432 protein-coding genes, 6 tRNA genes and 1 riboswitch (1 of these 439 cut by a window edge) are annotated in these 457423 nt (G+C 65.1%); of the genes, 237 read left to right on the plus strand and 201 right to left on the minus strand.

Translation table 11 applies throughout. The features are described 5' to 3' along the window. The 11 genes from dnaA to HAP40_RS00055 all read left to right on the plus strand — a co-directional run bounded on the left by dnaA (position 1) and on the right by HAP40_RS00055 (position 14510). Positions 1-1410 carry a chromosomal replication initiator protein DnaA gene (gene dnaA / locus HAP40_RS00005; protein ID WP_166811939.1) on the plus strand — a complete coding sequence of 470 codons (1410 nt, stop codon included), beginning with the start codon at positions 1-3 and terminating at the stop codon, positions 1408-1410. Between the two features lie 397 nt (positions 1411-1807). Continuing rightward, positions 1808-2926, plus strand: coding sequence for a DNA polymerase III subunit beta (gene dnaN / locus HAP40_RS00010; protein WP_166811937.1), 1119 nt, complete (start codon positions 1808-1810; stop codon positions 2924-2926). A gap of 56 nt (positions 2927-2982) precedes the next feature. Next, complete coding sequence (locus tag HAP40_RS00015; protein WP_166811935.1) at positions 2983-3270, plus strand: GIY-YIG nuclease family protein; 288 nt, start codon at positions 2983-2985, stop codon at positions 3268-3270. 46 nt (positions 3271-3316) lie between these two features. Further along, positions 3317-4453 carry a DNA replication/repair protein RecF gene (recF, locus tag HAP40_RS00020; protein ID WP_166811933.1) on the plus strand — a complete coding sequence of 379 codons (1137 nt, stop codon included), beginning with the start codon at positions 3317-3319 and terminating at the stop codon, positions 4451-4453. A 107-nt stretch (positions 4454-4560) separates the two neighbouring features. Next, complete coding sequence (locus HAP40_RS00025) at positions 4561-5295, plus strand: hypothetical protein (RefSeq protein WP_166811931.1); 735 nt, start codon at positions 4561-4563, stop codon at positions 5293-5295. A 147-nt stretch (positions 5296-5442) separates the two neighbouring features. Beyond that, positions 5443-7608 carry a hypothetical protein gene (locus HAP40_RS00030; RefSeq protein ID WP_166811929.1) on the plus strand — a complete coding sequence of 722 codons (2166 nt, stop codon included), beginning with the start codon at positions 5443-5445 and terminating at the stop codon, positions 7606-7608. A gap of 333 nt (positions 7609-7941) precedes the next feature. Further along, complete coding sequence (gyrB, locus tag HAP40_RS00035; RefSeq protein ID WP_166811927.1) at positions 7942-10377, plus strand: DNA topoisomerase (ATP-hydrolyzing) subunit B; 2436 nt, start codon at positions 7942-7944, stop codon at positions 10375-10377. A gap of 146 nt (positions 10378-10523) precedes the next feature. Continuing rightward, positions 10524-10991, plus strand: coding sequence for a hypothetical protein (locus HAP40_RS00040; RefSeq protein WP_166811925.1), 468 nt, complete (start codon positions 10524-10526; stop codon positions 10989-10991). A gap of 128 nt (positions 10992-11119) precedes the next feature. Beyond that, entirely contained in the window at positions 11120-12415 is a 1296-nt protein-coding gene (gene murA, locus HAP40_RS00045; RefSeq protein WP_166811923.1) for a UDP-N-acetylglucosamine 1-carboxyvinyltransferase, read from the plus strand. Between the two features lie 215 nt (positions 12416-12630). Further along, positions 12631-14025 (plus strand): MATE family efflux transporter, encoded by a 1395-nt coding sequence (locus HAP40_RS00050; protein WP_166811921.1) that lies wholly within the window; start codon positions 12631-12633, stop codon positions 14023-14025. After that, entirely contained in the window at positions 14022-14510 is a 489-nt protein-coding gene (locus tag HAP40_RS00055) for a DUF2867 domain-containing protein (protein WP_166811919.1), read from the plus strand. Before HAP40_RS00050 ends, HAP40_RS00055 begins: the two co-directional genes overlap by 4 nt. A gap of 57 nt (positions 14511-14567) precedes the next feature. On the opposite strand, the gene HAP40_RS00060 is transcribed toward HAP40_RS00055, so the two are convergent. Together HAP40_RS00060 and HAP40_RS00065 are read right to left on the minus strand one after the other, a co-directional pair. Beyond that, entirely contained in the window at positions 14568-15062 is a 495-nt protein-coding gene (locus tag HAP40_RS00060; protein ID WP_208024841.1) for a septal ring lytic transglycosylase RlpA family protein, read from the minus strand. Positions 15063-15353: 291 nt separating this feature from the next. After that, positions 15354-16469, minus strand: a complete 1116-nt coding sequence (locus HAP40_RS00065) for an FUSC family protein (RefSeq protein WP_166811915.1) — start codon at positions 16467-16469, stop codon at positions 15354-15356. 122 nt (positions 16470-16591) lie between these two features. On the opposite strand from HAP40_RS00065, the gene HAP40_RS00070 reads away from it, so the two are divergent. Further along, a complete protein-coding gene (locus tag HAP40_RS00070; protein WP_166811913.1) occupies positions 16592-17959 on the plus strand; it encodes an MmgE/PrpD family protein in 1368 nt (455 codons plus the stop codon). Between the two features lie 208 nt (positions 17960-18167). On the opposite strand, the gene HAP40_RS00075 is transcribed toward HAP40_RS00070, so the two are convergent. Then, positions 18168-19592 (minus strand): serine hydrolase domain-containing protein, encoded by a 1425-nt coding sequence (locus tag HAP40_RS00075; protein WP_166811911.1) that lies wholly within the window; start codon positions 19590-19592, stop codon positions 18168-18170. 145 nt (positions 19593-19737) lie between these two features. Further along, positions 19738-20799: an AraC family transcriptional regulator gene (locus HAP40_RS00080; protein ID WP_166811909.1), complete on the minus strand. Its 1062-nt coding sequence runs from the start codon at positions 20797-20799 to the stop codon at positions 19738-19740. Positions 20800-21039: 240 nt separating this feature from the next. On the opposite strand from HAP40_RS00080, the gene HAP40_RS00085 reads away from it, so the two are divergent. Then, positions 21040-21957, plus strand: coding sequence for a pirin family protein (locus HAP40_RS00085; RefSeq protein WP_166811907.1), 918 nt, complete (start codon positions 21040-21042; stop codon positions 21955-21957). 63 nt (positions 21958-22020) lie between these two features. Then, on the plus strand, positions 22021-22935 hold the full coding sequence (locus HAP40_RS00090) for a phosphoribosylaminoimidazolesuccinocarboxamide synthase (protein ID WP_166811905.1): 915 nt from the start codon (positions 22021-22023) through the stop codon (positions 22933-22935). Between the two features lie 172 nt (positions 22936-23107). Here HAP40_RS00090 and HAP40_RS00095 read toward each other — a convergent pair whose 3' ends face one another. Both HAP40_RS00095 and HAP40_RS00100 read right to left on the minus strand, forming a co-directional pair. Next, positions 23108-24601 (minus strand): NAD-dependent succinate-semialdehyde dehydrogenase, encoded by a 1494-nt coding sequence (locus HAP40_RS00095; protein ID WP_166811903.1) that lies wholly within the window; start codon positions 24599-24601, stop codon positions 23108-23110. A 107-nt stretch (positions 24602-24708) separates the two neighbouring features. Next, positions 24709-25029, minus strand: coding sequence for a hypothetical protein (locus HAP40_RS00100; RefSeq protein ID WP_166811901.1), 321 nt, complete (start codon positions 25027-25029; stop codon positions 24709-24711). Positions 25030-25375: 346 nt separating this feature from the next. Here HAP40_RS00100 and HAP40_RS00105 point away from each other — a divergent pair, with 346 nt between their 5' ends. Continuing rightward, entirely contained in the window at positions 25376-26572 is a 1197-nt protein-coding gene (locus HAP40_RS00105) for a serine hydrolase domain-containing protein (RefSeq protein WP_166811899.1), read from the plus strand. 153 nt (positions 26573-26725) lie between these two features. Beyond that, positions 26726-28420, plus strand: coding sequence for an AMP-binding protein (locus HAP40_RS00110; protein WP_166811897.1), 1695 nt, complete (start codon positions 26726-26728; stop codon positions 28418-28420). Between the two features lie 209 nt (positions 28421-28629). Here the strand turns inward: HAP40_RS00110 and HAP40_RS00115 are convergent, their stop codons facing one another. Beyond that, the gene (locus HAP40_RS00115) at positions 28630-29631 is read right to left on the minus strand and encodes an adenosine kinase (protein WP_166811895.1); all 1002 of its coding nucleotides are present in this window, start codon (positions 29629-29631) and stop codon (positions 28630-28632) included. 125 nt (positions 29632-29756) lie between these two features. Here HAP40_RS00115 and murJ point away from each other — a divergent pair, with 125 nt between their 5' ends. From murJ to HAP40_RS00135, 4 genes are all read left to right on the plus strand, one after another. Further along, on the plus strand, positions 29757-31289 hold the full coding sequence (gene murJ / locus HAP40_RS00120; protein ID WP_166811893.1) for a murein biosynthesis integral membrane protein MurJ: 1533 nt from the start codon (positions 29757-29759) through the stop codon (positions 31287-31289). A gap of 78 nt (positions 31290-31367) precedes the next feature. Then, positions 31368-32420: a tryptophan--tRNA ligase gene (gene trpS, locus HAP40_RS00125; protein WP_166811891.1), complete on the plus strand. Its 1053-nt coding sequence runs from the start codon at positions 31368-31370 to the stop codon at positions 32418-32420. Positions 32421-32529: 109 nt separating this feature from the next. Further along, positions 32530-33024, plus strand: coding sequence for a universal stress protein (locus tag HAP40_RS00130; protein ID WP_166811889.1), 495 nt, complete (start codon positions 32530-32532; stop codon positions 33022-33024). 301 nt (positions 33025-33325) lie between these two features. Continuing rightward, positions 33326-33895 carry a NifU family protein gene (locus tag HAP40_RS00135; RefSeq protein WP_166811887.1) on the plus strand — a complete coding sequence of 190 codons (570 nt, stop codon included), beginning with the start codon at positions 33326-33328 and terminating at the stop codon, positions 33893-33895. A 106-nt stretch (positions 33896-34001) separates the two neighbouring features. Here the strand turns inward: HAP40_RS00135 and HAP40_RS00140 are convergent, their stop codons facing one another. After that, positions 34002-35687, minus strand: a complete 1686-nt coding sequence (locus HAP40_RS00140) for a methyl-accepting chemotaxis protein (protein WP_166811885.1) — start codon at positions 35685-35687, stop codon at positions 34002-34004. Positions 35688-35984: 297 nt separating this feature from the next. On the opposite strand from HAP40_RS00140, the gene tsaB reads away from it, so the two are divergent. The 12 genes from tsaB to trmB all read left to right on the plus strand — a co-directional run bounded on the left by tsaB (position 35985) and on the right by trmB (position 46937). Then, complete coding sequence (tsaB, locus tag HAP40_RS00145; RefSeq protein ID WP_166811883.1) at positions 35985-36677, plus strand: tRNA (adenosine(37)-N6)-threonylcarbamoyltransferase complex dimerization subunit type 1 TsaB; 693 nt, start codon at positions 35985-35987, stop codon at positions 36675-36677. Further along, entirely contained in the window at positions 36674-37159 is a 486-nt protein-coding gene (gene rimI, locus HAP40_RS00150) for a ribosomal protein S18-alanine N-acetyltransferase (RefSeq protein ID WP_166811881.1), read from the plus strand. Before tsaB ends, rimI begins: the two co-directional genes overlap by 4 nt. 40 nt (positions 37160-37199) lie before the next feature. Continuing rightward, positions 37200-37655, plus strand: a complete 456-nt coding sequence (locus HAP40_RS00155) for a Fur family transcriptional regulator (protein WP_011083619.1) — start codon at positions 37200-37202, stop codon at positions 37653-37655. Between the two features lie 79 nt (positions 37656-37734). Continuing rightward, on the plus strand, positions 37735-38415 hold the full coding sequence (locus HAP40_RS00160; protein WP_166811880.1) for an HAD family hydrolase: 681 nt from the start codon (positions 37735-37737) through the stop codon (positions 38413-38415). A 192-nt stretch (positions 38416-38607) separates the two neighbouring features. Then, positions 38608-40002: a tRNA (N6-isopentenyl adenosine(37)-C2)-methylthiotransferase MiaB gene (gene miaB, locus HAP40_RS00165; RefSeq protein WP_166811878.1), complete on the plus strand. Its 1395-nt coding sequence runs from the start codon at positions 38608-38610 to the stop codon at positions 40000-40002. Between the two features lie 64 nt (positions 40003-40066). Continuing rightward, positions 40067-41062, plus strand: a complete 996-nt coding sequence (locus HAP40_RS00170; RefSeq protein ID WP_208024840.1) for a PhoH family protein — start codon at positions 40067-40069, stop codon at positions 41060-41062. A gap of 60 nt (positions 41063-41122) precedes the next feature. Next, complete coding sequence (gene ybeY / locus HAP40_RS00175) at positions 41123-41632, plus strand: rRNA maturation RNase YbeY (protein WP_166811874.1); 510 nt, start codon at positions 41123-41125, stop codon at positions 41630-41632. Position 41633: 1 nt separating this feature from the next. Further along, complete coding sequence (locus HAP40_RS00180) at positions 41634-42752, plus strand: hemolysin family protein (protein WP_166811872.1); 1119 nt, start codon at positions 41634-41636, stop codon at positions 42750-42752. After that, positions 42749-44362: an apolipoprotein N-acyltransferase gene (gene lnt, locus HAP40_RS00185; protein WP_166811870.1), complete on the plus strand. Its 1614-nt coding sequence runs from the start codon at positions 42749-42751 to the stop codon at positions 44360-44362. Before HAP40_RS00180 ends, lnt begins: the two co-directional genes overlap by 4 nt. A 209-nt stretch (positions 44363-44571) precedes the next feature. Then, positions 44572-44985 carry a helix-turn-helix domain-containing protein gene (locus HAP40_RS00190; RefSeq protein WP_018319423.1) on the plus strand — a complete coding sequence of 138 codons (414 nt, stop codon included), beginning with the start codon at positions 44572-44574 and terminating at the stop codon, positions 44983-44985. An 87-nt stretch (positions 44986-45072) separates the two neighbouring features. Next, positions 45073-46230, plus strand: coding sequence for a M20 family metallopeptidase (locus HAP40_RS00195; protein WP_166811868.1), 1158 nt, complete (start codon positions 45073-45075; stop codon positions 46228-46230). Next, complete coding sequence (gene trmB, locus HAP40_RS00200) at positions 46227-46937, plus strand: tRNA (guanosine(46)-N7)-methyltransferase TrmB (RefSeq protein WP_166811866.1); 711 nt, start codon at positions 46227-46229, stop codon at positions 46935-46937. The genes HAP40_RS00195 and trmB overlap by 4 nt, the downstream gene beginning before the upstream one ends. Before the next feature lie 22 nt (positions 46938-46959). Here the strand turns inward: trmB and HAP40_RS00205 are convergent, their stop codons facing one another. Next, entirely contained in the window at positions 46960-48042 is a 1083-nt protein-coding gene (locus HAP40_RS00205; RefSeq protein WP_166811864.1) for a DUF2336 domain-containing protein, read from the minus strand. A gap of 365 nt (positions 48043-48407) precedes the next feature. Between HAP40_RS00205 and rimP the strand changes: the two genes are divergently transcribed. From rimP to HAP40_RS00250, 9 genes are all read left to right on the plus strand, one after another. After that, positions 48408-49163: a ribosome maturation factor RimP gene (gene rimP, locus HAP40_RS00210; RefSeq protein WP_166811862.1), complete on the plus strand. Its 756-nt coding sequence runs from the start codon at positions 48408-48410 to the stop codon at positions 49161-49163. Between the two features lie 2 nt (positions 49164-49165). Beyond that, on the plus strand, positions 49166-50773 hold the full coding sequence (gene nusA / locus HAP40_RS00215) for a transcription termination factor NusA (protein ID WP_166811860.1): 1608 nt from the start codon (positions 49166-49168) through the stop codon (positions 50771-50773). A gap of 22 nt (positions 50774-50795) precedes the next feature. Beyond that, complete coding sequence (locus tag HAP40_RS00220) at positions 50796-51479, plus strand: RNA-binding protein (protein ID WP_166811858.1); 684 nt, start codon at positions 50796-50798, stop codon at positions 51477-51479. Between the two features lie 69 nt (positions 51480-51548). Further along, complete coding sequence (gene infB / locus HAP40_RS00225) at positions 51549-54263, plus strand: translation initiation factor IF-2 (protein WP_166811856.1); 2715 nt, start codon at positions 51549-51551, stop codon at positions 54261-54263. Between the two features lie 155 nt (positions 54264-54418). Further along, complete coding sequence (gene rbfA, locus HAP40_RS00230; protein ID WP_166811854.1) at positions 54419-54853, plus strand: 30S ribosome-binding factor RbfA; 435 nt, start codon at positions 54419-54421, stop codon at positions 54851-54853. After that, positions 54850-55968: a tRNA pseudouridine(55) synthase TruB gene (gene truB, locus HAP40_RS00235; protein WP_166811852.1), complete on the plus strand. Its 1119-nt coding sequence runs from the start codon at positions 54850-54852 to the stop codon at positions 55966-55968. The genes rbfA and truB overlap by 4 nt, the downstream gene beginning before the upstream one ends. Before the next feature lie 2 nt (positions 55969-55970). Beyond that, on the plus strand, positions 55971-56240 hold the full coding sequence (gene rpsO, locus HAP40_RS00240) for a 30S ribosomal protein S15 (RefSeq protein ID WP_018644188.1): 270 nt from the start codon (positions 55971-55973) through the stop codon (positions 56238-56240). A gap of 377 nt (positions 56241-56617) precedes the next feature. Next, on the plus strand, positions 56618-58780 hold the full coding sequence (gene pnp, locus HAP40_RS00245; RefSeq protein ID WP_166811850.1) for a polyribonucleotide nucleotidyltransferase: 2163 nt from the start codon (positions 56618-56620) through the stop codon (positions 58778-58780). A 206-nt stretch (positions 58781-58986) separates the two neighbouring features. After that, entirely contained in the window at positions 58987-59718 is a 732-nt protein-coding gene (locus HAP40_RS00250) for a superoxide dismutase (protein ID WP_166811848.1), read from the plus strand. Positions 59719-59786: 68 nt separating this feature from the next. Here the strand turns inward: HAP40_RS00250 and katG are convergent, their stop codons facing one another. Beyond that, the gene (gene katG, locus HAP40_RS00255) at positions 59787-61952 is read right to left on the minus strand and encodes a catalase/peroxidase HPI (protein ID WP_166811846.1); all 2166 of its coding nucleotides are present in this window, start codon (positions 61950-61952) and stop codon (positions 59787-59789) included. Positions 61953-62065: 113 nt separating this feature from the next. Here katG and HAP40_RS00260 point away from each other — a divergent pair, with 113 nt between their 5' ends. From HAP40_RS00260 to HAP40_RS00280, 5 genes are all read left to right on the plus strand, one after another. Next, positions 62066-62992 carry a hydrogen peroxide-inducible genes activator gene (locus tag HAP40_RS00260; protein ID WP_166811844.1) on the plus strand — a complete coding sequence of 309 codons (927 nt, stop codon included), beginning with the start codon at positions 62066-62068 and terminating at the stop codon, positions 62990-62992. Positions 62993-62998: 6 nt separating this feature from the next. Continuing rightward, positions 62999-63463 carry a GNAT family N-acetyltransferase gene (locus HAP40_RS00265; protein WP_166811842.1) on the plus strand — a complete coding sequence of 155 codons (465 nt, stop codon included), beginning with the start codon at positions 62999-63001 and terminating at the stop codon, positions 63461-63463. A gap of 91 nt (positions 63464-63554) precedes the next feature. Further along, entirely contained in the window at positions 63555-64388 is an 834-nt protein-coding gene (locus HAP40_RS00270) for a hypothetical protein (RefSeq protein ID WP_246741203.1), read from the plus strand. Positions 64389-64460: 72 nt separating this feature from the next. Further along, positions 64461-65339, plus strand: coding sequence for a hypothetical protein (locus tag HAP40_RS00275; RefSeq protein ID WP_246741202.1), 879 nt, complete (start codon positions 64461-64463; stop codon positions 65337-65339). A 114-nt stretch (positions 65340-65453) separates the two neighbouring features. Then, positions 65454-66050 carry a glutathione S-transferase family protein gene (locus tag HAP40_RS00280; RefSeq protein ID WP_166811840.1) on the plus strand — a complete coding sequence of 199 codons (597 nt, stop codon included), beginning with the start codon at positions 65454-65456 and terminating at the stop codon, positions 66048-66050. On the opposite strand, the gene fabI is transcribed toward HAP40_RS00280, so the two are convergent. The 3 genes from fabI to fabA form a co-directional block, all read right to left on the minus strand. Continuing rightward, a complete protein-coding gene (gene fabI / locus HAP40_RS00285; RefSeq protein WP_166811838.1) occupies positions 66047-66847 on the minus strand; it encodes an enoyl-ACP reductase FabI in 801 nt (266 codons plus the stop codon). The genes HAP40_RS00280 and fabI overlap by 4 nt on opposite strands. 121 nt (positions 66848-66968) lie before the next feature. Next, a complete protein-coding gene (gene fabB, locus HAP40_RS00290; protein ID WP_166811836.1) occupies positions 66969-68192 on the minus strand; it encodes a beta-ketoacyl-ACP synthase I in 1224 nt (407 codons plus the stop codon). A gap of 39 nt (positions 68193-68231) precedes the next feature. Next, the gene (gene fabA / locus HAP40_RS00295) at positions 68232-68753 is read right to left on the minus strand and encodes a 3-hydroxyacyl-[acyl-carrier-protein] dehydratase FabA (protein ID WP_166811834.1); all 522 of its coding nucleotides are present in this window, start codon (positions 68751-68753) and stop codon (positions 68232-68234) included. A 356-nt stretch (positions 68754-69109) separates the two neighbouring features. On the opposite strand from fabA, the gene irrA reads away from it, so the two are divergent. Continuing rightward, the gene (gene irrA, locus HAP40_RS00300) at positions 69110-69601 is read left to right on the plus strand and encodes an iron response transcriptional regulator IrrA (RefSeq protein ID WP_027546833.1); all 492 of its coding nucleotides are present in this window, start codon (positions 69110-69112) and stop codon (positions 69599-69601) included. A gap of 156 nt (positions 69602-69757) precedes the next feature. Here irrA and HAP40_RS00305 read toward each other — a convergent pair whose 3' ends face one another. Then, a complete protein-coding gene (locus HAP40_RS00305) occupies positions 69758-70288 on the minus strand; it encodes an SH3 domain-containing protein (protein WP_166811832.1) in 531 nt (176 codons plus the stop codon). 323 nt (positions 70289-70611) lie between these two features. On the opposite strand from HAP40_RS00305, the gene HAP40_RS00310 reads away from it, so the two are divergent. Continuing rightward, positions 70612-71613 carry a 2-hydroxyacid dehydrogenase gene (locus HAP40_RS00310; RefSeq protein WP_166811830.1) on the plus strand — a complete coding sequence of 334 codons (1002 nt, stop codon included), beginning with the start codon at positions 70612-70614 and terminating at the stop codon, positions 71611-71613. Here HAP40_RS00310 and HAP40_RS00315 read toward each other — a convergent pair. Continuing rightward, entirely contained in the window at positions 71610-72521 is a 912-nt protein-coding gene (locus tag HAP40_RS00315; RefSeq protein ID WP_166811828.1) for a LysR family transcriptional regulator, read from the minus strand. The genes HAP40_RS00310 and HAP40_RS00315 overlap by 4 nt on opposite strands. Before the next feature lie 116 nt (positions 72522-72637). On the opposite strand from HAP40_RS00315, the gene HAP40_RS00320 reads away from it, so the two are divergent. Continuing rightward, complete coding sequence (locus tag HAP40_RS00320; RefSeq protein ID WP_166811827.1) at positions 72638-73645, plus strand: aldo/keto reductase; 1008 nt, start codon at positions 72638-72640, stop codon at positions 73643-73645. Between the two features lie 10 nt (positions 73646-73655). On the opposite strand, the gene HAP40_RS00325 is transcribed toward HAP40_RS00320, so the two are convergent. Then, a complete protein-coding gene (locus tag HAP40_RS00325; protein ID WP_166811825.1) occupies positions 73656-74459 on the minus strand; it encodes a HesA/MoeB/ThiF family protein in 804 nt (267 codons plus the stop codon). Between the two features lie 123 nt (positions 74460-74582). Between HAP40_RS00325 and HAP40_RS00330 the strand changes: the two genes are divergently transcribed. Continuing rightward, the gene (locus HAP40_RS00330) at positions 74583-75941 is read left to right on the plus strand and encodes a peptidoglycan-binding protein (protein WP_166811823.1); all 1359 of its coding nucleotides are present in this window, start codon (positions 74583-74585) and stop codon (positions 75939-75941) included. Positions 75942-76195: 254 nt separating this feature from the next. Then, positions 76196-77677, plus strand: a complete 1482-nt coding sequence (locus tag HAP40_RS00335; RefSeq protein WP_166811821.1) for an aldehyde dehydrogenase — start codon at positions 76196-76198, stop codon at positions 77675-77677. 45 nt (positions 77678-77722) lie between these two features. On the opposite strand, the gene ggt (HAP40_RS00340) is transcribed toward HAP40_RS00335, so the two are convergent. Then, positions 77723-79402: a gamma-glutamyltransferase gene (gene ggt, locus HAP40_RS00340; protein ID WP_166811819.1), complete on the minus strand. Its 1680-nt coding sequence runs from the start codon at positions 79400-79402 to the stop codon at positions 77723-77725. A 243-nt stretch (positions 79403-79645) separates the two neighbouring features. Here ggt (HAP40_RS00340) and HAP40_RS00345 point away from each other — a divergent pair, with 243 nt between their 5' ends. Then, complete coding sequence (locus HAP40_RS00345; protein WP_166811817.1) at positions 79646-80389, plus strand: ParA family protein; 744 nt, start codon at positions 79646-79648, stop codon at positions 80387-80389. A 167-nt stretch (positions 80390-80556) separates the two neighbouring features. Here HAP40_RS00345 and HAP40_RS00350 read toward each other — a convergent pair whose 3' ends face one another. Then, complete coding sequence (locus HAP40_RS00350; RefSeq protein WP_166811815.1) at positions 80557-81111, minus strand: GNAT family N-acetyltransferase; 555 nt, start codon at positions 81109-81111, stop codon at positions 80557-80559. 6 nt (positions 81112-81117) lie between these two features. Beyond that, entirely contained in the window at positions 81118-82017 is a 900-nt protein-coding gene (mutM, locus tag HAP40_RS00355) for a bifunctional DNA-formamidopyrimidine glycosylase/DNA-(apurinic or apyrimidinic site) lyase (protein WP_166811813.1), read from the minus strand. 81 nt (positions 82018-82098) lie between these two features. On the opposite strand from mutM, the gene ubiE reads away from it, so the two are divergent. The 12 genes from ubiE (at position 82099) to HAP40_RS00415 (ending at position 100364) form a co-directional block, all read left to right on the plus strand. Continuing rightward, positions 82099-82860, plus strand: a complete 762-nt coding sequence (ubiE, locus tag HAP40_RS00360) for a bifunctional demethylmenaquinone methyltransferase/2-methoxy-6-polyprenyl-1,4-benzoquinol methylase UbiE (RefSeq protein ID WP_166811811.1) — start codon at positions 82099-82101, stop codon at positions 82858-82860. Continuing rightward, positions 82857-84431 (plus strand): 2-polyprenylphenol 6-hydroxylase, encoded by a 1575-nt coding sequence (gene ubiB, locus HAP40_RS00365; protein ID WP_166811809.1) that lies wholly within the window; start codon positions 82857-82859, stop codon positions 84429-84431. The genes ubiE and ubiB overlap by 4 nt, the downstream gene beginning before the upstream one ends. A gap of 57 nt (positions 84432-84488) precedes the next feature. Then, positions 84489-85940 carry a bifunctional phosphopantothenoylcysteine decarboxylase/phosphopantothenate--cysteine ligase CoaBC gene (gene coaBC / locus HAP40_RS00370; RefSeq protein ID WP_166811807.1) on the plus strand — a complete coding sequence of 484 codons (1452 nt, stop codon included), beginning with the start codon at positions 84489-84491 and terminating at the stop codon, positions 85938-85940. Beyond that, positions 85937-86395 carry a dUTP diphosphatase gene (gene dut / locus HAP40_RS00375; protein ID WP_166811805.1) on the plus strand — a complete coding sequence of 153 codons (459 nt, stop codon included), beginning with the start codon at positions 85937-85939 and terminating at the stop codon, positions 86393-86395. The genes coaBC and dut overlap by 4 nt, the downstream gene beginning before the upstream one ends. A 262-nt stretch (positions 86396-86657) precedes the next feature. Further along, complete coding sequence (locus HAP40_RS00380) at positions 86658-89162, plus strand: sensor histidine kinase (protein WP_166811803.1); 2505 nt, start codon at positions 86658-86660, stop codon at positions 89160-89162. Continuing rightward, positions 89159-90679, plus strand: a complete 1521-nt coding sequence (gene tsaE, locus HAP40_RS00385) for a tRNA (adenosine(37)-N6)-threonylcarbamoyltransferase complex ATPase subunit type 1 TsaE (protein ID WP_166811801.1) — start codon at positions 89159-89161, stop codon at positions 90677-90679. The genes HAP40_RS00380 and tsaE overlap by 4 nt, the downstream gene beginning before the upstream one ends. 88 nt (positions 90680-90767) lie before the next feature. Beyond that, positions 90768-91085 carry a PilZ domain-containing protein gene (locus HAP40_RS00390; RefSeq protein ID WP_166811799.1) on the plus strand — a complete coding sequence of 106 codons (318 nt, stop codon included), beginning with the start codon at positions 90768-90770 and terminating at the stop codon, positions 91083-91085. Between the two features lie 124 nt (positions 91086-91209). After that, positions 91210-91932 (plus strand): nucleotidyltransferase family protein, encoded by a 723-nt coding sequence (locus HAP40_RS00395; protein WP_166811797.1) that lies wholly within the window; start codon positions 91210-91212, stop codon positions 91930-91932. A 246-nt stretch (positions 91933-92178) separates the two neighbouring features. Further along, a complete protein-coding gene (addB, locus tag HAP40_RS00400; protein ID WP_166811796.1) occupies positions 92179-95325 on the plus strand; it encodes a double-strand break repair protein AddB in 3147 nt (1048 codons plus the stop codon). Beyond that, positions 95319-98828: a double-strand break repair helicase AddA gene (gene addA / locus HAP40_RS00405; RefSeq protein ID WP_166811794.1), complete on the plus strand. Its 3510-nt coding sequence runs from the start codon at positions 95319-95321 to the stop codon at positions 98826-98828. Before addB ends, addA begins: the two co-directional genes overlap by 7 nt. A gap of 67 nt (positions 98829-98895) precedes the next feature. Continuing rightward, the gene (trxA, locus tag HAP40_RS00410; protein WP_008540017.1) at positions 98896-99216 is read left to right on the plus strand and encodes a thioredoxin; all 321 of its coding nucleotides are present in this window, start codon (positions 98896-98898) and stop codon (positions 99214-99216) included. A 140-nt stretch (positions 99217-99356) separates the two neighbouring features. Next, positions 99357-100364 (plus strand): ATP-dependent DNA ligase, encoded by a 1008-nt coding sequence (locus HAP40_RS00415; RefSeq protein ID WP_166819202.1) that lies wholly within the window; start codon positions 99357-99359, stop codon positions 100362-100364. A 67-nt stretch (positions 100365-100431) separates the two neighbouring features. Here HAP40_RS00415 and HAP40_RS00420 read toward each other — a convergent pair whose 3' ends face one another. The 12 genes from HAP40_RS00420 to aroA form a co-directional block, all read right to left on the minus strand. After that, a complete protein-coding gene (locus HAP40_RS00420; RefSeq protein ID WP_166811792.1) occupies positions 100432-101172 on the minus strand; it encodes a metallophosphoesterase family protein in 741 nt (246 codons plus the stop codon). A 167-nt stretch (positions 101173-101339) separates the two neighbouring features. After that, entirely contained in the window at positions 101340-102683 is a 1344-nt protein-coding gene (locus HAP40_RS00425) for a bifunctional folylpolyglutamate synthase/dihydrofolate synthase (protein ID WP_166811790.1), read from the minus strand. Next, positions 102680-103621, minus strand: a complete 942-nt coding sequence (gene accD, locus HAP40_RS00430) for an acetyl-CoA carboxylase, carboxyltransferase subunit beta (RefSeq protein WP_166811788.1) — start codon at positions 103619-103621, stop codon at positions 102680-102682. The genes HAP40_RS00425 and accD overlap by 4 nt, the downstream gene beginning before the upstream one ends. A gap of 174 nt (positions 103622-103795) precedes the next feature. Further along, positions 103796-104632: a tryptophan synthase subunit alpha gene (gene trpA / locus HAP40_RS00435; RefSeq protein WP_166811786.1), complete on the minus strand. Its 837-nt coding sequence runs from the start codon at positions 104630-104632 to the stop codon at positions 103796-103798. Next, on the minus strand, positions 104629-105846 hold the full coding sequence (gene trpB, locus HAP40_RS00440) for a tryptophan synthase subunit beta (protein WP_166811784.1): 1218 nt from the start codon (positions 105844-105846) through the stop codon (positions 104629-104631). Before trpB ends, trpA begins: the two co-directional genes overlap by 4 nt. Next, the gene (locus HAP40_RS00445; protein WP_166811782.1) at positions 105843-106514 is read right to left on the minus strand and encodes a phosphoribosylanthranilate isomerase; all 672 of its coding nucleotides are present in this window, start codon (positions 106512-106514) and stop codon (positions 105843-105845) included. The genes trpB and HAP40_RS00445 overlap by 4 nt, the downstream gene beginning before the upstream one ends. A 65-nt stretch (positions 106515-106579) precedes the next feature. After that, positions 106580-106972 (minus strand): lipopolysaccharide assembly protein LapA domain-containing protein, encoded by a 393-nt coding sequence (locus HAP40_RS00450; RefSeq protein WP_166811780.1) that lies wholly within the window; start codon positions 106970-106972, stop codon positions 106580-106582. Between the two features lie 71 nt (positions 106973-107043). Further along, entirely contained in the window at positions 107044-107349 is a 306-nt protein-coding gene (locus HAP40_RS00455) for an integration host factor subunit beta (RefSeq protein ID WP_008539997.1), read from the minus strand. A gap of 171 nt (positions 107350-107520) precedes the next feature. Then, complete coding sequence (gene sppA / locus HAP40_RS00460; RefSeq protein WP_166811778.1) at positions 107521-108501, minus strand: signal peptide peptidase SppA; 981 nt, start codon at positions 108499-108501, stop codon at positions 107521-107523. Positions 108502-108889: 388 nt separating this feature from the next. Further along, entirely contained in the window at positions 108890-110596 is a 1707-nt protein-coding gene (gene rpsA / locus HAP40_RS00465) for a 30S ribosomal protein S1 (protein WP_166811776.1), read from the minus strand. A gap of 265 nt (positions 110597-110861) precedes the next feature. Next, positions 110862-111500 carry a (d)CMP kinase gene (gene cmk, locus HAP40_RS00470; protein WP_166811774.1) on the minus strand — a complete coding sequence of 213 codons (639 nt, stop codon included), beginning with the start codon at positions 111498-111500 and terminating at the stop codon, positions 110862-110864. Then, a complete protein-coding gene (gene aroA, locus HAP40_RS00475; protein ID WP_166811772.1) occupies positions 111497-112834 on the minus strand; it encodes a 3-phosphoshikimate 1-carboxyvinyltransferase in 1338 nt (445 codons plus the stop codon). The genes cmk and aroA overlap by 4 nt, the downstream gene beginning before the upstream one ends. A 159-nt stretch (positions 112835-112993) precedes the next feature. Between aroA and HAP40_RS00480 the strand changes: the two genes are divergently transcribed. From HAP40_RS00480 to HAP40_RS00490, 3 genes are all read left to right on the plus strand, one after another. Next, positions 112994-113401, plus strand: a complete 408-nt coding sequence (locus HAP40_RS00480) for a TIGR02300 family protein (RefSeq protein WP_166811770.1) — start codon at positions 112994-112996, stop codon at positions 113399-113401. A 97-nt stretch (positions 113402-113498) separates the two neighbouring features. Beyond that, positions 113499-113574: transfer RNA gene (locus HAP40_RS00485), tRNA-Ala, on the plus strand. A gap of 160 nt (positions 113575-113734) precedes the next feature. Beyond that, positions 113735-113971 carry a GIY-YIG nuclease family protein gene (locus HAP40_RS00490; RefSeq protein ID WP_166811768.1) on the plus strand — a complete coding sequence of 79 codons (237 nt, stop codon included), beginning with the start codon at positions 113735-113737 and terminating at the stop codon, positions 113969-113971. A gap of 3 nt (positions 113972-113974) precedes the next feature. Here HAP40_RS00490 and HAP40_RS00495 read toward each other — a convergent pair whose 3' ends face one another. Beyond that, positions 113975-114436 (minus strand): MarR family winged helix-turn-helix transcriptional regulator, encoded by a 462-nt coding sequence (locus tag HAP40_RS00495; protein WP_166811766.1) that lies wholly within the window; start codon positions 114434-114436, stop codon positions 113975-113977. A 150-nt stretch (positions 114437-114586) separates the two neighbouring features. Between HAP40_RS00495 and HAP40_RS00500 the strand changes: the two genes are divergently transcribed. From HAP40_RS00500 to HAP40_RS00535, 8 genes are all read left to right on the plus strand, one after another. After that, a complete protein-coding gene (locus HAP40_RS00500) occupies positions 114587-115012 on the plus strand; it encodes an organic hydroperoxide resistance protein (protein ID WP_008539979.1) in 426 nt (141 codons plus the stop codon). Positions 115013-115187: 175 nt separating this feature from the next. Continuing rightward, positions 115188-116393: a CaiB/BaiF CoA transferase family protein gene (locus HAP40_RS00505; RefSeq protein ID WP_166811764.1), complete on the plus strand. Its 1206-nt coding sequence runs from the start codon at positions 115188-115190 to the stop codon at positions 116391-116393. Between the two features lie 225 nt (positions 116394-116618). Continuing rightward, positions 116619-117935: a sn-glycerol-3-phosphate ABC transporter substrate-binding protein UgpB gene (ugpB, locus tag HAP40_RS00510; protein WP_166811762.1), complete on the plus strand. Its 1317-nt coding sequence runs from the start codon at positions 116619-116621 to the stop codon at positions 117933-117935. Between the two features lie 49 nt (positions 117936-117984). Continuing rightward, complete coding sequence (ugpA, locus tag HAP40_RS00515) at positions 117985-118866, plus strand: sn-glycerol-3-phosphate ABC transporter permease UgpA (RefSeq protein WP_166811760.1); 882 nt, start codon at positions 117985-117987, stop codon at positions 118864-118866. Next, a complete protein-coding gene (gene ugpE / locus HAP40_RS00520; protein WP_166811758.1) occupies positions 118866-119714 on the plus strand; it encodes a sn-glycerol-3-phosphate ABC transporter permease UgpE in 849 nt (282 codons plus the stop codon). Before ugpA ends, ugpE begins: the two co-directional genes overlap by 1 nt. 20 nt (positions 119715-119734) lie before the next feature. Next, positions 119735-120820, plus strand: coding sequence for a sn-glycerol-3-phosphate import ATP-binding protein UgpC (locus tag HAP40_RS00525; protein WP_166811756.1), 1086 nt, complete (start codon positions 119735-119737; stop codon positions 120818-120820). 328 nt (positions 120821-121148) lie between these two features. Beyond that, positions 121149-121574, plus strand: coding sequence for an Hsp20 family protein (locus HAP40_RS00530; protein ID WP_028133593.1), 426 nt, complete (start codon positions 121149-121151; stop codon positions 121572-121574). Positions 121575-121624: 50 nt separating this feature from the next. After that, a complete protein-coding gene (locus HAP40_RS00535) occupies positions 121625-121897 on the plus strand; it encodes a DUF1150 family protein (protein WP_007598581.1) in 273 nt (90 codons plus the stop codon). A gap of 428 nt (positions 121898-122325) precedes the next feature. On the opposite strand, the gene ptsN is transcribed toward HAP40_RS00535, so the two are convergent. The 8 genes from ptsN to HAP40_RS00575 all read right to left on the minus strand — a co-directional run bounded on the left by ptsN (position 122326) and on the right by HAP40_RS00575 (position 130453). Beyond that, complete coding sequence (gene ptsN / locus HAP40_RS00540; protein ID WP_063681444.1) at positions 122326-122787, minus strand: PTS IIA-like nitrogen regulatory protein PtsN; 462 nt, start codon at positions 122785-122787, stop codon at positions 122326-122328. Between the two features lie 227 nt (positions 122788-123014). Further along, complete coding sequence (hpf, locus tag HAP40_RS00545; RefSeq protein WP_166811754.1) at positions 123015-123617, minus strand: ribosome hibernation-promoting factor, HPF/YfiA family; 603 nt, start codon at positions 123615-123617, stop codon at positions 123015-123017. A 174-nt stretch (positions 123618-123791) separates the two neighbouring features. Then, positions 123792-125420, minus strand: coding sequence for an RNA polymerase factor sigma-54 (gene rpoN / locus HAP40_RS00550; RefSeq protein ID WP_166811752.1), 1629 nt, complete (start codon positions 125418-125420; stop codon positions 123792-123794). 89 nt (positions 125421-125509) lie between these two features. Further along, positions 125510-126523: an LPS export ABC transporter ATP-binding protein gene (gene lptB, locus HAP40_RS00555; RefSeq protein ID WP_166811750.1), complete on the minus strand. Its 1014-nt coding sequence runs from the start codon at positions 126521-126523 to the stop codon at positions 125510-125512. 219 nt (positions 126524-126742) lie between these two features. Further along, positions 126743-127465, minus strand: a complete 723-nt coding sequence (locus tag HAP40_RS00560) for an LptA/OstA family protein (protein ID WP_166811748.1) — start codon at positions 127463-127465, stop codon at positions 126743-126745. Positions 127466-127470: 5 nt separating this feature from the next. Continuing rightward, positions 127471-128208 carry an LPS export ABC transporter periplasmic protein LptC gene (lptC, locus tag HAP40_RS00565; protein WP_166811746.1) on the minus strand — a complete coding sequence of 246 codons (738 nt, stop codon included), beginning with the start codon at positions 128206-128208 and terminating at the stop codon, positions 127471-127473. Positions 128209-128388: 180 nt separating this feature from the next. Then, entirely contained in the window at positions 128389-129003 is a 615-nt protein-coding gene (locus tag HAP40_RS00570; RefSeq protein WP_166811744.1) for a ribonuclease D, read from the minus strand. A gap of 115 nt (positions 129004-129118) precedes the next feature. Continuing rightward, on the minus strand, positions 129119-130453 hold the full coding sequence (locus HAP40_RS00575) for a UbiA family prenyltransferase (protein ID WP_166811742.1): 1335 nt from the start codon (positions 130451-130453) through the stop codon (positions 129119-129121). A gap of 251 nt (positions 130454-130704) precedes the next feature. Here HAP40_RS00575 and HAP40_RS00580 point away from each other — a divergent pair, with 251 nt between their 5' ends. The 5 genes from HAP40_RS00580 to HAP40_RS00600 all read left to right on the plus strand — a co-directional run bounded on the left by HAP40_RS00580 (position 130705) and on the right by HAP40_RS00600 (position 134852). After that, positions 130705-131970: an MFS transporter gene (locus HAP40_RS00580; RefSeq protein ID WP_166811740.1), complete on the plus strand. Its 1266-nt coding sequence runs from the start codon at positions 130705-130707 to the stop codon at positions 131968-131970. 397 nt (positions 131971-132367) lie between these two features. Continuing rightward, positions 132368-132607: a hypothetical protein gene (locus HAP40_RS00585; RefSeq protein WP_166811738.1), complete on the plus strand. Its 240-nt coding sequence runs from the start codon at positions 132368-132370 to the stop codon at positions 132605-132607. 3 nt (positions 132608-132610) lie between these two features. Then, positions 132611-132964: a hypothetical protein gene (locus tag HAP40_RS00590; protein WP_166811736.1), complete on the plus strand. Its 354-nt coding sequence runs from the start codon at positions 132611-132613 to the stop codon at positions 132962-132964. Between the two features lie 126 nt (positions 132965-133090). Next, positions 133091-133366, plus strand: a complete 276-nt coding sequence (locus HAP40_RS00595; protein WP_166811734.1) for a hypothetical protein — start codon at positions 133091-133093, stop codon at positions 133364-133366. Positions 133367-134270: 904 nt separating this feature from the next. Then, positions 134271-134852 (plus strand): hypothetical protein, encoded by a 582-nt coding sequence (locus HAP40_RS00600; protein ID WP_166811732.1) that lies wholly within the window; start codon positions 134271-134273, stop codon positions 134850-134852. A 50-nt stretch (positions 134853-134902) separates the two neighbouring features. Here the strand turns inward: HAP40_RS00600 and HAP40_RS00605 are convergent, their stop codons facing one another. Continuing rightward, positions 134903-135913: a hypothetical protein gene (locus tag HAP40_RS00605; RefSeq protein WP_027514751.1), complete on the minus strand. Its 1011-nt coding sequence runs from the start codon at positions 135911-135913 to the stop codon at positions 134903-134905. Between the two features lie 206 nt (positions 135914-136119). On the opposite strand from HAP40_RS00605, the gene HAP40_RS00610 reads away from it, so the two are divergent. Next, positions 136120-136758, plus strand: a complete 639-nt coding sequence (locus tag HAP40_RS00610) for a recombinase family protein (protein ID WP_166811730.1) — start codon at positions 136120-136122, stop codon at positions 136756-136758. Positions 136759-137038: 280 nt separating this feature from the next. Here the strand turns inward: HAP40_RS00610 and HAP40_RS00615 are convergent, their stop codons facing one another. The 3 genes from HAP40_RS00615 to HAP40_RS00625 form a co-directional block, all read right to left on the minus strand. Then, the gene (locus HAP40_RS00615) at positions 137039-137818 is read right to left on the minus strand and encodes a DUF5343 domain-containing protein (RefSeq protein ID WP_166811728.1); all 780 of its coding nucleotides are present in this window, start codon (positions 137816-137818) and stop codon (positions 137039-137041) included. A 457-nt stretch (positions 137819-138275) separates the two neighbouring features. Further along, the gene (locus tag HAP40_RS00620) at positions 138276-139871 is read right to left on the minus strand and encodes a DUF6538 domain-containing protein (protein ID WP_166811726.1); all 1596 of its coding nucleotides are present in this window, start codon (positions 139869-139871) and stop codon (positions 138276-138278) included. A gap of 86 nt (positions 139872-139957) precedes the next feature. Continuing rightward, positions 139958-140044 (minus strand) — tRNA-Leu (locus HAP40_RS00625). 151 nt (positions 140045-140195) lie between these two features. On the opposite strand from HAP40_RS00625, the gene HAP40_RS00630 reads away from it, so the two are divergent. Further along, positions 140196-141161: a complex I NDUFA9 subunit family protein gene (locus HAP40_RS00630; protein ID WP_166811724.1), complete on the plus strand. Its 966-nt coding sequence runs from the start codon at positions 140196-140198 to the stop codon at positions 141159-141161. A gap of 60 nt (positions 141162-141221) precedes the next feature. Here HAP40_RS00630 and HAP40_RS00635 read toward each other — a convergent pair whose 3' ends face one another. The 3 genes from HAP40_RS00635 to HAP40_RS00645 form a co-directional block, all read right to left on the minus strand. Further along, positions 141222-141962: an SDR family oxidoreductase gene (locus HAP40_RS00635; protein ID WP_166811722.1), complete on the minus strand. Its 741-nt coding sequence runs from the start codon at positions 141960-141962 to the stop codon at positions 141222-141224. 3 nt (positions 141963-141965) lie between these two features. Then, positions 141966-143291: an FAD-binding oxidoreductase gene (locus tag HAP40_RS00640; RefSeq protein ID WP_166811720.1), complete on the minus strand. Its 1326-nt coding sequence runs from the start codon at positions 143289-143291 to the stop codon at positions 141966-141968. Between the two features lie 112 nt (positions 143292-143403). Continuing rightward, entirely contained in the window at positions 143404-144210 is an 807-nt protein-coding gene (locus tag HAP40_RS00645; RefSeq protein WP_166811718.1) for an undecaprenyl-diphosphate phosphatase, read from the minus strand. A gap of 169 nt (positions 144211-144379) precedes the next feature. Here HAP40_RS00645 and HAP40_RS00650 point away from each other — a divergent pair, with 169 nt between their 5' ends. From HAP40_RS00650 to HAP40_RS00660, 3 genes are all read left to right on the plus strand, one after another. Next, on the plus strand, positions 144380-145072 hold the full coding sequence (locus HAP40_RS00650) for a glutathione S-transferase family protein (RefSeq protein ID WP_166811716.1): 693 nt from the start codon (positions 144380-144382) through the stop codon (positions 145070-145072). After that, the gene (gene queG / locus HAP40_RS00655; RefSeq protein ID WP_166811715.1) at positions 145021-146196 is read left to right on the plus strand and encodes a tRNA epoxyqueuosine(34) reductase QueG; all 1176 of its coding nucleotides are present in this window, start codon (positions 145021-145023) and stop codon (positions 146194-146196) included. Before HAP40_RS00650 ends, queG begins: the two co-directional genes overlap by 52 nt. 192 nt (positions 146197-146388) lie before the next feature. Further along, entirely contained in the window at positions 146389-147186 is a 798-nt protein-coding gene (locus tag HAP40_RS00660; protein WP_166811714.1) for an acyl-CoA thioesterase domain-containing protein, read from the plus strand. Between the two features lie 54 nt (positions 147187-147240). On the opposite strand, the gene HAP40_RS00665 is transcribed toward HAP40_RS00660, so the two are convergent. Both HAP40_RS00665 and HAP40_RS00670 read right to left on the minus strand, forming a co-directional pair. Then, positions 147241-147708 (minus strand): nuclear transport factor 2 family protein, encoded by a 468-nt coding sequence (locus HAP40_RS00665; protein WP_166811713.1) that lies wholly within the window; start codon positions 147706-147708, stop codon positions 147241-147243. Positions 147709-147847: 139 nt separating this feature from the next. Then, positions 147848-148636: an alpha/beta hydrolase gene (locus tag HAP40_RS00670; protein WP_166811712.1), complete on the minus strand. Its 789-nt coding sequence runs from the start codon at positions 148634-148636 to the stop codon at positions 147848-147850. 250 nt (positions 148637-148886) lie between these two features. Here HAP40_RS00670 and infC point away from each other — a divergent pair, with 250 nt between their 5' ends. Next, the gene (gene infC, locus HAP40_RS00675; protein WP_080648110.1) at positions 148887-149426 is read left to right on the plus strand and encodes a translation initiation factor IF-3; all 540 of its coding nucleotides are present in this window, start codon (positions 148887-148889) and stop codon (positions 149424-149426) included. Between the two features lie 62 nt (positions 149427-149488). Here infC and HAP40_RS00680 read toward each other — a convergent pair whose 3' ends face one another. Further along, positions 149489-149884, minus strand: a complete 396-nt coding sequence (locus HAP40_RS00680; protein ID WP_166811711.1) for a hypothetical protein — start codon at positions 149882-149884, stop codon at positions 149489-149491. A gap of 271 nt (positions 149885-150155) precedes the next feature. Between HAP40_RS00680 and rpmI the strand changes: the two genes are divergently transcribed. The 5 genes from rpmI to HAP40_RS00705 all read left to right on the plus strand — a co-directional run bounded on the left by rpmI (position 150156) and on the right by HAP40_RS00705 (position 155444). Continuing rightward, entirely contained in the window at positions 150156-150356 is a 201-nt protein-coding gene (rpmI, locus tag HAP40_RS00685; protein WP_008539890.1) for a 50S ribosomal protein L35, read from the plus strand. A gap of 80 nt (positions 150357-150436) precedes the next feature. Further along, positions 150437-150796 carry a 50S ribosomal protein L20 gene (gene rplT, locus HAP40_RS00690; RefSeq protein WP_166811710.1) on the plus strand — a complete coding sequence of 120 codons (360 nt, stop codon included), beginning with the start codon at positions 150437-150439 and terminating at the stop codon, positions 150794-150796. A gap of 214 nt (positions 150797-151010) precedes the next feature. Further along, positions 151011-152093 (plus strand): phenylalanine--tRNA ligase subunit alpha, encoded by a 1083-nt coding sequence (gene pheS / locus HAP40_RS00695; protein ID WP_166811709.1) that lies wholly within the window; start codon positions 151011-151013, stop codon positions 152091-152093. A 118-nt stretch (positions 152094-152211) separates the two neighbouring features. Next, positions 152212-154620 carry a phenylalanine--tRNA ligase subunit beta gene (gene pheT, locus HAP40_RS00700; RefSeq protein WP_166811708.1) on the plus strand — a complete coding sequence of 803 codons (2409 nt, stop codon included), beginning with the start codon at positions 152212-152214 and terminating at the stop codon, positions 154618-154620. A gap of 53 nt (positions 154621-154673) precedes the next feature. Beyond that, positions 154674-155444 carry a sulfite exporter TauE/SafE family protein gene (locus HAP40_RS00705; RefSeq protein WP_166811706.1) on the plus strand — a complete coding sequence of 257 codons (771 nt, stop codon included), beginning with the start codon at positions 154674-154676 and terminating at the stop codon, positions 155442-155444. Positions 155445-155617: 173 nt separating this feature from the next. Here HAP40_RS00705 and HAP40_RS00710 read toward each other — a convergent pair whose 3' ends face one another. Beyond that, positions 155618-157000: a flavin monoamine oxidase family protein gene (locus tag HAP40_RS00710; RefSeq protein ID WP_166811704.1), complete on the minus strand. Its 1383-nt coding sequence runs from the start codon at positions 156998-157000 to the stop codon at positions 155618-155620. A 192-nt stretch (positions 157001-157192) separates the two neighbouring features. On the opposite strand from HAP40_RS00710, the gene HAP40_RS00715 reads away from it, so the two are divergent. Continuing rightward, positions 157193-158170: a YiiX/YebB-like N1pC/P60 family cysteine hydrolase gene (locus tag HAP40_RS00715; RefSeq protein ID WP_166811703.1), complete on the plus strand. Its 978-nt coding sequence runs from the start codon at positions 157193-157195 to the stop codon at positions 158168-158170. Positions 158171-158465: 295 nt separating this feature from the next. On the opposite strand, the gene HAP40_RS00720 is transcribed toward HAP40_RS00715, so the two are convergent. Further along, positions 158466-158741 carry a metal-sensitive transcriptional regulator gene (locus tag HAP40_RS00720; protein ID WP_007598521.1) on the minus strand — a complete coding sequence of 92 codons (276 nt, stop codon included), beginning with the start codon at positions 158739-158741 and terminating at the stop codon, positions 158466-158468. A 59-nt stretch (positions 158742-158800) separates the two neighbouring features. Here HAP40_RS00720 and HAP40_RS00725 point away from each other — a divergent pair, with 59 nt between their 5' ends. The 3 genes from HAP40_RS00725 (at position 158801) to HAP40_RS00735 (ending at position 162722) form a co-directional block, all read left to right on the plus strand. Next, on the plus strand, positions 158801-161254 hold the full coding sequence (locus tag HAP40_RS00725; protein WP_166811701.1) for a heavy metal translocating P-type ATPase: 2454 nt from the start codon (positions 158801-158803) through the stop codon (positions 161252-161254). A 57-nt stretch (positions 161255-161311) separates the two neighbouring features. Next, positions 161312-161764, plus strand: coding sequence for a nickel-responsive transcriptional regulator NikR (gene nikR, locus HAP40_RS00730; RefSeq protein ID WP_166811699.1), 453 nt, complete (start codon positions 161312-161314; stop codon positions 161762-161764). Positions 161765-161981: 217 nt separating this feature from the next. Then, positions 161982-162722, plus strand: a complete 741-nt coding sequence (locus HAP40_RS00735) for a sulfate transporter family protein (protein ID WP_166811697.1) — start codon at positions 161982-161984, stop codon at positions 162720-162722. Between the two features lie 6 nt (positions 162723-162728). Here the strand turns inward: HAP40_RS00735 and HAP40_RS00740 are convergent, their stop codons facing one another. Genes HAP40_RS00740 through nth form a run of 3 tightly spaced genes read right to left on the minus strand, consistent with a single transcriptional unit; the run spans position 162729 to position 166264 of the window. After that, the gene (locus HAP40_RS00740) at positions 162729-164357 is read right to left on the minus strand and encodes an MFS transporter (protein WP_166811695.1); all 1629 of its coding nucleotides are present in this window, start codon (positions 164355-164357) and stop codon (positions 162729-162731) included. Further along, positions 164344-165480, minus strand: a complete 1137-nt coding sequence (locus tag HAP40_RS00745; RefSeq protein WP_166811693.1) for an HlyD family secretion protein — start codon at positions 165478-165480, stop codon at positions 164344-164346. The genes HAP40_RS00740 and HAP40_RS00745 overlap by 14 nt, the downstream gene beginning before the upstream one ends. 31 nt (positions 165481-165511) lie before the next feature. Next, positions 165512-166264, minus strand: a complete 753-nt coding sequence (nth, locus tag HAP40_RS00750) for an endonuclease III (protein ID WP_166811691.1) — start codon at positions 166262-166264, stop codon at positions 165512-165514. A gap of 22 nt (positions 166265-166286) precedes the next feature. Between nth and HAP40_RS00755 the strand changes: the two genes are divergently transcribed. Together HAP40_RS00755 and HAP40_RS00760 are read left to right on the plus strand one after the other, a co-directional pair. Continuing rightward, entirely contained in the window at positions 166287-166820 is a 534-nt protein-coding gene (locus tag HAP40_RS00755; RefSeq protein WP_166811689.1) for a DUF2244 domain-containing protein, read from the plus strand. Positions 166821-166875: 55 nt separating this feature from the next. Continuing rightward, positions 166876-167772 carry a methylated-DNA--[protein]-cysteine S-methyltransferase gene (locus HAP40_RS00760; protein ID WP_166811687.1) on the plus strand — a complete coding sequence of 299 codons (897 nt, stop codon included), beginning with the start codon at positions 166876-166878 and terminating at the stop codon, positions 167770-167772. A gap of 174 nt (positions 167773-167946) precedes the next feature. On the opposite strand, the gene HAP40_RS00765 is transcribed toward HAP40_RS00760, so the two are convergent. From HAP40_RS00765 to dnaK, 8 genes are all read right to left on the minus strand, one after another. Continuing rightward, complete coding sequence (locus HAP40_RS00765; RefSeq protein WP_166811685.1) at positions 167947-168570, minus strand: 2,3-bisphosphoglycerate-dependent phosphoglycerate mutase; 624 nt, start codon at positions 168568-168570, stop codon at positions 167947-167949. A gap of 82 nt (positions 168571-168652) precedes the next feature. Beyond that, a complete protein-coding gene (gene dapB / locus HAP40_RS00770) occupies positions 168653-169468 on the minus strand; it encodes a 4-hydroxy-tetrahydrodipicolinate reductase (RefSeq protein ID WP_166819201.1) in 816 nt (271 codons plus the stop codon). Positions 169469-169639: 171 nt separating this feature from the next. Beyond that, entirely contained in the window at positions 169640-169951 is a 312-nt protein-coding gene (locus tag HAP40_RS00775; RefSeq protein WP_166811683.1) for a DUF1330 domain-containing protein, read from the minus strand. Positions 169952-169974: 23 nt separating this feature from the next. Then, positions 169975-170685 carry an orotidine-5'-phosphate decarboxylase gene (pyrF, locus tag HAP40_RS00780; protein WP_166811681.1) on the minus strand — a complete coding sequence of 237 codons (711 nt, stop codon included), beginning with the start codon at positions 170683-170685 and terminating at the stop codon, positions 169975-169977. Between the two features lie 6 nt (positions 170686-170691). Then, a complete protein-coding gene (locus tag HAP40_RS00785; protein WP_166811679.1) occupies positions 170692-171270 on the minus strand; it encodes an NADPH-dependent FMN reductase in 579 nt (192 codons plus the stop codon). A gap of 57 nt (positions 171271-171327) precedes the next feature. Then, the gene (locus HAP40_RS00790) at positions 171328-171927 is read right to left on the minus strand and encodes a class I SAM-dependent methyltransferase (RefSeq protein ID WP_166811677.1); all 600 of its coding nucleotides are present in this window, start codon (positions 171925-171927) and stop codon (positions 171328-171330) included. 88 nt (positions 171928-172015) lie between these two features. Beyond that, the gene (gene dnaJ, locus HAP40_RS00795) at positions 172016-173143 is read right to left on the minus strand and encodes a molecular chaperone DnaJ (RefSeq protein ID WP_166811676.1); all 1128 of its coding nucleotides are present in this window, start codon (positions 173141-173143) and stop codon (positions 172016-172018) included. A gap of 241 nt (positions 173144-173384) precedes the next feature. Next, positions 173385-175286 (minus strand): molecular chaperone DnaK, encoded by a 1902-nt coding sequence (dnaK, locus tag HAP40_RS00800; RefSeq protein WP_166811674.1) that lies wholly within the window; start codon positions 175284-175286, stop codon positions 173385-173387. 384 nt (positions 175287-175670) lie between these two features. Between dnaK and HAP40_RS00805 the strand changes: the two genes are divergently transcribed. Further along, positions 175671-176621, plus strand: a complete 951-nt coding sequence (locus HAP40_RS00805) for a hypothetical protein (RefSeq protein ID WP_166811672.1) — start codon at positions 175671-175673, stop codon at positions 176619-176621. A gap of 263 nt (positions 176622-176884) precedes the next feature. Continuing rightward, entirely contained in the window at positions 176885-177607 is a 723-nt protein-coding gene (pncA, locus tag HAP40_RS00810; RefSeq protein ID WP_166811670.1) for a bifunctional nicotinamidase/pyrazinamidase, read from the plus strand. Between the two features lie 87 nt (positions 177608-177694). On the opposite strand, the gene grpE is transcribed toward pncA, so the two are convergent. Next, positions 177695-178312, minus strand: a complete 618-nt coding sequence (gene grpE / locus HAP40_RS00815) for a nucleotide exchange factor GrpE (RefSeq protein WP_166811668.1) — start codon at positions 178310-178312, stop codon at positions 177695-177697. 96 nt (positions 178313-178408) lie between these two features. Beyond that, positions 178409-179497 (minus strand): heat-inducible transcriptional repressor HrcA, encoded by a 1089-nt coding sequence (gene hrcA / locus HAP40_RS00820; RefSeq protein ID WP_166811666.1) that lies wholly within the window; start codon positions 179495-179497, stop codon positions 178409-178411. 168 nt (positions 179498-179665) lie between these two features. Here hrcA and rph point away from each other — a divergent pair, with 168 nt between their 5' ends. The 3 genes from rph to hemW are packed head-to-tail and all read left to right on the plus strand — an operon-like array spanning position 179666 to position 182166. After that, positions 179666-180379, plus strand: a complete 714-nt coding sequence (rph, locus tag HAP40_RS00825) for a ribonuclease PH (RefSeq protein ID WP_166811665.1) — start codon at positions 179666-179668, stop codon at positions 180377-180379. Between the two features lie 10 nt (positions 180380-180389). Continuing rightward, positions 180390-181025, plus strand: a complete 636-nt coding sequence (rdgB, locus tag HAP40_RS00830; RefSeq protein ID WP_166811664.1) for an RdgB/HAM1 family non-canonical purine NTP pyrophosphatase — start codon at positions 180390-180392, stop codon at positions 181023-181025. Then, entirely contained in the window at positions 181012-182166 is a 1155-nt protein-coding gene (hemW, locus tag HAP40_RS00835; RefSeq protein ID WP_166811663.1) for a radical SAM family heme chaperone HemW, read from the plus strand. The genes rdgB and hemW overlap by 14 nt, the downstream gene beginning before the upstream one ends. A gap of 24 nt (positions 182167-182190) precedes the next feature. Here hemW and HAP40_RS00840 read toward each other — a convergent pair whose 3' ends face one another. Next, positions 182191-183426, minus strand: a complete 1236-nt coding sequence (locus HAP40_RS00840) for a penicillin-binding protein activator (protein WP_208024838.1) — start codon at positions 183424-183426, stop codon at positions 182191-182193. 352 nt (positions 183427-183778) lie between these two features. On the opposite strand from HAP40_RS00840, the gene rsmI reads away from it, so the two are divergent. The 7 genes from rsmI to HAP40_RS00875 all read left to right on the plus strand — a co-directional run bounded on the left by rsmI (position 183779) and on the right by HAP40_RS00875 (position 190902). Then, positions 183779-184729 carry a 16S rRNA (cytidine(1402)-2'-O)-methyltransferase gene (gene rsmI / locus HAP40_RS00845; protein ID WP_166811660.1) on the plus strand — a complete coding sequence of 317 codons (951 nt, stop codon included), beginning with the start codon at positions 183779-183781 and terminating at the stop codon, positions 184727-184729. Next, positions 184716-185117 (plus strand): YraN family protein, encoded by a 402-nt coding sequence (locus HAP40_RS00850; RefSeq protein WP_166811657.1) that lies wholly within the window; start codon positions 184716-184718, stop codon positions 185115-185117. Before rsmI ends, HAP40_RS00850 begins: the two co-directional genes overlap by 14 nt. Before the next feature lie 10 nt (positions 185118-185127). After that, entirely contained in the window at positions 185128-186072 is a 945-nt protein-coding gene (gene gshB, locus HAP40_RS00855; protein ID WP_166811655.1) for a glutathione synthase, read from the plus strand. A gap of 370 nt (positions 186073-186442) precedes the next feature. Then, positions 186443-187255 carry a Flp pilus assembly protein CpaB gene (gene cpaB / locus HAP40_RS00860; protein WP_166811653.1) on the plus strand — a complete coding sequence of 271 codons (813 nt, stop codon included), beginning with the start codon at positions 186443-186445 and terminating at the stop codon, positions 187253-187255. A 13-nt stretch (positions 187256-187268) separates the two neighbouring features. Beyond that, positions 187269-188786, plus strand: coding sequence for a type II and III secretion system protein family protein (locus HAP40_RS00865; RefSeq protein WP_166811651.1), 1518 nt, complete (start codon positions 187269-187271; stop codon positions 188784-188786). A gap of 95 nt (positions 188787-188881) precedes the next feature. Then, the gene (locus tag HAP40_RS00870) at positions 188882-189616 is read left to right on the plus strand and encodes a CpaD family pilus assembly protein (RefSeq protein ID WP_166811649.1); all 735 of its coding nucleotides are present in this window, start codon (positions 188882-188884) and stop codon (positions 189614-189616) included. Then, positions 189613-190902 (plus strand): AAA family ATPase, encoded by a 1290-nt coding sequence (locus tag HAP40_RS00875; RefSeq protein ID WP_166811647.1) that lies wholly within the window; start codon positions 189613-189615, stop codon positions 190900-190902. The genes HAP40_RS00870 and HAP40_RS00875 overlap by 4 nt, the downstream gene beginning before the upstream one ends. A gap of 6 nt (positions 190903-190908) precedes the next feature. Here HAP40_RS00875 and HAP40_RS00880 read toward each other — a convergent pair whose 3' ends face one another. Continuing rightward, positions 190909-191682, minus strand: a complete 774-nt coding sequence (locus tag HAP40_RS00880; RefSeq protein WP_166811645.1) for a tetratricopeptide repeat protein — start codon at positions 191680-191682, stop codon at positions 190909-190911. Between the two features lie 80 nt (positions 191683-191762). Beyond that, positions 191763-192008, minus strand: coding sequence for a PilZ domain-containing protein (locus HAP40_RS00885; RefSeq protein WP_011083489.1), 246 nt, complete (start codon positions 192006-192008; stop codon positions 191763-191765). Between the two features lie 227 nt (positions 192009-192235). Here HAP40_RS00885 and HAP40_RS00890 point away from each other — a divergent pair, with 227 nt between their 5' ends. The 5 genes from HAP40_RS00890 to HAP40_RS00910 all read left to right on the plus strand — a co-directional run bounded on the left by HAP40_RS00890 (position 192236) and on the right by HAP40_RS00910 (position 198650). Beyond that, complete coding sequence (locus tag HAP40_RS00890; protein ID WP_166811643.1) at positions 192236-193774, plus strand: YifB family Mg chelatase-like AAA ATPase; 1539 nt, start codon at positions 192236-192238, stop codon at positions 193772-193774. 98 nt (positions 193775-193872) lie between these two features. Continuing rightward, on the plus strand, positions 193873-194340 hold the full coding sequence (locus HAP40_RS00895; RefSeq protein WP_166811641.1) for a hypothetical protein: 468 nt from the start codon (positions 193873-193875) through the stop codon (positions 194338-194340). Between the two features lie 125 nt (positions 194341-194465). Then, entirely contained in the window at positions 194466-196694 is a 2229-nt protein-coding gene (locus HAP40_RS00900; RefSeq protein WP_166811639.1) for a PAS domain-containing hybrid sensor histidine kinase/response regulator, read from the plus strand. A 102-nt stretch (positions 196695-196796) separates the two neighbouring features. Next, entirely contained in the window at positions 196797-197426 is a 630-nt protein-coding gene (locus HAP40_RS00905; protein WP_166811637.1) for a histidine phosphatase family protein, read from the plus strand. Between the two features lie 165 nt (positions 197427-197591). Continuing rightward, positions 197592-198650: an AI-2E family transporter gene (locus HAP40_RS00910; RefSeq protein WP_166811635.1), complete on the plus strand. Its 1059-nt coding sequence runs from the start codon at positions 197592-197594 to the stop codon at positions 198648-198650. Positions 198651-198654: 4 nt separating this feature from the next. On the opposite strand, the gene HAP40_RS00915 is transcribed toward HAP40_RS00910, so the two are convergent. From HAP40_RS00915 to hisB, 8 genes are all read right to left on the minus strand, one after another. Then, positions 198655-198894: a hypothetical protein gene (locus HAP40_RS00915; protein WP_166811633.1), complete on the minus strand. Its 240-nt coding sequence runs from the start codon at positions 198892-198894 to the stop codon at positions 198655-198657. Between the two features lie 105 nt (positions 198895-198999). Continuing rightward, the gene (coaA, locus tag HAP40_RS00920; RefSeq protein ID WP_166811631.1) at positions 199000-199956 is read right to left on the minus strand and encodes a type I pantothenate kinase; all 957 of its coding nucleotides are present in this window, start codon (positions 199954-199956) and stop codon (positions 199000-199002) included. Between the two features lie 21 nt (positions 199957-199977). Next, positions 199978-200304 carry a phosphoribosyl-ATP diphosphatase gene (locus HAP40_RS00925; protein ID WP_166811629.1) on the minus strand — a complete coding sequence of 109 codons (327 nt, stop codon included), beginning with the start codon at positions 200302-200304 and terminating at the stop codon, positions 199978-199980. A gap of 78 nt (positions 200305-200382) precedes the next feature. Continuing rightward, complete coding sequence (gene hisF, locus HAP40_RS00930; protein ID WP_166811627.1) at positions 200383-201156, minus strand: imidazole glycerol phosphate synthase subunit HisF; 774 nt, start codon at positions 201154-201156, stop codon at positions 200383-200385. 3 nt (positions 201157-201159) lie between these two features. Next, positions 201160-201903 (minus strand): 1-(5-phosphoribosyl)-5-[(5-phosphoribosylamino)methylideneamino]imidazole-4-carboxamide isomerase, encoded by a 744-nt coding sequence (hisA, locus tag HAP40_RS00935; protein WP_166819200.1) that lies wholly within the window; start codon positions 201901-201903, stop codon positions 201160-201162. After that, positions 201900-202550, minus strand: coding sequence for an imidazole glycerol phosphate synthase subunit HisH (gene hisH / locus HAP40_RS00940; protein ID WP_166811625.1), 651 nt, complete (start codon positions 202548-202550; stop codon positions 201900-201902). The genes hisA and hisH overlap by 4 nt, the downstream gene beginning before the upstream one ends. Further along, the gene (locus HAP40_RS00945; RefSeq protein ID WP_166811622.1) at positions 202547-203077 is read right to left on the minus strand and encodes a DUF2628 domain-containing protein; all 531 of its coding nucleotides are present in this window, start codon (positions 203075-203077) and stop codon (positions 202547-202549) included. Before HAP40_RS00945 ends, hisH begins: the two co-directional genes overlap by 4 nt. Before the next feature lie 63 nt (positions 203078-203140). Then, positions 203141-203734 (minus strand): imidazoleglycerol-phosphate dehydratase HisB, encoded by a 594-nt coding sequence (gene hisB, locus HAP40_RS00950; RefSeq protein WP_166811620.1) that lies wholly within the window; start codon positions 203732-203734, stop codon positions 203141-203143. A gap of 191 nt (positions 203735-203925) precedes the next feature. On the opposite strand from hisB, the gene hslV reads away from it, so the two are divergent. From hslV to HAP40_RS00975, 5 genes are all read left to right on the plus strand, one after another. After that, on the plus strand, positions 203926-204486 hold the full coding sequence (gene hslV / locus HAP40_RS00955) for an ATP-dependent protease subunit HslV (protein WP_166811618.1): 561 nt from the start codon (positions 203926-203928) through the stop codon (positions 204484-204486). 3 nt (positions 204487-204489) lie between these two features. Beyond that, entirely contained in the window at positions 204490-204972 is a 483-nt protein-coding gene (locus HAP40_RS00960) for a GNAT family N-acetyltransferase (RefSeq protein ID WP_166811616.1), read from the plus strand. After that, positions 204969-205586 (plus strand): DUF2585 domain-containing protein, encoded by a 618-nt coding sequence (locus HAP40_RS00965; protein ID WP_166811614.1) that lies wholly within the window; start codon positions 204969-204971, stop codon positions 205584-205586. Before HAP40_RS00960 ends, HAP40_RS00965 begins: the two co-directional genes overlap by 4 nt. A gap of 49 nt (positions 205587-205635) precedes the next feature. Next, positions 205636-206940, plus strand: coding sequence for an ATP-dependent protease ATPase subunit HslU (gene hslU, locus HAP40_RS00970; RefSeq protein WP_166811612.1), 1305 nt, complete (start codon positions 205636-205638; stop codon positions 206938-206940). Positions 206941-207138: 198 nt separating this feature from the next. Then, positions 207139-208263 (plus strand): hypothetical protein, encoded by a 1125-nt coding sequence (locus tag HAP40_RS00975; protein WP_166811610.1) that lies wholly within the window; start codon positions 207139-207141, stop codon positions 208261-208263. On the opposite strand, the gene HAP40_RS00980 is transcribed toward HAP40_RS00975, so the two are convergent. From HAP40_RS00980 to HAP40_RS00990, 3 genes are read right to left on the minus strand one after another with little or no spacing between them, the layout of a single operon-like run. After that, complete coding sequence (locus tag HAP40_RS00980) at positions 208260-208862, minus strand: Smr/MutS family protein (protein WP_166811609.1); 603 nt, start codon at positions 208860-208862, stop codon at positions 208260-208262. The genes HAP40_RS00975 and HAP40_RS00980 overlap by 4 nt on opposite strands. Next, positions 208859-210445 (minus strand): murein transglycosylase A, encoded by a 1587-nt coding sequence (locus HAP40_RS00985; RefSeq protein ID WP_166811607.1) that lies wholly within the window; start codon positions 210443-210445, stop codon positions 208859-208861. The genes HAP40_RS00980 and HAP40_RS00985 overlap by 4 nt, the downstream gene beginning before the upstream one ends. After that, on the minus strand, positions 210423-211118 hold the full coding sequence (locus tag HAP40_RS00990; RefSeq protein WP_166811605.1) for a Tim44/TimA family putative adaptor protein: 696 nt from the start codon (positions 211116-211118) through the stop codon (positions 210423-210425). Before HAP40_RS00990 ends, HAP40_RS00985 begins: the two co-directional genes overlap by 23 nt. Before the next feature lie 409 nt (positions 211119-211527). On the opposite strand from HAP40_RS00990, the gene secB reads away from it, so the two are divergent. Beyond that, a complete protein-coding gene (gene secB / locus HAP40_RS00995; RefSeq protein ID WP_166811603.1) occupies positions 211528-212013 on the plus strand; it encodes a protein-export chaperone SecB in 486 nt (161 codons plus the stop codon). On the opposite strand, the gene dnaQ is transcribed toward secB, so the two are convergent. Genes dnaQ through HAP40_RS01015 form a run of 4 tightly spaced genes read right to left on the minus strand, consistent with a single transcriptional unit; the run spans position 212004 to position 214833 of the window. Then, on the minus strand, positions 212004-212726 hold the full coding sequence (dnaQ, locus tag HAP40_RS01000) for a DNA polymerase III subunit epsilon (protein ID WP_166811601.1): 723 nt from the start codon (positions 212724-212726) through the stop codon (positions 212004-212006). The two genes, secB and dnaQ, sit on opposite strands and share 10 nt — an antisense overlap. Before the next feature lie 26 nt (positions 212727-212752). Then, complete coding sequence (coaE, locus tag HAP40_RS01005) at positions 212753-213352, minus strand: dephospho-CoA kinase (RefSeq protein ID WP_166819199.1); 600 nt, start codon at positions 213350-213352, stop codon at positions 212753-212755. A 23-nt stretch (positions 213353-213375) separates the two neighbouring features. Further along, a complete protein-coding gene (locus HAP40_RS01010) occupies positions 213376-213984 on the minus strand; it encodes a Maf family nucleotide pyrophosphatase (protein WP_166811599.1) in 609 nt (202 codons plus the stop codon). A 9-nt stretch (positions 213985-213993) separates the two neighbouring features. Beyond that, a complete protein-coding gene (locus HAP40_RS01015; protein WP_166811597.1) occupies positions 213994-214833 on the minus strand; it encodes a pyruvate, water dikinase regulatory protein in 840 nt (279 codons plus the stop codon). 457 nt (positions 214834-215290) lie between these two features. On the opposite strand from HAP40_RS01015, the gene hemJ reads away from it, so the two are divergent. The 7 genes from hemJ (at position 215291) to HAP40_RS01050 (ending at position 224109) form a co-directional block, all read left to right on the plus strand. Further along, positions 215291-215725 (plus strand): protoporphyrinogen oxidase HemJ, encoded by a 435-nt coding sequence (gene hemJ / locus HAP40_RS01020; RefSeq protein WP_166811595.1) that lies wholly within the window; start codon positions 215291-215293, stop codon positions 215723-215725. Between the two features lie 247 nt (positions 215726-215972). Further along, on the plus strand, positions 215973-217238 hold the full coding sequence (gene rho / locus HAP40_RS01025; protein ID WP_166811593.1) for a transcription termination factor Rho: 1266 nt from the start codon (positions 215973-215975) through the stop codon (positions 217236-217238). Positions 217239-217553: 315 nt separating this feature from the next. Continuing rightward, positions 217554-218912, plus strand: coding sequence for a tRNA uridine-5-carboxymethylaminomethyl(34) synthesis GTPase MnmE (mnmE, locus tag HAP40_RS01030; RefSeq protein WP_166811591.1), 1359 nt, complete (start codon positions 217554-217556; stop codon positions 218910-218912). A 563-nt stretch (positions 218913-219475) separates the two neighbouring features. Then, on the plus strand, positions 219476-221356 hold the full coding sequence (mnmG, locus tag HAP40_RS01035; RefSeq protein WP_166811589.1) for a tRNA uridine-5-carboxymethylaminomethyl(34) synthesis enzyme MnmG: 1881 nt from the start codon (positions 219476-219478) through the stop codon (positions 221354-221356). Between the two features lie 99 nt (positions 221357-221455). Then, positions 221456-222139, plus strand: coding sequence for a 16S rRNA (guanine(527)-N(7))-methyltransferase RsmG (gene rsmG / locus HAP40_RS01040; RefSeq protein WP_414645415.1), 684 nt, complete (start codon positions 221456-221458; stop codon positions 222137-222139). A 30-nt stretch (positions 222140-222169) separates the two neighbouring features. Continuing rightward, positions 222170-223048 (plus strand): ParA family protein, encoded by an 879-nt coding sequence (locus HAP40_RS01045; RefSeq protein ID WP_166811585.1) that lies wholly within the window; start codon positions 222170-222172, stop codon positions 223046-223048. A gap of 173 nt (positions 223049-223221) precedes the next feature. Continuing rightward, positions 223222-224109: a ParB/RepB/Spo0J family partition protein gene (locus HAP40_RS01050; RefSeq protein WP_166811583.1), complete on the plus strand. Its 888-nt coding sequence runs from the start codon at positions 223222-223224 to the stop codon at positions 224107-224109. 286 nt (positions 224110-224395) lie between these two features. Here the strand turns inward: HAP40_RS01050 and holA are convergent, their stop codons facing one another. The 3 genes from holA to leuS form a co-directional block, all read right to left on the minus strand. After that, complete coding sequence (gene holA, locus HAP40_RS01055; protein ID WP_166811581.1) at positions 224396-225424, minus strand: DNA polymerase III subunit delta; 1029 nt, start codon at positions 225422-225424, stop codon at positions 224396-224398. Between the two features lie 109 nt (positions 225425-225533). Then, on the minus strand, positions 225534-226085 hold the full coding sequence (gene lptE, locus HAP40_RS01060; RefSeq protein ID WP_166811579.1) for an LPS assembly lipoprotein LptE: 552 nt from the start codon (positions 226083-226085) through the stop codon (positions 225534-225536). Then, positions 226072-228696, minus strand: a complete 2625-nt coding sequence (gene leuS / locus HAP40_RS01065; RefSeq protein ID WP_166811577.1) for a leucine--tRNA ligase — start codon at positions 228694-228696, stop codon at positions 226072-226074. Before leuS ends, lptE begins: the two co-directional genes overlap by 14 nt. Positions 228697-228888: 192 nt before the next feature. On the opposite strand from leuS, the gene HAP40_RS01070 reads away from it, so the two are divergent. Further along, positions 228889-229935, plus strand: a complete 1047-nt coding sequence (locus HAP40_RS01070) for a GGDEF domain-containing protein (RefSeq protein WP_208024837.1) — start codon at positions 228889-228891, stop codon at positions 229933-229935. A gap of 17 nt (positions 229936-229952) precedes the next feature. Here HAP40_RS01070 and HAP40_RS01075 read toward each other — a convergent pair whose 3' ends face one another. Continuing rightward, entirely contained in the window at positions 229953-231653 is a 1701-nt protein-coding gene (locus tag HAP40_RS01075; protein WP_166811575.1) for a diguanylate cyclase domain-containing protein, read from the minus strand. 108 nt (positions 231654-231761) lie between these two features. On the opposite strand from HAP40_RS01075, the gene HAP40_RS01080 reads away from it, so the two are divergent. After that, complete coding sequence (locus HAP40_RS01080) at positions 231762-232451, plus strand: YggS family pyridoxal phosphate-dependent enzyme (RefSeq protein WP_166811573.1); 690 nt, start codon at positions 231762-231764, stop codon at positions 232449-232451. Positions 232452-232595: 144 nt separating this feature from the next. Here the strand turns inward: HAP40_RS01080 and HAP40_RS01085 are convergent, their stop codons facing one another. After that, entirely contained in the window at positions 232596-233381 is a 786-nt protein-coding gene (locus HAP40_RS01085; RefSeq protein ID WP_166811571.1) for a 2-keto-4-pentenoate hydratase, read from the minus strand. Between the two features lie 6 nt (positions 233382-233387). Next, on the minus strand, positions 233388-233924 hold the full coding sequence (locus tag HAP40_RS01090) for a L,D-transpeptidase family protein (protein ID WP_246741201.1): 537 nt from the start codon (positions 233922-233924) through the stop codon (positions 233388-233390). A 235-nt stretch (positions 233925-234159) separates the two neighbouring features. On the opposite strand from HAP40_RS01090, the gene HAP40_RS01095 reads away from it, so the two are divergent. Together HAP40_RS01095 and HAP40_RS01100 are read left to right on the plus strand one after the other, a co-directional pair. Next, positions 234160-234846, plus strand: coding sequence for a response regulator transcription factor (locus tag HAP40_RS01095; protein ID WP_007598630.1), 687 nt, complete (start codon positions 234160-234162; stop codon positions 234844-234846). Between the two features lie 58 nt (positions 234847-234904). Then, positions 234905-235348, plus strand: coding sequence for a cyclic nucleotide-binding domain-containing protein (locus HAP40_RS01100; protein WP_166811567.1), 444 nt, complete (start codon positions 234905-234907; stop codon positions 235346-235348). A 29-nt stretch (positions 235349-235377) separates the two neighbouring features. Here HAP40_RS01100 and xth read toward each other — a convergent pair whose 3' ends face one another. From xth to HAP40_RS01155, 11 genes are all read right to left on the minus strand, one after another. Continuing rightward, positions 235378-236193 carry an exodeoxyribonuclease III gene (gene xth / locus HAP40_RS01105; protein ID WP_166811565.1) on the minus strand — a complete coding sequence of 272 codons (816 nt, stop codon included), beginning with the start codon at positions 236191-236193 and terminating at the stop codon, positions 235378-235380. Between the two features lie 163 nt (positions 236194-236356). Beyond that, positions 236357-237109 carry an outer membrane lipoprotein carrier protein LolA gene (locus HAP40_RS01110; protein ID WP_166819197.1) on the minus strand — a complete coding sequence of 251 codons (753 nt, stop codon included), beginning with the start codon at positions 237107-237109 and terminating at the stop codon, positions 236357-236359. A 152-nt stretch (positions 237110-237261) separates the two neighbouring features. Then, entirely contained in the window at positions 237262-239745 is a 2484-nt protein-coding gene (locus tag HAP40_RS01115; RefSeq protein WP_166811563.1) for a DNA translocase FtsK, read from the minus strand. A gap of 9 nt (positions 239746-239754) precedes the next feature. Continuing rightward, on the minus strand, positions 239755-240969 hold the full coding sequence (locus HAP40_RS01120; RefSeq protein ID WP_166811561.1) for an aminotransferase class I/II-fold pyridoxal phosphate-dependent enzyme: 1215 nt from the start codon (positions 240967-240969) through the stop codon (positions 239755-239757). 308 nt (positions 240970-241277) lie between these two features. Continuing rightward, positions 241278-242726, minus strand: coding sequence for an ammonium transporter (locus HAP40_RS01125; protein WP_166811558.1), 1449 nt, complete (start codon positions 242724-242726; stop codon positions 241278-241280). Positions 242727-242764: 38 nt separating this feature from the next. Then, on the minus strand, positions 242765-243103 hold the full coding sequence (locus HAP40_RS01130) for a P-II family nitrogen regulator (RefSeq protein WP_008142813.1): 339 nt from the start codon (positions 243101-243103) through the stop codon (positions 242765-242767). Between the two features lie 424 nt (positions 243104-243527). Next, positions 243528-244130, minus strand: coding sequence for an ATP-dependent Clp protease proteolytic subunit (locus HAP40_RS01135; protein WP_166819196.1), 603 nt, complete (start codon positions 244128-244130; stop codon positions 243528-243530). Between the two features lie 41 nt (positions 244131-244171). Beyond that, on the minus strand, positions 244172-244528 hold the full coding sequence (locus HAP40_RS01140; protein WP_166811556.1) for an SRPBCC family protein: 357 nt from the start codon (positions 244526-244528) through the stop codon (positions 244172-244174). Beyond that, on the minus strand, positions 244525-244839 hold the full coding sequence (locus tag HAP40_RS01145) for an ArsR/SmtB family transcription factor (RefSeq protein WP_166811555.1): 315 nt from the start codon (positions 244837-244839) through the stop codon (positions 244525-244527). The genes HAP40_RS01140 and HAP40_RS01145 overlap by 4 nt, the downstream gene beginning before the upstream one ends. 39 nt (positions 244840-244878) lie before the next feature. After that, complete coding sequence (locus tag HAP40_RS01150) at positions 244879-246180, minus strand: ammonium transporter (RefSeq protein WP_166811553.1); 1302 nt, start codon at positions 246178-246180, stop codon at positions 244879-244881. 77 nt (positions 246181-246257) lie between these two features. After that, the gene (locus HAP40_RS01155) at positions 246258-246596 is read right to left on the minus strand and encodes a P-II family nitrogen regulator (protein WP_028176997.1); all 339 of its coding nucleotides are present in this window, start codon (positions 246594-246596) and stop codon (positions 246258-246260) included. Between the two features lie 237 nt (positions 246597-246833). Here HAP40_RS01155 and HAP40_RS01160 point away from each other — a divergent pair, with 237 nt between their 5' ends. Beyond that, a complete protein-coding gene (locus tag HAP40_RS01160; protein WP_166811551.1) occupies positions 246834-247739 on the plus strand; it encodes a DUF4339 domain-containing protein in 906 nt (301 codons plus the stop codon). Between the two features lie 40 nt (positions 247740-247779). Here HAP40_RS01160 and tesB read toward each other — a convergent pair whose 3' ends face one another. Continuing rightward, positions 247780-248643 carry an acyl-CoA thioesterase II gene (tesB, locus tag HAP40_RS01165; RefSeq protein ID WP_166811549.1) on the minus strand — a complete coding sequence of 288 codons (864 nt, stop codon included), beginning with the start codon at positions 248641-248643 and terminating at the stop codon, positions 247780-247782. A 137-nt stretch (positions 248644-248780) separates the two neighbouring features. On the opposite strand from tesB, the gene HAP40_RS01170 reads away from it, so the two are divergent. Next, on the plus strand, positions 248781-250001 hold the full coding sequence (locus tag HAP40_RS01170) for a ubiquinone biosynthesis hydroxylase (protein ID WP_166811548.1): 1221 nt from the start codon (positions 248781-248783) through the stop codon (positions 249999-250001). A 188-nt stretch (positions 250002-250189) separates the two neighbouring features. Here HAP40_RS01170 and HAP40_RS01175 read toward each other — a convergent pair whose 3' ends face one another. Beyond that, positions 250190-250387, minus strand: coding sequence for a Trm112 family protein (locus HAP40_RS01175; RefSeq protein ID WP_166811546.1), 198 nt, complete (start codon positions 250385-250387; stop codon positions 250190-250192). A 55-nt stretch (positions 250388-250442) separates the two neighbouring features. Then, positions 250443-250982, minus strand: coding sequence for a TetR/AcrR family transcriptional regulator (locus HAP40_RS01180; protein ID WP_166811544.1), 540 nt, complete (start codon positions 250980-250982; stop codon positions 250443-250445). 105 nt (positions 250983-251087) lie between these two features. Here HAP40_RS01180 and HAP40_RS01185 point away from each other — a divergent pair, with 105 nt between their 5' ends. The 7 genes from HAP40_RS01185 (at position 251088) to HAP40_RS01215 (ending at position 257374) form a co-directional block, all read left to right on the plus strand. Then, complete coding sequence (locus HAP40_RS01185) at positions 251088-251438, plus strand: hypothetical protein (RefSeq protein WP_166811542.1); 351 nt, start codon at positions 251088-251090, stop codon at positions 251436-251438. Between the two features lie 41 nt (positions 251439-251479). Beyond that, entirely contained in the window at positions 251480-252283 is an 804-nt protein-coding gene (locus tag HAP40_RS01190) for a crotonase/enoyl-CoA hydratase family protein (RefSeq protein WP_166811540.1), read from the plus strand. Continuing rightward, a complete protein-coding gene (locus HAP40_RS01195; RefSeq protein WP_166811538.1) occupies positions 252280-252726 on the plus strand; it encodes a PaaI family thioesterase in 447 nt (148 codons plus the stop codon). The genes HAP40_RS01190 and HAP40_RS01195 overlap by 4 nt, the downstream gene beginning before the upstream one ends. Before the next feature lie 3 nt (positions 252727-252729). Beyond that, on the plus strand, positions 252730-253542 hold the full coding sequence (locus HAP40_RS01200; protein WP_166811536.1) for an SDR family oxidoreductase: 813 nt from the start codon (positions 252730-252732) through the stop codon (positions 253540-253542). 222 nt (positions 253543-253764) lie between these two features. After that, positions 253765-254043: a PepSY domain-containing protein gene (locus HAP40_RS01205; protein ID WP_166811534.1), complete on the plus strand. Its 279-nt coding sequence runs from the start codon at positions 253765-253767 to the stop codon at positions 254041-254043. A gap of 51 nt (positions 254044-254094) precedes the next feature. Beyond that, positions 254095-254685, plus strand: coding sequence for a cytochrome b/b6 domain-containing protein (locus HAP40_RS01210; RefSeq protein ID WP_166811532.1), 591 nt, complete (start codon positions 254095-254097; stop codon positions 254683-254685). Positions 254686-254872: 187 nt separating this feature from the next. Next, positions 254873-257374 (plus strand): EAL domain-containing protein, encoded by a 2502-nt coding sequence (locus HAP40_RS01215; protein ID WP_166811530.1) that lies wholly within the window; start codon positions 254873-254875, stop codon positions 257372-257374. A gap of 12 nt (positions 257375-257386) precedes the next feature. On the opposite strand, the gene HAP40_RS01220 is transcribed toward HAP40_RS01215, so the two are convergent. Both HAP40_RS01220 and trxA (HAP40_RS01225) read right to left on the minus strand, forming a co-directional pair. Beyond that, on the minus strand, positions 257387-258064 hold the full coding sequence (locus HAP40_RS01220) for an LON peptidase substrate-binding domain-containing protein (protein WP_166811528.1): 678 nt from the start codon (positions 258062-258064) through the stop codon (positions 257387-257389). 33 nt (positions 258065-258097) lie between these two features. Continuing rightward, a complete protein-coding gene (gene trxA / locus HAP40_RS01225) occupies positions 258098-259021 on the minus strand; it encodes a thioredoxin (RefSeq protein WP_166811526.1) in 924 nt (307 codons plus the stop codon). Between the two features lie 274 nt (positions 259022-259295). Here trxA (HAP40_RS01225) and HAP40_RS01230 point away from each other — a divergent pair. The 4 genes from HAP40_RS01230 to HAP40_RS01245 all read left to right on the plus strand — a co-directional run bounded on the left by HAP40_RS01230 (position 259296) and on the right by HAP40_RS01245 (position 262879). Then, positions 259296-259370, plus strand: a tRNA-Gly gene (locus HAP40_RS01230). A gap of 91 nt (positions 259371-259461) precedes the next feature. Further along, positions 259462-260448 (plus strand): NAD-dependent epimerase/dehydratase family protein, encoded by a 987-nt coding sequence (locus HAP40_RS01235; RefSeq protein ID WP_166811525.1) that lies wholly within the window; start codon positions 259462-259464, stop codon positions 260446-260448. A gap of 375 nt (positions 260449-260823) precedes the next feature. Continuing rightward, a complete protein-coding gene (locus HAP40_RS01240; protein WP_166811523.1) occupies positions 260824-262098 on the plus strand; it encodes a PQQ-dependent sugar dehydrogenase in 1275 nt (424 codons plus the stop codon). Positions 262099-262285: 187 nt separating this feature from the next. Further along, entirely contained in the window at positions 262286-262879 is a 594-nt protein-coding gene (locus HAP40_RS01245) for a c-type cytochrome (RefSeq protein WP_166811521.1), read from the plus strand. A gap of 181 nt (positions 262880-263060) precedes the next feature. On the opposite strand, the gene panE is transcribed toward HAP40_RS01245, so the two are convergent. From panE to HAP40_RS01265, 4 genes are all read right to left on the minus strand, one after another. Continuing rightward, positions 263061-263984 carry a 2-dehydropantoate 2-reductase gene (gene panE / locus HAP40_RS01250; RefSeq protein WP_166811519.1) on the minus strand — a complete coding sequence of 308 codons (924 nt, stop codon included), beginning with the start codon at positions 263982-263984 and terminating at the stop codon, positions 263061-263063. Between the two features lie 185 nt (positions 263985-264169). After that, positions 264170-264778, minus strand: a complete 609-nt coding sequence (locus HAP40_RS01255) for a 2-hydroxychromene-2-carboxylate isomerase (RefSeq protein WP_166811517.1) — start codon at positions 264776-264778, stop codon at positions 264170-264172. 89 nt (positions 264779-264867) lie between these two features. After that, positions 264868-266217 carry an MATE family efflux transporter gene (locus HAP40_RS01260; protein WP_246741199.1) on the minus strand — a complete coding sequence of 450 codons (1350 nt, stop codon included), beginning with the start codon at positions 266215-266217 and terminating at the stop codon, positions 264868-264870. An 82-nt stretch (positions 266218-266299) separates the two neighbouring features. Then, complete coding sequence (locus HAP40_RS01265) at positions 266300-266881, minus strand: DUF2239 family protein (RefSeq protein WP_166811513.1); 582 nt, start codon at positions 266879-266881, stop codon at positions 266300-266302. A 160-nt stretch (positions 266882-267041) separates the two neighbouring features. Here HAP40_RS01265 and HAP40_RS01270 point away from each other — a divergent pair, with 160 nt between their 5' ends. After that, positions 267042-267707, plus strand: coding sequence for a glutathione S-transferase family protein (locus HAP40_RS01270; protein WP_166811511.1), 666 nt, complete (start codon positions 267042-267044; stop codon positions 267705-267707). A 114-nt stretch (positions 267708-267821) separates the two neighbouring features. Here the strand turns inward: HAP40_RS01270 and HAP40_RS01275 are convergent, their stop codons facing one another. Beyond that, positions 267822-269117 (minus strand): MFS transporter, encoded by a 1296-nt coding sequence (locus tag HAP40_RS01275; RefSeq protein WP_166811509.1) that lies wholly within the window; start codon positions 269115-269117, stop codon positions 267822-267824. A 99-nt stretch (positions 269118-269216) separates the two neighbouring features. Continuing rightward, positions 269217-270968 carry a gamma-glutamyltransferase gene (gene ggt / locus HAP40_RS01280; protein WP_166811507.1) on the minus strand — a complete coding sequence of 584 codons (1752 nt, stop codon included), beginning with the start codon at positions 270966-270968 and terminating at the stop codon, positions 269217-269219. 179 nt (positions 270969-271147) lie between these two features. Here ggt (HAP40_RS01280) and HAP40_RS01285 point away from each other — a divergent pair, with 179 nt between their 5' ends. After that, a complete protein-coding gene (locus tag HAP40_RS01285) occupies positions 271148-272533 on the plus strand; it encodes an MFS transporter (protein ID WP_166811505.1) in 1386 nt (461 codons plus the stop codon). A 123-nt stretch (positions 272534-272656) separates the two neighbouring features. Here HAP40_RS01285 and purH read toward each other — a convergent pair whose 3' ends face one another. The 3 genes from purH to HAP40_RS01300 all read right to left on the minus strand — a co-directional run bounded on the left by purH (position 272657) and on the right by HAP40_RS01300 (position 277638). Beyond that, the gene (gene purH, locus HAP40_RS01290; RefSeq protein WP_166811503.1) at positions 272657-274249 is read right to left on the minus strand and encodes a bifunctional phosphoribosylaminoimidazolecarboxamide formyltransferase/IMP cyclohydrolase; all 1593 of its coding nucleotides are present in this window, start codon (positions 274247-274249) and stop codon (positions 272657-272659) included. A gap of 25 nt (positions 274250-274274) precedes the next feature. Continuing rightward, positions 274275-274356: riboswitch (ZMP/ZTP riboswitch) on the minus strand. A gap of 58 nt (positions 274357-274414) precedes the next feature. Beyond that, positions 274415-276133 (minus strand): heparinase II/III family protein, encoded by a 1719-nt coding sequence (locus HAP40_RS01295; protein WP_166819195.1) that lies wholly within the window; start codon positions 276131-276133, stop codon positions 274415-274417. Between the two features lie 158 nt (positions 276134-276291). Continuing rightward, on the minus strand, positions 276292-277638 hold the full coding sequence (locus HAP40_RS01300) for an RsmB/NOP family class I SAM-dependent RNA methyltransferase (RefSeq protein ID WP_166811501.1): 1347 nt from the start codon (positions 277636-277638) through the stop codon (positions 276292-276294). A gap of 188 nt (positions 277639-277826) precedes the next feature. Between HAP40_RS01300 and HAP40_RS01305 the strand changes: the two genes are divergently transcribed. Next, complete coding sequence (locus HAP40_RS01305; RefSeq protein WP_166811499.1) at positions 277827-278024, plus strand: DUF1674 domain-containing protein; 198 nt, start codon at positions 277827-277829, stop codon at positions 278022-278024. 70 nt (positions 278025-278094) lie between these two features. Next, positions 278095-278685: a thermonuclease family protein gene (locus tag HAP40_RS01310; protein WP_166811497.1), complete on the plus strand. Its 591-nt coding sequence runs from the start codon at positions 278095-278097 to the stop codon at positions 278683-278685. 44 nt (positions 278686-278729) lie between these two features. On the opposite strand, the gene HAP40_RS01315 is transcribed toward HAP40_RS01310, so the two are convergent. Both HAP40_RS01315 and acs read right to left on the minus strand, forming a co-directional pair. Then, a complete protein-coding gene (locus tag HAP40_RS01315) occupies positions 278730-279245 on the minus strand; it encodes a L,D-transpeptidase (RefSeq protein ID WP_166811495.1) in 516 nt (171 codons plus the stop codon). 460 nt (positions 279246-279705) lie between these two features. After that, positions 279706-281652, minus strand: a complete 1947-nt coding sequence (acs, locus tag HAP40_RS01320) for an acetate--CoA ligase (protein ID WP_166811493.1) — start codon at positions 281650-281652, stop codon at positions 279706-279708. A gap of 401 nt (positions 281653-282053) precedes the next feature. On the opposite strand from acs, the gene HAP40_RS01325 reads away from it, so the two are divergent. After that, positions 282054-283220, plus strand: coding sequence for a DNA topoisomerase IB (locus HAP40_RS01325; protein ID WP_166811491.1), 1167 nt, complete (start codon positions 282054-282056; stop codon positions 283218-283220). A 46-nt stretch (positions 283221-283266) separates the two neighbouring features. Here HAP40_RS01325 and HAP40_RS01330 read toward each other — a convergent pair whose 3' ends face one another. Further along, the gene (locus tag HAP40_RS01330; RefSeq protein ID WP_166811489.1) at positions 283267-283716 is read right to left on the minus strand and encodes an SRPBCC family protein; all 450 of its coding nucleotides are present in this window, start codon (positions 283714-283716) and stop codon (positions 283267-283269) included. A gap of 101 nt (positions 283717-283817) precedes the next feature. On the opposite strand from HAP40_RS01330, the gene HAP40_RS01335 reads away from it, so the two are divergent. Beyond that, complete coding sequence (locus tag HAP40_RS01335) at positions 283818-284912, plus strand: adenylate/guanylate cyclase domain-containing protein (RefSeq protein WP_166811487.1); 1095 nt, start codon at positions 283818-283820, stop codon at positions 284910-284912. 3 nt (positions 284913-284915) lie between these two features. Here HAP40_RS01335 and HAP40_RS01340 read toward each other — a convergent pair whose 3' ends face one another. From HAP40_RS01340 to tsaD, 3 genes are all read right to left on the minus strand, one after another. Beyond that, positions 284916-285329 carry an EVE domain-containing protein gene (locus tag HAP40_RS01340; protein ID WP_166811485.1) on the minus strand — a complete coding sequence of 138 codons (414 nt, stop codon included), beginning with the start codon at positions 285327-285329 and terminating at the stop codon, positions 284916-284918. 115 nt (positions 285330-285444) lie between these two features. Next, on the minus strand, positions 285445-286425 hold the full coding sequence (locus HAP40_RS01345; RefSeq protein ID WP_166811483.1) for an NAD(P)H-dependent glycerol-3-phosphate dehydrogenase: 981 nt from the start codon (positions 286423-286425) through the stop codon (positions 285445-285447). Positions 286426-286427: 2 nt separating this feature from the next. Continuing rightward, positions 286428-287501: a tRNA (adenosine(37)-N6)-threonylcarbamoyltransferase complex transferase subunit TsaD gene (gene tsaD, locus HAP40_RS01350; RefSeq protein WP_166811481.1), complete on the minus strand. Its 1074-nt coding sequence runs from the start codon at positions 287499-287501 to the stop codon at positions 286428-286430. A 148-nt stretch (positions 287502-287649) separates the two neighbouring features. Here tsaD and HAP40_RS01355 point away from each other — a divergent pair, with 148 nt between their 5' ends. From HAP40_RS01355 to HAP40_RS01380, 6 genes are all read left to right on the plus strand, one after another. After that, complete coding sequence (locus tag HAP40_RS01355; RefSeq protein ID WP_166811479.1) at positions 287650-288396, plus strand: uroporphyrinogen-III synthase; 747 nt, start codon at positions 287650-287652, stop codon at positions 288394-288396. 76 nt (positions 288397-288472) lie between these two features. Further along, positions 288473-289744 carry a COG4223 family protein gene (locus HAP40_RS01360; protein WP_166811477.1) on the plus strand — a complete coding sequence of 424 codons (1272 nt, stop codon included), beginning with the start codon at positions 288473-288475 and terminating at the stop codon, positions 289742-289744. Between the two features lie 35 nt (positions 289745-289779). Then, on the plus strand, positions 289780-291603 hold the full coding sequence (locus HAP40_RS01365; RefSeq protein ID WP_166811475.1) for a heme biosynthesis protein HemY: 1824 nt from the start codon (positions 289780-289782) through the stop codon (positions 291601-291603). 100 nt (positions 291604-291703) lie between these two features. Then, positions 291704-291779 (plus strand) — tRNA-Thr (locus tag HAP40_RS01370). Continuing rightward, a complete protein-coding gene (locus tag HAP40_RS01375; RefSeq protein ID WP_166811473.1) occupies positions 291769-291990 on the plus strand; it encodes a hypothetical protein in 222 nt (73 codons plus the stop codon). Before HAP40_RS01370 ends, HAP40_RS01375 begins: the two co-directional genes overlap by 11 nt. 68 nt (positions 291991-292058) lie before the next feature. After that, positions 292059-292454 (plus strand): hypothetical protein, encoded by a 396-nt coding sequence (locus HAP40_RS01380; protein ID WP_166811471.1) that lies wholly within the window; start codon positions 292059-292061, stop codon positions 292452-292454. Positions 292455-292521: 67 nt separating this feature from the next. Here HAP40_RS01380 and HAP40_RS01385 read toward each other — a convergent pair whose 3' ends face one another. After that, on the minus strand, positions 292522-293571 hold the full coding sequence (locus HAP40_RS01385) for a polysaccharide deacetylase family protein (protein WP_166811469.1): 1050 nt from the start codon (positions 293569-293571) through the stop codon (positions 292522-292524). Positions 293572-293824: 253 nt separating this feature from the next. Here HAP40_RS01385 and HAP40_RS01390 point away from each other — a divergent pair, with 253 nt between their 5' ends. Then, the gene (locus tag HAP40_RS01390) at positions 293825-294148 is read left to right on the plus strand and encodes a hypothetical protein (RefSeq protein WP_166811467.1); all 324 of its coding nucleotides are present in this window, start codon (positions 293825-293827) and stop codon (positions 294146-294148) included. 163 nt (positions 294149-294311) lie between these two features. Then, positions 294312-294527, plus strand: a complete 216-nt coding sequence (locus tag HAP40_RS01395; RefSeq protein WP_166811465.1) for a cysteine rich repeat-containing protein — start codon at positions 294312-294314, stop codon at positions 294525-294527. 90 nt (positions 294528-294617) lie between these two features. On the opposite strand, the gene HAP40_RS01400 is transcribed toward HAP40_RS01395, so the two are convergent. Next, entirely contained in the window at positions 294618-296306 is a 1689-nt protein-coding gene (locus HAP40_RS01400; RefSeq protein WP_166811463.1) for an MFS transporter, read from the minus strand. Positions 296307-296442: 136 nt separating this feature from the next. Here HAP40_RS01400 and HAP40_RS01405 point away from each other — a divergent pair, with 136 nt between their 5' ends. From HAP40_RS01405 to HAP40_RS01435, 7 genes are all read left to right on the plus strand, one after another. Further along, positions 296443-297813 (plus strand): hydrolase, encoded by a 1371-nt coding sequence (locus tag HAP40_RS01405; RefSeq protein ID WP_166811461.1) that lies wholly within the window; start codon positions 296443-296445, stop codon positions 297811-297813. Positions 297814-297847: 34 nt separating this feature from the next. Continuing rightward, positions 297848-299218: a cytochrome P450 gene (locus HAP40_RS01410; RefSeq protein ID WP_166811459.1), complete on the plus strand. Its 1371-nt coding sequence runs from the start codon at positions 297848-297850 to the stop codon at positions 299216-299218. Positions 299219-299268: 50 nt separating this feature from the next. After that, positions 299269-300678 carry an adenylate/guanylate cyclase domain-containing protein gene (locus HAP40_RS01415; protein ID WP_166811457.1) on the plus strand — a complete coding sequence of 470 codons (1410 nt, stop codon included), beginning with the start codon at positions 299269-299271 and terminating at the stop codon, positions 300676-300678. Positions 300679-300976: 298 nt separating this feature from the next. Beyond that, a complete protein-coding gene (locus tag HAP40_RS01420; RefSeq protein WP_166811455.1) occupies positions 300977-301465 on the plus strand; it encodes a TerB family tellurite resistance protein in 489 nt (162 codons plus the stop codon). 221 nt (positions 301466-301686) lie between these two features. Beyond that, a complete protein-coding gene (locus tag HAP40_RS01425) occupies positions 301687-302466 on the plus strand; it encodes an SDR family NAD(P)-dependent oxidoreductase (protein ID WP_166811453.1) in 780 nt (259 codons plus the stop codon). Positions 302467-302589: 123 nt separating this feature from the next. Continuing rightward, on the plus strand, positions 302590-303384 hold the full coding sequence (locus tag HAP40_RS01430; RefSeq protein ID WP_166811451.1) for a glutamine amidotransferase: 795 nt from the start codon (positions 302590-302592) through the stop codon (positions 303382-303384). Positions 303385-303482: 98 nt separating this feature from the next. Further along, a complete protein-coding gene (locus HAP40_RS01435) occupies positions 303483-304295 on the plus strand; it encodes an enoyl-CoA hydratase (RefSeq protein ID WP_166811449.1) in 813 nt (270 codons plus the stop codon). 105 nt (positions 304296-304400) lie between these two features. On the opposite strand, the gene HAP40_RS01440 is transcribed toward HAP40_RS01435, so the two are convergent. After that, a tRNA-Ala gene (locus HAP40_RS01440) sits at positions 304401-304476 on the minus strand. A 205-nt stretch (positions 304477-304681) separates the two neighbouring features. Between HAP40_RS01440 and HAP40_RS01445 the strand changes: the two genes are divergently transcribed. From HAP40_RS01445 to folD, 3 genes are read left to right on the plus strand one after another with little or no spacing between them, the layout of a single operon-like run. Then, a complete protein-coding gene (locus HAP40_RS01445) occupies positions 304682-304972 on the plus strand; it encodes a YggT family protein (protein ID WP_008539240.1) in 291 nt (96 codons plus the stop codon). A gap of 15 nt (positions 304973-304987) precedes the next feature. Further along, on the plus strand, positions 304988-305332 hold the full coding sequence (locus HAP40_RS01450) for a DUF167 domain-containing protein (RefSeq protein WP_166811447.1): 345 nt from the start codon (positions 304988-304990) through the stop codon (positions 305330-305332). A gap of 10 nt (positions 305333-305342) precedes the next feature. Then, positions 305343-306227, plus strand: a complete 885-nt coding sequence (gene folD / locus HAP40_RS01455) for a bifunctional methylenetetrahydrofolate dehydrogenase/methenyltetrahydrofolate cyclohydrolase FolD (protein WP_166811445.1) — start codon at positions 305343-305345, stop codon at positions 306225-306227. A gap of 88 nt (positions 306228-306315) precedes the next feature. Here folD and ppa read toward each other — a convergent pair whose 3' ends face one another. Both ppa and HAP40_RS01465 read right to left on the minus strand, forming a co-directional pair. Then, the gene (gene ppa, locus HAP40_RS01460) at positions 306316-306852 is read right to left on the minus strand and encodes an inorganic diphosphatase (RefSeq protein WP_166811443.1); all 537 of its coding nucleotides are present in this window, start codon (positions 306850-306852) and stop codon (positions 306316-306318) included. Positions 306853-307031: 179 nt separating this feature from the next. Further along, positions 307032-307541 carry a GNAT family N-acetyltransferase gene (locus tag HAP40_RS01465; protein ID WP_166811441.1) on the minus strand — a complete coding sequence of 170 codons (510 nt, stop codon included), beginning with the start codon at positions 307539-307541 and terminating at the stop codon, positions 307032-307034. Between the two features lie 265 nt (positions 307542-307806). Here HAP40_RS01465 and HAP40_RS01470 point away from each other — a divergent pair, with 265 nt between their 5' ends. Genes HAP40_RS01470 through HAP40_RS01485 form a run of 4 tightly spaced genes read left to right on the plus strand, consistent with a single transcriptional unit; the run spans position 307807 to position 310957 of the window. Continuing rightward, positions 307807-308697, plus strand: coding sequence for an alpha/beta hydrolase family protein (locus tag HAP40_RS01470; protein ID WP_166811439.1), 891 nt, complete (start codon positions 307807-307809; stop codon positions 308695-308697). Continuing rightward, positions 308694-309161, plus strand: a complete 468-nt coding sequence (locus HAP40_RS01475; protein ID WP_166811437.1) for a DUF2269 family protein — start codon at positions 308694-308696, stop codon at positions 309159-309161. The genes HAP40_RS01470 and HAP40_RS01475 overlap by 4 nt, the downstream gene beginning before the upstream one ends. 8 nt (positions 309162-309169) lie before the next feature. After that, positions 309170-310489 (plus strand): SDR family oxidoreductase, encoded by a 1320-nt coding sequence (locus HAP40_RS01480; RefSeq protein ID WP_166811435.1) that lies wholly within the window; start codon positions 309170-309172, stop codon positions 310487-310489. A gap of 60 nt (positions 310490-310549) precedes the next feature. After that, positions 310550-310957 carry a thiol-disulfide oxidoreductase DCC family protein gene (locus HAP40_RS01485; protein WP_166811433.1) on the plus strand — a complete coding sequence of 136 codons (408 nt, stop codon included), beginning with the start codon at positions 310550-310552 and terminating at the stop codon, positions 310955-310957. 180 nt (positions 310958-311137) lie between these two features. Here HAP40_RS01485 and HAP40_RS01490 read toward each other — a convergent pair whose 3' ends face one another. The 3 genes from HAP40_RS01490 to HAP40_RS01500 form a co-directional block, all read right to left on the minus strand. Next, entirely contained in the window at positions 311138-312379 is a 1242-nt protein-coding gene (locus tag HAP40_RS01490) for a flavin monoamine oxidase family protein (protein WP_166811431.1), read from the minus strand. 184 nt (positions 312380-312563) lie between these two features. After that, positions 312564-314390: a translational GTPase TypA gene (typA, locus tag HAP40_RS01495; RefSeq protein ID WP_166811429.1), complete on the minus strand. Its 1827-nt coding sequence runs from the start codon at positions 314388-314390 to the stop codon at positions 312564-312566. Between the two features lie 343 nt (positions 314391-314733). Further along, positions 314734-315498, minus strand: coding sequence for a Crp/Fnr family transcriptional regulator (locus tag HAP40_RS01500; RefSeq protein ID WP_166811427.1), 765 nt, complete (start codon positions 315496-315498; stop codon positions 314734-314736). A gap of 181 nt (positions 315499-315679) precedes the next feature. Between HAP40_RS01500 and HAP40_RS01505 the strand changes: the two genes are divergently transcribed. Further along, positions 315680-316060, plus strand: a complete 381-nt coding sequence (locus tag HAP40_RS01505; RefSeq protein ID WP_166811425.1) for a response regulator — start codon at positions 315680-315682, stop codon at positions 316058-316060. Between the two features lie 3 nt (positions 316061-316063). On the opposite strand, the gene HAP40_RS01510 is transcribed toward HAP40_RS01505, so the two are convergent. Further along, entirely contained in the window at positions 316064-317605 is a 1542-nt protein-coding gene (locus HAP40_RS01510; RefSeq protein WP_166811423.1) for an alkaline phosphatase D family protein, read from the minus strand. 193 nt (positions 317606-317798) lie between these two features. After that, a complete protein-coding gene (locus HAP40_RS01515; RefSeq protein ID WP_166811421.1) occupies positions 317799-319244 on the minus strand; it encodes a TAXI family TRAP transporter solute-binding subunit in 1446 nt (481 codons plus the stop codon). A gap of 151 nt (positions 319245-319395) precedes the next feature. Between HAP40_RS01515 and HAP40_RS01520 the strand changes: the two genes are divergently transcribed. Further along, positions 319396-319686 carry a 4a-hydroxytetrahydrobiopterin dehydratase gene (locus HAP40_RS01520; protein ID WP_166811419.1) on the plus strand — a complete coding sequence of 97 codons (291 nt, stop codon included), beginning with the start codon at positions 319396-319398 and terminating at the stop codon, positions 319684-319686. A gap of 115 nt (positions 319687-319801) precedes the next feature. After that, complete coding sequence (locus tag HAP40_RS01525; RefSeq protein ID WP_166811417.1) at positions 319802-320188, plus strand: YkvA family protein; 387 nt, start codon at positions 319802-319804, stop codon at positions 320186-320188. A 68-nt stretch (positions 320189-320256) separates the two neighbouring features. On the opposite strand, the gene HAP40_RS01530 is transcribed toward HAP40_RS01525, so the two are convergent. The 3 genes from HAP40_RS01530 to HAP40_RS01540 all read right to left on the minus strand — a co-directional run bounded on the left by HAP40_RS01530 (position 320257) and on the right by HAP40_RS01540 (position 323723). Continuing rightward, complete coding sequence (locus HAP40_RS01530; protein WP_166811415.1) at positions 320257-321426, minus strand: TAXI family TRAP transporter solute-binding subunit; 1170 nt, start codon at positions 321424-321426, stop codon at positions 320257-320259. 24 nt (positions 321427-321450) lie between these two features. Further along, positions 321451-322329, minus strand: coding sequence for a hypothetical protein (locus HAP40_RS01535; protein ID WP_166811414.1), 879 nt, complete (start codon positions 322327-322329; stop codon positions 321451-321453). A gap of 419 nt (positions 322330-322748) precedes the next feature. Next, positions 322749-323723, minus strand: coding sequence for an NADPH:quinone oxidoreductase family protein (locus HAP40_RS01540; RefSeq protein ID WP_166811412.1), 975 nt, complete (start codon positions 323721-323723; stop codon positions 322749-322751). A gap of 209 nt (positions 323724-323932) precedes the next feature. Here HAP40_RS01540 and HAP40_RS01545 point away from each other — a divergent pair, with 209 nt between their 5' ends. The 6 genes from HAP40_RS01545 (at position 323933) to argG (ending at position 329933) form a co-directional block, all read left to right on the plus strand. After that, positions 323933-324772, plus strand: a complete 840-nt coding sequence (locus HAP40_RS01545; RefSeq protein ID WP_166811410.1) for an SDR family oxidoreductase — start codon at positions 323933-323935, stop codon at positions 324770-324772. Positions 324773-324887: 115 nt separating this feature from the next. Continuing rightward, on the plus strand, positions 324888-325544 hold the full coding sequence (locus HAP40_RS01550; RefSeq protein WP_166811408.1) for an invasion associated locus B family protein: 657 nt from the start codon (positions 324888-324890) through the stop codon (positions 325542-325544). A gap of 185 nt (positions 325545-325729) precedes the next feature. Beyond that, positions 325730-326932 (plus strand): 23S rRNA (adenine(2503)-C(2))-methyltransferase RlmN, encoded by a 1203-nt coding sequence (rlmN, locus tag HAP40_RS01555; RefSeq protein WP_166811406.1) that lies wholly within the window; start codon positions 325730-325732, stop codon positions 326930-326932. A 134-nt stretch (positions 326933-327066) separates the two neighbouring features. Then, on the plus strand, positions 327067-327561 hold the full coding sequence (locus tag HAP40_RS01560) for a hypothetical protein (RefSeq protein ID WP_166811404.1): 495 nt from the start codon (positions 327067-327069) through the stop codon (positions 327559-327561). 165 nt (positions 327562-327726) lie between these two features. Next, the gene (locus tag HAP40_RS01565; RefSeq protein WP_166811402.1) at positions 327727-328503 is read left to right on the plus strand and encodes a phosphatase PAP2 family protein; all 777 of its coding nucleotides are present in this window, start codon (positions 327727-327729) and stop codon (positions 328501-328503) included. Positions 328504-328595: 92 nt separating this feature from the next. Further along, a complete protein-coding gene (argG, locus tag HAP40_RS01570; RefSeq protein ID WP_166811400.1) occupies positions 328596-329933 on the plus strand; it encodes an argininosuccinate synthase in 1338 nt (445 codons plus the stop codon). A gap of 17 nt (positions 329934-329950) precedes the next feature. Here the strand turns inward: argG and HAP40_RS01575 are convergent, their stop codons facing one another. Beyond that, positions 329951-330586 carry a TetR/AcrR family transcriptional regulator gene (locus tag HAP40_RS01575; protein WP_166811398.1) on the minus strand — a complete coding sequence of 212 codons (636 nt, stop codon included), beginning with the start codon at positions 330584-330586 and terminating at the stop codon, positions 329951-329953. Between the two features lie 232 nt (positions 330587-330818). Here HAP40_RS01575 and HAP40_RS01580 point away from each other — a divergent pair, with 232 nt between their 5' ends. Next, positions 330819-331775, plus strand: a complete 957-nt coding sequence (locus HAP40_RS01580; RefSeq protein WP_166811396.1) for a homocysteine S-methyltransferase family protein — start codon at positions 330819-330821, stop codon at positions 331773-331775. Positions 331776-332001: 226 nt separating this feature from the next. After that, the gene (locus HAP40_RS01585) at positions 332002-333759 is read left to right on the plus strand and encodes an alkaline phosphatase (protein WP_166811394.1); all 1758 of its coding nucleotides are present in this window, start codon (positions 332002-332004) and stop codon (positions 333757-333759) included. 66 nt (positions 333760-333825) lie between these two features. Here the strand turns inward: HAP40_RS01585 and HAP40_RS01590 are convergent, their stop codons facing one another. The 10 genes from HAP40_RS01590 to sdhC all read right to left on the minus strand — a co-directional run bounded on the left by HAP40_RS01590 (position 333826) and on the right by sdhC (position 345662). Beyond that, positions 333826-335895 (minus strand): OmpA family protein, encoded by a 2070-nt coding sequence (locus HAP40_RS01590; RefSeq protein WP_166811392.1) that lies wholly within the window; start codon positions 335893-335895, stop codon positions 333826-333828. Positions 335896-336082: 187 nt separating this feature from the next. Then, complete coding sequence (locus HAP40_RS01595; RefSeq protein WP_166811390.1) at positions 336083-336325, minus strand: hypothetical protein; 243 nt, start codon at positions 336323-336325, stop codon at positions 336083-336085. An 84-nt stretch (positions 336326-336409) separates the two neighbouring features. Continuing rightward, a complete protein-coding gene (locus HAP40_RS01600) occupies positions 336410-336796 on the minus strand; it encodes a VOC family protein (RefSeq protein WP_166811388.1) in 387 nt (128 codons plus the stop codon). 24 nt (positions 336797-336820) lie between these two features. Beyond that, positions 336821-337645: an FkbM family methyltransferase gene (locus HAP40_RS01605; protein ID WP_166811386.1), complete on the minus strand. Its 825-nt coding sequence runs from the start codon at positions 337643-337645 to the stop codon at positions 336821-336823. 240 nt (positions 337646-337885) lie between these two features. Then, positions 337886-339841 (minus strand): ABC transporter ATP-binding protein/permease, encoded by a 1956-nt coding sequence (locus HAP40_RS01610; protein ID WP_166811384.1) that lies wholly within the window; start codon positions 339839-339841, stop codon positions 337886-337888. Between the two features lie 53 nt (positions 339842-339894). After that, positions 339895-342030: an ATP-binding protein gene (locus HAP40_RS01615; protein ID WP_166811382.1), complete on the minus strand. Its 2136-nt coding sequence runs from the start codon at positions 342028-342030 to the stop codon at positions 339895-339897. Between the two features lie 186 nt (positions 342031-342216). After that, a complete protein-coding gene (locus HAP40_RS01620; protein ID WP_166811380.1) occupies positions 342217-342999 on the minus strand; it encodes a succinate dehydrogenase iron-sulfur subunit in 783 nt (260 codons plus the stop codon). A gap of 24 nt (positions 343000-343023) precedes the next feature. Further along, complete coding sequence (gene sdhA, locus HAP40_RS01625) at positions 343024-344859, minus strand: succinate dehydrogenase flavoprotein subunit (RefSeq protein ID WP_166811378.1); 1836 nt, start codon at positions 344857-344859, stop codon at positions 343024-343026. 3 nt (positions 344860-344862) lie between these two features. Next, the gene (gene sdhD, locus HAP40_RS01630) at positions 344863-345267 is read right to left on the minus strand and encodes a succinate dehydrogenase, hydrophobic membrane anchor protein (protein WP_166811376.1); all 405 of its coding nucleotides are present in this window, start codon (positions 345265-345267) and stop codon (positions 344863-344865) included. Continuing rightward, positions 345264-345662 (minus strand): succinate dehydrogenase, cytochrome b556 subunit, encoded by a 399-nt coding sequence (gene sdhC, locus HAP40_RS01635; RefSeq protein ID WP_166811374.1) that lies wholly within the window; start codon positions 345660-345662, stop codon positions 345264-345266. Before sdhC ends, sdhD begins: the two co-directional genes overlap by 4 nt. A 505-nt stretch (positions 345663-346167) precedes the next feature. Between sdhC and HAP40_RS01640 the strand changes: the two genes are divergently transcribed. Further along, on the plus strand, positions 346168-347028 hold the full coding sequence (locus HAP40_RS01640; protein ID WP_166811373.1) for a sulfite exporter TauE/SafE family protein: 861 nt from the start codon (positions 346168-346170) through the stop codon (positions 347026-347028). A 76-nt stretch (positions 347029-347104) separates the two neighbouring features. On the opposite strand, the gene HAP40_RS01645 is transcribed toward HAP40_RS01640, so the two are convergent. Then, positions 347105-348634, minus strand: coding sequence for a malonate--CoA ligase (locus HAP40_RS01645; protein WP_166811371.1), 1530 nt, complete (start codon positions 348632-348634; stop codon positions 347105-347107). An 86-nt stretch (positions 348635-348720) separates the two neighbouring features. Here HAP40_RS01645 and HAP40_RS01650 point away from each other — a divergent pair, with 86 nt between their 5' ends. From HAP40_RS01650 to HAP40_RS01665, 4 genes are all read left to right on the plus strand, one after another. Beyond that, positions 348721-349482 carry an SDR family oxidoreductase gene (locus HAP40_RS01650; RefSeq protein WP_166811369.1) on the plus strand — a complete coding sequence of 254 codons (762 nt, stop codon included), beginning with the start codon at positions 348721-348723 and terminating at the stop codon, positions 349480-349482. A 380-nt stretch (positions 349483-349862) separates the two neighbouring features. Then, entirely contained in the window at positions 349863-350417 is a 555-nt protein-coding gene (locus HAP40_RS01655; protein WP_028179646.1) for a fasciclin domain-containing protein, read from the plus strand. Positions 350418-350600: 183 nt separating this feature from the next. Next, positions 350601-351230, plus strand: a complete 630-nt coding sequence (locus tag HAP40_RS01660; RefSeq protein WP_166811367.1) for a cytochrome b/b6 domain-containing protein — start codon at positions 350601-350603, stop codon at positions 351228-351230. Between the two features lie 14 nt (positions 351231-351244). Continuing rightward, entirely contained in the window at positions 351245-352027 is a 783-nt protein-coding gene (locus HAP40_RS01665; RefSeq protein WP_166811365.1) for a molybdopterin-binding protein, read from the plus strand. 134 nt (positions 352028-352161) lie between these two features. Here the strand turns inward: HAP40_RS01665 and HAP40_RS01670 are convergent, their stop codons facing one another. Beyond that, positions 352162-353352 (minus strand): YbfB/YjiJ family MFS transporter, encoded by a 1191-nt coding sequence (locus HAP40_RS01670; RefSeq protein WP_166811363.1) that lies wholly within the window; start codon positions 353350-353352, stop codon positions 352162-352164. A gap of 219 nt (positions 353353-353571) precedes the next feature. On the opposite strand from HAP40_RS01670, the gene leuB reads away from it, so the two are divergent. Both leuB and HAP40_RS01680 read left to right on the plus strand, forming a co-directional pair. After that, on the plus strand, positions 353572-354684 hold the full coding sequence (gene leuB, locus HAP40_RS01675; RefSeq protein WP_166811361.1) for a 3-isopropylmalate dehydrogenase: 1113 nt from the start codon (positions 353572-353574) through the stop codon (positions 354682-354684). Positions 354685-354790: 106 nt separating this feature from the next. Further along, a complete protein-coding gene (locus HAP40_RS01680) occupies positions 354791-355429 on the plus strand; it encodes a DapH/DapD/GlmU-related protein (RefSeq protein WP_166811359.1) in 639 nt (212 codons plus the stop codon). A gap of 66 nt (positions 355430-355495) precedes the next feature. On the opposite strand, the gene HAP40_RS01685 is transcribed toward HAP40_RS01680, so the two are convergent. Then, entirely contained in the window at positions 355496-355879 is a 384-nt protein-coding gene (locus HAP40_RS01685) for a hypothetical protein (protein ID WP_166811357.1), read from the minus strand. Positions 355880-356087: 208 nt separating this feature from the next. Continuing rightward, positions 356088-356876 (minus strand): hypothetical protein, encoded by a 789-nt coding sequence (locus tag HAP40_RS01690; RefSeq protein WP_166811356.1) that lies wholly within the window; start codon positions 356874-356876, stop codon positions 356088-356090. Positions 356877-356992: 116 nt separating this feature from the next. On the opposite strand from HAP40_RS01690, the gene HAP40_RS01695 reads away from it, so the two are divergent. Next, positions 356993-358027 carry an aspartate-semialdehyde dehydrogenase gene (locus HAP40_RS01695; RefSeq protein WP_166811354.1) on the plus strand — a complete coding sequence of 345 codons (1035 nt, stop codon included), beginning with the start codon at positions 356993-356995 and terminating at the stop codon, positions 358025-358027. A gap of 201 nt (positions 358028-358228) precedes the next feature. Here the strand turns inward: HAP40_RS01695 and HAP40_RS01700 are convergent, their stop codons facing one another. Then, on the minus strand, positions 358229-358873 hold the full coding sequence (locus tag HAP40_RS01700; RefSeq protein ID WP_166811352.1) for a carbonic anhydrase: 645 nt from the start codon (positions 358871-358873) through the stop codon (positions 358229-358231). A 104-nt stretch (positions 358874-358977) separates the two neighbouring features. Here HAP40_RS01700 and HAP40_RS01705 point away from each other — a divergent pair, with 104 nt between their 5' ends. Beyond that, positions 358978-359859, plus strand: a complete 882-nt coding sequence (locus HAP40_RS01705; protein WP_166811350.1) for an HpcH/HpaI aldolase/citrate lyase family protein — start codon at positions 358978-358980, stop codon at positions 359857-359859. Between the two features lie 12 nt (positions 359860-359871). Here HAP40_RS01705 and HAP40_RS01710 read toward each other — a convergent pair whose 3' ends face one another. After that, complete coding sequence (locus HAP40_RS01710; RefSeq protein WP_166811348.1) at positions 359872-360285, minus strand: CopD family protein; 414 nt, start codon at positions 360283-360285, stop codon at positions 359872-359874. Beyond that, entirely contained in the window at positions 360282-360620 is a 339-nt protein-coding gene (locus tag HAP40_RS01715) for a DUF3817 domain-containing protein (RefSeq protein ID WP_166811346.1), read from the minus strand. Before HAP40_RS01715 ends, HAP40_RS01710 begins: the two co-directional genes overlap by 4 nt. A 58-nt stretch (positions 360621-360678) precedes the next feature. On the opposite strand from HAP40_RS01715, the gene HAP40_RS01720 reads away from it, so the two are divergent. The 3 genes from HAP40_RS01720 (at position 360679) to HAP40_RS37285 (ending at position 363669) form a co-directional block, all read left to right on the plus strand. Continuing rightward, entirely contained in the window at positions 360679-361812 is a 1134-nt protein-coding gene (locus HAP40_RS01720) for a GlxA family transcriptional regulator (protein ID WP_246741198.1), read from the plus strand. 118 nt (positions 361813-361930) lie between these two features. Continuing rightward, the gene (locus HAP40_RS01725) at positions 361931-363424 is read left to right on the plus strand and encodes a tetratricopeptide repeat protein (RefSeq protein WP_166811344.1); all 1494 of its coding nucleotides are present in this window, start codon (positions 361931-361933) and stop codon (positions 363422-363424) included. 80 nt (positions 363425-363504) lie between these two features. Continuing rightward, positions 363505-363669, plus strand: a complete 165-nt coding sequence (locus HAP40_RS37285) for a hypothetical protein (protein ID WP_414645416.1) — start codon at positions 363505-363507, stop codon at positions 363667-363669. Here HAP40_RS37285 and HAP40_RS01735 read toward each other — a convergent pair. From HAP40_RS01735 to HAP40_RS01755, 5 genes are all read right to left on the minus strand, one after another. Further along, entirely contained in the window at positions 363617-364438 is an 822-nt protein-coding gene (locus HAP40_RS01735; RefSeq protein ID WP_166811340.1) for an LssY C-terminal domain-containing protein, read from the minus strand. The two genes, HAP40_RS37285 and HAP40_RS01735, sit on opposite strands and share 53 nt — an antisense overlap. A gap of 150 nt (positions 364439-364588) precedes the next feature. Then, the gene (locus HAP40_RS01740) at positions 364589-365008 is read right to left on the minus strand and encodes a hypothetical protein (protein ID WP_166811338.1); all 420 of its coding nucleotides are present in this window, start codon (positions 365006-365008) and stop codon (positions 364589-364591) included. Between the two features lie 244 nt (positions 365009-365252). Continuing rightward, positions 365253-366038, minus strand: coding sequence for a hypothetical protein (locus tag HAP40_RS01745; protein WP_166811336.1), 786 nt, complete (start codon positions 366036-366038; stop codon positions 365253-365255). 83 nt (positions 366039-366121) lie between these two features. Beyond that, positions 366122-366727 (minus strand): 3-isopropylmalate dehydratase small subunit, encoded by a 606-nt coding sequence (gene leuD, locus HAP40_RS01750; protein WP_094972712.1) that lies wholly within the window; start codon positions 366725-366727, stop codon positions 366122-366124. 126 nt (positions 366728-366853) lie between these two features. Continuing rightward, positions 366854-367252 (minus strand): metallopeptidase family protein, encoded by a 399-nt coding sequence (locus HAP40_RS01755; protein WP_166811334.1) that lies wholly within the window; start codon positions 367250-367252, stop codon positions 366854-366856. Positions 367253-367408: 156 nt separating this feature from the next. Here HAP40_RS01755 and HAP40_RS01760 point away from each other — a divergent pair, with 156 nt between their 5' ends. Together HAP40_RS01760 and HAP40_RS01765 are read left to right on the plus strand one after the other, a co-directional pair. Next, on the plus strand, positions 367409-367702 hold the full coding sequence (locus tag HAP40_RS01760) for a hypothetical protein (RefSeq protein WP_166819193.1): 294 nt from the start codon (positions 367409-367411) through the stop codon (positions 367700-367702). A gap of 53 nt (positions 367703-367755) precedes the next feature. Then, on the plus strand, positions 367756-368019 hold the full coding sequence (locus HAP40_RS01765) for a hypothetical protein (protein ID WP_166819192.1): 264 nt from the start codon (positions 367756-367758) through the stop codon (positions 368017-368019). A gap of 9 nt (positions 368020-368028) precedes the next feature. Here the strand turns inward: HAP40_RS01765 and HAP40_RS01770 are convergent, their stop codons facing one another. Continuing rightward, positions 368029-368328 (minus strand): DUF1330 domain-containing protein, encoded by a 300-nt coding sequence (locus tag HAP40_RS01770; protein ID WP_166819191.1) that lies wholly within the window; start codon positions 368326-368328, stop codon positions 368029-368031. Between the two features lie 171 nt (positions 368329-368499). Here HAP40_RS01770 and HAP40_RS01775 point away from each other — a divergent pair, with 171 nt between their 5' ends. After that, complete coding sequence (locus tag HAP40_RS01775) at positions 368500-369069, plus strand: hypothetical protein (RefSeq protein WP_166811332.1); 570 nt, start codon at positions 368500-368502, stop codon at positions 369067-369069. A 59-nt stretch (positions 369070-369128) separates the two neighbouring features. Here HAP40_RS01775 and HAP40_RS01780 read toward each other — a convergent pair whose 3' ends face one another. The 7 genes from HAP40_RS01780 to ffh form a co-directional block, all read right to left on the minus strand. Next, entirely contained in the window at positions 369129-369329 is a 201-nt protein-coding gene (locus tag HAP40_RS01780) for a hypothetical protein (protein WP_166811330.1), read from the minus strand. Positions 369330-369423: 94 nt separating this feature from the next. Further along, positions 369424-370830: a 3-isopropylmalate dehydratase large subunit gene (leuC, locus tag HAP40_RS01785; protein ID WP_166811328.1), complete on the minus strand. Its 1407-nt coding sequence runs from the start codon at positions 370828-370830 to the stop codon at positions 369424-369426. A gap of 408 nt (positions 370831-371238) precedes the next feature. Then, positions 371239-371619 carry a 50S ribosomal protein L19 gene (rplS, locus tag HAP40_RS01790; RefSeq protein ID WP_166811327.1) on the minus strand — a complete coding sequence of 127 codons (381 nt, stop codon included), beginning with the start codon at positions 371617-371619 and terminating at the stop codon, positions 371239-371241. 109 nt (positions 371620-371728) lie between these two features. Further along, a complete protein-coding gene (trmD, locus tag HAP40_RS01795) occupies positions 371729-372484 on the minus strand; it encodes a tRNA (guanosine(37)-N1)-methyltransferase TrmD (RefSeq protein WP_166811325.1) in 756 nt (251 codons plus the stop codon). A gap of 117 nt (positions 372485-372601) precedes the next feature. After that, a complete protein-coding gene (gene rimM, locus HAP40_RS01800; RefSeq protein WP_166811323.1) occupies positions 372602-373159 on the minus strand; it encodes a ribosome maturation factor RimM in 558 nt (185 codons plus the stop codon). 9 nt (positions 373160-373168) lie between these two features. Beyond that, entirely contained in the window at positions 373169-373501 is a 333-nt protein-coding gene (gene rpsP, locus HAP40_RS01805) for a 30S ribosomal protein S16 (protein ID WP_166811321.1), read from the minus strand. An 85-nt stretch (positions 373502-373586) separates the two neighbouring features. Next, positions 373587-375137: a signal recognition particle protein gene (gene ffh / locus HAP40_RS01810; RefSeq protein ID WP_166811319.1), complete on the minus strand. Its 1551-nt coding sequence runs from the start codon at positions 375135-375137 to the stop codon at positions 373587-373589. Between the two features lie 314 nt (positions 375138-375451). On the opposite strand from ffh, the gene HAP40_RS01815 reads away from it, so the two are divergent. Further along, positions 375452-376516: an MBL fold metallo-hydrolase gene (locus HAP40_RS01815; protein ID WP_166811317.1), complete on the plus strand. Its 1065-nt coding sequence runs from the start codon at positions 375452-375454 to the stop codon at positions 376514-376516. A gap of 203 nt (positions 376517-376719) precedes the next feature. On the opposite strand, the gene HAP40_RS01820 is transcribed toward HAP40_RS01815, so the two are convergent. Together HAP40_RS01820 and HAP40_RS01825 are read right to left on the minus strand one after the other, a co-directional pair. Beyond that, positions 376720-377436: an SIMPL domain-containing protein gene (locus HAP40_RS01820; protein ID WP_166811315.1), complete on the minus strand. Its 717-nt coding sequence runs from the start codon at positions 377434-377436 to the stop codon at positions 376720-376722. A gap of 5 nt (positions 377437-377441) precedes the next feature. After that, positions 377442-378209: a GyrI-like domain-containing protein gene (locus tag HAP40_RS01825; RefSeq protein ID WP_166811313.1), complete on the minus strand. Its 768-nt coding sequence runs from the start codon at positions 378207-378209 to the stop codon at positions 377442-377444. 226 nt (positions 378210-378435) lie between these two features. Between HAP40_RS01825 and dapF the strand changes: the two genes are divergently transcribed. Both dapF and mtaB read left to right on the plus strand, forming a co-directional pair. Further along, positions 378436-379311, plus strand: a complete 876-nt coding sequence (gene dapF / locus HAP40_RS01830) for a diaminopimelate epimerase (protein WP_166811311.1) — start codon at positions 378436-378438, stop codon at positions 379309-379311. Then, positions 379311-380564: a tRNA (N(6)-L-threonylcarbamoyladenosine(37)-C(2))-methylthiotransferase MtaB gene (mtaB, locus tag HAP40_RS01835; RefSeq protein WP_166811309.1), complete on the plus strand. Its 1254-nt coding sequence runs from the start codon at positions 379311-379313 to the stop codon at positions 380562-380564. The genes dapF and mtaB overlap by 1 nt, the downstream gene beginning before the upstream one ends. Before the next feature lie 57 nt (positions 380565-380621). On the opposite strand, the gene HAP40_RS01840 is transcribed toward mtaB, so the two are convergent. The 3 genes from HAP40_RS01840 to HAP40_RS01850 all read right to left on the minus strand — a co-directional run bounded on the left by HAP40_RS01840 (position 380622) and on the right by HAP40_RS01850 (position 383823). Further along, positions 380622-381563 (minus strand): IS110 family transposase, encoded by a 942-nt coding sequence (locus HAP40_RS01840; RefSeq protein ID WP_166811307.1) that lies wholly within the window; start codon positions 381561-381563, stop codon positions 380622-380624. A gap of 317 nt (positions 381564-381880) precedes the next feature. Beyond that, on the minus strand, positions 381881-382990 hold the full coding sequence (locus HAP40_RS01845) for a DUF2336 domain-containing protein (RefSeq protein WP_166811305.1): 1110 nt from the start codon (positions 382988-382990) through the stop codon (positions 381881-381883). A 131-nt stretch (positions 382991-383121) separates the two neighbouring features. Further along, positions 383122-383823: an RluA family pseudouridine synthase gene (locus tag HAP40_RS01850; RefSeq protein ID WP_166811303.1), complete on the minus strand. Its 702-nt coding sequence runs from the start codon at positions 383821-383823 to the stop codon at positions 383122-383124. 47 nt (positions 383824-383870) lie between these two features. Here HAP40_RS01850 and ftsY point away from each other — a divergent pair, with 47 nt between their 5' ends. Further along, positions 383871-384815: a signal recognition particle-docking protein FtsY gene (gene ftsY / locus HAP40_RS01855; RefSeq protein WP_166811301.1), complete on the plus strand. Its 945-nt coding sequence runs from the start codon at positions 383871-383873 to the stop codon at positions 384813-384815. Between the two features lie 126 nt (positions 384816-384941). Next, the gene (locus HAP40_RS01860) at positions 384942-385544 is read left to right on the plus strand and encodes a septation protein A (protein ID WP_166811299.1); all 603 of its coding nucleotides are present in this window, start codon (positions 384942-384944) and stop codon (positions 385542-385544) included. An 81-nt stretch (positions 385545-385625) separates the two neighbouring features. Here the strand turns inward: HAP40_RS01860 and HAP40_RS01865 are convergent, their stop codons facing one another. The 5 genes from HAP40_RS01865 to ccmA all read right to left on the minus strand — a co-directional run bounded on the left by HAP40_RS01865 (position 385626) and on the right by ccmA (position 388834). Next, positions 385626-386222, minus strand: a complete 597-nt coding sequence (locus HAP40_RS01865) for a DsbE family thiol:disulfide interchange protein (protein WP_166811297.1) — start codon at positions 386220-386222, stop codon at positions 385626-385628. A gap of 10 nt (positions 386223-386232) precedes the next feature. Beyond that, positions 386233-386418, minus strand: a complete 186-nt coding sequence (ccmD, locus tag HAP40_RS01870; protein WP_166819190.1) for a heme exporter protein CcmD — start codon at positions 386416-386418, stop codon at positions 386233-386235. Continuing rightward, the gene (locus HAP40_RS01875; RefSeq protein ID WP_166811295.1) at positions 386415-387200 is read right to left on the minus strand and encodes a heme ABC transporter permease; all 786 of its coding nucleotides are present in this window, start codon (positions 387198-387200) and stop codon (positions 386415-386417) included. Before HAP40_RS01875 ends, ccmD begins: the two co-directional genes overlap by 4 nt. 91 nt (positions 387201-387291) lie before the next feature. After that, positions 387292-387960: a heme exporter protein CcmB gene (gene ccmB, locus HAP40_RS01880; RefSeq protein WP_028133288.1), complete on the minus strand. Its 669-nt coding sequence runs from the start codon at positions 387958-387960 to the stop codon at positions 387292-387294. Positions 387961-388231: 271 nt separating this feature from the next. Beyond that, a complete protein-coding gene (gene ccmA / locus HAP40_RS01885; RefSeq protein WP_166819189.1) occupies positions 388232-388834 on the minus strand; it encodes a heme ABC exporter ATP-binding protein CcmA in 603 nt (200 codons plus the stop codon). A gap of 239 nt (positions 388835-389073) precedes the next feature. Here ccmA and acnA point away from each other — a divergent pair, with 239 nt between their 5' ends. The 3 genes from acnA to HAP40_RS01900 all read left to right on the plus strand — a co-directional run bounded on the left by acnA (position 389074) and on the right by HAP40_RS01900 (position 393728). Further along, the gene (gene acnA, locus HAP40_RS01890) at positions 389074-391794 is read left to right on the plus strand and encodes an aconitate hydratase AcnA (RefSeq protein WP_166811293.1); all 2721 of its coding nucleotides are present in this window, start codon (positions 389074-389076) and stop codon (positions 391792-391794) included. A 231-nt stretch (positions 391795-392025) separates the two neighbouring features. Further along, a complete protein-coding gene (locus tag HAP40_RS01895) occupies positions 392026-392802 on the plus strand; it encodes a DUF1223 domain-containing protein (RefSeq protein WP_166811291.1) in 777 nt (258 codons plus the stop codon). Positions 392803-393356: 554 nt separating this feature from the next. Next, entirely contained in the window at positions 393357-393728 is a 372-nt protein-coding gene (locus tag HAP40_RS01900) for a DUF2794 domain-containing protein (RefSeq protein WP_166811289.1), read from the plus strand. Positions 393729-393884: 156 nt separating this feature from the next. Here HAP40_RS01900 and HAP40_RS01905 read toward each other — a convergent pair whose 3' ends face one another. From HAP40_RS01905 to HAP40_RS01920, 4 genes are all read right to left on the minus strand, one after another. After that, positions 393885-394415 carry a GNAT family N-acetyltransferase gene (locus HAP40_RS01905; RefSeq protein WP_166811287.1) on the minus strand — a complete coding sequence of 177 codons (531 nt, stop codon included), beginning with the start codon at positions 394413-394415 and terminating at the stop codon, positions 393885-393887. A 202-nt stretch (positions 394416-394617) separates the two neighbouring features. Then, entirely contained in the window at positions 394618-395409 is a 792-nt protein-coding gene (locus HAP40_RS01910; RefSeq protein WP_166811285.1) for a Bax inhibitor-1/YccA family protein, read from the minus strand. Between the two features lie 271 nt (positions 395410-395680). Continuing rightward, positions 395681-398251, minus strand: coding sequence for an ABC transporter permease (locus tag HAP40_RS01915; RefSeq protein WP_166811283.1), 2571 nt, complete (start codon positions 398249-398251; stop codon positions 395681-395683). Then, a complete protein-coding gene (locus tag HAP40_RS01920; protein WP_166811281.1) occupies positions 398248-398961 on the minus strand; it encodes an ABC transporter ATP-binding protein in 714 nt (237 codons plus the stop codon). The genes HAP40_RS01915 and HAP40_RS01920 overlap by 4 nt, the downstream gene beginning before the upstream one ends. 55 nt (positions 398962-399016) lie before the next feature. On the opposite strand from HAP40_RS01920, the gene HAP40_RS01925 reads away from it, so the two are divergent. The 12 genes from HAP40_RS01925 (at position 399017) to HAP40_RS01980 (ending at position 413091) form a co-directional block, all read left to right on the plus strand. Beyond that, positions 399017-399652 (plus strand): arylesterase, encoded by a 636-nt coding sequence (locus HAP40_RS01925; protein WP_166819188.1) that lies wholly within the window; start codon positions 399017-399019, stop codon positions 399650-399652. A gap of 171 nt (positions 399653-399823) precedes the next feature. Beyond that, positions 399824-400360 carry an RNA 2',3'-cyclic phosphodiesterase gene (thpR, locus tag HAP40_RS01930; RefSeq protein WP_166811279.1) on the plus strand — a complete coding sequence of 179 codons (537 nt, stop codon included), beginning with the start codon at positions 399824-399826 and terminating at the stop codon, positions 400358-400360. A gap of 204 nt (positions 400361-400564) precedes the next feature. Next, complete coding sequence (zapE, locus tag HAP40_RS01935) at positions 400565-401749, plus strand: cell division protein ZapE (protein WP_166811276.1); 1185 nt, start codon at positions 400565-400567, stop codon at positions 401747-401749. Between the two features lie 183 nt (positions 401750-401932). Next, on the plus strand, positions 401933-402901 hold the full coding sequence (gene mdh / locus HAP40_RS01940) for a malate dehydrogenase (protein WP_091893088.1): 969 nt from the start codon (positions 401933-401935) through the stop codon (positions 402899-402901). Between the two features lie 222 nt (positions 402902-403123). Then, a complete protein-coding gene (gene sucC, locus HAP40_RS01945) occupies positions 403124-404320 on the plus strand; it encodes an ADP-forming succinate--CoA ligase subunit beta (RefSeq protein ID WP_166811275.1) in 1197 nt (398 codons plus the stop codon). 4 nt (positions 404321-404324) lie between these two features. Then, on the plus strand, positions 404325-404804 hold the full coding sequence (locus HAP40_RS01950; protein ID WP_166811273.1) for a DUF1579 domain-containing protein: 480 nt from the start codon (positions 404325-404327) through the stop codon (positions 404802-404804). Between the two features lie 33 nt (positions 404805-404837). Beyond that, positions 404838-405722 carry a succinate--CoA ligase subunit alpha gene (sucD, locus tag HAP40_RS01955; protein ID WP_166811271.1) on the plus strand — a complete coding sequence of 295 codons (885 nt, stop codon included), beginning with the start codon at positions 404838-404840 and terminating at the stop codon, positions 405720-405722. A gap of 137 nt (positions 405723-405859) precedes the next feature. Then, a complete protein-coding gene (locus HAP40_RS01960; protein ID WP_166811269.1) occupies positions 405860-408829 on the plus strand; it encodes a 2-oxoglutarate dehydrogenase E1 component in 2970 nt (989 codons plus the stop codon). Between the two features lie 180 nt (positions 408830-409009). Continuing rightward, the gene (gene odhB / locus HAP40_RS01965) at positions 409010-410254 is read left to right on the plus strand and encodes a 2-oxoglutarate dehydrogenase complex dihydrolipoyllysine-residue succinyltransferase (RefSeq protein WP_166811267.1); all 1245 of its coding nucleotides are present in this window, start codon (positions 409010-409012) and stop codon (positions 410252-410254) included. A gap of 52 nt (positions 410255-410306) precedes the next feature. Next, a complete protein-coding gene (locus HAP40_RS01970; RefSeq protein ID WP_208024836.1) occupies positions 410307-411068 on the plus strand; it encodes an SDR family oxidoreductase in 762 nt (253 codons plus the stop codon). Positions 411069-411125: 57 nt separating this feature from the next. Continuing rightward, entirely contained in the window at positions 411126-412526 is a 1401-nt protein-coding gene (gene lpdA, locus HAP40_RS01975) for a dihydrolipoyl dehydrogenase (protein WP_166811263.1), read from the plus strand. Positions 412527-412560: 34 nt separating this feature from the next. Then, positions 412561-413091, plus strand: a complete 531-nt coding sequence (locus HAP40_RS01980) for a hypothetical protein (RefSeq protein WP_166811262.1) — start codon at positions 412561-412563, stop codon at positions 413089-413091. Positions 413092-413276: 185 nt separating this feature from the next. On the opposite strand, the gene HAP40_RS01985 is transcribed toward HAP40_RS01980, so the two are convergent. Both HAP40_RS01985 and HAP40_RS01990 read right to left on the minus strand, forming a co-directional pair. Continuing rightward, complete coding sequence (locus HAP40_RS01985) at positions 413277-413867, minus strand: DUF4337 domain-containing protein (RefSeq protein WP_166811260.1); 591 nt, start codon at positions 413865-413867, stop codon at positions 413277-413279. 101 nt (positions 413868-413968) lie between these two features. Further along, a complete protein-coding gene (locus HAP40_RS01990; protein ID WP_166811258.1) occupies positions 413969-414934 on the minus strand; it encodes a tyrosine recombinase XerC in 966 nt (321 codons plus the stop codon). Positions 414935-415045: 111 nt separating this feature from the next. Here HAP40_RS01990 and HAP40_RS01995 point away from each other — a divergent pair, with 111 nt between their 5' ends. Further along, positions 415046-417256 (plus strand): primosomal protein N', encoded by a 2211-nt coding sequence (locus HAP40_RS01995; protein ID WP_166811256.1) that lies wholly within the window; start codon positions 415046-415048, stop codon positions 417254-417256. Positions 417257-417424: 168 nt separating this feature from the next. Here the strand turns inward: HAP40_RS01995 and HAP40_RS02000 are convergent, their stop codons facing one another. After that, a complete protein-coding gene (locus HAP40_RS02000) occupies positions 417425-417925 on the minus strand; it encodes a septal ring lytic transglycosylase RlpA family protein (RefSeq protein WP_166811254.1) in 501 nt (166 codons plus the stop codon). Positions 417926-418571: 646 nt separating this feature from the next. Here HAP40_RS02000 and HAP40_RS02005 point away from each other — a divergent pair. The 6 genes from HAP40_RS02005 (at position 418572) to HAP40_RS02030 (ending at position 425535) form a co-directional block, all read left to right on the plus strand. After that, positions 418572-419132, plus strand: coding sequence for a F0F1 ATP synthase subunit delta (locus tag HAP40_RS02005; protein ID WP_166811252.1), 561 nt, complete (start codon positions 418572-418574; stop codon positions 419130-419132). Further along, entirely contained in the window at positions 419132-420661 is a 1530-nt protein-coding gene (atpA, locus tag HAP40_RS02010; protein WP_166811250.1) for a F0F1 ATP synthase subunit alpha, read from the plus strand. The genes HAP40_RS02005 and atpA overlap by 1 nt, the downstream gene beginning before the upstream one ends. A gap of 175 nt (positions 420662-420836) precedes the next feature. Continuing rightward, positions 420837-421712, plus strand: a complete 876-nt coding sequence (locus HAP40_RS02015; protein WP_166811248.1) for a F0F1 ATP synthase subunit gamma — start codon at positions 420837-420839, stop codon at positions 421710-421712. Positions 421713-421763: 51 nt separating this feature from the next. After that, on the plus strand, positions 421764-423209 hold the full coding sequence (gene atpD, locus HAP40_RS02020) for a F0F1 ATP synthase subunit beta (protein WP_166811246.1): 1446 nt from the start codon (positions 421764-421766) through the stop codon (positions 423207-423209). Between the two features lie 114 nt (positions 423210-423323). Next, a complete protein-coding gene (locus tag HAP40_RS02025; protein WP_166811244.1) occupies positions 423324-423731 on the plus strand; it encodes a F0F1 ATP synthase subunit epsilon in 408 nt (135 codons plus the stop codon). Between the two features lie 148 nt (positions 423732-423879). Beyond that, entirely contained in the window at positions 423880-425535 is a 1656-nt protein-coding gene (locus tag HAP40_RS02030; RefSeq protein ID WP_166811242.1) for an adenylate/guanylate cyclase domain-containing protein, read from the plus strand. Positions 425536-425658: 123 nt separating this feature from the next. Here the strand turns inward: HAP40_RS02030 and HAP40_RS02035 are convergent, their stop codons facing one another. The 10 genes from HAP40_RS02035 to proB form a co-directional block, all read right to left on the minus strand. After that, positions 425659-426159, minus strand: coding sequence for an RNA pyrophosphohydrolase (locus tag HAP40_RS02035; protein WP_166811240.1), 501 nt, complete (start codon positions 426157-426159; stop codon positions 425659-425661). A 102-nt stretch (positions 426160-426261) separates the two neighbouring features. After that, positions 426262-426768: an RNA pyrophosphohydrolase gene (locus HAP40_RS02040; RefSeq protein WP_166811238.1), complete on the minus strand. Its 507-nt coding sequence runs from the start codon at positions 426766-426768 to the stop codon at positions 426262-426264. Between the two features lie 77 nt (positions 426769-426845). Continuing rightward, on the minus strand, positions 426846-428063 hold the full coding sequence (locus HAP40_RS02045; protein WP_166811236.1) for a divergent polysaccharide deacetylase family protein: 1218 nt from the start codon (positions 428061-428063) through the stop codon (positions 426846-426848). Positions 428064-428238: 175 nt separating this feature from the next. Then, positions 428239-429597, minus strand: coding sequence for a S41 family peptidase (locus tag HAP40_RS02050; RefSeq protein ID WP_166811234.1), 1359 nt, complete (start codon positions 429595-429597; stop codon positions 428239-428241). After that, complete coding sequence (locus HAP40_RS02055; RefSeq protein WP_166819187.1) at positions 429594-430916, minus strand: murein hydrolase activator EnvC family protein; 1323 nt, start codon at positions 430914-430916, stop codon at positions 429594-429596. The genes HAP40_RS02050 and HAP40_RS02055 overlap by 4 nt, the downstream gene beginning before the upstream one ends. A gap of 32 nt (positions 430917-430948) precedes the next feature. Next, on the minus strand, positions 430949-431431 hold the full coding sequence (gene rlmH, locus HAP40_RS02060; RefSeq protein WP_166811232.1) for a 23S rRNA (pseudouridine(1915)-N(3))-methyltransferase RlmH: 483 nt from the start codon (positions 431429-431431) through the stop codon (positions 430949-430951). Between the two features lie 93 nt (positions 431432-431524). Beyond that, positions 431525-431881: a ribosome silencing factor gene (gene rsfS, locus HAP40_RS02065; protein ID WP_166811230.1), complete on the minus strand. Its 357-nt coding sequence runs from the start codon at positions 431879-431881 to the stop codon at positions 431525-431527. 223 nt (positions 431882-432104) lie between these two features. Continuing rightward, entirely contained in the window at positions 432105-432749 is a 645-nt protein-coding gene (locus HAP40_RS02070) for a nicotinate-nucleotide adenylyltransferase (protein ID WP_166811228.1), read from the minus strand. Between the two features lie 20 nt (positions 432750-432769). Continuing rightward, the gene (locus HAP40_RS02075) at positions 432770-434074 is read right to left on the minus strand and encodes a glutamate-5-semialdehyde dehydrogenase (protein ID WP_166811226.1); all 1305 of its coding nucleotides are present in this window, start codon (positions 434072-434074) and stop codon (positions 432770-432772) included. 156 nt (positions 434075-434230) lie between these two features. Then, positions 434231-435352: a glutamate 5-kinase gene (gene proB / locus HAP40_RS02080; RefSeq protein ID WP_166811224.1), complete on the minus strand. Its 1122-nt coding sequence runs from the start codon at positions 435350-435352 to the stop codon at positions 434231-434233. A 198-nt stretch (positions 435353-435550) separates the two neighbouring features. Between proB and HAP40_RS02085 the strand changes: the two genes are divergently transcribed. Further along, complete coding sequence (locus tag HAP40_RS02085; RefSeq protein ID WP_166811222.1) at positions 435551-436528, plus strand: Bug family tripartite tricarboxylate transporter substrate binding protein; 978 nt, start codon at positions 435551-435553, stop codon at positions 436526-436528. 195 nt (positions 436529-436723) lie between these two features. Here the strand turns inward: HAP40_RS02085 and HAP40_RS02090 are convergent, their stop codons facing one another. The 3 genes from HAP40_RS02090 to HAP40_RS02100 all read right to left on the minus strand — a co-directional run bounded on the left by HAP40_RS02090 (position 436724) and on the right by HAP40_RS02100 (position 440200). After that, positions 436724-438358 (minus strand): alkaline phosphatase family protein, encoded by a 1635-nt coding sequence (locus HAP40_RS02090; RefSeq protein ID WP_166811220.1) that lies wholly within the window; start codon positions 438356-438358, stop codon positions 436724-436726. Between the two features lie 233 nt (positions 438359-438591). Next, complete coding sequence (gene obgE / locus HAP40_RS02095) at positions 438592-439632, minus strand: GTPase ObgE (protein ID WP_166811218.1); 1041 nt, start codon at positions 439630-439632, stop codon at positions 438592-438594. Between the two features lie 85 nt (positions 439633-439717). Next, the gene (locus HAP40_RS02100) at positions 439718-440200 is read right to left on the minus strand and encodes a MaoC family dehydratase (protein WP_166811216.1); all 483 of its coding nucleotides are present in this window, start codon (positions 440198-440200) and stop codon (positions 439718-439720) included. Positions 440201-440467: 267 nt separating this feature from the next. Between HAP40_RS02100 and HAP40_RS02105 the strand changes: the two genes are divergently transcribed. After that, on the plus strand, positions 440468-441382 hold the full coding sequence (locus HAP40_RS02105) for a DMT family transporter (protein WP_166811214.1): 915 nt from the start codon (positions 440468-440470) through the stop codon (positions 441380-441382). 158 nt (positions 441383-441540) lie between these two features. Here the strand turns inward: HAP40_RS02105 and HAP40_RS02110 are convergent, their stop codons facing one another. From HAP40_RS02110 to rplU, 3 genes are all read right to left on the minus strand, one after another. Beyond that, positions 441541-442134 carry a GNAT family N-acetyltransferase gene (locus HAP40_RS02110; RefSeq protein WP_166811212.1) on the minus strand — a complete coding sequence of 198 codons (594 nt, stop codon included), beginning with the start codon at positions 442132-442134 and terminating at the stop codon, positions 441541-441543. 150 nt (positions 442135-442284) lie between these two features. After that, positions 442285-442554, minus strand: a complete 270-nt coding sequence (gene rpmA / locus HAP40_RS02115) for a 50S ribosomal protein L27 (protein ID WP_018643862.1) — start codon at positions 442552-442554, stop codon at positions 442285-442287. Between the two features lie 102 nt (positions 442555-442656). After that, a complete protein-coding gene (gene rplU / locus HAP40_RS02120) occupies positions 442657-443043 on the minus strand; it encodes a 50S ribosomal protein L21 (protein WP_166811210.1) in 387 nt (128 codons plus the stop codon). 332 nt (positions 443044-443375) lie between these two features. On the opposite strand from rplU, the gene HAP40_RS02125 reads away from it, so the two are divergent. Beyond that, positions 443376-444527: an ROK family protein gene (locus HAP40_RS02125; RefSeq protein ID WP_166811208.1), complete on the plus strand. Its 1152-nt coding sequence runs from the start codon at positions 443376-443378 to the stop codon at positions 444525-444527. Between the two features lie 341 nt (positions 444528-444868). Here the strand turns inward: HAP40_RS02125 and HAP40_RS02130 are convergent, their stop codons facing one another. Then, positions 444869-445732, minus strand: a complete 864-nt coding sequence (locus HAP40_RS02130) for an alpha/beta fold hydrolase (protein WP_166811206.1) — start codon at positions 445730-445732, stop codon at positions 444869-444871. Between the two features lie 135 nt (positions 445733-445867). On the opposite strand from HAP40_RS02130, the gene HAP40_RS02135 reads away from it, so the two are divergent. After that, positions 445868-445957, plus strand: a tRNA-Ser gene (locus HAP40_RS02135). 229 nt (positions 445958-446186) lie between these two features. Here HAP40_RS02135 and HAP40_RS02140 read toward each other — a convergent pair. Together HAP40_RS02140 and HAP40_RS02145 are read right to left on the minus strand one after the other, a co-directional pair. Continuing rightward, positions 446187-446588 (minus strand): host attachment protein, encoded by a 402-nt coding sequence (locus tag HAP40_RS02140; RefSeq protein WP_166811204.1) that lies wholly within the window; start codon positions 446586-446588, stop codon positions 446187-446189. Positions 446589-447163: 575 nt separating this feature from the next. Beyond that, positions 447164-447577 (minus strand): cupin domain-containing protein, encoded by a 414-nt coding sequence (locus HAP40_RS02145; protein ID WP_166811202.1) that lies wholly within the window; start codon positions 447575-447577, stop codon positions 447164-447166. A 492-nt stretch (positions 447578-448069) separates the two neighbouring features. Between HAP40_RS02145 and HAP40_RS02150 the strand changes: the two genes are divergently transcribed. From HAP40_RS02150 to HAP40_RS02180, 7 genes are all read left to right on the plus strand, one after another. Then, complete coding sequence (locus HAP40_RS02150; RefSeq protein WP_246741197.1) at positions 448070-449263, plus strand: ATP-binding protein; 1194 nt, start codon at positions 448070-448072, stop codon at positions 449261-449263. Continuing rightward, on the plus strand, positions 449229-449915 hold the full coding sequence (locus HAP40_RS02155) for an antibiotic biosynthesis monooxygenase family protein (protein ID WP_166811201.1): 687 nt from the start codon (positions 449229-449231) through the stop codon (positions 449913-449915). The genes HAP40_RS02150 and HAP40_RS02155 overlap by 35 nt, the downstream gene beginning before the upstream one ends. Positions 449916-450327: 412 nt before the next feature. Next, a complete protein-coding gene (locus HAP40_RS02160) occupies positions 450328-451263 on the plus strand; it encodes a LysR family transcriptional regulator (protein ID WP_166811199.1) in 936 nt (311 codons plus the stop codon). Between the two features lie 67 nt (positions 451264-451330). Beyond that, positions 451331-451996, plus strand: coding sequence for a peroxiredoxin-like family protein (locus HAP40_RS02165; RefSeq protein ID WP_246741196.1), 666 nt, complete (start codon positions 451331-451333; stop codon positions 451994-451996). A 230-nt stretch (positions 451997-452226) separates the two neighbouring features. Further along, positions 452227-452775 carry a cytochrome P460 family protein gene (locus tag HAP40_RS02170; protein ID WP_246741195.1) on the plus strand — a complete coding sequence of 183 codons (549 nt, stop codon included), beginning with the start codon at positions 452227-452229 and terminating at the stop codon, positions 452773-452775. 91 nt (positions 452776-452866) lie between these two features. Beyond that, complete coding sequence (locus HAP40_RS02175) at positions 452867-453400, plus strand: DUF1993 domain-containing protein (RefSeq protein WP_166811195.1); 534 nt, start codon at positions 452867-452869, stop codon at positions 453398-453400. Positions 453401-453505: 105 nt separating this feature from the next. Further along, positions 453506-454750 (plus strand): MFS transporter, encoded by a 1245-nt coding sequence (locus HAP40_RS02180; RefSeq protein ID WP_246741194.1) that lies wholly within the window; start codon positions 453506-453508, stop codon positions 454748-454750. Positions 454751-454832: 82 nt separating this feature from the next. On the opposite strand, the gene HAP40_RS02185 is transcribed toward HAP40_RS02180, so the two are convergent. Beyond that, on the minus strand, positions 454833-456338 hold the full coding sequence (locus HAP40_RS02185; RefSeq protein ID WP_246741193.1) for an MFS transporter: 1506 nt from the start codon (positions 456336-456338) through the stop codon (positions 454833-454835). A gap of 421 nt (positions 456339-456759) precedes the next feature. On the opposite strand from HAP40_RS02185, the gene HAP40_RS02190 reads away from it, so the two are divergent. Further along, a protein-coding gene (locus tag HAP40_RS02190) for an NADP-dependent oxidoreductase (protein WP_166811191.1) crosses the window boundary here: on the plus strand, positions 456760-457423 show its 5' portion. Its footprint extends 254 nt past the window's final position; 664 of the gene's 918 nt are visible here — the first part of the coding sequence; it begins with the start codon at positions 456760-456762; its stop codon lies off the right edge, out of view.

Genomic DNA, 457423 nt, shown 5'->3' on the forward strand with positions numbered 1-457423 from the left:
ATGACAATGGAACAGGATCGCTGGTCACGCGTGAAGGGGCGGCTGCGCTCGAGCGTTGGCGAGGACGTCTACACGAGCTGGTTTGCCCGCATGGATCTGGAAGGCGTGCAGGACGAGAGCGTGCGGCTCTCGGTGCCGACCCGCTTCCTGAAGAGCTGGATCCAGGCCCATTATGCCGAGCGCGTGCTGTCGTGCTGGCAGGCCGAGATGCCGGAAGTGCATCGTATCGATCTCACGGTCCGCTCGGCGGTGCGCCCGGTCGTGCAGCCGAAGGAAGTGCCCGCCCCGATCGAGGCGCGCCGCGCACCGGCGCCGGAATTGCGCTCGACAGCGACCGCGCCGGTCTCGGCCAATCACGACGCGCTCGGCGGCTCCCCGCTCGATCCGCGCCTGACCTTCGCGAGCTTCGTCGTCGGCCGCTCCAACACGCTGGCGCATGCGGCCGCACGCCAGGTTGCCGAAGGACGCCGCGGCGATCCCGTCATGTTCAACCCGCTCTACATCCATGCCGGCGTCGGCCTCGGCAAGACGCACCTGCTCCAGGCGGTGACCTGGGCCGGCAATTCCGGCAACGAGCGCAAGGTGCTGTATCTCACGGCCGAGAAATTCATGTACGGCTTCGTCGCCGCGCTGAAGACGCAGACGGCGCTCGCCTTCAAGGAAGCGCTGCGCGGCATCGACGTGCTGGTGATCGACGACCTCCAGTTCCTGCAGGGCAAGTCGACGCAGGCCGAGTTCTGTCACACGCTGAACGCGTTGATCGACGCCGGCCGTCAGGTCGTGATCGCGGCCGACCGTCCGCCGTCCGACCTCGAAAGCCTGGACGATCGCGTCCGCTCCCGGCTCGCTGGCGGCCTCGTGGTCGAAATGGGCTCGCTCGGCGAGGAGCTGCGGCACGGCATCCTCAAGTCGCGCGTCGCCGCCGCCCGCGCCCATCATGCGACCTTCGAGGTGCCCGAGGAGGTGCTGCATTATCTGGCGCGCACCATCACCCATAACGGCCGCGACCTCGAAGGCGCGATCAACCGTCTGCTGGCGCATTCCAAGCTCAACAACCGTCCGGTGACGCTGGAAATGGCCGAGCACGAGGTGCGCGATCTGGTGCGGCCGCAGGAGCCGAAGCGGATCAAGATCGAGGACATCCAGCGCGTGGTGGCGCGGCAGTACAATGTCAGCCGTTCCGATCTGCTGTCCTCGCGCCGGACCGCCAACGTGGTCCGCCCGCGGCAGGTGGCGATGTATCTCGCCAAGACCCTGACCTTGCGCTCGCTCCCCGAGATCGGCCGCCGTTTCGGCGGACGCGACCACACCACGGTGCTGCACGCCGTGCGCAAGATCGAGGCCCTGGTCTCCAAGGACACGGCGCTGTCCGAGGAAGTGGAGTCGCTGAAGCGCCAGCTTCAGGAATAAACGCCTACCCCCCCTCGCTCTCAGCCGAGATCGTCATGCCCGGGCTTGTCCCGGGCATCCACGTTTCCCGGGCTGTAGGGCAAGCCGTGGATGGCCGGGACAAGCCCGGCCATGACGTTGTGGTGACTGGTCGGCGCCCCACCCGCCGACGACACGCGGGGCGCGCGGGAGCGGACCTACGTCCGGGCCGCGGCCTTCGGTTCAGCCGGTAAATCGTGGGGAACTGCCCCCCATCCCTTGAATCCCGGGGCCATCCGCGCCACCTTGCGCGACCCTGACGGCTTTGATCATATCGGGTGGATGATCCGGCTTTCCGGGGTCTTCGGTGCCGTGGCGCGCGTCCCGCAGCCCGGCCTTTCCAACGCTGTGTTTTCTTGGGGATCGGGCGAGTAGTGCAATGAAGGTTACGGTCGAACGCGCGCAACTCCTGAAGTCGCTGGGCCATGTCCACCGCGTGGTCGAGCGCCGCAACACGATTCCGATCCTGGGCAACGTGCTGGTCCGCGCCGAGAGCGCGAAATTGTCGCTGAAGGCGACCGACCTCGACCTCGAGGTGACCGAGACGCTGCCGGCGGAAACCGCGACCGCGGGCTCCACCACCGTGCCGGCGCACATGTTCTACGACATCGTGCGCAAGCTGCCGGACGGCTCGCAGATCGTGCTGGAAGCCGACGGCGACCGCGCGGTGCTGGCGATCCGCGCCGGCCGCTCGCGCTTCACGCTGCAGACGCTGCCGGAGAACGATTTCCCCGATCTGGCCGCCGGCGACATGTCGCACTCCTTCTCGCTCGCGGCCAAGGACGTCAAGCGGCTGATCGACCGCACCCAGTTCGCGATCTCCACCGAAGAGACGCGGTACTATCTCAACGGCATCTATCTGCACGCCGCCGGCTCGGCCAAGGCTGCCACCCTGCGCGGCGTTGCCACCGACGGCCACCGCCTCGCCCAGCTCGACCTGGTCCAGCCCAAGGGCGCCGAGGGCATGCCCGGCGTGATCGTGCCACGCAAGACGGTGGGCGAGGTGCAGCGCCTGATCGAGGACACCGAGGCCGAGATGACGATCGAGCTGTCGCAGGCCAAGATCCGCTTCACGATCGGCAACGTCGTGCTGACCTCGAAGCTGATCGACGGCACCTTCCCCGACTATGGCCGCGTCATCCCGCAGGGCAACGACAAGGAGCTCGTGGTCGACAAGAAGGATTTCGAGAACGCGGTCGACCGCGTCTCCACCATCTCCAGCGAGCGCGGCCGTGCGGTGAAGCTGTCGCTGTCGGCGGGCAAGCTGGTGCTGTCGGTGACCAATCCGGATTCCGGCAGCGCGACCGAAGAGCTCGAGGTCGAATACGCCTCCGACGCTCTCGATATCGGCTTCAACTCCCGCTATTTGCTCGACATCGCCGCCCAGATCGAAGGCGACGTCGCAACGCTCCGCCTCGCCGACCCCGGCTCCCCCACTTTGGTGCAGGACCGCGACGACAAGAGCGCGCTGTACGTGCTGATGCCGATGCGGGTGTGAGGGAATTTTTCTCCTCTCGTCATGGCCGGGCTTGACCCGGCCATCCATCAAACCAGATGACCTATTGGGTGTACATCCTCGCCAGCAAGCCCGGTGGAACCATCTATGTCGGCGTCACCAACAATCTAATCAGACGCGTCTACGAGCATCGCGAAGGTCTGGCGGACGGTTTCACCAAACGCTACGGCGTGAAGACCCTCGTCTATTTCGAGGCGCATGACACGATCGCCGCGGCCCTTCAGCGCGAGAAGAACATGAAGCACTGGTCACGCGAGTGGAAGATCGACCTGATTGTGAAGAGCAATCCCGCGTGGCGGGACCTATATGATGAAATTGTCCGCTGATGCGGACGATGGATTGCCGGGTCAAGCCCGGCAATGACGAGTTGATATGACCCCCTCCCGCATTCATCGCCTGACGCTGACGCATTTTCGCAATTACCGGGCGGCGGGGCTCGAGACGACGGCTGACATGGTGGCGCTGGTCGGGCCGAACGGGGCGGGCAAGACCAATTGCATCGAGGCGATCTCGTTCCTGTCGCCGGGGCGGGGCTTGCGCCGCGCGACGCTGGAAGACGTCGCCGACAACCAGGGCGACGGCTCCTGGGCAGTGTCGGCGCAGGTCGAGGGCGCGCTGGGGCTTGCGACGCTCGGCACCGGCATCGACGCGCCGCGGCCCGACGCTTCGGTGAGCCGGCGCTGCCGGATCGACCGCGAGCCGGTCAATTCGGCCACCAGCTTCGGCGATCACATCCGCATGGTGTGGCTGACGCCGGCGATGGACGGGCTGTTCATGGGCGCGGCCTCCGAGCGGCGGCGCTTCTTCGACCGCCTGGTGCTCGCCATCGACAGCGAGCATTCCAGCCGCATCTCCGCGCTGGAGCGTTCCCTGCGCTCGCGCAACCGCCTGCTCGAGACGCGCAATTACGACGACCATTGGTGTGACGCGATCGAGCGCGAGACCGCCGAGCTTGCGGTCGCGGTCGCCGCAACGCGCGGCCAGACCGCAGCGCGGCTGACCGGGATGCTGAACACGCGCGCGCAGGCGTCCGCCTTCCCCTCGGCCAAGATCGCGCTCGACGGCTGGATGGAGAATGCGCTGCTCCAGGAGACCGCGACATCGGTCGAGGATCGTTACCGCCAGATCCTGCGCGACAATCGCCCGCGCGATGCCATCGCCGGCCGCACCACCGACGGCCCGCATCTGACCGACCTCCAGGTCGTCTATGCGCCGAAGAGCATGCCGGCGCGCGATGCCTCGACCGGCGAGCAGAAGGCGCTGCTGATCGGCCTCGTGCTGGCACATGCGAGCCTGGTGGCCGAGATGACCGGCATCGTGCCGCTGCTGCTGCTCGACGAGGTGGTCGCGCATCTCGATCCGAACCGCCGTGCGGCGCTGTTCGACGAGCTGCAAAAGCTCGGCGCGCAGGTGTGGCTGACCGGCGCTGATCCTGCTGCTTTCGCCGAGATCGGCGCAGGCGGCGAAGTCTTTGACGTCGAAAGCGGACGAGTCTCGGCCCGACGCTAGGCCGCCGCATTGAACCCGCCCGTTTCCGGTCGCGACTAGCTGCTTGAGGCCGCAGGCCGCGGCCATCGCGCAGCACTCGGACATGCGCGATATCCTTGGAGCATGAGATGACGACGGTGAGGCATGGGGCGCGAGCCCCGGCACGATGGCGGGTGTTTGCGTGCGGCCTCGTCCTGCTTGCGGCCTGCCTGCTCGCGGCGAGCGCCGGCGCCTCGCTGCCGCATCTGTTTCCGACGACGCTCACGCTGGATTCCGATGCCAGGCTGCCCGCACCGACCCGTGACAGCTACAGGGGAATCCACACCACGCTGATGCAGGGCGTCGACGCACCGCTGCGCGTCAGGCTGGACGCCACCGTGCCCGCAGCGCTCGGTGACGTGCTCGCCTTCTATCGCACCGAGCTTCGAAAGCTCGGCTGGCAGGAGCAGCACGATGGCGCGGTGATCCGCGACGACCACGTCCAGCTCGCCTTCGTCTCGCCGCTGGGGCCGGCCGCGTTGAAGCTCGACCGCAGGGATTCCGGCACCTCGGTTCATCTCGTGCAGAAGAACGCGGAGACGGCGACCAAGGCAAACGTCCTGCCCGAGCCCGGGCAGGCAAAGCTGGTGTTCAGCAATACCGGCGAGCAGGAAGCCGTGCTCGAGATCAACGAGCGGATCATCCCGCGTCCGGCCGGCGCGAACGCGCTCGCGCTGGACCTCGTGCCCGGCAAATATCCCTACAGGCTTGACGTGCCGGGCCATCCCGCCAGCACGAACGTCCTCACCGTCGCAGCCGGCGACACCTGGGAGCTCTCGGTCGGGCGCGACGGTGACGCCTGGCCGCCGCTGCAGCTGTACTGAGCCTCGCCGAGTTTAGACCTTGGCGGAGTGCATGTGTTGAACCTCTCAGGTTCCCGCCACGACTCCTCGTCTGAGGCCGCGCGCCGACGGCGCAGCCTGCCAATGCGCAAGGGCATGACGACCCGCGCGACATCCGGGAGTTTGACAATGCCGATGATCCGGCGCGGGGCGCAAGTCCCGGCAAGATGGCTGCTGCTTGCCTGCGGCATTCTCGCGATGACGAGCACCTCGCGTCCCGCCGGCGCGGCAGACGACGGCATTGTCGACGTCCACACGCTGCCGCGGCTCGACGGCGCGGTGGAGGACGTGTCGCGTCCCGACAACCATCGCGTCGTCTACACCGTGCCGACCGCCGTGACCGCCACGTCGGAGGCCGCCAAGAAGCTGCTGAGCGCCGATGGCTGGGTGCCCTATGTGTACCCGCTTGACGAGAAAAGCACCGCGCTGAGCTTCAAGAAGGGACGGCAGGGACTGCGCGTCTCGCTCACGCAGGCGCGCGGGCGTCCCGACCAATCTGCCGTGTCCTACACGCCGAACCGGATCTATTCCAACGTGCCGTTCCCGGACGGCGCGACCGATCTCGTGTTCGACGAGACACGGCCCTATCTCGGCTGCATCGCGCCGGGCACGCTCGATGCGACCGTGACGCGCTTTGCGAAGGACATGGCGGCGATGGGATGGCGCAAGCTCACGCCCGAGACGGCCTCGCGCTGGCCCAATGCCGATCTCGGCGAAACCGTCCCGAACGGCGTGCGCGTCTTCTACGATCATCCCGACGGCGACACGACGCAGTTCTACAGGCAGAAGCCGGTGATGCTGACCCTGACGCGCCGCGATGACGGCCGCACCAATGTCGAGGTCAGGGTGGCGCCGTTCGCGCTGCCCCAGGAGCTCGAGGCCGACGACGACATGGCCGGCCTGCCGCGGCCGAAATGGACCAAATCTGCGCGGGGCCTTGGCAGCACAAGCTCCAACAAGCGCGAGATCTCGGCGGCTGCGATGGCCGAGCTGCCGGCCGTGCTCGCCTTCTATCATCGCGAGCTCGCCGCGCGCGGCTGGCAGGAGGATGGCACCGCGCCGCTCGCACCCGGCGACGAGGTTGCGATCAGGATCGCCTCGGCCGAGGAAACCGGCGTGCTGCGGCTCGGCCGCAAATATGATTTCACGATGATCAGCCTCATCGCGCAGGTGAAGGAATCGGCGCTGGCGGCCCGCGCCAAGGCGAAGAAAGAGGCCGACGCCAGGTTCCTGAGCGATGCCTTGGGTGCGGCCCAGCAGCTCATTGCCGCCGATGATATCAGGCGCAAGACGCGGGCCGCCTCCCTGTCGGATGCGCCGCTCACTGCGCTCGCCGACAGCAAGACGCCGGTGCCACTGCCCGAGAACGCCGAAGGCGTGACGTTCGAGGGCGGAGACGGCCGGCTGGAATTCTCCTCGGCGTCGAGCGTGAAGGCGCTCAGCAGCTTCTATCGCACGGCGCTGAAGGGCTCGGGCTGGAAGGAGCAGCCCTCCGTCATCAATCAGCCCAACATGGCGGTGATGGCGTTCTCGAAAGGCGGCAAGTCGATCTCGATGACCGTGATGCAGATGGGCCCGAAGGTGAATGTCCGCGCCGACGGCTCGGGCCTGGTGACGGAAGCGGCCAGGCCTGCGGCCGGCGCGGAGGTGGAGGTGCAGGCCAAATCCGCCGAGCCGCTCAAGCTCGATCCTGAGTCCCAGCTGCCCGTTCCGATGCAGCGTTCGCAAAAATCGTTTGCCACCACGAAGATACCGGGCGGCGAGGCGCCGCTCCGCCGCGAGCTGACAGCCAGCATTCCTGCGCCGCTCCAGGACGTCCTCGCCTTCTACCGTGCGGAGCTGTCCAAGCTCGGCTGGCAGGAAAAGGCCGACGCTGCAGCCGTGTCCGCAGAACGCGCGCAGATCGACTTCGCCTCGCCGCAAGGTCCGGCCGTGCTCAAGCTCGGCCGCGCCAAGGGCGAGACCACCGTCAACCTGGCGCAGAAGAATGCGGATGTCGCGGCCAAGGCCGACATCATGCCGAAGGCGGGACAAGCCAGGCTCATGCTCGGAAACATGGGAGCGAACGAGGCGTCGCTGACGATCAACAAGCAGACGGTGAAGATCGCGGCGGGTGCCGGCGGCCCACAATCGCCGAAAGGCCCGATGCTCGACCTGCCGCCCGGCAAGCACCAATACGCGCTCCGCCTGCCCGGACGCCCGGCCCAAACGGAGATCCTGACCGTCGCCGCGGGCGAAACCTGGGGCCTCCTGGTCGGCCCGGGCGGAGACGCGCTGCCGCTGCAGATGTACTGAGGCTGCGCGCTTTCAGATTCTCGGTGCTGTCATGGCCGGGCTTGTCCCGCCCATGACGACACCGGATGAGTGCAGCAAAACCGCTCGGAACCATCCTTCCCGGCCCGCAAAATCCACGCCTTTGGAGACCCGGAACGGGCTCCCGAATCTGGCTTTTTGCGAGCCTCGGAATCGGCCTGCAAAAGCCTTGAAAACTCGTTGAAAAACCCCATCTGCTCAAAGGGTTGCCAGAAGATACTTTGCGCTAGGCGCAAACCCTCTTTCATGGCACAAATAGCCTGCAAATCAGCGCCTTCTGCGCCGCTGATTCGGGCGACATCTCGAAGGCCTCTCATGACAGAACCTGCTCGGCAGCCCGCTGCCGAAAACGAGCCCTCCATCGCGAGCGAATACGGTGCGGAATCGATCCGCGTGCTCAAGGGTCTCGATGCCGTCCGCAAGCGTCCCGGCATGTATATCGGCGACACCGACGACGGCTCGGGCCTGCACCATATGGTCTACGAGGTCGTCGACAACGCCATCGACGAGGCGCTGGCGGGCCACGCCTCGCGCGTCGACGTCGTGCTCAATGCCGACAATTCCGTCACGGTGCGTGACGACGGCCGCGGCATTCCCGTCGACATCCACAAGGGCGAAGGCATCTCCGCGGCCGAGGTCATCATGACCCAGCTCCACGCCGGCGGAAAATTCGACCAGAACTCCTACAAGGTCTCCGGCGGCCTGCACGGCGTCGGCGTTTCCGTGGTCAACGCGCTCTCCAGCAAGCTCGGCCTGCGGATCTGGCGCGACGACAAGGAGCACTACATCGAGTTCGCCCATGGCGATGCCGTCGCACCGCTGAAGGTGGTCGGCGATGCGCCGGGCCGGCGCGGCACCGAAGTGACGTTCCTGGCCTCGACCGAGACCTTCAAGAACATCGAATATGATTTCGCCACGCTCGAGCATCGCCTGCGCGAGCTCGCCTTCCTCAATTCCGGCGTCAACATCGCCCTTTCCGACATGCGCCACGCGGTCGAGAAGCGCGAGGAGATGCACTATTCCGGCGGCGTCGAGGAGTTCGTCAAATATCTCGACCGCAACAAGAAGGCACTGGTGCCCGCGCCGATCATGGTGCGCTCGGAAGCCAACGGCATCGGCGTCGAGGCCGCGTTGTGGTGGAACGACAGCTACCACGAGAACGTGCTGTGCTTCACCAACAACATCCCGCAGCGCGACGGCGGCACCCATCTGGCCGGCTTCCGCGGCGCGCTGACGCGCCAGGTCAATGGCTATGCCGAGGCCAACGCGAAGAAGGAAAAGATCGCGCTGACCGGCGACGACTGCCGCGAAGGCTTGACGGCCGTGCTGTCGGTGAAGGTGCCCGATCCGAAATTTTCGTCGCAGACCAAGGACAAGCTGGTGTCCTCGGAAGTGCGTCCCGTGGTCGAGAACGTCCTCAACGAGGCGCTTCAGGCCTGGTTCGAGGAGCACCCGAGCGAAGCCAAGATGATCGTCGGCAAGGTGATCCAGGCGGCAGCTGCCCGCGAAGCCGCGCGAAAGGCGCGCGAGCTGACGCGCAAGAGCCCGCTCTCGGTCTCCTCGCTGCCCGGCAAGCTCGCCGACTGCCAGGAAAAGGACCCGGCCAAGTCCGAACTCTTCATCGTCGAGGGTGACTCGGCAGGCGGCAGCGCCAAGCAAGGCCGCAACCGCGAATTCCAGGCCGTCTTGCCGCTCCGCGGCAAGATCCTCAACGTGGAACGCGTCCGCCCCGACAAGATGCTGTCGAGCGAGCAGATCGGAACGCTGATTACCGCGCTCGGCACCGGCATCAGCGACGAGTTCTCGGTCGAGAAGCTGCGCTATCACAAGATCATCGTGATGACGGACGCCGACGTCGACGGCGCCCACATCCGCACGCTGCTCCTGACCTTCTTCTACCGGCAGATGCGCGACATCATCGACGGCGGCTATCTCTATATCGCCCAGCCGCCGCTCTATAAGGTCTCCAGAGGCAAGTCCGAGCAGTATTTGAAGGACGAGCGCGCGCTGGAGGACTATCTGATCGACGCCGGGCTCGACGACTGCGTGTACATCCCCGGCACCGGCGGCGACCGGTCCGGCCGCGATCTGCGCGCGCTGGTCGACGATGCCCGCGTCGTCCGCAGCATCCTTCGCAACCTGCACAGCCGCTATAACCGCAAGGTGGTCGAGCAGGCCGCGATCACCGGCGTGCTGAACAAGTCGGTCTACGGCAATCCCGAGAACGCCGCGGCCGCGGCGCAGTACATTGCGACCCGGCTGGACAGCCAGGCCGAGGAGGTCGAGCGCGGCTGGGTCGGTCAATTCGTCGAAGGCCAGGGCTTCCTGTTCGAGCGCACCGTGCGCGGCGTCAAGGAAGCGGCGGTCATCGACGACGCCCTGCTCGGCTCGGCCGAAGCCCGCAAGCTCGACGAGTACGCGCCCAAACTCCAGGACGTCTACGCCCGCTCCGGCAAGCTGCGCCGCAAGGACAGCGAGCACGTGGTGCACGGTCCGTCCGACCTGTTCGAAGCGGTCACCGAGTCCGGCCGCAAGGGCATCACGCTCCAGCGCTACAAAGGTCTCGGCGAGATGAACCCGGAACAGCTCTGGGAGACCACGCTCGATACCGAGGTGCGCTCGCTTCTGCAGGTGAAGGTCAAGGAGGTCGACGAGGCCGACGACATCTTCACCAAGCTGATGGGCGACGTGGTCGAGCCGCGCCGCGACTTCATCCAGGAACACTCGCTGAGCGCGACGATCGACATCTGAGGCCGTTTGGCTCTGGACAGTCTTCATGGCCGGGCTTGCCCCGGGCATGACGATGTGGGTGCACATGGGCTGAACCTCACCCCCCGCCGTCGCGACGAAGTGGCATGAACCCGTAAGGCCAGTTTCGGCCGGGAAGCCCTCATGCCATGACCGCCTCTGCAGCGACCAGTTCCACCGTGCCCTCCCGACGCCTCGGCATCATCGGCAGCATTGTGGGCGTGCTGGCGCTGATGGCGGCGGTGCTGCCGCATTGGGTCGTGCCGCTCGTGTTTCCGCCGCCGCCGGCGGACAAGGTGATCGTCGATACCGGACATCGCATCAAGGACCGTATCGTCGCGAAGGTGAAGGGCGCGGAGTACCAGGCGCCGAAGGTCGAGAAATCCGCGGGGCGAAGCTGGAGTGAAACCGCCTCCGTCACCGCGATCTCGCTCGGCCTGCTCGCCATCCTGCTCTCGGTGCTCTCGCTGATCTTCAGGGAAGAACGGCTGCTTGCCGCCGTCGCCGCCACCCTCGGCACCGGCGCCATCGCGATCGAAATCTCGTTCTTCATGATCGGGGCGCTGATCCTGATCGCGATCCTCTATGTGATCGGGAATATCATCGGGCTGTTCTAGAGGCTGCGTCCTGCCACAAGCTCCAGACGACGGGTGCGAGCCCGCCCGGCGCAATTGCTCCCGCGCTCAAATCTCTGTAGTTTCCGCCCGAAACAGCCCCGCCCACCTCACAGGATAGCGAGAACCACGTGGCGCCCATCCAATACATCGTCGAGGGCGGTCACCGGCTCTCGGGCTCGATCGAGCCGTCCGGCAACAAGAATTCGGCGCTGCCGATCATCGCCGCCGCCCTGCTCACCGAGCATCCGGTGACGCTTCAGAACGTGCCGCGCATCCGCGATACCGAGACGCTGGTCGAGCTGGTCCGCTCGGTCGGTGCGTCCGCGGAGTGGGCCGAGCGCAATACGCTGCATATCCACGCCAAGAGCATCCGCGCCGCCGATCTCGACCCCGAGCTGTGCGTCCGCATCCGCGCCTCGATCCTGCTTGCGGGTCCCCTGCTCGCCCGCTGCGGCGAAGTGATGCTGCCGCCGCCCGGCGGCGACGTCATCGGCCGGCGCCGGCTGGACACCCATGTGCTGGCGCTGGAACAGCTGGGAGCCAAGGTCACCGCGACCGATCGGCTCGAATTCCGCGCACCAAAGCTTGCCGGCGCGGACGTGTTCCTGGACGAGCCGAGCGTCACCGCGACCGAGAACGCGCTGGTCGCGGCGGTCGCCGCCGACGGCGTCACCTATTTGCGCAATGCCGCGTCCGAGCCGCATGTGCAGGATCTCGCCAACTTCCTGGTCGCGCTCGGCGCCAGGATCGAGGGCATCGGCACCAACACCATGGTCGTGCATGGACAGGCGACGCTGGGCGGTGCGACCTACAGGATCCAGCCCGACCATATCGAGGTAGGCTCGCTGATCGGCCTTGCCGCCGTCACACGCTCTCCGCTTCGCATCACCCGCGCCGGCGTCGAGCATCTGCGCTCGATCCGCATGGGGTTCGAGCGGCTCGGCATCATCTGCCGCGTCGAGGGCGACGACCTGATCGTGCCCTCCAACCAGACATTGAAGATCCAGGACGACTTCGGCGGCCACGTGCCCAAGCTCGAGGACCAGCCCTGGCCGGCCTTCCCTGCCGATCTGATGTCGATCGCGATCGTCACCGCCACGCAATGCGAGGGCGTGATCCTGATGTTCGAGAAGATGTTCGAATCGCGGATGTTCTTCGTCGACAAGCTGATCGCGATGGGCGCGCGCATCGTGCTGTGCGATCCGCACCGCGCCATCATCGCCGGCCCCAGCCGCCTGCGCGGCGCCTCGATGATCTCGCCCGACATCCGCGCCGGCATGGCAATGCTGCTCGCGGCCGTCTGCGCCGAGGGCACCTCCACGATCAACAACGCCGACCAGATCGAGCGCGGCTATGAGCGCATCGAGGAACGGCTGAACGCGCTGGGCGCGAAGATCAAGCGCGTGCCGGAGCGAAAGGGCTGAGGCCCTCCTTCGCCTCTTCAATCTGAAAATGGTCTCGTGCCCCGGACGCGGCGCAGCACGCACGTGATGCGCTGCTGAGCCGGGGCCCATGCGGCAGAAAACCGCGCTAGCGATTCTGGGTCCCGGCTCAGCGCCGCACCGCTTCGCGCTGCGGCGCGTCCGGGACACGAGAATGGAGCCATGCTTTCGACGTGTGGCTGTGCTAAGCACCGGCCATGCTCGACACCGTCCAGCCCCGTCCGCAGCCGCAAGCCGGCGTGCCGCAGAACCATCTCGCCGATGAATTCGCCGAGACGCTGCGGCTGGCCGTGCCGCTGATGCTGACGCAGCTCGGGCAGATCGCGATGATCACGACCGATCTTGCGATGATCGGCCGGCTCGGCGAGGATTCGGTGGCCGCGGCGGCGCTGGCGCATACGGTCTATTTCGTCAGCTTCACCTTCGGGCTCGGATTGATGTCGGCGGTGTCGCCGCTCGCCGCGCAGGCCTTTGGCGCCGGCGACGTCAAGCTGATCCGCCGCTCCTTGCGCGTCGGGTTGTGGGTCGCGCTGCTGATCTCGCTGCCGATGATGGCCTCGCCGCTCTATGGCGAGCAGATCCTGCTCGCGCTCGGGCAGGCGCGCGATTCCGCCGCGCTGGCCCAGCGCTATCTCAACGGGCTGGCCTGGGGTATCGCGCCGGCGCTCGGCTTCATCGCGCTGCGCAGCATGATGAGCGCGGTGAACCGGCCGCAGGCGCCGCTGTGGATCACGGTTGCAGCGATCCCGGCAAATGCCGCACTGGTCTACGTCCTGATCCACGGCTGGTTCGGCCTGCCCGAGCTCGGCCTGTTCGGCGCGGGGCTTGCGACCACGCTGGTCAATCTCGGCACCTTCCTCGCCGCGCTCGCCATCGCCGCATGGCGCAAGCCGTTTGCGGACTATCACCCGCTGGCGCGCCTCTGGCGAATCGACTGGCCCTTGATGCGCCAGCTCATCGCGATCGGCGCACCGATCTCGTTCTCGCTGCTGATGGAATACGGCCTGTTCTCCTCGGCTGCGCTGCTGATGGGGTTGATCTCGACCGCCGCGATCGCCGCGCATCAGATCGCGCTCCAGGTCACGGCCGTGCTGTTCATGGTTCCGCTCGGCATCGGCATGGCCGCGACCGTGCGCGTCGGTCACGCCTTCGGCCGGGGCGAGCCGGCGGCGGTGAAGCGCGCCGGGCTGGTCGCGGCCGTGCTCGGCATCGCGCTGGTCTCCGCACTGACCATCGCGATCATCCTCGGCCGCTACCAGCTCGGACGGCTGTTCTTCGGCGGCGGCGAGGCTAGCGCGGCGACCGTCGAGCTGACGGCGACGCTGCTGGTGGTCGGCGCGACCTTCTTCATCGCCGACGGCCTCCAGACCATCATGGGCGGCGCGCTGCGCGGCATCAACGACACCAGGATGACGCTGCTGTTCGCCGTGATCGGCTATTGGTGCGTCGCCTTCCCGACCGCATGGCTGCTGGCCTTCAACGCTGGGCTCGGCGCGGTCGGCGTCTGGGTCGGTTTCTCGGTCGGGACCTTCGTCTATGCCGGGCTCCTGATCTTGCGCTTCAGGATGCTGACGCGCAGACTGGCGGGATGATCGGGACCGTCCGCGAAGTCACTCCCAATGTCGATGCCAACGCGCTGCTATCAGGCGCCCAGTTCATCGACGCGTTTCGCGTGGAGATCGGGGCAGCCACGGTGAATGCCCGCGACGCCTGCACCCGGATGGTGCTGCACGGGCCGCGCTGGATCGATGCGCTGCTGCGCCTCCGCAACATTCTGGTGACGCCATTCGGGCTGAAAACATCAGGCGAGGGCGCGCCGGCCCCGCATGGCGTGATCGGCTTGTTTCCGGTGCTGAGCGAGACGCCGGAGCGGCTGGTCGCGGGCTTCGACGATTCTCATCTCGACTTCCGCATCGTGGTCGATGTGACGCGCGATGCCGCGGGCCGACAGGTCACCTCGACCACGCTGGTCCGGACGCATAATCTGCTCGGCCGGACCTACCTCAAGCTCATCATGCCGTTCCACAAGCTCGTGGTCCGCAGCATGATGGGACGGATCGTGGCGCCGGCGCGATGACGCTCAAGCCGCCGGCTTCGATCTCGCCGCGATGGATGCCGCGAACACCGCCGGTGCTCAGCCCACCGGCCCGGGGGTCCAATTGTCCCCTGCAAGCGGACTGACTCTCACGCCAGGAATGACTCCGAGGTCCATGCTCGGATCGAAATGGCGCATCGTCCGCTCATTGAGGTCAATGATGCGGCCAGGTCTCAGCGGCCCCACGTCATTTATCTTGACGATGACCTTCTTGCCCGCGGCCTCGACAAGGGCATATTTGGGCTTCGCGCCAAATTCGACCCCACCAAATTTCCGACGCAGGCTCGTCTTGATGGCAGCCGTCCAGGCAGAGGGATCATAACGCTCCCCGGAGGCTGTCTTTGGACCGCCCTCCTCCTTGCCGGGCTTGAACGGATTGTAAGTGGACGCCGCGCCAACGATGGCCTCGCCAGAGGCGGCATCGACGACGGCACTTGAGTGGTCCCCACGCGTTTCACTGCGAGCAACGGCAACAGAAGTGACAAGCGCAACCAGGGCGCCGCAAATTGCGGCGCTCGAGCGGAATAGCATCATAAGTCCTGTGATTTTTTGGATTGTCCGGTTCCAGAACCGCAAATTTGGTCAAGCGAACGCAGAAGCGTTCATGAACTTGCCAATCGCTTTGCGGATTCGAGCCAACCCCTGGCTGCGGAACCGTCGTGGGAACCGGAGAGGTCCTCACGCAGTGTTTTAGCTTCGCACGACTAAGACAGAGATTGCGTCAGCAGCATGACCCGATGGAACCCGGTGCGTGCAGCATTTCACGGCCAAGCCGCGCGAGGTTCATGCCGTCGAAAGCCGACGTTGATGCGAACACGCCCGAACTCACTCCGCAACGCGCGCGGACTTGTCGGCCGAGGCCTCCGACCATTCGCCGACGACGCGATCGAGATCGCAGAGATTCTGGTGCATCTGCTCCAGTGAGAATCCGAGTGCGAAGAAGCGCTCGGCGGTGTCGCCGGGCTGACCGCGGATCAGGCCGTCGTGACGGACGGCGGCGACCGCCTCGGCATAATGCTGGAGCGCGACGTGAACGGGATGGATCGGCGGCGCGCCGGCGCCTTCGCGCAAGGCAGCGGCGGCCGAACGCAGGAAGCGTGCGATCACCGTCGAGACCTCCGTCAGCGGACCTGCGAGCCGCGTCTGCACGTCGGCCGGTAACGGCACCACGGTGGCGCGGCCGATCATCACGACGTCATGCCGCAGGCGCAGGATGGTTCGCAGCAATGGTCCGGTATCCGGCCCGCTCGACAGGCGTGCGGCGCGCTCGCGCTCGGCTTCGGCGCCGATCGCGTTGAGGTTGACCATGGCCGTGCCGATGCCGTCCTGGATCCGGTGCAGGGCGTCGTTGTCGCGGCCGCGCGTCAGACCGGCGAGCAGCTCGGTGAAGGCATCCGCGATCAGCTCGAGCAGCTTTGCCGCGCTGGCTCGGATCTGCCGCACCGCGCGCGAGGGCAGCACCAGGAAGGAGACCAGCAGACCGGTGATCGCGCCGACGGCGACCTCGCTGACCCGATCGACCGCCGAGGTGATGGGGTCGGAATGGTGCATGGTCGGAACCAGCAGCACGATCACGGCCGTGACCGTCGCGGCGCTGAGGCTCGGATTGATCGCGGCGATAAAGGCGAGCGGGGCGACCGAGAGCACCAGCAGTCCCAACAGGCCGGCTTCGCTGGAATAGGGGATCAGGATCGCGATGGCGCCGCCATAAATGGCGCCGCCGATGGTGCCGAGCATGTAGTCGCGCGTCGCCTTCAGCGAGCGGCCGACGCTCATCTGGGTCACGATCAGCGACGTCAGCACCGCCCAGAGCGGCAAGAGCAGATGCAGCGCAGTGGCGACGGCATAGGCCGCTACCGCCGCCACCGTGACCCGGATCGCCAGCCCCAATTGCGTCCTGCGCGCCCGGACCCGGTCGAACAGCTCTCTTGCGCGTGTCATCGTCAACGTCCCGGTCCGATCCTCTCGAGCGAGGCAAAAGCATGGCTGATGCCCGCCCCCGCAAGGCCGCTTGAAAGGCGAAATCAGCCCGCCTAACTTGCCGGCCAAAACGAGGAAACACGATGGCTCACGAAACCGCAACGCTCGCCGCCTACGTCTTCAATCTGAAATACCAGGATATTCCTGCGGAGGTGCTGGACCGCGCCAAGGTGCTGACGCTGGATTTCCTCGGCAGCGCCATCCGCGCCCGCAGCGAGGCGGAATCGACCCCGTCGATCCTGAAGACGCTGGAGGCGCTCGCGCTCGACACCAAGGGCGAGTCCACCGTGTTCGGCGACAGCAAGACCTGGACGCCGGCGGTCGCAGCCCTGCTCAACGGCGCGCTGGGACATTCGCTCGATTTCGACGATACCCACGCCGATTCCTCGCTGCATCCGAGCGCACCGGTGGTGCCGGCTGCCTTCGCCGTCGGCGAGATGGTCGGCGCATCGGGCCGCGACGTGCTGACGGCGATCGTCGCGGGCTATGAGGTCTGCTGCCGGCTCGGCAACGCGCTCGACCCGACCTCGCACTACGCGCGCGGCTTCCATCCGACCGCAACCGCCGGCACCTATGGCGCGGCCGCAGCGGCGGCAAAACTGTTCGGCCTCTCCGAGCAGCAGATCATCGCCGCCTTCGGCGTCTCCGGCAGCCAGGCCGCGGGCTCGCTGCAATTCCTGGTCAACGGCGCCTGGAACAAGCGCTACCAGGTCGGCGCCGCCGCGATGAACGGCGTGATCGCCGCGACGCTGGCGCGCAACGATTTCGTCGGCGCGACCGAATCGGTCGAGGGCAAGCACGGCCTGCTCGCCGGCTACACCGACGACGCGCATCCGGACAAGGCGGTCGCCGAGCTCGGCAAGACCTACGAAACCATGAAGATCGGCGTGAAGCCCTATCCGAGCTGCCGCTATACCCACGCGGCGATCGACGCGCTGATCGCGATGCGGCGCGAACACAATCTGACGCCGGACCAGGTCAAGCGCGTCGAGATCGGCCTGCATCGCAACGGCATCACGCTGACCGGCGATGCCGCGACCAAGCGGCATCCGCGCTCGATCGTCGGCGGCCAGTTCTCGATGTTCTTCACAGGCGCGCTCGCGCTCGACCAGGGCTCGTTCGGCTGGGACGACTACAACCGCCTCGGAGATGCCGCCATCGACGCGCTCGCCGACAAGTTCGACGTGGTGCAGGACGACCGGCTGGAAGCCGGCCGCACCCATCCGTTCGGCGCCCGCGTCAGCATCACCACCGACGACGGCGTGCACGAGCGGCTCTATGCCGATCCCTCGGGCGAGCCGACGTCTTTCCCGGATGCGCAGGCCATGCAGCAGAAATTCTTGACGCTGGCCCGCCCGGTGCTGAATGCGCGCGCGGAAAAGTTTGCGGATGCGATCATGACGCTGGAGCGGTTCGACCGCGTGGCGAAGGCGACGGAGCTGGGGCGGTAGTAAATTCTCGCTGCGCAGACGGTGCACCCTCGCCCCTTGTGGGAGAGGGTGGATGCGCGAAGCGCAGCCGGATGAGGGGTCTCTCTCCGCGAGTCCAGCTCTCAGCTGAATGCGCGGAGAGAGACCCCTCATCCGGCGCTTCGCGCCACCTTCTCCCACAGGGGGAGAAGGAAGAAAGACGCGCTTGTCGCTCCGCTCCTATCATCCATCACCGCGCCCCCGCCATCTTCCCCTTCTCGCGCGTTGCCGCCACGACATCACGCACCAGATCGAACACGCCGTCGGCTTCCGGCGGCCCGTTCGGCGAACGGCCGAGGCGCACGATCACCAGCTTCTCCGAGGGGATCACGATCGTGTACTGCCCGATGGTCCCCTTGGCGAAGAAGGCATCGCGCGGCCAGCCGTGCTTGACGCGAAATCTTGCGCCAAGGCTGTCGCCCTGGTTGGTCCAGAAACCGGCGCCGACGCCGACCCAGGCATTCGGCGTGGGCGAGGACGAATAGCTCACCCATCCCTCGGGCAGAATGCGCTTGCCGCCGGCGACGCCGTCGTTGAGATAGAGCTGGCCGAAGCGCGCCCAGTCGCGCGCAGAGGCCAGCATCTCGCCGGAGCCCTCGATCGTGCCCGAAGCGTCGAGCTGAAGCGTGACATGGCGCATGCCGAGCGGGGCGAACAATTCGCGGCGCGCGAAGCGGAGCGCATCGGCGGGATTGCCGCCTGCGGCATCGCGCAGAAGATGCGCGAGAATGAGGAAGTTGCCGTCGTGATAATTCCACGCCGTGCCCGGCGCGGTCGCAAGCGGCGCGCGCTCGGCAAAGCTCGCCATATCGACCTCGGCGAATTTCATCGTGTTGACTGGTTCGAGCACCGAGCCGAGCGAGGCCTGCAACGAGCTGCCGAGCGCGAGGCCGGCGGTGTGACGCAGCAACTGGTCGACGGTGATGACGTGACGCGGATCGTTCGGATCTTTCCAGGCGGCGACCGGCGCGGGGGCGTCGAGCTTCAACTTGCCCTGGCCCACGAGAATACCCGTCAGTGCAGACATCACCGACTTCGTCATGGAGAAACCGAGCAGCTGCGTCTCCGGTCCGATGCCGTCGGCATAGCGCTCGGCGATGATGCGGCCGGCCTTCATGACGACGATCGCGCGGGTGCGGCGATAAGGCGGCTGCGGGGGCTCGGCGAAGGCGCGGTCGAGCGCAGCTGTCAGGCCCTCGCTTTGTGAAGGCACGATCCCGGGGCCGATATCAGCGAGCAGCGCGGGCTGCTTGTCGTCAGGCGGCAGCGCGACGTCGACGAGCCCCTGGCTGTGCTCGAGCGTGCAGCCAAGTCCTTCGCGATAGACGGCATGGCTGCGACCGAGGCCGAACAGCGTCACCGTGACGTCCTTGCGCGTGCGATCGACCTGAAAGTCCATCGCCCAGGTGAGCAAACCCGCGCCCGGCATCGCGTTGGTGGTCTCGGCGAGATTGCGCCCGGGATCGAGGCCGGAGACGAACGTCTCGGAGCACAGGATGTCCGCGACGAAGCCGGTCGCGACCTTCGGCACGTCGCGGGCCCGGGCAACGCCGAGCGCGAGGCCGGCACAGGCGATGGCGGTGGTGGCGAGGACGATCTTGCGGCGAGGGGTCACGGGCTGTCTCCGGCTTCGAGGGCGAGTGCGGAGAGCAGGCGGGATGCCGGCGATACGCGCTCGCCGGATTTGAAAAACGACCTCGCCGAAAGTGATCGGGGCTAACCGATTTCAAAATTCTTACATGATTTCAACGGTCGAAAGTCTAGACCGTATCAGCCTTGAGCCGCCGATATTCCGTCGGCGTGACCCCGGTCGCCGCCTTGAAGGCGCGGTTGAACGGACCCAGCGACTGGAAACCGGCGTCCATCGCGATGGTGATGACGGGAACCTCGGCCTGGGTGGGATCGGCCAGCGCGGCCTTGGCCTCCTCGATCCGGTGATTGTTCAGGAACACATTGAAGTTGCGATAGCCGAGCCGCTGGTTGATCAGCCGTCGCAGCCGGTATTCGGGAATTTTCAGACGGCCCGCCAGCGCGCCGATGGTAATGTTCTCCTGGCGATAGATGCGCTCGTCCGCCATCAGGCGCATCACGGCGTCGACGAGCTTTTGATCGGCGGCGTCCTCGGCCGCAGGCGGACTGAAAACGATCGGCAGTGCGGGCTCCGCCGCAGCCGGAAACAGATCCGCCCCGTCAACGCGCATCATCGCATAGACGATCGCCGCGACGGTGCAGGCGAGCACGCCGGCATTGATGGTTTCGGCGACAGCGCCGACATGGTGGCCGGCGACGGCGATCTGGAGCACCGCGTTCAGCCCGCCATAGAGCGCGGTTGCGCAGACGATGAAGACGCGAACGCGGCGGCGGCGCTCGACCAGGTCGGCCGGCCAGGAGGCGATCATCTGCCCGACCGCAAGCGCGATGAAACCGAGCACGATCAGGTTGACCACCGTCACCGAAAACCGCACATGGCCGCTGGGTGCAATCCAGACGCAGCCTGCGAAGCTGAAGGCCGTCACCAGCGCCCAGATCAAACCGTGCCACCAGCGGAGGCGAAACTCGTCGTCGAACAGGGCGCGCGTGAACAGCCAGAACACCACGATGGTGCCGGTCGACAGCGCGATCAGCGGTGCATGCCAGAGCGGGATCCGCGACGTGACATCCAACGAATAGCTCACAACGTGCGCGAGCGTACTCAGAACGAAGGCCGCGCCGAGGCGAGCCGCGAGCACTTTGCGAAAGTCGCGCAGCAGCGACAGGGCCAGCATCAGCAGCAGCGCGACGCTGGCGGCGCGAAAGGCAAGCTCGGTTGCGGCAAGGGTCATCGGGCGATGCGATCGGCGGCGGTCGAATTCCGCCGAACATCGTTCGTTGCGCCGATTTTTTCAAGGACCATCCGTCCACCAGGGTTAGCGGCGGCTCACACTCCGCTGTCATCACCCGGCCAATGCCCGCAACTGCGCGCTGGCCGGGGCATGACGGCGGCGTATGTGGCCAGGCTTTGTCGCGACGGCGATGCGAATTGCTGCTACCATCGCCTTCAAGAAAGTCAAAAGGAGTTCACCATGAGCTGGCAACCCTCGAACGACCCCGTGCTCGGCGATCCCATGTCCTGCGATGCGCTCGATCTCGTCATCGTGCCGCGCACGCGCGATCTCGGCGACGGATTCGCGGTGCGCCGGGCGCTGCCGCATGGCAAGCGACAGATGGTCGGGCCCTTCATCTTCTTCGATCATTTCGGACCGGTGCAATTCGTTTCCGGCAAGGGCATGGACGTGCGGCCGCATCCGCATATCGGGCTCGCCACCGTGACCTATCTGTTCGACGGCGCGATCATGCATCGCGACAGCGAGGGCAATGTCCAGGAGATCGCGCCCGGCGCGATGAACCTGATGACGGCGGGACGCGGCATCGCGCATTCGGAACGCACGCCGGATGCGCAGCGCGCCTCCGGCCAAAAAATGCTGGGCCTGCAGAGCTGGATCGCGCTGCCGGCCGGTTCGGAAGAGATCGCACCATCGTTCCAGCATTATGCCGCGGGCGACCTGCCGATGATCTCCGAGCGCGACTTCACCGCACGGGTGATCGCAGGCTCCGCCTTCGGCATCGCCTCGCCCGTGTCGATGGTGTCGCCCTGGTTCTATACCGAGGTCACGGCGGTGGCGGGCGCGAGCGTGCCACTCGACCCCGACCATGAGGAGCGCGCGATCTACGTCGTCGATGGCGAGGTCGAGATCGCGAACGAGCGCTATGAGGGGCCGCGGCTCCTGATCTTCCGCCCCGGCGACCGCATCACCGTGAAGGCGCTCAAGGCGACGCGGATGATGTTTCTCGGCGGCGATGCACTGGAGGGCCCGCGCCACATCTGGTGGAATTTCGTCTCCTCCAGCAAGGAGCGGATCGAGCAGGCCAAGCAGGACTGGAAAACCGGCCGCTTCGCCGCAGTTCCGCAGGAACATGAGTTCATTCCGCTGCCGGAATAGGCTAATCCGGTCTCCGCCCGCGCCATCAGACGCGGCCGGATGTCCTGCGCGAAGGCTTTGCCGATGACCACCATGCTCTCCAGCGACCTGCCGCTCCCCAAGATCGGACGCGGCAAGGTGCGCGATATCTACGCCGTCGACGACGACCGCCTGCTGCTTCTCACCACCGACCGCATCAGCGCCTTCGACGTCGTGATGGGCGAGACCATCCCGATGAAGGGCGCGGTGCTGACTCAAATCAGCGCGTGGTGGTTCAACGAGCTCGAAGGCGTGGTGCCGCATCACATGATCAGCGCCGACACCGACGCGATTGTCGCGGCCGTGCCGGCCTTGAAGCCGCACCGCGCGGAGATTCTCGGCCGCGCCATGCTTTGCAAGCGCACCACCGTCTTCCCGATCGAATGCGTGATCCGCGGCTATCTCTCGGGCTCGGCCTGGAAGGAATATGCCGCGAGCGGCACGCTGGCCGGCGAGAAGCTGAAAGCCGGCCTCGTCGAGAGCGAAAAGCTCGAGCCCGCCATCTTCAGCCCCGCGACCAAGGCCGAGAGCGGCCATGACGAAAACATCACCATCGCGAAGATGCGGACGGTCGTCGGCGAGGAGGTCGCCTACGCGCTGGAGAGCATGACGCGCGCGATCTACACGCTCGGCGAGGAGCTCGCCCGCGAGCAGGGCATCATCATCGCCGACACCAAGTTCGAGTTCGGCCGCGACAAGGACGGCCGCATCATCCTGATCGACGAGGTGATGACGCCGGATAGCTCGCGCTTCTGGGCGGTGGATTCCTACAAGCCCGGCCAGCCGCAGGCGAGCTTCGACAAGCAACCCCTGCGCGACTATCTCGATGCCGAACGCCGCGCCGGTCGCTGGAACGGCGACGCCCCCCCGCCGCCGCTGCCCGCGAGCGTGGTGGAGGCGACCAGCAAAAGATATCTGGAAGCGTATCGGCGCGTGACGGGGAAAGAGCTGAAGATCTAAGCCTAGCCACCTCGTCTCGCTCCGTCATTGCGAGGAGCTCTTGCGACGAGGCAATCCAGGCTACCCCTGCGGAAAGATTCTGGATTGCTTCGCTGCGCTCGCGATGACGTGGAGAGGCCGGGTGCGCCTCTCCGGCGCTGCCATCGCTCACATTTGCGATGACAACAGCGCCTCACACACCCGCCATCATCACGTATTTGATCTCGACATATTCTTCCATGCCGTGACGCGAGCCTTCGCGGCCGAGGCCGCTTTCCTTGACGCCGCCGAAGGGCGCGACTTCGGTGGTGATGAGGCCGGTGTTGACGCCGACCATGCCCGACTCCAACGCTTCGGCGACGCGCCAGACGCGGCCGAGATCGCGGGAGTAGAAGTATGAAGCCAGGCCGAACGGCGAGGCGTTGCACATCGCGATGACGTCGGCCTCGTCCTTGAAGCGGATCACCGGCGCGAGCGGGCCGAAGGTCTCCTCCTGCGACACCAGCGAATCCGGCTTGACGTCGGCCAGCACCGTCGGCTCGAAGAACGAGCGTCCGAGCTCGCTGCGCTTGCCGCCGGTGACCACCTTGGCGCCGCGCTTGACGGCATCGGCGATGTGGCGTTCGACCTTGTCGATCGCCTTCATGTTGATCAGCGGGCCCTGCGTGACGCCGCCCTCGGTGCCGTCGCCGATCTTCATCGCCGCGACCTTCTTCGACAGCTTCTGCACGAACTCGTCGTAGATCTTGTCCTGGGCGTAGATGCGGTTGGCGCAGACGCAGGTCTGGCCCATGTTGCGGTATTTCGAGACGATGGCGCCTTCGACCGCGGCGTCGATGTCGGCATCGTCGAACACCACGAACGGCGCGTTGCCGCCGAGCTCGAGGCCGAGCCGCTTCACGCCGACGGAGGCCTGCTGGTAGAGGATCTTGCCGACTGCGGTCGAACCGGTGAAGCCGACGAAGCGCACGGCCGGATGCTCGCACAACACCTTGCCGATCGGCGGCGCATCGCCGGTGATGATGTTGAGCACGCCCTTGGGGATGCCGGCCTTCTCGGCGAGCACGGCCAGCGCGAGCGCCGACAGCGGCGTTTCATTGGCGGGCTTGAGCACCACGGTGCAGCCGGCCGCAAGCGCCGGCGAGACCTTGCGGGTGATCATCGAGTTCGGGAAATTCCACGGCGTGATCGCACCGCAGACGCCGATCGGCTGCTTGATGGCGAGCAGGCGAGCATCGGCGCGCTGGGTCGGAATGGTCTCGCCATAGACGCGGCGGGCCTCTTCCGCGAAAAACTCGATATAGGCGGCGCCGATGTCGACCTCGCCGAGCGCCTCGGTGAGCGGCTTGCCCTGTTCGGAGGTGAGGATCAGCGCGAGATCCTCGCGGTTGGCAATGATCAGCTCGAACCATTTGCGCAGGATGTTGGAGCGCTGTTTTGCGGTGTGCTTGGCCCATGCCGGGAACGCGCGCTCGGCGGCCTCGACCGCCTTGGTCGTGTCATCCGCACCGAGCTGCGGAACCTTCGCGAGCTCGACGCCGGTGGCGGGATTGTTCACCGCGAAGACCGGAGTGCCGACCCAGGCGCCGTCGATATAGCAGGCCTCCTTCAGCAGCGATGGGTCCTTCAGCCGGTCGCGCAGGGTGGCGGTGGCTTGAGGGGCGCGAGCGGCGGCGGTCGGTGTCATGGCGGTACTCCCTGGGGCGATCGGATCGGCCCGGAATATAGGAGCAAGCGGCGCGCAATGCACCGCCTCACAATGCACATCTGCTGGGAGCTAAGCTGACAGCGGCCTTAGGCCGCGCCGCTCATATAGGTCTCGCGCCGGCCGATCATGCGCTCGGCCGCGGCCTTGGCATCGGCCTTCGAGGACGTCGCGCACGTCCGGTATTCGAGATCGGGAACGTCGGAGGTGTCGCGGCGGCCGAACCAGTTCTTCGAGCCGACCGGCAGCAGCGCCAGGGACTGCGCCAGATTATCGACCGCACCGAAGGAATAGAGCGCGCCGGTGCCGGCGATGCGAACCTCGTAAATGCCGGGCGAGATCGGCGCCTCCAGATTGTCGCCCCGTCCAGGACGGGGATAGCGCTTCCATTCACTCCAGGTCGAAATCATCTAAAGCCCCCTCGCGGCCGACCAGCGGCCGCCAAATTTGCATCAAGTCTTAACGTCACGGCCGATTTGGCCGCATGCTGAAACGTCGCAACGCACAAAATGTTTCAAGTGATTCAAGCAGGTGAAACATAACGCCCGCGCCCATCCACGGTCACGGCGAGTTGCGGCCATCCACCGCAGATTGTGCCGGAGTGTTGCAGTTCAGCCTCCCTGTCGTCCTGCGCCGGGGGCGGACCGTCAAGTCACGACATCGCGACCATCGCGCGCATCTGGACGCGCTTGCCGCGCGGGGCGTGCGGGAGGACAATCGATCACTTCCAACAATAATCAAACCGGAGGAAACACGATGCAAAGCCGAGCTCAGATCGACGAGGTTCTGCGCCAGAAGAGCGACGCCAAGGAAATTCCCGGCGTCGTCGCCATCGCCGCCCGCGGCAACGACGTGCTGTATCAGGGCGCGTTCGGCAAGCGCGACCTGTCGAAGCCCGATGCGATGACCGCGGACAGCGTGTTCTGGATCGCATCGATGACGAAGGCGGTGACGACGGCGGGCGCGATGCAGCTGGTCGAGCAGGGCAAGCTGTCGCTGGATACGCCGATCGGCAAGGTGCTGCCCGATCTCGCCAAGCCGCAGGTGCTTGAAGGGTTCGATGCCAAGGGCGAAGCGAAGCTGCGGCCGGCGAAGGGGGAGATCACGCTGCGCCAGCTCATGACCCACACCGCCGGCTTCTGCTACAACATGTGGAACGGCGATCTCGCGGTCTATCTGGACAAGACCGGCATTCCCGCCATCACCACCTGCCAGAACGCGGCGCTGAAGACGCCGATCATGACCGACCCCGGCACGCGCTGGGAATACGGCACCAATATCGATTTCGTCGGCAAGGCAGTGGAGGCCGTCAGCGGCAAGCGGCTCGATGCTTATTTGCGCGACAATCTCTTCGCGCCGCTCGGCATGGGCGACACCGGCTTCAAGATCACCGACGACATGCGCAAGCGCCTCGTCGGCATGCATGCGCGCGGCGAAGACGGCCAGCTCGCATCGATCCCGTTCGAGCTCGAGCAGAACCCGGAATTCCACATGGGCGGCGGCGGCCTCTACTCGACTGCGGCCGACTACATCAAGTTCACGCAGATGATCTTGAACAAGGGCCGCGGCAACGGCAACCAGGTGCTGAAGGCCGAGACGGTCGCGACGATGGGGCAGAACCACATCGGCGACCTCGCCATGGGCAAGATGACCACTGCGGCGCCGATGTACACCAACGACGTCGATCTCTATCCGGAGCAGGTGAAGAAGTGGGGCCTCAGCTTCATGATCAACACCGCCAAGACGGCGGAAGGGCGCAGCGCAGGCAGCCTCGCCTGGGCGGGCCTCGCCAACACCTATTACTGGATCGATCCTGCGCGCGACGTCACCGGCGTGATCCTGATGCAGCTGTTGCCGTTCGGCGACGCGAAATGCCTGGAGGCGTTCGCGGGATTCGAGCGCGGGGTCTATGCCGGGCTCGATGCCGCCGGGAGCGGGCAGAAGGCGGCGTGAGGAACTGAGTGCTCTCGCCACGCGTCATGGCCGGGCGTGTCCCGGCCATCCACGCTCGCCTCGCGGCACCAAGAACGTGGATGCCCGGGACAAGCCCGGGCATGACGGCCGAAAAGGATCAAGCTGCTCATTCCATGACGAAAGGATTTCGACTTGGCTGATAAAGCGGACAGCTACGTTTGCGGCATCTCGGACGCGCCATTGCTCGGCGACACCATCGGCCGGAGTCTCGACCAGGCCGCCCAGCGCTGGGGCAACCGCGAGGCGCTGATCTCGCCCAGCCACGGCGTGAGATGGACATGGTCGGAATTCGCCGAACGGGTCGATGCGCTCGCCGCCGGCTTTCTCGCGCTCGGGCTCGAGCGGGGACAGCGGATCGGCATCTGGTCGCTGAACCGGCCGGAATGGACGCTGACCCAGTTCGCCGCCGCCAAGGCCGGCCACATCCTGGTGACGATCAATCCGGCCTATCGCTTGAGCGAGCTGGAATTTGCGCTTCGCAAGGTCGGCTGCGCGGCGATCGTCACCGCGACGGCATTCAAGACCAGCAACTACATGGAGATGCTCAACACGTTGTTGCCGGAGCTGTCCGCCGCCAAGCCCGGGCAGTTGCATGCAGCACGGCTGCCCGCCCTTCGCAACGTCATCCAGATCGGCGGCCCGGCCGCGCCAGGCACGATTGCTTTCGAAGAGATCGCGGGTATGGGCGGCGACCGGCACCGTCAGCAGCTGGTCGCGCTCGGCCAGCAGCTTCAGTTCGACGACCCCGTCAACATCCAGTTCACCAGCGGCACGACCGGATCGCCCAAGGGCGTGACGCTGACCCATCACAACATCCTCAACAACGGCTATTTCGTCGGCCGCGCGATGCGCCTCACCGAGAAGGACCGCATCTGCATTCCGGTGCCGCTCTATCATTGCTTCGGCATGGTCATGGGCAACCTGGCCTCCGTGACGCTCGGCGCCGCAATGGTTTATCCCGGCGAGGGTTTCGACCCCCTCACGACGCTGCGCACGATCGAACAGGAAAAGTGCACGGCGCTGTACGGCGTGCCGACGATGTTCATCGCCGAGCTCGATCACCCCGAATTCGCCAGCTTCGACCTGAAGTCGCTGCGGACCGGCATCATGGCCGGGGCACCCTGCCCGATCGAGGTGATGAAGCGCGTCAACAGCGACATGAACATGCGGGAGGTTACGATCGCCTATGGCATGACCGAGACCAGTCCCGTCAGCTTCCAGAGCGCGGTGGACGATCCGCTGGAGCGGCGCGTCTCCACGGTCGGACGGATCCATCCGCATGTCGAGGTCAAGATCGTCGATCTCGAAGGCAAGATCGTCAAGCGCGGCGAACGGGGCGAGCTGTGCACCCGCGGCTACAGCATCATGCTGGGCTATTGGGAAGAGACGGAGAGGACCGCCGACGTGCTCGATGCGAATGGCTGGATGCACACCGGCGACCTCGCCACCATCGACGACGAGGGTTATTGCAACATTGTCGGCCGCATCAAGGACATGGTGATCCGCGGCGGCGAAAACCTCTATCCGCGCGAGATCGAGGAGTTCTTGTACCGTCACCCCAAGATTCAGGACGTGCAGATTTTTGGCGTCGCCGACACCCGTTATGGCGAGGAGCTCTGCGCCTGGATTCGCGTCCGGCCGGGCGAGACGCTGACGGCCGAGGAGGTGCGCGCCTTCTGCGACGGCCAGATCGCCCACAACAAGGTCCCGCGCTACGTCGAATTCGTCGACGAATTCCCGATGACCGTCACCGGAAAAATCCAGAAATTCCTGATGCGCGAGGAAGTGGAGCAGCGGCTGGGGCTGAAGGCCGCGAAGACGGCGTGAGCGGCTGCGTGCTTCCACCACACGACGACTGTCATTCCCCGCAAAGGCCGGGAATCCAGTACGCCGCAGCTTCTCGATGAATCACTGACGTCTCGGAGTGCTGGATCGCCCGGTCCTGGTGCGCAATTGCGCACTGGCCGGGCGATGACAGTTGAGAGTGAGGCAGACGCCTGCCTCCACATCGTCATTGCGAGGAGAGAGGTGCGGCCTCAAACCGTCAGCCCACGCTGCTGGGCCAGCTCCTTCAGCGACACCTGGGGACGGGCGCCGATGTGCTGGATCACTTCGGCGGCCGCGAGCGCGCCGAGTTCGCCGCACTGCTTGTGCGCAAGGTTGCGCGAAAGACCGTACAGGAAGCCGGCGGCGAACAGATCGCCGGCGCCGGTGGTGTCCACCAGTTTCGCGATCGGCGAGGCCGGAGCTGCGACTGCGTCGGTCGGCGTCACCACCACGCAGCCCTTCTCGCTGCGGGTGACGACGCCGAGCTTGACGTCATTGCGCAGCTGCTTCAGCGCGGTGTCGAAATCCGAGGTCATGTAGAGCGAGTGCAGCTCGGACTCGTTGGCGAAGACGATGTCGACGGTGCCGTTGCGCATCAGCCCCAGGAACTCGTCGCGATAGCGGTCGACGCAGAAGGAATCCGACAGCGTCAGCGCCACCTTGCGCTTGGCATCGTGGGCGATCTTGGCCGCCTTGACGAACGCGTCCTTGGCATTCTTGGGGTCCCAGAGGTAACCCTCGAGATAGACGATGCCGGCGGCGGCGATCTCGGCCGGGTCGATGTCGGCCGGCGACAGATCCTGCGCCGCGCCGAGATAGGTGTTCATGGTGCGCTCGCCGTCGCCGGTGACCAGGATATAGGAGCAGCCGGTGGCGGGGCCGTCCTTCGCGGCGGGCGTGTTGAAGGCGACGCCGGCGGCGCGGATGTCGTGGACGTAGAGCTTGCCGATCTGGTCGTCCTTGACCTTGCCGACATAGGCGGCGCGTGCCCCCAGGCTGCCGATGCCGACGATGGTATTGGCGGCCGAGCCGCCCGAAACCTCCGTTGCCGGGCCCATGTCCTTGTAGATGGCCGCGGCCCGCGCCTCGTCGATCAGGGACATGCTGCCCTTGGCCATGCCATGCTTGGCCAGAAAGGCCTCGTCGGTCCTGACCAGCACGTCGAACAGCGCGTTGCCGATGCCGAGAACGTCATATTTCACGTCAGCCATTCACCTTGATCCTGTTTGGCGGATTGCGATCCCTGCGAAAATCCGCTTCCTGTCGGCCTGAAATCTGGCTCGCGGCCTATCACGACCAGCCCTTCGCGGGCAAGCAACGGTATTATGTCGGCGCAATGATCCGCTCCTTCCTGACCGTCTCGACGGGAACGCTGGCCTCGCGGCTGCTGGGCTTTGCGCGCGATTCCCTGATCGCGGCGCTGCTCGGCACCGGCGCGGTGGCGGATGCGTTCCTGGCGGCGTTCCAGCTCGTCAATGTGGTGCGCCGGCTGCTCAGCGAGGGGGCGCTGAATGCGGCGCTGATCCCGGCCTGGCTGCGGATCCGTGACCGCGATGGCGCGGCGGCCGCGGCGGCCTTCGCCGGACGCGTGCTCGGCACGGTCAGCGCGGCCCTGGTCGCGATCTCGATCGGCATCGACCTTGCCATGCCGTTGATCATCATGGTGATCGCGCCGGGATTTTTCGGCAGAAGTACCCTCGATCTCGCCGTGGACAACGCAAGGCTGATGCTGCCTTATCTCGCGTTCGCCGGTCCCGTCACTGTGCTGATGGGACTGCTCAACGCGCAAGGGCGCTTTGCCCTCACCGCGTTCTCGCCGCTGCTCTTCAACATCGCGCTGATTGCCGCGATCGCGGTGCTGCTCGTCTGGGACGCCGATGCGGCCCTCGCTGCGTGGATGCTGGCCGCCACCGTCGGCATCGCCGGCCTGCTGCAATTGCTGATGCTGCTGTCGCAACGAAGCGCGCGCCTCGCGACGCCGCTGCGCGTCAGCCTCGACCAGGAGATGCGGGCGTTTTTTGCCAAGGCTATCCCCGGCATGATCGCAAGCTCGGGCCCGCAATGGCTGATGGTGGCGGGGGCGATCATCGCCTCGGCGACGCCCTCCGCGGTGTCCTGGCTCTATTTTGCCAACCGCCTGATCGAGCTGCCGCTCGGCATCGTCGGGGTCGCGATGGGTACGGTGCTGGTGCCGGAGCTGACCCGTGCCGTCGCGAGCGGCGACCGCGATGCGGTCGCGCATGCCGAATCCCGCGCGCTGGAGCTTGCGACCGGGCTGGCGCTGCCGGCCACGCTCGGCCTGATCGTGCTGGCCGAGCCGATCGTGCGGCTGTTGTTCGAGCATGGCGCCTTCGGCGCGCAGGACAGCGCGGCAACGGCGCACGCGCTGATGTGGCTGGCGCTTGGCCTGCCGGCGCATGTGCTGATCAAGGCACTTTCTCCTGCCTTCTACGCCCGCAGCGACACGATGACGCCGCTGCTCGCGACCGCCAAGGGCTTCGTGGTGACGGTCGTGCTCGCGGTTCTGCTCGGCCATCTCCTTGGCGCGAGCGGGATCGCGGCGAGCATCGCGGCCGGCGCCTGGAGCAGCGCGCTCTCGCTGCTCCGCAACGGCACCGCCGCGTTCGGCTTCTCGGCCGACGCGAGCGCCCGCAAGCGGCTGCCGCGGATCGTGCTGGCCGCGATCGGCATGGGCGCCCTGCTCTGGCTGACCACGGGCCTCGTGCCTGCCGGGAGCCATGGCTTCATCAAATTCGTCGCGCTGGGTGTGCAGATCGCGGCCGGGATCGCCGTCTACGGCCTGCTGCTGCAAATCCTCGGCGCGGCCTCCTGGCGCGAGGCGGTTAACGCGTTGCAGCGGCCCGGCTGAGCCGCGCCCGGCGAAATACCCTTGACGGGGCAGCGCCGCTGTTGGAAACGACGGCCATATCTTCCAGGAAAGCTGACCATGCCATTCGTTGAACGGGTCTTTTCGGGCGTCCAGCCGACGGGCAATCTGCATCTCGGCAATTATCTCGGCGCGATCGTCAACTTCGTGAAGATGCAGGAAACCCACAACTGCATCTATTGCGTCGTCGACATGCACGCGATCACGCAAGGCGTCGACGTCTGGGGCGGACCGGCGGTGCTCAGCCGCAGCACCCGCGAGGTGACGGCGGCGTTCATCGCGGCAGGCATCGATCCGAAGAAGCACATCGTGTTCAACCAGAGCCAGGTCTCGGGCCATGCCGAGCTCGCCTGGATCTTCAACTGCGTCGCGCGCATGGGCTGGCTCGGCCGCATGACCCAGTTCAAGGAGAAGGCCGGCAAGGACCGCGAGAACGCATCGGTCGGGCTGTTCGACTATCCCGTGCTGATGGCGGCCGACATCCTGCTGTACCGCGCCACCCACGTGCCGGTCGGAGAGGACCAGAAGCAGCATCTCGAGCTCTCGCGCGACATCGCGCAGAAATTCAACAACGATTTCGGCGATTCCATTCGCGCCCAAGGCGCCGATGACGGCCTGTTCTTCCCGCTGCCGGAACCCCTGATCACGGGCCCGGCGACGCGCGTGATGAGCTTGCGTGACGGCACCAAGAAAATGTCGAAGTCGGACGCGTCCGACAATTCGCGCATCAACCTCACCGACGATGCCGACACCATCGCGCAGAAGATCCGCAAGGCGAAGACCGATCCGGAGCCGCTGCCGACGGAAGAAAAGGGTCTTGAAGCCCGTCCCGAAGCCGACAATCTCGTCGGCATCTTCGCCGCGCTCTCGGGCCGCTCCAAGGCCGAGGTGCTCAGGGATTTCGGCGGCGGCCAGTTCTCCAGCTTCAAGAACGCGCTGGCGGAGCTGTGCGTTACCAAGCTCGCGCCGATTGCCGGCGAGATGAAGCGCCTCGTCGCCGACCCCGGGCACATCGACACCATCCTGAACGATGGCGCCGACCGGGCCCGCGCCATCGCCGACGAGACCATGAAGCTCTCGAAGGACATCGTCGGCTTCATCCGCCGGCGCTGATCGTGGCATCAGGAAAACTCGGCCGGTGCTGCGACGCCGGCCGACGCCCCCTCTCCCAAAGCGGGAGCGAGTGTGGCAGCATGCCGGTTGCGCACACGCCGGGACATGCATGACCAGCAAGCGACTTTGCTTCGAGCCGGGTCACAAGCCCAAATGCCTCGTCATCGTTGACGACACCGCCGAATGGGATCGCGCGGTGTATTACGCCAGCCGCTGGGCGATCCGCGCCGGCGGCGGCGTGGTGATGCTGCGCATCATCGAGCCCGAGCAGCAGAGCCAGGAATGGCTTGGCGTCGCCGACATCATGCGCGCCGAGGCGCAGGAGGCGGCGGAGGCCGCGCTTGACCGCGCCGCCGGGAGAGCCAACGGCATCGCTGCGATCACGCCGGAACGCGTGATCCGGGAAGGCGAAGCGATGGAACAATTGCTGGGGGTGATCGACGAGGACCCTGACATCGCCACGCTGGTGCTGGCGGCCAATCCCGGTGCGGAAGGGCCAGGACCCCTGGTCGCCCTGCTCGCACATGCGGTGGGGACGTTTCCGATCCCCGTGACCATCATTTCCGGCGCGCTGAGCGACGAAAGCGTGGATTCGCTGTCGTAGCCTCTCTTACCCTCCCCTGGAGGGGAAGGGTCGGCCCACATCTGAGCGCAGCGAAGATGAGAGACGGGGTAGGGTGACGGTCTCTCCGCGCTGAACACTGCCCGTGTTGAAAGATCACCCCACCCCGCTCGCGCTGCGCGCGATCGACCCTCCCCCCTCCAGGGGAGGGTAAGAGCGAACCTAACCCGCTGATATAACAACGAAACACCCGCCTCACCCCTTGATCGTGCGTTCCCCGTCGCCATCTGCTAGTGGATAGGACAACGCGCCGGCCTTGAACCGGCGACGTCTGGAGAAAACCATGTTCATTCAAACCGAAGCCACCCCCAATCCCTCCACGCTGAAGTTCATTCCCGGCCGCGTCGTGGTCGACGGCAGCCCGATGGAATTTTCGAGCCGCGAAGCCGCCACGCGCTCGCCGCTGGCCGAAAAGCTGTTCGACGTGCCCGGCGTCACCGGCGTGTTCTACGGATCGGATTTCATCACCGTCACCAAGGCGAACGGTGAATGGCAGCAGCTCAAGCCCGCGATCCTCGGTGCGATCATGGAGCATTACATGTCCGGCGCGCCGCTGCTCGCCGACGGCACGGCCAGCAGCGATGTCGACCTCGACGACGAGAACGAGTTCTTCGACGAGGCGGATGCCGAGACGGTCGACATGATCAAGGACCTGATCGAGACCCGGGTGCGGCCGGCGGTCGCCAATGACGGCGGCGACATCACCTTCCGCGGCTTCAAGGACGGCATCGTCTATCTCAACATGAAGGGCGCCTGCTCCGGCTGCCCGTCATCGACCGCGACGCTTCAGCACGGCATCCAGAACCTGCTCAAGCATTTCGTGCCTGATGTGGTCGAAGTCCGGCCGATGTAAAAGGTGCCGCAGGGTGGGCAAAGCGGAGCGTGCCCACCTTCTCTGCCATGAGATAAAGGAGGTGGACACGGCGCAAGCGCGCCTGTGCCCACCCTACGAGATCTCGCTACGCCGCTTGCCCAATGCTCGCGGCCTCCTGCGCGGCCTTGCGCATGTTGGCCGACATCTCGCTGGTGACGGTGCTCTGCTCCTCGACGGCCGCTGCCGTTGAGGACACGTACTCGCTAACGCCCTGGATCGCGCTCTTGATTGCATCCAGCGCGCCGACGACGTCGACCGAGATGCCGTTGAGATTGCCGATCTCCTGCTCGATCCGGTCGGCGGCCTGCTTGGCCTGATTGGCGAGATTCTTCACCTCCGACGCCACCACCGCGAAGCCGCGACCGGCCTCGCCTGCCCGCGCGGATTCGATGGTGGCATTCAGCGCCAGCAGGTTGATCTGCCCGGTGATATTTCCGATGAGCTGCACGATCATGCTCATCGACTCCGCCGCCCGCGTCAGACGGTGCGCCTGCTGATCCGCCGCCTCGACGCGATCGACCGCGGTTGATGCGGTCTCGCGCGAGCGCGCCATCGCCTCCGCGATCTCGCGCACCGACGCGTTCAGCTCCTCGGCGCCGGCCGCGACCGTTTCCATCATGTCGCGCACCGTCTCGCTGCGCTTGCGCGCGATCACCTGGGCGGTGGTATCGGATGCGTATTTCACGACCTTGAACGGTTGGCCGTTGAGATCGCGGATCGGATTGTAGGACGCCTGAATGAAGACCTGCCGTCCGCCCTTGCCGACGCGTTGATATTCGCCGGACTGGAATTCACCGGCGTTCAGCCTAGCCCAGAAGGCGCGATAGGCATCGCCATCGCGCTCCTCATTGCTCACGAACATGCTGTGGTGCTTGCCGACGATCTCGGACAACGTGTAGCCGAGCGCGCCGAGAAAGTTCTCGTTGGCGGTCAGGACCTTGCCGTCCATGCTGAACTCGATCACGGCCTGCGACTTGCCGATCGCCTCGATCTGCCCGGCAAAATTCGCGTTCGACAGCTTCTGCGCGCTGACGTCGGTGGCGAACTTCACCACCTTGAATGGCTTGCCGGCATCGTCGAGAATCGGATTGTAGGACGCGAGGATCCAGACCTCCTTGCCGCCTTTGCCAAAGCGCTTGTACTCGCCGGACCGGAATTCGCCGCGCGCGAGCCTCGCCCAGAATTCGCGATAGGCCGCGCCATCGCGCTCGCCGGCGCCGACGAAGATGCTGTGATGCCGGCCCTCGATCTCGTCGAGCCGGTAGCCCACCGCGCTCAGGAAGTTCTCGTTGGCGGTGATGATGGTGCCGTCGAGATTGAATTCGATCACCGCCTGCGCCCGGCCGATCGCGGAGATCTTCCCGGCATCCTCGAGGCTGCGCAACTTGCGCGCCGTGATGTCGGTGGCGAATTTGACGACCTTCACGGTCTTGCCGGCGTCGTTGACGATCGGATTGTAGGACGCCTGGATCCAAATCTCGCGGCCGGCCTTGCCAAGCCGCTTATACTCGGCGGACTGATATTCGCCGCGGCCCAGCCGGGCCCAGAACTCGCGATAGTCGGCGCTGCCCCGCTCTTCGGGCGCAACGAACAGGTTGTGGTGCTTGCCCGCGATCTCGTCGAGCCGATAGCCCATCACATCGAGGAAATTCTGGTTGGCCGTGATGATGGTGCCGTCGAGATTGAATTCGATGACCGCCTGCGACTTGCCTAGCGCAATGACCTGAGCCACGGCCTCTCGTGCCGAAGAACCGCTTCGCCAAAAAGACATCAATGAACCTTTCCAAATGACCGACGCCGGCTTGGCTTGATCTGCCAAAGTGCCCGGTCGGAGTCGCCGTTGACTGGCGCGAACCGTGTCATTGGTTTGCTAATGATTATTTAAAATGCCAATATTTCAAATACTTAGCCATCCCTAAGGTTGCAAATCGATGCATTTGCTTCAAAAATGGGGCGCGAAAATCTTGCCGTCTTCGCGTCCACGTAGAATCACGGGGCTGATCGTGCGCTTGTCGAGAAATCAAACTTGCTCTGGTTCGACGGCGGCCCGACCGACTAAGCTGATTCGATGCTGATCCTTGCCATCGATACTGCGCTCGACGCCTGCTCGGCGGCCGTGCTGGACACCGAAACCGCCGAGCTGCGCGCGCTGGAATCGCTGCCGATGAAGCGCGGGCACGCCGAAGCCTTGATGCCGCTGATCGCGCGGGTGATGGGGTCGGCAGAGCTCGGCTTCACCGCGCTCGACCGCATCGCTGTCACCGTCGGTCCCGGAAGCTTCACCGGCCTGCGCGTCGGCATTTCAGCGGCGCGCGGCCTCGCGCTCGCAGCCGGCAAGCCCGCCGTCGGCCTGACCACCTTGTCGGCCTACGCTGCCACCATCGTTGGCCAGAGCCGGTCGGCGCCCGTGATCTCCGCGATCGACGCGCGGCACGACCACGTCTATTTCCAGATCGTCGCCGGCGACGGCAGCCAGCTGGTGCGACCGAAAGTCGCCAGCATCGACGAGGCGATCGCGGCCTCGCAGTTCGGCGCGCCGCATCTGGTCGGAAATGCCGCGAACATCCTCGCCGAGCGCTGGCCGAAGGATGCACCGCAGCCCATCGCAGTCGATGCGCAAGCCGCACCCGACATCGCCTGGGTCGCGTGGCTCGGCGCGGCCGCCAATCCCGACACCACGCCGGCACGGCCGTTTTATCTGAAGGCGCCTGACGCAAAGCCGGCCGCACTGCCGCCGCTCGCACAAGCCGCAAGCTCATGATGAGATGGCTGTCGCAATGGTGGCGCGGCGGCACCGCCGCCGTCGAGCCCGCGTCCGCGCGCGATGCCCCGCGGCTGGCACAGCTTCACGGCGCCTCCTTCGCCCGCGGCTGGGGCGAAGGCGAGTTCGAGAGCATGATCAGCGAACGCAACACGCTGGTGCATCGCCTGCGTCTCGGCCGCAAGACGATCGGCTTTGCGGTGTCGCGGATCGGCGCGGACGAGGCGGAAATCCTCTCGGTCGCGGTCGACCCGAGCCATCGCGGCCGCGGCCTCTCCGGCACGCTGCTGATGACCCATCTCGGCCATCTCGCGGGGCGCGGCGTGCGCACAATCTTTCTCGAAGTCGAAGAAAATAACCAGCCGGCGCGGCGGCTGTACGATCGGGCCGGATTCTTGGTGGTCGGGCGCCGCGAACGCTACTATAAGCAGCCCGACGGGGAACAATTGAACGCTCTTCTGATGCGACGTGACTTGTCGTAACATCGGTGCCAGAAAGCGCCTCCGCCAGGCAGATCATCCTATGACCGCACTGAAACCCTCTTCCGCATCCAAGGCGTCCGGCATCGAGGCGCGCTGTGCCGCCACGGGCATGCGCATGACCGAGCAGCGCCGCGTCATTGCCCGCGTGCTGGCGGAGGCGGTCGATCACCCCGACGTCGAGGAGCTGTATCGCCGCTGCGTCGCCGTCGACGACAAGATCTCGATCTCGACCGTGTATCGCACCGTGAAACTGTTCGAGGATGCCGGCATCATCGAGCGCCATGATTTCCGCGAGGGCCGCGCGCGCTACGAGACGATGCGCGACAGCCATCACGACCACCTCATCAACCTGCGCGACGGCAAGGTGATCGAGTTCACCTCCGAGGAGATCGAGAAGCTCCAGGCGGAGATCGCCCGCAAGCTTGGCTACAAGCTGGTCGATCACCGGCTCGAGCTCTATTGCGTCCCGCTCGACGACGACAAGCCGACGTCTTAAGTGGCATGATCTCCGCGCAAACGCCGTCCGCGCTTGTCGCGCGGGAAAGCCGCTCCACACTTTTCCGGATCATGCCTTAGTGCCCGTCGACCTCATCATCTTCGATTGCGACGGCGTGCTCGTTGACAGCGAGGTGATCTCCTGTCGTGCGCATGCCGATGTGCTGACGCGGCACGGCTATCCGATCACGTCGGAGCAGGTGCTGGTGCGCTTTCTTGGTGTATCCGAGAAAGACGCGCGGCGGATGGTCGAGCAGGAAATCGGCCGCAGCCTCCCGGATGACCTCGAGCAGCAGGTCAATGCGGCGACGCTGCAATTCTACGCGAGCGATCTGCAGCCGATCACGCATGTGGCCGCAGCAATCGCCGCGATCGATCTGCCCAAATGCGTGGCCTCGAGCGGCACACCGGACAAGATCCATCACGGCCTGACATGCGCCGGGCTCTACGACCTGCTCGCCCCGAACATCTTTTCCGCAAGCCAGGTCGCACGCGGCAAACCGGCGCCCGACCTATTCCTGTTTGCCGCCGCGCAGATGAAGGTCGCGCCGGAACGATGCCTGGTGATCGAGGACAGCGTCCCCGGCGTGACGGGCGCGCACGCCGCCGGGATGACCGTGCTGGGCTTTCATGGCGGCGGCCACTGCCCGCCGGGTCACGCCGAAAGGCTGCGGGCCGCGGGAGCCAATCTGACGTTCGACGATATGCGGCAACTGCCGGAGCTGGTCCGGCGAAGCGAGGCAGCCGCCCTGGCGGGCTGATTCTCGCCCTCTTGCCATCATTCCGGGGCACGCGCGACGCGCGAGAACCCGGAATTTCACGCCAAAACCTCTGGATTCCGGGTTCGCGCTGACGCGCGCCCCGGAATGACGGCCAAAAGTGCCCCCTTCGCTGGATTTTCGCCTCTCCAGCCTATATTTGAGGGCCGTCCTCCACCTCCATTTTCGGGTTCCATGACGCCGCCGCGCAAGCTGCACATCAAATCATATGGCTGCCAGATGAATGTCTACGATGCGCAGCGCATGGTGGACACGCTGGCCCCGGAAGGATTCGTGGAGACGGCCAGCGCCGAGGAAGCCGACCTCGTCATCCTCAACACCTGCCATATCCGCGAGAAGGCCTCGGAAAAGGTCTATTCCGAGCTCGGGCGCTTACGCGTCGCCAAGGACGAGGCCGCGCGCGCGGGCCGCGCGATGCAAATCGCGGTCGCGGGCTGCGTGGCGCAGGCCGAGGGTGAGGAGATCGTGCGGCGTGCGCCCGTCGTCGACGTCGTGGTCGGACCGCAGAGCTATCACCACCTGCCCGCGCTGTTGAAGCGCGCCGGCGACGAAGGCCGCGCGATCGAGACTGAATTTCCCGCTCAGGACAAGTTCGGCTTTCTGGCCCAGCCCAGGCCCGACGCGATCCGCGCGCGCGGCATTTCCGCCTTCGTCACGGTGCAGGAAGGCTGCGACAAGTTCTGCACCTTCTGCGTGGTGCCCTATACGCGGGGGTCGGAAGTCTCGCGCCCGGTGGCGAAGATCGTCGACGACGTGAAGCGGCTCGCCGACAACGGCGTGCGCGAGCTCACGCTGATCGGGCAGAACGTCAACGCCTATCATGGCGACGGCCCGGACGGGACAAGCTGGCCGCTCGGCAAGCTGCTGGAATATCTGGCGACGATCCCCGGCATCGCGCGGCTGCGCTATTCGACCAGCCACCCCCGCGACGTCGATGACAGCTTGATCGAAGCTCACCGCGATCTCGATGCCCTGATGCCATTCGTGCACCTGCCGGTGCAGTCGGGCGCGGACCGGATTTTGGCTGCCATGAACCGCAAACATACCGCCGATGATTATCGGCGGGTCGTCGATCGTTTCCGCGCCGCGCGCCAAGACATTGCTTTTTCATCAGATTTTATCGTCGGCTTCCCCGGCGAGAGCGAGCAAGATTTTCTCGCGACCCTCGCGCTTGTCACGCAAATCGGCTACGCTGCGGCTTATTCGTTCAAATATTCCGCCCGGCCGGGAACGCCGGCCGCGGACATGCAGGAGACGGTGTCCCCCGCCGAGATGGACCAGCGATTGGAGCGGCTCCAGGAACTGATCGACAGCCAGCAATCGGCCTTCAACAAGGCTGCGATTGGCGCAACGGTCGATGTGCTGTTCGAGCGTCCGGCCCGCAAGGAGGGCCAGATCGTCGGCCGCACCGCTTACCTCCAGCCAGCTCATGTGATGGCTTCGCCCGACATCATCGGACAAATCCTGCCGGTCCGGATCGACAGCCTCGAGCGCTACAGCTTTCTCGGCGAGCTCGTGACGCCGCGCAATGCGCGCGAGCCCGCTTTATCGCAAGCCACTGGAGCCTGAACCCTTGCCAAAAAGCGCATCGGATTCGTCTTCGTTCGCTCCCAGCCGCAAATTTGACCGCGACATGCAAGTTCCGCCCGAGACCCAGGTCGTCATCGACTTCGACGACAACCGTGCCGCTTCCGCGCTGGTCGGCCCCTACGGCCAGCATCTCGCGCAGATCGAGCGGCGGCTCGGCGTGGTCGTGGACTCCAAGGGCAATCACATCACCATCGGCGGCACGCGCGACGGCTGCGACGCCGCACGCCGCGTGCTGGAGATGCTCTACGCGCAGGCCGTGAAGGGACAGGATCTCGACCAGGGCGAGGTCGAGGGCGCGATCCGCGCCGTGATCGCGCAGGGCTCGCTGTTCGAGTTCGACGCCAAATCGGCCAAATCGACCTTCGACAGCATCAATTTGCGCAAGCGCCCGGTGCGCGCGCGCACGGCCGCGCAGGATTCCTACATCCGCGCGCTGAAACGCCATGAGCTGGTGTTCGGCATCGGCCCCGCCGGCACCGGCAAGACCTGGCTCGCAGTCGCGCATGCCGCGCAGCTGTTCGAGCGCAAGGAGGTCGACAAGATCATCCTGTCGCGTCCGGCGGTGGAGGCCGGCGAGCGGCTCGGCTTCCTGCCCGGCGATCTCCGCGAGAAGGTCGATCCCTATCTGCGTCCGATCTACGACGCGCTCTACGATCTCATGGACGCGCGGATCGTCGAGCGCGCGCTCCAGACCGGCGAGATCGAGATCGCGCCCCTCGCCTTCATGCGCGGCCGCACGCTCACCAACGCCGCCATCATCCTGGACGAGGCGCAGAACACCACGTCGATGCAGATGAAGATGTTCCTGACCCGTCTCGGCGAGAACAGCCGCATGATCGTGACAGGAGATCCCTCGCAGATCGACCTGCCGAACGGTCAGACCTCGGGTCTGGCGGAAGCGACCCGCCTCCTGGGCGGCGTCGAGGGAATTGCCCAAGTTCATTTCAAAGCCGAGGACGTGATCCGCCACGAGCTCGTGGCGCGGATCGTCGCCGCCTACGAAGGTTCGCCGCAGCGGCCGGCCGCCGATAAATCCTGACGGGACAACAACCGGACCCTACGGGCGCGGATACGGCGCCCTTCGTTCCGAACAAACAAGATGTCACATTCGAACTTTCCCATGACCGAGGTCCTCGTCGTCGCCGATTGCTGGCAGAGCGAGCCCGATTCCGAAGCCGTGATCCAGCGCGCGGTTGCGGCCGCCGCCGAGAATGTCGACGAAGACGTTGCCGAGGCAGAAGTGGCCGTGATGCTGACCGATGATGCCGGCATCCGCACCCTCAACAGCAACTGGCGCGGCATCGACAAGCCGACCAACGTGCTGTCGTTTCCCGCGCTGCAGCCTGAAGGCGAGTGGAAGGAAGGCGATGCGCCGCGCATGCTCGGTGACATCGCGATCGCCTACGAGACCATGCGGCGCGAGGCGGACGAGGAACACAAGCCGTTCGAGCATCATCTGAGCCATCTCGCCGTGCACGGCTTCCTGCATCTGATCGGTTACGACCACGAGAACGACGCCGACGCCGAGGAGATGGAAGCGCTGGAGACCGAGATCCTGGCGCATCTCGGCATCCCCGATCCCTATGCAGACCGCCCGGGGACGAACTGAGATGCCGGATTCCGACCCAATCCAGGACAACCCGCGCAACACGCGCAATCTGCCCGCCGTCGTGGCCCAGGGTGAGGTGATGCGCCCGACCGCGGAAGGCTGGCTGCTGCGCGCCATCCGCACGCTGTTCGGCTGGAAGGCGGGATCGGTGCGCGACGACCTCCAGGTCGTGCTCGACGCGTCGACGCCCGACGACACCGGCTTCTCCGCGGTCGAGCGCACCATGCTGCGCAACATCCTCGGCCTGCACGAGCGCCGCATCGCCGACGTCATGGTCCATCGCGCCGACATCGTCGCAGTGAAGCGCGACATCCCGCTGGGCGAACTGATGGACCGCTTCGAGAGCGCCGGCCATTCGCGGCTGGTCGTCTACAACGAAACGCTCGACGATCCCGTCGGCATCGTCCACATTCGCGACCTGCTCGCCTTCATGACCGCGCGCGCGCGCGTGTCGGATGCCGCCAAGACCAAGCGCAAGAAGCCGCTGCCGGCCGGGCTCGATCTGCGCGCCGTCGATCTCGCGCTGCCGCTCGAGGACGCGCGCATCATCCGCAAGCTGCTTTACGTGCCACCGTCGATGCGGGCGATCGACCTGCTCGCCCAGATGCAGGCCACGCGCATCCACCTTGCACTGGTGGTCGACGAATATGGCGGCAGCGACGGGCTGGTCTCGCTCGAGGACATCGTCGAGCAGATCGTCGGCGAGATCGACGACGAGCACGACAGCGACGAGCCGCCCTCGATCGTGCGCCTGCCCGACAACGCCTTCATCGCCGACGCCCGCGCCAGCCTCGACGACGTCCGTTCGGTGATCGGCGAGGATTTCGTCACCGGCGAGGCCGGCGAGGAGGTAGAGACGCTGGGCGGCTATCTCGTCAGCTTCGTCGGACGCCTGCCGGTCCGCGGCGAGTTGATCTCGGGCCCCGGCACGTACGAGGTCGAGGTGCTCGATGCCGACCCGCGCCGCGTCAAGCGGCTACGTATCTCGACGCGGAAGGAACGACCCGCGCCGCGCACCCAGCGCGAGAGCCGGCGACGCGAAGCTACGCCGGAGAGCGGTCAGCCGCAGGCCAGTGACACGCCCACCCCGCCGCCGAGCGACGGGACCGGCCCGCAGTGAGCGCACTCCAGCGACTTCGGCAGATCGCGCTTGCCATCATCCTCACCTGGGGCTGGAAGCGCGCCGTCATCGCCATGGCGGCCGGGGCGCTGTCGGTGCTGGCGCTGGCGCCGTTCAACCTCTTCCCGGTGCTGTTCGTCACCTTCCCTGTGCTGGTCTGGCTGATCGACGGTACCGGCGCCGGACGCTATGGCGGCGTTCCTGCCGCGGCCCTGACCGGCTACTGGTTCGGGCTCGGATATTTCGTGCCAGGCCTGTATTGGATCGGCTACGCCTTCTTCGTCGATGCCGACGTGTTCGCCTGGCTGACGCCGTTTGCCGTACTCGGGCTGCCGGCCTATCTTTCCATCTTCACCGCGATCGGCTTTGCACTCGCACGCCTGCTCTGGACCAAGAACGCCACGCGCGTGCTGGCGCTCGCGGCTAGCCTCACCATCAGCGAATGGCTGCGCGGCCATGTGCTGACCGGCTTTCCCTGGAATGCGTTCGGCTACGCGCTGTCCGAGCCGCTGCCGCTGGCGCAGACGGCATCGTTGATCGGCCTGTGGGGCATGACGTTCCTGACGGTCGCGATCTTCGCAAGCCCCGCGACGCTGATCGACCGCGCGCCCGATCGCCGCCTGCAATGGCGCGCGCCCGCCGCGGCGATTGCGCTGCTGATCGTCATGGGCGTGTTCGGCGCGATCCGCCTGTCGCTGCATCCGACCACGATGGTATCAGGCGCCAAGCTGCGCCTGATGCAGCCGAACCTCCAGCAGGACGTGAAATTCAACTACGCCGCCAAGGCGGAGGTGATGAAGAAATATCTGGCGCTGTCCGATCGCGCCTCGGGTCCGCAATCGACCGGCGTGCGCGATGCCACCATCCTGATCTGGCCGGAATCCGCCTTTCCGTTCTTCCTCACCCGCGAAGCCGACGCGATGGCTCAGATCGCCGACCTTCTGCCGAAGGGCACGGTTCTGATCACGGGGTCGGTCCGCGCGCCTGACCTGCCGCGGGGCACGCCGATCACGCGCGCCTATAATTCGATCTATGTGATCGATCACGACGGCAGCGTGGTCGCTGTGTATGACAAGCTGCATTTGGTGCCGTTCGGAGAATTTCTTCCCTACCAGGGGTTGATGGAGAAGCTCGGTTTCGAGCAACTGACGCGCATGCGCGGCGGCTTCATTGCTGGCACCGTGCGGCATGCGCTGCCGGTCGCCAGTGCACCGCCCGCGCTGCCGCTGATCTGTTACGAAGCCATCTTTCCGGGTGAACTGGCTGGACGCAACGAGCGTCCGGGCTGGATCGTAAACCTCACCAATGACGGCTGGTTCGGCATCTCGACCGGCCCCTATCAGCATCTGGAGCAGTCGCGGATGCGTGCGATCGAGCTCGGCTTGCCGCTGGTGCGCTCCGCCAATACCGGCATCTCCGCAGTGATCGATCCGATGGGCCGCACCATCGCCAGCCTCGGTCTCGGAATCGAAGGCATTTTGGATGCAAGTCTGCCGGCCGCGATCCCGCCGACTGTCTATGCGCGCGTCGGTGATGTCCCGGCACTCATGCTCGTCGCACTCGCCGTGATTGTGGCCGTCCGCCGGCGTGTCGCCAAGCGGCGCCCCTGATCGCGCCGTGGCTGGAATCCTTTGACAACCGTAGTCCCACTGTTGACAGACTGCAGGCGGGCTCCCCATTCTGCGCCCGCTGCAAAAGACAGTGGGCATTGCTAAATTTCTCCGCAATGTTTCCCAATAAGAGGGTTTGATTTGACGATGCTGGCACCCGAGGCATTCTCCAGGATTGCGCCGAAGGTGATGTTTGGAGGGCTGAGGAAATGTCGAAAGCGCCCAACCCTGTTGACAAATATGTCGGCAGTCGCGTGCGTATGCGCCGCATCATGTTGGGCATGAGCCAGGAAAAGCTCGGTGAAGCTTTGGGCCTGACTTTCCAGCAAATCCAGAAATACGAGAAGGGCACCAACCGGGTCGGTGCGAGCCGCATCCAGCAGATTGCCGAAATTCTCCAGGTACCCGTGTCGTTTCTGTTCGAGGGCGGACCGAGCGGTGTGCCGGGTCCGGATGGCTTCAGCGAAGGCGCCTCGCCCTCTTACGTCTCGGATTTCCTTGCGACATCAGAGGGACTCGCCTTGACCAAGGCGTTCACCCGAATCACCGATTCCAAGATGCGCCGCTCCATCGTCGATCTCGTCGAGCAGATCGCCGCCCGCGAAGGCCCTGACAAGCGCTGACGCGCCCACCTCGATGGCGATTTGAGACTGCGCTAAATCTGGCCTATGTCGTCATTTGCGGCCGTGCCTCGATGCGCGCCGCGTCCGATGATGCGATTCAAGGGCATAGATGCGTTCATGGCCAGCTCCAATTGGTTCGATACCCAAACCATTCTCGACGGCATCCGCAGATGGGTCGAGATCGAGACGCCGACGGAAGCGCCTGAGCAGGTCAACAAGCTGATCTCGCTGGTCGCGGAGCAATGCCGCGATCTCCCCGTCGCACTCGAGCGCGTCGCCGGCGTCGATGGCTGCGGCGATCACCTGCTGGCGCGTTCGACATGGGGCCAGGACAAGCCGGGCATCCTGGTGCTGAGCCACCTCGATACCGTCCATCCCATGGGCTTCATCGCGCGCCTGCCGTTCAAGGTCGAGGGCGACAGCGCGTTCGGTCCCGGCATCTACGACATGAAGGGCGGCGCCTATATCGCTCATCATGCCTTTCGCGCGCTCTGCGCGAGCGGCGATCGGTCGCCGCTCGGCATCACCCACATGTTCACGTCCGACGAGGAGATCGGCAGCCCGACCTCGCGCGCGCTGATCGAGCAGGAAGGGCGCAAGGCCAAATACGTGCTGGTGACGGAGCCGGCGCGCGACGGCGGCAGGATCGTGACGGCCCGCAAGGGCGTCGGGCGCTTCAAGGTCTTCATCAAGGGCGTGCCCGCACATGCCGGCTCCCGGCCGCAAGACGGCCGCAGCGCCGTTCGCGAGCTCGCCAACGTGATTTTGGCGCTGGAAGCAATGAACGACCTGACACGCGGGGTCACCGTCAATGTCGGCGTGGCGCGCGGCGGCACGCGCCCCAACGTGACGCCGGAAGAGGCCTATGCCGAAGTCGACCTGCGCGTCGTAAGCCTCGAGGATGCCGACGAGTTCGTCGGCAAGATCCTCTCGCTCACATCGAAGACCGACGGCGTCACCGTCAAGGTCACGGGCGGGCTCAATCGGCCGCCTTACGAGAAGGGCAATGCAGGCGCCTCGCTCTACGAGCATGCGAAGGCGCTGGCCACCGAGATCGGCTTCGAGCTGATCGACACCCACACCGGCGGCGGCTCGGACGGCAATTTCACCGCCGCGCACACCGCGACGCTCGACGGGCTCGGCGTCGACGGCAAGGGCGCACACACCCATTATGAGCAGCTCTACGTCTCGTCGCTCGCGCCGCGCGCGCGCCTGCTCCATCGCCTGTACCAGGCGCTGCGATGAGCGAGCGCAAGTCAGACCCCGAGCGCGATGACAGCGAGCGCGCCTTCTTCGGGCGGCGCAAGGGTCACAAGCTCAGGCAGCACCAGGCGGGGCTGATCGAGCAGTTGCTGCCGCATCTTGCGCTGGACATCGACGGCGAGGCGCCGGCGGATGCAAGCGAGATCTTCGACCCCGCGGCGAGCGAGGTACGGCTCGAGATCGGGTTCGGAGGCGGCGAGCATCTCGCAGCCGAGGCGCAAAATTTCGCCACGACCGGCTTCATCGGCTGCGAGCCCTATGTCAACGGCATGGCAAAGATCCTCGCGCAGATCGAGGCGGCCAATATCGGCAACATCCGCCTGTTCGCGGGCGATGCCGCCGAGCTGCTGGCCTGGCTGCCGAAGGCCTCGCTGTCGCGGATCGACCTGATCCATCCCGATCCCTGGCCGAAGCGGCGGCATTGGAAACGGCGCTTCGTGCAGGACAGGACCATTGCCGCAATGGCGCGCGTGCTCAAGCCTGGGGGCGAATTCCGCTTCGTCTGTGACATCGACGATTACTGCGCCTGGACGCTGTCGCATCTTGCGCGCTCTTCGGACTTCAGATGGCTCGCAGAGCGCGCCGACGATTTCCGGCAGCCCTGGGCGGGCTACACCATGACGCGCTACGGCCGGAAGGCCGCCCGCGAGGGACGCAAGGCGGCCTACTTGCGATTCAGGCGGGTGTAGTCGTCATTCCGCGGCGACGATCTCAAATGGTCTGCCGGTTGCGCCAGAACGTCACGACGCGTTCGGCGGTCGCGGGCATCAGCCGCGTGAAGTTCGCGCGCGCGGCTTCGATGTCGGCATCGGCCGGCGTGCGGTGCGAGCCATACCAGAGCAGGATCAGCGCGCGCACCGTGGGCCAGCCGAGATTGAGCGCGCGACCCAGGATCAGAATCGGATCGTAGCGATCGCCGGAAATCAGGCGATCGAGGATCGAGAGGCGGACGCCGGCCATCGCCGAGAGCGAGGCGATCGATTCCTCGTATTTGTGCGCCTTGGCGAAACCGAGCAGCGCGCTTTCGCCGAGATGACCTTCCCGATGCAAACCCAGCACCGTGCACTGTGCGCCCGAGAAATCGCGGCGCGGCCCCGGCGGCAGAGAGGCCTCCTCTATGGCGGCCATGGCGCGCTTGATCTCGACCTGGCGCGCGGGATTGACCACGCTGGAAAGGCGGCGGCGGATGACGTCGAGCGTGCCGTTGAGAAGCTCCTTCAGGTGATCGCCCGAGAGATCGTTGCGCTGGCCGATCTTGAGCGTCAGCACGCCGTCCTGCGCGGCGCGCTTGACCAATTCGGAGTAGCTGCCGGGCGAGAACACCGCACCGGCATTGCCTGCGGCGCGACGCACCACGTCGCGGTCACCGCGCTCGACCAGCACGTCGGTGACGATGGCTGACAGCGCCGGGCGCTCCGTCATCGCCAGCAAATGCTCCTGACCCTTCAGCCGCGCGATCTCGACCAAGGCGACCTCGTCGAGCACGGGCGAGCGGCGCAGCACGGGCCCGGCCACCATGATCTCGTTTTCGCGCGCGAGCTGGTTCACCAGATGCGGCGGCGCGTTGTTCAGGCGCGAGAAGCGCTCGGCGAGATCGACGCGCGAGGCGAGCTCGGCATGCGGGACGAGATCGATCAGGAGATTGTCGAAGAGATCGATGAGCTCGGGGCGGAGTTTGTCGGCGTCCTGGAAGAACAGCTGGGAAATGGCGCGCGCGATCTCGCCACGACGCCTGGGGTCGCCGCGCTTGACGATATCGTCCAGTCCAGGAATGAGCGACGTGGCAACGGTCATGAAACGCAACTCGAAATCTGGCACGCCGTGGGCGCGCCGTAGCTCAAGCCGCCCCACAATCAGGGAATCTAGGCCTGCTTGATGAAGGAAGCGTTGCGCGGCGGGCCGTCCGAAGGGCGCAAAAAGCCGCCTCGGCCCTGCAATGGGCCTTGTCCGGGAGGGGGGAAAGGGCTATATCAGCGCCAATTCATCTTCTCATACGATCCGCGTAGTGAGAGTGGGCCCGAAAGGACCCGCTCTTTTTTATTACCTGAACGCGGCTTGGCGGAGGATGCGGCCCGACGCGTCGTCGGGAGAGTTCCAAAGCGGACTTTTTAACCAAGCCTTAACCCAAGCGTTAACCAGCGAGCGCCTTGACCCCTGCCATGACCGAACCGAACCCTGGTTCCACGGATGCCGAATTGCTGGCCGAGCCGCGGCTCGTGGTCGAGCCGGGCGTGGCGGCACGGGTGTCCGCGGTCGCAGCGCCCGTGCTTCAGGGCATGGGCTATCGCTTGGTGCGGATTCGCATTTCCGGAGAGGCCGGCTGCACCGTGCAGATCATGGCCGAGCGGCCGGACGGCTCCATGCAGATCGAGGATTGCGAGGCGATCTCGCGGGCGCTGTCGCCCGTGCTCGACGTCGCCGACCCCATTGATCGCGCCTACCGGCTGGAGATCTCATCGCCGGGGATCGACCGTCCGCTGGTACGCCGCTCCGATTTCGAGCGCTATGCCGGACATCTGGTGAAGGTCGAGATGGCCGTCGCCCATGAAGGACGCAAGCGGTTCCGCGGCACGATCGGCGCCGTCGAAGGCGACCGCATCCATCTGCATCGTGACGACGTCAAGGCGGGCGACGATTTCGACGTTCTCCTGACCATGGAAGATATCGGCGAGGCGCGCCTGGTGCTGACCGACGAGCTGGTCGCGGAATCGATGCGTCGCGGCAAGGCCGAAGCGCGCGAGATGCGCCGCAATCTCGGGCTTGAGCCGCCGCAGGCGCCGCACGCCAAGATCAGCGAAAAGACGACCAAGAACACCAAGCCGAAAAAGAAGCCGGCACCGACCAATACGAAGAAACACCGCCTTGCCGCCGAACGCGCGCGGCGCGGCGAGACCGATCCTGACCAAGGAGACTAGCCATGGCAGTCAGCGCCAATCGACTTGAATTGCTCCAGATCGCGGACGCCGTTGCGCGCGAGAAATCGATCGACCGCGGCATCGTCATCGCGGCGATGGAGGATGCCATCGCCAAGGCGGCGCGGGCTCGTTACGGCAGCGAGACTGACGTTCACGCCGAGATCGACCCCAAGAAGGGCGAGCTGCGGCTGTCGCGCCACATGCTGGTGGTCGAGAAGGTGGAAAACCATTCCAACCAGATCTCGCTGGTGGATGCACAGCGCGCCAATCCCGGCGCCCAGGTCGGCGACACCATCGCCGACACGCTGCCGCCGCTGGAATATGGCCGCATCGCCGCGCAATCGGCCAAGCAAGTGATCGTGCAGAAGGTGCGCGAGGCCGAGCGCGACCGGCAATATCAGGAATTCAAGGACCGCATCGGCGACATCGTGAACGGCGTCGTCAAGCGCGTCGAATATGGCAGCGTGATCGTCGATCTCGGCCGCGGCGAGGCGATCATCCGCCGCGACGAGATGCTGCCGCGCGAAGTCTTCCGCAACGGCGACCGTGTCCGCGCCTATATCTTCGACGTCCGCCGCGAGACGCGAGGTCCGCAGATCTTCCTCTCCCGCACGCATCCGCAGTTCATGGCGAAACTGTTCGCGCAGGAAGTGCCGGAGATCTATGACGGCATCGTCGAGATCAAGGCGGTGGCCCGCGATCCGGGCTCACGCGCGAAAATCGGCGTGATTTCCCGCGATTCCTCGGTGGATCCGGTCGGCGCCTGCGTCGGTATGCGCGGCTCGCGCGTGCAGGCGGTGGTGAACGAATTGCAGGGTGAGAAGATCGACATCATTCCCTGGTCGCCCGACATCGCGACCTTCGTGGTCAACGCGCTGGCGCCCGCGGAAGTCTCCAAGGTCGTCATCGACGAGGACCGCGAGCGGATCGAGGTCGTCGTGCCCGACACCAACAACCAGCTATCGCTGGCGATCGGCCGCCGCGGCCAGAACGTGCGTCTGGCCTCGCAGCTCACCGGCTGGGATATCGACATCCTGACCGAGCAGGAGGAATCGGAGCGCCGCCAGGCCGATTTCGAGAACTCCACCCGCGTCTTCATGGAATCGCTCAACGTCGACGAAGTGGTCGGCCAGCTGCTGGCGTCCGAAGGCTTCACCTCGGTCGAGGAGCTCGCCATGGTGGACCTCAAGGAGCTCGCCGGCATCGAGGGCTTCGACGAGGAGACCGCGCAGGAGCTGCAGAACCGCGCGCGCGAATATCTCGAGCAGCAGGAGGCCGAGATCGAGGCTCGGCGCAAGGAACTCGGCGTCGAGGATGCCCTCAAGGACGTGCCCGGCGTCACCTCCAAGATGCTGGTCAAATTCGGCGAGAACGACATCAAGACCGTCGACGACCTTGCCGGCTGCGCCACTGACGACCTGGTCGGCTGGACCGAGCGCAAGGAAGGTGGCGAATCCACCAAATATCCGGGTGCGCTCGACGGTATCGACATCAGCCGTGACGACGCCGAAGCGATGATCATGCAGGCCCGCGTCAAGGCCGGCTGGATCACCGAGGCCGATCTCGCCAAGCCCGAAGAGGCCGAGGCGACTGAAGATCAGCCGGCTTAAGGGCAAGGAGGATGTCGCCCGGATGCTCGCCAGCACTGACAGCGAACTCGACCATGGGCCGCGGACCGAAAGGTCCGCGACCATGCGGATGTGCGCGGTCAGCCGCGAGGTCCGGCCGATCGACGAGCTGATCCGCTTCGTCGTCTCGCCGCAAGGCGACATAGTTCCCGATCTCAAGCGCAAGCTGCCCGGACGCGGCATGTGGATCACCGCCTCGCGGCAGGTGGTTGCGGAAGCCGTGCGGCGTCACCAATTTAGGAAAGCCTTCAAGCGCCAGCTGCGCACCCCTCCGACGCTTCCCGACGATATCGAGGCGCTCCTGGTCCGGAGCGTGACGGAAGCCCTTGGGATCGCCGCCAAGGCCGGCCAGGTCGTGGCCGGCTTCGGCAAGGTCGAAAGCGCCCTTCGGGAAGGCACGGTCGAGGTCCTGATCCACGCCAGCGACGGGGCCGCGGACGGAATCCGCAAATTGGACATGCTGGCACGTCAAAATGCCGGGAATCGCGGCGCCAAGCCGCAGATTCCCGTCGTCACCGCACTGAAATCGATAGAATTGGATTTGGCACTGACCCGGTCAAATGTGATACATGCTGCCCTGCTCGCGGGCCCGGCGAGCAGGTCATTCCTGTCACGTAGCCAGATGCTGGTCCGATACCGGATGGCGGACGCTGACAAGACTGCCGAAAAGCCCGGCCAGGATTTCTGAGAGACACCGACGAACCGATTGGACGGTGCGGAAACGCACAACACTGATAATCAGGATTAGGACTGCTGAATGGTTGATACCAAGACCCCTGGCGACAAGAAGCTGAGCGTTCCGAGCAAGACGCTATCGCTCAAGCCGCGCGTCGAAACGGGCACTGTGCGCCAGAGCTTCAGCCATGGCCGCAGCAAGCAGGTCGTGGTCGAGAAGCGCGGCAAGCGCCGGATCGACGGCGCTCCTGAGCCGCAGGCTGTCGAGGTCGCGAAGCCGGCGCCGGCTGCGCCCGCTGCGGCGCCGCGTCCTGCCCCGAAGGCTGCCCCGCCCCGCAACGCCGGTTCCGGCGTGGTGCTGCGCACGCTGACCGAGGACGAACGCTCCGCCCGCGCCAGCGCGCTGGCCGATGCCAAGGTGCGCGAAGTCGAAGAGCGCCGCCAGGCCGAGGAAGAGGCTCAGCGCCGCGCTGTTCGTGAGGCCGCCGAACGCGCCGAGCGCGAGGCCGCCGAATCCCGCCGCAAGGCGGAGGAGGAGCGCCACCGTCACGAGGACGAGGCCAAACGCAAGGCCGAGACCGAGGCCAAGAAGCGCTTTGGCGAAGGCGAGCAGCCGCAATCTGCTCCGCGCCCCGCGGCGACCGCCCCGGCCGCTTCTGCGCCCCGACCCGGCGCGCCCACGGCGCGGCCCGGCACCACCACGACCACGGCACGCCCGGGAACGACGACCGCGCGCCCCGGAACGACCACGGCAAGGCCCGCCGGCGGACCGTTGGGTCGCGCGCCCGCGGTCGCGGCCGGCCCCGACGAGGACGATGGTCCGCGCCAGATCCGTCGCGGTCCCGGCGGCGCCGCGCGTCCTGCGGCAGCCCCCAAGACCACCCACAAGCCCGGCCCGCAGAAAGAGCGCGGCCGCCTGACGGTCGTCACGGCGCTCAATGCGGACGAAGTGCGCGAGCGCTCGATCGCCTCGTTCCGCCGGCGCACCCAGCGCCTGAAGGGTCACGCCTCGAACGAGCCCAAGGAAAAGCTCATCCGCGAGGTGGTCATTCCGGAAGCGATCACCATCCAGGAACTCGCCAACCGCATGTCCGAGCGCGCGGTCGACGTCATCCGCATGCTCATGAAGCAGGGCGCGATGCACAAGATCACCGACGTGATCGACGCCGACACCGCGCAGCTGATCGCCGAAGAGCTCGGCCACACCGTCAAGCGCGTCGCCGCCTCGGACGTCGAGGAAGGCCTGTTCGACCAGGTCGACGATTCCACCGACACCGAGACGCGTTCGCCCGTCGTGACCGTGATGGGCCACGTCGACCACGGCAAGACCTCGCTGCTCGACGCGCTGCGCCATGCCAACGTGGTCTCCGGCGAAGCCGGCGGCATCACCCAGCATATCGGCGCCTATCAGGTGCTCTCGCCTGAGAGCGGCAAGAAGATCACCTTCATCGACACGCCCGGCCACGCCGCATTCACCGCTATGCGCGCCCGCGGCGCCAAGGTCACCGACATCGTCGTGCTGGTGGTCGCGGCCGATGACGGCGTGATGCCGCAGACGATCGAAGCCATCAATCACGCCAAGGCGGCAGGCGTGCCGATCATCGTTGCCATCAACAAGATCGACAAGCCCGATGCCAAGCCCGAGCGCGTGCGCACGGAGCTGCTCCAGCACGAGGTTCAGGTCGAATCCTTCGGCGGCGAAGTCGTCGACGTCGAAGTGTCCGCCAAGAACAAGACCAATCTCGACAAGCTGCTCGAGATGATCGCGCTGCAGGCCGAAATCCTCGACCTGAAGACCAATTCGGAACGTCCGGCGGAAGGCACCGTGATCGAAGCCAAGCTCGATCGCGGCCGTGGTCCGGTCGCGACCGTGCTGGTCCAGCGCGGTACGCTCCGTGTCGGCGACATCATCGTCGCCGGTGCCGAGATGGGCCGCGTCCGTGCGCTGATCTCCGATCAGGGCGAGACCGTGCAGGAGGCCGGCCCCTCGGTGCCGGTCGAGGTGCTCGGCTTCAACGGTCCGCCGGAGGCCGGCGATCGCCTGGCCGTCGTCGAGAACGAAGCCCGCGCCCGCCAGATCACCAGCTACCGCGCGCACCAGAAGCGCGAGAACGCGGCTGCCTCGATCTCCGGCATGCGCGGCTCGCTCGAGCAGATGATGTCGCAATTGAAGACGGCGGGCCGCAAGGAATTCCCGCTGATCGTCAAGGCCGACGTGCAGGGCTCGCTGGAGGCGATCCTCGGCTCGCTGGAGAAGCTCGGCACCGACGAGGTCGCCGCCCGCATCCTGCATGCCGGCGTCGGCGGCATCTCGGAATCCGACGTGACGCTCGCGGAAGGCTTCAACGCCGCGATCATCGGCTTCTCGGTCCGTGCCAACAAGGAGGCCGCTGCGGCCGCCAAGCGCAACGGCATCGAGATCCGCTACTACAACATCATCTACGACCTCGTGGACGACGTGAAGAAGGCGATGAGCGGCCTGCTCGCGCCGACCTTGCGCGAAACCATGCTGGGCAATGCCGAGATCCTGGAGATCTTCAACATCTCCAAGGTCGGCAAGGTTGCCGGCTGCCGCGTCACCGACGGTACCGTGGAACGCGGCGCCAATGTGCGCCTGATCCGCGACAACGTCGTCGTGCACGAAGGCAAGCTGTCGACGCTCAAGCGCTTCAAGGACGAGGTGAAGGAAGTCCAGTCCGGTCAGGAATGCGGCATGGCCTTCGAGAACTATCACGACATGCGTGCCGGTGACGTGATCGAGTGTTACCGCGTGGAGACCATCCAGCGCTCCCTGTAAGTCCAAATCTTACCGAAGCGTTCGGATCATTTTGAACTGAAATTGCGGGAGTGCGATGGCCGGATTTTTTCCGGCCATCCACCCCTCTTCGTTTCAACAGGACAAACGACAATGCCCGTGTCCCAAACACGGGCACGACGAGGTGATTTTCGACGATGCCACGCCATCATCAGAAGAAGAGTTCCGCGCCCGGCGGAGGCTCGCAACGCCAGTTGCGCGTCGGCGAGCAGGTTCGCCATGCGATGGCCGAGATTCTGGCGCAAGGCAACGTGCATGATGCGGACCTCGAAGGTCACATCATCACCGTGCCGGAGGTGCGGATGTCGCCAGATCTGAAGCTCGCGACGATCTACGTGATGCCGCTCGGTGGCCGCGACACCGGGATCGTCATCGCTGCGCTCGAGCGCAACAAGAAGTTCCTGCGCGGCGAGGTCGCGCGGCGCGTTAACCTGAAATTTGCACCTGACATTCGTTTCCGCGTCGACGAACGATTCGACGAGGCGGAACGGATCGAGAAGCTTTTGCGAACACCTGCGGTGCAGAAGGACCTGGAACAGGATCCGGATTCGGATCGGGAAGAAGAACGATGACGATGGACCCGGCTCACGACACGATCGGCGGCGAACAGGCCGATCAGCGCGACGTGCAGAAAAATAATTTTGCGGATCTGGGCAACGAGTCCCAGCCGTACCAGGAGCCGCGCCGCGTCAACAACGATCCGCGCGCCAAGCAGCAGAAGGGCAACCAGATTCGCCGCGATCGGCGCGACGTCCACGGCTGGGTCGTGCTCGACAAGCCGATCGGCATGACCTCGACGCAGGCCGTCGCCGTGCTCAAGCGCCTGTTCAACGCCAAGCGCGCGGGACACGCCGGCACCCTCGATCCGCTCGCCTCGGGCGGCCTGCCGATCGCACTCGGCGAAGCCACCAAGACCGTTCCCTTCGTGATGGACGGCCGCAAGCGCTACCAGTTCACCGTGAGCTGGGGCGAGGAGCGCGACACCGACGATATCGAGGGCCGGGTCACCGCGACCTCCGACCAGCGCCCGACACGCGAGGCCATTCTGGCCCTGCTGCCCCGTTTTACCGGGGTGATCGAGCAGATTCCGCCGCGCTACTCCGCGATCAAGGTCCAGGGCGAGCGCGCCTATGATCTCGCCCGCGACGGCGAGGTCGTGGAGCTGGCCCCCCGCCCCGTCGAGATTCACCATTTAACCCTTGTAGATCAACCGGATAACGACCGGGCCGTATTCGAGGCCGAGTGCGGCAAGGGCACCTATGTCCGGGCGCTGGCCCGCGATATGGGCCGGATTCTCGGCACTTATGGCCATATCTGCGCGCTGCGGCGGACCCTGGTCGGCCCATTCGGCGAAAACGACATGATTCCGCTGGATCAGTTGGAGGCTTTATGCGATAGAGCCGCGTCCGGCGAGGGCAGCCTCGCCGACGCGCTCATGCCCGTTGAGACCGCGCTGGACGACATCCCGGCACTGGCCGTCACTCGGGCGGATGCGGCAAGGCTCCATCGGGGCCAGGCCGTTTTGTTGCGCGGACGGGATGCGCCCACTTGTAGCGGCACAGTCTATGTCACGGTGGCAGGCCGTCTTTTGGCGCTTGCTGAAGTTGGCAATGGCGAAATCATCCCCAAGCGTGTGTTCAACCTGACCGGCCTGACTGCCAGCCCCGGTCGCAACGAGAGAAATTGACGATGTCGATTGCCGCAGAACGCAAAGCGGAAGTCATCAAGACCAATGCCACCAAGGCCGGCGACACCGGCTCGCCCGAGGTTCAGGTCGCGATCCTGTCGGAACGCATCAACAACCTCACCAACCATTTCAAGACCCACGTGAAGGACAACCATTCGCGTCGCGGCCTCTTGAAGCTGGTCTCGACCCGCCGTTCGCTCCTCGACTATCTCAAGAAGAGGGACGAGGCGCGATACAAGGCGCTGCTCGAGAAGCACAATATTCGTCGCTAAGTGTTGCTGCGCGCGCCCAACGGCGCGCGTTTTCGCGCGTAGTTTCGAACGAAAGCGCTTATTTAAAGGTTTTTGATCGAGGCTGCGTACGCGTCGGATGCGGGCGGTGACGATTCGCATCCGGGCATGATGGGCGAAGACCGCGATTCGGTGTTCGCATTCGTGCCGACTGAAAGTCCAGCAGCAATCCGGCGGCTGGGCACAACGGGCAAGGCGCCCGTATGACCCGAAAGGATGGACGCCATCCGACATCCAAAAACCATGGCAGGATCGCAGGACGCTGATCATCCGCTCCGATCAGCGTCCCGCAATCTTGCGCATGGTTTTTGTTTTTCGAGCGCCGTCCCTCTTTCGAGAACCCATGAAAGAAGACCTCCATGTTCAATAAGCATTCCGTCGAGATCGACTGGGGTGGACGCCCGCTCAAGCTGGAAACCGGCAAGATCGCCCGCCAGGCCGACGGCGCCGTCGTCGCCACCTATGGCGAGACCGTGGTGCTCGCCACCGTCGTCGCGGCGAAGGCGCCGCGCGAAGGCGTCGACTTCCTGCCGCTGACCGTCGACTACCAGGAAAAGACCTACGCGGCGGGCCGCATTCCCGGCGGCTATTTCAAGCGCGAGGGACGTCCGACCGAGAAGGAGACGCTGGTCTCCCGCCTGATCGACCGTCCGATCCGTCCGCTGTTCGTCGACGGCTGGCGCAACGAGACCCAGGTGATCGCCACCGTGCTGTCGCACGACATGGAGAACGATCCCGATATCGTCGCGCTGGTGGCCTCGTCGGCTGCGCTGACCCTGTCGGGCGCTCCGTTCAAGGGCCCGATCGGCGCCGCCCGCGTCGGCTTCGCCAACGACGAGTTCATCCTCAACCCGACGCTCGACGAGATGGTCGACACCCAGCTCGACCTCGTCGTCGCCGGCACCGCCGACGCCGTGCTGATGGTGGAATCGGAAGCCAAGGAACTGAACGAAGACATCATGCTCGGCGCCGTGATGTTCGGTCACCGCCACTTCCAGCCGGTCATCAACGCGATCATCGAGCTCGCCGAGAAGGCCGCCAAGGAGCCGCGCGAAGTCACCGCGATCGACAATTCCGCGCTCGAGAAGGAAATGCTCGGCATCGTCGAGCAGGAACTGCGCGCCGCCTACGCCATTCCGGTCAAGCAGGACCGCTACGCCGCGGTCGGCAAGGTCAAGGAAAAGGTGATCGCCCACTACTTCCCCGAAGGGCAGGAGCCGAAATACGACAAGCTGCGCGTCGCCGGCGTGTTCAAGGAGCTCGAAGCCAAGATCGTTCGCTGGAACATCCTCGACACCGGCAAGCGCATCGACGGCCGCGACAGCAAGACCGTGCGCAACATCGTCGCCGAAGTCGGCGTGCTGCCCCGCGCCCACGGCTCGGCGCTGTTCACCCGCGGCGAGACCCAGGCGATGGTCGTGACCACGCTCGGCACCGGCGAGGACGAGCAGTACATCGACGCGCTGTCGGGGACGTACAAGGAAACGTTCCTGCTGCACTACAACTTCCCGCCCTACTCGGTCGGTGAGACCGGCCGCCTCGGCGGCACCAAGCGCCGCGAGATCGGCCATGGCAAGCTTGCCTGGCGCGCGATCCACCCGGTGCTGCCGCCGCACCACGAATTCCCCTACACCACGCGCGTGGTGTCGGAGATCACCGAGTCGAACGGCTCGTCCTCGATGGCTTCGGTCTGCGGCGCCTCGCTGGCGCTGATGGATGCCGGCGTGCCGTTGAAGCGGCCGACCGCGGGCATCGCGATGGGCCTGATCCTCGAAGACAAGCGCTTTGCGGTTCTCTCGGATATCCTCGGCGACGAGGACCATCTCGGCGACATGGACTTCAAGGTGGCCGGCACTGAAGCGGGCATCACCTCGCTCCAGATGGACATCAAGATCGAGGGCATCACCGAAGAGATCATGCGCGTTGCCCTTGGCCAGGCCAAGGAAGGCCGCATCCACATCCTCGGCGAGATGGCCAAGGCCCTCACCGCTGCGCGCGCCGAGCTCGGCGAATACGCGCCGCGCATCGAGACCTTCAAGATCGCCACCGACAAGATCCGCGAAGTGATCGGCACCGGCGGCAAGGTGATCCGCGAGATCGTCGAGAAGACCGGCGCCAAGGTCAACATCGAGGACGACGGCACCGTGAAGGTCGCCTCCAGCGACGGCGAGGCGATGAAGGCCGCGATCAAGTGGATCAAGTCGATCGCGTCCGATCCGGAAGTCGGCCAGATCTACGACGGCACCGTCGTCAAGGTCATGGAGTTCGGCGCCTTCGTGAACTTCTTCGGCTCCAAGGACGGTCTCGTCCACATCAGCCAGCTCGCTTCGGCGCGCGTGCAGAAGACCTCCGACGTCGTCAAGGAAGGCGACAAGGTCAAGGTCAAGCTGCTGGGCTTCGACGACCGCGGCAAGACCCGCCTGTCGATGAAGGTGGTCGATCAGACCACCGGCGAAGACCTCGAAGGCAAGGACAAGGGCGGCGAGGGCGAGAAGGCCCCGCGCGAAGCGGCCGGCGAGTAATCGCTCCGCACGTCAGAAACACCGAGGGGCGGCCGAAAGGCCGCCCTTTTTGTTGGCCGCTTGCCGCCTGCATCGTCGGATTGGGCCTGCGCGATTCCGCCGCAGCGTCAGAGTGACTGCGATCGAAACCCGCGATGGTTGCAGCCGCGTAGCTATCGTGCCGCCGTGCGCTTCATCAGCGGATCGTCCCCAGACAGGAGAACCACATGTCATCCATATCCCGGCGCCGTCTCATGTTCGCTGCAACCGGCCTCGTCGCGGCTGCCGCTGCCCCGCGCATGGCGTTTGCGCAGGCCGCCGCGGCGCCCGCAGGTCCCTTCAAGCTCGATCCTCTGGCCTATCCGGCAAATGCGCTGGAACCGCATATCGATGCCAAGACGATGGAGATCCATCACGACCGCCACCACCAGGCGTTCATCACCAACCTGAACAATTTTGCCAAGGACAATCCGCAGATCGCGGGAAAACCGGTCGGCGAGGTTCTGGGCAATCTCGGAGCCGTGCCGGACACGATCCGCGCCGGCGTCCGCAACAACATGGGCGGCCACGCCAACCACACGATGTTCTGGCAGATCATGGGACCGAACGGCGGCAAGCCGGAAGGTGCCCTGCTCGCCGCGATCGACAGCGATCTCGGTGGCATGGAAAAATTGCAGACCGACTTCAACACGGCCGGTGGGCGCGTGTTCGGCTCGGGCTGGGTGTTCGTGACTGTCAGCAAGGATGGCAAGCTTGCGATCGAGACGCGGCCCAACCAGGACAACCCGATGATGGACGGCAAGCGAGCGCTGCTCGGGAACGACGTCTGGGAGCACGCCTATTACCTGAACTACCAGAACCGCCGCGCCGATTATCTCAAGGCGTGGTGGAACACGGTGAACTGGAAGGTGGTGGCCGAGCGCTACACCGCCGCGAAGGCCGGTACACTCGACGTGTGAAGACAAACAGCGACCACAAAAAGGGCGGCCTCTCGGCCGCCCTTTTATCTATCGCCTGCTGATCGGGATCACGCCGCGATGTCGTACCGGTCGAGGTTCATCACCTTGGTCCAGGCCTTGGCGAAATCCTTGACGAACTTCTCCCTGGAATCCGAGGTGGCATAGACTTCGGCGAAGGCGCGGAGCTGCGAGTGCGCGCCGAAGATCAGGTCGGAGCGCGTGCCGGTCCACTTCACCGCATTGGTCTTGCGGTCGCGGGCCTCATAGGTGCCGTCGGCCGCCGGCGTCCACTGCGTGCTCATCGCGAGCAGGTTGACGAAGTAGTCGTTGCTCAGCGTGCCCGCCTTCGACGTGAAGACGCCGTGCTTCGACCCGTTCGCGTTCGCACCGAGCACGCGCAGACCGCCGACCAGCACCGTCATCTCCGGACCGGTCAGCCTCAGAAGCTGCGCACGATCGACCAGCGCCTCTTCCTGCTGCAGGAACTGATGCCGCTTGCCGATGTAGTTGCGGAAACCATCGGCACGCGGCTCGAGCGGCGCGAAGGATGCCGCGTCGGTCTGCTCCTGGGAGGCATCCATGCGGCCCGGCGTGAAGGCCACCTTGACGTCGACGCCGCCGTCCTTCGCGGCCTTCTCGACCGCGGCAGACCCGCCGAGGACGATGAGGTCGGCGAGCGAGACTTTCTTGGCGCCTGACGACGCGTTGAAGTCCTTCTGGATCGCTTCGAGCTTGCCGAGGACCTTGGAGAGCTGAGCCGGCTGGTTCACCTCCCAATCCTTCTGCGGGGCAAGACGGATGCGCGCGCCGTTGGCGCCACCGCGCTTGTCCGAGCCGCGGAACGTCGAGGCCGACGCCCAGGCGGTCGAGACCAGCTCGGACACCGACAGACCCGAAGCCAGGATCTTGGTCTTCAGCGCGGCGATGTCCTGATCGCTGACCAGCTCGTGATTCACGGCCGGAATCGGATCCTGCCAGATCAGCGTCTCCTTCGGCACCAGCGGGCCGAGATAGCGCTGGATCGGACCCATGTCGCGATGGGTGAGCTTGAACCAGGCGCGGGCGAAGGCGTCCGCGAACTGGGCCGGGTTCTCCAGGAAGCGACGCGAGATCTTCTCATAGGCGGGATCGAAGCGCAGCGAGAGATCGGTCGTCAGCATCGTCGGCCGGTGCTTCTTCGACTTGTCGAAGGCATCGGGGATGATCGCGTCGGCGCCCTTGGCCGTCCACTGGTTCGCACCGCCCGGGCTCTTCGTCAGCTCCCATTCGTAGTTGAACAGGTTCTCGAAGAAGTTGTTGCTCCACTTGGTCGGCGTCGCCGTCCACGTCACTTCGAGACCGCTGGTGATGGAATCACCGGCGAGGCCCGAGGCGTGCTTGCTCTTCCAGCCGAGGCCCTGATCTTCCAGCGCGCCGGCTTCCGGCTCCGGGCCGACCAACGAGGGATCACCGGCGCCATGGGTCTTGCCGAACGAGTGGCCGCCCGCGATCAACGCGACGGTCTCTTCGTCGTTCATCGCCATGCGGGCGAACGTCTCGCGGATGTCCTTCGCCGCTGCGACCGGATCCGGCTTGCCGTTCGGACCTTCCGGATTGACGTAGATGAGGCCCATCTGCACGGCGCCGAGCGGCTCGGCGAGCTGGCGCTCACCGCTGTAGCGCTCATCGCCCAGCCAGGTGCCTTCCGGGCCCCAATAGAGCTCTTCCGGCTCCCAGACGTCGGCGCGGCCACCCGCAAAGCCGAAGGTCTTGAAGCCCATCGATTCCAGCGCGACGTTGCCGGCGAGCACCATCAAATCGGCCCAGGACAGCTTGCGGCCATATTTCTGCTTGATCGGCCAGAGCAGACGGCGCGCCTTGTCGAGGTTGGCGTTGTCAGGCCAGCTGTTGAGCGGAGCAAACCGCTGCTGACCGGCGCCGGCGCCGCCGCGGCCGTCGGTGGTGCGATAGGTGCCCGCGCTGTGCCAGGCCATGCGGATCATCAGGCCGCCGTAATGGCCGAAATCAGCCGGCCACCATTCCTGCGAATCCGTCATCAGCGCGGTCAGGTCCTTGATGACCGCGTTCAGGTCGAGCGACTTGAACTCCTTGGCGTAGTCGAACTCCTTGCCCATGGGATCGGACAGGTCGGAATTCTTGTGCAGCATCTCGATGCTGAGCTGGGTTGGCCACCAGTCGCGGTTCACCCGCGTGGGTTTTCCGCCCGTAAACGGGCACTTCGAAGTGTCATCCATGATTACCTCCTCTGGTGGCGTCCGACGGCGCCTTTGACCAGGTAGAACCACTCTAAGCAACGCCACCTATCAGGTGAAGTTGACTTTAATGATCGCTGCGATAGGATTTTCTGATGATAAACCTGACGCTGCGCCAGCTCCGCTATTTCGACGCGCTGGCTCGTCACGGCCATTTCGGCCGGGCGGCCGAGTCCTGTTCGATCTCGCAGCCGGCCTTGTCGATGCAGATCAAGGAGTTGGAGGAAACCCTCGGCGGCCTGCTGCTGGAGCGCAGCGCGCGGCAGGTTGCGCTGACCCGGTTCGGTGAGGAACTCGCACAACGCGTCCGCGACATCTTGCGCTCGGTCGATGAGCTCGGCGATTTCGCCCGGGCGTCACAAGACCGCTTCGCCGGCCGCCTGCGCATCGGCATGATCCCGACGATTGCGCCCTACCTCCTGCCCAAGATCACCAAGAACCTCACGCGCATGCATCCGGAGCTCGACATCCGCGTGCGTGAGACCATGACCCCCCGCCTGATCCAGGAACTCGTCGAGGGCCGGCTCGACACCGCCATCGTGGCGCTGCCGGTGTCCGAGCCCTCGCTCACCGAGGTCGCACTGTTCGAGGAAAAGTTCTTGCTGGTGCGGCCAGGCTCGGACGAAGGCACCCCCGTGCCGTCGCGCGAGATGATGCGCGAGATGCGGCTGTTGCTACTCGAAGAGGGGCACTGCTTCCGCGACCAGGCGCTCTCTTTTTGCAACATGCAAGCGGCGCCGCCGCGCGAGATGCTGGACGCCAATTCGCTCTCGACGCTGGTCCAGATGGTCAGCGCCGGCATCGGCGTCACGCTGATCCCGGAGATGGCGGTGCCGGTGGAGACGCGATCGGCGTCGGTCTCGCTGGCGCGCTTTCGCGACCCCGAGCCCTCCCGCACCATCGGCATGGTCTGGCGCAAGACCAGCCCGCTGGCGCGGCAGCTGCTGCAAATCTCCGAGGTGGTGTGCCTGTCGGCCGGCAAGGCGCGACCGCGTCAGGCCGCGCGCAACCAACGGGCTTGAGGCCTCATGTCACGTCCCACCATCCGCCCCGCCCGCGCGGACGAATATGACGAGGTCGGCCGCGTCTGGATGGAAAGCTGGGTCTCGACAGGACTTGCCGAGGCGAGCGACTTCCTGCTGGCCAATCTGCGTGCGCGCATCCGGCGCGAGATCGAGAACGGCTGGAGCCTGTTCGTCGCCGACGACAGCGGCGCGATCGCTGCCATGCTGGCGCTGCATCTGCCAAAGCTCTATCTCGACATGCTTTTCGTGGCGCCCCCCTATCAGGGGCGATCGCTCGGACGGAAGCTGCTCGCCTTCACGCGCACGCAAATGCCGGATGAGATGTACCTGCGCTGCGTGCGCGAGAACGAAAAGGCATGGCGCTGGTACGAGCGCGAGGGATTTGTGTTCGAGAAGGAAGAGGTCGAGCCGTCGAACGGCTTCGTGATGAAGTATTACCGGTGGCACCGTCAGCAGTCGGCCGAATAGGCAACGACTGCTTGATGCAGCTTGCGGTTGTCACGATCCCAATCTAGCGTGGCGTGCCCGATATTCTTCCGCTGCTGATGCCCTGGAATCCATGATTCGATTTGCTGCTTCCGCGATCGTTCTGCTGTCCTCCCTCGCTCTGGCAGCAGCTCAAACTCCTCCTGCAGCCACCGCGCCACCCACGCCTCCCGCAAAGCCGGCCGTCAAGAAGGCGGCGACGAAGCCGAAGGCTGCGGCAGTCAAACCGGCCGAGCCGATGAACAGCGGTCCGTGCCGTCTCGGCGTGATCTCGGTGATCGGAGAGCATTATTCCGTACAGAAGTTCGGCGTGACGATCTTCGAGGCCGAAGCGAACGAGGTCCCGATAGACTGGGGCCTCGATGATCTCGTCTTCGCGCGCGTGCGTGCGGCAACGAACAACGATTCCTCGGTGCGCAGGATCGCTTATCCCAAGGGCGCCTTCGAGCCCTTCTATCATGCGAAGGCGATCTTCATCCCGGACCCCAAAGAGAGTCTGCCGGTGATCGTAAAGGGCTTCACCGCGAATACGAATTGCGATCGCTATCTCGTCGCAACCACATACAAGACGAAGCTGCCGAACTCGAACATGACGCTGAACGGCATCGGCACCTACAATCAGGGGCTCGGCAACATCATTCGGCACTCGCACCTATTCGCCAATGTTGCGATCACGCTGATTGACGGCCGCAGCTACGAACAGATCAAGCGCCCCCTTACGGATATCGGCGCGAACCTCGCCGCAAATATGCGTCTGTTCGAAGACCCGATCACCAAGCTCGACAACTCGCTGTTCCCCGATCCGCCCGAGACAGCTTCGACCAACGCGGCGCTGCGCGAGAGAACGCGCGCGCTCGTCGCAGAAAGGCTCGACCGGAACCTCCCCGGCTATTTGAAGGAAGAGTGAGCGCCTTTGCCGACGCGACACGCCAAAGGATCAAGTTTGGCTGCGCCTGCGAACACAGCCGCATTCAGCATCATGACCCGGCTGCTCGTCATCACGATCATCCTGTGGTGCTTTTCAACTCAGGCGCAGGCACAAACCCAATCGGAGACGGCACGACCAACCGTCAAACAAGCCAATGGCAAGATAACCACGCGGCGTGAAGCAACGGGCAAGCCCGCTCCCATGACCGGCGGCTCGTGCGACTTCGGTATCGTCGTCACCGCCGGCGATGAGTTCACCGTGCTGACGACCGGCCTCACCGTATTCCAGAACAAGACGATGGTGATCCCGATCCCAGGCTGGGGGCTCAACGATCTGATCTTCGCGCGGACTCGCGCCGCGATCCCTGCCGGCGTGTCCGTTCTGCGAATCCCCTACAACCCAGCGAAATTTCCTCCCCGCGATGAGTCCAAGGACACATTGAAGGACCGGCTGTTCCGCGATCTCAACGCGGAGCTGGCCGGATACATGCGCGAGGTCGCGAAAGGAACGAATTGCCGGCATTACATCCAGATCCTCAATTCGATCAGCCCTATCGGGTCATCGAGCTATACGGTCCGCGGTTTCGGCATTCTCAACCAGGATGTCGTGCTAGGGCGTCGCATCTATCTTTATGCCCTGGCGTTTATCCGCATCTTTGACGGGCGCGACTTCTCCGTTGTCAGACAGAGCTCTGCGCTGATCAACGTGCATCATTCCCTGATGGTGCAGAGGCTTCTAGGCAGGCAAATCGGCGGTCCCTATCGCGAATTACCCGCAGAATCGTTTCCAACGCGCCCTGAAGATGCCGCCGACAATCCCGCACTGCGCGACGGTGTGCGCGCCATGCTGACCGAAAGCCTCGACAAGACGCTGCCGCTTTTGCTCGGGGTTCGACCAGCCGTGCGTCAAAGCGACGCCAAAGAGCGTTGACCCACATGTCGTTCACGCCGCTTGACTTCTGCCTAGGCGTAGTGCGTTGCGGAGACGCGACAAACGCGGCATGAATTGCGCGCTGTTGGCCTTCCGCCGACGAAAGGTCCCGCCATGATCAAGCTCTACTGGTCGCCTCGCTCGCGTTCGTTCTCGGCGCTCTGGCTGATGGAGGAGAGCGGCCTTCCCTATGAGCGTGTGCTGACCGACATCTCGACCGGCGCGCAAAAAGCGCCGGACTTTCTCAAGGTCAACCCGATGGGCAAAGTGCCGGCGCTCAGCGACGGCGACGCCGCGCTCGGCGAAGCCGCTGCGATCTGCGCCTATATCGCCGACCGTTATCCGGAGACGAGGCTCGCGCCTGATTTCGTCGATCCGCTCCGCGCCCGCTATCTGCAATGGTTGTTCTTCTCGCCGAGCTGCATTGAGCCCGCGATCATCCAAATCTTCACTAAAATTGAGGTGCCGAGTTCGACGGCGGCTTGGGGCAGCGCGACGCAGGTCTTCGACGTGCTGGAGGCGGCACTCGCCAAAGGGCCGTGGATTCTCGGCGAGAAATTTTCCGCCGCCGACATCACGATCGGCTCGGGCCTGAACTTCGCGGTGCGCCTGTTCAAGATGGTGCCGTCGCGCCCGGCCTTCGATGCCTATATCGCTCGCTGCATGGCGCGGCCGGCATTCCAGCGCGCGGAAAAGATCGCGGCGGGCTAGTCCGATGCCTTGAGGTCGTCCGGCCTCGGCATCAGGATGACGTTGTAGCCGGAATCGACGTAATGGATCTCGCCGGTGACGCCGCCGGAAAGGTCCGACAGCAGATACAGCGCCGAGCCGCCGAGCTCGTCCAGCGTGACGCCGCGGCGCAGCGGCGCGTGCTTCTGCATGAAGGCGAACATCGCGCGCGCCTCGCCGATGCCGGAGCCGGCGAGCGTACGGATGGGCCCGGCGGAGATCGCGTTGACGCGGATGCCACGCGGACCGAAATCGGAGGCGAGATAGCGCACCGAAGCTTCCAGCGCCGCCTTGGCCACGCCCATCACGTTGTAGTTCGGCATCGCGCGCTCCGAGGCCCCGAAGGTCAGCGTGATCATGCTGCCGCCCTCCGTCATCAGCTCGGCCGCGCGTTTTGCGACCTCCGTGAACGAGAAGCAGGAGATCACCATGGTGCGCGAAAAATTCTCGCGGCTGGTGTCGGCGTAGCGGCCCTTCAGCTCGTTCTTGTCGGCGAAGCCGATCGCATGGATCACGAAGTCGAGCTTGCCCCATGTCTCGCGGAGCGCCGCGAAGGTCGCATCGACGCTGGCGATGTCCTCGACGTCGCACGGCAGCACCAGATCGACGCCGAGCTGCTCCGCCAGTGGCTTGACGCGTTTGCCCAGGGCCTCGCCCTGGAAGGTGACGGCAAGCTCGGCGCCGTGGGCATGCAGCGTCTTCGCCATGCCCCAGGCGATCGAATGATCATTGGCGATGCCCATGATCAGACCGCGCTTGCCTTTCATCAAACCTTCCATCTCGCGATCACCTTCCGCTTTCGTGCTGGACGTCCACGCCCTTCAGAGTCCGAGCCAAGACGTGGATGGCCGGGACTAGCCCGGCCATGACGAGAAAATCAACGATGCGACGGCAGCGGCCTCACACATCCAGCCGGCTGAACACCAGCGTGGCGTTGGTGCCGCCGAAGCCGAAAGAGTTCGACAGCACGGTGCCGATCTTGACGTTGTCGATGCGCTTGCGCACGATCGGCATGTCGGCGAACACGGGATCGAGCTCCTGGATGTGCGCGCTCTCGCAGATGAAGCCATTGTTCATCATCAGCAGCGAATAGATCGCTTCCTGCACGCCGGTCGCGCCCAGCGAGTGTCCGGTCAGGGCCTTGGTCGCCGAGATCGGCGGGCACTTCTCGCCGACGCCGAACACTCTTCGGATCGCCTCGATCTCCGGCGGATCGCCGGCGGGCGTCGAGGTCGCGTGCGGATTGATGTAATCGACCCTGGTCTTCACCGTCGACATCGCCATGCGCATGCAGCGCTCGGCGCCCTCACCCGACGGCGCGACCATGTCGTGACCGTCCGAGGTCGCGCCATAGCCGACGATCTCGCCATAGATGCGCGCGCCGCGCGCCTTGGCATGCTCGAGCTCTTCCAGCACCAGCACGCCGGCGCCGCCGGCGATGACGAAGCCGTCGCGATTGACGTCGTAGGGCCGCGAGGCCGTGGCGGGCGTGTCGTTGTATTTCGAGGACATCGCGCCCATGGCGTCGAACAGCACCGAGAGCGACCAGTCCAGCTCCTCGCAGCCGCCGGCGAAGATGATGTCCTGCTTGCCGATCTGGATCGTCTCGTAGGCGTTGCCGACGCAATGGTTCGACGTCGCGCAGGCCGACGAGATCGAATAGTTCACGCCCTTGATCTTGAACCAGGTCGCAAGCGTTGCGGAGGCCGTCGAGGACATCGCTTTCGGCACTGCAAACGGGCCGACGCGCTTCGGTCCCTTGGTGCGGGTGATGTCGGCGGATTCGACGATGGTGCGCGCCGAGGGGCCGCCGGAGCCCATGATGATGCCGGTGCGGATATCGGACACTTCATCAGGCGAGAGGCCGGAATCCTGGATCGCCTGCTCCATCGCAACGTGATTCCACGCGGCGCCCTGGCCGAGGAAACGCATCGCGCGGCGGTCGACCACCGTCGAAGGATCGAGCGTCGGTTCACCCGCGACCTGCGAACGGAAGCCGAGCTCGGCATATTTCTCAGCCCGCGAAATGCCCGACTTCGCCTCGTGAAGGCTCGCAAGCACCTCCTGGGTGTTGTTTCCGATCGATGAGACGATGCCCATCCCGGTGACCACAACCCGCCTCATGACAGCCTCGCCTCAATCGTTGTCTTCTTGGTGATGCGCTCAGCTCAGGCTCGTGCCCTGCTTGAACAGGCCGACCTTCAGATCCTTCGCGCGATAAATAATCTGGTCATCGACCGAAAGCCACCCGTCGGCGATGCCGAGCACCAGCTTTGAACGCATCACGCGTTTGATATCGATGTTGTACACAACCTTGCGGGCCTCGGGCAGCACCTGGCCGCCGAACTTCAGCTCGCTGAGGCCGAGCGCGCGGCCGCGACCTTCGCCCCCGACCCAGCCCAGATAAAACCCGACCATCTGCCATAGGGCATCGAGGCCGAGGCAGCCGGGCATGACGGGATCGTTCTTGAAGTGGCAACCGAAGAACCAGAGGTCGGGCTTCACGTCGAGCTCGGCGCGCACGAGCCCTTTGCCGAACTCTCCGCCTTTGTCGTTAATTTCCGTGATGCGGTCGAACATCAGCATGGGCGGCAGCGGCAGCTGGGCATTGCCCGGACCGAACATCTCGCCACGGGCACATGCCAGCAGATCTTCGTATTCGTAACCGTTGCGCCTGTTCAGCATGCACGAGCCTCCGTTCAAATCCCGATTGAGCGACGTTTTTTGGCGAAAATGGGTCCCGTCTCAATCGGAAAGCAACGCCAACCGCCACCGCCGAGTGCTGCTCCCGCAAGCCCCGAATGGACTGCGGGCAGGCCCTCGATGGCCCGCGGCTGCGCAGAAATCGGCTATGCGGAACCGCGCGCTCTCTAACACAGGCCATTTCGGGTGGCAAAGCGCATCCATGAAGGTAAAATGACGGCTTCCTCGCCCGGTTCCAAGTCTGATTAGAACCTCTCTAGTTGCGAGAAACTTGCATCTGCATCTTTCTGTTCTTATATTGCAAAGAGATATTGTTCACGCGTGCCCGAAATCTGGAAATGAGCGAGAATACAGCGCCCCATCACGACGACGACGTCCACGCCGCGGCCCTCCTGTCCGGCCGCCAGCCGGCGCTGACCGGCTGCCCCTGGCACGACGTCAACGAAATGCTCCAGTCCGCGGGGCTCCGGCCGACGCGCCAGCGCATGGCGCTTGGCTGGCTCCTGTTCGGCAAGGGTGCACGCCACCTCACGGCCGAAATGCTCTACGAGGAAGCCACGCTGGCCAAGGTTCCGGTATCGCTGGCGACCGTCTACAACACGCTGAACCAGCTTACCGATGCCGGCCTGCTCCGCCAGGTCAGCGTCGACGGCACCAAGACCTATTTCGACACCAACGTCACGACCCACCACCACTATTACCTCGAGAACAGCCACGAGCTGGTCGACATCGAGGATCCGCATCTGGCGCTGTCCAAGATGCCCGAGGTGCCCGAGGGTTATGAGATCTCCCGCATCGACATGGTCGTGCGCCTGCGCAAGAAGCGCTGAGATCGTCCTACATCGCTGAATTTGCCGTCATGGCCGGGCGTGTCCCGGCCATTGTCGTTTGCACCGTCATTCCGGGATGGCGCGCCAGCACCAGACCCGGAATCTCGAGATCCCGGGCTCGATGCTGTGCATCGCCCCGGGATGACGCCTGCGGCGTCAATTCACCTTCTCGTCCGAATAGACGCCCCAGAGGCGCTCCTGCTGGATCCAGCCTTCAAAGCCGTTGCCGGTGACGTAGCACCAGCTTGCAGTGCACTTCTTCACCTGCGTGACGACACCGGCCTGGAGCTTGGCCGCAACCGCGCTGTCGGGATCGGCACGGTCATAGATCGGCGCGAGGTCGTCCTTGTGCTTCATGGTGACGACCGCGGTGCGGCGGCCTGACAGCAACGAGTGATAGACCCAACCCTCGGCGCCTTCGGAATCGCGCACCCGGCGCCAATTCTCGAATTCGGCGGTGATTTCGACCGGCAGGCCGGCGCGGGTATAGACCCAGGCCACGTCGTTGTCCTTGGTCGGGCCGGCGCGAACGTTGACGTGATCCGACTTGAGACTGACATAGCGCGGCACCGGCAACCCGCTGGCGCTCTGGGTCGTGTTGTCCTTCGCCGAATGCGAGGGGCTGACCGAGGCGCTCAACCAGGTGCAAACGAGCGCCATCACCGAACAAAAACGCCCCAACGCCATCAACCCGTCTCCTGTCGAAGACCCCGCGCAAGCCGGGTCCTCACCCCAAATCCAAAACCCTGCCGCGTCCCCCTGTCCCGCCCCACGCGGGTGTTCCACCAAGCTGACCCGTGGTTCTTGTCTTGGCCCGGCCTTCTGCTAGAGAGGACGGACGCTTGAACAACCAATTTGCCCCGATTTTCCGGCCGGAAATATCGGGAGAGCTTGAAGGAAACGCCGGGGACGGACACGGCAAGGGCAGTGTCGAACAACCGGGTTAATGAGGCCTCAACGGCCCGCCTTTGGCGACAAAGGCGGCTCGCAACGCCTCATGAGAGCAGGACATGTCGGTGAAGAAAAAGCCCCTCGTCGTGGTGACGCGCAAGCTGCCGGATTCGATCGAGACGCGGATGCGCGAGCTGTTCGACGCGCGGATCAATCTCGACGACACCCCGATGTCGGCCGAGCAGATCGCCGAGGCCGCGCGCACTGCCGACGTGCTGGTTCCGACCGTGACGGACCACATCAGCGCCGCGGTCGTGAACCAGCCCGACTGCAAGCTCCGCCTGATCGCCAATTTCGGCAACGGCGTCGACAATATCGACGTCGAGGCCGCGCATGCCCGCGGCATCACCGTCACCAACACGCCAAAAGTTCTAACCGAAGACACCGCCGACATGACCATGGCGCTGATCCTCGCGGTCCCGCGCCGGATGATCGAAGGCGCCTCGATCCTGACTGAGGGGAAACCCTGGGCGGGCTGGTCGCCGACCTGGATGCTCGGCCACCGCATCGGCGGCAAACGGCTCGGCATCATCGGCATGGGCCGCATCGGCCAGGCGGTGGCGCGCCGCGCCCGCGCCTTCGGCCTGCAGATCCACTATCACAACCGCCGCCCGGTCGCCCCTGTCATCGCCGAAGAGCTGGGCGCGACGTATTGGGAAAGCCTCGACCAGATGCTGGCGCGGATGGACATCATCTCGGTGAACTGTCCGCACACGCCGGCGACCTATCATCTGCTTTCGGCGCGGCGGCTGAGGCTGATCCGCAAGGACGCCTACATCGTCAACACCGCGCGCGGCGGGGTCACCGACGAGGACACGCTGATCAAGCTGATCGAAGGCGGCGAGATCGGCGGCGCCGGGCTCGACGTCTACGAGCATGAGCCCGCGGTCAACCCGAAGCTGGTGCGGCTCGCCAAGGCCGGCAAGGTCACGCTGCTGCCGCATATGGGCTCTGCCACCATCGAAGGCCGCGTCGAGATGGGCGAGAAGGTGATCATCAACATCCGCACCTTCCTCGACGCGCACAAGCCGCCGGATCGCGTGCTGCCGAGCATGCTCTAGGGTCTATCCGTGCCGCGCTTGCGCCAACCTGCGACGAAATCGATGAAGGCGCGCAGCGCCGGCGGCGTCTGCCGACGGCTTGGATAGTACAGGAACGGTCCGGGAAATGGCTCGCACCAATCCTTCATCAGGCTGACCAGCGCGCCGGATTCGAGAGCGTCGCCGACATAGCCATCGAGCGTTGCCCAGATGCCGGCGCCGTCGAGCGCGGCCCGCATGGCAAGACTCATATTGGTGGAGATCAGCTTGGCCGGAGGATCGACCTTCACGACCTGGCCGTTCTTCTCGAACTCGAGATCGTGCATGACGCCGCTCGAGTAGCGGGCGCGGATGCAATCATGGTCGAGCAGATCCTTCGGATGCTCCGGCCTACCGCGGCGCGCGATGTAATCGGGCGATGCGACGACGACATAGCGCTGCGGGCCGCTCAGGGGGATGGCGACCATGTCCTGCGCGAGATGCTCGCCGTAGCGTACGCCGGCATCGTAGCCCCCGCTCACGATGTCGACGAAGCCGCTTTCGGAGACGATGTCGAGATCGACCTGCGGATGCTCGCGAAGGAACGGCCCGACCATCGGCGCAAGAACCAGGTCGACCGCCGGCGGCGGCGCGTTGATGCGCAGGCGGCCCGAGGCGACCTCGCGCAGGCCGCGCACCTGATCCAGGGCGTCGCCGACATCCCGCAGCGCCGGCGCCACCCGCGACAACAGCAATTCGCCCGCCTCGGTGAGGGCGACGCTGCGGGTGGTGCGGTTCATCAGACGGACGCCGAGACGCTCCTCGAGGTCCCGCAGGCGCTGGCTCAGGCTGGACACCGACACGCGAATATCCTGCGCCGCACGCCGGAAATTGCGGGTGCGGGCAACCGCCACGAAAAGATCGAGATCGCGCAGGTCGGGCTCGGCCATTGTTCGAAATAATGAACAAGTCGTTCTGGATTGTCCAGCTTATCGGCGCAATCGAGCAGGCGCATATCAGCCCTCGTCACGCGGCGCCATCCGCCGCCTTTTTGAGGAGAGCCTCCATGGAACAGCGCAAACTCGGTTCAACCGGCCCCACCGTCTCGGCCCTCGGCCTCGGCTGCATGGGCATGTCGGAGGTCTACGGCCATGCCGATCGCGGCGAGGCCATCGGCACGGTGCATGCAGCGCTCGATGCCGGCATGACCTTGCTGGATACCGGCGACTTCTACGCCATGGGCCACAACGAGATGCTGGTCCGCGAGGCCCTGAAGGACGTCGCGCGCAACAAGGTGCAGATCAGCGTCAAGTTCGGCGCACTGCGCGGCCCGGCCGGCGAATTCGCCGGAATGGACACAAGGCCAGCCGCGACAAGGAATTTCCTCGCCTACTCGCTGCAGCGTCTCGGCACCGACTACATCGACATCTACCGCCCGGCGCGGCTCGACCCCAACGTGCCCATCGAGGAGACCATCGGCGGCCTCGCCGATCTCGTGAAGGCCGGCTATGTCAGGCATATCGGCCTGTCCGAGGTCGGCTCCGACACCATCCGCCGCGCGCACGCCGTGCATTCGATCGCCGATCTCCAGATCGAATATTCACTGATCGAGCGTGGCATCGAGCGCGACATCCTCAAGACCTGCCGCGAACTCGGCATCGGGATCACCGCCTATGGCGTGCTCGCGCGCGGGCTGATCAGCGGGCACTGGACCAGGGACAGCGGCAAGGCCGGCAAGGACTACCGCCTGATGACGCCGCGCTTCCAGGGTGCAAATCTCGACGCCAATCTCGCGCTGGCGGACTCCCTGCGTGCGATCGCCACCGAGATCGGCGCAACGCCGGCGCAGGTCGCAATCGCCTGGGTGGCGGCGCAGGGCCACGAGATCGTGCCGCTGGTCGGGGCGAGAACCCGCAACCGTCTCACCGAAGCACTCGGCGCGGCCAAGGTCACGTTGACGCAGGCTCATCTTGCCGCGCTGGCAAAAGCCTTTCCGCCGAACGTTGCAGCCGGCACGCGCTATGCGGCCGAACAGATGGCGCATCTCGACAGCGAGAAGCCGGCCAGCAGGTAACGGGCTTCGATCAGGTGCGATGGGCGCTGAGATCGGTGATCACGGGCCCATCGCCGTTGAGCGGATTGGCCGGATCGCGCGAATAGCGCAGGGTCTCGAAGCGCATCGCGCGCGCATCGATCATCAGCAGGCGGCCGACCAGGCCGTCGCCGAATCCGACGATCTCGCGGATCGCCTCCAGCGCCATCATCGAGCCGAGCACACCGGCGAGCGCACCCATGACGCCGGCCTCCGCGCAGGCCGGCACCGTGCCGGGCGGCGGCGCCTCCGGAAACAGGCAGCGATAGGTCGGATTGAACTCGCCCGCTTCGTTCGCCTCGTGCGCGCGGATGGTCGTGAGCGAGCCGTCGAAGGTGCCGAGCGCTGCCGTGATCAGCGGCCGCTTCGCGAAGAAGCAGGCGTCCGAGACCAGATAGCGCGTCGAGAAATTGTCGGAGCCGTCGAGCACGAGGTCGTAATCGCCGATCATGCCGAGCGCATTGTCGGCGTTGAGCCAGGTGGCATGACCGACGAAGCGGACATGCGGATTGAGCGCCGCGATCCGCTCGGCCGCGCTCTCCACCTTGTGCCGCCCGATATCGGGCGTCGTATGGATCACCTGGCGCTGCAGATTGGACAGCGACACCACGTCGTCATCGACCACGCCGAGCGTGCCGATGCCGGCGGCCGCCAGATACATCAAAGCGGGCGCGCCGAGCCCGCCGGCGCCGATCACCAGCACCGAAGCCCGCTTCAGCGCAGCCTGGCCGGGACCGCCGACATCGCGCAGGACGATATGGCGGGCATAACGTTCGAGTTCGTCCGGGCTCAGCATCGTCCGTTCTTCCAGATCCCTCTCCGCAGGATGAGGGGCATCACCTGAACCACCTCAACATTGTTCGCGACCAACGAGATGTGCTTCCATGGCATGGCGTTCAATGGGCTGGCTGGATTTGTCATGAGATCGATGCTTGCGGCAACACTGATGTTTGCGGCTGCCACAGGCGCGCAGGCTCAGATGACGGCGCCACAAATCCCCGGTACCACCCCGAAAACGGTCCAGACCGTTCCGGTCAAGCCTCCCGCAATGCAGACGCCGTCGGCGACGGCCGATGCCATGGCAAAGGCCGAGCGGCTGTCGCTCCAGTCCGACCTCGCCTGGGTCGGCCAGTACAACGGCGCCATCACCGGCGACGTCAGCGAGCGCATGGTCAACGCCATCAAGGAGTATCAGAAGGCCAAGGGCGGCAAGCCGACCGGCGTGCTCAATCCGCAAGAGCGCGCCGCGCTCGCCGAGGCGGCACGCAAGAAGCAGGAGAGCGTCGGCTGGAAGATCGTGACGGAGCCGACCAGCGGCGCGCGGCTCGGCATTCCCGGCAAGCTGGTGCCGCAGCAGGCGAGCGACGCCAACGGCTCGAAATGGACCTCGCCGAACGGCACGGTGCAGGTGCTCCTCAGCCGCCGCAAGGAGGCGAACCCGAGTTCGGCCAAGCTCGCCGAGTTGGAGAAGGAGCCGTCCGGCCGCAAGGTCGACTACGCCGTGGTCAAGCCCGACTTCTTCGTACTGTCGGGATTGCAGGGCCTCAAGAAATTCTACGTGCGCGGCTCCTTCAAGGGCGACGAAGTCCGCACCATGACGATCCTCTACGACCAGGCGACCGAGAACACGGTCGAGCCGGTGGTGATTGCGATGTCGAGCGCGTTCAACGCGTTCCCGTCGGGGCCGCAGGCAGGGCCGCCGCCGCGCAAGACCGTCGAATACGGCACCGGCATCGTCGTCAGCGACGACGGCGCGATCGTCACCGACCGCCTCCTCACCGATGGCTGTCTCGCGATCACGATCGCCGGCTACGGCAACGCCGACCGTGTCGGCGAGAGCAAGCAGCACGATCTTGCGCTTCTGCACATCTACGGCGCACGCGGCCTGAAGCCGCTCAGCCTTGGCGGCGGTGCAGCGAAGGCGGATGTCGACGTCGTCGGTATCGCCGATCCGCAGAGCCAGGGCGGCGCGGCCGGCGTCTCGAGCCTCAAGGCGGCGCTGACGCCGGTGACGAGCAGTAATTCCGCGCTGTCGCCACCGCCGGCGGTCGGCTTCTCCGGCAGCCCGGCCATCGGCGCCGACGGCAAGTTCGCAGGGATCGCGCTGCTGAAGCCGGCGATGCTCGCTGGGCCCGCGACCTCGGCGCCGACGTCACAGGCGCTGATGGTTTCGGCGGAGACCGTGCGCGACTTCCTCAAGGCGAACGGTGTCACGGCGAATGGCACTTCGGTGGACGCAAAGGCGGCCGTCGTGCGCGTGATCTGCGTGCGGAAATAGCTCAAGCGGCAAATGCGACTTTGGTGCCCGGAAGACTCCGCGCATCGAATTTGGGGCGACATGGGTCCCGGTTCTGCGCGGCAACCCTGCGCGTTGCAGCGCGTCCGGACACGGGAGTTGTAGGAGAATTGGCAGGCGCGGCAAGCGCAGAGCAGCCGCACCTCTAGTGAGTGGCTTCGCCGCAACGAAGCCATGGACACCGTGATAATCTTCCAACCAGCCACAATCATAATGCGTCCGGTCGGGAGGACCCCATGAAAACCTATCAGCTCTACATCAACGGCCAATATGTCGACCCCGCCAATGCCGAGTGGTTCGACTCGGTCGATCCCTATCAGGGTAAGCCCTGGGCAAAAATTCCGCGTGGATCCGCTGCCGACGCCGACAAGGCCGTGAAGGCCGCCAATGAAGCCATGTGGCGCGGCCCGTGGGCGAAGATGACGGCATCAGCTCGCGGCAAGGTGATGCGCAAGCTCGGCGACCTCGTCGCTGCGAATGCCGAGCGTCTCGCCGAGATCGAGGTGCGCGACAATGGCAAGCTGATGGCCGAGATGCTGGGCCAACTCCGCTACCATCCGGAATGGTGGTGGTATTTTGGCGGGCTGGTCGACAAGCTGGAAGGCGGCCTCGTGCCGATCGACAAAGCCGACACCTTTGCCTACACGACGCATGAGCCGGTGGGCGTCGTCGCTGCGCTGACCGCCTGGAACTCGCCGCTGCTCTTTGTCGCATGGAAATGCGCCGCAGCGCTCGCCGCCGGCTGCGCCGTTGTCGTCAAGCCATCGGAATTCACTTCGGCCAGCACGCTTGAATTCGCTGCGCTGACGAAGGAAGCGGGTATTCCCGACGGCATCTTCAATGTCGTTACCGGCTTCGGACCCGAGATCGGCAGCGAGCTTATCTCGCACCCCGGCGTCGCCAAGATCACCTTCACCGGCTCGGACACAACAGGCGCGCGGGTCTACGAGACCGCGGCGCGCAGCCTGAAGCGAGTGTCGCTCGAGCTCGGCGGCAAGTCACCGAACATCGTCTTCGAGGACGCCGATCTCGCCGCGGCTGCCGCCGGTGCCGTCTCCGGCATCTTCGCGGCAACGGGCCAGACCTGCATCGCAGGCTCCCGCCTGCTCGTGCAGCGCTCGATCAAGGACAAGTTCGTGGATCGCCTGCTGGAGCTCGCACGCTCCGCCAAGATCGGCAATCCCATGCAAGCGGATACGAATATCGGTCCCGTCACGACGCCCGCGCAATACAAGAAGATCCTCGACTATATCGACATTGCAAAGGCTGAAGGCGCGCGCTGCCTGCTCGGTGGCAAGCCGGCCTCCGGTGCAGGCATCATCGGCGGCCAGTTCGTCGAGCCGACCATCTTCACCGACGTCGACAACACGATGCGGATCGCGCGTGAGGAGGTGTTCGGGCCGGTTCTTTCGATCATCGCCTTCGACAATGAAGAGGACGCCATCCGTATCGCCAACGACACGATCTATGGCCTTGCCGCCGGCATCTGGACCCGCGACCTCGCGCGCGCCATCCGCGTGCCGAAGCAACTGCGCGCCGGGACGGTATGGGTGAACACCTATCGCGCCATCAGCTACATGATGCCGTTCGGCGGCATGAAGCATTCCGGTGTCGGCCGCGAGAGCGGCATCGACGCGGTGCGTGAGTATCAGGAAACCAAGAGCGTCTGGATCTCGACTGCGACGGACGTGCCGGCCAATCCGTTCGTGATGCGTTAGGGCCTGCAGCCATCCTTCGCGCTGCGCTGCTGTCGGGCACGAGGACTAGCTCAGCCTGAATCTGATCCCGGCCTTGGCGAGCCCCCCGGAGATCCCGACCGGCGTGCCGTCGGCGCGCCAGCAGGCGGCGCCGGTCATGGCACCGTCGTCGTGGAAGGCGATGCCGTTCATGCCGCCGGCAACTGTCGCGACGGGCTGAACCTTGTGGCCAAGCGCCGCTAGCTTCGTGCGCACAGCCTCCGGCACAGTCTGCTCGACCTCGAGCGCATTGCCTTCGGTCCAGACGCGCGGCGCCTCGACCGCCTCCTGCAGGCTCATGCCGTGGTCGATCAGATTGACCAGCGCCTGCATTGCGCTCGGGAAGATGCGCTTGCCTCCGGGCAGGCCGAGCGCATAGCGCAACTTGCCGTCGCGCAGAGCCATCATCGGCGACATTGAAGTGGTGACGCGCTTGCCCGGCGCCAGCGACAGCGCATGGCCGGGACGGGGGTCGAACAGGTTCATGTAATTGTTGGCGATCGCGCCCAAGCCCGGGATCATGATTTTGGCGCCGAACAGATTGTTGATGGTCTGCGTGGTCGCGACCACATTGCCGGAGGCGTCCGCCGCGGTCATGTGCGTGGTGTGCGCACCTTCGAGCTGCGAAACGCCGGCGCCCCATTCCTGCGCGCGCGCCGGATCGATGGCGCGGCGCCGCTCCTCGGCATAGGCCTTCGAGGTCAGCTTCTCCACGGGCACGCCGACATAGTCAGGGTCGCCGCTGGCCGCGGCGCGATCGGCGAAGGCGATCTTAAGGACCTCGGCGAGGTAATGTATTGTCTCTGATGTGCCGAAGCCGAGGCCGCCGATGTCGTAGCCTTCCAGGATGTTCAACATCTGCGCGATGTGCACGCCCGAGGCGGCGGGCGGCGGTGGTCCAAAGATAGTCCAGCCGCGATAGTCGGCGCGGATCGGCTGCCGCTCGACCGTCTTGTAGCCGGTCAGATCGCTACGGCGGATGAAGCCGCCGGTCTTCTCCATGTAGTCGGCGAGGATATCGCCGAGCGGTCCTTCATAGAGAGCCTTCTCGCCATGATCGGCGATATAGCGCAGCGTCTCGGCATATTCTGATTGCACCACGCGCTCGCCGACCTTGAGGGGCTCGCCATGCGGCAGATAGATCGCCGCGATCGGCTGATCTTTTCTCATCTCGGCGGCGCTCTCGCTGATGCATTCGTGCAAATAAGGGGTCGCCGTATAGCCGCGCGCAGCGTACTTGATCGCAGGCTGCATGACGTCGGCAAGGCTCATGGTACCGAACCGGCGCAGCGTCTCGCACCAGGCCTTGAGCGAGCCAGGCACCGCAACCGCCTTCGGACCGTTGAGGTTCTCGTTGCCGACGGTGTCGAACACGTCATGGGGCGAGCCCGGCTTGGACGTGTAGGTGGTGTCGCGCACCGCCGCGGGCACGGTGCTCTGGCCATCGATGAAGCGGTGGCTGCCATCGGCGAGTCGGATATGCGCCATGCCGCCGCCGATGATGCCGACCATCATCGGCTCGACCACGGTCAGCGCGAACAGGGTCGCGATCGCGGCGTCGATCGCGTTGCCGCCGGCGGCCAGCATTTCGGCGCCGGCGCTGGAAGCCAAGGAATGGTTGCTGACCACCATGCCGCGGCTCGATACCGCCGGCATCTTCTGGCATTCAAAGGTAGTTGCCGTCCGGTCGCGCCAGTTTCCGCCCATGCCGCCCGCCCTTCTTGTTCACGGCGGCGAGCACATCATACGCACGACTACGGGTCCAGTATTGGTACGGGTTAGCTGGCATTCCCGATTCTGCCATCATCGTTACCGTTGATTGGGACATCCGCGGTCCCCTTTGGATCGGGCAGGGCACGTCCTGAGCGAGAAGAGCTCAGCATCGCGAAGCGATGCACGTTCGCGTGGCGTTACCCCAAGACCCAGGCACTCCAAAGGACTCATCTTCCAATGCACACGATCGTACTGGCCACCCAAAAGGGCGGCAGCGGCAAGAGCACGCTTGCCATCGGCCTCGCGCTGGTCGCCAGGCAGGCCGGCTTCACCGTTCGCCTGATCGAGACCGACCCGCAGGGCACCCTGTCCAACTGGCAGCGCCGCCGCGTCGCCGATGATCTCGTGGTCGAGCCGATCTATCACGCCGCCGACATCGAGCCTCGGCTGAAGATGCTGGCCGACAGCGGCCTCCAGCTTGCGATCGTGGACACCGCGGCCGGTCTCAGCGCGGCCACCACCGCGGCGATCCGTCATTCCGACCTTTGCCTGATCCCGGCCCGCCCGAGCGTCGCCGACATCGAGGCGACCGTCTCCACGCTCAGCGTCGCGCGCGCCTGGAAGCGGCCTTACAGCTTCGTGCTGAACCAGACGCCGATCCGCGGCCAGCGCATCGACAACGCCGCCAACACCCTCGCCGAGGAAGCCGCACTCGATCTCTCGGACGTGCTCGCGCGCCCGCTGATCGCGATGCGCAACGACCATCAGGACTCGCTCGCGAACGGTCTTGCCGTGAGCGAATTCGCACCGAACGGCAAGTCGGCGGGCGAGATCCGCAGCCTCTGGCGCTGGATCGAGACCCGGCTCGAGCTCGAAGCCACGACGACCCATCTGCTGATCGATCAGGTCATCTCGGCTGCCGACGGCATGCTGCATGCGGGCACGGAGCTTTCGGACGAGACCACGACACTGGCGTCCTGAGCGGGGCGATCGCTCAGGCCGCAGACAGGCTCCTCGCTATCCGGTGAACGAGCCCAAGCGACGAAGCAATCCGGCCGCCAGCCCGGCCGGATTGCTTCGCGTTTTTCGATGATGCCGTCGTGCCCAGGCTTGTCCCGGGCATGACGCCAGGGAGACATCCGTCGCGGTCACGCCTTGCCGCGCAGCCAGGCCTCCCGCCGCACGATCCATTTCTCGGATTTCGTCTGCCCGCCGTGATGGGCGAGTTCGATGAAGCCGACAAACTCCGCACCGGTCTTCTGCTTGACCCGGCGTGAGGCTTCGTTCGTGGCCGCATTGCAGACATGGAAGTGATCGAGGCCGAGCGTGAGGAAGACGAAATCGTTCACAGCCGCGATCGCTTCCGTCATCAGCCCGCGCCGCCAGTACGGCTCGGCGAGCCAGAAACCGCGATTTCCTTTCAGGCCTTCGGCACGGGGGCGCAGATCAATGGTTCCGATCGCTTCGCCATCACCACCCTTCAACACCAGCACCCAGAAAAGGATTTCGTCACCGGCCGAGATCTTGTCGAGCTGCATCCTGACAAAGGTCTCCGCGCCGTCGGCGGGATACGGCCAGGGCACGACGGTGGAGAGATGCCGAATGATATTCCAATTGTCGAAATGCCGCTGGATCGCCGGCGCGTCGGATAGCGCCAGCGGACGCAGAATCAGCCGTTCGGTTTCAAGTCGCGGCGTCTGCATGGGCTTCTATTTCTGACATTTCGGACACCAGAAGGTGGACCGTCCGTTCTGCGTGAATCGCTTCACGGTGCCGCCGCAGCCCGGGGTCGTGCACTTCTCGCCTTCGCGGTCATACACCTTGAACGAATGCTGGAAATAGCCGAGTTCGCCCGAGGTCTGGCGGTGGTCGCGCAGGCTGGAGCCGCCGGCCTTGATGGCATCGTTCAGCACGGTGTGGATGGCACTGACAAGTCGCTTCGCATGATCGGTCGGCTCGCCCCCGCCAACGCCCTTGCGGCCCTTGGTCGCGAGCGTCGCCGCGATCCGGCGCGGCGACAGATGCGAGCGGTGCAGCGCCTCGCAGACATAGATGTTGCCGAGCCCCGCCACCACGCGCTGGTCGAGCAGCGCGGCCTTCAGGCTTGTGGTCTTGCCTTCGCAGGACCGGGCCAGCATCGCGGCATCGAACTCGTTGCCGAGCGGCTCCGGGCCGAGCCCGCGCAGCAGCGGTTCGTCATCGAGCGCGTTCCGCGCGATCACCTTCATGTAACCGAAGCGGCGCGGATCGTTGAAGACGATGTCGGCGCCGGAGGACATCCGAAACAGCACATGGTCGTGCGCGGAATCCTTGCCCTTCGGATAATGAAACTCGCCGGGCTGCGCGTCGTTGTCCGGCTTGATGACGCGGAACGAGCCCGACATGCCCAGATGCATCAGCAGCACGTCGCCGGAGGCGAGATCGGCCATGAGATATTTTGCGCGGCGGCCGAGCCCGGTGACGACCTGCCCCTTGAGCCGCGCCACGAAGTCCGGCTGGAACGGAAAGCGCAAATCTGGCCGGCGGGCCTCCGCAACGAGGATTTTCGCACCCTCCATGACGGGCTGAAGGCCGCGGCGGACAGTCTCGACTTCGGGCAATTCGGGCATGGTCAGGCATTCACCTTATGAAGGCGGTGTGATAGCGCCATTGCGGCGGGCGCGCTATGGTCCGCCTCGTGGAGTAGAGTAATGGATCGGCCGGGCGAAACCACGCATTTTGGCTTCAGGGACGTTCCCCTGGGCGACAAGCAGACGCTGGTGAACGATGTGTTTCACAGCGTGGCCTCGCGCTATGATTTGATGAACGATTTGATGTCCGGAGGCCTGCACCGGGTCTGGAAGGACATCATGATCAACGCGCTCGACCCGCCGAGGAGCGACCGGCCCTTCGCGCTGCTCGACGTGGCCGGCGGCACCGGCGACATCTCGTTCCGCGCCGCCAAGGCGGCCGGCCCCGGCTTCCATGCCACCGTCTGCGACATCAATTCCGACATGCTCGCCGTCGGCCGCGAGCGCGCGATCAAGCGTCATCTCGACACCCAGGTCGATTTCGTCGAAGGCAATGCCGAGGCGCTGGCCTTCGCCGACCGCAGCTTCGACGCCTATACGATCGCTTTCGGCATCCGCAACGTGCCGCAGATCGACCTTGCGCTACGCGAGGCCTATCGCGTGCTGAGGCCCGGCAGCCGCTTCCTCTGCCTGGAATTCTCCACCGTCGAGATGCCCGGGCTCGATCGCCTCTATGACCTGTTCTCGTTCAAGGTGATCCCGCCGCTCGGCCGCCTGGTCACAGGCGACGCCGAATCGTACCAATATCTGGTCGAATCGATCCGCAAGTTTCCGAAGCCGGCCGCCTTCGCCGACATGATCCGCGACGCCGGCTTTTCCCGCGTCAGCTGGCAGGCCCTCTCCGGCGGCATCGTCGCACTGCATTCAGGCTGGCGTTTGTGATTTCTGGCATCACCCACATGACGCGCCTGATCCGCGCCGCGTTCGTCTTTGCGCGCGAGGGCGTGTTCGGCTCGGTCGATCCGAGCCTGGTGCCGCCGCCCGGGCAGCTCGCGCTGAAGCTGGCGCGCATCATTGAGCGCCGCGGGGTCAAGCATGGACCGCGGATATCGCGTGCGCTGACGCGGATGGGCCCGGCCTATCTCAAGCTCGGGCAATTCCTGGCAACGCGCCCCGACGTCGTCGGCGTCATCATGGCCCGCGACCTGGAAAGCCTGCAGGACCGCCTGCCGCCGTTCTCGCAAGCCGAGGCGGAAGCTGCCATCACGACGTCGCTGGAACGGCCGCTGACGGATGTGTTTGCGAGCTTTGGGCCGCCGGTCGCGGCCGCCTCGATCGCGCAGGTGCATCGCGGCGAGGTGCTGCGCGACGGCATCCGCAAATCGGTCGCGATCAAGGTGCTCAGGCCCAACGTCGCCACGCGCTTCCGCCGCGACCTCTCCGATTTCTTCTTCGTCGCGCACAAGGCCGAGGCCTATTCGTCCGAGGCGCGGCGCCTGCGCCTGATCGAGGTCATCAACACCATGTCGCGCTCGGTCGCGATGGAGATGGACCTGCGGCTGGAGGCTGCGGCGCTGTCGGAGATGGCGGAGAACACGCAAGGCGATCCTGATTTCCGCGTACCTGCTGTCGACTGGGACCGCACCACGCACAACGTCTTGACGATGGAGTGGATCGACGGCATCGCGCTCAACGACCACAAGCGTCTCGAAGAGGCCCAGGTCGATCTGCCCGATCTCGGCCGCAAGGTGATCCAGAGCTTCCTGCGGCACGCGCTGCGCGACGGCTTCTTCCACGCCGACATGCATCCAGGCAATCTGTTCCTGGACGATGCCGGCCGCCTGGTCGCGGTCGATTTCGGCATCATGGGCCGGCTCGGCATGAAGGAGCGGCGCTTCCTCGCGGAAATCCTGCTCGGCTTCATCACCCGCGACTATCGCCGCGTCGCCGAGGTGCATTTCGAGGCAGGCTATGTGCCCGCGCACCATTCGGTCGAGAATTTCGCGCAAGCGATCCGCGCCATCGGCGAGCCGATCCACAACCGCACCGCCGAGGAGATCTCGATGGCGCGGCTGCTGACGCTGCTGCTCGAGGTCACCGGCCTGTTCGACATGACGACGCGGCCGGAGCTGATCCTGCTGCAGAAGACCATGGTGGTGGTCGAGGGCGTGGCGCGCGGCTTCGATCCCAAGCTCGACATCTGGAAGATCGCCGACCCCGTGGTGCGCGAATGGATCGAGCGCAACCTCGGCCCGATCGGCCGGGTGCAGGGCGCGCTCGCTGGGACCGGGGACATCGCGCGGGTGCTGATGCGCCTGCCGGAGATCGCCGAGCGATCGGTGAAGGTGCTCGAGCAGCTCGAGACCATGACGCGGGAGGGCCTCAGGCTGTCGCCCGAGAGCATCGCGGCCATGGGACGCAGCGAGGGCCGCAAGAACCGCTGGCGCACCGTGGCGCTCTGGATCATCGCCGCGACCTTCATCGGAATCCTGATCGCCGTCCGGAATCTATGATTGCAGTGCAATCACGCGAGTGATAGCATCGCTATCATTCCGTGCTGGAGGGGCGTCATGGCAAGCCTGACCATCCGCAAGCTCGACGACGCCGTCAAAACCTATTTGCGGCTGCGCTCGGCCAAGAATCACAGGTCGGTCGAGGAAGAGGTCCGGGTCATCCTGAGGGAGCTGATCGAGGGCCGCGAGGAGCCGCTGACGCCGTTTGCGGTGCCACCGGCAGCCTCCGCCGTCCCCTTGCCGCAGCGCACCGGCGCCCTCCCGGAGGCCAGCGTCACCCTGATCATCGGCGGCGGGATCGCCGCCTATAAATCGCTCGACCTGATCCGCCGGCTCAAGGAGCGCCGCATCGAGGTCCGCTGCGTGCTGACCAAGGCGGCGCAGCAATTCGTCACGCCGCTGGCCGTGAGCGCGCTGTCGCATGAGCGCGTCTACACCGACCTGTTCGACCCCCAGAGCGAGTTCGATGCCGGCCATATTCGCCTCGCGCGCGACTGCGACCTGATCGTGGTGGCGCCGGCGACGGCCGATCTGATGGCCAAGATGGCGAACGGCCTTGCCGACGATCTCGCCAGCGCCATCCTGCTCGCCTCCAACCGCAAGGTGCTGTTGGCGCCGGCGATGAACCCCCTGATGTGGACCAACGCGGCGACGCGCCGCAACATCAGTGTGCTCCAGCGCGACGGCGCGGTGCTGATCGGACCGAACACCGGCGAGATGGCCGAAGCCGGCGAAGCCGGGACCGGCCGCATGTCCGAAGCCATCGAGATCGCCAATGCCGCCGAGCGGCTGCTACGGCCGCCGGTACCCAAGCCGCTCGCCGGCAAGCGCGTGCTGATCACCGCCGGCCCAACCCACGAGCCGATCGATCCGGTGCGCTACATCGCCAATCGCTCCTCCGGCAAGCAGGGTTTCGCCATCGCCGCCGCCGCGCAAGCGGCGGGCGCCGAGGTGATCCTGGTCAGCGGCCCCGTCGATCTCGACGATCCCCAGGGCGTGACGGTGAAGCATGTCGAATCGGCGCGGCAGATGCTGGAGCAGGTGCACGCCGCGCTTCCGGCCGACATCGCGATCTTCGCCGCCGCCGTCGCCGACTGGCGCGTTGCCAATGAGGGCGAGCAGAAGCTGAAGAAGACCTCGGCCGGCATGCCGCCGCTTCAACTGGTTGAAAACCCCGACATTCTCGCCACGATCTCCAAGCTGACCGACAAGCGTCCGCCGCTGGTGATCGGCTTTGCCGCCGAGACCGAGCACCTGATCGACAACGCCAAGTCAAAGCTCGCGCGCAAGGGCTGCGACTGGATCGTCGCCAACGACGTCTCGCCCGCCACCGGCGTGATGGGCGGCGACCGCAACACGGTCCACCTCATCAGCCGCAAGAATGGCGAGAAGGATGGCGAGATCGCAGTTGATTCCTGGCCGGTGATGACCAAGGAACAGGTCGCCATCGAACTGGTCGCGCATGTCGCCAAGGGCGTGACCGACAAATCCCGGGAGCCGGTATCTTGAGCACCAAAGTCACGGTGGAACTGCAACGCTTCGCGCATGCCGACGGCCTGCCGCTCCCGGCCTATCAGACCGCCGAGGCCGCCGGCCTCGACCTGATGGCTGCGGTGCCACAAGACGAGCCGCTGACGCTCGCGCCCGGCCAACACGCACTGGTGCCGACCGGCCTCGCGATCGCCTTGCCACCCGGGCACGAGGCCCAGGTTCGGCCGCGCTCGGGGCTTGCGGCCAAGCACGGCGTCACCGTGCTAAACTCGCCCGGCACGATCGATGCGGACTACCGCGGCGAGATCAAGGTGATCCTGATCAATCACGGCCAGGCACCCTTCGTGATCAAGCGCGGCGAGCGCATCGCCCAGATGGTGATCGCCCCCGTGGTGCAGGCCGCGCTGGTTCCCGTCGCCACCCTGTCGACAACCGATCGCGGCGCCGGCGGCTTCGGCTCGACCGGCCGCTAGCTGAGCTTGCGCGTTGGCTTCGCCTCTCCCGCTTGCGGGGGAGGGAGGGCAAGCGATACGCGTCACACGTTAAATCACGGCAATTCCAGCCGAATCACCCGCAGAATTACGCGAGCCGGGAACTGCGCCCGGCATTTTTAGGGGGCCGCCTTTGCGTTCACGATCTGGACTCTTACCGCCGGAGTCGCGGTGAGGGTATTGTCGTTTGATTCGCGCGCGACGGGGGTCGCCGTGCGCAAATCTGTGCGATCTTGGGGCAACTATGTCAGGCGTGATCGTGTCGATGCGTCGGACGCTGCTGTCGTGCACATCGTTGGCGCGCAACGGCTTGTTGGGAGGCGCTTTCGCGGCGCTGCTGCCGGCTGCGCCGGCTGAAGCCGCCGACCTCGTCGACACTCTCTCCATCATGCTGGATTTCAACCGGCAGGAACTCGCGGTGGTCGCCACCGCGCTGGCGCTGCTCGGCTTCTCGGTGATGGCCGCGATCCTTTTGATGCGCACGCGGGTGCGCACGGCGAAGAGCGAGGCGCGGCTGCGCGCGCGAATCGGGGAACTGCAGCTCCAAGCCGATCGCTTCGGGGCGCTGCTGTTCGCCGAGCCGCAGATCCTGATCTCCTGGCCGGCCGGCGACAACCGCGCCCAGATTTCCGGCGACATCTCGATGGTGCTGCCGCGCGATTCCTCGCCGCAGCGGGTGCTTGCATTCGGAGCCTGGCTGCCGCCGGAACCGGCGCTTCAGATGGATCATGCGGTCGACGCGCTGCGCGAGCGCGGCGACGGGTTCCAGCTCACGCTGACAACCGCGCATGGCCATACGCTCGAAGCCATCGGCCGCGCCATCGGCGGCCAGGCCATTGTCAGGATTCGCGAGCTCTCGGGCCTCCGGCGCGATCTGGCCGAGACCAATCTGCGCTACAAGGCGCTCGCCGACGAGACCGAGATGCTACGCGGCTTCGCCGCCGCCGCACCCTGGCCGATCTGGGCCAAGGGCGAGAACGGTGCGCTGACCTACGCCAATCCGGCCTATGTCCGCGCGACCGAGGCGGCCAGTATCACCGACGCCCAGCAGCGCAAGCTCGAGCTGCTCGACAGCGCCGATCGCACTGCGATGGAGCGGGGCCTGAAGGACGCTGCCCATTTCAATTCGCGCCTGCCGATCGTGATCGGCGGCGAGCGGCGCATCTACGACGTACGCGCGGTCAATGTCGGCAGCGGCAGCGTCGGCGTCGCCATCGATGCCAGTGAAGCGGCGGCGCTCAGCTCGGCCCTTATCCGCATGGCGGAGGCGCATCGCCGCACGCTGGACCAGCTCTCCTCCGGTGTTGCCGTGTTCGACGGCCAGCGCCGCCTCGCCTTCTACAACGATTCCTATCGCCGGCTGTGGGACCTCGACCGCAGCTTCCTCGACGCCAACCCCGATGATTCCAGCGTGCTCGACCAGCTTCGCGCCGCGCGCAAGCTGCCGGAGCAGCCGGATTTCCGCGCCTGGAAGGCCAAGCTGCACGAGGCCTATCGCGCGGTCGAGGCCGCCAAGGACACCTGGTACCTGCCCGACGGCCGCGCGCTCTCGGTCGTCACCACGCCGAACCCCGAAGGCGGCGTCACCTATCTGTTCGACGACGTCACCGAAAGCCTCGAGCTGGCCCGCCGCTTCGACGGCATGATCCGGGTGCAGCGCGAGACGCTGGACAGTCTCGCCGAGGGCGTCGCGGTGTTCGGCAGCAATGGCAAGGCGCAACTGTTCAACCCGGCCTTCGTGCGGATGTGGAAGCTGTCCGCCGACGCCATGCGCGACGAGCCGCACATCCAGACCGTCGAAGGCTGGTGCCACCAGCTGTTCGACGATCCCGTGGTGTGGCGTCAGATCCGCGAGGCCGTCACCTCGATCGAGAGCCGTGCCGACGTGCCGCTCAAGATCGAGCGCAAGGACGGCAGCGTGCTCGACGGCATGATCCGCCCGCTGCACGACGGCGCGACCATGCTGACGTTCCAGGACATCACCGACACCGAGAATGTCGAGCGCGCGCTGCGCGAGCGCAACGAGGCGCTGGAGACCGCCGACCAGATGAAGGTGGATTTCGTCCACCACGTCTCCTACGAGCTGCGCTCGCCGCTCACCACCATCATCGGCTTCGCGCATTTCCTCAGCGATCCCTCGACCGGGCCGCTGACGCCGAAGCAGGCCGAATATCTCGACTACGTCACCAAATCGACCAACGCGCTGCTGGCGCTCACCAACAACATCCTCGATCTCGCCACCATCGACGCCGGCGCGATGAAGCTGGAACTCGGCCCGGTCGACGTCAGCAAGACCATCGAGCTCGCCGCCGAGGGCATCCAGGACCGCCTCGCCACCGACCGTATCCGCCTCAAGGTCGAGATCGCGCCCGATGTCGGCAGCTTCGTCGGCGACGAGAAGCGCGTGGTGCAGGTGCTCTATAACCTCCTCGCCAACGCCGTCGGGTTTTCTCCACAGGAATCCACCGTCGGCATCAGCGCGCGGCGCACCGAACGCAGCGTGGTCTTCACCGTGACAGATTCGGGACCTGGAATACCTGCCGACATGAAGGACAAGGTGTTCAACTGGTTCGAAAGCCGCTCGCAGGGCTCGCGTCACCGCGGCGCCGGGCTCGGCCTGTCGCTGGTGCGCTCCTTCGTCGAGCTGCATGGCGGCAAGGTGCGGGTGGATTCGATCGTCGGCCGGGGCACGGTCGTGATCTGCGATTTCCCGACCGACCGGGCGGCGCATCGCGACGCCGCCGAATGACAGAGCCCGTCACATTCTCCGTCGCGCTTCACAACGAGACGGCCACCGCGCAATTGATGGCCGACCTCGCACTGCTGGTCGGCCCCGGCGACGTCATCACCCTCACCGGCGATCTCGGTGCCGGCAAGACCGCGGCCGCGCGCAGCCTGATCCGCTATCTCGCCGGCGACGATGCGCTGGAGGTGCCGAGCCCGACCTTCACGCTGGTGCAGGGCTACGAGCTGCCGCCCTTCCCCGTGCTGCATGCCGATCTCTACCGCGTCGAGGACGAACGCGAGCTCGAGGAGATCGGGCTGTCGCCGCTGCCGGACGCCACCCTCATCCTGATCGAGTGGCCGGAGCGCGCGCCGTCAGCGATGCCGCAAGACCGCATCGACATCGCGCTGACGCACCGGCCGGCGCTGGGCTCGAATGCACGGGCCGCCGACATCACCGGTCATGGCAAAGCCGCAACCCAGGTCGCGCGCCTGAAGGCGCTGCGCGCATTCCTCGATGCCGCCGGTTTCATGGATGCGACGCGCAAGCGCATGCCGGGCGACGCCTCGACCCGCTCCTATGCGCGGCTGCTGTGCGACGACGCGATCGTCATCCTCATGAACTTTCCGCAGCGGCCGGATGGTGCCGCGCTGTACAACGGCAAGTCCTACAGCGCCGCGGTGCATCTCGCCGAGAACGTCAAACCCTTCGTCGCCATCGACGAAGGCCTCCGCGCCCAAGGCATCTCGGCTCCCGCGATCCACCATTCCGATCTCGACCATGGCTTCCTGATCACCGAGGATTTCGGCAGCGAAGGCGTGATCGAAGGTGACCCGCCGCGCCCGATTCCCGAGCGCTACGAGGCTGCGACCGACGTGCTGGCCACACTGCACGCCAGGACGCTGACGGAAACCCTGCCGCTGGCCGGCCAGAGCTACGACATCCCGGTCTTCGACACCGAGGCGCTGCTGATCGAGATCGGCCTGATGGCGGAATGGTATCTGCCCGATCGCAACGCGCCCCTGAGCGAAGCGGCGCGCGCGGAGTTTTTCGCGATGTGGCGCGAGCTGCTGAGAAAGCCGCTGGCGGCACCCAAGACGTGGGTCATCCGCGACTTCCACTCGCCCAACCTGATCTGGCTCGGGGATCGCGACGGCATCGAACGCGTCGGCGTGATCGATTTCCAGGACACGGTGCTCGGCCCGCAATCCTACGACGTCGTCTCGCTGCTCCAGGACGCCCGCATCGACGTGCCTGAGACGATCGAGTTGACCCTGCTGTCGCGCTACATCAAGGCGCGCCGCGCGAATGATTCCGGCTTCGACGCCGCCGGCTTCGCCGAGCTCTATGCCATCATGTCGGCGCAACGGAACACGCGCCTGCTCGGCACCTTTGCGCGGCTCAACCGCCGCGACGGCAAGCCGCATTACCTGCGCCACCAGCCGCGGATCTGGACCTATCTGCAGCGCTCGCTGGCGCATCCGGCGCTTGGCGCGCTACGCGACTGGTATCTCGCCAACGTCCCGCCGCCACACCCCTGATCCTGATCCGATTTACCGGCCGTTAGCCAAGATGTCGCTATTCTGGCGGCGAGGAGCCGGATCATTACGGGGGCTGGAGCAAGGGCAGATGACGGCGAAAGCGGATCAGCGCGGAAATAGCCGGGTGATTTTCGAGCGCGGGGTTCCGGCCCAGATGATGGGCATCGACGGCACGTGGCGGCGCGACTGCACCATGGAGGACGTCTCCGAGACCGGCGCCAAGCTGACCATCGACGGCTCGGTGGAAGGGCTCCATCTGAAGGAATTTTTTCTCCTGCTCTCGTCCACCGGACTTGCGTACCGGCGTTGCGAGCTGGCCTGGGTCAATGGCGACCAGATCGGCGTCAATTTCCTCAAGGTTGGCGACAAGAAGAAAAAGGCGCGCTCCACAGCCATTGGGGCGTGAGGGCAACACCCGTCGTACAACGGTCACGGCGGGCGATTAAGGCGGTTGGAGTGCGGTGCGGCAGGCCGATGCTCATGCTAGGATTGCCGCGAAAGCGAAATCAAGGGATCTGAGAAAGCGAAGGATGTCCGTCAAACCGACCAAAGCCATGGTGCTTGCCGCAGGGTTCGGCCTGCGCATGCGTCCGCTGACGGACAAGATGCCGAAGCCGATGGTGCCGGTGGCGGGTCAACCGCTGCTCGACCACGTGCTCGACAAGCTCGGCCAGGCCGGCGTGACCGAGGCCGTGGTCAACGTGCATTACCTGCCGGACCAGATCATCGACCACACCGCGTCGCGCCAGCATCCGCGCGTGACCATCTCCGACGAACGCGACCAGGTGCTCGGCACCGGCGGCGGCGTGGTCAAGGCGCTGCCGCTGCTCGGCGATGCGCCGTTCTTCCACGTCAATTCCGACACGCTGTGGATCGACGGCGTGCGCTCGAACCTGACCCGGCTCGCTGAAAATTTCGATCCCGCGCGGATGGACATCCTGCTGCTGATGGCGCCGACCGCAACCAGCATCGGCTATGGCGGCCGTGGCGATTACGGCATGCTGCCCGACGGCGCCTTGCGCAAGCGCAAGGAAAAAGAGGTCGTTCCGTTCGTCTATGCCGGCGCGGCGATCATGTCGCCGTCGATCTTTGCCGATGCGCCCAAGGGCGAGTTCTCGCTGACCAGGATGTTCGACCGCGCCAATGAGCAGGAGCGGCTGTTTGGCCTGCGCCTCGACGGCGTCTGGATGCATGTCGGCACGCCCGACGCGGTGCACGCCGCGGAAGAGGCGTTTCTGGAGAGCGTGGCGTAGGGCCTGCTCTCGTGTCCCAGGCGCGGTGCGGCACAAAGTGCCGCTCCGCAGAACCGGGACCCAGAAAGCAACACGGCAAGGCGCGGCGAGAGGGGCCCCGGCTCTGCAGCGCACCGCTGAAGGAGCGCTGCGCTGCGTCCGGGGCACGATAGCGGTCATGCGGCGAACAGCGGGGACTACTCGCCCACACCCATGACCATTTGAGCCGGCCTCCCTATATTGCCCTGATCCCGAATCAGGCAGCTCATGCGCGTCTTCAGCGTTCCCATCTCAGTTCCGTTCCTGCGCACGGTCGTCACGAGCTTGCTCGACGGCCGGTTGGTCGACGGATTCGAGGCGCGCAAGGAACCGGCGCGGCTTGCGGATGCGACGCTGTATCTGCCGACCCGGCGCGCGATGCGCGTCGTCCGCGAAATCTTCCTCGACGAGATGAAGGCAGATGCCGTCGTGCTGCCGCGCATCGTCGCGCTCGGCGACATCGACGAGGACGAGCTCGCTTTCGCCGAGGAGGGCGAGCAGTTCTCGGGCGCGTCGCCGCTCGACATTCCGCCGCGGCTCGGCGAGCTCGAACGCCGCCTGACGCTGGCGCAGCTCGTCGCCGCCTGGGCCAAGGGTCCGGTGCTGTCGCCGCTGGTGGTCGGCGGTCCCGCCTCGACGCTGGCGCTGGCCGGCGACCTCGCGCGCCTGATCGACGACATGGTCACGCGCGGCGTCGACTGGAGCGCGCTCGATGGACTCGTGCCTGACAATCTCGACCGCTACTGGCAGCATTCGCTCGAATTCCTGCGCATCGCGCGCATCGCCTGGCCCGGCCATCTCGCCGAGATCAACCGGATCGAGCCGGCGGCCCGTCGCGATCTCCTGATCGCCGCGGAAGCGAGGCGCCTGACCGCGCATCCCCATGGTCCCGTGATCGCGGCCGGCTCGACCGGCTCGATGCCTGCCACGGCAAAATTCCTGCATGCGGTTGCATCGCTGCCGCATGGCGCGGTGGTGCTGCCGGGGCTCGATACCGATCTCGACGACGACGCCTGGCGAACCATCGGCGGTGTGCGCGATGCGCTCGGCAAATTCGCCGAACATCCGGCCTCGAACCATCCGCAATATGCCATGAATGCCCTGCTGGGTCGTCTTGGCATCAAGCGCAGCGACGTCGACATCCCTCAGCCGCCCGCTGAAGGGGGCCGCGACCTCCTCGCATCGGAAGCAATGCGGCCATCGGCCAAGACGGAAGTCTGGCACGACCGGCTGAAGCAGCCCGATGTCGCCGCGAAGATCGCCGCCGGCATGACGAACCTCGCCGTCGTCGAAGCTCCCAATCCCGAAATGGAAGCGCTCGCCATCGCCATCGCCATGCGCGAAGCGCGGCATCTCGACAAGTCGGCGGCGCTGGTGACACCCGACCGTGCGCTGGCGCGACGGGTGATGGCGGCGCTGACGCGATGGGATCTCGCCTTCGACGATTCCGGCGGCGACGTGCTGATGGAAACCCCGGCCGGCGTTTTTGCCCGCCTCACCGCGGAGGCCTCGACCAAGGGCCTTGAGCCGCCGACGCTGCTGGCGCTGCTGAAGCATCCGATGTGTCGGCTCGGCCGGCTGCCGGGCGCTTGGAAGGCGGCGATCGAGGGACTCGAGCTCGCGATCCTGCGCGGCACACGCCCGCCCACAGGCACGGCCGGCCTGCTCCGCGAGTTCAACCGCTTCCGCGACGAGCTGGCAAAGCTGTGGCGCGGCGAGACATCCGCGCTCCACAGGGCCGAGCCGCGTGCGCGTCTCAAGGCCGAGGACCTCGATCGCATCCAGTCGCTGATCGATGCCTTGCAAAAGGCATTGGCGCCGATCGAGGGCCTCGCGACATCTAAGCCATTTGACTTCGCCGAGCTCGCGCACCGGCATCGCGAGATCATGATCGAGCTGTCGCGCGACGAGCAGGGCCTTTCGCTCGCCTTCGAGGAGCGCGAAGGTCTGGCGCTCGCCAGCGCCTTCGACGATCTCCTGCGCGGCGGCACGACCAGCGGATTGATGGTGCCGCTGCCCGATTATCCCGACGTCTTCCAGACCGCGTTCAGTGATCGCGCGGTGCGGCGACGGGACAGACCGGGCGCGCGCCTGCAGATCTACGGCCCGCTCGAGTCTCGCCTGATGCAGGCCGACCGCATCATCGTCGGCGGCCTGATCGAGGGCGTCTGGCCACCGGCGCCGCGGATCGATCCCTGGCTCAGCCGGCCGATGCGGCACGAGCTCGGCCTCGACCTGCCGGAGCGTCGTATCGGCCTGTCCGCACACGACTTCGCACAGCTGCTCGGTGGCGATGAGGTGATCCTCACCCATTCCGCCAAGGCCGGGGGCGCGCCCGCTGTCGCCTCGCGCTTCCTGCATCGGCTGGAGGCGGTTGCGGGCGACGAGCTCTGGAAGGCGGCCATTCGCGCCGGCGAAAAATACGTGCAGTTCGCGGGCGCGCTGGACCAGCCCGCCGAGGTCAAGCCGGTCAAGCAGCCCGAACCGCGGCCGCCGCGCGCGACACGACCGCTGAAAATGTCGGTCACCGCGATCGAGGATTGGCTGCGCGATCCCTACACGATCTACGCCAGGCACATCCTGCGGCTCGATGCGCTCGATCCCGTCGACATGCCGCTGTCCGCCGCCGACCGCGGCTCGGCCATCCACGACGCGCTCGGCGAGTTCACCGAAACCTACGCCGCTCGCCTGCCCGACGATCCCGCGCGCGTGCTACGCACGATCGGCGAAAAGTATTTCGCCCCACTGATGGAGCGCCCCGAGGCACGCGCGCTGTGGTGGCCACGCTTCCAGCGCATCGCCCGCTGGTTCGGCGAATGGGAGACCGCGCGGCGCGGTGCGATCGAGGCCGTCACGGCAGAGACGCACGGCGAGCTCTCGATCACGCTCGATCATCAGCGCAGCTTCCGTCTCTCCGCGCGCGCCGACCGCATCGAGCGCCGCCAGGGCGGCAGCTATGCGATCCTCGACTACAAGACCGGGCAGCCGCCGACCGGCAAGCAGGTCCGCATGGGCCTGTCGCCACAGCTCACGCTGGAAGCCGCGATCCTGCGCGAAGGCGGTTTTCCCGATATCGATGCCGGCGCGTCGGTGAGCCAACTCGTCTATGTCCGCCTCAGCGGTAACAATCCGCCGGGCGAGGAACGCATCCTCGAGCTCAAATACAAGCCAGGCGACGAACCGCAGCCGCCGGATACGGCGGCCGAAGAAGCGCGGGCAAAATTGGAAGCGCTGATCCGCGCCTTCGAGGACGAGAATCAGCCCTATACCTCGCTGAACCTGCCGATGTGGACGAATCGCTACGGCGCCTATGACGATCTCGCCCGCATCAAGGAATGGTCGGCGGCCGGCGGATTGGGGATCGAGGAATGGTGAAGGCGCCCCGCCCGATTCCCGACGAGGTGCGCGCGCGCCAGGCGCGTGCGTCCGATCCGACCGCCTCGGCCTTCGTGTCGGCCAATGCCGGCTCGGGCAAGACGCATGTGCTGGTGCAGCGGGTCATCCGTCTCTTGCTGTCGGGCGTGCCGCCGGAAAAGATCCTCTGCATCACCTTCACCAAGGCCGCTGCCGCCAACATGGCCGAGCGGGTCTTCAGTACGCTCGGCCACTGGGTGACGCTGGACGACACCGCGCTTGATGCCGCCATCCGCGCCGTCGGGATCCCGCATCCCGGCGCAAAGCTGCGCCGTGACGCGCGAAAGCTGTTCGCCTGCGCGCTGGAGACGCCGGGCGGCTTGAAGGTGCAGACCATTCACGCGCTCTGCACCCGCCTGCTGCAGCAGTTTCCGTTCGAGGCCAATGTCCCCGCGCGCTTCGCCGTGATCGACGAGCGCGACCAGACCGACATGATGGAGCGCGCCAATTTGAAGGTGCTGCTGGAGGCCGCGCGCGACCCTGACAGCATCACCGGGCGCGCGCTGCTGACCGCCATGGCGAGCGCCGCCGACGTCACGTTCAAGGAAGTCGTGCGCGAAGCCTGTCTGAGCCGCGACCATTTCATGGCCTGGACCGATGAGGCCGGCAACGCCGGGGCGGCGGCCGAGCAGATGGCGGCGGTGCTGGGTGTGGGCGCGGGCGACCGTATCGAGGATGTCGAGACGGAGATGCTCGACGGCCCATTCCTGCCGCGATCGCGCTGGGACGACATTGCCTTTGCGCTGGAGGATGGCAGCAAGTCCGACAAGGACCAGGCTGGCCGGCTGCGCGAGGCAAAGGTGTTTTCCGCTAGCGCGCAGGTCGATGCTTATCTCAGCGTCTTCCTCACCGACGACAAGCTGCCGCGCAAGGCGGTGCTGACAAAGAAGTTCTGCGATCACAACCCATCCGTCGCCCGCCTGTTCGAAGCAGAAGCGCAGCGCCTCGCAGCGCTGATCGAGAAGCGCCGCGCAGTGATCCTGCGCGACCGCACCGCCGCCCTGCTGCACATCGCGACCGCCGCTGCCGCGAATTACCGCCGCGAGAAGCAGGAACGCGGGCTGCTCGACTATGACGATCTGATCGACAAGACGCTGGCGATGCTCGATCGCATCGCTTCGGGCTGGGTGCATTACAAGCTCGACCGTGGCGTCGACCACGTCCTGATCGACGAGGCCCAGGACACCAGCCCGCGGCAATGGGACATCGTCGCGCACATCATCTCGGAGTTCACGGCCGGAGAAGGCGCGCGCGAAGGGTTGAACCGCACGGTCTTCGCGGTCGGCGACGAGAAGCAGTCGATCTTCTCGTTCCAGGGCGCGGCTCCCCATGAATTCGATGCGCGGCGGCGCGCGCTGCACCGGAAATTCACCGCAGCCGGGCTGAAATTCGATCCCGTCGCCTTCACCTATTCGTTCCGCTCGGGCGCAGCGATCTTGCATTCGGTCGACCACGTCTTCCGCGAGCCCCAGATCTACAAGAGCATCCATTCGGTCGAGATCGGCCACCCCCTGCACAATGCGCTTGCCGATGCGGGGCCGAGCGTGATCGAGCTGTGGGACTTGGCGGAAGCCGACGACCGGCAGGACATCGAAGGCTGGCGCGCGCCGTTCGACGGCGTCGCCGTCACCAGCCCCGAAGTGAAGCTCGCGCGCCGGATCCAGGCCGAGATCAAGCGGCTGGTCGAGAGCGGCACGCTGACCGGACACGAGGGCGAGCGCCGACCCCTGCGTTATGGCGACATGCTGATTTTGGTGCGCCGGCGCGGCAACGCGTTCGACGCCGTGATCCAGGCGCTGAAGCACGCCGGCGTGCCGGTCGCCGGCGCTGACCGGCTGAAACTGACCGAGCACATCGCCATCATCGACCTGATGAACCTTGCCGACGCGCTGCTGCTGCCGCAGGACGATCTCGCGCTCGCGGTCGCACTGAAAAGCCCGCTGTTCGGGCTCGACGACGACGACCTGTTTCGATTGGCCCATGACCGCAAGGGCTCGCTGCGCCGCGCGCTCGGCGAGCATGCGGCTGGAAGCGAAAAGTTCGCCACGGCATTGCGGTGCCTGGAAGCCTGCGAGATGCGGGCGCGCGAGGAGACGCCGTTCGCGTTCTACGCCTGGCTGCTCGGCGGCGACGGCGGGCGCGCGCGCATCCTGCGCCGCCTCGGCCATGAGGCCAATGACGCGCTCGACGAATTCCTCGAGCTCGCGCTGAACTACGAGCGCAAGGCGCCGGCCTCGCTGCAGGGCTTCATGGCCTGGCTGCGCTCGGCCGACACCGAGGTGAAGCGCGACATGGAGATCTCGCGCGACGAGGTCCGGGTGATGACCGTGCACGGCGCCAAGGGCCTGGAGGCTTCGGTCGTGTTCATGGTCGACACCACCTCCTCGCCCGCGGACACGCAGCGACTGCGGCTGATCCATGTGCCCCGCGGCAATGGCGGCGAGGTCGTGGTCTGGGCCGGTCGCAAGGCCGACGATCCCAAGCCGGTCGCCGATGCCCGCAAGGCGATGCTCGAGGAGACCGAGGACGAATATCGCCGCCTGCTCTATGTCGCGATGACGCGTGCGGCCGACCGTCTGATCGTCGGCGGCTGCATGCCCGGCAACATGAAGACGGTGCGCAAGCTGAGCTGGTACGATCTGGTCGACACCGGCCTTACAGGCTCGGGCCTGGACAAGCAGGTCATCGAGACGCCGCTCGGCAAGGTGACGCGATTCGCCCGGCCGGAAGATGTCGCGGCGCTCGGCACACCCGCGACGCCCGTCAACCAGACCGTCGCCCTGCCCGATTGGCTGCGCTCGCCGGCGCCGCGCGAGATCGCCGACGACGATATGGTGCGTCCTTCCGGCCAGCCTGCCGAGGAAGGGCGCGCGGTGCGATCGGGCGAATCGGTCCAGTCCCGCGCCCTCGCATTGCAACGCGGCACGCTGGTGCACCGGCTGCTGCAATCCCTGCCCGATATCGCCAGCGAGCGCCGGCGGGAGGCCGCGCTCGGCTTCATGGCGCGCAACGCCGCGGACTGGCCGGAGGCCGACCGCAGTGCGCTGGCCGACAAGGTGCTGGCTTTGATCACCGAGCCGCGTTTCGCCCCGGTCTTCGCCACCGGCAGCCGGGCAGAGGTCGCCATCGTCGGCAAGCTCGACCGGCCCGGGCGGCCGCCCGCGCTGGTCTCAGGCCAGATCGACCGGCTGGTCGTTCGTCCCGACGAGGTCCTGATCGTGGATTTCAAGACCAACCAGGCCGCGCCCAGGAGCGCGGCTGAAGCGCCCGCCGCCTATGTCCGGCAGCTCGCACTGTACCGGGCGGTGCTATCGCGGCTTTATCCCCAAAAGCCGGTCAGGGCTGTCCTGCTCTGGACCGAGGCCCTTGAATATATGGAGATTTCAGCCCCCGCGCTGGACGCGGCGCTGGCATCCGTCCATTGCGGCGTGAGCGTCCTTGACCCGGCAAGGAGCCGTTCATAGGTTCACCTCATGATCCCGGGCGCGATTCCACGTCGCGCCGATTCTTTCAACCGAGTGAGGTACTCCAATGGCCGTTAGCAAGGTTTCCGACGCCGATTTCGAAGCCGAAGTGCTCAAGGCGAACGGCCCCGTGGTCGTCGATTTCTGGGCCGAATGGTGCGGGCCTTGCCGCATGATCGCCCCCGCCCTCGACGAGATCGCCGGTGCGATGGGCGACAAGGTCAAGATCGTGAAGCTCAACGTCGACGAGAGCCCGAAGACCGCGTCGAAGTACGGCGTGATGTCGATCCCGACCCTGATGATCTTCAAGGGTGGCGAGATGGCCTCGCGCCAGGTCGGCGCTGCGCCGAAGGCGAAGCTGCAGCAGTGGATCACGTCCGCGGTCTGATTCTCGCTTCTGATTATTTTCGACGACGGCCGGCGAAATGCCGGCCGTTCTGCGTTGATGGGACGTTCAGCGTATGACGAGTCCCGCCCTTGCCATCCCCTCCCGCAAAGCGCGCGCGAAAATCGACCTCTCCGGTGGCGATGGAAGCGCGGTCGGTCGACGCGATCCCGCGCGGCGAGGAATGGCAGTATGAACCCAAATGGGACGGCTTCCGCTGCCTGCTGTCGCGCGACGGCAGCGACGTCGATCTGCGCTCGAAATCAGGCGAGGAGCTCGCGCGCTATTTCCCCGAGATCGTTGCCGCTGCCTTGAGGCTGAAGGCGGATCGCTTCTCGCTCGACGGCGAGATCGTCGTGCCGCACGGCAAGAGCTTTTCCTTCGACGCGCTGCTGCAACGGATTCACCCGGCGGCGAGCCGCGTGAAGAAGCTCTCGCAGGAGACGCCGGCGCTCTACCTCGCGTTCGATCTGCTCGCGACCGCCCGAGAGAAACGTCTGACCGACAAGACGCTGCGCGAACGCCGACAGGCGCTGGAAGCTTTTACGAAGACCAATCTGAAAGGCAGCATCTTCCGCCTCTCGCCGTCCACGACGAGCTACGCCACGGCCCAAAAATGGCTGGCACAATCCGGCGGCGGCTCGGACAGCGTCATCGCCAAGCGCATCGACCTGCCCTACCAGGTGGGAAATCGCGACGGCATGCAGAAGATCAAGAGATTCCGCAGCGCCGATTGCGTCATCGGCGGCTTCCGCTATGCCACCAACAAGATTGCAGGCCGGAACGTCGTCGGCTCGCTCCTGCTCGGGCTCTATGACGACGACGGCCTGCTGCACCATGTCGGCTTCACCTCGGCCATCAAGGCGGAGGCGAAGCCCGATCTGACCGACCGGCTCGAAGCCCTGATCGGCGAGCCAGGCTTCACCGGCAACGCGCCGGGCGGGTCGAGCCGCTGGTCGACCGAACGATCGGCAAAGTGGTGTCCGCTGAAGCCGAAGCTCGTGATCGAGGTCTGCTACGACCATTTCAGCGGCGAGCGCTTCCGTCACGGCACCTCGATCCTGCGCTGGCGTCCCGACAAGGCGCCGCGGCAATGCACATTCGAGCAGTTGAAGCAGAAGGCGGCGGACCCGATGAAGCTGTTGAAGTAGCCCGCGCTCGTGCCCGGCTCTGCGGAGCAGCGCTTTGCGCCGCACCGCGTCCGGGACGCGAGAGAATTTACCTGAGCCATCCGGTCGCAATTGCCTGTGCCAGCTCCGGCTGTCCGTTGCGCCGCGCCAACTTCGCCATGGCCTCGTGATCATACGCGACGTGGCGGAACGTCACCCGCCAGGCACCATCCGCAAGTTCTAGGATCGCATAACGCGCGTGCGGCGTGCCGGCTTCGACGACGTGCGGGACTGGATGCTTGTCGCGATAACCAGGGCTGCCGACGCTGCCGGGATTGACGATCAGCCGGCCGTCGCGCAGGCGCACGGCGCGGGCGAGATGGGTGTGGGCGCACAGGATCAGCGATTGCGTGACGCCTTGCGCGAATTGCTCGATCCGGTCGAGCGGCGACAGCGCCACCGCGCCGTCGGGATGCACGGTGTCGAGCCAGTACACCTCGTCGCTGCCGGGCGTCGCGTGGCAGAGGAACACCTGCTCGCCGAAGACCCGCGTCATCGGCTGCGCGCGCAGCCATTCGAGTTGCGCGGAGTTGAGCTGTTCATAAGCGGGACGGTCCCACGAGCCCATCTTCTCCGGGGGGCGGTCGAGCAGATAGCGGTCGTGATTGCCGAGCACATGCGCTGCGTCGAGCTTCATCAGGATCTCGATGGTGCGGCGCGCGTCGAGCGGACCGCTCAGCATGTCGCCGAGATTGACGATGTCGGCAATGCCGAGCGCGTGGATGTCGGCGAGGACAGCCTCCAGCGCGAGGTAGTTTCCGTGGATGTCGGCAATCGCGGCAAAGCGCATTGGTTATCCCTACTCTCGTGCCCCGGACGCCGCGCAGCACTCCCGGCGATGCGAAGCATCGTCCGGTGTGGTGCGCTGCTGAGCCGGGGCCCATCTATGTGGCTCCTGGGTCCCGGCTCTGCGCAGCAACGCTTAGGCGTTGCAGCGCGTCCGGGACACGAGAGCGCCTATGCAGGAGGCGTGCCGTTGATCGCCAGCACGTGGCCGGCCAGATACAGCGAGCCCGTGATCAGGATGCGCGGCGGCACTTCATAGGCAAGCTTCGCCAAACCTCGCAGCGCGGCCTCGATGCCGGGCGCGGGCTCGACACGCATGCCGAGGCTGCGCGCGGCGTCCGCGAGGCGGTCGGCCGGCATCGCGTTCTCGGTATCGGGAATCGGCACCGCGATGATGTGACGGGTGAGACCGGCGAAATTGGCGAGAAAGCCCTGCGCATCCTTGTTGGCCATCATGCCGGCGATCACCACCAACGGCCGCGACACCCGCTCTTCGAGGTCGCCAAGCGCCGCCGCCGCGACGCGGCCGCCTTCCGCATTGTGCCCGCCGTCGAGCCAGATCTCCGAGCCCTGCGGTCCGAGAGCGAGCAATTCGCCCGAGGTGATGCGCTGCATCCGCGCCGGCCATTCCGCGCCGACGATACCGGCCTCGAACGCGGCCTGATTGATCTTGAGCCCCGGAAGAGCGCGCAGCGTCGCGATCGCGAGGCCGGCGTTGTCGAACTGGTGCCGGCCGAACAAGCGCGGGGCCGCGAGATCCATCAGGCCGCGATCGTCGGAATAGACCAGGCGTCCGCGCTCGACATTGACGTGCCAGCTCTCGTTTGCGGCAAACAGCGGCGCGCGCATGCGCCTCGCCTGCGCTTCGATCACCGCCATCGCGTCCGGCGATTGCTCGGCACAAATCACGGGCACGCCGCGCTTGATGATCGCGGCCTTCTCGCCGGCGATCGAGGTGAGCGTATCGCCAAGGAAGTCCATGTGGTCCATGCTGACCGGCGTGATCACGCAGGCCGCCGGCGTGTCGACCACGTTGGTCGAATCGAGCCGGCCGCCGAGGCCGACTTCGAGCAGCACCGCATCGGCCGGATTCCGTGCAAACAGAAGGAACGCGGCCGCCGTCTTCAGCTCGAACAATGTCGCGGCTTCGCCGGCATTGATGCGCTCGACCTCTTCGAGCGCGGCGCGCAGCTCGTCGTCGCCGACGAGCACGCCACCGCCGACGCGGCCGAGCCGAAAGCATTCGTTGATATGGACGAGATAGGGCGAGGTATAGGCGTGGACGCGCAGGCCCGAGGCTTCCAGCGTCGCGCGCAGATAGGCCAGCGTCGAGCCCTTGCCATTTGTACCGGCGATGTGGATCACCGGCGGCAGCTTGCGTTCGGGATGGCCGAGCCATTCGAGCAGGCGGTGCATCCGCTCCAGCCCGAGGTCGATGCGCTTCTGATGCAGGGCCGACAGCCGCCCGATCAATTCGCCGAGCGGCGGCTTTGCGCTGTCAGGGGACGCGTTCACGCGTGGGGCGCGGCCGGCGCCGTCTCGGCGGCCGATACGATCTGCGCCGGGCTCGCGACCGGCTGCACGGATTTCGACACACCTTCCTGCGCCGGCGCCTTGGTCAGCAGGCGGCAAAGCCGCGCCAGGGTCGGACGCAGCTCGTGGCGATGCACGACCATGTCGACCATGCCGTGCTCCTTCAGATATTCGGCGCGCTGAAAACCCTCGGGGAGCTTTTCGCGGATGGTCTGCTCGATCACGCGCGCGCCGGCAAAGCCGATCAGCGCGCCGGGCTCGGCGATCTGCACGTCGCCGAGCATCGCATAGGACGCGGTGACGCCGCCGGTGGTGGGGTTGGTGAGCACGACGATGTAGGGCAGCTTTGCCTCGCGCAGCATCTGCACCGCAACGGTCGTGCGCGGCATCTGCATCAGCGACAGGATGCCCTCCTGCATGCGCGCGCCGCCGGACGCGGCGAACACGATGAACGGCGAATTCTTCTCGACCGCAAGCTCCATCCCGCGCACGATGGCCTCGCCCGCGGCCATGCCGAGCGAGCCTCCCATGAAATCGAAATCCTGCACGGCGACGACGACCGCGGCGCCTTCGAGCTTGCCGTAGCCGACCTTGATCGCGTCGTTCAGATTGGTCCGCGCGCGGGCGTCCTTGACGCGGTCGACATATTTCTTCTCGTCGCGGAACTTGAGCGGATCGGGCGTGACCTCGGGCAGCGCGACGTCGTACCAGGTCTCATTGTCGAAGATCGACTTCAACCGGGCCACCGCGCCCATGCGCATGTGGTAGTTCGAGCCGGGGATGACGAACTGGTTGGCCTCGACGTCCTTGTAGAACACGAGCTGTCCGGAATCCGGGCACTTGATCCACAGATTCTCCGGCGTCTCCCGCCGCAGCATGTTGCGAATCTTCGGCCGGACCACGTTGGTAAGCCAGTTCATGGTTTGCTCCGATGTGCGAACCCGCCTCGCGGGCCGCCTGAAGGGATATATGGCGGCCGGGCCCCGGCCCGGCAAGCCGCCGTGTCGCCCGCCTTAGAGCATGATCCGGAAAAGTGTGAAGCGGTTTTCCGACACGATCATGCTCAAACTAAAGAGCTAAAGCGGAATTATGGCCTATTCCGCGGCCTGTTGCGCGCCCTTGACGCCCTGGGCCAAGGCCGCCGTCAACTCGGCCACGGCGTTAACGGTTTTGGCGGTCGCCCGTCCCTCGGCATCGAGGCTGTTCTTGAGCGCATCGACCAGCGCGGTGCCGACCACCGCACCATTGGCATGCGAGGCGATGGCGCGCGCGGCCTCCGGCGTGCGGATGCCGAAACCGACGCAGACGGGCAGCTTCGTATGTCGCTTGATGCGGGCCACGGCCTCGCTCACGGCCGCGGAGTCCGCGGCAGCCGCTCCGGTGATGCCGGTGATCGAGACGTAGTAGACGAAGCCCGAGGTGTTGGCGAGCACGGCCGGCAGACGCTTGTCGTCGGTGGTCGGCGTCGCCAGGCGGATGAAGTTGAGGCCGGCCTTCATCGCGGGAAGGCAAAGCTCGTCGTCTTCCTCCGGCGGCAGGTCGACGATGATGAGGCCGTCGACGCCGGCGCTCTTTGCATCAGCCAAGAACTTCTCGACGCCGTAGATGTAGATCGGATTGTAATAGCCCATCAGCACGATCGGCGTCGCGTTGTCGTCCTTGCGGAAGCCGCGCACCAGCTCGAGCGTCTTCTTCAGCGTCATGCCGGCCTTGAGCGCGCGCAGGCCCGCAGCCTGGATCGACGGCCCGTCGGCCATCGGGTCGGTGAAGGGCATGCCGATCTCGATCACGTCGGCACCCGATTTCGGCAGCGCCTTGATGATCTCGAGCGAGGTCGCCGGATCGGGATCGCCGGCCATCAGGAAGGTCACGAAGGCCGAGCGGCCTTGCTTCGCAAGCTCGGCAAAACGGGTGTCGATACGCGTGGTCACTTGCTCTTGCCCCTCAGGATGTCGCCGACCTGCGGGACGTCCTTGTCGCCGCGGCCGGAGAGATTGACGACCATCAGGTGATCCCGGGGCCGCTTCGGGGCGAGCTCCATCACCTTGGCGATGGCGTGCGCGGGCTCGAGCGCGGGAATGATGCCCTCGAGCTTCGACAGCAGCTGGAACGCGGCGAGCGCCTCGTCATCGGTCGCGGAGAGATAGGTCACGCGGCCGACCTCGTGCAGCCAGGAATGCTCGGGCCCGATGCCGGGATAATCGAGGCCGGCCGAGATCGAATGGGCGTCCTGGATCTGGCCGTCGGCGTCCATCAGGAGATAGGTGCGGTTGCCGTGCAGCACGCCAGGACGGCCGCCCGCGATCGAGGCCGCATGCAGCTGGGTCAGGCCATGGCCGGCGGCCTCGACGCCAAAGATCTCGACCGAGGGATCGTCGAGGAACGGATGGAACAGACCCATCGCGTTCGAGCCGCCGCCGATGCAGGCGACCAGCGAATCCGGCAGGCGGCCTTCGATCTCCTGCATCTGCGTCCTGGTCTCGTTGCCGATGATCGACTGGAAGTCGCGCACCAGCGTCGGATAGGGATGCGGGCCCGCCACCGTGCCGATGCAATAGAACGTGTTGTGCACGTTGGTGACCCAGTCGCGCAGCGCCTCGTTCATCGCGTCCTTCAGCGTGCGCGTGCCCGACTGCACCGGCATCACCTTGGCGCCCAGCATCTCCATACGGATCACGTTCGGCTGCTGCCGCTCGACGTCGACGGCGCCCATATAGACCACGCATTCCAGGCCGAAGCGCGCGCACAGCGTCGCGGTGGCGACGCCGTGCTGGCCGGCGCCGGTCTCGGCGATGATGCGCTTCTTGCCCATGCGCCGCGCCAGCATGATCTGGCCGAGCACGTTGTTCACCTTGTGCGAACCGGTGTGGTTGAGCTCCTCGCGCTTGAGGTAGATTTTCGCGCCGCCGAGATGCTCGGTGAGGCGCTCGGCGAAATAGAGCGGCGAGGGCCGGCCGACATAGTTCTTGAGATAACCGTTCATCTCGCCCTGGAACGCCGGATCGGCCTTGGCCGCGGTGTAGGCCTTGTCCAGATCGAGGATCAGCGGCATCAGGGTCTCGGCGACGAAGCGGCCGCCGAAATTGCCGAAATGGCCGCGGTCGTCGGGGCCGCTGAGGTAGGAATTGGGTTTGGCGACGGTCATCGGACACTCAACTCTTGGCTTGTATCTTGGCTGGCGCGCGCAGCGCGAATGAAGGCCTTGATCATCTCGGAATCCTTGACGCCGATGGCGCTCTCGACACCGGAGGAGACGTCGACGCCGCCGGCGCCCGTGACGCGAAGCGCCTCCGCAACATTGCCGGCGTCAAGCCCGCCCGAGACCATGTAAGGCAGGCCCAGATCGAGCCTTTCGAGCAGATGCCAGTCGAAGGGCGCGCCTAGACCGCCGGGGCGGGTTGCATCTTTCGGTGCGCGTGCATCGAACAGGATGCGGTCGGCGATGGCGGCATAGCCGGGCAGCACGGCGAGATCGGCCGATGTCGCGACCGGCACCGCCTTCATCACCGGACGGCCGAACCGCTGCTTGATGTCGCGCAGCCGTGCGACGCTCTCCTTGCCATGGAGCTGGAGGATGTCCGGCGACAATGCGTCCATGATGTTGTCGAGCGTGGCATCGTCGGCATCGACGGTGAGCGCGACCTTGAGCGCGCGCCGCTTGACCTGGCGGCCGAGCGCGCGTCCCGCCTCCAGCGACAGGTGCCGGGGCGATGGCGGAAAGAACACGAACCCCACCATGTCGGCACCCGCCTCGAGCGCCGTTTCGAGCGTCTCGGGCGTGGACAGGCCGCAGATCTTGACGAGCAGGGGCATGGTCTCAAGGCAAATGGAGGCCGCCAGGCGCGGCCGGAAAACAGGGCTTTCGGTTGCGGCCGCTTCTACAACGTCGCGCGTTGCTTGTCTCGCCCGATGGGCCCGTAAAGGCCGACCCCCGAGGGGACCGGGAGGCGCTGGGATTCGGGCCTGGCTGCGGCCATTTGAGCCCGCAGATCGGCCAGTTCGCCCCTGGCCGCCCGGGCATCCGCATCATTACGGCGCGCCGCACGCCGCCAATGCCGCTGGCCGAACCAGACGGCGCATCCCCCCGCCAGGACGCCAAGGGCGGCGACCAGGATCAGGAGCAGGAACAGCGGCAGGGTGACCGCAAGCGACGGATCATCCGCCAAGAAGGGATCGAGGGAGACGGTGACGAATTGCCGGTTGGCCACGGCGAAAGTCACCAGGATCAGGCCCAGTGGAATCACGATCAGCGCGGTCAGGAATTTTCGCATCGCGATCGCTCGTCTTGAATCAAGCCTGCAGCCGCATTATGCGGCCGTTCGGTCGTGCCCGGACGACAACGCTAGTCGGCCGCGCCGGGATCCGGATGGTCCCGGTTCAGCCGCTCGCGCATTTCCTTGCCGGTCTTGAAGAACGGAACGCTCTTCTGGTCGACGGGCACATGGGCGCCGGTACGGGGATTGCGCCCGGCGCGTGCAGGGCGATGCTTGACCGAAAAGGCACCGAAACCGCGCAGCTCGACGCGATCACCGCGTGCGAGGGCCGCTACGATCTCTTCGAGAATCGCATTCACAATGTTCTCGACATCCCGCTGGTACAGATGCGGGTTGTGCTCGGCGATACGCTGAACAAGTTCGGATTTGATCATCGAGAGATAGGACCCGGAAGCGTGCGGATGACCATTTCCGTGAAAATACTGTGATCTGTCAAGACGCTAAATCAAGGGTGGGCGTCGTGAAATTGCGTGACAAATGCCGAAAAAGCAGGCTGCCCCGGCACCCGCCACGCGGGAAAACCCCCGATTGCTCGCCTGGTTCCCTCAGTTTGACGCGGCCGGCTGCCACAAAGCCAGCATTCCATCCATTCCGAATCGATCGACCGCCTGTACGACGCCGGTTTGACCGATTTGCTGCGCAATCGAGCCTAAACCCAGCGCTTCCAGCGTCACGGCGGCGGCCGTCCTGAGGAACGTCAGATCGCCGAAGCGCGGCTGGAGCTTGTAATCGCGCACGCTCAGGCCCTTCTTGACGCCCTTCTGCTCGACCAGCCAGGTCACCGCCGTCTTCTCGTCGCCGATCTGGTCGACCAGCTTGAGATCGATGGCCTGGCGCCCGGTGAAGACGCGTCCATCGGCCACTTTCTCCAGCTGCGTGTCATCCATGCCACGCCGTTCCTTCACTAGGCCCCTGAACCAGGCGTAGGAATCCTTCACCAGCGCATCGAGCGCGGCCCGCGCCTCGGGGCTGGTGGGCTCGAAACCGTTGGGCGCGGCCTTCAGGGGCGACGACTTCACCTCCTCGACCTTGACGCCGATGGTCTTCAAGAGCTCGCTGACGTTCGGATACTGGAACAGCACGCCGATCGAGCCGACCAGCGAGCTCTGCTGGGCGACGATGTGATCGCTCGCGATCGCGGTGATGTAGCCGCCGGAGGCGGCAAGGCCCTCGACCACGACGACGAGCGGCTTCTTCGCCTTCAGCCGGGTCAGCGAGTCGTAGAGCTGCTCGGAACCGGCGGTGGTGCCGCCCGGCGAGTTGATGTGAACGATGACGGCAGCGGCCTGCGAATTCTCGAGCCGCTCCAGCGCCTGGGTGCGATCGGAATCGCTGCGGATCAGGCCCTCGATGTTGACGCGCGCGATCGAGCCGGCAGAAGCGAACGTACCGCGCGCACCGGGCGTCGCGATCAGGGCAAAGCTCGCAATCGCCGCGACCGCGATCAACGCTGCCATCACGCGCCAGAACGTCAGCTTGCGGCGGATCCTGCGGCGATCGACGATGATGTCAGAATCGAGCGACATCGAGATATCTCCAAATGGACGGCTGGGCGCGTTGTGCCGTCACGGCGTGACCAACGGCTTATCTGGATACATCAATTGCGGCGCATTTTGAAGAAAACAAGGCTGTGATGGCCTAGTCCGGATGCTGCCGCGCCTTCAGGCGTCGTCCCCGCGAACGCGGGGACCCATAACCCCGGGGAGAAGTGTGACGCGAGGCGCCCACTCCGAGTCCTCATCAAACCTCTTCCCGTGGTCGCGAAGAGCGCAAGCGCTCGCGCGGGGGTCCCGGATCGGCGCGCCGCTTCGCTGCTTGTCCGGGACGACAGTTGAGTATGTGGCAACAGAGTACGTGACAACAAAAAAGCCCCGGCTCGCGCCGGGGCTTCGATGCAGCGAAAGGACGTTTCGCTTACTTGCTGTCGCGGTTCTTCAGCGCGGTGCCGAGGATGTCGCCGAGCGTCGCACCCGAATCGGAGGAGCCGTATTGCGCGATGGCTTCCTTCTCTTCGGCGACTTCGAGCGCCTTGATCGACACCTGGACCTTGCGGGCCTTCTTGTCGAACTGGATCACGCGGGCATCGACCTTCTCACCGACGGCGAAGCGTTCGGCGCGCTGGTCGTTGCGGTCACGCGCGAGCTCGGAGCGCTTGATGAAGGTGGTGAAGTCGGTACCGGCGATCTTCACCTCGATACCGCTCTCCTTCACTTCGAGCACTTCGCAGGTCACGACCGCGCCCTTCTTGACATCGCCCGGCTCGGCGAAGGGGTCGCCTTCGAGCTGCTTGATGCCGAGCGAGATGCGCTCCTTCTCGACGTCCACATCGAGCACCACGGCCTTCACCATGTCGCCCTTCTTGTAGTTGTCGATCACCTGCTCGCCCGGAAGCTTCCAGTCGAGGTCGGAGAGGTGGACCATGCCGTCGACGTCGCCTTCGAGACCCAGGAACAGGCCGAACTCGGTCTTGTTCTTGACCTCGCCCTCGACCACCGAACCGGTCGGGTGACCTTCGACGAAGACCTCCCAGGGGTTGCGCATGGTCTGCTTGAGGCCGAGCGAGATGCGGCGCTTGACGGAATCGACTTCCAGCACCTGCACGTCGACTTCCTGCGAGGTCGAGACGATCTTGCCGGGGTGCATGTTCTTCTTGGTCCACGACATCTCGGAGACGTGGATCAGGCCTTCGATGCCCGGCTCGAGCTCGACGAACGCACCGTAGTCGGTGATGTTGGTGACGCGGCCGGTGAAGCGGGCACCCAGCGGGTACTTGGCTTCGATGCCCTGCCACGGATCGTCCAGCAGCTGCTTCATGCCCAGCGAGATGCGGTGCGTCTCGTGGTTGATCTTGATGATCTTGACCTTCACGGTCTGGCCGATCGAGAGCACCTCGGTCGGATGGTTGACGCGGCGCCACGCGATGTCGGTGACGTGCAGCAGGCCGTCGATGCCGCCGAGATCAACGAACGCACCGTAATCGGTGATGTTCTTGACCACGCCGTCGATGACCTGACCCTCTTCGAGGTTCTGCACCAGCTCCTGGCGCTGCTCGGCGCGGGTCTCTTCCAGCACGGTGCGGCGGGAGACGACGATGTTGCCGCGGCGGCGGTCCATCTTGAGGATCTGGAACGGCTGCGAGTTGTTCATCAGCGGCGCAACGTCGCGGATCGGACGGATATCGACCTGCGAGCGCGGCAGGAAGGCCACGGCACCGTCGAGGTCGACCGTGAAGCCGCCCTTGACCTGGTTGAAGATGACGCCGTTGACCTTCTCGTTGTTCTGGAACGCCTTCTCGAGCTTGCCCCAGCTCTCTTCGCGGCGCGCCTTGTCGCGCGACAGCACGGCTTCGCCGAGGGCGTTCTCGATGCGATCGAGGAACACTTCCACCTCGTCGCCAACCTTGAGGTCGGAGTCACGGCCGGGGCCGGAAAATTCGCGCAGGGCCACGCGGCCCTCGGTCTTCAGGCCGACGTCGATGACGGCCATGTCCTTTTCAATTGCAACCACCTTGCCCTTGACGACGGAGCTTTCCTGCAGGTTGCCGCCTGCGAAGGACTCGTCGAGCATCGCGGCGAAATCGTCGCGCGACGGGCTGTAGGTATCAGCAGAAGTCGAAGCCATTTGTTCTCCAGTTGCGGATGTCGTGCCGGCCGTTGGGTTCATGGGCGCATCGCACGCGCAGTGTCGGAAGGTCCGCAAAACCTTCGAGCGACCGCTCGCTGCTCCGGCTCGAGCCGAAACAGCGGGAGCGGGCCGGCTGAGGCCCGCGCGTTCGATACGTGGAAAATCCTTGTCCGGAGCCTGGATCGCGCCGGCCCCAAACGGGGACCTGACGTATCGACCTCAAAGAGCGGGAGCGGGCACTTCCTCCAATGACGGCTGCGGCTTAACCCCGCGGCCGGCCCGCTCGGACGGCCTCGATAATGTCGATGGCGGCCCGGACGCCGCCTTCTATATCCAGTTGGGAGTTATCAAGCAAGTAAGCATCCGGGGCCGGCTTTAAAGGCGCAATCGGCCGGTTCTTGTCGCGCTCGTCGCGCTGAATGATGTCGGCGAGCACGGCGGCCTCGTCCGCCTCTTCCCCCCTCGCTTTCGCCTCCACGGTCCGGCGGCGGGCGCGGACCTTGGGATCGGCGACGACGAAGATCTTCACGTCGGCATGCGGACAGATCACGGTTCCAATGTCGCGCCCGTCCAGCACCGCGCCGGGCGGATCGGCAGCGAACTGCCGCTGAAAATTTACCAGGACCTCGCGAACCCTGGGAATCGCCGAGACGATGGAGGCGCCCTCACCGGCCTTCTGGGTCTTCAGGGCGGGATTGCCGAATTTTTCGGGATCGAGCTCCAAGGCGGCCTGCACCGCGGCCGCCTCGTCGGTGAGATCGTGCCCGGACTGCATCAGGGCATAGGCCACCGCGCGGTAGATCACGCCGGTATCGAGATGACGATAGCCGTAATGGTGGGCGAGGCGCTTGCCGAGCGTCCCCTTGCCCGAGGCCGCGGGCCCGTCGATGGCGATGATCATGAAAACTCGGCCCCCATCGAACGCATCATCGGGATGAAGTCCGGGAAACTGGTTGCGATGAAGGCGGTGTCGTCGACGCTCACCGGCTGGTCGGAGGCGCAGCCCATCACCAGCGCCGACATCGCGATGCGATGGTCCATGTGGGTGGCGACAACGCCGCCGCCGGGAACGTGGCCGCGGCCCTCGACGATCAGATCATCGCCGGAAATCCCGACCTTGACGCCGTTGACGCGGAGCATCGCGGCGGTGGCTTCGAGGCGATCGGATTCCTTGACGCGCAACTCCTGCAGGCCGCGCATAATGGTCGTGCCTTCGGCGAACGACGCCGCCACCGCCAGCACCAGATATTCGTCGATCATCGAGGGCGCGCGTTCCGGCGGCACCTCGACGCCGCGCAGTTTCGACGCGCGCACGCGCAGGCGCGCCATCGGCTCGCCGGCATCGCCGCGCACCTCGCTCTCCTCGATCGAGGCGCCCATTTCGCGCAGCGTGGTGAACAGACCGGTGCGCAGCGGATTGGTCATGACGTCGGAGAACACGACATCGGATCCCTCCACGATCAGCGCGGCAACGACCGGGAAAGCCGCCGAAGAGGGATCAGCGGGCACCACCACGCTGGCGCCGTGCAGCTCGGGCTGCCCCACCAGCGTGATGCGGCGACCATGCCGGCCTTCGCTCACCGAGGTGATGTCGGCCCCAAAATGCTTCAGCATCAGCTCGGTGTGGTCGCGGCTGGCCTCGGTCTCGATCACCGTGGTGGTGCCCGGCGCCGCCAGGCCCGCCAGCAGCACGGCCGATTTGATCTGGGCGGAGGCGACCGGGGTCTTGTAGACGATCGGCAAGGGATCCCGTGCGCCCTGGAGCGTCAGCGGCAGGCGGCCACCCTCGCCGCCGGAGACAACCCTGGCGCCCATCTTTTCGAGCGGATCGAGGATCCGGCGCATCGGGCGACTGCGCAGCGAGGCGTCGCCGTCGAAGACGGCCGAGATCGGGCAGCCCGCGACGGCGCCCATGACCAGCCGACAGCCGGTGCCGGAATTGCCGAAATCCAGTGGCGCCTTCGGCTGGGCGAAGCCCCCAACCCCAACGCCTTGCACCTTCCAGGCGAAATCACCGGTGCGTTCGACCGTGGCACCCAGCGCCTGCATGGATTTGGCGGTGTTGAGGACGTCTTCGCCCTCGAGCAGGCCCGAAATCCTGGTCTCGCCGACCGCCAGCGCGCCCAGGATCAGGGCCCGGTGGGAGATCGACTTGTCCCCGGGCACCCGTACTTTCCCGGTCAGGGGACCGCTGGCGCGAGACTGGAGCGGCCTCGGTTGGTCGGAATGGGTCAAGATTCGGTCCTTGGATGGGCCCTCAGGGGCTGCGGCGCAGGTACCACATGGTCAGCGCCTCGTCACGGGCATGTCGTTCTCCCGTAATGCGCTATTGACAGCGGGCCGCCAACTAGCCAAGTGAAGCACCGCTTTTCAGACATTCCCAGGATTCCTGCCGTGGCCAAGTCCGAACTCGGAACCAAACGTATTTGCCCGACCACGGGCAAGAAATTCTATGACCTCAACAAGAATCCGGTGATCTCGCCCTATACCGGCGAAGTGGTGCCGATCGCCCCGGTGGCGCCCGCGCGCGCCTCCCGCGGTGCCGAGGCCCGCAGCATGGCCCAGGACACCACGCCGGAGCCGGCCGAGGCCGAAGAGATGGTCTCGCTCGAGGAGGCCGATGCCGAGGAGAACACCGGCAAGGTCAAGGCCGTCGTGCCCGAATCCGAGGACGACATCGAGGTCGACGAGACCATCGACGACGACGATGACGATGATTCGACCTTCATCGCGGACGAGGAAGAGGGCGATGAGGACGTGACCGACATCATTGGTGATGTCGGAGGCGATGAAGAGACTTGAGATCAGCCCTGATCTGTGAAAAAGGGTGCACCGCGCGAGTCGCCTGAGGCGCTCGCGGGCCGGGATGGATCCCCCAGGATCCTCCCCTCTGGACTTAGGGGCCATAGCTCAGCTGGGAGAGCGCTTGCATGGCATGCAAGAGGTCGGCGGTTCGATCCCGCCTGGCTCCACCAGCCTTCGCTCGCTTCGCGAGCTACGGCTCGGCAAGCCCTGGGGAAGTCCCTCGTAGCGAAGTGAGCGAAGGCTGCAGCGGCGTAGCCCGAAGGGCGAAGCCGGGCTTCACCAGATTGAATGCGGATGTAAGCTCCTCCCTCGACAACTGGGGAGCGTGCCGTGAAATACGTCTACATCCTCGAGAGCCTCGACACCCTGCACTTTTATGTGGGCATCACCGACGACCTGCGCGCCCGACTGGCAAAGCACAACGCTGGCGAGGTGCCCCACACTTCCAAGTACGGGCCTTGGCGCCTGAAGACCTACGTTGCGTTCAGCAACGAGCAGCAGGCCGTCGCCTTCGAGAAGTATCTGAAGTCCGCGTCGGGCCGCGCCTTTGCCAAGAAGCGCCTCTAACCCCTACTCCCCGATCACCGCATTCAGCCGGTCGCGCAGCGCGACGATCTCATCCTTCATCGCGACCAGCTCCGACACCGAGCAGTCCGACGCCGCCAGGATCGACTGCGGCACGGCCCGCGCCTTGTCCTTCAGCGCGTGGCCCTGTGACGTCAGCGCGATCAGCACCTGGCGCTCGTCCTCGCTGGAGCGGGTGCGCTTGACGAGATGGGCTGCCTCGAGCCGCTTGAGCAGCGGCGTCAGCGTGCCCGAATCCAGAAACAATCTTTCGCCGATGTCCTTGACCGGCACGTCGTCGCGCTCCCAAAGCACCAGCATGACCAGATATTGCGGATAGGTCAGCCCGAGCCGGTCGAGCAGCGGCTTGTAGACGCGGTTGAAGGCGTGCGCGGCCGAATAGACCGCGAAGCAGATCTGGTTGTCGAGCCGCAGCGGAGCGTCCGCTGCCGATGGTTTCCGGGCCATGGAGAATCTCACGGGTTTGCCGCATTGTGGGCCCGGGCGGCCGCATATTCAATTGCGAACAATTAAATGTGAGGCCCCATAAATTAGATTGCGCGCAATCTAATTGTCTGCGATAGAGATCGCGCCCACCCAACCCCCAGGGAGACGAAAATGTCCGTGAACGTGCTCTACAAGACCAGTGCCAAGGCGACCGGCGGCCGCGACGGCCATGCTGCAACCCTCGACGGCGCGCTCGACGTCAAGCTGACCACGCCGAAGGAGCTCGGCGGCGGAGGCGGCGCCGGCAACAATCCCGAGCAGCTGTTTGCGGCCGGGTATGCCGCCTGCTTCATCGGCGCGATGAAGTTCGTGTCCTCGCAGGGCGGCCCCAAGGTTCCGGCCGACGCCTCCGTGACCTCGACCGTCGGCATCGGCCCGCGCTCGGAGGGCGGCTTCGGTCTCGACATCGATCTCGCCGTCTCGCTGCCGGGCCTTGCCCGCACTGAAGCCGAGGCGCTGGTCGAGAAGGCGCACCAGGTGTGCCCGTACTCCAACGCCACGCGCGGCAATGTCGACGTTCGCCTGACGGTCGTCTGATCGAAGTGCGGATTGGCCAGCCCGAGATCCCCCTCGGGCCGGCCGTTCAATCTGATTTCGGACTTCCCGGGATCGCGCCGCAGCGGCGCATACGCCCCTACCCGCGGGGCCATTGCTGGCGCGCATGAACCTCGCTAGGCCTGTGCTCAAATATCGACACAGAGGAAGCGAAGGCATGAGTTCTGAAGCCGCCACAGGTGCCATGAGCGGACTGCGCGTCATCGATCTCACGCGCGTGCTCGGCGGTCCCTATTGCACCCAGATCCTCGCCGACCACGGCGCCGACGTGATCAAGGTCGAGCCGCCCGCGGGCGACGAGGTGCGTGAATGGGGCCCTCCCTTCCACGAGGAGGACGCGGCCTATTTCATCGGCATCAACCGCAACAAGCGCTCGATCGGCCTCGACCTCGCCTCCGAGGGCGGCCGCGCCGTGCTGCTCAAGATGCTGGAGACCGCCGACGTCCTGATCGAGAATTTCAAGCCGGGCACGCTGGAGAAATGGGGCATCGGCAACGAAGTCCTCAGCAAGAAATTCCCGCGCCTCGTGCATTGCCGGATCTGCGGCTTCGGCGCCGACGGCCCCCGCGGCGGCAATCCGGGCTATGACGCCATCATCCAGGCCATGACCGGCATGATCGCGGCGACCGGCTCGCCCGAAAGCGGGCCGATGCGGATCGGCGTGCCGCTGGTCGACATCACCACCGGCCTCTATGCGGCGATCGGCATCCTGATGGCGCTGTCGGAGCGGCAGCGTTCGGGCCAGGGCCAGTTCCTGGAGACGACGCTGTACGAGACCGGCCTTGCCATCATGCATCCGCACACCGCGAACTACTTCATGCATGGCAAGCCGCCCTCGCTCACCGGCAACGAGCACCCGAACCTCGTGCCCTACGCGATCTTCCCGACCAAGACCGACGACATCTTCATCGGCGTCGGCAATGACGGTACCTTCCGCAAGCTCGCCAAGGAGATCGGCAAGGCGGAGCTCGGCACCGATCCGCGCTTTGCCCGCAACAAGGACCGCATCGCCAATCGCGAGGCGCTACGCGCCGAGCTCGCCGCCGTGTTCAGCCAGCACGAGGCCGAGCCGCTGTGCAACCGCCTGCTCGCGGCGGGCCTGCCTGCAGGTCCCGTGCAGAAGATCGACCAGGCGCTGACCAATCCGCACACGATCGCGCGCGGCGATATTATCGAGAAGGACTGGTACAAGGGCGTGGCCTCGCCGATCCGGCTCGACCGCAGCAAGCCGAGCCTGCGCCGCCTGCCGCCGAAATTCAGCCAGCACTCGGCGGAGGTGCTCGGCGAGTTCGGCTACTCCAAGGCCGAGATCGACGCGATGGTCGAAAAGGGCACGGTCTGCGGTCCCGAGCGCAAGCGCTAGCGGTCCCCCGGCCTTCTTCAACCGACATCCAATGCCGCACTGCGGCGCGGGCACTCAGGTGCACCGCGAACGGAAACGATTGCCGGCGGCGCATTCGCCTATTTTCCGGCTTTCCTTTTCCAGCGCTTGCCGCTTTCGTTTCGGCCGCTTACACAGTCATGTGAACGTCATATGGCGCTGCTAGCGCAAGCGCTCCTTTAGTGACGGGCAAGGGAGGTTTTCTTGATGGCTCTTCGACATTTTGGTGCGGCTGCCGCACTTGCAATCACGGTTGGCGTATCGGCTTCGCCGGCGCTGGCGGTGACCGAGATCCAGTGGTGGCATGCGATGACCGGCGCGAACAACGACGTCATCGTCAAGCTCGCGACCGACTTCAACGCCTCGCAGAGCGACTACAAGGTGATCCCGACCTACAAGGGCAACTATCCCGATACGATGAACGCCGGCATCGCGGCGTTCCGCGCCGGCAACGCGCCGCACATCATGCAGGTGTTCGAGGTCGGTACCGCGACCATGATGGCCGCGACCGGCGCCGTGAAACCCGTCTACAAGCTGATGGCCGAGACCGGCGAGAAGTTCGATCCGAAGGCCTATCTGCCCGCGATCACCGGCTACTACTCGACCTCGAAGGGCGAGATGCTGTCCTTCCCCTTCAACTCGTCGTCGACCGTCATGTGGGTCAATCTCGACGAGCTGAAGAAGGCCAATCTCGAGATCCCGAAGACCTGGCCCCAGGTGTTCGACGCCGCCAAGAAGCTCCATGACAACGGCCATGCCACCTGCGGCTTCTCCAATTCCTGGATCACCTGGGTCAATCTCGAGCAGCTCTCCGCCTGGCACAACGTGCCGCTGGCGAGCAAGGCCAACGGCCTCGACGGCTTCGACACCGTGCTCGAGTTCAACGGCCCGCTCCAGGTCAAGCACCTCGAAAAGCTGGTCGAGCTCCAGAAGGACAAGACCTACGACTATGCCGGCCGCACCAACACCGGCGAAGGCCGCTTCACCTCGGGCGAATGCCCGCTCTACCTGACCTCCTCGGCGTTCTTCGGCAACGTCAAGGCGCAGGCCAAGTTCGCCTTCACCGCGGTGCCGATGCCCTATTATCCCGACGTGAAGGGCGCACCGCAGAACTCGATCATCGGCGGCGCCTCGCTCTGGGTGATGGGCGGCAAGTCGGCCGACGAGTACAAGGGCGTCGCCAAGTTCCTCACCTTCCTCTCCGACACCGATCGTCAGGTCTACATCCACAAGGCTTCGGGCTATCTGCCGATCACCAAGGCCGCCTATGAGAAGGCCAAGGCGGAAGGCTTCTACAAGGATCAGCCCTATCTCGAGACCCCGCTGCTCGAGCTGACCAACAAGGAGCCGACCGAGAATTCCCGCGGCCTGCGCCTCGGCAACATGGTGCAGCTGCGCGACGTCTGGTCGGAAGAGATCGAGCAGGCACTCGCCGGCAAGAAGACCGCCAAGCAGGCGCTCGATGCCGCCGTCGAGCGCGGCAACACGATGCTGCGCCAGTTCGAAAAGACCGCAGTGAAGTAAGGCGACCGACGGCAGGCCGGGACACCGGCCTGCCGTTCCTGCGGGCACCATGCAAAAGCAAGCCATCTTCCAGTCAAAGCTGTTGCCCTATGCGCTGGTTGCGCCGCAGCTCGCGATCGTCCTGATTTTCTTCTACTGGCCGGCCCTGCAGGCCGTGATCCAGTCCTTCCTGCTGCAGGACGCGTTCGGCCTGTCGACGAGCTTCGTCTGGTTCGAGAATTATATCGAGCTCATGCAGGACAGCGCCTATTTCGAGGCGATCGTCCGGACCTTCTTCTTCTCGTTCGCGATTGCGGTGTCGTCGCTGTCGTTTGCGCTGCTGCTCGCCGTGATGGCTGACAAGCCGCTGCGCGGCTCGATGCTGTATCGGACGTTGCTGATCTGGCCCTATGCGGTGGCGCCGCCCGTCGTCGGCGTGCTCTGGATCTTCATGCTGCACCCCTCGCTGGGGGTGCTCTCGCGGTACTTGCGCGCTCTGGGCATCGACTGGAATCCGCTGCTCGACGGCGACCAGGCCGCTGCGCTGATCATCCTCGCCGCCGCCTGGAAGCAGATCTCCTACAACTTCCTGTTCTTCCTCGCCGGCCTGCAGAGCATCCCGCGAAGCGTGCTCGAGGCGGCCGCGATCGACGGCGCGCGCCCGATGCGAAGGTTCTGGACCGTGACCTTCCCGCTGCTGTCGCCGACCATCTTCTTCCTTCTGGTCGTCAACATCGTCTACGCCTTCTTCGACACGTTCGGCATCATCGACACCATGACCCGCGGCGGTCCCGGCAAGTCGACGGAGACGCTGGTCTACAAGGTCTATTCCGACGGCCTGCTCGGCGGCAATCTCGGCAGCTCGGCGGCGCAATCGGTGATCCTGATGATCATGGTCATCGTGCTGACGGGAATCCAGTTCCGCTTCGTCGAACGCAAGGTGACCTACTGATGGTCGAGCAAGAAGGCATCAGGCGCTACATTGCCCACATCATCCTCTGGATCGGGATCGCGATCGTCGCGTTCCCCGTCTACATCGCGATCGTCGCCTCCACCCAGGAGAACGCGCTGATCGCGAACGGGCAGATGTCGCTGCTACCGGGCGGGCATTTCTTCGAGACCTACTACCAGACCATCTTCGTCGGCACGAGCGGCTCGACCCGCGAGCCGGTCGGCAACATGATGCTGAACTCGCTGGTGATGGCGCTCTTGATCGCGATCGGCAAGATCGCGATCTCGATCATCTCGGCCTATGCGATCGTGTATTTCCGCTTTCCGTTCCGGATGGCGATCTTCTGGCTGATCTTCATCACCCTGATGCTGCCGGTCGAGGTGCGCATCTATCCGACCTACAAGATCGTCGCCGATCTGCACATGCTCGACAGCTACGCCGGCCTGTCGCTGCCGCTGATCGCCTCGGCCACCGCGACGCTGCTGTTCCGCCAGTTCTTCATGACGGTGCCGGACGAGCTCCTGGAAGCCTCGCGCATCGACGGCGCCGGTCCCTTCCGCTTCTTCTGGGATACGCTGCTGCCGCTGTCGCGCACCAACATGGCCGCGCTGTTCGTGATCCTGTTCATCCTCGGCTGGAATCAATATCTCTGGCCGCTGCTGATCACCACGCGCGACGACATGCAGACCATCCAGATCGGCATCCGCAAGATGATCACCACCACCGACGCGCTGACCGAATGGCCGATCGTGATGGCAACCGCCGTGCTGGCCATGCTGCCGCCGGTGTTCGTCGTCGTCGCCATGCAGAAGCTGTTCGTGCGCGGATTGGTCGAGACGGAAAAGTAGGTTCTTCCAAGTGAGTTTTCATGGCTAACGTCACCCTGCGCAACGTCCGCAAGACCTATCCCGGCGGCTTCGAGGCCATCAAGGGTGTCGACGTCGATGTCGGCGACGGCCAGTTCTGCGTGCTGGTCGGCCCCTCCGGCTGCGGCAAGTCCACGCTGCTGCGCATGGTCGCGGGACTGGAGACCGTCACCGGCGGCGAGATCGACATCGGCGGCCGCGTCGTCAACCAGGTCGAGCCGGCCGACCGCGACATCGCGATGGTGTTCCAGAACTACGCGCTCTATCCGCATATGAGCGTCTACAACAACATGGCCTATGGCCTGCGCAACCGCGGCATGGCGGAAGCCGAGATCAAGACCCGCGTCGAGGAAGCCGCGCGCGTGCTCGAGCTGTCGGCCATGCTGGAGCGCAAGCCGCGCCAGCTCTCCGGCGGCCAGCGCCAGCGCGTCGCCATGGGCCGCGCCATCGTGCGCCAGCCGAAGGTGTTTCTGTTCGACGAGCCGCTCTCCAATCTCGACGCCAAGCTGCGCATCGCGATGCGCGTCGAGATCCGCAAATTGCAGCGCCGCCTCAACACCACGTCGATCTACGTCACGCACGACCAGCTCGAGGCGATGACGCTCGCCGACATTCTCGTCGTGATGAATGGCGGCGAGGTCGAGCAGGTCGGCAATCCCCTGGCGATCTACGAGAAGCCGGCGACGACCTTCGTCGCCTCCTTCATCGGCGCGCCGCCGATGAATCTGATGTCGACGCGCGCGGACGAGATCAAATCGCAGCTCGGCGGCAGCGCCGGCGAAGCCGGCATCCTCGGCATCCGTCCGGAGGACTTCGTCATCACCGACCAGACCCCGGCCGGCGGCGTCGCGCTGCCGCTCACCGTCGAAGCGATCGAGCGCGTCGGCGCGGAAACCTTCGTCTACGGCTCGCGAGCGCACGACGAGCAGCGCGTTGCCGCCACCCCCGGCGAGCTGCCGCCCGGCGAGGTGATCGTCCGCATTCCCGGAACCGAGGCCCCCGCCATCGGCCAGAACATCCGCGTCGCGGCGCAGCGCCAAAAGCTGCATTTGTTCAGCGGCGACGGGCGGAAGCGGATCGAGGCCTGACCGGTTCCCAAGGGCCGACCGATAAAAAGTGCGAAAACAACCCCATGCACAGTAGAAGGGGCTTTGTTTTCGTTGGGAGAATTCGGCACGGAAAATCGTCATGCCGCACTGGTCGGCTCAGCCCGAACGAAATCGCTGACAGGCGTTCGGAGACATGGCCGACACATGAACGATGGCAGAACTGGACGAGGCCGACCGGCATGGGCCCATCCACAGCCTACCGGCTAGCTGCTTGAACCAACACGGGGATATGCCCATATTGCTGACCAAGGGGTGCCTTGATCGGGCCCTGATGCACCAAAGTCGCTTCGAGAGGACTTTGTAAACTATGTCTCGTGTTCCAACGCTCTCCAGTCCCTTTCTGCTGGGCTTCGACGAGATCGAGCGCGTGCTCGATCGGGTCGTCAAAGGCGCCGACGGTTATCCTCCCTACAATATCGAGAGGTGTGACCGGTCGGACGGCCAGCCCGAGCGTTTGCGCATCACGCTGGCGGTCGCCGGATTCACCCGCGACCAACTCGATGTAACCATTGAGGAAAACCAGCTCGTGATCCGCGGGCGGCAGCAGGACGACAAATCCCGGCAATACATCCATCGCGGCATCGCCGCGCGCCACTTCCAGCGCACTTTCGTGCTGGCGGAGGGGATGCTGGTGCTGGGTGCGGATCTGAAGAACGGGCTGTTGTCGATCGATCTTGCCCGGCCTGAACCGGAGAGGATCGTTAAGACAATCGCTATCAATGAGCACGAATAATGGAACGAGTAGCGGACTCGACCGCTTAGTGTTCCAGAGGAGTCGAGACCATGAGTGAAGGTCACGTTGCGTTCGAATACGAAGCCAAGAATGTCTCCCCGGAGACGCTGGCAACCCTCGGCGAAGGCCATATCGCCTATGTGAAGCAGATCCGTTCCGAGGACGTTCCGGGCCTGTTTCCCGAAGCGCCGAAAATCGCGCCGGGCCTCAAGCTCTTCGCGCTCCACGCCGCCGACGGTACGCCGATCATGCTGACCGACAGCCGGGAAGCTGCGATCGCCAACGCCTGGAGCAACGAGCTGCAAGCGGTGAGCGTGCACTGAGCGCGCAAGCTTCGCACTGACAGAGTTTCAAGCGGGCACGCCTTCGGAACGAAGGCGTGCCCGCTTTCATTTTGAGTGATGACGTCTCGGCATCGTCATTGCTGGGAGCACTTCCGACGAAGCAATCCAGAATCACCCACGGAAAGGTTCCGGATTGCCTCGCTGTGCTCGCAATAACGGAGTGCGAGGCGATGGCCTCCTCAACTCTCGCGTGTCGCGGACGCGGCGCTTTCCTGGCGATGCGAAGCATCGTCCAGTCGCGGTGCGGCGCAGAGCCCCCCGGAAAGCGGCAGCTCACAAATGTAGAGACACAATGTAGAGACATGGGCCCCGGCTCTGCAGCGCATCACTTCGTGCTGCGCAGCGTCCGGGGCACGAGAACAAGGCTCGATGCTCGCTCTCTCGCTAGTCGGCAAAGACGAGAAAGATCAGGCCGCCGTCGCCGGTGGCAGGGCCAGCACCGAATAGATCGCCTGGGCATCGCGCGAGGCGCGGAGCTTCTTGGCGATGTCCTGGTCGCGCAGGAGGCGGGCAATGCGGGCGAGGGCCTTGAGGTGATCGGCGCCGGCGCCTTCGGGCGCGAGCAGCAGGAAGACCAGATCGACCGGCTGGCCGTCCATCGCCTCGAAATCGATCGGGCGATCGAGCCGTGCGAACAGGCCAAAGATCTTTTCGAGCTTGGGCAGCTTGCCGTGCGGGATGGCGACGCCGTAGCCGACCGCGGTGGTGCCAAGCTTCTCACGCTGCAGCAGCACTTCGAACACGGCGCGCTCGTTCTGCCCGGTCAGCTCGGCGGCCTTGGCCGCGAGCTCCTGCAGCGCCTGCTTCTTGCTGTTGACTTTCAATGCCGGGAGAATCGCCTCGGGTGCGACCAGATCGGTAATCGGCATGGAAGCTTTCCGAGGTGAATTAAACCGTCAGGTTCCGATTTGGCCAGCTTGGAGGACCAAGCGGGGCCGGCGTCAATAACATGAAGCAGGAGGGGGACTTAGCCCAAGTCCCGTTAGATCCTGATGTGGGGCGCTTCTACTCCAACGCAATCCCGGTGCCAACTCCCGCGTGCGGCTTTGCCACGGGTCATTGTTAAGGGCCGGGATCATACGGACCCCGCCTCGGCCTAGCCGCCCGCCTTGCCGTCGACCTTGGCTCCGGGCGGATCGATCCAGCCCACATTGCCATCCGCCCGGCGGTAAATGATGTTCACCCGGCCGGACGAGCCGTGCTGGAATACCAGGCACGGGGCTCCGCTGAGATCGAGTTCCATCACCGCCTCGCTGACCGAGAACTGCTTCAACGAGGTGGTTTGCTCGGCGATGATCACGGGGCTGTAGCCGGTGACCTCATCCTCGCCCTCGGGCGCCTCCAGCACATAGCTGGTCGCATCGAGCGCAGCCATCGCCTCGGAGGCGACATGGGCCTTGCGGGCGGAACGGTCCTTGAGTCGGTTCTTGTAGCGGCGCAGCCGCCTCTCGATCATCAGCAGCGCCTGGTCGGCGCTGGCATAGGCATCGGGCGCGTTCGAATCGGCCTCGAGCGTAACCCCCGAATCGAGGTGCAGCGCACAGTCGGTGCGGAAGCCGAAGCCGTCCTTGCTCAGCGTGATATGCCCAGAATAGCTGCCGTCGAAATATTTGCGCAGCACCTCGTCGGTGCGGTCGGCGACGCGGCCGCGCAGCGTCTCGCCGACGCTGATGCTCTTACCCGAAATCCGGAGGGTCATGTGGTGCCTCGCTTGGTTTGTTACCCGAGCTGCAATGACGCATCGTCGCAGCCGGGGTCTTTTCCCGGCGCACGATCTTGGCGGAAAACCGCTGCACACCTTTTCCGGATCATGCGCAGGCCTGGACCGGTCCCGAAGGGGAATTGAGAGTAGCGCGATTTCGCGCCAGTGCAATCACGCCGGTTCGGTGTTGCGGGAGCGATCGGACATCGCTGTCGAGAGGACGTTACCAAGAGCGCTCTGCTTGTCACGGCGGCGTTGCACCGAGGAGGGTATGCGCATGGCTTCGCGGTACTTCGCGACCGTGCGGCGGGCAATATCAATGCCCGAAGCGCGCAAGCGTTCCACGATGGTGTCGTCCGACAGGATCGCCGCGGGCTCTTCCGAATCGATCAGCTGCTTGATGTGATGGCGAACGGCTTCGGCCGAATGCGCCTCGCCACCGTCGGCCGAGGCGATCGAGGCCGTAAAGAAATATTTCAACTCGAATGTGCCGCGATTTGTCGCCATGTATTTGTTGGCGGTGACACGCGACACCGTGGATTCGTGCATCTGGATGGCGTCGGCGACGGCCTTCAGGTTGAGCGGCCGCAGATGCGCCACGCCATGGGTGAAGAAACCATCCTGCTGGCGCACGATCTCGGTTGCGACCTTCAGGATGGTGCGGGCGCGCTGGTCGAGCGCGCGCACGAGCCAGGTCGCGTTCTGGAGCGCATCGGTGAAGTAGGACTTGTCGCCGTCCTTGCCGATCTTCTTCGACAGCTCGGAATAGTAGGTCTGGTTGACCAGCACACGCGGCAAGGTGTCGCTGTTGAGCTCGACATGCCAGCCGCCGTCGGGACCGGGGCGGACATAGACATCGGGCACCATGGTCTGCAGCCGCGCCGAGCCGAACTTCATGCCGGGCTTGGGATTGAGCCGGCGGATCTCGCCGATCATGTCGGCGATGTCCTCGTCGTCGACGCCGCACAGCTTGCGCAGGGACGCGATGTCGCGCTTGGCGAGAAGATCGAGATGCTCGACGAGGGCCTGCATCGCCGGGTCGTAGCGGTCGAGCTCGCGGAGCTGGATCGCCAGGCATTCGCTCAAATTGCGCGCGCAGACACCTGGCGGATCGAATTTTTGCAGCACGGCGAGGACGTCCTCGACGTCGGCTTGCGACGCGCCGAGACGCTCGGCGGCCTGGCCGAGATCCGGCGGCAGATAGCCGGCCTCGTCGACGAGGTCGATCAGGTATTGGCCGATCATGCGCTGTGCCGGCGCGGTGAAGGCGACCGAGAGCTGCTCGGCCAGATGGTCCGACAGGGTCATCTCGGCGGCGACGAAGGCCTCGAGATTGTAATCCTCATCGCCGGAAGCTCCGCCGCCCCACTCGGTGTAGGTGGTCGGTGCGGCGTCCTGGGCATTGCGCGCGGCCGCCTCGGCCGGCTCCTCGGAGAAGACGTTGTCCAGGCCCGTGTCGAGGGTCTGCTCGATCTCGGCGCGGGTGCCGAGATCCTTGCTCATCCATTCCTCCTGGCCGGGCTCGAAGGCCTCCGCGCTGCCGCCAAAGCCGTCGTCAGCATGACCGTCACCCTGGCCGCCGCCCTCGTCGCCATCGCCGAACTGGCCGGCCTCGGCAGGCGCTTCACCGCCCGCCTCGTCATTGGCCCGCTCCAGGAGAGGGTTCCGCTCGAGTTCCTCCTCGACGAAGGTGGTGAGATCGAGATTGGACAATTGCAGCAGCTTGATCGCCTGCATCAGCTGCGGCGTCATCACCAGCGACTGCGATTGCCGGAACTCTAATCTCTGCGTAAGCGCCATGAAGCAAGAACCGTTCCCATAATTGGTCCGATTTTTGCTTATCCTAGTCCGGGCCTGATGTACACGGCTTGACGCTGTGCAAAAACCAGCTAGAGGCGGAATTCCTCGCCAAGGTAAAGCCGGCGGACGTCGGGATCGGCAACGATCTCGTCCGGGGTCCCCTCGGTCAGGATTTCACCGGCATAGACGATATAGGCGCGATCGGTGAGGCCGAGCGTTTCGCGGACATTGTGATCGGTGATCAGGACGCCGATGCCGCGGTTGGTGAGATGGCGGACGAGGTCCTGAATGTCGCCGACCGCGATCGGATCGATGCCGGCAAAGGGTTCGTCGAGCAGCATGTAGTTCGGACGCGTCGCCAGCGCGCGCGCGATCTCGACGCGCCGGCGCTCGCCGCCGGACAGCGCGATCGACGGCGATTTCCGCAGGCGCGTGATGTTGAACTCGTCGAGCAGCGAGTCGAGCTGCTGCTCGCGCTTCTTGCGCGAGGGCTCGACCACTTCGAGCACGGCGCGGATGTTCTGCTCGACGGTGAGGCCGCGGAAGATCGAGGCTTCCTGCGGCAGATAGCCGATGCCGAGCCGCGCGCGCTGATACATCGGCAGCTTGGTGACGTCGTGGCCGTCGAGCTCGATCGCGCCGTGATCGGCCTTGATCAGGCCGGTGATCATGTAGAACACGGTGGTCTTGCCGGCACCGTTCGGGCCGAGCAGGCCGACTGCTTCACCGCGCCGCACATAGATGCTGACGCCACGCACGACCTGACGGCTGCCGAAGGCCTTCTTCACGCCATGCACAGCCAGGAAGCCCGGCCGCTTCAGGAGCTGCGGGCCGCCGGCGCCGTTGGAGGTGGCGGCGCTTCGGACGGGGTGAACAGCCTGCGGACGTGGCGACGGCTCGGCCTGATAGTCGGATTCGTAGGTGCCCTGGAACTGGTCGGGCGCGCGCATCGGCTGGTCCCGGGCGATCGGCGGAGTGTCCCTGATCGGACTCGGCACGAGGCCGCCGACGCCGTCACCGAGCGCGGTGATGTCCTGACGCGCAAATCCTGGCCGGCCGCGCTTGGCGGGGCGCCGACGGAACATGCTGAAGAGATCGACCATCCCCGCCTTCTAGCCTTGCGCGGTTTTTGCGCGGCACTCGCGCAATCTGCCGCCCCGGCGCCGATTCGCCGGTGCAGCATGAGTGAAGGGATGTCTCATGCCCAGTGAAACACGCCCGAAAAGCGGCGAACTCCGCTTCGAAAGCCCTGCGCGCTAGATACAGTCTCGCCGGGCAAGCTTCAACCTCGGATCGGTCGCGTCCGATACAAGTCTTTGAATTTACTTTTGTTTACTTGCGCCGGGCAGTTGCAGCGGCGGCGCGCCGCCGGGCTTGGCCCCCGGACCGCAATCACTGCCCGCACCCTGCGGCAGCAGGACCTGAACGCGGCCGGTGTCGGATTCCACGCGCGACACGCCGGTGGTCATGTCGACGGTCAGCCGGTCGCCACGCATCACATTCCTGCACTGCGTCAGGACCACCGGACCCCCGCCGCCGAGCATGGTGATGAGATTGGTCCTGGTGTCGAACACGGCGGTCTCGCCTGTGACCACCTGATCCTTCTGGGTGACCACGACGTTGCCGCGCGCCTCGAGCCGCTTGATCGAGGAGCTGCCGCCCGGGCCCGGCGTGGCCGATTGCATCGGTGCGGATTTCGCGCCCTTCGCCGCAGGCTGCGGCGGCGTGGCCGGCTTGTCGCCGCCCGAGTCGTAGAACACCACCAGCGTCTTCGAGGTCATGGTGGTGTCGCCCTGGATGACCTTCACGTTGCCGGCGAAGGTCGCCTCCTTCTTCTTGTCGCGCATCTCGAGCGAGGCGGCCTCGATCTGGATCGGCTGATCGCGGTTCTGCGAGAAGCCCTGCATCGCGTTGGGGACGCCCTGCATCGTGTTCTGCGCAATAGCGGCGCCGCCAGCGGCCAGTGCAACGGCGGCGGCGACAAGCACGGCAGCGCCGAGGATTGCGCTCCGCTTGCTGTCGTTGCGCGGAAAAAATCGGATCATGAAAATCACTTCGAATTGGCGGATTTATTCTGGGGCGTACGCGGCTTCGCTTGCGGCACGGGCTCGTCCGCAGGCGCAGGCTGAGCGGCCGCGGGATCGTCCAGCTTGTCCAGATGCATCACCACGTTGCCTTCGAAGCGAATGACCTCGCCGCCTTCCGTGATCCGCAGCCGGTCCGCGCTCAGCGTGCCGTTGGTCAGCTTGACGTCGACGCGTTCATCGGACGTCACCGTGCCCTTGTTCATGTCGACGAAGGCGGAATTCAGCCGCGCCTCATAGCCGGTGGAGGTGCGCAGGAAGATGTCCTTGTGCAGGTCGAGCTGCTGCTGCTTGTTGTCGAAGCGGCCGGTGCGGGCATCGAGGAACAGGGTGGACTGATCCTCCATCAGCACCTTGGCGCGCAGGTCGGAGAGATCGACGTGATCGGCGTCGGTGATGTCCTGGGTCGCGGTCTTGGCCCAGAGCTCGTAGGGCCGCTGGTCCGGCGTGAAGCCGGCCAGATGCGGCGATTCCATCGTGATCTTGGTGCCGGACACCACCAGGTTTCCGGAATCGAGCGGCAGCTTCGGCATCAGCATGCGGAACGGATTGAAGACCGAGACGCCGACGATGGCGGCCATGGACAGCAGCACCGCCCCCGGCACCGCGACGCGAAGGATCCGCACCAGCCGGCTGTGACGCGCCGCGCTGGCGAACTTCGCCGCTAGCGCGGCGTCGTAGGTCGGATTCTGGGCCGAATTCACCTGGGCTCCTGATGCACCTGGGCTCCTGAAAGGTTGGGCTCCTGAAATGTCGCTCGCCTTGTCCGGTTGCAGCGCGGCCCCATTGTACCCGTCGCCCGCGAAATATGCAGCCGGCGACAGGCGGTTACGAAAGTGTCCGAAACGGGGCGGAGGCCCTGAGTCTAGCGAGCCCGGGAGGCGTCAGGAATGCGCGAAAATGTCCTCTTCCTCCCAGCCCTGGAGGTCGAGCAAGGCGCGGGTCGGCAGGAAGTCGAAACAGGCCCGCGCCAGCTCGGTGCGGCCTTCCCGCACCAGCATAGCATCGAGCCGCTCGCGCAAGGCATGCAGATGCAGCACGTCGGAGGCGGCATAGGCGAGCTGCGGCTCGGTCAGGCTGTCGGAGCCCCAATCGCTGGATTGCTGCTGCTTGGAGAGGTCGATGTTGAGCACCTCGCGCACGAGGTCTTTCAGGCCGTGGCGATCGGTGTAGGTGCGGGTCAGGCGGGAGGCGATCTTGGTGCAATAAATCGGCCCGGTCATGACGCCGAAGGTCTGGTACAGCACTGCGACGTCGAACCGCGCGAAGTGGAAGATCTTGGTGATGGCGGGATTGGCCAGCAGCGCCTTCAAATTCGGCGCGTCGGTGTGGCCCTGGGGGATCTGCACCACGTCGGCGCTGCCGTCGCCCGGCGAGAGCTGCACCACGCAGAGCCGGTCGCGGTGCGGATTGAGCCCCATGGTCTCGGTGTCGATCGCCACCGCTCCGGTGTAGCGCGTGAGGTCGGGCAGGTCGCCGCGATGCAGGCGTACGGTCATGGCGTTTCAAAACCTCGCATTGGTCTGTCGGCAAACTAGGCTCATCGGGATTCCCTGCGATGTATCCACTCGCGGCGGGACGCGCAAGCGCCGGCCGTGCCCGTACGGGCCCGGGTCAGATCGCTGCCAGCATGATGCAGATCATCGCCGCGACCGCGATGCGGCTGGGGCCGTCGCGGAACGCGTAGATGATGGGATCGTCGGGCATCTCGCGGCGGTGCGCCATCATCAGGGCGCGGCCGAACCAGTACAGCAGCAACGGGGTGAGCAGCCACAGCATCCAGGGACGGCTGTACAGCGGCATCACCGCCGTCGAAGACACGTAGAGCGAGAACACGGTGACCGCGTTCATCGCGCTCGCCGCCGCCATCGCGGCGATGATCTGCAGGTCGGTGATCCTGTAGTCGCGGTTGGAGGGATCGGCGAGCCCCGCGCTCTCGCGCATGCTGAGCTCGCTGAAGCGCTTGATCAGAGCGAGCGAGGTGAACACGAACAGCGAGAAGATCAGCAGCCATTCCGACAGCACCACGCCGACACCGACGGCGCCGGCGATGATGCGCAAGCTGTAGAGACCCGCGAGCGTCACGACGTCGACCAGCATCTTGCGCTTGAGCGCGAGCGAATAGGCGATCGTGGTGACGAGATAGGCGCCGAGCACGCCGAGAAAGAGCGGCGAGATGCAGAGGCTGGCGACGAGCGCGAACAGCCACAGCGCGGGGATCGCAAGCAGCGCGGAAGAGATCGGCAGGTCGCCGGCCGCGAGCGCGCGATGGCGCTTGGTCGGATGCTGCCGGTCGGCCGAAAGATCCAGGAGATCGTTCATCAGATAGGCGCCCGAGGCGCAGGCCGAGAACGCCATGAACGCCAGCAGCGCATAGAAGAGCGTCGGCAGGTTCAGCTGATGCGCGGTGATGACGGGCACGAACACCAGCGTGTTCTTGGCGTATTGATAGACGCGCAGCGCCTTGGCCCAGGTTTTGGCCCAGGTCTTCCAGCTGACGCGGCTTGTGCTTCGGCCGTCGATGCGGTCGATCGCGCCGCGATCGAACGGCAGCGTGGTGCCGGCGGCAAGATCGGCCGGCGTCACGACGCCGTCAAAGCCGAGATGCGCCGCAATCGCCGCTGCATGGTCGGCGAAGCGGCCGGCGACCAGATAGATCCTCGCGCCCCGCGCCCGCGCCGCCAGGGCCTGGTTCAGCACGTCGGAATCATAGGGCAGATGGGCGTAGTCGAGCTTGGCCCGCGCCAGGATCTCCGTGAGCGCCGCCATGCCCGGACGTCCGCCCGCGCCGAAGCGGGCCAGCATGCGGCCGGGCGCACTGAACAGCGCTTCCATCAGCAGCTCGGAGCGCAGCAGCGCGCCTTCGAGATCCACGACGAGCGTCGGCGCAGACGCCATCGCCGACGGTGCGGGGGCGCCAGAATCGTACTGCCGGGCAGGCTGCTCCATCCGAAAACGCTCTGTTGGCCGCAAAATGCCGGCCCAGGAGGCCGGGGAGCAGGGAAATGGACGGCCGCGAGCCTAGAGGAGATTCGCTAAGGGCGGCTTAACTTGCCTAGCGAGGGACGGAGCCTGTTGCACGGCCCCCACAACCCCGCACGAACTTCGGCTTCGGCGGGGTTTGTGTCGTGCGCTTAGTGGACATCGCCCCGGCCCGCCCTATCTGCCAGTCTCTCCCTGCTCACCAAGACTCGAGAGCCATGACCGAACCGACGCTCGCAGCGCCCGTCGACGACCAACGCCCGCGCGGCTTTTCGCGCTATCAGGTGCTCCTGATCGGGCTGCTCGCGTTCACGCAGTTCACGATCATCCTCGATTTCATCATCATGTCGCCGCTCGGCGCGATCCTGATGCCCGCGCTGAACATCACGGCCGGGCAGTTCGGCGTGGCCGTATCGGCCTACGCCTTCAGTGCGGGCCTGTCGGGCATCCTCGCCGCCGGCTTCGCCGATCGCTTCGATCGCAAGCGCCTGCTGCTGTTCTTCTATGTCGGCTTCACGCTGGGCACGATGCTCTGCGCCGTCGCGCCGAACTACCATGTGCTGCTGATCGGCCGGATCGTAACCGGATTGTTCGGCGGCGTGATCGGCTCGGTCGTGCTCGCCATCGTCACCGATCTTTTCGCGCTGCATCTGCGCGGCCGCGTCATGGGCTTCATCCAGACCGCCTTTGCCGCAAGCCAGGTGCTCGGCGTTCCCGCCGGGCTGTTTCTCGCCAATCACTGGAGCTGGCATGTCTGCTTCATCGCGATCGTCGGCCTGTCGATCGTGACGATTGTCGTCGTCGCCTTCGCCATGGAGCCGGTCGACGCGCATCTGAAGCTGAAGCAGGACAGGAATCCGTTCCACCATCTGGTCGCGACGGTCACCGAGCCGCGCTACACGCTGGCCTTCGCCGTCACGACATTGCTGGCGACCGGCGGCTACATGCTGATGCCGTATTCCAGCGCCTTCACCGTGAACAATATCGGCATCGACATGGCGCATCTGCCGACGATCTATCTGGTCTCCGGCCTGTTCAGCATCGTCACCGGACCGCTGGTCGGCCGCGCCAGCGACGCCTTCGGCAAATACCCGACCTTCGTGTTCGGCTGCGCGATGACCATCGTCATGGTGCTGATCTACACCCATCTCGGCCACGTCTCGCTGGCGACCGCGATCGCCGTCAACGTGCTGATGTTCGTCGGCATCTTCTCGCGCATGATCCCGTCGCAGGCGCTGATCTCGGCGATCCCCGATCAGAGCCAGCGCGGCTCGTTCAGCGCGGTCAGCGCCTCGCTACAGCAGCTCTCCGGCGGGCTCGGCTCGGTGCTCGCCGCCGCGATCATCTCGCAACAACCCGACGGCTCGCTGCTCCATTTCGAGCGGATCGGCTACGTCGTCGTCACCACGACGCTAGTGACGCTGGTCGCGATGTATTTCGTGCAGAAGGAGGTGGCGGAGCGGGCGGGGAGAAGTGTGGTGTAAGCGGCGGGCCGACGTGGCCCCACGAGGACAGCCCGTCCCAGCGGCGAGGCCGGGACCCCGGTCCTGCGGTCTCTACCGGTCGGAGGTAGATGTATTTTGGGTCCAAACCCCGCAAAATGGTGCCCAGGAAAGGATTGGGCCGCTCACCGCAGAGATCATTGTTTTCGCTGATCTTTTCCGACCGTCGATGACCGACTGTGTACCAGTTCTGTGTCCAGCATTCAACATGCTGCTCCTCAAGAAGGAGGGCGCGAAGTCTGCACCATGACGACGCAGCCCCGGGCAGGGTAGACTTGTTCTGGCTCACCTTGAACTATCGCCTCTAATCTGGAATTGGCACTTCTGGATAGGTTCGCCGAGACGATGCTCGGCCGACAGTCGTGCCTTGAGGTAAGTGATGCCGTTCAAGTTCCCCGGTTCTAACGATGACGCGCTCGCCCAGCGCACCCACAGCATCAGGAAGGACATGAAGATCGGTAGACCCACCACTTATACCATTCGCCGATTGAACTACCGTGGTGAAGTGTTGGAAGAGGTCACCACGAACCACCATCGCGAGATCAATAAACTGCAGACGCGCTGGAACCGGGAAGAATGGGATCTGCGCTTATCGCATCCCGAGTTGTACGACGAGTGAAGAATGAGAAAGCTGGCACTGATTGGCGCCTTCGTGGCCGTCCCGAGCTTCGCAAGCGCTCAGAAGGGTGCTGACGTGGCTGCGGCCGCAACCCTCCATCAGGAGTACACCGATGTCGTGATCGCATCGGATGAATGTCCGGGCATCACACTCGACATCAACAAGTGGGACAAGGAAGTGCGCAAGGTCGCCGGATCAAGCGGCCCCGGCATGCTGAAAGCCTTTGAGGTATCGGAGCAAGGCGGAGCTTGGCGAGATAAGCGACAGGGAGACTTCAAGGCAAATCCAACCAAAGAGTGCGCAGATGTGTTGGAGGCGTATGGGCCCAAGGGGTTGGGTCTGCTCAGAAGGAAGTAACTCGGCTGCTGGTCTGGCTTGACACTCCTGCTACGCCCTGATCCCTTTGTGAGAGGTGAACGCCCCCTGCTATTCGTAGACCCTCTACGGATGGCAACCGCTTTTGTAGTGAAGCACGGGGCCACCATGACCGACATCTTCAAGACATCGCTGACCCAATTCTCCACGCTCCTCGGGCGCATCGGAGCCGACCCCTCACGCCTGATGAGTGTGCGCGAGTGGTGGTATGAGATGGACGAACCGGTGTCGATGTTGGTCGATCCCCAAGAGGCCTTCAAGGCAGACGAGCGGACGCTGCTGAAGGTCTGCCTGGACAACGGCATCGCGTATCGAGCGACCACCACAGAGCGCCCTGCTGCCTTCCCAGCGTGGCTGTTCAGGGAAGTGTATCGGGAGCCCTGAGCGCCCGCGCTAATCTCCCTCATGAGTTCCCCCCGGATAGTTGGCGCAAATCCGCGAAGGCTCCATTCTGAGTGGGTCTGCTGCGAGCTTTCCCCCGCCGGGGGGCCTTCCTAAAGCACAGCAAGGCATTCTGACGATGATCCCAAGAAGGCGGTATGCGCCGACATGGTTGACGAAGGAGCAGATAGAGCGGCGGCTCGACGTGCTTGAGACGGTGAATGGTTTGCTCTGGCACCCGAGGACTGGCCTTCACACTCCTGTCGAGGAGCGCTTCGACGCGGCGGTGGCGGACGTTGTGAAGCGAGCAATCCGAGAAGCGGAAGACGCACTGCGGTCAGCATTCTTGGACGCGGAGGAAGCCGGAAAGGCCCCTGTGGAACAACAGGTCATCAACTTCGTGAAGTCCTTCAACTGCATCGGCCCGGCCCGTCTGAAGCGGCTTCATCGGCACGCGACGGGAAGGCAGAGGCGCTGCACTGTAGAGACAGCCTGAAGAGCCGATACGATTGGCTACAGAGAAGAGTCTCACAACGGTTCCACGGAGCCGGTCGATTGGGTTGCAGTCTAGCCAATAGAGGACCTGTCCTCGGCGACGGCTAGATAGGTTGCACTACAGCCCTAAAGAGTGCCGCTGTCGAATAGGTTGCACGTTAGCAGGATGAAACATCCGCTCTTGCGCTGTGAGCTTGGCCGGATCAGCCATCATCCCGCGGCACACTTCGAAGCTGCACGCTAAAGGCCGCCACCTGTTTTGGGGGTGTTTAGTTCATGGGTAATGCTTGGTCCACCCCGCGCGGAGCTGCCAAGTCCCTGAAGCTGACCACTCCAGATGTCCTTCAGCACCCCAAGCCCAGCACCTCTCAGTTCCCGACCAACTTCCAAACCTACACCGGATCGCACACGCATGCTCTACGTCCACGAAACCCTTGACCGCCAGACCGGGTTGCTCGTCACCAATCCCATCGGCGAGCACATCACCATCACTGAACTAGGGGAAAAATATCGAGTTGGCCCGCGACGTGTCCGCATGATCCTCCATCACATGGGCGTTCTCGCTGCCGAAGGGCGGCGCTATCGCTTACCCCGAGCGTTCGTTGAACGTGGCTTTGGCATCCGACACGACAACCCAAGATCGGGTTACCCGTTCGACGTTCTGTCTCCGAAGTGCCAAGCGCTCATCGCTGAGGCGTGGGACGATACGGTTGCCGACCTCGAAGGCGAGGCCGCCCCGATCATGCGCCGCGCCGAAGCTGCGCTTGCTGCATTCCGCTCGACCCGCCGTCGTGAGCTGACCACCCAACAGGCGGTGTGTTGGCTGTGCGACAATCATCCCCATCTGCTCCATTGCCAGATCGCAGACATCCTCGGTGTCACCGCCCAGCTTGTGTCGAGGTTCACTAAGCTGCGGGCCAAACGGATCAACATCCGCAAGGCACAGAAGGACCAACGACAGACGGACCCACAACGGCACGCCCTGCAGCAGTGATTGGACAGCCGTCGCGCCGGGGTGGTTCGGTCGCTTGCTGAATCTACTTGCTAGGAAGCTGCCGCCTTCTCTGATCCTGACGCTTTGCTGAGAAGCTGGATGATGTTCGAGCCCCCTTCGGCGCTTGGCTTTGTGAAACCCGTCTCCTGAGGCGAGAACATGCACGCAGAGGCGTGAGTAAGAATGATGTCCTTCTTGCTCTCTTCCTTCGCGGCATTCGCAAGAGCCTGGAACGTCAACAGGGCGTTCTGCCGATGCCTATTCACGATGGCGTTGTGGGTGTGGGACAGAAAGTTCCGCGAACAAAGCACCAGCACGTAGCCCATAGCCGCGAAGATCGCGAGTTTCGCCAGCGAGAACTGGACAGCTTCCATACTGTCGGCGGGGTGAAGGAACGGGACCTTGTGAAGGAAGACGGTCGAGCCTGCAAAGACTGCCAAGACGACCGCAGCGGCGATGGTGTAGGTGCGCCAGTCCTTCGCAACGGCATCATGGTGTTCGGCTTCGGTCTTGAAGTACGTAGCCTGAAACCCGACACCCTGCTCGGCAGCTACCTTTCTCACTTCGGCCAGCACGCGATTTGCTTCGGCCTCGTGTTCACCAAGTTTTTTCGTCAGTGCCGCAGCCTCATCCGTCGCGGCCTGCGATGCAGCTCTGGCCTCCCGTTCGAGCCGCGAAAAATCCTGCCGGTTACTGGTGACGAACAAGATTGCGGGGCTGATCTGGTTGTACCACGCCTCGTAATTGGAGCTGAGCTGCTGGATCAGGCTCTGTCTGGTCTCCATCGCAGAACCCTGCTGCGGGGAGAACTTCTGCATCTGCTCTAGGATGTTGAAGAAAGCATCGGCCGCCGAGCGAACTTGGGCACGATGTCCTTGTGGAACCAGCGGCAAAACGTCGGCGGGGATCAACGAGAACAGATGCTGAGCCCTCTGAGCTGGCTCCACAGCGTCCTCGAATGACAGCTCTCTTCCAAGATCCTCCCGCCTCGGCAATGTCTTGGTGTCGAACGATTGCACCCTGACGAGGGATGCGACCTCCTTCGAGATGTCCTCAGCCATTTGGTTCCTCCCGGTCGCAACTCTTACGAGTGCCCAGTCTGAAGGCAACATGAAGCGAGAGCTGTGAACAGGTTCCACAGGTTGTCCGTAAGGGTATGCCCGAGCGGACAATCCTGGCAGGCTCGAAATCGCGTCCGTTAGGGTTGACTTGGCTCAACGGACACGATATACAACGGACGTTACCCTAACGGACAACGGGGGCGTCCATGGCCACGATCTTCTACGCGCGAGTATCCACCACCGACCAAACCGTCGAGCATCAGCGGACAGGGGCGGAGGCCGCAGGCTTCAAGATCGACCGCGTCATCGCGGACCATGGCGTGTCGGGCATCAGCACCCGCCTTGCCGAACGTCCCGAGGGTAAGCGGCTCTTCGACATTCTCCGCAGCGGCGACATCCTCGTGGTTCGCTGGATCGACCGCCTCGGGCGCAACTACGGTGACGTGTGCGACACCATCAGGGAGTTCATGCGGCGCGGTGTCGTCATCCGCACGGTGATCAACGGCCTCACCTTCGACGGCGCAACAAAGGACCCCATGCAGCAGGCCGTCAGAGACGCGCTCATTGCCTTCATGGCCGCCACCGCACAGGCCAATGCCGAGGCCATCAAGGAAGCACAGCGCGGCGGCATCGCACTCGCCAAGGCGACGGCGGGCGAGATGAAGTATCGGGGGCGGAAGCCGACGTTCGACAAGGAACAGCTCGAAGTGGTCCGCAACATGTTGGGGCAGTCGGCGGGCGTCGGGCAGATCGCAGCGGCAACGGGACTGAGCCGACAGACAGTCTATCGCATCAAGGACGATCCGGCGGGAGCCGAAGCGGCGTTGAGGAGCTGGGCTGCTTAGTCAGGCAGCTCTAAGTGCACCTTCGCCGCACTATCAGTGTTTTTGCGCGGATCGGTTGGAGAGACGTAACGCTCTGGAATCTGGACAAGAATCCGAACTCTTGCTATCTAAAAGCATCGAGCGACCGCCTCCCCCTTGCCAGAGTTTGGTCGGTCGCCCGATTCTTGCACCCTCATACGATTGAGGGGCAGCTACTGCACCTTACCTACGTGCCCGTGGCGCGGGTCGCGTCGGAAGGCTCTACAACCCCAAACCACGGGGTAAGTTCTGGGGCCGGCGCTCACACTTCGGCGTCGGCCTCGCTGTTTCTGGCTTTGCTACCGACCACTGGTATGCAGAAGTCCAAGACGGCCTCGAAGGTCGTCATGAACCTTGCCCTCTCGTCCTTGGTCCACCCTTCGGCAGCATCCGGCAAACTCTCAAGCAACCCAGCAAGCGCCGGAGGCAACTCGCCTGGGCCTTTCGCTGGATTTTTCGTGGCGGCCTTTCCAACGCTTCGGGGCGGGGGCGAGACAGCACGCGGGGCGCGACCAACAGTGGGCGAACGAGCGCCGCTTGACGAACGCGCACCACTTGATGGCCGGACGCTTCCCGCCTTCTCTGGCATCATTCCGGCGTTCGCGCACAGGCCCACGAAGAGCGTGACCATTCGCGATTGTTGACCAACAGGCTGATAGTTGCGGAAGGCGTCACGGATGCGCGTCTCGTCGTCCCGAGTTGGATCGACGATGGAGAAGATGTCAGCGTAAGCCGACCTCAGCCATTCTTCTTGGCGTGTCCTGAACTCGGCTTCGGCTGCAAGACGAAGCCCCTCCAGCGTGGGCGTCGGTGCACCGTCTGCGTCGATGAGGTCCAGCGTAGTCAAAGCATAGAGTACGCGAGAGATAAGGCTGTCTGGTACGCCAATGCGGCCCAGAGCCTCGCCGTTCAGAGGCACAGGCAAACCGCGGTCACGATACCGCTTCACGATATCGATGATCGTCGCCGCTGGCGCGTAAGGCGCCGATTTGTCTGCCGTGACCGGCATTACAGGCTCCGGGTTCGAGATGAAGCCATTCAATCACATCCTCGACGGCAACACAAGTTTTTCGTCTTCTTGTTACTCGGTACAGTCATCGCGCCTCTCTATGAACGTAAACAGCTGAAATTATTTGATAATTCTAAATGTCAAGCTGCCTTGGCCCCGTACAAGCCCGGATACGACCCGTTCTTTAGCTGCAAACTTCACGCTCAAGTGAAGCCGCTATATGACCGTTATGGTCGTTTCAGGCTGGATATCGCGCTTTGATACTGACCGGATCGACATGATGTACCATCAGATGGTTGCGCTTCATCATGATTTGCGAGTTACTCGTACGCAGCCGGAGGGATCGAGGGAGCAATCTTATAAAGATAATAATATCAATAAGATATAACGTACGTTCCCTCGACTGCGGTGATCCATGCAGGATGAATATCCACAGTATCCACAGATTAGATGTCGAGGGGACGATTCGTGGGGTTAGCGATTCGCCGCTTCAGGCGGCAAGGTCATCGGCTTCTGTGACCCGCTGCGTGATGTCATATCGCGGATACTTCGCGAGCGCCGTAGCCATCGCCTTGAACGTCCGGTCACCGTAGTCGTCGGAAACATCCCGCCGTCCGTGTCCGCAGATCGCATTGACGACCCGCTCGCTCGCATCAACCTCGCCGCCAACCGTCTGGAAGCGATGACGCCAGCCGTGATTCGGACTGACCCTTTCGTCCGCAACGATGCTCCGCGCAAACTCGCACAGTCTGTTTTTCACAGCACGAATGCGACCACGAGCCTTCTCTCGGTCACTCGCAGCCACAAACAGATAGCCCTCTGGTGCAGCCTTCACGATCTCCAAGAAGCCACACTCGACTAGATGTTCGTGCAGAACCACACGCCGGGTTTGTTTATTTTTCACCGGGCCAGCCTCGGGGGTGATGGTTACGACGACGTAGGGCCCTCGCTGCTCGACATCCTCTCGTCGAAGCTGAACCATCTCGCCCACCCGGGAACCAGTGTACGCACACAGCCAGGGTACCCACCGCTTTGCCATTGCAGTTTGAGGCAGCTCGCGAGGAGCGGCAACGTAGGAACTGGATGCCTTCAGGATCGCAAGCGCCTCGCGCAAGACGAAACCCTTGGGCCGTTCTTGAATCGTCTTACCCAGCTTCAACTTCAGCTTCGGCACAGGGTTTTCAGTCAAACGACGATTCTCTGTCGCCCAGCCGAATACCGACTTGAAGACCGACATATCCGTGTCCTTGACTGTCTTCAGCGAAAGGCCGTCCGCAAGGCGTCGGTCCTTCCATCGGATGAAGTCCTCAGGTGTAAGCGAAGCGGCATCGTCGTGGCCCAAGAAGTCTACGAATCGCCGCAGGAGCGAACCGTATTCCTCGATTGTTTTCTCGGTGCGGTTGGCTAGTCGCGCTTCCTTGGCCCAGTCTGTCCAGAGAGCGATGATGCCGACAGTCAGCGGAACGTCACGAAGAGGTGCGATTGGCTTCCATTCAGGAAACCGCGCTTCGACGAGGTCCGGCCCATAGTCCCCTCTGCCCCAGCGCTCCAAGAGCGCCGTAGCGTCCTTGAACGCTTCATGCAGGGCAGCAGCCAAACGGGCTGAACTGTCGTCATCGATCCGCAGCGCCTTACGTTGGAGCAGCTCAGCAACGTAGGGAGCCATCTCACGTTGCGCCGTCGCAGGGTCCCACTTGAGCGCGGCTTGGTGGAGCATGTTCCAAAGCGTTGCCCGGCCGGGATCGCTCTCCCAGGTCTTCTTGGAATGACGGTAGGCTTCGCCCGCGAGCGCAATGACCTCCCGATGAGTGAGGCGACGAGGGGCCTCGCGCATCGAACGCCAAACATCATCAAGGTAGGCGAGCGCCTTGGCCTGCCGTACTTTGGCTTCCCGAGGATCGTGGGTGCGCAGCGACACCTTGATTGTGCCGCTGCGGCCAACCTGCACTTCCGCAGTCTCATCCCCCACGGGCACACGCAGCACCACGCCCACCGCCTTGTCGGTCAGGTCAGCAGGAACGCGCTTTCTAAGGTAATGAACGGAGGAGCCGTCGCGGCGGATAGGAGAGGCCATTCGCAGAAGCATGTGTACCGTCTCTGTGCACCAGTTGAGACGGTCGATCACCCTTAGTTATCAGGGACTTCAGCGAAATCAACTACATCGCAGAGCGATGGTGCCCAGGAAAGGACTCGAACCTTCACGGCCGTTAAGCCACTGGCACCTGAAGCCAGCGCGTCTACCAATTCCACCACCTGGGCATGCCGTTTGGGGCACGGAGGCGGTTACTACGGTTCGGTGACGCCGTTGTCAATTCATGCTTGAAGCCTGTTTCGGGATGCCGATTGCGCATCGCAAACCGGCCCGATACAAGCCTGACAACACCTTAGCCCACCTGCAGGAACCGACCCCATGGCATCGAATCTGGACACGCTCGTCACGGTTTTCGGCGGATCGGGATTTTTGGGCCGGAATGTCGTCCGCGCCCTGTGCAAGCGCGATTACCGGGTCCGGGTCGCGGTGCGGCGGCCGGAACTGGCTGGGTTTCTCCAGCCCTCCGGCAAGGTCGGGCAGGTCCACACCGTGCAGGCCAATTTGCGCTATCCGGCCTCGGTCGAGGCGGCGCTGCGTGATTCGCATGTCGTCATCAACCTCGTTGGCGTCCTCACCGAGGGCGGCGCGCAGACCTTCGACGCCGTCCAGGCGAGGGGTGCCGAAACCGTGGCCAGGGCGGCGGCCGCGGCCGGCGCCCAATTGATTCATGTCTCCGCGATCGGCGCCGACGCCGAATCGCCCTCGCGCTATGCCAAGGCCAAGGCGGCCGGCGAAGCCGCGGTCCTGGCCGCGGTGCCGTCGGCGACGATCTTCCGCCCGTCCGTGATGTTCGGGCCCGAGGACCAGTTCACCAACCGCTTTGCCGCGCTGGCCCGGATGTTGCCGGTGCTGCCGCTGGTCGGCGGCGATACCAGGATGCAGCCGGTCTATGTCGGCGACGTCGCCACCGCCATCGCCGATGCCGTCGACGGCAAGGCCGTTGCGGGCGCGACCTACGAGCTCGGCGGGCCGGAGGTGCTGACCATGCGCGAGATCATCGAGGCCATCCTCACCATCACCGGCCGCAAGCCGGCGCTGATCCCGCTGCCGTTCGGCCTCGCCCGCTTCGAGGCCTCTTTCCTGCAATTCGCGCCGGGCGCGTTCAAGCTGACGCCGGACCAGGTCACGTTGCTCGAACGCGACAATGTCGTGTCGGATGCGGCGAAGGCGGCGAGCCTGACCCTGGAAGGGCTCGGCATCACCCCGGACTCGCTGGAAGCGATCGCTCCGCAATATCTCTGGCGCTTCCGCGCGGCCGGTCAGTTCCAGCGCATGAGCGTGTGAGGTTTCCAGGTCTCCCGCTTGCGGGAGAGGGAGCGCACCGCCGCCGCTGCGGCTACAGCATCAAAACTTCAGTTTCTTGAACATTGCTTCCGGCAGCGTCTTGATGATCAGCATCACGAGCCGCCATTTGCCGCTGACATAGACGACGTCGGTCTTCTTCTCGACGGCCTGCAGGATCGCATCGCCGACGACAGGCGCCTCCACCGTGAGCGGGCCGATCAGCTTCATGCCTTCCGTCATTTTGGTGCGGACGAAGCCGGGCTTGACGGTGACTACGTGGACGCCGCCGCGGCTGGCACGGGCGCGCAGGCCCGACAGGAAGGCGGAGAACCCGGCCTTGGCCGAACCATAGACATAGTTCGAGGCGCGGCCGCGATCGCCGGCGACGGAGGACACGCCCACGAGCGTGCCATGGCCGCGCGCCAAGAATTTCTCCGCGAACAGGCCGAGGATCAGCGACGGCCCCTCGTAGTTGGAGCGCATGATCGTGGTGGCATGGGCGAGATCGCTCTCGGCATTTTGCTGCACGCCCAAAAGACCGACGATCGAGATGACGGCGTCGGGCAGCGCCGGGAGGCCGCCGACGAAGCCCTCGAACGAGGCGGTGTCGAGCACATCGAATTTGCGAAGGCCAACCTCGACATTGTAGCGCGCGCGTAGATCGGCGGCGTCAGGCTCCAGCGCGGCGACATCGCGCCCGGCAAGAACGACATCGTATCCGGCTTTGGCGAAGGCGCGCGCCGTGGCGCGGCCGATGTCGGAGGAGCCACCCAGCACAATTGCGGACTTGCGTGACGTCACGGCCTAGACCTCATCAAACAGACGTTGTGACAGCTTCGAGCGGATGTTGCCGGCAGGATCGAGCGATTTGCGGATCGCGTTGAAGCGCGACAGAGCGGGATAGCCGACGGCGAACGTCGCGCGCGACTGGCGCGCGTCTTTCGCCAGGTAAAGCCGGCCGCTGGCGGCGACGACCAGACGATCGATCTCGTCGAGGAAATTCAGGATGTCGCCTCGGACAGGGAAATCCAGCGCCAGCGTGTAGCCGGGCAGCGGAAACGACAGGATGCCGTCGCCATGGCCGAGCTTCTTCAACACCGCGAGAAAGGAGGCATCGCCGCGACGCGCCACGCGACCGAGGATGTCGGCGAGCACGGCGCGCGCCCCGGCTTCCGGAATCACGCATTGATGCTGGAGAAAGCCGCGCCTGCCATAGATGCGATTCCAGTCCCTGAGACTGTCGAGCGGAAAGAAATAGGGATAGAGCGAGACCACCCGGCTGCCGCCGGCGCGCCGCGCGCCCATGCGGTAATACAGCTCGTTGAAGGCGCGGATGCTGTGGCGGTTCAGCGTCATCGCGGGCAGATCGACAGGCACGCCGAGGCCGGGATCCTTGCCGACAGGAAATGAAGCGGCGCCGTCGGTGAGTTCGTCCTTGCCGGCGTGCTCGCCGAGATAGATCAGCGAACGGCCGAGATCCCTGCCGCGCGCGACACAATCGATCCACGCCACCGAATAGGTTGCGGAATCGCCGGCATCGAGTGCGCGCATTGCCGCGTCGAGATCGGATGCAGAGATCACCCGCTCGCGAATCCAACCCGTTTCAACGGTACGCAACCGCATCGTTGCTTCCAGGATGACCCCGGTCAGCCCCATGCCGCCGATGGTGGCAAAGAACGCATCGGGGTTCTGCTCGCGCGAGGCTTCGATCACCTCGCCCTGCCCGGTGCGCAGCAGGATGCTGTCGACATAACGGCCGAAGCCGCCCTCGCAATGATGGTTCTTGCCGTGCACGTCGGCCGCGATGGCGCCGCCGATCGACACGAAGCGCGTGCCGGGCACGACGAAGGGCAGGAAGCCGCGCGGGCCGAATGTCTCGATCAGGTCCGAGAGCAGCGTGCCGGCCTCGAGGCGGATGCGCCCGGTCGCCGGATCGAACGACCTGACCCGGTCGAAGCCTGTCATCGCCACGGTCCTGACGGCGCCGATCGCGGCATCGCCATAGGCGCGGCCGTTGCCGCGCGCGATCGTGCCAGCTGCGATGGCATCGCCGACCCCCGCGAACGAGCGTGGACGCAGCACATCGCTATCGACGACCGGGAAGCGCCCCCAGCCGCTGACGAGGGTCATGGCTCAGCTCCTGTGCCGGGCGCGCGCCCGGCGTTGGAAACTGACTAGCGGCCAAAAGCTTATTTTGGGTTGAAACGACGGTCCGACCGAGCGGCGAAGCCCGGGCGGAAGGTTAACGCCCCAGCGCCAGCGCGATCAGGCCGAGCGTGCCGACGATGACGCGCCACCAGGCGAACACCACGAAGCCGTGCCGGGTGACGTATTCCAGGAACGTCTTGACCACGATGATCGCGGTGATGAACGACACCACGAAGCCGATCGCGACGATGTTGATGTGATCCATCGTCATCTCGGCGCGGCTCTTGTAGAAATCGTAGGCGAAGGCGCCGATCATGGTGGGGATGGCGAGAAAGAAGGAAAACTCCGCCGCCGCGCGCTTGTCCGCACCGAGCAGCATGGCGGCCACGATGCTGGCGCCGGAACGCGACACGCCGGGGATCATCGCCACGCACTGTGCGATGCCGATATAGAGATACATCAGCAGCGGAAACCGGGTGGCGTCGTGCTCGCGCGGCTTGAGCTCGAGCTTGTCGACCCAGAGCAGGATCGCACCGCCGACGATCAGCGTGAAGCAGACGACCCACGGATTGAACAGCACGAGCTTGATGTATTTGCCGGCGACGAGGCCGACGATGACGGCCGGCAGGAACGCCACCAGCACGCCGATCACGAAACGGCGCGCATCGGCATCGCCCGTGAACAGGCCGATGACGACATCCCACAGCTTCCTGAAATAGAGCCCGACGATCGCGAGGATCGCACCCAGCTGGATCAGAACCGTAAACGAATCCCAGAAGGCACCTTCGCCAAGGTGAAAGAAGCGTTCGGCGATCAAGAGGTGGCCGGTCGAGGACACGGGAAGGAACTCGGTCACGCCCTCGATGATGCCGAGGATCACTGCCCGTATTACATCTGACATATTTACGGTCCATTTCGGCTGGAAAAGCGGGGCCCTTCTCGCCTATTCGCCTCCATGCCGCAATCGCAAAATGCGACATCACGCCCTTGCTTCGCGGATTTGAAGGACTAGTGTGGCGCCGCACAAACATTGATGGATTCTTAAGCACCATCAAATAGTCAAAGGCTTCATGTTTACGCTGTTTCATCATCCGTTCTGTCCGCATTCGCGCTTCATCCGCCTGATCGCGGGCGAATACGGGCTCGACCTGAAGCTGGTCGAAGAGCGCAGCTGGGAGCGGCGCGAGGCGTTTCTGCTGCTCAACGCGGCGGGAACGACGCCTGTCATGGTGGACGACGAGCAGCCGCCGATTCCGGGCGCGGCCATCATCGCCGAATATGTCGATGAGGCCTATGGTGCCGAAATGGGACCCAAGCGCCTGATACCGGAGACGCTTGCCGAGCGCGTCGAGGTGCGCCGGCTCATGGCCTGGTTCAACGAAAAATTCTTCGAGGAGGTCTCGCACCCTCTCGTCACCGAGCGCATCTACAAGCGGTTCATGAGCGAGGAGGACGGCGGCGGCCCGCCTTCGGCCGACGTGATGCGCGCCGCCAAGGCAAACGTGCGCTATCATCTGGCCTATATCGGCTGGCTGGCGCAGACCCGCAACTTCCTCGCCGGCGACCGGATCACCTACGCGGATCTCGCCGCCGCGGCGCATCTCTCGGCGATCGACTATCTGGGCGACGTGCCATGGAGCGAGGACGACGCAGCAAAGGCGTGGTACGCGCGGGTGAAATCCCGCCCGTCCTTCCGTCCGCTGCTGAGCGAATGGCTGGCCGGCGTGCCGGCGTCGCGGACCTACGTGGACCTGGATTTCTGAACTCCGATCCGACTCAACTGAAGACAGCGCTCACGCGCGAGGCGCGCGCGCTCGGCTTCGACTGCATCGGCATCACCGCGCCCGGCACGATCGAGAGCGCGGGAAAATACTTTCTCGAATTCATCGCTTCGGGCGGCCATGGCGACATGGACTGGCTCGCCGCAAGCCCCGAGCGCCGCGTCGATCCGCGCGGGCTGTGGAGCGACGTGCGCTCGGTGATCATGCTCGGCGTCAATTACGGCCCCGACCAGGATCCGCTCGCGATCCTGAAGCAGCGCACGCGCGCGGCGATCTCGGTCTATGCACAGGGCGACGACTATCACGACCTCATCAAGAAGCGGCTGAAGGCGCTGGCGCGCTGGCTGGTCGCAACCGCGCCGTCGGACGTGAAAGTATTCGTCGACACCGCGGCGGTGATGGAAAAGCCGCTGGCGCAAGCCGCGCATCTGGGTTGGCAAGGCAAGCACACCAATCTCGTCTCGCGCGAGTTCGGCTCCTGGCTGTTCCTCGGCGCGATCTACACCACGCTGGAGCTGCCGCGCGACGATGCGGAGGCCGACCATTGCGGCTCGTGCCAGGCCTGCCTCGACATCTGCCCGACCGCGGCGTTTCCCGCGCCTTACAAGCTGGATGCGCGGCGCTGCATCTCCTATCTCACCATCGAGAACAAGGGGCCGATCCCGCACGAATTCCGCAAGAGCATCGGCAATCGCATCTATGGCTGCGACGATTGTCTTGCCGCCTGTCCCTGGAACAAGTTCGCGCAGGAGGGGCGCGAGGCCAAGCTTGCCGCACGCGCCGAATTGCGCGCGCCTGCTCTGGCCGAGCTGGCCCGGCTCGACGACGCCGCGTTCCGCGCGCTGTTCACGAAGTCGCCGGTCAAGCGCATCGGCCGCGACCGGTTTCTGCGGAATGTGCTGATGGCGATCGGCAATTCCGGTGATGCGACGCTAGCCGAGGAGGCGCAGCGACTGCTGGAGGATGCGAGCCCGCTGGTGCGAGGGGCCGCGGTGTGGGCGCTGGGGCAGTTGATGGCGCGGGAAGAGTTTGATGCGATGAAGAGCACTGCGATCGCGGCCGAGAACGACGAGAGCGTGCGCGAGGAATGGCGCGCCGCTTCCTAACGCTCCGCCGTCATGCTCCGCGAAGGCGGGGCATCCAGTACGCCGCGGCCCATCGATTCAATCACAGCCGCCACGGAGTACTGGATCGCCCGCCTGCGCGGGCGATGACACCGTTGTTGTGGGCGGAGCGCTCCGCTCGTACCGGCCACACCCGCTCTTGATTTCCCCGTGCGTTCCCCCAAAGTCGCGCGTATGACAAACATGCCTTTCTTCACGCGCGACGGCGATACATTCCATCCGACGGAAGCAGCCAATGGTCCCTGGGATCCGAAGTCGCTGCACGGTCGCGTCATCGTCGGCCTGCTCGGCTTTGCCATCGAGGAGCGCCATTCCGGCCCCGAATTCGTGCCGGCGCGGCTCACTGTCGACATGTTTCGGCTGCCGACCATCGACAAGCCGATCGAGGTGACGACGCGCCTGGTGCGCGACGGAATGCGCATCCGTGTGGTGGAGGCGGAGTTCGTTTCCGGCGGCGTCAGCATGGCCCGCGCTTCGTGCCAGCTGCTGCGACGGACGCAAAATCCTGATGGCAATGTCTGGTCGCCGCCGAATTGGGACGCACCGAAGCCGGCCGACATCCCGAAACCCACCGACCCCAGGCTCGGCATGAACGGCAAATGGGCGACGCGTCCCATCGTCGGCCATATGGGCTCGCTCGGTCCGCGCCGGCTCTGGATGAGCGAGGTGCGCGAGCTCGTTGCGGGCGTGCGGATGACGCCCTTCGTCCATGTCGCCACCGGCGCCGATTTCGCCAGCCCGTTTGCGAACGCGGGCGACAAGGGCCTCGGCTACATCAACAGCGACGTCACCATCTATCTGCACCGCCTGCCGGCCACGAACTGGATCGGTTTCGAGGTGGTGAACCATCATGCCACCGATGGCGTGGCCATCGGCGAATGCTGGCTCTACGACGAACAGGGCCCGATCGGTACCGCGACGGTCGCCGCGCTGGCGCAGCGCAAGCCAATGGCCAAGCCGCCTCCGCCGTAACCTCTCCGCCGTCATTCCGGGGCTCGCGACTTCATCGCGCCCCGGAATGACGACTTAATCCAGGTGCCGCTGCATCTCCGGCCGCGCCTTCAGCTCGGCGCCCTGCTTGCCGACGATCTTCGCGATCCGCTCGGGCGCAAACTTCAGATCGACGAACGCCGGCGCGGTGTTGGCGACCTCGTGATAGCTCGCGATCCTGCCGCCCTTCAGCGTCATGATCGCGACGCCCTCGAACATCGCCCGCGCGCCGCCCGCCTCGGGCAAGGTCGAGCGATAGCTGAACGTGTAGCGCGCATAGAGCGTGGTGCCGTCAGTGACGGGGTCATGCATGTCCCAGCGGAAATCGCTCGCCGTGCGATAGAACCAATCGTCGATCATCTCGGCGATCTTCGCACGGCCGGCGAAGGCGCCGTAGAAGACGTCGTGATAGACGCCGTCCTCGGTGAACAGCTCGGCAAACGCCTTGCCGTTGCGCTGCTCGACCGCGTCGCAAAAGGCGCGTAGCGTGGCGGTGGTTGTCATTGACGTTGCTCCCTTCTTCGTCATGCCCCGCGAAGGCGGGGCATCCAGTACGCCGCGGCCTATCGATTGAACCACAACCGCCTCGGAGTACTGGATCGCCCGCCTTCGCGGGCGATGACACCGAGTGCTGAGAAACACTTCACCCGATCTCCGCGACCGCCGCAAGAATGCGCGCGATGTCCTGCGGACGGGAGAGTCGATGATCGCCATCCTGGATCATGGTCAGCACGACGTCGTCGGCCGGCAGACGATGCGTCAATGCGAAAGCGTGCTGCCACGGCACATCAGGGTCCTTCGCGCCTTGCAGGATGCGGACGGGACAGCCGAGATCGATCGCGCTGCCGAGCACGAGGTGATTGCGCCCTTCCTCGATCAGGTTTCGCGTGATCGGATAGGGCGAGCCGTCACCGTACTCCGACGGCCGCATCCAGACGCCTTTGGTTTCGATCTCCTTCTTCACCGCCGGCGGGAAATTCTTCCACATCAGCTCCTCGGTGAAGTCGGGCGCCGGCGCGATCAGGACGAGCCCGGCGAGCGATGCCTTCGCCTGTTGCTTCTTGATCTCGCGCGCGAGCAGCAGCGCCATCCAGCCGCCCATGGAGGAACCGATCAGAATTTGCGGACCGTCGCAGAAGCGCTCGAACACCGCCACGCTGTCCTCGAGCCAGCGCCCGATGGTTCCATCGGCGAAATCGCCGCCGGATTCGCCGTGACCTGAATAGTCGAACCGGACGACGGCTCGGCCGTGCTCCCTCGCCCACGCATCCAGCGCCACGGCCTTGCCGCCCTGCATGTCCGATTTGAATCCGCCGAGCCAGATCAGCCCGGGGCCCTTTCCGGCGCGGCGCCGCACCGCGATCCTGCGTGCCGACGGGCCTTCGCCCACATCGATGAAGTCGAGCGTGGTATCTGAAATTGCGTCGGTCATGGAACGTTTACTCTGGCTGTGCGGTTTGAGCTGTCCGGACGCACTCCGTAGCGTGGCCCGAACCCGGCATTGACCTTTGGGACGCTTGCGGAACCGAGGCAAGGTGTCTATGTCGGTCACCATGGAAGAGGGCGTGGCCAAAATGCCTCGCATTTGAGGGTTTTTCGCGCCTCGCCCGGGCGACTTGCTTGCCGGCAAACGCATCTTCCTTCAAGATAGCCGCTTCTTTCACAACTTTGGAGAACCACCCATTCGCCGTCCTAATAAAGCTCCGCCCGCTGCCAGCAAAGACGGGCCGCGCATCAATGACGATATTCGCAATGCGCAGATCCAGCTGATCGATCAGACCGGTGACAATAAGGGCACGGTCGAGACCGTCTTGGCCATCCGGATGGCCCAGGAAGCTGGCATGGATCTGGTCGAAATTTCCCCGAATGTCAGCCCTCCCGTCTGCAAGATCATGGACTACGGGAAGTACAAATATTCGGCTCAGAAAAAGGCCGCCGAAGCCCGCAAGCGGCAGAAGACCGTCGAGATCAAGGAGATCAAGCTCCGCCCGATGATCGACGATCACGATTACGACGTGAAGATGCGCGCGATGCAGCGGTTCTTCGAAGAGGGCGACAAGGTCAAGATCACGCTGCGCTATCGCGGCCGCGAAATGGCGCATCAGGAGATTGGCACCAAGCTTCTGGACAAGATCAAGACCGACGTCGCCGAGCTCGCCAAGGTCGAACAGGACGCGCGGTTCGAAGGTCGCCAGGTCGTCATGGTGCTGGCGCCGCGCTGACGCCGGCCCTTAGGACTGAGAGTTCAACGGCCCGTCCGGATCTCCGGCGGGCCGTTTGCGTGTCAGATCCGCGTCGCCCGCCAGGTGCCGCTGCACCGGTCGCCGGAAATGATTCCTTTCCACGAGCCGGCGCCGTTTACCCCGGCGAGCCGGCCGCCGCCCGTGGCATGGGACGCGCCGACCGAGACCTGCACCGCAACAGCGCCGCCGCGATTGACCCTGCCCGAGACCCGGCCGCCGCCGGCGGACGACACCCGGCTGCCGGAGACGGTGAAGGGGACGCTGTAGCCGGAGCTGCAATTGCCGCGCGTGGTGGCGAAGGTGACGTTCCAGATGCCGTCATAACCGGCGGCGCGGGCCTCGGCGGCCGAGGGCACCATGGCGGCGGCGAGCACGACGAGCGGCGCCAGGCGGCGCGGGCGGGCGAAAGCGGAAATCGATTGCGGGAAATGGGGCATTGGTCCTGCTCCGGACATGAAGGCGTAGACATTGGGGTGGCGACCTCCAATAGTCGGCGGGCAGGTTCCGCCGGTTCATCGTTGCCAATCGGCTCGTCCTCTGTCATAAGCCCAGCCTTCATCGCCCGGCTGATTAAGGGCTGCCGAGGCGGTGTTTCGTGCGGGTTTGGCGCTTGTTCGCAAAACCTGAGCACAATCAACGCTCTAACGAGCATTTTGACGGCCAGCCGCCTTCACGGGCGGATTTCTGTTGTGGCCATAGGAGAGCCAAATGCCCAAGCTGAAGACCAAATCGGGCGCTAAAAAGCGCTTCAAGGTGACTGCCACCGGCAAAGTGATGCACGCCCAGCGCGGCAAGCGTCACGGCATGATCAAGCGGACGAAGAAGCAGATCCGTCAGCTTCGCGGCACCCGCGTGCTGTTCAAGACCGACGGCGACAACGTCAAGAAGTACTTCTTGCCGAACGCCTGATCGCGTCCACGATCACTGCCACCATGCCGCGCATTTCGCGGCAATCCGACAACCGAAGTCATCTCTGAAGGATTTTTGTCATGTCTCGCGTCAAACGCGGTGTGACCGCCCACGCCAAGCACAAGAAAGTCTACAAGGCCGCCAAGGGCTTCTATGGCCGCCGCAAGAACACCATCCGCGCCGCCAAGCCGGCCGTGGAGAAGGCCCAGCAATACGCCTTCCGCGACCGCAAGCGTAAGAAGCGCACCTTCCGCGCGCTCTGGATCCAGCGCATCAACGCTGCCGTCCGTCCGTTCGGCCTGACCTACAGCAAGTTTATCGACGGCATGGCCAAGTCGGGCATCACCGTGGACCGCAAGGTGCTGTCTGATCTCGCGATCAACGAGCCTGCGTCGTTCCAGGCGATCGCCGAGAAGGCCAAGGCCGCGCTGGCGGCGTAAGCCGCCCACTGTGCTCTGCGCAGCGTTCAGCTTCTGATGGCCCGGGCAGAGGCGCGCGTGTCGCGCTTTCATCGCCCCGGCCGTCATCTCTCCCGCATACACTTCTCCGACGTGGATGCCTGGCGAATTTAACGCGAAGACACGCTTCGCGCTTTTTGGCCGGGCGTGACGGGCTAGGATCATCGGCTCAGCATCCTGGCCAAAAGGGATTGCCATGACCGATCTTGCCCACCTCCAAGCCCAGATCATCACCGACATCGCCGCGGCTGCCGACGAGGCGGCGCTCGAGGCCGTGCGCGTCACAGCCCTCGGCAAGAAGGGCTCGATCTCCGCGCTGCTCGCCACGCTCGGCAAGATGTCGCCGGACGAGCGCAAGACGCAGGGCGCCGCGATCAACCAGGCCAAGGACGAGGTCACCGGGGCGCTCGCCGCACGGCGCGACGTCTTGAAGTCGGCCGCGCTCGATGCGCGGCTCGCCGCCGAGACCGTCGACGTCACCCTGCCGCTGCGCGATGCCGCGACCGAGGCCGGCCGCATCCATCCGCTAAGCCAGGTCTGGGACGAGCTGACCACGATCTTCGCCGACATGGGCTTCTCGGTCGCCGAAGGCCCCGACATCGAGACCGACGACTACAATTTCACCAAGCTGAACTTCCCGGAAGGCCATCCCGCGCGCGAGATGCACGACACGTTCTTCTTCCATCCGAAGGAGGACGGCTCGCGCATGCTGCTGCGAACCCACACCTCGCCGGTGCAGGTGCGCACCATGCTGAGCCAGAAGCCGCCGATCCGCGTGATCTGCCCGGGCCGCACCTACCGCATCGATTCGGACGCGACCCACACGCCGCAATTCCACCAGGTCGAAGGCCTCGTCATCGACAAGACCTCGCATCTGGGCCACCTCAAATGGATCCTGCACGAATTCTGCAAGGCGTTCTTCGAGGTCGACCACATCAACATGCGCTTCCGCCCGTCGTTCTTCCCGTTCACCGAGCCATCGCTGGAAGTCGACATCCAGTGCCGCCGCGACAAGGGCGAGATCCGCTTCGGCGAGGGCGAGGACTGGCTGGAGATTCTCGGCTGCGGCATGGTGCATCCCAACGTGCTGCGCGCCTGCGGCATCGATCCCGACGAGTACCAGGGCTTTGCCTGGGGCATGGGCATCGACCGCATCGCCATGCTGAAATACGGCATCGCCGATCTGCGCCAGCTGTTCGACAGCGACGTCCGCTGGCTGTCCCATTACGGCTTCAAGCCCCTCGAAGTGCCGACGCTTGCCGGAGGGCTGAGCTCGTGATGCTCGCGCCAGGACATGCGACGACTCTCTCCGTTCCCGCTGCGGAGAGAGCCCCCACCCCAGCCCTCCCCCGCAAGCGGGAGAGGGAGCAGACCGTCTCCGTGGAGAAAAAGCAGCCATGAAATTCACTCTCTCCTGGCTGAAGGATCATCTCGACACCGACGAGCCCCTGGAAAAGCTCGCCGAGAAGCTCACCATGATCGGGCTCGAGGTCGAGAACATCGAAGACAAGGCGAAGGCTCTCAAGCCCTTCACCATCGCGAAGGTGATCTCGGCCGAGCAGCATCCGAATGCGGACCGCTTGCGCGTCTGCATGGTCGACACCGGAGACGGTGGCGCGCCGGTGCAGGTCGTGTGCGGTGCGCCGAATGCGCGCGCGGGTCTTGTCAGCGTGTTCTCCCCGCCCGGGACCTACATTCCCGGCAAGGACATCACCCTCGGAATCGGCACCATCCGCGGCGTCGAGAGCCGCGGCATGCTGTGCTCGGCGGCGGAGCTGCAGATCTCCAACGACCATGACGGCATCATGGAATTGCCGGCGGACGCGCCCATTGGCGCCGGCTATGCCGAATGGGCCGCGCTCGGCGATCCCGTGGTCGAGATCAACCTGACGCCGAACCGGCAGGACTGCACCGGTGTGCACGGCATCGCGCGCGACCTCGCCGCCGCCGACATGGGCAAGTTCAAGGACCCCACGATCAAGCCGATCAAGGGCGAATTCCCCTGCCCGGTGAAGGTCACGGTCGAGGATTCCACGCTGTGCCCGGGCTTCGCGCTGCGCCTCGTGCGCGGCGTCAAGAACAAGCCGTCGCCGGAATGGCTGCAGAAGCGGCTGACCGCGATCGGGCTGCGCCCGATCAACGCGCTGGTCGACATCACCAATTTCATGACCTTCGATCGCGCGCGGCCGCTGCACGTGTTCGACGCGAAGAAGGTGAAGGGCAATCTCGTCGTGCGGCGCGGGCGTGAGGGCGAGAGCCTGCTCGCGCTCGACGGCCGCACCTACAATCTCGATCCCTCGATCTGCGTGATCGCCGACGAGCACGGCGTCGAATCGCTCGCCGGCATCATGGGCGGCGAGGCCTCGGGCTGCGACGATGAGACCACCGACGTGCTGATCGAATCGGCGCTGTGGAACGAGATCAACATCGCCCAGACCGGCCGCAAGCTCGGCATCAATTCGGACGCGCGCTATCGTTTCGAGCGCGGCGTCGATCCGGCTTTCATGGTGCCGGGACTGGAGCTCGCGACCAGGCTGGTGATGGAGATGTGCGGCGGCACGCCGTCCGAGACCGTCGTCGTCGGCAAGACCTTTGGCGACGATCACCTGATCGAATTCCCGATCACCGAGGTCAAACGCCTGTCCGGCATCGAGGTGCCGCAGTTGGAGATGAAGCGCATCCTGACCCATCTCGGCTTCATGATGGCGGGCCCGGGTCCGGTGGTGAAAGTCGCGGTGCCGTCCTGGCGCTCCGACGTGCACGGCAAGGCCGATATCGTCGAGGAGATCGTGCGCATCTTCGGCGTCGACAAGGTGCCGATGACGCCGTTCGAGCGCGGCGAGGACGCGCGCAAACCGGTGCTGACCCCGCTCCAGCTTCGCACCCGCCGTGCGCGGCGTGCGCTGGCGAGCCGCGGCTTGGTCGAGGCCGTGACGTGGTCGTTCATCGCCAAGCCTGCGGCCCAACTGTTCGGCGGCGGTCAGCGCGAGCTGGAAGTGGCCAATCCGATCGCCTCGGATCTGTCGGACATGCGCCCGACCCTTTTGGCAGGCCTGATCGCGGCGGCGCAGGCCAATGCCGATCGCGGCTTTGGCGATGTCGTGCTGTTCGAGGTCGGCCAATTGTTCAGGGGCGACCGCCCGCAGGATCAGTTCATGGCGGCAAGCGGCGTGCGCCGGGGCCTTGCTTCATCTGAAGGTCTCGGACGGCATTGGTCCGGTTCGGCGCAGGCTGACCTGTTCGACGCCAAGGCCGACGCGCTGGCGGTGCTGGCTGCGGCCGGTGCGCCGATGCAGGCGCTTCAGATCGTTGCCGGTGGACCCGGCTGGCTGCATCCGGGCCGCTCCGGCACGATTCAGATCGGCCCGCAGAACGTCCTCGGCTATTTCGGCGAGATGCACCCGCGTGCGCTGGAGACGCTCGGCGCCGACGGCCCGCTGATGGTGTTCGAGGTGGTTCTCGACCGCATCCCCGAGGCCAAGAAGAAGCCGACCCGCGCCAAGCCCTTGATCGAGCTGTCGGCGTTCCAGCCGGTGACGCGCGACTTCGCCTTCATCGTCGACCGCACCGTGAAGGCGGGCGACATCGTGCGCGCCGCGCAGGGCGTCGACAAGAAGCTGATCACCGCCGTCAACGTCTTCGACGTCTACGAGGGCAAGGGCATCGACGACGGCAAGAAGTCGATCGCGATCGCGGTGACGATCCAGCCGCGTGAGAAGACGCTGACCGATCAGGAGATCGAGGCCGTGGGCACCAAGATCGTGGCCGAGGTCGCGAAGAAGACCGGCGGCGTCTTGAGAGCATGATGCCGAAAAGTGTGAAGCGGTTTCCGGACAACATCATGCTCCAGAAGTAAAGCATGAGCCTTGCGGACTTTCTTCCGAAGGACGTCAGCCTCAGCGTTGCGATGGCGCTTTGCGCCGTCGCTTTCGTTTCGGGCACCGCGCGCGGCTTCTCCGGCTTCGGCTCGGCGCTGATCTTCATGCCGCTGGCGAGCAGCATCGCGGCGCCGCGGCTCGTTGCCGCTCTTCTGCTCGTGATCGATTTCGTCGCGGCCGCACCGCTCCTGCCCGACGCATGGCGCAAGGCGGACCGCAGGGCCACCGCGGTGATCGTGTTCGGCGCGCTGATCGGCGTCCCCATCGGCACTTATTTCCTCAGCGTGCTCGAGCCTGTCACCACGCGCTGGATCATCTCCTGCTTCGTCGCGGCTCTGCTGCTTCTGCTGCTGTCGGGCTGGCGCTATCGCGGCAAGGACCACGCCTGGCTCTCGGTCGGCATCGGCGGCCTCTCGGGCTTCTGCAGCGGCCTGGCGCAGACCGGCGGCCCGCCGATCGTCGGCTACTGGCTCGGCCGCCCCATCGCCCCGGTCGTCGCGCGCGCCAACATCGTGCTGTTCTTCGGTGCCTCCGATTTCTTCTCGATGGTCAGCTACGCGACCACGGGCCTGATCAGCAGAGAATCACTCGCACTGTCGCTGATCGTCGGCCCGGTCTATGCGCTCGGCGTCGCGTTCGGCGCGTCACTGTTCGGCCGCGCCAGCGAGAAGGTGTTTCGCAGCATCTGCTACGCGCTGATCGCGACGGCCGTGATCGCCGGGCTGCCGGTGCTGGATGGGATTTTGCGTTAATGTCGTCCCGGCGAAAGCCGGGACCCATACCGCGTGATCTATCGATGCGGCAGGCGGATGTATCGAACTCCGAGTCTTCGCCAAACCAGGTTTTGTAGTTATGGGTCCCGGCCCCCGTGCGCAATTGCGCACTAGGCCGGGACAACAGCGGAGTTTGTTCCGGCTTGGTTGCCCTACTGCCGTGGCGCCCGCCGCTTCTTCGTCGACTGTGTCGGCACGTCCTCGTCCTTGAGCGCGCCGATCTTGCGCAAAGCCGCCTCCGCCGCACGTTCGCCGCTCTCCCAGGCGCCATCGACGGTACCCCAGAGCGTCTCGTGCGTGGCTTCGCCGGCGAGGAACATGTTGCCGATCGGCTCCGCCAAAGCCTTTCGCGAGAGCTGGCCCCCGGGCGAAGACGCCGACATCGCGCCCATGACATAGGGCGAGGCATTCCAGCGCGTCGCACTGGTCTTCTGCACGGCGGCCACAGCCTCGCTGCCGAACAGCTTCGTGATCCATTCCTTGGCGAATGCCGTCATCGCCTTCTCGCCCTGCTCGGAGAGATCGCGGCCGAACGAGCCGCCGACATCGATCGAGCACAGCGAGGAGCCGCCGATATTGGCGAACATCAGCGCGGTGCGCGTCGAATTGCTCTGCTCGATGAGGATGTCGTCGCGCGCGAGCCCGAGCGGATTGCCCGGCAATTGCAGCACGATGTGATCGTAGCTGCCGAGGGTGAGCTTCGATGCTGCATCGAGCGTGCGCTTGGGAATGTCGGGCGCGAACTTGATGGCGCCCGACATTAGCACGTTGGTCGAGACCGTGACGATGGCGGCGCGGGCGGCGATCTTGCCGCTGGGCGTCTCGACGGCGACGTCGCGATTGCTCCAGACGATCCGGCTCGCCGGCGTCGCCAGCGCCACCGGCGCCTGCTCGCCGAGCTTCGTGATCAAGGTCCCCAGGCCCTGGCGGCACGCGATCGCGCCAGTGCGGTCCTGCGCGCGGGCCTTGTCGATGGCCGACAGCTCCTTCAGATCCTTGCCGGCAAAGCCAGCGCCCAGCATGAATTCGGCCGCGCCGGCCCAGTCGCCGAGATCCTTCGGCAGCACGGAGGCGCAGGAAGTATCCAGCTTGCCGCGTGCGGCCTCGTCGATGGCGCGGTTGGCGCGGACCAAAGCGGCCAGAAATTCCTCAGTCTCGCCGGCGCGGGCATTGCGGCGGCCGATGCGCATCTTCTGGCCCGAGGGCGCCGGCAGCACATCGAGACCCGCGCTGCGCGCCAGCCGGATCATCGGATTGGTGTCGGGATTGTGCATCCAGCGCGCGCCGCGGTCGAACGGCACGTCGAAGGTTCTGCTGTCCGTGATGCAGCGCCCGCCGATCTCGCCTGCGGCTTCCACCACCACGACCTTGCGACCCGCCGCCATGACCCGCCGCGCCGCCGCAATTCCCGCCGCCCCCGCGCCAATGACGACGATATCGGCCTCGCGCGGCAGGGGCGCGGCGGTTGCGCGCAGGACCGGCATCGCGGCAAGGGCGGCCGACGCCGAAAGGAAACCGCGGCGCGTGATTGTCATGTCATGGTTTCCGGGGACTTGCGGCAAACGGGAACAGCCCGCGAACCTTGCCGCATCTGATGTTGCGCAGCAACCATCATGGTGAATCAATCGTGCTTGATCTCGCAGAGCGATGAACCGAATTGCAACACGTTTCGACCATGATAAAGAAGGGAAAAAGACGGCCGGAAAAGGTCGTGGGGGGAGTTTGAAATGGGGACGGTCCTGGACTCAGTCGGCAAGCTGATTGCCGCGTACCTCTCGAAGGAGGTGCCGGGCTACGAGCCGTTCACGCCGAGCGACCCGGAGCACCTGCGCGGCGTCGTCGAGGCCGGCGACGTGCTGCTGGTCGAAGGCAACAACCGCATCTCCGGCATCATCAAATATCTGACGCAGTCGACCTGGTCGCATGCGGCGCTCTATGTCGGTCCGATCGAGGGCGCGGAAGAGGCCGATGGCGAACCGCATGTGCTGATCGAGGCCAATATCGGCGAAGGCGTCACCTCCGCGCCGCTGTCGAAATATTTCCCCTATCACACCCGCCTCTGCCGCCCGGTCGGGCTGTCCTATGAGGACCGCACCACCGTGTGCCGCTATGCGATCAACCGCATCGGCTTCGGCTACGACACCAAGAACATCGTCGACCTCATGCGCTACCTGTTCCCGCTGCCGATACCGCAACGCTGGCGGCGGCGCATGATCGCGCTCGGCTCGGGCGACCCGACCAAGATCATCTGCTCGGCCTTGATCGCACAGGCGTTCGACGCCGTGCGCTATCCAATCCTGCCGAAGATCACCAAGGCCGGCAGCCGCGCCGCCCGGCGCGAGATCCTGCACATCCGCGACTCCTCGCTGTATATGCCCCGCGACTTCGACATCTCGCCCTATTTCGAAGTCGTCAAACCCACCATCGTGCACGGCTTCGACTACACGGCCTTGCACTGGGCCGACATGCAAAAGCCGCTCGAGGAGGTAGCGGGCACTTTCAGTGTGTTTCCAGAAACGCTCCGTGCGCCGCCGCTCGTTCCTCAGGCGATTGACGAAGAAACGCCGGCAGAGGTTCCGGTTGAAGAAGTAGGCGCGCAGCCCGCGGCCGCTTCGGTCGCTTTCTCCGAGCATTTCTTGCTGCTGAGCGAGCTCGCGATGCATCGCGCGCGGGCACGGGGTGATATCTGCGAGATTGCGGCGTAGCCCCCGCTGTCGTCCCGGCGAAAGCCGGGACCCATACCGCGGAATCTATCCATCGCGGCCGGTCGCAGTACCGAACGACGAGTCTTCGCGAAACTCCTCTCCGCGACTATGGATCCCGGCTTTCGCCGGGACGACGGCTGGGGGTGTGGCGCCATCGCATCTCAACAGCCGTCATTGCGAGGAGCGCAGCGACGAAGCAATCCAGACTGCCGCTGCGGTGACATTCTGGATTGCTTCGCGGGGCCTGTCATCGGGCCGCGCTTCGCGCGGACCCGTTGGCTCGCAATGACGGGAATTACCGCTCCGCCCGTCCAATCACCGCCATCAGCTCCGCGATCTTCTCGCGCTGATCGGCCTTGTCGCCGCTCGCGATGGCGTGCTCGACGCAATGGGCGACGTGATCCTTCAGGACCTCCTCCTCGACCCGGCGCAGCGCGGCGCGCACCGCCGAGATCTGCGTGACGATGTCGATGCAGTACCGGTCTTCCTCGACCATCTTCGACAGGCCGCGAACCTGGCCCTCGATCCGGCCAAGACGTTTTCCGACGGATGCCTTGATGTCCTTGCGCATGGGGTTTATATACCCCTACCGGGTATGGGTTGCAAGCCCGAGAAGACCGGAGCATGGGAATGAAAGACGCGGACCAAGAGCATCACAACGGGAAAACTCATTCCGGATGCGGCTGCTCAGCGAAGGCGGCACCGCCCGTCAAGCCCGCGGCCTCGTCCTGCTGCGGCGGGCATGCCGATCATTCCGGCCACACCCATCATCACGCGCATCACCATGCTGATGCCACGAAAGTCCTCGATCCCGTCTGCGGCATGACGGTCGATTCCGCGACCTCGAAGCACCGGTTCGAACATCACGGCGAGACCTTCCATTTCTGCTCGGGCGGATGCCGCACCAAGTTCGCCGCCGATCCCGCCAAATATCTCGCCAAGGACAAGGCGCCCGAGCCCGAGATGCCCGCGGGCACGATCTACATCTGCCCGATGCATCCGGAGATCCGCCAGGTTGGACCCGGCAGCTGCCCGATCTGCGGCATGGCACTGGAGCCGGAAGTGGCGAGCCTCGAGACCGGGCCCAATCCGGAGCTTGCCGACATGACGCGGCGGTTCTGGATCGGCGGCGCGCTGGCGCTGCCGGCGGTGGTGCTGGAGATGGGCGGTCATCTCGCAGGACCGCACAGCTGGATCGATCAGACGCTCTCGAACTGGATCCAGCTGGTCTTCGCCACGCCCGTGGTCCTGTGGGCCGGCTGGCCGTTCTTCGTTCGCGGCTGGCAGTCGCTGGTGACGCGCAACCTCAACATGTTCACGTTGATCGCGATGGGCACGGGCGTCGCCTACCTCTACAGCATCGTCGGCACCGTCACGCCGCAGATCTTCCCGGACACGTTCCGCGGCCATGGCGGCGCGGTCGCCGTCTATTTCGAAGCGGCTGCCGTGATCACCGTGCTGGTGCTGCTCGGCCAGGTGCTGGAGCTGCGCGCACGTGACGCGACCTCGGGCGCGATCAAGGCGCTGCTGCAGCTGGCGCCGAAGACCGCGCGCCGCGTCGATGCCGATGGCAGCGAGCACGAGGTCGAGATCGACTCGCTTCATGCCGGTGATTCCCTGCGCGTCCGCCCCGGCGAGAAAGTGCCCGTCGACGGCATCATTCTCGAAGGCCGTTCCTCGCTCGATGAATCGTTGGTGACAGGTGAATCCATGCCGGTCACCAAGGAGACCGGCGCAAAGGTGATCGCAGGTACACTCAACCAGTCCGGCAGCTTCATCATGCGCGCCGACAAGGTCGGGCGCGAGACGCTGCTGTCGCAGATCGTGCAGATGGTCGCGGACGCGCAGCGCTCGCGCGCGCCGATCCAGCGCCTCGCCGATCAGGTCGCCGGCTGGTTCGTGCCCGCCGTGATCGTCGTCGCCATGGCTGCCTTCGCCGCCTGGACCTGGTTCGGGCCGGAGCCGCGGCTCGCCTTCGGCCTGGTCGCGGCGGTGAGCGTTCTGATCATCGCCTGCCCCTGTGCGCTGGGCCTCGCGACCCCGATGTCGATCATGGTTGGTGTCGGGCGCGGCGCGCAGGCAGGCGTCCTAATCAAGAACGCCGAGGCGCTGGAGCGCATGGAGAAGATCGACACGCTGGTGGTCGACAAGACGGGCACGCTGACCGAGGGCAAGCCCAAGGTGGTGTCGATCGTTCCGGCCGCCGGCTTCGCCGAAGATGACATCCTTCGCATGGCGGCGAGCGTCGAGCGCGCGAGCGAGCATCCCCTGGCAGATGCCATCGTGCGCGCGGCGAAAGAGAAGAAGCTCACGCTCGCTCAGGTCGATCAATTCGATTCGCCGACCGGCAAGGGCGCGACCGGCAGGGTCGAGGGCAGGACCACCGTGCTGGGCAATGCCAGATATGTGACGTCGATCGGCATCGACACCAAGCCGCTCGACGCTGAGGCCGAACGGCTGCGCGGAGACGGCGCCACGGTGATCAACATGGCCGTCGACGGCCGGCTTGCCGGCCTGTTCGCGATCGCCGATCCGGTCAAGGCCTCGACGCCTGAGGCGCTGAAGGCGCTCGCGGCCGAAGGCATCAAGGTCATCATGCTGACCGGCGACAACCGCACGACGGCTGAGGCGGTGGCGCGCTGGCTCGGCATTGCCGAGATCGAGGCCGAGGTGCTGCCGGATCAGAAGAGCGCGGTGGTGACCAAGCTGCAAAAGGCCGGCCGCAGCGTCGCGATGGCCGGCGACGGCGTCAACGACGCGCCGGCGCTGGCCGCGGCCGAGGTCGGCATTGCCATGGGCACCGGCACGGATGTGGCGATGGAGAGCGCGGGCGTGACCCTGCTCAAGGGCGACCTCACCGGCATCGTGCGGGCGCGAAAATTGTCGCAGGCGACCATGAGCAACATCCGCCAGAACCTGTTCTTTGCCTTCATCTACAACGCCGCCGGCATTCCGATCGCGGCCGGCATCCTCTATCCGGCGTTCGGCCTGCTGCTCTCCCCGATCATCGCGGCAGCGGCGATGGCGCTGTCCTCGGTGAGCGTGGTCGGGAACGCCCTGCGGCTTCGTGCGACGCGGCTGTGAGGGTCGCAGAATCCGTGTAGAACAGCTCCATTCGGCGATAGGCGCGGAGAGGACCTGATGCAGCGGATAACGATCACGATCGAGGACGATCTGTTGGCCGAGATCGACGCGGCGGCGGAGGCGCGTGGCTATCAAAACCGCTCCGAGATCATCCGCGATCTCGCCCGCGCCGGCCTGCAGCGGAGCTCCGAGGACACCGCGCAGACCGGCCAATGCGTCGCCGGTCTCGTCTATGTCTACGACCACGCCGCGCGCGATCTCTCGAAACGCCTGGTGCAGGAATTCCACGGCCATCACGACCTCGCGCTGGCGACCCTTCACGTCCATCTCGACGACAACAATTGCATGGAGATGACGGCGCTGCGCGGCGCAGCCTCCGAAGTCAAGCATTTCGCCGACCACATCATCGCCGAACGCGGCGTGCGCTACGGCCGCGTGGTGATGATCCCGACCGGGGAAGGCAAGCAGGCGAAGGGGCGCAAGCACGGGCATGGCCATCGGCATGAGTAGGCAGTAGCTCTCGTGCCCCGGACGCAGCGCAGCGCTTCTTCAGCGGTGCGCTGCAGAGCCGGGGCCCATTTCGCCGCATGCTTCTGGGTCCCGGCTCTGCAGCGCGGCATTTCATGCCGCGCCGCGTCCGGGACACGATCGTGCGTTGGGCAACCGCCCTTGCCGAAGCCGCATTCGGTGTCTACCTCTCGCAACGTGTTGACCTCAGGGGTGCCCCATGCTGGATGCCGCCATCAAGGCGCTGTCGCAAATGATCTCGCCGCCGATGCGCTCGATCCTGTGGCGATCGATCGGGCTGGCGCTGGTGCTGATCACCGTGCTGGCGATCGGCCTGCAGCGGCTGCTCAGCTGGTTCGCGACCTCTGGTGAGGTCTGGCTGGAGGGCCTGCTCGGACCGGGCTGGCATTCATCGATCGAAGTGCTTTCCTGGATCGTCTCGATCGCGGCGGGCCTCGGCGTCGTGTTCGGCGGCGTCTTCCTGATGCCCGCGATCACCTCGCTGGTGGCGAGCCTGTTCGTCGACGACGTCGCCGACATCGTCGAGCGCGAGCACTATCCCGCCGAGCGGCCGGGCGTGGCGCTGCCGTTCAGCCAGGCGATTTTCGAAGGCATCAAGACCGCGCTGCTGACGATCGTGGTCTATCTGATCGCGCTGCCGCTGGTGCTGTTCGCCGGCGCCGGCTTCCTGGTCTTCTTCGTCGCCGCCGCCTGGCTGCTCGGCCGAGAATATTTCGAGCTCGCGGCGATGCGCTTCCGCCCGCCGGCGGAAGCCAAGGCGTTGCGGCGCGACAACGCCGCGACCATCTTCACGGCCGGCCTGTTCATCGCCGCGTTCGTCTCGATCCCGATCGTCAATCTGGCGACGCCGATCTTCGGCATGGCCTTCATGGTCCACATGCACAAGCGGCTGTCGGGCCCGCGGCCCGAGCTGATCGAGCCGGCGCGCCAGATGCGGTGACGGCGCTTACGTCACCGCCACCCCGCATTTGCGCAGCAGCATCCTTGCAAAGCCGAACGGCGCCGGGGTGAACGGACCCGTCGGCGCGCGGGTGACCAGAGCGACGACGCCGAGCGCGGCGATCGCCAGCCAGAAGCACAGCCAGAAGCCGTCGATATAGGCGAGTACATTGGCCTCGCGCTGCACGGCGCCTGCGAGGGTGCCGACCGCGCGCGCCTGCGCCGATCCTGTGCCATGGGCCGCGAAATGGTCGGCGAGCTGCTTCAGCCGATGCATCACGTCGACATCGCCGACCGCAAGGTTCTGGCCGAGATAAAAGGAATGGACCTGCTCGCGCACGCGCAGCCATGTCCCCATCAGCGCCACGCCGATCTCGGCGCCGCCCAGCCGCATGACCTGGATGTAGGCGGCGAAGGACGTCGCGCGGCTCGGATCGGAGTTGGACAGCAGCGTGATGATCAGCGGAAGCAGGGTCAGTGACTGCCCGATCGCCTGCAGCAGCACGATGCCGGCGAAATCCTCCCGCGCCCAGGCGTGGGTGAGCTGCGTGCCCCAGAGATTGGCCGCGGCGAAGCAGGCGAATCCCACGACCAGCACCGTGCGCGTATCGAAATGCCTGAGCAGCCAGATCGAGAGCGGCACCAGCACGAACATCGGCAATGCGCCATAGGTGAGCAACAGTAGTCCGCTCTGCTCGGGCCTGAGCAGAACCACGTTGCCGAGGAAGTTCGGCACCAGCGAGGAATTGGACAGGCTGGTCAGCGTGTAGAGCAGGATCAGCACCAGTCCCAGGCCGACGTTGCGCGAGAACAAGACGTTGACATGCGCCCAGGGCTGCCTGACCAGCGACTCATTGACGAGGAAGCCGACAAGCAGCATCGCGCCGCTGGCGAGCAGCGCCATCACTGTGCCGGAGCTGAGCCAGTCGAGCCGGTTGCCCTGGTCGAGCCCGGCATAGACCATCGAGACCCCCGCGCCGAGCAGCAGCATGCCGCCCCAATCGGCCTCGCGCAGCAGCGCGCGGTTCACCGGCTCGCGCGGCGTGCCGAGATAGACCATCAGGCCCATCAGCGGCGCGATCACGACGCCCTGCCAGTACAGCCATTGCCAGCCGAGATGATCGACATAGAAGCCGACCAGCGAGGTCGAGCTGTCCAGGGCGAAGCCGACGCGGATCGCATAGATCGAGATCGCCGGCAGCCACCAGCGGATCGGCAGATTACGGAACACGATCATCAGCGTCGCCGGCACGAAGGTGCCGAGCAGAAGGCCGTGCACGACGCTGAGCACGAGCAGCGTCGTATAATCCTGCACGAACGGGATGATGAACGAGACGACGGCATAGACGAGGCTGGGAATGCCGAGCACGCGGCGCAGGCCGAACACGGTGGCAAGCCAGGCCACCGCGGGCGCGATGAAGATCTGCGATCCGATGCCGGCGGTGGAGAGCCAGGCGCCCTCGTCAAAGGAGAGCGAGAATGCGCCACGGAGGTCCGGCAGGCCGACCGTGGTCAGCCGGCTGTCGAAATTGGCGAGGAACGAGCCGAGCAGCACCGCCGCCACGGCAAAGATCGGCTGTGGCGCGACGCCGCCGCGCGAAAGCGGTCCGCGATCGGCATCGTCATTTTCCGCCATTCGTGCTCGCGGTGTCGATGCTGGTGACGACCGACATGCCCGGCACCAGCCGCGTCAGCAGCGGCTGACCATCGTCGAACTGAATTCGCACGGGAATGCGCTGCACCACCTTGGTGAAATTGCCGGTCGCATTGTCCGGCGGCAACAGCGCCACCTGTGCGCCCGTCGCCGGCGCGATCCGCTCGACCCTGCCGCGCAGCGTCTCGCGCGGAAAACTGTCGACGGTGATCTCGACCGGCTGGCCCGGCCGCACATGCGTGAGCTGGGTCTCCTTGTAGTTCGCGATCACATAGACTTTCGGCAGCGGCACCACGTTGATGAGATTGGTCCCGATATTGACGTAGTCGCCGGGCTGCACCTGGCGCTCGCCGACGACGCCGTCGAACGGCGCCGTTATTTTGGTGTAGCCGAGCTTGAGCTTTGCGCTCGCCAGCGTCGCCTTGGCCGCCTCGACATCCGCGGCGCGCTGCTTCCTGTTGCCTTGCAGGACTTCGAGCTGATGTTGCTGGGCCGCAATCACGGCGCGGCTGGCACGCACATCGGCCTGCGCCTTGGCGTAGGCGGCGACCGCCTGCTCGAGCCGTTGCCGCGTTCCGGACTCGGTCTGCGACAAGGACTGCTGGCGCTCCTGCTCCTGCTTTGCCTCGACCTCCATCGCTTCGGCAGACAGCCGCGCGGCCTGGGCCTGCGCGATCGTCGCATATTGCAGCTCGATCTGGTTGGCCAGATTGTCGAGCGTGGCCTGCGCGGCGGCCACGGCGGCTTCGGCCTGCGCGACTTCCGCCTCGTAATCGGCGGGGTCGATCTGGATCAGGAGATCGCCGGCCTTGACGCGCTGGAAGTCGGTGACCCCGACATTGAGCACCTCGCCCGAGACGCGACTCGACAGCCGCGTCAGCTCGGCGCGGACATAGGCGTCATTGGTGGTCTGGATCACGGCGTTGCCGACCCATTCGTCGAAGCGCAACGTCGCCAGCGCGACGAAGCCGAGCGCAACGATTACGGCGAACAGCGGGATCGCCAGCCGGCTCCAGAGCGAGGTGGCCGGCCGCTGCGTCGGCCTGGGCGACGGGGCAGGCGCCGCGGTGGGAGGCGTGGACGGAACTTGTTCTTGTTGACTCACGACATGACCCCAAAGCGGACTCGCCACGATCTCAGACCGTCTTCTCCGGCCACCGGCAGAGATCGTTGATCAGGCAGACCTCGCAGCGCGGCTTGCGCGCGAGGCAAGTATAGCGGCCGTGCAGGATCAGCCAATGATGGGCGTGCAGCATGAATTCGGCCGGGATCACCTTTTCGAGACCGAGCTCGACCTCGAGCGGTGTCTTGCCCGGCGCAAGTCCGGTGCGGTTGCCGACGCGGAAGACGTGCGTATCCACCGCCATCGTGTGCTCGCCAAAGGCCATGTTGAGCACGACGTTCGCGGTCTTGCGCCCCGCGCCCGGCAGAGATTCGATCTCGGCGCGCGTGCGCGGCACTGCGCCGCCGAAATCGCTGAGCACCTTTGCCGACAACGCAATGACGTTCTTCGCCTTGGTGCGATAGAGCCCGATGGTCTTGATGTACTCGCGCAGCCGCTCCTCGCCGAGGTCGAGCATCTTCTGCGGGCTGTCCGCCACCTCGAACAACGCGCGGGTCGCCTTGTTGACGCCGGCATCGGTCGCCTGCGCCGACAGCACCACGGCAACCAGCAGCGTGAACGGATTGACGTGCTCGAGCTCGCCCTTCGGTTCCGGATTGGCCTTGCGGAAACGGCTGAAGGCCTCGTGGATTTCGGCGGGGGTCCAGGGCCTTGTCGGCTTGAGTGGTTTTTTGGCGGGTGCGTTCGGCTTCGCGACGACCGCTTTTGCCTTTTTCTTCGGCACGGCCGCTTTGCGCGGCGCCGGCTTGCGAGTGATTTTCGCCATGATCGGGATATACTGAGGGACGATGAGCACAGGCAATGAAATTGAGCGCAACGCTTCTGAAGATCCGCGCGACGTGCAGATCTTCTCCGCTCTGCTGACGCCGCATCGCTCGCTGAACCGCACCGGCTTCCTCGCCGTGATGATGTTCGTCAGCGTCGTCAGCTTCGTCACGGGCCTGGCCTTCCTGATGATGGGGGCGTGGCCGGTGCTCTTCTTCTTCGGCCTCGACGTTCTCGTGATCTGGTGGGCCTTCAAGGCCAATTTCCGCGCCGCGCGGGCCCGTGAGGAGATCGTGGTGACCCCTTCCGAATTGCGCGTGCGCCGCGTCAGCCATCACGGCCAGGTCGCCGAATGGACGTTCAATCCGCTCTGGGTCCGGCTCGACATGGAGGTCGACGAGGATTTTGGCATCGAGCACCTCTATCTGATCTCGCGCGGCCACCAGATCCAGATCGCTCGCTTCCTCGGTCCGGAAGAAAAAGCAAGCTTTTACAAAGGCTTGTTGGAGGCACTGAACGCCGCCAAGCGCGGCCCGACCTACAATCCGGTCGGTTGATTCCGCGTCGGAAATCGGGTGGTTTCGCACCGGTGCGGCGCCTACATTTCCATTCATGATGACACTCGCCATAAACGATCAGCGCCTGGCCAAGCCGGGCCCCCAGAACGCCGCGCTGCGCGACTATGATTCGGTGCGCCGGGCGATCGCCTTCATCTCGGAGAATTGGCGTACGCAGCCGGCCATCGAGGCAATGGCGGACGCGGCCGGCGTCACGCCGGATGAGCTGCACCATCTGTTCCGCCGCTGGGCCTCGATCACGCCGAAGGCGTTCATGCAGGCGCTCACCCTGGATCACGCCAAGGGGCTGCTGCGGGATTCCGCGAGCATCCTCGACGCCGCGCTCGACTCCGGCCTATCGGGCCCCGGCCGCCTGCACGATCTCTTCGTCACCCATGAAGCGATGTCGCCGGGCGAATGGAAGAATGGCGGCGCCGGTCTGACCCTGCGCTACGGCTTCCATCCCTCGCCGTTCGGCACCGCGATCGTGATCGCGACCGACCGCGGATTGTCGGGCCTGGCCTTTGCCGACCATGGCGAGGAGAAGATCGCACTCGCCGACATGACGCGGCGCTGGCCGAACGCGACCTATGTCGAGGATCACGAAGGCACCGCACCGCTGGCAGCGCGCATCTTCGATTCGAAACTGTGGCGGCCGGACCAGCCGCTGCGCGTGGTCCTGATCGGCACCGATTTCGAGGTGCGGGTGTGGGAGACGCTGCTGAAGATCCCGATGGGCCGCGCGGTGTCCTATTCCGACATCGCCTGCAACATCAACAGCCCGAAGGCCTCGCGCGCCGTCGGCGCTGCGGTCGGCAAGAACCCGGTCTCATTTGTGGTCCCCTGCCACCGCGCACTCGGCAAGAGCGGCACGCTCACCGGCTACCATTGGGGCATCACCCGCAAGCAGGCGATGCTGGGCTGGGAAGCCGGGCGGCTGGGAATGCAGTAGTCGACCTCCACGGGGTCGTCCTGGCGAAAGCCAGGACCCATTACCCCAGGAAGGCATGGTGGCGCGAAGTGCTCACCACCAACCCCCGCAACAATGACGGCCGGTGGTTATGGGTCCTGGCTTTCGCCAGGACGACAGTATATGGCGACGTCGCCTCGCCTCTCGAAGATTGCCTCAGCCCGCCAGATCCAGCTTCGAGGCCACCGTCGAATCCGCATTCAAGCGGTAGATGATCGGCACGCCGGTCGCGAGCTCGCGCTTCAGGATGCCTTCGGGCGAGAGCTTTTCCAGCACCATGATCAGCGCGCGCAGCGAGTTGCCGTGGGCGGCGACCAAGGTGCGCTTGCCGTTGAGCACGCCGGGCAGGATTTCCTGCACGTAGTATGGCAGCGCGCGCGCGAGCGTGTCCTTCAGGCTCTCGCCGCCGGGCGGCGGCACGTCGTAGGAGCGGCGCCAGATCAACACCTGGTCCTCGCCCCATTTCTTGCGCGCGTCATCCTTGTTGAGGCCGGAGAGATCGCCATAGTCGCGCTCGTTCAGCGCGAGGTTCTTCATCGTCGGCAGGCCCTCCTGGCCGAGCTCGCCGAGGATGAGGTCGAGCGTGTGCTGCGCACGCGTCAGGACCGAGGTGTAGGCGACGTCGAACTCAAGTCCCTGCGCCTTTAGCTTGCGGCCGGCTTCCGTGGCTTCCTTCACGCCGAGCTCGGTCAGATCAGGGTCCTTCCAGCCCGTGAACAGGTTCTTCAGATTCCATTCGCTCTGGCCGTGGCGCACGAGCACGAGAAGACGTTCGCTCATCAACTGCTTTCCATCTAGTTTATTGTCTTGAGCATGACCTTGTCGGAAAACCGCTTCGCGCTTTTCCGGATCATGCTCTCGTTCAGATGTCGGACAGGCCGAGCACGTCGGCCATGGAGTAGTGCCCCGGCTTCTTGCCATGCGCCCACAGCGCCGCCTTCAGCGCGCCGTGGGCGAACAGCATGCGGTCCTCGGCCTGATGCGACAGCGTCAGGCGCTCGAACGGGCCGAGGAAGGTGACGCTGTGATCGCCGGCCACCGTGCCGCCGCGCAAGGACGCGAAACCGATATGGCCCGGCCTGCGCGCACCGGTGATGCCGTCGCGACCACGCTCGGAATGATCATCGAGGGTGACGCCGCGGCCGGCCGCCGCCGCCTGACCCAGCATTAGCGCGGTGCCCGAGGGTGCGTCGATCTTCATGCGGTGATGGGTTTCGACGATCTCGATGTCGAACGTCTGGTCGAGCGCCTTGGCGACCCGCTTGACCACCGCGGCGAGCAGATTGACGCCCAGGCTCATATTGCCGGATTGCACCACGATGGCGCGGTTGGTGACGCTCTTGATCACGGCATTGTCGGAACCCGACAGCCCGGTCGTGCCGACGACATGCACGATGCCGCGCTCGGCGGCGATCGCGACATTGGCGATGGTCGCCGCCGGCACGGTGAAATCGAGGATGCCGTCGGCCTCCTTCGACATCGCCCAGAGATCGGCGGAGAGCTTGATGCCGTTGGCCGGAAGGCCCGCGAGCACACCGGCATCCTTGCCGAGCAGTTCCGAGCCCGGCGCCTCCAGCGCACCTGCGAGCACCGCGCCTTTGCTCTCGGCAATCGCCCGTGTCAGCGCCCGGCCCATCCGGCCGCCGGCCCCAGCAACAATCAAGCGCATGTCGGACATGGTGTGTTCCTCTTCGCAGCCGTTGTAGCGGGGGGAGGCAGTTCCGGCAACCGAGGGGGCGAGCTCCATCGTCATGCCCGGGCTCGTCCCGGGCATCCACGAAAGGCCGTACATCGGAGCAAAGACGTGGATGGCCGGGTCAAGCCCGGCCATGACGCAGCTGGTCGCGCCTCAGCCGTCCTGCGGCTGCGGGCCGTCATAGCCCTCGATGATGATGAGATCGGCGACCGAGTGCGGCTGGCGCACCTTGATATTGGCCTGGTATTCCGGCGAGTTGTAGCAGGCGATCGCGGTCTCGTAGTCCGGGAATTCGATCACGACGTTGCGGGTGCGACTGGCGCCTTCGACGGTGGTGAACTTGCCGGCGCGCACGACGAAGCGGCCGCCCCATTTCTTGAAGATCGGACCGTTGGCGACCGCATAGGGCTTGTAGCCCTCGTCACTGCTCACGTCGACACGCCCGATCCAATAGCCTTTTGCCATCGTTGTTCTCCCTGGGTTGTTGGTTAGCCGAGCGCCTCGGCGATCTCACGCTGGATCGCGTCAGCGACGGCCTTTGGATCCGCCGCTTCCACCACCGGTCGGCCGACGACGAGATAATCGGCGCCGGCACTGATTGCACGGCCCGGCGTCATGATGCGCTTCTGGTCGCCGCTTGCCGAGCCCGCGGGCCGGATGCCGGGAGTGACGAGGTGCATCTGATGACCGACGATCTTGCGCAAGGCGCCGACTTCCTCCGGCGACGAGACAAGCCCGTCGACGCCGAGCACCTGCGCCTGCTGTGCGCGTGCCTCGACCAGCTCGGAGACGCCGAGCCGATAGCCGGCCGCATGCAGATCGTCATCGTTGTAGGACGTCAGCACGGTGACGGCGAGAATCTTCAAGCTCGCACTGCCGCGTCCTTCGACGGCCCCCTTCATGGTCTGCGGATAGGCGTGCACGGTGACGAAGGTTGCGCCGAGCCTGGCGACGCTCTCGACGCCTCGCGTGACGGTGTTGCCGATGTCGTGCATCTTGAGATCGGCGAAGACCTTCTTGCCGCGATCGGCGAGCTTGCCGATCAGCGGAAGGCCGCCGGCATAGGCGAGCTGATAGCCGATCTTGTAGAACGCGACGCTGTCGCCGAGCCTGTCGATCATCGCTTCCGCGGCATCGACGCTCGGCACGTCGAGCGCGACGATCAAGCGGTCCTTGGGGGCGATTTCGGCTGGCGTCATGTCACCTCACATCATGCGTTGGGAAATGTCGATCAGCTGCGCGACCAGCTGCTTCAATGCGGCGATATCGGCCTCGTTCTTCAGCCTGTCCATATCGTCATAGGCCTGGTCGGCAAAGGCGAGCGTGAGCTGGCTCGGGATCACATTGGCGTGGCAGGAGGTCAGGATCAAACGCAGCGCCTGGAGCGCGCGGGCGGTGCCCAGCCGGCTCTGCGAGGCGCCGGCGAGCGCGAAGGCGCGGCTGCGAAACACCTCGCCGCGCGCCTCGTGCAGCTCGTGCACGCGGCTGACCCAATCGATCGCGTTCTTCAGCAGCGGCGGCACCGAAGCGTTGTATTCGGGCGTGACGAACAGCACGCCGTGATGCGCGCCGATCATGCGCTTGAGGTTGATCGCGTGCTTGGGCACGCCGGACTTGGCCTGGAGATCGCCGTCATAGATCGGCAGCGGGAAATCGGCGAGCGAGATGCGGGTGACGTCGACGCCGGCCTGGGCGAATTCATAGGCCGCGACCGCCGCCAGCTTCGCATTGTGCGAGCCAGTGCGCAGCGAGCCGGGAATGAGCAGGATCTTGGGAGCTGACATCCAATCCAATGCGTTCGGCGAAACGAGCCCGCCGCGCAAAAGGAGATGCCGGCGGAATTAGCCCTTGCGATACACCCAGACGCGGGCCGGCGGAAGGTTCATCCATATCCGTTCCGAGGCCTCTGTGGACACGCCGGGCAGCGATTTCGGGATCGGCGGTATGACCGCGTAGGTGAACTGGACGAACGGCGCGCCGGGTGCGAGCGCGGTGAAGGCGTCGCGGATGAGCCGCAGCCGCGTCAGCATCGGCTTCGTGACGAGCGGCAGCCCCGAGACCACGGCAGAAGCCGGCGCGCTCAGCACGTTCCAGAGCGTGTCGCGCAGGCGATAGGCATCGCCCTGCACCACCTTGGCTTGCGGATAGCGGTCGCGCAGCAGCGCGCAGAACCCAGGATTGTATTCGACGAGGACGAGCCGCTTCTGATCGACACCGCGCTCAATCAGGGCCGAGGTGATGGCGCCGGTGCCGGGTCCGAGCTCGACCACCGGTGCGTCCGAGTCGACATCGACGTAATGGGCCATGGTTCGGGCCAGCAGCTTGCCCGACGGCATCACCGCACCCATGTGCAGCGGCTTTTCGATCCACGACCGGAGAAAACGCACCTCGTCATCAAGACGAGGCTTCTTCAACGCACGCGCGGACGATGGCAAGGGCATGTCAGGACCGGACGGGACCGCGGGACCGCGGCGTGTCAGAAAATGGTCATAAAGACGTATAGGCCGAAGGCGGCACGGTCAAGACGCGTCAACTCGCGCGATTACCGAAGAAATCCTTGACCTTGGCGAAGAAGCCTTCCGATTCCGGCTGCGTGTTGTCGGAGGAGAGCTTGTCGAACTCGGCCAGCAATTCCTGCTGTTTCTTGGTGAGGTTCTGCGGGGTCTCGACCACGACCTGGACATACATGTCGCCCATCTGGCGCGAGCGCAGCACCGGCATGCCTTTTGATGCAATGCGGAATCGCCGGCCCGACTGGGTTCCGGCCGGCACCTTCACCTTGGTCTTGGTCTTCTCGATGGTCGGCACCTCGAACTCGCCGCCGAGGGCGGCCGTCACCATCGAGATCGGCACGCGGCAATGCAGATCAGCACCGTCGCGCTGGAAGAACTGGTGCTGCGCCAGCGACAGGAAGATGTAGAGGTCGCCGGGCGGGCCGCCGCGGACACCGGCCTCGCCCTCGCCGGCGAGCCTGATCCTGGTGCCGTCCTCGACGCCTTGCGGAATGTTGACCGACAGCGTGCGTTCGCGGGTAACCCGGCCCTGGCCCGAGCAGGACGGGCAGGCATCCTCGATCATCTGCCCGCGACCCTGGCAGCCGGGACAGGTGCGCTCGAGCGTAAAGAAGCCCTGCGACTGCCGCACGCGGCCGGCGCCGCCGCAGGTCGAGCAGGTCTTCGGCTTGGTCCCGGCCTTGGCGCCGATGCCCGAGCAAGCCTCGCAGGTGACAGAGACCGGAATCTCGATCTGCGCGGTCTTGCCGCCGAAGGCTTCCTCGAGCGTGATCTCCATGTTGTAGCGCAGGTCGGCGCCGCGCTCGCGGCCGCCGCGGCCGCGTTGTCCGGCCATGCCGAACAGATCTTCGAAAATGTCGGAAAATGAGGAGGCGAAGCCCGCGCCGAAGCCGGCGCCACCGCCGCCCTGCTCGAAAGCGGCATGACCGTAGCGGTCATAGGCGGCGCGCTTGTCCCTATCCTTCAGGACCTCGTAGGCCTCGTTGATCTCCTTGAATTTGACTTCGCTGGTGTCGTCCCCGGGGTTGCGATCGGGATGGAATTTCATCGCCAGCTTGCGGAACGATGCCTTCAGCTTGCCTTCGTCGGCGTCGCGTTCGACTTCGAGGGTCTCGTAGTAGCAGCGCTTCGTGGACGTGGACATGATGAGCTCGGTCTATCCAATCGCGAATCAAGTCGGGGCGAAACGATGCCGCTGCGCGACGACATAATCCTTCCGCCGCGCGGCGGAAGAGGGCACGGCGGCGTTCCGCATAACGGCTGGGAATTGATCGATCGTAACGGGCATCTGTCCCGCGCCTCCCGACACGACGGCCTCCCCCGCGAGGGAGGAGGCCTTTGGTGCGTGTGGGGTCCAAGCCGTCCGCATCGTCACCCTCTTGGGGTCAAGCGGACTTCTTGTTGTTCTTGTCGTCGTCGACTTCGGTGAATTCCGCGTCGACGACGTCGTCCTTGGCCGCATCCTTCTTGGCGTCGGCCTCGGCCTGCTGCTTGTACATGGCCTCGCCGAGCTTCATCGAGGCCTGGGCCAGCGTCTGGGTCTTGGCCTTGATCGCCTCGGCATCGTCGCCCTTCAGCGCTTCCTTGAGGTCGCTGACGGCATCCTCGATGGCGCGGCGCTCGCTCTCGGCGACCTTCGAGCCGTGCTCGGCAAGGGCCTTCTCGGTCGAATGCACCAGCCCGTCCGCCTCGTTCTTGGCGGTGACGGCCTCGCGGCGCTTCTTGTCCGCCTCGGCATTGGCCTCGGCGTCCTTGACCATCTTCTCGATGTCGGCTTCCGACAGACCGCCGGAGGCCTGGATGCGGATCTGCTGCTCCTTGCCGGTGGCCTTGTCCTTGGCCGAGACGTTGACGATGCCGTTGGCGTCGATGTCGAAGGTCACCTCGATTTGCGGCATGCCGCGCGGGGCCGGCGGAATGCCCATCAGGTCGAACTGACCGAGCATCTTGTTGTCGGCCGCCATTTCACGCTCGCCCTGGAAGACGCGGATGGTGACGGCATTCTGATTGTCCTCAGCCGTCGAGAACACCTGGCTCTTCTTGGTCGGGATCGTGGTGTTGCGGTCGATGATGCGGGTGAACACGCCGCCCAGCGTCTCGATGCCCAGCGACAGCGGGGTCACGTCGAGCAGCAGCACGTCCTTGACGTCGCCCTGGAGCACGCCGGCCTGGATCGCGGCACCGATCGCCACGACTTCGTCCGGGTTGACACCCTTGTGCGGCTCCTTGCCGAACAGCTGCTTGACGACTTCCTGGACCTTCGGCATGCGCGACATGCCGCCGACCAGCACGACTTCGCCGATCTCGCCGGCGGTGACGCCGGCATCCTTCAGCGCCTTGCGGCAGGGCTCGACGGTCTTCTGGACGAGGTCGTCGACCAGCGCCTCGAACTTGGCGCGGGTGAGCTTCATCGTCAGATGCTTCGGGCCGGTCTGGTCCGCGGTGATGAAGGGCAGGTTGATCTCGGTCTGCGTCGTCGACGACAGCTCGATCTTGGCCTTTTCAGCGGCTTCCTTCAGGCGCTGCAACGCGAGCTTGTCGTTGCGCAGGTTGATGCCCTGCTCCTTCTGGAATTCGTCGGCGAGATAGCCAACGAGGCGCATGTCGAAATCTTCGCCGCCGAGGAAGGTATCGCCGTTGGTCGACTTCACCTCGAACACGCCGTCGCCGATTTCGAGAATGGAGATATCGAAGGTGCCGCCGCCGAGGTCGTACACCGCGATGGTGCCGGTCTTGGTCTTGTCGAGGCCATAGGCGAGCGCGGCCGCGGTCGGCTCGTTGATGATGCGCAGCACTTCGAGGCCCGCGATCTTGCCGGCGTCCTTGGTCGCCTGACGCTGGGCGTCGTTGAAGTAGGCGGGAACGGTGATGACGGCCTGGTCGACCTTCTGGCCGAGATGGGCTTCCGCGGTCTCCTTCATCTTCTGCAAGATGAACGCCGAAACCTGCGAGGGCGAGTAGGTCTGGCCGTCGGCCTCGACCCAGGCATCGCCGTTGGAAGCCTTCACGATCTTGTAGGGAACGAGCTTCTTGTCCTTCTCGACCATCGGGTCGTCGTAGCGGCGGCCGATGAGGCGCTTCACTGCGAAGAAGGTGCGCTCGGGATTGGTGACGGCCTGGCGCTTCGCCGGCTGGCCGACGAGGCGTTCACCGTCATCCGTGACGGCGACGATCGAAGGCGTCGTGCGCATGCCTTCGGAATTCTCGATGACTTTGGCGTTCTTGCCATCCATCACGGCGACGCACGAATTCGTGGTGCCGAGGTCGATCCCAATGACCTTTCCCATGGTCCTGATATCCTTCTTTTTGCGGCAGGTTGGCTGGGCCCAGAAGGCACCCAAACCGAAACCCCCTAAGATCAAACATCCGCGATATTGCGATGATTGAGGCTCATATAGGAGGGGGGGAGGGGGCCGCAAGGACCGAAGCCAGGTTTCTGCCGTGAAAACATTGGGTTTTGGACGATCATATCCGGGCTCAACCGGCCTTGCGGGTGAGGAATTATTAACGGGTTCAGGCCTCGGCAAGCCCCGCCACCGCGACCGGCCCCACCCTGTTACGCCCGGGCCAAACCCGCTAAAAGGCGGGCCAGCCGGGCAGCTGCTGCGCGCGACAAAGCGGCCCGGTTGCCGACCATCGAACGGCCTCAATGTGAACCAATCAGAGTGCCCATGAAGCTGATCCGCACCCTCGCCGCGCTCGCTCTCCTCGTCGCCTCCGCGGCCTCCGCACTTCCGGCCGTTGCCGCCGATGCCGTTTACCCGCCCGGCCTCCGCCTCGGCATGGTGCCGCTGGTCGGCCTCAACACGGCAAAGGCCTTTCCGGGCTTCGAGAGCGAGGATGGCAGCGTCAAGGTGCTGATCACGGAGCTGCCGCCGGCGGCCTATGGCGAGGTCGTGAGCGCCTTCAACTCCAATCCGGCGGGCGTGAACGGCGTGAAGCAGGACAAGATCGAGACGCCTGCGGGCCTTGCCTATTTCACCACCGAAAGCGGCAAGGCCGGCGACACCCCGGTGCGGCGCTATTCGATGATCGTGCCGGGGGCCGGCTTCTCCGGCTATGTCGCGGTCCAGATCCCGGAAAACGCGGTCAAGATCTACACCGACGAAGCGGTACGGCAGATGTTTGCGAGCACCGTGACCCGCAAGCAGGTCTCGGCCGAAGAGCAGATCGCGCTGATGCCGTTCAAGATCACCGATCTCGCCGAGTTCAAGGACATCCGCACGCTGGCGCCGGGCTCGAGCATCATCCTCGCCGACGGCGACGAGAGCACGGGTTACGAGCAGAAGCCGTTCATGATCCTCGGCCTGATCGGCGCCACCCCGCAGCAGGCCGACGACCGCGCCCGCTTTGCCCAGGAGGCCGCACTCCAGATTCCTGGCGTGCGCGAGTCGCGCGTCACCATGTCCGAGCCGATCCGCATCAACGGCCAGCAGGGTTTCGAGACCCGGATCGACGGCGTCAGCGGCAAGGACAAGGTCCCGGTGACCGTGGTGCAATGGATCCGCTTCTCGAGCGGCGGCGCCTCGCTGCGCATCATCGCCAGCGCCCCGCGCGAGCAATGGCTGCCCGCCTTCACCCGCTTCCGCGCCGTGCGCGACGGCATTCAGCCGAAGGGGTAGCCGAAGGTCGTCCAACAACCTCGGTGTCGTCCCGGCGGAGGCCGGGACCCATAACCACATCGAGCGGTTGTAGGACGAGCTAGTAACTCCGAGTTTTCGCAGAATTGTTGCTGCGGCGTATGGGTCCCGGCCTACGCCGGGACGACGAGTTGCTTGGAGAGCCCAACCACTTACCAAAGCCGCCCGCATTTTCGGGCTTCTGTTCGTATCCGAGCGGAACTAGGCTTTCCCCTCTGTTGGATCATCCCCAAGGGAGGCGAACGATGCTGGATCGACGACAAGTCCTGGCAATGCTCGGCACGACGGCGCTCGCGACGCTGGCGCCAACGGCACTCCTTGCAGCCGCATCGATCAAGCCGGACGAAGCGTCCGCGCTGCTCGTGATCGATGTGCAGAATTGCTTCCTGCCGGGCGGCAGCCTCGCGGTGAAGGAAGGCGAGCAGGTGGTGCCCGTCATCAACAAGATTTCAAAGGCGTTCGCCCACGTGGTGCTGACGCAGGACTGGCACACGCCCGGCCACGTTTCGTTTGCGTCGGTCCACGCGGGCAAGAAACCGTTCGAGACCGTCGATCTGCCCTACGGCAAGCAGGTGCTGTGGCCGGACCATTGCGTGCAGGGCACCGATGGTGCCGCGCTGTCGAAGGACCTTGCGATCCCGCATGCCGAGCTGATCATCCGCAAGGGCTTTCACAAGAACGTCGACAGCTACTCGGCCTTCCTCGAAGCCGACGGCAAGACCTCGACGGGCCTTGCCGGCTATCTGAAGGGCCGCAAGATCAAGCGCGTCTTCGTCGCAGGGCTGGCGACGGACTTCTGCGTCGCGTGGACCGCGCTCGACGCGCGCAAGGCGGGCTTCGAGGCCTATGTGGTGGAAGACGCTTGCCGCGGCATCGACACGCAGGGCTCGCTGGCAAAGGCCTGGGCCGACATGGCCAAGGCCGGCGTGAAGCGGATTCAGTCCGCGGATATCGCGGCGAGCACGTAGCATCGAACTACGGTGCGCAATTGCGCACCTGAGAACCTCGAGATTCCGGGTTCGGCTCTGCGAGCCGCCCCGGAATGACGCCAAAACTCAGTTCGGCGCGCCGCTCGACTCATTGTTGTTGGCCGCCGGCGCGGCCTTCGCACCACCCTTGGCGACACCGACCAGCGCGGGACGCAGCACGCGCTCGCCGATGGTGTAGCCGGCCTGCACGACCTGCACCACGGTGCCCGACGGCACCGACGCATCGGGCACTTCGAACATCGCCTGCTGGAAGTTCGGATCGAACTTCTGGCCCTGGGGATCGAACTTCTTCACGCCATGCTTTTCCAGCGCGTTGAGCAGCGAACGCTCGGTGAGCTCGACGCCCTCGATCAGCGCGATCAGGCCGGGATCGGCCGCCGCACGCGCCTCGGCCGGAACGGCATCGAGCGCGCGCTGAAGGTTGTCGGCGATGTCGAGCACGTCACGGGCAAAGCCGGTGACGCCGTAGAGCTTGGAGTCGGCGACTTCCTTGGCGGTGCGCTTGCGCAAATTCTCCATCTCGGCCAGCGTCCGCAGCATGCGGTCGCGCGCCTCGGCGGCTTCCTTCTGCAACGTTTCGACCGAGCCCGGCTCGGGATCGTCGGGCATGATGTAGGGCTTTGACACCACGGGCTCGGGCGTCGGCGCGGTCGTGTCTTCGGGTTGCCGGTCTCGATCGGTCATCGGCTCTAATCTCGAACTCGTTTCCAGGGATTGTTGGCCCGGATATCGTGCCTAAGCGTGCGAAAATCAAGCGCCCGTGATCGGCGGAAACGCCGGTCAGCCCCCCAGAAGGCGGCTGACGATGCGGGCGGCGTAGTCCACCGTCGGAATCACGCGGGCATAATTCAGCCGCGTCGGCCCGATCACCCCCAAAACACCGACGATGTGGCCGGCGGCATCCCGATAGGGCGAGATGATGGTGGAGGAGCCCGACAGGGAAAACAGCTTGTTTTCGCTGCCGATGAAGATGCGCACGCCTTCGGCGGTCTCTGCCCGGCCGAGCAGGTCGATGACGCCGCGCTTGGTCTCGAGATCGTCGAACAACAGGCGAACGCGCTCCAGATCCTCCAGCGCGTGCAGATCCTCCAGCAAATTGGCGTGACCGCGGACGATGAGCTGGCGGTCCTCGTTCTCGCCGCCGGACCAGCTCGCGATGCCCGCCGAGATCACCTTTTGGGTCAGCTGATCGAGCTCGGCTCGGGCTTCCCCGAGTGCGGTCTCGAGCTCGAGCCGCGCCTCGGCCAGCGTGCGGCCGCGGATGCGCGCATTGAGGAAATTGCCGGCCTCGGTGATCGCCGAGGAGGGAACTCCGGGCGGCAGCGTCAGCACGCGGTTTTCGACCTGGCCATCCTCGCCGACCAGGATCACCAGCGCCTTTTCGGGTTCCAGGCGCACGAACTCGATGTGCTTCAGCCGCGCATTGGATTTCGGCGTCAGCACGACGGCGGCAGCGCGGGTCAGGCCCGACAGCCGCGTCAGAGCCTGATCCAGCGCCGCCTCGACCGATTGCGCCTGGCCGACGGACGATAGCTGGCTCTGGATCGCGGCACGCTCGGCTTCGTTGAGGTCGCCGACCTGCATCAGGGCGTCGACGAAGAAGCGCAGCCCGAGTTCCGTCGGCAGCCGGCCGGCGGAGGTATGGGGCGCATAGATCAGGCCGAGCTGTTCCAGATCGGCCATGACGTTGCGGACCGAGGCCGGCGACAGCGGCATGGCGATCAGGCGCGAGATATTGCGCGAGCCCACGGGCTCACCGGTCGCAAGATAGCTTTCGACAATTTGACGAAAGATGTCGCGGGAACGCTCGTTGAGCTGGGCAAGGCCTGCGCGCGGCGCGATCAGATGGATCGGATCGTGATGGGCCACAGACGGTAACTCCTCTCAGATACTCATAATTTGTCCATCCTGGGCGCTTCTGACAAGCGTGGCGTTTGCGGGCTCGACATCAGGGGTGAAAAAACCTTGCCGCCCACCCTCACCCCACCTACAAGCACCGCGAACAGCCCTACACCTGCGAGTTTTGGAGGATTTCCCATGCGGCCAAGCCGCCGTGCGCCCGACGAATTGCGCCCCGTGACGCTGGAGCGTGGCGTGGTCAAATATGCGGAGGGCTCCTGCCTCGTGAAATTCGGCGACACCCACGTGCTGGTCACCGCGACGCTGGAAGACCGCCTGCCGCCGTGGCTGAAGGGTCAGGGCCGCGGCTGGGTCACCGCCGAATACGGCATGCTGCCGCGCGCGACCTCGGAACGGACCCGCCGCGAGGCCTCCGCCGGCAAGCAAAGCGGCCGTACCGTCGAGATCCAGCGCCTGATCGGCCGCTCGCTCCGCACCATCGTCGACCTCGAAGCGCTCGGCGAGCGCCAGATCACGGTCGATTGCGACGTGCTCCAGGCCGACGGCGGCACCCGCACGGCCTCGATCACCGGTGCCTGGGTCGCGCTGGCCGATTGCATCACCTGGATGAAGGCGCGCAACATGGTCAAGGCCAACGTGCTGCGCGACAACGTCGCCGCGATCTCCTGCGGCATCTACAACGGCGCGCCCGTGCTCGACCTCGACTACGCCGAGGATTCGGAAGCCGAGACCGACGCCAATTTCGTCATGACCGGCGACGGCCGCATCATCGAGGTGCAGGGCACCGCGGAACGCGAGCCGTTCACGCAGGACGAGTTCCTGGCGCTGATGACGCTGGCGCGCAAGGGCGTCGCGCGCCTCGTGGACTTGCAGAAACTGGCTGTAGCGTAGTCAATAGGCCATGCACCGCCGAATCACGGACAAGCTCGTCATCGCGACCCACAATCCCGGCAAGCTCGCCGAGATGCGGGAGCTGCTTGCGCCGTACGGCATCGCGGCGGTGTCGGCCGGCGAGCTCGGCCTAGCTGAGCCCGAAGAGACCGGCAACGATTTCCGCAGCAATGCCGCGATCAAGGCGATCGCGGCGGCGCAGGCGACCAAGCTCCCCGCCTTCGCCGATGATTCCGGCATCGTGGTCGACGCGCTCGACGGCGCGCCCGGCATCTACAGCGCGCGCTGGGCCAGTCCGTCGAAGGACTTCAACGCCGCGATGACGCGTATCGAGCGCCTGTTGCAGGAGCGCGGCGCCACCACGCCCGACAAGCGCAAAGCCCACTTCGTCTCGGCGCTCTGCGTTGCCTGGCCCGACGATCATCTCGAAGAGGTCGAGGCGCGCGTCGACGGCACGCTGGTCTGGCCGCCGCGCGGCACCGCCGGCTTCGGCTACGATCCGATGTTTTTGCCCGACGGCCACGACCGCACCTTCGGCGAGATGACCAGCATCGAGAAGCACGGCCTGCCGCCGCTCGGCCTTGGCCTGTCGCACCGTGCCCGCGCCTTCGTGAAACTGGCGGAGATCTGCCTTGAGCCGCGCTAAGGAAGCCTTCGGCGTCTACGTGCACTGGCCGTTCTGCCTGTCGAAGTGCCCCTATTGCGACTTCAACAGCCATGTCCGCCACGCCGCGATCGACGAGGCGCGGTTCGCTTCGGCTTTTGCACGCGAGATCGCCGCGACCGCCGAGCGCGCGCCGGGTCGCGAGGTCACCTCGATCTTCCTCGGTGGCGGCACGCCGTCGCTGATGCAGCCCGCAACCGTCGGCGCCGTGCTCGATGCGATCGGCAAGCACTGGACGGTGGCGAAGGACGCCGAAGTGACGCTGGAGGCGAACCCGACCAGCGTCGAGGCCACCCGCTTTGCCGGCTATCGCGCCGCCGGCGTCAACCGCGTCTCGCTCGGCGTGCAGGCGCTCGACGACGCCTCGCTGAAGGCGCTGGGCCGTCTGCACAATGCGCGCGAAGCGCTCGATGCCGTCGCCATCGCGCGCCGCTCGTTCGACCGCTATTCGTTCGACCTGATCTACGCCCGTCCCGACCAGACGCCGGCGATGTGGGCCGATGAGCTGCGTCTCGCGATCGATGAAGCGGCCGAGCATCTGTCGCTCTATCAATTGACGATCGAGGAAGGCACGCCGTTCTTCGGCCTGCACCAGGCCGGCAAATTGAAGACGCCGGACGAGGCCGTCGCGCGCGCCCTCTACGACGTCACGCAGGAGACCTGCGACAGGCTCGGCTTGCCCGCCTACGAGATCTCCAACCACGCGCGGCGCGGCGCCGAGTGCCGGCACAATCTGGTCTATTGGCGCGGCGAGGAATATGCCGGCATCGGCCCCGGCGCGCATGGCCGCCTCGACATCGACGGCGTCAGGCACGCGACCGCCACCGAGAAGCGTCCCGAAGCCTGGCTGATGCGGGTCGAGACAAACGGTCATGGCGTCGTCACCGACGAGCTCCTCAACAGCGAGGAACGCGCCGACGAATTCCTGCTGATGGGGCTGCGTCTCGCCGAAGGCATCGACCCCGAGCGCTACAAGGCGCTTTCGGGCCGCCCGCTCGATCCCAAGCGCATCTCGCTTCTGCGCGAGGAAGGCGCGATCACCGTGGATGCAACGGGCCGCCTGCGCGTGACGAGCAGCGGTTTTCCGGTGCTGGATGCGGTGGTGGCGGACCTCGCGGCGTAAGCTCTCTCCCCATCTACGAAGCGATCAGGCCCCAAAGCTCTTCGGCGAGCCCGCGACCGCCACGCCGCCACCTTGCGTCACCTTCATCACGGCAAGCCCACGCTCATTGGTGCCATCGGGCCGGAAGCGGAACAGGCCGTCGATGCCGGCAAAGCCGGAGGGATTGGTGAGCACGTCGGGCGAGAAGCGCGTGGTGCCTTGCGTGCGCGCCAGTGCGGCGACAAGGGCGACGGCGTCATAAGCGAGCGTCGCGGTGCGGATCGGCTCGGCACCGTATTTGGTGCGATAGCGGCCGGAGAACGCGCGAAAGCCAGCCGGGTCCGGCGCGGCATAGAGGCCGCCTTGCAGCGCGGCGCTGGCATAGACGCGCGGGCTGTCCCACAGCCCGGTGCCGAGCATCTGGATATTGCGCAAATTCGCGCCCGCCGCCGTCATCGCATCCGCCACCGACACCACGGCATCGCCGTCATCGGCAATGAACAGCGCATCCGCGCTGCCGAGCAGCTGTGCCACGGTCCGCGCCGGGGTGGCGCGATCGGCGCCGTATTTTTCGAACGCAACGATGCGCCCGCCACGCCGTGGCACAGCGGCCTTCACGGCGGCTTCGACGACATTGCCATAGGCATTGTCGGGCACGAGCACGGCGACGGAGCGCTTTCCGATGCTGGCGGAATATTCGACGATGCGGTTGACGTCGGACTCCGGCAGGAACGAGAGCAGATAAACGCCGCGTCCGGCGATGCTGGAATCGGTCGAGAACGCGATCACCGAGATGCCGCGCGTGCGCGCGACCTGCGCCACCGCCGGCACCGACTGCGCGAACAATGGTCCCAGGATGATCTCGGCACCCTCGTCGACCGCCTGCTGCGCGCCCGCCTGCGCGCCTTGCGGGCTGCCATTGTCGTCCTTGATCAGCAGCTGGATGTTCGGATTCTGGAACTCGGCCAGCGCCATCTCGGCGGCGTTGCGCATGGATTGCGCCGCAAGTCCGGCATTGCCGGCGGCCGAGAGCGGCAGGATCACCGCGACCTTCACCCCACCGGTGCCCGCGGTGGTGCCCTGCTGCGGCGGGCCGGCCGGCTGGGCCGGCGGCGCGGAAGAACTGGAGAAAGGGTTTGAGAACTGGCTGAGACTTTGCTGCACGCCGGCGCAGGCCGACAGCAGGGGCGTTCCGAGCAGCAGGCCAAGCGCACTCCGCCGGGTCGCTCCTGACATCAGGGTTCCCTGGACGGGAGACTTCAAATCGCGCGGGCCCACCATGCAGCTTCTCTTCTGACCAGCGATCGCCAGCCGGTCACAACACTCATTCCGCGACACAAGCCGCGGATTCAGGCATATTGTCGGCAAATAGTTAACTAAAACAAAAGGATAACGATCGCTTAACGCGGCCGCGCCTTAGAGTTCCGGCTAGCTGTCCACCCGTCCATCATCCAGCATCAAGGCGGCGTTTCCGTCGTGAATATGACGCTGGTGCTTCATTCCCTGGGGAATGTGATGCCTGCCGGATCACATTCCAGTCCCCCTCAGTCCTTACCGCGCCCCTCGCCTCGGCACGATCTTTTTCCAGGGGCCGGTTCCCAGCCCTGCCGTTCGTGCCTAAGTTGACTTCATTATGCGCGCAAAGCCGGCCTCGATAAATACGCCTGAAGCCCAAGATGCCGCCCCGCGCGGTTTCTCCATCGACGCCCATCGCCTCGCAGCGCCGAAGGCGGCGCCGGGCCTCCATCTGGTCGCGACCCCAATCGGCAACCTCGGCGACATCACGGTCCGCGCGCTCCAGACGCTGGCGGGCGTCGATGTCATCGCCTGCGAGGACACCCGCATCACCCGCCGCCTGACCGAGCGCTACGCCATTGCCGCGCAGCTCAAGCAATATCACGAGCACAACGCGGAAGCCGCGCGCCCGAAAATCCTGGAAGCACTTGCGGCCGGAGGTTCGATCGCCCTGGTCTCGGATGCCGGCACCCCGCTGATCTCCGATCCCGGCTTCAAGCTGGTGCGCGAGGTCTGCGCGGCCGGCTACGCGGTCTATGCGCTGCCCGGCCCATCCTCCGTGCTCGCCGCACTGTCGGTCGCGGCGCTGCCGACCGACCGCTTCTTCTTCGAGGGTTTCCTGCCGGCCAAATCCGCCGCGCGAAAATCGCGCCTTGCCGAGCTCGCCCGCATCGACGCGACGCTGGTGATGTTCGAATCCGGCAACCGCGTGCAGAACACGCTGGCCGAGCTCGCCGAGATCATGGGGACGCGCGAAGCCGCGATCTGCCGCGAGCTGACGAAGCTGCACGAGGAGATTTCGCGTGCACCACTGAGCGACCTGGCGCGCGACGCTGATGCGCTGGAGACCCGCGGCGAGTTCGTGCTGGTGATCGCCCCACCCGCTGCGGACGCCGAGCTGCTGACATCGGATGCGCTGGACGGCCTGCTGCGCGAGCAGCTCGCCGCGCACAGCGTCAAGGATGCCGTGGCGCACGCGGTCGCGCTGTCGGGCCGGCCGCGCCGCGAGGTCTATGCCCGGGCGCTCGAGCTTGCAAAGGACCTGCGGGGCGGCGATGGCGAAGACTGAGGTCCCGGCGGAACCGAAAATCGCCTCGCCCGAGCGCGTCGCCGCGTTCCGTACCGGCCTCTCGGCCGAGAGCCGCGCCGCCGCCTATCTCATGGCCAAGGGCTATCGCATTCTCGCCAAGCGTTATCGCACGCCCCATGGCGAGATCGACATCGTGGCGCGCCGCCGCAATCTGATCGCCTTCGTCGAGGTCAAGGCGCGCGCGAGCCTCGATGACGCCGCCTTTGCCGTGACGCCGCGCCAGCAGCAACGCATCATCAACGCCGCGCAAGGCTGGCTCGTGGCGCATCCCGAGCATGCCGAATTCGAACTGCGATTCGACGCCATGCTGATTGCGCCGCGGTCACTTCCGCGCCATGTGTTGGCGGCATTCGACGCCTCGACCTGAAAGGCAGACCATGAAACTGAACGTCGCCGTCCAGATGGATCCCATCGCCCGCATCAACATCAAGGGCGATTCCACCTTTGCGCTGCTCCTGGAGGCGCAGAAGCGCGGCCACGGCCTGTCCTATTACACGCCCGACAAGCTCTCGATGGTCGGTGACGAGATCGTCGCGCCGGTTCAGCTCCTCACCGTGCGCGACGAGCCCGGCGACCATTTCACCCTCGGCGAGCCCAGGCGCGAGGCGCTCAACGGCTTCGACGTCGTGCTGCTCCGCCAGGACCCGCCGTTCGACCTCGCCTATATCACCTCGACGCATTTCCTGGAGCGAATTCATCCGAAGACGCTGGTCGTCAACGATCCGGCCTCGGTGCGCAACGCGCCCGAAAAGCTCTTCGTGATGAACTTTCCGCAGCTGATGCCGCCGACCCTGATCTCGCGCGACCTCGACGAGATCAACGCCTTTCGCGACAAGCACGGCGCGGTGGTGATGAAGCCGCTGCACGGCCATGGCGGCGCCGCGGTGTTCCGCGTGATGCCGCAGGACATGAATTTCGGCTCGCTGTTCGACATGTTCTCGGTCACCTTCAAGGAGCCCTGGGTGATCCAGCAATTCATCCCCGAGGTGAAGCATGGCGACAAGCGCATCATCCTCGTCAACGGCGAGTTTGCCGGCGCGGTGAACCGCGTGCCGGCCGCGGACGACCTTCGCTCCAACATGGTGCGCGGCGGCGCCGCGCAGGAGACCGAGCTCACCCCGCGCGAGCGCGAGATCTGCGCCACCGTCGGGCCGGCGCTGCGCGAACGCGGCCTGCTGTTCGTCGGCATCGACGTCATCAACGGCAACCTCACCGAGATCAACGTCACCTCGCCGACCGGCATCCGCGCCATCGCCCGGCTCGGCGGCCCGGACGTTGCGGCGAAGATCTGGGACACGATCGAAGCGAAGCGGAAGAAGTAGGGGCTATGGCGATTGCGCTGTGGCGTTCGTGATCTCCCTCCAACGTCGTCCCGGCGAAGGCCGGGGCGACACCTTCAGTGTCGCGCGTTGCTTCCATCTCATGAGCAGGCCACCCCTCCAGCGCCCACACCACTAACCATCCATTCACCATGACGCCGCGCGCGTCGTGCGAACGAACGAGCTGGCTTGCGTGAAACTACGGGGCCGCTGGCCGACCCAATAACGCCGCGTTCACCATCCGCCGAAAACCCGCGGCGTGACCGGCCATCACATTCAGTCTCGCAACACCCCTTACACTTTTACTCCCTACTCATCGACACGGGGAACCCGCCAGGTGCGGTCCGAGTGCCCCGCGTAAGAGTAGAAGCGTATGAATACCGCACGCATTGTCGTTCTCGTCATCGCACTGGGCGCCGGCGGCGTCGCTGCCTATCTGGCGAGCGGTTATCAGAATGCGCCCGCTCCGGTTCTCCCTGTCGCCGAGAAGCTGCCGACGGTCGAGGTCCTGATCGCGAAGAACGACATCGGGCTCGGCCAGGCCGTCAAGCCCGAGGACCTGCAATGGCAGACCTGGCCGGCGGCGACTGCGAGCAACGCCTTCATCCGCCGTGACAGCAGGCCCGAGGCGCAAATCCAGATCGCCGGCTCGATCGCGCGCGTGCCCTTGATGCAGGGCGAGCCGATCCGCGAGCAGAAGCTGGTCCGGGCCGAAGGCTCCGGCTTCATGGCCGCGATCCTGCCCTCCGGCATGCGGGCCGTCTCCACCGAAATTTCAGCCGAGACCGGCGCCGGCGGCTTCATCCTGCCGAACGACCGCGTCGACATCGTGCTGACCCGACGCCTGAAGAATCCCGACGCCAACGGCGCGACCGCAGGCAACGACCTCATCCTGTCCGAGGTCATCCTGACCAACATCCGCGTGCTCGCGATCGACCAGGCGCCGAAGGAGAAGGACGGCCAGACCGCCGTGATCGGCAAGACCGTCACGCTCGAGCTCAAGCCCGACCAGGTCGCCACGCTGTCGGCGGCGCGACAGGGCGGCACGCTCCAGCTCGCGCTGCGGAGCATCGCCGATGCCAAGGCCGTGGAGAGCCCGGTCGAGGAACAGGCGGCCAAGCGTTCCGACGGCGTCAACGTGATCCGCTACGGGGTACAGGCGCGGCAACAGACGTCACAGAAGTGATGATGGGGATAGCATGAAAGACGGGGGTGATCGGACGGGCCTGCGCATTCGGGGGAAGCGCGCGCGCTCGGTCCTGGCGGGGACAATGCTGATGCTGGGGCTGCTCGCAGCCCCCAACGAGGTCAGCGCCGCGGATGCGCCGGTCGGCGACCAGGCTCCGATGCAGGCGTCCGATCTCGGCGTGTCGCCGGTCGCGACGACCGCGCCGGCGCGGACACGCTTCCTGTCACTCGGCATCGGCAAGTCCGTGGTCGTTGACCTGCCACGCGAGGTCAAGGACGTGCTGGTGGCCGATCCCAAGATCGCCAACGCGGTGATCCGCTCATCCCAGCGCGCCTATATCATCGGCGGTCAGGTCGGCCAGACCAACGTCGTGTTCTTCTCCGCCGACGGCCAGCAGGTCGCCTCCTACGACATCGCGGTGAAGCGCGACCTCAACGGCATGCGCACGGCGCTGCGCCAGTCGCTGCCGGGCGTGCAGATCGAAGGCGTCGGCGACAGCGTGATGCTGACCGGCTCGGTGTCGAGCCCGGTGGAGGCGCAGCAGGCAGGCGACGTCGCCGCCAAGCTCGTCGGCGGCTCCGACAAGGTCGTCAACAACATCGTCGTGCGTGGCCGCGACCAGGTGATGCTCAAGGTCGTCGTCGGCGAAGTGCGCCGCGACATCGTCAAGCAGCTGGGCGTCGATCTCAGCGCCAGCCTGAACGCCGGCACCGCAGTCGTCAATTTCAACAATTCCAATCCGTTCGCGGTCTCGGGCGGGCCGATCGTCGGCAGCAACGGGCTCGGCGTTGCCGGTCTCGCCAAGGGCGTCGCCACCGTGAGCGCCACGATGCGCGCGATGGAAAGCGCCGGCGTCATGCGCACGCTCGCCGAACCGAGCCTGACCGCGATCTCCGGCGAATCCGCGACCTTCATCGCCGGCGGCGAATTCCCGATTCCCGCAGGATATTCCTGCGATCCCGTCACCCACGTCTGTACCACCCAGGTCACCTACAAGAAGTTCGGCATCTCCCTCAACTTCACCCCGGTCGTGCTCAGCGAAGGCCGCATCAGCCTTCGCGTGATGACCGAGGTCTCGGAGTTGTCGAATACGAACTCGATCACCCTGACGCAGGCGGTGTCCTCGACCTCGAGCAACTCGATCACCATTCCTTCGATCCAGACCCGCCGCGCCGAGACCACCCTGGAGATTCCCTCCGGCGGCTCGATGGCAATGGCCGGCCTGATCCAGCAGCAGACCAAGCAGGCCATCAACGGCCTGCCCGGCGTCGACCAGGTGCCGATCATCGGCGCGTTGTTCCGCAGCCGCGACTTCGTCAACAACGAGACCGAGCTGATGGTGATCGTGACGCCCTATGTGGTGCGTGCGGTCGCCCAGAAGGAATTGTCGCGCCCGGACGACGGCTTCGCGCCGGCCTCCGACGCGCAGACGGCGCTGCTCGGCCGCATGAACCGCCTCTATGGCCTCACGCGCCGGGTCGATCCGATCAACGGCACGCCCGGCGATTTCGGCTTCATCATCGATTGAGACGAACGGTGGTCCCGGAAACGGGGCTTCCGACACAGGACGTCTGAACTGGACTTGGGGAACGGCGCGGGATTTGGGGCAAGGGGGATGAAGCGATGACGAAGACGATGGGCGATCGACGTCGCAACTTGAAGATCGCGCTGACACTGACGGGGCTCTCCGTCATGCTGGGCGCCTGCAACACCTCCGGTGAGATCGTCACCCAGACGGTGCCGACCGATTATCGCCAGCGCCATCCGATCGCGGTGCAGGAGGGCAAGCGCTCGATCGTCATCTTCGTCGGCAAGTCACGCGGGGGCCTTTCGGCCGAGCAGGGCGCCGACGTCGCGGGCATCGCCCGGGACTGGGTGCGTGAAGGCACCGGCTCCGTCGTCGTCGACGTCCCCGTCGACACCGCGAATTCGCGCGCCGCTGCGGCGACCTATCGGGAAATCCGCTCCGTGCTCGCGGCCGGCGGCGTGCCGTCGCGCGCCATCGTCCAGCATCCCTATCGCCCCGAGGATCCCGGCCTGCTGCCGACGATCCGGCTGAGCTATTCCAAGATCAGCGCCGTGGCCGGCCCCTGCGGGCTGTGGCCGGAAGACGTTGGTCCGAACATCCTCAACCCCGACTACAGCGAGAACCGGCCGTACTTCAATCTCGGCTGCGCCAGCCAGCGCAATCTCGCGGCGATGATCGACAACCCCGCCGACCTCGAGCAGCCGCGCGGCGAGACACCCGCCTATACCGCACGACGCAACATCGCCTTCGACCGCTATCGCAAGGGCTCGACGACAGCGACCTCCTATCCCGAGGCCGACAAGGCCAAACTCAGCGAAACCGGCAAATGACTGGCATCCACGACGAAGAGGCGGACGATCCGCGGCACCCCGACGAGCACATTGCGCCGGTCCCGCGTATCTCGGTGCAGGCCTTTTGCGAAACCGAGCAGACGCTCGCCGCGGTGACCGCGGCGGGGCAGGATCGCCGGCTTGCCAAGGCGCATCTCACCGCCAGGGACGGCGGCCTCGCTGCGGCGATCGAAGTCTACGAAACGATGCCGACGCCGAACGTGATCGTGATCGAATCCGACGGCACCCGTGACATCCTGGAGGGGCTCGACGACCTCGCCGGCGTCTGCGACCCCGGCACCCGCGTCGTCGTGATCGGCAATCCCAACGACACCGCGCCCTATCGCGAGCTGGTCCGCCGCGGCGTCAACGATTACGTGGTCGGACCGGTCGAGACGCTCGACGTGGTCCGCTCGATCTGCAGCCTGTTCTCGGCGTCCGAGGCCATCATCACCGGCCGCGTCATCGCCGTGGTCGGCGCCAAGGGCGGCGTCGGCGCGTCCACCGTCGCGCACAACGTGGCCTGGACCATCGCCCGCGACCTCGCGCTCGATTCCGTCGTGATCGATCTCGACCTCGCCTTCGGCACCGCGAGCCTCGACTACAATCAGGACCCGGTGCAGGGCATCGCCAATGCGGTGCTGTCGCAGGACCGGCCGGACACGGCGCTGCTGGAGCGCCTGCTTGCCAAATGCACCGAGCGCCTCAGCCTGCTGGCCGCGCCCGCGACGCTCGACCGCGTCTACGATTTCGGTGCCGAAGCTTTCGACGCGGTGTTCGACACCTTGCGCATGACCACGCCCTGCATCGTGCTCGACGTTCCCCACCAATGGTCGGGCTGGACGCGCCGCGCGCTGGTCAATGCCGACGACATCGTGATCGTGGCCGAGCCTGATCTCGCCAATTTGCGCAACACCAAGAACATGCTGAGCGTGCTCAAGGCGGCGCGCCCGAACGACCGGCCGCCGCTGTACTGCCTCAACCAGGTCGGCATGCACAAGCGCGCGGAGATCGAGGTCAAGGCCTTCGCCAAGACCATGGAGAGCCAGCCGCTGGCGGTGATCCCGTTCGATTCGAAGCTGTTCTCCACCGCCGCCAACAACGGCCAGATGATCGCGGAGGTCTCCAAGAGCCACCGCACCACCGAGCTGTTCCAGACCATGGCGAACCGGCTCGCCGGCCGCGGCGAGGTGAAGAAGCCGAAGCGCTCGCTGCTCGGACCGCTCCTGAAGAAGCTGAAGGGCAAGTCGGGCCGCAGCTCCGCGCCGCATCGCAAGGCGTCGTAGGCGCGGCTATTTGTCCGCCCGCTGCTGCTTCTTCGCCAGCAGCTGCCGCAGCGCCGCGACCTTTGCCGCAGCCTCATCCGGCGGCAGGTCGGCCTTCACGAGGATTTCAGCCTCAGCCTCGCGGCCTTGCAATCCCAGCACGAGCGCGAGATTGGCACGGATCCGCACATCGTTCTGATTGCGCTGATGGGCGCGGCCGAGCACCTGCTCGGCCCGCGGCAGATTGTTCTGGAGCATGTAGGACAGGCCGAGATTGGACAGGACCTGTGGCTCGTCGGGCACGATCTTCAGGGCGCTCGCATAATATTGCTGCGCCTCCTCGTTGCGGCCGAGCTGATCGAGCGCCGCGCCTTGCGCCGACAGGATGCGCCAGTCCGGATCCTCGGGCGAATGCGCGCGGCCGAGGACGTCGAAGGCCTGCTGGAAATTGCCGTTGTCGGCGAGCGCGCGGCCATAGCCGGCGAGCAGCGCCTTGTTGCTGGGATGGCCGAGCACGGCCTGCTCCAGCACCGCGACAGCCTGCGCGCGCTGGCCGGTCTCGCGCAGCGCCTTGCCATAAGCGAGCGCAATTGCGGGCTCGCCGGGCTTGGCGCGGTAGCGCTCGCGAAGCGCGTCCATGTCCGACCTGGCTTCGGCCTTGGCGGCGGTTTCAGACCTGACGCCGAGCGCGCCGGTCACATCCTCGATGCCATTGGTCTGGCAACCGCCGAGGATGAGCACCATGAACGCGGGAAGCAGGAATTTCGCCGGAGGAAAGGCGGGAGACGAACGCTTGGGCATACTCTGATCACTCGGCGACTGATCAGGGATGCTTACCGATTAACGCTAAAACCGGGTTAAAGAGGGTAGCCTTTGACGGCTTAGTCGGTGAACTCGGCGCCGAACTCGCAGCCGATGCGCCAGCGCAGGCGGCATTGGCGGGAATAATCGGGCGCGAAGATGATGGTGAATTGCGGCGGCACTTCCAAAAATTCCGCCACCACTTTCACGCCACCATCGGAGATGTCCGTGATCGTGCAATCCCGCGGCAGCGAGCCCGCACCGAAATGAATCTTGGCAAGCCGGCTGCACACCCGGCGTTCGCTTCTCCGGCGATTTGCAAGCATTTGAACTCTTCACCCGTTAGACCACGGCCCATCCCGCAAGCGTAGGAGTAGCGGACATTCGTTGGAATGTGCTGAGGAGAGCCGCTCGCATTCGAGGCGTAGTGTCCGCTTCACGTTTACGATCCGTTAGGGCTTGCGCCGCTCCCGACTATGTTCCTGTATTGTTCTTGCGGAGCGAGGCGCCGCCTGCTACCCTCGATTGAGCAAAGGGCAGGGCTGGTTCGGGCATGGTTCAGCGGGTTTCTACCGTCGCCTTTGAGGGGATCGAGGCCCGCGCGGTCGACGTGCAGGTGCAGGTCGCCCCGGGCCTGCCGGCCTTCGCCATCGTCGGCCTGCCGGACAAGGCAGTGTCGGAGGCGCGCGAGCGGGTCCGCTCGGCCCTGATCGCCTCGGGGCTGGCGCTGCCGGCGCGGCGGATCATCGTCAATCTGGCGCCGGCCGACCTGCCCAAGGAGGGCAGTCATTACGACCTTCCCATCGCGCTCGGGCTGATGGCGGCCATCGGCGCGATTCCGCCGGATGCGCTGACCGGCTTCACCGTGCTCGGCGAGCTTGGCCTCGACGGCTCGATCGCGCCGGTCGCAGGCGTTCTGCCTGCCGCGATCGGCGCCAATGCGCGCGAGGAAGGCCTGATCTGCCCCGCCGCCTGCGGGTCGGAAGCGGCTTGGGCAAGCCCCGACATCCAGATCATTGCAGCTCACTCGCTGATCCAGATCGCCAACCATTTCAAGGGCACGCAGGTGCTGTCGCGGCCCTCGCCGAAGGTGCACGAGGCCGCGGCATCGTCCCTCGATCTGCGCGACATCAAGGGCCAGGAGAGCGCCAAGCGGGCGCTGGAAATCGCGGCCGCCGGCGGGCATCATCTGTTGATGATCGGCGCACCCGGCGCCGGTAAGTCGATGCTGGCGGCGCGCCTGCCCTCGATCCTGCCGCCGCTGTCGCCGAGCGAGCTGCTCGAGGTCTCCATGATCGCGTCGGTCGCCGGCGAGATCGAGGGCGGCGCACTGACGGCGCGGCGCCCGTTCCGCTCGCCGCATCACTCCGCCAGCATGGCCGCGCTCACCGGCGGCGGCATGCGGGCAAGGCCCGGCGAGATCTCGCTGGCGCATCAGGGCGTGCTGTTCCTCGACGAATTGCCGGAGTTCGATCCGCGCGTGCTGGATTCGCTGCGCCAGCCGCTGGAGAACGGCGAGGTCGCGGTGTCGCGCGCCAATCACCGCGTCACCTACCCTGCCCGCTTCATGCTGGTCGCGGCGATGAATCCCTGCCGCTGCGGCAACGCCTTCGAGCCCGGCTATGCCTGCAAGCGCGGCCGCATCGACCGCTGCACGTCCGACTACCAGGCGCGCATCTCCGGTCCCCTGATGGACCGCATCGATTTGCGCATCGAGGTGCCGGCGGTGACCGCGGCCGACCTGATCCTGCCGCCGCCGGCGGAAGGCTCGGCCGAGGTCGCGGCGCGCGTGGCGGCGGCCCGCGACATCCAGCTTGCGCGCTATGCCGCTGCCGGCCTGCCCAAGGTCCGCACCAATGCCGAGGCGCCGGCCTCGGTGCTGGAAGAGATCGCCAAGCCGGATGTGCAAGGCGCCAAGCTGCTGCGCGATGCCGCCGAGACCATGCGGCTGTCGGCGCGCGGCTATCACCGCGTGCTGCGGGTGGCGCGCACGCTCGCCGATCTCGACAACGCCGACAGGATCGGCCGGCTCCACCTCGCCGAGGCGCTGTCCTACCGCGCACTCGCGGAGGATGTACGGCAGATGGCCTGATCATTCCGCGCATCAACCCGGCGGTAACGAGTTTCCTTTACGCTCTGCAAACCATAAGGCCCATCAGTTCCCGTACAGGGCCCGGCGAGTAGAGTGTCATGTTGCGTCTCAAGATCCTGGCCTCCGTTGTTCCCCTGTTGGCGGCAGCTGTGTTCGCCCGCGCCGAGATCGGATCGGTCTCGCATCCCTGCATCGCCCTCGGCGACACCTCGGTCGAGCTCACCTCCCTGTTCTGGACCGCCGGCGTGCACGTCGCCTTCACCGACGATCCCGCGCAGGCGACGGTGCGGGTCCAGGTCACCGACAATGCGGACGTTGCGGACTTCGCCGTGGTGGACGACGGTCTCGGTTCGGACTCGGACACCTGCCAGGCCGGTCCGTCGACACGCCTGATCTCGATCGCCGCGCAGCCCGTCGACGGCGGCGAGGTGATCTACCTCTCCACCGAAGGGCCGGCTGATTACCGCATCTATGTGCGCTCGAAGACGTTCTCGCAGCGCGAGGCGGCTGCGCTGATCGTCGGCGCCCGCGGTGGCCGTAGCCACTTCCAAGCCGCCTCGCTCTGAGACGTTAACACTTCGTCAACCCTGTCTGGAGGCGGCGCCAGAGCCTCAAGCTGTTCGCAAGGTCGAGGCGACATCGTCGCACAGGGCGAACGCGGGGTTTCGGACAAGAGTCGGGGTCGGTGGTGATGGGTCGGACGTTCCGGATCAAGGTGCGCATGCGCCGCTTCAGGCGACAGCATCCGCGGATCGCCTTCGCGCTCCGCTCCTTCATGATCTTCACGGCGACGTTCGGCGCCGCCTATGGTTTCGTCTCCGGCAGCCGCTCGGAGAATTCGGGCTACGATCCGAATGCGTTTGCGATCGGCGCGAGCTTCCTGTTCGCCCTCGCCTGCCTCGGCCTTGCCACGCTGAGCATGCGGCTGCGCTTCGTCAACAAACGGCTGCGGACCCTCGCCGCCCACAACGAGGCGCTGATCGACCGGAACTGGGAGCTCAAGGAAGCCGAAGAGCGCGCCCGCAGCCTGTTCGAGCAGCAGGGCGACCTGATCGTGCTGCGCGACACCAACGGCCGCATCACTTTTGCCAACGACGCCTATTGCGCACTGGCCGGACAGACGCGCAGCGCGCTGGTCGGCACACGCTTCGATTTCGACGTGCTGGAGCAGGGCGACAGCGCGCGCGAGAGCAACGGCACACGCATTCACGACCAGAGAATCGCAACAGAGCTCGGCGCGCGCTGGATCGCCTGGCGCGAGGGCTATGTCCGCCGCGATGCCGGGCAGCCCGCCGAACTGCAGAGCGTCGGGCGCGACGTCACCGACCGCACCGAGACCGAACGCGCCCTGTCCGAGGCGCGCGACCAGGCCGATGCCGCCAACCGCGCCAAATCGCGTTTCCTGGCGATGGCCTCGCACGAAATACGCACGCCCCTCAACGGCATCATCGGCATGGGCGGCCTCCTGCTCGACACCAATCTGACGCCGGAGCAGACGACCTATGCCAGGGCAGTGAAGACCTCGGGCGAGGCGCTGATGGCGCTGATCGAGGAGCTGCTCGATTATTCCAAGATCGAAGCCGGCAAGCTCGATCTCGAGCAGCGCCCCTTCGCCCTGTCAACGCTGGTCGAGGAAATCACCGAGCTTCTGGCGCCGCGCGCGCAGGCCAAGGACCTCGAGATCGCATCCTATATCGACGAACGCCTGCCGCTCGAGGTGGTGGGCGATGCCGCGCGGCTGCGCCAGGTGTTGCTCAATCTTGCCGGCAACGCCATCAAGTTCACCGCGAGCGGCGGCGTGGCGCTGATCGTCGAGCCCGGGATCTGGCCGAACGAGATCAGCTTCCTGGTCCGCGACACCGGCATCGGCATCGCGCCCGAAGCGCGGTCGCGCATCTTCCAGGAATTCGAGCAGGCGGACGAGCGCGTCGCCCGTACCTATGGCGGCACCGGGCTCGGCCTGTCCATCAGCGAGCGCATCGTCAAGCGCATGGGCGGACGGATCACACTCGAGAGCGAGCCGGGCAAAGGCTCGACCTTCGAGGTCGCGGTGCCGCTTGCCCCGTCACAGGCCGGCAGGGGGCAGACCGCATTCCCCAGTCCCGATCTCGCTGGCAAGTCGATTCTCCTCGTCGCCGACGGCATCGAGGCCTCCCTGATCGCGCGGCGCCTGGAGCGCTGGGGCGGCCAAACCTGCATGGCTGCGGATGCCGCGGTCGCCGAAGCGCTGCTGCCGGAACGCTCGTGGCACGCGGTGCTGATCGATCGCGCGATCGGTCCTTCCGTTGCCGATCATCTCGGCGAAGCTGCGCGGACGCATGCGATGCAGCGCCTGGTGCTGCTGACGTCGGGCTCGCGACACGAGACATTTTCGTCGGCCTTCAGCGGCTTTCTGATGAAGCCGCTACGCGCGGCCTCGCTCGCCGCACGCCTTTCGCTGACGCCGGAGGTCGCCTCGCCCGATCTCGCGCCGGAACCGCCGGCTGAATCCAGGGCGAAGGCGGCGCCGACAAAGGGTTTGTCGATCCTGGTCGCCGAAGACAACGAGATCAATGCGCTCTTGATGCGCTCGTTGCTGACGAAACTCGGCCACCGCGTCGTCATCGCAATTCACGGCGAGGCCGCGCTGGAATCCTGGCTTGCCGCTGCAACGGCCGGCACCCCCTATGACCTCGTGCTGATGGACATCCAGATGCCGCAGCTCGACGGCATCGAGACGGCGAAACGCATCCGCGCCCATGAGGCAGCCGTGGGCCGCCAGCGCACGCCGATCCTGGCGCTCACCGCCAATACGCTGGTCGAAGACCGCTACGCCTGCTTCGAGGCAGGGATGAACGGCTTCCTGATCAAGCCGCTCGACCGGGAGAAGCTGGACGAGGCGTTCGCCGGGCTGGTCACATCCCGGCACCTGGCGGTGTGATTCCAGCGTTGCAAGGGAACTCTGGACCCTATCGATAATTGAAATCGGCCGCGTTGCGCGTCACCATGCAAGGGGGGCGTTTTGCAGCGAAGGACTTTGCGCATGAACGTGCTTTGCCGCCTCGCACTCGTTGTTTCGCTCGCAGCAATTTCCGGACACGCCACCGCCGATACGGCGGAACTCATCCCATCGCTCAAGCAGGGCGGCTACGTGCTGATCTTCCGGCACACCGCAACCGACGACAGCCAGAAGGATGTCTACCCCTTCAGGTTCGACGACATGAGCGCCCAGCGCCAGCTCAGCGAGAAAGGCAGGGACATGGCGCGCCAGATCGGGACGGCGCTCAAGGACTTCGCGATCCCGATCGGCGATATCTACACCAGCCGCCTGAACCGCGCGATCGAGACCGGCAAGCTGATCTCGGGACGCGAGGTCAAGCCGGTCGATGCGCTGACGGACAGCAGCAACGCCAGTGCGTCGGGAATGGCAAACCCGACGGGTGCCAATGCAAAGGCGGGCCAGGCCGTGCGGCAGCTCGTCGATGCGCCGCCTAAGGCCGGTACCAACACCTTCCTGGTGACCCACAAAACCAACATCGCCGATGCCTTCGGCAAGGAGGCCGGCGACGTGCAGGAAGGCGAGGCTTTCGTCTACAAGGCCGGCAGCTCGGGCCCCGCCACCTTTACAGGGCGCATCAAGTTCGCCGACTGGAGCGTGAGAGCCGGCAAATGACCGGCGGGCCATCCGGCACTGAGTGCTCGATTCTGATCGGCAAAACAAACTGACGAAACAACCTGAGGGCCGGTTCACGAGCGTATGGTCCGGCGTGACTTGCCGCTGCGCCACGATCCTGTGATATCGACGTCTGCGACTGGTGACTGAAAGGCTGGCGAACACGTGAGAACCTCGGAAGACCGCTCATTCCTCATCCTGCTCGCCGTGATCTCGCTTGCGTTCGGGTGGGTGCTTTGGCCGTTCTCCGGAGCGTTGTTGTGGGCCACGCTGCTGGCGATCATCTTTGCACCACTCTATCGGCGTGCGCTGGAGGCTTTCCCCGACAAGCACAATCTTGCAGCCTTGTTCACCGTGATCGTCGTGGTCGTCATGGTCCTGATCCCCGTGGCGATCGTCATCGCCTCGCTGATCGATCAGGGCGGGGAACTGTACCAACGCGTCCAGAGCGGAGAGATCAGTTTCGCGCATCCGCTGCAGCAGCTGAAATCAGCGTTGCCCGACTGGGCAACTTCCTTGTTGGATCGCCTGGCTGCCATCGATTTTTCGTATGTGAAGGAACGCCTGTCGAATCTGGTCGTCCCGGCCGGCCAGCAGCTGGCCGGGCATGCGCTCAACATCGGTCAGGTGACGCTGGAGTTCGTCGCAAGCTTGTTCGTGATGTTGTACCTGCTGTTCTTTCTTCTGCGCGACGGTGACGCGCTCAACGCACGGATCCGCGACGCTCTCCCGCTGAATCCGAGTCACACTGCCGAAATTCTCCATGCGTTCACCCTCGCGGTGCGCGGGACGATCAAGGGGATCGTTCTCGTTGCCCTGATTCAGGGAGCGCTTGGCGGACTGATCTTCTGGCTGCTTGGCCTGACCGCACCGCTGCTGGCGGGCGCCCTCATGGCGCTGCTCTCGCTCCTGCCCGTGCTTGGCTCGGCTCTGGTTTGGGTTCCGGTCGCGCTCTACCTGCTTGTAGCAGGTTCAGTCACGAAGGGACTCATCCTGCTCGCTTTCGGGACTTTCGTGATCGGTCTGGCGGACAATTTTCTCCGCCCGATCCTGGTCGGCCAATCGATTCAAATGCCGAGCTATGTCGTGCTGCTTGCCACCCTGGGCGGGCTCGCGACCTTTGGAGCGAACGGCTTCGTCATCGGCCCGCTCGTGGCCGCGATGTTTCTGACCGCGTGGCAGATTTTCATCGGCTCAAAAGCGCGACAGGGGGTCCCGAAATGACCTCCTATGCGGCATGGGCGATGAAGCGCGGCGCAGAGAGCTTGTCGGGCGGCGTTTGAGTGCCCCTGAAGATGGTATCTGCCTTGGCCGCGCGCTTGCAGTGCGGGCACACGAAGAGGTGCGCGATGATCGGGGTCGGCGCGTCCGCGAGCAACTCCGAGCGGAACCACTTCATCTCGATGTGGCAATCCGGGCAGGTCGGCGCTTCAAGCTGCTCCGCCGCGCTTCTGAGACGATCAACCATGGTGCCTATTCCCGCTTTTTCCCAGGAATAGCGGAATACCCATCGTTGGTCTGCAACAAAAGATACTTATGGCTCGAACCAGCCGACGCCACGGTCACGGCGCAATTACAGCCGCCTGAGCGCCACGCTCTCCACCGTGTGGTCGGCGCCCTTCTTCAGGATCAGCGTCGCGCGGGGGCGGGTGGGCAAAATGTTGTCCTCGAGATTGGCGAGGTTGGTCCGTTCCCAGATCGCGATCGCGGTGGCGGTGGCTTCGTCGTCGGACAGCAGCGCGTAGCGGTTGAAATAGGATTTTGGATTGGTGAAGGCGGTGTCGCGCAGCGCCAGGAAGCGCTTGATGTACCATTGCCGCAGCGCCGCTTCGTCGGCATCGATATAGACCGAGAAGTCGAAGAAGTCGGAAACCACGGGCACCGCCTTGCCGTCACGCGGCAGCTTGCCGGTTTGCAGCACGTTGACGCCTTCGACGATCAGGATGTCGGGCTGATCGACCTCGGCCCACTGGCCCGGCACGATGTCGTAGGTCAGATGCGAATAGACCGGGGCGCGCACATTGCGGCGGCCGGACTTGATGTCGGAGAGGAAGCTGAGCAGCAGCGGCAGGTCGTAGCTCTCCGGAAAACCCTTCTTCTGCATGATGCCCTGCCGCTCGAGCACCGCGTTGGGATAGAGAAATCCGTCGGTCGTGATCAGCTCGACCTTGGGCCGCGGCGACCAGCGCGCCAGCAGCGCCTGCAGCACGCGCGCCGTGGTGGATTTTCCGACGGCGACCGAGCCGGCGACGCCGATGATGTAGGGCACCTTGCGGTCGCGGATGTTGAGGAACTGGCGCTCGGCGTAATACAGGCGCTGCATGGCGTCGACATAGATCGACAGCAGGCGCGACAGCGGCAGGTAGATGTCCTCGACCTCCTGCAGGTCGAGGCGATCGTGCAGCGAGCGCAGCCGGTCGAACTCGCCCGGCTCCAGCGTCATCGGCGTGTCGTCGCGCAGCCGCGACCACTCTCCGCGCGAATAGACGCGGTACGGATTATACTGCTGCTCGGGTGCGCGGATATCCATGACGCGAACTCTCCACCTCGGCTAGCTGCCGCTCTTGCGCGACGCCTTTTCTTCCAACCCTGACATCGACGTCCGCTTGTCCAGCACGGCCTCGACCTCCTCCAGCTTTACGCCGCGAGACTTGAGCAGCACAAGGAAGTGATAGAGCAGGTCGGCGCTTTCAGCGATCAGATGCGCGCGATCGTTTTCGACTGCTGCGATTACGGTTTCGACTGCTTCTTCGCCGAACTTCTTGGCGCAATGCTCGGCGCCCTTGTCCAGAAGCTTGCGGGTATAGGAGGCCTCGCCGCCGGACGCAGCTCGGGCGTCGATGGTCTCGGCGAGATCGTGGATGGTGAAACGCGGCATCGGAAACACTCAGAAACACACCCGGCCCTGGAGGCCATTTCCTGCCGGTTTGTGTAGCATTTTTATGAACGGGAGTCGTCAGGCATCCAGGCGCATCGGCAGCCCGCGCCGGGCCATGTGCTCCTTGGCTTCGCGGATGGTGAATTCCCCGAAATGGAAGATCGAGGCGGCCAGCACCGCCGTGGCGTGCCCGTCGCGGATACCGTCGACGAGATGATCGAGATTGCCGACGCCGCCCGAGGCGATCACCGGAACGGCCACGCTGTCGGCGATCGCTCGGGTCAGCGGGATGTCGAAGCCCTGCCTGGTGCCGTCGCGGTCCATCGAGGTGAGCAGGATTTCGCCGGCGCCGAGCGAGACCACTTCCTGGGCATATTCGATCGCGTCGATGCCGGTCGAGTTGCGACCGCCATGGGTGAAGATCTCCCAGCGGTCGCCGCCGGGGCGCTTGACGCGCTTGGCGTCGATCGCCACCACCACGCACTGCTCGCCGAACTTCTCGGCAGCTTCCTTGACGAACTCGCGCCGCGACACTGCGGCGCTGTTGATCGAGACCTTGTCGGCGCCGGCGCGTAGCAGCGTCTTGATGTCGTTGACCTCGCGCACGCCGCCGCCGACGGTGACCGGCATGAAGCAGGCCTCCGCCGTGCGCCGGACCACGTCCAGCATGATGCCGCGGTTCTCATGGGTCGCGGTGATGTCGAGGAAGGTGAGCTCGTCGGCACCCGCGGCATCATAGGCGACCGCGGCCTCGACGGGATCGCCGGCATCGCGCAGATCGACGAAGTTAACGCCCTTGACGACCCTTCCGTCCTTGACGTCGAGGCAGGGGATCACGCGCACCTTGAACATGTGTCAGCTCCCAGGCGCGCGTGCGTTGCGGATCAGGGTGAGGGCGGCCGCGGGATCGAGCCGGCCGTCATAAAGCGCGCGGCCGGCAATGGCGCCGGCAAGCTTTTTCGCACGCGGCGTCAGCATGGCTTTCACATCTTCGATCGAGGCGAGGCCGCCGGAGGCGATCACGGGAATCGAGATGGCGTCGGCGAGCGTAATGGTCGCGTCCAGGTTCAGGCCCTTGAGCAGGCCGTCGCGGGCGATGTCGGTGAAGATGATGGCGGCGACGCCGGCATCCTCGAAGCGCTGCGCGATCTCCAGCACCGTGACCTGCGAGGTCTCGGCCCAGCCTTCCACCGCAACCTTGCCGTCGCGCGCATCGAGCCCAACCGCGACACGGCCGGGGAATTTCCTGGCGGCGCTCTTCACCAGCTCGGGATCGCGCACCGCGGCTGTGCCGATGATGACGCGGGTGATACCCTTGTCGAGCCAGGCTTCGACCGTGGCGAGATCGCGAATGCCGCCGCCGAGCTGCACCGGAATCCTGATCGTCTTCAGCATCGCCTCGACCGCCTGCGCATTCACCGGCTTGCCGGCAAAGGCGCCGTCGAGGTCGACGACGTGGAGATACTCAAAGCCCTGCTCGACGAAGCTCTGCGCTTGCGCGGCGGGATTGAGATTGAAAACCGTCGCGCGCGCCATGTCGCCTTGCTCGAGGCGCACGCACTGGCCGTTCTTGAGGTCGATGGCGGGGAAGAGGATCACGGTTTCCATCGCAAAAAGTTCGAGATCAGGGCCAGCCCGAAGCGCTGGCTCTTCTCGGGGTGGAATTGCGTGCCGATCGCGGTGTCCTTGCCGACGATCGCGGTGACAGGTCCGCCGTAATCGGCGCGCGCCAGCACGTCCGCCTCGTTGGCGGCGTTGAGGTGGTAGGAGTGCACGAAATAAGCGTGCTGGCCCTTGGGGCCGAGCGGCAGCTTGTTCAGCACCGGATGCTCCTGCAACAGGTCGAGCGTGTTCCAGCCCATGTGCGGGATCTTCAGACTCTCGTCGCGCGGCGTGATCTTCTCGACGTCGCCGCCGATCCAGTTCAGGCCATCCGTCGTGACGTGCTCCTTGCCGCGGCTCGCCATCAGCTGCATGCCGACGCAGATGCCGAAGAACGGCCGCGCCTTCACGCGCACCGCTTCGGTGATCGCCTCGACCATGCCGTTGACGGCGTCAAGCCCGCGCCGGCAATCGGCGAAGGCGCCGACGCCCGGCAGCACCAGACGGTCGGCGCCATAGGCCTGGTCCGGATCGCTGGTGACGAAGATCTTTTGCGGCGTCTCCAGGCTGCGCGCGGCGCGCTCGAATGCTTTCGCGGCGGAATGCAGATTGCCGGAACCGTAATCGATGATGGCGACGCTCATCTTGACCCTCCCGGTTCTGGAAACAATCCGATGATCCCGCCGGCCGGAATCGGCGGCGGGTTCGAGAATTGCTGACCCGGCGCGCTGCGGGTCGGCGGCGGCCCGCCGCGATCGACGGCCCATTGATCGTTGACGATGCCGCGCTGCTTCTGGCTCCAGCGCTCGAAGAAGCGGTGCTCGGCCGCGTCCTCCTTGTCGGCAATCACGACGTCGAGCTGCCGCCACCTGCCGCGCGACAAGGTCCAGCGGCGCAGGCTGGAAGCCTCGAGGCCCATCAGCAGCGCGATGACGACGTTGGCGAAAAAGATCGAGCTGCGTCCAACCCCCAGGCTGGACAGCCCCGCATTGAAGGCGGCCACGAAGATCGCCCAGCCGATCAGCGCCAGCCACAGCCGGTTCCACAGCAGCCAGAACGGGCCGAAGATCATGGCCCAGAAATGGAAGCCGTCGCGCACGAAGACGAACCCATCGGTCGCGCGCAGATCGGCTCCGGCAGGAGAGGGAGCATGAACCGTGTAGACAGGCATGGTGATGCCCCGTTCTCTAAATTCAGTGATACCGCAAGCGGCGCGTGCCGCCGGGGAGAGATGTCAGCCGCCGAGCGAGCCCTTGGTGGACGGGATCTCGCCCGCAGCCTTCGGATCGATCGCGACGGCGGTGCGCAGCGCCCGCGCCAGACCCTTGAAGCAGGACTCGGCGATATGGTGGCTGTTATCGCCATATAGGGTCTCGACGTGGAGAGTCACGCCGGCATTGATGGCGAAGGCCTGGAACCACTCGCGTACCAGCTCGGTGTCGAACTCGCCGATCTTGTCGCGGGGAAACTCGGCCTTGAACACCAGGAACGGGCGGCCTGAGATGTCGATGACCACGCGCGACAGCGTCTCGTCCATGGGCATGTGCACGCCGGCATAGCGGGTGATGCCCGCCATGTTGCCGAGCGCCTGCTTGACCGCCTGGCCGAGCGCGATGCCGGTGTCTTCGGTGGTGTGGTGATGATCAATGTGCAGGTCGCCCACCGCCTTGACCGTGAGGTCGATGCGGGAATGGCGGGCGAGGAGATCGAGCATATGGTCGAAAAAGCCGATGCCGGTCGCGATATTGGCCACGCCGGTGCCATCGAGGTTCACGGTGACCTCGATGTCGGTTTCCTTGGTCTTGCGCTTGATCGTCGCGGTGCGCATCAAAACTGGCTTTCATCCTCATCCGGGGCCGAAAACGCCGGTCTTTTAACAGCCAAATGACGCCTTCGCTACTGCGGGAACGACAGGCGGGGCCTCTACTTCTGCCTATGGTGAGCGAAATTAGGCCCGGAGCGGCCCGTTGTACCCTTCGCCTTAACCGCCTAAATCAGGCCGGACAACGAGGGTCATTCATGCAGGATTCCCAGAACAGCTCGCCGGGTTGGCACGGCACCACGATTTTGACGGTCCGCAAGGGCGGCAAGGTGGTCGTCGGCGGCGACGGCCAGGTCTCGATCGGCCAGACCGTGATCAAGGCCAACGCCAAGAAGGTGCGCAAGCTCGGCAAGGGCGACGTGATCGGCGGCTTTGCCGGCGCCACCGCCGACGCCTTCACGCTGTTCGAGCGCCTGGAATCCAAGCTGGAGCAATATCCGGGGCAGCTGACCCGGGCCGCGGTCGAGCTCGCCAAGGACTGGCGCACCGACCGTTATCTGCGGCGGCTGGAGGCGATGATGATCGTGGCCGACAAGGACGTCTCCCTGGTGCTGACGGGCACCGGCGACGTGCTCGAGCCCGAGGCCGGCGTGATGGCGATCGGCTCCGGCGGCAATTACGCGCTGGCGGCGGCCCGGGCCCTGCTCGACACCGACAAGGATGCCGAGACCATCGTCCGCCGCTCCCTCGACATCGCCGCCGACATCTGCGTCTACACCAACCGGAATTTGACGATCGAGAGCCTGGCGACGGGATAGGCCATGGCGCCCGCCTATACCTTCCGCCCGATGATGACGGCTGACATGCCGATGATCCGGCGCTGGCTGGACGCGCCGCATGTTGCTGAATGGTGGCATGATCCGGAGACGCTCGAATTCGTCGGCGGCGACCTCGACCATCCTGACCTGGCGCAGTTCATCGTCAGCCTCGACGGCCGGTCTTTCGCCTATCTGCAGTGCTATCAGATCGGCGATTGGCATGTCAGCTTCGGCCCGCAGCCCGTGGGCACCCGCGGCCTCGATCAGTTCATCGGCGAGGCCGACATGCTCGGATGCGGCCACGGCTCGGCTTTCATCCGTGCCTTCATCGCCCGGCTCTTTGCCCGCGGCGTGCCCCGCATCGTGATCGATCCGAGTCCCGCCAATCCGCGCGCCATTCGTGCCTATGAGAAAGCTGGATTCGTGCCGCAACACGAGATCGTTACGCCCGATGGTCCCGCACTCCTGATGATCCGAGCCCCATGACGCTTGCCGCGACTCCCGCCGTCAAGACCGCATTTCCGCCGCTCGCCTGGGCCGGCATCGCGCTGTTGCTGCTGGCACTGCAGGCCGCGATCCTGCTTGCGATGGGACGCGTGCCGATCTGCACCTGCGGCACGATCAAGCTGTGGCACGGGGTCGTGAACAGCTCGGAGAATTCCCAGCACATCGCGGACTGGTACACCTTCTCGCACGTCCTGCACGGCTTCCTGTTCTACGGCCTGACCTGGCTGCTGTTCGCGCGATGGCCCCTGCTGTCTTTGTCGTGGCCGGCGCGGCTGATCATCGCCATGCTGATCGAAGGCGCCTGGGAGATCGTCGAGAATTCGCCGTTCATCATCGAACGCTACCGCGCCGGCACGATCTCGCTGGACTATTACGGTGACAGCATCGTCAATTCGGTCTCCGACAACCTCGCCATGATCCTGGGGTTCCTAGCCGCACGGATGCTGCCCGTCACCGCGACCGTCCTCCTCGGGCTCGCCTTCGAGATCATGCTGGCGCTCCACATTCGCGACAATCTGACACTCAATATCCTGATGTTGATCCATCCGATCGAGGCCGTGAAGCAATGGCAATCGGGCCCGCCCATCATCTGACGCAAAATGCAGCTTGTCCTTGGCCGCCTCCCGCCCTAGCTAAACAGACATGACAGACTTCTCCCCCCGCGAAATCGTTTCCGAACTCGACCGTTTCATCGTCGGCCAGGCCGATGCCAAGCGCGCCGTCTCGATCGCGCTGCGCAACCGCTGGCGTCGTCAGCAGCTCACCGGCTCCTTGCGCGAGGAGGTGCTGCCGAAGAACATCCTGATGATCGGCCCGACCGGTGTCGGCAAGACCGAGATCGCGCGGCGGCTGGCCAAGCTGGCGAATGCGCCGTTTCTGAAGGTGGAGGCGACCAAGTTCACCGAGGTCGGCTATGTCGGGCGCGACGTCGAGCAGATCGTGCGCGATCTCGTCGAGGTCGCGATCGCCCAGGTGCGCGAGCGCAAGCGCAAGGACGTGCAGGCGCGGGCGCAGCTCGCCGCCGAAGAGCGCGTGCTCGATGCGCTGGTCGGCGCCAATGCCTCGTCGGCGACGCGGGAATCTTTCCGCAAGAAGCTGCGCGCCGGCGAGCTCAACGACAAGGAAATCGAGATCGAGACGCAGTCCTCCGGCGGCGGCATGCCGATGTTCGAAATCCCGGGCATGCCGGGCGCGCAGATGGGCGCGATCTCGATCGGCGACATCTTCGGCAAGTTGGGGGGCCGCAGCAAGACGCGGCGGCTGACGGTGGAGGGCTCGCACGAGATCCTCGTCAACGAGGAGTCCGACAAGCTGCTCGACACCGAGCAGCTCACGATGGAGGCGATCAGCGCGGTCGAGAACAACGGCATCGTGTTCCTGGACGAGATCGACAAGATCTGTGCCCGCGACGGCCGCGTCGGCGGTGACGTCTCCCGCGAGGGCGTGCAGCGCGATCTGTTGCCGCTGATCGAGGGCACCTCGGTCTCGACCAAGCACGGCGCGGTGAAGACCGATCACATCCTGTTCATCGCGTCCGGCGCCTTTCACGTCGCCAAGCCGTCCGACCTCCTGCCGGAATTGCAGGGCCGCCTGCCGATCCGCGTCGAGCTGCAGGCGCTGACCCGCGACGACATGCGCCGCATCCTGACCGAGCCCGAGGCTTCGCTGATCAAGCAATATGTCGCGCTGATGCAGACCGAGGGCGTGACGCTCGACATCACCGACAGCGCCATCGATGCGCTGGCCGACGTCGCGGTGGCTGTCAACTCCACCGTCGAGAACATCGGCGCCCGGCGGCTGCAGACCGTGATGGAGCGGGTGCTGGACGAGATCTCCTTCACCGCCCCCGACCGCAACGGCGAGACCGTCAAGGTCGACGCGGATTTCGTGCAGAAGCACGTCGGCGATTTGGCCAAGAACGCGGATCTGAGCCGGTTCATTTTGTAATTCGCTAGGCTCGCGCTATCTATTCCGCCGTCGTCCCGGCCTAGTGCGCAATTGCGCACGGGGGGCCGGGACCCATACTCCGTGACGGTCATCGTAAAAAGATAGCGGCTCCAACGTTGCCTCAAAACAGACACTCGTGGTTATGGGTCCCGGCTTTCGCCGGGACGACGGCGGAGTTTGACGCGCGGCGGGTGCTACGTGCGCGCTAGCATCCTGCAAAACCCCTGGCGGCTGCTGCTCGCGATCAACGCCGTGATCATCGTCGGCGTCTTCGTCCACAAGATCCAGCTGCCGCCCTACGTCCCCTATATCCACCTCCTCGTCGACTACCATTTCGGCTTCATCAAGCGGGCGCTGATCGGAGCGATCGTCGCGCTGTTCACCGACAAGGTGCCGGTCTGGCTGGTGTTCGCGCTCGGCGGGGCGACGTGGCTCGTGACGCTCGGGCTCTATGCAAAGCTGTTCCAGAGGACGTTCGGCTTCACCGCGACGACACTGCCGCTGTTCGTCTTGACCGCGGGCTCGCCGTTCTTCCTGAAGAACTTCATGCACACGCTCGGCCATTTCGACATCTATGGCTGTGCGCTGGCGATCGTGCTGCTGCTGCTGCCGGCGGGCTCGCTGCTGTTCGTGGCGACGGCCGCGTCGTTCTCGGTCGTTCTCGTGCTGATCCATCACATCCATCTCCTGATGTATGTGCCGACGATCATCACCATCGTCGTGATCAGGTACTACCTAGCTTTCGGCTGCAATCGCACCAACGTTGCGTTCGGTGTCGCCGCTCTCGCCATCGTCGCCGCATTGTTCTTCGCGGCACAGTTCCTCGGGACGATGCCGGTCCCGGAGGCGGATTTCGTTGCGTATCTGAAGACCCGGATGACCGATCCTGCGCGCACCGACCTGCTGCAATTCAGCTACATCTGGTACCAGCCGCTGGCGAAGGAGGTTGCCGACACCTGGGGCCGGCTGCCGCACAACATCCTCGGCGTGCCGGTCTTCGCACTGCTGATCTGGCTGCATACGCCATTGTGGCGCCATCTCGCGAGCCTGATCGGCGGGCTCGCGAGCGAAGCGCATCGCCGCCTCGTGATCGCGGCGCTGATCGGCATCAGCCTCGCCTATCTCGTGATGTTCGCGATGGTGTTCGACTATTCGCGCTGGATCTCGAACTGGGCGGTCTGCATGTTCCTGATCCTGCATGCGGTGAAGATGCTGCCGGCCGCGCGGAAAACGCCGGCAATTCGGTCCGAGGATCGGACGACGAATATCTTCGGCCTGATCATCACGCTGATCCCGCGCGTCGGAATCATCCGGCCCTTCTAGAATCTCGCCCGGCGGATCCGCACATACAGCGCACCCTCGCCGCCATGGCCGATAGCGGCTTCCTCGAAGCCGACGACGAAGGCGCGGAATTCCGGCAGGCTCAGCCATTCCGGCACCTGGCGGCGCAGCACGCCGCTTTCGCCGCCGCTGCGTCCCTTGCCGGTGATGACAAGCACGAAGGTCAGACCGTCATGATGGGCGCGGTGCAGGAATCCGGTCAGCGCGCGATGGGCGCGCATCTGGGTCATGCCGTGCAGGTCGAGCCGCGCCTCGATCTCGCTGCGCCCGCGCGACAGCTTTGCGCGCTCGCGCTTGCCGAGCGGCGCCAGAGGCGGCACGGACGGCTTTGCAACGCGCGGAATCGGCGCGGCAGCAATCGGGCGCGGTGGTGGTCCGGATCTCACCGCCGGTACAACGGGCGAAGGCTCGCTGCGCGGCGCAGGCGCCGCCTTGGTCACACCCTTGGCCACGCGATGTTTCCTGAGCGGCTTGAGCTGTTTTGCAACCGAATCCCACAGTGCACGCTCCTCCTCGCTCAGCGCACGGCGGCGCGGCGAGGGGCGAGGCTCCAGCACGGGCGGACGGGACGATCGCTTCATTGCTGGTCGGATCGACGATTCACGCGCTTGCGCTGTTCGCGGTCGGGCTTGATGTTCGGACGCGGCTCCGGCAGCGGCACCGGGCTCGCCACCGCAATGGCGGCATCCTTGGCTTGTGGCACGGCAGGCGAAGCCGCGCCAGCCTTGCTCGTCTCATCCGGCTTCACTGCGGCCGCCGCGTTCTTCGGATCCTTGCTGGAATCCTTGGCGGGATCGGTTTGCGGAAACAGCTTTGCGATCTTCTCCGACGGCCGCGGGTCGGGCACCGGCAGCCTGGCGGCGCGTGGGCTGGGATCGATGCTCTTCGGCACCAGCATCACGAAGTGCATGGGGTGACGCAACCGCCCCGAGACACGGCCGGCCTCCTGGCCCGCGCCGAAAAAGAGATCGGCGCGCGCAGGGCCGATGATAGCCGAGCCGGTGTCCTGCGCGATCATCAGCCGGCGGAACGGCGTCTTGGCCCGTTCGGACTCGATCGGCAGCTCACCCTCGATGAAGAACGGCGTACCGTAGACGTGCAGCGACTTGTCGACCGCGATCGAGCGGCCGGCCGTCAGCGGAATGCCCTGCGCGCCCACCGCCTCGTCCTTGTCGGACAGATTGACCTCGCGGAAGAAGATGTAGGCGCGGTTCGCGCGGCGCAGCTCCTTGGCGCCGTCAGGGTTCTGCGCCATCCACTCCCTGATCTTCTGCATCGACATCTCCTCCCTCGGGATGATGCCGCGCTCGATCAGGATGCGACCGACGGCGGTGTAGGGATAGCCGTTATAGGCGTCATAGTTGAGCCGAACCGAGCTGCCGTCCTCGAACTTGATCCGCGCCGAGCCCTGGATCTGCGCGAACAGGAGATCGGTCGGATCCTTCAGCCAGGCGATCTCCAGCCCGCGGCCGGCGATCTTGCCGTCCTCGATCTCGCCGCGATCGTAATAGGGCACCAGCTTGCGGCGGCCGATCTTGCGATAGACCGGGCCCTTGTTGGGCAGGCTGACCGAGTCTTGCTTGTAACCGCGTACGAACAGGTTGGACGGGCGGCGATAGACGGGAACGTCGTAGACGTCGGTCTGGGTACGCGATCCCTCCAGCACCGGCTCGTAATAACCGGTGACGAAGCCGTCGGGCTCGCCGAGGCGCGAGATGCGAAGCGGCGCGAAATTGTCCTCGAAGAAGGTCTTGGCCTTGGCGTCGTCGGCAAGCTCGAGCGATCTGGCGGTCCGGCAAGGCTCGTTCAACGAGCCGGCCAGGGCCTTCGGCTCCGATGCGCCGGTCTGCGCGTTGATCGTCCGGCAACTGGCACGGAACGTCTTGTAGGCGGCGAGGTGATTGTCGTCGCTCCAGCCCTTCACGTCCGCCCAGGCCAGCGGCAGATATTGCGCGCCGGAAATCTCGAACGGCAGGGGGAGCTGCGGATAGGGCAGGGCCCGCGGCGGGGCGGCGGGCAGATGCGGGAGATGGTGGTGGTGGCTGCGATAGTGGCGCCGCGCCGCCTCGGCACCGAGCGAAAACGACGACAGCGCAACGACACCTGCGCAAAGCGCCGTCGCGCTGGTCTTCAGGAAAGTCTTAATTCGCGCTTCCGGTGCCAACCAGCTTCCAGTTCGGATCGCGAGAGGAAGTGTCGCGGGCGAAGGTCCAGACGTCCGTGATGTCGGCGACCGTGTCGGCACTGCCATCGACGATATTGCCGGCCTTGTCGCGGGTGGCCGAGATCATCTGCGAGACGAAGCGGATCGTGAGCTGGGCGGTGCGGTCGCGCATCTCCGCGCCGACGAGCTCCGCCTTGTCGATCGAGACGAAACGCGTCTCGGTCTTCTGCTCGTTCTTCTCGCGCTCCTTGATCGCAGCGTCGAAGCTCTCATAGACCTCTGTCGACAACAGGTCGCGCAGCGCGCGGCGGTCGCCATTGGCAAAGGCCAGCACGATCATCTCGTAAGCACCGCGGGCACCCGAGATGAAATGGCGCGGGTCGAAGGTGGAATCCTTCTCGACGATGGCGTCCAGACCCTGTGCGAGCGGGGTGCCAGGCTCGGTCAGCCCCTTCCAGCGGTCGGCAGGCGGGGTCGGCTCGGCCGTCGGCGCCAGCGGGGCCTGGTCGATCACCTTGCCCGGCATGGTCACGACGTTCTTGTCCTGGGCACCCTGGAGCGCGTTGCGGTCGAACGGCGGCCGTTCGTTTCCGGTGCGCTGCCCCAGCACGCTGCGCAGCCGCAGAAAGATAAAGACCGCCAGCGCCAGGAAGATGATAGTGTAGATGTCCACGTCGTATTCGCTTTCTGGTCTTTGCTTTGGGTCTTCGCTTCGAGGTCGTCGCCGGGAAAATCGATCCGGCCAGTAGACCGTTCCATACGGGAACGGCAAGTCTACATCACCATGTTAGGTCCGCGCGTCCGTGGGATGTAGGCACGAAATCCCGCCCGGCCAATGGCGCCTTTTGGCACAGCGCCGAGTGTAGCGCGTTTTATGCTTGAGGGGAAACCCGATCCTGCCCGGAAATCGCGCAGCTTCAATCGTTTAAGGCGCGATTTCGGCAAAAGGCAGGGTTAAACGTCACAGTTGCAGGCGCGGTCCGGATCTGCTTTCCGGAGCCGTTCGTCCTTGTGGAATGAGGCGGCCCTATGTTAGCCAACCGCCGCGAAATTCAGCCCAAATCGGGTAAGGAGAGACTTTCATGACCAACGGTAACGGCACCCCTCCCGAGGCGGCCCAGGCTCCCCAGCTCAACGTGCTGGCGCAATATACCAAGGACCTCTCGTTCGAAAATCCGAACGCGCCGAGCTCGCTCCAGCAGCAGAACCAGCCGCCCCAGATCAACATCCAGATCAATGTCAGCGCCAACAACCTCAGCGAACAGGAGTTCGAGGTGACGTTGTCGGTCGAGGGCAAGGCCGAGGCCGCGGGAAAGCTGATGTTCTCGTTCGAGCTCGCCTATGCCGGCGTGTTCCGGATCGCCAATGTGCCGCAGGAGAACCTGCATCCGCTGGTCATGATCGAGTGCCCGCGTCTGCTGTTCCCGTTCGCCCGCGAAATCATCGCGACCGCCGTGCGTGACGGCGGGTTCCCGCCGCTGATGCTGGACCCGGTCGACTTCGTCGGTCTGTATCGTCAGAACATGGAGCGGCAAATGGCCGCTCAGGGCCAAGCCGGTCAGGCCTGACCGGCCGCAAGGGCGGCTGGAGCGGGCAGGTACTCGTTCCAGATCGCCTTGTCGCCGAGCGTTGCGATGAAGGCCCGGTGGGCCTCGCGCTCGGCATCGGAAACCCGCGGCGCGAGCGGTATCATGCGCTGCCGCCGCGGTGCTTCGCCGGCCGCATTGACCCGGATCTCTTCGGCTTCCGAGGCCAGCAGCAGCTGCGACTGCCGCGCCCCGACCAGATCGACATAAACCTCGGCCAGAAGCTCGGCGTCGAGCAACGCGCCGTGCTTGGTGCGGTGAGAATTGTCGATCGAATAGCGCGAGCAGAGATCGTCGAGCCGGTTCGAGACGCCCGGGTGCTTGCGCCGGGCCAGCAGCAGCGTATCGACCAGCCTCTCGCGCGGGATCGCCGCGCGCTTGATCCGGTCGAGCTCGGCATTGATGAAGCTGATGTCGAACGAGGCGTTGTGGATCACCAGCGGCGCGTCGCCGATGAACTCCAGAAACGCATCGACCACCTCGTGGAACAGCGACTTGGTCGACAGGAATTCGGCTGACAGCCCGTGCACCGCAAAGGCTTCCGCCGGCATGTCCCTCTCGGGATTGATGTAGACGTGGTACGTCTGTCCCGTCGGCATGCGGTTGAAGATCTCGACGCAGCCGATCTCGACCAGACGATCACCGCGGAGCGGATCAAGGCCGGTGGTTTCGGTATCGAGAACGATTTCACGCATGATTGAGTGCCGTGTGATGCGGCGAATCAGGCTCGCCGTTGCGGCATCTTAACGACCTCGGCCAGGATGTGCGCGATTTGCGCCCGCACCGGCTCGAGACCGTGTGAGGTATCCACCACGAAATCGGCGCGCTTGCGCTTTTCAGCGTCGGGCATCTGCTTGGCGATGATGGCGTCGAGCTTTGCCTCGTCCATCGTCCCCCGCGCCAGCACTCGTTCACGCTGGAGTTCCGGCGAGGTCGAGACCACGACCACCGCATCGACCCGCTTCTCGCCGCCGGTCTCGAACAGCAGCGGAATGTCCAGCACCACGACCGGCGCCTTGGCCGCTTCCGCATCGGCGAAGAATTTTTGCCGGGACGCACCCAGCATCGGATGGACGATCTGCTCGAGCTGCTTGATCGCGGCGGGATCATGCACCACGCGTGCAGACAGTTTTGCCCGGTCGACCTTGCCATTCGCGGTCGTGCCGGGAAACGCAGCCTCGATCGCCGGCGCCGCTTCACCCTCATACAATTGATGGACGGAGGCATCGGCGTCGTAGACGGGAACACCGGCCTCCACGAACAATTTCGCGGTGGTGGATTTGCCCATCCCGATCGAGCCCGTCAGTCCGAGAATCCGCATCAGCGCCCAGCCATGTCTGTCGTTCACACCGCAACTAGCCGCTCGCGGCGCAGGAACGCAAGCAGCGGCAGCAGCGGCAGGCCGAGAATGGTGAAATGGTCGCCTTCGATGCGCTCGAACAGATGAATGCCGAGGCCTTCGAGCTGATAGGCGCCGACGCTGGTCGTGACCGCGTCGCCGGCCGCATCGAGATAGGCTGACAGCTCCGTCTCTGTCATCTGCCGCATGGTCATGCGGGCGATCGAAACATGCTCGAAGACGATCTTGCCGTCACGCGCCATGGCGACCGCGGAATTCAGCTCGTGGCTGCTGCCCGCAAGATCACGCAATTGTGCCATCGCCTGCGCACGGCCTGCCGGCTTGTTGAAGAGGCGCTCGCCCAGGGCCAGCGTCTGATCGGCACCGATCACGTAGCTGCCGGGATAACGTGCCGAGACGGCTCTGGCCTTTTCGCGCGCCAGCAGCAGGCCGATCTCGCGCGGGTTCGAAAGCTTCGAGGCGGCCTGGATGCCGCGCTCGTCGATATCAGCCGTGACTGCCTTGAATTCGAGGCCGGCATTCGCCAGCAGCATCTTCCGCGCGCTGCTCTGCGAGGCCAGGATCAACGGAGATTTGCCGAGCCACAGACCCATCGCCGACACTTACCCGGAAGGCCGGTTGCGCTGGCGATCGGTGTACAGCTTCATGATCGCCGCCGCGGTTTCCTCGATCGAACGCCGCGTGACGTCCAGCAACGGCCAATCGTGCTTGGCGCTCAGCTTGCGTGCGAACGCGACTTCCTCGGTGACCGACTGCTTGTCGGTGTAGCTGTCGCTGCCGGATTCGGCGCCCATGGACAACAGGCGATTCTGACGGATCTGGATCAGGCGCTCCGGCGTCGCATGCAGGCTGACGACCAGCGGCCGCGTCAGCGTCTCCAGTTGCGAGGGCACCGGAATGCCTGGGACCAGCGGCACGTTGGCGGTGCGGATGCCGCGATTGGCGAGATAGATCGACGTCGGCGTCTTCGAGGTCCGGGACACGCCGACCAGCACCACGTCGGCATCGTCGAGACCTTCGACATGCTGGCCGTCGTCGTGGATCATCGTGTAGTTCAGCGCGTCGATGCGCTTGAAATATTCCGCGTTGAGGACGTGCTGGGCGCCGACCCGGCCGGTGGTCGCCGCGCCAAGATAGGCTTCGAACAACTGCATGACCGGGCCGATGATCGACAGGCTCGGAACGTTGATCTCCTTGCACTTGTTCTCGAGCCGAAAGACCAGATCCTTCTCCAGCAGCGTGAACAGCACGATTCCCGGCGCCTCCTCGATCTCGTCGAGCACGCGATCGAGCTGCTTCTGGCTGCGGACCAGCGGATAGACATGCTCGACCGGGGTCACGTTGGCGTATTGGGCCGCGACCGCCCGCGCCACGGTGATCAGCGTCTCACCGGTGGAGTCGGACACGAGGTGCAGATGGAAATAATTGTTCGAGGTCGGCACAAAAACCCTTTGGATTTCGTTGGGGCGGTTTGTGGATTTCTGTGGAGCTTAACCCCTCGGAAAGGGATGTGCGACACCAGGGGCGGGACAACGGCCGATTTTCTTCACATCACTGCCGTCGAGAACAAGTCCGGCGCCCAGCCGAAACGAAACTGGGATTGTGCGGACAACCCCCTTGATAAGCTGCCGACAGAAACGCGCAAGCCTTTGAAGCTGGCCGACTTATCGGAAGTCGCCCGAGCTGCCCTAAATATGTTGAGGGATGTGAACAAGCGCGCGCAAACCCGCGGATGGAATTGCGTGAGTCCAATCCACGGTCACAAAGACTCAAACCTTAAGAATCTAAGATTCTAGATTTGAGGAAGGCGCTACGGACGGATATGTGTGCAGGGTAAGAGCTTAACGAGTTCTTACTATCCCCAGCATCCCAGGCTGGACAGAAATCCGGGCGCAGAAAATGTTCGAAGACGTCTATCTCTGGATCAAGGCGCTGCATGTGATCGCGGTCATCGCCTGGATGGCCGGCATGCTCTATCTGCCCCGGCTGTTCGTCTATCATTCCGAGGCGGAGATCGGCTCGAAGCAGTCCGAAACCTTCAAGGTGATGGAACGCCGGCTGCTCAAGGCGATCATCAACCCCGCTATGATGGTCACCTGGCTCGCCGGGCTTTATCTGGCCTGGTCCGGCCACTGGTTCACGTTCGGCTGGCTGCACGTAAAACTGGCACTGGTCTTGGCCATGTCTGCGGTCCACGGCTTTTTTTCCCGTTGGCTGAAGGATTTCGCTGCCGACCGGCGCCCGCGAAGCCAGAAATTCTATCGAATTATCAACGAGGTACCGACCGTTCTGATGATTTTCATCGTCATCATGGTGATCGTGAAGCCGTTCTAGGCAGCGCTTGCGACCATCCGCTCAGCGCTTCGGCTTGCGGAGTGGAAAGCGATTTTCTATATTATCCCTATCCCACCCAACGCAGGCGGATGTGGTTGTGTCTGAGCTTTCCAGAGGCCGGACACCGCATCAGGTTTGAAGCCTCACCGGCACTCTCCTTGCCAGACCTGCGGACCTTACCTTCTCACGTCCGCATTTCAGAGCCTCCTCGCGCCCCCTTCCAAGGTTACCCCACAGGACCACCCCAATGCGGGAAATTAAACTTCAGGACCTTAAGTCGAAAACCCCGGCCGAGCTGGTCTCGTTCGCGGAAGAGAACGGGGTCGAGAATGCCAGCACCATGCGCAAGCAGGAGCTGCTGTTCGCCATCCTCAAGCAGCTGGCGCTCGCCGAGACCGATATCGTCGGCGAAGGCGTCGTCGAGGTGCTCTCCGACGGTTTCGGCTTCCTCCGCTCGCCCGATGCGAATTATCTCCCGGGCCCGGACGACATCTACGTTTCGCCCTCGCAGATCCGCCGTTTTGGCCTGCGCACCGGCGACACCATCGAAGGCCATATCCGCAGCCCGAAAGAGGGCGAGCGCTATTTCGCGCTGCTGAAGGTCAACACGCTCAATTTCGAGGACCCGGAAAAGGCCAAGCACAAGGTCAATTTCGACAACCTCACGCCGTTGTTTCCGAATCAGCGCTTCCGCATGGAAATCGACGATCCGACGCGGAAAGACCTTTCTGCACGCGTGATCGACATCGTCGCGCCGATTGGCAAGGGCCAGCGCGCGCTGATCGTCGCGCCGCCGCGCACCGGTAAAACCGTGCTGATGCAGAACATCGCGCATTCGATCACGCACAATCACCCCGAATGCTATCTGATCGTGCTGCTGATCGACGAGCGTCCGGAAGAAGTCACGGACATGCAGCGCTCGGTGAAGGGCGAAGTCGTGTCCTCGACCTTCGACGAGCCGGCCGTGCGCCACGTCCAGGTCGCCGAGATGGTGATCGAAAAGGCAAAGCGCCTGGTCGAGCATGGCCGCGACGTCGTCATCCTGCTCGATTCGATCACGCGACTTGGCCGCGCCTACAACACGGTGGTGCCGTCATCCGGCAAGGTGCTGACCGGCGGTGTCGATGCCAACGCGCTGCAGCGTCCGAAGCGCTTCTTCGGTGCCGCCCGCAACATCGAGGAGGGCGGCTCGCTGACCATCATCGCGACCGCGCTGGTCGATACCGGCAGCCGCATGGACGAAGTCATCTTCGAAGAGTTCAAGGGCACCGGTAACTCGGAACTGATCCTGGACCGCAAGGTTTCGGACAAGCGCACCTTCCCGGCGATCGACATCTCGCGCTCCGGCACCCGCAAGGAGGAGCTCATCACCGATCCCCAGGTGCTCAAGAAGATGTACGTGCTCCGCCGCATCCTCAATCCGATGGGGACGATGGACGCGATCGACTTCCTGCTCGACAAGCTGCGCTCGACCAAGAGCAATTCGGAGTTCTTCGACTCGATGAACACCTGAGTGCGGTACAGCATGCGATTGGAGGGCGCCTTTGGGCGCCCTTTTCTTTTGTGCGGCATTGCTGCGACGGGCGTGCAGGATGAATGGTGCCTGTCGCTGTATTTCGGACCCTAGGTTAAGCTATTGATATTGAATAATAAAGATTGACTCTTTGGCATAGGGTGCGGCTTGCAACGCACAAGGTTTGCAGCAAAATGGTGTAAGCTTACCGCAATGCAGCAATAGTTTTTGCTGCGGAATTTGGTGCAGCAAATGGTTCGCGCGATGCTCGAAATGCGGGGTTTGCCTTTTCCCCGGCAGCCAGACAAATAGGTCATGCACCCGCGAGATCAGACCATCTTTGCGCTGTCGTCCGGTCGCCTGCCGAGTGCGATTGCCGTGGTGCGCGTCTCCGGGTCCGGGGCCGGCCTGGCGCTGACGACGTTGGTCGGCACCCTTCCAAGGCCGCGACAGGCCAGCCGGCGGTTGCTCCGCGACGCCGCGGGTCAGCCGATCGACGATGCAGTGGTGCTCTGGTTTCCGGGGCCGGGCAGTGCGACCGGCGAGGATGTCGCCGAGTTCCACGTCCATGGCGGACGCGCGGTGCTCGCGGCGCTCATCGCCGCAATTTCCGTTATTCCGAATATACGGGCGGCCGAGCCCGGCGAGTTCACGCGGCGTGCGTTCGAGAACGGCAAGCTCGACCTCACCGAGGCCGAGGGCCTCGACGATCTCATTCATGCCGATACCGATCGCCAGCGCCGCCAGGCGCTGCGCCAACTGCAGGGCCTGCTCGGCAACCGCGCCCGCGACTGGCGCGAGCGCATCATCGAGGCGTCCGCACTGATCGAGGCCGGCATCGATTTTTCCGATGAGGGCGATGTGCCGGCGGAGCTGATGGCGCCGGCGGTGAAAGCCATCAGAGCTCTGCACGACGAAATTGTAAAAGTCCTTGCGGCACAGGGACAAGCTGAACGCTTGCGCGACGGGCTCGTGGTTGCGATCGCCGGCGAGCCGAATGTCGGCAAGTCGACGCTGATGAATCAACTCGCGCGCCGCGAGGTTGCGATTGTCTCGCCGCATGCCGGAACCACGCGCGACGTGATCGAGGTGCAGCTCGATCTCGACGGCTATCCCGTCACGGTGATCGACACCGCCGGCATCCGCGAGACCGATGATCCAGTCGAGCAGGAAGGCGTGCGCCGGGCACGTGCGCGAGCCGAAGACGCAGATCTCGTGCTGTGGCTGGTCGAGGGGACGCGGGTCGTCGATGCCGAGGCGATGCGGTCGCTGCGGAAATCCCGCAATGACGGCGACCGCTCTGGCGGCCCGGTCTGGATCGTCCGCAACAAGATCGATCTCGGCGGCATCGGGGAGGCCGGGTCGCGCGGCGAGTTCGGGATATCGGCGAGCCGAGGCGACGGCGTTCCCGGCCTGGTGGATGCCCTCGTGAGATTCGCCTCCGACTTTTTTGGAACCGGCGAGGGTGCATTGGTAACCCGGGCGCGCCAACGCGACCTGCTGCGCCAGGCCTCAGACAGTTTGCGCCGGAGCTTGGAGCTTGTAGAAGAGGGCGAAGAGCTCGCCGCTGAAGAGCTCCGCGCGGCCGTTTATGCCTTGGGCCGATTGCTTGGCCGGGTCGACGTCGAGGACGTCCTGGGAGCCATTTTCCAGAAGTTCTGCATCGGAAAGTAGGGCTAGTTCTTCATTGTAGAACTAGCCTTTGTTCCATTCTTTGTGTTTCACGTGAAACGCGGGGAATGCCATTCCCGCGTACACGCGAGATGGGATTCCAGCCTGTCTCACGTGAAACGTGGGATCGACCCCAGCCAAGATCTATGAGGTCCATGTGAGGTCGCCGCGAGGAGCGGTGGCGGGTATTGAGCGCGGCCCGCGCCTGAATTCGTCATTGCGAGGAGCTCTTGCGGCGAAGCAGTCCAGGCTGTCTCCACGGTCGCATTCTGGATTGCTTCACTTTCACTCGCAATGGCGGATGTGGCCACAGGTCGGCCTGCAATCCCCAAGCCCAACCGACTTGCCCGGCTTACTTCCCATGCCGCGCTGGCCCGTCGCTCACCGACGAGACCCATTTCGTCCCACGTGAAAACATCAGGCAGTTCACGGCGACGTCTACTGTGCATGGGGTTGTTTTCGCGACAATCACTTTGACTCCTCTCAGCCACCCCGTTTCACGTGAAACAACTGTCTCACCCAGTTTCCACTTCCGGCCTTCACGCCTCTGAGCTAGAAGTCCGCCCATGCGAACAGAGCGAGAGAGCTTCGACGTCATCGTGATTGGCGGCGGTCACGCCGGCTGTGAGGCTGCGGCCGCCGCTGCCCGGATGGGTGCCGCGACCGCGCTGGTGACGCACCGCTTCTCCACGGTCGGCGCGATGTCCTGCAATCCCGCCATCGGTGGCCTCGGCAAGGGCCATCTGGTCCGCGAAGTCGATGCGCTTGATGGCCTGATGGGCCGGGTTGGCGATGCCGGCGGCATCCAGTTTCGCGTCCTCAATCGTCGCAAGGGCCCCGCCGTCCGTGGTCCCCGGGCCCAGGCCGACCGGAAGCTCTATGCGGCAGCGATGCAGAGCGCGATCCGGGAGACCGAAGGTCTCTCCGTCGTCGAAGGCGAGGCCGACGAGCTGATCGTGGTTGAGGGTCGGGTGATCGGACTGCGCCTGGCCGATGGCCGGCAGCTTCGGGCCGGGGCCATTGTCGTCACCACCGGCACCTTCCTGCGCGGTCTGATCCATCTCGGTGAGCAGAACTGGCCTGCCGGCCGGGTCGGCGAGGCGCCTGCGATGGGCCTTTCCAGCTCCTTTGAGCGTGCCGGTTTTACCCTGGGACGTCTGAAGACCGGCACGCCGCCGCGTCTCGACGGCAGCACGATCGACTGGTCCGCAGTCGAGATGCAGCCCGGAGATGAGCCGCCGGAGCCGTTCTCGGTGATGACCGAGCGGATCACGACCCCGCAGATCCAGTGCGGCATCGCCCGAACCACCGCGGCGACCCACGAGGTGATCCGGGCCAATGTCCATCGCTCCCCGATGTACTCCGGCCAGATCAAGAGCTCCGGACCACGCTATTGCCCCTCGATCGAGGACAAGATCGTTCGCTTCGGCGACCGCGACGGGCATCAGATCTTCCTGGAGCCCGAAGGGCTCGACGATACGACGGTCTATCCCAACGGCATCTCGACCTCGCTGCCGGAGGAGGTTCAGCTCGCGATCCTCGCCAGCATTCCGGGTCTCGGGCGGGTCAAGATGGTCCGTCCGGGCTATGCCATCGAGTACGATCACATCGATCCCCGCGAGCTCGATCCGACGCTCCAGACCAAGCGTCTGCGTGGCCTGTTCCTGGCCGGGCAGATCAATGGCACGACGGGCTATGAGGAAGCGGCCGGCCAGGGCATCGTGGCCGGCCTGAACGCCGCGCTCTCCGCCAGCGGCGCCGCGCTGACGGTGTTCGACCGTGCGGATGGCTATCTCGGTGTGATGATCGACGATCTCGTCACCCGCGGGATCAGCGAGCCCTACCGGATGTTCACCTCCCGGGCCGAGTATCGGTTGACGCTGCGGGCCGACAATGCGGACCAACGCCTGACCGAGAAGGGGATTGCCCTCGGGTGTGTCGGCAGTGCCCGGACGCAGCACCATCGCGCCAAGATGGAGGCCCTGAACGCAGCCCGGGCACTCTCGAAGTCACTGACGATCACGCCGAACGAGGCGATCAAGCACGGACTGTCCCTGAACCGCGATGGTCAGCGCCGGTCCGCTTTCGAGCTGATGGCCTATCCGGACATTGGCTGGGGCCAGGTTCGCACGATCTGGCCGGAGCTGTCCGCGATCAATCCCGTCATCGCCACCCATCTCGAGATCGATGCCAAGTACGATGTCTATCTGGAGCGCCAGAGCGCCGATGTCGAAGCTTTCAGGCGGGATGAGGGGATGGTGCTGTCGGAGGTCGACTACCGGCTGGTCCCGGGTCTCTCCAACGAGGTGCGGGCCAAGTTGGAGAAGGCACGGCCATTCACGGTCGGCCAAGCCGGCCGGATCGACGGTATGACGCCGGCGGCGCTCGGTATTCTCGCCGCCTATCTGCGGCGCGAGGCACGAAAGACCTCGAAGGCCATCGCATAGGCGTTTCACGTGAAACAGCGCGGGCCGGGCGGCGGCAGATCTTCATCAGGGAAAAACGCGGGGGGTGAGGGCGCCGCCCGGCGATCCGAGCCGGCGCCGATCAAACCGAGGATTGACAAGGCCAGCGCCAACGATCAGGCGCTGGATACCATCATCGCCGCGGACAAGGATGCCGCTCTGAAGCTCGCTCCGATTTCACGTGAAACCCAGGACCGGCTCGATCGCTACATCGCGCTGGTCCGGGAGTGGCAGGCCAAGACCAATCTTGTCGCGCCGTCGACCCTGCCGCAGCTCTGGACGCGCCACATCGCCGACTCGCTTCAGCTCGTCGATCTCGCACCATCGGCCAAGCGCTGGGCCGACCTCGGCAGCGGTGGCGGCTTCCCCGGCGTCGTCCTGGCCTGCGCCATGGCCGGGACGCCGGACGTCCGTGTCCATCTCGTCGAGCGAATCGCCAAAAAGGCCGCGTTCCTGCGCGAAGCGATCCGCATCACCGCGTCTCCGGGAGTCGTACATCTCGCTGAGATCGGGGATAATGTGGATAGAATCACCGGCTCCGTCGATTGCGTCACCGCGCGTGCGTTGGCTCCGCTACATCAACTCATCGGCTTTGCGGAGCCGCTGATGCGCCAGGGCGCAAAGGCGTTATTTCTCAAGGGTCAAGATGTAGAGGCTGAATTGACCGAAGCCGCTAAATATTGGAATATTAAGCCTCAGCTCCATCGCAGCCGTACCGGGGACGGCTGGATCGTGGAACTGACGACCGTCGAACGGCGCGGATGAGGCGTTAAGGGCCTGAGTGGGGAATTGGCGATGAGTGTCATTGACGAGCCGCAGCAAGAACAGACCGCCCAAGAGGCCAACCAAGAGACCAACGAGGTCCCGCATGGCCACCCGCGTATCCTGGCGCTGGCGAACCAGAAGGGCGGTGTGGGAAAGACAACCACAGCGATCAATTTGGGAACGGCACTCGCGGCGATCGGCGAGCGCGTCCTGGTCGTCGATCTCGATCCGCAAGGCAACGCCTCGACCGGCCTCGGCATCGACCGCCGCAACCGGTCCTGCTCGACCTATGACGTCCTGATTGGTGAAGCCCCGCTGCGTGAAGCGGTGGTTTCGACCGCGGTGCCGCGGCTGCACATCGCGCCCTCCACCATGGATCTCTCCGGCCTCGAGCTCGAGCTCGGCACCACGCCCGGCCGTGCCTTCAAGCTGCGCGATGCCATCGGCGCCCTCAACAACAATGTCTCGCCGGACGCCGACTACACCTATGTGCTGATCGACTGCCCGCCCTCGCTGAACCTGCTCACGGTGAATGCGATGGCCGCGTCGGACGCGATCCTGGTGCCGCTGCAATGCGAGTTCTTCGCGCTCGAAGGTCTGTCGCAATTGCTGCAGACGGTGGAGCAGGTGCGCTCGACGCTCAATCCGAACCTGTCGATCCACGGCATCGTGCTGACCATGTTCGACTCGCGCAACAACCTCTCCAACCAGGTCGTCGCCGACGTCCGTCAGTTCATGGGCGAGAAGGTCTACAAGACCATGATCCCGCGCAACGTGCGCATCTCCGAAGCGCCGTCCTACGGCAAGCCGGTGCTGGTCTACGATCTCAAATGCGTCGGCAGCGAAGCCTATTTGCGGTTGGCCACCGAAGTGATCCAGCGTGAGCGCGAGCTGCGCACGACGCATTGACGATGCCGCAGGGTGGGTTGGCCGAAGGCGTAACCCACCACTGTCCATCTCCGCGAAAGCAGAGGAGGTGGGTTACGCCGAGCAGGTGCGCTTCGCGCATCTGCGGGGCTGGTCCACCCTACGTTCGAAATTCAGTTCTGGAGTGCTATACCGTGAATCCAAGGGAGCTGGCGATGGCCGACGAAGCGCGTTCGCGACTGGGCCGGGGTCTTGCGAGTCTGATCGGTGATGTCGGCGGCGAGGCTCAGCACGTCGATCGTCCGCGCGCGCAGCGCAAGGTGCCGATCGAATTCATCAAGGCCAATCCGCGCAATCCACGCCGCACGTTTTCGGACACTGAGCTCAAGGAGCTCTCCGAGTCCATCAAGCAGCATGGCGTGATCCAGCCGATCGTCGTGCGTCCGGTGAAGGGCGCGCAGGACCGCTACGAGATCATCGCCGGCGAGCGGCGCTGGCGTGCCTCGCAAATGGCCGGCCTGCACGAAGTGCCGATCGTGCCGGTCGACATCAGCGACAGCGATGCGCTGGAGTTCGCGATCGTCGAGAACGTGCAGCGTGAAGACCTCAACCCGATGGAAGAGGCGCAGGGCTATCACGCGCTCGCCAACGAATTCAAACGCAGCCAGGACGACATTGCAAAAGTCGTCGGCAAGAGCCGCAGCCACGTCGCCAACATGATGCGGCTGACGAAGCTGCCGGCCGAGGTGCAGGCCTTCATCGCGACCGGTGAGCTGACGGCTGGCCACGCCCGCGCGCTGATCGGCGTGCCCGATCCGCTCGCCGCCGCCAAGCGCATCGTCGAGGAAGGCCTCAACGTCCGCCAGGCCGAGGCGCTCGCGCACGAAGAGGGCGTGCCGGAGCGCAAGCCGCAAAAGGCGCGCAGCACCGGGGGCAAGGAAAAGGATCCCGACACCATCGATCTGGAAAAGCGTGTGAGCGACGCGCTCGGTCTCAAGGTGACCGTCAATCACCGTGATCCCGGCGGCTCCGTGCAGATCAACTACCGCAACCTCGATCAGCTCGACGAGGTCATGAAGCGGCTGGCGAAGGGCGGACTGTAGTCTTCGGTGTCGTCCTGGCGAAAGCCAGGACCCATACCGCGTGATGTATCGATCCAGCCGGTCGCAGTACCGGGTTACGAATCTTCGCCAAACCGCTCCCTGGGGTAATGGGTCCTGGCTTTCGCCAGGACGACACCGGGTGGTGCGCGTCTGTGCCAACCCCGCCATTGCGGGCGTAACGAAGCAATCCAGAATCTTTCGGCGGCGGGATTCGGGAATGCTCCGTCGCGAGGGCTCCGCGCAATGACGCGTTGAGAGAGCTGCGCTCGCAATGACGGGGAGAGGGCTAGCCCCGCCGCTTTGCGTTTGCGGCAATGGCCATCAGCGTGCGCTGGGCGATGGCCGGGGCGAGGGCGGCTTGCTTGCGGGTGTCGAGTGCGGCGGTCGCGAGCTGCTCGATGATGGCGGCGAGCCGGGCCGGACTGAAATTACGCAGCGCGGTCTCGACCGCCGGCTTTCGTGAAAAATGCAGGCGCGGATAGCCGCCGTCGAGCACCGCCGAGGCCGGCGTGCCGTCGGCGATCGCGAGGGCGGATTTGTGCAGCCACGCGGCCTGGCGCTGCGCCGCCGAGATGATCACGCCGGGATAGGTGCCGGCGATCATGGCCTTGGCGAATTCGGTCTCGACGATGTCGGGCCGGCCGGCGAAGGCACCGTCGACGATGGGATCGAGCTTCAGCTCGGAGGCGTCGGCAACCACGGCCATCACGTCATCCAGCGTGATCTCGCCTTTGCCATGCGCGTAGAGGGTGAGCTTGCGCAGCTCGTTGCGGGAGGCCTGGCGGTCGCCGCCGAGGAATGACATCAGCGCCGCGCGCGCGTCTTGCGCAATGCGCAGATTCGCGATGCGGAGCTCGTCCTCCATGAGCCTGGCAAGGTCGCGCTCGGTGTCGGGATAGCAGCCGATCGCAACGGCGGTCCTGGCTTTCTCGCAGGCCTTGCGCAGCGGCGATTCCGGGCGCAGCTCGCCGGCCTCGATCACGATGCGGCAATCCTTCACGGCCATCTCGGCCAGCGTGTCGACGCCGCTGGCAAAGCTGCGCGAGCCGGCGCGGATGCGGATGGCGCGGCGGCCGCCGAACAGCGGCACCGTCATGGCTTCGTCGACGAGGCGCGACGGCTCGGCGGAAAGCTCGTCGCCGTCGAGCTTCACCAGCGAGAACGGATCGTTGGGATCGTCGACGGCGGAGGCGATCAGCGCGTCGGCGCGCTCGCGCACGAGGCCCGCGTCGGGACCGTAGAGCAGGATGATCGGGCGGCCCGCATCGGGCCGGACGAGAAAGGCGTCGATCTCTTTTCCGCGCAGCGCGACCATTTCGCCTCGAAGACGTCATTCCGGGCGCGGAGCGCGGGTCCGGAATCCAGAGATTGAGGATCGAGAGTCCGGGTTCGCCCTGCCGGCGCCCCGGAATAACAGGGGCGACTTATGTGCCCGCGGTGAAGAACGAGGCGAGCCGGGTATTGATGTTGTCGGCGATCTCGTTGGCAGCCCGATCCTCTGCATCGCGCAGCGCGCGGTTGCGGGAGAAACGCTGGTAGGAGCCGGGCATGTCATAGGACACGCGCGAGAACGTGGTGCCGGTCATCACCGACTTGCCGCTGACGACCTCGACCAGATTGTACTGGCAGTCGATGCCGTAATTCTCGGTGCTGGGCAGACCCGTGTTGGGGTCGACGATCAGGGATGAGCGGCTGGAGGTAAAGCGGATGTCCAGGCGGTGCGTCGGCGGCATCCCGGTCGCGGTGCCATAGAGCTTGAAGGCGAGGGCATTGCGGACCTCGACGCCGATGCGGGCCTCGCGCGAGGCGTTGGGCTTGTTGATCGGCGGGAGCTCGACTCCCATCAGCTTTTCGCGCAGGCCGGGGGTGCCGTCGCCACGCTCGGCATACATCGGCTGGAAGCAGCCGGCTGTCAGCGCCGCCAAGGCGGCGACCGCCAGCAAGCGGGCTGCAATGCGGAACCTAGCCGACAACATTCACGATCCTCTTGGGGACGATGATCACCTTGCGGACGGGCTTGCCATCCAGGGCCAGCTTTACCGCATCGAGGGCCAAAACGGCAGCCTCGATTTCCGGATTCTGGGCCACTGTTGCAACTCTGACCTCACCCCGCTTCTTGCCGTTGACCTGGACCACCAGGGTCACGCTGTCTTCAACCAGCAAATCGCGTTCGATTTGGGGCCAATTGGCCTCCGAAACCAGCCCGCTCTGGCCCAAAGCCTGCCAGCACTCCTCGGCCAGATGCGGCATCATCGGGGAGAACAGCTGGACCAGAATCTGGCCGGCTTCCCGGATCGCCCAGGCCAAGTCTGGAGCTGGCTGGCCGGGGCGCTGGAGCACCTCGGACAGGGCATTGGCGAATTCGCGGATATGGGCGAGGCAGACGTTGAAGTGCAGCCGCTCGATCCCGGTCGTGACCTTGTCCAGGGCGCCATGGGCGGCCTTGCGCAGGGCGCTCGCATCCGGCCCGAACGAAGCCGGCCGGGCGGCCGGCGCGGCCTTGCCGAGCTCCACGGTGTCGTTCACCAGCCGCCACAGCCGCTGCACGAAGCGCGACGCGCCCTGGACGCGTTCGTCGCTCCAGATCACGTCGCGGTCGGGCGGGGAGTCCGACAGCATGAACCAGCGGGCGACGTCGGCGCCGTAGGTCTCGATGATGTCATCAGGATCGACCGTGTTCTTCTTGGACTTCGACATCTTCTCGATCGGGCCGATCTGGATGTCTTCGCCTGACGCCAGCAGCGTGGCGCGGCGACCGTTGGCGCCGACCTCGACCTTCACCTCCGCCGGCTGCACATAGGTGCCGTCGGCCTTCTGGTAGGTCTCGTGCACCACCATGCCCTGCGTGAACATGCCGGCAAACGGTTCGTCCAACGCAATGTGCCCCGTCGCCTTCATCGCACGGGTGAAGAAGCGGCTGTAGAGCAGATGCAGGATCGCGTGCTCGACGCCGCCGATATATTGGTCGACCGGCAGCATCCGGTTGGCCACATCCGGCGTCGTCGGCGCCGCCTCGTTCCAGGGATCGGTGAAGCGGGCAAAGTACCAGGACGAATCCACGAAGGTGTCCATGGTGTCGGTTTCGCGCTGAGCCTTGCCGCCGCATTGTGGGCAGGTGACGTGCTTCCAGGTCGGGTGGTGATCGAGCGCGTTGCCCGGTCTGTCGAAGGTCGCATCGTCGGGCAGCTTCACAGGCAGATCGGCATCCGGCACCGGCACCACGTCGCATTTCGGGCAATGGATGACGGGAATCGGGCAGCCCCAATAGCGCTGGCGCGAGATACCCCAGTCACGCAGGCGGAAATTGACCTGACGCTCGCCGACCGGCGCGTTGCCGCGCAGCTCGCTTTCCAGCCGTTTGGCGACCTCTTCTTTCGCCGCATCGATGGTCATGCCGTCGAGGAAGCGTGAATTGATCATGCGGCCGTCACCGTCATAGGCGGTGTCGGTAATGACGAAGCTCTTCGGATCCTGCCCTTCGGGGCAGACCACCGGCGTGTTGCCCAGATTGTACTTGTTGACGAAGTCGAGGTCGCGCTGGTCGTGCGCCGGGCAGCCGAAGATCGCGCCGGTGCCGTATTCCATCAGCACAAAATTGGCGACATAGACCGGCAGCTTCCAGGAGGGATCGAACGGGTGCACCGCGCGGATGCCGGTGTCAAAGCCCTGCTTCTCCGCGGTGTCGATGACCTCCTGCGCGGTGCCGATCTTCTTGATCTCGCCGATGAACGCCGCGAGTTCGGGATTCTTGGCGGCCGCGGCTTGCGCCAGCGGGTGATCCGCCGAGATCGCCATGAACTTCGCGCCGAACAGCGTGTCCGGGCGCGTCGTGAAGATCGTCAGCTCGCTCTCGCTGGCGGGCGTCGTCGCTGCATCCAGCGCGAAGCGGATCAACAGGCCTTCGGAGCGCCCGATCCAGTTGCGCTGCATCAGCCGCACCTTGTCGGGCCAGCGGTCGAGCCCATCCAGCGCGCTCAGCAGCTCCTGCGAGTACTTCGTGATCTTGAAGACCCACTGGTTCATCTCGCGCTGCTCGACGACGGCGCCGGAACGCCAGCCGCGGCCGTCGATCACCTGCTCGTTGGCGAGCACGGTCATGTCGACGGGGTCCCAGTTCACCTTGCGCTTCTCGCGCTCGGCGAGGCCTTCGCGCAAGAAGTCCAGAAACATCTTCTGCTGGTGCTTGTAATAGGAGGGATCGCAGGTCGCGATCTCCCGCGACCAGTCCAGCGACAGCCCGATCGAGCGGAGCTGCTTCTTCATCGCGGCGATGTTGTCGTAGGTCCAGGCCTTCGGCGCGACCTTGCGCTCGATGGCGGCGTTCTCGGCCGGCAGGCCGAACGCGTCCCAGCCCATCGGGTGCAGCACGTTGAACCCCTTGGCGCGCATGAAGCGAGCTAGCACGTCGCCGAGCGTGTAATTGCGGACATGGCCGATATGGATGCGCCCGGAGGGATAGGGGAACATCTCGAGGACGTAGTATTTCGGCCGCGCATCGTCGTTGCGGGAGACGAAGATCGCCTGTTCGTCCCAGAGGCGTTGCCAGCGCGGTTCGGCGTCGCGGGCGTTGTAGCGTTCGGAGGTCATGGAATCGTTTGGTTTTTCGTGGTTCGGCCGGCTAAAGACGGCGGACTAGGCCATAGAAGTCCGTAAGGGGTCAATGGGTTGCCGCTATCCGGGAACCTCCCGGACGTCTCCGCATAACTACCGAGGTCGGCGTTGGGGTGGGATTAAGGGGTCGATGCCAATTTGCCGGCCCGACAAGGCCGCAACACGACTATGAATTCCAGCTGCGACGATCCCGATTACGACTATGCCGCGTCCATCGCCGGACGAGCGATGCAGGCCATGGCCGAGCAGCGGATTGCGCCAAGCCCGGCCAATTTCGCCGTCTGGTACCAATATTTCGCAGGTGGCCATGACGATCTGCGCAACGCGATCGATCTCCTGATCGACCACAATCGTCCGTTCGACGGCCGAACCAATCGGGATCTGTTCGAGACCTACGTCGCGCCCCAGGTCAGTGCGCTCGTTGTCGACACCTCCGAGCGGCTGAATGCCCTGATGGGGGCGGCAAGCGAGTTTCTGACGACCGCGATTGCCGACAACCGTTCCCAGATGCAGGCGATCAGCGAAGTCGCCGACCAGGGCAAGGCCGGTGTCGATCCGAAGGTGCTGGTCGCCCAGCTCATGAACGAGCTGGCCCGGGCCGCCACGAGGACGACACGGCTCGAGGCGGGCTTTGCGGAAAAGACCCGCGAGCTCGACGTGATCCGCGCTTCGCTGTCCAAGTCCGAGGAGCGTGCCCGGACCGATACGCTGACGGGCCTTGCAAACCGGCGGGCGCTCGACGAATTCCTGCGCAAGGCGCAGGCGACCGCGGAATGGGGCGAGCCGCTGAGCGTGCTGATGCTCGACATCGACCACTTCAAGTCCTTCAACGACAATTTCGGCCACGGCGTCGGCGATCAGGTCCTGCGGTTGATGGCAAAAGTGTTGCGCGAAAGGGTCCGCGCGCAGGATCTGCCGGCCCGCTATGGCGGCGAGGAGCTGATTGCGGTGCTGCCGGATGCCGACCTCGCCACTTGCGCCGAGCTCGCCGAGCACATCAGGCGCGCGATCACCGACGCAAGGATCACCCGCCGCTCGACCGGCGAGACCCTGCCCAATATCAGCGTGTCGATCGGCGTGGCGCAGTACCGGCCGGGTGAAGCGATCACCGATCTCATCGAGCGCTGCGACCGCGCGCTTTATCTCGCCAAGGGCGGCGGCCGTAATCGCGTGGTGACGGAGATCGAGCTCGATCGCGCGGGAGCGGCGGGGTAGCGAATTACCCTGCTGGCTCAGCCCGCCGCCAGCATGATCTCGGCCGTGCCGGTCTCGATCGCCTGCACGCCGTGCTCGACGACGTTGTTGCGGCCGCGGTGTTTGGCGGCGTAGAGCGCTGCGTCGGCGGCTTCGATCAGATCGCCCGGCCGCAAGCTCTCGTTGGGCTTGGTGGCGGCGACGCCGATCGAGACCGTGACGATCATGTGGTTCGAGGTGATGTGCGGCAGGCACAGCTTCAGCACGGCCGCGCGCACCTGCTCGCCGATCTCGACGGCGCGGTTGACGTCGGTGTTCGGCAGCAGCAGGCAGAATTCCTCGCCGCCATAGCGCGCCGCGAAGCCCATCGTGTCGGCAGCAATGCCGGACAGCGATTCGCCAAGCCTGGTCAGGCAGGAATCGCCCTCGAGATGGCCATAGGTGTCGTTGAAGAGCTTGAAGTGGTCGACGTCGATCATCAGCAGCGCGAGCTCGCTGCCATATTGCTGCGCGCGCATCCATTCGAAATCGAGACGGCTCTGGAAGCCACGGCGGTTGGCGAGGCCGGACAGCATGTCGATGGAGGCCATCACCGTGAGGCGGTCGTTGCTCGCGACCAGCTCGCGCTCGCGCTGGCTCAGCTGCGCGGCCATCGCATTGAACGCGCGGGCCAGCGGCACGAACTCGGCGGGCAGGCGGCTGCGCGCCGCCCGGGCCGACAGATCGCCTTCGCCGAGACGCTTGGCCATGTCGGCAAGCATCTCGATCGGCTTGATCACCAGCTTCTCGGCGGCGATCAGCGCGCCGAGCAGGACGAACACGACGACGAAAGCGAGCTGGAGATAGGCGGTGCGGATGTCGCGGTTGACCGCGGCGGACACCTTGTCCTCGTCGATGCTGGCGATCAGGCGGGCGTTGGTGCCGGCGATGCGGATGTAGCTGACTGCGCGGCGCGAGCCGTCGGCCGCAAGAAAGGACAGCGAGCCTTCGTCCTGGTCCGACCGCAAGGCGCGATCGGCGATCGCCGACATCAGCGGCATGTTGTCGAGGGGGCGGCCGACCGTGCTGCGCTGGTCGGCAGGCGCGGCCAGCACGGTGCCGGCACTGTCGACCAATACGGCGGTGATGCCGGCGCGGCCGCCGAGATTGCTCATGACCTTCGACATCCAGTCGAGGTTGACGGTGGCGAGCACGACGGCATCGGGGACGCCGCTGAAGGCAGACACCGGATAAACCGCCATGACGGTCGGCGTCGATGCGGGCCGGGACAGGATGAAGTCGCTCAGCACGAAGCGGCCGGTTTGCTGGGCCTGCAGGAAGTAGGGCCGGTCGCTGAGATCGAGGCCGACATACATGTTGTTGGTGGCGCACTGGATGCGTCCGTCCTGACCGGCGATCAAAAGCGTGCGGATCCAGGGCAGGCTCGACGGCAGGCTGGCGCGCAGCACGTCGCAGCTCTTGGTGATGCCGCCGACGGACGCCCGGATGAACGCCTCCGATTTCAAGATGGTCTCGACCGACGAGATCACCTCGCGCTGCGCATCGGCGCTGTGCCGCGCGATGGTGGTGAATTCAGCCGCGGCCTGCGCGATCTGCCGCACGCGCGTGTCTTCCAGGGAGCGGATGCGCTCGAGCATCAACGGCGTCACCAGAATCACCGCGAGCAAAGCGAGCCGCGCCCGAATTCCGAGAACTTGCTTGAGTTTCGCCCGTTTGCGGTTGAGACTGACGTTTGCCATCTTCGCTACCCACCCCATGAGCCAAGGTAAAGCGAAGGGTTCAAAAACTCTTTCTTGAACTCGGTAAAATTGGACTTACCCCGGTCACGACCACAGCCGATCGATGCCATGACAGACGCCAATCCCGTGCCGGTAACCGGCCATTCACCAAACGCACTTGCTGCCGTCGAGGCCGAGATTGCACGGGCCTGCAAGGATGCGCGGCGCGATCGCTCCTCCGTGACGCTGATCGCGGTGTCCAAGACGTTCGCTGCGGATGCGATTACGCCCGTGATCGAGGCTGGACAGCGCGTATTCGGCGAGAATCGGGTGCAGGAGGCCAAAGGCAAGTGGCCTGCGTTAACGTCTGTTTACGCCGATGTCGCGCTGCACCTGATCGGGCCGCTGCAATCCAACAAGGCCAAAGAGGCGGTCGCGCTGTTCGATGCGATCCATTCGGTGGACCGTCCGAGCATTTGCCAGGCGTTAGCCAAGGAAATCGAATCCCAGAACAAGCACCCGCAGCTCTTCGTCCAGATCAACACCGGCGAGGAGCCGCAGAAGGCCGGAGTTGCGCCCGGCGAGGCCGATGCCTTCCTCGCGAGCTGCCGCGACACCTATGGGCTGACCATCTCCGGCTTGATGTGCATCCCGCCGGTGGACGAGCCGCCTGCGGCGCATTTTGCACTCACTGCCAAGATCGCCGCGCGCAATGGATTGAAGCATCTCTCGATGGGCATGAGCGCGGATTTCGCCACCGCGATCATGTTGGGCGCCACCCATGTGCGCGTGGGCAGCGCGATCTTCGGCCACAGGTGAGAGCCTTTAGCGAGGAACGCGCCTGCAACAGCCATCGATTTCGTCATTGCGAGCGAAGCGAAGCAATCCAGTGTGTTTCCGCAGAGGGATTCTGGATTGCTTCGTCGCAAGGGCTCCTCGCAATGACGGCGGAGTGGGTCCCGCCTACACAAACCCCAGCGATACCTTCCCCAGCACGCCGAAATCCGCGGCGAAATGATCGCCGGCCTGGATCGGCAGCGGCGGATGGCATGTGCCTGTCGTCACCACCTCCCCTGCCCTTAAAGTCAGTCCAAGGCCGCGGAGCTCGTTGGCAAGCCAGGCGAGTGCAGCGCGGGGATCGCCGAGCACGTTCCTGCCGTGACCGACATAGCGCTCGCCGCGCAGCGTGATCTGCGGCCGCTGCTCGACGAGATCCAGCGCGCGCCAATCGGCGGTCGTCGCCGCGCCCAGCACGAACAGATGGGCACAGGCATTGTCGGCGATCAGCTGCGCCTCGCCGGCGCTGGCGAAATCGGCAAAGCGCGAGTCGGGGATCTCGATCGCGGGATGCAGGGTCGCGACGGCTGCGAGCACCTCGTCGATGGTATATGGCGCCGCGCGCGGCGGCAGGTCGCGCCCCATGCGGAAGGCGAATTCCGGCTCGCCGACGCGCATCTCATTGCCTTTCATCGACGCGCTGCCGCCATCGGCGATCACGGTGTCGCTCATGATGCGGCCGGCCAGCGGTCCCCCGGCATTAATGTGCTTCTGCCCCGCCTCGCTCGTCGCCGCGATCTTCCAGCCGAACAACTTACCAGGCGACGTCGTCTCGAGCGCGGCCTGGACCGCGTAGCCCTCGGTGCGGCTCTGCGGCCGCAACCGCGCGTCCAGCGTCTCGAGCTTGGTGCCGTCGCGCCAGTGCTTCACCAGGACTTGCGAAGCGGCGGCAATCTGATCCTTGTCGAGCATGTGTCCTCACCCGATGATGATTCTTGTTCTTGGTCCCAATCGTCGCAGCAATTGCAGCATCGCAGATTTGGTCATGGAGACGCAGCCCGCGGTCGGGCCGAAATTGTCGCGGGCCAGATGCAGGAACACCGCACTGCCGCGCCCGGCGATCCGCGGCCGCGTGTTGTGGTCGATCTCGATGATGAAATCGTAGAGATGGTCGGCCCGCTTGAGCCGGTCACCGCCCTGCTCCGCTGCGAGCCGGATGCCCTGGTTGTAATGGCGGTCCCTGGGGTCCTCGCACCAGGCGTCCTCGCCGGTGATGATCCGGGCCGGCAGGAATGTCTGCGGGCGGCTGTGCCGATCGCCCCGCCACCACAGGCGCCGGGGACGGAAGCTGCCCCGCGGGGTGCCGCCGTCGCCCTCGCGCTTGTTGGCGAGAATGCCGCCCCGCCCCAGGGCCACCGGTATCGTCAGCGGGCCGGCCGTCAGCCAGCCCCGGCGCGGATTACCGGCAGCAGGCTTAACACGGATCGCGGACAGCGGCCCGGCACTCCGATTCATGGTGTAACTACCTGACGCAGCTTTGTTTTTCATGTGAACGTGCGATGTCGAATTCATTACAGGACATTCATCAAATCGCCCTGCTATTCTGGGTTAGAGTGCTTCTGGCTTGTGAATCGGTAACAGCCCACTACTTCAACACGAACAACAATAATAACGGCGACCCCTAAACTTCCCCTCGCGGCTGGGTGCGGCATGGATGCGCGCCGAGCCGGACCCAAAAGGATGATCCCCTATGGCCAATGCCCGCAAGATCCTGATCGTGGATGACGATACCGATCTGCGTGACACGTTGGTGGAGCAATTATCGCTGCACGAAGAATTTGAGGCCTCCGCCGTCGATACCGGCGCCAAGGGCGCGAGCGCCGCAAAGGCCAATGCCCCCGATCTCGTTCTGATGGATGTCGGCCTGCCCGACACCGATGGCCGCGAAGTGGTCCGCTCCTTGCGCAAGGGCGGCTTCAAGGCCCCGATCATCATGCTGACCGGCCACGACACCGATTCCGACACGATTCTGGGGCTGGAATCCGGCGCCAACGACTATGTGGCAAAGCCATTCCGCTTCGCCGTGCTGCTCGCCCGCATCCGCGCCCAGCTGCGCCAGCACGAGGCCAGCGAGGACGCGGTGTTCTCGGTCGGCCCCTACTCCTTCCGCCCGGGCTCGAAGATGCTGACCGCGGCGAACGCGCGCAAGGTCCGCCTCACCGAGAAGGAGACCGCCATCCTCCGTTTCCTCTACCGGGCCGGCCAGATGCCGGTCTCGCGCGAGACTCTGCTGCAGGAGGTCTGGGGATATAATTCCGGCGTCACCACCCACACGCTGGAAACCCACATCTACCGCCTTCGCCAGAAGATCGAGAAGGACGCAGCCAACCCGGAAATCCTGGTCACGGAAGCCGGTGGATACAAGCTGGTGCCGTGATACGCTTCAGGGGCGTGCGAATCGTTTTAGATTGCGCGCCCTCGAACCTCGGACCTGAATGTCAATCGACGATGATGTAGCGCTTCTCGAGCGTGTCCCGACATTGCGCCTGTTGGGAGACGCCTCGTTGCGCATGCTGGCGATCGGCTCCGAGCAGCGCAACTTCGTCCGCGGCGACATCCTGTTCAATCTCGGCGACGATGCCGACGCCGGCTTCGTTGTCCAGCGCGGCGCCTTTCGCGTCGACGACGGCGCCGGTGCCGAGATGATCGCCGGTCCCGGCGCCTTGATCGGCGAGCTTGCGCTGGTGGTGCCGATGAAGCGGCCGTCGAGCGCCGTTGCGCTGGAGCACGCCTCCGTCATCCGCGTCGCGCGCAGCCTGTTTCAGCGCGTGCTCGAAAGCGACCCCGCCGCCGCGGTGCGCCTCCGCGACGAATTCGCGGTTCGCTCCAGCCAGCTCGCCAGCGATATTTTGATGGCGGGTGCGAAGTTGACGAACTGACGTCGCCCTGGCTTTCGCCACGGCGACGATCACACCTCCAGCGTCACTGTCACGGGCACATGGTCCGACGGCCGCTCCCAGCTCCGCGCGTCGCGAAGAATCCTGAAATCCTGCACCGCGTCCTTCAGCGCACGCGAGACCCAGATGTGGTCGAGCCTGCGGCCGCGATCACCGACGGTCCAGTCGGCGGAGCGGTAGCTCCACCACGTATAGACCTTCTCCGACATCGGAATGCGCTCGCGCGCGACGTCGACCCATTCGCCGGCCGCCAGCGCCGCCTTCAGCTTTTCGGTCTCGACAGGCGTGTGCGAGACCACCTTCAGCAGCTGCTTGTGCGACCACACGTCGTTCTCGTGCGGCGCGACGTTGAGATCGCCGACCAGGATGTGACGATCCTCGCCGCGTGGATGCAGCGGCTCGCACGCCTTCATCTCGTCGAGGAAGCGGAGCTTGTGGTCGAACTTCTCGTTCAGCGCCGGATCGGGAATGTCACCGCCGGCGGGAACATAGAAATTGTGCACCACCAGCGGCTTTGCGATCTGCGCCTTCTCGCCGAACGACACCGAGATATGACGCGAATCCACCTTGTCGCAGAAGGTTCTTATGTCCTTCGACTCGAACGGAATCTTCGAGACGATGGCGACGCCGTGATAGCCCTTCTGCCCGTTCAGCGCGACGTGCTCATAGCCGAGCCGCTTGAAGCGCTTCAGCGGAAAGGCGTCGTCGATGCACTTGGTCTCCTGGAGACACAGCACGTCGGGCCGCGTGCTCTTGAGAAATTTCGCGACCAGATCGATGCGCAGCCGCACCGAATTGACGTTCCAGGTTGTCAGGGAAAAACGCATGGGGAATGCGTCTTAGCATGGATTAGCGCGGGGAAAATGCTTGTCCACAGCGAGCTCTCGTAGGGTGGGCAAAGCGAAGCGTGCCCACCATGCCTGCCGCGAGGAGGAGAGATGGTGGGCACGGCGCACGCGCGCCTTTGCCCACCCTACGGCAGCAGAGCGCTCAACCCGGCGACGGGCCGTAATTGGTGAAATCGATCTTGAACATGCCGGGATCGAGCTTCTTGCTCGAGTCCAGATTGTAGACCGCGATCGTGGTGTCGTAGCCCTGCGGGTCGGTGACGGTCCACTGCTTGAGCTGGCCGTCCTTGGCGCCGATCATCAGCAGCAGCCGGCTGGTGCCGACCAGCGCCTGCTTCTCCTCGATGGTGACGCTGATGAAGAGATCGTCGGCCGTGACGTTGACGACGTTGGTGTCTTTCATCAAATCGATGCGGTCGGAGAGCAGGTAGCGCAGCGGTGTCTGCGACAACGGATAGACGTCCTGCGTGGCCAGCTTGCGATCGCGCACCACGACGGACGATCCGTCGGCAACAATGTCGATCGGGCTTGGCGCGTCATATTCGAAGCGCACCTTGCCGGGCTTCTGGATGTAGAAATCGCCCTGCGTCTTGCTGCCGTCGGGGCCGACCTGGACGAAATTCCCGACCAGCGTCGACAGCGACGACAGATAGGCGCTGACCTTCGCGGCCTGCGCCTTCTGGTTGGCGTCGAAAGTCTGGAAGATGCTGCTCGGTACGTTGCGGCGCGGATCCGGAATCACCGGGTTCGGCGGCGCCTGCGTTGCGCCTGTCACGGCCGGACCGCCGGACGAGCCGCTATCGCGGCCCTTTGGCGCCGGCTTCGGCACGGGGACGGTCTGTGCGAACGACGCAGCGGTCACCATCGCGGCGGTGACGAGAAGCACGCCGGCCATGCGCGCGCTTCGCGCGGCGATGGTGGCAGCGAATCGAATGTCCGGATGTCTGATCAACGCGTCGTCCTGTATGGCTGGGCGCCTTTTTAGCGTGATTTCGGGCAAAAGCAGATAACGATTTCGCGTGAAATGATGTTTTGAGGCTCCTCGCCTCACATATGGCTGTCTTCTTCCTCGACCAGAATCTCGCGCTTGCCGGCGTGGTTGGCCGGTCCGACGATGCCCTCAAGTTCCATGCGCTCCATCAGCGATGCGGCGCGGTTGTAGCCGATCTGCAGGCGGCGCTGGATGTAGCTGGTCGAGGCTTTGCGGTCGCGTTTGACGATCGCAACGGCCTGCTGGAAGAGATCGCCGCCGCCATCCGCGCCCATGCCGCTGGCGTCGAACACCGCGCCGTCCTCGTCCTCGGTGGGCTCTTCGGCCGTGACCGCCTCGAGATATTCCGGCTGGCCCTGCGTCTTGAGGTGACGCACCACCTTCTCGACCTCCTCGTCGGAGGCAAAGGGCCCGTGCACGCGGCTGATGCGGCCGCCGCCCGCCATGTAGAGCATGTCGCCCTGGCCGAGCAGCTGCTCGGCGCCCATCTCGCCGAGGATGGTGCGGCTGTCGATCTTGGACGTCACCTGGAAGGCGATGCGGGTCGGGAAGTTCGCCTTGATGGTGCCGGTGATGACGTCGACCGACGGACGCTGCGTCGCCAGGATCACGTGCAGACCGGCGGCGCGTGCCATTTGCGCGAGGCGCTGCACCGCGCCTTCGATGTCCTTGCCGGCGACCATCATCAGGTCGGCCATTTCGTCGACGATGATCACGATGTAGGGCAGCGGGTCGAGCGAGAGCTTCTCTTCCTCGTAGATCGCCTTGCCGGTCTCCTTGTCGAAGCCGGTATGCACCGTGCGCGTCGGCTCTTCGCCCTTGGCTTTCAGCTCGAGCAGGCGCGTGTTGTAGCCGTCGATGTTGCGCACACCGAGCTTGGCCATGTTCTTGTAGCGCTCTTCCATCTCGCGCACGGCCCATTTCAGCGCGACCACCGCCTTCTTCGGATCGGTCACGACGGGCGTGAGCAGATGGGGAATGCCGTCATAGACGGAGAGCTCGAGCATCTTCGGATCGACCATGATCAGCCGGCACTGGTCCGGGCGCAGCCGGTAGACCAGGCTCAGGATCATGGTGTTGATGGCGACCGACTTACCCGAGCCGGTGGTGCCTGCGATCAGCATGTGCGGCGTGCGCGCAAGGTCGATGATGACGGGGTCGCCGCCGATGGTCTTGCCGAGGCAGAGCGGCAGCTTTGCAACCGTGTCGGTCGCTTCCTTTGCGATCAGCAATTCGCGCAAATAGACCTTTTCGCGATGCGCATTCGGCAGTTCGATGCCGATGGCGTTGCGGCCGGGCACGACCGCGACGCGCGCCGACAGCGCGCTCATCGAGCGGGCGATATCGTCGGCGAGGCCGATCACGCGCGACGATTTGATGCCCGGCGCTGGCTCCAGCTCGTACAGCGTGACCACGGGACCCGGATTGGCCTTCACGATCTCGCCACGCACGCCGAAATCCTGGAGCACGCCTTCGAGCGAGCGCGAATTGGCTTCCAGCTCGGCCTTGCTGAGCGGCTGGCGATCGCCGGCCTTGGGCGCGGCCAGCACGGAGACGGACGGAAGCTCGAACCTGTCGGAGGATTTCTTGGAAGTGGCCTTCGGTGCAGCCTTCTTGCGCGGAGCGCGCGCGGCCGGCTCCTCCTCTTCCTCCTCCTCGGCCTCTTCCTCCTCGTGCTCGTCCTCGTCCTCGTCATGCTCGTCTTCGGACTGCGGCGAGATCGAGGGCGCGGCGCGGCCCCCGCCGAGATTCGGCTCCTGGCGGCTGAATGCGGCGCCCTTGGTCTTCGGTCCGCTCGAGACCAGCGAGCGGTAAGCGGCGCCAAGCAGCCAGCTCAGCCGTGCCTTCGTGCTCATCAGCGCATGGAACAGCCAGCCCAGCGATACCGAACCGCGGTCGCTCCCCTCCTCTTCGTCGAGCGGCTTGTCGTCATCCTCGATTGCCGCGAGCTCTTCGTCGTGCTCGCGCGCGCCGAGGCCGCAGGCGATCAGGAAGGTCGCGGCCATCGCGGCGAACAGGATGGTGCCCAGCACGATGCGATAGATCGTGCCGGCAGGCCCGAAGATGACGGCGGGCGCGCGCACCAGGGCATCGCCGACCACGCCGCCGAGGCCGGTCGGCAGCGGCCAGGCGCCGCCATGTTGAAAGCAGCTGACGAAGCCCGCCGCGATCACCGTGCAGAGAATCCAGGAGCCGAGCCGCAGCGCTTCGCGGTCGAACGGGCGATGCGTCATCATGCGCCAGCCCCAGACCGCGACGGTCAGGACCAGCATGATCGCGCCGAGCCCGAGGATCTGCATCGCGAGGTCGGCGCCGATCGCGCCGGCATAGCCGAGGATGTTGCGGATCGGCCGCGAGGTTGCGTGGCTGAGGCTGGGATCCTGCACCGACCAGGTCATCAGCGCCGCCGAGGCGATGCCCGACAGCGCGATCAAGCCGAGGCCGGCGAGCTCGCGCATACGGCGCGCCAGCCCCTCTCGGATCGAGGGCGGCAGATGGCCGACCAGTGGAATGACACGTTCGATCGCCGACATGCTCATGGGCCCCGCCTAACCCAGAGTTTCGACCAGACGGTGCAGCGCCTGCGCCGTGGTCTCGCTATCCTGCACCAGCGCGAGGCGAATGTAGCCCGCGCCGGGATTGAAGCCGTCGGGCTGGAGCCGTGCCAGATAGCTGCCCGGCACGACGCGCACGCCTGCTTCCTTGAAGAGTTTGAGCGTCACCGACACGTCGTCGCCGATCGCGGACGTGTTGAGCCAGACGCAGAAGCCGGCGTCGGGCCGGCGATAGCCGTAACGATTGCCGATGATCTGGTCGGCAAGATCGAACTTGATGCGGTAGAGCTTGCGGTTCTCCTCGACATGCGCTTCGTCGCCATAGGCAACGGTCGCGACATGCTGGAGCGGCACCGGCACCTGGGGCGCAGCGATGTTGCGCAGCTCGAGGAACATGCCGATGAAAGTCTTGTCGCCTGCAGCAAAGCCGACGCGCAGGCCCGGCAGGTTGGAGCGCTTCGACAGCGACTGGAACGCGACGACGCGGGTGAAGTCGGGGCCGGCGCATTCGAGCGCGCTGCCCGGCGCCTCACGGGTGTAGATCTCGGAATAGCACTCGTCGCTCAGGATCACGAAGCCGTAGCGGTCAGCCAGCTGCTTCAACCGCCTGAAATAGTCCGGCCTCGCGACCGACCCTTGCGGATTGGCCGGTGAGGCCAGGTAGAACGCGACGGTGCGCGCCAGCGTCGCTTCGTCGATGGCGTCGAGATCGGGCAGAAAACCGTTCTCGACGGTGGTCGGCAGATAAACCGGCTCGCAGGCCGCGGCGAGCGCGCCGGCGCCATAGACCGGATAGAACGGGTTCGGCATCAGGATCGCGGGCTTGCCCGGACGCGGGCCGACATAGCGCGCGGCCGCGATCGCGGCAAGGAACAGCCCCTCGCGGCTGCCATTGAGGACGAGAATCTCGTTCTCGGGGTCGAGCGGTCGCGGCAGCTTGAAGCGCGATGCCAGCCAGGCGCCCGCCGCCGTGCGGAACGGGTCGGTGCCCTTGTTCGCGGGATAGCGGCCGAAATCGGCGATGTGCTTGGCCAGCACCGGGCCGACGAAGTCGGGCACGGGATGCTGCGGCTCGCCGACTGCGAGCGAAATCAAGGGCTTGCCGGGCTGATGCGGGGCCAGCAGCTCGTTCAGCCGGACGAAGGGCGAGCGCGCGGTGTCGGAGCTTCCACTGGCCTGCGGCGCACGGGATGAAGCGGTCATGACCATTCTGGACGCCAGCACTCTTGGAACAGCCGGTCGCACCAAGGCGCCGGCGGGAAGCGGTTCAGTTCACCATAGATAGGGCGAGGTTAAGACGCGATTAACCATCGGCCGGCCGGCCCGTCCAGAGCGGGAATAATGGGACCGGATAACAACGGGATGCGGGCGGCTCGCCCCTGCCCTTTAAGGGGAACCACAAAAGAAAGGGGCTCCAGCTTGCGCTGGAGCCCCTCAACGGTCAGGGCATTGCCGGGTATGTGCCCGAACCGTAGGTCTGGTCGCTCCTCCGGAGGAGATCGCGACCGGGAGGAGACTTACATGTTGTAGGCCCGCTCGGTGTGCTCGGTGATGTCGAGGCCTTCACGCTCGCTCTCGACATTGGTGCGCAGACCAACGATCACGTCGACGACCTTGTAGAGGATCGCCGAACCGATGCCCGACCACACCAGCGTGGTGGCGACACCCCAGAACTGGGACGTCATCTGTGCCGCGAAGTCGTAGTCGGCGACCTTCGGCGGGATCGCGCTGTAGTCCATGACGCCCACGCCCCCCAAAGCCGGGTTGACGAGGATGCCGGTCCCGATCGCGCCGACGATGCCGCCGACGCAGTGCACGCCGAACACGTCGAGCGAGTCATCGTAGCCGAGCGCGTTCTTCACGACGGTGCAGAAGAACAGGCAGACCACGCCGACCACGAGACCGAGGACGATCGCGCCCATCACGCCGGAGAAGCCGGCGGCAGGCGTGACGGCCACGAGGCCCGCGACCGCGCCGGAGATGACGCCGAGCACCGACGGATGGCCCTTGATGATCCACTCTGCGAACATCCACGACAGCGCCGCGGCTGCGGTGGCGACGAAGGAGTTGGTCATCGCGAGCGCAGCGCCGCCGTTGGCCTCCAGGTTGGAGCCGGCGTTGAAGCCGAACCAGCCGACCCAGAGCAGCGAGGCGCCGATCATCGACATGGTCAGCGAGTGCGGAGCCATCAGCTCCTTGCCGTAGCCGACGCGCTTGCCGATCAAGAGGGCACCGACCAGACCGGCGATGCCGGCGTTGATGTGCACCACGGTGCCGCCTGCGAAGTCGATCGCGCCCTTCTTGAAGATCCAGCCGGCATCGGCGTTGAGCTCGTCGAGCTTGGCCTGTGCCGCAGTCTTCGCCGCCGCGTCAGTGGCCGCCGCGAGCGCCTTGGCCGCATCCTGGATCAGGTCCGGACCCTGCCAGTACCAGACCATGTGCGCGATCGGGAAATAGATCAGCGTCACCCAGAGCGGGACGAACAGCGCGATTGCCGCGAACTTCATGCGCTCGGCGAACGCGCCGACGATGAGGGCGGGCGTGATCGCGGCGAAGGTCATCTGGAAGCAGACATAGATCAGCTCCGAGATGTTGGCGTCGACCGAGAAGGTCGCGGCCTTCGTATCGGTGGTCACACCCATCATGAAGGCCTTGGAGAAGCCGCCGATGAAGTCGGAACCGCCGGTAAAGGTCAGGCTGTAGCCGTATACGGCCCAGATCACGGTGACGACGCAGACGGTGTAGAACACCTGCATCAATACGGAGAGCATGTTCTTGGAACGGACGAGACCGCCGTAGAACAGCGCGAGGCCGGGGATCGTCATCAACAGCACCAGCACTGTCGATGTCAGCATCCAGGCGTTGTCTCCCTTGTTGACCGTCGGCTCGGCACAGGCTGCGGTCGCAGCGAACAGGCCGACTGCGAGAGCCGCCAGTCCCGCGCCATAGGGACGCTTAAACGTCATTGTATTCACTCCTGATTGGATAAAGGTTGAGCGCGAAATCAAAGGGCCGCGGCGTCGGCCTCGCCGGTGCGGATGCGCACGGCATGGTCGAGGTTGATGACGAAGATCTTGCCGTCGCCGATCTGTCCGGTCTTCGCGGCAGACGTGATGGCGTCGATGGTCTTGTCGACCTGGTCGGAGGCGACAGCGACCTCGATCTTGATCTTGGGCAGGAAGCTCACGGCATATTCGGCGCCGCGGTAGATTTCCGTATGGCCCTTCTGGCGGCCATATCCCTTGACTTCCGTCACCGTGAGACCATGAACGCCGATGGCGGTCAGGGCGTCACGGACTTCTTCCAGCTTGAATGGCTTAATGATCGCCATAACAATTTTCATGGGTCCTATCCCCGCTTGGGCCCGGTCCGGACATGGCCGGGCGTTCTCGACTGGTTCGCCACGAGGGAGAAGTTCACTACGCGGGCACAGCCGGGACCCTTAGAATCAAATGCCGTGCCAGATCAGGCGCGTTGCCTAACGGACTATGAAAACGGGTGTTTTTGCGTTTGACGGGTGTCGAGGTGCAGTGCGCTAATAGGTCGCGCTCAATACGTGATCACGTATGCCCAAGAAGTGGGCATGACAGGCTGCCGACACAATGTTGCTCACGTGTCGGGCAGTCGAGAGGTATCTAATTAGGGTGTCGAGGCTTCGCCGTGCTGCGAAATATCGCCCCCTTCGCTTGTGCTCACGGGATGCGCGCAACCGGCCGGCCAGCCTGAGCGGAACGAGGCTTGCCGGACAGTATCTGCTGAGACACCAATTAGGCCGCGCCGCGCTGTATAAACACCCGGTCGACCAGCCCCCATTCGACCCCTTGCTGCGCGGTCATGAAGTGGTCGCGGTCCAGGGTCCGCTCCACCTCCGTCTCGGTGCGTCCGCAATGTTGCGCATAGAGACGGGTGATGCGTCGCTTGGTTTCCTGCATTTCATTGGCGTGGATCAGGATGTCGGACGCCTGGCCCTGAAAGCCGCCGAGCGGCTGATGCACGTGAAGGCTCGCATTGGGCAGGGCGGCGCGATGACCGGGCTCGCCGGCCATCAGCAGGAACGAGCCCATGGAGCGCGCGGTGCCCATGCACAGCGTATGCACCGGCGCCTTGATGAACTGCATGGTGTCGTACATGGCGAGCCCGCTGGTGACCACGCCGCCGTAGGAATTGATGTAGAGATTGATCGGCCTGTTCGGATTCTCCGCCTCGAGGAACAGCAGTTGCGCGCAGACGAGGCCCGACATCGCGTCGTTGACCTCACCGTTGAGGAAGATGATGCGCTCGCGCAGAAGCCGCGAATAGATGTCGAAGGATCGTTCGCCGCGCGCGGATTGTTCGACGACCATAGGGACGAGCTGAAGCATGTCGCGCATCGGCGACCTCCATGTCTGCAGGTGATAGAAGTTTGTTTCTGTTAGGCCGCCGCGCGCATCAGGCAGCAATTGGAGTTGGCCGCCTGCGGCAGCCTCGTCCGCTCGTCGCAGGCTTGCTGGATGATGCGAAAGCGCGTGCCGCCTGCTTCGTTCGGTTCGATCCGGAAGATGACGAGGCTCTCGCGAAATGGCGGTTCGGAATCGCGAAGCCGGTACCGCACCTCTTCGCCCGCAATCGATGATTCCGGCTCGGCGCCCGCAAGGTCGCAATCTGGCAGCCAACGCTCGCGCAATTCAGGAATGGTCACGGCGCGCCAGACTTTTGTCGGCGGTGCATCGAAATCGAATTCGAGCACCAGCTTCGTGTCGGAACGATCGGGCTTCGCGGCGTCGCTCATTGATCCATGTCCTTCAAGAGGTCTGCGAGTGCGTCCATGCGCTTCGGCCAATAGGCGCGGTAGCGCGCAAGCCATGCCCCGATCGCGACGATTCCGTCGGGATCGACTTCGTAATTCACAAAGCGGCCCTGCCGCTGTTCGCGCACGAGACCAGCCGCGCGCAGCACCGCGAGATGCTGCGACATCGCCGGCTGGCTGATCTCCAATCCGTCGCGCAAGGCGCTGGCGTTCAGGCTGCCGCCAGCGAGCTTCTCAAAGACCTTGCGGCGCGTCGGGTCGGCAAGTGCCTTGAAGATGTCGGCTTCGAGCATGGCAACACATAAGCATGCGCTTATGTATTGTGCAAGCCCCTACTGAAGCGCTTCGCCGTGCTGCGAGATATCCAGCCCTTCGAGCTCGTGCTCACGGGATACGCGCAACGGGACGAACAGGCCGACCAGCTTGAGCAGGACGAAGCTTACGCCTGCCGACCAGACGAAGGTGACGGCGATCCCGTAGAGCTGGATCAGCAGCTGCTGCGGGTGGTTTTCGAACAGGCCGGCGGTGCCGCCGATCGCGCTGGTGGCGAACACGCCGGCGAGCAGGGTGCCGGTCAGCCCGCCGATGCCGTGGACGCCGAACACGTCGAGCGAATCGTCATATTTGAACCGGTGCTTGAGCCAGGTGCAGGCCCAGTAGCAAACCGCACCGGCGATGATGCCGATGACGATGCCGTGCCAGGGCGCCACAAATCCGGAGGCCGGCGTGATGGTGCCGAGGCCCGCGACCGCGCCGGAGATCATGCCGAGCACCGAGGGCCTGCGCCGGGTCGACCATTCGATCGCGGCCCAGGTCAGCGCGCCGGCGCAGGCGGCAAGATGCGTCGCGATGATCGCCATCACCGCACGCGAATTGGCGGCGCCCGCCGAGCCGCCGTTGAAGCCGAACCAGCCGACCCACAACAGGCCGGTGCCGATCACCGCGAGCGAGAGATCGAACGGCGAGAGATTTTCGCTGCCGTAGCCGTGGCGGGGTCCCATCACCTTCGCCGCGACGAGGCCGGCCGTGCCGGCCGACAGATGGACCACGAGACCGCCGGCGAAATCCAGGACGCCCATGCTGGCGAGGAAACCGCCGCCCCACACCCAATGCGCCAGCGGAATGTAGACGAAGATGAACCAGGCGACGGAGAACAGGAGATAGGCGGAGAATCGCATGCGATCGGCGACCGCGCCCGCGACCAGCGCCACCGTGATGATCGCAAACGTCATCTGATACAGCATGAAGAGCGCTTCCGGGATCGTCTTGGCCGCCGGGTTGACGCTGTCCATGGTCATGCCCGCGAGGAACCAGCGGTCGAGCGTGCCGATCCACGGGCCGTCGCCGACGAAGCACAGCGAATAGCCGAACGCGACCCAGAGGATCGAGATCAGCGCCACCGCGGCGAGGCTCTGCGCCATGGTCGCGAGCACGTTCTTCTTCCGCACCATGCCGGAGTAGAATAGCGCAAGCCCCGGGATCGTCATCATCAGCACCAGCGCGGTGGCGGCGATCATCCAGGCGGTGTCGGCGGAGCTGATGTCGGAGCCTGCCGCGTGCGCGGGCGATGCCATCACCGACGCAAACCCGATCGGCGCAGCCATGGCAGCTGCGCGGCGCAAATATCCCGCCATGTCATTTCCCCCAGCATAGAAATTACGTCGCACGCTGTTGCGTCGTTGCCCGGTGCGATCGACGAAGACTCGGTCTGTTAGAGCGCGTCGCTGTCGGTTTCGCCGGTGCGGATGCGCAGCGCGTGGTCGATCGGCGTGACGAAGATCTTGCCGTCACCGATCTGGCCGGTGCGCGCGGTCGCGGTAATCACGCTGACCGCCTTGTCGGCGACGTCGGAGGCGACCGCGATCTCGATGCGCAGCTTCGGCAGGAAGTTCACGACGTATTCGGCGCCGCGATAGATCTCGGTGTGGCCCTTCTGCCGGCCATAGCCCTTGACCTCGGTCACGGTCATGCCGTGGACGCCGATCGCCGTCAGGGCCTGGCGGACCTCATCGAGCTTGAAGGGTTTGATGATCGCGACGACGAGTTTCATGGTCAGGCCTATTCCCCGGGATGCGCCGCGCCGTATGTCCCCGGCGCAGCGTCAATCTGGCATCATTCCGGGCAAATGGCACAAAAAACTTGCAGGTTGAAGCGGAAAAACGTTTGGCCGTGTGAACGGCCGCCTCTGTACAGGGCAGCCGCTCATCATTCACAATGCATTTTTGGCATGGATGCGGTGAACCCAGATATCCCGGCCGGTACATAAGTATGTTGAGGGGGACGCTATATGGCGAGTTGGTTCTACGCATCCGAGGGCAAGCAGCAGGGGCCCTTTCCGGACGGGCAATTTCGCGATCTCGTCGCCCAAGGCATCGTGCGCCCGGACACTCTGGTCTGGACCGAGGGCATGGCCGGCTGGCAGAAGGCCGCGGAAATTCCCGGCCTGATTGGCGGCGGCGCGCCGCCGATGGTTCCGGCGGGCGGCCCGCCGATGATGGGCGGAAGTGGTTATGGCGGTGCTGGCGGCTACGCTGCGGCTGGCAGCGGCGGATCGCTTTCGGTCGATTTCGGCATCCTCGAGTTCACCTGGCGCAGCATCGTCTTGCTGATCGGAATGATCTTCGTCATTCCGGCGCCGTGGGCGTTCGTCTGGTACACGAGATGGATCGTGTCCTGCGTGAAGGTCCCCGGACGGCCGAACCTCAGCTTCACCGGCAATGCGATGACGATCGTGGCGTGGTATTTCGGCTTCATCGCTCTTGCCATCGCACTCGCTTTCATCGGCAGCGAGATCCTGAGCAATCTGCTGTTCATCGTGCAGATCGTTCTCTACTGGCTCCTGATCAAATGGATGGTCGCGAACCTCGCCTCCAACGATCAGCCGCTGGGCTTGAGCTTCACGGGCTCGATCTGGGCCTATATCGGCTGGAGCCTGCTGTTCGCGATCTCGATCATCACTATCATCGGTTGGGCCTGGGTCGCCGCGGCGCAGATGCGCTGGTTCTGCCGCAGCGTCGAAGGCACGCGGCGCGAGATCGTCTTCAAGGGCAGCGGTCTCGACATCCTCTGGCGTGGCATCGTGGCTGCAATCCTGTGCAGCCTCATCATCCCGATCCCGTGGGTGTATCGCTGGATCATGAACTGGTTCGCCTCGCAAACCGAGCTCGTGCCGCGAGGCTCCGTCGGAGCCTGACCCGAATGGCGCCAGGCGCGACGGATCGCGCCTGGCGCCATCAGGACTTCCGCTCGCGCACGGAGCCTTCCTGCGCGACCGATGCGACCAGGGTGCCGTCCGGCTTGAAGATCGAGCCGCGGGTCAGGCCGCGGCCGCCACGCGCGCTCGGCGAATCCTGCGCGTAGAGTAGCCATTCGTCGGCGCGGAACGGGCGGTGAAACCACATCGCATGGTCGAGGCTTGCCGGCATCATGCGCTTGTCGAACAGCGTGCGGCCATAGCGCGCCATGATTGCGTCCAGCAGCGAGAAGTCCGACGCGTAGGCGAGCGCGCACATGTGCAGCGCCGGATCGTCCGGCAGCGTCGCCGCGGTCTTGATCCAGACGTGAATGCGGCCGTCGTCGATCTTCTGACCGAAATAACGGCCAAGCTCGACCGGACGCAGCTCGATCGGACGGTCGGATTCGTAATAGCGGCGGATGAAGTCCGGCATCTCCTTGAACATCGGCTGCTTCGCCACCTCCTCCGCCGTCAGCTTTTCCGGCGGCGGCACGTCGGGCATCTTGTCCTGGTGGTCGAACGCGCTTTCTTCCTCGGCGTGGAACGACACCATGATCGAGAAGATCGCATTGCCGTGCTGGATCGCGGTGACGCGGCGCGTGGAATAGCTCTTGCCGTCGCGCAGGCGCTCGACCTGGTAGATGATCGGGATCTGCGGGTCGCCCGGCAGGACGAAATAGCAATGCAGCGAATGCGGCAGCCGTCCCTCGACGGTGCGGCAGGCGGCCACCATCGCCTGCCCGATCACCTGGCCGCCAAAGACCCGCTGCCAGCTCGTCTTCGGGCTGTTGCCGCGGAACAGGTTCACCTCGAGCTGCTCGAGGTCGAGGATCGAAATGAGGTCGATCAGGCTTTTGGACATGGAATGAACTTTCTCGCCGTCATCCCGGTTAACCTTCCGGCATGACACAGTCGGGCCGTTCCGCCCTCGTTTCACCGCACTGTTTCGCCCACCTCAAGTCTGCTAGCAAGACCAGGAATTGACCGGGAAAGTCGGGTATGTCGGTACAGGGTAGCATTGTCATTGGCGGCGGCGCGTTTGCGGGGCTGGCGCTGGCGCTGGCGCTGCGCCAGGGGCTCGGCCCGGAGATTCCCGTCGTCGTCGCCGATCCCGCGCTCGCCACGCGTCCAAGCCGCGACCCGCGCGCCACTGCGATCGTGGCCGCTTGCCGCCGTCTGTTCGAGGCCATCGGCGCCTGGGACGACGTCAGGGGCGAGGTCCAGCCGATCCTCGACATGGTCGTCACCGATTCCAGGCTGGAGGACGCCACCCGCCCGGTGTTCCTGAATTTTGCCGGCGATGTCGCCCCGGGCGAGCCCTTCGCGCATATGGTCGAGAACCGCCGCCTGATCGATGCGCTGGTGGCGCGCGCGGAGGCCGCGGGCATCGATCTTCGCGCCACCACCGTATCGTCTTACGACGCCCGTCCCGAAGGCATCGATGTGACGCTTGGCGACGGCAGCGTGATCGCGGCGAGCCTGCTGGTCGCTGCCGATGGCGCCCGCTCCAGGCTGCGTGAGCGCGCCGGCATTGCCACCCATGGCTGGGAATACGATCAGTCCGGCATCGTCGTCACCGTCGGTCACGAGCGCGATCACCAGGGCCGCGCCGAGGAACACTTCCTGCCTGCGGGCCCCTTCGCGATCCTGCCGCTCTCGGGCAAGCGCTCTTCGCTGGTGTGGACCGAGCGCCGCAGCGAGGCGGCGCGCATCATCGCGCTGAGCGAAGACGAGTTTCACGGCGAGCTCGAACAGCGCTTCGGTCTGCATCTCGGCGAGATCAAGGCGCTCGACAAGCCGCGCGCGTTTCCGCTGTCCTATTTCGTCGCGCGCTCGTTCATCGCCGAGCGTCTCGCGCTGGTCGGCGATTCCGCCCATGTCATCCACCCCATCGCCGGCCAGGGCCTCAACATGGGACTGAAGGATGTCGCGGCATTGGCCGAGGTCGTCGTCGATGCCGCGCGGCTCGGCATGGATCTCGGCGGCGCCGACGTGCTCGAACGCTATCAGCGCTGGCGCCGGTTCGACACCATGGCCATGGGCGTTGCCACCAACTCGCTGAACTTCCTGTTTTCCAATGAGTCGACGCTGCTGCGCACGGTGCGCGATATCGGCCTCGGTCTCGTCGACCGCGCTCCGCCGCTGAAGAACCTCTTCATCCGCCAGGCCGCCGGTTTGACCGGTGAAGTGCCGCGCTTGCTGAAGGGCGAGGCGTTGTAGCTCTCGCTGACGCTACAAGCTCCGTCGTCGTCCCGGCGAAAGCCGGGACCGATACGCCGCAGCAATCGTTTAGCGATGACTCGGAGTTACCGGCTCGCCCGATAACCACTCTCTGTGGTTATGGGTCCCGGCTTTCGCCGGGACGACAGCGAATGTGTTGCGCCGTCATCGCGCAACGACGCCTATCCTCAATCGATCTTCCGGGCCTCTTCCGGCAGCATGATCGGGATGCCGTCGCGGATGGGATAAGCGAGCTTGGCACTGCGCGAGATCAGCTCCTGCTTTGCAGCATCGAACTCCAGCGGGCCCTTGGTCAGCGGGCAGACCAGAATCTCCAGCAATTTGGGATCGACGCTGGCTTCGGGGCGTTCAGTGGGCGTGTTCATTCTCAACTCTCCGGCAGTCGCCAAGGCCTGTAGCACAGATGTCCCGGCGGTGTCGCTATCCGGCGGGGGCCGAAACCATGGACGAGATCTCGTCGAGCAGTGTCTCCAACCGCGCCGTGGGCAGCGCCGTTCCCGAAAGCGCAAAGCCGAGGAAAGTCCAGTACAGGATCTGCGCACGCGCCTGCGAAGCGGCCGGCGCAAGGCCGCGCCGGCCGAGCATGTCCTCGATATAATCGAGTCTTCGGCGATCGATCGCGCGCACCGCGGCTTGCGCCGCCGGCTCGAACGCGGCCCAGTTGCGCACGGCTCGCTCGAGGTCGAGCTTTGCACTGAAGGTCCGGCGCAGCAGCGACTGCAGCGGATCGCCCCGCTCGGCCTCGACATCGGCGATGATCCGCTCGGCTGCGATCTCGCGCCAGCGCTTCAGCAAGGCCGCGTGGAAGGCGCCGAGATCGGCAAAATGCCAATAGAAGCTTCCGCGCGACACGCCCATGGCCTTGGCGAGCGGATCGGCCTTCAACGCCGTGAAGCCGCTTCTGGCGAGCGCCTTCAGGCCCTCCTTGATCCAGTCCTCGGCGGATAGCTGTTCGGTCATGTTCGGTTCCCCAAATTCGACCATACACTAGTGTATTGACAGGCGGCGAGCCAGCGCCTATCTCACCATACATAGATGTATGGACAGAGTTCAGGGAATTTGGCGATGCGCGATCTCTTGCTCCAGTGTGCCGGCGTCCTGACCATCGCCGTGGCCCTCATCCATGGCATTCTCGGCGAGACCAAGGTTTTCGCGCGCGCTCGCATCGAGCCGGAACGGCTCCGTACCCTGATCCGCCTGGTCTGGCAGGCATCGACCGTGGCCTGGATCGGCGGGGGTGTGCTCCTGATCGGGGTGCCCTGGATGGGATCGGAGCCGGCACGCCACTGGATCGTCGTCACCATGGCCTGTGTGTTCGGCTTCTCCGCCTTCGCCAACGCATGGGCCACGCGCGGCCGCCACTTCGGCTGGATGGCGCTGAGTGCCGTCGTCGTGATGACGGTCGCCGGCTACTGAGTGTCGCAACGACGAGCCACCCATTCTATCGGAGCGCTGTCATGGAAAATCGCGTATCGCTGACCGTCGAGGAAGGTGTGGCTCATGTCCGGCTCAATCGTCCGGACAAGATGAATGCGCTCGACCCCGCGATGTTCGAGGCGATCATCGATGCCGGCACGAAGCTTGATGCGCGCAGGGACGTCCGCGCTGTGGTCCTATCGGGCGAAGGGCGCGCGTTCTGCGCGGGCCTCGACCTGGACCGCCTTCTCGCCACCGCGAATGGCGAGCCGCTGATCCCTTCGATCGACCTGACGCGCCGGACCCACGGCATTGCCAATTATGCCCAGCGCCTCGTCTGGCTCTGGCGCGAGCTGCCGATGCCGGTGATCGCCGCGGTCCACGGCGTTGCCTTCGGCGGCGGCTTCCAGCTCGCGCTGGGGGCTGACCTGCGCTATCTCGCGCCCGGGACAAAGCTTGCGATCATCGAGGCCAAATGGGGCCTCGTGCCCGACATGTGCGGCACGCAGCTGATGCGCCACCTCGCCCGCGCGGACGCCGTGCGTGAGCTGACCTATACCGGGCGCGTCTTTTCGGCCGAGGAAGCGCTTGCCTACGGCTTCGCCACACGGCTTGCCGATGATCCGGTGGCTGCCGCGCTTGCGACCGCGCGCGAAATTGCGGGCCGTAGTCCCGATGCCATCCGTGCAGCCAAGCGCTTGCTGAATCTGTCCGCGGCTTCCGGCGCGGCGACCGGTCTTGCCGCGGAGACCGCTGAACAGGCCGCGCTGCTTGGTACGCCCAATCATATCGAGGCAGTCAGAAGCAACCTCGAGGACCGCACGCCGCGATGGAGCCACGCATGAGCGAGCCGCCCGGATTCGACCTGCAAGCACTCTACTCGGTCAACGAATCCGCGGCGTTCAATCGCTTTGCAGGCATCGAAGTCGTCGCGGCCGGCGGCGGCGGGGTGACCATCCGCATGAACTGGCGCAACGACTTGACCCAATATTCCGGACATCTTCACGCCGGCCTGATCGCGGCCCTGCTCGATACTGCCTGTGGCTTCGCTGCAGCGACGCTCGTGGGCGCGGTCACCGCGTCGCATTTTTCGATGAACTGCCTGAAGCCGGCCATTGGGCGTTCCTTCGTCGCCAAGGGAACGACCCTCCGCGCCGGGCGCAGGCAGGTGTTCGCCCGCGCCGAGCTCTTTGCGGTCGATGAGAAGGACGATCTGACGCTGGTCGCGACCGGCGAGACCGTGCTCGTTCCCACCGGCGCGCCGCCGCGCAGGATCGCCGGGAGTTGAAGCATGGCTCTGACACTCGTTACCGGAGGCACAGGTCATCTCGGCCGGGACATCGTCGATCGCCTGTCGCGAGCCGGGCATCGCGTCCGGGTGTTTGCGCGATCGTCCGGCGCTCGGACCGACGTTGAATGGGCAATCGGTGATCTCGCCACAGGTACCGGACTGCGGGAAGCGCTGCGTGACGTCGACTTGGTTATCAATGCAGCGACCTATTCGCCGATCGCGCGGCGTGGAGGTATCCGCCCGATCGACTTCTTCAGGTCGCCTTCCGCGGTCGATGTCGAAGGCACGGCGCGACTGCTGTCGCTCAGTGGGGAGGCCGGGGTACGGCACTTCCTGCACATCTCGATCGTTGGTCTCGACGAAGCAACATTGCCCTACGCGCGGGTCAAGCTCGCCGGCGAAAGGCTGGTACGCGCATCCGCACTGCCCTGGTCCGTCGTTCGCGCGATGCCGTTCTATTATCTGCTCGACAAGCTGCTTTCGGGTCTCGGTTGGCTTCCAGTGTGGCCGGTGCCGACGACGCGGTTCAATCCCGTCGATACCTCTGATGTCGCCGACCACATCATGAATTGCGCGTTCGACGGGCAGCGCGGTGAACGCGCGGAGATCGGCGGCCCCGAAACTCTCGATCTCGCCGCCCTTGCCCGCGAATATCAGAATGCAAGAGGACTGCACCGAACAATCCTGCCGATCGATCTTTCGGAGGCGAAGGCACGCGGCATGGGCTTTGTCGTCAGCGAGGGAGTACGGGGAGATCTGACCTGGGCTGATTGGCTGCGGCGCCGATATCCGGAGGCGCGAAGTGCAGCCTAGGGGCAACCGGCGAGGCCGATGGGCCATCTTCCAACCGTGAGGCGTAAGGCCGCAGTGGCGCTCCTGAGCCGGTGCATCCGAAGAGCGCTGATCTCTTCACGATCTTAGAATGAATCTAAAATCGGTCATCCCCGAAGCGGATTGACTTCATCACCGCCTTTGCTTCCTTCGGCTGCGCTTCGCGCTGAGCACACAGCGCGCACGACAGAGGAGGAGACGTTCGTGAAGGTCATTCGAGTTGTTGCCATTGCACTGACGGTCGGGATTGGCATGGGATCAGCGGCCATGGCCGACGGTTTCAAGAACTGCACCAAGCTCGACAAGGCGTCGTGGAAGCCGGCCAGCGAGGCCGAAGCCAAGGCCAAGGCGGCCGGTTATGAGGTGCGGCGTTCCAAGATCGAAGGCTCCTGCTACGAGGTCTACGGCGTCAAGGAAGGCAAGCTCTACGAGTTGTTCTACAGCCCCGAAGATCTCAGCCTGAAGCACACGATCGCCAAGTAAAACTGCGGCGCGTAAACTGCGGCAAGTGAGCCCCAGGGCGAAACGGGCTTGATGGAACAAGCGGTGCGACAAACGCGCGGGGCGTCCGACGGGAGCCCCGCGAATCGTACGGTTTCGCGGACGGTCGCGGTCTGGGATCTCCCGCTGCGCCTCTGGCACTGGCTTCTCGCGATCTCGGTTCTGATCGCCTGGTTCACACCGCCCGCCTATGACGGACTTCACCGTATCGTCGGCTATACGGTCATCGGCCTTCTCGCCTTCCGCCTGATCTGGGGCTTCATGGGAAGCCGCTATTCGCGTTTCCGCATGGTCGGCGTCAGACTGCGCGCCGCACCATATTATCTCTGGAATCTGCGCCGCGGCATCACCGGCCGCTATATCGGGCTCAACCCCGCCGGCACCGTGATGCTGGTGGCGCTGCTGTCCTCGCTGATCGTCTCCACGATCACGGGCGCGATGTCGGTGACCGTCACCTTCTTCGGGGTCTGGTGGGTCGAAGACACCCACCATTATTCGTCGGATGCCGTCATCATCCTGGTCGTGCTGCACGTGCTCGGCGTCCTGCTGATGGGGATCCTGCAGCGTGAGAATTTGATCCGCGCGATGTTCAGCGGCCGCAAGCACATTCGCAATCGCCCCTAGTCGTTGCTGTTCGCGGCAGACATTGCTTGCCCCACCGGTGCGACCTCAACCGCAAACGTTCCCGACATTGAATTGCGCGAGCGGCGTTAACGCGCCGGTAAGCATGCAATCAGGCGTTGTACGAAATTAATGCGAAGAACGCTTGGCCCGTCCACGATCGACCACATTGACGATGGAGCGTTATTGCATGTTCCGCGTTTTTTCCTGCCTTACTGTCGAGCACGATTGGCGACTCGTGCTGCTCGCCGGCCTGGTCTGCTTCGTCGCGAGCATTGTCGCGGTCAGCATCTTCCATCGCGCGATCGCGGCGCGCGCAAGGACACGCTCGATCTGGATCGCGATTGCCGGTGCCGCCATCGGATATGGAATCTGGGCGACGCATTTCGTCGCCATGCTGGCCTACGAGCCCGGCGTTACGACCGGCTACGGTATCGCGCTGACCGCGCTTTCGCTTGCCACCGCAATGCTTCTGACGTCGGGGGGCTTCGTCGTTGCGGTCGGCGATTGCGGCCGGTGGCGCGCGGGCGCAGGCGGCGTCATCATCGGCGGCGGCATTGCCAGCATGCATTATCTCGGAATGTGGGCACTCGAAGTGCCGGGCCGCGTCGCATGGTCGCTGGACCTCGTGATCGTCTCGGTCATGCTCGGCATGTGCCTCGGCTATGCCGCCCTCGCCGTCGCGATCAAGTACCAGGATTACTGGGGCACCCTGACGGCGGCCGTTCTGCTGACGCTTGCTATCGTGTCGCATCACTTCACGGCCATGGGCGCCGTGCAGATCGTTCCAGATCCGACGCATCCGACCGATACGATGTCGCTCTCGCCGGCTTACCTGGCTCTTGCCATCGCTGGCGTGGCGCTATCCATCCTTGGGATGAGCCTGATCGGCGTCATGGCCGACCGCCGCCTGGCAACCCGAACCAGCAAATTCGAGGAGATCATCAGCCAGCTTTCGACCGCCCGGCAGCAGCTCGAAGGTTCGCAAAGAGAATTGCAGGAACAGAAGTTCAGGCTGGACACCGCGATCAACAACATGGTCGAGGGTCTTTGCATGTTTGATGCCGAGAAGCGGCTCGTCGTCTGCAACGAGCGCTATGCCCGGCTCTATCAGCTGCCGCCGGAATTGCTGAGGACGGGAACATCGCATGCCGACATCATCAGGCATCGTATCACGACGGGAATCCTCAAGGGCGATTCGAGCGAGAGCGCTGCCGCGCGGTTCAGCTCGAAACTCGCCGCGTTGCCGTTCGATGCCGTCTCCAGCAGAATTGACGAGTTTGCGGATGGTCGACTGATCTGCGTGACACGACAGCCGATGGCCGGCGGCGGATGGGTCGCCACGCATCTCGATGTCACCGAACAACGCCGCTCCGAGGCGAAGATCGTTCATATGGCGCAGCACGATGCGCTGACCGATCTGCCAAATCGCGTCCTGCTCAGGGAGCGGATGGAGCATGCCATCGCCGTGACGCGCAACGGCGGCGTCGATCTCGCCGTGCTCATGCTCGACCTCGATCGCTTCAAGGAAGTCAACGACACGCTTGGACATCCGGCGGGGGATTCGCTGCTGCGCGCCGTCGCTGCCCGGCTGCGCGAATGCACCACGGAAACCGCGTTGATCGCCCGGCTGGGCGGCGACGAGTTCGCGGTGATCGATTACGTGACCAGCCCGGCCGTGGAGGCCGCCGCCCTTGCCGAGAGCATCAGAAAGGCGCTTTGCGAGCCCTTCGACCTCGGCGATCACCGGGTCACCGTCGGCACCAGCATCGGCATTGCCATCGCGCCGCGCGATGGCAATGATTCCGACGTGATCATGAAGAGCGCCGATCTCGCCCTCTACTCGGCCAAGAGCGGTGGGCGCGGTGCATTCCGTTTCTTCGAGCCGGAGCTGGACGAGTTCATGCATGCGCGCCGCAACCTCGAGCGCGACATGCGGGATGCGCTTGCCGGCCGTCAGTTCGAGCTCCACTACCAACCGTTCGTCGGCGCCGCGACGGGCAAGACCGAGGGGTTCGAGGCCCTGCTGCGCTGGCATCACCCGCAACAAGGTCTGGTGATGCCGGACGAGTTCATCCCGCTTGCGGAGGAGACCGGCCTGATCGTGCCGATCGGAGAATGGGTCTTGAGGACGGCCTGCGCAGAAGCCGCCAAATGGCCTGCGCATGTCAGGATCGCGATCAACCTGTCTCCCGCTCAATTCAGGAGCAAGGAGCTCGTTCCGGTCGTCATCGGCGCGCTCGCGAGTTCGGGGGTTGCGGCGCACAGGCTCGAGCTCGAGGTGACCGAGACGGTGATCATGCATGATAGCGAAGCTGTTTTCGCAGCACTCGGTGAGCTGCGCGAGCTTGGTGTGCGTATCGCCCTGGACGATTTCGGCACGGGCTATTCCTCGCTGAGCTTTCTGCAGAGATTCCCGTTCGACAAGATCAAGATCGACCGAAGTTTCGTCAACGAGCTATCCGGCGCGGGAGCAGAGGCGCGCCATCTCGCGCAATCGGTGGTTCGTTTCGCGGTCAGCCTCGGCAAGACCACGACCGCCGAAGGCGTCGAAACGAAGGAGCAGCTGGACATCCTCCGTGAAGAGGGCTGCGTCGAGACCCAGGGTTACTATTTCAGCCGGCCGATGCCTGCATCCGACATCGACAGGATGCTGCGGCGGGGTGCCGGAGCAGTCGTCTGCGCTGCTTGAGCAGCCGGGCCGTCACTGCAGCGGCGGGTCGCCGCTGGTGCGTTTCTTGGCGAGGTCCATCTCGGTGACCGCGATCAGGATCTCGGCACGGGTCTTCAAGTCAGGCGCCTCCAGCATGGCCTGCTTCTCGGCGGGGCCATAGGGCGACATCATCGCCAGCGCGTTGACCAGCGCCTCGTTGGGCGCGCTCTCGACGCCTTCCCAGTCGACCTTGAGATTGTTGGCTTTCAAAAAATCCGCCAGCACCACGAGCAGCGCTTCGCGATCGACCTCGTCCTCGCCCATGCGCGCGGTGAAATCGTCGACGAAGGTGAAGAAATCCACCTTGCACTGCCGGTAAGCGGTGAGCACCTCGAGCTCCTCGACCACCTTGAAGCGCGAGACGCCGGTGAGCTCGAGGATGTAGCGGCCGTCGCCGGACTCGGCGAGCTGGGTGATGCGGCCGACGCAGCCGACGCGAAACAGCGCCGGCTTGTCGGAATTCTTCGGCGAATGCGCGACATCGGGCTGGATCATGCCGATCAGGCGATGGCCGTCGCGGAGGGAATCGTCGACCATCGAAAGGTAACGCGGCTCGAAGATGTTGAGCGGCATCTGCCCGCGGGGCAGCAGCAGCGCTCCCGGCAGCGGAAACACCGGAATGATCTCCGGCAGGTCGGCGGGGCCGCGATATTCGATATTGATCGGCATCTGCCCGGTCCCCCTGGCGTTGCCAGCACGCCTTTACGAAAACAGGATCGTCGACAAGCGCTTGCGTCCCTCGACGGTTGCATCATCCGTGCCGCCCCAGGCCTCGAAGAACTGGACCAGCTGCTTGCGGGCGCCGTCGTCGTTCCATTTGCGGTCGCGCTTGACGATCTCGAGCAGCTGTTCGGTGGCGGCGGCGCGGTTGCCTTGCGCGTTGAGCGCGGTGGCGAGGTCGAATCGGGCCTGATGATCGAGCGGGTTTGCGGCGACTTTCTGTTCCAGCTCGGCCACCGGCCCCAGTGCTTCCGCCTGCTCGGCGAGGTCGATCGCGGTCTGCACGGCTTTCACAGCGGGATCGTTGCGCTTGGATTCCGGCACCATGGCGAGCGTCTGCTTGGCCTGCTCCATCGCGCCGGAGACGGCATAGCATTTTGCAAGGCCCGCCAGCGCCGCGATGTTGGTCGAATCGTGCTGGAGTACCTCGGCATAGATCTGCGCGGCGGCGGCCGGATCGCCCTCGGCGAGCACGGCCTCGGCCTCCTGCAGGATCTCGGCGATATTGGGCTCGCCCGGCGCGGTCACGCCCTTGGTCAGCTTTTCGATGAAGGCGTTGAGCTGGCTCTCGGGCACCGCGCCCATGAAGCCGTCGGCCGGCTGGCCGTTGACGAAGGCGATGACGGCCGGAATCGACTGGATGCCCATCTGGCCCGGGATCGCCGGGTGCTGGTCGATGTTCATCTTGACCAGCTTGACCTTGCCCTTGGCCGCCTTGACCGCCTTTTCGAGGATCGGGGTGAGCTGCTTGCAGGGGCCGCACCACTCCGCCCAGAAGTCGATGAGCACCGGCTGGCGCTTCGATTCCTCGATGACGTCCTTCATGAAGGACTGGGTGGTGGTGTCCTTGATCAGATCGGCGGCGGCCGGGCCCGCTGCTCCGTTACCCTGGTCGATGATCGTCACGGGATCCCCTCGTCATGTCTGGAATGGCGGCTCTTTAGCACGTCGCAGATAGCATGTGCTCGGTCGTCGGCTCCTAAATTGGGCCGAATGGGCCGAATTTCAATCCATCATGGCCGATTCGTCGGTTCCGGGGTCATTTCGGGCGATTTCGCCGCATCCGGGGTTGATATGGGGGCTGCGAATGCGAATTGATGCCGCCGGTAGCTGTTGCATTCCCCTCCCGCTTTTGGCATACGACAGCCGTTGCCGGCGCGTCACGCGACCGACACAGGATGCGGGTGTAGCTCAGTGGTAGAGCACGACCTTGCCAAGGTCGGGGTCGAGGGTTCGAGCCCCTTCGCCCGCTCCAATTTTTCCCCAGAGCATCCAGCCAAACCGGGTCGGGCCGTGGTTTTCCACGCCGCTGGCGGCTGGCTTGGGTCTGCTGTCTTGGGTCCGCAATGACAATCCTGGTCACCGGCAGCGCCGGCCATCTCGGTGAGGCCATCCTCCGCACCCTGCATGGGCGTCGTTCGCCCGTGCGCGGGGTCGATCTGAAGCCGTCTGCCTTCACCGACGCCGTCGGCTCCATCGTCGATCCCGGCTTCGTGCGGCGCCAGATGGACGGCATCTCCGCCGTCATCCACACCGCGACGCTGCACAAGCCGCATGTGGCGACCCATACCAAGCGGGATTTCGTCGACACCAATGTCACCGGCACGCTCAATTTGCTCGAGGCGGCCGCGGCCGCCGGCGTGAAGAGCTTCGTCTTCACCAGCACCACCAGCGCGTTCGGCGCGCAGCTCCGCCCCGAGGCGGGACAGGCGGCCGTGTGGGTCACCGAGGATCTGCCCCCGGTGCCGAAGAACGTCTACGGCACGACCAAGCTGATGGCCGAGACTCTCTGCGAGCTGTTCTTTCGCGAGCGCGGACTGCCCGTCCTGGTCTTGAGAACCTCGCGCTTCTTTCCCGAGGATGACGACGATCCGGCGATGCGGTCCGCTTACACACTGGACAACGCGCAGGCCAACGAGCTGCTCTATCGCCGGCTGGATATCGCGGACGCGGTGAGCGCCCATCTGCTCGCCGCCGAGCGCGCGCCCGGGATCGGGTTTGCCCGCTACATCGTCTCGGCCACGAGCCCGTTCGAGCAACGCCATCTCGCAGGCCTCGCCCGCAATGCCGCCGGTGTCGTGCGCGAGCTCTATCCGGATTGTACGCAGCTCTATGCGGCGCGCACTTGGCAGCTCTTCCCCGCGATCGACCGTGTCTATGTCAATGCGCGGGCACGGCGCGAGCTGGGCTGGCGGCCGGAATTCGACTTCGCGCATGTGCTGCGCTGCCTGCAAGCCGGCCGCGATTTCCGCAGCCCGCTGGCACACGAGGTCGGATCGAAAGGCTATCATGACACGGTGTTCGACGTCGGGCCCTACCCCGTCGCCCCGTAAGCGCCGTCATGGCCATTTTGCTCGGCGCTTCAAATGCCTCGCCGGTCCCGCCGGGCGCATGCCGGCCTGAGCCGTTCTACTGTGCATGGGGTTGTTCTCGCATTTTTTGCATGTCCGCTCGTGCCGCCCAAAGTGATCCACGCGCGAACTTGATTCCGCGCTGCAGCGAGAGCGTCGTCGTCACGGCGTGCGGCCGTTGACATTCCGTCTCAATTTTTATTGAGCGCAATCGCGGTGGACGCGGTGCGCTTCTCACGGTGCGCAGATGTGCTAACATTTTTGCGTCCGTCGTCCCGACGGACGTTCAACTTCGCCTCTCGACTAGCAAAACAAAATAGAGTGCAGCCCTGACGGCTGCCTTAGGGGAGTGACGCGATGACATCGATGTTCCATCGATCCCTGTTGGCGCTTGCGGCCGTGGCCCTTCTCGCAGGGACCAGCGCCGGCAATGCGCAGCAGCAGGACAAGAACCGGGCACTGAAGAAATACGAATCCGGCACCAAGGAGTTCTGGACCCATCCGCCGGACGACTGGTTCCTCGGCGACGAGACCGAGGCGCAGAAGGGCCTCGCGCCGCCCTCGGGCCCGCCGACCGGCGCCTCCGACGCCGAGCTCGCCAACATCGTCAAGAAGATCAAGCTGCCGGCAGGCTTCAAGATCGAGGTCTATGCCTCGGGCGTGCTGGCCGCGCGGCAGATGGCCTGGGGTGACAAGGGCACGCTGTTCGTCGGCTCGTTCGGCCTCGGCAACGTCTATGCCATCAAGGACAACAACGGAAAGAAGGAGGTCAAGACCGTCCTCAAGGGCCTCAACATGCCCACCGGTCTCGCCTTCAGGGACGGCGCGCTCTACGTCATCGCCGTCGACAAGCTGATCCGCTACGACAACGCCGAAGCCAATCTGGACAAGCTCGGCGACGGCAAGGTCGTCTATGACGACATGCCGTCCTATGCCGCGCATGGCTGGAAATACATCGCGGTCGACAAGGAAGGCTGGTTCTTCCTGCCGTTCGGACCGCCCTTCAACATCGGCATCCCGCCGACCAGCGTGTCGCAGATCCGGCGCGTCGATCCCAAGACCGGCAACGCCGAGATCTGGGCGCTCGGCGTCCGCAACTCGGTCGGCGGCGACGTCGATCCGCGCACCGGCAAGCTCTGGTTCACCGAGAATGCCCGCGACTGGATCAGCGACGATCTGCCCTCGGACAAGCTGAACATGATCAACCGGATCGGCGAGCATTTCGGCTATCCCTATTGTCATCAGGGCAATCTGCCGGACGACAAGTTCGCCATGGGCCACAAGTGCTCCGAGTTCACGCCGCCGGTGCTGAATCTCGGCGCGCACGTCGCCCCGCTCGGCATGAAGTTCTACACCGGCGACCAATTCCCCGCCGAGTACAAGAACAACATCCTGATCGCCGAGCACGGCTCCTGGAATCGCCACAAGTATCAGGGCGCGCGCATCGTGCGCGTGATCGTCGGGCCCGACGGCAAGAATCCCAAGCGGGAGGTGTTCGCCTCCGGCTGGATCGAGGGCGACCAAGGCTATCTCGGCCGTCCCAACGACATCCTTCTTGCCAAGGACGGCTCGATCCTCGTCGCCGACGATTGGGCGGGCGCGATCTATCGCATCAGCTACAGCAAGAAGTAGCGCGACGTCACGGAGAGGCTGCGATCGGGTGACGGCCGCAGCCTTTTCCATCTCAACATCTCCGCTGTCGTTCCGGATTGTACGCTGGCGCTGGTCCGGAACCCATGACCCGACTGCTGGTTATGGACTCCGGCCGCGTGCTTCGCACGCCCTGGAATGACGAGCTCGATCAATCGGAATCACCCACATGCGCCGTCAGTTTTCATCGTACGCAATCGGCGTGCTATCGCTCGCCGCGCTCGCATTCGTCCCCGCGAGCGCCGCCGACAATGCCGCGATCAAGGAGAAGGCGGCCGTCTGCTCCGGCTGTCACGGCGAGAACGGCATTTCGCAGACGGAGAACATCCCCTCGCTGGCCGGCCAGCCCGACCAATTCATCCAGTGGCAGCTCGTGTTCTTCCGTGCCGGCTCGCGCAAGAACGATCAGATGCAGCCGATCGTCGAGGAGATCACCAACGAGGACATCCGCAGTTTCGGCGCCTATTTCGCCTCGTTGACGCCGCCGAAGGGTTCGGAGGATGACGACCCGGATCTATCGAAGAAAGGCGCGCAGGTCGCCGCCGGCCGCCGCTGCGCCTCGTGCCACACGGACAGCTATGCCGGCACCAAGGCGGTTGCGCGGCTAGCGGGTCAGCGCGAGGAATATCTGGTCAAGTCGCTGCGCGACTACAAGGCCGGCCAGCGCGTCGGCGGCGGCGTCGCCGCGATGGCCGATGTCGCCTATCACATGAGCGAGGAGGAAATCACCGCCGTCTCGCACTACCTCGCGCATTTGAAATAGCGCGGCGGCAGACAGAGCTCGTCGTCCCGGGCCGCGACGAAGTCGCGAGCCCGGGACCCATAGCCACAGGGAAGAATTTGGCGAAGACTCGTCGCTGCGGTCTCGCGCCATAACCACTCCTTGTGGTTATGGGTCCCGGGTTCGCGCTACGCGCGCCCCGGGACGACAGCGGAGTTTGGAGCTACCCTGCCCGCTGCTTCTCATACGCCTTCAGATGCGTATACGCGATGCGCAGCTTCGGCACCGGCACCTTGGCCGCATCTGCGCGCGAAATGAGATCGCCGATGACATGATCGGCTTCGACCGGCAGGCCCGCCTTGATGTCGCGGAACATCGACGCCGTCATCGGCGAACCTTCGGCGGTCAAATTGCCCTTCACCCGCTCGAAGAACGGGCCGCCCGGCGGATAGCCCGACGCGGTGGCGATCGCACTGGTCTCGTCCAGCATGCCGAGCAGGAAATCCCGGCCGCCGGGCGCGGCGAGGATGTTGCCGACGGAGGTTCGCATCAGGCTGGTGCTCGCGGCGAGCGAGGAGAGGAATACCCATTTCTCCCACATGTCCTGCATGATGTTCTGGCTGGCGGTGGCGCCATTGATGCCGCTCTTGAAGGCTTCGTCGATGGCCTTCACGCGATCCGACAGCTTGCCGTCGCGCTCGCCGTAATTGATCGACTGCATCGGCTGGAGCTGCACCACCTCGCGCTTCTCGTTCAAGGTCGCGGCGATCGCGCAAAGCCCGCCGAGCACGCGCTCCTTGCCGAATCTGGCATCCAGCGTGTCGAGATGCTTCATGCCGTTCAGCATCGGGATGATCGCGGTGTTCGGCCCGACGGCGGCCGCGAACGACGTGATGGCATCGTCGAGATCGAACGCCTTGCAGCTCAAGAGCACGACGTCGAACTTGTCCTTCAGCGTGTCGGACTGCACGGTCGGCGGATTCTTCAGCGTCACGTCGCCATTCGGGCTCTTGATGACGAGACCGGCGCTCGCGAGCTCGCTGGCGCGGCGCGGCCGGACCAGGAAGGTCACGTCGCGGCCGGCCTGCAACAGCCTGCCACCAAAATAGCCGCCGATGGCGCCGGCGCCGACCACGAGGATACGCATGGGATCTTCCTTGTTGTTGTTTCTTACTGTCGTCCTGGCGAAAGCCGGGACCCATTACCCCGAATGCCGGTTGCCGGACAAGTTGGAGCCCGATCTCGTCACACCATGACCTTCGGTGATCATGCTGCCTGGCCTTCGCCTGGACGACGGCGGAGAGGATAGCTCGTTCTATCCACGATCCGAAGTCACTTCTCCAGCACCATCTCCTCGACCTCGCGCAGTTGTTCCTTGCCGAAGAACATCTCGTCACCGACGAAGAAGGTCGGCGAGCCGAACGCGCCGCGCGCCACCGCGTCCTCGGTGTTCTTGATCAGCTTGCCTTTCACTTCCGGCTCCTGCGCGCGGGCGAACAGTTTTTGCGCATCGAGGCTGGAGGAGGCCAGCGCCTTTGCCGCGGTCTCGGGATCGTCCATCTTCTTCGGCTCGCGCCACATGTGGTGGAAGGCCGCTTCGACGTATTTTTCGAACACGCCTTCGAGCTGCGCCGCGATCGCCGTGCGCATCAGGTTCAGCGTGTTGACGGGGAAGTGCGGATTCCAGACATAGGGCTCGACCTTGAAACGCTTGATGAAGCGCTCGGTCTCGACCTGCTGGAATTCGCGCTTGTTCTTGATGCCGGCCAGCGTCTCGGCCGGAGACTTGTTGTTGGTCGATTTGAAGATGCCGCCGAGCAGGATCGGGACATACTCGAACTTGACGCCGATGCGCTGTTCGACCGCCGGGATCGCGAGATGGCTGAGATAGGCATTCGGGCTACCGAAATCGAACAGGAATTGCGGGGCTGAGCGGGTCAAGTTCGTTCTCCCTTGCGGCGCTTTCGTCCATTGTGGCGCAGCGCACGTCGCAGGTCCACCGTTTAATGATGATCATAATACTCTGATCGTCAGATCAGGCGCTCGATTGCTTGCTTGCGCCACACCAGGAGGTAATAGCCCATCTGCAAAACGAACATGGCGCAGAACACGATCGGATAGGCGGCCCAAACGCCCTCGAGGCCGATCGTGCGGCTGAGGATCACCGCCGCCGGCAGCTCGATCGCGACGATGGCGAAGATCGACAGCAGCATCGGCGTCAAGGCGACGCCGGCGGCACGCATGGCGCCGGAGAACACCGTGGCGAGGCCGAACGGCACCGAGCTCCACAAGGCGATGTACAGCAGTTCCTTCGCCAGATCGAGCACGGCGCCGTCGGTGATGAAGATGCCGAGCACGGCGCGCGGCGCGAGATAGATCAGCGCCACCAGCCCGCCGGTCAGGACGAGATTGAACGCAATGCCGGCGCGAACGATGCCGTCGAGCCGCGCTCGGTCGCCCCCGCCGATCGCCTGCGCGCCGAGGATCGAGACCGCGATCGAAATCGACATCGCCGTGAACTGGGTGTAGCCCATCACCTGATTGACGGCGCCGTACGCAGCCGTGGCGCTCGAGCCGAAGCGGTTGACGAGCCCGAGCAGCACCAGCTCGGCGATCGCCATTACCACCATGCCGATTGCGCTGGGCAGCCCGATGCCGAGGATTTTTCCGAGCACGGCGCCCTTGAGACGCAGATGATGCAGCAGGGCCGCATCCGGCGCCAGGGTGTGCTGCTTCCGCAGCAGGTAGACGGCCAGCACGATCAGCGTCAGCGTGTTGGCGATCGCAGCAGCCCATGCCGGGCTGGTGATGCCGGACGCGGGCAACCCGAAAGCGCCGCGGATCAGCACCGGCGTCAGGATCAGGCCGATCGCGGTCGACAGCGCCAGTGCGAGCAGCGGTGTCACGGTGTCGCCGACGCCGCGGATCATCGCCGTCATCAGGAGGAAGACAAAGCCGAGCGGCATCGTCAGCAGCATGATGCGTGCATAGGCGCTGGCCTGCTCGAGAATGTCCGCGGGCGTTGCGAGCGCCATCATCAGTTGGCGGCTGAAGATGCCACCGATCAGTGCAATCGCAATCGAGAACAGCAGGCCTATCGCCAGCGTCGTGCCGACGACGAGCTTGATCCTGTCATGTTCGCCTGCGCCAAAGGCCTGACCGATCAGCACCGTGGCGCCGGTGCTCAGGCCCATGACGAAAGCGAACAGGAAGAACATCACCGGAAAGAAGGCCGAGACCGCGGCCAGCGCGTCGATGCCGATCATCTGGCCGAGATAGACGTTGCTGACGGTGCCGAACAGCGATTGCAGCGCGTTGCCTAGCATCAGCGGAGCGAGGAAGCGGAGGAATGTCGTCCAGAGACGTGGTGTGGCGGACATGGACTTGCCTTTCATCAGGGCGTGCGAAGCCGTTGCCGCGCAATGCGCGGCTCGGCCGTCGATGGGGTTGTGGAAGGCGCGCCTAGGCGCGGTCGCTATAGGCGAGCTTGACGATGTGGTCGCGGATGTCGGTTGGCCAGTCGGCGATCAGTCCGGTGAAGCGGCGCCGGTCGTCTGCGAACAGCGCGCGCGAGGCTTCCTCGAACTGCGGCAGATTGCCGGCCATGGTCGACATGAAGTGATAGGCCGCATCGCGCGCCTGCCGCTCGCGGTCCTTGTCGCCGCTGGCGCGTCTGGCTTCGTCGACGAGCTTGCGCAGCGCGACCGAGGCGCCGCCGGCTTGTGCGTTGAGCCACTCCCAATGCCGCGGCAGCAAGGTCACCTCGCGTGCGACCACGCCGAGCTTCGGCCGGCCGCGGCCGCGCGGCTCGTTCGGTGGTGCGGTCTCCTCGACCGGCAGCGGGACAAGCTTCGCCAGCCGCGCCAGCACCTCGCGATCGCCGCCGCGTAGATCGAAGTCGATCGACCGGCCCGTTGAGTCCTCGAAGATGATGATGGGCTCGTCCGGCCGGGACGCGATCCGCTTCACGACCAGCGCGACCTCTCCTGCCGGCCCGGATACCAGGCGACGCTGCCCCTGGAAGGCGGTGAAAAACTTCTGCATTGGAATCATTGCCGTATTGATCGCGTTGGCAGTTTAATACCCGGGTAAATTGCCAGCGTCAATATACCCGGGTGAAAATATCCGTCCGGATGGCTCGACATTGCGGTCCCGGGCTGGCACCAACGCGGCAAACGACCAAGCCAAGCTGGGGACCTGCGCGATGCTGACTGTTCATCACCTCAACAACTCCCGCTCGCAGCGCGTGCTGTGGCTGCTCGAGGAGTTGGGCGTGCCCTACGAGATCGTGGGCTATCAGCGCCAGCCGGACATGCGCGCGCCGAAGGAGCTGCGCGCCATTCATCCGCTCGGCAAGTCGCCTGTCATCACCGACAACGGCAACATCATCGCCGAGTCGGGCGCGATCATCGAATATCTCATCGCGACCTATGGCAACGGCCGGCTGATCCCGCCGCCGAATACGCCGGAGCGGCTGCGCTACACATATTGGCTGCATTACGCGGAAGGCTCGGCGATGCAGCCGCTGCTGTTGAAGCTGTTGTTCACGCTGATGCCGAAGCGCGCGCCCGCACTGTTGCGGCCGCTGGTGCGCAAGGTCTGCAACCAGGCGCTCACCGCGCTGGTCAATCCGCAGCTCAAGCAGCACATGGATTATTGGGAAGGTGAGCTCGGCAAGAGCGAGTGGTTCGCCGGCAACGAGTTCACGGCCGCCGACATCCAGATGAGCTTTCCGCTGGAAGCCGCGCAGGCGCGTGGCGGGCTGGAGCAGGGCCATCCGAAGGCGATGGCGTTCCTGGAGCGCATTCATGCGCGGCCGGCCTATGCGCGCGCGCTGGAAAAGGGCGGGCCGTATCAGGTTGGAAGGTAGTGTACCGTCATTCCGGGGCACGCGAAGCGTGAACCCGGAATCTCGAGATCCTCAGGTGCGAAATTGCGCACCGTAGTTCGATGCTTCGCATCGCCCCGGGATGACAGTCGAACATCAATCCGCGTGCAGCACGCGTCCGCGCGTCTCAGGCAGCGCGAATGCGGCGATGAAGAACAGCGCATAGGCGACCACCGCGAAGATCGCGATGGCGTTCGACAGCGACGTCGTTGCCGAGAGCGCGCCGACCAGGAACGGAAACAGCGCCCCGATGCCGCGGCCGAAATTGTAGCAGAAGCCCTGGCCGGAGCCGCGCAGCCGCGTCGGATAGAGCTCGGTCAGGAAGGCGCCGATCCCCGAGAAGTAGCCCGAGGCGAAGAAGCCGAGCGGGAAGCCGAGCACCCACAGGATCTCGTTGGTCAGCGGCAGCTGGGTGTAGAGCAGCACCACCGCCATGGCCCCGATCGAGAAGATCAAGAACAGATTGCGCCGTCCGATCCGGTCGGCGAGCCAGGCGCCGGTGAGATATCCGATGAAGGAGCCGATGATCAGCGTCGAGAGATAGCCCGTCGAGCCGACGATCGACAGGTGCCGCTCCTTGGTCAGGAACTGCGGCACCCAGAAGGTGACGGCGTAATAGCCGCCCTGGCAGCCCGTCGCCATCAGCGATGCCAGGATCGTGGTCTTGAGGATCGGGCCGGAGAAAATCTCCCAGAGCGCCGGACGATCGCCGCTCGCGGCCTGCCTGGCGCGGGCCTGGGCGGAGATCTCGGGCTCGGTGACCGAGCGGCGGATGTAGAACACGAGCAGCGCCGGCAAGGCGCCGATCACGAACATCCATCGCCACGCCGTCTCCGCAGGCAAGGCCGAGAACAGGATCGCCTGCGACAGCACCGCGAGGCCCCAGCCGACGGCCCAGCCCGACTGCACCGACCCGACGGCGCGGCCGCGATATTGCGGCCGGATCGCTTCGCCCATCAGTACGGCGCCGGCGGCCCATTCGCCGCCGAAGCCGAGGCCGAGCAAGGCGCGCGCAATCAGCAGCTGGTCGAAATTCTGCACGACTGCGCAGACCAGCGAGAAGAACGAGAACCAGATGATGGTGATCTGCAGCGTCCTGACCCGTCCGATATGGTCGGAGAGATAGCCGCCGAGCCAGCCGCCGATCGCCGACGCCAGCAGGGTCACTGTGCCAGCGAGACCGGCCGAGGCGGCATCGACCTTCCACAGCGCGATGATGGTGCCGATCACCAGCGGGTAGATCATGAAATCCATGCCGTCGAGCGCCCACCCGGCTGCGCAGGCCCAGAACGTCCGGCGCTCCGGCGTGTTCATGTCGCGGTAGAACGCGAGAAGGCTGGTGTCCTCGATCTCGGCGCGTTCGATGCGCTGGTTCGGATCGGTTGTCGTCATGCGAGTTTCCTGGGCGGTTCTTGGAAAGCTGCGCCTTGGTAGCACGCGTGGCAGCGAGAGCTAGCGGGCCCACGCTCCCGTGCCATGCAAATGACGTGGTTACTGCCCCGCCGCCTCGGCGCCGCGCGTGCGCGGATCGGAGGCACCGAGCGGCCCAGTCGCCGTCACGAGAATCGAATTGGCCGATGTCTGCCCCATCGGCTCGACGATGAGGTGACCCATCGCCTTCAGCTCGGCCAGAACGTCGCTGGGAAAACCGCTCTCGACGCGCACCTCGTCCGGCAGCCACTGATGATGCAGCCGCGGCGTCGCAACCGCGGCCGCGACGTCCATCTTGTAGTCGAGGACGTTCACGATGACCTGGAGAACGGTCGAAATGATGCGGCTGCCGCCGGGCGAGCCCGTCACCAGCACCGGTTTGCCGTCCTTCAGCACGATGGTGGGCGACATCGAGGACAGCGGACGTTTTCCAGGTCCGGGCAGATTGGCCTCGAAGCCGACGAGGCCGTAGGCATTGGACGCGCCGACCGCCGCCGTGAAGTCGTCGAGCTCGTTGTTGAGCAGCACGCCGGTGCCGTCCGCGACGAGGCCGACGCCATAGCTGAAATTCAGCGTATAGGTGTTGCTGACGGCGTTGCCGCGACCGTCGACGACGGAGAAATGGGTGGTGTTGCTGCCCTCGCGCGGCGAGGTGGCGGCAGCAACGAGCTCCTTCGACGGCGTGGCGCGCTCGGTGGAGATGCCCGCGCGCAGCTTGGCGGCATAGTCCTTCGCGGTCAGCGTCTCGATCGGTGCATTGACGAAGGCGGGATCGCCGAGATAGCGCGCACGATCCGCATAAGCGCGCTTCATGGCCTCGATCAGGAGATGCAGCGACGCCGGCGATCCCTGCTTGAGATCGGCGAGCTGAAAGCCTTCGAGGATGTTGAGCGTCTCCACCAGCACCACGCCGCCGGACGAGGGCAACGGCATCGACACGACGTCGTAGCCGCGATAGGTGCCGCGCACCGGCGCACGGATCACCGCCTGATAGGACTTGAGGTCGGCCGGCGTCATGATGCCCCCGGCCTCGCCGACGGCCTTGGCGAGCTTTTCCGCAACCGGTCCCTCATAGAAGCCGCGCGGCCCCTCTGCGGCGACGACCGACAGCGTTGCGGCGAGATCGCCTTGCACCAGCCTGTCGCCTTCACCGAGCGGCGAGCCGTCAGGGCGCGAGAAGATCTTGGCCGAGGAAGGCCAGCGCGCCAACCGGCGGTGCCAGCCCGGCAGCGTGTCGGCCATGTCGTCGCTGACGACGAAACCGTCGCGCGCGAGCGCGATTGCGGGTTCGAGCAGTTGCGCCAGCGTGAACCGGCCCGAGCCGTATTTCTCCAATGCGAGGGCAAGACCAGCGACGGTGCCAGGGACGCCGATGCCGAGCGCGGAATCCCGCGACTTCGTCACGTCAGGCTTGCCATCGGGGCCGAGGAAAATTTGCGGCGTGGTCGCAGCCGGCGCGGTCTCGCGATAGTCGATCGTGATGTCTTCATTGCGGTCGGCGGAATGGATCACCATGAAGCCGCCGCCGCCGATATTGCCGGCGCGCGGATAGGTCACGGCCATCGCAAAGCCGGTGGCGACCGCGGCATCGACCGCATTGCCGCCGCGCCGCAGAATGTCGGCACCGACCTGCGCGGAGATCCTCTCCTGGGCCACCACCATGCCGTGCTCGGCGGCGACGGCACGCACCGCGTCGCGCGCGGGCGGGACATAGCCCCGCCGCGCATCCTGGGCCGTCGCGGGCACGAAGCCGAGCACCAGCGTGGCGATGACGGCCAGGAAGGTCCGCCGCGTCGAATATGACGACATCATCAAAATTTCCGTCGTGCTCTTGGACCAGTCCCTTGGACCAAACCCTTGGGCCAGTCTCTTGGGCCAGTCTCTTTGGATGGTCTCTTGGGAGGGTCCCTTGGGCCAGTTCACACCCGTCACGGCAATGCTATACGGTTTGCCCTGAGAGAGGCAAAACTGTTCGTGATGAGGACTGCGAGATGACGACGATCGCCCCGGATGCGCGCATGGCCAGCGCGTCGCGGACCTATCCGCCGCGCGCCGCCGTCGTCAGCTGGATCTTCTTCGATTGGGCCGCGCAGCCTTATTTCACGCTGATCACGACCTTCGTGTTCGCGCCCTATTTCGCGACCGCCATCGCGCCAAATCCCGCCACCGGCCAATCCTTGTGGGGCTTTGCGATGGCGGCCGCCGGCCTTGCGATCGCGTTGTTGTCGCCGGTGCTCGGGGCCATCGCAGATGCTTCGGGCCGCAGGAAACCGTGGATTGCAGGTTTCGGCGTGGTGCTGGTGCTGGCGTCCTGCACGCTCTGGATCGGCAAGCCCGGCGATCATGCCATCATTCCGCTGGTGCTCACCGCCGTCGCGCTCGCCAGCGTCGGTGCGGAATTCGCCACGCTCTTCAACAACGCGATGATGCCGACCCTGGTGCCGCCGGAGCGGATCGGCCGTCTCTCCGGCACCGGTTGGGCGACGGGCTACATCGGCGGCATCGTCAGCCTGACCATCGTGCTCGGCTTGCTTGCCGCCAATCCCGAGACCGGCCGCACGCTGCTCGGCTTCACGCCGCTCTTCGGGCTCGATCCTGTCACGCGTCAGGGCGACCGCGCCGCGGGGCCGTTGACCGGGCTGTGGTTCATCATCTTCGTGATGCCGATGTTCCTGTTCACGCCGGACTATCCGGCGAAGCGCCCGGTGCGCGAGGCGTTGCGTGAAGGGCTGGCGGAGCTGAAGCAATCGATCAAGGGATTGCCGCAGCAGAAGTCGCTCGCGGCGTTCCTGCTCGCCAATATGATCTACACCGACGGCCTCGTGTCGCTGTTCGCCTTCGGCGGCATCTATGCCGCCGGCACGTTCGGCTGGCACACGATCCAGATCGGCACGTTCGGCATCATGCTGGCGATCGCCGGCGCGTTCGGCGCCTGGCTCGGCGGCAAGCTCGACGATCGTCTCGGACCGCGGCGCGTGATCGCCGGCAGCCTGCTGATCCTGCTGCTGTCGGTGGCGGCGATCCTGCTGGTCGACAAGGATAGCGTGCTGTTCGTCAAGGTCGCGCCCCCGCAGTCGGGTGCGGGCTTGTTCTCCAGCGCTGCGGAGCGCGCCTATCTGGTGCTGGGCTGCCTGATCGGCGCAGCCGGTGGCCCGTTGCAGGCCGCGTCTCGCACGCTGCTGATCCGCCTCGCGCCAAAGGATCGCATCGCGCAGTATTTCGGCCTGTTCGCCTTGACCGGGAAGGTGACGTCCTTCATCGGCCCGCTCCTGATCGGCATGATCACCGCGGCAACGGCCAGCCAGAAGGCCGGCATGGCCGTGCTGGTGGTGTTCTTCGTCGCAGGATTGGGGCTGTTGATGCGGGTGCGGGACTAGCCGCAATTCGCCGTCATCCCGGGGCGCGCGAAGCGCGAGCCCGGAATCTATCGTGCAGCGTGTCATGTGGAGAAATGGATTCCGGGTTCGCGCCAAGGGGCGCGCCCCGGAATGACGGCGAGATCAGTGCCTGAAATGCCGCGTTCCCGTGAACACCATGGCAATGCCGTGCTCGTCGGCGGCCTTGATCACCTCGTCGTCGCGCATCGAGCCGCCGGGCTGCACCACGGCGGTGGCGCCGGCCTCGATGCAGGCGAGCATGCCGTCGGCAAAGGGGAAGAACGCATCCGAGGCCACCACCGAGCCCTTGGTCAGCGGCTCGGCGAGCTTGAGCTCACCCGCCGCATCCTGCGCCTTGCGCGCCGCGATCCGGGCGGAATCCACCCGGCTCATCTGGCCTGCGCCGATGCCGACGGTGGCGAGATCCCTGGCGTAGATGATGGTGTTGGACTTGACGTGTTTTGCGACACGGAACGCGAACTTCAGGTCACGCATTTCCGCATCCGTGGGCGCCCGCTTGGTCACGACCTTGAACGTCATGTCGTCGACCACGGCATTGTCGCGGCTCTGCACCAGCAGGCCGCCGGCGACCGTCTTGGCCGTGAGTCCGGGGGCGCGCGGATCGGGCAGGCTGCCGGCGAGCAGCAGGCGAAGGTTCTTCTTGCCTCCGATGATGGCGATGGCCTCCTCGGTGGCGTCGGGTGCGATGATCACCTCGGTGAAGATCTTCGTGATCTCGCGCGCGGTGTCGGCGTCGAGCGGAAGGTTCATCGCGATGATGCCGCCGAAGGCGGAGGTGGAGTCGCAGGCCAGCGCCTTGCGATAGGCGTCGACGAGGTTCGGGCCCTCCGCGACGCCGCAGGGGTTGGCGTGCTTGACGATGACGCAGGCCGCGGTGCGCCCGGCGTCGAACTCGCCGATGCATTCATAGGCCGCATCGGTGTCGTTGATGTTGTTGTACGAGAGCTCCTTGCCCTGCAGCTGCCGCGCGGTCGAGACGCCCGGACGCTTGTCGGGCGTCGCGTAGAATGCCGCGGTCTGGTGCGGATTCTCGCCGTAACGCAGCGACTGGATCAGCCGGCCGCCGAAGGCACGGAAGTCGGGCGCGTCGATCTCGAGCTGGCGGTTGAACCAGTTCGAAATCGCAGCATCGTAGGCCGCGGTACGGGCATAGGCCTTTGCGGCAAGGCGCCGGCGCAGCTTCAGCGTGGTCGCGCCCTTGTTGCCGGCAAGCTCGTCGAGCACGGCCTTGTAGTCCTCGGCCTCGACCACGACCGCGACGTCGTCATGGTTCTTGGCGGCGGCGCGGATCATCGCGGGGCCGCCGATGTCGATGTTCTCGATGCAGTCCTCGAAGCCGGCGCCTTTGTCGACGGTGGCCTCGAACGGATAGAGGTTGACGACGAGAAGGTCGATCGGCGCGATGCCGTGCGCCTTCATCGCTTCCGCATGCTCCTTATTGTCTCGGATCGCGAGCAGGCCGCCATGCACCTTGGGATGCAGTGTCTTGACGCGGCCGTCCATCATTTCGGGGAAGCCGGTGAGGTCGGAGACGTCCTTCACCTTGAGGCCGGCGGCCGCGATCGCTTTCGCAGTGCCGCCGGTCGAGACCAGCTCGACATCATGCGCGGCCAGCGCCTTTGCGAACTCGATCAGGCCGGTCTTATCGGAAACGGAGAGCAGGGCGCGGGTGACGCGGCGTGGATGGTCAGTCATGAGCAAGATCCTCTGTCTTAAGGAGTGTCTATGCCCAGGCGCGCGGCGGATATGTGTCGCGCTTCCCGATGGTGCTCCATCCAAGGTCGCCAGTCGCGCGAGCGCGTGCTCGATAGCAGCTTTCGGCCGGTTTCACAACGCCGGACAGGACTGGCAGACGCGCGTCTACAGCGGCAGTTCCGGCTCCCGCCGCGCGTTTCTTCGGGCATTGGTGACCGTCGGCGAGGCGGTGGACCGCACAAAACTCCAGCGGATCGAGGGTGCCTGCCGCGCATCCTGACGGATCACGATCTGAGCGGTGCGGCGCGGCCCGTCATTGCCGGCCAGAAACACGCTGTCCTCGAGATCGACCTTGTCGTCCAAGGCTTCGAAGGTCCATACGTCGCGGTTCGGCAGCACCAGCATGACGCCGCGGGCATCCGACAGCCGGCTCGCCTTCACCGCCGGATGCAGATGGAAGCGCAGCGCGAAATCGGCATCCGCGCCCTTGAAGCGCCCGCCCTGCGGCGGCGACAGCGTGTCCTCGCCGTCGATGCGCGCGCCGTCATTGGCGATCATCAGCACGCGGCGATGGATCGCGCCGAATTTCGAGAGGTACCCGTCATGCGAGGTCGTCAGCAGCGTGCCGTTCTGCACGACCTCGCGATAACTCTCGACCTCGACCGGGCCGCTGGTGACGGGCGCCCCGTGCAACAGGCGCTTCATCGCCGACATCTCCACGAACTGGCATGACGACGTGTCGTGATAGGTCAGCGTCGAATGTGCCGCGGTGCTGCGCGCGAACGGCCGCCAATTGTCGCGGCCGGTGGTCGGCATGCCGCAATTGGTGACGATGCGGCTGATGCCGGAGGACAGCTCGAACGACAGGCAGCCGGCATGGGCGTCGTGGCTGATGCCCGCCGGCGGTGGCGGGCCGGTGTCGATGATCACCGTGGTCTGGCCGGCATCGAGGCGCTGGAAGCCGGTATGCGGCATGTTCGCCATCGGCGCGCCATGGGTGTCGTCATAGGCGAGCAGCGTCGCGAGCAGGTCGGACGGCGTCGCGCTCATGCCGTTGAACAGCGCGAAATTGCCGTCGCCGTGGCGGAAGAAGCGCAGCATCGGCATCATGCGGTCGATCGCGTTCAGCAGCGCCGGCGGCGGCGCAATGTTGCGCGCGGCAAAGGTCTGCCGCAGCGGCAACAGGTCGATCAGCAGATCGATCAGGGCGCCGGGGTTGCGGGAGATGTGTCCGCCGTCGGGAAGGATCTGCCGCTGCAATTCGTCCGAGAGCTTCTTCGAGGTGCTGCGGATGTGGCGCGCCTGGTTGGCGAGGCATAGCGCCGCGTAGCACAGCGCGATCAGCACCTGCAGCTTCGGCACCCCGTCGGGAATGTCGAGCATGGTGTAGCGCAGGAAGCGGATCTCGCGTGCCAGCGCGCGCAGGTAACGGCGATAGAACTTGTTGTCGGTGTCGTTGAGCACCAAGGGCGCCTGCGACAACAGCGAGATCACTCGCCGTGACAGCACGTCCGCGCGCCGCGCGACCGGACGGCGCTTGTTGGCGGGGTTCGAGATCCAATCCTCGACCAGCGCACGCGCATTCGCCCGCGTCAGCGCAGTGTCGGCGGCGCGCAAGTGCCGCAGCCAGCCGAAGCCGAGCAGCGCGACCTCCCAATCCTCCGACGGCGGTTCGAGATCGAAGATCGAGCGGCCGTGGCAATTGACGATCTTGCCGGCAAAGACGAAGCGGCCGGCATAGATCTCGGCGGCGCGGGTCGCGTCCGCGGTGCGCAGGTCATGCGGCGCGATGATCAGCCGGTCGGTGCGGCTGGGCCAGACCCGCGACACCGCCACGGACCCGCCGCTCGCGCGCGCGAGCATGTTCCGCGCGAAGCGGTTCATCACCAGCGTCGAGATACGTCTGCGTTGAGCGACCGACACGCCTTGCCTTGAAGGGGAGAGGAGGATTGCGACGAATCCTTATTAATCCCAAAATCGGACGGCTGACACCACCTTGAACGGCGCGAATCAGTGTCGAGCTTGCAAAATCCGGTGCAAAATCAGGATTTAACGAGCCGGGCGGCGTAGAAACCGTCGAGCCCGCCGAGCTTGGGATCGGCGTTCGGCAGATGGCAGGGCAAGGTGCGCAGATCGCCGTCTGGGTTGAGGATCTGGTCGAGGCCCGCGACCTCCGACGCCTCGATCGGGACGCGGCGAAGCGCGGGCTCTGCGGCCAGAAGCGCGGCAATGGCGTGCTCGCCCTCTTCGGGTTCCAGCGAACAGGTGCAGTAGACCAGCGTCCCGCCCGGCTTGAGCAGCGATACGGATTTTTTCAGCAGCCGCTGCTGGAGCGCGGTGAGGGCGGCGATATCGGATTCCTGCCGGAGCCATGCCACGTCGGGATGACGGCGGATCGTGCCGGTCGAGGTACAGGGCGCATCGATCAAGATACCGTCGAAGGCTTCGGCTGGGCCGGCCCATTCCACGGCGTCAGCGACGACAGTCTCGGCTTGCAGCGACAACCTGCCCAGATTTTCGCGCAATCGCGCCACCCGGGCGGGCGAGCGGTCGATGGCCGTGACATGGGCGCCTGATAGCGCCAGCTGCGCAGTCTTGCCGCCGGGGGCGGCACAGAGATCGGCGATGGACTTGCCCTTGATGTCGCCGAACAGCCGCGCGGGCAGCGCGGCGGCCGCGTCCTGCACCCACCATTGTCCCTCGGCGAAACCCGGCAGCATGATCACCGAGCCGTGCAGCAGCATCCGCACCGTTCCGGTCGGCAGCGTCTCGCCATGCAGGCGGCTTGCCCATTGCGCGGCGTCCGATTTCACGGTCAGGTCGAGCGACGGTTCGTGGCCGAGCGCGAGCGCCATGTCTCTTGCGGTCGCCTCGCCATAATGCGCGCTCCAGCGCGCGAGCAGCCACGGCGGCAGGTCAAGCGATTGCGTGGCAACTTCCTCGACCAGGGCCTTGCCTTCGCGCGCGCAGCGGCGCAGCACGGCATTGACGAGGCCGGCATAGCGCGCGGCGCGCCGGTCGGATTGCACAAGGCGAACGGAGAGATCGACGGCGGCGTGATCGGGCACGTCCATCCAGAGAATCTGCGCGGCGCCGATCAGAAGCGCGCTCTGCGCGCGCGGCGCGTCGGAAGGAATGCCCTTGTCGAGCAGGCGGGACAGCACATGGCCGAGCGTGCCGAGCCGGCGCAGCACGGTGGCGACTAGGCGGCGCATCAGCGCACGGTCTCGGTCGGCCAGCGTCTTCAATCCGGGATGGGCACCGCCGCCGTCGAGTTGATCGTCGAGCGTGCGGTGCTTGTGCAGCACACCGTCGACGATGTCGGCGGCGATCCGCCGCGCCGCAAGACCTGGCACTTCGGATGGAGGAGCGAAACGTTGAGATGGCATGCGGAAGCAAGGTTCTGAGCGAGCGGCAGTTCCGCCGCGATGGGCGCATGCCTTAACCGGCTCATCTCTGGCACGCGAATATGCCAAATGTAAGAATGGCCTCTCGTGTTTGCAGCCCTCGATGACCATTTCAGCAATGCGTTATTGGACGTCGCGCGACCCGTGATCCTGCGCTAGGAACCGCCGAGATGAGTGACAAGCCCTCCGTTCCCGATCGCAAGCCGCTATCGCCAGCGGCCCAGCGCGCACTGGCCGAAGCCGAAGCGCGCCGGCAGTCCGCGGCCGCGCATGCTGAAGTGACGCCCAAGGAGCTACAGGGACCGAAGGGACCGGAGCCAACCCGTTACGGCGATTGGGAGCGCAAGGGCATTGCTTCGGACTTTTGAGACGTCGCTTTACCCGCGCTCTTCTTGAGCCACCTTGCCGGTTCGGCCGACTCAGCCGTAGCGTGCGCGTATGTCCCGCTTCGATCCCGGCCACCCATACCGGCCTTCATACAGCGGCTCGCCGTTCGGCCGCCGCTTCTCCGGACTCTTGCCGTGGATGTTCGTGGTCGGCGTTGTGACGGCCGTCGTACTCGGCTTTCGCCACGGAACGATCTGGCCCATTCCGCATATGGATAGCGAACAATCGCGAGATGCCGCGATCATCCTGCAGCAGTCCGGCAATCCTGATGTCAGGCAAGCGGTCGAGGTCGTCCGCACCATCGACGGTGACACTTTTCTCGCGCGCATGCATCAGCGCGACGGGCGCGATCTCGTCGCGCGCGTCCGTCTGCGCGGCATCGATGCGCCTGAACTGAAAGCATCCTGCCAGGATGAGCTGAACAAGGCCGAGGCCGCGGCGGCGGCGCTGCACAATCTGCTCGGCCAGGGCGATGTGACGATTTCCAATCTCGGGCCCGACAAATACGGGCGCGTTCTCGCCGATGTCGCAACCCGGCGGACCGCCAGCGTCTCAGCCACGCTGCTCGCGGGCGGTTACGTGCGCAGCTACAATGGTGGCCATCGCGACGGCTGGTGCGCGCGCGGCTGGCGCTTCTGGTGACAGAAAAGTCGCGTCGCAGGACGCGGCTTTCGCGATCTCTTCGATCAGCGCGTCACGACCACCGTCGTGCCCACGGAGACGCGGCCGTAGAGATCGGTGATGTCGTCGTTGAGCATGCGGATGCAGCCATAGGAGACGAAGCCGCCGACCGAGCCCGGCACGTTGGTGCCGTGGATCGCATATTCGCCGCCAGCCAGCGTCATGGCCGCAACGCCCATCGGGTTGCGCGGCGAGCCGCCCGGAATCATGTCGGGAATGTTCGGCTTGTCGCGCTTCACCTCGGCGGGCGGCGCCCATGCCGGGTTGAGATATTTGCCGTCGATCTTCGTCGTGCCGGCCCATTGCTTGCCGGACTTGCCGACGCCGACCGGATAACGCACGGCATGGCCGTTATCGAGGATCAGATAGAGCCGCCGCTCGCTGGTCCTGACGACGATGGTGCCCGGCGAATAATCGGCCAGGTGTGCACCCACCAGTTCCGGCCGCGCCTCGGCGGCAGTCGACATCAAGAACCCAGCCCCGATGGTGGCAGCCAGCGCCACCGCGATCCTCATCGACATCGATGCTTCCCCTTGCCCTAAATGGATTGTCCAAAAATCTACGCAGACCCGGCAATCGCTGCGTACCCAGACATTCTTGACCGCGCCCGTTAACCAGATGGTTTCCACGCGAGGCCCCAAGGGTCCGCCAGCAGGCGGAACAAAGGAAAAGTTCGAAATAAAGTAAATGATCTGAAAACAACACTCGACGGGAAAGATGCGGGCGGGACCTGGCGCGCCCTGACAAGCGCGTGAGGATGTGAACGGCTGTTGTTTCAGGAGGAGCGATAACGCGGAATACGATCTCGTGTCCCGGACGCGGCGCAGCGCCCATAAACGCGTTCACGCGCGTCTTCGACGCGCTATGGCGGTGCGACGCAGAGCCGGGATCTAGAGCGACGCATCCCGCCGTTACATGGGCCCCGGCTCTGCAGCGCAGCGCTGAAGAAGCGCTGCGCTGCGTCCGGGGCACGAGGCCTTCTTATGCCGGCTTCTTGTTCTGCCGGTTCTTGACGAGGTCGTCGACCACGGCGGGATCGGCCAGGGTCGAGGTGTCGCCCAGGCTGCCCGGCTCGTCCTCGGCGATCTTGCGCAGGATGCGGCGCATGATCTTGCCTGAGCGGGTCTTGGGCAGACCCGGCGCGAACTGGATCTGGTCGGGCGAGGCGATCGGACCGATCTCCTTGCGCACCCAGGTGACGAGCTCCTTGCGCAGGTCGTCGCTCGGCTGCACGCCGGCCATCAGGGTGACATAGGCGTAGATGCCCTGGCCCTTGATGTCATGCGGGAAGCCGACCACCGCGGCCTCCGACACCTTCTCATGGGCGACCAGCGCGCTCTCGACCTCTGCGGTGCCCATGCGATGGCCGGAGACGTTGATGACGTCGTCGACACGGCCGGTGATCCAGTAATAGCCGTCGGCGTCGCGTCGGCAGCCGTCGCCGGTGAAGTATTTGCCCTTGTAGGTCGAGAAATAGGTCTGCTCGAAGCGGGCATGGTCGCCATAGACCGTGCGCATCTGGCCCGGCCATGAACGGGTCAGGCAGAGATTGCCTGACGTTTCGCCGTCCAGCACCTTGCCGTCGGCATCGACGATCTCAGGCACCACGCCGAAGAACGGCTGCGTCGCCGAGCCCGGCTTGAGCTTGGTCGCGCCCGGCAGCGGCGTGATCAGGATGCCGCCGGTCTCGGTCTGCCACCAGGTATCGACGATCGGGCAGCGGCCGTCGCCGACGACGCGGTGATACCACTCCCAGGCCTCCGGATTGATGGGCTCGCCGACCGAGCCGAGCAGGCGGAGCGAGGCGCGCGAGGTCTTCTTCACGGGATCGTCGCCCGACTGCATCAGCGCGCGGATCGCAGTCGGCGCGGTGTAGAAGATATTGACCTTGTGCTTGTCGATGACGTTCCAGAACCTGGAATTATCGGGGTAATTCGGCACGCCTTCGAACATCAGCGTGGTCGCGCCGTTCGCCAGCGGTCCGTACAGGATGTAGCTGTGGCCGGTGACCCAGCCGACGTCGGCGGTGCACCAGTAGATGTCGCCGTCGTGATAGTCGAACACGTATTGATGCGTCATCGAGGCGAACACGAGATAGCCGCCGGAGGTGTGCAGCACGCCTTTGGGCTGGCCGGTCGAGCCCGAAGTGTAGAGGATGAACAGCGGATCCTCGGCGTGCATGTGCTCGACGGGGCATTCGGTCGTCACCATCTTGGCGGCGTCGTGATACCAGAGGTCGCGCGAGGGATTCATCTCGACCGTGCCGCCGGTGCGCTTGACCACGACGACCCAGTCGACGCCGTCGGCCTTGGTGAGCGCCGCGTCGACATTGGCTTTCAGCGGCACCTTCTTGCCGCCGCGCAGGCCTTCGTCGGCGGTGATGATCACCTTGGACTGGCAGTCGTTGATGCGCTGGGCGAGGCTGTCGGGCGAGAAGCCCGCGAACACCACCGAGTGGATCGCGCCGATCCGCGCGCAGGCCAGCATCGCATAGGCCGCTTCCGGAATCATCGGCAGGTAGATGGTGACTCGGTCGCCCTTCTTGACGTTGCGGGTGCGCAGGATGTTGGCCATCCGGCAGACCTCGTCGTGCAGCTCCTTGTAGGTGATGTGCTTCGATTGCGAGGGATCGTCGCCCTCCCAGATGATCGCGGTCTGGTTGGCGCGCTTGGAGAGATGCCGGTCGATGCAGTTCCAGGCGACGTTGAGGATGCCGTCCTCGAACCATTTGATCGAGATATTGCCGGGCGCAAAGGAGACGTTCTCGATCTTCGTCGGCGCGTGCATCCAGTCGATGCGCTTGGCCTGCTCCGCCCAGAAACCGTTCGGGTCCGAGATCGAGCGAGCGTACATGTCCTTGTACTTGGTCTGGTCGACCCAGGCGCGCTTCGCCCAATCTGCGGGTACGTCGTAGATCTTCTCGGACATGTTTCCCTCCACCTACGGCAAGCCGAGCACAGGCTTCCGGCCAGCCGACTTCACCGTTGAACGATTATGCGTCGGGCTAACCGGACCCGACAAGGAGCACAAGCTGGACCTTCGGTGAGCCGCCGGCCATGCGAGGGATCAAGGCCGCTCGGCGCGACTGTCGCAGAACTGAAACAGGCCGACGGCCCGGCTTTGCGGCCTTTACCGAACTCTGCGGAATAGGCCGGCGCAGGGCGCCATGCATCCGGTGAAGGTATTTAGAAACCTTTCTTCACCGATTCGGGACTCGCAATACGGTTCGGAACACCCTAAATGGCCAACCCGGGGTCCAACGAGGCCCCTGGAACAAAAATCAGAACAATCGCATTGACCGATAACAGGCAGGGCTAAGGCATAAGACTATGATGGATCAGCAGAATCTCGGGACGATGCGGCCCGCTTCAGCCGATCCTGCAGCCGTCGCCCTCGCCAAAGCCCTGGGACAATGGCCGAAACCGACCGGTTTCAGGCGCCCCAGCCCCAAAAAGACCTTTGACACGGCGCCGGCGACCGTGGAGGCGCTTGCCAGGGAACTCGGCCTGCGGCTCGGCGACCAGAACGAGCTGACCATCCGGCGCATCAAGCGCGGCAAGGGCTATTCCTTCGTTCGCCCCAACGGCGCCCATATCCGCGACGCCCGCACCATCCGCCGGCTGCACGCCATGGCGGTGCCGCCGGCCTATCGCGAGGTGCGCTATTCCGCCGATCCGAGCTCGCATCTGCAGGCCGTGGGACGCGATGCCGCGGGGCGGCTGCAGTACCGCTACCACGCCGATTGGGAGAAGGTCCGCGAGCATCGCAAGGCGCATCGCCTGGAGAAGCTCGTCGGCGCGCTGCCAAAGATCCGGCGCAAGGTCTCGGCGTTCCTGTCGGGCGACGAGCCGACGCGTGAATTCGCCCTCTCGGCCGTCATCGAGCTGATCGCCCGCACCGCGATCCGCCCCGGCAACGAATCCTATGCCCGCCTCAACGGCACGCGCGGCGCCACCACGCTGCTCAAGTCCAACGTCACGCTGGAAGACGATTGCTTCGTGCTGACCTTCAAGGCGAAGGGCGGCAAGGCCGTGCGGAAAGAGTGCGACGCCGCCAAGCTGGTGCGCGCCATCGGCATCCTGCAGAGCATCCCGGGCAAGCGCATGTTCCAGTATCGCGACGCCTACGGCATCGTGCGCGCGGTCAACACCACGCAGGTCAATGCGTTCTTGCGCGAGATCGCCGGCATCAAGATCTCGCTGAAGGATTTCCGCACGCTGATGGCGTCCGCCGTCGTCGTGGAATCGCTGTCGCGGATCACGCCGGCGAGCAGCCAGCGCGGCCGCAAGAAGCAGGTGCTGGACGCGATCCGTGCCGCCGCAGACAAGCTCTCCAACACGCCGGCGATCTGCCGCAGGAGCTACGTCCACGACACCATCGTCACCGCCTTCGAGGAGGGCATCCTCGAACGCTTCGCCGCGACCATGAAAGGCCAGCGCTCGCAGGCGAGGCGCGAGCAGCTTCTGGCGCAAGTGGTGGCGACCGCGGCGGTTTGACATGCCGTTGCCAGATCCTTCCGCTGCCAAGTCTATCCTGAAACGTCTATCCTGAAACGCCCCGGTCCGGACCGGGGTCGACGCCCGCAGCTGCCGTGGTGAGCCGTTCCAGATAATGCGCCCAGCCCTTGGCATGCGCAGCGGCCTGCTCTTCCGTCGGCAGGCCGCTATGAGTCATCCGCAGCAACGTGCCGCCGTCGTGCTCGATCAGGTCGATCTCGATCAGGCTCGAGCCGGGCGGCACCTCCTGGCCGCCCTCCCAGCCGAACGTGTAGGCCAGACGATGCACCGGCACGACCTCGCGGAAGGCGCCGCGGGCGCCACGGCCGCGCGGGCCGATGCCTTTGAGCAGATAAAGCCCGCCGGGATGCGGCTCCGTGGTCGCCTCGGAACCCATCCAGCTCAAGATCTTCTCGGGGTCGGTCAGATAGGCGAAAACAGTCGCGCGCGGGGCGGCAATCTGGGTCTCGCGTCGCACTATGAACGGTTCGGTCATCGGCGATCATCCCTGGGCTGACACCCGGACATGGCGGCGCCGGCGCGGCCCGTCAAGGATTGCCCGTGACAAAGGTAGCGTGCTCTCGTCATGATCGAGTCATGCAGCTCTCCCCGACGCTCGCCTGGCTTGTCGACGCCGCCTCGGACAGTTCTGGGGCGGACCGCCTGCTTGCGGAACTCGGCGCACATCTGGTGGCTGACGGCGTGCCGCTTGCGGCGGGCGCCCTGACGCTGGAAGTGCCGCATCCGTTGATCGCGAAGCGGACCTGGTTGTGGCGCGCCGACAGCGGCCGGGTGATCGAAGCGCTCGGCTTTGCGCCGGGTGGCCTCGCGCCCGATCCGCCCAACGATGCGGGCCGTCGTTGGTTGCGCGACATCGCGGGCGGTGTGGTGCATGAGGACATCGCCGGACGGCCCGATGGGCCGTTGCTCGGCTGGATCGGGCCGCGTCCGTTCGCGGCCGACGAGATCGAGCAGTTGCGCCAGGCGGCGCGTTTTGCCGCAACGCCGCTCGCGGTGCTCGCCGGGCGCGCCACGTTGCGGGCGACGCTGGACGCCTATCTCGGCAAGCGCAGTGCGGAGCGGGTGCTCGCGGCACCCTTGCGGCGCGATCTCGGCGAGACCATTCAGGCGGCGCTGCTCTACGCCGATTTGCGCAACTTCACGCTTCTGTCTGAAACCAATCCGCCGGCCGATGTCATCGCGGCGCTCGATGCCTGGTTCGATCGCATCGCCGGCGCCGTTCACGCCTTCGGCGGCGAGGTGCTGAAGTTCATCGGCGACGGTGTGCTGGCGATCTTTCCCGTGATCGAAGCATCACCCCGCCGCGCCTGCGACGCAGCTCTGCGCGCGGCGGGCGCGGCCGAAGCCGGTATGGCGTATCTCAACCGCGAGCGGCGCGCCCAGGGGTTGCCGCTGCTCGGCTTCGGTGCCGCCCTTCATCTCGGCGAGATGCTCTGGGGCAATATCGGCGCAGCCAACCGGCTCGATTTCACGGCGATCGGTCCCGCCGTCAATCTCGCCAGCCGGCTCGAAGGGTTATGCAAGCCGTTGGGGCGGACCGTGCTCGTGTCGGGCGCGCTCGCCGCGGAGACGGATACGCCCCTCATCGCGCTCGGCTCGCATCCGCTGCGCGGCATCGCCGCGCCTTGCGAGGTGTTCGCACTGCCGGAGACGGAAGCTCGGATATCGTAGCTCCTACATCCCGCCCATCTTGCAGACCAGCTTCCACTCCTCCGCTGTCACCGGCTGCACTGACAGGCGCGAATATTTCACCAGCGCCATGTCTGCGAGCTTCGTCTCGGCCTTGATCGCGGCCATCGTCACCGGCGTCTTCAGGGGCTTGTCGGCTTTGATGTCGACGCAGACGAATTTTGCGGTCTTGTCGGTCGGGTCGGGATAGGCTTCCTTGATGATCTCGGCGATGCCGACGATCTCCTTGCCCTCGTTGGAATGATAGAAGAACGCCTTGTCGCCCTTCTTCATGGCGACGAGATTCTGGCGCGCGGTGTAATTGCGCACGCCGGTCCAGGCCTCGCCCTTGGCGCCCTTCGCGACCTGCTGGTCCCAGGACCACACCGACGGTTCGGATTTCACCAGCCAGTAGTTCATCGCACGCCCTATCCATTCGTCATGACCGGGCCTGTCCCTGCCATCCACGTCCATGCAACCCATTCAATATCAAGACGTGGATGCCCGCGACAAGCGCGGGCATGACGGGAAGGCGTCATTCCTCGGCCTTGAACGGCCGCGTCAGCAGTCCTTCGATCGCGGCGTCAATCGTCAGCCTGCCATCCAGGATGGCGGCTACCGCTTGCGAGACCGGCATGTCGACATTCCGCGCGGCCGCGAGCTCGACTAGCACCGGCGCAGTGAATGCACCCTCCGCAAGCTTGCCCGCCGGCGCCGCCTCGCCGCGACCGAGCGCAATACCGAGGGCGAAATTGCGCGATTGCGCGGTCGAGCAGCTCAGGAGCAGGTCGCCGAGGCCGGAGAGGCCCGAGAGCGTTTCCGCGCGCGCGCCGCAGGCACGGCCGAGCCGTGCCAGCTCGCTGAAGCCGCGCGTGGTCAGCGCGGCGAGTGCGGAGGCACCGAGGTTGCGGCCGACCACGATGCCAGCGGCAATCGCCAGCACGTTCTTGGCGGCGCCGCCGATCTCGACGCCACGGATGTCCGTCGTGTGATACGGCCTGAAGGTCGCCGATCCCAGCGCCTGCACCAGTCCGCTCGCCAGCGCTTCCTCCTTCGCTGCCAGCGTGACCGCGGTCGGCAGGCCGCGCGCGACGTCGTCGGCAAAGCTCGGACCCGACAGGATCGCCGGCAGCGCATGCGGCGCGGCTTCGATGATGACCTCGGTCATGAATTTGTGGGTGCCGTGCTCGATGCCCTTGGCACAGGCGACGACGGGTAGCGGCTTCGCCAGGTGCGAGGCCAGCAGGTTGACCGCGCCGCGCAGGTGCTGCGCCGGCGTCGCGACCAGCAGCATGTCGGCGCGCGCGGCGAGCGCCAGGTCGCTGGTCACGATGATCTCCGGCGCGATCCGCACGCCGGGCAGCCGTGGATTGTCGCGCGTCGCGGCGATCCGCGCCGCATGCTCGGCATTCCGTGCGCACAGTGTCACGTGCCGTCCCGCCCGTGCCGCGACGGTCGCGAGCGCCGTACCCCAGGCGCCGGCCCCGATCACCGCGACGGATTGGAACGCGGTCATCGCTAGAATCCTGCCCGCGTCTTGCCGTAACCCGCCGGTGCCGTCGCGTTGGCATCGAGCAGCCAGCGTGCACGCGGCTGGGCGTCCATCGTGTCGGTCATGCCGAGCGCGAGGCGCTCGGCGCCGGCCCAGGCGATCATCGCGCCATTGTCGGTGCAGAGTGCCGGCGGCGGCATGATCAGCTGGGTCCCGGCCTGCTGCGCGACGTCGTGCAGGGCGCCGCGGATGGCCTGATTGGCGGCCACGCCGCCGGCGGCCACGAGCGCACGCGGTGCGCCGAACTGCTCGCGGAAAAGTCTCAGGCCCATGCTCAGCCGATCCGCCGTCGAATCCAGCACGGCGGCCTGGAAGCTGGCGCAGAGGTCGCTAACGTCGTGCGGCGTGAGCTCACCCAGCCGGCTCGCTTCGGTGCGCACTGCGGTCTTCAACCCCGACAGCGAGAAATTGGCATCGGGGCGTCCCTGCATCGGACGTGGAAAGCCAAAGCGCGCAGCATCGCCGCTCGCCGCCGCGCGCTCGACCTCCGGACCGCCCGGATAGGGCAGGCCGAGCATCTTGGCGACCTTGTCGAAGGCTTCGCCAATGGCGTCGTCGACGGTGGTGCCGAGCCGCACATACTGGCCGACGCCGGTGACCGCAACGATCTGGGTGTGTCCGCCCGAGGCAAGGAACAGGCAATAGGGAAACTCGATCCCATCGGTGAGACGCGGCGTCAGCGCATGCGCTTCCAGGTGGTTCACTGCGACCAGCGGCGTGTCGTGCACCATCGCGATCGCCTTGGCGGTGGTGAGTCCGACGATGACGCCGCCGATAAGTCCCGGGCCTGCGGCGGCCGCGACACCGCCAAGCTGGTCAAAGCCGATTCCGGCCTCGCGCATCGCGCGGTCGACGATGCCGTCGAGCAGATCGACATGGGCGCGGGCCGCGATCTCGGGCACCACGCCGCCGAAGCGAGCGTGCTCTTCCACCTGCGAGCGCACGATGTTCGACAGAATCTTTCCGCTGCCATCGCCCGCGCGCTCGATCACGGCCGCGGCGGTCTCGTCGCAGGTGGTTTCGATGCCCAATACCAGCATTGGCGAATTGTTATCCAATTTGCGCCCTTGCGCTCATCCGGAAAGCAGAGTTCTGGTACGTCCGGTAGCATTCCGGGGATGGCTTGCGCAATCGTCACGCGCGATCGTCCTCGTCGGCGCCACCGCCAATTGGTTCGGGAACCAAGCGATGTCCATTCTTGTCACACGGCCGCATCCCGACAACGAGACGACGGCGGACAATCTGCGCGCGCGGGGACACGTGGTGTTGCTTGCGCCGGTGCTCAAGTTCGAGCCGGTCGTCTTTCATGACGAGGGCGAGGCCAGCTATGACGGCATCATCATCACCTCGACCAACGCGATCCGCGGCGCCGCGCTGCAATTGCGGGACCTTGGTCTGTTGAAATTGCCACTGTTTGCGGTCGGCGAGCACACGGCTGCCGCGGCGCGCGACGCCGGCTTTGCCGACGTCATCGCCGCCGGTGGCGATGCCGCGGCGTTGCGCGACAAGGTGGTGCGGAGTGCGCGCGACAAGGTGGTGAAGAAAACCAGCACGCTGCTTTACCTGGCGGGTGCGGACCTGTCGCGCGATCTCGGCGGCGAGCTCGGCGCCGAAGGGTTCAACGTGGTGACGCAGACCACCTATCGCATGGCGCCGGTCAAGGTGCTGCCGCGCGAGGTCTGTGATGGCTTTGCCGCTCATGGAATTGATGCGGTGCTGCACTACTCCCGACGCAGCGCTCGGGCGTTCCTGGACGCCGCACGGGACGAAGGTGTCGAAATTTCTGCGCTGGCGATACCGCAATGCTGCCTGTCCGAGACGATCGCCGGCGTGCTGCGCGAGGCCGGCGCATCGCAGGTTCTGGTGGCGGCAACGCCGGACGAAAATGCCCTATTCGACACCTTGGAGCGTGCTTTGCGCACCCGTTTGGCGTAAGAGGTCAGGCCGAATCCGGCTCAATCGGATCCGCTTTGGATCTGTGCAAGGTATGGAAGTGTGAGGAACCGTCACGATGGCCGACGACAAGCCGGAAGACGCAGGATTGGCCCCCGACACCGGTCGCGCCAAGCGCACCCCGCCCACCATCGACCTCGAGGCGACCAAAGTCTCGACCCAGCCGCAGGAGGTGGTGGGCGAGCCCGAGGCTCAACCGGCGCCGGAGCACGCCGACACCGAGCTGGCATCTTCCGAGCAGGCCAACTCCGAGCAAGCCAAGCCCGAGCAGGCTGACCCTGAGCCAGAGCGAGAGGAGGCGCAGGCCGCAATTGCGCCCGCTGCCACGTCGCCGCCGGTCTCGCCCTGGGTCGTTGCCCCGCTCTCCGGCGCTGCCGCAGCGGCAATCGTGATCGCGGTCGGCTGGATGCTGGGCTGGCCTGCGGTGCAGGCGCCGCCCGCCGCACCGCAAGTCACGAGCGCGACGGTCGATGCGCTGAGCGGGCGTGTCAGTGCAGTCGAGGCCAGGGCCGGCAAGCCCGTCGCCGACCCGGCGATGGTGGCGCGGATCGACGCGCTGGAGAAATCCCTCGGCAGCCTGCGCAACGACGTCGCCAATCTGCGCGCGCAATCCGACAAGGCCGTGAGCGGACTGAACGACGTGAAGTCCGCGCCAGGCGCCGCCTCGCCCGATCTTGCCGCCCTCAACGAGCGCATTGCGCAGATCGAACGTGCCAGCAGAACCGAACGGGCCGAGCTCGCGCAGCAGGGTGAGAAGATCGCCGACGTCAAGGCGATGGACGACAAGCCGCTGCGCAACGTGGTGGCGGCGGCGCTGCTCGACGTCGCCGTTCGCCATGGCGATCCCTATCAACAGCAATTGGCCGCGGCGCGCTCGCTGGCCGCCAAGCCCGACACGCTGAAGCCGCTCGACACCTTCGCGTCCTCAGGCATCCCGACGCCGGTCGCGCTCAGCCGCGAGCTGCTCAACATCGTGCCGAAGCTGTCGCCGCCGGCGGAACCCCAGGCCGGCGGCACCGGTATCGTCGAGCGTCTCCAGGCCGGCGCGTCAAAGCTCGTCCGCATCGAGCGTACCGACGGCGTCGGCAATGATCGCGGTGCCATCGTGGCGCGCGTCACTGCGGCGGCACTGCGCAACGATTTCGTCGAGGCACGCCGCGAGCTGAAGTTGCTGCCGGAGGCCGATCGCACCGCGGCGCAAGCCTGGCTCGACAAGGCCGATGCCCGCGACGCCGCACTCGCCGCATCCCGCAAATTCGCCGACGATGCCATGGCCGATCTCGCCAAATCTGGTCCAGCCAAATCTGATCCCGTCAAGCCCGCTCAATAAGGTTCGCGCAACAATCGGCGCGTATAGGGAACGTCATGCTTCGCATCGTCCTCTTTCTCATTCTGATTGCGCTGGCTGCGGCCGGCGGCGCCTGGGTTGCCGACCAGCCCGGCGAATTGGTTCTGACCTGGGGCGGTCTCCGCGCCACGACGACGTTTCCCGGATTCGTGCTCGGGCTCGGCATCTTCGCCGCCGCGACCGTGCTGGTCTGGAGCATCGTGACCATGGTCTGGCGCACGCCGGGGCGCTTGCGCCGCCGCCGTCACGAGAAGCGCCATGCACGCGGCCGCCACGCCATCACCCAAGGCCTGCTCGCGATCGGTCATGGCGACACTGCCCTCGCCCGCCGTCACGCGGATGCCGCGCGGCGGCATGCCGCGAACGATCCGCTCGCGCTGCTGCTGCACGCGCAGTCGGCGCAGCTCGAAGGCAATCGCGACGAGGCGCAGCGCGTCTTCCGCGCCATGGCCGAGCGCGAGGACACGCGTCTGCTCGGCCTGCGCGGCTTGTTCATCGAGGCGCAGCGCGCCGACGATGCGTTCGGCGCCGTGATGATCGCGGAGGAAGCCATCAAGCTGTCGCCGTCCTCGACCTGGGCTTCGCATGCGGTGCTCGGTTTCCGCTGCGCGCGCGGCGACTGGAGCGGCGCACTCGCGATCCTCGATTCAAATCTGTCCGCAGGCCTGGTCGACAAGCAGGCCTATCGCCGGCAGCGCGGGGTGCTGCTCACGGCGCGCGCGCTGGAATCGGAAACCGTTGATCGCGACGTCGCGCGCGAAAACGTGATGGAGGCGGTCAAGCTCGCGCCGACCCTGGTGCCGGCCGCGGTGCTCGCCGCGAAATTCGAAAGCGAGGCGCATCAGGTGCGCCGCGCCATGAAGCTGGTCGAGGCCGCCTGGCTCGCCAATCCGCATCCCGATCTCGCCGATGCCTATGCGCATGTGAAGCTCGGCGATACCGCGTGGCACCGCTTGCAGCGGATCGAAACGCTTGCGGCCAAGACGCCAGCCGACAAGCCCGGTCACGTCGAGGGCCAGCTCGCGATCGCACGCGCCGCGATCGATGCCTCCGAGTTCGTCCGCGCGCGCGAGGTGCTCGCGCCTTACCTCAAGGATCCGACGCAGCGCGTCGCGTTGCTGATGGCCGAGCTCGAGCGCACCGAACATGGCGACGGCGGCCGTGCCCGCGCCTGGACCTTGCGCGCGGTGCGCGCCCGCCTCGATCCGGCCTGGACCGCGGACGGCTATGTCAGCGACCGCTGGCGTCCAGTCTCCCCGGTCACCGGCCGCCTCGATGCCTTCCAGTGGCAGACGCCCGTCGCGAGCCTGCCGTCCGACAAGGGCACGATGATCGAGTCCTCGGCCTTCGAGGAAGCCATGCTGGCGGCCCCACCGCCGAAGCGGGTGACGGCGGCCCCGAGCCAGACCCCGGTGGAACCGCCGGCCGCGGCCCCGGCCCCAGCGCCGGCTGCCCAGGACAATTCGCCTCCTCAGGCCAAGGAACCTGAGAAGGAACCTGAGAAGCAAGCCGCCAAGGAAGTTCCCAAGGACGCTGCACAGGAAGCTGACAGGGAAATCGCCACGGAACAGCCGGCGGCCACGCCCGCCGAGCGCACTGATCCCGCGCCCGCCGAATCGCCGCCGCCACCGGCAACGCCGGTGTTCCGGACCCGTGCCGATCTCGGCAAGCCCGGACCGGCCCCGATCCCCGTGATCCCGATCGTCCGCGCGCCGGATGATCCCGGAATCGATGACGAGGGCCCAAGCGATGAATTTACGGAGCAAATCGGCACGCCAAAGGCCCATGCAAAGGCTCAGGCCGGCGGTTGGCGCGGATTCTGGTCCCGCTGGGGCGCGTGAGGGGTATTTCGAACGCCGCTTGTCCTTGCCAATTCGGGCCATGCCCGATATCAGGGGCGCGCGTATCGGGGCCGGCACCGTCCGGGCTCCGGCAGGGTTCGCCGCAATAGCTCAGTCGGTAGAGCACGTCATTCGTAATGACGGGGTCGGGGGTTCGAATCCCTCTTGCGGCACCAGCGCCTCGACCACCCAATCTGCCATCACCCAATCTGTCAGGAGAAGGTCCCGGTCAGTGCGTTCGACGCCTTGCCCGCGATGCTGGTGTTGGTCCATGCGTCGGCGACGAGCTCATCTCGGGCATGGGACGCGGAAAAGGGCATCTGCCTGCTGTCGGCGCGCGTGCTGACCGCAGCCCGCGGGTTCGACATCGAGCGGCGGCTTGTGTGACACCGATCACTTCATCATGGGCATGTCTCCCGTAATGTCCCGGTCACGCCAACACGGGGAGACTTCACATGCGCAAGATCATTCTGGTTGCCGCCATGCTCCTGGCCTCCGCATCAGCCCAGGCAGACGGCTCCCGCAGCCTGACCTTGTCGGCCGCGGGCGCTCCGGCCACTGCTCCGCAAACCACGCCGACATCGGTGACCAGCGCGACGACCCAGCTGAGCGAATCCGCGCCGGCCACAGAGGCTCCGAAATATTCCGATCGTCCGCCGGCGGTGTCGCTCTCCGCACCGGCTGCTGCGACCGCTCCGGCGGTGGCGGCGCCGCCGCCAACTCCCGCGCCGGTCGCGACGACCAAGCCTGCCACCAAGGTCACGGCAAAGGCGAACAAGCCGAAGCACACGCGCAGCTGGACCGAGCGCCGCATCATCAGCGAGCTGCACCGCCACGGCATCTATTGGTAAGCCGTCCGACCAAAACAAATGGCCGGGCGAGAGCCCGGCCATGCGCATGTTGAAATGGTGGTCGCGCTTACTGAGAGACGGTCTGCACCACGCTTGCGATCGGACGCGCGCTCGAGGTCGGCACCTTCAGCTCCTTCAGCAGCGCCTCGTCATATTCCGGCAGCGTCTGGAAGGTCGTCTTGGCCTTCATCTGGACGACCTTGTAGCCGCCGGCCTTGAGCCGCGCGAGCAGCGTCGGCATGGCCAAGCCCGTATTCTTCTGGAAATCGTGCATCAGGATGATGCCCTTGCCGAGCTTGTCGAGCCTGGTCATGACGGTTTCGACGATCTTCTCCGGCGTCGCGCCCTTCCTGAAGTCGAAAGAGTCGATCTCGGTCGAGAACATCGCGACGTTCCGGGTGCCGAAATAGGCCACCATCGCAGGATTGTGCTGAAGCTGCGGGAAGCGGAAGAACGGCGCCGGGTTGGTGCCGAGCGCGAACCTCACCGCGCTAAAACCCTTCTCGACCTCGTCCTTGACCTGCTGCTCCGTCATCTTCTTGCTGTTCAGGTTGACATGCGACCAGGTGTGGGTGCCGACCGTGTGGCCCTGCGCCAGCACCTGTTTCAGGATCTCCGGATGATAGGTCGCGTGCTTGCCGACCGAGAAGAACAGGCCCTTGGTGCATTCGTCCGCGAGCGCCTTGAGCACCGCGGGCGTGTTGACCGGCCACGGACCGTCGTCGAAGGTCAGCACGACCTCCTTGTCGGTGAGGAAGTCGAACTGCTTGAAGTGCTCGAAGCCGAAGCCGGGACCGCCCGTGGTGTCGATCTCGACCACGCGTGCGACACCGAGCGCGTTCGGATTGGCGCAGACCTGCTTCTGCTGCACCGGCATGGCAGGGACGGGCGCAGGTGCAGGAGCAGCCGGCGCCGGTTTGGCCGCGATCGCCGCGGTGGTTTCGACGTCGTTCTTGGCGCTGAGCTTCGCCGGTGCCGGCAACGGATCGGCAGCACGGGCGGCAACTGTCTTGGGGGCGCCCTGATCGGCGCGTGAGGAATAATAAAACCAACCGCCGGCGGCAATCACGACCGCCGCAACTACACTGGCCAGCATCAGGCCCAACGCGTTACGCATCGCTATTCTTTCCAATTACGCAACCAAACCGGCGGAATCTCCCGCGCGACGAGCCATTAATGCGAAGGAACAGTTAACGTGACACCAACACGACAGCGGTTGTGGAGGAATTTCAGCGAGGTGCGCCAAAGTGACTGAGGTCACGAAGCCCGTGCTTCCCGTGACCATCATCACAGTGGAAACGGATTTGCTGGAGCATCGTAGTTCCCATCAACAGCGGGCCCGCCAGCGGCGGTGCCAATGGGAGCTTCAAATGACCAAGTCCTTTTCTGCCGAATCTTCTTCCGCTAAGTCCCTGACGAGCAGGATCCGCGACACCGGCCTGGCCTTCGGCTTTGCCGCGATCGTCTCGATCGTCTCGACGACGTCGAGCTTTGCCTTCTCGTCCGAGGCGCAGCAGATGTGCACCGGCGATGCCTTCCGCCTGTGCTCGGCGGAAATCCCCAACATCCCGAAGATCACCGCCTGCATGATCAAGCATCGTTCGGATCTGAGCGCCGGCTGCCGCGCCGTGATGGACAAGACTCTCGCCAAGGGCGCGTCGCGCAAGGTCGCTGACGCCCAGGGCCAGCAGTAAGCAACGCTGCGACCGTTGCGTCGCTCAGCTCCCCTCGCGACGTGCCCCGGCCTCGAAGCCGAGGCCACGCGGCACATGAGGCCGAGCAACAAAGCCGTTGCGGCCCCGGGTTCGTCGCACTAGCTTCGCCCCGCACATTCTTTCGGGTAAGAGGCATTTCGCGATGGTCAGATTTCTTTTCATCATTCCTTTGCTGCTGTGCGCATCGGCTGCATCCGCGCAACAGCGGCCCGGCCATGATGCCTGCGCGCGCGACGTCTCGCGTTTCTGCCGCCCCGTGATGAACAATGGCGATGGCGCCGTGCTCGCCTGCCTCAAGCAGAACCGCAGCCGGCTGAGCAAAGGCTGCGACAAGGTACTGACGGATCACGGTCAGTAGTGATGTCGTGGCCCGGATGAGCGCAGCGATATCCGGGACGCTTGACCCCGCATGTCGCTTCGCTCATGCGGGGCTACGATCAGACAAGACCTACGTGCTGCTCCCCGCCGCGGTCGCGACCACCGGCAGCACCTCGCTGTTGGCGCGGTCCGGCGTCTCCTCCTTCCAGCGCACCGAGCCGAATGGACGCTCCAGCATGCGGCGGATCCGCACCGGCTCTGGGCCGATGTGGAAGGCGATCGCCTCCTGGTGCAGCGCGCGTTCGGACTGGGTCGAGCGGTTGCGCTGGCGCAGATAGTCGAGCCAGGTCGGACAGTGATAGCGCTCGGTCCACAATTCGGGATCGGCGATGTCGCGGGCGATCGACCAGCCATAGGCGCCGTTGCGCTGGCGCGAGAGCTGCACGTCCTGCATCACGTTGTGGAAGGCGCGCGCGTTCTCCTGGGCGACCCGGTATTCGATCTCGACCACCAGCGGTCCGCTGCGGCCGGTGAGCGAGAGCTTCACCTCGGGATCGGCCAGCACCTCGGCATCCTCGTTGCGGGCGCCGACGCGCGGCATCGTCAGCCAGATGCCGAGCAGCGGCGAGATCAGCATCAGGCCGGCCGCCGTCAGCAGCGCGATCTCGACCCCGGCATGATCGGTGAGATGGCCCCAGCCCCAGGCACCGACCGCGATGCCGCCGGAGATCGAGGCCTGGAACGCCGCGAGCGAGCGCCCGGCGACCCAGCGCGGCGCCGAGAGCTGCACGCCGATGTTGAACAGTGCGATTGCCGCCATCCAGACTGCCCCGGCGAGCACCAGCGCGGTCGCCGACAGCACCGGCTCCGTGCTCACGGCGAGTGCGGCCATCGCGAAAGCCATCGAAATGGTGCAGGCGCGGATCGCGGCCTCGCCGCTCATGCGCTTGCGTAATTCGTGGATGTTGAGCGCGCCGATGACCGCGCCCATGCCGAAGGCGCCGAGCATGATGCCGTAGGTCTGCGCGCCGCCATGCAAGAGGTCGCGCGCGACCAGCGGCATCAGCGCCATGATGGCACCGCCGATCAGGCCCATGACCAGCGTGCGCAGCAGCACGATCTTGATCGGCGGCGAATTGGTGATGTAGCGGAAGCCCGAGACCATGGCACGGTTGAGCTTCTCGCGCGGCAGGCGCGAGGGTTCGGTGTTGCGGCGCCAGAGCAGCAGCACCACCAGCAGCGGCAGATAGAGGATCGCATTGCAGGCGAACGCCGCGACCGCGCCGAGCGAGGCGACGATGACGCCGCCGACCGCGGGGCCGAAGCTGCGTGCGATGTTGTAGCTGATGCCGTTCAGCGCCACCGCGGACGCCAGGGCCTCGGGCGGCACCTGTTCGCTGACCGAGGACTGCCAGGCTGGTCCGAACAGCGCATTGCCGCTGCCCACCACGAAGCAGAAGACGAGCAGCAATTCCGGGGAGATCAGGTTGAAGCCGGCCAGCACGGTGAGCGCGCTCGCGCCGACCAGCGCGATCATCAGCGAGACCAGGGTGACGATGCGGCGGTCATACATGTCGGCGATGGCGCCGGCGGGCATCGAGATCAGCATGATCGGCAGCATGAGTGCGGTCTGCACCAGCGCCACCTTGTCGGCCGAGGCCGCCATCTGCGTCATCGCCCAGGCCGCGCCCACGCCCTGGATCAGGAGGCCGAGATTGGAGAGCAGGCTGGCGAGCCAGATGCGCCGGAACAGCGTGTACCGCAAGGGGGCGGTGATGCCCTCGCCGGTAAATGTCTGACGGTTCGTCTGCTCGGTCATACTCCCCTTCCATGTCGGGTGTAAGAAGTGGTCCTGGCGATTCCGGCATGTTCAGTGATGCCTGCGAAAGTCCTTCGCTGTCCAGTGGTTAGGCCGCTATAAGCGGTGCAAAGAGCGGCTTGCCGGGGAGGAACATATGACGTTGTCGCGACGGACGATCCTGCTAGGAGCGGGCAGCCTGCCTTTCGCGGTTGCGAACTTTCAAATCGGCGCGATCGCCCAGCCCGCACCTGCCGCGCCAAGCACCGAGGTGCCCCCGATCCTGTTCGTCCATGGCAATGGCGACTACGACGCGCTCTGGATGACGACCCTGTGGCGGATGGAATCCAACGGCATTGCGCGCGATCGCATGATGGCGATCAATTTCACCGATCCGCTTGCCCGCAGCGACGACAAGGTCGAGCAGGCGAACCGGTCCTCGACCGAGGACCAACGCCGCGAGCTCGCCGCTGCCATCGCCGAATTGAAGCGCCGCACCGGCGCGTCCCGCGTGGCACTGGTCGGCAGCTCCCGCGGTGGCTACGCCATCCGCAACGTCATCAAGAACGGCGGTGCCGGCGATGTCAGCCACGCTGTCCTGTGCGGCACGCCCAATCACGGCGTGTTCGCAACCGACGACCAGCCGAACAACGAGTTCAACGGCCGCGGCACCTTCCTGCGCAGCCTGAACGAGGGCGAGAGCGAGGTGACGCCGGGCGTTGCCTTCCTGACGCTGCGCAGCGACGGTCTGGACAAATACGCGCAATCCGATGGCCGCTTCATCGGCAAGCCCGGCACGCCGACCGGTGTCACGAATGAAGGGCCGGAGCTGAAGGGCGCCGCCAATCTCGTGCTCGGCGCGCTTGACCATCGCGAGGTGGCGTTTCATCCGCGCGCTTTCCGCGAGATCTACAAGTTCATCGCCGGCCGTGAGCCCACGCGCATCGCGATCGTGCCGGAGGCCAGCGTGAAGCTGAGCGGCTTGGTCACGGGCGCGCCGGGCGGCGTGTCGACCAACCGTCCAGTCGCCGGCGCAACCGTCGATATCTTCCGCGTCGATCCTGATACCGGCGAGCGCAAGGGCGAGGCGCTGCACAGCTCGAAGACCGGTGCCGACGGCCGCTGGGGACCGGCGCAGGTCGATTCCGCCTGGTCGCTCGAATTCGTCCTGGCTTCGCCGGGCGCGCCGACGACGCACATCTACCGTTCGCCTTTCCCGCGCTCGTCCGAGGTCGTGCATCTGAGGCCTGCGCGTCCGCTCGGGCCGGCCGACAAGGACGCCGGTGCTGTGGTGATCATGTCGCGGCCGCGCGGCTATTTCGGCCTGCCGCGGGACGTGGTGCTGCTCGACGGCAAGGAGCCGGCCGACGTCAAGCCGGGGGTGCCCACGGATGCGGCAGCCACATTGCGGCTTGCGGCGGGCGAGGTCGGACGTAACATCGTGGCCCAGTTCGGCGAAGAACGGATTGTGGCGCGCGGCTGGCCTGCCGCCGAAAACAGGATTGCGATTGCCGAGCTGACTTACTAGCTGTTTGCTTGCGTCACATCTGCGGGAGAGAGCCATGAACATCGCCAGCGTGCGTCGGCCCATCATCCCTCCGGCTCCCCCGCGCGCCCCGGACGAGATGTCGTTCCTTGCCCGGGTTGCGGTGATCCGCCGGAACATGATCGCAACCTGGGGGCAGCGCGCCTACGAGGAAGACGTCATCCAGGGTCGTTTTTTCTTCCGCAACAGCTTCATCCTGAACCAGCCCGATGCGATCCGGCACGTCCTGCTCAGCAATTACGAGAATTATACGCGCACGCCGGCCGGGATCCGCATGCTGCGTCCCGTGCTCGGTGACGGCCTCCTGATCGCCGAAGGCCATTCCTGGACGTTTCAGCGCCGCACGCTCGCCCCGGCCTTCACGCCGCGCGCCACCGCGAATCTCGTTCCGCACATGACGGCGGTGCTCGACGAGACCATCGCAAAGCTGGATGCGCGCGCGGGTGAAGACATCGACCTGCGCGAGGTCATGCAGCGCATGACGCTCGAGATCGCGGGGCGCACGATGTTCTCGTTCGGCATGGACCGGCATGGCGCGACCTTGCGCAATTTCATCATGGAATATGCCGCCCGGCTGGGACGCCCCTATTTCCTCGACATGCTGCTGCCGGTGTCCTGGCCGAGCCCGATGGATTTTGCCCGCGCCCGTTTCCGCAAGCGCTGGACGGAATTCGTCGCGATGCTGATCGCGGAGCGGCGTGCGATGGGCAAAAAGGAAGGCGCGCCGCCGCGCGACCTGTTCGATCTCATGGACGCAGCGCGCGATCCCGAAACAGGCAAGGGCTTTTCCGACGAGCAGCTCGTCGACGAGGTCGCGACCATGATTCTGGCCGGCCACGAGACCACGGCGACGGCGCTGTTCTGGGCGCTCTATCTGCTCGCGCTCGATCCGGAAACGCAGGAAGAGGTGGCGTCCGAGACGCGCGGCGAGCATCTCGACAGCATGGCCGACATCGATCGCCAGACATTCACCCGCGCGGTGATCGAAGAGACGATGCGGCTCTATCCGCCGGCCTTCCTGGTGGCGCGCGCCGCGCGCGACAAGGACAATGCAGCGGGCGTCGAGATCGCCAAGGGCGACATCATCATGATCGCGCCCTGGCTGCTGCACCGGCACGAGAAGCTGTGGGATCAGCCGAACGCGTTCATTCCAAAGCGCTTCATGTCGAACGAGGCGCCCGACCGGTTCGCCTATCTGCCGTTTGGCGCGGGTCCACGCGTCTGCATCGGTGCGCCGTTCGCGCAGGCCGAATCTGTGCTGGCGTTGGCCCGGCTGATCGGCGCGTTCCGTGTCGAGCTCGCCGATCCGACCAGTCCCGTGATCCCGCTCGGCGTCGTCACGACCCAGCCGGACCATTCACCCTTGTACCGCATCACGCGTCGGTGACGGGCGCTTGCCTGGTCGCTGGCGTGATCCATCCGAGATAGAGTTCCGCCATGAGCGACATTCAGGCCCAGTTGTCCGTTCTGAAACAGACCGCCGATGCAAAGGTGGTCGATGAGATTGCGCGCCTCATCGAAGACGGCGAGGATCACGAGCTCAATCGCGTCAATGTCCTTGATTTCTCCAGGCAGCATGGCGTCGACGAAGAACACGCGATCTCCGCCTTCCTGCATTCGGCGCGGCTCGGGCTGTTCGATCTCGGCTGGAACGTGCTGTGCCCGGGCTGCGGCGGCGTGCTCGGCGCGCACTCGACGTTGAAGGCACTCAAGCCCGACGATTATCACTGCGCGCTCTGCGCTTGCGGCTACAAGGCTTCGGTCGACGACCAGGTCGAGGTTTCCTTCACCGTGAATCCGCGCGTCCGGCGCATCGCGTCGCACGATCCCGATACGCTTCCGGTGTGGGAATATTTCAAGCAGGTGTTCTGGAGCTCCGGCGTCGACTTCAACAAGGAATCGTTCGCAACGCTCGCCAATGAGGTGACGCTGGATACGATGGAGCTGCCGGCCGGCGAGAAAGCGACCATGTCGCTGCAGCTGCCGGGCGACTTCGTCATCATCTTCGAGCCGGTGACGCACGCCGCGCATTTCATCGACGTCCAGGGCGAGCCGACCAGGGACCGCCAGCAGCTCGCCATCATGTACAACAAGGTGCAGGCCCCGACGGGAACCACGACGATGCGGCCGGGTCCGCTGCGGCTGTCGCTGGAAAACCAGGCCGGCGTGCGTGTGCTGCCGTCGGTGTTCATCGCAGCCGAGGCGCTTCATCATCTGATCGGCAAGCGCAAGCCGTTCCTTACCGCCAAGCGGATGCTGTCGAACCAGACCTTTCGCGACGTCTTCAAGGCGGACAATCTCAGCCTCGACCAGCGTCTCCAGATCACGTCGCTGACCTTCCTGTTCACCGATCTGAAGGGCTCGACCGCGCTTTACGAGCGCGTCGGAGATCTCGCCGCCTTCGATCTCGTGCGCGCGCATTTCCATGCGCTGCTCGAGATCATCTCCTCCGAGAAGGGCGCGGTGGTGAAGACGATCGGCGATGCCGTGATGGCGACCTTCGTCCGTCCCGAGCACGCCATCGCCGCCGGCCTGCGGATGCGCGCGGCGATGGACGAGCTCAACAAGCAGCGCGGCACCGCCGATCTCATCGTCAAGATCGGCATCCATGAAGGTCCGTGCCTCGCGGTGATGCTGAACGAGCGGCAGGATTATTTCGGCCAGACCGTCAACATCGCCGCCCGCGTGCAGAGTTTGTCGACCGCGCAAGAGATCCACATCACTGGTCCGGTGCTCGATGCGCCCGCGGTCGCCGAGGTGCTCGAGCAGCGTGCGATCAAGCCAATCCAGAAGCAGGCCGCCTTGCGCGGCATTGCCGACAAGATGGTGGTGTACGAGATACCGTGAGGGCAGTGGTGGCTGCTGCATTCTCCGTCATTGCGAGCGCAGCGAAACAATCCAGAATCTTTCCACGGAAAGACTCTGGATTGTTTCGTCGCGAGGGCTCCTCGCAATGACGATGTGGGAGCAGATGATCACCCCAAATACGGTCGTCAGGCACGGCCATGGCGGCACCAGTCCGGTCATATTGCCGAAACGTAATGCAGCGCGCGGAACTGCCGCACATTGCGCCGGTTGAGTTTGCTGCTCATATGATGCTGGTAGCGGCCGCCCCTCGCGGCTTCATTGACCTCGGTAGGATTCTATGCTCGACGGCCTGCGCCAATTCATTGCCGACATTGTTGCTCCCCAAGACCACGACCGCGCATTTGGCGACAGCGACTATCGGCTGGCGGCCACTGCGCTGCTGGTTCACGTGGTCTCGCTGGACGGCCAGCCGAGCGCGGCCGAGCAGCGCAAGCTGCACGGCCTGATTGAAAGCCATTTCGGGCTCGACCGGGGCACCGCGGACCGGCTGATCGCGGACGCCACCCAGGTCGAGGGCGAGGCGGTCGATCTCTATCATTTCACCAGCGTCATCATGCGCTCGCTCGACGAGGACGGCCGCAAGCGCATCGTGCAGATGATGTGGGAGCTGGTCTATGCCGATGGGCAGGTCAGCGAGTTCGAGGACAACGTCGTCTGGCGCGCGTCCGACCTGCTCGGGATATCCCAGCGCGACCGGATCGAGCTGAAGCACGCGGTTGCCGAACATGTCGGCAGTCAGGTGAAGGACGGTGCCGCCGGCGGCTGACGGCTCCGGTGTCGGCCGATCGCGGTCTGCGCGAAGACATGACGAAATTTTAATTTATTCGTCGCCTGCGCCGAATTCGCCTGCAAATCAACGGTTTCTCGAGATGGTCTGTCGTCGTGCCCGAGCGGCCATGTCGCCGGCGCGGCTTGCATGCCGCGCGCGGCCTATGCTCTCGTTCCGCCATTGCAGGGGCAAAAACTTGAATTCAAGAGACTTCGATCGTGACTGAGCAGGTGACGCTGATTACCGGTGCCTCGGCGGGCATCGGCTTGGAGCTGGCGCGGGTGTTTGCCGCCAACGGACATCGCCTCGCATTGACCGCGAGACGGGCGGACCGGTTGGAGGCGCTCGCCATTGAGCTCGCCGCCAAGAGCGGCAGGAAGCCGATCGTGATCGTCTGTGATCTCGAGCAAGCGGATGCCGGCGAGACGATCGCGGCGGCCCTTGCCGCCGAAGGTGTCGAGCTCGATCATCTCGTCAACAATGCCGGCTTCGGCGTGTTCGGCGATGCGGTCGCGCGCGACCGCGCCGAGCAGCTCGGCATCGTCGATGTCAACGTCCGGGCCCTGACGGATCTCTCGCTGCGCTTTGCCGATCAGCTCATCAAGAACAAGGGCGGCCTTCTCAATGTCGGATCGGTCGCCGGCTTCCTGCCCGGCCCCGGCATGGCGGTCTACTACGCGTCCAAGGCCTACGTGATCTCCTTCACCGAAGCGTTGCGGGCGGAGCTCGCCTCGCGCGGCGTCCGCGTCACCGTACTTTGTCCGGGGCCGGTGCCGACCGAATTCCAGGCCCGCGCCGGTGTTGGATCGCAACATGATACGGCCGCACTCAACGTCTCTGCCGCCGAAGTTGCGCGGGAGGCGTATCGCGGCTTGATGGCCAACAAACGGGCAGTGCTGCCCGGTCTGGGCATCAAGATTGTGCCGTTCGCACTGCGTTTTTTCCCGCGCGGTTTCATCCTGGCCGCCACCAGCCGGTTCCAGAGGCGAAGGCATTAGAAAAATTACCAGCGCCCGTAGTGGCCCGGGGTTTGCTTATCGGACTTGTGTGCGCGAACTCACACGATGTTAACCATCGCTTAGCTATGCTGATGGTCTGAACCGATAGCACTCGCAGAGACCATGTCGTTCCGGACGGACAGGTTTGGTGGCGCAGAATTGGTGCCCTTCCGAAGGAGGGCGCCGGGCGCGGCCGCCGCCGAAGCCCGGCTCCCGGTTCTGATCGTCCTGCACCAGGAATCCTCGACGCCCGGCCGGGTCGGCAACGCGCTGCGCGCACTCGGCCATCGCCTCGACATCCGCCGTCCCCGCTTCGGCGATCCCCTGCCCGAGACGCTTGATCGGCATGCCGGCGCCGTATTCTTCGGCGGTCCGATGAGCGCCAACGATTCCGACGATTACCTCCGGCGCGAGATCGACTGGATCGAAATTCCGCTCCGCGAGCAGCGGCCGTTCCTCGGCATCTGCCTGGGCGCGCAGATGCTTGCGAAGCAGCTCGGCGCTCGCGTTGCGCCGCATGCGGAGGCGTTGACCCAGATCGGCTATTACCCGATCAGGCCAACCGCTGCGGGTCACGCGCTCTGTCCGCACTGGCCGGCACAGGTCTATCATTGGCACCGCGAGGGATTTGAGCTGGCGGTTGGCGCCGAGCTGCTCGCGGAAGGCGACGATTTTCCGGTGCAGGCGTTCCGCGCCGGCAATGCTTTCGGTGTGCAGTTCCACCCTGATGTGACCTACGCGATGATGCATTGCTGGACCACGCGCGGCTATGACGGCTTCAGCGCGCCCGGTGCGCGGCAGCGGCATCATCATTTCGCGGATCGTGCCGTCTACGACGTCGCGGAACGCGCATGGCTCGATCACTTCATCGATGGCTGGCTGACGCGCCGGCCGGTGCTGGCGCAAGCCGCCGAGTGATCGCGCCTCCGCGCAAGCTCTTGCCTCATCCCCTGATATGCTAGGCTCGTCCGCAACGCGCGCATACGAAATTGCGCCGGCAAACGAGGGAGAGCGCCATGGCCTACGAACACATTCTCTACGAGGTGAGCGACAGGATCGCGACCGTCACGCTCAACCGTCCGGACCGCATGAACGCATGGACGCCGATCATGGAGCGCGACGTGCGTCACGCGATGGAAGCGTCAAACGCCGACGACAATGTCCGCGTCATCGTGCTCACCGGCGCGGGCCGCGCCTTCTGCGCCGGCGCCGACATGGATGCGCTGAAAGGGCTCGATCCCAACGATGTCAGGCGCGCCTCCAGTCTGCCGCCCTTCGACATGAACCGTCGCCCGGATTGGCAGACGCGCTACGGTTATTATCCTTCGATCAAGAAGCCTGTCATCGCCATGCTCAACGGCGCGACCGCCGGCATCGGCCTGGTCCACGCGCTCTATTGCGACCTGCGCTTTGCCGCTGACAACACCGTGTTCACCACGGCCTTCGCGCGGCGCGGCCTGATCGCCGAGCATGGCATCAGCTGGATGCTGCCGCGCATCGTCGGCCATGCCAATGCGATGGATCTGCTGCTCTCGGCCAGGCGCGTGCCGAGCGAGGAGGCGCTGCGGATCGGGCTGGTCAACCGGCTCTGCTCGCCGGAAGAACTCCGCAAGGAGACCTACGCCTATGCACGTGATCTCGCCGATATGGTCTCGCCGAGCGCGATGGCCGTGATCAAGCAGCAGCTCTACGAGGTGCCGTTCCAGACCCTGGCGGAGGCGACGATCGAGGCTAACAGGGAGATGATGGTGGCGCTGAACGGCAGCGATTTCCGGGAGGGCGTGGCGAGCTTCATGGAGAAGCGGCCGCCGCGGTTCACGGGGAGGTAGGGGGAGATACTCGGAGGGAGCCCGCCGTCGCCCTTCGGGCTATGGCGCGGCAGCCTTCGCTACGAAGCGGCTTGCCGAGCCGAAGCAGGCGTAGCCTGCGAAGGCTGGTGGAGCCAGGCGGGATCGAACCGCCGACCTCGTCATTGCGAACGACGCGCTCTCCCAGCTGAGCTATGGCCCCGTTTGCTGGCCGCTCTGGTGAATGCGGCCGACAACCGGGCGCCATTTAAGTCCCCGCCAAGGTCAAGTCAAGGACGCGTGTTACCCGGTTTTAGCCATCCCGGGCGCCGACTTCCCTTGTTTGGGTCGGGGGGAACCGATATCTAGCACAAGCTGTCAATCCCGACCGCAGCCAGAGTTTTCAAAAGCCAGAGTCTTCAAAAGCCATGCGTGCCGTTCTCGACATCGTCATCATCGTGCTCGATCTCTACGTCTGGCTGCTGATCGCCTCCGCGATCCTGTCCTGGCTGATCGCCTTCAACGTGGTGAACACCCGCAACCAGTTCGTCTCGGCGGTCGCGGAGTTCCTGTACCGGATCACCGAGCCCCTGTTGGCGCCGATTCGCAATTTCCTGCCCAGTCTCGGCGGCCTCGACATCTCGCCGATCATCCTGATCCTGCTCATCATGTTCATCGAGCGGGTGATCCTGTATTACATCTACCCGAACGTGATCTAAGCGGGCTGGAGCGCCTTGGTTGCCAAAGTAGCTCGCAAGGAACCTTGGCGTTACTCAACCGCGGGCATCAGCATCGCGCTGCGGGTGACGCCGCGCGGCGGCCGCGACGACGTCGACGGAATCGAGCAACTCTCCGACGGCCGCAGCGTCCTCAAGGTACGGGTGCGCGCCATTGCCGATGGCGGCGAGGCCAACAAGGCCGTTCTGGTCCTGTTGGCAAAATCGCTTGGCGTCTCCAGGGCCAGCGTAAAACTGCTATCCGGTGCCACTTCACGGCTGAAGCAGGTCGCGGTCGACGGCGATCCGGTGCGGCTTGGCGAAACCCTGCGCCAACTCGCATCAGCCAAATCGACAGACTGAGGGAACTGACATGACCGCCAAAATCATCGATGGAAAAGTCATTGCCGCGGAACTCCGCGCCCGCGTCGCGGATGAGGTTGCCCGCGTCAGGCGCGAGCACAATCTCGTGCCGGGCCTTGCCGTGGTGCTGGTCGGCAACGATCCCGCCAGCGAAGTCTATGTCCGCTCCAAGCACACCCAAACCCAGGCGGCCGGTATGGCCTCGTTCGAGCACAAGCTGCCGGCCGACGTCTCGCAGGCAGATCTGCTGGCGCTCGTTGCAAAGCTCAACCGCGATCCCGCCGTGCACGGCATTCTCGTGCAGTTGCCGCTGCCGAAGGGGCTCAACACCGAAGCCGTCATCAACGCCATCGATCCTGCCAAGGACGTCGATGGGCTGCATCCGAGCAATGCCGGCCGGCTCGCCGGCGGTTTCGAGGCGCTGTCGCCCTGCACGCCGCTCGGCTGCATCATCCTGACCAAAAGCGTGCACGCCTCGCTCGAAGGCATGAATGCCATCGTCATCGGCCGCTCCAACCTGGTCGGTCGTCCGCTGGTGCAATTGCTGCTGAACGAGAACGCCACGGTCACCATCGTGCATTCACGCTCGCGCGACCTGCCCGGCCTCGTGAAGCGCGCCGACCTCGTCTATGCCGCGGTCGGTAAGCCGGAGATGGTGCGCGGCGACTGGCTGAAGCCGGGTGCAACCGTGATCGACGTCGGCATCAACCGCATTCCCAGGGAAGACGGCAAGACGCGGCTCGTCGGCGATGTCGCCTATCAGGAAGCGCTCGCGGTTGCAGGCGCGATCACGCCGGTGCCGGGCGGCGTCGGCCAGATGACGGTCGCGTGTCTCCTGGTGAATACGCTGCGCGCGGCCTGCGCAATCGCAGGGCTGCCGAAGCCTGCGGTGTAGCCGCTCGTCATTCCGGGGCGATGCGCAGCATCGAACCCGGAATCTCGAGGTTCCGGGTTCGCCTCTTCGAGGCGCCCCGGAACGACATCTAACCCTTCTTCTTCTTCTCGCGCTCGATGCCTTCGAGGATCAGTTTTTGCGCGTCCTCCGGGCCGCCCCAGCGCAGGATCTTCACCCATTTGCCCTTCTCGAGATCCTTGTAGTGCTCGAAGAAGTGCTGGATCTGCTGCAGCGTGATGTCCGGCAGGTCGGAGTACGACTTCACCTTGTCGTAGCGCTGCGTCAGCTTGGACGAGGGTACCGCCAAGATCTTTTCGTCACCGCCGGCTTCGTCTTCCATGAACAGCACGCCGACCGGTCGCACGCTCATGACGGCACCCGGGATGATGGCGCGGGTGTTGATGATCAGGACGTCGCAGGGGTCGCCATCATCCGACAGCGTGTGCGGGATGAAGCCATAGTTTCCGGGGTAACGCATCGGCGTGTACAGGAAGCGGTCCACGACAAGCGTGCCGGCCTCCTTGTCCATCTCGTATTTGATCGGTTCGCCGCCCACGGGGACTTCGATGACGACGTTGACGTCGTGGGGTACGTTCTTCCCGATCGAGATAGCATCGATACGCATTCAAAGCTCCGTTGTTGCCGAGGATAAATCGCGCCCGGCAGCGATTTTGGCGCTGTCATACGCGGGCTTGGCCCGCTGATCCATCGCGTTTTTGTGAAAAAATGAATCCAGCGATCACCGGCGCAAAAGGCGGGCGGTATCGATGGATGGAAAACGCTGCCGATTCGGGTTTCAGCAGCTCAATTGGTCCAGGCGAAGGCAACCTTGTCGAGCGATTTCGGCCCGAACCGCTCGGAAGAGCGCGCCACCATACGGCCGCCGAGTGCACGATAGAACTCGGTGGCCGGATCATTGTCCGACAGCGCCCACACCACCATGCTCTTCAGCCCGCTCTGCATCAGGTCGCGGCGGGCGGCGGCAAACAGGCGGCGGCCGAAGCCGAGGCCCTGGAATTCGGGGCGCAGATAAAGCTCGTAGATCTCGCCGTCGAAATGCAGGCTGCGCGCGCGGTTGCGGCCGTAATTGGCGTAGCCCGCGATCTTGTCGCCGAACACCAGCACGCTGACGCGGCTGCCCTTGCGGATCGCGCTGTCCCACCATTGCGGACCACGGCGATTGATCAGCTTTTCCAGCTCGCCGCCGGGAATGATGCCCTGATAGGCCGATCGCCAGGCTTCGTCATGGGTCGATGCCACCGCAGTTGCATCTGCAGCTTTGGCCGGCCGGACCTCGATCAGGGTTGTGCTCATGGACGCGATCAAACCAAGTCGCCGCGCCGGCGGCAAGACCTATCGTTAATTATCGGTTAACGTGTGGATTTTCTGCATCAGTTTTTATCCATGTTGTGCCGAAAGAGGACAAGCTGCCGCTCTGAATGGCAGCGGCTCGCCATGCATCGGTGCAAAACTCGGCGCGGCACCGAATGAATGGCAACGGCAGCGCAGAAAGTCCGCCCGAACTGATTCGTTCCTGTAGTGTGGCCTTGCTGTTCGTGTCGGCCACACCTGGCAATTCATGCGGCTCTTCGTCATCCCTGCGCTTCTGTCTTTGCTGACTGCGTCACCACTATGCGCTCAGGTTGCGTTCGGCCCATCGGGTGAGGAGGGCGAACCCTTGCGTCGGCAAGCGTGGCACGTGTCGTCGCCGGATGCCGGAATCGCCGCGCACGCCCTGCTGTTTCGCCCTGCCGGCGCGGGCCCGTTTCCCCTCGCGATCATCGCCCACGCCTCGACTCAGAATGGCCTGCGTCGCGCGCAAATGCCGCAGCCGGAATACCGCGCGCTCGCGGCCTATCTCGTCGCGCGCGGTTTTGCCGTGCTGGTGCCGGAGCGGCTCGGCCACGGCGCGACCGGTGGCCGCTATGTCGAAGACCAGGGCGGCTGCGACGAGGCGGATTACGCGCGATCGGGCCGCGCAACGGCCGACCAAATCTCGCTGGCGCTGAACTATCTGCGAAAGCAGGATTTCATCCGCAAGGACGCCGCAACCGTGATTGGCCATTCCGCGGGCGGTTGGGGTGCTTTGGCGCTTGCCAACGCCGATCCGAAGGCGGTCTCCGTGATCATTGCATTCGCACCGGGGCGCGGCGGCCATGCCAACGACGAGCCGAACAGGATCTGTGCGCCGAATACACTGCTTGCCACCGCCGCTGAATTTGGCAAGGCCGCGCGCATTCCCGTCACGTGGCTCGTTGCAAACAATGACAGCTACTTCACACCGGCATTTTCAAAAAGGTTGGTCGAGGCGTTTCGCGGCGCCGGTGGCAAGGTCGAGTTTCGTCCCCTGCCGGCGGTCGGCGACGAGGGTCATTCGATGATCGAAACCGAGGCCGGCGTGGAAGCCGCGAGCAGCGATCTCGCGCGCGCGCTGAACCCGCCGAAGCCAATGGCGACCAAGAAGCCATGACGCTGTATTTTCTGGTGAAGTTTCTCCATGTGTTCGGTGCCATCGTCATCCTCGGCACAGGAAGCGGCATCGCCTTCTTCATGCTGATGGCGCATCGCACGAATGATGCAGAATTCATCGCGCGCACGGCGTCGGTGGTGGTGATTGCGGACGCGATCTTCACGCTGTCGGCCGTGATCCTGCAACCGGTCAGCGGCGGCCTGCTGATGATGCTCTCGGCAACGCCGATCACCGAACGCTGGCAGCTGGCATCGCTCGCGCTGTATGCCCTCGCAGGCTTGTTCTGGGTCCCCGTCGTCTTCATGCAGATCGAGATGCGCGATCTCGCGCGCAAGGCCGCCGTCAAGCGCGCCGCGCTCCCGGAGCGCTACTTCGTGCTGTTCCGCCGCTGGTTCGCATTCGGCTTCCCGGGGTTTGGTGCGACGATGCTGATCCTCTGGCTGATGATTGCAAAACCGTTTTGAGGGGCGCGATGAGTGAGCGAACCATCCTGGTGTTCGGCGCCTCGGGCCTGATCGGCCGTTTCGTCACCGACGATTTGCGCGCGCGTGGCTTTCGCGTCGTGGGCGTGGCGCGCAGCCTGTCGCCGGCGCAGCAGATGAGCGCGCTGGACCTCGAGCTGCCGATCCTCGCCCTCGATGCGGCCGCGCTGACGCGGCTGTTCGGCGAGCACGCCGTCGACGTCGTCGTGAACTGCCTCGGCGTGCTCCAGGACGGGCCCGGCAGCGACACCAATGTCGTGCATCGCGATTTCGTTGCGCGTCTCGTTCAGGCGATCGGCGACAGCGGCCGCGCAATCCGCCTGGTGCACATCTCGATCCCAGGAACTGCGGAGGCCGATCGCACCGCCTTCGCAACGACCAAGCGCGAGGCGGAACGTTTGATCGCGGCCTCCGGCATTCCGTACGCCATCCTGCGGCCCGGCTTCGTGGTTGCGCCATCGGCCTATGGCGGCAGCGCCATGTTGCGGGCGTTGGCCGCTCTTCCGATCGATCTTCCGGCTGCTGAGATGGCGGCACCGTTCCAGCTCGTTGCAGCCGAGGATATTTCGGCCACGATCGGCTGGCTCGCGGCACGTGACGTCGGCGACGCCTCCGTGACAGCCGTGAGCTGGGACCTGATGCGCCCGGAGCCGATCACCATGGCCGGCGTGGTCAAGCAGTTTCGCATCGCATTCGGCACGGATGGCTGGCGGCGCATCGCCCTGCCGTCCGTCCTGCTCGATCTCGGTGCGAAAATCGGTGATTTGGCCAGCCATCTCGGCTGGATGCCGCCGGTGCGCTCCACGGCGATTGCCGAGCTGCGCCGCGGCGTGCGCGGCGATCCCTCGGCGTGGATCGCCGCCACAGGCATCGCGCCGAAGTCATTGGCCGAGACCATCGGGCGTCATCCCGCCGCCATCCAGGACAAATGGTTCGCGCGGCTGTTCATGGCCAAGGCGCTGATTGTCGCGAGCCTGGTGGCGTTCTGGATCGTCTCCGGCTTCATCGCGCTGTTCGTCTCGTACCGCGCCGCCGCCGGTATTCTCACCGCGCACAATTTTCCGTCTGCGCTGGTCGATCCCATCACCATCGGCACCAGCCTGATGGATATGAGCATCGGCGTGCTGATTGCCTTCCGCCGCACCGCGGCGATTGGGCTGATCGCGGGGATCCTGGCTTCGCTCGGCTATATGGTCGGTGCAGCCATCCTCACGCCCGATCTCTGGATCGAGCCGCTCGGCGCGCTCGTGAAGACCGGGCCGGCGATCGTGCTGATGCTGGTCGCGCTTCTGATACTGGATAATCGATAGCGTTTTCGAGCAACGTGGATTCCGGTTCGCGTGAAGAAAACGCGTAAATTAGAGAGTCTAATGAGCACGTGGCCCGAAGATGACGTGATCCTGTTCGACGGCGTCTGCATCTTCTGTTCGCGCTGGGTGCGCTTCGTTGCCAAGCGCGATAAGACGGGGCGGTTTCGTTTCACGCCGATCCAGTCGGATTATGGCACGCGGTTGGCGCGGACATTTGGCATCGATCCGGATGATCCCGATACCAATGCGGTCGTCCATGGCGGCGTGGTCTTCATGAAATCGGACGCCGCGCTGACGGTGCTGTCCCAACTCCCCCGTTGGGGCTGGGTCCGCGTCTTGTTCGCCGTGCCGAAGCCGCTGCGTGATGCCGCATACGGCCTCGTCGCGCGCAACCGCTATCGCATCTTCGGGAAGTACGACGCGTGTTTCGTGCCCGATGCCGATTTGCGGGCGCGGGTGATCGAGTGATCCAACAGCAGCGCTCACAAACTCGGTGTCGTCCCGGCGGAGGCCGGGACCCATAGCCGCAGCGTGCAGTTTGGCGAAGACTGGAAGTGAAGGGTCAACCGCGGTACGAGCGCCACGGTTCATTGAGAAATCACGCGGTATGGGTCCCGGCCTACGCCGGGTCGACTTCGTAGTAAGAGCTTACCCAATCGCCGCCAGCACTTCCTTAGCCGCCCGCTCCCCGCTGTCGCGCGCGCCATGCGCCGTCGTGAAGAAAGTCGGCGATGTCGCTTCCCCGGCAAAGAACAGCCGCCCATCCACCGGCGCGGCCAACACCGCGCGATCCCCTGCGTGGCCCGGCAGCGCGTGGGAATACGATCCCCGCGCGAACGGATCATGCGCCCAGCGCGACTCGTACAGCGGCTTCAGCTTGCGGCGGATGTCGTTGCCGAGGAAGCCCGCGATCTCGTCGATGCTTTGCGCGGTGATGGCGCCTTCACCGGCGTCTTCCAAGGCACGGGCAAAGCTGCCGCCGAAGAAGCCTTCGATGCAGGGCTGGCCGAACGGGCGGATGTGGTAGGTGCCCATGTCCGTGCGCATGGTGGCGCCGCGCAGGTTGCCTTCCTTCGGAAAAGCTTCGGCATCGCTCAGCGCGAGCGTCACCTTGTCGTCGACGCCGAGCGGCACGCCGGCCGCGGCATCGACCTTGGCCGGCAACGGCGGTGAAAAGCGGATCGCCTCGTCGGCGATCAGATTGGTCGGGACGGTGACGATCGCCTTGTCGGCGGTCAACGTGCCCTGCGATGTCTCGATGCGCAGGCGCTTGCCGGAATGATCGATGAGAGTGACGTTGCAGTTCAGTGCCACCGCGCAAGGGCTGCCATAGGCAGCAATGAGCGCGCCATAGCCGCGCCGGACGCGCCAGTTGAGGTCACGGTCCTCATAGGCGTCCCAGTCCAGCGTCGACATGTCCTTCAATTCGCAGCCGTTGACGTATGTCGAGACCGCGTCGATCATCGGGTTCCAGCGATTGCCGGGCTCGAGGCTGAGGCTAGCCGGTTCATCCTTGCCCTTTTGCGCGGCCTGCCAGAGACGCTCGTAGAACGCCTCCATCGCGCGCATGAAATCGTCGCGCTCGGCTTGCGGAAAGGCGTTGCCGAAGGCGCGCTCGCGCCAGGGCGGCAGGTTCGTGTTGAGCTCGAAACCGAGCTGCTTTGCGATTGGAACGAAGGAGTTCTTGTCGGCCGAGTGCAGCCAGCCGCAGCCGACATCGAAGGTGACCTCAGGTGAGGCCTGCACGGTCCAGGCGCGGCCGCCGATCCTGTTGCGCCCCTCCAGCACGATCACCGCGAGGCCTGAACCCGCCAGCGCATGCGCCGCGCCGAGGCCGGCGGCCCCGGCACCGATGATCGCGACGTCCACAGAGGAGGGAAGGGAGTTCATGGGCGGGCTCTAGCACGTTCGCTGAGAAGCCACCACAAAACGAGCTGTCATCACCCGCCTTGTGCGCGCTTGCGCACTGGGGCGGGTGATCCAGTATTCCAGAGGCAGTTGTTACAGGGCCGAGAGGCCGCGGCGTACTGGATTCCCCGCCTTCGCGGGGAATGACAGAGAGTGTGGAGGTAGCTTACGCCACGGCTTCCTTGGCCTTTTCCGCGCGCTTGCGCTCGTTCGGGTCGAGATGCTTCTTGCGCAGGCGGATCGACTTCGGGGTGACCTCGACGAGCTCGTCGTCCTCGATATAGGCGAGCGCCTTCTCCAGCGTCATGCGGATCGGCGGAGTCAGGCGCACGGCTTCGTCCTTCGACGTCGTGCGGATGTTGGTGAGCTGCTTGCCCTTGAGCACGTTGATCTCGAGATCGTTGTCGCGGGTGTGCTCGCCGACGATCATGCCCTTGTAGACCTTCCAGCCCGGCTCGATCATCATCGGACCGCGGTCCTCCAGCTTGAACATGGCGTAGGCCACCGCTTCGCCCTGGTCATTGGAGATCAGCACGCCGTTGCGGCGGCCCTGGATCTCGCCCTTGTACGGCGCATAGCCGTGGAACAGGCGGTTCATGATCGCGGTGCCGCGGGTGTCGGTGAGCAGCTCGCCCTGGTAGCCGATCAGGCCGCGGGTCGGCGCGTAGAACACCAGGCGCTGACGGTTGCCGCCGGAGGGCTTCATCTCGATCAGCTCGGACTTGCGCTCGCTCATCTTCTGCACGACGACGCCGGAATGCTCCTCGTCGACGTCGATCACGACTTCCTCGATCGGCTCCATGGCGCCGCCGGTGGCCTCGTCCTTCTGGTAGACGACGCGCGGACGCGACACCGAGAGCTCAAAGCCTTCGCGGCGCATGGTCTCGATCAGGATCGCGAGCTGCAATTCGCCGCGGCCCGACACTTCCATCGCATCCTTGTCGGCGGCTTCGACCACGCGCAGCGCGACGTTGCCCTCGGCTTCGCGCAAGAGACGGTCGCGGATCATGCGGCTCGTCACCTTGTCGCCTTCGGTGCCGGCGAGCGGGGAGTTGTTGACGATGAAGGACATCGACACGGTCGGCGGATCGATCGGCTGTGCCGGCAGCGGCACCTCGACGGTCGGATCGCAGAAGGTGTCGGCGACGGTGCCCTTGGTGAGACCCGCGATCGCGACGATGTCGCCGGCTTCGGCTTCATCGAGCGGGGTGCGCTCGAGGCCGCGGAAGGCCAGGATCTTGGTGATGCGTCCGGACTCGACCAGCTTGCCCTCGGCGTTGAGCACCTTGACCTGCTGGTTCGGCTTCAGCGTGCCGGAGGAGATACGGCCGGTGATGATGCGGCCGAGGTAGGGATTGGCCTCGAGGATGGTCCCGATCATTCGGAACGGGCCCTCTTCGACCTTCGGCGGCGCGACATGGCGCAGGATCAGGTCGAACAGCGGCTCCATGCCCTTGTCCTTCGGACCCTCCGGGCTCTCGGCCATCCAGCCCTGCTTGGCCGACCCGTAGAGGATCGGGAAGTCGAGCTGTTCTTCGCTGGCATCCAGCGCTGCGAACAGATCGAACACCTCGTTGATGACCTCGGTCGGGCGCGCGTCGGGGCGGTCGACCTTGTTGATGACGACGATCGGCTTCAGGCCGACCTTGAGTGCTTTGGAGACCACGAATTTGGTCTGCGGCAGCGGGCCTTCGGCGGCGTCCACCAGCACCAGGGCGCCATCCACCATGTTCAGGATGCGCTCGACCTCACCGCCGAAATCGGCGTGGCCGGGTGTGTCGACGATGTTGACGCGGGTGTCCTTCCACTGCACCGAGGCCGCCTTGGCCAGGATGGTGATGCCGCGCTCGCGCTCCAGATCGTTGGAGTCCATGGCGCGATCGGTCACCTTCTGGTTCTCGCGGAACGTGCCGGATTGCTGCAGGAGCTTGTCAACCAGAGTTGTCTTGCCATGGTCGACGTGGGCGATGATGGCGACGTTACGGAGGTTCATGAGTGAGCTTCTTTGCGTTCGAACAATGGGTTAAGCGCGATCTCGCCGGTCGGACCGGGACCTCTTCTCGAAACAACGCTGGAAGACTGGAAACGGGCGCTCGCCGCCCAAAAGGGAAGCCCGGCCATATCGGACCGGGCGCCCTGCGCGTTGCGGCGCAATATATGCAAAAACGGCCAAAAAACAATGTGTTCTTTGGCCATTGGTTGACTGAATTTTGTCCGGGAATCTCCGGGGGTTAGGCAAATCGACGGGCTTATCCGTGCCGCCCCCTTTATGGCCGCGCGCTCGGAGAGCTGCGCGGGGCGGCGAAGGACGCCGTCGGCCCCTGCAAGCCCGGCCGCTACCCGGCTTCCCGCTCCTCGGTGGGATAGACTCCCCGCAGCACATCTTCGAAGTGCGTCTTCACGGCGTCATTGCAGAGGCACGCGCGCAGCCGCAGGCCGTCGCGGCTGCGAACCAGGATCGAGCCTCGTCTGGTGTCGAGCACGCCTTCGGCCTTGAAAGACTGCAGCACGCGGCTCGCATAGCTTCGCCCGACCCCGAGCAGCGTTGCAAGCTGCTCGTGAGTCAGCGGCACGCTGCGCTCGTCGCCGGTCCGCTCCATCGCGGCCAGAATCCATTTGGCCGTGCGTTGCTCGATCGAGTGGATGGCGTTGCAGGCGGTCGACTGGAAGATCTGCGCCAGCATGCAATCGGCATAGCGGGCGAAGATGTTGCGCAGCGACGGCGAGCGCGCCTTCGCCGCCTCCAGCTTGGCGACGTGGATGCGTGCAAACGGCCCGCCGAACTTCACGCAGATGCGGGTATAGGCCGGCAGAAATCCCTCGCTGACGATGCCGCCCACGGCGCCTTCACGGCCGACCAGAATGGTCTCCACATCGCGGCCATCCTCGTTGGGGACGAGAAAAGTCGCGAGCGAGGGGCCGCAAGGAAAATGGACGACCTGGACGTCGTCGCCGGGATTGTAGAGCAGCTGGCTCGCCGCGCAGTCCTCGACGGAGACGTGCGGTCCAAGCAATGCGTAGTCTGCCGCGCTCAGGCGCCGCAACAGATTGTTGGCCGGCCGGCTGTCGACCTCGTTTGTACTGGCGATACGCGCATCCATCGTGAAACCCCCGTCCTCCTTTCCACAATACCGAGTTCCGTCCGTTTCCTGTGTGCACAAGTGGACAGACTCAAGAATTGTGATGTGGTGGGTTTCGTTCCGGGAACCCCTCGATGCGCTGGGCGCAGGTATCGTGACGCGGCTGTCCTGATCAGAAAAACCCTCACTTCCAGACGCGATCATGGCACCCGCTCCTTCCGATGGCTTACCCTGTCCTTCCGACGTCCTGGTCGTCGAGGACGATCCGATCATTGCAATCGATTTCGAGGACCGTCTGCTCGCCTTTGGCGCGAGCCACGTGCGCACCGCCGGGTCGGTGATGCAGGCGCTCGACGCGATCGAGAAGCGCGCCCCCGATTTCGCACTGCTTGACGTCGAGCTGATCCGCGAGAAGAGCTTTGCGATCGCCGAGCGTCTGGTCGCGCTGAACATCCCGTTCGTCTTCGTCACCGGCTATGGCGCCGAGACGGGGATTCCGCCCGAATTTGCGGCGCGGCCGCGGCTGCAAAAGCCGTGCTCGAGCGAGGCGCTGGAAGCCGTGCTGCGAACGCACGGCGCCTGAGGCTCAGACAAATTTCGGATCCAGCGTCGTCGACCACAGCGCGACGTCGGCGCGGTCGCGCAGCGTCACCGTCATCTGGCCGGAGGCGCCGTCGATCCTGACGTGGCCGAAGAACTGCATGCCGGCAGACGGCGGCAGGTTCTGGCTGTCCTTGCCCGGTGCCTTGACGAAGCGCACCTCCGGCCCAAACGTGTTGTCGAGCGTGTTCGGACCGAACGTGCCCGCGTGCAGCGGGCCCGAGACGAACTCCCAGAACGGCTCGAAATCCTGGAATTGCGCCCTGTTCGGATCGTAGTAGTGCGCGGCAGCGTAGTGCACGTCCGCGGTCAGCCACACCGTGTTGCGGACCGGCGCCGTCTTGATGAAGCGGAGGATGTCCGCGATCTCGAACTCGCGGCCGCGCACCGGGCCGTCGCCTTGCGCGAAGGCCTCCGAGCCGCCCTTCGGCGTGTCCGGGACGATCAGGCTGAGCGGCATGTCGGAAGCGATCACCTTCCAGGTCGCGCGCGAGTCGAGCAGGCCGCGCTTGAGCCAGGCGATCTGGTCGGGTCCGAGAAAGTAGCTGGCCGGGCCGTATTCCGTTTCGAGGTTCGGACCGTTCGCGCCGCGATAGCTGCGCTCGTCGAGCACGAACACGTCGAGATGCGGGCCGTAGGAGATCCGGCGATAGACGCGGCCCGGCTCGCTGATGCTCTCGCGCATCGGATACATCTCGTGGAAGGCGCGGGCCCCGCGCGCAGCGAGCAGCGCGATGTTGCGCTCCTTGTAGGCCGCCGGTAGCTCCTTGGAGAGCGACCAATTGTTGGTCACCTCGTGGTCGTCCCACTGCACGAAAATCGGCACTTCGGCATTGAAGGCGCGGAGATTGTCGTCGGTCAGATTGTATTTGTGCGCGGCGCGATACTCATCCAGCGTCTCCGCGACCTTGGCCTTTTCGGGGATGGTGAGGTTCTTCCAGATCCTGCCGTCAGCAAGCTTCACCTCGGCCTGGATCGGGCCGTCGGCATAGATGGTGTCGCCGGAGTGCAGGAAGAAGTCCGGACGATGCTTGCGCATCGCCGCGAAGGTGACCATGCCGCCGTCATCGGGATTGATGCCCCAGCCTTGGCCGGCGACGTCACCGCCCCAGACGAAGCTGACGTCGCGGCGATCGGCTGGCGCGGTGCGGAAGCGGCCGGTCACCGCTTTGCCCTCGACCGCACTGTGCGCGAGATCGCGGAAGCGGACGCGATAGAAGATATCCTGGCCGGCGGGTAGATTTTCAACCAGCATTTTCGCGGTGAAGTCGTTCTCGGGCAGCGCCGCGATCGGCGGCAGCGCCCGGGCATTCCTGAACGTATCAGTCGTCGCCACCTCGACCTGCATCTGGGCCGGCCGGTCGGTGCGCGCCCACACCACGCCGCCGTCGGCGGTGACGTCGCCCGATTGCACGCCATGGGTGACCGCCGGTCGATCCGCGGCGCGCGAGAGTGAGGGCATCGCGACCACACCAAGCACGCCGGCGCTGGAGGTGAGGAAACGGCGGCGGGAGAATTTGATGTTCATGGACGGGTTCGCTGCTTGCTGTCGGCGCACGACTTGCGCCGTCATTCCGGGATGGTGCGTTGGCACCAGGCCCGGAATCTCGAGATTCTCAGGTACGCAATTGCGCACCGGGGCTCGATGCTGTCGCATCGCGCCGGAATGACGGTGAACCTATATTGAGACAATGTGACGCAGCAATTACGCGCACTAGCCGTTAGGCGTTGCCGGCGGCCCTGAACTGCGCACTCGCACGTTGCAGGTTCGGTGGCAGGCTGAACAACACCGCCTTGCGGTCGGCAACGGCGGCGTGGAACTGGTCGAGCGCGATGTTGAAGGCGGTGAGCGCGGCTTCCTCGATCGCGCCGTGATCGAAGCAGCGCAGCGTGTCGCGCAGGATGTCGTCGGCCTCGGTCTGCATCTGGTCGAGCTCTTCGGTCGTCTCGCATTTGCGTGCGGCCGCGATCATGTCCAGCAGGCGTTCGCGCTGATGGTTGTTGTTGTCGCGTTCGTCCTTCTTCAGATAGCCCGCGAACCAGGCGCCGATCGAGCCCGTGGCCGAGAGCGCCATCAGGCTCCACCAGATGTAATCGCTGTATTTGTCGAGGAAGGTCTTCTCCTCGCCATCGACGAAGGCGGCTGCGCCGGGATGCACGGGGATCACCGCATCCTTGTCGGTGTCGGGCGTCTCGATCTTCGCCGCCAGCGGGAATTCCGCCACCAATTGCTGCCGCACGGCGAAGAGTTGTCGCGTGAACGCCGCGATGATGGTGTCGGACACCCCTTTGCGCGCCACGATGTGGTGCGAGAAGCTGATGGTCTTGACCTCGTCGTCCGGACGATCGGGTGAACCGCCGTAAGTGCCTGCGGGAATCTCCGAGGATTCATAGGCCGGATGGTTCTGCGCGATTGCGTCCGCGGAATCGATGGCAAGGAAGGTCGGCGTACCGCCCTCCCTGACCGATGCCGCGATCGCGTCGGCCGTGATCTTGCTGTTGACCGGGCCGGCGGCGAGGTAGACGTCGGCCTTCTGCGCCTTGATCGCCTCGGCGACCTCATTGACGGGGAATTGCACGATCTCGACCTTGGCGGGATCGACGCCGTATTGCTGGAGGATCACCTTGAGCAGATTGACGTTGGCCTGGGTCCGGCCGACGACGCCGATGCGATGGCCGGCGAGCTGCGCGATCTTGGTGATCTTCGCGCCCTTCTTCTTGCCCTTGCCGGCTACGGTCCATAGCACCACCACGTTCTTGCGCAGGGTCGCGACCGCCTGTGCGTTCTTCGGCACGTCGAGGTCGCCGCGCACGATGGCAAGATCGACCTTGCCCTCGGCGAGTGCATTGGCGCTGGCGGTCGCGCCGTCGGTCTGGATCGGGCGCAGCCGCACATAGCTCTTGTGCTGCGCGAAACCCTGCGTCAGCGCCTGCACGACCTTGACGTCATCGCTGTTGGCGGGACCGACCGCGATCTTCAGCGTCACCGGCCGCATCGCGAAATAATAACCGCCTGCGAGCGCACCGACGATGGCAAGCACGAACGCCAGAGACACGAGTGCCGTCTTCCGCGCCGCGGAGCGCGGCGAAGGCGGAGAGGGCGCTTCGGCCAGGTCCAATCCCCCGGTCATCGATCTCCCAAACGGGCGCTTGAGGCTCAGTTTCATCTTGGCCGGCGACTTACGCCGGCAATTGTAGCAAATTTCTTGTCGGAGAGGGTTACATCTCCGTCATGGTTAGCGGATGGGGCAAATCCCGTTTGAACCCGGGCCACGGGACGGTGTTAGGGTAAAGTTCCCCTGAACGACGGAGGCGATCATGGCAGAACGGCTGACGGCGGAGGCGCGCAAGCAGGCGCTGGGCGGACTACCGGGCTGGGGAGAGGTGTCCGGCCGCGACGCCATCGGGAAGACCTTTGTCTTCAAGGATTTCAGCCAGGCCTTCGGCTTCATGACCCGCGCGGCGCTGGTCGCCGAGAAGATGGATCACCATCCGGAATGGCGCAACGTCTACAAGACGGTCGAGGTGGTGCTGTCGACCCATGACGCCGGCGGCGTCACTGCGCGCGACATCGAGCTGGCCAAGGCGATGAACGCGATCGCCGGCTGACGCCTTGCTGACGTCTTGCGGTGCCCAGCCTCATCCCCATCTTGTGATCAGCAGGTGATTGCGGCGATTCGCTGCTCCGGCTGCACGGGATGTACTTGAAGGGGACTACGTGAACATGGCTGCCGAGCACAGCGTCGGTTTCGAGCCGGCCGATCGGCTCGCGGAAGACCGTGAGGGCGTTCGCCGCCGCTTCTGGCGCAAGCTGAAGCGCGTCGCCGCGCAATTGCCGTTCGCGGAAGATCTGCTCGCCGCCTACTATTGCGCCTTCGATCGCCAGACGCCGCGCCACGTCCAGGCTTCGCTGCTCGGCGCGATCGCCTATTTCGTCCTGCCGTTCGACTTCGTTGCCGACGTGATGCCGATGCTCGGTTTCGTCGATGATGCCGCCGTGCTCGCCACCGCGATCCGCATGGTTGCCGGCCACATCACGAACGAGCACCGCGACGCCGCCCGCGCTGCGCTGAATCGCGGCCTGGACGAGGCGGAGCGGAATGTGGACTAGGACCGCGCCACTCTCACTCCTCTGTCGTCCTGGCGAAAGCCAGGACGACCAGGAGAGGGCGTGGGCTGCTACTTCTTCTCCGGCCCCGCCTGCGCCCGTGCGTTCTCCGCATCCCATGCCTTGAATTGCTTGAACAGCATTTCCCTGTCCGCGTCGGACACCTTTGCGGCCGCAGGATTCTGCTTCAGGAACGCCTCGAATCGCTTCTGCGTCACCGGCTCGACACCGTGTTTGTCGAGCCATTGCTGTGCCACCGGCAATCGGTTCCAGCCGGACAGAGGCGCCGGGAGCGAGACCTCCTTCCACTTGGGATGGAAGGGCGGGTTCTGAAGCGAGGGGAATTTCGTGAAGAACGCGTCCACGAACAGCGAGAGCTTGCGATAGCGCTCGGTGTTGGGCGCCCAATTGTACGCCGCGAGCACCGCGGGGACTGCGATGGTGTCCACGCTCTCGCCTTCCTTGATCAGGTTCGGATAGTCCTTGGCGGTCAGCGTTGCCGGCAGGTAGTCGCTCTGGAGCGGCTTTGCATAATCGACCTTCGCGAGATGGAAGCGACCGTCATTGTTGAAAGTCGAGACCGACTTATACGGCTTGCCGCCGACCACGATGACGGCGTCAATCGCGCCGGCCTTCAGCTTCTCCATTGCGATACGCTGCTCGACATAGACGAAATTCGCCTTGAGTCCGAGCCGTTCGAACACGGTGAGCGCGGTGACGAAGGTGCCCCCATTGGGCAGGTCGACGCTCACCGTCTTGCCTTCCAGATCCTTGAGCGTGGCGATCGACTTCGGCGCGATCACCTGCATCTCTTCATTGTAGAGCTTGGTCACATAGGTGAACTGCTTCTTGATGTCCTTGGCAAACCCCTTGCGCTCGAGATAGTCGAGCGTGTCGGCCCGCACGATGCCGAGATCGACACCCTGCAGGAACAGGATGTCGGCGACGCTCTGCACCGAGCCGCGGCCGACGATCGGCAGCACGCGGATCTTGTTGCCGTCGTCGAGCACCGAGGCGAGGTCGGCGCCGAACTGCACATAAGTGCCGCCGATCGTGCCGGTGATCAGCGTGACCGTGTTGGAGTTCAGCGCCTGCTTGGTCGAGGTCGAGCCGAACTGGAAGATGGCCTTCAGGCTGTCCGAAACCTTGGCGGGATCGTATTCGGTCTGCGACTCGGCACGTGCCGCGAAGGCACAGATCGTCATGATGGCGGCAAGCGCCATTCCCAAAGCGTTACGCATGATGTCCTCTAAATCAAAGAGTTTCTAGTTCTGAAGCTGGCCGAGGCGCTGCCGCGCGTCCGCCGATCCGAGTGCCGCGGCTTTCTGGTACCAATCGCGCGCGGCGGTCGCGTCGGCGGAGATGCGCCGCGAGTCGCTGGTGCCCAGCACCGCCGGGTCATAGCTCTGCGCTAGCATGAACGCAGCCGTCGCATCCTGCGCATTGGCCGCGCGTTCAAGCAGCAGGCGAGCCGCAGCGATATCGCCGACGCCCAGCAGGCTCTTCGCGCGCGTCATCAGCCCGGACAGCGTGTCGGCGTCGAGCGTCTTGGCGGGCGGAGGCGGCGCGGCCGGCGCTGCGACGGGCACAGGCGGTGCCGCAACGGGCGCGGGCGGAGCCGCGACGGGAACGGGCGTCTGGATTTGCAGCGCCGTCTGATAGGCGGTCGCGATCGCCTCACGGCTCGGCGTTGCCGGTGCAGGGATAGCCTGCGTGTCGGCGCTCGCTAGCCTCGTGTCGCTCACGCGGCCCGGATCCTTGAGCGGGGTCTGCGGTATGGCCGGCGTTCTGACCGACGCCATGGCCTGGTCCGCCGCGAAGCCTACCCAGTTACCGGCATTGGCGGCGAGGAGGCCGCGAAAGTCGGACTGAAATAGGGTAACCAGCACTGCCAGGGTGGATGCCACCAGAACGCCGGCGAGCACACGCGGGACAATTCTGGAGCGCAACTCCATCGGCCCATATTCACTTGGGTCCGGCGCACCGAGCGGATCGGACAAGAACAGTGGAACCGGATCGTCCTGCGAAAGGTCAGCCCGTGCCGCGCGGGCACGGACAAACGATGCGGTCTGCGGATGTGATGCGGTTCGATTGAAGTCGAACGCGCTCGCCTCGTTCGACGGGCGGTATGCCGTCGTCTCCATGGTGATGCTCCCCATTACTAACGCAACGCAGGGGCACTCCCGGCTTCAGTCTTCTTGCTTTTGTCCAGAAAGTTCCCTGTCAACTGGAACCGATAAATCGCCGTTTGAATCAGCCCAAAAAGCGACGACGATTTGTGCGAACTGGGAAATATTTGGGTTTGATTGGGGCGAAGCCGAGGAATGCACCGCAATCTTGCCGCGAATGGTTGAGAACGCCTTACCAAGCGGCCGCCCGGGGAACGGGTGCGACGATTCCGCTGTCCTACCCTCGCTTGACCGCGCATCCCGCACACCGCAGCCGCTTGGCTTTGCGTTGCGCTGTGTCTGGAGCAGTGGGTGGTCGCCCGGTCGAGCCGGGCGACCACAGTTGAGCGTGTAGCGCGCAGCGTCGCGACGACGTCGCTACGCTTCTGATCGGATCACGGGTGCAAGATCACCTTGCCCATCGCCTGACGTCCGGCGAGCACCTTCAATGCGTCCGCGGTCTGGGCCAGCGGGAAGGTGCGGTCGACATGCGATGAGATCTTGCCTTCCGCGGTCCATCTCACGAGCTTCTCGAGATTGGCGCGGTTCTTCTCCGGATTCTGCCGCGTCCAGGCACCCCAGAACACGCCGCGGATGTCGCAGCCCTTCAGCAACGCGAGATTCAGCGGCATTTTCGGAATGTCGCCGGCGGCAAAGCCGATCACGAGGAAGCGGCCCTCCCAGGCGATCGAGCGCAGCGCCTGCTCGGCATAGGTGCCGCCCACGGGATCGAAGATGATGTCGACGCCCTTGCCGCCGGTGAGCTTGCGCAGGCCTTCCTTCAAATCTTCCTTGGCGTAGTTCAGCGTCAGCTCGGCGCCATGCGCCTTGGCGAATTCGAGCTTCTCGTCCGACGAGGCGCAGGCGATCACCTTCAAGCCCATCAGCTTGCCGAGCTCGCAGGCCGCAAGGCCGGTGCCGCCGGCCGCGCCGAGCACCGCGAGCGTCTCGCCCGGCTTCGGGCTCGCGCGATCCTCCAGCGCATGCAGCGCGGTGCCGTAGATGATGATGATGCCGGCCGCGCGGTCATAGTCGAGATTGTCGGGGATCTTCACGATCGAAGCCGCCGGCAGCGCGATCTTCTCACGCGCGCCGTTGTGGCCGCAGGATGCGACCACGCGATCGCCGACTTTCAGATCGGTCACGCCAGCGCCGATGCTCTCGATCACGCCGGCGACTTCGGCGGCCGGCGAGAACGGGAAGGGCGGCTTGATCTGGTACTTGCCCTGGATCATCAGGATGTCGAAGAAGTTCAGCGCCGCCGCCTTGATTGCGATCACGGCTTCGCCCGGGCCCGCCACCGGATCCGGCACCTCAGTCAGCACGAGGTCGTCGGGCTGGCAATATTGCGAGCAGAGGATGGCTTTCATGGCAGCACCTTGGGGCGTTTCGAGTGGAATTATAGTTGGCCCGGTTTTGCCGGATTTGGAGCGGCCCGACAATCCGGATTCTTTGCCCAAAGCGATGCGCAGACCTATCCTCACGTCATTGCGAGCGCAGCGAAGCAATCCAGACTATTTCCGCGGCGCGGACTCCGGATTGCTTCGTTGCGCTAGCGGCAACAGCGAGGATTCAAACGATGTTTGAAACAGGCCTGCTCAAGAACAAGCGCATCCTCGTGACCGGTGGCGGGTCGGGCCTTGGCGCTGCGATGGCGCGCCGTTTCCTTGCACTCGGCGCCGAGCTCGTGATCTGCGGCCGCAAGCACGATCGGCTCGAGGCAACGGCGCGTGAGATGCGCGAGGAGACTGGCGGCAAGGTCACGACCATCGCCTGCGACATTCGCGACGGTGCTGTCGTCGATGGCATGATGGACGCGATCTGGCGCGAGGCACCGCTCGACGTTCTCGTCAACAACGCCGCCGCAACGTTCATCGCGCAGAGCGAGCACCTGTCGCTCCGCGCCGCGGATGCGATCCTGGCGCCGACGCTGCATGGCGCGATGCATTGCACGCTCGCCGCCGGCAAGCGCTGGATCGAGGGCAAGCACAACGGCGTCGTGCTCTCGATCCTGTCGACCTCGACCATCACCGGCCGCGCCTTCACAATGCCGTCCGCGATGGCGAAGTCGGCGGTGCTGGCGATGACCAAAAGTCTCGCCGTGGAATGGGGCCCGAAGGGCATCCGCACCGTTGCGATCGCGCCGGGTCCGTTCCCGACCGCGGGCGCATCGGGGCAACTCCGCCCCGAAGGCCGTGACGACAGCTGGGCCGCGCGCAATCCGCTCGGGCGCACGGGCGAGCACGGCGAGCTAGCCGACCTCGCCAGCTTCCTGGTCTCGGATGGCGCCCGCTACATCAATGGCGAGATGGTGGTGATCGACGGTGGCGCGCATCTGCGCAGTTCCGGCGCCGAGGACCTGCTCGGCTGGAGCGAGGCGCAATGGGCCGAGCAGCGCGCCGCGCGAAGCAAAAGCTAGCTGTTGTCATCGCGCTAACTGCCTTCCCAAATTGGACTTTTCCGGCTATCCCTGCCCGGGGACAAAGCGCGGCCGGGCCATCTTCCAGTCACAATATTGAGGGAACCACTCCAGCATGTGGCGGGTGCTGATTTTAGCTTTGATGACTGGCGTCATGGCCGGTGGGGTCACCGACCCCGCGCGGGCGCAGTCGGCGCAACCGGCGCCCAAGTCTGCTCCGGCGACACCGAAGCCGGCCGCGCCGGCGGCTAATACGACGGCCAAGTCGGCCGCAAAGCCAGAGAGTAAACCTGCGACGCCGCCCCCAGCGATTGCGGGCGGCGCAGAGCCGACGCTGATCGGGCAGTTCGGCACCTGGGGCGCCTATTCGGCGACACCCAACGGCAAGAAGGTCTGCTTCGCGCTGGCCAAGCCGTCGGCGTCGAAGACCAACCCGCCGAACCGGCCGCGCGATCCCGCCTATGCCTTCGTCTCGACCCGGCCGGCGGAGAAGGTGAACAACGAAGTCTCGGTCATGATCGGCTATGCGCTGAAGCCGGGCTCGGAATCGTCGGTCGAGGTCGGCGGCGCCTCCTTCGCGATGTACACGCAGGGCGACGGCCTCTGGATCAAGAATGCGGCCGAAGAGGAGCGGATGGTCGAGGCCATGCGCAAATCCGCCGATCTCGTGGTCAAGGGCGTCTCGGCCAAGGGCACCGAGACGACCGATACCTTCTCGCTGAAGGGCCTCGCCCAGGCACTCGACAAGATCGCCCAGGACTGCAGGCGTTGAGGCTGCAGGCGTTAAGACTGCAGGCGGTATCACGGTCGCAATCGGCGGCCCCGGTTGCTATATAGAGCCGGTTCCAAGCTTCTCCGTCATTCCGGGATGGTCCGAAGGACCAGACCCGGAATCTCGAGGTTCCGGGTCCGATGCTCCGCATCGCCCCGGAACGACCACCTGATCAGGTCCATTCAATGCAACCGACTGCCGAGCCGCACAACGCAATCCTGGTGGAGAAGACTCCGCTCGAAACCTATGTGCCGCCGGCCAAGCCGTCGCTGATCGGCCTGTCGCGCGCCGAGCTTGCCGATCGCCTCGGCGAGATCGGCGTGGCACCGGCGCAGCGCAAGATGCGCGTGCAGCAGCTGTGGCACTGGCTTTATTTCCGCGGCGCCCAGAGCTTCGACGACATGACCTCGATCTCGAAAGGAATCCGCGCCGAGCTCGCGCAGCATTTCACCGTCGATCGGCCCGAGGTCGTGGCCGAGCAGATCTCCAGCGACGGCACCCGCAAATGGCTGCTGCGGCTGCCGAGCGGCGACAATGTCGAACGCGCGCATGAAGTCGAGTGCGTCTACATCCCCGAGACCGACCGCGGCACGCTCTGCGTCTCCTCGCAGGTCGGCTGCACCCTGAACTGCGCCTTCTGCCACACCGGCACGCAGCGCCTGGTGCGCAACCTCACCGCCGGCGAGATCGTCGGACAGGTGATGGTCGCACGTGACCGCCTCAATGATTGGGCCGATCGCGAGGACGGCACGCGCCGCGTCACCAACATCGTGATGATGGGCATGGGCGAGCCGCTCTACAATTTCGACGCGGTGCGCGATGCGCTGCTCATCGTTGGCGACAATGAGGGCATCGGCATCTCCCGCCGCCGCATCACGCTGTCGACCTCGGGCGTGGTGCCGAACATCGTGCGCGCCGGCGAGGAGATCGGCGTGATGCTCGCGATCTCGCTGCATGCCGTGCGCGACGAGCTGCGCAACGAGCTGGTGCCGCTCAACCGCAAATACCCGATCAAGGAGCTGCTGCAGGCCTGCCGCGACTATCCCGGCGCGTCCAATGCGCGGCGCATCACCTTCGAATATGTGATGCTCAAGGGCGTCAACGATTCGCTCGACGATGCGAAGCTGCTCGTGAAGATGCTCAAGGGCATTCCGGCCAAGATCAATCTGATTCCGTTCAATCCCTGGCCCGGCACGGCCTATGAATGCTCGGACTGGGACCAGATCGAAAAATTCTCCGAATACATCTTCAACGCCGGCTATTCCTCGCCGGTGCGTACCCCGCGCGGCCGCGACATCCTCGCCGCCTGCGGCCAGCTCAAGTCGGAGACCGAAAAGCTCAGCGCACGCGAGCGCCAGGCGCTGCGCGCCATGGCGATGACGGATTAGCTTGTTATGCCCGCGCTCTCGCATCCTCGTCATTGCGAGGAGCGTAGCGACGAAGCAATCCAGACTGTCTCCGCGGACGCATTTCTGGATTGCTTCGATGCGCTCGCAATGACGGCAAAGGTGGCTTTCCCTTCATGTCCCTGATCGGCCGCCTCGTCGTCATCTTCATCGGCTTCCTCGCCGCCTGCTTTGTCGGCGGGATGATCGTCGTCGTTGCATTGCTGTTTCCGGAGTTCGCCGATCTCGGTGCCGGTCCCGTCGACCAGGGCACGATCGACATCCTGCTCGGTTTCGGTTTCATCTTCGTCTCCGGCTTTGCGCTGGTGCCGGCAGCGGTGATCGTCGCGATCACCGAAGCGCTCTACATCCGCAGCGCGCTCGCTTATGCCGTCGGCGGCGGTCTCGTCGGGCTCGCCTGCTATCTCGGTCTCGTTCCCTTTCACCCCGACACGTTCCAGTTCGAGGGGATCGTGCGGCGGCATCTGGAAATCATGACCGGCGCGGGCATCGCCGCGGGCGTCGTCTACTGGCTGATCGCCGGCCGCAACGCCGGTGCTTGGCGCGATCCGCCGCCCGCGCGGAGACCGCCGCCGCCGCTGCCGTCGAATTCGAGGCCGGATGCGCGGTGAAACAACGCGCCGGCACATTCCCGGCCTGGCGCGCAGCTGCGCGCGGGGGGGCCGGGACGACGTCGTTGAAGCATTGCGCTACAGCCAATCCGCGCTCGCTTGTGCCGCTCGCCGCGACAGTTTCCGGGGTTTTCATCCCCTTCTCACTCCGCTAAACCGCGCGCCATGAACCGGACTGGACTTTTCATCGCCCTGGCGCTGTGGCTCGTGATCGGCGTCGTCTTCGGCCTCTATCCCGAGCTCGATCTCAAGCTTGCCTCGCTGTTCTTCGACCCCGAGACGAGGGCGTTTCCGCTCAAGCTGAACGGCTGGGCCAGCTTCGCGCGGGATGCGGCGATGTGGATCGCCTGGGCGTTCGTGTTGCCGTCGCTCGTCGCGCTCGTGGTCAAGTTGATCCGGCCCGACCGGCCGCTGCTGGTGTCGGGGCGCGCGATGGTGTTCCTGCTGGTGACGATCATCATGTCGGCTGGCATTCTCACCAACCTGACCTTCAAGACCTATTGGGGACGTCCGCGTCCGGTGGTGGTGACGCAGTTTGCCGGCGACCAGCAGTTCGTGCCGTGGTGGGATCCGCGGGGCGGCTGCGCGCGCAACTGCTCATTCTTCTCGGGCGAGGGCGCGACCGCCTTCTGGACCCTGGCACCCGCCGCGCTGGCCCCGCCGGCATGGCGGCCGCTCGCCTATGCCGGCGCCGTGGTGTTCGGCGCCTTGACCAGCGGCCTGCGCATGGCCTTCGGCGGACACTTCTTCACCGATGTCGCGATTGCCGGCCTCGTCAGTTTCGTCGTGATCTGGCTTGCCTATGCCCTGATTTACCGCTGGCCGCGGACGCGATTCTCGGACGAGGCGGTCGATGCGGCCCTGACCCGCCTGGCCATGCCCGGCTACCGCCTCCGCCAGCGCCTGTTCGGCGGCAAGACCGGTCCCGCGCCGTCGATTTGAGCCATTAAATGGGTGCCGAGGCGTGCGAAATTTGATATTCGCGCGGTCAAACCCGCCCAGACGTCAGCCCTTGAGACCCGATTGGAAGCGCCATGACCACGATCCTGAAAAGCCTGCCCAAGGGTGAGAAAGTCGGCATCGCTTTTTCCGGCGGCCTCGACACCTCAGCGGCGCTGCTCTGGATGAAGCAGAAGGGCGCGCGCTGCTACGCCTACACCGCCAACCTCGGCCAGCCGGACGAGGCCGACTACAACGAGATCCCGCGCAAGGCGCAGGAGTTCGGCGCCGAGAAGGCCCGGCTCGTCGATTGCCGCACGCAGCTTGTCCACGAGGGTATCGCCGCGATCCAGTCGGGCGCCTTCCACATCTCGACCGGCGGCATCACCTATTTCAACACCACCCCGCTCGGCCGTGCCGTCACCGGCACGATGCTGGTCGCGGCGATGAAGGAAGACGGCGTCAACATCTGGGGCGACGGCTCGACCTTCAAGGGCAACGACATCGAGCGCTTCTACCGCTACGGCCTGCTCACCAACCCCGGCCTGAAGATCTACAAGCCCTGGCTCGACCAGCAGTTCATCGACGAGCTCGGCGGCCGCGCCGAGATGTCGGCGTTCATGACCGCGCAGGGCTTCGCCTACAAGATGAGCGCCGAGAAGGCGTACTCGACCGACAGCAATCTGCTCGGCGCCACGCACGAGGCCAAGGATCTCGAAAGCCTCGACAGCGGCATCAAGATCGTCAACCCGATCATGGGCGTACCGTTCTGGCGCGACGACTGCACTGTGAAGGCCGAGAAGGTCGTGGTGCGTTTCGAGGAGGGCCAGCCGGTTGCGCTCAACGGCCAGACCTTCCCTGACCCCGTCGCGCTGTTCCTCGAAGCCAATGCGATCGGCGGCCGCCACGGCCTCGGCATGAGCGACCAGATCGAGAACCGCATCATCGAGGCCAAGAGCCGCGGCATTTACGAAGCGCCCGGCATGGCGCTCCTGCACATCGCCTATGAGCGTCTCGTCACCGGCATCCACAACGAGGATACCATCGAGCAGTACCGCATCAGCGGCATGCGTCTCGGCCGGCTGCTCTATCAGGGTCGCTGGTTCGACTCGCAGGCCCTCATGCTGCGCGAGACCGCGCAGCGCTGGGTCGCGCGCGCCGTCACCGGCGAGGTCACGCTCGAGCTGCGCCGCGGCAACGATTATTCGATCCTCAACACCGAGAGCCCCAACCTCACCTACGCGCCGGAACGGCTCAGCATGGAGAAGGTCGAGGACGCCGCGTTCTCGCCGGCCGACCGCATCGGCCAGCTCACCATGCGCAACCTCGACATCGCCGACACGCGCACCAAGCTCGGTCTCTACTCGAAGACCGGTCTGTTGTCGGGCACGGAGGGCTCGCAGATCTTCAGGCTCGAAAGCGACAAGGGCTGATTGTTGTCGCGATCGTGCTACGGGCTGGTCGATGGCATTGCCGGCCCTGCGGCGAATACCAGCTTCACACAGCTGCGGAACAGCAGGATCTGTCGCTCCAGCCGCTTCGGGTCGTTGAGCGTTTTCGACATGATGATCGCGCCGTCGACGACGCACGAGACCATCTCGGCGAGATCGTCGAGCTCAATCGCCTCGCGCGGTGGATAGACTGCGGCGATGCCGTCGAGGATCGCGCGGAAATGCGCATTCCAGCTCCTGACTGATTGCGTGGTCAGGTCGCGAACCTGCCGGTCGAACAAGCGCTCCTGATAGCAGATGCTGGCAATCAGGCAGCCGGGATGACCGTTTGGCAGATCGCCCATGATCTCGGCGAGCAATTTCAGGGAGATCAGGAAGGACTGGAGCGGGTCGTCCGAAAGCTCGCGTCCCCGCCGGAAGATTTCGTCGAACAGCCGATCGTTCGTTTCCACATACCGGCGCAGCATCTCCCGCGCCAGCGCGTTCTTGTCCCTGAAATGATAGAAGAAGCCGCTCCTGGTGAGTCCGGCCTCGGCGATGACCTCGTCGATCGAGGTCGCGGCGAAGCCTTTTGCGAGCACCGCCGTTTCCGCGATCTCGAGAATGCGTTCGCGCGTCGCTTCGCCCTTTCCCATCGATCCCTCCAAAACCGTACCAGCGGTGCGGAATCCGCCGCGTGCGGCAGACGTCCGATCCGAGGGCCCCGCGCAAGCCTCTGATTTGTCATCTGTTTGCGGGTGGAAGTTCAGCCGCACCATCAGGCTTCTAGAGCAGCGCGACATTATGCGGCACCAATGGTCCGAGACCGAGGGCGGGCATGACGCGACCGAACGACGAGAGCGCCCCGTGCAAATGATGGAGTGATCAATGGCCACATACAGACACGGCCTGCCGCAGCACCGCGGCGGCATTTTCCTGACCGACGGCGGCTTGGAAACCACCCTGATCTTTCACGAAGGGCTGGAGCTGCCCCATTTCGCGGCATTCGTGCTGCTCGACCGCGCCGATGGCCGCGCGGCTCTGAAGCGCTACTACGAAGCCTATCTCCGCGTCGCCCGGCAGCATGGGCTCGGCTTCGTGCTCGACAGCCCGACCTGGCGTGCCAACCCCGATTGGGCCGCCAAGCTCGGCTACGATGCGGCCGCGCTCAAGACCATCAACATGCGCTCCATCCGTTTCCTGGAGGAATTGCGCGGTGAATGGGAGAGTTCAGGCGCGCCTTGCGTGATCAACGGTGCAATCGGCCCGCGAGGCGACGGCTACAAGGCCGGCAACATGGATGCGGCGGAGGCGGAAGCCTACCACTCCGCCCAGATATCGGCGTTCTCCGAGGCAGGCGCCGACATGGTGACCGCGTTCACGCTGAACAGCATCAACGAGGCCGTCGGTGTGGTGCGTGCGGCCAGGCGGCAGGAAATTCCGGTTGCGATCTCTTTCACGGTCGAGACTGACGGTCGCCTCGTCAGGGGAGAGTCCCTGCGCGAAGCGATTGAAGCGGTCGACGATGCAACGGAGCGGGCTTGCGAATACTTCCTGATCAACTGCGCGCATCCGACCCACTTCGAGAATGCGCTCGCGACCGGCGAGGCATGGGTCAAGCGCATTCATGGTGTCAGAGCCAATGCGTCGACCAAGAGCCATGCCGAGCTCGACGAGTCCGAGACTCTCGACAGCGGCGATCCCGTCGATCTCGGCCGCCGTTACCTTTCGCTCAGGCGCGCATTCCCGGACATGCGGATCCTCGGTGGCTGTTGCGGCACCGATCATCGGCATGTCGCCGCCGTTTGCGAGGCGTGCCTGCCGACAGGAGCGTTGACTGCGTGATACGATGAGGTGGCCGGCATCGCTCCCGGCTGTCTGTCCTTGCAGGTCTCGTTTCGGCTTGGCGGTGCGGGGATAGGCGCGTGATGGCGAAGAGCGACAAGCGTTCAGGGCGCTTGGGTGAGGCCCTTTGCCACCCGGTCGGCCGATATGTGACTTAATGACGGTGTCATTCTCGATCGCTACGTTTGCCGCTCCTGTCCGGAATCGGCATCGCGGAGCATCGAACATGGTCAAGGGGCCGGCCGTCGCCTCTCTCATCGCCCTCTGTTGGACATCGTCACTGTCGGCACAGACGGTCTATCCGATTGATCGTGCAGAGATCCTCGCCGGGGCCCAGTTCGACTTCAAGGTCGAGTTTCCCGGGCCCGTCGATCCCGCCAAGCTGAAGGTGACGGTCAACGGCGCGGACTATGCCGCCGCGTTCGGCCGTTCGGGCACCTTCATCGACCGCGAGGACGGCAAGGAGCAGTCGGCCCTGATCCTGCGCGACGTCGCGCTGACCAAGCCGGGCAGCGTCGCCGTGGACGTCAGCGACGGCACGCGCCAGCGCAGCGTCACATGGACGGTCTACGACACGGGCCCGCGCAAGGCGAAGAACGTCATCCTGTTCATCGGTGACGGCATGTCGCCGGCGCACCGCGTCGCGGCCCGAATCCTGTCCAAGGGGATCTCGGAGGGCAAGAGCCGCGGCAAGCTTGCGATCGACGACATGCCTCAAATGGCACTGGTGGCAACCGCCGGCTCGGACTCGATCATCACGGACTCCGCGAACTCGGCCAGCGCCTATGCGACCGGGCACAAGAGCGCCGTCAACGCGCTGGGTGTCTATGCGGACCGCACCGCAAGCGCGTTCGACGATCCCAGGGTCGAAACCATCACCAGCCTCGCCAGGCGGCGGCTCGGCATGGCGATCGGCGTCGTCACCAATACCGAGATCGAAGACGCGACGCCGGCGGCGATGGTCGCGCACACCCGTCGGCGCGCCGCCTATGACGAGATCGTCGAGCAGTTGTTCGCGGCCAAGCCGGATGTGCTGATGGGCGGTGGCAGCGCGAATTTCCTGCCGAAATCTGCCGCCGGCTCCAAGCGCAAGGACGAAACGGACTACATCGCGAAGTTTCGTGACGCCGGCTACCAGGTCGCGACCACCGCGAGCGAGCTCAGCGCTTCTGCCGCAAAGCCGGACACCAGCAAGCTGCTCGGCCTGTTCGCCACCGGCAACATGGACGGCGTGCTCGACCGCAAATTCCTCAAAGGCGGCGGCGTGAAGAAGTTTCCCGAGCAGCCTGACCTGACCGAGCAGGTGAAGGCAGCGCTGAACGTCCTCGCCAAGAACGAGGCCGGCTTCTTCCTGATGGTCGAGTCCGGACTGATCGACAAATACGCGCACGTCCTCGACATGGAGCGGGCGGTCTACGACACGATCATGCTCGACAACGCGGTGCGCCAGACGCGTGAATGGGCGCGTGCGCGTGGCGACGACACGCTCATCCTCGTGCTCGCGGACCACAATCATCCCAACAGCCTCGTCGGCACCGTGAACGACGACATGGGCGCGGTGCCCAACGTGCCGCTGCGCGAGCGCGTCGGCGTCTACGACCAGGCTGGATTTCCCAACTATCCGGCGCCCGATGCGGAGGGCTATCCGTCACGCGTCGATGTGAGCCGCCGGCTCGCGATCTTCTCGGCCAGTCTGCCGGACCACTACGAGACGTTCCGTCCGAAGCTCGACAATCCCAATGAGCCGACCGTCAAGGCCGGCGATGACGGGACCTTCAAGGCCAACGACAAATACAAGGACGTCCCGGGCGCGGTGCTGCGCCCCGGCAACCTGTCGGCCATGATCGGCGCCAGCGTGCATTCGGGCGAGGACGTCATCCTGACGGCGACCGGTCCTGGCAGCGAGCGTGTGCGCGGCTCGATGGACAATACCGAGGTCTTTCGCGTCATGGTCGACGCGCTCGGGCTTGCCGCCGCGCAATAGCGGCGACACGCGGGCCAAACAAAAATGGCCGGGATCGCTCCCGGCCATTTCTCTTGTGCGCAGATCTCACTGGCGCGGCGGAGGCGGTGCCGCGCTGGCTTGGCCACCGTTGAGCAGCGGCGTGATGCGGCGGACGGTGACGCGCCGGTTGATCAGGCTCGGTCCCGTCGTCTGCTCCTTGAGGTACTGCTCGCCATAGCCCTGCGACGTCAGGTTCTCCGCAGGCACATTGAACTGCTGGGTCAGCAATTCGGCTGCGGCCTGCGCGCGGCGATCCGACAGTGACAGATTGTCGACGTCGTTGCCGACCGCATCGGTGTGGCCCTCGATCAGGAACACCTCCTGCGGGTTGGCCTGGATCGCCTGGTTGATGCCGTCGGCGATCACTTGCAGCCGCGCCGCCTGGTCTGGCGGAATGGTCCACGATCCCGTCTCGAAATTGATCGTGTTGACGTCGATGCTCGGCATCTGCATGCGAACATTGGGGCTGTAGCGGATCTCGTCGAGCGAGTAGCGCCGATCGATCCGTTGCACCGGCGGGGCCCGCATCGTGTCGTAGATCACCTGCGGCGATGCCTCCTGGGCGTCGACGATGTAGCGATCATAGGGGATGCTGACCACCGGGGGCGGAACGTCGACATAGAAGCCGCCGACCGCGCGCGGGTCGCGGTAGCTGTTGTCGATGATCACGATCTCTCGTCCCCGCGGATCCCTGCGGATTCGGCGCAGCAGCGAACCGTCGGCGCCGACCACGGTAATCACCTCGCTGCCATCGGGGCGGACCACGACGGTGCGGGTCTCGCCGCCGACCGTGTCGGTGCGGATGTCGCGGGCGCCATAGCGGAAGCGATAGAGATCGTTGCCGCGGACATAGGCCTGCCCGCCCGGATCGCGGATGATGATGCGGTCCGGCTCGGTGTAGACGGTGCGGCCGCCTTCGACGACCTCGCGCCGCTGGCCGTGGATATCGGCGATGGTCGCGCCGATCACGGCGCCGGCCACCACGCCTGCGCCGATCGCGAGCGGCGTCAGGTCACGCTGCTGCGGCCGTGGCGGAGGCGGCAGCGGTGCTGCGACTGTCGGTGCGGCCCGGAAGGCCGGCGCAACCGTCGGCGGCGCGTATTGCGCCCTGTTCGGCGGTGGTGCTGCGGCCGGCGTGCCAGGGACGACGGTCGGCGCTGCGGCGCCGGCGGGAGGCGCCGGGGGCCGGGCCGGGGCGCCAGCCTGAGGCGGCGCGGCCGGAGCTCCGGCTGCGGGTGCGCCCGCAGGAGGCGTTGCACCCTGTTGGCCCGGGGCCGGGGTCGCCGTCGGGGCGACGCCCGGGGCCGGTGCTGCACCGGGACGTCCGGGCGGCGGCGTTGCGGCGCCGGGCGCCGGCGTGGCCGTCGGAGCCGGCGCGGCGCCGGGAGCCGGCGTCGGCGATCCTGCAGCCGGAGGCGTGCCGGGACGGGCTCCGGGCGGCGGTGCGCCCGGACGGCCCGGTGGCGGTGCAGCGGGCGTGCTGCCGGGGGCCGGGGTCGCAGTCGGTGCGGGAGATGTTGTCGGTGCGGGTGTGGTTGCCGGCGCAGGTGCGCCCGGACGCGCCGCGGGTGCCGCTGCCGGAGCAGGGGGCGTCGCCGTGGGCGCGGGTCGCGCCGAGGGAGGCGGTGGGGGCGTCGGAGCCGGGCGAGCCGCGGGCGCGTGCTGCTGCGGAGCCGCCGCGGGAGGCGGTGGCGTGGGAGCCGGGCGTGCTGCGGGCGGTGTCGGAGCATGCTGCTGCGGCGCCGCGGCCGGCGGCGGCGAAGGCTGTTTCGGCGCGGCAGGCGGCGGAGGTGGCGGCGGCGGGGCCGGACGAGCCGCAGGAGGAGGCGGAGGCGCTGCGGGGCGCGGCGGTGCGGCAGCCGGCGGAGGCGCGGCGGGCGGTCGAGGCGGTGCAGCTGCGGGGGGCGGTGCGGCCGGGCGGGCGGGGGCTGCAGGCGGCGCCGCTGCCGGCGGTCCCTTCGGAGGCTGCTTCGGTTTTCCGTCAGGGCCCGTCTCTTGTGGCTGGGCCTGCGCAACCACGAGCGGCGGCGCACTTTGCGCATGCGATGCGGAGCTTGCGAACTGCATCGCAGTGAGAGCCGTCGTTGCAAGCAGCACGAAACGAAGGTTGGTCATGGTGGTGAACTTCCCCGGAAGGTTCTTTTGACGAAGTGTTGGGATGAACAGCTATGCGTTAGGCCGGAATGTGGCGGGCCAAGCAGGCGCGGGCCGATTTATTTCTGCACGCAAATCACCTCACTTTGGTGACGTTCATTGCGCATTCAGACGCAGGTTGCAATCGCCTCACATGTGATCGCTCGCCTCACGTGTGATGCCGCGGCGAACGTGCGTCCGTCGCGGGATTGGGCGTGCGCGGTCCGTTCGGTCCGCGTGGTGGAATCTCTTCGGGAGTATGACCGGGCAATTCATCTGGCCGCGGTGTTTCGCCGGGCTCGCGCATCGGCGGCGTGATGTCGGGCTGTGGATTGCCCGGCGGAATCCCCGGCGGTGGCTCGGTCGGAGTCCCCGGTGTCGCCGGTGGAATCTCGGGCGGCTCGATCGGCATCGGCACCTTCGTGATCATTTGTCCAGAGGACAATAACGATGACGCCGTGCCGATGTTCCCGGTTTGCGTGGTCCGGAAAGCGGCTTATTCCGGTGCGTGGCAGACAGCCTCGATGTTGTGGCCATCAGGATCGAGCACGAACGCACCGTAATAATTCGCATGGTAGTGCGGGCGGATGCCGGGCGGGCCGTTGTCGCGTCCACCCGCTGCGATCGCCGCCTTGTAGAATGCATCCACGGTGGCGCGGTCCTTGGCTGCGATGGCGACGTGCACCGGCTTGTTCATGGCGCCCTCCGCGCCGAACCAGAAGTCCGGCTTGCCGTTGACGCCGAATCCCGCGGCCGCGGCGTGCCCGGTCTGCTCCGCCGTCACCTCCATGATCAGGCTGTAACCGAGCGGCTCCAGCGCCTTGGTGTAGAATGCTTTGGCGCGCTCATAGTCGGAGACGGAGAAACCCAAATGGTCGATCATTGCAACCTCCGTTGTTCGCTCCTGTCAGCGCGACAGGAACGTGTTGCTCCGCGTCTTGCGCGCGATCACGTAACCGCGCGCGACCATGTCGGCAATGCAATCCTGCTGCCATTCGTTGTGTGACAGGTGCTCGATGACGACAGCGCGCGGCCACAGCGATGGCGGCGCGTCGCGGAAGAAGCCGATCAGCACGCGGTCCTCAAATCCCTCGACGTCGATCTTGAGCGAATCGACCTGGCCGACGCCGGCTTCGTCGAGAATGCGCGTCAGGCGCAGCGACGGCACCTTGATCGCATCGGTGCTCGCGGGGCCGGTGACGACGTGGGTGGCGCCGAGATTGCCGCCCCCGGTCTCGATCATCAGCTCGCCGTCGCTGTCGCCGGCGGCAGCCTGTATCAGGCGGACCTGCGTCGCCCTCGATGCGACGTGATTGAACGCGAGCCGCGCAAACGTCAGCGGATGAGGTTCGATCGCAACGACCTTGCCTGATGGTCCGACCTGCCGCGCCATCACCAGTGCAAAGGTGCCGACATTGGCGCCGACATCGACGAACACGCCGCCGGCCGGTGTGTGCTGGCGCAGGAAGTCGAGCTCGTCGAGATTGTAGTCGGGATTGAACAGCGCGCCGCGCTCGGTCGCGCTGCCCTGGTGATAGAGACGGAACGATGCGCCCTGATATTGCACGTCGACCGGGCCGCCGCGCAGCAGATTGACCAGCCGCGACATCCACGGCCGGAACGCCCCGCGCTTCAGCCCCGAACGTGTCGCGAGGCTGATGATCGCGGCCTGCGCCGCGTTCGGCGCAAACGCGCCGAATGGCGCGGACGAAGGGGCATTGTCGGTCGGCAAGCAGGCGATCCTCGTTGCAGGCGGCGCATGCATAGCCGGTTTTGATGAGGACTCCAACGCTCGATCGGGGCCACAATCTCGGTGTCGTCCCGGCGAAGGCTGGGACCCATACCCCCAGGGAGAAGTTTTGGCGAAGCTGGTAACTCCTGGTCTTCGCAAAACTCAATTTTGTGGTTAGGGGTCCCGGCCTTCGCCGGGACGACGACTGAAAATTTTGCTCGTGTGAGCACGAGAGAAAACCTACGCCGCCTTCTTCGGAGCCTTGCGCTGGCGCAGGAAGCGGCCGAGCAGCTTGCGCCTGCCCTTGCGCGGGACCAGGTCGATGTCGCTGACGAGCTTGGCACCGCCCTTGCGGCGCTCCAGTACGATCTTGCGGCTGTGGAAGGCCTCCAGCTCGGCGCGGTGCGCGACGCTGACGATGGTCGCCTTGGGCAGCGCGTCGGTGATGATCTTCATCATCTTGTCCTGGCTCTTCTCGTCGAGCGCGGAGGTAGCCTCGTCGAGCACGACGATGTCGGGGTTATGCAGCAGCAGCCGTGCGAAAGCGAGGCGCTGCTTCTCGCCGCCCGACAGCGTCTGGTCCCATGGCCCCTCTTCCTCGATCTTCTCCTTGAGATGGTCGAGCCCGACCTTGTGCAGCGATTCGCCGATTTCATCCACGGTCCAGTGGTCGGCCGCGCCGGGATAGGCGACCGCGCGGCGCAGGGACCCCGAGGGCACGTAAGGCCGCTGCGGCAGCATGAACAGCCGCCGGTCGGGATGGAAGTTGACGCTGCCGCCGCCCCAGGGCCAGAGCCCGGCGATGGCGCGCACCAGCGTGCTCTTGCCGGTGCCGGATTCGCCGGCGACCAGGAGCCGCTCGCCCGGCTCGATCACCACTTCGGTCTCCCCGACCACGGCGGTGCCGTCGTCGAGCGTGACCGAAAGATCCTTCAGCTCCAGCATGGCCTCGTTGCTGGTCTCGCCACGCTTGATGCGGCCGAGGCCATCGCCCTGTTCGGCGCGTTCGAGACCGTCGAGCGACATCATCAGGGAGGCGATGCGGCGCGCGCAGGCGTTCCAGTCCGCGAGCCGCGGATAATTGTCGACCAGCCAGCCGAACGCGCTCTGCACGATGGTGAAGGCGGAAGCGGCCTGCATCACCTGGCCCAGCGTCATGCTGCCGTCGAGGAATTTTGGCGCACACAGCAGAAGAGGGACCACGGGCGCAACGAGGCTCGAGCCCTGCGACACCAGCGTGGTGCGCATGTGCTGGCCGGCAAGGCGGGCCCATTGCCGGAGCACGCCAGTGAAATTGCGGTCGATGCCGCCGCGCTCTTCCTCCTCGCCGCCGAGCAGCGCGATGCTCTCGCCATTCTCGCGCACGCGCGTCAGCGTATAGCGGAAATCGGCCTCGGTCTGGTTCTTGTCCTCGGATACCTGCACGAAGCGGCGGCCGATCACCAGGATCGAGCTGGAGGCGATCGCGGCGTAGAGAATCGCGGCGATCACCAGGAAGCCGGGAATGGTGATGCTCGAGCCGCCGAGCGTGACGGTGAGCGCGCCGCCGATGGTCCATAGCACGAGGATGAAGGTCACGGCCGATAGCAGCGCGGAGGTCACGCCGGCGAGGAAATCGACCGGCGAGTCGGTCGCGATGCGCAAATCCTCGGCGATCCGGTATTCCGGATTCTTGTGGTCGCCGCCGACGAGATTGAGCTGATAGTAGCGCCCGTTGGCGAGCCAGCGCGTCAGCACGCTGCTGGTGAGCCAGGCGCGCCAGCGCCGCTGGATGCTCATGCGCGCGAACACCTGCGCCACGGCGAGCACGATGCTGCCGATCGCGAGCGGGAAGAATACCGCCGTGAGATGGAAGACACTCGCCGCATCGCGCTTCTCGATGGCGTCGAAGATCGCGCGATTCCAGACATTGATGCCGTACTGGAAGCCGACGGTCAGGACGATCAGCCCGCCGAGGCCGATCGAGAACGGCCAGGCCAGACGATCGCCCTTGCGGCCCCAGAAGCCGCGGGCGCTGATCCAGAAGCGCGTCAGCAGATAATCCTTGCGGATCTGCTCGGCTTCCTCCGGTGACAATTCGGGGTCGGGTTCGACCAGCTCGGGCGGCGGCGGTGCCACGTCATCGCCGTTCTCGTCCTTGATCTCGACGATGGGCGGCGTCTTGCCCTGTTCGCGCTGTGCGGCCGGCTTGTGCATGAGCGGACAACGCAAGGGAAATCAAACGGTTCCCTCGGGTTCCGACCGCCGGATCACTCGGCGGCGCCGTCGCGGACGCGCCGCAGCCGCGCGGCCCGGTGCAGAACCCGGGACAGTTCCTCTATCGAATAGGGCTTTTGCACGAGATCGAGGCCGGTCGCGCCGTCCTGAGACAGGGCCTGGCTGTAGCCCGTGGTCAGCACGACCGGCACGCCGATGCCGCGCTCGCGGACCGCCTTTGCCAAATCGAGGCCGGTCATCCCGGGCATCACCACGTCCGAGAACACGACGTCAAAGCGATCCGCGTCCACAACGAGCTCGGCGAGGGCATCGGTCGCATTGTCGACCAGCGTGATGCTGTAGCCGAGCTCGGTGAGGCCATCGGCGGCAAAATTGGCGAGCTCGATATTGTCCTCGACCACCAGAACCGACATGCCGCTACCGGCCACGGCCGGCGCCGTGTTCGGCGCCTGCCGCTGCGGTAAGAGGTCCGGCGGCACGCGCGGCAGGTAGAGCGAGAAGGTGCTGCCTTGCCCCACCTCGCTCGTCGCCGTCACTTCGCCGCCGGATTGCCGGGCGAAGCCGAACACCTGGGACAGGCCGAGACCGGTGCCGTGACCGACCTGCTTGGTGGTGAAGAACGGCTCGAAGATGCGCCCGAGGCGCGCGGCCGGGATGCCGATGCCGGTGTCGGTGACAGTGACGCGGAAAAAACCATGATGGCCCGCGGGGGCTGGCATGTCCGGAATGGCCGTCGCGGCCTCGACCCCGAGGATGATCCTGCCCTTGCTCTGCATGGCGTCGCGCGCGTTGGTTGCCATGTTGATCAGCGCCGTCTCGAACTGGCCGGCATCGGCATCGACGAGACAGGGCTCCGCCGGCAGCCGCATCGTGATTTCGATCGCGGGGCCGAGTAGCGTTGCCAGCATATCGTGCAGCGACTGCACCCGCTGGCCGACGTCGAACACCTCGGGCTTCAGAGTCTGGCGCCGCGCAAAGGCGAGCAGCTGGGAGGTCAGCTTGGCGGCGCGCGCGACCGAATCTGCAATGGCCGTGATGTAGCGTTGCCGCCGCTCCTCCGTCAGTTGCGCGCGATTCAAAAGGTCGACCGAGGCGCGGATCACGGTCAGCAGATTGTTGAAGTCGTGCGCGACGCCGCCGGTGAGCTGCCCGAGCGCCTCCAGGCGCTGGCTGTGCTTGAGCGCGTCCTCGGCTTCGCGCCGAGCGGCGGCTTCGGCCTGGAGATGCTGGGTGCGGCGGAATGCGAAGGCGAGCAGCAGGAACAGGAGTGCCGTGGCGGGGACGCCGAACACCAGGTGCTGGCCCATGGTGGCAAACCAGCGTGCGCGGATCGCCGAGCTCTCGAGCCCGGCGCTGACATAGATCGGATACTGGGCGATGCGCCGGTAGCCGATGCGCCGCTCGATCCCGTCCGACGGCCAGGCGATGGTCATCAGGCCATGCTCGGGGCTTGCGGCGATCTTCTGGCCGACAGGTCCGCCCGGATCGAGCCGGACGTCGCGGTCGCGCCGTGGGTAATTCGCGAGCAACACACCATCGGCGCGGCCCATCGCGAAGAAGCTGCCGGGATCGGAACCGATCCTGGCGTAAAAGCTCTCGAAATATTCCGGCAGGACGGAGGCCTGGATCACGCCGATGAAGCTGCCGTCGTCGGAGTCGCGCCGGCGGCTGACGCTGAAGAAGCGGGCGCCCTGATAGGGGGGACGCGGCGTCAGTGCCATGCCGATGAAAGTGCCGATGCTCTGGTCGATGTGGGCATAGAAGTAATCGCGGTCCGCAAAGCCCAGCTCCGGCGGCGGCGAGGCGAGGCTGTTGACTAGCGCTTTTCCGTCCGCGTCGAAGATCCAAGCCGATTTGAGCTGCGGCAGCGAATCGGCCAGGCGCTTCAGGCGGTGGTGCAACGCCGGCTCGCGCGTGCGGATGGTGTCGTCGGAAAGGCCGCGCACCACCTCGTTGAGCTCGGCAAGGCTGCGGTCGATGGTCTCGAACACCTTGAGCGCATGCTCATGCGCGACATCGAGCGTGCGCTCGATCTCGCGGTCGGCGGTGTCTTTTGTCGATTTGTACGAGATGGTGGACGCGATGACGAACAGCGCAACAGGCAGCGCCAGGGATGCAGCCATCATCCACTGCAACAGTTTCAGCGAATTGCGTTGCGCTCCCTGCACGGCTCCGATCCCTGGTCGGAGCTTAGCTGACTTTCCCGCTCGGAAGGAAGTCTCTTGTGATGAGAACCGGAGGTTGTACTGCGCCGGTTCACGCGCGAGGCCTCGTGGAGCCAAATTCCACTGCGGCTGGCCGCGGGGGTGGAATGCCCCGGCCGTTCAGGCCGGGGACCGCAGCACGAATGGCCTCTAGATCTGCCGCTCGACCATCTTGAGCTTGAGCTCGGCGATGGCCTCGGCGGGGTTGAGGCCCTTCGGACAGGCCTTGGCGCAGTTCATGATGGTGTGGCAGCGATAGAGGCGGAACGGGTCCTCGAGATTGTCGAGCCGCTCGCCGGTCGCCTCGTCGCGCGAATCGGACACCCAGCGGTTGGCCTGCAGCAGTGCGGCGGGGCCGAGATAGCGGTCGCTGTTCCACCAATAGCTCGGGCACGAGGTCGAGCAGCAGGCGCACAGGATGCACTCGTAGAGGCCGTCGAGCTTCTCGCGGTCCTCGTGACTCTGGCGCCATTCCTTCTGCGGCGTCGGAGAGGTCGTCTTCAGCCACGGCTCGACGGAAGCGTATTGTGCGTAGAAATTGGTGAGGTCGGGAACGAGGTCCTTCACCACCGGCTGGTGCGGCAGCGGGTTGATCTTCACCGCGCCGTCCTTCACGTCGTGCATCGAGCGGGTGCAGGCCAGCGTGTTCTGGCCGTCGATGTTCATCGCGCAGGAGCCGCAGACGCCTTCGCGGCAGGAGCGGCGGAAGGTCAGCGACGGGTCGATGTGGTTCTTGATCCAGATCAGGCCGTCCAGCACCATCGGACCGCAATCATTGGTGTCGACGTAATAGGTGTCGACGCTCGGATTCTTGCCGTCGTCCGGATTCCAGCGATAGACCTTGAACTCGCGGAGCTCGGTCGCGCCCGCGGGCTTCGGCCAGGTCTTGCCGCCTGAGATCTTGGAGTTCTTCGGAAGTGCGAATTCAACCATTTCGATAAGGCCTTCGCTGTTCGATCAATACACGCGCGCCTTCGGCGGGATGTACTGCACGTCGTTGGTCATGGTGTAGTTGTGAACCGGGCGATACTCGATCTTGACCTTGCCGGAATCGTCCAGCCAGGCCAGCGTGTGCTTCATCCAGTTCTTGTCGTCGCGCTCGGAGAAGTCCTCGCGGGCATGCGCGCCGCGGCTCTCGGTGCGGTTGGCGGCCGAGTTCATCGTTACCACCGCCTGCGAGATCAGATTGTCGAATTCGAGCGTCTCGACGAGGTCCGAATTCCACACCAGCGAACGGTCGGACACGGCGATGTCGGTGATGCCGCTGTGGACCTTCTGGATCAGGTTCTGGCCTTCGCTCAGGACCTCGCCGGTGCGGAACACCGCGCAATTGTTCTGCATCACGTGCTGCATGCCTTCGCGCAGCTTCGCGGTCGGCGTGCCGCCGGAGGCGTAGCGGTAATGGTCGAGGCGGCCGAGCGCGAGCTCGGACGAGTTCGCCGGCAGCTCGGGCTGCTTGGCGTTGGGCGTGAGCTTCTCGGCGAGGCGGAGCGCCGCGGCGCGGCCGAACACCACGAGGTCGATCAGCGAGTTGGAGCCGAGGCGGTTGGCGCCGTGCACGGAGACGCAGGCAGCTTCGCCGATCGCCATCAGGCCGGGGATGATGGCGTTGTCGTCGCCGTCCTTCTTGGTCAGCACCTCGCCGTGATAGTTCGTGGGGATGCCGCCCATGTTGTAGTGCACGGTCGGCACGATCGGGATCGGCTCGCGCGTCACGTCGACATTGGCGAAGATTTTTGCGGATTCGGAGATGCCCGGCAGGCGCTCGGCGAGCACCGCGGGATCGAGATGGTCGAGATGCAGGAAGATGTGGTCTTTCTTCTTGCCGACGCCGCGGCCTTCGCGGATCTCGATGGTCATCGCGCGCGAGACGACGTCACGCGAGGCCAGATCCTTTGCGGACGGCGCGTAGCGTTCCATGAAGCGCTCGCCCTCGGAGTTGACGAGATAGCCGCCCTCGCCGCGCGCGCCCTCGGTGACGAGGCAGCCCGAGCCGTAGATGCCGGTCGGGTGGAACTGCACGAACTCCATGTCCTGCATCGGCAGGCCGGCGCGCAGCACCATGCCGCCGCCGTCGCCGGTGCAGGTGTGCGCCGAGGTGCAGGAGGCATAGGCGCGGCCGTAGCCGCCGGTCGCCAGGATCGTGGTCTGAGCGCGGAAGCGGTGCAGCGTGCCGTCGTCGAGCTTGAGCGCGATGACGCCGCGGCAGGTGCCCTGATCGTCCATGATCAGGTCGATGGCGAAGAACTCGATGAAGAACTCGGCCGCGTGGCGCAGCGACTGGCCGTACATCGTGTGCAGCATGGCGTGGCCGGTGCGGTCGGCAGCGGCGCAGGTGCGCTGCGCCTGGCTCTTGCCGAACTCGGTGGTCATGCCGCCGAACGGGCGCTGGTAGATCTTGCCGTCCTCGGTGCGCGAGAACGGCACGCCCCAATGCTCCAGCTCATAGACCGCGTCGGGCGCGTTGCGCACCATGTATTCGATCGCGTCCTGGTCGCCGAGCCAGTCCGACCCCTTCACGGTGTCGTACATGTGCCAGCGCCAATCGTCCTTGTGCATGTTGCCGAGCGAGGCGGAGATGCCGCCCTGCGCCGCAACCGTGTGCGAGCGGGTCGGAAACACCTTGGTGATGCAGGCGGTGCGCAGGCCCGCTTCGCTGCAGCCGACCACGGCGCGCAGGCCCGCGCCGCCGGCGCCGACGACGACGACGTCATAGGTGTGGTCTTCGATCGGATAGGCTTTGCCGTTGGTGGCGGGAGCGCCGTTGCCCGAGCCATTCGTTGTGGTGGCCATGGGTTACACTCCGGATGACAGTTTCAGGATCGCGTAGGTGGCGGCGAGCGCCACGCCGACCGAGAAGAAATTGTTGAGCATGATCAAGACGAGCTTCAGCTTCTCGTTATGGACGTAGTCCTCGATCACCACCTGCATGCCGATCTTCATGTGCCAGGCGCAGGCGAAGATGAAGAGGAGCAGGATCACCGCGACGGGAACGGAGCTCAGAGTCTGCGCCACGTAGACCTGGTTGCGGCCGAGCAGCATCATGATGATCACCAGCGCCGGGATCATCAGCAGCGTCATGGCGACGCCGGTGATGCGCTGGCGCCAGAAATCGGACGTGCCGGAATGCGCGGCGCCGAGATTGCGGACGCGGCCGAGCGGGGTGCGCATGCTGCGCTTCGGCGTATCGGCTGAGCTCATCGGCCGCCTCCGTTCGCATAGGCGATGATCCAGATCAGCACCGTCAGCGCGATGCCGCCGATCAGGGCGCCCCAGGTCAGCGCTTCGCGCTCATTGGCCTTGAAGCCATAGCCGAGATCCCAGACGAAGTGCCGGATGCCGCTGAGCATATGGTGCATCAAGGCCCAGGTGTAGCCGAACACGATCAGCCGTCCGATGATGCTGCCGGTGAAGGCCTGGACGTGCGCGTAGGCGGCGGGGCCGGTGGCTGCGGCAACCAGCCACCAGACCAGCAGCAGGGTTCCGACATAGAGGGCGATGCCGGTGGCGCGATGGACGATGGACAGAGCCATCGTCAGCGTCCAGCGGTACACTTGCATGTGTGGCGAAAGTGGTCGTTCGATCCGTGCGGTCATGGGCTTTGATGTTGTATGGCGGCCCAGCAGGGGGCGCGCGGGGATCGGAAGGGTCGGCTCTATTTACGGAGTCGATTTCGCGGGCGCAATCACCAAATCGCCATAAATGCGAATCTCAGTTCAGCTCTAGAGCGTTGATGAACCAAGGCCAATCAGAGGCTTGGTATACCAGAGGCTCGGTCTGCCAACAAAGAAAAGAATATAAATTCATTATTTATGAAGAGAGCCGGGTGCATTGAAATTGCTATTGGAACGCATCTAAACGGACCATGCCGTCCAAACAGGTCGCACCGGCCCAGTCGTGAGGCCGACACGGTCCCGGGCACGCCGCCGGGGCGCATTCCGATCCGGCTTGGCCCGATTTGGATATGCGCACTTTGCATTCCACCCCAGCCGCGAGGCCCGACGTGTCGACCGGGGGAATCAGATCGCCTAATGCTCCGTCCGCGGCGCTCCGAAGCGACGGCTCGGAGAAGTTGCGGTCAGTCGCGGGGGCAGGTCAGGGGTGATCGCTGGTCTTGATATCAAGGAGATTCTCGAGCTCGCGTTGTTGCTGATCGCAACCGGCGCGCTCTCCGGATTCCTCGCCGGCGTGTTCGGCATTGGCGGCGGCGCGATCCTCGTGCCTGTCTTTTACGAGTGCTTCCGCATTGCCGGGGTGCCGCTCGAGGTGCGCATGCCGCTGTGCGTCGGCACCTCGCTCGCGGTGATCATTCCGACCTCGATCCGTTCGTTCCAGGCACATTACAGGCGCGGTGCCGTCGACATCACGATCCTGCGCGCGTGGTGGCTGCCGATCGTAATCGGCGTCGCTGCCGGCAGCGTGGTCGCACGCCACGCGCCGGAGCGGCTGTTCAAGATCGTGTTCGTCGCCGTCGCCTATTCGGCCGCCGCCCGCCTGATCTTCGCGCGCGAAGGCTGGAGGTTCGGCGAGGATCTGCCGAAAGGTCCGTTGATGCGCGCCTACGGCTTCTGCGTCGGCATCCTGTCGACGCTGATGGGCATCGGCGGCGGGCTGTTCTCGAACCTGCTGATGACCTTCTACGGCCGCCCGATCCACCAGGCGGTCGCGACCTCGTCGGCGCTGGCTGTGCTGATCTCGATCCCCGGCGCGCTCGGCTACATCTATGCCGGCTGGCCGGCGGCGGCGACCTATCCGGCCGTCGCCGCGCTGCAGATCCCGTTCGCGCTCGGCTATGTCTCGCTGATCGGCGCCGTGCTGGTGATGCCGATGAGCCTCGTCACCGCGCCGCTGGGTGTGAAAGCGGCACATGCGATGTCGAAGCGGACGCTGGAGATGGCGTTCGGGTGCTATCTCTTTATTGTCGGCAGCCGGTTTGTGATGAGCCTGGTGGGCGGGCTGTAGCCGCCGCAAACTCCGTCATTGCGAGCCAACGCAGCTTTGTCGCGAGCTCCTCGCAATGACGAGGCCAGAGCGCCGCCTATTTCTTCGCGTAGATATCCTTGTAGGTATCGCGCAGCACGTTCTTCTGCACCTTGCCCATGGTGTTGCGCGGCAGTTCGTCGACGACGAAGACGCGCTTGGGCATCTTGAATTTTGCCAGCCGGCCATCGAGCGCTTTCAGCACGGCAGCTTCAGTGACCTCGGCGCCCTTGTTGCAGACCAGCACCGCCGTGACCCCCTCGCCGAAATCGGCATGCGGCACGCCGATCACGGCGGATTCGACCACGCCGGGCATCGCGTCGATCTCGCTTTCGATTTCCTTGGGATACACGTTGAAGCCGCCGGAGATCACGAGGTCCTTGCCGCGGCCGAGGATGTGGACATAGCCCTTGCCGTCGATCTTGCCGAGATCGCCGGTGATGAAGAAGCCGTCGGGCCGAAATTCGGACTTGGTCTTCTCCGGCATGCGCCAATAGCCCCTGAACACGTTCGGGCCCTTCACCTCGATCATGCCGATCTCTTCGCGCGGCAGCTCCTTGCCCGTTTCGGGATCGGTGACGCGCACGGAGACGCCGGGAAGGGGAAAGCCGACCGCGCCGGGCACGCGCTCGCCGTCATAGGGGTTCGAGGTGTTCATGTTGGTCTCGGTCATGCCGTAGCGCTCGAGCACGGCGTGCCCTGTTCGCGCCGACCATTCGCGATGCGTTTCGGCGAGCAGCGGCGCCGAGCCGGAGATGAACAGCCGCATGTGTTTTGTGGTCTCGCGCGACAGCGCGGAGTTCTGAAGCAGACGGGTATAGAAGGTCGGCACGCCCATCAACACGGTGGCGCGCGCCATCAGCTTGACGATCAGGTCGGGATCGAGCTTCGGCAGGAAGATCATCGAGGCGCGCGCGAACAGCGTCACGTTGGTCGCCACGAACAGGCCGTGCGTGTGGTAGATCGGCAGCGCGTGGATCAGCACGTCCTTGTCGGTGAAGCGCCAGTAATCGACCAGCGAGAGCGAGTTCGAGGCGAGATTGTCGTGCGTCAGCATCGCGCCCTTGGAGCGGCCGGTGGTGCCCGACGTGTAGAGGATCGCGGCGAGGTCATCGTTTGCGCGAAAGACGGTTGCGAATTCGCTGCTGGCCGTGTCGGCGGCCTCCGTCAGCGAGCCCTTGCCGTCGGGCCCGAGCGTCTCGACCCTGGCTTTCACCTTTGCGGCGATCGGGGCGAGACCTTCCGCCTTGGAGGGATCGCAGACCACCAGCGACGGCTCGGCATCGCCGATAAAATAGTCGAGCTCGTTGAGCGTATAGGCGGTGTTGAGCGGCAGATAGACCGCGCCGGCCCGCACCGTGGCGAGATAGAGCACGATGTTGGCGACGGATTTCTCGACCTGCACCGCGACGCGGTCGCCGGGTTTCACGCCGCGTGCGACCAGCACATTGGCCATCTGCCCCGCCCGCGCGATCAGATCGCCATAGCTGATACGGCCGCCGTCCTGCGTCTCGATCGCGAGGCGTTTGGGATCGTCCAGGCCGTCGAACAGGCGGGAAAACAGGTTGGCGTTGGCAGCTTGGTTCATGCAACATTCCTCGCCGGCGAAGGCCGGTCAAAACCGAGGGCTGGATTAGCAAAAACCGCCCCGCAGAAGCAACGGAGACAGTTGGCATGACAAGAAACGGGAAACGCGTGGCCTGGGTCACGGGTGGTGGCAGCGGGATCGGGGAGGCCGGTGCCGAAGCCTTGGCTGCCGACGGCTGGACGGTGGTGGTGTCCGGCCGCCGCAAGGACGCCCTGGAGACCGTGGTCGCGAAGATCACCAAAACGGGCGGCACGGCCGAGGCCGTCGCGCTGGACGTGTCCAACGCGGCCGAAGCCCAGAAAGCCGCCGATCAAATCGTCGCGAAGCACGGCCGGATCGACCTGCTCGTGAACAATGCCGGCATCAATGTCCCCAAGCGCAGCTGGAAGGACATGGAACTGGAGGGCTGGGACCAGCTGGTCCAGATCAATCTCAACGGCGTGCTCTATTGCATGCGCGCGGTGCTGCCGACGATGCGCAAGCAGCAGGACGGGTCCATCATCAACGTCTCGTCCTGGGCCGGGCGCCACGTCTCGAAGATGCCGGGCCCGGCCTATACGACAACCAAGCATGCGGTGCTGGCGCTGACCCATTCCTTCAACATGGACGAATGCGTCAACGGCCTGCGCGCCTGCTGCCTGATGCCGGGCGAGGTGGCGACGCCGATCCTGAAGCTGCGCCCGGTGGTGCCGAGCGAGGATGAGCAGGCCAGGATGCTGCAATCCGAAGATCTCGGCCGCACCATCGCCTTCATCGCCAGCATGCCGCCGCGCGTCTGCATCAACGAGGTGCTGATCAGCCCGACGCATAATCGCGGCTTCATCCAGACGCCGAACAACAGGGATTGAGGTGCGACGATCGCACGGCAATCTCCCCTTGTCGTCCCGGGGCGCGACGAAGTCGCGAGCCCGGGACCCATAACCACAGGGTGTAGTTTGGCGAAGACTCGGAGTTGCCGTCCCGTTCTCTCTGTGGCTATGCGTCCCGGATCTGCGCTTCGCTTCTGCGGGACGACAGCGGAGTGTGTCGCGCGCTCGCGTTCCCACACGAACGCGCCGCCTCATAGTTTCACGAATCACAAAGAATTTTTCTCCGAAACCGCCCCGCAAACCCTCCCGTAGTTCGGTCCAACGACGGCACTGCTCATCACTTCGCACTGTTGCAGGCGCCGTTGTTGCCCAACTCAACGCCGGCCGTTGCCGGTCTCAATTCAATCGGGAGATTCTCCATGTCGAAGCGTATTGCCTATCTCGCTGCCGCCGCCTTCAGCGCCCTGGCTATCACCGCGACCGTCGTCGCGCCTGCCAGCGCCGAGGAGAAGACCGTCATGGTGGGCGGCGCCGCGATGTTCCCGTCCAAGAACATCGTCCAGAACGCCGTCAATTCGAAGGACCACACCACACTGGTCGCGGCGGTGAAGGCGGCCGGCCTGGTGCCGACGCTGGAAAGCAAGGGCCCGTTCACGGTGTTCGCGCCGACCAACGCCGCCTTCGGCAAGCTGCCGGCCGGTACCGTCGACAATCTGGTCAAGCCCGAGAATAAAGCGACTCTGACCAAGATCCTCACCTATCACGTCGTGCCCGGCAAGCTCGCGGCCTCCGACCTCACCGACGGCAAGAAGATGAAGACCGCCGAGGGCGAGGAGCTGACGGTGAAGAAGATGGACGGCAAGACCTGGATCGTCGATGCCAAGGGCGGCACCTCGATGGTGACGATTTCCAACGTCAACCAGTCCAACGGCGTCATCCATGTGGTCGATACCGTGCTGATGCCGGCGACGTAACACCGCGCCCTCCGGTTTCATCCCCCAGACCGGATGCTTTGAGACGGCGAGCCGGGGGGACCCGGCTCGCTTTTTTGTGACCGGCATAGCCCGCCGGCATCGATTCGATGCTCGGCGAGGCGTAACGAAAACGGACGTACCGGCGTATAATTGGCATCACACGACGTTCAGGACGGAACCATCATGGCGAGCCTCACAGTCTCCGGCGATCAGGTCAGGGCCACCCCGGCCAAAGTCATCCAGCCGGCCTGGGTTCGGATCATGCACTGGGTCAACGCGCTTGCCATGATCCTGATGATCCTGTCGGGCTGGCAGATCTACAACGCCTCGCCGCTGTTCGGCTTCACCTTCCCGCGCGAGTACACGCTCGGCGGATGGCTCGGCGGCGGCCTGCTCTGGCATTTTGCGGCGATGTGGCTGCTGATGATCAACGGCCTTGCCTATCTCATCACCGGTCTTGCCACCGGCCGCTTCCGCAAGAAGCTGCTGCCGATCACGGCGTCCGGCGTGCTTCACGACGTCAGGGCGGCACTGACCTTCAAGCTCGGCCATGACGATCTCACCGTCTACAATTACGTGCAGCGCCTGCTCTATGCCGGCATCATCGTGGTCGGGGTGCTGATCGTGCTGTCCGGCCTTGCGATCTGGAAGCCGGTGCAGCTCTATTACCTCGTGATGCTGTTCGGCGACTATCCGGCCGCGCGCTATGTGCACTTCTTCTGCATGGCCGCGATCTGCGCCTTCCTCGTCATTCACGTCCTGCTCGCGCTCCTGGTGCCGAAGAGCCTGCGCGCGATGATCATTGGCCGCTGATTAGGAGAATTGTCATGGCCAAGCGTCCGTTCCTCATCCCCGGCGTCGACAAGCGACTGCTGATCAAGGACTCCCTCAAGTCCATGCCCGACGTCACCCGCCGCCGCTTCATCGCGGGCGGCGCCAGCCTGGGCGCGCTGACGCTGCTCACGGGCTGCGACGTGGTCGACTCGTCTTCGGCCGAGACCATGCTGGCGAAAGTCTCGAAATTCAACGACGCGGTGCAGGCCTTCATCTTCAATCCCGATGCGCTGGCGCCGACCTTCCCCGAGAGTGCGATCACCAAGCCGTTCCCGTTCAACGCCTATTACGATCTCGACGACGCGCCCGACATCGATGGCGCCGGCTGGAAGCTCGAGGTGCGCGGCCTCGTCGACAACAAGAAGTCGTGGACGCTGGACGAGCTCTACAAGCTGCCGCAGGTGACGCAGATCACGCGTCACATCTGCGTCGAGGGCTGGAGCGCGATCGGCAGCTGGACCGGCACGCCCATGCGCGATTTCCTCAAGCTGATCGGCGCCGACACGCGCGCGAAATACGTCTGGTTCCAGTGCGCCGACAAGGACGGCTACAATTCGCCCCTGGACATGCGCAGCGCGCTGCATCCGCAGACCCAGATGACCTTCAAATACGCGAACGAGATCTTGCCGCGCGCCTACGGTTTTCCGATGAAGATCCGCGTCCCGACCAAGCTCGGCTTCAAGAACCCGAAGTACGTGGTCTCGATGGAAGTCACGAACGACTACAAGGGCGGCTATTGGGAAGACCAGGGGTACAATTCGTTCAGCGGGAGCTGACCGTCGTCCCGGCGAAGGCCGGGACCCATACCGCGTGATCTTTCCAGGACGCGAGACGGAAGTACCGAACTGCGAGTCTTCGCCAAACCACGCCCTGTGGTTATGGATCCCGGCCTTCGCCGGGACGACATCGGCTATCTGGCCGGCCCCACCTTCCTTTGGCACAACGCCGCCACGGCTCCGAGCGCCAGCAATGCCGCCGACACATTCAGCGCGTAGCTCAAGCTTCCCAGCGCATCCGTGATCGCGCCGACCACGATCGGGCCGAGCGTCTGGCCGACGCCGAACGAGATCGTCATCGCCGCGATCGCGGTCGGCCACACCTCCGGCGGATAGTTGAAGCGCACGAAGGCGGTGGTCGAGCCGACCACGGCGAAGAAGGCAACGCCGAACACCACCGCCGAGGTCGCAAGCCATGCCGGTGAATGTCCGAGGATCGGCAGGGCCGCACCCAGCGCGTTGGTGCCGAGGATGATGGCGGTGGCGAGACCACCGCGGTCGAGCGCGAGCACGCGGCGCCAGACCCAGGGCGTAACGAACGCGCTGAGGCCGATCAGGCTCCAGAACGCGGCCTGTGCCGCGGCGCCGCCGCCGCCGTCGCGCACATAGGCGATCATGAAGGTCATGTAGGCGATGTAGCCCGCGCCGAACAGGAAATAGCCGGCCAGGTAAATCAGCACGGGAAGAATCGCGAAGGAGGCGTGGCTGCCTTCGGAGAAGCGCGCGCGGCTCTCGATGCGAATCAGGAACAGGGGCACGGTCATCGCGGCCGACAGCAGCGTCATCGCCCACCACACCATCCACCACGAGCCTGGCCCGAAGTGCTGCAGCGTGAACGGTGCGATCAGACCCGACGAGAGAATGCCGATGCCGGGTCCGGCATAGAACAGGCTGAGCAGGAAATTGGCCCGTTCCGGGTACGATTGCGCGATCGCCGCGGCCAGCGCGCCGCCGGCGACGAAGCCGGCCGCGGCTCCGAGGCCCAGCACAAGGCGGGCAACGCTCAGCGCGACGAAATTCCCCGATAGCGCGCAGGTGGCGAGCGCGGCGACGCAGGCCAGGGTTCCCAGGCGGATCGCCGCCGCCCAACCAACACGCTGGATCAGCCGGGACGCCACCAGCGCGCCCACGAGATAGCCGACGGCGTTGATGGTGTTCATGAAACCGGCCGCCGAGTAGGACCAGCCGAGGTCCTCCCGCATGTCGGGCAGCACCAGCGCATAGGCAAAGCGGCCGATGCCGAGCCCGACCGTCGCCGCCAGCGACAGGGTCAGGATCAGCCGCGCGGGATGTGCGTCGGGCGGAGGGCGGTCAGGAGCGTGCAAGGGGTTCTCCGGCAGCTGGAGTGTGGCAGGCCCCGCCGGCCTTGCACAGCCGCAGCGCGGCAATGGTGTCTTGCCAAGCGCGCAACGCCGCTCTAGCACTCCCGCCGAAATTCATCCCCGCTGGTCATGCCCGGGCTTGACCCGGGCATCCATCCTTCAAGGAAGCTGGATTGCCGGGCCAAGCCCGGCAATGACGAGAGAAAAACTGAGGACACGACCATGGCGACCCACAAACTGCTGCTGCTTCCCGGCGACGGTATCGGCCCCGAGGTGATGGGCGAGGTGAAGCGGCTGATCGACTGGCTCAATTCGGCCGGGATCGCCAAGTTCGAGACAGACACCGGCCTCGTCGGCGGCTCCGCCTATGACGCGCACAAGGTGTCGATCTCCGAGGGCGACATGGCCAAGGCGCTGGCTGCCGACGCCATCATCTTCGGCGCGGTCGGCGGTCCCAAGTGGGACGCCGTGCCCTACGAGGTGCGCCCGGAAGCCGGCCTGCTCCGCCTGCGCAAGGATCTCGCTTTGTTCGCCAATCTGCGTCCCGCCGTGTGCTACCCGGCGCTGGCCGACGCCTCGAGCCTGAAGCGCGAGGCGGTCGAAGGCCTCGACATCGTCATCGTGCGCGAGCTCACCGGCGGCGTCTATTTCGGCGAGCCCAAGACCATCACCGATCTCGGCAACGGCCAGAAGCGCGCGATCGATACCCAGGTCTACGACACCTATGAGATCGAGCGCATCGGCCGCGTCGCCTTCGAGCTTGCCAAGAAGCGCAAGAACAAGGTGACGTCGATGGAGAAGCGCAACGTCATGAAGTCGGGCGTGCTCTGGAACGAGGTCATGACCCAGGTCCACAAGCGCGAATATCCCGACGTCACGCTCGAGCATCAGCTCGCCGATTCCGGCGGCATGATGCTGGTGAAATGGCCGAAGCAGTTCGACGTCATCGTCACCGACAATCTGTTCGGCGACATGCTCTCCGACATCGCGGCGATGCTGACGGGATCGCTCGGCATGCTCCCCTCGGCCTCGCTCGGCGAGGTCGACGTCAAGAGCAAGAAGCGCAAGGCGCTGTACGAGCCGGTGCACGGCTCGGCGCCCGATATCGCCGGCAAGGGCCTCGCCAATCCCATTGCGATGATCTCGTCCTTCGGTATGGCGCTGCGCTACTCCTTCGACATGGGCGCGCTTGCGGACAAGGTCGATGCCGCGATCGCCGCCGTTCTCGCCAGCGGCCTGCGCACCGCCGACATCAAGTCGGAAGGCACCATTGCCGCCACGACCACGCAGATGGGCGAAGCGATTTTGAAGGAATTGCAGAAGCTGCACGCCTGAGCGGTCTCGTAGCCCGGATGAGCGAAGCGATATCCGGGACCTCGCTTGCCGTGCTCCCGGGTATCGCTGCGCTCACCCGGGCTACGATGTCATCGGAGCCCGCCTCATGGATGCCTCACCCCGCCCCAAGATCGCGGAAACCATCATCCATGAGACGGTGCGGCTGCGCGAGGCGCAGATCGGCCGCCGGTGCGAGGTCCTGGCCAACACCCGCATCGAATATGCCTCGCTCGGCGACTATTCCTATCTCGGCGAGAATTGCGAGGTTGCCGACGCCGCAATCGGGAAGTTTACGGCGATAGCCAACTCGGTGCGGATCGGCGCGCCGAACCATCCGATGGGCCGTCCGTCGCAACATCGCTTCACCTATGTGCCGGAATATTACGAGCCGGGCGCGGCGCGCGACCGCGACTTCTTCGCGGATCGCCGCGGCGACCGCGTGATCGTCGGCAATGACGTCTGGATCGGCCACGCCGCCATCCTGCTGCCCGGCGTGAATGTCGGCGACGGCGCGGTGATTGCCGCGGGCGCGGTCGTCAGCCGCGATGTCGAGCCCTACACCATCGTCGGCGGCGTTCCCGCGCGCCCGATCCGCAAGCGCTTTGCCGATGCCGTCGCGGCAAGCCTGCGCCGCATCGCTTGGTGGGATTGGCCGGACGAGCTCATCTTCGAGCGCCTCGGCGATTTCCGTTCCGAGGCGATCGACGAATTTTGCAGGCGTTACGACCCGGCAGCCAACGCGTAGAGCGGAGGCGAAAACAAAAATGGCCGGGCGCGAGCCCGGCCATTTTGATTCGGTCGATATGTCCGCTCAGTACAGCGGGAAGGCCTGCGGGTAGCCGCCGACATCGCCCGGCGGCGAAAGCGGCTGACGGTCGATCGGACGGTTGAGGTTCTCGCGGGCAAAGGACGGATAGCCCACCGCCGGCGGGAAGGCGTAGTCGCTGAACTTGCGGTCGCCCGGATTGACCTCGGTGCCGCCGTCGAGCCAGGAGCGCTTGCTCACATAGATGCGGGTGCGGCCCTGCTGGTAGACCGCGTTGGGGCCGCTCGGGCCGTAATAGGGCCGGCCGCGCTCGTCATAGCGCTTGGTCCTGGTGTCGGCCGAAGCCGGCGACGCGAGCGACATGGCAATGACGGCGCCCGCCGCAAGCCAGATCGCCAATGTGTTCGCCGCAGAGAATTTCAAGCTCATCACGTCCCCTTCAGGCGGCAGGCCGCCAGTCGATTTCACCCCATACTAGCCCGGCCGGGGCGGACGCAACTAGGTCAATTGGGTCACACCAGCTCGGAATAATCGTGCGTGCTGGCAAAAGTTGCATCAATACCAGCCACTTGGGCTTGATGCGGCCCGGAGCGCGATCCGGAAAAGTGTGCAGCAAAGATCGCGCTCGAACAATGACCTAAAGCGGCCCGCGCAATTGCGCGTTCGCGGCACCCAGCAGCCAGTCCGGCGATCCCTGGCTATCGCAGGCGCGGCGTTTCAGCTCGGCATGGGCGAACAATTCCGCCAGCTTCGGCTCGTTGCCCGAGGCCAGCAGCGTCAGCCGGTTCAGCGTGCAGGCGATCGCCGCGCGCCGGGCAGGCATTGTGTCGCCCTGGCAGGAGAAGCCGGAGATCTGCAGCGCGGGCTCCTCGCTGCGTTTGAGATAGCCGAGGCAGGCCCGCATCCCCTCCGCCGCGCCGACTGGCCGGAACAGGGCGACGGGCCCGAACTTGGTGTCGATCAAGCCCGCCTGCTCGAGCGCCGTGGCGGCGCCCAATCCCATCTGGACGGCCAGGTCCGTCGTCGCCGGACGGGCCACGTCGAATTCGCCGCCTTCCCGGTAGATCTCGAGCTCGGCCAAGGGCTTGCCTGCCTCGCCCGCCCAGCGCAGCACGTCCCTGCGGCCGCCTTCGGGATGCCTGAGGATGGTGTAAGAGGCTGTTTTATCTGACGAATCGAGCCGGCTGACGGCGAAGGCCGGATGCGAGCGGTCGGCCGTGCTCCAGCCCGGCTTGTCGGCGGCATCATCGTCGCGCCAGTCGGGCAGCTGATCCAGCGCCGCAAGGGCGAGGATGGCAAACAGGGCGAGCGCCCCCACATAGGCGATCAGGCGCGCCAGCGTGCCGACCACCTCGTCGGCGAAGGCTGCAAGCGCCAGGTGGATCTGGGTGGGGCTAACGGCCGTTCTGGCCTCAGGCGACTGCATCCACGGTCTTCAGGCATGGTCCAACGTTGTCTTGGGGCCGGTTCTCGCATAGAAGCGCTGCTCTTCCTGTTTAAGCGTCAGCTTCGGGAACGGGCTTTTTCATCGGAGAGTGAACGATGGGTTACAAAGTCGCAGTCGTCGGCGCGACCGGCAATGTCGGACGGGAAATGCTCAACATCCTCGATGAGCGCAAATTCCCCGCGGACGAGGTCGTGGCCCTCGCGTCGCGCCGCAGCGTCGGCGTCGAGGTCTCCTATGGCAACCGGACCCTGAAGGTCAAAGCGCTCGAGCATTACGATTTCTCCGACGTCGACATCTGCCTGATGTCGGCGGGCGGCTCGGTGTCGAAGGAATGGTCGCCGCAGATCGGCGCCGCCGGCGCGGTCGTGATCGACAATTCCTCCGCCTGGCGCATGGATCCGGACGTGCCGCTGATCGTGCCCGAGGTGAACGCCGCCGCGACCGAAGGCTTCAAGAAGAAGAACATCATCGCCAATCCGAACTGCTCGACCGCGCAGCTCGTCGTCGCGCTCAAGCCCTTGCACGACAAGGCGACGATCAAGCGCGTCGTGGTCTCGACCTATCAATCGGTGTCGGGCGCCGGCAAGGACGCGATGGACGAATTGTTCTCGCAGACCAAGGCCGTCTACACCAATGACGAGCTGGTCGCGAAGAAATTCCCCAAGCGCATCGCCTTCAACGTCATTCCCCACATCGACGTCTTCATGGAGGACGGCTACACCAAGGAAGAGTGGAAGATGATGGCGGAGACCAAGAAGATCCTTGATCCCAAGATCAAGCTCTCCGCGACCTGCGTGCGTGTGCCTGTCTTCGTCGGCCACTCCGAGGCCGTCAACATCGAGTTCGAGAATCCGATCAGCGCGGACGAAGCGCGCGAGATCCTGCGCAAGGCGCCCGGCTGCCTCGTCATCGACAAGCAGGAGCCCGGCGGCTACGCCACGCCGTATGAAGCGGCCGGCGAGGATGCCACCTATATCAGCCGCATCCGCGAGGACGCGACGGTGGAGAACGGCCTCGCGCTGTGGTGCGTGTCCGACAACCTCCGCAAGGGCGCAGCCCTCAACGCGATCCAGATTGCGGAAGTCCTGATCAACCGCAAGCTGATCAGCGCGAAGAAGAAGGCGGCGTAAGGAATTCTCTCCTGTCATCCCGGACAAGCGCGCCATAGGCGCGCGCAGATCCGGGATCCATAACCACAGGACGTGGTTTGGCGCGAAGCTCGTAACTCCGAGTCATCGTAAAACGATTGCTGCGGCGTATGGGTCCCGGATCTGCGCTTCGCTTGTCCGGGACGACGATCTCGTTTGACGCGGCACCCTACGAAAGCGGGCTTACACCACGCTTCGCGCGCTCTTGAATTCCTTCGTCGCCTTGTCCAGCACGAACAGCGTTCCCTCCGCGACGCCGAAATAGGCGCCGTGCAGCTGCATCTGGCCGCTCTCGACCGCTTTGCGCACGAACGGGAACGTCATCAGGTTTTCCAGGCTGCGGAACACTGCGGCCTTCTCGATGCGCTCGACGAACTGCGCCATGGTCTCGTGGTCGCGCTGCTCGACCACCTCGCCGGGCTTGATGAACATCTGCATCCACTTGCCGATGAAGTCGCCGGGCGTCAGCGGCTCGATCTTGTCGACGAAGGCGCGGATGCCGCCGCATTGCGCGTGGCCGAGGATGACGATGTGCTTCACCTTCAGCACCGTCACGGCATATTCCAGCGCGGCCGAGACACCATGGGCGTTGGCGTCGGGCTGATAGGTCGGCACCAGATTGGCGATGTTGCGGACGACGAACAGCTCGCCCGGACCGACATCGAAGATCGCCTCGGGCGAGACGCGGCTGTCGCAGCAGCCGATCACCATCACTTCCGGTGATTGCCCCTTGACCGAGAGCTCGCGGTAGCGGCTCTGTTCCGCCGGCAGCCGGTTGGTGGCGAAGGCGTTGTAGCCTTCCAGCAAGGACTTTGGGAATGTGATCATGGCCTATGCCTAATCATAGACCGCAGGGGCGAACAAGCCTTTCGAATAGGCAGGCCAGGTGCTATCGGCTGAGGTCGGACGACAGACGAAGAAGGAACGCCAGCATGACCCGCCCGCGCCGCAGCCATCTGTTCATGCCCGGCTCCAACCCCCGCGCGCTGGAAAAGGCGCGCAATCTCGCCGCCGACGGCCTGATCCTCGATCTCGAGGATTCCGTCGCGCCTGACGCCAAGGCGGTGGCGCGCGACGGCATCGCCGCCGCGATTGCGGCCAAGGGCTTTGGCAAGCGCGAGATTTTGATCCGGACCAATGGTCTCGACTCGGCCTGGTGGGCCGATGACGTCGCTATGGCCGCCAAGGCCTCGCCGGACGGAATCCTGGTTCCAAAAGTTTCAAGTGTCGAAGATCTCGACGCGATCGGCCGGAAGCTCGCCGAGCTCGGCGCCGCGCCGACCGTGAAAGTCTGGGCGATGATCGAGACCGCCCGCGCGGTGCTGCATGCCGAGGAATTGGCCGCGGCGGGCCGCGATCCATCGCGGCGCTTGTCGGGCTTCGTGTTCGGCCCGAACGACATCTCGCGCGAGACGCGGATCCGAATGCAGCCGGGGCGCGCCGCGATGATCCCGATGATCACCCATTGCATCCTGGCGACGCGTGCCCACGGTCTCGAGATCCTCGACGGTCCCTACAGCGACATCGCCAACTCCGACGGTTTCGCCACCGAATGCGCGCAGGGCCGCGATCTCGGCTTCGATGGCAAGACGTTGATTCACCCTTCGCAGATCGACGCCTGTAACGCCATCTTCACCCCGCCCGAAGAGGAAGTCGCCCGCGCCCGGAAGATCATCGCGGCATTCGAATTGCCGGAGAACGTCTCGCGCGGTGCGATCCGCCTCGACGGCGCCATGGTGGAGCGCCTGCACGCCGATATGGCCCGGCGCACGATCGAGATCGCGGACGCGATTGCGGCGATGAGCAAGGGCTGAGGACCGACGCTCTCAGGGCTTTGCGACGGCAAGAACCGCGATGACGATCGCGGCGAGGATGACGACCGGCAGCGTCCCTGGCATCGAGGGCGATGCACCTGCTTCGATCTTCCGGAGCTGGCCGCTCTGGACACCGTGCAAGGCCGATAGCAGCACGACGAAGCCGAGCTTGACGTTCAGCCAGCCCTGGCCGAACCATGATCCCGATATGGCAAGGCCCGTCCCGAACGTCCAGACCCCGATGATTGCCGGAACGGTCACCCACCGATCGTAGCGGCGGATGCCGGCGACGAACCGTTCGTGCGCCTGCGGCACTTTCGACAGCAAGGCAAGCGTCAGCGACGTCACCGTCACGCCACCGACGAAGAGCAGCGCAGACGCGACGTGGGCGGCCTTCAGCCAGACGTAGTAGTCAGCGACGTTCATCTCGTGGACGATTCCTCACGCAAGGCCTCGATGTGTTGCCGGATGCGCCGAGACGCGACAAAGCCGGCGAACGGAACGAAGGCCGAGGCCGCAAGCCATGTGATCTGGCGTTGCTGCCAGATGCCGGCGCCGGCGGTCTGCAAAAGCGTCCAGCAGTAGAAGATGAATGCAAGGCCGTGCAGCGGCCCGATCACCCGCACACCGATCGGCCAGTCCCATAGATGCTTGAGGGGAACGGCGACGCAGACGAGCAGGGCCAGCGTCGAGGCCTCTATGACGGACGCAAGCTGGAGTTGGTCCAGCAGGGAAACGTTGCTCTTGGTGTCGTTGTTCATGACCTGACCATTGAAGGCGCGTCGGTCGTGATTTAGCCGATGCGGTCGAGACTCATGAGTGGCGCTTCTGCCGATTGATGATCATTTCCTGCCAAAACGTGATACTGACGTTTGCGGCATTGGCCGGGAGTGGAACGTCATGATTCATAGGGTCTGCATTGTCGCGATGAATCAGGTCATCCCGTACGACCTGGCACTCGCTTATGAGGTCTTCGGGCGGCTCAGGGACGACAGGAGCAAGCCGCTCTACGATGTGCGCGTGTGTGCCGAAATTGCTCGTGTCGATGCCGGGCCGTTCGGGCTGGTGGTGCCCTTCGGATTGGAGGTCGTTGCCCGCGCCCGCACCGTGATTGTGCCTGGAATCGAGAATCCTCTGGCTCCCATCTCGACGGCCGTTCTTCGCACCTTGGTCAAGGCGCATCGTCGAGGGACGAGAATTGCGTCGATCTGCTCCGGTGCATTCGTGCTGGCGGAGGCCGGTCTGCTGGATGGGCGCCGCGCGACCACCCACTGGCTCTGTGCCGATGAGCTCGTCCGCCGCTATCCGCGGGTGCAGGTCGATCCGAATGTTCTCTATGTGGATGAGGGAGAGATCGTGACGTCAGCCGGGGCATCGGCGGGAATGGACATGTGTCTTCACCTCGTCAGACGAGATTTCGGTCAGGCCGTGGCCGTTCATGCCGCGCGGCTGGCCGTCGCTCCGGTCAACCGGGAAGGTGGTCAGGCACAATTCATCCGGCGCGATCCGCCGCGTTCGAGCGGCTCTCTCGCCGCTCATCTCGAATGGGTTGCCGCTCATCTGGCGAAGCCGCTCACGGTGGCACGGATGGCGGCCCAGGCGCGGATGAGCGAACGAAGTTTTGCACGTCATTTCCGCGAGCAGATCGGCACCACTCCGATGCAATGGCTGTTGAACGCGCGAATTCGCCGGGCGCAGGAGCTTCTGGAAAGCAGCCCGGCTTACGTGGACCAGATCGCCGCGGCCTGCGGCTTTCAGTCGACCGTCACGTTTCGCACGAGCTTTCGCCGGATCGCCGGGGTCAGCCCTGGCGACTATCGGCGGCGGTTCAACGCGGTGCAATCGTCCGGTAAGTCGGGTTCAAAAGACCGTGCTGCGAGAGCGGTCGTCCGCAGAACCAACAACAGGCTTGCCGCCGGTCGCGGCTCGATCAGACGTCCCGGGCAGGTCTGACCAAGCGAAAGCGCGATGCGGTGGCTCGCTGTGATTTGTGTCACACAGCCCGGTCGATTGCTTCAATAGATTGGCGCCGTGTAAATTGTGAACATTGCCTCCGGTCCCGATATGGCGAGTGGGCGTCCTCATGCTTCGCAAATTTTTCTATTGCCTTGCCCTTCTTGTTCTCGCTGGCCCGGCAATCGCCAACGACCGGGCCAAAGGCGAGGCGAGCGCTGCCATTGCCACCGCCTCCGAGGCGATACGGCGGGATCCCAAGGACGCGGGTGCCTACTACAGCCGGGGCAACGCGTATAGCGACAAGGGCGAGGCAGACCGTGCCATTGCAGACTACACGACAACGATCCGGCTCGATCCGGCGCATGTGGATGCGCATTACAACCGGGGCAACGCTTACAGCAACAAAGGCGACGCGGAGCGCGCCATCGCGGACTATACGGCGACGATCCGGCTCGATCCGGCCTATGCGAACGCGTACTACAACCGAGGTAATGCCTTCAGCAAGAAGGGCGACACGGATCGCGCCATTGCCGATTACACCGAAGCGGTCCGCCTGCAGCCCATGAATGCGAACGCCTATTTCAATCGCGGCAATGCTTACGGCAGCAAAGGCGACGCGGACCGTGCCATTGCGGATTACACCGACGCGATACGCGTGGACCCCACATACGCGAACGCCTACGTCAATCGCGGTCTAGCCTATGAGAAGCGCGGAGATTTCGCCAAGGCAAGGGCCGACTTCAACGCGACGCTCGGACTGACCCAGAGCGCCACAAGATGGGCTCTGGACAAGGCACGCGAGCGGCTTGCTGTCCTGCCTGCGCCGCGGCCGGCAACGATATTGGCCGAGAAACCGAGCGTTCCTCCGGCTGTCCTGGCCCCCGGGGCTGCGAACGGTGATCGCCGTATTGCCCTCGTCATCGGCAATTCGGCATATGAAAACGTTGCCGCACTCCCGAACCCCGTGCGCGACGCGAGCCTCGTCGCTGACGTGCTGAAGCTCACCGGCTTCGAAGCAGTTACCCTGCTGACCAACCTCCGCAAGGAGGCGCTGGTCAGCGCTCTGCGCGAGTTCGCTGCACGTGCGGAAACGGCGGATTGGGCCGTCGTCTATTATGCCGGACACGGCATGGAGGTCGGCGGCGTCAACTACCTCATCCCGACGGATGCTAGGATCGCCGCGGATCGCGAAATCGCATTCGAAGCCGTGCCCGTCGATCAGGTTCTCAACGCGGCGGAGCGCGCGAAAAAATTGCGCCTCGTCATTCTCGATGCCTGCCGTGATAACCCGTTCGCAGCCCAGATGAAGCGCACGATGACGGTCGCGTCGCGTTCCGTGTCGCGAGGTCTGGCGCCTGTCGAGCCGGAGGCTGGAACGCTGGTGGTCTACGCCGCAAAGGATGGCGAGACTGCGCTCGACGGCGACGGGAGCAACAGCCCGTTCGCAGCCGCGTTCGTCAAGAATGTCCCGACGCCGGGCCTCGAGGTCCGCAGGCTGTTCGATTTCGTGCGCGACGATGTCATGGAAGCGACCGGTCGCAAGCAGAAACCGTTCAGTTACGGCTCGATCTCCGGACGGCAGGACTTCTATTTCGTCGCTGGCAAGTGACGCCGGATTTGGCAGGATTAAGCCCGGGGCTGCTCGCCCATATCCTGTCCGGGCGCAATATCTCCGCCTCGCCTAGCCTCATGGTCGGCGATCGCCGCCACGACATCAATGGTGCTCACGCGGTCAAGATGCGCGGCCTCGGCGTGCGCTGGGATATGGCAGTCGGGACGAACTTCCGGATCTCATCGCGATTTAGGGCGTCGTTTCGGCCTGGTGGGCGATGCCGTGCCATACGGCATCTTTGAGAGCGATGAATGAGGGCGGTGGAATGGTCGGCGGATCGGCAGGTCCGCTCGCCGTTCCCGGCACCAGGACGGCGACGTGGATCTCGCCATCCGTATAGTAAGGGTCGCCGCCACCATTTCGGCCGAACAGGGTCGGGCCTATGCCGGAGATCTGAAAGGATTTGCTGACGACGCGGGCCGCTCGCAAGTCGGCCATCAGGAGATCCCGCTCGGCATCGATGTTGGCCGCGATGTGATGGGTGACCTGTCCCGTATCGTGGCTCAGCCCGACGCCTCGGTCGAAAGTCGCCGAACCGAGCCAGACTGGACGACCGTCGTTACCCTTTTCAAGGACCTTCCAGAACCGAACGTGGTTCCGCCGATCTGCACTTTTCCCTGCAGGCTTCTCGAACGCGTATTGCTCCTTCTTTCCGAGATAATAGAGCGGGCTGACAGGCGCGTCGCGATACGGTCGATCCAGGACCACGCTCCCGACGATCTCGATGCTCGATCGCAGCGTCACGGCGTCGGCCGCAAACCATCCGGCCGCATTCATGGCGCGGACGACGTCTTCGCCGTCGCCAACAAGTCCAACGTTCAGGGGATCACCGGGGATGTCGTCCGACGTCCTGGTGAGCATCGGCAACGAAGCGAGCCCCGCTTCGTGCTCGTGGTGAATCCACAGGGTGGGCACCAGAACGTATGCGAGGGCCAGATAGACGAGCGCGACAAAGGCCAGCACGAAAGGCCACCGTCGCTTCCTCGTCCCGATCTTCGCGGAATGGGTCATGCAGTATCGTTCGAGCCAGTATACGCGACATCCTACCCATCCAGCATAGTCCGTTACGACGTCCGGCGCGAGGCTTGCGACCGCACCGGCGTGCGCCAGGCCGACGGCCGCGTTCCGGCCGGGAACCTCATTGGCCGGTGCCCCGGCGGCTCAGTGCGGCACGATCTCTGCGCGATCGAGCGACTCCAGTGTTGCGGCATTGGCGCAATAGCCGTGGCAATTCTCCGCTGCGGTGCCGGCGGCGAGATCGCGATCGCATTGTCCCTTCTGATTGCAGAGCGAGCAGACCCGCTCCATATCGCGCAGCAGCAGCGGCTGCGCGCGGCCGAGGCCCTCGGCATTGACGCCGAGCTGGTCCAGCAGCTTCGGCAATTCGTCGGCGGCGTGCCTGCCGTGGCGGACGAGCTCCTCGAGATCGTCAGGCGCGATCCTGAGATCGCTGGCGATCCGGTCGAAATCGGCGCGATCGAGCCGCCGCATCTCGTTCATCTCGCGGCGATGCTTCAGCCAGCCGGCGAAGGACTCGATGAGGTCCTGGACGATGGGATAAGGCCTGCTTGCGGTGCTCATGCGAGGCTCCGTTGGGGTCGTGGAATTGGAGCCAGATTAGGCACAATGGTGCAGAGGCGCGTTGCGCTGGATCAAATTGAGATTGCGTCGAGAGGCTCGTGTCCCGGACGCGGCGCAGCGTGCAACGCCGCTCCGCAGAGCCGGGGCCTATCTCGCCGGAATTGCTGGGCGCCGGCTCAGCACATCACTGATGTGCTGCGCTGCGCTGCGTCCGGGGCACGAGAGCATCGCGCGACGAGAGATCTCAGCCGAACCGCTCCGCCGCCCAGGCATACAGGCTACCGGGAATCGGCTTCTCGCCGCCGCGTCCCTTGGGCGAGATGTGCAGGCCGATGATGTCGGGGTTAGTGACGAGGCCGAGATAGCTCGAGGGATCGAAGAACAGTTTTGGTTCAGCATGCACGGCGTAGAACGATTGCTTCGGCAGCGCATTCTGCAATTCGCCGGTGCGGCGCGCCAGCGCGGTGAGCGCCGCGGGGCCATAGATCGCGACGCGGATGTCGGAGAGGCGGTTCGAGCCGCCGCGGAGGCGGCGCATCATGAAGGTGATACGGTGACGCATGGAGAGCCAGTTCGGCGTCAGCTCCTCCTGCTCCATCAGCTCCTCGAAGGCGGCGACGATGCCGTGCTCGGGCGGCAGATAGATCACGGAATTGCCGAGCTGGCGCGGCCGCTCCCAGGCAAAGTACGGTTTTGCCGGATCGATCTCGACGGGCCTTAACAGCAGCACGTCGGCATCGAGCCAGAGGCCGAGATTCCCCGCCATCAGCTTCATGCGGAAGAAGTCGCTGAACTGCAGCGTGGTCCAGTCGCGCCAGCTGCCGTCGGGCTGCGGCGGCCGCAGTCTTTCCGAGAACGCCTGCGGCAGGATCGCCTCGGCGTCCGCGTTCGCGACGCCCGCGGGCAGACCGGGAATGGTGTCGAAGCTGTAGACCGTGACCTTGTGCCCGGCAGCCAGCTGCGAGCGCAGGCAGGTCTGGCGCAGCGCGTCCATCGGTCCATGCCAGAAGGTGACGATCTCGGGCAGCATGGGCTCAAGCTCAGGAGAAGATGATCCGGGCAAAGAAAAAGCCCCGGCGCCATCAGCACCGGGGCTCGAGCGAAGATTTGTGATCAGGCCCAGGCGCGCTCGCGCTTGAGCTTGTCCTCATAGGTGTCGATCGAGGACTTCTTCTCCATCGTGAGGCCGATGTCGTCGAGGCCGTTGATCAGGCAGTGCTTGCGGAACGGATCAATCTCGAACTTGACCTTGCCGCCGTCGGGACCGCGGATCTCCTGGTTCGGCAGGTCGATCGTCAGCGTCGCATTGGCGCCGCGCTCGGCGTCGTCGAACAGCTTGTCGAGGTCTTCCTGCGAGACGCGGATCGGCAGAATGCCGTTCTTGAAGCAGTTGTTGTAGAAGATGTCGCCGAACGAGGTCGAGATCACGCAGCGGATGCCGAAATCGAGCAGCGCCCAGGGCGCATGCTCGCGGCTCGAGCCGCAGCCGAAATTGTCGCCGGCCACCAGCACCTTCGAATTGCGATAGGCGGGCTGGTTGAGGACGAAATCCGGGTTCTCGCTGCCGTCGTCCTTGTAGCGCTGCTCGGAGAAGAGTCCCTTGCCAAGGCCGGTGCGCTTGATGGTCTTGAGGTACTGCTTCGGAATGATCATGTCGGTGTCGACATTGATGATCTTCAGCGGCGCCGCGACGCCTTCCAGCGTGGTGAACTTGTCCATGGTTGGGCTTTCCCGGATGGGTCTAGGGGAGCAGGTATTTATCGCGATCGGGGCCCAAATCATAGGCCGAATTCGGCAGATCTCGTCTGCTTGGCCGGAGCGCACCGCCGCGGCGGTGATACCGGCCTACTCTACCTTAGCCTCGATCGCGGCCATATCGTCGTCTGACAGGCCGAAATGATGGCCGATCTCGTGGATCAGCACGTGGCGGACGATGTGGCCGAGGGTCTCGTCGTGCTCGGCCCAGTAATCCAGGATCGGCCGGCGGTAGAGCCAGACCATGTTGGGCAGCCGCGCCACGTCGCCCAGGCTCTGCTGCGGCAGTCCGATGCCCTGGAACAGGCCGAGCAGGTCGAACTCGCTCTCGCATTGCATCTCGTCCAGCACTTCCTCGGTCGGGAAGTCGTCGACGCGGATGATGACGCCCTCGCAGAGCTTGCGAAACTCCGCCGGCAGGCGCTCGAAGATCTCGTGCGCCGTCGCTTCCATCTCGGCCAGCGAGGGCGCTTTCAATTCCGTCCACATGGGCTTGTCTTAGCGCGGGTTCCGTGGCGATGCATCTGGCTTTATAAGCGCGGCGAGGTTGACGCGCGCCGCCAAAACGGGGAGCGTGGGGCCTCGAATGGGACGTTTCAGGTGGGCGGAAAAATGCGAGCGAAAACAGCGCTGACGCTACTGTGCATGGGGTTGTTTTCGCAGTTTAGTGTGGGGGCTGAAGCCCAGACTCACGCCCAGACCGCCGGCCCCACGATCCGCCTTGCCCAGGCAGCCCCGCCTGATGACGTGCCCCCGCCGCGCAAACGGCCTCCCGCGCGCCTGCGCGTCACGCCCTATTACAGCCCGGACGGCGTCTATCCGCGCTACAATCCCGGCCCGGACGCCGTCCGCGTGTGCAACGCCACCTATGTGGAGGAGCACCGGCCGAGCGGCACGGTGATCGTGCCGCGCGTGAGCTGCTACTGGCGCCGCGGCTGATGCCCGGCTCAATGCCATCGTCGGCGAGACAGCGCGGGCGCCTGCTCGGGCTCATGGCGACGAAATGGGTTCCATTGATCGTCGCCGTCGCGCTTGCCGCCGGGCTGCCTCGCGCCTTCGCTGCGCAACGGGTGACGTTGCCGGAGGCCTCGGCGGGGATCGCGGTTTTCGATGCGCGACGCCACGCGCGAACCCATGGCATTGCGCGACCTGCTGTTCGCCGTGATCCACGCTACTACGCGCGGCCGGTCTACTACCGTCCCTATCCCTACGGCGTGCCCGCCCCGTTCGTGATCGGCTACGGACCCTTCTGGTGACGCCGCGCGTTAACCCGCAGGCGCAAATCCCTTGACCAGCAGCACGGTCGCCTCCGCGCCCGCCTTGCGATCCCTCGAGATCTCCTCGTAGTCGGGCGAGTTCGAGAAGGCGAAGAACGCGGCCTCGTCGGGAAACGACATCATGACAAGCTTGTCATGCCGCCATTCCCCTTCGCGCACGCGCGGATGCTCGTCGGCGGCGAGCAGCCTTCCACCATATTTCCTGAACACGTCGAAGAACCGCGCCTGATAGCGGTCGTAGGCCGCGCGGTCCGTCATCTTCAATTGCGCGATCGCATAGACCGTCATCTGCAAACGCCCTCGCTCGCGGCACTGCGTCGCATCGCTGAGCGCAGCGTCGTTCATTCATGGCGCGTTCACGTCGCTCTCCTCAGTTTAATCCCGGGAGCGACCGCAGTTGAACAGCGATGGCGCGAATGTCGCTGCGCAAATCTCGCTGTCCAGATTCAGGAGGATTCCATGCTGAGGATATTGAGTCTCAGGGCAAGCCCGATGCGTTTGCTCGGGCTCGCGGCCGCCGCGACGCTGATGCTATCGGCCGGCACCGCGCGTCGCGCTGAAGCACTCACCTTGATCAATCCGGCGACGTCGCCCGCGACCAAGGCTGCGGCAGACGACCTCGTCACGCAGGTTCGCCACGGCGGCGGGCATGGACATGGCGGCGGCTTTCACGGCGGAGGTTTTCGCGGGGGCGGCTTCCATGGCGGTGGTTTTCGCGGAGGGCATGTTGGCGGCTTCCGCGGCGGTGGATTTCACCGCGGCCATATCGGTGGCTTCCGCGCCGCGCCGGCCTTTCACCGCCATGTCGGTGGCTATCGCCATGGCGGCTTTCGATATGGCGGCTACCACCGACACTGGGGCTATCAGCGCCCCCATTACGGCTATCGCCACTTCCACCGGCGCTATTATTCCAGCGGCTATTATCCCTACTACAACTATCCACGCCGCTGCCGGGTGATCTGGACCTATTACGGCCCGCGCCGCGTCTGCCGCTGGCCCCGCTGGCACTATCCGTACCGGTACTGGTAGGCCGATCGAAATGAGAAGGGCGCCGCAGCGGCGCCCTTTGTTCATCCGGATGGCTAAAGCTAATCCTTCAGCTTCCACGATGCGGATCTCCACCGCATCAAATTATCGAGCTTCCATTGTTTGAACATCGCCGGCGGCCAGTGGCTGAGCTTTGAGGTCTCCTCGACCTCTGGCTTGGCGACGCGCAGCGGCATCGCGCGCCGCCGGTTTTGGCGCGTGGCCTCGCTGATCAGATCGACATAGTCCGGCTTGTTGGCCATCGGCAGCGTCCTCGCGAAAACCTCGCGAGGACGAGAATGTGGCGACGCGGATTAAGGGCGGTTTGCCGCAATCGCTACAATTGCAGGGACGAGCTTAACGCCAGTCCCTGACATCGACGAAGTGACCGGCGATCGCCGCTGCCGCCGCCATCGCCGGCGACACCAGGTGCGTGCGGCCCTTGAAGCCCTGGCGGCCCTCGAAATTGCGGTTCGAGGTCGAGGCGCAGCGCTCTTCCGGCTTCAGCTTGTCCGGGTTCATGGCGAGGCACATCGAGCAGCCCGGCTCGCGCCATTCGAAGCCGGCCTTGATGAAGATCTTGTCCAGACCCTCGGCCTCGGCCTGCTCTTTCACGATGCCGGAGCCCGGCACGACCATGGCGTTGACGCTGCCTGCAACCTGCTTGCCTTCCGCGATCTTGGCGGCGGCGCGCAAATCCTCGATGCGGCCGTTGGTGCAGGAGCCGATGAAGACGCGGTCGAGCTTGATGTCGGTGATCTTCGTCCCTGCGGTCAGGCCCATATACTTCAGGGCGCGATGCTTAGAGATGCGCTTGGCCTCATCCGCGATCTTGTCGGGATCGGGCACCATGCCGGTCACCGAGATGACGTCCTCGGGGCTCGTGCCCCAGGTCACGATCGGCGGCAGCTTGGCGGCGTCGAGGCGCAGCTCGTGATCGAAATGCGCGCCTTCGTCGGAGCGCAGTTTCTCCCAGTAGCGCATCGCCGCGTCCCAGGCCGCGCCCTTCGGCGCCTTCGGACGTTCGCGCAGGAAGTCGTAGGCCTTCTGGTCGGGTGCAACGAGGCCGGCGCGCGCGCCGCCTTCGATCGACATGTTGCAGACCGTCATGCGGCCTTCCATGCTGAGCGCGCGGATCGCATCGCCGGCATATTCCAGCACGTAGCCGGTGCCGCCGGCGGTGCCGATCTCGCCGATGATGGCCAGGATGATGTCCTTGCCCGTCACGCCGTCAGGCAATGTGCCGTCGACGGTGACGCGCATGTTCTTGGCCTTCTTCTGGATCAGCGTCTGCGTCGCCAGCACGTGCTCGACCTCGCTTGTGCCGATGCCATGCGCGAGCGCGCCGAACGCGCCATGCGTCGAGGTGTGGCTGTCACCGCAGACGATGGTGGTGCCGGGCAGCGTAAAGCCCTGCTCGGGGCCGATGACGTGGACGATGCCCTGGCGCTTGTCGAACTCGTCGTAATATTCGATGCCGAATTCCTTGGCGTTGTCGGCCAGCGCCTTGATCTGCTCGATGCTCTCAGGGTCGGGATTCGGCTTGGTACGGTCGGTGGTCGGCACGTTGTGGTCGACGACGGCGAGCGTCTTCTCGGGCGCGTGCACCTTGCGTCCCGTCGCGCGCAAGCCTTCGAACGCCTGCGGCGAGGTCACCTCGTGCACCAGATGGCGATCGATATAGAGCAGGCATGTGCCGTCCTCGGCTTCGTGCACCAGGTGGTCGTTCCAGATCTTGTCGTACAATGTGGTCGGCTTGGACATGAGCTTCAGCTCCGAAGAATGTGTGTCAGCGATGAGCGCGCCTGGCGCGCGGGCAACAAATCGTCAGCGCAGCCTTTCAGGCTGCGCGAATAAGCTCTGACGTTGCCGAGGTCGCGAAGCGTCCGAAGAACCGGCCAGGCAGCCGCGAGCGATCGTCGATGACGATGGGCTTGACGGGGACGGGGCTGGTCCGATCTGGAAACATTCTAGAAGCTATATAGCATGCAGCGGTAAAAGCGCGAGCGTTTCAGTTCGTCATTGCGAGCGCAGCGAAGCAATCCAGAAATGCGTCCGCGGAAACAGTCTGGATTGCTTCGTCGCAAGGGCTCCTCGCAATGACAGCGGGGCCAAACAAAAAAGCGCGGAGCCGAGCCCCGCGCTTTCGAAACTTGCCAGATGGGCGAAAGCTTACTCGCCGACGGCAGTCGCGCGGTCCTGCTTCTCGACGATGCGGGCCGACTTGCCGCGGAGGTTGCGGAGGTAATAGAGCTTGGCGCGACGCACCTTGCCGCGACGCACCACCTTGATCGAGTCGATCATCGGCGACATCAGCGGGAACACGCGCTCGACGCCCTCGCCATAAGAGATCTTGCGAACGGTGAAGCTCTCGTTGAGGCCACCACCGGAACGCCCGATGCAAACGCCTTCATAGGCCTGCACGCGGGTGCGGTCGCCTTCGACGACCTTCACGTTGACGATCACGGTGTCGCCGGGGCCGAATTCCGGAATGGCCTTGCCGGCGGACAGCTTGTCGAATTGCTCTTGCTCGAGCTGCTTGATCAGGTTCATGGGTAAATCTCCATCGGCGCGCCCAGCCTTGGAAACGGGGGCTGCGCGAAATTCGTTTATCCAGCCATTGCGGATGTGGCCGCTCCTATAAGGCAAGCCGGAGCGTTTGTCACCCGTCTGTCTTGTTTTTTGGCGTTTTTTGGCGACCGGCCCGATTCGGGGGCTTGGCTGGGATCTGCGCCCACAAATCCGGCCGCCGGGCCGCCGTCAGGGCCTCGGATTCAGCACGCCGCCAGGCCGCGACCTTGGCGTGGTCGCCGGAGGTCAGGATGTCAGGGATCGGAGCCCCCTCGAACAGCTGCGGGCGGGTATATTGGGGGTATTCGAGCAGGCCGTCCGAGAAGCTTTCCTCGGTTCCCGAGGCCTCCTTGCCCATCACCCCCGGCAACAGCCGGACGCAGGCGTCGATCAGGGCCAGCGCGGCGATTTCACCCCCGGACAGGACGTAATCGCCGATCGAGACCTCCTCCAGGCCGCGCCCGTCGATCACCCGCTGGTCCACCCCCTCGAACCGCCCGCAGACGATCAGGGGGCCGGGGCCCTTGGCGAGCTCGGCGACGCGGGCCTGGGTCAATGGCCGACCGCGCGGGCTCATCAGCAAACGAGGCCGGTCCGGACCGGCCTCGGCGGCATCGATCGCCGCGGCCAGCACATCCGCCCGCAGCACCATGCCCGGCCCGCCGCCCGCGGGGGTGTCGTCGACACTGCGGTGGCGGTCGGTGGCGGAAGCCCTGATATCGCGAGCCTCGATCTCCCAGATGCCGGCGGCAAGCGCCCGGCCGGCGAGGCTCACGCCCAGCGGCCCCGGAAACATCTCCGGAAACAGCGTCAGCACCGTCGCGCGCCAGGGGGATGGATTGGTCATTGGATCCCGATCTCGTCGTCCCGGGGCGCGCGGAGCGCGAGCCCGGGACCCATAACCACCGCAGTCAATTTTGCGACGATTGGAGCTACCAGCTTAGCTAAAAACCACGGCTTGTGGTTATGGGTCCCCGCCTTCGCGGGGACGACCCGTGGATAGGGCTTCTTGCTCGTCCTCCCCCTCAACCTCCTGCGGCAGCGCGATCACCACGCGGCCGCCGGCAATGTCGACCTCCGGCACCACCGCGTTGGAGAACGGCAGCAGCAGCGTCGCACCCTTGGGTGGCGCGATCTCGATGATGTCGCCGGCGCCGAAATTGTGGATTGCGAGCACGCGGCCGAGCGCGTCGCCGTCGGTGGTGACGGCGGCGAGCCCGATCAGGTCGGTGTGGTAATACTCGTCCGCGTCGGTCGCGGGCAGTTTTTCGCGCGGGACGTAGAGCTCGATGCCGTTGAGACGCTCGGCCTCATCGCGGGTCGTGACGCCCTTGAACGTCGCGACCAGATGGTCTTTGGCCTCGCGCGCCGTTGCGACCTCGAACTGGCGCTTGCCGTCCTTGGCGAGAAGCGGACCGTAGCGCCTGACGGCAAAGGGATCTTCGGTGAAGGTCCACAATTTGACCGCGCCGCGCACCCCATGCGCGGCGCCGATCCGCGCGACGCAGACCAGCGCCGACATGATCTAGCCTTAGCCCTTGGCGGCGGCTTCGGCCTGCGCCTTGCGCTCCTTGCGCGGCACGGCCTTCTCGGGGTTGTTGCGCGCTTCGCGCTTCTTGACGCCGGCGGCGTCGAGGAAACGCGACACGCGATCCGACGGCTGCGCGCCCTTGGCGAGCCAGGCCTTCACCTTCTCCATGTCGAGCTTCAGGCGGGTCTCGTTGTCCTTCGGCAGCAGCGGGTTGAAATAGCCGAGACGCTCGATGAAGCGGCCATCGCGGGGGAAGCGCGAATCGGCGACGACGACGTGATAGACGGGACGCTTCTTGGTGCCTGCGCGGGCGAGGCGGATAACGACGGACATTCAGTTCTCCTTCAAAGTACGTTTTGTTCGGTTGATTGGTATTCCGCGTCACGCGAGACCGGTGCGATCCCGTGCGACGAATTCCTCATTTCTTCTTGCCCGGGAAACCGCCGAGGCCCGGCAGCGTCGGCTTGCCGCTCAGCCCGGTCAGTCCAGGAAGATTGGGCAGACCTTGGCGCAAGCCGGCGGGCAGATCCTTCGGCAGGTTCGGCAGGCCTTGTCCGCCGCCGCCGCTCTGCATCTTCTCCTGCATCGCCTTCATCTCTTCGGGAGACGGCATCTTCATGCCGCCGCCAAAGCCCATAGCCTGCGCGATGCCGGCGAGCGGGCCGCGCTTGCCCGAGCCCATGGCCTTCATCACGTCGGCCATGTTCCGGTGCATCTTCAGGAGCTTGTTGACGTGCTCGACGCTCTGGCCGGAACCTGCGGCGATGCGCTTCTTGCGGCTGGCCTTGAGCAGGTCCGGATGACGGCGCTCGTCGCGCGTCATGGAATCGATGATCGCGACCTGGCGCTTCAGGATCTTGTCGTCGATGCCGGCGGCGGCGATCTGGTTCTTCATCTTGGAGATGCCGGGCATCATGCCCATCAGGCCGCTGATGCCGCCCATGTTCGACATCTGCAACAGCTGCTCGCGCATGTCGTTGAGGTCGAACTGACCCTTGCGCATGCGCTCGGCGGTGCGCGCGGCCTTCTCGGCGTCGATGTTGGCGGCGGCGCGCTCGACCAGCGACACCACGTCGCCCATGCCGAGAATGCGACCGGCTATACGGTCGGGGTGGAAATCTTCCAGCGCATCGGTCTTTTCGCCGGTGCCGATCAGCTTGATCGGCTTGCCGGTGACCGCGCGCATCGACAGCGCGGCGCCGCCGCGGCCGTCGCCGTCGACGCGGGTCAGCACGATGCCGGTGAGGCCGACGCGTTGATCGAACGAGCGTGCGAGGTTCACCGCGTCCTGGCCGGTGAGGCTGTCGGCGACCAGCAGCACTTCATGCGGGTTCGCCGCAGCTTTGATTGCCGCAGCTTCCGCCATCATCTCTTCGTCGAGCGTGGTGCGGCCGGCGGTGTCGAGCAGCACGATGTCGTAGCCGCCGAGCTTGCCGGCTTCGAGCGCGCGCTTCGCGATCTGCGGCGGCTGCTGGCCTGCAACGATGGGGAGCGTTGGAATGTCGAGATCGCGGCCGAGCACGGCCAGCTGCTCCATCGCCGCCGGACGATAGACGTCGAGCGAGGCCATCAGCACCTTGCGCTTGTCGCGCTGGACCAGGCGGCGGGCGAGCTTCGCGGTGGTGGTGGTCTTACCGGAGCCTTGCAGACCGACCATCATGATCGGCACCGGCGGCACCGAATTGACGTCGATGGTCTGGCCTTCGGCGCCGAGCGTGTTGATCAGCTCGTCATGGACGATCTTGACCACCATCTGGCCGGGCGTGACCGACTTGACGACGGTGGCGCCGATCGCCTGCTCGCGGACGCGCTCGGTGAAGCTGCGCACCACTTCGAGCGCGACGTCGGCTTCGAGCAGCGCGCGGCGCACCTCGCGCATCGCAGCGTCGACGTCCTTTTCGGTCAGCGCGCCGCGCCCCGTCAGACGATCGAGAATGCCACCAAGCCGTTCCGACAGATTGTCGAACAATGCCGTTGTCCTTGTCCTGCTCGCCAGAAAGGCGATCTTCCAAACACCTTTACGCCCGAGGGCGCACAGCGCTGTCGGGCGTTGGCCTCCGGCCTCCAGGGCCAGTCGGCGGGTCGAAAAGAAAGCCTTTCCGAGAAAGTGGCGGGGTTAAACGCCGCTCACGCCCAAAAGTCAAGGAAAGTTAGGGTGCCGCGGCGGCCCTGCCAGGGCAAAGCCCTGAAAACATGGGATTTTTGCAGGCTGGTTCCTTTTCCCCGGGTTCCACCCATATTGGAGGTCATGACCTGCCTCCGCTACCATCGCTGAAGACCGCCGTGCCGATCACCCGCCGCCGCTTGTTCGGACTGCTTGCCGGGGCCGGCGCCTTGGTCGGCGTGTCCTCCCTCTGGATATCTCGCATGAAAACCTATGACGGCCCCGTCTCCGACCATTTCGACGGCCTGCACTTCTTCGATCCAGATGGGGCACCCCCACGATCGCTTGGCGAGGTGCTGCGTTGGCAATTGGGCGGCCGGGGACAGCGCGCCGCCTGGCCCGACTGGGCGCCCAGCCCCCATGCCGATACTCCGCCGGCGCGTGTCGATGGCGACAAGGTGCGGCTCTCCTTCGTCGGCCATGCCAGCTGGCTGATCCAGACCGGCGGCCTCAATATCCTGGTCGATCCCGTCTGGTCGACGCGGGTCTCGCCGGTCGCCTGGGCAGGACCGAAGCGGCACAACGATCCCGGCATCGCCTTCGAGAAGCTGCCGCAGATCGACGTCGTGCTGGTGTCGCACGGCCATTACGATCATCTCGACATCGCGACGCTGTCGCGGCTCACCAAGAATTTTGCCCCGCGCGTGGTGACCCCGCTCGGCAACGACGTCACGATCCGCAGCTGGGATTCCACGATCAAGGTGGAGGCGTTCGACTGGCACGACCGCGTCGAGCTCGGCGGCGGCATCGCCGTGCATCTGGTCCCGACAAGGCACTGGACGGCGCGCGGCATGTTCGATCGCAACAAGGCGCTGTGGGCGAGCTTTGTGCTGGAGACGCCTGCGGGGAAAATCTACATCGTCTGCGATTCCGGCTATGGCGACGGCAGGCATTTTCGTCGGGTCGCCGAGAAGCACGGGCCGCTACGCATGGCGATCCTGCCCATCGGTGCCTATGAGCCGCGCTGGTTCATGCGCGACCAGCACATGAATCCGGAAGATGCCGTGAAGGCGTTGGGCGATTGCGGCGCGCAGGAAGCGCTCGGGCATCACCACGGCACGTTCCAGCTCACGGACGAGGCGATCGATGCGCCGGCGAGGGAGCTGGTCACTGCGCTGGACGCGGCGAAGATTCCGCAGGAGCGGTTCGTGGCGATGCAGCCGGGGCAGGTGGTGGAGATCTAGCGGATATCTCGCATCATTCTCCGCTGTCGTCCCGGCGAAGGCCGGGACCCATACCGCGTGACCTATCGGAGATAATTCGATGGCAGTACCGCGCGGCGATAGGCAACTGCGAGTCTTCGCCAAATCACTTGCTGTGGGGATGGGTCCGGCCTTCGCCGGGACGACACCGCCGTTGTTGTGGCCGTGTGCCTTCACGATGCAGGCTACTGCGCCGGCTTGATCGCCCAGCTCACATTCACCGTCACGGACAGCGTTTCCTCGCCGGGCGCGACTGCGGCCTGCGGGGCTGCGGCCATCGGCGTTGCCATGCGGCCCTTGAACAGCGGCACCGGGCCGCCGCCCTCGGTGACGCTGAGCGGCGCACCCAGCGTGACGCCGGCAGCTCTGGCATAGACTTCCGCCTTGCGCCGCGCATCGGCGATCGCCTGCTCGCGCGCGTCGTCGAGCAGCTTCGAGGCCTGCGTCACCTCGAAGGAGATGTTGCCGATGTCGTTGGCGCCGGCGCCGACCAGCGTGTCGATGATGCCGGCGACCTTGGTCACGTCGCGAATCTTCACGGTGACGCGGTTGGAGGCGCGGAAGCCGACCACCGGGGATGCGCCGGTGGATTTGTTCTGGCCGTATTGCGGCTGCAGCGACAGGCGCGAGGTCTGATAGTCCTTCTCGGCAATGCCGGCGCCCTTCAGCGCCAGCAGCACCCTGCCCATGGCCGCATTGTTGGCGTCGGACGCTTCCTTCGCCGTCTTGGCGTCGTTGGCGACGCCGGCGTCGATCTGCGCGAGATCGGGGGCAGCGGACACGCTGGCTTCGCCGCTCACCGAAATGGCGGACGGAAAATCGTCGGCGCGTGCGGGGACCATCAGCAGGATGGTGGCGAGGACGGCAGAAAGGGACGTCAAAAGAACGGCAGGCTGTTTCATGATACTCACTTCAGCGGCACGAAAACATTGATCACGAGCTTGTCCTCGGCCGTCTTCAGGGGATCGGTGAGGTACTCCTCGATGAAGGTATCCTTGGCTTCCAGTCTCTTGTCGTCGAGGTGATTGGTGATCGCCTCATAGGTGTTGTCCATGTTGTCGTAGGAACCGCGATGGACGAATTTCAGCGCCTTGCCCTCCGGCGACTTGCCCATGCTCATGTCCTTGGCAAGGTTCTTCGGGTCCTGGTCGACCGGGATCTCGGCGAGGAAGGTGAATCCGGTGTCGTCGGTGGAGGTGTAGACGATCATCGAATTGCCGGCGTGCTTGATGCCCTGCTTGTCCAGGAGCGTGTTCAGCGCCTTGAAGGCGTCGACCAGCGTGTCGAAGGCCGAGTCCCAATTGGCAGTGCCCTTGACCATCACGACCTTCCTGGGCTCGAGCGTGGTCTCGAGGCCAAAGGGATCCGCCGTCTGCACTGGGGCGGGCGTGGCGGCCGCCGCGGGCGGAGGTGCCGCCGGGCTCGGTGAGGCGCTGGCGGCGGGCGAGGGGGTTGCCGCAGGTGCGGGTGAGGCGCTGGCCGCCGGCGAGGGCGTCGCCACCGGCGCCGGCGAAGCACTCGCGGCCGGGGCCGGCGAGGCCGACGGGACGGGCGCGGGACTGGCCGATGCGGCGGGCGCCGGGCTCGGGCTTTGCGCCTGCGCCGCAGACAGACCAAATGACATGGTCGCTGCCGGGATCAGCGCGGCCAGAGCGAGATGACGAAACCTGATCATTCTATTCTCCCCAAGACCTTTGGGCACCTTGCCCACCAAGGCCTAAATCCTGCTCAGCGCCCGGCCGCGCCTCCCGGTTCGCGCAAACGCCGCCGTTCTAACACGCGAGCGCCAAATTCGTCCCATGACAGATGCGTCATGGGCGGCCTTCTGGGCGCTCCGGAGCAAACCGCTGGCCAAGCCGGCAAGGATCGCCATATAAGACGGGCGAAATTCGGGAATTTTCATGAGCGCGCTGGCCAACCACGCATTTGCCAAGATGAACGGCATCGGCAACGAGATCGTCGTTGTCGACATGCGCGATTCCGCGGCAAAAGTGACGCCGGACGACGCCCGCGCGGTGGCGTCCGCGAATGGCGGGGTGGCTTACGACCAGCTCATGGTGCTGCAGAAGCCGCGGCTGGACGGCACCGAGGCCTTCATCCGCATCTACAACAATGACGGCTCCGAAGCCGGCGCCTGCGGCAACGGCATGCGCTGCGTCGTGCGGCGCATCTTCGAGAAGAGCGGGCAGAGCACGGCAACGTTCGAGACCGCGGCCGGCTTGCTCAATGCCTGGCAGGGCCCGGCGCCCGATCTCTACACCGTCGATATGGGTGTGCCGAAGTTCGGCTGGCAGGACATTCCGCTGGCTGAGGAGTTTCGCGATACCCGCTACATCGAACTGCAGATCGGGCCGATCGACAAGCCGATCCTGCATTCGCCCTCCGTGGTGAGTATGGGCAATCCGCACGCGGTGTTCTGGGTCGACGACGTCAACGCCTATGATCTCGAGCGCTTTGGTCCGCTCCTGGAGAATCATCCGATCTTCCCCGAACGCGCCAACATCACGCTCGCTCATGTCGTCGATCGCGATCACATCACGATCCGCACCTGGGAGCGCGGCGCCGGTCTCACCAAGGCCTGTGGTTCGGCGGCCTGTGCCACGGCGGTCGCCGCGGCGCGGCTGAAGCGCACCGAGCGCAAGGTCGAGATCACGCTGCCGGGCGGCAAGCTCGGCATCGAATGGCGGGAGCGCGACGACCACGTGCTGATGACGGGCACTGCGACCTTCGAATATGAGGCCACCTTCGATCCGGCGCTGTTCGCGCCGGTTGGCTGATGGCCGTCGACATCGTCACCTTTGGCTGCCGCCTCAACGCCTTCGAGGCCGAGGTGATCCGCCGCGAGGCGGAGGGTGCGGGCCTGTCCGACACCATCGTCATCAACAGCTGCGCCGTCACCAATGAGGCGGTGGCGCAGGCGCGCCAGTCGATCCGCAAATTGAAGCGCGAGCGGCCGGAGGCGCGCATCGTCGTCACCGGCTGCGCCGCGCAGACGCAAAGCGCGATGTTCGCCGGCATGGCCGAGGTCGACCGCGTCGTCGGCAATGACGACAAGATGCGGAGCGAAGCCTGGCGCGAGACGCGCGATGCCTTCGATCTCGGCGCCAGCGAAAAAATCGCCGTCAGCGACATCATGGCCGTGAAGGAGATGGCGCCGCATTTGATCGACGGCTTTGCGGCCGGCCTGCCGCGCGTGTTCGTGCAGGTGCAGAACGGTTGCGATCATCGCTGCACCTTCTGCATCATTCCGTTTGGCCGTGGCAATTCACGCTCGGTGCCGATGGGCGCCGTGGTCGAGCAGGTGCGGACGCTGGCCGCGCGCGGCCATTCCGAGATCGTGCTGACCGGCGTCGACCTCACCAGTTACGGCACCGACCTGCCGGGCGCGCCGAAGCTCGGCATGTTGACGAAGCAGATCTTGCGGCATGTCCCTGAGCTGAAGCGCCTGCGCATTTCCTCGATCGATTCGATCGAGGCGGACGACGACCTGCTCGATGCCATCGCCGGCGATGCGCGGCTGATGCCGCATCTTCATCTGTCGCTGCAGTCCGGCGACGACTTGATCCTGAAGCGCATGAAGCGTCGGCATTCGCGGCGCGATGCCATCGCGTTCTGCGATCAGGTGCGCCGGCTGCGCCCGGACATCGCCTTCGGCGCCGACATCATCGCGGGCTTCCCGACCGAGACGGAGGAGATGTTCTCGCGCTCGCTCGATCTCGTGGAAGAATGCGGCCTCACCTTCCTGCACGTCTTCCCCTATTCTCCACGGCCGGGCACGCCGGCCGCGAAAATGCCGCAGGTCGCGGGCGGCGCGATCAAGGACCGCGCGAAGCGGTTGCGCGCATCCGGCGAAGCGGCTCTGCGGCAGCGGCTGCAAGCCGAGATCGGCGCAACGCGCGATGTGCTGATCGAGGGCGAAGGGCAGGGGCGGACAGAGCATTATCTGCCGGTGGCGATTGCGGGCGCGCGCGTGGGCAGCGTGGTGCCGCTGAGGATCGCCGGTAGCGATGGCGAGCGGCTGACCACGTAATCTGCCGTCATTCCACAACTGCATCCCCAACGTCGTCCCGGCGAAGGCCGGCAACTGTTATGTCGGCTTGGCCTTCAGATAGGGTTTCCTGTCTCGCATCATGGCATTGAGCACGGTTAGCAGCTTCCTGGCTACGGCAATGAGGGCGAGCTTGGCTGGTTTGCCGGCCTGTCGCAGTCGTGCGTAGAAGACCTTGAACGGATCGGCCCGGCGGACCGCGTTGAGAGCGGCCATGTAGAGGGCATCCCGGACGCGCTTTCGGCCGCCGGCGATCTTGCGTTTGCCACGGAAAGCGCCGCTATCGACGTTGAAGGGGGCGAGGCCGGCGAGCGCCGCGATCTGCTTGGCTCCGACATGCCCGAGTTCCGGCATCTTCGCGATGAGCTGCATGCAGGCCACGGGACCCACGCCAGGCAGTGAGCGCATCAATCGCGCATCGTCCGCGATCTCCGGCTCGGCCTTGATCAGTGCGCTGATGTCGGCCTCGATCTCGGCGATCTCGCTGTCGAGGACCTCAATGAGGCGGCCGATCCGATCGGCCATGGCGTGGCTATCGGCCTCGCTTCGCCGGTTCTTCTCCTGCGCGCGCATGAGGACCAACTGGTCTCGCCGTTTTGCAAGCCCTGCCAAGGCATTGCGGGCGGGATTGGCGACCTGCTCGGTGGCCGGCTGCATGGCTCGCGCAAAAGCTGCCAGCATCCGCGCATCGATCGGATCAGTCTTGGCGAGCTGGCCGCTGGCACGTGCGAAGTCGCGCGCCCGGGCCGGGTTGATCCGGGCAAAGCGGATTCCGGCCTGGCTCAGCACCTCGCGAAGTTCGAGGTCATAGACGCCCGTGGCCTCGAAGACGACCAGCACATCGCATCGCCAACGCGCCGCGATCTGTGTGATGGCCTGCGTCGCGTTGGCGATGCGCTCCGGAAAGGCCAAGCCTTCATCGAAGATATCGAGATATTGTTTGGAGACGTCGATTCCGACGCAACGAAGGGGTATGATCACGATGCCTGTCCCTGTGATGCGAGGTCTGTTGGCGCAGCCTCGTGCAACTGTTCAGGTTGGTAATGGAACGGGCGGGAGGCCGAGCCGGCTCACGGCGTCAAGCGCCAAGGACCCAACGGCTTCCCGCCCAACCCCATTCTGACAGACTTCCAAGACACAGGGACCCATAACCACAGGGAGCAGTTTGGCGACGACTGTCAATTATACTCTGCATTGGGACGAGCACGGTGCATCACCGATAGATCACGCGGTATGGGTCCCGGTCTTCGCCGGGACGACACCGAGGGTTTGGATGAGCCGTAAGAAAAAGCGCGCGCCTACGACGCCCTTACCTGCCAGAACCTGAGCGTGCGCCGTGCATTCTCCGGCGTCATTCTCGCGTAATGCCCCTGCGCCCGCGCGAGATCCGTCGACTTCATCGCGCCCGTCGCAAAACGGCTTTCGAGCACGGCAGCGGTCGTCTCCCAGCTGAGCTGCGCGGCCTTGCACGGCACCAGGAGGCCGTCGTCGCGCAGGCTCTGCATCAGCGGGCGAATGACCTCGACGGTCGAGCCGGACAGGGCGGCCAGGGCCGCGGCGGTCTCCTCATAGCGCCGCTGTGTGGCAAAGCCGAGCAGCGTCGCTTCGCCGAGCTGGCCGGTCGCCTTGAGATTTGCAATCGCGCGTTTGGCGCCTTCGAAATCGCGCACGCCAGACATCTCGCGCGCGACGCCGACGGTGACGGCGGCAATCGCGCTCTGGATTTCCTCGAACAGATGCGGGGGAGCACGCGACAGCAGGCGGGTGCGAACGACGTCGGTCGCCGACCGCAGCAATTGGCGGCGAAGGTCCGAGGGCAAGTCGACGCGCACGCCGACGCTGATGGCGAGTTCGGGGTCCGCCTCGGCCTGCCCGACGATGACGGCGAATCCATTTCCTGACACGCGCGCGCCCGGATTGGCGGCAAGCCGCCGGCTGACGCTGGGATAGCGGCGCGCCAGCAGCGCATCGGTGACGATCTCCTTCAGCCACCAGCGCCCGGCGACCGCGAGCAGATGCGGCTCGCCCTTGCTGGATGCGATCTTCAACAGCTCGCCGTCGTCGAGGCGGGCGGATTCCTGCAGCACGGGACCGGCGATGCGGATCTCGTCATGGTTGGCGAGGCGGCGGATCACCGAGGGCGGCGCCTGCGCGATCGGCGCGAGCTGGGCGCTGATCTCGGCCAGCGCCACGCGGGCGCCGATGTCGGCGATGGCGCGCAGTTCGATGGTGCCGATCAGGCGCTCGAGCACGTCGTCGAACAGCGCGATCTGCGCGTCGTCGAAGCTGCCGGCGGAAGACAGGAACAGGTCGGTGACGCGCCGGGCCGTCTCAAGCCCCTTTTCCGGCGAGCCCATCCGTATCGCGGATTCGACCTCGTCGATGATCGATAGATCGGCCTTTGACATCACGCGCTGCTCGTCCTGAGCGGTTAGGGAAGCTTGTTCTAAGCAACCGCTATCATTAGAGGCGAGCGCTGAAGGTTTGGTAAACCATGGCGCGGTAGCCAAGCACTGATCCGCGCCATCAGGGTTGAGCGCTACTCTCCATTCCACCCGCAGGCGCGGAGTTTTTCGTGCATATGCGACGGGGCCGGTGCGACGACGCGGACCGGCTCCTTGTTCCGGGAGATCGGCACCACGATCTCGCGGGAATGCAGGTGCAGCTTCGGCTCGCCGAAGCGGGGGCCGTTGCCGTAAATGTTATCGCCGAAGATCGGCCAGCCTGTCGCGGCCGAATGCACCCGCAATTGGTGGGTCCGTCCGGTGACGGGTTCCATGGCGAGCCAGGTGAAGCCGTCACCGCGGCCCAACACCTTCCAATTGGTGATCGCCTTCTGGCCCTCCGGGTCCGGCTTCTGCCACCAGCCTCGCTCGGCGTTGAGCCGGCCGAGCGGCATGTCGATGCTGCCTTCATCCTCGGCGGGCCCGCCCTCGACCACGGTCCAGTAGGTCTTGCCGATCTTGCCGTGCTTGAAAAGAAGACCGAGCGAGGCCGTCGCCTTGCGATGGCGGCCGAGCACGAGGCAGCCGGAGGTGTCCTTGTCCAGCCGGTGGGCCAGCACCGGCGGCCGCGGCAGGCCGAAGCGGAGCGCGTCGAAGGAATCCTCCAGATTGGGGCCGCCCTTGGGACCGCGATGCACCGGCAGGCCGGCCGGCTTGTTGATGACCAGCATCAGCCCGTCGCGATGAAGCACGCGCGACAAGATTTCCTCGGCGGTCAATTCGGGAACATCGAGCAATTGCAAGACTTTCGTTTATGGGCCGGAACGGCTAACACACCCCCGCCATGAACGATACCTCCGAGACCCCCAAGCTGAGCTGGTGGCGCCGCCTGTCCAACGGGCTGAAGCGCACCTCGTCCTCGCTCGGGACCGCGGTCGCCGACCTCGTCACCAAGCGCAAGCTCGACCGCGCCATGCTCGACGACATCGAGGACGTGCTGCTGCGCGCCGATCTCGGCACCCAGGTCGCCGTGCGGATCGCGGACGCTGTCGGCGCGGGGCGCTACGACAAGGCGATCTCGGCGGACGAGGTCAAGGACGTCGTCGCGACCGAGGTCGAGAAGGTGCTGGCGCCGGTGGCAAAGCCCCTCGAGATCGACAGGGGCAAGAAGCCGTTCGTGATCCTCGTGGTCGGCGTCAACGGGTCCGGCAAGACCACCACGATCGGAAAGCTCTCGCAAAAGTTCGCATCCGAAGGCCGCAAGGTGATGCTGGCCGCCGGCGACACGTTTCGCGCGGCAGCCATCGAGCAGCTCAAGGTCTGGGGCGAGCGCACCAGGACACCCGTCATCGCGGGGGCGCAGGGCTCGGATTCGGCGAGCCTTGCCTTCAACGCGCTGACCGCGGCGAAGGAGCAGAACATCGACGTGCTCCTGATCGACACCGCCGGCCGCCTGCAGAACAAGGCCGAGCTGATGAACGAGCTCGAGAAGGTCGTGCGCGTGATCCGCAAGGTGGATGACACTGCGCCGCATGCCGTGCTGCTTGTGCTCGATGCCACCGTCGGCCAGAACGCGCTGTCGCAGGTCGAGGCCTTTCATCGCACCGCCGGGGTCACCGGCCTCGTGATGACCAAGCTCGACGGCACCGCGCGCGGCGGCATCCTGGTGGCGCTCGCGGAGAAATTCAAGCTGCCGGTGCATTTCATCGGCGTCGGCGAAGGCGTCGACGATCTCGCGCCCTTCACCGCGCGCGATTTCGCCCGGGCGATCGCCGGAATCGAGTCATAGGTTTTTTGTCATGCTCCGCGCAGGCGGGGCATCCAGTACGCCGCGCCTTCTCGGTTCAAGCCGAGCTGCCTCTGGAATACTGGATCCCCCGCCTTCGCGGGGGATGACAGCAACAAAGGTCAGATAATGGACAAGACCCAGCCGCATCCGCTGTTCAAGCTCGCGACCGAGCTCGGTCCGCTGCTCGTGTTCTTCTTCGTGAATGCGAAGTTCAATCTGTTCGCAGCGACCGGCGCCTTCATGGTGGCGATCGTGGCGGCGATGGCGGCGTCCTACGTGGTGACGCGCCACATCCCGGTGATGGCGATCGTGACGGGCGTGATCGTGCTGGTGTTCGGCACGCTGACCCTGGTGCTGCACGACGAGACCTTCATCAAGGTCAAGCCGACCATCATCTACGGTCTGTTCGCCGTGATCCTCGGCGGCGGCCTCTTGTTCGGCCGGTCCTTCATCGCGGTGATGTTCGACCAGGTGTTCAACCTGACGCCGCAGGGCTGGCGCATCCTGACGCTGCGCTGGGCGCTGTTCTTCGCCGGCATGGCGGTGCTGAACGAAATCATCTGGCGCACCCAGAGCACGGACTTCTGGGTGAATTTCAAGGTCTTCGGCGTCCTGCCGCTGACGGCCATCTTCGGCATGATCCAGATGCCGCTGATCAAGCGCTACCATCTCGAGCCCGCGTCGCTGGAGGCGAGCGAGGCCGAGGCAGGGGATGTGAGCAAGGGGTAGAGCGAAGCGTCGCCCCACATGCCGCTGTCATGCCCGCTTGACCGGGGCAGATGACAGCTCGTGTTTCGTACGAGCGTAGAGCTAACTCCCCGCCGCCTTCAGCGCCTTCTCCAGCTCCGGCATCAGCACCGTCTTGAGGTTTTGCGGCGTGACCGGGCCGACCAGCTTGTAGACGATGGTGCCTTCGCGCCCGACGACGAAGGTCTCCGGCACGCCATAGACGCCCCATTCGATCGAGGCGCGGCCGTTGGCGTCCACGCCGACATAACCGAACGGATTGCCGTAGCGTCCGAGGAAGCGCCGCGCGTTGTCGGCTGCGTCCTTGTAGTTGATGCCGACGAGCTGGAAGCGCTTGTCCTTGGCGAGCTCGGTCAGAAGCGGGGCCTCGTCATGGCACGGCACGCACCAGGACGCCCAGACATTGACGAGGCTCACCTTGCCCTTGAAGGCGGCGGGATCGAGCCCCGGCACCGGCGCATTGCCGGCCTGCAATCCGTCGAGCGGCGGCAGCACCGTCTGAGGGGCCGGCCGGCCGATCAGCGCGGACGGAATCCGCGAGGGATCGCCGCTGCCGAGCCTGAACCAGAACAGCAGCGCAAGGCCGATGAAGGCAATCAGCGGCAGCACCATCAGGAAGGTGCGGCGCTGCGGCGTCGCGGAGGTCGATTGATCGTTCATGAGTGATGCCTCATGGCCGATCCACCGCGCTGCGGCCGGAACGGCGCGTGACGCCGCTGCGGTCCAGCTCGCGCAGGCGCGCGGTCTGGTTGCGATAGTCGAGCACGATCCAGCCGATCAGGATCGCGACCACGACGGCCACCGCGGCATAGGACGTCAGGATGAAGGAGGCGTAAGGACCGAGCGACATGGTCAGGCGGCCCCGACTTCGTTCGACGCATTTTCTGAACGCGAACCGGGTTCGCTCGAAAACGCGATGCGGCTCGCCTGCATCATCTGCAGGGAGCGGACGCGGCGGCGCAGGATCTCGTTGCGCATCGCCGCCAGGTGCAGCGTGACGAACAGCAGTGTGAAGGCGACCGCCATCACCAGCAGCGGAATCAGGAACGATTTGTCCAGCGCCGAGCCGCCCATGCGCATCACCGAAGCCGGTTGATGCAGCGTGTTCCACCAGTCGACCGAGAATTTGATGATGGGCAGGTTGATTGCGCCGACCAGGGTCAGCACCGCGGCTGCGCGCGCCGCGCGCGAGGGATCGTCGACCGCGCGCCACAGCGCCATCAGGCCGAGATACATCAGGAACAGGATCAGCACCGAGGTCAGCCGCGCGTCCCATTCCCAATAGGTGCCCCACATCGGCCGGCCCCACAGCGAGCCCGTGAGCAGCGCGAGGAAAGTGAAGGCGGCGCCGATGGGCGCTGCCGCCTTCGCGGCGACGTCGGCGAGCGGATGCCGCCACACCAGCGTGCCCAGGGAGGCGATGCTCATCACCCCCCACACGAACATCGCGAGCCAGGCATTGGGCACGTGGATGAACATAATTTTGACGGTCGCGCCCTGCTGATAGTCGTCGGGTGCGAGCGCGGCCTGATACAGGCCGATCGCGAGCAGGATGACGGTCGCAGCTGCGAGCCACGGCAGCGCCCGCGCCGTGAGCGCAAGGAACCGCGTCGGATTGGCGAGGTCGATCAGCGTCATGGTATTTTGATAATCATCCGGGAGCGCTCAGGCAATCAGCACGAAAGCGCGTGGCGAAAGTTGATCCGGGTCAAGGACGGCCTGCCCCATCTCAGTCGAGACCATGCCGCAGGCTCGCCGCGGCCGCGAAGGGGCCGATCACGAGGCTGACCAGCGACAGCGCGCACAGGATCGAGAACGGCGCGCCGAACGTCATGGGACCGACGATCACGGCCTGCGAGGCGGCAACGCCGAAAATCAGCACCGGGATCGACAGCGGCAGCACCAGCACCGCCATCAGCAGCCCGCCGCGATGCAGGGTCACCGCCAGCGCCGCGCCGATCATCCCGGTAAAGGTCAGGGCCGGCGTGCCCGCCAGCAGCGTCAGCGCCACCGCGCCGGTCGCGACCATGTCGAGGTTGAGCAGGAGGCCGAGCACGGGGGTTGCGACAATCAGCGGCAGGCCGGCGGCCAGCCAATGCGCCAGCGCCTTGGCGGCGCAGGCGAGTTCCAGCGGCGTCCGGCTCATGGTGATCAGGTCGAGCGAGCCGTCCTCGTGGTCGGCCATGAACAGCCGGTCCAGGGTCAGCAGGCTTGCGAGCAGCGCGCCCAGCCACAGGATCGCCGGCCCCAGCCGCGACAGCAGCGCCAGATCCGGCCCCACCGCGAACGGCATCAGCACCACCACGGTCAGGAAGAACAGCACGCCGATCAGCGCCCCGCCGCCGACGCGAAGCGCGATCCGGATGTCCCGGCGGATCAGGGCAGCGAGGGCGGTCATGGGGTGGCTCCGGCGGTGCCGCGACCCTGGACCTCGCGCCACAGGCACGGTGCGCTCCCTCCCCCCTCGTGGGGGAGGGCAGGGGAGGGGCGTAGCCCCGGGCGAGATGCTTTTGAGGGGCGGACTGCCAGCAACAGAGCCCGCGCTTTCCGAGTGCTAGAACCGAGGCGCTGTGCCGTGTGGCACCCCCCTCCCTGACCCTCTCCCACACGGGGGGAGGGAATGGGGGGAGCAGCACCTGGCCGCTCGAAAAGCTGAGGGTCGGTCGGAATCACGCCGCACCCCCGATCCGCAGCTCCCGCGATTCGACCCCCAGCGGGGCGTGGGTGGCGGCGATGATCAGGCCGCCCTGCGCGAGGTGCTCGCGCATCAGGCCGGCGAACATGTCCTGGCCGGTGACGTCAAGCGCCGTGGTCGGCTCGTCCAGCAGCCAGACCGGGCGGCGGACGGCCAGCAGCCGGGCCAGCGAGAGCCGGCGGCGCTGGCCGGCGGACAGGAAGGCGGCGGGCAGGTGGGTGGCGTGGTCGAGGCCGACCTTGGCGAGGCCCGCGGCGGCATCACAGCGCTCGCCGCCGAGAAAATCTGCCCAGAATGCCAGGTTTTCCTGAACGCTCAGCGCCGGCTTCAGGGCGTCGCGATGGCCGAGATAGTGGCACTGCTCCGGCAGGGTCAGCTCGCCGTCGCCCCCGTCCAGCGCGATTGTCCCGCCGGCCGGAACGAGCAGGCCGGCGATCAGGCGCAGCAGCGAGGTCTTGCCCGATCCGTTGCGGCCCACGACCGCGACGGCCTCGCCCGCGGCGGCCGCGAAATCGAGCCCGGCGAACACCTCGCGTCCGCCCCGCACGCATCTGAGCCCGCGGCCGAAGAGCTGCATCTCGCCTTGTTTCAACCCGCTCAAGGCCAGGCCTCAGGAAAACTTGGGGTAGCGCATGGGAATTTTTGGCTCGGGGATTGCTGCTGCACGATTGTCGCTGTGGCGGCGCGGTTAGAAAGCTTCTATAAGCCCGGAACTACTTGATGCAGCACTCAACCTGCCCCTGCAAGCGGCCCAGCCTGATACGCTGACGGTGTTAAAATACCCTGCCGGGTATAACTAACAATTGGGATTCCTACATGACCTCGCTCGACAGCTTCAAATGCAAAAAGACTCTCAAGGTCGGCGCCAAGACCTATGTCTATTACAGCCTGCCCACGGCCGAGAAGAATGGTCTGAAGGGAATTTCGAAACTTCCCTATTCGATGAAGGTCCTGCTCGAGAACCTGCTGCGCAACGAGGACGGCCGCTCGGTCAAGAAGGACGACATCGTCGCGGTGTCGAAATGGCTGCGCAAGAAGTCGCTGGAGCATGAGATCGCGTTCCGCCCGGCCCGCGTGCTGATGCAGGATTTCACCGGCGTGCCCGCGGTGGTCGACCTCGCCGCGATGCGCAACGCGATGCAGAAGCTCGGTGGCGATGCCGAGAAGATCAATCCGCTGGTGCCGGTCGATCTCGTCATCGACCACTCCGTGATCGTGAACTTCTTCGGCGACAACAAGGCCTTCGGCAAGAACGTCATCGAGGAATACAAGCAGAACCAGGAGCGCTACGAGTTCCTGAAGTGGGGCCAGAAGGCGTTCTCGAACTTCTCCGTCGTGCCGCCCGGCACCGGCATCTGCCATCAGGTCAATCTCGAATATCTCTCCCAGACGGTCTGGACCAAGAAGGAGAAGATGACGGTCGGCAAGAAGACGGGCACCTTCGAGGTCGCCTATCCCGACTCGCTGGTCGGCACCGACTCGCACACCACCATGGTCAATGGTCTGGCCGTGCTCGGCTGGGGCGTCGGCGGCATCGAGGCGGAAGCCTGCATGCTCGGCCAGCCGCTGTCGATGCTGCTGCCCAACGTCGTCGGCTTCAAGCTGAAGGGCGCGATGAAGGAAGGCGTGACCGCGACCGATCTCGTGCTCACCGTCACGCAGATGCTGCGCAAGCTCGGCGTGGTCGGCAAGTTCGTCGAGTTCTTCGGCCCCGGTCTCGACAATCTCTCGGTCGCCGACAAGGCGACCATCGCCAACATGGCCCCCGAATACGGCGCGACCTGCGGCTTCTTCCCGGTCGATGCCGCCGCGATCGACTACCTCAAGACCTCCGGCCGCGCGGCGCGGCGCGTTGCGCTGGTGCAGGCCTATGCCAAGGCGCAAGGGCTGTTCCGCACCGCCAAGTCGGCCGATCCGGTGTTCACGGAAACGCTGACGCTCGATCTCGCCGACGTCGTGCCGTCGATGGCCGGTCCGAAGCGTCCCGAAGGCCGCATCGCGCTGCCGTCGGTCGCCGAAGGCTTCTCGCTTGCGCTCGGCAGCGAGTACAAGAAGACCGAAGAGCCTGACAAGCGCTTTGCCGTCGAGGGCAAGGACTACGAGATCGGCCACGGCGACGTCGTGATCGCCGCCATCACGTCATGCACCAACACCTCGAACCCGAGCGTGCTGATCGGCGCTGGCCTCCTGGCGCGCAACGCCGCGGCAAAGGGGCTCAAGGCCAAGCCGTGGGTGAAGACCTCGCTCGCCCCGGGTAGCCAGGTTGTCGCGGGCTATCTCGCCGACTCCGGTCTGCAGAAGGATCTCGACAAGGTCGGCTTCAACCTGGTCGGTTTCGGCTGCACCACCTGCATCGGCAATTCCGGTCCGCTGCCGGAGGAGATCTCGAAGTCGATCAACGACAACGGCATCGTCGCTGCGGCCGTGCTCTCCGGCAACCGCAACTTCGAAGGCCGCGTCTCGCCGGACGTACAGGCGAACTATCTGGCCTCGCCGCCGCTGGTCGTCGCGCATGCGCTCGCGGGCAGCGTGACCAAGAACCTCGCCGTCGAGCCGCTCGGCGAGGGCAAGGACGGCAAGCCGGTGTACCTGAAGGACATCTGGCCGACGACCAAGGAGATCAACGCCTTCATGAAGAAGTTCGTGACCGCGTCGATCTTCAAGAAGAAGTATGCCGACGTGTTCAAGGGCGACACCAACTGGCGCAAGATCAAGACGGTCGAGAGCGAGACCTATCGCTGGAACATGTCCTCGACCTACGTTCAGAACCCGCCGTATTTCGACGGCATGAAGAAGGAGCCGGAGCCGGTCACCGACATCGTCGAGGCGCGCATCCTCGCCATGTTCGGCGACAAGATCACCACCGACCACATCTCGCCGGCCGGCTCGATCAAGCTGACCTCGCCCGCGGGCAAATATCTCAGCGAGCACCAGGTGCGTCCGGCCGACTTCAACCAGTACGGCACGCGTCGCGGCAACCATGAAGTGATGATGCGCGGCACCTTCGCCAACATCCGCATCAAGAACTTCATGCTGAAGGGCGCTGACGGCAACATTCCCGAGGGCGGCCTGACCAAGCACTGGCCCGACGGCGAGCAGATGTCGATCTACGACGCCGCGATGAAGTACCAGCAGGAGCAGGTGCCGCTGGTCGTGTTCGCCGGCGCCGAATACGGCAACGGCTCCTCGCGCGACTGGGCCGCGAAGGGCACGCGTCTGCTCGGCGTTCGCGCCGTGATCTGCCAGAGCTTCGAGCGCATCCATCGCTCCAACCTGGTCGGCATGGGCGTGCTGCCGCTGACCTTCGAGGAGGGCACCTCCTGGTCGTCGCTCGGCCTGAAGGGCGACGAGAAGGTCACGCTGCGCGGCCTCGTCGGCGACCTCAAGCCGCGCCAGAAGCTGACCGCGGAGATCGTCTCCGGTGACGGTTCGTTGCAGCGCGTTTCGCTGCTTTGCCGCATCGATACGCTGGACGAGCTCGACTACTACCGCAACGGCGGTATTCTGCACTACGTGCTGCGCAAGCTCGCGGCGTAAGCGCGGATTTGTGAACTATGGCTCACTGCGAAGTGAGTAGAAGCCTGAACGAAGGCGGCCTATCAAAAGGCCGCCTTCGCGCGTTTGCGGCACGTTTCGGATGGGCCCGCCCGGCGGAAAACGGTCTTCGGACCGTTGCCTGGACGGACAAATGTGCTGCGCCCCCGTAAGACTACGGTGACCATCAGGCGATAAGATCTTCCCCACGAGTGACGGTGTGTGACGTTCGACATGACAACAATGACGGCTTCTCATCTGATTTCACGTTGGTCCGGCGCGCTCTGGTCGGGAGCTCTCGGTATCTGTGCCATCGTCGCCGTCGTTCGCCCCGCCCACGCCGAGCCCCGCGCCGTCGTCGAATTGTTCACCTCGCAGGGCTGCTCGTCCTGTCCGCCTGCCGACCAGATCATCGGCGATCTCTCCAAGGACCCGTCGATCATCGCGCTGAGCATGCCGATCGATTATTGGGACTATCTTGGCTGGAAGGACACGCTGGCGGATTCGCGTTTCTCTGCACGGCAGCGTGCCTATTCGCGCATGCGCGGCGATCGTGAGGTCTACACGCCGCAGGTCGTGGTTAACGGCTCGACCCATGTCATCGGCAGCGACCGCGCCGGCATCGAGAGTGCGATCGGCAAGACCGACAAGGGCGCGGGCGTGATGAGCGTCCCGGTGACCATGTCGCTCTCGGGCAAGCAGATCAACGTCTCGGTGGCCGCGAGCACGGAGTCCACGGCCTCGCATGGCGAGGTCTGGATCTGCTCGATCGCCAAGTCGGTGCCGATTGCAATCAGCCGCGGTGAGAATCGCGGGCAGCAGGTCACCTATCACAACGTGGTGCGCAGCCTGCTCAAGGTCGGCGACTGGACCGGCCGTCCGGAAAGCTGGACGGTGCCGATCGAGAACCTCACGCGCGACGGCGTCGATGGCGCGGTCGTCTATATCCAGGACGGCAGCCGGGAGAAGCCGGGGCCGATGCTGGGCGCGGCGTACACGTCGCTGCACTGAAGTACGCGCAGAGCGTCTCCGCAAAAGTTGGCCTTCGTCATTCCGGGCAAGCGAAGCGCGAGCACGGAATCCATCGATCCATTTTCCCAGACGAGAATCGGATACTCGGATGCGCAATTGCGCATCATGGTTCGCGCCGAGAGCCGCGCCCCGGAAACATCCCGACACAAACAAAAAAGGACCAACTTGCGTTGGCCCTCCTTGCCGTGCGTACAGACCCGATCCTATCCGACCCCGGGGGGCTGGGGGCTGAGGAATCCGGAACCGAAAGGACCGGGTCAACGCACATCAGTCTTATCGCAATGCAGGGCGGCAGGCGCTGGGCGGAAAAGCGGCGACACTATGATTCCTGCTAACGATCCCGTGACGGTTCGCCGCGACAGAGTTCCACTTTTGCGTGTGTCCTGATTCGCAGCCGATTCGATAGGTTGAGCGACGAGCCCCCCTTGCGGCGGCGAACGGTTGGCGCAATCATGCAACTGTCATGATCCCCAGGGTTCCGGAACGGTTTCGCGGACGTGGGGCATTGCCGTGCGATGAGGAGGGCGCTTCCCATGAGCCTGACATCGGAGGATGCCGATCCGAGCGAGCAGCGCGCGGCGGCGCGCCCCGCCGCTGCGGCGACGCAGCCGAACCGGGTGACCTTCAACCGCCTTGAGCTGCACCGGATCCTCAATCTCTACGGCCGCATGGTCGCCGACGGCGAGTGGCGCGACTACGCCATCGACTTCCTGAAGGACCGCGCCGTGTTCTCGGTCTATCGCCGCGCCTCGGAAGTGCCGATCTATCGCATCGAGAAGGACCCGCGGCTCGCGCGCAAGCAGGGCATGTACAGCGTGATCTCGGCCACCGGCCTCATCCTGCGCCGCGGCCACGAACTGGAGCGGGTGCTGCTGGTGATCGATCGGAAGCTTGCGGTGGTGTAGCCACACGAGCGATCCGTAGGCTGGGCAAAGGCGCACCGCGCCGGGTCCACCATGTTTCCTCAATCGCGCTGACGTTCGTGGCAGGCTTGCGCTTTGCCCACCCTACGGCGGCGGTCGCGTAGCAAGGCCCGTTACCCCATCTACGAGGGTGCCCGCCTAATTCCCCGGCACTGTGCTTGCGCCCTCGCCGAGGTCGCGCTGCATCATCACGGTGTCCAGCCAGCGGCCGAATTTCAGCCCGACATTGGGATGCGTGCCGATCATCTTGAAGCCACCCTTGGTGTGAACGCCGATCGAGCCGGCATTGGCGGAATCGCCGATCACCGCGATCATCTGGCGGAAGCCGCGCGCCTCGCATTCGGTGACCAGCCGCTCCAGCAGCAGCGAGCCGATGCCGCGGCGGTGGAAGGAGGGATCGAGATAGATCGAGTTCTCGACCGTGAAGCGATAGGCCGGTCGCGGCCGGTAGGCGCCGGCATAGGCGTAGCCGGCCACGCGGCCGTCGAGCATGGCGACGAAATAGGGATAGCCGCCGTCGATCAGTGCGCGATAGCGGCGCGTCATCTCGGCAAGATCGGGCGGTTCCAGCTCGAAGGTCGCGGTGCCCTCGCGGACGGCCTGCTGGTAGATGGCGGTGATGGCGGGAAGGTCGGCCTCGAGCGCGGGCCTGATTTCGGGTGAGGACATGGCGGGAAGGATAGAGCCATCCCGCGGCAGCCGGAAGGGGTTCCGGCGCAACCCCATACTCCGTCATTGCGAGGAGCCGGTCATCGGGCCGCGCTTCGCGCGGACCCGGTGGCTCGCAATCACGGCGTTTGCAGGCGCCATCGCCCAAACAAAAACCCCGGCCTTTCGGCCGGGGTTGATGTCGTTCACTCTGGTCTGGCGCTTAGTCGCGCTGGCCGAGGAGCTGCAGGAGCAGCGTGAACAAGTTGATGAAGTTCAGGTACAGCGACAGCGCGCCGGTGATGGCCGCACGCTCCGCAACTTCACCGCCGGCCGAGGCGTAGCCGTAGATGTAATCGTTCTTCAGCCGCTGGGTATCCCAGGCGGTGAGGCCCGCGAACACCAGCACGCCGACCACCGACACGATGAACTGCAGCAGCGAGCTCGCCAGGAACAGGTTCACCAGGCTCGCGATGACGACGCCGATCAGGCCCATGAACAGGAACGAGCCCATGCCGGTCAGGTCACGCTTGGTCGTGTAGCCGTAGAGGCTGAGCGCACCGAAGGTCGCCGCGGTGATGAAGAACACCCGCACGATCGAGGTGTGCGTGAACACCAGGAAGATCGACGACAGCGAGATGCCCATCAGTGCCGCGAATACCCAGAACAGGATCTGGGCGGTCGAAGGCGCGAGACGGTTGATGCCCGCCGAGATCACGAACACCATCGCGAGCGGCGCCAGCATGAACAGCCACTTGAGGGGGCTCACGAACATCGCGTAGCCGAACGGCGTCAGGAACAGCTTGCCGACGCGGACGGATTCCGCCGTCGGAACGTCAGTCACGGCAGCCATGTAAACGCCGAGCGCGGCCAGGCCGGTGATGGCGAGGCCAATGCTCATGTAATTGTAGATGCGCAGCATATATGCGCGCAGGCCGGCATCGACCGTCGCGGCGTCGACACGCCCGGCGGCCCTGCCGAAAGGAGAAGCGTAGTTACGGTCTAGGTCCGACATGGTCGAATTCCCGTTGGTTGGTCCGGTCCGGCACGAGGGTCGCCATGCCGCCGGTTCGTCAAATTCTATCTCGGATACCGATGCCAGCCGACTAAATTTTAGCTCACAATCGGGGCTCCGAACCCACTCGATATGTGGGAAACTAACACATTCGCTGCAACCGTCCACGCGCGGCTGAATGTCGCCCTCACCCCACAATCCAGACGAGCGGACGTGGTTAATCGCAAGAATCATGCGATTCCGCGCCCGCGCGGTCACCCGCTACATTTTGTCACAAATTCCGCAACACCGTCGCGGGCTTTTTGTTCAATGCCAGCAGCGTGCCGGCGAGCCCGAGCCCGACCGTGACGACGAGCGCGGCCGCGACCACGCCGGCCGCGCTGCCGGCCTGCCAGACGAAGCTCAGTGTCATCAGCCGCGTCACGATCATCCAGGCCGCGATGCTGCCGGCGATCACGCCGAACAATGCGGTGGCGAGCCCAATCAGGAGGTATTCGAGCGCATAGGCGCCGAGCAGCCGCAGCCGCGTCGCGCCCAGCGTCTTCAGGATCACCGCATCATAGACCCGGTGACGATGGCCGGCGGCGAGCGCCCCGCCCAGCACCAGGATGGCGGAGATCAGGGTCACCGCGCTGGCGCCGCGGATCGCGAGCGCGAGATTGGTCACCACCGAGCCGACCGTCTCCATCACCTCGCGCACGCGCACGCTCGTCACCATGGGATAGGCGTCGGCGACCTGCTTGATGATGCTGCCGTCGCCCGCGGCATTGCCGCCGGCTTCGGTCAGCGTTGCGATATGGGTATGCGGGGCGCCCTTGAAGGCGTTGGGCGAGAACACCAGCACGAAATTGATGCCGAGCCCCTGCCAGTCGATGGTGCGCAGATTGCCGATCCTGGCCGGGATATCGCGGCCGAGCACGTTGACCACGACCTCGTCGCCGAGCTTGAGGCCCAGGCCGTCGGCGATCTTCTTCTCCATCGAGACCAGCGGCGGGCCGGAATAGTCGGCGCTCCACCATTCGCCCTCGACCACTTTGGAGCCCTTCGGCAGCTCGCTGGTGTAGGTCAGCCCGCGGTCGCTTTGCAGCACCCATTCGGAATCGGTGGAGGGCTTGAGCTCCTCGGCGCGCAACCCCCGCGCCCCGACGATGCGGCCGCGCAGCATCGGCACGTCCTCGACCTTGGCGCCGGGGGCGATCTGGCGCAGATAGCCGTCGAACTGTTCGGCCTGCGTGCTCGGGATGTCGATGAAGAAGAACGACGGCGCCTGATCGGGCAGCGCTGCCAGGAACTGGCGGCGCAAATTGCCGTCGATCTGGGTGATGGTGACGAGCACGGCAAGCCCCAGGCCAAGCGACAGCACGACGGACGGCGTCAGCGCGCCCGGCCGGTGGATGTTGGCGATCGCCAGCCGCAGCATCGGCAGCTGCGTGCGCGGCAGCCGCCGCGCGACGGCCATCAGCAGGGCGGCGATGCCGCGGAGCAGGGCGAACACGACCACGGAGGAGGCCACGAACACCGCGGCGATCCGCTTGTCGAAGGAGAGCCCGATCACGACCGCGACGAGCAGGACGATCACGACGCCCATGAACACGAGATAACCCACGCGCGGCCGGTGCCATTCGGAGCTGATGGTGTCGCGGAACAGCGCGGCCACCGGCACGTCGTGCACGCGGCCGAGCGGCCACAGGCCGAAAGCAAGCGCGGTGAGGAGACCATAGACGAAGGCGAGCGCGAGCTCGTCGGCATGCACGGCCGCCACCACCGGCAGCGGCAGGAGCTTGCCGAACAGGCCGACGATGGCGAAGGGCATGGCCGCGCCGAGCGCGAGGCCGATCACGGAGCCGATGGCGGCGAGCAGGAGGACCTGCGCGAGGTAGATGCCGAACACGTCGCGGCCCGTGGCGCCGACGGCCTTGAACGCCGCGATCACCTCGAGCCGGCGGTCGATATGGCTCTTCACGGCATTGGCGACGCCGACGCCGCCGACCAGCAGCGCGGCAAGGCCGACCAGCGTCAGGAACTGGGTGAAGCGGTTGATGTTGCGCTCGAGCTGCGGCGAGGCGTTGGAGCGGCTGCGGATCTCCCAGCCGGCCTGCGGCGCGGCATTGCGCGCATCGGTGATGAAGGTTTCGGTGGCGCGCTCGCTGTTGGCGGCGTCGGGCAGCTTCACCCGGTAGACCCAGCGCACCAGGCTGCCGGGCTGGATCAGGTCGGTGGCGCGCAGCCCCGCCTCGCTGATCAGGAAGCGCGGGCCGAAGCCGATGCCCCCGGCGAGCTTGTCGGGCTCGGTCTCCACGGTGCTGCGGATCTGGAAGGTCGCCGAGCCGATGGTGACACGGTCGCCGGTCTTCAGCGACAGCCGCGCCAGCAGCGTCGGATCGGCAGCGGCACCGAAGGCGCCGTCACGCTCCGCAAGTAGATCGGACATTGCGAGCTGCGGCGAAAGCTTCAGCTGGCCGAGCATCGGATAGGTGTCGTCGACCGCCTTCATCTCGACCAGCGCCAGCTTGCCGTCGCTCGCATGCGCCATGCCGCGCAAGGTCGCGGCGGTCGACACCATGCCGCGCGAGCGCAGGAAGGCGACCTCTTCCGGCTTGGCCTCGCGCTGGAACAGGACGAAGGAGACGTCGCCGCCGAGCAGGGTGCGGCCCTCGCGCGCGAGGCCGTCGGAGAGGCTGGCCGAGACCGAGCCGACGCCGGCGATCGCCATCACGCCGAGCGCGATGCAGGCGATGAAGACGTAGAAGCCGCGCAGGCCGCCGCGCAGTTCGCGCAGCGCGTAACGCAGCGACAGCGCGACGCCGTTGGGCTTCGCGAACGGTTCGGCCGAAGTGCTCATGCGGGCGCGGACTGCGTGTCGATGCGCCCGGAGCGCAGGCGGATGACGCGGTCGCAACGATGCGCCAGCGAGGAATCGTGCGTCACCAGCACCAATGTCATGCCGCGCTCGGCGTGCTTGCTGAACAGGAGATCGACGATCTGCTTTCCGGTGGCCTCGTCCAGATTGCCGGTCGGCTCGTCGGCGACGAGGATGGCGGGATCGGGCGCCAGCGCGCGCGCGAGCGCGACGCGCTGCTGCTCGCCGCCGGAGAGCTGCGTCGGATAGTGATGCAGGCGGTCGCCGAGCCCGACCGATTGCAGCTCCTGCGCCGCGCGCTTGGCGGCGTCCGGATTGCCCGCGAGTTCGAGCGGCACCGCGACGTTCTCCAGCGCGGTCATGGTCGGGATCAGATGGAAGGACTGGAAGACGATGCCGACCTGGCGGCCGCGGAAGCGGGCCAGCGCATCCTCGTCGAGAGCATTGAAAGGCGTGCCTGAGACCACTACCTCTCCGCTATCAGGACGCTCCAACCCTGCCATCACCATCAGCAGCGTGGATTTGCCCGAGCCTGACGGGCCGATTAGGCCGATCGTCTCGCTCCGGCCCACACGCAGGCTGATATCTTTCAGGATGTGAACGCGTGCCGCGCCCGTGCCCAATGAGAGATTGACGTTGGAGATGGCGATGGTGTCCGCGGCGAGCGACGAGGTTTCGATGCGAGTGTCCATGGTCCGGTCATATGGCAACTCCGATAGCGCGGTCGAGAGGCGTTACGGCTTGTTCATGCACATAGCCGTGTTGATGCTCGCTTTGATGACGATGGCGCACCCCGCCTGGGCGGAAGCGACAAAGCCGGTCAAGCTTGTCGTTCTCGGCGATTCCTTGAGCGCCGGCCTCGGCCTGCCGGCCCGGGAAGCATTCCCTCAAAAACTCCAAAAAGCGTTGCAGGCCAAAGGCATAGCGGTCGACATGATCAATGCCGGGGTGTCCGGCGACACCACCTCCGGCGGCCGCGACCGGCTCGACTGGTCGGTGCCCGATGGAACCGAGGGCGTCATCGTCGAGCTCGGCGCCAACGACGCGATGCGCGGCATCGATCCCGCCGTGACGCGCGCCGCGCTCACCGACATCATCCAGCGGCTCAAGGCGCGCAAGATCGCGGTGATGCTGTGCGGCATGCTGGCGCCGCCGAATTACGGCGCCGACTATGCAGCGCGCTTCAATTCGATTTATCCGGAGCTGGCGAAGAAACACGACGTGCCGCTCTATCCGTTCTTCCTCGACGCCGTCGCCGCCGATGCCAAGCTCAACCAGGCCGACGGCATTCACCCGACCGCGGCCGGCGTCGACATCATCGTCGACAGGATCATGCCCACGGTGGAGGCATTCCTTGGCACGATCGCTGAGCAACGGCGTTGAAATGCAGGCAATGCCAACCGTAATTCCCAGGGATTTACCGGGGTAAGGGTGCCCAAGCTTCGCAGAGTCACACAACTGCGATAGGAATCAGGGTACCGGTGATTCGTCGCCGGCTCTAATTTGGATATGGTCCTTTTCAGGGCTGTGCCCAAGCATCGGGAGTGCGAAACGATGCCGCGCTTGTTCACGGGTCTGGAAATTCCGGCCGAGATCGGCCAGTCGCTTTCCAACTTGAGGGGTGGCCTCCCCGGCGCCCGCTGGATCGATCCCGAAAATTATCACGTCACCCTGCGCTTCATCGGCGACATCGATGGCCTGTACGCCAACGAGATCGCCTCGATGCTGTTTCGCGTCGACCGCAAGCCGTTCGAGGTGAAGGTGCAGGGGCTCACCAGTTTCGGCGGGCGCAAGCCGAGGGCCGTCGTTGCGACGATCGCGCCGAGCAAGCCGCTGATGGAATTGCAGGCCGAGCTCGAACGCATGATGCAGCGGATCGGTCTCGATCCGGAAGGCCGCAAGTTCATCCCGCACGTCACGCTGGCCCGGCTGCACGACGCCTCCGATCGCGACGTCGCCGACTATCTCTCGATGCGCGGCTATTTCCCGAGCAAGGCGTTCATGGCCGAACGTTTTGTCTTGTTCTCGTCCCGCGCATCGACCGGTGGCGGACCGTACATCGTCGAGGACGCCTACGAGCTGTGTGAGTAGCACCGGTCTTGTGCCCCAGACGCAGTGCGCCACGAAGTGGTGCACTGCTGAGCCGGGAACCATTGCTCAGCGAGAATGAACGAAACAGTGGGGCCCGCCTCTGCGGAGCGGCACTTCGCGCCGCGCCGCGTCCGGGACACCAGCGCATACCCCGCCCACCAATTCACGGCTTGCAATTTCCGTCCGTCTCTGGCGGTAAAGGGCATGCTCTCGACCCCCAGTTCCTCATTCCGCGAAGCCTATCAGGCCCAGATCGCCTCCGGCGCGATCGAGCCCGATGCCGCGCAGGCCGAGGTCGCCGAAGCCTATGCGGCGCTCGACGAGCGGCTTGCCGACTACAAGCCGCAGCGCAAGCAGGGCCTGCTCAGCCGTCTCTTCAGCAGTGACAAGGACGAGGCGCCGCGCGGGCTCTACATCCACGGCGAGGTCGGCCGCGGCAAGACCATGCTGATGGATCTGTTCTTCCAGCACTCTTCGGTCGAGCACAAGCGCCGCGCGCATTTCCACGAATTCATGGCGGAGGCGCATGAGCGCATCTACGACTACCGCCAGAGCATCGCGCGTGGCGAGATCGCCGATGGCGACGTCATCGCGCTGACTGCGAATGCGATCTTCGAGGAGAGCTGGCTGCTCTGCTTCGACGAATTCCACGTCACCGACATCGCGGACGCGATGATCCTGGGACGGCTATTTGCGAAACTGTTCGAGCTCGGCACCGTCGTGGTCGCGACATCCAACGTCGCGCCCGAGGATCTCTACAAGGGCGGCCTGAACCGGTCGCTGTTCCTGCCCTTCATCAAACAGATCACCGACCACATGGACGTCTCGCGGCTCGACGCGCGCACCGACTTCCGTCTGGAGAAGCTGCAGGGCGTGCCGATGTGGCTGGCCCCGGCGGACGCCGATGCGGATGCCGCGCTCGATCGCGCCTGGTCGAAAATGTCGGGCGGCGCGAAATGCAAGCCGCGCGATATTTCGATCAAGGGGCGCATCCTGCACGTGCCGTGCTCGGCCCATGGCGTGGCGCGCTTCTCGTTCGCGGACCTCTGCGAGAAGCCGCTCGCGGCATCGGACTACCTCAGGCTCGCGCACGACTATCACACCATCCTGGTCGACCATATTCCAGTGATGGACCTCTCCCAGCGCAACGCCGCCAAGCGCTTCATCACGCTGATCGACACGCTCTATGACAATGCGGTGAAGCTGATGGCCTCGGCCGATGCCAATCCGATCTCGCTCTACCTCGCCCATGAGGGCAACGAGGCCATGGAATTCAAGCGGACTTCCTCGCGCCTGATCGAAATGAGCTCGAAATCCTATCTGGCGCTGCCTCACGGCCGCAAGGATTCCACCGCCAGCGGCTCCACCAAGGGTCTGGTCGAGACTTAAGTCCTATTTGCCAGCGCTGTCATTCCGGCGCGCGCGAAGCGCGAGCCCGGACGGACGAACCCGGTATGGCTGCTATCGCGCCGAGCCCGACAATTGGGCATTCACCGACTTGAACGGGGGAGGCGAAAGGGATAACCACCCGTCTCAGTTTTCCCTCCTTACGTGTCTAAAGGACAGGTTCACATGGCGCGCGACAAGATTGCTTTGATTGGCTCCGGTCAGATCGGCGGAACGCTGGCTCACCTCATCGGCCTGAAAGAACTGGGCGACGTCGTGATGTTCGACATCGCCGAGGGCGTGCCGCAGGGCAAGGCGCTCGACATCGCGCAGTCCTCGCCGGTCGATGGTTTTGACGCGCACTACAGCGGCGCGAACTCCTACGAAGCGCTCGACAACGCGAAGGTCTGCATCGTCACCGCCGGCGTGCCGCGCAAGCCCGGCATGAGCCGCGATGACCTGCTCTCCATCAACCTCAAGGTCATGGAGCAGGTCGGTGCCGGCATCAAGAAATACGCCCCCGACGCCTTCGTCATCTGCATCACCAACCCGCTCGATGCGATGGTCTGGGCGCTGCAGAAGGCTTCGGGCCTGCCGCACAAGAAGGTCGTCGGCATGGCCGGCGTGCTGGATTCGGCGCGCTTCCGCTACTTCCTGGCCGATGAGTTCAACGTCTCGGTCGAAGACGTCACCGCCTTCGTGCTCGGCGGCCACGGCGACACCATGGTGCCGCTGGTGAAGTACTCCACCGTCGCCGGCATTCCGCTGCCCGATCTCGTCAAGATGGGCTGGACCTCGCAGGCGCGCCTCGACGAGATCGTCGACCGCACCCGCAACGGCGGCGCCGAGATCGTCAATTTGCTCAAGACCGGCTCGGCCTTCTACGCGCCGGCGGCGTCCGCGATCGCGATGGCCGAGAGCTATCTGCGTGACAAGAAGCGCGTGCTGCCCTGTGCCGCCTATCTCAACGGCGAGTACAGCGTGAAGGACATGTATGTCGGCGTGCCCGTCGTGATCGGCTCCAAGGGCGTCGAGCGCGTCGTCGAGATCGAGCTCGCCGGCAAGGACCGCGAGGCCTTCGACAAGTCGGTCGGTGCCGTGCAGGGCCTGGTCGACGCCTGCAAGAAGATCGCACCCGATCTTCTCGGCCGCTAAGCGCCAGGCAACTCCCCGCCGAAGCCCGAAAACCGGTCTTCGGCGGTTTCATTTCCGGGGACCGGCAGCGTCTGCTGAAGGCTTGGCTGGCCCCGGTTCGGCAGTCCAGACATCCTCGAAGTCAAAGAATCCGGGTTGCAGTTCCTGTGGTATATGGTATGCCAGCCACAAGACTGAGGTGGGCCCTTGAGGTCACCGCCCGCGGGTTCAGGGAGCGACCATATGAATATCCATGAATATCAGGCCAAAGCGCTGCTGAACGAGTTCGGCGTGCCGATCTCCAAGGGCGTGCCCGTTCTCAAGCCCGCCGATGCGGAAGCCGCCGCCAAGGCGCTCCCGGGCCCGGTCTGGGTGGTGAAGAGCCAGATCCATGCCGGCGGCCGCGGCAAGGGCAAGTTCAAGGAAGCCTCTGCCGGCGACAAGGGCGGCGTCCGCATCGCCAAGTCGGCCGCGGAAGTCTCCGAATTCGCCAAGCAGATGCTGGGCGCCACGCTGGTGACGATCCAGACCGGCCCGGCCGGCAAGCAGGTCAACCGCCTCTACATCGAGGACGGCTCCGACATCGACAAGGAGTTCTACCTCTCGCTCCTGGTTGACCGCGAAACCTCGCGCGTGTCGTTCGTGGTGTCGACCGAAGGCGGCGTCAACATCGAGGACGTCGCGCACAACACGCCCGAGAAGATCGTCACCTTCTCCGTCGATCCCGCCACCGGCATCATGGGCCATCACGGCCGCACGGTCGCGAATGCACTGAAGCTCTCCGGCGATCTCGCCAAGCAGGCCGAGAAGCTCACCGCCCAGCTCTACGCGGCCTTCGTCGCCAAGGACATGTCGATGCTGGAGATCAACCCGCTGGTCGTGACCAAGCAGGGCCAGCTCCGCGTCCTCGACGCCAAGGTGTCGTTCGACGACAACGCGCTGTTCCGTCACCCCGAAGTGCTCGCGCTACGCGATGAGACCGAGGAAGACGCCAAGGAAATCGAGGCGTCCAAGTACGACCTCAACTACGTCACCCTCGACGGCAACATCGGCTGCATGGTCAACGGCGCCGGTCTTGCCATGGCGACGATGGACATCATCAAGCTCTACGGCATGGCGCCGGCGAACTTCCTCGATGTCGGCGGCAGCGCCAGCGTCGAGAAGGTTGCGGCCGCCTTCAAGATCATCACCGCGGACCCGAACGTGAAGGGCATCCTGGTCAACATCTTCGGTGGTATCATGAAGTGCGACGTGATCGCCGAGGGCGTCACCGCCGCCGTACGGCAGGTCGGCCTCACCGTGCCGCTGGTGGTTCGCCTTGAAGGCACCAATGTCGAGCTCGGCAAGAAGATCATCCGTGAATCCGGCCTGAACGTGGTGCCGGCGGACAATCTCGACGACGCCGCGCAGAAGATCGTGAAGGCCGTCAAGGGAGGCTAAGGCGATGGCCCAGGACCATCTCGCCGCTTCATCTCCACTTGCAGAGCATGCGCGTCTCGCCGCGTTCGCCGGCGAATGGAATGGCGAAGAGGTGGTCTTTCCGTCACGCTGGACGGAAGGCGGGCCGGCGACCTCGCACATCGTCGCGCGCATGGACCTCAACGGGTTCTACCTGATCCAGGACTCGGTCCAGATGCGCGACGGCAAGCAGGTCTTCGCCACCCACGGCATCTTCACCTACGACCGCGACGACCGGACCTACAAACTGTTCTGGTACGACTCGCTCGGCTACACGCCGCCCGCACCCGCCTCCGGCGGGTGGGTCGGCAAGACCCTGACGCTGGTGCGCGGCTCGCTCCGCGGCAATGCGCGCCACGTCTACGAGATCATCGACGACAATTCCTACTCGTTGAAGATCCAGTTCTCGCCGGACGCGGAAGGCTGGGCCGATGTCCTCACCGGCGTCTACCGCCGCATCCACTGACCTCTCACTCGTTAGTTCGCGAAAGCAGACCTCATGTCCATCCTGATCGACAAGAACACCAAGGTCATCTGCCAGGGCTTCACCGGCAAGAATGGCACCTTCCACTCGGAGGCTGCGATGGCCTATGGCACCAAGATGGTCGGCGGCACCTCGCCGGGCAAGGGTGGCTCGACCCATCTGGGCCTGCCGGTGTTCGACACCGTGCGCGATGCGCGTGAGAAGACCGGTGCCGATGCCTCGGTGATCTACGTGCCGCCGCCGGGCGCGGCCGACGCGATCTGCGAGGCCATCGACGCCGAGATCCCGCTGATCGTCTGCATCACCGAGGGCATTCCTGTCGTCGACATGGTGCGCGTGAAGCGCTCGCTGATCGGTTCCAAGTCGCGCCTGATCGGGCCGAACTGCCCCGGCGTCATGACCGCCGGCGAGTGCAAGATCGGCATCATGCCGGCCAACATCTTCAAGACCGGTAGCGTCGGCATCGTCTCCCGCTCCGGAACTCTGACCTATGAAGCCGTGTTCCAGACCTCCCAGGAAGGCCTCGGCCAGACCACTGCGGTCGGCATCGGCGGCGACCCGGTCAAGGGAACCGAGTTCATCGACGTGCTGGAAATGTTGCTCGCCGACCCCAAGACCGAATCGATCATCATGATCGGCGAGATCGGCGGTTCCGCCGAGGAGGACGCCGCCCAGTTCCTCAAGGACGAGGCCAAGCGCGGCCGCAAGAAGCCGATGGTCGGCTTCATTGCCGGTGTCACCGCACCTCCCGGCCGCCGCATGGGCCATGCCGGCGCGATCATCTCGGGCGGCAAGGGCGACGCCGGTTCCAAGACCGAAGCGATGAAATCGGCCGGAATCACGGTCTCTCCGTCGCCCGCGCGCCTCGGTCATACGCTTGCCGAAAAGTTGAAGGGCTAATTCACTTCTTCGTGCTTTTCCGGGCGAAGTTTCGCAGCAAATAGGGTAAAGGGTGCCTGTCGCGTCGAGCCTCTGCCGGGGAGCTCGGCGCCAGCGCCGTTTGTTATGCGCGAACCGAAATCGCCAGGAACTCCAGTATGTCTCGCCAGGACGCGAACGCAGCCTTTGCTCTGTCCTCCTTTTTGCAGGGCACCAACGCCACCTACATCGACGAAATCTACGCCCGCTACGAGAAGGACCCGTCCTCGGTCGACGCCGAGTGGCGGGAATTCTTCAAGAGCCTGAACGACCAGCCCTCTGACATCAGCAAGAACGCCGAGGGCCCGTCCTGGGAGCGCGCCAACTGGCCGCTGACCCCGCAGGACGATCTGACCTCCGCCCTCGACGGCAATTGGGCCGAAGTCGAGAAGGCGGTCGGCGCCAAGATCGCCGCCAGGGCGCAGGCCAAGGGAGGCGACAAGGGCGCCGACATCTCCTTCGCCGACGTGCTTCAGGCGACGCGCGACTCCGTCCGCGCCCTGATGCTGATCCGCTCCTACCGCATGCGCGGCCACTTCCACGCCAAGCTCGATCCGCTCGGCATCGAAGCCCAGCGCAACCGCGAAGAGCTCGACCCGCGCACCTATGGCTTCAGCGAAGCCGATTTCGACCGCAAGATCTTCCTCGATCACGTGCTCGGCCTCGAATATGGCACGCTGCGCGAGATCACCGCGATCTGCGAGCGCACCTACTGCCAGACGCTCGGCGTCGAGTTCATGCATATCAGCAACGCCGCGCAGAAGGCGTGGATCCAGGAGCGTATCGAGGGACCCGATAAGGAAATCTCGTTTACCCCCGAAGGCCGCAGGGCCATCCTGACCAAGCTGGTCGAAGCCGAGGGCTTCGAGAAGTTCTGCGACACCAAGTTCACCGGCACCAAGCGCTTCGGTCTGGACGGCGCTGAAGCGCTGATCCCGGCGCTGGAGCAGATCATCAAGCGCGGCGGCAATCTCGGCGTGAAGGAGATCGTGCTGGGCATGCCGCATCGCGGCCGCCTCAACGTGCTGACCCAGGTGATGGGCAAGGCGCATCGCGCGCTGTTCCACGAGTTCAAGGGCGGCTCGGCCAATCCCGACGCGGTCGAAGGCTCCGGCGACGTCAAATATCATCTCGGCGCCTCCTCGGACCGCGAGTTCGACGGCAACCGGATCCATCTGTCGCTGACCGCGAACCCCTCGCATCTCGAGATCGTCGATCCCGTCGTGCTCGGCAAGGTCCGCGCCAAGCAGGACCAGCACGGCGATCCGCCGGACATGCGCATCTCCGTCATGCCGCTGCTGATGCATGGCGACGCCGCGTTTGCCGGCCAGGGCGTCGTCGCTGAATGCTTTGGCCTGTCCGACCTGAAGGGCTACCGCACCGGCGGCTCCATGCACTTCATCGTCAACAACCAGATCGGCTTCACCACCTATCCGCGCTACTCGCGGTCCTCGCCCTATCCATCGGACGTGGCGAAGATGATCGACGCGCCGATCTTCCACGTGAACGGCGACGATCCGGAAGCCGTGGTGTTCGCGGCCAAGGTCGCGATCGAGTTCCGGCAGAAGTTCCACAAGCCCGTCGTCATCGACATGTGGTGCTATCGCCGCTACGGCCACAACGAAGGCGACGAGCCGGCATTCACACAGCCCGTGATGTACAAGCGGATCGCGGCCCATCCCTCGACCCTCACTCTCTACTCCAAGCGCCTGATCGCCGAAGGCGTGGTCACCGAGGGTGAAGTCGACAAGCTGAAGGCCGACTGGCGGGCGCGGCTCGATGCCGAGTTCGAGGCCGGCACCTCCTACAAGCCGAACAAGGCCGACTGGCTCGACGGCAAGTGGTCCGGCTTCAAGATCGCCGATCAGGAAGAGGACGCGCGCCGCGGCGTCACTGGCGTTGATCTTCCTGTTCTCAAGGACATCGGCCGCAAGATCACCAAGGTGCCGGACGGCTTCCGCGTCCACCGCACCATCCAGCGTTTCCTCGAGAACCGCTCGAAGGCGATCGACAACGGCGTCGGGATCGATTGGGCGACCGGCGAGGCGCTGGCGTTCTGCACGCTGCTCCAGGAAAACCACCACGTCCGTCTGTCCGGCCAGGATTCGGAGCGCGGCACCTTCTCGCAGCGTCACTCGGTGCTGATCGACCAGGAAGACGAGAGCCGTTACACGCCGTTCAACCATCTCGGCAACGAGCAGGGCCATTACGAGGTCATCAACTCGCTGCTGTCGGAAGAGGCCGTGCTCGGCTTCGAATACGGCTACTCGCTCGCCGAGCCGAACACGCTGACGCTGTGGGAAGCCCAGTTCGGCGACTTCGCCAACGGCGCCCAGGTCGTGTTCGATCAGTTCATCTCCTCGGGCGAGCGCAAATGGTTGCGCATGTCCGGCCTCGTCTGCCTCCTGCCGCACGGCTATGAGGGACAGGGACCGGAGCACTCCTCGGCGCGCCTCGAGCGTTATCTGCAGATGTGTGCGGAAGACAACATGCAGGTGGTCTATCCGACCACGCCGGCGAACTACTTCCACGTGCTGCGGCGCCAGCTCCACCGCGAGATCCGCAAGCCGCTGATCGTGATGACGCCGAAATCGCTGCTGCGCCACAAGCGGGCGGTGTCGCGTCTGGAGGAACTCGCGAAGGGAACGACGTTCCACCGCATCCTCTATGATGACGCCCAGATGCTGCCGAGCGAGGCGACCAAGCTCGTCGCCGACGACAAGATCCGCCGCATCGTGCTGTGCTCCGGCAAGGTCTATTACGACCTCTACGAGGAGCGCGAGAAGCGCGGCATCGACGACATCTATCTGATGCGCGTCGAGCAGCTCTATCCGGTGCCGCTGAAGGCGCTGGTGGCCGAGCTGTCCCGCTTCAAGAAGGCCGAGATGGTGTGGTGCCAGGAAGAGCCGCGCAACATGGGCGCCTGGCACTTCATCGAGCCGTATCTGGAATGGGTGCTGAACCAGGTGAACGGCGTGAGCCGGCGTCCGCGTTATGTCGGCCGCGCCGCCTCCGCCGCGACCGCGACAGGTCTGATGTCCAAGCATCAGGCGCAGTTGAAGGCGTTCCTGGACGAAGCACTGAGCTGAACTTTTTTGAACTGCGTCATGCCCCGCCTCGTGCGCAACCCGCGCATTGGAGCGGGGCATCCACTAGCCGTGACGTGAATGCCGGCGTTCCGGCTTGCTGGATGGCCTGCTTTTCGCCGGCCGTTGACGATCGACTTATGACCGCACTGACCGCACCGGCGATCCCTTAAGGAAGAGACCATGACTGAAATTCGTGTGCCGACGCTCGGCGAATCCGTCACCGAGGCCACCATCGGCCGCTGGTTCAAGAAGGCCGGCGATCCCGTCGCCGTCGACGAGCCCTTGGTCGAGCTCGAGACCGACAAAGTCACCATCGAAGTCCCGGCGCCCTCCGCGGGCACGCTGAGCGAGATCATCGCCGCCGATGGCGCGACCGTCGCGGTCGGCGCGTTGCTCGGCCAGATCACCGACGGTGCCGGCGCAGCCAAGCCCGCTGCGGCTCCCGCCAAGCCTGCTGCTGCTCCGGCACCCGCTGCCGCAGCTCCGGCTGCTGCGCCCGCCGCGCCGAAGGCGCCCCCGGCCGACGCTCCGCTCGCGCCTTCCGTGCGAAAACTCTCTGCCGAGACCGGCGTCGATGCCTCCACCGTTCCGGGCTCCGGCAAGGACGGCCGTGTCACCAAGGGCGACATGCTCGCTGCGATCGAGCGTGCGGCTTCCGCGCCGACCCCGGTCAACCAGCCCGCCGCGGCCGTTCAGGTCCGCGCGCCGTCGCCTGCCGATGACGCCGCCCGCGAAGAGCGCGTCAAGATGACCCGCCTGCGCCAGACCATCGCGCGCCGGCTCAAGGACGTGCAGAACACCGCGGCCATGCTCACGACCTTCAACGAGGTCGACATGACCAACGTCATGGCGCTGCGCGCGCACTACAAGGACGCGTTCGAGAAGAAGCATGGCGCCAAGCTCGGCTTCATGGGTTTCTTCACCAAGGCCGTCGTGCAGGCGCTGAAGGACATCCCGGCCGTCAACGCCGAGATCGACGGCACCGATCTGATCTACAAGAACTACTACCACATCGGCGTCGCCGTCGGCACCGACAAGGGCCTGGTCGTGCCGGTCGTGCGCGACTGCGACCACAAGTCGATCTCCGACATCGAGAAGGGCATCGCCGATTTCGGCCGCCGCGCCCGTGACGGCCAGCTCAAGATCGACGAGATGCAGGGCGGCACCTTCACCATCACCAATGGCGGCATCTACGGCTCGCTGATGTCGACCCCGATCCTGAACGCGCCGCAGTCCGGCATTCTCGGCATGCACAAGATCCAGGAGCGGCCGATGGTCGTCGGCGGCAAGATCGAGGTTCGCCCGATGATGTATCTGGCGCTGTCCTACGATCACCGCGTCATCGACGGCAAGGAAGCCGTCACCTTCCTGGTTCGCGTCAAGGAGAGCCTGGAAGATCCGGCGCGCCTGGTGCTCGATCTCTGATCCCTGATGCTCTGCGAGCGCCGTCGCCATGCGCGGCGGCGCGTGTCGAACCATGGAGGCGCGCGTGACGGATAAAGTCGTTGTCATCACCGGCGGCAGCCGCGGCATCGGGCGGGCGACCGCGATCGCGGCGGCTGCGCGCGGTTATCGCGTCGTGGTCGGCTATGCCAGCAACAAGCAGGCCGCCGACGAGGTGGTCGCGCAGATCGAGGCCAGCAACGGCAAGGCCGTGGCGGTGAAATGCGATGTCGCCGAGGAAAGCGACATCATCAACCTGTTCAAGGAAGCCGACAAGTTCGGCACGCTCGGGGCCCTCGTCAACAATGGCGGCATCGTCGGACAGAGCGGCGTGCGCGTCGACGAGATGTCGGCCGAGCGCATCCAGCGCGTGCTGGCGGTCAACGTCACGGGCTCCATCCTTTGCGCGCGCGAGGCCGTGAAGCGAATGTCGACCAAGCATGGCGGCAAGGGCGGCGTCATCGTCAATCTGTCGTCGGTTGCTGCGAAGCTCGGCGCGCCCAACACTTATGTCGATTACGCCGCGTCCAAGGGCGCGATCGATTCCTTCACCACCGGCCTCGGCTATGAGGTCGCCGGCGAAGGCATTCGTGTCGCGGGCATTCGCCCCGGCCTGATCGACACCGAGATCCACGCCTCGGGCGGCGAGCCCGACCGGCACCATCGTCTCGCCCATATGGTGCCGATGAAGCGCGTCGGCACCGCCGATGAAATCGCGAGCGCCATCGTCTGGCTGATGTCGGACGAGGCGTCCTACGTCACCGCAGCCACTCTCGATGTGTCCGGCGGACGCTGACGCGCCGCGCGGACGCTGACACATCCTCATCACGCCAAACCTACGGGACTTCCTCTCATGGCTACCTACGATCTCGTCGTCATCGGCACCGGACCGGGCGGTTATGTCTGCGCGGTGCGCGCCAGCCAGCTCGGCATGAAGGTCGCAGTCGTCGAAAAGAACGCCACGCTTGGCGGCACCTGCCTCAATGTCGGCTGCATGCCCTCGAAGGCGCTGCTGCACGCCTCCGAAATGTTCGAGGAAGCCGGCCACTCCTTCGCCAAGATGGGCGTCAGCGTTTCGACGCCGAAGCTCGATCTGCCCGCGATGATGAACTTCAAGCAGCAGGGCATCGACGGCAACGTCAAGGGCGTCGAGTTCCTGATGAAGAAGAACAAGATCGACGTGCTCAAGGGCGCCGGCAAGATTCTCGGGACCGGCAAGGTCGAAGTCTCCGCCGATGGCAAGTCGCAGGTGGTCGAGACCAGGAACATCGTCATCGCCACCGGCTCGGACATTGCGCGTCTCAAGGGCATCGAGATCGACGAGAAGCGCATCGTCTCCTCGACCGGCGCGCTGTCGCTCGACAAGGTCCCCGGCAAGCTCTTGATCGTCGGCGCCGGCGTGATCGGCCTCGAGCTCGGCTCGGTATGGAAGCGTCTCGGCGCCGAAGTCGCCGTCGTCGAATTCCTCGACCGCATCCTGCCCGGCATGGACGGCGAGATCGCAAAACAATTCCAGCGCCTCCTCGAGAAGCAGGGCTTTGCGTTCAAGCTTGGCGCAAAGGTTACGGGCGTTGACACCTCCGGCAAGACGCTGAAGGCGACGGTCGAGCCCGCTGCCGGCGGCGCGGCGGAGACATTGGAAGCCGACGTCGTGCTCGTCTGCATCGGCCGCGTTCCCTACACCGATGGGCTCGGTCTGAAGGAAGCCGGCGTCGCGCTGGACAATCGCGGCCGGGTGCAGATCGATCCGCATTTCGCCACCAGCCTGAAGGGTGTCTACGCCATCGGCGACGTCGTCGCCGGCCCGATGCTGGCGCACAAGGCCGAGGATGAAGGCGTTGCGGTTGCCGAGATCATCGCGGGCCAGGCCGGGCACGTGAACTACGACGTGATCCCGGGCGTCGTGTACACCACGCCGGAAGTGTCCTCCGTCGGCAAGACCGAGGAGGAACTCAAGCAGGCGGGCGTGGCTTATACCGTCGGAAAGTTTCCGTTCACCGCCAATGGCCGTTCCAAGGTCAACCAGACCACCGACGGCTTTGTGAAGATTCTCGCAGATGCGAAGACCGATCGCGTGCTCGGCGTGCACATTATCGGCCGCGAAGCCGGCGAAATGATCCATGAAGCCTGCGTTCTCATGGAGTTTGGCGGCAGTGCGGAGGATCTCGCGCGGACCTGCCACGCGCATCCGACCCGCTCGGAAGCGGTCAAGGAAGCCGCGCTTGCAGTCGGCAAGCGGGCCATCCATATGTAGCGACGCGCCCAACGTCGAATCGGGCGGGAAACACATGCTGCGCCGCCTTCTTCAACCGGTCTGGGTTCTGCTGGCGATCGTCTTTCTGATCGAAGCCTGGCTGTGGGACCATCTCGAGCCGATCGTCGCCAGGGTCGTCGCAGCCATCCCGCTCGCGCGCTTCAAGCAATGGCTGACCGAGCGCGTCGATGCGCTGTCGCCAGCCATGACGCTGATCGTGTTCGCCGTGCCGGTCATCCCGCTGTTTCCGCTCAAGCTGATCGGCCTGTGGCTGCTCGCCCACGACTATTGGCTGAGCGGCGTATCGACGTTTCTCTTCGCGAAGATGCTCGGCGTCGGTGTCACCGCCTTCGTGTTCGACGTGACGCGCGCCAAGCTTTTGGAGATGCACTGGTTCGAGCGGGTCTATGATCTGGTGCTGAAGGTGCGCGCCAAGGCCGCCGAGCTGGTCGACCCGATCAAGCGCCGCATCCGCGAGCTGATCGCCGGCAACGGCGAGGGCTGGTCGTCGCGTACGCTCCGCCTGATCCAGCGCTTTCGCAAGAGCGTGCACCAGGCGCGATAGGCTGGCTGTTCGCCGCATAATCGGTGCTGTCTCTACACATTCAGTGTCATCGCCCGGCTTGACCGGGCGATCCAGTATTCCAGAGACAGCGAGGCTAGAATCGTGAAGCTGCGGGGTACTGGATGCCCCGGTCAAGCCGTGGCATGACACTGTCTGTGTGACGGCACATGCGCCGCATCAGCCCCTCAATGCAAATGCAGCAGATGCGGCCACCACAGGCCGAGCGCGGTCATGAAGAGGCCGGCGATCGTCAGCGCGCCGCCGACATAAGCGAGCGCGATCATGCCGGTGATGATGGTGGCCGACGCCAGCACGATGCCGATCTGGAAGGCGGCCGAGGCCAGCTCGAAATGATGATATTTCGCGGTCGCCTCGTCGCGCGCGTGCTCGGCATGCTTGGCCTTCTCCGCGAGCTGCTCGGTGCCTTCGCCGGTCTCGGGCTCGGAGCGGTAGCGCTGCGCGGTCTTGGTCCAGTCGTCGACCTGCTTCTGCACCGTCGCCTTCATCGCATCGTCGGTCGTGCCGCCCAGCGTCAGCTTGCCCTGCTCGGCCGCGGTCAGCACCACGGTGCGGCGGATGCTCTTGGCCTGGAAGAACGCCCAGAGATTGGCTGCCTCGACGTTCTTGCTGATCGATTCGGTTTGAGCGCCCTTGCCGAGCGTCTCCGAGATCGCCAAAAACAGCGCCAGAACGGCGATCAGGAGCGCGATCTTCTTGTTCGAGCCGGACGCGTGTTCGGCGTGCTCGGCATGCTCCATGCTTTCATGTGCGCTCATGATTCCCCTCTTGGTCGGTTCCGCAACGATTGACCGAACCGCGGCTGCCGCGCAAGAGGCACGCACGCTGTGACAGCTTCATGTCAGGATCGCGCGCTGCTTCAGCGCCGCGGATGCGCGCTCGCATAGACTTCGAGCAGCCGCTCGGAATCGATGCCGGTATAGACCTGCGTGGTCGAGAGCGAGGAATGGCCGAGCAATTCCTGGATCGCCCGCAAATCGCCGCCGCGGGATAGGAGATGCGTGGCGAAAGAGTGCCGGAGCGCATGCGGCGTCGCGCTGTCGGGCAGGCCGAGCGCGCCGCGCAGCCGCTCCATCGCGAGCTGGATGATGCGCGGGCTCAAGGGGCCGCCGCGCGCACCGACGAAGATCGGGCCGTCCGCCGGCAGCGGATACGGGCACATCGAAACATATTCCTGCACCAGCGCGAGCACGTTCTGCAGCACCGGCACCATGCGGGTCTTGTTGCCTTTGCCTGTCACGACCAGCACGTCGCCTTCGCCGGGCCGCGGCACCTCGCGGCGCTTCAGCCCCAAGGCTTCGGAGATGCGCAGACCAGAGCCATACAAAAGCGCCATCACCGCAGCGTCGCGCGCGAGAACCCAGGTCTCGCGTTCCTCGCCGGCGCGCTCGTCGGCATCGGCAAGCCGTTTGGCCGACGCCATCGGCAGCGGCTTCGGCAGGCTCTTCGCAACTTTTGGCGCACGGATCGCGGAGAGCGCGCCGACCTTGCCCTTGCCCTCGCGTTCGAGGAAACGCCCGAACGAGCGCAGGCCGGCGAGCGCGCGCATCAGGCTGCGCCCGGCAATGTCGTCGGCGCGGCGCATCGCCATGAAGGCGCGGATGTCGGTCGCTTCCAGTGAGGCAAACCGTTCGAGCGTCACGCGCTCGCCCCAATGGCTGCAGAGAAAATCCAGGCACTGCCGCAAGTCGCGGCCATAGGCCTCCAGCGTCTTCGGCGACAGCCGCCGCTCGGCGCCGAGATGCGACAGCCAGCGCGCCATCTCCTGCGCGATCGAGGGATCGGCGCTGGCAAGCTCGATGTGTGGGACGGCCGCTTTGCTCATGCGCTCTGGACGTGGTGATTCCGCACAGTATATCGCATCACACTCGTTTATCGTTCGCTAAGGTCGGCCCGTGGCGCTAGCCTCGGCATCTCAGGTTCCGATTCTCCCTTCATGGATCATTCGTCGCGCAGCACGACCGCCCCCGCCAACGCGACCCGCATGGTCGACGTGCTGGTGCCGGTCGCGCTCGACCAGACCTATTCCTACAAGGTGCCGCGCGGGATGGAGCTGAAGGCCGGCGATCTCGTCGGCGTGCCGCTGGGGCCCCGCGAGGTGCTGGCCGTGGTCTGGGGCGAAAACGCCAATCCCGATCCGCGCCTGCACAACCGCCTTAAGGAGGTCAGCGAGAAGCTCGACATCCCGCCGCTCAAGCCCGAGCTGCGTTCGGTGGTCGACTGGGTCGCCAATTACACGCTGAGCCCGCGCGGCATGGTGCTGCGGATGTGCCTGCGGATGGGCGAGAATCTGGGCCCCGAGCGGGTGCGCCCCGGCGTGCGCCTGGTCGGCGATCCCCCGAAGCGCCTGACGCCCGCGCGCCAGCGCGTGATCGAGGTGCTGTCGGACCGGCTGCTGCACGGCAAGTCCGAGGCCGCCAAGGAGGCCGGCGTCTCGGCCGGCGTGATCGACGGTCTCGTCGACGAAGGAACGCTCACGGTCGAGCCGATGCCGCCGCCTGCGCCGCCGCCGGCGCCCGATCCGGATTTCGGCCGTCCGGATTTCTCGCCGCTGCAGCGGGCCGGCGTCGATGCGATGCGCGCGCTCGCGGCCAACGGCACCTTCCACGTCGCGCTGCTCGACGGGGTCACCGGCTCGGGCAAGACCGAGGTCTATTTCGAGGCCGTTGCGGAAACGATCCGCCGCGGCAAGCAATCGCTGATCCTGATGCCGGAGATCGCGCTCACCGGCCAGTTCCTCGATCGTTTCGCGCAACGCTTCGGCGTGCGGCCGATCGAATGGCATTCGGAGCTGACCCCGCGCACCCGCGCGCGCAATTGGGCCGCGATCTCCGCAGGCACCGCGCCGGTCGTGGTCGGCGCGCGCTCGGCTCTGTTCCTGCCTTACGCCAATCTCGGCCTCATCGTGGTCGATGAGGAGCACGACCAGGCCTACAAGCAGGACGAGGGCGTGCATTACCATGCCCGCGACATGGCGGTGGTGCGCGCGCATATCGCAAAGATCCCGATCGTGCTGGCCTCGGCCACGCCGTCGGTCGAGTCCGAGGTGAATGCGCGCAAGAACCGCTATCAGCGCGTCGCGCTGCCCTCGCGCTTCGGCGGCCAGCACATGCCGCATATCGAGGCGATCGATCTGCGCCGCGAGCCGCCTGCGCGCGGCCGCTTCATCTCGCCGCGGCTTGCCGGCGAGATCAAGACCGCGATCGAGCGGCGCGAGCAGGCGCTGCTGTTCCTCAATCGCCGCGGCTATGCGCCGCTGACGCTGTGCCGGGCGTGCGGTCACCGCTTCGCCTGCACCATCTGCGATGCCTGGCTGGTCGATCACCGCTTCCGCCAGCGCCTCGTCTGTCATCACTGCGGCTTCTCGATGCCGCGTCCGCATCTCTGCCCGCACTGCTCGTCAGAGGAATCGCTGGTCGCGGTCGGGCCCGGCGTCGAACGCCTGCAGGAGGAGGCGGCGGCGCTGTTCCCGGACGCGCGCACCATGGTGCTGTCGAGCGATCTCATCACCTCGATCGAGACCATGCGCTCCGAGCTTGCCGAGATCGCGGAAGGCCGCGTCGACATCATCATCGGCACGCAGCTGGTCGCCAAGGGCCACAACTTCCCGCGGCTCAATCTGGTCGGCGTGGTCGATGCGGATCTCGGCCTGTCCAACGGCGATCCGCGCGCGGCGGAGCGCACCTGGCAATTGCTCAATCAGGTGATCGGCCGCGCCGGGCGCGAGCAGGGCCGCGGCGTCGGCTATCTCCAGACCCACCAGCCCGACCATCCCGTGATGAAGGCGCTGATCGCCTGCGACCGCGAGGCCTTCTACGACAGCGAGATCGATCTGCGCGAGAAGACGCTCTATCCGCCGTTCGGACGGCTCGCGAGCCTGATCATCTCCGCGGGCGACCGCCCGAGCGCGGAAGGTTTCGGCCGCAAGCTGGTCGCGCTGGCCCCGCGCGACGAGCGCGTGGTGGTGCTCGGCCCGGCGGAGGCGCCGCTTGCGGTCATCAAGGGCCGCTACCGTTTCCGCATCCTGGTGAAATCGGCCCGCGGCTTCGATCTGTCCGAGTATTTGCGCAACTGGCTCGCCGTCTGCCCGAAGCCGAAGGGCAATCAGAAGCTGGAAGTCGACGTCGATCCGCAGAGCTTTTTGTAGTGTCTCGCTTTCGCCACGACCTCCGTCGTCATTCCCGGACACGCGCGATGCGCGCCCCGGAACGACAGAGAATAAAAAAGCCCGCGGTCCCCCAAGACCGCGGGCTTGTTTCATGCGCGCATCAAACTGATGAAAACTGCGCGCTTGAGCTGAGGCGCGTCGAGCGCCTTAGATGACTTCCGCGGTGACGCGGCCGACGCCGCGACCCGTGAGGCCGATGGCGCGGGCTGCACCCGTGGAGAGGTCGAGCACACGGCCGCGAATGAACGGGCCGCGATCATTGATGGTGACGACGACGCTCTGGCCGCCATGGGTGACGCGCAGCTTGGTGCCGAACGGCAGCGAACGGTGCGCCGCGGTCATGGCGTTCTGGTTGAAGCGCTGGCCCGAGGCCGTCTTGCTGCCGGACTCGTTGCCGTAAAAGGACGCGATGCCCGAGAAGCTGCGGCCCGTCCCGGAGGTCGGCGTCATCGACGCATTGGCGTTACGCCAATCGGAGGTCGCGCTGGTGTCGGCCTGGGCGTGGTGACGGTGATGATGGTGGTGACGGTGATGCCTGGATTTGGCGGAAGCCTCGGTGGCAGTTCCACCGATAAGGAGAGTTGCGGCAACGAAAGCCATCGCCGTACGCGGCCGGGTCGCACGGCCCAGCGTCTTCAAAGACAGCATTTATTAGTCCCTACGCTAGTATTGCCACATGTGTGGCAAGTGGAGCCCCCATCAGTTTGTGAGCGGGACCGCGTTTCGATTCCCAATGAGGCGCGAATTGGGCAGTAAATCTGCTCGGTGTCGCCTTGAAATAACTTGTTACCGGCGACCGATATTCAGCTCTAAGTTTGAAATCTTCGGCTTTAACGATTTATTAACCTCATGTTTACTTCTAATTACTGTAGAGCTAAGTCATCGCTTCCCGTGTTTAGAATTGGGTAAGTATTCGGCGAGTGGAACGGCGAGGCCCGGATTCACGGTTAAGCGATCCGTGTACATGGCGGCTATGCGCTGGAGGCAGGAACGAAGCGGCGGGAAACTGACGAGAGCTGACGCAATTCCACCGCGTGGCAGGCCGTGGCCGATCGCCTCCCGCGACATCGCAGAGTGCGACGAACTGGCGACAGAACCTCGTGCCTTTAATTTGGCGTCATGTTGCACCTGCGCGCCTGCTATGTTAGCAAAGCCGCGATTTTAACGAGCCCGGCACCTCCCGTGCTGGTCGAAAATCGAAGTCCCGCTTGAATTCCAAGGGCTTGGATCGCTAGGCGCCGCTTCGTGGCGACGGTTTTTCCCTTGCGAGTTTGACAGCAAAAAGAGCGCGTCTGTGGCTGCAGAAGATACGTCCGTTTCCGGTGTGTCCGGCCGTTATGCAACGGCCTTGTTCGAACTGGCTCGCGACCAGAAAGTGGTCGACGAAGTCAAAGCCGATCTCGATAAATTCGATGCCTTGTTGAACGAAAGCGCCGATCTGAAGCGCCTCGTCCGCAGCCCGGTGTTCGCGGCCGATGCCCAGTCCAAGGCCCTCTCGGCCGTGCTGGCCAAGGCCGGCATCGCCGGCATCTCCGCCAATTTCCTCAAAGTGCTGACCGCCAACCGCCGCCTGTTCGCGGTGGCGGACGTCATCCGTGCCTACCGGGTCCTCGTCGCCAAGTTCAAGGGCGAGACGACGGCCGATGTCACGGTGGCGGAAGCGCTCTCTGACAAGAATCTCGACGCCCTCAAGGTTGCCCTGAAGTCGGTGACCGGCAAGGACGTCGCGCTGAACGTGAAAGTCGATCCCTCGATCATCGGTGGCCTCGTCGTCAAGCTGGGCAGCCGCATGGTGGATGGTTCGCTTCGCACCAAACTCAATTCGATCAAGCACGCGATGAAAGAGGCAGGCTGATGGACATCCGCGCCGCGGAAATTTCCGCGATCCTCAAGGACCAGATCAAGAATTTCGGCCAGGAAGCTGAAGTCTCCGAAGTCGGACAGGTGCTGTCCGTCGGCGACGGCATCGCCCGCGTCTACGGTCTGGACAACGTCCAGGCCGGTGAAATGGTCGAGTTCGAGAACGGCACCCGCGGCATGGCGCTGAACCTCGAAACCGACAATGTCGGCGTCGTTATTTTTGGTGCCGATCGCGAGATCAAGGAAGGCCAGACCGTCAAGCGCACCCGCGCCATCGTGGACGCGCCGGTCGGCAAGGGCCTGCTCGGCCGCGTCGTCGATGCGCTCGGCAACCCCATCGACGGCAAGGGTCCGATCCAGGCCGACAAGCGCATGCGCGTCGACGTCAAGGCGCCCGGCATCATTCCGCGCAAGTCGGTGAGCGAGCCGATGGCGACCGGCCTCAAGGCGATCGACGCCCTGATCCCGATCGGCCGCGGCCAGCGCGAGCTGATCATCGGCGACCGTCAGACGGGCAAGACCGCGATCGCGCTCGACACCATCCTGAACCAGAAGCCGCTCAACGCCCAGCCCGACGAGAACATCAAGCTGTACTGCGTCTACGTCGCGGTCGGCCAGAAGCGTTCGACCGTTGCCCAGTTCGTGAAGGTGCTGGAAGAGCAGGGCGCGCTCGAATACTCGATCGTCGTCGCTGCCACCGCGTCGGATCCGGCGCCGATGCAGTACATTGCGCCCTTCACCGGCTGCACCATGGGCGAGTACTTCCGCGACAACGGCATGCACGCGGTCATCATCTATGACGATCTGTCCAAGCAGGCCGTCGCCTACCGCCAGATGTCGCTGCTGCTGCGCCGCCCGCCGGGCCGCGAAGCCTATCCGGGCGACGTGTTCTACCTGCATTCCCGTCTGCTCGAGCGCGCGGCCAAGCTCAGCAAGGATCACGGCTCGGGCTCGCTGACGGCGCTGCCGGTCATCGAAACCCAGGCCAACGACGTGTCGGCCTACATCCCGACCAACGTCATCTCGATCACCGACGGTCAGATCTTCCTGGAAACCGACCTGTTCTTCCAGGGCATCCGTCCCGCCGTGAACGTCGGTCTGTCGGTGTCGCGCGTCGGCTCGTCGGCGCAGACCAAGGCCACCAAGAAGGTCGCCGGCAAGATCAAGGGCGAGCTCGCGCAGTACCGCGAAATGGCGGCGTTCGCGCAGTTCGGCTCCGACCTCGACGCCTCGACCCAGCGCCTGCTCAACCGCGGCTCGCGCCTGACCGAGCTCCTGAAGCAGCCGCAGTTCTCGCCGCTGAAGATGGAAGAGCAGGTCTGCGTGATCTGGGCCGGCACCAATGGCTATCTCGATCCGCTCCCGGTCAACAAGGTGCGCGCGTTCGAGGACGGCCTGCTCTCGCTGCTGCGCGGCAAGAACGCCGACATCCTCAACTCGATTCGCGACAGCCGCGATCTCTCCGACGACACCGCTGCCAAGCTGAAGTCGGTGGTCGAAGGTTTCGCGAAGTCGTTCGCATAAGCAAGCCGTCATGGCCGGGCTAAAGCGCGAAGCGCGTCTTCGCATTTGAAGTCCCGGCCATCCACGCTACCGCGTGGAAGACGGAGACGTGGATGCCCGGGACGAGCCCGGGCATGACGACTGGGATAGGCTAGCGGCTCGATCATAAGGGTCGAACCGCCGGGGTGAACGAAGAATGGCGTCACTTAAAGACATGCGCGTGCGCATCGCCTCCACCAAGGCGACGCAAAAGATCACCAAGGCCATGCAGATGGTCGCTGCGTCCAGATTGCGTCGCGCCCAGCAGGCGGCCGAGGCGGCACGCCCCTATGCCGACAAGATGAGCGCGGTGATCTCCAACATCGCCAGCGCCGCCGCGGGATCGCCCGGCGCACCGGCGCTGCTCGCCGGCACCGGCAAGGACCAGGTTCACCTGCTGCTGGTCTGCACCGGCGAGCGCGGCCTGTCCGGCGCCTTCAACTCCTCGATCGTGCGCCTCGCCCGCGACCGCGCCCTGGCGCTGATGGCGCAGGGCAAGGACGTGAAGTTCTTCTGCGTCGGCCGCAAGGGTTACGAGCAGCTGCGCCGCCAGTTCGACAAGCAGATCGTCGAGCATCTCGACCTGCGCAGCGTTCGTCAGCTCGGCTTCGTCAATGCCGAGGACATCGCCAGGAAGGTGCTTGCCCGCTTCGACAACGGCGAGTTCGACGTCTGCACGCTGTTCTACGCGCAGTTCAAATCGGTGATCGCCCAGATCCCGACCGCGCAGCAGCTCATTCCGCTGGTCGTGGAAGAAAAGGCGGCGAATGCACCGTCGACGTCTTACGAATATGAGCCGGAGGAGGACGAACTCCTGTCGGGCCTGTTGCCGCGCAACATTGCGGTGCAGATCTTCCGCGCGCTGCTGGAAAACAACGCTTCGTTCTACGGCGCGCAGATGAGCTCGATGGATAACGCCACCCGCAACGCCGGCGAAATGATCCGCAAGCAAACCCAGATCTATAACCGAACCCGTCAAGCCCAGATCACCAAGGAGCTGATCGAGATCATCTCCGGCGCCGAGGCGGTCTGACGCACGAACTAACGACGGTCGTTCAAGTACAGAATTTCGAAGGAGAGCTTCATGGCTACAGCAGCTAACCAGATCGGTCGCGTCACCCAGGTCATGGGCGCCGTCGTCGACGTTCAGTTCGAGGGCGGCCACCTCCCGGCCATTCTCAATTCGCTGGAAACCAAGAACGGCAACATTCGCCTCGTGCTGGAAGTTGCGCAGCATCTCGGTGAGTCCACGGTCCGCACGATCGCGATGGACGTGACCGAAGGTCTGGTCCGCGGCCAGGAAGTGACCGACACCGGCGAGCCGATCCGCGTTCCCGTCGGCGAAGGCACGCTCGGCCGCATCATCAACGTCATCGGCGAGCCGATCGACGAAGCAGGCCCGGTCAAGGCCGAAGCCCTGCGCCCCATCCACCAGGAAGCGCCGACCTACACCGACCAGTCGACCGAAGCCGAGATTCTCGTCACCGGCATCAAGGTCGTCGATCTTCTTGCTCCGTATGCGAAGGGCGGCAAGATCGGCCTGTTCGGCGGCGCCGGCGTCGGCAAGACCGTGCTGATTCAGGAGCTGATCAACAACGTCGCGAAGGCGCACGGTGGTTACTCCGTGTTCGCCGGCGTCGGCGAGCGCACCCGCGAAGGCAACGACCTCTATCACGAGTTCATCGAGTCCAAGGTCAACGCCGATCCTAAGAATCCGGATCCGAGCGTGAAGTCGAAGTGCGCGCTGGTGTTCGGCCAGATGAACGAGCCGCCGGGCGCCCGCGCTCGCGTCGCGCTCACCGGCCTGACCATCGCGGAAGACTTCCGCGACAAGGGCCAGGACGTGCTGTTCTTCGTCGACAACATCTTCCGATTCACCCAGGCCGGCTCGGAAGTGTCGGCGCTGCTCGGCCGTATTCCTTCGGCGGTGGGTTATCAGCCGACGCTCGCCACCGACATGGGCGCGCTGCAGGAGCGCATCACCACCACGCAGAAGGGCTCGATCACCTCGGTGCAGGCCATCTACGTCCCGGCCGACGACTTGACCGACCCGGCGCCCGCGACCTCGTTCGCGCATCTTGACGCGACCACCACGCTGTCGCGCTCGATCGCGGAAAAGGGCATCTACCCGGCGGTGGACCCGCTCGACTCGACCTCGCGCATGCTCTCCCCGCTGGTCGTCGGCGAGGAGCACTATGCGGTCGCCCGTCAGGTCCAGCAGGTGCTGCAGCGCTACAAGGCGCTCCAGGACATCATCGCCATTCTCGGCATGGACGAGCTTTCGGAAGAGGACAAGCTGACGGTGGCCCGCGCCCGCAAGGTCGAGCGCTTCATGTCGCAGCCGTTCCACGTCGCCGAAATCTTCACGGGTTCGCCGGGCAAGTTCGTCGACCTCGCCGACACCATCAAGGGCTTCAAGGGCCTGGTGGAAGGCAAGTACGACCACCTGCCGGAAGCCGCCTTCTACATGGTCGGCACCATCGAAGAAGCCGTCGAGAAGGGCAAGAAGCTCGCTGCTGAAGCGGCGTAAGCTTCCTCATCTCGTCATCGCCGGACTTGATCCGGCGATCCATCGAGAGAAAGTTCGATGGATGGACCCGCGGGTCAAGCCCGCGGGTGACAAGCGGAAAACAACGGATAGCCCATGGCCACCTTCCATTTCGATCTCGTCTCTCCGGAAAAGCTCGCCTTCTCGGGTGAGGTCGATCAGGTCGACATCCCCGGCGTCGAGGGTGATTTCGGCGTGCTGGCGGGGCATGCACCGGTCGTGGCTGGGATCCGGCCCGGCATCCTCACCATCACCGCCGGCGGCCGCCACGAGAAGATCATCGTGCTTGGTGGTCTCGCCGAAGTCTCCGAAAGCGGCCTGACCGTGCTCGCCGACGTCGCGACGTCGCTGGACGAGCTCGATCGTGCGCAGTTCGCCGAGACCATCGCGGAGATGGAAGAGAATCTGAAGGAGCACGAAGGCTCCGAGCTCGATCAGGCCATCGAGCGGCTCGACCACTTCAAGAGCATCCAGCACCAGCTCAACTCTACGGCCATGCACTAAGCCCCGGGGCACCGCTCCGGGGCTCGAACTCAAAATTCCCGAGCAAGTTCAGCGCTCGTCACGGAAGTGGCGGGCGCTGAAACTTTGTTGCACCGCGCCGCCGGTGACGGCATTCTGACCTTGCGAATTTCTTCCGGGACGGGCGCAGATGAAACGCAAGATCGCAGCGATTTTCGCAGCCGATATTGCCGGTTATTCACGACTGGTCGCGGAAGATGAGGAGGAGACGCTGCGGCGTCTGGCCTCCTATCGCGAGGTTGTCGACGATTTCATCGCGAAGGCCGGCGGACGCATCTTCAACACGGCGGGCGATGCCGTGCTCGCGGAATTTCCGAGCGCGGTCGATGCGGTGCGCTGCGCCATCGACATCCAGGAATCGTTGCGAACCCGCAATATGGCCTATCCGCCGAGCCGGCAGATGTCGTTTCGCATCGGCGTCACCATTGGCGACGTCGTCGAGCGCGACGGCGATCTGCTGGGCGAGGGCGTCAACATCGCGGCGCGGCTGGAAGGCCTCGCCGAGGTCGGCGGCATCTGCGTCTCCCGCGCCGTGCATGAGCAGGTCGCCAACAAGCTGTCGGTTCAGTTCGCCGATATCGGCGCGCAGGAGGTCAAGAACATCCCGACGCCCGTGCACGCCTACATGGTGGCGATGCGGCGCGAGGACGGCAGCTATGGCAAGCCGCAGCCGAAGAAGGCCGGCGCAAAGCTCGCCGCCGCGCCGGTGTGGATGTGGCCGCTGGTGGTTGCCGTCGTCTCGGTCGCCGCGATCGGCGTCACCGGCTTGCTCTACAACACCAAGCTGAAGCAGACGGCGAGCGTCACGCCGCCGCCGGTCGCAGCGCCGATCGCAAATGCAGCGTCGGCAAGCCCGATGCCGACCCAGATGGCGAAAGCGCCGATGGCGCCCATGATGCCGCCGAATGCCGGCGCTGCGATGGCGCCGATGCCCGCACCGTCACCATCGGCTTCGCCGATGGCCGGAATGTTTTCTGCCGAGAGCGTCCCCTTCATCAATGAGCGCGTCCGCCATTACCTCGCTGGCGATTATGCCACGGCGGGCGACCACAAGGCCTTCGCGCTCAATGTCGGCGGCTTCACGGGCTCGGCGTTGAACCAGCCGAGCGAGGAAGCCGCGCGTAACATGGCGATCGAGCAGTGCCAGAAGCGCGCCGATGCCGCGCAATCGCCGCGGCGCTGCGAGCTCTACGCGGTCGGCAACACCGTCGTGTACGCGCATGGCAAGCCGCCGATGCCGCCGCAGCCCTGGGTGAGGCACGATGCGATGACGGAGCGGCCGTTCGCGTCGAAGGACTTCCCGATGGTGCGCGATCCCCAGAAGGTCAGGCTCGAGAACATATTCGTGCCGGCGGCGAAATCGCGCTCGGTCGCGCTCGGGCCGGGCGGGCAATATTTCATGGTGATGGGCGCCTTGCCCGCGGACGATGCGGCGCGGCGCTCCCTGGAATCCTGCGGCGCCATCGCCGGCGTGGCCTGCCTGGTCGTCGCGGTCGACGACAATTTCGTCGTGCCGATCCCGACCCTGTTCAGGATCACCGGCTTCTTCAACGCCGCCTCCAACGCCTCGATCGTGGCGGATGCGCGCGCCGAGATCATGCGCAAGCTCGAGGGCGCCATGGGCTGGACTGCCGTCGCCGTCGGCACCGCGGGCCGGCCCGGCCTCGGCCTGAAGGCCGCCGAGGAGCAGGCCGCCGTGACCGCCGCGCTCGCCGACTGCGCCAAGCGCGACAGCGATTGCCGCGTCATCGCGGTCGGCCCGTTCACGGTGGGTCCGATCAATTAGGACAGCCGGCAAATCCGGAAGCGCATGATCGCCCGGGACGCTCGCGATGCCTATGTCCTGCCGCGAATTTCTCCCGATGTGTCAAACACATCGCTACTGTGCATGGGGTTGTTTTCGCAAAAACTAGTTTGCGAAGGTGGCAAACTGCTCCGCCACCGCGCGGTAGACGTCGCGCCGGAACGGCACCACGAGGTCCGCGACACGGTCGAGACGCTCCCAGCGCCAGGCGTCGAACTCGGCCGGCTGATCGTTGCGCGGCGTCAGCGGATCGATCTCATCCTCCGTGCCGGTGAAGCGCAGAGCGAACCATTTCTGGCGCTGGCCGCGAAATTTCGCGAGGCGATGCGTCTGCGGTCCGTCGTAAGGCGGGAATTCGTAGGTGAGCCAGTCGGTCTCGCCGAGATAGACGGCGCTGACGACGCTGGTCTCCTCCCAGAGCTCGCGCATCGCGGCATCGCGCAGATTCTCGCCCTCGTCGACGCCGCCCTGCGGCATCTGCCAGTCGAGACCTGGCAGGATGATCTCGGGCCCGTCGCCCTTGAAGCGGTGGCCGATCAGCACGCGGCCGTCGGCATTGAACAGGGCGATGCCGACGTTGGGGCGGTAAGGTTTTTCATGGGTCACTTGCACGTCTTTCGTCGTCGTTCCGGGGCGATGCGCAGCATCGAACCCGGAACCTCGAGATTCCGGGTCCACGCCTCGCGTGCCCCGGAACGACGGCGGAGGTCAATCCCCCGCCAGCGCGGAAAATTCCTTCACCACGCGCTCATAGACCGGGCGCTTGAACGGGATGATCAATTTGGGGAGGTTCTTCATCGGCTCCCAGCGCCAGCTGACGAACTCGGCCTTGTGCCCGCCGCCGCCGGGATTGGCGACATTGATCTCGCTGTCCTCGCCGGCGAAGCGCACTGCGAACCATTTCTGGCGCTGGCCGCGGTAACGGCCCTTCCAGGCGCGGCCCGCGACCGTGCGGGGAATGTCGTAGGTGAGCCAGTCCGGGACTTCGCCGAGCCGATCGACCGAGCGTACGCTGGTCTCCTCATAGAGCTCGCGCTTGGCGGCCTCCCAGGTGTCTTCGCCGGGATCGACGCCGCCTTGCGGCATCTGCCAGACATGGGTGTCGTCGACATGCTCGATGCCTCCGGCGCGGCGGCCGATGAACACCAGTCCCTTCGTGTTGATCAGCATCACACCGACGCAGGTCCGGTAGGGCAGATCTTCGTAACGCGCCATTCCGCCAGACCCTCGCATGCTTGTCGGTAGGGCCTGACGCGCCCCCGCGGGGACCCGTGCCGTACCAATTCGTTGATTTAGCTGGATTTTGATTTCAGCATCGCGGTTGTCAATGGCACCAAAAGGATACCCCGGTCGGCCAAGGTCTTGGTCCAGGCGCCGATGCGCTCGATCGACACGGGCAGGGCCGAGGCGGTGCCGACAGCGACGCCGCGCTCGCGCGCCGTCGCTTCGAGCTTGTTCAGGGCGCGGTCGATCTCGGTGGGGGTCGGCACCACGTCGATCGCGATGTCGCCCTTGCCGTACGGCATCGCCTGGCTGGCCGCGGCCTGGGACGCGATGCTGCGGGGCGAGGAGCCGTCGTCGAAGAAACCGAGCCCGCGCTTGGCCGACTCGCGGATGATCGGCTGCATCGCCGGCTCCGTCGCGATGAAGCGGGCACCCATGAAATTGGTAAGGCCGGCATAGCCCTGCATCCGGCTCAGATGCCAGTACAGACGGTCCATGTTCTGGTCGGCGCTCAGCGAGGTCAGCAGCGTCTGCGGCCCGGGATCGTTGTCGGGAAAGTCGTAGGGCTCCATCGGGATCTGCAGGAAGATCTCGTGGCGCTGAGCGCGGGCGCGCTCGGCGAGCTTGCCCGGGTCGGATCCGTAGGGCGTGAAGGCCAATGTCACCGCCGGCGGCAGCTTCATGATCGCGTCGGTGGTCTTGGCCGCACCGACGCCGAGTCCGCCGATCAGGATCGCGACCACGGGCATCTTGGCGGCCTTGGCGCGGTCGGCATCGGCCGCATACACGTTGAACGGCTTCAAGTCGCCGGCGACCGCCGGGATCATGCCGTAGCGCGACTTCTCCAGCAGCTTTGGGTCAATCCCGGTCATGACGGGCGGCGCGGCGGCCGCGGCATCGCCCTTGTCGGCGGCATCGCCGCCGATCACCACGTCATGGCGTGCGCCGGTGGAGCCGTCGATCATGGTGACGGTCTTCTGCTCGCCCGCCTGCTTCGGCGCGTCCTTGGTCTCGTGCTTGCCCTCTGGCTTGCTTTCCGAACCATGGCCTGCGGCGGCGGGCTTCTGGTCGGCTGCCTTGTCCGTCGCATTGATCGCGATCCGGCTCATCGGCTCGCCGCCGAGCGGATCCTTGTTGAAGATGGCGAAGCCGGCAAAGGTAACCAGGAACAGGCCGAGCAGGGCGGCCAGCAGCTGCATGGCCGTGAACGGCAGCCGCAGCCGGCGTTTCCGGCGCGGCTTGTCCTGTCCGAGCGGGGCGCTCAGATCATCGGCCGTTTCAGTCATGCGAGATCCCGAATCACTCGCGATGACGATACCACGCCGGGGTCAAGCGACGGCAGGCCGGGATAGGCCGGGGGCACCAGGAGTTCCAAGCAAAAAGGGCGGCTTCGGGAAGCCGCCCTTTTCCTCTGATCTTATGAATGCGCCGACCTTAGTTCGCCGCCTCAGTTCGCCGACCTTAGTTCGCCGCTTTGGGCTTGTCGGTGGTGGCCTTGTTGTCGCCGCCCGGCGTCGGTGCGGCCGAGGCGCTGTTCTTGATGCCGTGGAGCAGGTCGCCGGCGACCTTGAGCGCCTTGTCGTCCTTGGCGTCCGGCGGGACGTAGGACTGCGAGCCGGTCTTCTCGTCGCCGTCGTTCTTGAGATGGCCGCGCAGCGACGCTTCGCCCTTGGTGTCGGTGCGGGACTTCAGCTCGTCCGGCACGTCCTGCAGCACTTCGATGTCGGGCACGATGCCCTTGGCCTGGATCGACTTGCCCGACGGCGTGTAATAGCGCGCCGTGGTCAGCCGCAGCGCGCCGTTGCCCGAGCCGAGCGGAATGATGGTCTGCACCGAGCCCTTGCCGAACGAGCGCGTGCCGACGATGGTCGCGCGCTTGTGGTCCTGCAGCGCGCCGGCGACGATCTCGGACGCGGAGGCCGAGCCGCCATTGACCAGCACGATGACCGGCTTGCCCTTGGTGAGATCGCCCGCATGCGCGGTGCGGCGCTGGGTCTCCTCGGCATTGCGGCCGCGGGTCGAGACGATCTCGCCCTTTTCCAGGAACGAGTCCGAGACGGTGACCGCTTCCTCGAGCAGGCCGCCCGGATTGTTGCGCAGGTCGATGATGTAGCCCTTGAGCTTGTCGCCGATCTGGTTCGAGAGGTTGCCGACTTCGCGCTTGAGGCCTTCGGTGGTCTGCTCGTTGAAGGTGGTGATGCGGATGTAGCCGATGTCGTCCTGCTCGACGCGCGCGCGCACCGAGCGGACGCGGATGTTGTCGCGCACGAGCGTGACGTCGAGCGGATTGTCCTGGCCCTTGCGGATGATCTTGAGCTTGATCTTGGTGTTGACCGGACCGCGCATCTTCTCGACCGCCTGGTTCAGGGTCAGGCCCTGCACCGCTTCGTCGTCGAGATTGGTGATGATGTCGTTGGCCATGATGCCGGCGCGCGAAGCCGGCGTGTCGTCGATCGGCGACACCACCTTGATCAGGCCGTCTTCCATCGTGACCTCGATGCCGAGGCCGCCGAACTCGCCGCGGGTCTGCACCTGCATGTCGCGGAAGCTCTTGGCGTCCATGTAGCTCGAATGCGGATCGAGGCCGGTGAGCATGCCGCTGATGGCGGATTCGATCAGCTTGGTGTCATCGGGCTTCTCGACATAGTCGGAGCGCACGCGCTCGAAGACGTCGCCGAAAAGGTTGAGCTGGCGATAGGTGTCCGCAGTGGCGGCCCGCGCGCTCGAACCCATGAACACCGCGCGCGGCTGGGTCACGAACAGCGTCAGCGCCGCACCGGTGGCTGCGCTGAGGAGGATTACTGAAGTCTTGCGCATCATCCGCGAACCTTCTCGCCTTCATTTGCGGCCCACCATGGGCCTGGATCGATTGGAGTGCCGTCTTTACGGAACTCGACATACAGCACAGGTTGACTCGCGTTCGTAGCGAGAATGGAGGCGACTTGAGAGGTCGACCCCATGGTCGCGACCGGCTCCCCCGTGAGCACAAACTGTCCGATGTTGACCGAAATGCGCTCCATCCCGGCGATCAGGACATGATACCCGCCCCCGGCGTTGAGGATCAAGAGTTGTCCGTAGCTGCGGAATGGGCCGGAATAGACCACCCAGCCGTCACACGGCGTTGTGACCTGGGAGCCGGGCTTGGTGGCCAGCGAAATCCCCTTCTGGACCCCACCGACCCCGTCGGAACCACCAAAATCCCTGATCTTGTTACCGTTAACCGGAAGAGGCAGGAGGCCCTTGGCCGAGGCGAAGGCGATGGCCGGCGTGGTCCGGGACTTGTCCTTGAAAGCGCCCGGGCCGGATTTGGCGCTGGCGGCCGCCTTCGCCTCGGCCTGCCTCGCAGCCTCGGCCGCCTTCTCGGCGGCCTTGGCGGCGCTCTGCAGGTCCTGCTCCATCTTGGTGATCAGTCCCTGGAGATCGCCGACCTGCCGTGAGAGTGCGATCGCGCGCGAATTCTCGGCGTCGAGATCCTTTTCCCGCGCCGCCTGCTGGCGCTGCCGCTCGTCCACCAACGCGGTGAGCCGGCTCTGGTCGTTGCGGACCCGGTCGCGGTCGGAGGCGAGCTGGTCGCGTTCGGTGGCGATGGTCTTGCGCAAGGCCACGAGCTCGCCGAGCTCGCCCGCGATCTTCTCGGCGCGGCCGCGCAGCTCCGGCACAACCGCGCCGAGCAGCATCGCCGTGCGCAGCGACAGCAACGCGTCTTCGGGCCGCACCAGCAGCGCCGGCGGCGTCCGCCGTCCGGCGCGCTGCAAGGCGGCCAGCACCTCGACGATGTCGGCGCGGCGCGAATCCAGCGAAGCGCGCATCTCCTGCTCGCGGCCGTTGAGAGTTCGTAGCCGCGTTTCGGTTTCGTCGATCTTGGTCTCGACGGTGCGCACATTGGCGGCGGTGTCGATCAGCTGCTGGTTGAGCTGGGTGCGGTCCTGGCCGAGCGCGGTGATCTCGGCCTTCAGCTTGGCCTGCGCTTCCTCCGCGCTCTTCTGCCTGGCGCGGGCGGCCTCGAGCTCCTGCTCGCGCTGCTTGATCGCATCGGGCGAGACCGCCGCGGTCTGCGGCGGCGTCACGGTCTGAGCTTGCGCGAGGCTTGCGCCGGCGAGAGCGGTGATCAGCAGCAGGTTGAGGAGCGGCGCTCGCATCGTGTCGGCAAAGGTGCTCGTTGTGGCGCGCATCACGCGCGGTGATAGGGGTGGCCGGCCAGAATGGTGGCGGCCCGATAAAGCTGTTCCAGAAGCATGACGCGGACCATTTGGTGCGGCCAGGTCGCAGAGCCGAACGCGATCGCGAGCTTGGCCTTACGGCGCAATTCGGGCGAAAGTCCGTCCGCCCCTCCGATCACGAAGATAGTATGTCCGGCCCCCTCGTCGCGCCAGCGCCCGAGATGCCGTGCGAATACGGTGGAGTCGAGATTTTGTCCGCGCTCGTCCAGCGCCACCAGAATCGATTTCTCCGGAATATGCGCGCCGATCGCCGCGGCCTCCTCGGCCATCCGCGTCGCGGTGTCGCGCGCGCGGCTTTCGGGGATCTCGTGGACGGTGAGCTCGCGGAATCCGAGCTTGCGGCCGGCCTCGTCGAACCGCTCGAAATAGCGGTCGGCAAGCTCCCGTTCGGGGCCCTGTTTCAGCCGGCCCACGGCGATGACAGCAACACGCATGATGATTTCGCGTCGTGTTTCGAGGTCGCGCGCATCAGGCGCGCGCACGACGCTAGCATGCGCGTCAGCCGATTCGAAATCGGCCCAGTGAGCCTAGATCGCCTTCGCCGCCCCGGGGCCCTGCGTGTACAACCGCTCGAGGTTGTAGAACTCGCGGACTTCGGGTCTGAATACGTGCACGATCACATCGCCGGAATCGATCAGCACCCAGTCGCAATTGGGCAAGCCCTCGACATGGATGCTCTTGATGCCGTTTTCCTTGAGGCTCTTGGTGACGTTTTCCGCGATCGCGCCGACGTGCCGGTTCACCCGGCCGGTGGTGACGATCATGTAGTCGGAGTACGCCGATTTGCCGCGAAGGTCGATGGTGACCGTCTCTTCCGCCTTCATGTCCTCGAGGCGGGAGAGGATCAGGCTCAGTGTCTTGTCGGCGTCGGGTTGCGCCTTCAAGGCCGCAGCTTTGGTCGATGTTTTACGCGGTGGCTTAGCAACCTTGGGTAAAACAGACTTCGTCGAAGCTGACTTGGACAATACAGATGTGGCCAGGGACCATTCCTTTCACTGTATCGCGAACGCCGAATCCGGTGCTCACTGGTTACACTACATCATGTGGGGTTAAGGGTTTCAATATGCCAGAGAGCCCGGGCCCCACACGCCATCCGTGCACTCCGTCTCACTTCGTACCTTTCCAGCTCCCGTCCGGGTTCCGCAGGCCCGTCGAGGAGAGATTCAGCTTCAATCCGGTCAAAAACACCCAGGCCGGCGCCGGCCGGTCCGCGAGCAATGCGGCCTTATCCTCGGGCAGGCGGTAGCGCGATAATGCTTGTCCCGCGGGCGAGGCGAGGGCGCGAAAACTCTGCGGGGGGCGATCGATGATGGCCATCGGCACCTGGGCGGCGATGCGCCGCCAGTCCTGCCAACGGTGGAATTGAGCGAGGTTGTCGGCGCCCATGATCCAGACAAAGCGCAAGCCAGGGAAACGGCGGCACAAGATGTTGATCGTGTCGATAGTATAGCGGGTACGAATGACGGATTCGAGACAGCTCACCTCGATCCTGGGATCGTTGGCGACCTCGCGCGCCGCCTGCATGCGCGCGCCGAGTTCATGCAGCGCGCCGTTCTCCTTGAGCGGATTGCCCGGCGTCACCAGCCACCAGATGCGGTCGAGCTGCAATCGCTTCAGCGCGAACTGGCTGATGGCGCGATGGGCCTGGTGCGGCGGGTTGAACGAGCCGCCGAGCAGGCCGATGCGCATGCCCTCCGCGTAGGGCGGAGCCGCTTGCGCCGGAAAACGCGGCACGACGAATGTGTTGCTCAATGCCCGCCCCGCGACGTTGCTTACGGCCGCGTCTGCCCGGTGCCGCGAACGCGATATTTGAAGCTGGTCAGCTGCTCGGCGCCGACGGGGCCGCGAGCATGGAAACGTCCGGTGGCGATGCCGATCTCGGCACCGAAGCCGAACTCGCCGCCGTCGGCGAACTGCGTCGAGGCGTTGTGCAGCACGATCGCGGAGTCGACCTCGTTAAGGAATTTGTTCGCCGCACGCTCGTCCGCGCTCACGATCGCATCGGTGTGATGCGAGCCGTGGCTCTGGATGTGCGCGATTGCGCCATCGACGCCGTCGACCACCTTGGCTGCGATGATCGCGTCGAGATATTCGGTGTCCCAATCGTCGTCGCTGGCGGGCTTTACGCGTGCGTCGGTGTTCTGCACGGCGTCGTCGCCGCGCACCTCGCAGCCGGCATCCAGCAGCATCTCCACCAGCGGCTTTAGGCTCGATGCTGCAGCGCGATCGACCAGCAGCGTTTCGGCGGCGCCGCAGACGCCGGTGCGGCGCATCTTGGCATTGAGCACGATCGACTTCGCCATCGCGAGGTCGGCGCTGCCGTCGACATAGACGTGGTTGACGCCTTCGAGATGCGCGAACACCGGCACGCGCGCCTCCTGCTCGACACGCGCAACGAGGCTTTTTCCCCCGCGCGGCACGATCACGTCGATGGCGCCGCTGAGGCCCGACAGCATCATGCCGACCGCGGCGCGGTCGCGGGTCGGCACCAGCGTGATCGCGGCTTCAGGCAGGCCGGCTTCGCGCAGGCCCTGCACCAGGCATTCATGGATCGCGCGGCACGACCGGAAACTGTCGGAGCCGCCGCGCAGGATCACGGCATTTCCCGACTTCAGGCACAGCACGCCGGCATCGGCGGCAACATTGGGGCGGCTCTCAAAGATCACGCCCACGACGCCGAGCGGCACGCGCACGCGCTCGATGGTCATGCCGTTCGGCCGCTGCCAGCTCTCGGTGACGATGCCGATCGGATCGGCAATGCCGCGCACGACGCCGATGCCCTCGGCCATCCCCTCGACCCGCGCCGCAGTCAGCGTCAGGCGGTCGATGAAGGAGGAGGTGGCATTGCCGGAGGCGCGGGCTTCCGCGACGTCCTCGGCATTGGCGGCGAGGATCGCCGCGGCGTTGCCGCGGATCGCGCGTTCCATGGCCTCGAGCGCCCGGTTCTTCTGCTCCGGCGGCGCCAGCGCCAGCACGCGCGCGGCAGCGCGGGCACGGGTGGCGAGATCGGACATCAGCGCCAAGAGATCGCTGGTCCGATCGGCATTGCCGTCAACGGCTTTGAGAGGGGCGGCCATGTGGTTCAACCTTTTGCTAAGGCGGTGTCCTAGCACGGAAATCCCGCATCTGCGAAGGGCGGGGAGGGTATGGCAGGTCTCCCGATGGGGTGGCGCGGCCTCGGCCACTGGCCGAGATCGGACGTCATGGCCGGGACAGTCCCGGGCCGGACGGCCCTACCCGCCCACCACCAGATCGTCGCGGTGGATCATCTCCGACCGGCCGCTGATGCCGAGGATCGCCATCACGTCCGGGGAGGAGCGGCCCTTGATCCGCTCGGCGACCTCGGCGTCGTAGGCGATCAGGCCGCGGCCGACCTCGCTGGTATCAGGGCCGCGCACGATCACGGCATCGCCGCGGGCGAACTGGCCCTCGACCTTGACCACGCCGGCCGGCAGCAGGCTGGCGCCGGCGCGCAGTGCCGTCACCGCACCGGCGTCGATGGTCAGCGTGCCCTTCGGCTCCAGCGTGCCCGCGATCCAGCGCTTGCGCGAGGTGATGGGATTGGCCGGCGTCAGGAACCAGGTGCAGCGGCCGCCGTCGGCGATCGCCTGCAAGGGATGCTCGATCTTGCCGGAGGCGATCAGCATATGCGTGCCGCCGGTCGTCGCGATCTTGGCGGCCTCGACCTTGGTGCGCATGCCGCCGCGCGACAGCTCGGACTCGGCGTCGCCCGCCACCGCCTCGATTTCCGACGAGATGCTCTCGACCACCGGAATGAGTCTTGCGTTCGGATTGTTCTTGGGCGGGGCGTCGTAGAGCCCGTCGATGTCCGACAGCAGCACCAGCAGGTCCGCGCTCGCCATGGTGGCGACGCGCGCGGCGAGGCGGTCGTTGTCGCCGTAGCGGATCTCATTGGTGGCGACCGTGTCGTTCTCGTTGATCACGGGGATCGCACGCCACTCCAGCAGCTTGCCGATGGTGGAGCGCGCATTGAGATAGCGGCGGCGCTCCTCGGTGTCCTGCAGCGTCACCAGGATCTGGCCGGCGCCGATGCCGTGGGCGCCCAGCACCTCCGACCAGATTCGTGCCAGCGCGATCTGGCCGACGGCGGCTGCGGCCTGGCTCTCCTCGAGCTTCAGCGTGCCGCGCGGCAATTTGAGCCGGCTGCGGCCGAGCGCGATCGAGCCGGAGGAGACCACCAGCACGTCGCGGCCCTCGCGGTGCAGTTTGGCCATGTCGTCGGCCAGCGCCGCCAGCCAGGACGCGCGCACCTCGCCCCTGTCGGAATCCACCAGCAGCGCGGAGCCGACCTTGACGACGATGCGGCGGAATTGACTGAGTTCGGGGCTGGCCATGTCTCTGTGTGCTGGCGCTGGATGCGAATTGCTCGGGAAACGGCGGAGCGACAGGCGGCGCCGATGCGCCCTGCTTTTGCAGCAGGATGGTGACCGGCGCAAGGCAGCCGGGATGGTAAACGGCGCATGTCGGCCTTGTGTCGGCCGTCCGCCTGGCTCTAATGGCAACCAACGATAATGGGCTGAAAGAGGAAGCGAATGGATCGCCGCAAATTCATGGCCGGATGCCTTGGGGGATATCTTGGGCTGCCGCTTCTGGCGCAGGCGGGTGGGGCGCAAGCGCAGGCCGGGCTGACCAAGGTCATCTTTCCGTTCGCAGCGGGAGCCGGCGGCGATACGCTGTGCCGGCTGGTCGCGCAGGAGATGGCGCCGGTGCTGCAACGGACCGTCGTGGTCGAGAATCGCACCGGCGGCGACGGCCTGATCGGCATCAAGGCGGTCAAAGGCGCGAGTCCCGACGGCGGCATGGTGCTGGTGACGACCGGGCCGACCATGTACTTGCTGCCGATGGTGGAGACGGCGCCGAGCTTCGACACCGTCAAGGATTTCGTGCCTGTCTCGCTGCTGGCGCGGTTCGAATTCGCGCTGGTGATCAACCCGGCGGTCGATGCCACCGATTTCAAGAGCTTCGTGACGTGGCTCAAGGCGCATCCGGACAAGACCTCGTTCGGCGTGCCGAGCAACGGCACCATCCCGCATTTCATGGGCTCCAAGCTCGAAAAGGATCTCGGCATCCCCCTGACCCGTGTGCCCTATCGTGGCAGTGCGCCCATCCTCAACGATCTCGTCGGTGGCCACATCTCGTTCGGCATCACGACGTTGGCCGACGCGTTGCCGCAGCATCGTGCCAAGGGCGTGAAGATCATCGCGGTCAGCAGTGCAGAACGTTCGCCGTTCGCGCCCGACGTTCCGACGCTGAAGGAGAGCGGCATCGATCTCGTCGCGGACGCCTGGTACGGCATGTGGCTTCCCGCCGGCAGTCCGCCGGACTTCGCCGGCAAGCTCGGTGCCGCCGCGAGCGCCGCGCTCGCCAAGCCCGAGGTGAAGGAGAAGCTCACCGCCATCGGGCTCATTCCGGTCGGCTCGACGCCGGACGGATTGACCAAGGAACTCGCCGCGAACATCGCGCTGTGGCAACCGATCGTGAAGGCGACCGGATACAAGATCGAGAATTAGAAACTGACGGAGCACGCCAAAAACTTAGCCGTCATGGCCGGGCTTCACCCGGCCATCCACGTGCATCCACGTTTGACGCGAGACGTGGATGCCCGGGTCGAGCCCGGGCATGACGGGTGGAGAGAGCCGCGCGCTCCTCACCAATCCCCTCATCCTCCGAGACGGCGCTGCCGCGCCTCCTCACCATGAGAATTCTCACATCTTCGCGCGCTGGGCGATGCCGTCCTTGATCGCCGCAAGCTCCGCCTCGTCCCAGATGCCGATGAGAATGCCGCCCTTCACCTGCAGCTGGTTGTCGGCATAGGTTGCGATCTTCTCGCGCGGCGTGGTGATGTGGTCGTTCGGATGCAGCGCCCAGTCGAACAGTTCGGCCTGCAACCGCGCGACGATGCCGGCGCATTCAGGGTCGTCGCCGCGATCCAGGAACTCCTCCGGATCGGTTACGAGATCGTACAGCATCGGGCGAAAGCCGGAGGCGTGGATGTATTTCCAGCGGCCGTCGAACACCATGAACAGCCGGCAGCGCTCGATCGGCTGGTTCAGCTTCAGCCGCACGTCCTGCATGGCGTAGTCATATTCGGAGAATGCCACCCTGCGCCAGTCCGGTGGCGTCGGGCCGCGCAACAGCGGCAGCAGCGAGCGTCCTTCGAGGATGTGGCCCGGCACCTTGCCGCCGAAATAATCGACGAAGGTCGGCGCGAGATCGATCGCCTCGACCAGCGCATCGCTGCGCGTGCCGCGCGTGGCGTCGGCTTCCCTTGAGGGATCGATGATGATCAGCGGAATTTTTGCCGACTGCTCATGGAACAGGTCCTTCTCGCCCATCCAGTGATCGCCGAGATAATCGCCGTGATCGGAGGTGAACACGATCATCGTCGTGTCCAGCAGGCCGCGTGCCTCCAGAAACTTCATCAGCACGCCCATCTGGTCGTCGATCTGGGTGATCAGGCCCATATAGGTCGGGATCACCTTCTCGCGGGCATCGTCGCGCGCCATGTTGCGGGAGTAGCGCATGTCCATGTAGGCGCCGAACACCGGATGCGGATTCTGCCGCTCGCGCTCGGAACGGATCACTGGAATCATGTCATCGGTCGAATACATGCTGGCGTAGGGCTCGGGCGCGATATAGGGCCAGTGCGGCTTGATGTAGGACAGATGCAGGCACCATGGCCGGCCATCGGTCTCGGCCTCGCTGATGAAATCCATGGCGCGCCGCGTCATGTAGGGCGTCTCGGAATGCTCGTCCGGCACGCGCGCGGCCTTGTCGGCATGCACCAGCAGCCAGCCGTTCTGCAACGAGCCGTCGTCCGCCGCGCCTGAATTGGCCCAATGCTCCCAGGGATTGGTGGCTTCAAATCCCTGCTTACGAAGGTAGTCATCGTATTTCGGCCGCGGCCGCCCGGTCGGATGCAGGCCGTCGTCGCGCTCATAGGGTTCGAAGCCGCATTCGGCGACGTGCACGCCGATCACCGATTCCGGGGGAATGCCGAGCGCCTTCATGCCTTCGAGGTCGGGCGCCATGTGGGTCTTGCCGACCAGCACGTTGCGCACGCCGATTTTCTTGAGATGATCGCCGAGCGTGGGTTCGCCGACGCGCAGCGGCCAGCCGTTCCAGTGCGAGCCGTGCGAGCGCATGTAACGCCCGGTGTAGAACGACATCCGCGATGGACCGCAGATCGGCGACTGCACATAGGCCTTGCTGAACAGCACGCCACGCCTGGCCATGGCGTCGATGTTCGGTGTCTTCACCGTGGGATGGCCGGTGCAGCCGAGATAATCATAGCGAAGCTGGTCGCACATGATCCAGAGAACGTTCTTCGCGCGCGCCATGCGTCATCCCCGCCGTTTCTTGAGCGTTTGATGCTGCGCTATCGATGGCGCGAAGACAAGCCACTGCTAGTGATGCCCGCTTGCTCACAGCCATACACTCAAGTGTCGTCCCGGCGAAGGCCGGGACCCATAACCACAGGGAGCGGTTTGGCGAAGACTCTTCGTTCGGTGCTGCAGCCATCCGCAATCGATGAATCACGCGGTATGGGTCCCGGCCTTCGCCGGGACGATAACTACAACGACCACGGCTCCGCTTCGGCGGCGCTCTTGGCCTTGGCCGAGACCGGGCTTTCGCCGATCACCTCCGCCAGTGCGCGCAGGGCTTCCTTGACGCCCTGGCCGGTCACGCCGGAGAGCAGCAGCGGCGTCTTCTTGGCGGCGCGCTTCAGGCGGTCCTTCTGCTTCTTCAATTCGTCCGGCTCGACCGCGTCGATCTTGTTCAGCGCGACGATCTCGATCTTGTCGGTGAGCTGGCCACCATAGGCCTCCAGCTCGGTCCGCACCGTCTTGTAGGCCTTGCCGGCGTGCTCGCAGGTCGCGTCGATCAGGTGCAGCAGCACGCGGCAGCGCTCGACATGGCCGAGGAAACGATCGCCGAGACCGGTGCCTTCATGCGCGCCCTCGATCAGGCCGGGAATGTCGGCGAGCACGAACTCACGGCCATCGGCGTTCACGACGCCAAGCTGCGGATGCAGCGTGGTGAAGGGATAGTCGGCGATCTTCGGCTTGGCTGCGCTGACCTTGGAGAGCAAGGTCGACTTGCCGGCATTGGGCATGCCGACGAGACCGGCATCCGCGATCAGCTTCAGCCGCAGCCAGATCCAGCGCTCCTCGCCGGGCTGGCCGGGATTGGCGTTGCGCGGCGCGCGGTTGGTCGAGGATTTGAAATGCGCATTGCCGAAGCCGCCATTGCCGCCTTCGGCCAGCACGAACTTTTCACCGACCTTGGTGAAGTCGTGGATCAGCGTCTCGCGATCCTCGTCGAAGATCTGCGTGCCCATCGGAACCTTCAGCACGATGTTCTTGCCGTTGGCGCCGTGGCGGTCCGAGCCCATGCCGTTCTCGCCCTTCTGGGCCTTGAAATGCTGCTGGTAGCGGTAGTCGATCAGCGTGTTGAGGCCGTCGGCGACCTCGATGATCACATTGCCGCCGCGGCCGCCATTGCCGCCGGAAGGGCCGCCGAATTCGATGAACTTCTCGCGGCGGAACGCCACGCAGCCGTTCCCGCCGTCACCGGAGCGGATATAGACCTTTGCTTCGTCGAGGAATTTCATGGGCCATAGGTAGGCCAGCCGGTCCCGCGCGGCAACCCGGATTGATCGGCAAATCGGCCGAAATTCCGCGATCTTGGGGCCGTGCTTAACCCGCCGCTCGCCTCCGGATCAGGAATTTCTGCATGCCATCCAGCACCAGCTCCTTGCGCTGGTTGAACACGGTGCTGCGAAGCGTCACCACCCCGGTCGTGCGCCCCGGCACGAGCTCGGTGACCTCGAGCGCGGGATACAGGGTATCGTCGGCGAACACGGGTTTCAGGAACCGGCTTGCTTGCTCGAGGAAGCCGACGAGGGATTCCTCGACCATGAACGGAAACAGGCCCGCGCCGGGCGCGGTGTGGATCAGGGTCTGGAAGCCGTGGGCAAGCAGATGCGGCATTCCGCGGGCGCGGCAATATTCCACGTCATAGTGCACCGGATGGGTGTCGCCGCTCGCGGTCTGGAATGCCGCGAACACCGCCGAGGTCTGGGTGCGGCTCGGCAGCACGAAACGCTCGCCGAGGACGAAATCCTCAAACCAGCGTTGCGTGGGGATCATGCGATGCTGAGAGGGATCGAAATCGGTCATGCCGTGCGCTTTCGTTCGGTGAGAGTGCTATCGCTACCGCGATGCGAAGGGTGCGACAATCCGTTCAATTCGGCGGAAGTGGGCTTGTCCCTGGTGCTCACGTCATTAAAACGACCGCAAGCGACTCTCGACGCGAATTTTTTGCGCTCTCTCCGCCCGTCATTGCGAGGAGCGTAGCGACGAAGCAATCCAGACTGCCGCCGTGGAGACGGTCTGGATTGTTTCGCTCCGCTCGCAATGACGACCTCTCACAGTCCGACTTGATCGATGCCTTTCTTCAAATCTCTCTCCGCTTATGACGACCGCTCGGCGCGGCTGGCCGGCATCGCCTTGATGGTGGTGTCGATCTTCATGTTCTCGTTCGGCGACGCCATGGGCAAGTTCCTGGTCGGCACGTATTCCGTAGGACAGCTCTTGTTCCTGCGGGCCTGCGCGGCGCTGCTCCTGCTGTCGCCGTTGATCTGGCGCCAGCGTCACCAGTTCCTGCATCTGGAGCGGCCGGGCCTGCAGCTCATTCGCGTCGTGCTGTCGACGCTGGAGGTGGCGGCATTCTTCCTCGCGACCGTGTATCTGCCGCTCGCCGACGTCATTACCTATTATCTCGCCGGTCCGATCTTCGTCACCGCGATGTCGGCGATCTTCCTGGGGGAAAAGGTCGGCTGGCGGCGGTGGACCGCAATCCTGATCGGCTTCTGCGGCGTCTTGATCGCGCTGCGCCCTTCCGCACAGACCGTGAGCCTGCCGGCGCTGATCGCGCTCGGCGGCAGCCTGTCGTTTGCGACGCTGATGCTGATCACACGCAGCCTGCGCAAGACGCCCGACATCGTGATGGCGTCCTCGCAGTTCATCGGCACGTTTTCGCTCGGTGCCGTGCTGTCGGCCTTCCACTGGGTGCCGCCGACATCAGGCAGCCTCGTGATCTTCGCGCTGGCGGGATGCGTCTCGGTCACCGCGCTGTTCTGCGTCAACCGCTCGCTCAAGCTCGCGCCGGCCAGCGTGGTGGTGCCCTACCAATATTCGATGATCGTCTGGGCCGTGATCTTCGGCTTCGTCGTGTTCGGCGACGTACCGGAGGTCGCCACCATCGTCGGCGCGGCGATCATCATCGGTGCGGGATTCTATATCTACCTGCGTGAGCGCGACCTGGGGCGCGAGAGCGAGCCGGTGAACCCGCCGGCGTAGCCAAGGCTACGCCGTCGTCCCGGCGAAGGCCGGGACCCATACCCCCAGGAAATAGTTTTGCGATGACTCGGAGTGGGAGTCTTTGCGGCACGAACATTCGTGGTTATGGGTCCCGGCTTTCGCCGGGACGACACTGATTGTGTAGCGCCACCAAGGCCCTACCGCATCCTTCTCGCGCTGCTCCAGCTCTTCAGCGAGGCCCAGACGCCGCGTGAGAGGCGGAAGCAGTCGACCGGCGTGGATGAGCCCAGCGCCAGGAAGCGGTGCAGCTGGACGCCGCTCCACTGGAAGCCGCACTTCTCCAGCACCTTGCGCGAGGCCGGGTTGGTGACGCGCGCGCCGGCATAGAGGTGGTCCTCTTCGAACTCCTCGAAGAAGAAATCGATGGCGCCGCGCGCGGCCTCGGTGGCAAAGCCCTGACCCCAATGCTCGACGCCGAGCCAATAGCCGAGCTCGGCATTGTCGGGCGTGGAGCAATCGATGCCCACCATGCCGACCGGCCCGGTATCGTGCTCGATCAGGAACACGGTCTCGCTGCCGAGCGCGGCGGTGGCGCGGATGAATTCGACGGCGTCGTCCTGCCCATAGGGATGTGGGAGGCGGCGGGTATTTTCCGCGACGCGGCGGTCGTTGGCGAGGCTGGCGATGGTCCTGACGTCGGCGAGCGTCGGCTTCCGCAAGGTCAGTCGCTCGGTGGCGACGACACTCGGTCTCGCCTCCTGCAAGGTCGCGCTCGAGAAATCCTGCAACATGTCCGGCTCCTGGAAAGTCACTAAGTCAAAGTGAGCAAGTCAAAGAAAAAGGGAGGCCGGTTTCCCGCCTCCCCTGGAGCCTTCGATCTCTCGATCTCTTGGACTCCGCCGGTTCAGTCGGGACCGGCGGATTCCAATTTGATCCACCGTCTATTCAGCCGCCTCTGCGATCGGGAGTACCGATACGAAGGTGCGGCCGTTGGCTTTGGCCTGGAACGCAACACGACCTTCGACCTTGGCGAACAAAGTGTGGTCCGTGCCCATGCCGACATTAAGGCCGGGATGCCAGGTGGTGCCGCGTTGACGCGCAATGATGTTGCCGGGCGTGACGATCTCGCCGCCGAACGCCTTGATGCCGAGGCGCTTGCCCTTCGAATCGCGACCGTTGCGCGATGAACCGCCTGCTTTTTTGTGAGCCATGGCTCGTCTCCGAAATCCTGCGTATGTCTAGATCAATTCCTTGACGGAATCATTTCACGATTTCTCACGCATCAATTCGTGAATTGGCGTGATCAAATCTATTTATTCGGCGGCTTCCGCTGCCGGCTCCTTTGCCACCTTTTCCTTCTTCGGACGCGGGCCCTTGGTGGGCTTGGCGCCGTCCGTCAGGATTTCGCTGATGCGCAGCACGGTGATCTCGTCGCGATAGCCGCGCTTGCGGCGCGAGTTCTTGCGGCGGCGCTTCTTGAACGCGATGACCTTCGGGCCGCGCTTGTGGTCGAGCACCTCGACCGCAACGGACGCGCCTGCGACGGTCGGGACGCCCAGGACCGGCGTGTCGCCGCCAACCACCAGAACTTCACTCAGCTGCACGATCGAGCCGACTTCGCCTTCGATCTTGCCTACTTCCAAGACATCATCCGGCACGACGCGGTATTGCTTGCCGCCGGTTTTGATGACTGCGAACATCGTTTTTTTCCTTCGTGTTCAATCCCGGCCTCGCGACAGATTGTCAGGGCCGGCTTTTTGTCAGTCGTTGCGGGTTTATGCGCGTTTTGTGCGGGCGGGATTTATCCCTTTGAAAACCCACGCAAAAACAAGCGGCGCGAGAAACGCCCCGCGCCGGCTGTGGGACTTATAGCCGCCGAGCGCGCCAAGTCAAGGAAAACTGCCCAAAAAGGCCCCGGATTTGAAGGATTTGGCCGCGCTGCAGGCGTGCAGCTGAATCTCGCCCGGTCTTGCAACAAACGGGTTCCCCCGCCGTTGTCCCCGCCGGAACAGGTAAGCGGGCAAGGGATCCCATGGCAACAGACGAACTGGTCAAGACGACGGGCATCGCCCATCACGGCGCCGAGCGGCTGCCGTCGGTGGAGATCGACAGCTTCAACATCGAGATGAAGGACGAGGACGGCTTCCTCGGCGACCGCGCCAGCAAGGGCGCCTTTCGCGACATTCTCGACCGCTGGCGCAAGCCGCTGCGCAAGACCGGCGAGGACCCGTTCGGCAAGGAGCCCTCGGAAAACATCAGCAAGAAGACCCTGGATGCCATCCTGGTCGGCGACGACACCGAGGCCTCCGCGGTCGTGCACAGCGCGATCGAGGATTTCGCCCAGGAGCTCGCTTACGTCACCCGGCGTTTCCTCAAGACCAAGGCCTGGGCCAAGACCGAGCGCATCGTGGTCGGCGGCGGTTTTCGCGACTCCCGGCTCGGCGAGCTCGCGATTGCGCGCACCGAGATCATCCTCAAGGCCGAGGATTTCAAGATCGATTTGATGCCGATCCGCCACCATCCCGACGAGGCCGGACTGATCGGCGCGCTGCATCTGGCGCCGTCCTGGATCTTCGAGGCGCATGACAGCATCCTCGCCGTCGACATCGGCGGCACCAACATCCGCTGCGGCCTAGTGGAAACCAGCTGGAAAAAGGCGAAAGACCTGTCGAAGGCCAAGGTCGTGCACTCCGAGCTCTGGCGTCATGCCGACGACGAGCCGACGCGCGAAGGCGCAGTGAAGCGGCTCACCAAGATGCTGAAGGGGCTGATCACGGAAGCCGAGAAGGAAGGCTTCAAGCTCGCGCCGTTCATCGGCATCGCCTGTCCCGGCGTGATCAACGCGGACGGCTCGATCGAGAAGGGCGCGCAGAACCTCCCCGGCAATTGGGAGAGCAGCAAGTTCAACCTGCCGGCGAGCCTGATCGAGGGCATCCCCGTGATCGGCGAGCACGACACCGCGATCCTGATGCACAATGACGGCGTGGTGCAGGGGCTTTCGGAGGTGCCGTTCATGCAGGACGTCGACCGCTGGGGTGTGCTCACCATCGGCACCGGCCTTGGCAATGCCCGCTTCACCAATCGCCGCAAGGAGAGCGGTAATGGCGGCAATGGAAAAAACCGGGATTCCACGGAGAACGGGAAGAAAAAGGGCAAGGACAGCAAGAAGAACGACGACGAGTAACCTTGACTGGTTAGGTTAAGGACCGGATTGCGTTGCGGCACGCCAGCGGCGCGCTAGGGTCGAATCGTCGCTTCCACTCGGCCGGCGAAGCCGCCCTTCACGGCCAGTATTTCAATGAGCGGCACGGGACCGCCAGTGTTTACCGCGTCTGGCGGTCCCACCCTTGTCCCTCCCTTGGGGGGCCGGATCGTTCTTCCGATCCTTCTGACACAAACTGCACTGGGCGGTCGCTGATCCAGGTCTAAAATGCCCGTCATGGGCAATGATCTCAGCTTTCGCATCGTCGTGGTCGTGCTCGGGACCTTGCCGGTTCTGTTCACGGCCTTGGCCGCGTTTGGCGGCTAGCTCCACCCGATGCGCTGAAAGAATGCCGCGATCTCCGCGGCTGCGCGACCCGGATCTTCCCGATGCGGGAAGTGGCCGACGTCCGGAAACATCGCCAGATCAAGCGCGCTGAACGTCTCCAACAACCGATCGGTCCACGCATAGGGAAACAGCGGATCGTGCTCGGCCCAGCGCACGCAGGTCGGCACGCTGATCGGCGGCTGGCGCGGCGCCTCGCCCTTCATCATCGCGATGCGCCCGGCATGCGAGGCGCGATAATGCGCAAAGCCGCCGGCGAGGTTGCCCGCTTTGAAGAAATTGTCGGCGAAGGCGTCGAGCACGTCGTCGAAGGCGTTCTTCCGGTGTGCCCAGCCTTTGAGGAAATGGCCGATGTAGATCCGGCAGCTCTCGCGGCTGGCCCCGACCAGCGCAGGCGCGATCTCCATCTGGTGGAAGGACTGGTACCAGATGTGGTTGAGCCTATCAGGCGCCGCCATCCGCGCGCCGATCCCGGGATAGACGAAATCGAAGAAGAACAGGCCGGCGAGCCGCTCGGGCGCCTGCCGGGCCAGAGGCTGCATCACGGCACCGCCGACGTCGTGGCCGACCACGCCGAATCGGTCGATGCCGAGCCGGTCCATCAGCGCCAGCATGTCGGCGGCATGGCCGTCCGGACCAAAGGGCCCATCCGGCTTGTCGCTGTCGCCGAAGCCGCGCAGATCGGGCGCGATCAGCGTGAAACGGTCCTTCAGCCGCGCCATCACCGGCTCCCAGGTCAGCCAGAATTCGGGCCAACCATGCAGCAAAAGCAGCGGTTTTCCTTGTCCGGCGCGGACCAGATGGAAATCGGCGCCATTGGCCGAGATCGTCAGATGCTCCATGGCGGTTCCTCTCGAGGGCGGGATTGGGGGTGAAAGAGGCAGCGGATTTTCCCCTTTCGCGCCTTGTCTGGCCCGCCATCCTCGCCTATTAACGCCTCCAACCACAGGGGCCGCAGCTCCTATACGGCGCCTTCAGGAGAGGTGGCAGAGTGGTTGAATGCACCGCACTCGAAATGCGGCATAGGTGCAAGCCTATCGGGGGTTCGAATCCCTCCCTCTCCGCCATAATAAAACGGCTTCGAGAAAGCCCCGTAAAATCAGGTCTTACGGCACGCCAGAAGCCTCTGGTGTAGCCCTTGGGTTGTAGCCCCTAGGACCATCCCAGCCTGCCACGGCAGCGTCATAGTTTTAATGCCGCCGGATGGCAGTCTTCTTCCCGGGACCATCCGCATTGGCACGGAGATCGGGTAACCGTCACGAAGGCCAAGTCCGCTCTACATTCGGCGGAGGCACCTTATGCATCGGCGATCAGTGAGGCGATGTCCTCAAGCGAACGCCGGCTGAAGTCCTTCGCAAACTCACCTACGATCTTGCCTCTCAAGTCGTGGTTGAAGTGCTTGCGCAGTTCCCCCAAGGTCCTGGGGTCCGAGACGACGACCAGGTGTTCTATGGTCCCGTCCAGGCTGAGCTTGTTCAGGAACGCGGCGATTGCTGCCGCGAAGTCGTTTTCGAACTGCTTCCCGTCGGGGCTGGCGGAGCCTGTACGATGCCGCGCAAGAGAGTTCGCGTGGACCGGCGCAGGCGGAGTCGCCGTAATCTCAACCAAGTGCACCCCGGGTTTCACCCCGGTATTGTGGAACAGTCGGATCGTCTCGCCGTCAGCGACAGCGACTGTCGCACCGGTCGGTAGAATCATCGAAAGACCTCCCGTTCACGATCCCGCATTGACACAACGGGCCCATGACACTTGCATCCGGCGTTCTGCTTCGCCTCTCAAGCTCCCGGCACGAAACTCCCCGGAGCACGGCAATCCGACGACCGCCGAAAGGAAACGACGCGGCGAACACGGCGCTCTTTGCGGTCGAGAAGTCGATGCGCTCGGAAGTGCTTGCGCTGCCGAGCAGCGAGTGGCCGAAGATTGAATCTTGGGCGGTCGAAAGAAAAATCACCTCTAGCTATGGAGTTGATAGCCGACCGTTATTGGGCCGACTGAAAGACGCTTCGCGGGGCGGCGCAAGCGCGGCGCTTCCCTCTGAAAGCACGCGAGGCGCTCGCGGGGAGTCTCACCTTCGCCTGAGTTCTTTCGAGGGCAATGGACGCTTCGGGCCGGATGTCTGGGCACGCGTCGCGGTATTGGAGGCGCGTGCACCCTTTGTGATGTTGGGACGATCGGCGCAATCTTCCGTGGCGCTTGCCCGACGTCGTCTCAACGTGTCTCGGCTAGTCGTGGGACGTCAAGAACAGCCACGCACCGCGCCACGGTCGCCGCTCCTAAGGGAACGTCAGTCCGAAGGCCGCCGGGTCGGGCTTCTCGCCTTTCCGCGGGACAAGGAAGCGCTCCAGACCACCCGGAACGAAGCTGAGGAGCAAGGTCGCCTGATCGCCGACCACCTCGATCGTATGCGGCACTCCGCGGGGAAGGGCTGCGTAGGCGCCTGGCCCCACCTCGACACGGGAATCGCCAACTCGCGCGATCAAATTGCCCTGCACGACATAGAGCAACTCGTCTTCTCGTGTGTGGGTGTGTAGGGGCGGCTCCTCCCCGGCACGCACCGTCCAAAGCACAGTGCCGTATTCGCCGCCGGACTGGCTGCTCTCCACCTTCATTTCAACGCTCGAGCCTCCGCTCGAGGTCACCGTCTCGCCGCCGCGCGGCGCCGTGAGAACCGGCTTTTGCACCGACATTTGTAGCCTCCTGATGATACGCCGGGTGAGCCCGGTACCAGGTGAACATCGAATTTCGAGCGGCGAATGGGAAATGACGTCACGCCATGAAGTTAATAGCTGCGTGTTATGATGGCCGTTCGCTTTCCCGCCCGGACGCGCGTGCGCTCAACGTCGACTGCGCCAGGAAGTCGGTCAGTATTCTGATGGTCTCCGTAGGCTTCAGGTTCTCGCTCCCACACAGTTGTTCGAATGTCTCATGCAGCAAATTGAGCTTCGCCTAGGTCGGCCCGGTCATCGCTCTTTGCGGCCTCGCGATCGATATCTTGCTGCTTGTTCCGGCTCGTCATGATGATCGGCGCCGCGTAGGTCGAATAGAGTCCGCCGTGTGCTGATAACGGTCAGCTATCGACTCCATGGCAAGAGGTGATTTTCCATCTTGCGGCGCCGGACCCAATCTTCAAGCCGTCATCGACCGCCCCGTTGAGCGACTGCGGGCCAGGAGTTTCCCACATGCAGAACAAGTCTTCATCCGACATTTTCTTTCCCCATGAGGTCGAGAGCCTTCTGCCACAGGATGTAGTCGTGCTTGCGGATAGCGCCGGTGTCGCACTTGGGCTGTCGCGCCTGCCTGGTACGCGTGGGCGGAATGCCGGCGATCGTGGCGCAAGTATCATCCCGTCCAGGTACGTAGAGATTCCGCTCGTTGGGAGCGATGGCGAGGTCTCCGGGATCTTGTTTCGGACCGCCCCATGTTCCGGCACGCGCGGCGTGCCTTTCGCTCGCGGCGCAGAGGCAGAGAGATCGACCGGCGGCGTGGCGCAGTTCGTCGTCCACGACATTAACAACCTCTTTGCCGTGATCGGCGGTGGCTTGCGACTGCTCGAGCGTCAGAGTGACGTCGCGTATCGTGAGGCGATCGTTGGCACAATGCAGGAGGCGATTGCGCGAGGCATGTCGCTCAGTCGCCAGCTTCTCGATACTGCGTGCCCGTGCCGCAACCCGATCGACGGCTTGGTCGCAGGCGATCGCCTCGCAGCCATCACGGGTACCCTTCACTGGGCGCTGCGTCCGGACATCACCATCTGCATAGAGATTGCCCCTGATCTATGGACGTTTAATGCCGACCCGGAAGGGCTGTACTTTGCGCTATTGAACCTCTGCCGAAACGCTGACGATGCTATGCCGGCCGGCGGCACGATCACTGTCTCGGCGCGGAATGTCGAGCTGTCCGCCGACGCGGACCGGCGATTCGTCGAGATTGTCGTCGCCGACGAGGGGGAGGGCATGCCCGAGGAAATCATGTCGCAGGCGTTCCTTCCGTACTTCACAACGAAGATGGCCGGAGGCGGCAGCGGCATCGGACTCCCCCAGGTTCGACGTTTCGCTGAAGAACAGGGAGGGGCGGTCAGTATCGAGAGCGAGCGGGGTACTGGCACGCTGGTTCGTCTCCTTCTCCCGCGTGTCGACGACGCGGCGGTCCGCAGCAGCCTTGTTACGGCTCCAACCACGTGCACGCCTTCTTTCGAACCTCCCCGCAATAGTGACTACACGCAGTATGACAAAGAGGCCGGATACACGCAAAAGCGGAACGTGCCCACAAGGGCTTCCCATCCGGTGAACCAGGTCGCTTCCGTGAATGCGGCGCATTACTCTAGGAGTGGGTACGATCATGTTTTCTGTGATTTTCGAAGCTCTCCTAAATAAGGATCACCGGGACACCTACCTTGACTACGCTAACGTGCTGCGCCCCGAGCTGGAGCGGGTCGAAGGCTTCGTCGATAACATCCGCTACAGGAGCCTGACCCGCGAGGGCTGGATTCTTTCGCTGTCGAACTGGCGGGACGAGAAATCGCTCGTCCGCTGGCGCGTCCACATGCGCCACCACGAGGTCCAGAAGCAGGGACGCGCCGAAATACTCGCAGACTACCATCTCCGCGTCGGTCAGATCACTGCCGATAACCAGCTGCCCGCGGGCTGCGTCCTGACGGAGCAGAGGCTCGACTTGACCGAAGTCGGGGAGGGGACGACGGTCACGCTGATCAACGCGACGCGCCCTGCCGACTGGGAACAGACCAACAACCCGTACGACTGCGCCGAGTGGCTCGGCCTGAACCCGTGGGCCGCCGACTTCACGTCCTGGGACATCTTCGATGCGGTGCTCACGCCTGGCGAGTTGATCCTGCTCATGTCCTGGAAGGACGCCGCCGCAGCTCAGGCCTATGAGGACGCTCTGGCGCCGAATGAAAAGACAAGGGTACGGAGCGTGCGGATCGTGCGCGACTACGGGAAATACGACCGTCGCGAGGCGCCTCAATACTTCGCAGATGCCAGGGGTGGGGAGACCCTCCATCCCTGATGCCGCTCCGTCAGGAAGGGCCGTGCTGCCGCGAGCCCTGGGCCTGCACCACGACCCAGCCGAGCGCTTGGCCGGGCTTCGTGCGAGGCTGGCGTATTGGCGGTCGACGTACCGTCGCTGAGGCGTGCTCCACTTTTTATGCGTAAGCCATCTTGGCGCTGACGGTCATGTCTTGCGGCGGCTGCGTGAGGCGCTGGCGTCCGTCCGGCGCTTTACAGACCTCGCATGCGCGACCCCGGCTCTCAGAAATTCCTGAAAGCGTGTCCGTGCGTCCAAATCAATGGGCCGGGCCGTTTCAACCCATGCACACAAGTTGCATCTACGCCCCATGATCGCGACGTGCCTACCCGCCGCCGATTGCAGCGGTTTGTCAGCATCGACAACCGCATCTTGACGGAGAACATATCAACCCATGGAGCTTCATCAGGTTCGCTACTTTCTCGCCGTCGCCTCCACACTCAACTTCACCCGTGCGGCCGAGCAGTGCAATGTTACACAGCCGGCCTTGACCAAGGGGGTGCAGAAGCTCGAGCAGGAACTCGGCGGTCAGTTGATCTACCGCGAACGTCAGCTTACCCAGCTCACTGATCTTGGAAAGGAAGTCCTCCCGCTGCTGGAGCGCACGCTGGCTTCGGCAGGTGCGGTCCGCCGCCGAGCCCAGGAATTCCGGCGCAAGGACGTCGCGCCGCTGAAGATCGGCCTCGCCCCATCCATCTCGGCGTCGCTCGTCCTCGATCCGATTGCGGAGATCGCGAGATTCGTGCCTGGACTTCACGTCGAGCTGCGCGAGGGTGCGGCGAAGAAGCTCGTCGACCTCTTGCTCGAGGGAGAGATCAATGTCGCAATGGTCGGCGACTTGCAGGACGTGCCCGCCCGCATCGACGACTGGTCGCTGTTCGAAGAGCGTTATGTCGCGGTTCTCTCGCCGACACACCATCTCGCAAATCGTTCCTCGATCGGCATCGACGACCTTCGCGAAACCATCTTGCTGGAACGAGCCGACTGCGACGTCGCCCCTAAGATCCAGCAATCGTATTTTCCCGAGAAGCCGCCCCAACTCGGTCACTGCAGCGGTCATGACTTGCACCTGCAGCACATGGCCGCAGCCGGCTTTGGCGTGATACTCGCGCCCGAGCACATGCCACGCCTTCCGACGCTCAAGACCATCCCGCTCGAAGGCGACCTGGTCTCGCGGGAAGTGCGCCTTCTGGCCGTGCAAGGGCGCCGCTACTCGCCGGCATTGGACGCATTCGTCAAGGTAGCGCGGCTTCGTGACTGGTCGATCGATGCCCCCGATCGTCGTGCACCGCAGAAAGCGGTCCTGGCGGTGTCGAGGGCTCCCGCATGACCGCGACGCGCACGCCGCCAGACGCCCGCGTCCGCCCAATCATCTTCAACCTGAAGACTCTCCACCGATGCTAGATCAGACCGACAAGACACTTGCCCGGACTCGCACCGAGCTATTGACGACATTCAGCGCCGCAGACTGGGAATCATACAATCACCTCGTGCGCTGGCTCCGAGACTCCGACGTAGCATCGCACGCGCTCAAGGTCGGAGACGACGCGCCGAACTTCCTCCTGCCGGACGCTGACGGTCGTCTCCACTCCTCCGAACAATTGCGCCGGAACGGACCGCTCGTCCTGAGCTTCTTTCGAGGCGGCTGGTGTCCGTTCTGCACGTCTGAGCTCCGCGCCCTCCAGGCTGCAAAAGATGAGTTCGAGAACGTCGGCGCGACCCTCGCAGTCGTGACACCCGAGACCAGGGATTTTCCGCGGCAGCTCAAGCAGGACCTGGGCCTGGAGTTGAAGGTACTTTCCGACGTCGATTACGGCGTTGCCATGTCGTATGGCGTGCTGTTCCGGGTGCCCGACGAGACCAAGGCGCACTATTCCGGGCTCGGGTTCGATTTCGGCGACCGGCACGGGTCACCTGAGTGGATGTTACCCATTCCTGCGACTTACGTGATCGACGCGGACGGCCGTATCCGCAGCGCATTCGTCGAGCCGGATTTCACGATACGCGAGGAGCCGGCGCAAATCCTGGCTTCGCTGCGCCAAGTCGCTTCAAAGTCCCGGTGAGGGCGGTTGAAGATGGAACGCGACAGTCGGTTTCAAGCGCTCTTTTACGGCGATATCTGCCGCCTATCGAATACATGTCGAAAGGGAATTTCCAATTTCGACGGCCGCGTCCGATCTTGGAGATTGGCTAGGCCCACCTTGGTCGGCTCCACAGCGATCGAAACACGGATTGCAGCCGTTACGCCGGACCAGAAAAGGAGATCCCCATGAAATTATCGAGGACCGTCGGCATGGCGGTCGCCGTCTCGCTGGTCGCCGGTGCCGTAGCAGCGCTCGCGCAGAGCGGAATGGCTCCGGCCAGTCCGACGGCAAACGTGGTCGACGGTAGCGGGCACCTGCGGGTGCCCGCGGACTATCGAACCCTCTACCAGGCGCTTGGCACCTGGGCGATTGCCGCCGACAACGGCCAGGGCTCGAAGGAAATGCACACTGTCTATGCCTCTCCGGGGGCGATCGACGCCTACCGGAAGACGGGGCACTTCCCGGATGGTGCCGTTCTGGTGAAAGAGGTCTTCGCGACCTCGACGAACGAGATGACCACCGGCACGGTAAGCCGCGCCGACAAGCCCAAGGGCTGGTTCGTCATGGTGAGAGACAGCAAGGGAACGCACCCCGGCAACCCATTGTGGGGCGACGGGTGGGGATGGTCATGGTTCGATGCGGACAAGCCGCTCAAAACCACCTCGACGGACTATCAATCCGATTGCCAGGGGTGCCACGTGCCTGCCCAAGCCACGGACTGGATATACGTGGACGGGTATCCTGTCCTGCGGCGTTAGGCGGCTGTTCGCGTGGGCTGCTGTTCTCTTGCCGCAGCTCGCCGAGCCGATGCCCGCATGTTCATAGTACAAACGAGCGCATGGGTTTGACGTGTCCTTTTCGGTCTACGAGATCACGGTGCCTGTGATGGTCCACGGGCTGAATGTGATGGACGACTATCTCGACCACGCCGAAGCGCTCGAGAGAACCAGAGGGTTCGAGCCGAGGAGGATTCTTGGCGAGCGGCTCGTACCCGATATGCTGACCTTCGGAGAACAGTTTTCCGTCGGCTGCAACAAGGTCGACGCGCACATGGCGAAGCTGATGCAGCACGACGCGCCAGCACCTCGCAACATCTCCATGACGTACCCGGCATTAAAGGAACGGATTCTCGAGACGCGCGGTTTCCTGCAAAGTGTTCAGCCGGACGAGATTGCCGGCGCGCAGTCCCATACATACGAGTTGACGCCGCCTATCGTGCGTGGGTGGTTCGGCGGTGAAGACTACATCCGGCATCTGGTCCTGCCCGACTTCTTTTTCCATATCTCGATTGCGCACGCGATCCTTCGGCGCCTGGGAGCGAGGATCGGGAAGCGCGACTACCTCGGAAACCTCAGTCAACAGAGCGGCGGCGACTACTCGTAAGGGGCGGGCGCGGTGCACGGCGAATGTTTGACGGCGGCTCGGCGCCGCTGGGTCATGATCTGCATCTTGATTGGACTTGGTCTAAGTTCTCTTGGAAGCGCGATCGTGAACATCGCCTTGCCAAACATCGCGCGTTCATTCGCGAGTAGCGACGCCGCGGCCGTTTGGGTCGTAAACGCATATCAGCTTTCGGCGACGATCTGCTTGCTGCCCATTGCAAGTCTGGTCGGCTCACTCGGTCTAAAACGCGTTTATGCCACAGGCTTGGCCATTTTTGTCCTCGCGTCGTTCGGTTGCGCTTTCGCCCCAACATTGCCGATGCTGGTGAGCGCGCGCTTGATTCAGGGGGCCGGAGCCGCTGGAATCTCCGTGGCCGGTATGGCATTTGTCCGCGTGGTTTATCCCCATCACTTGGTCAGCAAGGGCTTTGCGTTGGTCGCGCTGGCAGTGGCGATACCTGGCGCATTGGGCCCCACCATCGCGGCGGCAATACTTGCCGTAGCAAAGTGGCCCTGGCTGTTTCTGGTGAATGTGCCGTTCGGACTTGCTGTACCTCTGTTTATCGCCGCTGCACCACCAGATGTTCGGTCTGCGAGTTCTCTCGATCTGACCGGGATCGCTCTCAACGCGCTGGCGTTCGGGCTCTTCGTCGTTGGCGTCGGAACGCTTGGTACCGGCGATGGGCGCATTGCGACGGGAGAGATCGTGGCGGGTCTTTTCTTCCTTGGCCTCTTCGTTCGACAGCAGCTCCAGCACTCTGCGCCGATGTTGCCATTCGATCTTTTTCGTATACCTCTGTTTACTCTGTCCGTGTGGACATCCGTCTGCTCCTATGCAGCGCAAATCTTGGCTTACGTCTCCTTGCCGTTCTTGTTTGAGACGAGCATGCATCTTTCGGCCGTGCAAACAGGCTTTCTTGTTACGCCCTGGCCGTTGATGACCGCCGTCACGGCTCCAATCGCCGGCCGCTTGGCAATCCGCTACCCAGCCTCAGGGATCTGCAGTGTCGGTTTGGCGTTGTTGGCGATTGGTTTGCTCCTGATGGTCTTCCTGCCGACAGCTCCGGAAAGGTGGGATGTCGCTTGGCGACTGGCACTTTGCGGTATTGGCTTTGGTCTGTTTCAGACCCCGAACAACACGGCGATGATGACGGCTGGACCCTTAGGGCGCAGTGGGGCTGCAAGTGGGATGAATGCCGCAGCCCGCTACATCGGGTGGTCACTTGGTTCCGCGTTGGTCTCGCTGATCTTTGGCTTGGGCGGAGACCACGGCGCGGTCTCTTGTTTGGTCGCCGGAATGGCTTTCGCTCTGATGGGAGTCGCTACCAGCAGCGCTCGCCGATTCCGGTAACGTCCGCGCGCGGCCGCTTCCGTGAAAGTCTTGGATGACTGACAAGCTTGGGAATTAGCGGACCGGCTGAATTCAATGCTTTCTAGGTTTCTACCGAGCCGCCCGCTTTCTCCGCGGTCCGTGTCAAGGTCATCGCCGCTGCAAGGGCGCCGCAGGTTGACGTCGCAGCGGCTACTGCGAGGCCGACCTCGTGCCCGGACGCGAAAGGCGCGATGCCGGCGGCCAATGCGGCCCCGGCAAGCTGTGCAATCCTGCTCGCCGCATTGTTGATGCCGGAGGCGAGCCCCTCGTCGGCCTGGTCCACACTCGACATGACCGACGCAGTGAGCGGTGCCACCAGCACAGCGAAGGACAGGCCCAGCAGGGCCATGGGTCCGATCACGCCGAGCATCAGGGGCTCTTCCCGGCCGAGCGCCATCCAGACATAAGCGAGCGCCGCGCCGATCGGTCCCATGATGAGCATAGCTTGCGTGCCGATCCTGTCCGCCAACCTGCCGAAGACATTCGACAACAGTCCCACGCCGAGCGTGAAGGGCAGGAATGCCAGCCCGGCAACTGTCGGCGACAGAGCGCGGCGATCGACGAGGTCAAAAGGTAGCAGAAAGAACATGATCGAAATCCCTGCATAAACCAACAGAGTGACGACGTTCAGTCCGAGGAAGACGCGATTGTCCGCCAGGCGAGGTGGGGTCATCGGATGTTCGCTTCTGCGCTCCCAGAACGCGTAGACGGCGAGCCCGACAATCCCAAGTCCAGCGACGGTCATGAGCACGGTTCCCGACCGGGCTGGAATGCCCGAGGCCGCTTGAGCTTCAGCGGAGCCGATCTGACTGAGCGCCCAGGTGAGCGCCCCGATCGCCGAAGCGAGGATCGCGGCGCCGAGAAGATCGAACCTGCGGTGGATACGGCCATCTCTCGGCGCGAAGACCAGCAGGAGTCCGACTGATACGAACGCGAGTGGCGGGTTGATCCAGAACACTGATGACCAGCCAAAGGTCTCGGTCAGCCAGCCGCCCAGGACAGGACCTCCGGCTGTGGTGAGGGCAGATGCCGCGGCCCATACGCCGATTGCCCGGTTTCGCTCTACGCGCGGATAGGTGGCGCCGATCAGAGCGAGACTGGCGGGGGCGACGATCGCTGCGGACGCTCCTTGCCCGACGCGGGCAGCGATCAGCCAGGCGGACGAAGGCGCCAGCGCGCAAGCGACGGACGCCAGGCCGAACAGGACGCAACCGAGCGCGAGCATGCGGGCCTTGCCATAGACATCCGCGAGCGCGCCGCCGATCAATGTCAACGAGGCGAGCGCCAGCATATACCCGTTGAGAACCCATTGAATCGAGGCGAGGTCCGCTCCCAAATCGGCGCGTAATCTCGGTAACGCAACCGGCAGCGCTGTCGCATCGATGAAAGCCATCGAGGACGCGAGAACACAGGCCGCGAGGACCATTCGCCGGCAGCGAGGCGACGCTTCCCGTCCGAACTGGCGCGGGCAGGGTTCCGCATCGATAATGCCACGGCTGCACCCCTCCACAAAAGACCGCGTCTCGCTGCGACAAGCTCGCCGTCTCTTGTTTGCAGGGTTGGTCATTCGCGATCCCATTTCGGATTAAGGCGTTTCCAGCGGCCGTCTCACTGTGGCGGTCGGACTCCATCGAGGAAAATCATCTCTCGCCATGAAATCGATAAACGATCGATATTGTCTTGCTGAGGGCATGCGATCGCGGCTCGCGCGGATTGCCTCGATTAAGACGGCCGACAGGGCCATCGCGGCGCCATTCCCCGCTGCAATGGAAACTATGCGCGCCGGCTATTGGAAATTGGTGCTCCGCGTTGCGATCAATAAACACCGCTCGCAGATTTCGTCGAGTGCTCGACAAATGAACTCGTGAAGGCGCTGTTCCATCTTCTTCTTCGGAAGCTGTCTGTCGTCGCTGGCAAGCAATGTCGAACGGGCTTTTATCGTTGGAACATACCCGGCGAGGGAGCGAAAAACTGAGGAGGCAACTCACATGAAGGCAATCGCTGTAACGGACCAGACCGCGGGAACAGCCGGGATGAAGCTCGTGGAGCGACCGGAACCGCGGCCGGCTCTAAACGACGTCGTGGTTGAAGTTCATGCCTCGGGCTTCACGTGGGACGAGTTAACCTGGCCTCCGACATGGACCGATCGCCTCGATCGCGACCGAACACCGTCGATCCCCGGGCACGAACTGGCCGGGATCGTCACCGCTCTCGGTTATGGCACGACAGGGCTCTCGGTCGGACAGCGGGTGTTCGGTCTCACCGACTGGTATCGCGACGGCACCTTGGCGGAGCATGTGGCGGTCGAGGCGCGCAACCTTGCGCCGCTGCCGGGCGACGTCGACTTCACGGTAGGCGCGAGCCTGCCGATGCCGGGTCTGACTGCGTGGCAGGGGCTGTTCGTGCACGGCCACCTTCAGGCAGGGCAGAGCGTCCTCGCGCATGGCGCCGCTGGTGTAATCGGGTCGATGGTGACCCAGCTCGCACGCGAGGCCGGAGCCTACGTCATCGGCACCGGACGTGCTGCCGACCGTCAGGCGGTGCTCGACTTCGGTGCGAATGAGTTCGTCGACCTCGAGAACGATACCTTGCAAGACGTCCGTGGCGTCGATCTGGCTTTCGATATCTTTGGCGGCGATATCGCGAAGCGGT

Origin of the sequence: Bradyrhizobium sp. 1(2017) (genome assembly GCF_011602485.2) — a bacterium.
GTDB lineage: Bacteria > Pseudomonadota > Alphaproteobacteria > Rhizobiales > Xanthobacteraceae > Bradyrhizobium.

Bases quoted from the DNA above. Each gene is read 5' to 3' on its own strand.
- dnaA (WP_166811939.1), top strand. From the start codon at position 1: ATGACAATGGAACAGGATCGCTGGTCACGCGTGAAGGGGCGGCTGCGC.
- dnaN (WP_166811937.1), top strand. From the start codon at position 1,808: ATGAAGGTTACGGTCGAACGCGCGCAACTCCTGAAGTCGCTGGGCCAT.
- HAP40_RS00015 (WP_166811935.1), top strand. From the start codon at position 2,983: ATGACCTATTGGGTGTACATCCTCGCCAGCAAGCCCGGTGGAACCATC.
- recF (WP_166811933.1), top strand. From the start codon at position 3,317: ATGACCCCCTCCCGCATTCATCGCCTGACGCTGACGCATTTTCGCAAT.
- HAP40_RS00025 (WP_166811931.1), top strand. From the start codon at position 4,561: ATGACGACGGTGAGGCATGGGGCGCGAGCCCCGGCACGATGGCGGGTG.
- HAP40_RS00030 (WP_166811929.1), top strand. From the start codon at position 5,443: ATGCCGATGATCCGGCGCGGGGCGCAAGTCCCGGCAAGATGGCTGCTG.
- gyrB (WP_166811927.1), top strand. From the start codon at position 7,942: ATGACAGAACCTGCTCGGCAGCCCGCTGCCGAAAACGAGCCCTCCATC.
- HAP40_RS00040 (WP_166811925.1), top strand. From the start codon at position 10,524: ATGACCGCCTCTGCAGCGACCAGTTCCACCGTGCCCTCCCGACGCCTC.
- HAP40_RS00050 (WP_166811921.1), top strand. From the start codon at position 12,631: ATGCTCGACACCGTCCAGCCCCGTCCGCAGCCGCAAGCCGGCGTGCCG.
- HAP40_RS00055 (WP_166811919.1), top strand. From the start codon at position 14,022: ATGATCGGGACCGTCCGCGAAGTCACTCCCAATGTCGATGCCAACGCG.
- HAP40_RS00060 (WP_208024841.1), bottom strand. From the start codon at position 15,062: ATGATGCTATTCCGCTCGAGCGCCGCAATTTGCGGCGCCCTGGTTGCG.
- HAP40_RS00065 (WP_166811915.1), bottom strand. From the start codon at position 16,469: ATGACACGCGCAAGAGAGCTGTTCGACCGGGTCCGGGCGCGCAGGACG.
- HAP40_RS00070 (WP_166811913.1), top strand. From the start codon at position 16,592: ATGGCTCACGAAACCGCAACGCTCGCCGCCTACGTCTTCAATCTGAAA.
- HAP40_RS00080 (WP_166811909.1), bottom strand. From the start codon at position 20,799: ATGACCCTTGCCGCAACCGAGCTTGCCTTTCGCGCCGCCAGCGTCGCG.
- HAP40_RS00085 (WP_166811907.1), top strand. From the start codon at position 21,040: ATGAGCTGGCAACCCTCGAACGACCCCGTGCTCGGCGATCCCATGTCC.
- HAP40_RS00090 (WP_166811905.1), top strand. From the start codon at position 22,021: ATGACCACCATGCTCTCCAGCGACCTGCCGCTCCCCAAGATCGGACGC.
- HAP40_RS00095 (WP_166811903.1), bottom strand. From the start codon at position 24,601: ATGACACCGACCGCCGCCGCTCGCGCCCCTCAAGCCACCGCCACCCTG.
- HAP40_RS00100 (WP_166811901.1), bottom strand. From the start codon at position 25,029: ATGATTTCGACCTGGAGTGAATGGAAGCGCTATCCCCGTCCTGGACGG.
- HAP40_RS00105 (WP_166811899.1), top strand. From the start codon at position 25,376: ATGCAAAGCCGAGCTCAGATCGACGAGGTTCTGCGCCAGAAGAGCGAC.
- HAP40_RS00115 (WP_166811895.1), bottom strand. From the start codon at position 29,631: ATGGCTGACGTGAAATATGACGTTCTCGGCATCGGCAACGCGCTGTTC.
- murJ (WP_166811893.1), top strand. From the start codon at position 29,757: ATGATCCGCTCCTTCCTGACCGTCTCGACGGGAACGCTGGCCTCGCGG.
- trpS (WP_166811891.1), top strand. From the start codon at position 31,368: ATGCCATTCGTTGAACGGGTCTTTTCGGGCGTCCAGCCGACGGGCAAT.
- HAP40_RS00130 (WP_166811889.1), top strand. From the start codon at position 32,530: ATGACCAGCAAGCGACTTTGCTTCGAGCCGGGTCACAAGCCCAAATGC.
- HAP40_RS00135 (WP_166811887.1), top strand. From the start codon at position 33,326: ATGTTCATTCAAACCGAAGCCACCCCCAATCCCTCCACGCTGAAGTTC.
- HAP40_RS00140 (WP_166811885.1), bottom strand. From the start codon at position 35,687: ATGTCTTTTTGGCGAAGCGGTTCTTCGGCACGAGAGGCCGTGGCTCAG.
- tsaB (WP_166811883.1), top strand. From the start codon at position 35,985: ATGCTGATCCTTGCCATCGATACTGCGCTCGACGCCTGCTCGGCGGCC.
- rimI (WP_166811881.1), top strand. From the start codon at position 36,674: ATGATGAGATGGCTGTCGCAATGGTGGCGCGGCGGCACCGCCGCCGTC.
- HAP40_RS00155 (WP_011083619.1), top strand. From the start codon at position 37,200: ATGACCGCACTGAAACCCTCTTCCGCATCCAAGGCGTCCGGCATCGAG.
- miaB (WP_166811878.1), top strand. From the start codon at position 38,608: ATGACGCCGCCGCGCAAGCTGCACATCAAATCATATGGCTGCCAGATG.
- HAP40_RS00170 (WP_208024840.1), top strand. From the start codon at position 40,067: ATGCAAGTTCCGCCCGAGACCCAGGTCGTCATCGACTTCGACGACAAC.
- ybeY (WP_166811874.1), top strand. From the start codon at position 41,123: ATGTCACATTCGAACTTTCCCATGACCGAGGTCCTCGTCGTCGCCGAT.
- HAP40_RS00180 (WP_166811872.1), top strand. From the start codon at position 41,634: ATGCCGGATTCCGACCCAATCCAGGACAACCCGCGCAACACGCGCAAT.
- HAP40_RS00190 (WP_018319423.1), top strand. From the start codon at position 44,572: ATGTCGAAAGCGCCCAACCCTGTTGACAAATATGTCGGCAGTCGCGTG.
- HAP40_RS00195 (WP_166811868.1), top strand. From the start codon at position 45,073: ATGATGCGATTCAAGGGCATAGATGCGTTCATGGCCAGCTCCAATTGG.
- trmB (WP_166811866.1), top strand. From the start codon at position 46,227: ATGAGCGAGCGCAAGTCAGACCCCGAGCGCGATGACAGCGAGCGCGCC.
- HAP40_RS00205 (WP_166811864.1), bottom strand. From the start codon at position 48,042: ATGACCGTTGCCACGTCGCTCATTCCTGGACTGGACGATATCGTCAAG.
- rimP (WP_166811862.1), top strand. From the start codon at position 48,408: ATGACCGAACCGAACCCTGGTTCCACGGATGCCGAATTGCTGGCCGAG.
- nusA (WP_166811860.1), top strand. From the start codon at position 49,166: ATGGCAGTCAGCGCCAATCGACTTGAATTGCTCCAGATCGCGGACGCC.
- HAP40_RS00220 (WP_166811858.1), top strand. From the start codon at position 50,796: ATGCTCGCCAGCACTGACAGCGAACTCGACCATGGGCCGCGGACCGAA.
- infB (WP_166811856.1), top strand. From the start codon at position 51,549: ATGGTTGATACCAAGACCCCTGGCGACAAGAAGCTGAGCGTTCCGAGC.
- rbfA (WP_166811854.1), top strand. From the start codon at position 54,419: ATGCCACGCCATCATCAGAAGAAGAGTTCCGCGCCCGGCGGAGGCTCG.
- truB (WP_166811852.1), top strand. From the start codon at position 54,850: ATGACGATGGACCCGGCTCACGACACGATCGGCGGCGAACAGGCCGAT.
- rpsO (WP_018644188.1), top strand. From the start codon at position 55,971: ATGTCGATTGCCGCAGAACGCAAAGCGGAAGTCATCAAGACCAATGCC.
- pnp (WP_166811850.1), top strand. From the start codon at position 56,618: ATGTTCAATAAGCATTCCGTCGAGATCGACTGGGGTGGACGCCCGCTC.
- HAP40_RS00250 (WP_166811848.1), top strand. From the start codon at position 58,987: ATGTCATCCATATCCCGGCGCCGTCTCATGTTCGCTGCAACCGGCCTC.
- katG (WP_166811846.1), bottom strand. From the start codon at position 61,952: ATGGATGACACTTCGAAGTGCCCGTTTACGGGCGGAAAACCCACGCGG.
- HAP40_RS00260 (WP_166811844.1), top strand. From the start codon at position 62,066: ATGATAAACCTGACGCTGCGCCAGCTCCGCTATTTCGACGCGCTGGCT.
- HAP40_RS00265 (WP_166811842.1), top strand. From the start codon at position 62,999: ATGTCACGTCCCACCATCCGCCCCGCCCGCGCGGACGAATATGACGAG.
- HAP40_RS00270 (WP_246741203.1), top strand. From the start codon at position 63,555: ATGATTCGATTTGCTGCTTCCGCGATCGTTCTGCTGTCCTCCCTCGCT.
- HAP40_RS00275 (WP_246741202.1), top strand. From the start codon at position 64,461: ATGACCCGGCTGCTCGTCATCACGATCATCCTGTGGTGCTTTTCAACT.
- HAP40_RS00280 (WP_166811840.1), top strand. From the start codon at position 65,454: ATGATCAAGCTCTACTGGTCGCCTCGCTCGCGTTCGTTCTCGGCGCTC.
- fabI (WP_166811838.1), bottom strand. From the start codon at position 66,847: ATGGAAGGTTTGATGAAAGGCAAGCGCGGTCTGATCATGGGCATCGCC.
- fabB (WP_166811836.1), bottom strand. From the start codon at position 68,192: ATGAGGCGGGTTGTGGTCACCGGGATGGGCATCGTCTCATCGATCGGA.
- fabA (WP_166811834.1), bottom strand. From the start codon at position 68,753: ATGCTGAACAGGCGCAACGGTTACGAATACGAAGATCTGCTGGCATGT.
- irrA (WP_027546833.1), top strand. From the start codon at position 69,110: ATGAGCGAGAATACAGCGCCCCATCACGACGACGACGTCCACGCCGCG.
- HAP40_RS00305 (WP_166811832.1), bottom strand. From the start codon at position 70,288: ATGGCGTTGGGGCGTTTTTGTTCGGTGATGGCGCTCGTTTGCACCTGG.
- HAP40_RS00310 (WP_166811830.1), top strand. From the start codon at position 70,612: ATGTCGGTGAAGAAAAAGCCCCTCGTCGTGGTGACGCGCAAGCTGCCG.
- HAP40_RS00315 (WP_166811828.1), bottom strand. From the start codon at position 72,521: ATGGCCGAGCCCGACCTGCGCGATCTCGATCTTTTCGTGGCGGTTGCC.
- HAP40_RS00320 (WP_166811827.1), top strand. From the start codon at position 72,638: ATGGAACAGCGCAAACTCGGTTCAACCGGCCCCACCGTCTCGGCCCTC.
- HAP40_RS00325 (WP_166811825.1), bottom strand. From the start codon at position 74,459: ATGCTGAGCCCGGACGAACTCGAACGTTATGCCCGCCATATCGTCCTG.
- HAP40_RS00330 (WP_166811823.1), top strand. From the start codon at position 74,583: ATGAGATCGATGCTTGCGGCAACACTGATGTTTGCGGCTGCCACAGGC.
- HAP40_RS00335 (WP_166811821.1), top strand. From the start codon at position 76,196: ATGAAAACCTATCAGCTCTACATCAACGGCCAATATGTCGACCCCGCC.
- ggt (WP_166811819.1), bottom strand. From the start codon at position 79,402: ATGGGCGGAAACTGGCGCGACCGGACGGCAACTACCTTTGAATGCCAG.
- HAP40_RS00345 (WP_166811817.1), top strand. From the start codon at position 79,646: ATGCACACGATCGTACTGGCCACCCAAAAGGGCGGCAGCGGCAAGAGC.
- HAP40_RS00350 (WP_166811815.1), bottom strand. From the start codon at position 81,111: ATGCAGACGCCGCGACTTGAAACCGAACGGCTGATTCTGCGTCCGCTG.
- mutM (WP_166811813.1), bottom strand. From the start codon at position 82,017: ATGCCCGAATTGCCCGAAGTCGAGACTGTCCGCCGCGGCCTTCAGCCC.
- ubiE (WP_166811811.1), top strand. From the start codon at position 82,099: ATGGATCGGCCGGGCGAAACCACGCATTTTGGCTTCAGGGACGTTCCC.
- coaBC (WP_166811807.1), top strand. From the start codon at position 84,489: ATGGCAAGCCTGACCATCCGCAAGCTCGACGACGCCGTCAAAACCTAT.
- HAP40_RS00380 (WP_166811803.1), top strand. From the start codon at position 86,658: ATGTCAGGCGTGATCGTGTCGATGCGTCGGACGCTGCTGTCGTGCACA.
- tsaE (WP_166811801.1), top strand. From the start codon at position 89,159: ATGACAGAGCCCGTCACATTCTCCGTCGCGCTTCACAACGAGACGGCC.
- HAP40_RS00390 (WP_166811799.1), top strand. From the start codon at position 90,768: ATGACGGCGAAAGCGGATCAGCGCGGAAATAGCCGGGTGATTTTCGAG.
- HAP40_RS00395 (WP_166811797.1), top strand. From the start codon at position 91,210: ATGTCCGTCAAACCGACCAAAGCCATGGTGCTTGCCGCAGGGTTCGGC.
- addB (WP_166811796.1), top strand. From the start codon at position 92,179: ATGCGCGTCTTCAGCGTTCCCATCTCAGTTCCGTTCCTGCGCACGGTC.
- addA (WP_166811794.1), top strand. From the start codon at position 95,319: ATGGTGAAGGCGCCCCGCCCGATTCCCGACGAGGTGCGCGCGCGCCAG.
- trxA (WP_008540017.1), top strand. From the start codon at position 98,896: ATGGCCGTTAGCAAGGTTTCCGACGCCGATTTCGAAGCCGAAGTGCTC.
- HAP40_RS00415 (WP_166819202.1), top strand. From the start codon at position 99,357: ATGGAAGCGCGGTCGGTCGACGCGATCCCGCGCGGCGAGGAATGGCAG.
- HAP40_RS00420 (WP_166811792.1), bottom strand. From the start codon at position 101,172: ATGCGCTTTGCCGCGATTGCCGACATCCACGGAAACTACCTCGCGCTG.
- accD (WP_166811788.1), bottom strand. From the start codon at position 103,621: ATGAACTGGCTTACCAACGTGGTCCGGCCGAAGATTCGCAACATGCTG.
- trpB (WP_166811784.1), bottom strand. From the start codon at position 105,846: ATGACCGTCGCCAAACCCAATTCCTACCTCAGCGGCCCCGACGACCGC.
- HAP40_RS00445 (WP_166811782.1), bottom strand. From the start codon at position 106,514: ATGCCCCTGCTCGTCAAGATCTGCGGCCTGTCCACGCCCGAGACGCTC.
- HAP40_RS00450 (WP_166811780.1), bottom strand. From the start codon at position 106,972: ATGCGAAAATTCCTGACCGCGCTGATCGTGATTCCACTGGGCCTGATC.
- HAP40_RS00455 (WP_008539997.1), bottom strand. From the start codon at position 107,349: ATGATCAAATCCGAACTTGTTCAGCGTATCGCCGAGCACAACCCGCAT.
- sppA (WP_166811778.1), bottom strand. From the start codon at position 108,501: ATGTCGCTCGATTCTGACATCATCGTCGATCGCCGCAGGATCCGCCGC.
- rpsA (WP_166811776.1), bottom strand. From the start codon at position 110,596: ATGGCTTCGACTTCTGCTGATACCTACAGCCCGTCGCGCGACGATTTC.
- cmk (WP_166811774.1), bottom strand. From the start codon at position 111,500: ATGATCATCGCCATCGACGGGCCCGCGGCCTCGGGCAAGGGGACGCTC.
- HAP40_RS00495 (WP_166811766.1), bottom strand. From the start codon at position 114,436: ATGGCCCGGAAACCATCGGCAGCGGACGCTCCGCTGCGGCTCGACAAC.
- HAP40_RS00500 (WP_008539979.1), top strand. From the start codon at position 114,587: ATGTCCGTGAACGTGCTCTACAAGACCAGTGCCAAGGCGACCGGCGGC.
- HAP40_RS00505 (WP_166811764.1), top strand. From the start codon at position 115,188: ATGAGTTCTGAAGCCGCCACAGGTGCCATGAGCGGACTGCGCGTCATC.
- ugpB (WP_166811762.1), top strand. From the start codon at position 116,619: ATGGCTCTTCGACATTTTGGTGCGGCTGCCGCACTTGCAATCACGGTT.
- ugpA (WP_166811760.1), top strand. From the start codon at position 117,985: ATGCAAAAGCAAGCCATCTTCCAGTCAAAGCTGTTGCCCTATGCGCTG.
- ugpE (WP_166811758.1), top strand. From the start codon at position 118,866: ATGGTCGAGCAAGAAGGCATCAGGCGCTACATTGCCCACATCATCCTC.
- HAP40_RS00525 (WP_166811756.1), top strand. From the start codon at position 119,735: ATGGCTAACGTCACCCTGCGCAACGTCCGCAAGACCTATCCCGGCGGC.
- HAP40_RS00530 (WP_028133593.1), top strand. From the start codon at position 121,149: ATGTCTCGTGTTCCAACGCTCTCCAGTCCCTTTCTGCTGGGCTTCGAC.
- HAP40_RS00535 (WP_007598581.1), top strand. From the start codon at position 121,625: ATGAGTGAAGGTCACGTTGCGTTCGAATACGAAGCCAAGAATGTCTCC.
- ptsN (WP_063681444.1), bottom strand. From the start codon at position 122,787: ATGCCGATTACCGATCTGGTCGCACCCGAGGCGATTCTCCCGGCATTG.
- hpf (WP_166811754.1), bottom strand. From the start codon at position 123,617: ATGACCCTCCGGATTTCGGGTAAGAGCATCAGCGTCGGCGAGACGCTG.
- rpoN (WP_166811752.1), bottom strand. From the start codon at position 125,420: ATGGCGCTTACGCAGAGATTAGAGTTCCGGCAATCGCAGTCGCTGGTG.
- lptB (WP_166811750.1), bottom strand. From the start codon at position 126,523: ATGGTCGATCTCTTCAGCATGTTCCGTCGGCGCCCCGCCAAGCGCGGC.
- HAP40_RS00560 (WP_166811748.1), bottom strand. From the start codon at position 127,465: ATGATCCGATTTTTTCCGCGCAACGACAGCAAGCGGAGCGCAATCCTC.
- HAP40_RS00570 (WP_166811744.1), bottom strand. From the start codon at position 129,003: ATGACCGTACGCCTGCATCGCGGCGACCTGCCCGACCTCACGCGCTAC.
- HAP40_RS00575 (WP_166811742.1), bottom strand. From the start codon at position 130,453: ATGGAGCAGCCTGCCCGGCAGTACGATTCTGGCGCCCCCGCACCGTCG.
- HAP40_RS00580 (WP_166811740.1), top strand. From the start codon at position 130,705: ATGACCGAACCGACGCTCGCAGCGCCCGTCGACGACCAACGCCCGCGC.
- HAP40_RS00585 (WP_166811738.1), top strand. From the start codon at position 132,368: ATGCCGTTCAAGTTCCCCGGTTCTAACGATGACGCGCTCGCCCAGCGC.
- HAP40_RS00590 (WP_166811736.1), top strand. From the start codon at position 132,611: ATGAGAAAGCTGGCACTGATTGGCGCCTTCGTGGCCGTCCCGAGCTTC.
- HAP40_RS00595 (WP_166811734.1), top strand. From the start codon at position 133,091: ATGACCGACATCTTCAAGACATCGCTGACCCAATTCTCCACGCTCCTC.
- HAP40_RS00600 (WP_166811732.1), top strand. From the start codon at position 134,271: ATGCTCTACGTCCACGAAACCCTTGACCGCCAGACCGGGTTGCTCGTC.
- HAP40_RS00605 (WP_027514751.1), bottom strand. From the start codon at position 135,913: ATGGCTGAGGACATCTCGAAGGAGGTCGCATCCCTCGTCAGGGTGCAA.
- HAP40_RS00610 (WP_166811730.1), top strand. From the start codon at position 136,120: ATGGCCACGATCTTCTACGCGCGAGTATCCACCACCGACCAAACCGTC.
- HAP40_RS00620 (WP_166811726.1), bottom strand. From the start codon at position 139,871: ATGCTTCTGCGAATGGCCTCTCCTATCCGCCGCGACGGCTCCTCCGTT.
- HAP40_RS00630 (WP_166811724.1), top strand. From the start codon at position 140,196: ATGGCATCGAATCTGGACACGCTCGTCACGGTTTTCGGCGGATCGGGA.
- HAP40_RS00640 (WP_166811720.1), bottom strand. From the start codon at position 143,291: ATGACCCTCGTCAGCGGCTGGGGGCGCTTCCCGGTCGTCGATAGCGAT.
- HAP40_RS00645 (WP_166811718.1), bottom strand. From the start codon at position 144,210: ATGTCAGATGTAATACGGGCAGTGATCCTCGGCATCATCGAGGGCGTG.
- HAP40_RS00650 (WP_166811716.1), top strand. From the start codon at position 144,380: ATGTTTACGCTGTTTCATCATCCGTTCTGTCCGCATTCGCGCTTCATC.
- queG (WP_166811715.1), top strand. From the start codon at position 145,021: ATGGCTGGCCGGCGTGCCGGCGTCGCGGACCTACGTGGACCTGGATTT.
- HAP40_RS00660 (WP_166811714.1), top strand. From the start codon at position 146,389: ATGACAAACATGCCTTTCTTCACGCGCGACGGCGATACATTCCATCCG.
- HAP40_RS00665 (WP_166811713.1), bottom strand. From the start codon at position 147,708: ATGACAACCACCGCCACGCTACGCGCCTTTTGCGACGCGGTCGAGCAG.
- HAP40_RS00670 (WP_166811712.1), bottom strand. From the start codon at position 148,636: ATGACCGACGCAATTTCAGATACCACGCTCGACTTCATCGATGTGGGC.
- HAP40_RS00680 (WP_166811711.1), bottom strand. From the start codon at position 149,884: ATGCCCCATTTCCCGCAATCGATTTCCGCTTTCGCCCGCCCGCGCCGC.
- rpmI (WP_008539890.1), top strand. From the start codon at position 150,156: ATGCCCAAGCTGAAGACCAAATCGGGCGCTAAAAAGCGCTTCAAGGTG.
- rplT (WP_166811710.1), top strand. From the start codon at position 150,437: ATGTCTCGCGTCAAACGCGGTGTGACCGCCCACGCCAAGCACAAGAAA.
- pheS (WP_166811709.1), top strand. From the start codon at position 151,011: ATGACCGATCTTGCCCACCTCCAAGCCCAGATCATCACCGACATCGCC.
- pheT (WP_166811708.1), top strand. From the start codon at position 152,212: ATGAAATTCACTCTCTCCTGGCTGAAGGATCATCTCGACACCGACGAG.
- HAP40_RS00705 (WP_166811706.1), top strand. From the start codon at position 154,674: ATGAGCCTTGCGGACTTTCTTCCGAAGGACGTCAGCCTCAGCGTTGCG.
- HAP40_RS00710 (WP_166811704.1), bottom strand. From the start codon at position 157,000: ATGACAATCACGCGCCGCGGTTTCCTTTCGGCGTCGGCCGCCCTTGCC.
- HAP40_RS00715 (WP_166811703.1), top strand. From the start codon at position 157,193: ATGGGGACGGTCCTGGACTCAGTCGGCAAGCTGATTGCCGCGTACCTC.
- HAP40_RS00720 (WP_007598521.1), bottom strand. From the start codon at position 158,741: ATGCGCAAGGACATCAAGGCATCCGTCGGAAAACGTCTTGGCCGGATC.
- HAP40_RS00725 (WP_166811701.1), top strand. From the start codon at position 158,801: ATGAAAGACGCGGACCAAGAGCATCACAACGGGAAAACTCATTCCGGA.
- nikR (WP_166811699.1), top strand. From the start codon at position 161,312: ATGCAGCGGATAACGATCACGATCGAGGACGATCTGTTGGCCGAGATC.
- HAP40_RS00735 (WP_166811697.1), top strand. From the start codon at position 161,982: ATGCTGGATGCCGCCATCAAGGCGCTGTCGCAAATGATCTCGCCGCCG.
- HAP40_RS00740 (WP_166811695.1), bottom strand. From the start codon at position 164,357: ATGGCGGAAAATGACGATGCCGATCGCGGACCGCTTTCGCGCGGCGGC.
- nth (WP_166811691.1), bottom strand. From the start codon at position 166,264: ATGGCGAAAATCACTCGCAAGCCGGCGCCGCGCAAAGCGGCCGTGCCG.
- HAP40_RS00755 (WP_166811689.1), top strand. From the start codon at position 166,287: ATGAGCACAGGCAATGAAATTGAGCGCAACGCTTCTGAAGATCCGCGC.
- HAP40_RS00760 (WP_166811687.1), top strand. From the start codon at position 166,876: ATGATGACACTCGCCATAAACGATCAGCGCCTGGCCAAGCCGGGCCCC.
- HAP40_RS00765 (WP_166811685.1), bottom strand. From the start codon at position 168,570: ATGAGCGAACGTCTTCTCGTGCTCGTGCGCCACGGCCAGAGCGAATGG.
- dapB (WP_166819201.1), bottom strand. From the start codon at position 169,468: ATGTCCGACATGCGCTTGATTGTTGCTGGGGCCGGCGGCCGGATGGGC.
- HAP40_RS00775 (WP_166811683.1), bottom strand. From the start codon at position 169,951: ATGGCAAAAGGCTATTGGATCGGGCGTGTCGACGTGAGCAGTGACGAG.
- pyrF (WP_166811681.1), bottom strand. From the start codon at position 170,685: ATGACGCCAGCCGAAATCGCCCCCAAGGACCGCTTGATCGTCGCGCTC.
- HAP40_RS00785 (WP_166811679.1), bottom strand. From the start codon at position 171,270: ATGTCAGCTCCCAAGATCCTGCTCATTCCCGGCTCGCTGCGCACTGGC.
- HAP40_RS00790 (WP_166811677.1), bottom strand. From the start codon at position 171,927: ATGCCCTTGCCATCGTCCGCGCGTGCGTTGAAGAAGCCTCGTCTTGAT.
- dnaJ (WP_166811676.1), bottom strand. From the start codon at position 173,143: ATGTCCACGTCCACGAAGCGCTGCTACTACGAGACCCTCGAAGTCGAA.
- dnaK (WP_166811674.1), bottom strand. From the start codon at position 175,286: ATGGGAAAGGTCATTGGGATCGACCTCGGCACCACGAATTCGTGCGTC.
- HAP40_RS00805 (WP_166811672.1), top strand. From the start codon at position 175,671: ATGAAGCTGATCCGCACCCTCGCCGCGCTCGCTCTCCTCGTCGCCTCC.
- pncA (WP_166811670.1), top strand. From the start codon at position 176,885: ATGCTGGATCGACGACAAGTCCTGGCAATGCTCGGCACGACGGCGCTC.
- grpE (WP_166811668.1), bottom strand. From the start codon at position 178,312: ATGACCGATCGAGACCGGCAACCCGAAGACACGACCGCGCCGACGCCC.
- rph (WP_166811665.1), top strand. From the start codon at position 179,666: ATGCGGCCAAGCCGCCGTGCGCCCGACGAATTGCGCCCCGTGACGCTG.
- rdgB (WP_166811664.1), top strand. From the start codon at position 180,390: ATGCACCGCCGAATCACGGACAAGCTCGTCATCGCGACCCACAATCCC.
- HAP40_RS00840 (WP_208024838.1), bottom strand. From the start codon at position 183,426: ATGGTGGGCCCGCGCGATTTGAAGTCTCCCGTCCAGGGAACCCTGATG.
- rsmI (WP_166811660.1), top strand. From the start codon at position 183,779: ATGCGCGCAAAGCCGGCCTCGATAAATACGCCTGAAGCCCAAGATGCC.
- HAP40_RS00850 (WP_166811657.1), top strand. From the start codon at position 184,716: ATGGCGAAGACTGAGGTCCCGGCGGAACCGAAAATCGCCTCGCCCGAG.
- gshB (WP_166811655.1), top strand. From the start codon at position 185,128: ATGAAACTGAACGTCGCCGTCCAGATGGATCCCATCGCCCGCATCAAC.
- cpaB (WP_166811653.1), top strand. From the start codon at position 186,443: ATGAATACCGCACGCATTGTCGTTCTCGTCATCGCACTGGGCGCCGGC.
- HAP40_RS00865 (WP_166811651.1), top strand. From the start codon at position 187,269: ATGAAAGACGGGGGTGATCGGACGGGCCTGCGCATTCGGGGGAAGCGC.
- HAP40_RS00870 (WP_166811649.1), top strand. From the start codon at position 188,882: ATGACGAAGACGATGGGCGATCGACGTCGCAACTTGAAGATCGCGCTG.
- HAP40_RS00875 (WP_166811647.1), top strand. From the start codon at position 189,613: ATGACTGGCATCCACGACGAAGAGGCGGACGATCCGCGGCACCCCGAC.
- HAP40_RS00880 (WP_166811645.1), bottom strand. From the start codon at position 191,682: ATGCCCAAGCGTTCGTCTCCCGCCTTTCCTCCGGCGAAATTCCTGCTT.
- HAP40_RS00885 (WP_011083489.1), bottom strand. From the start codon at position 192,008: ATGCTTGCAAATCGCCGGAGAAGCGAACGCCGGGTGTGCAGCCGGCTT.
- HAP40_RS00890 (WP_166811643.1), top strand. From the start codon at position 192,236: ATGGTTCAGCGGGTTTCTACCGTCGCCTTTGAGGGGATCGAGGCCCGC.
- HAP40_RS00895 (WP_166811641.1), top strand. From the start codon at position 193,873: ATGTTGCGTCTCAAGATCCTGGCCTCCGTTGTTCCCCTGTTGGCGGCA.
- HAP40_RS00900 (WP_166811639.1), top strand. From the start codon at position 194,466: ATGGGTCGGACGTTCCGGATCAAGGTGCGCATGCGCCGCTTCAGGCGA.
- HAP40_RS00905 (WP_166811637.1), top strand. From the start codon at position 196,797: ATGAACGTGCTTTGCCGCCTCGCACTCGTTGTTTCGCTCGCAGCAATT.
- HAP40_RS00915 (WP_166811633.1), bottom strand. From the start codon at position 198,894: ATGGTTGATCGTCTCAGAAGCGCGGCGGAGCAGCTTGAAGCGCCGACC.
- coaA (WP_166811631.1), bottom strand. From the start codon at position 199,956: ATGGATATCCGCGCACCCGAGCAGCAGTATAATCCGTACCGCGTCTAT.
- HAP40_RS00925 (WP_166811629.1), bottom strand. From the start codon at position 200,304: ATGCCGCGTTTCACCATCCACGATCTCGCCGAGACCATCGACGCCCGA.
- hisF (WP_166811627.1), bottom strand. From the start codon at position 201,156: ATGTTCAAGGTGCGCGTGATCCCCTGCCTCGACGTCAAGGACGGAAGG.
- hisH (WP_166811625.1), bottom strand. From the start codon at position 202,550: ATGAGCGTCGCCATCATCGATTACGGTTCCGGCAATCTGCATTCCGCC.
- HAP40_RS00945 (WP_166811622.1), bottom strand. From the start codon at position 203,077: ATGCCTGTCTACACGGTTCATGCTCCCTCTCCTGCCGGAGCCGATCTG.
- hisB (WP_166811620.1), bottom strand. From the start codon at position 203,734: ATGCGCACCGCGACGATCAAGCGCAAGACCAAGGAAACCGACATCGAG.
- hslV (WP_166811618.1), top strand. From the start codon at position 203,926: ATGCAGGATTCCCAGAACAGCTCGCCGGGTTGGCACGGCACCACGATT.
- HAP40_RS00960 (WP_166811616.1), top strand. From the start codon at position 204,490: ATGGCGCCCGCCTATACCTTCCGCCCGATGATGACGGCTGACATGCCG.
- HAP40_RS00965 (WP_166811614.1), top strand. From the start codon at position 204,969: ATGACGCTTGCCGCGACTCCCGCCGTCAAGACCGCATTTCCGCCGCTC.
- hslU (WP_166811612.1), top strand. From the start codon at position 205,636: ATGACAGACTTCTCCCCCCGCGAAATCGTTTCCGAACTCGACCGTTTC.
- HAP40_RS00980 (WP_166811609.1), bottom strand. From the start codon at position 208,862: ATGAAGCGATCGTCCCGTCCGCCCGTGCTGGAGCCTCGCCCCTCGCCG.
- secB (WP_166811603.1), top strand. From the start codon at position 211,528: ATGACCAACGGTAACGGCACCCCTCCCGAGGCGGCCCAGGCTCCCCAG.
- dnaQ (WP_166811601.1), bottom strand. From the start codon at position 212,726: ATGCGTGAAATCGTTCTCGATACCGAAACCACCGGCCTTGATCCGCTC.
- coaE (WP_166819199.1), bottom strand. From the start codon at position 213,352: ATGCGGATTCTCGGACTGACGGGCTCGATCGGGATGGGCAAATCCACC.
- HAP40_RS01010 (WP_166811599.1), bottom strand. From the start codon at position 213,984: ATGGGTCTGTGGCTCGGCAAATCTCCGTTGATCCTGGCCTCGCAGAGC.
- hemJ (WP_166811595.1), top strand. From the start codon at position 215,291: ATGTTCGAAGACGTCTATCTCTGGATCAAGGCGCTGCATGTGATCGCG.
- rho (WP_166811593.1), top strand. From the start codon at position 215,973: ATGCGGGAAATTAAACTTCAGGACCTTAAGTCGAAAACCCCGGCCGAG.
- mnmE (WP_166811591.1), top strand. From the start codon at position 217,554: ATGCACCCGCGAGATCAGACCATCTTTGCGCTGTCGTCCGGTCGCCTG.
- mnmG (WP_166811589.1), top strand. From the start codon at position 219,476: ATGCGAACAGAGCGAGAGAGCTTCGACGTCATCGTGATTGGCGGCGGT.
- HAP40_RS01045 (WP_166811585.1), top strand. From the start codon at position 222,170: ATGAGTGTCATTGACGAGCCGCAGCAAGAACAGACCGCCCAAGAGGCC.
- HAP40_RS01050 (WP_166811583.1), top strand. From the start codon at position 223,222: ATGGCCGACGAAGCGCGTTCGCGACTGGGCCGGGGTCTTGCGAGTCTG.
- holA (WP_166811581.1), bottom strand. From the start codon at position 225,424: ATGGTCGCGCTGCGCGGAAAAGAGATCGACGCCTTTCTCGTCCGGCCC.
- lptE (WP_166811579.1), bottom strand. From the start codon at position 226,085: ATGTTGTCGGCTAGGTTCCGCATTGCAGCCCGCTTGCTGGCGGTCGCC.
- leuS (WP_166811577.1), bottom strand. From the start codon at position 228,696: ATGACCTCCGAACGCTACAACGCCCGCGACGCCGAACCGCGCTGGCAA.
- HAP40_RS01070 (WP_208024837.1), top strand. From the start codon at position 228,889: ATGAATTCCAGCTGCGACGATCCCGATTACGACTATGCCGCGTCCATC.
- HAP40_RS01075 (WP_166811575.1), bottom strand. From the start codon at position 231,653: ATGGCAAACGTCAGTCTCAACCGCAAACGGGCGAAACTCAAGCAAGTT.
- HAP40_RS01080 (WP_166811573.1), top strand. From the start codon at position 231,762: ATGACAGACGCCAATCCCGTGCCGGTAACCGGCCATTCACCAAACGCA.
- HAP40_RS01085 (WP_166811571.1), bottom strand. From the start codon at position 233,381: ATGCTCGACAAGGATCAGATTGCCGCCGCTTCGCAAGTCCTGGTGAAG.
- HAP40_RS01090 (WP_246741201.1), bottom strand. From the start codon at position 233,924: ATGAATCGGAGTGCCGGGCCGCTGTCCGCGATCCGTGTTAAGCCTGCT.
- HAP40_RS01095 (WP_007598630.1), top strand. From the start codon at position 234,160: ATGGCCAATGCCCGCAAGATCCTGATCGTGGATGACGATACCGATCTG.
- HAP40_RS01100 (WP_166811567.1), top strand. From the start codon at position 234,905: ATGTCAATCGACGATGATGTAGCGCTTCTCGAGCGTGTCCCGACATTG.
- xth (WP_166811565.1), bottom strand. From the start codon at position 236,193: ATGCGTTTTTCCCTGACAACCTGGAACGTCAATTCGGTGCGGCTGCGC.
- HAP40_RS01110 (WP_166819197.1), bottom strand. From the start codon at position 237,109: ATGGCCGGCGTGCTTCTCGTCACCGCCGCGATGGTGACCGCTGCGTCG.
- HAP40_RS01115 (WP_166811563.1), bottom strand. From the start codon at position 239,745: ATGAGCATGTCGGCGATCGAACGTGTCATTCCACTGGTCGGCCATCTG.
- HAP40_RS01120 (WP_166811561.1), bottom strand. From the start codon at position 240,969: ATGGTCATGACCGCTTCATCCCGTGCGCCGCAGGCCAGTGGAAGCTCC.
- HAP40_RS01125 (WP_166811558.1), bottom strand. From the start codon at position 242,726: ATGACGTTTAAGCGTCCCTATGGCGCGGGACTGGCGGCTCTCGCAGTC.
- HAP40_RS01130 (WP_008142813.1), bottom strand. From the start codon at position 243,103: ATGAAAATTGTTATGGCGATCATTAAGCCATTCAAGCTGGAAGAAGTC.
- HAP40_RS01135 (WP_166819196.1), bottom strand. From the start codon at position 244,130: ATGCGCGACATGCTTCAGCTCGTCCCTATGGTCGTCGAACAATCCGCG.
- HAP40_RS01140 (WP_166811556.1), bottom strand. From the start codon at position 244,528: ATGAGCGACGCCGCGAAGCCCGATCGTTCCGACACGAAGCTGGTGCTC.
- HAP40_RS01145 (WP_166811555.1), bottom strand. From the start codon at position 244,839: ATGCTCGAAGCCGACATCTTCAAGGCACTTGCCGACCCGACGCGCCGC.
- HAP40_RS01150 (WP_166811553.1), bottom strand. From the start codon at position 246,180: ATGGCGGGATATTTGCGCCGCGCAGCTGCCATGGCTGCGCCGATCGGG.
- HAP40_RS01155 (WP_028176997.1), bottom strand. From the start codon at position 246,596: ATGAAACTCGTCGTCGCGATCATCAAACCCTTCAAGCTCGATGAGGTC.
- HAP40_RS01160 (WP_166811551.1), top strand. From the start codon at position 246,834: ATGGCGAGTTGGTTCTACGCATCCGAGGGCAAGCAGCAGGGGCCCTTT.
- tesB (WP_166811549.1), bottom strand. From the start codon at position 248,643: ATGTCCAAAAGCCTGATCGACCTCATTTCGATCCTCGACCTCGAGCAG.
- HAP40_RS01170 (WP_166811548.1), top strand. From the start codon at position 248,781: ATGTCGGTACAGGGTAGCATTGTCATTGGCGGCGGCGCGTTTGCGGGG.
- HAP40_RS01175 (WP_166811546.1), bottom strand. From the start codon at position 250,387: ATGAACACGCCCACTGAACGCCCCGAAGCCAGCGTCGATCCCAAATTG.
- HAP40_RS01180 (WP_166811544.1), bottom strand. From the start codon at position 250,982: ATGACCGAACAGCTATCCGCCGAGGACTGGATCAAGGAGGGCCTGAAG.
- HAP40_RS01185 (WP_166811542.1), top strand. From the start codon at position 251,088: ATGCGCGATCTCTTGCTCCAGTGTGCCGGCGTCCTGACCATCGCCGTG.
- HAP40_RS01190 (WP_166811540.1), top strand. From the start codon at position 251,480: ATGGAAAATCGCGTATCGCTGACCGTCGAGGAAGGTGTGGCTCATGTC.
- HAP40_RS01195 (WP_166811538.1), top strand. From the start codon at position 252,280: ATGAGCGAGCCGCCCGGATTCGACCTGCAAGCACTCTACTCGGTCAAC.
- HAP40_RS01200 (WP_166811536.1), top strand. From the start codon at position 252,730: ATGGCTCTGACACTCGTTACCGGAGGCACAGGTCATCTCGGCCGGGAC.
- HAP40_RS01210 (WP_166811532.1), top strand. From the start codon at position 254,095: ATGGAACAAGCGGTGCGACAAACGCGCGGGGCGTCCGACGGGAGCCCC.
- HAP40_RS01215 (WP_166811530.1), top strand. From the start codon at position 254,873: ATGTTCCGCGTTTTTTCCTGCCTTACTGTCGAGCACGATTGGCGACTC.
- HAP40_RS01220 (WP_166811528.1), bottom strand. From the start codon at position 258,064: ATGCCGATCAATATCGAATATCGCGGCCCCGCCGACCTGCCGGAGATC.
- HAP40_RS01235 (WP_166811525.1), top strand. From the start codon at position 259,462: ATGACAATCCTGGTCACCGGCAGCGCCGGCCATCTCGGTGAGGCCATC.
- HAP40_RS01240 (WP_166811523.1), top strand. From the start codon at position 260,824: ATGACATCGATGTTCCATCGATCCCTGTTGGCGCTTGCGGCCGTGGCC.
- HAP40_RS01245 (WP_166811521.1), top strand. From the start codon at position 262,286: ATGCGCCGTCAGTTTTCATCGTACGCAATCGGCGTGCTATCGCTCGCC.
- panE (WP_166811519.1), bottom strand. From the start codon at position 263,984: ATGCGTATCCTCGTGGTCGGCGCCGGCGCCATCGGCGGCTATTTTGGT.
- HAP40_RS01260 (WP_246741199.1), bottom strand. From the start codon at position 266,217: ATGTCCGCCACACCACGTCTCTGGACGACATTCCTCCGCTTCCTCGCT.
- HAP40_RS01265 (WP_166811513.1), bottom strand. From the start codon at position 266,881: ATGCAGAAGTTTTTCACCGCCTTCCAGGGGCAGCGTCGCCTGGTATCC.
- HAP40_RS01270 (WP_166811511.1), top strand. From the start codon at position 267,042: ATGCTGACTGTTCATCACCTCAACAACTCCCGCTCGCAGCGCGTGCTG.
- HAP40_RS01275 (WP_166811509.1), bottom strand. From the start codon at position 269,117: ATGACGACAACCGATCCGAACCAGCGCATCGAACGCGCCGAGATCGAG.
- ggt (WP_166811507.1), bottom strand. From the start codon at position 270,968: ATGATGTCGTCATATTCGACGCGGCGGACCTTCCTGGCCGTCATCGCC.
- HAP40_RS01285 (WP_166811505.1), top strand. From the start codon at position 271,148: ATGACGACGATCGCCCCGGATGCGCGCATGGCCAGCGCGTCGCGGACC.
- purH (WP_166811503.1), bottom strand. From the start codon at position 274,249: ATGACTGACCATCCACGCCGCGTCACCCGCGCCCTGCTCTCCGTTTCC.
- HAP40_RS01295 (WP_166819195.1), bottom strand. From the start codon at position 276,133: ATGAACCGCTTCGCGCGGAACATGCTCGCGCGCGCGAGCGGCGGGTCC.
- HAP40_RS01300 (WP_166811501.1), bottom strand. From the start codon at position 277,638: ATGCCATCTCAACGTTTCGCTCCTCCATCCGAAGTGCCAGGTCTTGCG.
- HAP40_RS01305 (WP_166811499.1), top strand. From the start codon at position 277,827: ATGAGTGACAAGCCCTCCGTTCCCGATCGCAAGCCGCTATCGCCAGCG.
- HAP40_RS01310 (WP_166811497.1), top strand. From the start codon at position 278,095: ATGTCCCGCTTCGATCCCGGCCACCCATACCGGCCTTCATACAGCGGC.
- HAP40_RS01315 (WP_166811495.1), bottom strand. From the start codon at position 279,245: ATGTCGATGAGGATCGCGGTGGCGCTGGCTGCCACCATCGGGGCTGGG.
- acs (WP_166811493.1), bottom strand. From the start codon at position 281,652: ATGTCCGAGAAGATCTACGACGTACCCGCAGATTGGGCGAAGCGCGCC.
- HAP40_RS01325 (WP_166811491.1), top strand. From the start codon at position 282,054: ATGATGGATCAGCAGAATCTCGGGACGATGCGGCCCGCTTCAGCCGAT.
- HAP40_RS01330 (WP_166811489.1), bottom strand. From the start codon at position 283,716: ATGACCGAACCGTTCATAGTGCGACGCGAGACCCAGATTGCCGCCCCG.
- HAP40_RS01335 (WP_166811487.1), top strand. From the start codon at position 283,818: ATGCAGCTCTCCCCGACGCTCGCCTGGCTTGTCGACGCCGCCTCGGAC.
- HAP40_RS01340 (WP_166811485.1), bottom strand. From the start codon at position 285,329: ATGAACTACTGGCTGGTGAAATCCGAACCGTCGGTGTGGTCCTGGGAC.
- HAP40_RS01345 (WP_166811483.1), bottom strand. From the start codon at position 286,425: ATGACCGCGTTCCAATCCGTCGCGGTGATCGGGGCCGGCGCCTGGGGT.
- tsaD (WP_166811481.1), bottom strand. From the start codon at position 287,501: ATGCTGGTATTGGGCATCGAAACCACCTGCGACGAGACCGCCGCGGCC.
- HAP40_RS01355 (WP_166811479.1), top strand. From the start codon at position 287,650: ATGTCCATTCTTGTCACACGGCCGCATCCCGACAACGAGACGACGGCG.
- HAP40_RS01360 (WP_166811477.1), top strand. From the start codon at position 288,473: ATGGCCGACGACAAGCCGGAAGACGCAGGATTGGCCCCCGACACCGGT.
- HAP40_RS01365 (WP_166811475.1), top strand. From the start codon at position 289,780: ATGCTTCGCATCGTCCTCTTTCTCATTCTGATTGCGCTGGCTGCGGCC.
- HAP40_RS01380 (WP_166811471.1), top strand. From the start codon at position 292,059: ATGCGCAAGATCATTCTGGTTGCCGCCATGCTCCTGGCCTCCGCATCA.
- HAP40_RS01385 (WP_166811469.1), bottom strand. From the start codon at position 293,571: ATGCGTAACGCGTTGGGCCTGATGCTGGCCAGTGTAGTTGCGGCGGTC.
- HAP40_RS01390 (WP_166811467.1), top strand. From the start codon at position 293,825: ATGACCAAGTCCTTTTCTGCCGAATCTTCTTCCGCTAAGTCCCTGACG.
- HAP40_RS01395 (WP_166811465.1), top strand. From the start codon at position 294,312: ATGGTCAGATTTCTTTTCATCATTCCTTTGCTGCTGTGCGCATCGGCT.
- HAP40_RS01400 (WP_166811463.1), bottom strand. From the start codon at position 296,306: ATGACCGAGCAGACGAACCGTCAGACATTTACCGGCGAGGGCATCACC.
- HAP40_RS01405 (WP_166811461.1), top strand. From the start codon at position 296,443: ATGACGTTGTCGCGACGGACGATCCTGCTAGGAGCGGGCAGCCTGCCT.
- HAP40_RS01410 (WP_166811459.1), top strand. From the start codon at position 297,848: ATGAACATCGCCAGCGTGCGTCGGCCCATCATCCCTCCGGCTCCCCCG.
- HAP40_RS01415 (WP_166811457.1), top strand. From the start codon at position 299,269: ATGAGCGACATTCAGGCCCAGTTGTCCGTTCTGAAACAGACCGCCGAT.
- HAP40_RS01420 (WP_166811455.1), top strand. From the start codon at position 300,977: ATGCTCGACGGCCTGCGCCAATTCATTGCCGACATTGTTGCTCCCCAA.
- HAP40_RS01430 (WP_166811451.1), top strand. From the start codon at position 302,590: ATGTCGTTCCGGACGGACAGGTTTGGTGGCGCAGAATTGGTGCCCTTC.
- HAP40_RS01435 (WP_166811449.1), top strand. From the start codon at position 303,483: ATGGCCTACGAACACATTCTCTACGAGGTGAGCGACAGGATCGCGACC.
- HAP40_RS01445 (WP_008539240.1), top strand. From the start codon at position 304,682: ATGCGTGCCGTTCTCGACATCGTCATCATCGTGCTCGATCTCTACGTC.
- folD (WP_166811445.1), top strand. From the start codon at position 305,343: ATGACCGCCAAAATCATCGATGGAAAAGTCATTGCCGCGGAACTCCGC.
- ppa (WP_166811443.1), bottom strand. From the start codon at position 306,852: ATGCGTATCGATGCTATCTCGATCGGGAAGAACGTACCCCACGACGTC.
- HAP40_RS01465 (WP_166811441.1), bottom strand. From the start codon at position 307,541: ATGAGCACAACCCTGATCGAGGTCCGGCCGGCCAAAGCTGCAGATGCA.
- HAP40_RS01470 (WP_166811439.1), top strand. From the start codon at position 307,807: ATGCGGCTCTTCGTCATCCCTGCGCTTCTGTCTTTGCTGACTGCGTCA.
- HAP40_RS01475 (WP_166811437.1), top strand. From the start codon at position 308,694: ATGACGCTGTATTTTCTGGTGAAGTTTCTCCATGTGTTCGGTGCCATC.
- HAP40_RS01480 (WP_166811435.1), top strand. From the start codon at position 309,170: ATGAGTGAGCGAACCATCCTGGTGTTCGGCGCCTCGGGCCTGATCGGC.
- HAP40_RS01485 (WP_166811433.1), top strand. From the start codon at position 310,550: ATGAGCACGTGGCCCGAAGATGACGTGATCCTGTTCGACGGCGTCTGC.
- HAP40_RS01490 (WP_166811431.1), bottom strand. From the start codon at position 312,379: ATGAACTCCCTTCCCTCCTCTGTGGACGTCGCGATCATCGGTGCCGGG.
- typA (WP_166811429.1), bottom strand. From the start codon at position 314,390: ATGAACCTCCGTAACGTCGCCATCATCGCCCACGTCGACCATGGCAAG.
- HAP40_RS01500 (WP_166811427.1), bottom strand. From the start codon at position 315,498: ATGGATGCGCGTATCGCCAGTACAAACGAGGTCGACAGCCGGCCGGCC.
- HAP40_RS01505 (WP_166811425.1), top strand. From the start codon at position 315,680: ATGGCACCCGCTCCTTCCGATGGCTTACCCTGTCCTTCCGACGTCCTG.
- HAP40_RS01510 (WP_166811423.1), bottom strand. From the start codon at position 317,605: ATGAACATCAAATTCTCCCGCCGCCGTTTCCTCACCTCCAGCGCCGGC.
- HAP40_RS01515 (WP_166811421.1), bottom strand. From the start codon at position 319,244: ATGAAACTGAGCCTCAAGCGCCCGTTTGGGAGATCGATGACCGGGGGA.
- HAP40_RS01520 (WP_166811419.1), top strand. From the start codon at position 319,396: ATGGCAGAACGGCTGACGGCGGAGGCGCGCAAGCAGGCGCTGGGCGGA.
- HAP40_RS01525 (WP_166811417.1), top strand. From the start codon at position 319,802: ATGGCTGCCGAGCACAGCGTCGGTTTCGAGCCGGCCGATCGGCTCGCG.
- HAP40_RS01530 (WP_166811415.1), bottom strand. From the start codon at position 321,426: ATGCGTAACGCTTTGGGAATGGCGCTTGCCGCCATCATGACGATCTGT.
- HAP40_RS01535 (WP_166811414.1), bottom strand. From the start codon at position 322,329: ATGGAGACGACGGCATACCGCCCGTCGAACGAGGCGAGCGCGTTCGAC.
- HAP40_RS01540 (WP_166811412.1), bottom strand. From the start codon at position 323,723: ATGAAAGCCATCCTCTGCTCGCAATATTGCCAGCCCGACGACCTCGTG.
- HAP40_RS01545 (WP_166811410.1), top strand. From the start codon at position 323,933: ATGTTTGAAACAGGCCTGCTCAAGAACAAGCGCATCCTCGTGACCGGT.
- HAP40_RS01550 (WP_166811408.1), top strand. From the start codon at position 324,888: ATGTGGCGGGTGCTGATTTTAGCTTTGATGACTGGCGTCATGGCCGGT.
- rlmN (WP_166811406.1), top strand. From the start codon at position 325,730: ATGCAACCGACTGCCGAGCCGCACAACGCAATCCTGGTGGAGAAGACT.
- HAP40_RS01560 (WP_166811404.1), top strand. From the start codon at position 327,067: ATGTCCCTGATCGGCCGCCTCGTCGTCATCTTCATCGGCTTCCTCGCC.
- HAP40_RS01565 (WP_166811402.1), top strand. From the start codon at position 327,727: ATGAACCGGACTGGACTTTTCATCGCCCTGGCGCTGTGGCTCGTGATC.
- argG (WP_166811400.1), top strand. From the start codon at position 328,596: ATGACCACGATCCTGAAAAGCCTGCCCAAGGGTGAGAAAGTCGGCATC.
- HAP40_RS01575 (WP_166811398.1), bottom strand. From the start codon at position 330,586: ATGGGAAAGGGCGAAGCGACGCGCGAACGCATTCTCGAGATCGCGGAA.
- HAP40_RS01580 (WP_166811396.1), top strand. From the start codon at position 330,819: ATGGCCACATACAGACACGGCCTGCCGCAGCACCGCGGCGGCATTTTC.
- HAP40_RS01585 (WP_166811394.1), top strand. From the start codon at position 332,002: ATGGTCAAGGGGCCGGCCGTCGCCTCTCTCATCGCCCTCTGTTGGACA.
- HAP40_RS01590 (WP_166811392.1), bottom strand. From the start codon at position 335,895: ATGACCAACCTTCGTTTCGTGCTGCTTGCAACGACGGCTCTCACTGCG.
- HAP40_RS01595 (WP_166811390.1), bottom strand. From the start codon at position 336,325: ATGCCGATCGAGCCGCCCGAGATTCCACCGGCGACACCGGGGACTCCG.
- HAP40_RS01600 (WP_166811388.1), bottom strand. From the start codon at position 336,796: ATGATCGACCATTTGGGTTTCTCCGTCTCCGACTATGAGCGCGCCAAA.
- HAP40_RS01610 (WP_166811384.1), bottom strand. From the start codon at position 339,841: ATGCACAAGCCGGCCGCACAGCGCGAACAGGGCAAGACGCCGCCCATC.
- HAP40_RS01620 (WP_166811380.1), bottom strand. From the start codon at position 342,999: ATGGTTGAATTCGCACTTCCGAAGAACTCCAAGATCTCAGGCGGCAAG.
- sdhA (WP_166811378.1), bottom strand. From the start codon at position 344,859: ATGGCCACCACAACGAATGGCTCGGGCAACGGCGCTCCCGCCACCAAC.
- sdhD (WP_166811376.1), bottom strand. From the start codon at position 345,267: ATGAGCTCAGCCGATACGCCGAAGCGCAGCATGCGCACCCCGCTCGGC.
- sdhC (WP_166811374.1), bottom strand. From the start codon at position 345,662: ATGACCGCACGGATCGAACGACCACTTTCGCCACACATGCAAGTGTAC.
- HAP40_RS01645 (WP_166811371.1), bottom strand. From the start codon at position 348,634: ATGAACCAAGCTGCCAACGCCAACCTGTTTTCCCGCCTGTTCGACGGC.
- HAP40_RS01650 (WP_166811369.1), top strand. From the start codon at position 348,721: ATGACAAGAAACGGGAAACGCGTGGCCTGGGTCACGGGTGGTGGCAGC.
- HAP40_RS01655 (WP_028179646.1), top strand. From the start codon at position 349,863: ATGTCGAAGCGTATTGCCTATCTCGCTGCCGCCGCCTTCAGCGCCCTG.
- HAP40_RS01660 (WP_166811367.1), top strand. From the start codon at position 350,601: ATGGCGAGCCTCACAGTCTCCGGCGATCAGGTCAGGGCCACCCCGGCC.
- HAP40_RS01665 (WP_166811365.1), top strand. From the start codon at position 351,245: ATGGCCAAGCGTCCGTTCCTCATCCCCGGCGTCGACAAGCGACTGCTG.
- leuB (WP_166811361.1), top strand. From the start codon at position 353,572: ATGGCGACCCACAAACTGCTGCTGCTTCCCGGCGACGGTATCGGCCCC.
- HAP40_RS01680 (WP_166811359.1), top strand. From the start codon at position 354,791: ATGGATGCCTCACCCCGCCCCAAGATCGCGGAAACCATCATCCATGAG.
- HAP40_RS01685 (WP_166811357.1), bottom strand. From the start codon at position 355,879: ATGAGCTTGAAATTCTCTGCGGCGAACACATTGGCGATCTGGCTTGCG.
- HAP40_RS01690 (WP_166811356.1), bottom strand. From the start codon at position 356,876: ATGCAGTCGCCTGAGGCCAGAACGGCCGTTAGCCCCACCCAGATCCAC.
- HAP40_RS01695 (WP_166811354.1), top strand. From the start codon at position 356,993: ATGGGTTACAAAGTCGCAGTCGTCGGCGCGACCGGCAATGTCGGACGG.
- HAP40_RS01700 (WP_166811352.1), bottom strand. From the start codon at position 358,873: ATGATCACATTCCCAAAGTCCTTGCTGGAAGGCTACAACGCCTTCGCC.
- HAP40_RS01705 (WP_166811350.1), top strand. From the start codon at position 358,978: ATGACCCGCCCGCGCCGCAGCCATCTGTTCATGCCCGGCTCCAACCCC.
- HAP40_RS01710 (WP_166811348.1), bottom strand. From the start codon at position 360,285: ATGAACGTCGCTGACTACTACGTCTGGCTGAAGGCCGCCCACGTCGCG.
- HAP40_RS01715 (WP_166811346.1), bottom strand. From the start codon at position 360,620: ATGAACAACGACACCAAGAGCAACGTTTCCCTGCTGGACCAACTCCAG.
- HAP40_RS37285 (WP_414645416.1), top strand. From the start codon at position 363,505: ATGGTCGGCGATCGCCGCCACGACATCAATGGTGCTCACGCGGTCAAG.
- HAP40_RS01735 (WP_166811340.1), bottom strand. From the start codon at position 364,438: ATGACCCATTCCGCGAAGATCGGGACGAGGAAGCGACGGTGGCCTTTC.
- HAP40_RS01740 (WP_166811338.1), bottom strand. From the start codon at position 365,008: ATGAGCACCGCAAGCAGGCCTTATCCCATCGTCCAGGACCTCATCGAG.
- HAP40_RS01745 (WP_166811336.1), bottom strand. From the start codon at position 366,038: ATGCTGCCCGAGATCGTCACCTTCTGGCATGGACCGATGGACGCGCTG.
- leuD (WP_094972712.1), bottom strand. From the start codon at position 366,727: ATGGACAAGTTCACCACGCTGGAAGGCGTCGCGGCGCCGCTGAAGATC.
- HAP40_RS01755 (WP_166811334.1), bottom strand. From the start codon at position 367,252: ATGTGGACGGAATTGAAAGCGCCCTCGCTGGCCGAGATGGAAGCGACG.
- HAP40_RS01760 (WP_166819193.1), top strand. From the start codon at position 367,409: ATGGGGTTGTTTTCGCAGTTTAGTGTGGGGGCTGAAGCCCAGACTCAC.
- HAP40_RS01765 (WP_166819192.1), top strand. From the start codon at position 367,756: ATGGCGACGAAATGGGTTCCATTGATCGTCGCCGTCGCGCTTGCCGCC.
- HAP40_RS01770 (WP_166819191.1), bottom strand. From the start codon at position 368,328: ATGACGGTCTATGCGATCGCGCAATTGAAGATGACGGACCGCGCGGCC.
- HAP40_RS01775 (WP_166811332.1), top strand. From the start codon at position 368,500: ATGCTGAGGATATTGAGTCTCAGGGCAAGCCCGATGCGTTTGCTCGGG.
- HAP40_RS01780 (WP_166811330.1), bottom strand. From the start codon at position 369,329: ATGGCCAACAAGCCGGACTATGTCGATCTGATCAGCGAGGCCACGCGC.
- leuC (WP_166811328.1), bottom strand. From the start codon at position 370,830: ATGTCCAAGCCGACCACATTGTACGACAAGATCTGGAACGACCACCTG.
- rplS (WP_166811327.1), bottom strand. From the start codon at position 371,619: ATGAACCTGATCAAGCAGCTCGAGCAAGAGCAATTCGACAAGCTGTCC.
- trmD (WP_166811325.1), bottom strand. From the start codon at position 372,484: ATGACCAATCCATCCCCCTGGCGCGCGACGGTGCTGACGCTGTTTCCG.
- rimM (WP_166811323.1), bottom strand. From the start codon at position 373,159: ATGTCGGCGCTGGTCTGCGTCGCGCGGATCGGCGCCGCGCATGGGGTG.
- rpsP (WP_166811321.1), bottom strand. From the start codon at position 373,501: ATGTCCGTCGTTATCCGCCTCGCCCGCGCAGGCACCAAGAAGCGTCCC.
- HAP40_RS01820 (WP_166811315.1), bottom strand. From the start codon at position 377,436: ATGAAACAGCCTGCCGTTCTTTTGACGTCCCTTTCTGCCGTCCTCGCC.
- HAP40_RS01825 (WP_166811313.1), bottom strand. From the start codon at position 378,209: ATGATCAGGTTTCGTCATCTCGCTCTGGCCGCGCTGATCCCGGCAGCG.
- dapF (WP_166811311.1), top strand. From the start codon at position 378,436: ATGAGCGCGCTGGCCAACCACGCATTTGCCAAGATGAACGGCATCGGC.
- mtaB (WP_166811309.1), top strand. From the start codon at position 379,311: ATGGCCGTCGACATCGTCACCTTTGGCTGCCGCCTCAACGCCTTCGAG.
- HAP40_RS01845 (WP_166811305.1), bottom strand. From the start codon at position 382,990: ATGTCAAAGGCCGATCTATCGATCATCGACGAGGTCGAATCCGCGATA.
- ftsY (WP_166811301.1), top strand. From the start codon at position 383,871: ATGAACGATACCTCCGAGACCCCCAAGCTGAGCTGGTGGCGCCGCCTG.
- HAP40_RS01860 (WP_166811299.1), top strand. From the start codon at position 384,942: ATGGACAAGACCCAGCCGCATCCGCTGTTCAAGCTCGCGACCGAGCTC.
- HAP40_RS01865 (WP_166811297.1), bottom strand. From the start codon at position 386,222: ATGAACGATCAATCGACCTCCGCGACGCCGCAGCGCCGCACCTTCCTG.
- HAP40_RS01875 (WP_166811295.1), bottom strand. From the start codon at position 387,200: ATGACGCTGATCGACCTCGCCAATCCGACGCGGTTCCTTGCGCTCACG.
- ccmB (WP_028133288.1), bottom strand. From the start codon at position 387,960: ATGACCGCCCTCGCTGCCCTGATCCGCCGGGACATCCGGATCGCGCTT.
- ccmA (WP_166819189.1), bottom strand. From the start codon at position 388,834: ATGCAGCTCTTCGGCCGCGGGCTCAGATGCGTGCGGGGCGGACGCGAG.
- acnA (WP_166811293.1), top strand. From the start codon at position 389,074: ATGACCTCGCTCGACAGCTTCAAATGCAAAAAGACTCTCAAGGTCGGC.
- HAP40_RS01895 (WP_166811291.1), top strand. From the start codon at position 392,026: ATGACAACAATGACGGCTTCTCATCTGATTTCACGTTGGTCCGGCGCG.
- HAP40_RS01900 (WP_166811289.1), top strand. From the start codon at position 393,357: ATGAGCCTGACATCGGAGGATGCCGATCCGAGCGAGCAGCGCGCGGCG.
- HAP40_RS01905 (WP_166811287.1), bottom strand. From the start codon at position 394,415: ATGTCCTCACCCGAAATCAGGCCCGCGCTCGAGGCCGACCTTCCCGCC.
- HAP40_RS01910 (WP_166811285.1), bottom strand. From the start codon at position 395,409: ATGTCGGACCTAGACCGTAACTACGCTTCTCCTTTCGGCAGGGCCGCC.
- HAP40_RS01915 (WP_166811283.1), bottom strand. From the start codon at position 398,251: ATGAGCACTTCGGCCGAACCGTTCGCGAAGCCCAACGGCGTCGCGCTG.
- HAP40_RS01920 (WP_166811281.1), bottom strand. From the start codon at position 398,961: ATGGACACTCGCATCGAAACCTCGTCGCTCGCCGCGGACACCATCGCC.
- HAP40_RS01925 (WP_166819188.1), top strand. From the start codon at position 399,017: ATGCACATAGCCGTGTTGATGCTCGCTTTGATGACGATGGCGCACCCC.
- thpR (WP_166811279.1), top strand. From the start codon at position 399,824: ATGCCGCGCTTGTTCACGGGTCTGGAAATTCCGGCCGAGATCGGCCAG.
- zapE (WP_166811276.1), top strand. From the start codon at position 400,565: ATGCTCTCGACCCCCAGTTCCTCATTCCGCGAAGCCTATCAGGCCCAG.
- mdh (WP_091893088.1), top strand. From the start codon at position 401,933: ATGGCGCGCGACAAGATTGCTTTGATTGGCTCCGGTCAGATCGGCGGA.
- sucC (WP_166811275.1), top strand. From the start codon at position 403,124: ATGAATATCCATGAATATCAGGCCAAAGCGCTGCTGAACGAGTTCGGC.
- HAP40_RS01950 (WP_166811273.1), top strand. From the start codon at position 404,325: ATGGCCCAGGACCATCTCGCCGCTTCATCTCCACTTGCAGAGCATGCG.
- sucD (WP_166811271.1), top strand. From the start codon at position 404,838: ATGTCCATCCTGATCGACAAGAACACCAAGGTCATCTGCCAGGGCTTC.
- HAP40_RS01960 (WP_166811269.1), top strand. From the start codon at position 405,860: ATGTCTCGCCAGGACGCGAACGCAGCCTTTGCTCTGTCCTCCTTTTTG.
- odhB (WP_166811267.1), top strand. From the start codon at position 409,010: ATGACTGAAATTCGTGTGCCGACGCTCGGCGAATCCGTCACCGAGGCC.
- HAP40_RS01970 (WP_208024836.1), top strand. From the start codon at position 410,307: ATGGAGGCGCGCGTGACGGATAAAGTCGTTGTCATCACCGGCGGCAGC.
- lpdA (WP_166811263.1), top strand. From the start codon at position 411,126: ATGGCTACCTACGATCTCGTCGTCATCGGCACCGGACCGGGCGGTTAT.
- HAP40_RS01980 (WP_166811262.1), top strand. From the start codon at position 412,561: ATGCTGCGCCGCCTTCTTCAACCGGTCTGGGTTCTGCTGGCGATCGTC.
- HAP40_RS01985 (WP_166811260.1), bottom strand. From the start codon at position 413,867: ATGAGCGCACATGAAAGCATGGAGCATGCCGAGCACGCCGAACACGCG.
- HAP40_RS01990 (WP_166811258.1), bottom strand. From the start codon at position 414,934: ATGAGCAAAGCGGCCGTCCCACACATCGAGCTTGCCAGCGCCGATCCC.
- HAP40_RS01995 (WP_166811256.1), top strand. From the start codon at position 415,046: ATGGATCATTCGTCGCGCAGCACGACCGCCCCCGCCAACGCGACCCGC.
- HAP40_RS02000 (WP_166811254.1), bottom strand. From the start codon at position 417,925: ATGCTGTCTTTGAAGACGCTGGGCCGTGCGACCCGGCCGCGTACGGCG.
- atpA (WP_166811250.1), top strand. From the start codon at position 419,132: ATGGACATCCGCGCCGCGGAAATTTCCGCGATCCTCAAGGACCAGATC.
- HAP40_RS02015 (WP_166811248.1), top strand. From the start codon at position 420,837: ATGGCGTCACTTAAAGACATGCGCGTGCGCATCGCCTCCACCAAGGCG.
- atpD (WP_166811246.1), top strand. From the start codon at position 421,764: ATGGCTACAGCAGCTAACCAGATCGGTCGCGTCACCCAGGTCATGGGC.
- HAP40_RS02025 (WP_166811244.1), top strand. From the start codon at position 423,324: ATGGCCACCTTCCATTTCGATCTCGTCTCTCCGGAAAAGCTCGCCTTC.
- HAP40_RS02030 (WP_166811242.1), top strand. From the start codon at position 423,880: ATGAAACGCAAGATCGCAGCGATTTTCGCAGCCGATATTGCCGGTTAT.
- HAP40_RS02040 (WP_166811238.1), bottom strand. From the start codon at position 426,768: ATGGCGCGTTACGAAGATCTGCCCTACCGGACCTGCGTCGGTGTGATG.
- HAP40_RS02045 (WP_166811236.1), bottom strand. From the start codon at position 428,063: ATGACTGAAACGGCCGATGATCTGAGCGCCCCGCTCGGACAGGACAAG.
- HAP40_RS02050 (WP_166811234.1), bottom strand. From the start codon at position 429,597: ATGATGCGCAAGACTTCAGTAATCCTCCTCAGCGCAGCCACCGGTGCG.
- HAP40_RS02055 (WP_166819187.1), bottom strand. From the start codon at position 430,916: ATGCGAGCGCCGCTCCTCAACCTGCTGCTGATCACCGCTCTCGCCGGC.
- rlmH (WP_166811232.1), bottom strand. From the start codon at position 431,431: ATGCGTGTTGCTGTCATCGCCGTGGGCCGGCTGAAACAGGGCCCCGAA.
- HAP40_RS02075 (WP_166811226.1), bottom strand. From the start codon at position 434,074: ATGGCCGCCCCTCTCAAAGCCGTTGACGGCAATGCCGATCGGACCAGC.
- proB (WP_166811224.1), bottom strand. From the start codon at position 435,352: ATGGCCAGCCCCGAACTCAGTCAATTCCGCCGCATCGTCGTCAAGGTC.
- HAP40_RS02085 (WP_166811222.1), top strand. From the start codon at position 435,551: ATGGATCGCCGCAAATTCATGGCCGGATGCCTTGGGGGATATCTTGGG.
- HAP40_RS02090 (WP_166811220.1), bottom strand. From the start codon at position 438,358: ATGGCGCGCGCGAAGAACGTTCTCTGGATCATGTGCGACCAGCTTCGC.
- obgE (WP_166811218.1), bottom strand. From the start codon at position 439,632: ATGAAATTCCTCGACGAAGCAAAGGTCTATATCCGCTCCGGTGACGGC.
- HAP40_RS02100 (WP_166811216.1), bottom strand. From the start codon at position 440,200: ATGACCGATTTCGATCCCTCTCAGCATCGCATGATCCCCACGCAACGC.
- HAP40_RS02105 (WP_166811214.1), top strand. From the start codon at position 440,468: ATGCCTTTCTTCAAATCTCTCTCCGCTTATGACGACCGCTCGGCGCGG.
- HAP40_RS02110 (WP_166811212.1), bottom strand. From the start codon at position 442,134: ATGTTGCAGGATTTCTCGAGCGCGACCTTGCAGGAGGCGAGACCGAGT.
- rpmA (WP_018643862.1), bottom strand. From the start codon at position 442,554: ATGGCTCACAAAAAAGCAGGCGGTTCATCGCGCAACGGTCGCGATTCG.
- rplU (WP_166811210.1), bottom strand. From the start codon at position 443,043: ATGTTCGCAGTCATCAAAACCGGCGGCAAGCAATACCGCGTCGTGCCG.
- HAP40_RS02125 (WP_166811208.1), top strand. From the start codon at position 443,376: ATGGCAACAGACGAACTGGTCAAGACGACGGGCATCGCCCATCACGGC.
- HAP40_RS02130 (WP_166811206.1), bottom strand. From the start codon at position 445,732: ATGGAGCATCTGACGATCTCGGCCAATGGCGCCGATTTCCATCTGGTC.
- HAP40_RS02140 (WP_166811204.1), bottom strand. From the start codon at position 446,588: ATGATTCTACCGACCGGTGCGACAGTCGCTGTCGCTGACGGCGAGACG.
- HAP40_RS02145 (WP_166811202.1), bottom strand. From the start codon at position 447,577: ATGTCGGTGCAAAAGCCGGTTCTCACGGCGCCGCGCGGCGGCGAGACG.
- HAP40_RS02150 (WP_246741197.1), top strand. From the start codon at position 448,070: ATGCAGAACAAGTCTTCATCCGACATTTTCTTTCCCCATGAGGTCGAG.
- HAP40_RS02155 (WP_166811201.1), top strand. From the start codon at position 449,229: ATGTTTTCTGTGATTTTCGAAGCTCTCCTAAATAAGGATCACCGGGAC.
- HAP40_RS02160 (WP_166811199.1), top strand. From the start codon at position 450,328: ATGGAGCTTCATCAGGTTCGCTACTTTCTCGCCGTCGCCTCCACACTC.
- HAP40_RS02165 (WP_246741196.1), top strand. From the start codon at position 451,331: ATGCTAGATCAGACCGACAAGACACTTGCCCGGACTCGCACCGAGCTA.
- HAP40_RS02170 (WP_246741195.1), top strand. From the start codon at position 452,227: ATGGCGGTCGCCGTCTCGCTGGTCGCCGGTGCCGTAGCAGCGCTCGCG.
- HAP40_RS02185 (WP_246741193.1), bottom strand. From the start codon at position 456,338: ATGACCAACCCTGCAAACAAGAGACGGCGAGCTTGTCGCAGCGAGACG.